This window comes from Streptomyces sp. C1-1, assembly GCF_050214755.1.
Taxonomy (GTDB): Bacteria; Actinomycetota; Actinomycetes; order Streptomycetales; family Streptomycetaceae; genus Streptomyces.
The window spans coordinates 6575690-7037062 of record NZ_CP189826.1; the positions used below are offsets into that span (position 1 = coordinate 6575690).

At 70.7% G+C, this 461373-nt stretch carries 386 protein-coding genes, 4 tRNA genes, 1 other RNA gene and 15 pseudogenes (1 of these 406 running past the window's edge); 208 read left to right on the forward strand and 198 right to left on the reverse strand.

The window, feature by feature from the left end; genetic code table 11:
* Window positions 1-728, reverse strand: partial view of a M4 family metallopeptidase gene (locus tag ACQF4J_RS29960; RefSeq protein WP_351568460.1) — the 5' portion only. Its footprint begins 346 nt before the window's first position; 728 of the gene's 1074 nt are visible here — the first part of the coding sequence; its start codon is at window positions 726-728; its stop codon lies beyond the left edge, outside the window.
* Window positions 729-1077: 349 nt separating this feature from the next.
* Between ACQF4J_RS29960 and leuA the strand changes: the two genes are divergently transcribed.
* The 6 genes from leuA to ACQF4J_RS29990 all read left to right on the forward strand — a co-directional run bounded on the left by leuA (window position 1078) and on the right by ACQF4J_RS29990 (window position 8991).
* The gene (gene leuA / locus ACQF4J_RS29965) at window positions 1078-2799 is read left to right on the forward strand and encodes a 2-isopropylmalate synthase (protein WP_351568457.1); all 1722 of its coding nucleotides are present in this window, start codon (window positions 1078-1080) and stop codon (window positions 2797-2799) included.
* Between the two features lie 184 nt (window positions 2800-2983).
* A complete protein-coding gene (locus tag ACQF4J_RS29970; RefSeq protein WP_351568454.1) occupies window positions 2984-3679 on the forward strand; it encodes a TerB family tellurite resistance protein in 696 nt (231 codons plus the stop codon).
* A 137-nt stretch (window positions 3680-3816) separates the two neighbouring features.
* Window positions 3817-5910 (forward strand): MMPL family transporter, encoded by a 2094-nt coding sequence (locus ACQF4J_RS29975; protein ID WP_351801798.1) that lies wholly within the window; start codon window positions 3817-3819, stop codon window positions 5908-5910.
* Between the two features lie 56 nt (window positions 5911-5966).
* Window positions 5967-7145: a sensor histidine kinase gene (locus ACQF4J_RS29980; RefSeq protein WP_427168640.1), complete on the forward strand. Its 1179-nt coding sequence runs from the start codon at window positions 5967-5969 to the stop codon at window positions 7143-7145.
* On the forward strand, window positions 7142-7810 hold the full coding sequence (locus tag ACQF4J_RS29985) for a response regulator transcription factor (RefSeq protein ID WP_351568448.1): 669 nt from the start codon (window positions 7142-7144) through the stop codon (window positions 7808-7810). The genes ACQF4J_RS29980 and ACQF4J_RS29985 overlap by 4 nt, the downstream gene beginning before the upstream one ends.
* A complete protein-coding gene (locus tag ACQF4J_RS29990) occupies window positions 7807-8991 on the forward strand; it encodes a sialidase family protein (protein WP_427167200.1) in 1185 nt (394 codons plus the stop codon). The genes ACQF4J_RS29985 and ACQF4J_RS29990 overlap by 4 nt, the downstream gene beginning before the upstream one ends.
* Here ACQF4J_RS29990 and ACQF4J_RS29995 read toward each other — a convergent pair.
* Genes ACQF4J_RS29995 through ACQF4J_RS30015 form a run of 5 tightly spaced genes read right to left on the reverse strand, consistent with a single transcriptional unit; the run spans window position 8988 to window position 15574 of the window.
* Window positions 8988-9938 carry a dihydrodipicolinate synthase family protein gene (locus ACQF4J_RS29995; protein ID WP_351568442.1) on the reverse strand — a complete coding sequence of 317 codons (951 nt, stop codon included), beginning with the start codon at window positions 9936-9938 and terminating at the stop codon, window positions 8988-8990. The two genes, ACQF4J_RS29990 and ACQF4J_RS29995, sit on opposite strands and share 4 nt — an antisense overlap.
* Window positions 9939-10955, reverse strand: a complete 1017-nt coding sequence (locus ACQF4J_RS30000; protein ID WP_351568439.1) for an ABC transporter ATP-binding protein — start codon at window positions 10953-10955, stop codon at window positions 9939-9941.
* Window positions 10952-13012: a dipeptide/oligopeptide/nickel ABC transporter permease/ATP-binding protein gene (locus tag ACQF4J_RS30005; protein WP_427167201.1), complete on the reverse strand. Its 2061-nt coding sequence runs from the start codon at window positions 13010-13012 to the stop codon at window positions 10952-10954. The genes ACQF4J_RS30000 and ACQF4J_RS30005 overlap by 4 nt, the downstream gene beginning before the upstream one ends.
* Entirely contained in the window at window positions 13012-13971 is a 960-nt protein-coding gene (locus tag ACQF4J_RS30010) for an ABC transporter permease (RefSeq protein WP_351568433.1), read from the reverse strand. The genes ACQF4J_RS30005 and ACQF4J_RS30010 overlap by 1 nt, the downstream gene beginning before the upstream one ends.
* Window positions 13972-13975: 4 nt before the next feature.
* Window positions 13976-15574 (reverse strand): ABC transporter substrate-binding protein, encoded by a 1599-nt coding sequence (locus tag ACQF4J_RS30015; protein WP_351801790.1) that lies wholly within the window; start codon window positions 15572-15574, stop codon window positions 13976-13978.
* A 229-nt stretch (window positions 15575-15803) separates the two neighbouring features.
* Between ACQF4J_RS30015 and ACQF4J_RS30020 the strand changes: the two genes are divergently transcribed.
* Window positions 15804-16517 carry a FadR/GntR family transcriptional regulator gene (locus ACQF4J_RS30020; RefSeq protein WP_427168641.1) on the forward strand — a complete coding sequence of 238 codons (714 nt, stop codon included), beginning with the start codon at window positions 15804-15806 and terminating at the stop codon, window positions 16515-16517.
* The gene (locus tag ACQF4J_RS30025; RefSeq protein ID WP_351568427.1) at window positions 16514-16948 is read left to right on the forward strand and encodes a protein phosphatase; all 435 of its coding nucleotides are present in this window, start codon (window positions 16514-16516) and stop codon (window positions 16946-16948) included. Before ACQF4J_RS30020 ends, ACQF4J_RS30025 begins: the two co-directional genes overlap by 4 nt.
* Here ACQF4J_RS30025 and bla read toward each other — a convergent pair.
* The gene (gene bla, locus ACQF4J_RS30030) at window positions 16941-17783 is read right to left on the reverse strand and encodes a class A beta-lactamase (RefSeq protein ID WP_351568725.1); all 843 of its coding nucleotides are present in this window, start codon (window positions 17781-17783) and stop codon (window positions 16941-16943) included. The genes ACQF4J_RS30025 and bla overlap by 8 nt on opposite strands.
* Before the next feature lie 153 nt (window positions 17784-17936).
* Here bla and ACQF4J_RS30035 point away from each other — a divergent pair, with 153 nt between their 5' ends.
* Window positions 17937-19037, forward strand: a complete 1101-nt coding sequence (locus ACQF4J_RS30035; RefSeq protein WP_427167202.1) for an abortive phage infection protein — start codon at window positions 17937-17939, stop codon at window positions 19035-19037.
* Here the strand turns inward: ACQF4J_RS30035 and ACQF4J_RS30040 are convergent.
* The 3 genes from ACQF4J_RS30040 to ACQF4J_RS30050 form a co-directional block, all read right to left on the reverse strand.
* Window positions 19031-20515, reverse strand: coding sequence for an alpha/beta hydrolase (locus tag ACQF4J_RS30040; protein ID WP_427167203.1), 1485 nt, complete (start codon window positions 20513-20515; stop codon window positions 19031-19033). The two genes, ACQF4J_RS30035 and ACQF4J_RS30040, sit on opposite strands and share 7 nt — an antisense overlap.
* A gap of 92 nt (window positions 20516-20607) precedes the next feature.
* A complete protein-coding gene (locus ACQF4J_RS30045) occupies window positions 20608-21441 on the reverse strand; it encodes an ABC transporter permease (protein ID WP_351568418.1) in 834 nt (277 codons plus the stop codon).
* Window positions 21438-22352: an ABC transporter ATP-binding protein gene (locus ACQF4J_RS30050; RefSeq protein ID WP_427167204.1), complete on the reverse strand. Its 915-nt coding sequence runs from the start codon at window positions 22350-22352 to the stop codon at window positions 21438-21440. The genes ACQF4J_RS30045 and ACQF4J_RS30050 overlap by 4 nt, the downstream gene beginning before the upstream one ends.
* Window positions 22353-22484: 132 nt before the next feature.
* On the opposite strand from ACQF4J_RS30050, the gene ACQF4J_RS30055 reads away from it, so the two are divergent.
* Together ACQF4J_RS30055 and ACQF4J_RS30060 are read left to right on the forward strand one after the other, a co-directional pair.
* Window positions 22485-23684: a sensor histidine kinase gene (locus tag ACQF4J_RS30055; protein ID WP_351582294.1), complete on the forward strand. Its 1200-nt coding sequence runs from the start codon at window positions 22485-22487 to the stop codon at window positions 23682-23684.
* Window positions 23681-24352, forward strand: a complete 672-nt coding sequence (locus ACQF4J_RS30060; protein ID WP_351582292.1) for a response regulator transcription factor — start codon at window positions 23681-23683, stop codon at window positions 24350-24352. The genes ACQF4J_RS30055 and ACQF4J_RS30060 overlap by 4 nt, the downstream gene beginning before the upstream one ends.
* A 15-nt stretch (window positions 24353-24367) precedes the next feature.
* Here the strand turns inward: ACQF4J_RS30060 and ACQF4J_RS30065 are convergent, their stop codons facing one another.
* Complete coding sequence (locus ACQF4J_RS30065) at window positions 24368-24811, reverse strand: GNAT family N-acetyltransferase (protein WP_351582290.1); 444 nt, start codon at window positions 24809-24811, stop codon at window positions 24368-24370.
* A 299-nt stretch (window positions 24812-25110) separates the two neighbouring features.
* Here ACQF4J_RS30065 and ACQF4J_RS30070 point away from each other — a divergent pair, with 299 nt between their 5' ends.
* The 11 genes from ACQF4J_RS30070 (at window position 25111) to ACQF4J_RS30120 (ending at window position 35099) form a co-directional block, all read left to right on the forward strand.
* Window positions 25111-25905, forward strand: a complete 795-nt coding sequence (locus ACQF4J_RS30070) for an SCO2525 family SAM-dependent methyltransferase (protein WP_351801780.1) — start codon at window positions 25111-25113, stop codon at window positions 25903-25905.
* A gap of 88 nt (window positions 25906-25993) precedes the next feature.
* Window positions 25994-27844: an SCO2524 family protein gene (locus tag ACQF4J_RS30075; RefSeq protein ID WP_351582286.1), complete on the forward strand. Its 1851-nt coding sequence runs from the start codon at window positions 25994-25996 to the stop codon at window positions 27842-27844.
* 4 nt (window positions 27845-27848) lie between these two features.
* The gene (locus ACQF4J_RS30080) at window positions 27849-28766 is read left to right on the forward strand and encodes an SCO2523 family variant P-loop protein (protein ID WP_351582284.1); all 918 of its coding nucleotides are present in this window, start codon (window positions 27849-27851) and stop codon (window positions 28764-28766) included.
* The gene (locus ACQF4J_RS30085; protein ID WP_427167205.1) at window positions 28763-29752 is read left to right on the forward strand and encodes an SCO2522 family protein; all 990 of its coding nucleotides are present in this window, start codon (window positions 28763-28765) and stop codon (window positions 29750-29752) included. Before ACQF4J_RS30080 ends, ACQF4J_RS30085 begins: the two co-directional genes overlap by 4 nt.
* Window position 29753: 1 nt before the next feature.
* Window positions 29754-30725 carry an SCO2521 family protein gene (locus tag ACQF4J_RS30090; RefSeq protein ID WP_351582281.1) on the forward strand — a complete coding sequence of 324 codons (972 nt, stop codon included), beginning with the start codon at window positions 29754-29756 and terminating at the stop codon, window positions 30723-30725.
* Window positions 30726-30761: 36 nt separating this feature from the next.
* Window positions 30762-31796 (forward strand): DUF6879 family protein, encoded by a 1035-nt coding sequence (locus tag ACQF4J_RS30095; RefSeq protein WP_351582279.1) that lies wholly within the window; start codon window positions 30762-30764, stop codon window positions 31794-31796.
* A gap of 199 nt (window positions 31797-31995) precedes the next feature.
* Complete coding sequence (locus tag ACQF4J_RS30100) at window positions 31996-32211, forward strand: hypothetical protein (RefSeq protein ID WP_351582277.1); 216 nt, start codon at window positions 31996-31998, stop codon at window positions 32209-32211.
* Between the two features lie 20 nt (window positions 32212-32231).
* The gene (locus ACQF4J_RS30105) at window positions 32232-32861 is read left to right on the forward strand and encodes a DUF1266 domain-containing protein (protein ID WP_351582275.1); all 630 of its coding nucleotides are present in this window, start codon (window positions 32232-32234) and stop codon (window positions 32859-32861) included.
* 42 nt (window positions 32862-32903) lie between these two features.
* On the forward strand, window positions 32904-33650 hold the full coding sequence (gene recO, locus ACQF4J_RS30110) for a DNA repair protein RecO (RefSeq protein WP_351582273.1): 747 nt from the start codon (window positions 32904-32906) through the stop codon (window positions 33648-33650).
* A 24-nt stretch (window positions 33651-33674) separates the two neighbouring features.
* The gene (locus ACQF4J_RS30115) at window positions 33675-34526 is read left to right on the forward strand and encodes an isoprenyl transferase (protein ID WP_351582272.1); all 852 of its coding nucleotides are present in this window, start codon (window positions 33675-33677) and stop codon (window positions 34524-34526) included.
* A gap of 36 nt (window positions 34527-34562) precedes the next feature.
* Entirely contained in the window at window positions 34563-35099 is a 537-nt protein-coding gene (locus ACQF4J_RS30120; protein ID WP_351801776.1) for a YcxB family protein, read from the forward strand.
* Window position 35100: 1 nt separating this feature from the next.
* On the opposite strand, the gene ACQF4J_RS30125 is transcribed toward ACQF4J_RS30120, so the two are convergent.
* The 4 genes from ACQF4J_RS30125 to ACQF4J_RS30140 form a co-directional block, all read right to left on the reverse strand.
* The gene (locus ACQF4J_RS30125) at window positions 35101-35517 is read right to left on the reverse strand and encodes a Fur family transcriptional regulator (protein WP_058925414.1); all 417 of its coding nucleotides are present in this window, start codon (window positions 35515-35517) and stop codon (window positions 35101-35103) included.
* Between the two features lie 70 nt (window positions 35518-35587).
* Window positions 35588-36490 carry a metal ABC transporter permease gene (locus ACQF4J_RS30130; RefSeq protein WP_427167206.1) on the reverse strand — a complete coding sequence of 301 codons (903 nt, stop codon included), beginning with the start codon at window positions 36488-36490 and terminating at the stop codon, window positions 35588-35590.
* Window positions 36491-36500: 10 nt separating this feature from the next.
* Window positions 36501-37277 carry a metal ABC transporter ATP-binding protein gene (locus ACQF4J_RS30135; protein WP_351582266.1) on the reverse strand — a complete coding sequence of 259 codons (777 nt, stop codon included), beginning with the start codon at window positions 37275-37277 and terminating at the stop codon, window positions 36501-36503.
* Window positions 37274-38233: a metal ABC transporter substrate-binding protein gene (locus ACQF4J_RS30140; protein ID WP_351801774.1), complete on the reverse strand. Its 960-nt coding sequence runs from the start codon at window positions 38231-38233 to the stop codon at window positions 37274-37276. The genes ACQF4J_RS30135 and ACQF4J_RS30140 overlap by 4 nt, the downstream gene beginning before the upstream one ends.
* Window positions 38234-38382: 149 nt before the next feature.
* On the opposite strand from ACQF4J_RS30140, the gene ACQF4J_RS30145 reads away from it, so the two are divergent.
* Both ACQF4J_RS30145 and ACQF4J_RS30150 read left to right on the forward strand, forming a co-directional pair.
* Complete coding sequence (locus tag ACQF4J_RS30145; RefSeq protein ID WP_351582262.1) at window positions 38383-39765, forward strand: glycine--tRNA ligase; 1383 nt, start codon at window positions 38383-38385, stop codon at window positions 39763-39765.
* A gap of 79 nt (window positions 39766-39844) precedes the next feature.
* Window positions 39845-40456, forward strand: coding sequence for a LysE family translocator (locus ACQF4J_RS30150; protein WP_351582260.1), 612 nt, complete (start codon window positions 39845-39847; stop codon window positions 40454-40456).
* A gap of 4 nt (window positions 40457-40460) precedes the next feature.
* Here ACQF4J_RS30150 and ACQF4J_RS30155 read toward each other — a convergent pair whose 3' ends face one another.
* Window positions 40461-41507 carry a chitinase gene (locus ACQF4J_RS30155; RefSeq protein ID WP_427167208.1) on the reverse strand — a complete coding sequence of 349 codons (1047 nt, stop codon included), beginning with the start codon at window positions 41505-41507 and terminating at the stop codon, window positions 40461-40463.
* Window positions 41508-41654: 147 nt separating this feature from the next.
* Here ACQF4J_RS30155 and ACQF4J_RS30160 point away from each other — a divergent pair, with 147 nt between their 5' ends.
* The gene (locus ACQF4J_RS30160) at window positions 41655-42665 is read left to right on the forward strand and encodes an aldo/keto reductase (RefSeq protein WP_351582257.1); all 1011 of its coding nucleotides are present in this window, start codon (window positions 41655-41657) and stop codon (window positions 42663-42665) included.
* A 25-nt stretch (window positions 42666-42690) separates the two neighbouring features.
* The gene (locus ACQF4J_RS30165) at window positions 42691-43281 is read left to right on the forward strand and encodes a TetR family transcriptional regulator (protein ID WP_351582253.1); all 591 of its coding nucleotides are present in this window, start codon (window positions 42691-42693) and stop codon (window positions 43279-43281) included.
* A gap of 18 nt (window positions 43282-43299) precedes the next feature.
* On the opposite strand, the gene ACQF4J_RS30170 is transcribed toward ACQF4J_RS30165, so the two are convergent.
* The 3 genes from ACQF4J_RS30170 to ACQF4J_RS30180 all read right to left on the reverse strand — a co-directional run bounded on the left by ACQF4J_RS30170 (window position 43300) and on the right by ACQF4J_RS30180 (window position 46286).
* Window positions 43300-44451: a serine hydrolase domain-containing protein gene (locus tag ACQF4J_RS30170; protein WP_427167209.1), complete on the reverse strand. Its 1152-nt coding sequence runs from the start codon at window positions 44449-44451 to the stop codon at window positions 43300-43302.
* A gap of 79 nt (window positions 44452-44530) precedes the next feature.
* Window positions 44531-44749, reverse strand: coding sequence for a hypothetical protein (locus tag ACQF4J_RS30175; protein WP_351582249.1), 219 nt, complete (start codon window positions 44747-44749; stop codon window positions 44531-44533).
* 109 nt (window positions 44750-44858) lie between these two features.
* Window positions 44859-46286 carry an MFS transporter gene (locus tag ACQF4J_RS30180; protein ID WP_427167210.1) on the reverse strand — a complete coding sequence of 476 codons (1428 nt, stop codon included), beginning with the start codon at window positions 46284-46286 and terminating at the stop codon, window positions 44859-44861.
* Window positions 46287-46387: 101 nt separating this feature from the next.
* On the opposite strand from ACQF4J_RS30180, the gene ACQF4J_RS30185 reads away from it, so the two are divergent.
* Entirely contained in the window at window positions 46388-47278 is an 891-nt protein-coding gene (locus tag ACQF4J_RS30185) for a helix-turn-helix transcriptional regulator (RefSeq protein WP_427167211.1), read from the forward strand.
* Window positions 47279-47353: 75 nt separating this feature from the next.
* On the opposite strand, the gene ACQF4J_RS30190 is transcribed toward ACQF4J_RS30185, so the two are convergent.
* Complete coding sequence (locus ACQF4J_RS30190) at window positions 47354-48799, reverse strand: MFS transporter (protein ID WP_427167212.1); 1446 nt, start codon at window positions 48797-48799, stop codon at window positions 47354-47356.
* Between the two features lie 132 nt (window positions 48800-48931).
* Between ACQF4J_RS30190 and dusB the strand changes: the two genes are divergently transcribed.
* A complete protein-coding gene (dusB, locus tag ACQF4J_RS30195) occupies window positions 48932-50065 on the forward strand; it encodes a tRNA dihydrouridine synthase DusB (protein ID WP_351582243.1) in 1134 nt (377 codons plus the stop codon).
* A gap of 230 nt (window positions 50066-50295) precedes the next feature.
* Here the strand turns inward: dusB and ACQF4J_RS30200 are convergent, their stop codons facing one another.
* The 3 genes from ACQF4J_RS30200 to ACQF4J_RS30210 form a co-directional block, all read right to left on the reverse strand.
* A complete protein-coding gene (locus ACQF4J_RS30200; RefSeq protein ID WP_427167213.1) occupies window positions 50296-52065 on the reverse strand; it encodes a CDP-alcohol phosphatidyltransferase in 1770 nt (589 codons plus the stop codon).
* Window positions 52066-52219: 154 nt separating this feature from the next.
* On the reverse strand, window positions 52220-54157 hold the full coding sequence (locus tag ACQF4J_RS30205; RefSeq protein ID WP_427167214.1) for a glycogen debranching N-terminal domain-containing protein: 1938 nt from the start codon (window positions 54155-54157) through the stop codon (window positions 52220-52222).
* On the reverse strand, window positions 54154-55593 hold the full coding sequence (locus tag ACQF4J_RS30210) for an amylo-alpha-1,6-glucosidase (protein WP_351584149.1): 1440 nt from the start codon (window positions 55591-55593) through the stop codon (window positions 54154-54156). Before ACQF4J_RS30210 ends, ACQF4J_RS30205 begins: the two co-directional genes overlap by 4 nt.
* Before the next feature lie 120 nt (window positions 55594-55713).
* On the opposite strand from ACQF4J_RS30210, the gene ACQF4J_RS30215 reads away from it, so the two are divergent.
* The 3 genes from ACQF4J_RS30215 (at window position 55714) to ACQF4J_RS30225 (ending at window position 61816) form a co-directional block, all read left to right on the forward strand.
* The gene (locus ACQF4J_RS30215; protein WP_351801758.1) at window positions 55714-56910 is read left to right on the forward strand and encodes an ROK family protein; all 1197 of its coding nucleotides are present in this window, start codon (window positions 55714-55716) and stop codon (window positions 56908-56910) included.
* 418 nt (window positions 56911-57328) lie between these two features.
* Entirely contained in the window at window positions 57329-60049 is a 2721-nt protein-coding gene (gene ppdK / locus ACQF4J_RS30220; RefSeq protein WP_351801756.1) for a pyruvate, phosphate dikinase, read from the forward strand.
* Between the two features lie 555 nt (window positions 60050-60604).
* Window positions 60605-61816 (forward strand): hypothetical protein, encoded by a 1212-nt coding sequence (locus ACQF4J_RS30225; protein ID WP_427167216.1) that lies wholly within the window; start codon window positions 60605-60607, stop codon window positions 61814-61816.
* Between the two features lie 416 nt (window positions 61817-62232).
* Here the strand turns inward: ACQF4J_RS30225 and ACQF4J_RS30230 are convergent, their stop codons facing one another.
* Entirely contained in the window at window positions 62233-62901 is a 669-nt protein-coding gene (locus ACQF4J_RS30230; RefSeq protein WP_427167218.1) for an AAA family ATPase, read from the reverse strand.
* Complete coding sequence (locus ACQF4J_RS30235) at window positions 62901-63656, reverse strand: GntR family transcriptional regulator (RefSeq protein WP_427167219.1); 756 nt, start codon at window positions 63654-63656, stop codon at window positions 62901-62903. Before ACQF4J_RS30235 ends, ACQF4J_RS30230 begins: the two co-directional genes overlap by 1 nt.
* 623 nt (window positions 63657-64279) lie before the next feature.
* Between ACQF4J_RS30235 and ACQF4J_RS30240 the strand changes: the two genes are divergently transcribed.
* From ACQF4J_RS30240 to ACQF4J_RS30305, 14 genes are all read left to right on the forward strand, one after another.
* Window positions 64280-64663 carry a RapZ C-terminal domain-containing protein gene (locus ACQF4J_RS30240; RefSeq protein WP_427167220.1) on the forward strand — a complete coding sequence of 128 codons (384 nt, stop codon included), beginning with the start codon at window positions 64280-64282 and terminating at the stop codon, window positions 64661-64663.
* Between the two features lie 40 nt (window positions 64664-64703).
* The gene (locus ACQF4J_RS30245) at window positions 64704-64904 is read left to right on the forward strand and encodes a hypothetical protein (protein ID WP_427167221.1); all 201 of its coding nucleotides are present in this window, start codon (window positions 64704-64706) and stop codon (window positions 64902-64904) included.
* A gap of 115 nt (window positions 64905-65019) precedes the next feature.
* Complete coding sequence (locus tag ACQF4J_RS30250; RefSeq protein ID WP_427167222.1) at window positions 65020-65283, forward strand: DUF6284 family protein; 264 nt, start codon at window positions 65020-65022, stop codon at window positions 65281-65283.
* Window positions 65284-65315: 32 nt separating this feature from the next.
* Window positions 65316-66137: a protein spdB gene (locus ACQF4J_RS30255; RefSeq protein WP_427168642.1), complete on the forward strand. Its 822-nt coding sequence runs from the start codon at window positions 65316-65318 to the stop codon at window positions 66135-66137.
* Window positions 66119-66481, forward strand: a complete 363-nt coding sequence (locus ACQF4J_RS30260) for an RRQRL motif-containing zinc-binding protein (RefSeq protein WP_427167223.1) — start codon at window positions 66119-66121, stop codon at window positions 66479-66481. The genes ACQF4J_RS30255 and ACQF4J_RS30260 overlap by 19 nt, the downstream gene beginning before the upstream one ends.
* The gene (locus ACQF4J_RS30265; RefSeq protein ID WP_427167224.1) at window positions 66481-66798 is read left to right on the forward strand and encodes a hypothetical protein; all 318 of its coding nucleotides are present in this window, start codon (window positions 66481-66483) and stop codon (window positions 66796-66798) included. Before ACQF4J_RS30260 ends, ACQF4J_RS30265 begins: the two co-directional genes overlap by 1 nt.
* Window positions 66799-66900: 102 nt before the next feature.
* Window positions 66901-69030 (forward strand): FtsK/SpoIIIE domain-containing protein, encoded by a 2130-nt coding sequence (locus tag ACQF4J_RS30270; RefSeq protein ID WP_427167225.1) that lies wholly within the window; start codon window positions 66901-66903, stop codon window positions 69028-69030.
* Between the two features lie 203 nt (window positions 69031-69233).
* The gene (locus ACQF4J_RS30275; RefSeq protein ID WP_427167227.1) at window positions 69234-69725 is read left to right on the forward strand and encodes a hypothetical protein; all 492 of its coding nucleotides are present in this window, start codon (window positions 69234-69236) and stop codon (window positions 69723-69725) included.
* 164 nt (window positions 69726-69889) lie between these two features.
* The gene (locus ACQF4J_RS30280; protein WP_427167228.1) at window positions 69890-70693 is read left to right on the forward strand and encodes a DUF7221 family queuine tRNA-ribosyltransferase-like protein; all 804 of its coding nucleotides are present in this window, start codon (window positions 69890-69892) and stop codon (window positions 70691-70693) included.
* Window positions 70690-71526, forward strand: coding sequence for a bifunctional DNA primase/polymerase (locus ACQF4J_RS30285; protein WP_427167229.1), 837 nt, complete (start codon window positions 70690-70692; stop codon window positions 71524-71526). The genes ACQF4J_RS30280 and ACQF4J_RS30285 overlap by 4 nt, the downstream gene beginning before the upstream one ends.
* Before the next feature lie 2 nt (window positions 71527-71528).
* On the forward strand, window positions 71529-73007 hold the full coding sequence (locus ACQF4J_RS30290; protein ID WP_427168643.1) for an ATP-binding protein: 1479 nt from the start codon (window positions 71529-71531) through the stop codon (window positions 73005-73007).
* Window positions 73008-73463: 456 nt separating this feature from the next.
* Window positions 73464-73652, forward strand: coding sequence for a helix-turn-helix domain-containing protein (locus ACQF4J_RS30295; RefSeq protein WP_427167230.1), 189 nt, complete (start codon window positions 73464-73466; stop codon window positions 73650-73652).
* Window positions 73653-73682: 30 nt separating this feature from the next.
* Window positions 73683-74918 (forward strand): tyrosine-type recombinase/integrase, encoded by a 1236-nt coding sequence (locus ACQF4J_RS30300; protein WP_427167231.1) that lies wholly within the window; start codon window positions 73683-73685, stop codon window positions 74916-74918.
* A 456-nt stretch (window positions 74919-75374) separates the two neighbouring features.
* Entirely contained in the window at window positions 75375-76301 is a 927-nt protein-coding gene (locus tag ACQF4J_RS30305) for an oxidoreductase (protein ID WP_351584117.1), read from the forward strand.
* Between the two features lie 42 nt (window positions 76302-76343).
* Here ACQF4J_RS30305 and ACQF4J_RS30310 read toward each other — a convergent pair whose 3' ends face one another.
* The 5 genes from ACQF4J_RS30310 to ACQF4J_RS30330 form a co-directional block, all read right to left on the reverse strand.
* Window positions 76344-77111, reverse strand: coding sequence for an SDR family NAD(P)-dependent oxidoreductase (locus tag ACQF4J_RS30310; RefSeq protein WP_427167232.1), 768 nt, complete (start codon window positions 77109-77111; stop codon window positions 76344-76346).
* A 73-nt stretch (window positions 77112-77184) separates the two neighbouring features.
* Window positions 77185-77769: a TetR/AcrR family transcriptional regulator gene (locus tag ACQF4J_RS30315; protein ID WP_351801748.1), complete on the reverse strand. Its 585-nt coding sequence runs from the start codon at window positions 77767-77769 to the stop codon at window positions 77185-77187.
* Between the two features lie 54 nt (window positions 77770-77823).
* Entirely contained in the window at window positions 77824-78174 is a 351-nt protein-coding gene (gene nirD / locus ACQF4J_RS30320; RefSeq protein WP_351584126.1) for a nitrite reductase small subunit NirD, read from the reverse strand.
* Window positions 78171-80777, reverse strand: coding sequence for a nitrite reductase large subunit NirB (nirB, locus tag ACQF4J_RS30325; protein ID WP_427167233.1), 2607 nt, complete (start codon window positions 80775-80777; stop codon window positions 78171-78173). Before nirB ends, nirD begins: the two co-directional genes overlap by 4 nt.
* Complete coding sequence (locus ACQF4J_RS30330; protein WP_351801744.1) at window positions 80777-81988, reverse strand: NAD(P)/FAD-dependent oxidoreductase; 1212 nt, start codon at window positions 81986-81988, stop codon at window positions 80777-80779. Before ACQF4J_RS30330 ends, nirB begins: the two co-directional genes overlap by 1 nt.
* A 237-nt stretch (window positions 81989-82225) precedes the next feature.
* Here ACQF4J_RS30330 and cpt point away from each other — a divergent pair, with 237 nt between their 5' ends.
* On the forward strand, window positions 82226-82762 hold the full coding sequence (gene cpt, locus ACQF4J_RS30335) for a chloramphenicol phosphotransferase CPT (RefSeq protein WP_427167234.1): 537 nt from the start codon (window positions 82226-82228) through the stop codon (window positions 82760-82762).
* Here the strand turns inward: cpt and ACQF4J_RS30340 are convergent.
* Together ACQF4J_RS30340 and ACQF4J_RS30345 are read right to left on the reverse strand one after the other, a co-directional pair.
* Entirely contained in the window at window positions 82743-83363 is a 621-nt protein-coding gene (locus ACQF4J_RS30340; RefSeq protein ID WP_351801742.1) for a class F sortase, read from the reverse strand. The genes cpt and ACQF4J_RS30340 overlap by 20 nt on opposite strands.
* Window positions 83364-83498: 135 nt before the next feature.
* On the reverse strand, window positions 83499-84020 hold the full coding sequence (locus ACQF4J_RS30345) for a hypothetical protein (protein ID WP_351584139.1): 522 nt from the start codon (window positions 84018-84020) through the stop codon (window positions 83499-83501).
* Window positions 84021-84300: 280 nt separating this feature from the next.
* Between ACQF4J_RS30345 and ACQF4J_RS30350 the strand changes: the two genes are divergently transcribed.
* Complete coding sequence (locus ACQF4J_RS30350) at window positions 84301-84882, forward strand: NADPH-dependent FMN reductase (protein WP_427167235.1); 582 nt, start codon at window positions 84301-84303, stop codon at window positions 84880-84882.
* A 75-nt stretch (window positions 84883-84957) separates the two neighbouring features.
* Here the strand turns inward: ACQF4J_RS30350 and ACQF4J_RS30355 are convergent, their stop codons facing one another.
* Complete coding sequence (locus ACQF4J_RS30355) at window positions 84958-86622, reverse strand: M4 family metallopeptidase (RefSeq protein WP_351572065.1); 1665 nt, start codon at window positions 86620-86622, stop codon at window positions 84958-84960.
* A gap of 133 nt (window positions 86623-86755) precedes the next feature.
* Here ACQF4J_RS30355 and ACQF4J_RS30360 point away from each other — a divergent pair, with 133 nt between their 5' ends.
* Window positions 86756-87190 carry a gamma-glutamylcyclotransferase family protein gene (locus tag ACQF4J_RS30360; RefSeq protein WP_427167237.1) on the forward strand — a complete coding sequence of 145 codons (435 nt, stop codon included), beginning with the start codon at window positions 86756-86758 and terminating at the stop codon, window positions 87188-87190.
* Here ACQF4J_RS30360 and ACQF4J_RS30365 read toward each other — a convergent pair.
* The gene (locus ACQF4J_RS30365; RefSeq protein WP_351572068.1) at window positions 87168-89288 is read right to left on the reverse strand and encodes a molybdopterin oxidoreductase family protein; all 2121 of its coding nucleotides are present in this window, start codon (window positions 89286-89288) and stop codon (window positions 87168-87170) included. The two genes, ACQF4J_RS30360 and ACQF4J_RS30365, sit on opposite strands and share 23 nt — an antisense overlap.
* A 102-nt stretch (window positions 89289-89390) precedes the next feature.
* A complete protein-coding gene (locus tag ACQF4J_RS30370; protein ID WP_351572070.1) occupies window positions 89391-90062 on the reverse strand; it encodes a SanA/YdcF family protein in 672 nt (223 codons plus the stop codon).
* 215 nt (window positions 90063-90277) lie between these two features.
* Between ACQF4J_RS30370 and ACQF4J_RS30375 the strand changes: the two genes are divergently transcribed.
* The 4 genes from ACQF4J_RS30375 to dnaG all read left to right on the forward strand — a co-directional run bounded on the left by ACQF4J_RS30375 (window position 90278) and on the right by dnaG (window position 95803).
* Window positions 90278-91120, forward strand: a complete 843-nt coding sequence (locus ACQF4J_RS30375; RefSeq protein WP_351572073.1) for a sirohydrochlorin chelatase — start codon at window positions 90278-90280, stop codon at window positions 91118-91120.
* 55 nt (window positions 91121-91175) lie between these two features.
* The gene (locus ACQF4J_RS30380; RefSeq protein WP_351805446.1) at window positions 91176-92438 is read left to right on the forward strand and encodes a deoxyguanosinetriphosphate triphosphohydrolase; all 1263 of its coding nucleotides are present in this window, start codon (window positions 91176-91178) and stop codon (window positions 92436-92438) included.
* 162 nt (window positions 92439-92600) lie between these two features.
* Window positions 92601-93866, forward strand: coding sequence for an NAD(P)/FAD-dependent oxidoreductase (locus ACQF4J_RS30385; RefSeq protein WP_351572079.1), 1266 nt, complete (start codon window positions 92601-92603; stop codon window positions 93864-93866).
* Window positions 93867-93895: 29 nt separating this feature from the next.
* On the forward strand, window positions 93896-95803 hold the full coding sequence (dnaG, locus tag ACQF4J_RS30390; protein WP_351572082.1) for a DNA primase: 1908 nt from the start codon (window positions 93896-93898) through the stop codon (window positions 95801-95803).
* Between the two features lie 15 nt (window positions 95804-95818).
* On the opposite strand, the gene ACQF4J_RS30395 is transcribed toward dnaG, so the two are convergent.
* Both ACQF4J_RS30395 and ACQF4J_RS30400 read right to left on the reverse strand, forming a co-directional pair.
* Window positions 95819-97366, reverse strand: coding sequence for a hypothetical protein (locus ACQF4J_RS30395; RefSeq protein ID WP_351572084.1), 1548 nt, complete (start codon window positions 97364-97366; stop codon window positions 95819-95821).
* A gap of 7 nt (window positions 97367-97373) precedes the next feature.
* Complete coding sequence (locus tag ACQF4J_RS30400) at window positions 97374-97865, reverse strand: GNAT family N-acetyltransferase (protein WP_351805442.1); 492 nt, start codon at window positions 97863-97865, stop codon at window positions 97374-97376.
* A gap of 156 nt (window positions 97866-98021) precedes the next feature.
* On the opposite strand from ACQF4J_RS30400, the gene ACQF4J_RS30405 reads away from it, so the two are divergent.
* Window positions 98022-99335, forward strand: coding sequence for an RNA polymerase sigma factor (locus tag ACQF4J_RS30405; protein WP_351572090.1), 1314 nt, complete (start codon window positions 98022-98024; stop codon window positions 99333-99335).
* Between the two features lie 100 nt (window positions 99336-99435).
* Here ACQF4J_RS30405 and ACQF4J_RS30410 read toward each other — a convergent pair whose 3' ends face one another.
* The 4 genes from ACQF4J_RS30410 to ACQF4J_RS30425 all read right to left on the reverse strand — a co-directional run bounded on the left by ACQF4J_RS30410 (window position 99436) and on the right by ACQF4J_RS30425 (window position 105062).
* Window positions 99436-101367 (reverse strand): ABC transporter ATP-binding protein, encoded by a 1932-nt coding sequence (locus ACQF4J_RS30410; protein ID WP_351572093.1) that lies wholly within the window; start codon window positions 101365-101367, stop codon window positions 99436-99438.
* On the reverse strand, window positions 101367-103100 hold the full coding sequence (locus ACQF4J_RS30415) for an ABC transporter ATP-binding protein (RefSeq protein WP_351572096.1): 1734 nt from the start codon (window positions 103098-103100) through the stop codon (window positions 101367-101369). The genes ACQF4J_RS30410 and ACQF4J_RS30415 overlap by 1 nt, the downstream gene beginning before the upstream one ends.
* Window positions 103101-103263: 163 nt before the next feature.
* Entirely contained in the window at window positions 103264-104706 is a 1443-nt protein-coding gene (locus ACQF4J_RS30420) for an FGGY family carbohydrate kinase (RefSeq protein WP_351572099.1), read from the reverse strand.
* 50 nt (window positions 104707-104756) lie between these two features.
* Entirely contained in the window at window positions 104757-105062 is a 306-nt protein-coding gene (locus tag ACQF4J_RS30425; RefSeq protein ID WP_200703324.1) for a YtxH domain-containing protein, read from the reverse strand.
* Between the two features lie 134 nt (window positions 105063-105196).
* Between ACQF4J_RS30425 and ACQF4J_RS30430 the strand changes: the two genes are divergently transcribed.
* From ACQF4J_RS30430 to ACQF4J_RS30440, 3 genes are all read left to right on the forward strand, one after another.
* A tRNA-Asn gene (locus ACQF4J_RS30430) sits at window positions 105197-105269 on the forward strand.
* A 5-nt stretch (window positions 105270-105274) separates the two neighbouring features.
* Window positions 105275-105347, forward strand: a tRNA-Asn gene (locus ACQF4J_RS30435).
* Window positions 105348-105526: 179 nt separating this feature from the next.
* A tRNA-Ile gene (locus tag ACQF4J_RS30440) sits at window positions 105527-105600 on the forward strand.
* A 1696-nt stretch (window positions 105601-107296) separates the two neighbouring features.
* On the opposite strand, the gene ACQF4J_RS30445 is transcribed toward ACQF4J_RS30440, so the two are convergent.
* From ACQF4J_RS30445 to ACQF4J_RS30460, 4 genes are all read right to left on the reverse strand, one after another.
* A complete protein-coding gene (locus ACQF4J_RS30445; RefSeq protein WP_427167238.1) occupies window positions 107297-109690 on the reverse strand; it encodes a S8 family peptidase in 2394 nt (797 codons plus the stop codon).
* A gap of 229 nt (window positions 109691-109919) precedes the next feature.
* On the reverse strand, window positions 109920-110900 hold the full coding sequence (locus tag ACQF4J_RS30450; RefSeq protein ID WP_427167239.1) for an AAA family ATPase: 981 nt from the start codon (window positions 110898-110900) through the stop codon (window positions 109920-109922).
* Between the two features lie 346 nt (window positions 110901-111246).
* Window positions 111247-112242 (reverse strand): NUDIX hydrolase, encoded by a 996-nt coding sequence (locus ACQF4J_RS30455; protein ID WP_427167240.1) that lies wholly within the window; start codon window positions 112240-112242, stop codon window positions 111247-111249.
* Window positions 112243-112245: 3 nt separating this feature from the next.
* Window positions 112246-118269: a hypothetical protein gene (locus tag ACQF4J_RS30460; protein WP_427167241.1), complete on the reverse strand. Its 6024-nt coding sequence runs from the start codon at window positions 118267-118269 to the stop codon at window positions 112246-112248.
* 221 nt (window positions 118270-118490) lie between these two features.
* Between ACQF4J_RS30460 and ACQF4J_RS30465 the strand changes: the two are divergent.
* Window positions 118491-118680 (forward strand): annotated as a pseudogene (locus ACQF4J_RS30465) (IS630 family transposase); the annotation flags it as partial.
* Window positions 118681-120023: 1343 nt separating this feature from the next.
* Here the strand turns inward: ACQF4J_RS30465 and ACQF4J_RS30470 are convergent.
* Window positions 120024-120294: pseudogene (locus tag ACQF4J_RS30470) on the reverse strand (IS630 family transposase); the annotation flags it as partial.
* Between the two features lie 472 nt (window positions 120295-120766).
* Between ACQF4J_RS30470 and ACQF4J_RS30475 the strand changes: the two are divergent.
* The 5 genes from ACQF4J_RS30475 to ACQF4J_RS30495 all read left to right on the forward strand — a co-directional run bounded on the left by ACQF4J_RS30475 (window position 120767) and on the right by ACQF4J_RS30495 (window position 132634).
* Window positions 120767-124366 carry a LamG-like jellyroll fold domain-containing protein gene (locus ACQF4J_RS30475; protein WP_427167242.1) on the forward strand — a complete coding sequence of 1200 codons (3600 nt, stop codon included), beginning with the start codon at window positions 120767-120769 and terminating at the stop codon, window positions 124364-124366.
* Window positions 124367-124652: 286 nt separating this feature from the next.
* Complete coding sequence (locus ACQF4J_RS30480; RefSeq protein WP_427167243.1) at window positions 124653-131114, forward strand: RHS repeat-associated core domain-containing protein; 6462 nt, start codon at window positions 124653-124655, stop codon at window positions 131112-131114.
* Window positions 131115-131118: 4 nt separating this feature from the next.
* Complete coding sequence (locus tag ACQF4J_RS30485) at window positions 131119-131433, forward strand: hypothetical protein (protein ID WP_427167244.1); 315 nt, start codon at window positions 131119-131121, stop codon at window positions 131431-131433.
* Window positions 131434-131996: 563 nt separating this feature from the next.
* Entirely contained in the window at window positions 131997-132230 is a 234-nt protein-coding gene (locus tag ACQF4J_RS30490; protein WP_427167245.1) for a type II toxin-antitoxin system VapB family antitoxin, read from the forward strand.
* Window positions 132227-132634 carry a PIN domain nuclease gene (locus ACQF4J_RS30495; protein ID WP_427167246.1) on the forward strand — a complete coding sequence of 136 codons (408 nt, stop codon included), beginning with the start codon at window positions 132227-132229 and terminating at the stop codon, window positions 132632-132634. The genes ACQF4J_RS30490 and ACQF4J_RS30495 overlap by 4 nt, the downstream gene beginning before the upstream one ends.
* Before the next feature lie 462 nt (window positions 132635-133096).
* Here ACQF4J_RS30495 and ACQF4J_RS30500 read toward each other — a convergent pair whose 3' ends face one another.
* Entirely contained in the window at window positions 133097-134590 is a 1494-nt protein-coding gene (locus ACQF4J_RS30500) for a M20/M25/M40 family metallo-hydrolase (protein ID WP_427167247.1), read from the reverse strand.
* A 115-nt stretch (window positions 134591-134705) separates the two neighbouring features.
* Here ACQF4J_RS30500 and ACQF4J_RS30505 point away from each other — a divergent pair, with 115 nt between their 5' ends.
* Both ACQF4J_RS30505 and ACQF4J_RS30510 read left to right on the forward strand, forming a co-directional pair.
* Window positions 134706-135836: a DUF5937 family protein gene (locus tag ACQF4J_RS30505; protein ID WP_427167248.1), complete on the forward strand. Its 1131-nt coding sequence runs from the start codon at window positions 134706-134708 to the stop codon at window positions 135834-135836.
* Window positions 135837-136003: 167 nt separating this feature from the next.
* Entirely contained in the window at window positions 136004-136567 is a 564-nt protein-coding gene (locus ACQF4J_RS30510; protein ID WP_427168644.1) for an ATP-binding protein, read from the forward strand.
* A gap of 1286 nt (window positions 136568-137853) precedes the next feature.
* Here the strand turns inward: ACQF4J_RS30510 and ACQF4J_RS30515 are convergent.
* The 5 genes from ACQF4J_RS30515 to ACQF4J_RS30535 form a co-directional block, all read right to left on the reverse strand.
* Window positions 137854-138708, reverse strand: coding sequence for an alpha/beta fold hydrolase (locus ACQF4J_RS30515; protein WP_427167249.1), 855 nt, complete (start codon window positions 138706-138708; stop codon window positions 137854-137856).
* Between the two features lie 140 nt (window positions 138709-138848).
* Window positions 138849-139562 (reverse strand): ABC transporter ATP-binding protein, encoded by a 714-nt coding sequence (locus tag ACQF4J_RS30520; protein WP_427167250.1) that lies wholly within the window; start codon window positions 139560-139562, stop codon window positions 138849-138851.
* Window positions 139559-140374 (reverse strand): ABC transporter ATP-binding protein, encoded by an 816-nt coding sequence (locus ACQF4J_RS30525; RefSeq protein ID WP_351572140.1) that lies wholly within the window; start codon window positions 140372-140374, stop codon window positions 139559-139561. The genes ACQF4J_RS30520 and ACQF4J_RS30525 overlap by 4 nt, the downstream gene beginning before the upstream one ends.
* Window positions 140371-142398, reverse strand: a complete 2028-nt coding sequence (locus ACQF4J_RS30530) for an ABC transporter permease subunit (protein WP_427167253.1) — start codon at window positions 142396-142398, stop codon at window positions 140371-140373. Before ACQF4J_RS30530 ends, ACQF4J_RS30525 begins: the two co-directional genes overlap by 4 nt.
* A 94-nt stretch (window positions 142399-142492) precedes the next feature.
* The gene (locus ACQF4J_RS30535; RefSeq protein ID WP_427167254.1) at window positions 142493-143806 is read right to left on the reverse strand and encodes an ABC transporter substrate-binding protein; all 1314 of its coding nucleotides are present in this window, start codon (window positions 143804-143806) and stop codon (window positions 142493-142495) included.
* A gap of 277 nt (window positions 143807-144083) precedes the next feature.
* Here ACQF4J_RS30535 and ACQF4J_RS30540 point away from each other — a divergent pair, with 277 nt between their 5' ends.
* On the forward strand, window positions 144084-144818 hold the full coding sequence (locus ACQF4J_RS30540; RefSeq protein ID WP_351572149.1) for a hypothetical protein: 735 nt from the start codon (window positions 144084-144086) through the stop codon (window positions 144816-144818).
* 450 nt (window positions 144819-145268) lie between these two features.
* On the opposite strand, the gene ACQF4J_RS30545 is transcribed toward ACQF4J_RS30540, so the two are convergent.
* On the reverse strand, window positions 145269-146411 hold the full coding sequence (locus ACQF4J_RS30545; RefSeq protein WP_351805428.1) for a DUF418 domain-containing protein: 1143 nt from the start codon (window positions 146409-146411) through the stop codon (window positions 145269-145271).
* A 320-nt stretch (window positions 146412-146731) separates the two neighbouring features.
* On the opposite strand from ACQF4J_RS30545, the gene ACQF4J_RS30550 reads away from it, so the two are divergent.
* Complete coding sequence (locus ACQF4J_RS30550) at window positions 146732-146956, forward strand: hypothetical protein (RefSeq protein ID WP_351572154.1); 225 nt, start codon at window positions 146732-146734, stop codon at window positions 146954-146956.
* Between the two features lie 39 nt (window positions 146957-146995).
* Here the strand turns inward: ACQF4J_RS30550 and ACQF4J_RS30555 are convergent, their stop codons facing one another.
* Together ACQF4J_RS30555 and ACQF4J_RS30560 are read right to left on the reverse strand one after the other, a co-directional pair.
* A complete protein-coding gene (locus tag ACQF4J_RS30555) occupies window positions 146996-148105 on the reverse strand; it encodes a sensor histidine kinase (RefSeq protein WP_351805426.1) in 1110 nt (369 codons plus the stop codon).
* A complete protein-coding gene (locus ACQF4J_RS30560) occupies window positions 148102-148773 on the reverse strand; it encodes a response regulator (protein WP_427167255.1) in 672 nt (223 codons plus the stop codon). The genes ACQF4J_RS30555 and ACQF4J_RS30560 overlap by 4 nt, the downstream gene beginning before the upstream one ends.
* A 164-nt stretch (window positions 148774-148937) precedes the next feature.
* Between ACQF4J_RS30560 and ACQF4J_RS30565 the strand changes: the two genes are divergently transcribed.
* The 6 genes from ACQF4J_RS30565 (at window position 148938) to ACQF4J_RS30590 (ending at window position 155152) form a co-directional block, all read left to right on the forward strand.
* Complete coding sequence (locus tag ACQF4J_RS30565) at window positions 148938-149168, forward strand: hypothetical protein (protein ID WP_427167256.1); 231 nt, start codon at window positions 148938-148940, stop codon at window positions 149166-149168.
* A gap of 970 nt (window positions 149169-150138) precedes the next feature.
* Window positions 150139-150564 (forward strand): STAS domain-containing protein, encoded by a 426-nt coding sequence (locus ACQF4J_RS30570; RefSeq protein ID WP_427167258.1) that lies wholly within the window; start codon window positions 150139-150141, stop codon window positions 150562-150564.
* Between the two features lie 160 nt (window positions 150565-150724).
* On the forward strand, window positions 150725-151486 hold the full coding sequence (locus tag ACQF4J_RS30575) for an ANTAR domain-containing protein (protein WP_427167259.1): 762 nt from the start codon (window positions 150725-150727) through the stop codon (window positions 151484-151486).
* A gap of 78 nt (window positions 151487-151564) precedes the next feature.
* Window positions 151565-152281: an ANTAR domain-containing protein gene (locus tag ACQF4J_RS30580; protein ID WP_427167260.1), complete on the forward strand. Its 717-nt coding sequence runs from the start codon at window positions 151565-151567 to the stop codon at window positions 152279-152281.
* A 511-nt stretch (window positions 152282-152792) separates the two neighbouring features.
* A complete protein-coding gene (locus ACQF4J_RS30585) occupies window positions 152793-154010 on the forward strand; it encodes a ferredoxin reductase (RefSeq protein ID WP_427167261.1) in 1218 nt (405 codons plus the stop codon).
* A 20-nt stretch (window positions 154011-154030) separates the two neighbouring features.
* Complete coding sequence (locus ACQF4J_RS30590; protein WP_351805420.1) at window positions 154031-155152, forward strand: fatty acid desaturase family protein; 1122 nt, start codon at window positions 154031-154033, stop codon at window positions 155150-155152.
* 232 nt (window positions 155153-155384) lie between these two features.
* Here the strand turns inward: ACQF4J_RS30590 and ACQF4J_RS30595 are convergent, their stop codons facing one another.
* Window positions 155385-155663 carry a hypothetical protein gene (locus ACQF4J_RS30595; RefSeq protein ID WP_351572182.1) on the reverse strand — a complete coding sequence of 93 codons (279 nt, stop codon included), beginning with the start codon at window positions 155661-155663 and terminating at the stop codon, window positions 155385-155387.
* 818 nt (window positions 155664-156481) lie between these two features.
* On the opposite strand from ACQF4J_RS30595, the gene ACQF4J_RS30600 reads away from it, so the two are divergent.
* From ACQF4J_RS30600 to ACQF4J_RS30620, 5 genes are all read left to right on the forward strand, one after another.
* On the forward strand, window positions 156482-157540 hold the full coding sequence (locus ACQF4J_RS30600; RefSeq protein ID WP_427167262.1) for a LacI family DNA-binding transcriptional regulator: 1059 nt from the start codon (window positions 156482-156484) through the stop codon (window positions 157538-157540).
* 389 nt (window positions 157541-157929) lie between these two features.
* The gene (locus ACQF4J_RS30605; protein WP_427167263.1) at window positions 157930-159426 is read left to right on the forward strand and encodes a glycoside hydrolase family 32 protein; all 1497 of its coding nucleotides are present in this window, start codon (window positions 157930-157932) and stop codon (window positions 159424-159426) included.
* Window positions 159427-159503: 77 nt separating this feature from the next.
* On the forward strand, window positions 159504-160847 hold the full coding sequence (locus ACQF4J_RS30610) for an ABC transporter substrate-binding protein (protein ID WP_351572191.1): 1344 nt from the start codon (window positions 159504-159506) through the stop codon (window positions 160845-160847).
* A gap of 76 nt (window positions 160848-160923) precedes the next feature.
* Window positions 160924-161913, forward strand: coding sequence for a carbohydrate ABC transporter permease (locus ACQF4J_RS30615; protein WP_351572194.1), 990 nt, complete (start codon window positions 160924-160926; stop codon window positions 161911-161913).
* Window positions 161914-161915: 2 nt separating this feature from the next.
* Complete coding sequence (locus ACQF4J_RS30620) at window positions 161916-162752, forward strand: carbohydrate ABC transporter permease (RefSeq protein ID WP_351572197.1); 837 nt, start codon at window positions 161916-161918, stop codon at window positions 162750-162752.
* Window positions 162753-162881: 129 nt separating this feature from the next.
* On the opposite strand, the pseudogene ACQF4J_RS30625 reads toward ACQF4J_RS30620, so the two are convergent.
* Window positions 162882-163346: pseudogene (locus ACQF4J_RS30625) on the reverse strand (N-acetyltransferase family protein); the annotation flags it as partial.
* A gap of 127 nt (window positions 163347-163473) precedes the next feature.
* Here ACQF4J_RS30625 and ACQF4J_RS30630 point away from each other — a divergent pair.
* Window positions 163474-165276, forward strand: coding sequence for an AMP-dependent synthetase/ligase (locus ACQF4J_RS30630; protein WP_427168645.1), 1803 nt, complete (start codon window positions 163474-163476; stop codon window positions 165274-165276).
* Between the two features lie 88 nt (window positions 165277-165364).
* Here ACQF4J_RS30630 and ACQF4J_RS30635 read toward each other — a convergent pair whose 3' ends face one another.
* On the reverse strand, window positions 165365-166858 hold the full coding sequence (locus tag ACQF4J_RS30635; RefSeq protein ID WP_427167265.1) for an RICIN domain-containing protein: 1494 nt from the start codon (window positions 166856-166858) through the stop codon (window positions 165365-165367).
* Between the two features lie 300 nt (window positions 166859-167158).
* Here ACQF4J_RS30635 and ACQF4J_RS30640 point away from each other — a divergent pair, with 300 nt between their 5' ends.
* The 4 genes from ACQF4J_RS30640 to ACQF4J_RS30655 all read left to right on the forward strand — a co-directional run bounded on the left by ACQF4J_RS30640 (window position 167159) and on the right by ACQF4J_RS30655 (window position 171521).
* The gene (locus ACQF4J_RS30640) at window positions 167159-168454 is read left to right on the forward strand and encodes an alpha/beta hydrolase (RefSeq protein ID WP_427167266.1); all 1296 of its coding nucleotides are present in this window, start codon (window positions 167159-167161) and stop codon (window positions 168452-168454) included.
* Between the two features lie 93 nt (window positions 168455-168547).
* Complete coding sequence (locus tag ACQF4J_RS30645; protein ID WP_427167267.1) at window positions 168548-169774, forward strand: L,D-transpeptidase; 1227 nt, start codon at window positions 168548-168550, stop codon at window positions 169772-169774.
* Between the two features lie 77 nt (window positions 169775-169851).
* On the forward strand, window positions 169852-170799 hold the full coding sequence (locus tag ACQF4J_RS30650) for an expansin EXLX1 family cellulose-binding protein (RefSeq protein WP_351572212.1): 948 nt from the start codon (window positions 169852-169854) through the stop codon (window positions 170797-170799).
* 197 nt (window positions 170800-170996) lie between these two features.
* Window positions 170997-171521: a hypothetical protein gene (locus tag ACQF4J_RS30655; RefSeq protein ID WP_351572215.1), complete on the forward strand. Its 525-nt coding sequence runs from the start codon at window positions 170997-170999 to the stop codon at window positions 171519-171521.
* A 337-nt stretch (window positions 171522-171858) separates the two neighbouring features.
* Here ACQF4J_RS30655 and ACQF4J_RS30660 read toward each other — a convergent pair whose 3' ends face one another.
* Window positions 171859-172545 carry an ANTAR domain-containing protein gene (locus ACQF4J_RS30660; protein WP_351572218.1) on the reverse strand — a complete coding sequence of 229 codons (687 nt, stop codon included), beginning with the start codon at window positions 172543-172545 and terminating at the stop codon, window positions 171859-171861.
* Between the two features lie 226 nt (window positions 172546-172771).
* Here ACQF4J_RS30660 and ACQF4J_RS30665 point away from each other — a divergent pair, with 226 nt between their 5' ends.
* The gene (locus tag ACQF4J_RS30665; protein WP_351805402.1) at window positions 172772-173122 is read left to right on the forward strand and encodes an STAS domain-containing protein; all 351 of its coding nucleotides are present in this window, start codon (window positions 172772-172774) and stop codon (window positions 173120-173122) included.
* Window positions 173119-174060: an anti-sigma factor RsbA family regulatory protein gene (locus ACQF4J_RS30670; RefSeq protein ID WP_351572224.1), complete on the forward strand. Its 942-nt coding sequence runs from the start codon at window positions 173119-173121 to the stop codon at window positions 174058-174060. The genes ACQF4J_RS30665 and ACQF4J_RS30670 overlap by 4 nt, the downstream gene beginning before the upstream one ends.
* 24 nt (window positions 174061-174084) lie before the next feature.
* Here the strand turns inward: ACQF4J_RS30670 and ACQF4J_RS30675 are convergent, their stop codons facing one another.
* The 8 genes from ACQF4J_RS30675 to ACQF4J_RS30710 all read right to left on the reverse strand — a co-directional run bounded on the left by ACQF4J_RS30675 (window position 174085) and on the right by ACQF4J_RS30710 (window position 185763).
* Window positions 174085-175122 (reverse strand): rod shape-determining protein, encoded by a 1038-nt coding sequence (locus ACQF4J_RS30675; RefSeq protein WP_351572227.1) that lies wholly within the window; start codon window positions 175120-175122, stop codon window positions 174085-174087.
* A gap of 218 nt (window positions 175123-175340) precedes the next feature.
* The gene (locus ACQF4J_RS30680; protein ID WP_427167268.1) at window positions 175341-178622 is read right to left on the reverse strand and encodes an SAV_2336 N-terminal domain-related protein; all 3282 of its coding nucleotides are present in this window, start codon (window positions 178620-178622) and stop codon (window positions 175341-175343) included.
* A gap of 6 nt (window positions 178623-178628) precedes the next feature.
* Window positions 178629-179630 (reverse strand): AAA family ATPase, encoded by a 1002-nt coding sequence (locus tag ACQF4J_RS30685; RefSeq protein WP_427167269.1) that lies wholly within the window; start codon window positions 179628-179630, stop codon window positions 178629-178631.
* A gap of 43 nt (window positions 179631-179673) precedes the next feature.
* Window positions 179674-181341 (reverse strand): trypsin-like peptidase domain-containing protein, encoded by a 1668-nt coding sequence (locus tag ACQF4J_RS30690; RefSeq protein WP_427167271.1) that lies wholly within the window; start codon window positions 181339-181341, stop codon window positions 179674-179676.
* On the reverse strand, window positions 181338-181688 hold the full coding sequence (locus tag ACQF4J_RS30695) for a CU044_2847 family protein (RefSeq protein ID WP_351572239.1): 351 nt from the start codon (window positions 181686-181688) through the stop codon (window positions 181338-181340). Before ACQF4J_RS30695 ends, ACQF4J_RS30690 begins: the two co-directional genes overlap by 4 nt.
* Window positions 181689-181734: 46 nt before the next feature.
* On the reverse strand, window positions 181735-183156 hold the full coding sequence (locus ACQF4J_RS30700; RefSeq protein WP_427167272.1) for a carboxyl transferase domain-containing protein: 1422 nt from the start codon (window positions 183154-183156) through the stop codon (window positions 181735-181737).
* Complete coding sequence (locus ACQF4J_RS30705; RefSeq protein ID WP_427167273.1) at window positions 183149-184624, reverse strand: acyl-CoA synthetase; 1476 nt, start codon at window positions 184622-184624, stop codon at window positions 183149-183151. Before ACQF4J_RS30705 ends, ACQF4J_RS30700 begins: the two co-directional genes overlap by 8 nt.
* Window positions 184625-184710: 86 nt before the next feature.
* Window positions 184711-185763, reverse strand: a complete 1053-nt coding sequence (locus ACQF4J_RS30710; protein ID WP_351805454.1) for a MerR family transcriptional regulator — start codon at window positions 185761-185763, stop codon at window positions 184711-184713.
* A 145-nt stretch (window positions 185764-185908) separates the two neighbouring features.
* Between ACQF4J_RS30710 and ACQF4J_RS30715 the strand changes: the two genes are divergently transcribed.
* Window positions 185909-186781 carry an ATP-grasp domain-containing protein gene (locus ACQF4J_RS30715; protein WP_427167274.1) on the forward strand — a complete coding sequence of 291 codons (873 nt, stop codon included), beginning with the start codon at window positions 185909-185911 and terminating at the stop codon, window positions 186779-186781.
* A 23-nt stretch (window positions 186782-186804) separates the two neighbouring features.
* On the opposite strand, the gene ACQF4J_RS30720 is transcribed toward ACQF4J_RS30715, so the two are convergent.
* The 10 genes from ACQF4J_RS30720 to ACQF4J_RS30765 form a co-directional block, all read right to left on the reverse strand.
* Window positions 186805-187395 (reverse strand): hypothetical protein, encoded by a 591-nt coding sequence (locus ACQF4J_RS30720; protein ID WP_351572251.1) that lies wholly within the window; start codon window positions 187393-187395, stop codon window positions 186805-186807.
* The gene (locus ACQF4J_RS30725; protein WP_351572254.1) at window positions 187370-188218 is read right to left on the reverse strand and encodes an FkbM family methyltransferase; all 849 of its coding nucleotides are present in this window, start codon (window positions 188216-188218) and stop codon (window positions 187370-187372) included. Before ACQF4J_RS30725 ends, ACQF4J_RS30720 begins: the two co-directional genes overlap by 26 nt.
* On the reverse strand, window positions 188215-188439 hold the full coding sequence (locus ACQF4J_RS30730; protein ID WP_351572257.1) for a Trm112 family protein: 225 nt from the start codon (window positions 188437-188439) through the stop codon (window positions 188215-188217). Before ACQF4J_RS30730 ends, ACQF4J_RS30725 begins: the two co-directional genes overlap by 4 nt.
* Window positions 188436-189353, reverse strand: coding sequence for a hypothetical protein (locus ACQF4J_RS30735; RefSeq protein WP_351572339.1), 918 nt, complete (start codon window positions 189351-189353; stop codon window positions 188436-188438). Before ACQF4J_RS30735 ends, ACQF4J_RS30730 begins: the two co-directional genes overlap by 4 nt.
* A 23-nt stretch (window positions 189354-189376) precedes the next feature.
* Complete coding sequence (locus tag ACQF4J_RS30740) at window positions 189377-190111, reverse strand: class I SAM-dependent methyltransferase (RefSeq protein WP_351572260.1); 735 nt, start codon at window positions 190109-190111, stop codon at window positions 189377-189379.
* Entirely contained in the window at window positions 190108-191496 is a 1389-nt protein-coding gene (locus tag ACQF4J_RS30745) for a condensation protein (RefSeq protein ID WP_351572263.1), read from the reverse strand. Before ACQF4J_RS30745 ends, ACQF4J_RS30740 begins: the two co-directional genes overlap by 4 nt.
* Window positions 191497-191501: 5 nt before the next feature.
* Window positions 191502-196328 carry an alpha-(1->3)-arabinofuranosyltransferase domain-containing protein gene (locus tag ACQF4J_RS30750; RefSeq protein WP_427168646.1) on the reverse strand — a complete coding sequence of 1609 codons (4827 nt, stop codon included), beginning with the start codon at window positions 196326-196328 and terminating at the stop codon, window positions 191502-191504.
* Window positions 196325-197065 carry a class I SAM-dependent methyltransferase gene (locus tag ACQF4J_RS30755; protein ID WP_351572266.1) on the reverse strand — a complete coding sequence of 247 codons (741 nt, stop codon included), beginning with the start codon at window positions 197063-197065 and terminating at the stop codon, window positions 196325-196327. Before ACQF4J_RS30755 ends, ACQF4J_RS30750 begins: the two co-directional genes overlap by 4 nt.
* On the reverse strand, window positions 197062-198213 hold the full coding sequence (locus ACQF4J_RS30760) for a glycosyltransferase family 4 protein (RefSeq protein ID WP_351572269.1): 1152 nt from the start codon (window positions 198211-198213) through the stop codon (window positions 197062-197064). The genes ACQF4J_RS30755 and ACQF4J_RS30760 overlap by 4 nt, the downstream gene beginning before the upstream one ends.
* Window positions 198214-198407: 194 nt before the next feature.
* Window positions 198408-199394: a DUF3068 domain-containing protein gene (locus ACQF4J_RS30765; RefSeq protein WP_351572272.1), complete on the reverse strand. Its 987-nt coding sequence runs from the start codon at window positions 199392-199394 to the stop codon at window positions 198408-198410.
* Window positions 199395-199559: 165 nt separating this feature from the next.
* Here ACQF4J_RS30765 and ACQF4J_RS30770 point away from each other — a divergent pair, with 165 nt between their 5' ends.
* The gene (locus ACQF4J_RS30770) at window positions 199560-199712 is read left to right on the forward strand and encodes a hypothetical protein (RefSeq protein ID WP_351572274.1); all 153 of its coding nucleotides are present in this window, start codon (window positions 199560-199562) and stop codon (window positions 199710-199712) included.
* A 3-nt stretch (window positions 199713-199715) separates the two neighbouring features.
* The gene (locus tag ACQF4J_RS30775; protein ID WP_351572276.1) at window positions 199716-200957 is read left to right on the forward strand and encodes a helix-turn-helix domain-containing protein; all 1242 of its coding nucleotides are present in this window, start codon (window positions 199716-199718) and stop codon (window positions 200955-200957) included.
* Window positions 200958-200966: 9 nt separating this feature from the next.
* Here ACQF4J_RS30775 and ACQF4J_RS30780 read toward each other — a convergent pair whose 3' ends face one another.
* Window positions 200967-202007, reverse strand: a complete 1041-nt coding sequence (locus tag ACQF4J_RS30780) for an NAD-dependent epimerase/dehydratase family protein (protein WP_427167275.1) — start codon at window positions 202005-202007, stop codon at window positions 200967-200969.
* Window positions 202008-202185: 178 nt separating this feature from the next.
* Between ACQF4J_RS30780 and ACQF4J_RS30785 the strand changes: the two genes are divergently transcribed.
* Together ACQF4J_RS30785 and ACQF4J_RS30790 are read left to right on the forward strand one after the other, a co-directional pair.
* Window positions 202186-202959 (forward strand): IclR family transcriptional regulator, encoded by a 774-nt coding sequence (locus ACQF4J_RS30785; protein WP_200702826.1) that lies wholly within the window; start codon window positions 202186-202188, stop codon window positions 202957-202959.
* Window positions 202956-203801, forward strand: coding sequence for an SMP-30/gluconolactonase/LRE family protein (locus ACQF4J_RS30790; protein ID WP_427167276.1), 846 nt, complete (start codon window positions 202956-202958; stop codon window positions 203799-203801). Before ACQF4J_RS30785 ends, ACQF4J_RS30790 begins: the two co-directional genes overlap by 4 nt.
* Here the strand turns inward: ACQF4J_RS30790 and ACQF4J_RS30795 are convergent.
* On the reverse strand, window positions 203716-204315 hold the full coding sequence (locus ACQF4J_RS30795; protein ID WP_427167277.1) for a toxin-antitoxin system, toxin component family protein: 600 nt from the start codon (window positions 204313-204315) through the stop codon (window positions 203716-203718). The two genes, ACQF4J_RS30790 and ACQF4J_RS30795, sit on opposite strands and share 86 nt — an antisense overlap.
* Before the next feature lie 202 nt (window positions 204316-204517).
* Between ACQF4J_RS30795 and ACQF4J_RS30800 the strand changes: the two genes are divergently transcribed.
* From ACQF4J_RS30800 to ACQF4J_RS30820, 5 genes are all read left to right on the forward strand, one after another.
* Window positions 204518-205867 (forward strand): extracellular solute-binding protein, encoded by a 1350-nt coding sequence (locus tag ACQF4J_RS30800; protein WP_427167278.1) that lies wholly within the window; start codon window positions 204518-204520, stop codon window positions 205865-205867.
* Window positions 205864-206805: a carbohydrate ABC transporter permease gene (locus ACQF4J_RS30805; RefSeq protein ID WP_427167279.1), complete on the forward strand. Its 942-nt coding sequence runs from the start codon at window positions 205864-205866 to the stop codon at window positions 206803-206805. The genes ACQF4J_RS30800 and ACQF4J_RS30805 overlap by 4 nt, the downstream gene beginning before the upstream one ends.
* Window positions 206802-207656, forward strand: coding sequence for a carbohydrate ABC transporter permease (locus ACQF4J_RS30810; protein ID WP_427167280.1), 855 nt, complete (start codon window positions 206802-206804; stop codon window positions 207654-207656). Before ACQF4J_RS30805 ends, ACQF4J_RS30810 begins: the two co-directional genes overlap by 4 nt.
* 14 nt (window positions 207657-207670) lie before the next feature.
* On the forward strand, window positions 207671-208624 hold the full coding sequence (locus tag ACQF4J_RS30815; protein ID WP_427167281.1) for an arabinan endo-1,5-alpha-L-arabinosidase: 954 nt from the start codon (window positions 207671-207673) through the stop codon (window positions 208622-208624).
* Window positions 208625-208703: 79 nt separating this feature from the next.
* Window positions 208704-210215: an alpha-N-arabinofuranosidase gene (locus tag ACQF4J_RS30820; protein WP_427167282.1), complete on the forward strand. Its 1512-nt coding sequence runs from the start codon at window positions 208704-208706 to the stop codon at window positions 210213-210215.
* A gap of 9 nt (window positions 210216-210224) precedes the next feature.
* Here ACQF4J_RS30820 and ACQF4J_RS30825 read toward each other — a convergent pair whose 3' ends face one another.
* The gene (locus ACQF4J_RS30825) at window positions 210225-211364 is read right to left on the reverse strand and encodes a hypothetical protein (RefSeq protein ID WP_351572308.1); all 1140 of its coding nucleotides are present in this window, start codon (window positions 211362-211364) and stop codon (window positions 210225-210227) included.
* A 72-nt stretch (window positions 211365-211436) separates the two neighbouring features.
* On the reverse strand, window positions 211437-214376 hold the full coding sequence (locus ACQF4J_RS30830; RefSeq protein WP_427167283.1) for a glycoside hydrolase family 35 protein: 2940 nt from the start codon (window positions 214374-214376) through the stop codon (window positions 211437-211439).
* Window positions 214377-214453: 77 nt separating this feature from the next.
* On the opposite strand from ACQF4J_RS30830, the gene ACQF4J_RS30835 reads away from it, so the two are divergent.
* From ACQF4J_RS30835 to ACQF4J_RS30845, 3 genes are all read left to right on the forward strand, one after another.
* Entirely contained in the window at window positions 214454-214912 is a 459-nt protein-coding gene (locus ACQF4J_RS30835; RefSeq protein ID WP_142151752.1) for an RrF2 family transcriptional regulator, read from the forward strand.
* 75 nt (window positions 214913-214987) lie between these two features.
* Window positions 214988-215311: a hypothetical protein gene (locus ACQF4J_RS30840; RefSeq protein ID WP_351572314.1), complete on the forward strand. Its 324-nt coding sequence runs from the start codon at window positions 214988-214990 to the stop codon at window positions 215309-215311.
* 171 nt (window positions 215312-215482) lie between these two features.
* The gene (locus tag ACQF4J_RS30845; RefSeq protein ID WP_351572316.1) at window positions 215483-216133 is read left to right on the forward strand and encodes a DUF4360 domain-containing protein; all 651 of its coding nucleotides are present in this window, start codon (window positions 215483-215485) and stop codon (window positions 216131-216133) included.
* 113 nt (window positions 216134-216246) lie between these two features.
* Here the strand turns inward: ACQF4J_RS30845 and ACQF4J_RS30850 are convergent, their stop codons facing one another.
* Together ACQF4J_RS30850 and ACQF4J_RS30855 are read right to left on the reverse strand one after the other, a co-directional pair.
* Window positions 216247-216435, reverse strand: a complete 189-nt coding sequence (locus tag ACQF4J_RS30850) for a DUF397 domain-containing protein (RefSeq protein WP_351572319.1) — start codon at window positions 216433-216435, stop codon at window positions 216247-216249.
* Window positions 216432-217217 (reverse strand): helix-turn-helix domain-containing protein, encoded by a 786-nt coding sequence (locus ACQF4J_RS30855; RefSeq protein WP_351572347.1) that lies wholly within the window; start codon window positions 217215-217217, stop codon window positions 216432-216434. Before ACQF4J_RS30855 ends, ACQF4J_RS30850 begins: the two co-directional genes overlap by 4 nt.
* A gap of 169 nt (window positions 217218-217386) precedes the next feature.
* Here ACQF4J_RS30855 and ACQF4J_RS30860 point away from each other — a divergent pair, with 169 nt between their 5' ends.
* A complete protein-coding gene (locus ACQF4J_RS30860) occupies window positions 217387-217866 on the forward strand; it encodes an ATP-binding protein (RefSeq protein WP_351572322.1) in 480 nt (159 codons plus the stop codon).
* A gap of 3 nt (window positions 217867-217869) precedes the next feature.
* Here the strand turns inward: ACQF4J_RS30860 and ACQF4J_RS30865 are convergent, their stop codons facing one another.
* From ACQF4J_RS30865 to ACQF4J_RS30875, 3 genes are all read right to left on the reverse strand, one after another.
* Window positions 217870-219543 (reverse strand): hypothetical protein, encoded by a 1674-nt coding sequence (locus ACQF4J_RS30865; protein WP_427167285.1) that lies wholly within the window; start codon window positions 219541-219543, stop codon window positions 217870-217872.
* The gene (locus ACQF4J_RS30870) at window positions 219533-220447 is read right to left on the reverse strand and encodes an ABC transporter ATP-binding protein (protein WP_351572327.1); all 915 of its coding nucleotides are present in this window, start codon (window positions 220445-220447) and stop codon (window positions 219533-219535) included. The genes ACQF4J_RS30865 and ACQF4J_RS30870 overlap by 11 nt, the downstream gene beginning before the upstream one ends.
* Window positions 220448-220711: 264 nt before the next feature.
* On the reverse strand, window positions 220712-222379 hold the full coding sequence (locus tag ACQF4J_RS30875) for a pyridoxal phosphate-dependent aminotransferase (protein ID WP_427167286.1): 1668 nt from the start codon (window positions 222377-222379) through the stop codon (window positions 220712-220714).
* Window positions 222380-222694: 315 nt separating this feature from the next.
* Between ACQF4J_RS30875 and araB the strand changes: the two genes are divergently transcribed.
* Genes araB through araD form a run of 3 tightly spaced genes read left to right on the forward strand, consistent with a single transcriptional unit; the run spans window position 222695 to window position 226598 of the window.
* Window positions 222695-224347: a ribulokinase gene (gene araB, locus ACQF4J_RS30880; protein WP_427167287.1), complete on the forward strand. Its 1653-nt coding sequence runs from the start codon at window positions 222695-222697 to the stop codon at window positions 224345-224347.
* A 29-nt stretch (window positions 224348-224376) separates the two neighbouring features.
* Complete coding sequence (gene araA, locus ACQF4J_RS30885) at window positions 224377-225897, forward strand: L-arabinose isomerase (RefSeq protein WP_351582181.1); 1521 nt, start codon at window positions 224377-224379, stop codon at window positions 225895-225897.
* The gene (araD, locus tag ACQF4J_RS30890; protein WP_427167288.1) at window positions 225894-226598 is read left to right on the forward strand and encodes an L-ribulose-5-phosphate 4-epimerase AraD; all 705 of its coding nucleotides are present in this window, start codon (window positions 225894-225896) and stop codon (window positions 226596-226598) included. The genes araA and araD overlap by 4 nt, the downstream gene beginning before the upstream one ends.
* A gap of 68 nt (window positions 226599-226666) precedes the next feature.
* On the opposite strand, the gene ACQF4J_RS30895 is transcribed toward araD, so the two are convergent.
* The 7 genes from ACQF4J_RS30895 to ACQF4J_RS30925 form a co-directional block, all read right to left on the reverse strand.
* Complete coding sequence (locus tag ACQF4J_RS30895) at window positions 226667-227821, reverse strand: aldose epimerase family protein (protein ID WP_351582184.1); 1155 nt, start codon at window positions 227819-227821, stop codon at window positions 226667-226669.
* Window positions 227822-227874: 53 nt separating this feature from the next.
* Window positions 227875-229119: a multiple monosaccharide ABC transporter permease gene (gene mmsB / locus ACQF4J_RS30900; RefSeq protein WP_427167289.1), complete on the reverse strand. Its 1245-nt coding sequence runs from the start codon at window positions 229117-229119 to the stop codon at window positions 227875-227877.
* Window positions 229116-230666 (reverse strand): multiple monosaccharide ABC transporter ATP-binding protein, encoded by a 1551-nt coding sequence (gene mmsA / locus ACQF4J_RS30905; RefSeq protein WP_351582188.1) that lies wholly within the window; start codon window positions 230664-230666, stop codon window positions 229116-229118. The genes mmsB and mmsA overlap by 4 nt, the downstream gene beginning before the upstream one ends.
* A gap of 32 nt (window positions 230667-230698) precedes the next feature.
* Entirely contained in the window at window positions 230699-231808 is a 1110-nt protein-coding gene (chvE, locus tag ACQF4J_RS30910) for a multiple monosaccharide ABC transporter substrate-binding protein (RefSeq protein WP_351799600.1), read from the reverse strand.
* 39 nt (window positions 231809-231847) lie between these two features.
* Window positions 231848-232819 (reverse strand): hypothetical protein, encoded by a 972-nt coding sequence (locus ACQF4J_RS30915; protein WP_351582192.1) that lies wholly within the window; start codon window positions 232817-232819, stop codon window positions 231848-231850.
* Between the two features lie 111 nt (window positions 232820-232930).
* Entirely contained in the window at window positions 232931-233935 is a 1005-nt protein-coding gene (locus ACQF4J_RS30920; protein ID WP_351582194.1) for a zinc-dependent alcohol dehydrogenase, read from the reverse strand.
* Window positions 233932-235089, reverse strand: a complete 1158-nt coding sequence (locus ACQF4J_RS30925) for a mandelate racemase/muconate lactonizing enzyme family protein (RefSeq protein WP_351799602.1) — start codon at window positions 235087-235089, stop codon at window positions 233932-233934. The genes ACQF4J_RS30920 and ACQF4J_RS30925 overlap by 4 nt, the downstream gene beginning before the upstream one ends.
* A gap of 279 nt (window positions 235090-235368) precedes the next feature.
* Here ACQF4J_RS30925 and ACQF4J_RS30930 point away from each other — a divergent pair, with 279 nt between their 5' ends.
* Window positions 235369-236214, forward strand: coding sequence for an SCO2400 family protein (locus tag ACQF4J_RS30930; protein WP_427167290.1), 846 nt, complete (start codon window positions 235369-235371; stop codon window positions 236212-236214).
* A gap of 151 nt (window positions 236215-236365) precedes the next feature.
* Here the strand turns inward: ACQF4J_RS30930 and ACQF4J_RS30935 are convergent, their stop codons facing one another.
* Window positions 236366-236815, reverse strand: coding sequence for a MarR family winged helix-turn-helix transcriptional regulator (locus ACQF4J_RS30935; RefSeq protein WP_351582200.1), 450 nt, complete (start codon window positions 236813-236815; stop codon window positions 236366-236368).
* A gap of 88 nt (window positions 236816-236903) precedes the next feature.
* Between ACQF4J_RS30935 and ACQF4J_RS30940 the strand changes: the two genes are divergently transcribed.
* A complete protein-coding gene (locus tag ACQF4J_RS30940; RefSeq protein ID WP_427167291.1) occupies window positions 236904-237902 on the forward strand; it encodes an NADP-dependent oxidoreductase in 999 nt (332 codons plus the stop codon).
* A gap of 52 nt (window positions 237903-237954) precedes the next feature.
* Window positions 237955-238065: pseudogene (locus tag ACQF4J_RS30945) on the forward strand (organic hydroperoxide resistance protein); the annotation flags it as partial.
* 74 nt (window positions 238066-238139) lie between these two features.
* On the opposite strand, the gene ACQF4J_RS30950 reads toward ACQF4J_RS30945, so the two are convergent.
* Window positions 238140-239291 carry a serine hydrolase domain-containing protein gene (locus ACQF4J_RS30950; RefSeq protein WP_427167293.1) on the reverse strand — a complete coding sequence of 384 codons (1152 nt, stop codon included), beginning with the start codon at window positions 239289-239291 and terminating at the stop codon, window positions 238140-238142.
* Window positions 239292-239471: 180 nt separating this feature from the next.
* Here ACQF4J_RS30950 and ACQF4J_RS30955 point away from each other — a divergent pair, with 180 nt between their 5' ends.
* Together ACQF4J_RS30955 and ACQF4J_RS30960 are read left to right on the forward strand one after the other, a co-directional pair.
* A complete protein-coding gene (locus tag ACQF4J_RS30955; RefSeq protein ID WP_351799613.1) occupies window positions 239472-240335 on the forward strand; it encodes a hypothetical protein in 864 nt (287 codons plus the stop codon).
* A gap of 77 nt (window positions 240336-240412) precedes the next feature.
* Window positions 240413-241210 (forward strand): EI24 domain-containing protein, encoded by a 798-nt coding sequence (locus ACQF4J_RS30960; RefSeq protein ID WP_427167294.1) that lies wholly within the window; start codon window positions 240413-240415, stop codon window positions 241208-241210.
* On the opposite strand, the gene ACQF4J_RS30965 is transcribed toward ACQF4J_RS30960, so the two are convergent.
* Both ACQF4J_RS30965 and ACQF4J_RS30970 read right to left on the reverse strand, forming a co-directional pair.
* Window positions 241200-242453 (reverse strand): pyroglutamyl peptidase, encoded by a 1254-nt coding sequence (locus ACQF4J_RS30965; RefSeq protein WP_427167295.1) that lies wholly within the window; start codon window positions 242451-242453, stop codon window positions 241200-241202. The genes ACQF4J_RS30960 and ACQF4J_RS30965 overlap by 11 nt on opposite strands.
* Window positions 242454-242548: 95 nt before the next feature.
* Window positions 242549-243493 (reverse strand): LysR family transcriptional regulator, encoded by a 945-nt coding sequence (locus ACQF4J_RS30970; protein ID WP_427167296.1) that lies wholly within the window; start codon window positions 243491-243493, stop codon window positions 242549-242551.
* A 49-nt stretch (window positions 243494-243542) separates the two neighbouring features.
* Between ACQF4J_RS30970 and ACQF4J_RS30975 the strand changes: the two genes are divergently transcribed.
* Together ACQF4J_RS30975 and ACQF4J_RS30980 are read left to right on the forward strand one after the other, a co-directional pair.
* On the forward strand, window positions 243543-243932 hold the full coding sequence (locus tag ACQF4J_RS30975) for a RidA family protein (protein ID WP_351582213.1): 390 nt from the start codon (window positions 243543-243545) through the stop codon (window positions 243930-243932).
* Between the two features lie 11 nt (window positions 243933-243943).
* Entirely contained in the window at window positions 243944-244276 is a 333-nt protein-coding gene (locus tag ACQF4J_RS30980; RefSeq protein WP_351582215.1) for a YrdB family protein, read from the forward strand.
* A gap of 9 nt (window positions 244277-244285) precedes the next feature.
* Here the strand turns inward: ACQF4J_RS30980 and ACQF4J_RS30985 are convergent, their stop codons facing one another.
* Entirely contained in the window at window positions 244286-244864 is a 579-nt protein-coding gene (locus tag ACQF4J_RS30985) for a TetR/AcrR family transcriptional regulator (protein WP_351582217.1), read from the reverse strand.
* Window positions 244865-244969: 105 nt separating this feature from the next.
* Between ACQF4J_RS30985 and ACQF4J_RS30990 the strand changes: the two genes are divergently transcribed.
* A complete protein-coding gene (locus ACQF4J_RS30990) occupies window positions 244970-247411 on the forward strand; it encodes a beta-glucosidase family protein (protein WP_351799621.1) in 2442 nt (813 codons plus the stop codon).
* A gap of 78 nt (window positions 247412-247489) precedes the next feature.
* On the opposite strand, the gene ACQF4J_RS30995 is transcribed toward ACQF4J_RS30990, so the two are convergent.
* Both ACQF4J_RS30995 and ACQF4J_RS31000 read right to left on the reverse strand, forming a co-directional pair.
* The gene (locus ACQF4J_RS30995; protein ID WP_351582223.1) at window positions 247490-248461 is read right to left on the reverse strand and encodes an aldose epimerase family protein; all 972 of its coding nucleotides are present in this window, start codon (window positions 248459-248461) and stop codon (window positions 247490-247492) included.
* A 26-nt stretch (window positions 248462-248487) separates the two neighbouring features.
* Window positions 248488-249363, reverse strand: coding sequence for an SGNH/GDSL hydrolase family protein (locus ACQF4J_RS31000; RefSeq protein WP_351582225.1), 876 nt, complete (start codon window positions 249361-249363; stop codon window positions 248488-248490).
* Window positions 249364-249623: 260 nt separating this feature from the next.
* Between ACQF4J_RS31000 and ACQF4J_RS31005 the strand changes: the two genes are divergently transcribed.
* Window positions 249624-250118, forward strand: a complete 495-nt coding sequence (locus ACQF4J_RS31005; RefSeq protein ID WP_058925526.1) for a DUF3145 domain-containing protein — start codon at window positions 249624-249626, stop codon at window positions 250116-250118.
* A gap of 67 nt (window positions 250119-250185) precedes the next feature.
* On the opposite strand, the gene fabF is transcribed toward ACQF4J_RS31005, so the two are convergent.
* From fabF to ACQF4J_RS31030, 5 genes are all read right to left on the reverse strand, one after another.
* Window positions 250186-251457, reverse strand: coding sequence for a beta-ketoacyl-ACP synthase II (fabF, locus tag ACQF4J_RS31010; protein WP_351582227.1), 1272 nt, complete (start codon window positions 251455-251457; stop codon window positions 250186-250188).
* An 83-nt stretch (window positions 251458-251540) separates the two neighbouring features.
* Window positions 251541-251789 (reverse strand): acyl carrier protein, encoded by a 249-nt coding sequence (locus ACQF4J_RS31015; RefSeq protein ID WP_015660680.1) that lies wholly within the window; start codon window positions 251787-251789, stop codon window positions 251541-251543.
* 106 nt (window positions 251790-251895) lie between these two features.
* Entirely contained in the window at window positions 251896-252897 is a 1002-nt protein-coding gene (locus ACQF4J_RS31020) for a ketoacyl-ACP synthase III (protein ID WP_351582229.1), read from the reverse strand.
* Between the two features lie 22 nt (window positions 252898-252919).
* A complete protein-coding gene (locus ACQF4J_RS31025; RefSeq protein ID WP_427167297.1) occupies window positions 252920-253837 on the reverse strand; it encodes an ACP S-malonyltransferase in 918 nt (305 codons plus the stop codon).
* 89 nt (window positions 253838-253926) lie between these two features.
* On the reverse strand, window positions 253927-255132 hold the full coding sequence (locus tag ACQF4J_RS31030; RefSeq protein ID WP_351582233.1) for a PucR family transcriptional regulator: 1206 nt from the start codon (window positions 255130-255132) through the stop codon (window positions 253927-253929).
* A 96-nt stretch (window positions 255133-255228) separates the two neighbouring features.
* On the opposite strand from ACQF4J_RS31030, the gene ACQF4J_RS31035 reads away from it, so the two are divergent.
* Entirely contained in the window at window positions 255229-255885 is a 657-nt protein-coding gene (locus ACQF4J_RS31035; protein ID WP_351582239.1) for a pirin family protein, read from the forward strand.
* Here ACQF4J_RS31035 and ACQF4J_RS31040 read toward each other — a convergent pair.
* The gene (locus ACQF4J_RS31040) at window positions 255882-256709 is read right to left on the reverse strand and encodes a serine hydrolase domain-containing protein (RefSeq protein WP_427167298.1); all 828 of its coding nucleotides are present in this window, start codon (window positions 256707-256709) and stop codon (window positions 255882-255884) included. The two genes, ACQF4J_RS31035 and ACQF4J_RS31040, sit on opposite strands and share 4 nt — an antisense overlap.
* A gap of 134 nt (window positions 256710-256843) precedes the next feature.
* Between ACQF4J_RS31040 and ACQF4J_RS31045 the strand changes: the two genes are divergently transcribed.
* The gene (locus ACQF4J_RS31045) at window positions 256844-257302 is read left to right on the forward strand and encodes a MerR family transcriptional regulator (protein WP_351582237.1); all 459 of its coding nucleotides are present in this window, start codon (window positions 256844-256846) and stop codon (window positions 257300-257302) included.
* Window position 257303: 1 nt separating this feature from the next.
* On the opposite strand, the gene ACQF4J_RS31050 is transcribed toward ACQF4J_RS31045, so the two are convergent.
* The 3 genes from ACQF4J_RS31050 to ACQF4J_RS31060 all read right to left on the reverse strand — a co-directional run bounded on the left by ACQF4J_RS31050 (window position 257304) and on the right by ACQF4J_RS31060 (window position 260160).
* Window positions 257304-258167, reverse strand: coding sequence for a DUF4429 domain-containing protein (locus tag ACQF4J_RS31050; protein WP_427167299.1), 864 nt, complete (start codon window positions 258165-258167; stop codon window positions 257304-257306).
* Window positions 258168-258224: 57 nt separating this feature from the next.
* Window positions 258225-259442 carry an alpha/beta hydrolase gene (locus ACQF4J_RS31055; RefSeq protein ID WP_351584476.1) on the reverse strand — a complete coding sequence of 406 codons (1218 nt, stop codon included), beginning with the start codon at window positions 259440-259442 and terminating at the stop codon, window positions 258225-258227.
* 91 nt (window positions 259443-259533) lie between these two features.
* Window positions 259534-260160: a TetR family transcriptional regulator gene (locus tag ACQF4J_RS31060; protein WP_351584474.1), complete on the reverse strand. Its 627-nt coding sequence runs from the start codon at window positions 260158-260160 to the stop codon at window positions 259534-259536.
* Between the two features lie 198 nt (window positions 260161-260358).
* On the opposite strand from ACQF4J_RS31060, the gene ACQF4J_RS31065 reads away from it, so the two are divergent.
* Window positions 260359-261846 (forward strand): MFS transporter, encoded by a 1488-nt coding sequence (locus ACQF4J_RS31065; RefSeq protein WP_427168647.1) that lies wholly within the window; start codon window positions 260359-260361, stop codon window positions 261844-261846.
* 251 nt (window positions 261847-262097) lie between these two features.
* Complete coding sequence (locus ACQF4J_RS31070) at window positions 262098-262406, forward strand: small hydrophobic protein (RefSeq protein WP_351584470.1); 309 nt, start codon at window positions 262098-262100, stop codon at window positions 262404-262406.
* Window positions 262407-262471: 65 nt separating this feature from the next.
* Here ACQF4J_RS31070 and ACQF4J_RS31075 read toward each other — a convergent pair whose 3' ends face one another.
* Window positions 262472-263209 (reverse strand): potassium channel family protein, encoded by a 738-nt coding sequence (locus ACQF4J_RS31075; RefSeq protein ID WP_351584468.1) that lies wholly within the window; start codon window positions 263207-263209, stop codon window positions 262472-262474.
* Window positions 263210-263285: 76 nt separating this feature from the next.
* Window positions 263286-266033, reverse strand: a complete 2748-nt coding sequence (gene aceE, locus ACQF4J_RS31080; RefSeq protein WP_427167301.1) for a pyruvate dehydrogenase (acetyl-transferring), homodimeric type — start codon at window positions 266031-266033, stop codon at window positions 263286-263288.
* A gap of 374 nt (window positions 266034-266407) precedes the next feature.
* Here aceE and ACQF4J_RS31085 point away from each other — a divergent pair, with 374 nt between their 5' ends.
* The 6 genes from ACQF4J_RS31085 to ACQF4J_RS31110 all read left to right on the forward strand — a co-directional run bounded on the left by ACQF4J_RS31085 (window position 266408) and on the right by ACQF4J_RS31110 (window position 270919).
* A complete protein-coding gene (locus ACQF4J_RS31085; protein ID WP_058925542.1) occupies window positions 266408-266839 on the forward strand; it encodes a DUF3052 domain-containing protein in 432 nt (143 codons plus the stop codon).
* 105 nt (window positions 266840-266944) lie between these two features.
* Window positions 266945-267403, forward strand: coding sequence for a peroxiredoxin (locus tag ACQF4J_RS31090; protein WP_351584464.1), 459 nt, complete (start codon window positions 266945-266947; stop codon window positions 267401-267403).
* A 113-nt stretch (window positions 267404-267516) separates the two neighbouring features.
* Window positions 267517-268092 (forward strand): TerD family protein, encoded by a 576-nt coding sequence (locus ACQF4J_RS31095; RefSeq protein ID WP_142151701.1) that lies wholly within the window; start codon window positions 267517-267519, stop codon window positions 268090-268092.
* Between the two features lie 122 nt (window positions 268093-268214).
* Window positions 268215-268790: a TerD family protein gene (locus ACQF4J_RS31100; protein WP_351584462.1), complete on the forward strand. Its 576-nt coding sequence runs from the start codon at window positions 268215-268217 to the stop codon at window positions 268788-268790.
* Window positions 268791-268917: 127 nt separating this feature from the next.
* Window positions 268918-270066: a DUF475 domain-containing protein gene (locus ACQF4J_RS31105; RefSeq protein ID WP_351799635.1), complete on the forward strand. Its 1149-nt coding sequence runs from the start codon at window positions 268918-268920 to the stop codon at window positions 270064-270066.
* Window positions 270067-270181: 115 nt separating this feature from the next.
* Window positions 270182-270919 (forward strand): TerD family protein, encoded by a 738-nt coding sequence (locus tag ACQF4J_RS31110; protein ID WP_351584565.1) that lies wholly within the window; start codon window positions 270182-270184, stop codon window positions 270917-270919.
* A gap of 21 nt (window positions 270920-270940) precedes the next feature.
* On the opposite strand, the gene ACQF4J_RS31115 is transcribed toward ACQF4J_RS31110, so the two are convergent.
* On the reverse strand, window positions 270941-271747 hold the full coding sequence (locus ACQF4J_RS31115) for a TerD family protein (protein WP_351584563.1): 807 nt from the start codon (window positions 271745-271747) through the stop codon (window positions 270941-270943).
* A 209-nt stretch (window positions 271748-271956) separates the two neighbouring features.
* Between ACQF4J_RS31115 and ACQF4J_RS31120 the strand changes: the two genes are divergently transcribed.
* From ACQF4J_RS31120 to ACQF4J_RS31130, 3 genes are read left to right on the forward strand one after another with little or no spacing between them, the layout of a single operon-like run.
* Window positions 271957-273129 carry an HpcH/HpaI aldolase/citrate lyase family protein gene (locus tag ACQF4J_RS31120; protein WP_351584561.1) on the forward strand — a complete coding sequence of 391 codons (1173 nt, stop codon included), beginning with the start codon at window positions 271957-271959 and terminating at the stop codon, window positions 273127-273129.
* A 19-nt stretch (window positions 273130-273148) separates the two neighbouring features.
* A complete protein-coding gene (locus tag ACQF4J_RS31125; protein WP_427167303.1) occupies window positions 273149-275695 on the forward strand; it encodes a phosphoribosyltransferase in 2547 nt (848 codons plus the stop codon).
* Window positions 275695-276510 (forward strand): HAD family hydrolase, encoded by an 816-nt coding sequence (locus tag ACQF4J_RS31130; RefSeq protein WP_427167304.1) that lies wholly within the window; start codon window positions 275695-275697, stop codon window positions 276508-276510. Before ACQF4J_RS31125 ends, ACQF4J_RS31130 begins: the two co-directional genes overlap by 1 nt.
* A gap of 31 nt (window positions 276511-276541) precedes the next feature.
* On the opposite strand, the gene ACQF4J_RS31135 is transcribed toward ACQF4J_RS31130, so the two are convergent.
* On the reverse strand, window positions 276542-276763 hold the full coding sequence (locus ACQF4J_RS31135) for an FmdB family zinc ribbon protein (protein WP_351584552.1): 222 nt from the start codon (window positions 276761-276763) through the stop codon (window positions 276542-276544).
* A gap of 140 nt (window positions 276764-276903) precedes the next feature.
* Here ACQF4J_RS31135 and ACQF4J_RS31140 point away from each other — a divergent pair, with 140 nt between their 5' ends.
* The 3 genes from ACQF4J_RS31140 to ACQF4J_RS31150 all read left to right on the forward strand — a co-directional run bounded on the left by ACQF4J_RS31140 (window position 276904) and on the right by ACQF4J_RS31150 (window position 281535).
* Entirely contained in the window at window positions 276904-278967 is a 2064-nt protein-coding gene (locus ACQF4J_RS31140; protein WP_427167305.1) for a transglycosylase domain-containing protein, read from the forward strand.
* A 48-nt stretch (window positions 278968-279015) separates the two neighbouring features.
* Window positions 279016-280308, forward strand: a complete 1293-nt coding sequence (locus ACQF4J_RS31145; RefSeq protein ID WP_351584550.1) for a hypothetical protein — start codon at window positions 279016-279018, stop codon at window positions 280306-280308.
* Between the two features lie 108 nt (window positions 280309-280416).
* Entirely contained in the window at window positions 280417-281535 is a 1119-nt protein-coding gene (locus ACQF4J_RS31150; RefSeq protein WP_427167306.1) for an amidase domain-containing protein, read from the forward strand.
* 254 nt (window positions 281536-281789) lie between these two features.
* Here ACQF4J_RS31150 and ACQF4J_RS31155 read toward each other — a convergent pair whose 3' ends face one another.
* Both ACQF4J_RS31155 and ACQF4J_RS31160 read right to left on the reverse strand, forming a co-directional pair.
* A complete protein-coding gene (locus tag ACQF4J_RS31155) occupies window positions 281790-283169 on the reverse strand; it encodes a hypothetical protein (protein ID WP_427167307.1) in 1380 nt (459 codons plus the stop codon).
* Window positions 283170-283250: 81 nt separating this feature from the next.
* Window positions 283251-284021, reverse strand: a complete 771-nt coding sequence (locus tag ACQF4J_RS31160) for a DUF4097 family beta strand repeat-containing protein (RefSeq protein ID WP_427167309.1) — start codon at window positions 284019-284021, stop codon at window positions 283251-283253.
* Between the two features lie 177 nt (window positions 284022-284198).
* On the opposite strand from ACQF4J_RS31160, the gene ACQF4J_RS31165 reads away from it, so the two are divergent.
* Window positions 284199-284270: transfer RNA gene (locus tag ACQF4J_RS31165), tRNA-Val, on the forward strand.
* Window positions 284271-284312: 42 nt separating this feature from the next.
* On the opposite strand, the gene ACQF4J_RS31170 is transcribed toward ACQF4J_RS31165, so the two are convergent.
* Window positions 284313-284639 (reverse strand): hypothetical protein, encoded by a 327-nt coding sequence (locus ACQF4J_RS31170; RefSeq protein WP_351578116.1) that lies wholly within the window; start codon window positions 284637-284639, stop codon window positions 284313-284315.
* Between the two features lie 126 nt (window positions 284640-284765).
* On the opposite strand from ACQF4J_RS31170, the pseudogene ACQF4J_RS31175 reads away from it, so the two are divergent.
* Both ACQF4J_RS31175 and ACQF4J_RS31180 read left to right on the forward strand, forming a co-directional pair.
* Window positions 284766-285681, forward strand: a pseudogene (locus ACQF4J_RS31175) (aminoglycoside phosphotransferase family protein).
* Window positions 285682-285767: 86 nt separating this feature from the next.
* The gene (locus ACQF4J_RS31180; protein ID WP_427167310.1) at window positions 285768-286241 is read left to right on the forward strand and encodes a carboxymuconolactone decarboxylase family protein; all 474 of its coding nucleotides are present in this window, start codon (window positions 285768-285770) and stop codon (window positions 286239-286241) included.
* Between the two features lie 9 nt (window positions 286242-286250).
* On the opposite strand, the gene ACQF4J_RS31185 is transcribed toward ACQF4J_RS31180, so the two are convergent.
* Entirely contained in the window at window positions 286251-287153 is a 903-nt protein-coding gene (locus tag ACQF4J_RS31185; RefSeq protein WP_427167311.1) for a ketopantoate reductase family protein, read from the reverse strand.
* Between the two features lie 94 nt (window positions 287154-287247).
* Between ACQF4J_RS31185 and ACQF4J_RS31190 the strand changes: the two genes are divergently transcribed.
* The gene (locus tag ACQF4J_RS31190) at window positions 287248-287472 is read left to right on the forward strand and encodes a DUF2277 domain-containing protein (protein WP_351578127.1); all 225 of its coding nucleotides are present in this window, start codon (window positions 287248-287250) and stop codon (window positions 287470-287472) included.
* 145 nt (window positions 287473-287617) lie between these two features.
* On the opposite strand, the gene ACQF4J_RS31195 is transcribed toward ACQF4J_RS31190, so the two are convergent.
* From ACQF4J_RS31195 to ACQF4J_RS31210, 4 genes are all read right to left on the reverse strand, one after another.
* On the reverse strand, window positions 287618-288229 hold the full coding sequence (locus tag ACQF4J_RS31195; protein WP_351578130.1) for a DedA family protein: 612 nt from the start codon (window positions 288227-288229) through the stop codon (window positions 287618-287620).
* A gap of 175 nt (window positions 288230-288404) precedes the next feature.
* Complete coding sequence (locus ACQF4J_RS31200; protein WP_351578133.1) at window positions 288405-288857, reverse strand: DoxX family protein; 453 nt, start codon at window positions 288855-288857, stop codon at window positions 288405-288407.
* 239 nt (window positions 288858-289096) lie between these two features.
* Window positions 289097-290725 (reverse strand): alkaline phosphatase D family protein, encoded by a 1629-nt coding sequence (locus tag ACQF4J_RS31205; RefSeq protein ID WP_351578136.1) that lies wholly within the window; start codon window positions 290723-290725, stop codon window positions 289097-289099.
* Between the two features lie 85 nt (window positions 290726-290810).
* The gene (locus tag ACQF4J_RS31210; protein ID WP_351578139.1) at window positions 290811-291455 is read right to left on the reverse strand and encodes an HNH endonuclease family protein; all 645 of its coding nucleotides are present in this window, start codon (window positions 291453-291455) and stop codon (window positions 290811-290813) included.
* 390 nt (window positions 291456-291845) lie between these two features.
* On the opposite strand from ACQF4J_RS31210, the gene ACQF4J_RS31215 reads away from it, so the two are divergent.
* On the forward strand, window positions 291846-292427 hold the full coding sequence (locus ACQF4J_RS31215) for a TMEM165/GDT1 family protein (RefSeq protein ID WP_351578142.1): 582 nt from the start codon (window positions 291846-291848) through the stop codon (window positions 292425-292427).
* A gap of 170 nt (window positions 292428-292597) precedes the next feature.
* Window positions 292598-293266, forward strand: a complete 669-nt coding sequence (locus ACQF4J_RS31220) for an HAD-IA family hydrolase (protein WP_351799660.1) — start codon at window positions 292598-292600, stop codon at window positions 293264-293266.
* Window positions 293267-293531: 265 nt separating this feature from the next.
* On the opposite strand, the gene ACQF4J_RS31225 is transcribed toward ACQF4J_RS31220, so the two are convergent.
* Complete coding sequence (locus ACQF4J_RS31225) at window positions 293532-294458, reverse strand: peptidoglycan-binding domain-containing protein (RefSeq protein ID WP_351578148.1); 927 nt, start codon at window positions 294456-294458, stop codon at window positions 293532-293534.
* A 179-nt stretch (window positions 294459-294637) separates the two neighbouring features.
* Here ACQF4J_RS31225 and ACQF4J_RS31230 point away from each other — a divergent pair, with 179 nt between their 5' ends.
* Window positions 294638-296683 (forward strand): MDR family MFS transporter, encoded by a 2046-nt coding sequence (locus tag ACQF4J_RS31230; RefSeq protein WP_427167312.1) that lies wholly within the window; start codon window positions 294638-294640, stop codon window positions 296681-296683.
* A 13-nt stretch (window positions 296684-296696) separates the two neighbouring features.
* On the opposite strand, the gene ACQF4J_RS31235 is transcribed toward ACQF4J_RS31230, so the two are convergent.
* Entirely contained in the window at window positions 296697-297224 is a 528-nt protein-coding gene (locus tag ACQF4J_RS31235; protein ID WP_351578154.1) for a GNAT family N-acetyltransferase, read from the reverse strand.
* Between the two features lie 10 nt (window positions 297225-297234).
* The gene (locus ACQF4J_RS31240; protein ID WP_351578157.1) at window positions 297235-297861 is read right to left on the reverse strand and encodes a dihydrofolate reductase family protein; all 627 of its coding nucleotides are present in this window, start codon (window positions 297859-297861) and stop codon (window positions 297235-297237) included.
* Window positions 297862-298031: 170 nt separating this feature from the next.
* Between ACQF4J_RS31240 and ACQF4J_RS31245 the strand changes: the two genes are divergently transcribed.
* Both ACQF4J_RS31245 and ACQF4J_RS31250 read left to right on the forward strand, forming a co-directional pair.
* The gene (locus ACQF4J_RS31245) at window positions 298032-298730 is read left to right on the forward strand and encodes a hypothetical protein (RefSeq protein ID WP_427167313.1); all 699 of its coding nucleotides are present in this window, start codon (window positions 298032-298034) and stop codon (window positions 298728-298730) included.
* A gap of 5 nt (window positions 298731-298735) precedes the next feature.
* Complete coding sequence (locus ACQF4J_RS31250) at window positions 298736-299443, forward strand: hypothetical protein (protein ID WP_351799663.1); 708 nt, start codon at window positions 298736-298738, stop codon at window positions 299441-299443.
* A gap of 24 nt (window positions 299444-299467) precedes the next feature.
* Here ACQF4J_RS31250 and ACQF4J_RS31255 read toward each other — a convergent pair whose 3' ends face one another.
* Window positions 299468-299896, reverse strand: coding sequence for a DUF1992 domain-containing protein (locus ACQF4J_RS31255; protein WP_351578166.1), 429 nt, complete (start codon window positions 299894-299896; stop codon window positions 299468-299470).
* A gap of 80 nt (window positions 299897-299976) precedes the next feature.
* Between ACQF4J_RS31255 and ACQF4J_RS31260 the strand changes: the two genes are divergently transcribed.
* Window positions 299977-300369, forward strand: coding sequence for a hypothetical protein (locus ACQF4J_RS31260; RefSeq protein ID WP_351578169.1), 393 nt, complete (start codon window positions 299977-299979; stop codon window positions 300367-300369).
* 34 nt (window positions 300370-300403) lie between these two features.
* On the opposite strand, the gene ACQF4J_RS31265 is transcribed toward ACQF4J_RS31260, so the two are convergent.
* Together ACQF4J_RS31265 and proP are read right to left on the reverse strand one after the other, a co-directional pair.
* Window positions 300404-301072 (reverse strand): O-methyltransferase, encoded by a 669-nt coding sequence (locus tag ACQF4J_RS31265; RefSeq protein WP_427167314.1) that lies wholly within the window; start codon window positions 301070-301072, stop codon window positions 300404-300406.
* Window positions 301073-301121: 49 nt separating this feature from the next.
* On the reverse strand, window positions 301122-302483 hold the full coding sequence (gene proP, locus ACQF4J_RS31270; RefSeq protein ID WP_427167315.1) for a glycine betaine/L-proline transporter ProP: 1362 nt from the start codon (window positions 302481-302483) through the stop codon (window positions 301122-301124).
* Between the two features lie 342 nt (window positions 302484-302825).
* Here proP and ACQF4J_RS31275 point away from each other — a divergent pair, with 342 nt between their 5' ends.
* On the forward strand, window positions 302826-304880 hold the full coding sequence (locus tag ACQF4J_RS31275) for a bifunctional glycosyltransferase 87/phosphatase PAP2 family protein (protein ID WP_351578178.1): 2055 nt from the start codon (window positions 302826-302828) through the stop codon (window positions 304878-304880).
* Window positions 304881-304964: 84 nt separating this feature from the next.
* On the opposite strand, the gene ACQF4J_RS31280 is transcribed toward ACQF4J_RS31275, so the two are convergent.
* Window positions 304965-306200: a cytochrome P450 gene (locus tag ACQF4J_RS31280; RefSeq protein ID WP_351799668.1), complete on the reverse strand. Its 1236-nt coding sequence runs from the start codon at window positions 306198-306200 to the stop codon at window positions 304965-304967.
* A gap of 233 nt (window positions 306201-306433) precedes the next feature.
* Here ACQF4J_RS31280 and ACQF4J_RS31285 point away from each other — a divergent pair, with 233 nt between their 5' ends.
* Window positions 306434-307603: a steroid 3-ketoacyl-CoA thiolase gene (locus ACQF4J_RS31285; protein ID WP_351578183.1), complete on the forward strand. Its 1170-nt coding sequence runs from the start codon at window positions 306434-306436 to the stop codon at window positions 307601-307603.
* A gap of 43 nt (window positions 307604-307646) precedes the next feature.
* Window positions 307647-307886, forward strand: coding sequence for a hypothetical protein (locus tag ACQF4J_RS31290; protein ID WP_351799674.1), 240 nt, complete (start codon window positions 307647-307649; stop codon window positions 307884-307886).
* Between the two features lie 19 nt (window positions 307887-307905).
* Here the strand turns inward: ACQF4J_RS31290 and ACQF4J_RS31295 are convergent, their stop codons facing one another.
* A complete protein-coding gene (locus ACQF4J_RS31295; RefSeq protein WP_351578193.1) occupies window positions 307906-308583 on the reverse strand; it encodes a YoaK family protein in 678 nt (225 codons plus the stop codon).
* A gap of 103 nt (window positions 308584-308686) precedes the next feature.
* Between ACQF4J_RS31295 and ACQF4J_RS31300 the strand changes: the two genes are divergently transcribed.
* Window positions 308687-310003, forward strand: coding sequence for an alpha/beta hydrolase (locus ACQF4J_RS31300; RefSeq protein WP_427167316.1), 1317 nt, complete (start codon window positions 308687-308689; stop codon window positions 310001-310003).
* On the opposite strand, the gene ACQF4J_RS31305 is transcribed toward ACQF4J_RS31300, so the two are convergent.
* The 10 genes and pseudogenes from ACQF4J_RS31305 to ACQF4J_RS31350 all read right to left on the reverse strand — a co-directional run bounded on the left by ACQF4J_RS31305 (window position 309972) and on the right by ACQF4J_RS31350 (window position 319162).
* Window positions 309972-310433, reverse strand: coding sequence for an iron chaperone (locus ACQF4J_RS31305; RefSeq protein ID WP_351578198.1), 462 nt, complete (start codon window positions 310431-310433; stop codon window positions 309972-309974). The genes ACQF4J_RS31300 and ACQF4J_RS31305 overlap by 32 nt on opposite strands.
* Window positions 310434-310600: 167 nt before the next feature.
* Window positions 310601-311020, reverse strand: a complete 420-nt coding sequence (locus ACQF4J_RS31310; protein ID WP_351578201.1) for a transglycosylase SLT domain-containing protein — start codon at window positions 311018-311020, stop codon at window positions 310601-310603.
* 305 nt (window positions 311021-311325) lie between these two features.
* Window positions 311326-312204: an ECF transporter S component gene (locus tag ACQF4J_RS31315; RefSeq protein ID WP_351799683.1), complete on the reverse strand. Its 879-nt coding sequence runs from the start codon at window positions 312202-312204 to the stop codon at window positions 311326-311328.
* A complete protein-coding gene (locus ACQF4J_RS31320; protein WP_351578210.1) occupies window positions 312201-313916 on the reverse strand; it encodes an ABC transporter ATP-binding protein in 1716 nt (571 codons plus the stop codon). Before ACQF4J_RS31320 ends, ACQF4J_RS31315 begins: the two co-directional genes overlap by 4 nt.
* Window positions 313913-315064: an energy-coupling factor transporter transmembrane component T gene (locus ACQF4J_RS31325; RefSeq protein WP_427167317.1), complete on the reverse strand. Its 1152-nt coding sequence runs from the start codon at window positions 315062-315064 to the stop codon at window positions 313913-313915. The genes ACQF4J_RS31320 and ACQF4J_RS31325 overlap by 4 nt, the downstream gene beginning before the upstream one ends.
* Window positions 315057-315668 (reverse strand): SCO2322 family protein, encoded by a 612-nt coding sequence (locus ACQF4J_RS31330; protein WP_427167318.1) that lies wholly within the window; start codon window positions 315666-315668, stop codon window positions 315057-315059. The genes ACQF4J_RS31325 and ACQF4J_RS31330 overlap by 8 nt, the downstream gene beginning before the upstream one ends.
* A gap of 8 nt (window positions 315669-315676) precedes the next feature.
* Window positions 315677-316903 carry a prenyltransferase/squalene oxidase repeat-containing protein gene (locus ACQF4J_RS31335; protein ID WP_427167319.1) on the reverse strand — a complete coding sequence of 409 codons (1227 nt, stop codon included), beginning with the start codon at window positions 316901-316903 and terminating at the stop codon, window positions 315677-315679.
* A gap of 369 nt (window positions 316904-317272) precedes the next feature.
* Window positions 317273-317650: a RidA family protein gene (locus ACQF4J_RS31340; protein ID WP_427168648.1), complete on the reverse strand. Its 378-nt coding sequence runs from the start codon at window positions 317648-317650 to the stop codon at window positions 317273-317275.
* Window positions 317648-318079, reverse strand: a pseudogene (locus ACQF4J_RS31345) (nuclear transport factor 2 family protein); the annotation flags it as partial. The pseudogene ACQF4J_RS31345 and the gene ACQF4J_RS31340, both read right to left, overlap by 3 nt.
* Window positions 318080-318124: 45 nt before the next feature.
* Window positions 318125-319162 carry an MBL fold metallo-hydrolase gene (locus tag ACQF4J_RS31350; protein ID WP_351578222.1) on the reverse strand — a complete coding sequence of 346 codons (1038 nt, stop codon included), beginning with the start codon at window positions 319160-319162 and terminating at the stop codon, window positions 318125-318127.
* 85 nt (window positions 319163-319247) lie between these two features.
* On the opposite strand from ACQF4J_RS31350, the gene ACQF4J_RS31355 reads away from it, so the two are divergent.
* Genes ACQF4J_RS31355 through ACQF4J_RS31365 form a run of 3 tightly spaced genes read left to right on the forward strand, consistent with a single transcriptional unit; the run spans window position 319248 to window position 321860 of the window.
* On the forward strand, window positions 319248-320705 hold the full coding sequence (locus ACQF4J_RS31355; protein ID WP_351578225.1) for an aldehyde dehydrogenase: 1458 nt from the start codon (window positions 319248-319250) through the stop codon (window positions 320703-320705).
* 6 nt (window positions 320706-320711) lie between these two features.
* Window positions 320712-320945: a ferredoxin gene (locus tag ACQF4J_RS31360; RefSeq protein WP_200698584.1), complete on the forward strand. Its 234-nt coding sequence runs from the start codon at window positions 320712-320714 to the stop codon at window positions 320943-320945.
* Window positions 320946-320996: 51 nt separating this feature from the next.
* The gene (locus ACQF4J_RS31365) at window positions 320997-321860 is read left to right on the forward strand and encodes a tetratricopeptide repeat protein (protein ID WP_427167320.1); all 864 of its coding nucleotides are present in this window, start codon (window positions 320997-320999) and stop codon (window positions 321858-321860) included.
* A gap of 39 nt (window positions 321861-321899) precedes the next feature.
* Here ACQF4J_RS31365 and ACQF4J_RS31370 read toward each other — a convergent pair whose 3' ends face one another.
* The gene (locus ACQF4J_RS31370) at window positions 321900-322865 is read right to left on the reverse strand and encodes an LLM class flavin-dependent oxidoreductase (protein WP_427167321.1); all 966 of its coding nucleotides are present in this window, start codon (window positions 322863-322865) and stop codon (window positions 321900-321902) included.
* Between the two features lie 87 nt (window positions 322866-322952).
* Here ACQF4J_RS31370 and ACQF4J_RS31375 point away from each other — a divergent pair, with 87 nt between their 5' ends.
* A complete protein-coding gene (locus tag ACQF4J_RS31375) occupies window positions 322953-323708 on the forward strand; it encodes a helix-turn-helix domain-containing protein (protein WP_351578235.1) in 756 nt (251 codons plus the stop codon).
* On the opposite strand, the gene ACQF4J_RS31380 is transcribed toward ACQF4J_RS31375, so the two are convergent.
* Window positions 323687-324109, reverse strand: coding sequence for a hypothetical protein (locus tag ACQF4J_RS31380; RefSeq protein ID WP_351578238.1), 423 nt, complete (start codon window positions 324107-324109; stop codon window positions 323687-323689). The genes ACQF4J_RS31375 and ACQF4J_RS31380 overlap by 22 nt on opposite strands.
* 111 nt (window positions 324110-324220) lie before the next feature.
* A complete protein-coding gene (locus ACQF4J_RS31385) occupies window positions 324221-324850 on the reverse strand; it encodes a TetR family transcriptional regulator (RefSeq protein WP_351578241.1) in 630 nt (209 codons plus the stop codon).
* Between the two features lie 210 nt (window positions 324851-325060).
* On the opposite strand from ACQF4J_RS31385, the gene ACQF4J_RS31390 reads away from it, so the two are divergent.
* The 3 genes from ACQF4J_RS31390 to ACQF4J_RS31400 are packed head-to-tail and all read left to right on the forward strand — an operon-like array spanning window position 325061 to window position 328256.
* Window positions 325061-326461: a glycosyltransferase family 4 protein gene (locus ACQF4J_RS31390; RefSeq protein ID WP_351799696.1), complete on the forward strand. Its 1401-nt coding sequence runs from the start codon at window positions 325061-325063 to the stop codon at window positions 326459-326461.
* The gene (locus tag ACQF4J_RS31395) at window positions 326455-327189 is read left to right on the forward strand and encodes a class I SAM-dependent methyltransferase (protein WP_351578247.1); all 735 of its coding nucleotides are present in this window, start codon (window positions 326455-326457) and stop codon (window positions 327187-327189) included. Before ACQF4J_RS31390 ends, ACQF4J_RS31395 begins: the two co-directional genes overlap by 7 nt.
* The gene (locus tag ACQF4J_RS31400) at window positions 327186-328256 is read left to right on the forward strand and encodes a prenyltransferase/squalene oxidase repeat-containing protein (RefSeq protein ID WP_427167322.1); all 1071 of its coding nucleotides are present in this window, start codon (window positions 327186-327188) and stop codon (window positions 328254-328256) included. The genes ACQF4J_RS31395 and ACQF4J_RS31400 overlap by 4 nt, the downstream gene beginning before the upstream one ends.
* Window positions 328257-328295: 39 nt before the next feature.
* Here the strand turns inward: ACQF4J_RS31400 and ACQF4J_RS31405 are convergent, their stop codons facing one another.
* Window positions 328296-328583 carry a hypothetical protein gene (locus ACQF4J_RS31405; RefSeq protein ID WP_351578253.1) on the reverse strand — a complete coding sequence of 96 codons (288 nt, stop codon included), beginning with the start codon at window positions 328581-328583 and terminating at the stop codon, window positions 328296-328298.
* Between the two features lie 46 nt (window positions 328584-328629).
* On the opposite strand from ACQF4J_RS31405, the gene ACQF4J_RS31410 reads away from it, so the two are divergent.
* Window positions 328630-329043, forward strand: coding sequence for a VOC family protein (locus ACQF4J_RS31410; protein ID WP_351578256.1), 414 nt, complete (start codon window positions 328630-328632; stop codon window positions 329041-329043).
* A gap of 2 nt (window positions 329044-329045) precedes the next feature.
* On the opposite strand, the gene ACQF4J_RS31415 is transcribed toward ACQF4J_RS31410, so the two are convergent.
* From ACQF4J_RS31415 to ACQF4J_RS31435, 5 genes are all read right to left on the reverse strand, one after another.
* Window positions 329046-330056, reverse strand: a complete 1011-nt coding sequence (locus ACQF4J_RS31415; RefSeq protein ID WP_351578259.1) for an LLM class F420-dependent oxidoreductase — start codon at window positions 330054-330056, stop codon at window positions 329046-329048.
* Between the two features lie 125 nt (window positions 330057-330181).
* A complete protein-coding gene (locus tag ACQF4J_RS31420) occupies window positions 330182-330961 on the reverse strand; it encodes a hypothetical protein (RefSeq protein WP_427167323.1) in 780 nt (259 codons plus the stop codon).
* 83 nt (window positions 330962-331044) lie between these two features.
* The gene (locus tag ACQF4J_RS31425; RefSeq protein WP_427167324.1) at window positions 331045-332028 is read right to left on the reverse strand and encodes an N-acetylmuramoyl-L-alanine amidase; all 984 of its coding nucleotides are present in this window, start codon (window positions 332026-332028) and stop codon (window positions 331045-331047) included.
* A gap of 22 nt (window positions 332029-332050) precedes the next feature.
* Window positions 332051-332701, reverse strand: a complete 651-nt coding sequence (locus ACQF4J_RS31430) for a class I SAM-dependent methyltransferase (RefSeq protein ID WP_351578268.1) — start codon at window positions 332699-332701, stop codon at window positions 332051-332053.
* Window positions 332702-332887: 186 nt separating this feature from the next.
* The gene (locus tag ACQF4J_RS31435; protein ID WP_351578271.1) at window positions 332888-334621 is read right to left on the reverse strand and encodes an MFS transporter; all 1734 of its coding nucleotides are present in this window, start codon (window positions 334619-334621) and stop codon (window positions 332888-332890) included.
* A 159-nt stretch (window positions 334622-334780) separates the two neighbouring features.
* On the opposite strand from ACQF4J_RS31435, the gene ACQF4J_RS31440 reads away from it, so the two are divergent.
* The 4 genes from ACQF4J_RS31440 to ACQF4J_RS31455 all read left to right on the forward strand — a co-directional run bounded on the left by ACQF4J_RS31440 (window position 334781) and on the right by ACQF4J_RS31455 (window position 338989).
* The gene (locus tag ACQF4J_RS31440; protein WP_427167325.1) at window positions 334781-335968 is read left to right on the forward strand and encodes a lipid-transfer protein; all 1188 of its coding nucleotides are present in this window, start codon (window positions 334781-334783) and stop codon (window positions 335966-335968) included.
* A gap of 151 nt (window positions 335969-336119) precedes the next feature.
* Window positions 336120-337571 (forward strand): MFS transporter, encoded by a 1452-nt coding sequence (locus ACQF4J_RS31445; RefSeq protein WP_427167326.1) that lies wholly within the window; start codon window positions 336120-336122, stop codon window positions 337569-337571.
* Window positions 337572-337622: 51 nt separating this feature from the next.
* On the forward strand, window positions 337623-338162 hold the full coding sequence (locus tag ACQF4J_RS31450; protein ID WP_351578280.1) for a SigE family RNA polymerase sigma factor: 540 nt from the start codon (window positions 337623-337625) through the stop codon (window positions 338160-338162).
* Between the two features lie 29 nt (window positions 338163-338191).
* Window positions 338192-338989 carry a hypothetical protein gene (locus tag ACQF4J_RS31455; protein WP_351578283.1) on the forward strand — a complete coding sequence of 266 codons (798 nt, stop codon included), beginning with the start codon at window positions 338192-338194 and terminating at the stop codon, window positions 338987-338989.
* A 5-nt stretch (window positions 338990-338994) separates the two neighbouring features.
* Here the strand turns inward: ACQF4J_RS31455 and ACQF4J_RS31460 are convergent, their stop codons facing one another.
* Complete coding sequence (locus ACQF4J_RS31460) at window positions 338995-339627, reverse strand: response regulator transcription factor (protein WP_351578306.1); 633 nt, start codon at window positions 339625-339627, stop codon at window positions 338995-338997.
* A 251-nt stretch (window positions 339628-339878) separates the two neighbouring features.
* Between ACQF4J_RS31460 and ACQF4J_RS31465 the strand changes: the two genes are divergently transcribed.
* Entirely contained in the window at window positions 339879-341420 is a 1542-nt protein-coding gene (locus tag ACQF4J_RS31465; protein ID WP_427167327.1) for an alpha-L-arabinofuranosidase B, read from the forward strand.
* Here the strand turns inward: ACQF4J_RS31465 and ACQF4J_RS31470 are convergent.
* The 3 genes from ACQF4J_RS31470 to ACQF4J_RS31480 are packed head-to-tail and all read right to left on the reverse strand — an operon-like array spanning window position 341398 to window position 344400.
* Window positions 341398-342669 carry a sensor histidine kinase gene (locus ACQF4J_RS31470; protein ID WP_351578288.1) on the reverse strand — a complete coding sequence of 424 codons (1272 nt, stop codon included), beginning with the start codon at window positions 342667-342669 and terminating at the stop codon, window positions 341398-341400. The two genes, ACQF4J_RS31465 and ACQF4J_RS31470, sit on opposite strands and share 23 nt — an antisense overlap.
* Before the next feature lie 16 nt (window positions 342670-342685).
* Complete coding sequence (locus ACQF4J_RS31475) at window positions 342686-343402, reverse strand: ABC transporter permease (RefSeq protein ID WP_427167328.1); 717 nt, start codon at window positions 343400-343402, stop codon at window positions 342686-342688.
* Window positions 343402-344400: an ABC transporter ATP-binding protein gene (locus ACQF4J_RS31480; RefSeq protein WP_351578291.1), complete on the reverse strand. Its 999-nt coding sequence runs from the start codon at window positions 344398-344400 to the stop codon at window positions 343402-343404. The genes ACQF4J_RS31475 and ACQF4J_RS31480 overlap by 1 nt, the downstream gene beginning before the upstream one ends.
* A gap of 264 nt (window positions 344401-344664) precedes the next feature.
* On the opposite strand from ACQF4J_RS31480, the gene ACQF4J_RS31485 reads away from it, so the two are divergent.
* Genes ACQF4J_RS31485 through ACQF4J_RS31495 form a run of 3 tightly spaced genes read left to right on the forward strand, consistent with a single transcriptional unit; the run spans window position 344665 to window position 347579 of the window.
* Entirely contained in the window at window positions 344665-345522 is an 858-nt protein-coding gene (locus ACQF4J_RS31485) for a MaoC/PaaZ C-terminal domain-containing protein (RefSeq protein ID WP_351578294.1), read from the forward strand.
* Between the two features lie 29 nt (window positions 345523-345551).
* A complete protein-coding gene (locus ACQF4J_RS31490) occupies window positions 345552-346628 on the forward strand; it encodes a Zn-dependent alcohol dehydrogenase (protein ID WP_427167329.1) in 1077 nt (358 codons plus the stop codon).
* A gap of 12 nt (window positions 346629-346640) precedes the next feature.
* Window positions 346641-347579: a 3-oxoacyl-ACP reductase gene (locus tag ACQF4J_RS31495; protein WP_351578300.1), complete on the forward strand. Its 939-nt coding sequence runs from the start codon at window positions 346641-346643 to the stop codon at window positions 347577-347579.
* 87 nt (window positions 347580-347666) lie between these two features.
* On the opposite strand, the gene ACQF4J_RS31500 is transcribed toward ACQF4J_RS31495, so the two are convergent.
* Together ACQF4J_RS31500 and ACQF4J_RS31505 are read right to left on the reverse strand one after the other, a co-directional pair.
* A complete protein-coding gene (locus tag ACQF4J_RS31500) occupies window positions 347667-347822 on the reverse strand; it encodes a hypothetical protein (RefSeq protein ID WP_351577867.1) in 156 nt (51 codons plus the stop codon).
* Between the two features lie 96 nt (window positions 347823-347918).
* A complete protein-coding gene (locus ACQF4J_RS31505) occupies window positions 347919-349118 on the reverse strand; it encodes a hypothetical protein (RefSeq protein ID WP_351577864.1) in 1200 nt (399 codons plus the stop codon).
* Between the two features lie 221 nt (window positions 349119-349339).
* Between ACQF4J_RS31505 and ACQF4J_RS31510 the strand changes: the two genes are divergently transcribed.
* The 3 genes from ACQF4J_RS31510 to ACQF4J_RS31520 are packed head-to-tail and all read left to right on the forward strand — an operon-like array spanning window position 349340 to window position 352177.
* Window positions 349340-350179 carry a Nif3-like dinuclear metal center hexameric protein gene (locus tag ACQF4J_RS31510; RefSeq protein WP_351577861.1) on the forward strand — a complete coding sequence of 280 codons (840 nt, stop codon included), beginning with the start codon at window positions 349340-349342 and terminating at the stop codon, window positions 350177-350179.
* Window positions 350176-350919, forward strand: coding sequence for a zinc ribbon domain-containing protein (locus ACQF4J_RS31515; RefSeq protein ID WP_351577887.1), 744 nt, complete (start codon window positions 350176-350178; stop codon window positions 350917-350919). Before ACQF4J_RS31510 ends, ACQF4J_RS31515 begins: the two co-directional genes overlap by 4 nt.
* A gap of 22 nt (window positions 350920-350941) precedes the next feature.
* The gene (locus ACQF4J_RS31520; protein ID WP_351799719.1) at window positions 350942-352177 is read left to right on the forward strand and encodes a bifunctional RNase H/acid phosphatase; all 1236 of its coding nucleotides are present in this window, start codon (window positions 350942-350944) and stop codon (window positions 352175-352177) included.
* A 21-nt stretch (window positions 352178-352198) separates the two neighbouring features.
* Here ACQF4J_RS31520 and eda read toward each other — a convergent pair whose 3' ends face one another.
* The 3 genes and pseudogenes from eda to tnpA all read right to left on the reverse strand — a co-directional run bounded on the left by eda (window position 352199) and on the right by tnpA (window position 354188).
* Complete coding sequence (gene eda, locus ACQF4J_RS31525; RefSeq protein WP_351577839.1) at window positions 352199-352822, reverse strand: bifunctional 4-hydroxy-2-oxoglutarate aldolase/2-dehydro-3-deoxy-phosphogluconate aldolase; 624 nt, start codon at window positions 352820-352822, stop codon at window positions 352199-352201.
* Between the two features lie 79 nt (window positions 352823-352901).
* Complete coding sequence (gene yaaA, locus ACQF4J_RS31530; RefSeq protein ID WP_427167331.1) at window positions 352902-353684, reverse strand: peroxide stress protein YaaA; 783 nt, start codon at window positions 353682-353684, stop codon at window positions 352902-352904.
* A gap of 87 nt (window positions 353685-353771) precedes the next feature.
* Window positions 353772-354188 (reverse strand): annotated as a pseudogene (gene tnpA, locus ACQF4J_RS31535) (IS200/IS605 family transposase).
* Window positions 354189-354215: 27 nt separating this feature from the next.
* Between tnpA and ACQF4J_RS31540 the strand changes: the two are divergent.
* From ACQF4J_RS31540 to rnpB, 6 genes and pseudogenes are all read left to right on the forward strand, one after another.
* Entirely contained in the window at window positions 354216-355460 is a 1245-nt protein-coding gene (locus ACQF4J_RS31540) for an RNA-guided endonuclease InsQ/TnpB family protein (RefSeq protein WP_427168649.1), read from the forward strand.
* 68 nt (window positions 355461-355528) lie between these two features.
* Entirely contained in the window at window positions 355529-356962 is a 1434-nt protein-coding gene (locus ACQF4J_RS31545; RefSeq protein WP_427167332.1) for an RNB domain-containing ribonuclease, read from the forward strand.
* A gap of 128 nt (window positions 356963-357090) precedes the next feature.
* The gene (locus tag ACQF4J_RS31550; RefSeq protein ID WP_427167333.1) at window positions 357091-357669 is read left to right on the forward strand and encodes a Uma2 family endonuclease; all 579 of its coding nucleotides are present in this window, start codon (window positions 357091-357093) and stop codon (window positions 357667-357669) included.
* Between the two features lie 97 nt (window positions 357670-357766).
* The gene (locus ACQF4J_RS31555; RefSeq protein ID WP_427168650.1) at window positions 357767-358528 is read left to right on the forward strand and encodes a helix-turn-helix domain-containing protein; all 762 of its coding nucleotides are present in this window, start codon (window positions 357767-357769) and stop codon (window positions 358526-358528) included.
* A gap of 85 nt (window positions 358529-358613) precedes the next feature.
* Window positions 358614-359336 (forward strand): annotated as a pseudogene (locus ACQF4J_RS31560) (DMT family transporter); the annotation flags it as partial.
* A 112-nt stretch (window positions 359337-359448) separates the two neighbouring features.
* Window positions 359449-359851, forward strand: an RNA gene (gene rnpB / locus ACQF4J_RS31565) — RNase P RNA component class A.
* Between the two features lie 230 nt (window positions 359852-360081).
* On the opposite strand, the pseudogene ACQF4J_RS31570 reads toward rnpB, so the two are convergent.
* Window positions 360082-360696, reverse strand: a pseudogene (locus tag ACQF4J_RS31570) (SPFH domain-containing protein); the annotation flags it as partial.
* Window positions 360697-360934: 238 nt separating this feature from the next.
* Here ACQF4J_RS31570 and ACQF4J_RS31575 point away from each other — a divergent pair.
* Complete coding sequence (locus ACQF4J_RS31575) at window positions 360935-362596, forward strand: N-6 DNA methylase (RefSeq protein WP_427167334.1); 1662 nt, start codon at window positions 360935-360937, stop codon at window positions 362594-362596.
* A 28-nt stretch (window positions 362597-362624) separates the two neighbouring features.
* Here the strand turns inward: ACQF4J_RS31575 and ACQF4J_RS31580 are convergent, their stop codons facing one another.
* From ACQF4J_RS31580 to ACQF4J_RS31600, 5 genes are all read right to left on the reverse strand, one after another.
* The gene (locus ACQF4J_RS31580) at window positions 362625-364760 is read right to left on the reverse strand and encodes a UvrD-helicase domain-containing protein (RefSeq protein ID WP_427167335.1); all 2136 of its coding nucleotides are present in this window, start codon (window positions 364758-364760) and stop codon (window positions 362625-362627) included.
* 40 nt (window positions 364761-364800) lie between these two features.
* Entirely contained in the window at window positions 364801-366012 is a 1212-nt protein-coding gene (locus ACQF4J_RS31585; protein ID WP_427167336.1) for an McrC family protein, read from the reverse strand.
* Entirely contained in the window at window positions 366009-367835 is a 1827-nt protein-coding gene (locus tag ACQF4J_RS31590) for a DUF4357 domain-containing protein (protein ID WP_427167337.1), read from the reverse strand. Before ACQF4J_RS31590 ends, ACQF4J_RS31585 begins: the two co-directional genes overlap by 4 nt.
* Window positions 367836-367935: 100 nt before the next feature.
* Window positions 367936-368343 (reverse strand): hypothetical protein, encoded by a 408-nt coding sequence (locus ACQF4J_RS31595; protein WP_427167338.1) that lies wholly within the window; start codon window positions 368341-368343, stop codon window positions 367936-367938.
* On the reverse strand, window positions 368340-370757 hold the full coding sequence (locus tag ACQF4J_RS31600) for an AAA family ATPase (protein ID WP_427167339.1): 2418 nt from the start codon (window positions 370755-370757) through the stop codon (window positions 368340-368342). The genes ACQF4J_RS31595 and ACQF4J_RS31600 overlap by 4 nt, the downstream gene beginning before the upstream one ends.
* 183 nt (window positions 370758-370940) lie before the next feature.
* Here ACQF4J_RS31600 and ACQF4J_RS31605 point away from each other — a divergent pair, with 183 nt between their 5' ends.
* Window positions 370941-371441, forward strand: coding sequence for a hypothetical protein (locus ACQF4J_RS31605; RefSeq protein WP_427167340.1), 501 nt, complete (start codon window positions 370941-370943; stop codon window positions 371439-371441).
* 109 nt (window positions 371442-371550) lie between these two features.
* Here ACQF4J_RS31605 and ACQF4J_RS31610 read toward each other — a convergent pair whose 3' ends face one another.
* A complete protein-coding gene (locus tag ACQF4J_RS31610) occupies window positions 371551-372804 on the reverse strand; it encodes an McrC family protein (RefSeq protein ID WP_427167341.1) in 1254 nt (417 codons plus the stop codon).
* Entirely contained in the window at window positions 372797-374890 is a 2094-nt protein-coding gene (locus ACQF4J_RS31615) for an AAA family ATPase (RefSeq protein ID WP_427167342.1), read from the reverse strand. Before ACQF4J_RS31615 ends, ACQF4J_RS31610 begins: the two co-directional genes overlap by 8 nt.
* 140 nt (window positions 374891-375030) lie before the next feature.
* Here ACQF4J_RS31615 and ACQF4J_RS31620 point away from each other — a divergent pair, with 140 nt between their 5' ends.
* Complete coding sequence (locus ACQF4J_RS31620; RefSeq protein WP_362714149.1) at window positions 375031-375258, forward strand: hypothetical protein; 228 nt, start codon at window positions 375031-375033, stop codon at window positions 375256-375258.
* A gap of 28 nt (window positions 375259-375286) precedes the next feature.
* Here the strand turns inward: ACQF4J_RS31620 and ACQF4J_RS31625 are convergent, their stop codons facing one another.
* On the reverse strand, window positions 375287-375526 hold the full coding sequence (locus ACQF4J_RS31625; RefSeq protein WP_427167343.1) for a hypothetical protein: 240 nt from the start codon (window positions 375524-375526) through the stop codon (window positions 375287-375289).
* A 268-nt stretch (window positions 375527-375794) separates the two neighbouring features.
* On the opposite strand from ACQF4J_RS31625, the gene ACQF4J_RS31630 reads away from it, so the two are divergent.
* The 4 genes from ACQF4J_RS31630 to ACQF4J_RS31645 all read left to right on the forward strand — a co-directional run bounded on the left by ACQF4J_RS31630 (window position 375795) and on the right by ACQF4J_RS31645 (window position 379056).
* On the forward strand, window positions 375795-375989 hold the full coding sequence (locus tag ACQF4J_RS31630) for a hypothetical protein (protein ID WP_427167344.1): 195 nt from the start codon (window positions 375795-375797) through the stop codon (window positions 375987-375989).
* A 320-nt stretch (window positions 375990-376309) separates the two neighbouring features.
* Window positions 376310-376498 carry a hypothetical protein gene (locus ACQF4J_RS31635; protein WP_427167345.1) on the forward strand — a complete coding sequence of 63 codons (189 nt, stop codon included), beginning with the start codon at window positions 376310-376312 and terminating at the stop codon, window positions 376496-376498.
* 331 nt (window positions 376499-376829) lie between these two features.
* On the forward strand, window positions 376830-377210 hold the full coding sequence (locus ACQF4J_RS31640; protein WP_427167346.1) for a hypothetical protein: 381 nt from the start codon (window positions 376830-376832) through the stop codon (window positions 377208-377210).
* A 571-nt stretch (window positions 377211-377781) separates the two neighbouring features.
* Window positions 377782-379056 (forward strand): endonuclease domain-containing protein, encoded by a 1275-nt coding sequence (locus tag ACQF4J_RS31645; RefSeq protein WP_427167347.1) that lies wholly within the window; start codon window positions 377782-377784, stop codon window positions 379054-379056.
* Between the two features lie 361 nt (window positions 379057-379417).
* On the opposite strand, the pseudogene ACQF4J_RS31650 reads toward ACQF4J_RS31645, so the two are convergent.
* Window positions 379418-379690 (reverse strand): annotated as a pseudogene (locus ACQF4J_RS31650) (ATP-binding protein); the annotation flags it as partial.
* 41 nt (window positions 379691-379731) lie between these two features.
* On the opposite strand from ACQF4J_RS31650, the gene ACQF4J_RS31655 reads away from it, so the two are divergent.
* Window positions 379732-379917 carry a DUF397 domain-containing protein gene (locus ACQF4J_RS31655; RefSeq protein ID WP_427167348.1) on the forward strand — a complete coding sequence of 62 codons (186 nt, stop codon included), beginning with the start codon at window positions 379732-379734 and terminating at the stop codon, window positions 379915-379917.
* A 24-nt stretch (window positions 379918-379941) separates the two neighbouring features.
* On the opposite strand, the gene ACQF4J_RS31660 is transcribed toward ACQF4J_RS31655, so the two are convergent.
* From ACQF4J_RS31660 to ACQF4J_RS31680, 5 genes are all read right to left on the reverse strand, one after another.
* Window positions 379942-380370 (reverse strand): hypothetical protein, encoded by a 429-nt coding sequence (locus tag ACQF4J_RS31660; protein WP_427167349.1) that lies wholly within the window; start codon window positions 380368-380370, stop codon window positions 379942-379944.
* Window positions 380367-380762 carry a hypothetical protein gene (locus ACQF4J_RS31665; protein WP_427167350.1) on the reverse strand — a complete coding sequence of 132 codons (396 nt, stop codon included), beginning with the start codon at window positions 380760-380762 and terminating at the stop codon, window positions 380367-380369. The genes ACQF4J_RS31660 and ACQF4J_RS31665 overlap by 4 nt, the downstream gene beginning before the upstream one ends.
* 162 nt (window positions 380763-380924) lie before the next feature.
* A complete protein-coding gene (locus tag ACQF4J_RS31670) occupies window positions 380925-381578 on the reverse strand; it encodes a class I SAM-dependent DNA methyltransferase (RefSeq protein ID WP_427167351.1) in 654 nt (217 codons plus the stop codon).
* Between the two features lie 78 nt (window positions 381579-381656).
* Window positions 381657-382157 (reverse strand): hypothetical protein, encoded by a 501-nt coding sequence (locus tag ACQF4J_RS31675; RefSeq protein WP_427167352.1) that lies wholly within the window; start codon window positions 382155-382157, stop codon window positions 381657-381659.
* Between the two features lie 119 nt (window positions 382158-382276).
* Window positions 382277-382651 (reverse strand): DUF6415 family natural product biosynthesis protein, encoded by a 375-nt coding sequence (locus ACQF4J_RS31680; protein WP_427167353.1) that lies wholly within the window; start codon window positions 382649-382651, stop codon window positions 382277-382279.
* A gap of 230 nt (window positions 382652-382881) precedes the next feature.
* On the opposite strand from ACQF4J_RS31680, the gene ACQF4J_RS31685 reads away from it, so the two are divergent.
* The 5 genes from ACQF4J_RS31685 to ACQF4J_RS31705 all read left to right on the forward strand — a co-directional run bounded on the left by ACQF4J_RS31685 (window position 382882) and on the right by ACQF4J_RS31705 (window position 385995).
* The gene (locus ACQF4J_RS31685; protein ID WP_012999487.1) at window positions 382882-383133 is read left to right on the forward strand and encodes a hypothetical protein; all 252 of its coding nucleotides are present in this window, start codon (window positions 382882-382884) and stop codon (window positions 383131-383133) included.
* Window positions 383108-383629, forward strand: a complete 522-nt coding sequence (locus ACQF4J_RS31690; RefSeq protein WP_427167354.1) for a DUF6879 family protein — start codon at window positions 383108-383110, stop codon at window positions 383627-383629. Before ACQF4J_RS31685 ends, ACQF4J_RS31690 begins: the two co-directional genes overlap by 26 nt.
* Window positions 383630-383635: 6 nt before the next feature.
* Window positions 383636-384490 carry a helix-turn-helix domain-containing protein gene (locus tag ACQF4J_RS31695; protein ID WP_427167355.1) on the forward strand — a complete coding sequence of 285 codons (855 nt, stop codon included), beginning with the start codon at window positions 383636-383638 and terminating at the stop codon, window positions 384488-384490.
* 432 nt (window positions 384491-384922) lie between these two features.
* Window positions 384923-385804, forward strand: coding sequence for a helix-turn-helix domain-containing protein (locus tag ACQF4J_RS31700; RefSeq protein ID WP_427167356.1), 882 nt, complete (start codon window positions 384923-384925; stop codon window positions 385802-385804).
* Complete coding sequence (locus ACQF4J_RS31705) at window positions 385801-385995, forward strand: DUF397 domain-containing protein (protein WP_427167357.1); 195 nt, start codon at window positions 385801-385803, stop codon at window positions 385993-385995. Before ACQF4J_RS31700 ends, ACQF4J_RS31705 begins: the two co-directional genes overlap by 4 nt.
* A 15-nt stretch (window positions 385996-386010) precedes the next feature.
* Here ACQF4J_RS31705 and ACQF4J_RS31710 read toward each other — a convergent pair whose 3' ends face one another.
* From ACQF4J_RS31710 to ACQF4J_RS31730, 5 genes are all read right to left on the reverse strand, one after another.
* On the reverse strand, window positions 386011-387657 hold the full coding sequence (locus ACQF4J_RS31710; protein ID WP_427167358.1) for a hypothetical protein: 1647 nt from the start codon (window positions 387655-387657) through the stop codon (window positions 386011-386013).
* Between the two features lie 335 nt (window positions 387658-387992).
* A complete protein-coding gene (locus tag ACQF4J_RS31715) occupies window positions 387993-389135 on the reverse strand; it encodes an EcsC family protein (RefSeq protein WP_427167359.1) in 1143 nt (380 codons plus the stop codon).
* A 35-nt stretch (window positions 389136-389170) separates the two neighbouring features.
* Window positions 389171-393166, reverse strand: a complete 3996-nt coding sequence (locus ACQF4J_RS31720) for an Eco57I restriction-modification methylase domain-containing protein (RefSeq protein ID WP_427167360.1) — start codon at window positions 393164-393166, stop codon at window positions 389171-389173.
* On the reverse strand, window positions 393166-396150 hold the full coding sequence (locus tag ACQF4J_RS31725; protein WP_427167361.1) for a helicase-related protein: 2985 nt from the start codon (window positions 396148-396150) through the stop codon (window positions 393166-393168). The genes ACQF4J_RS31720 and ACQF4J_RS31725 overlap by 1 nt, the downstream gene beginning before the upstream one ends.
* Window positions 396151-396179: 29 nt before the next feature.
* Window positions 396180-402479 carry a protein kinase domain-containing protein gene (locus ACQF4J_RS31730; RefSeq protein ID WP_427167362.1) on the reverse strand — a complete coding sequence of 2100 codons (6300 nt, stop codon included), beginning with the start codon at window positions 402477-402479 and terminating at the stop codon, window positions 396180-396182.
* 503 nt (window positions 402480-402982) lie between these two features.
* On the opposite strand from ACQF4J_RS31730, the gene ACQF4J_RS31735 reads away from it, so the two are divergent.
* From ACQF4J_RS31735 to ACQF4J_RS31750, 4 genes are read left to right on the forward strand one after another with little or no spacing between them, the layout of a single operon-like run.
* A complete protein-coding gene (locus tag ACQF4J_RS31735; RefSeq protein ID WP_427167363.1) occupies window positions 402983-405877 on the forward strand; it encodes a sigma-70 family RNA polymerase sigma factor in 2895 nt (964 codons plus the stop codon).
* A gap of 40 nt (window positions 405878-405917) precedes the next feature.
* Entirely contained in the window at window positions 405918-409043 is a 3126-nt protein-coding gene (locus ACQF4J_RS31740) for a helicase-related protein (RefSeq protein WP_427167364.1), read from the forward strand.
* Window positions 409040-410887 carry a DrmB family protein gene (drmB, locus tag ACQF4J_RS31745; protein WP_427167365.1) on the forward strand — a complete coding sequence of 616 codons (1848 nt, stop codon included), beginning with the start codon at window positions 409040-409042 and terminating at the stop codon, window positions 410885-410887. The genes ACQF4J_RS31740 and drmB overlap by 4 nt, the downstream gene beginning before the upstream one ends.
* The gene (locus tag ACQF4J_RS31750) at window positions 410884-411972 is read left to right on the forward strand and encodes a DNA helicase (RefSeq protein ID WP_427167366.1); all 1089 of its coding nucleotides are present in this window, start codon (window positions 410884-410886) and stop codon (window positions 411970-411972) included. The genes drmB and ACQF4J_RS31750 overlap by 4 nt, the downstream gene beginning before the upstream one ends.
* Before the next feature lie 707 nt (window positions 411973-412679).
* On the opposite strand, the gene ACQF4J_RS31755 is transcribed toward ACQF4J_RS31750, so the two are convergent.
* A complete protein-coding gene (locus tag ACQF4J_RS31755) occupies window positions 412680-414458 on the reverse strand; it encodes a sigma-70 family RNA polymerase sigma factor (RefSeq protein WP_427167367.1) in 1779 nt (592 codons plus the stop codon).
* A 176-nt stretch (window positions 414459-414634) separates the two neighbouring features.
* Entirely contained in the window at window positions 414635-416569 is a 1935-nt protein-coding gene (locus tag ACQF4J_RS31760; RefSeq protein ID WP_427167368.1) for an autotransporter, read from the reverse strand.
* A gap of 411 nt (window positions 416570-416980) precedes the next feature.
* On the opposite strand from ACQF4J_RS31760, the gene ACQF4J_RS31765 reads away from it, so the two are divergent.
* From ACQF4J_RS31765 to ACQF4J_RS31775, 3 genes are all read left to right on the forward strand, one after another.
* A complete protein-coding gene (locus ACQF4J_RS31765; RefSeq protein ID WP_427167369.1) occupies window positions 416981-417211 on the forward strand; it encodes a hypothetical protein in 231 nt (76 codons plus the stop codon).
* Window positions 417212-417354: 143 nt separating this feature from the next.
* A complete protein-coding gene (locus tag ACQF4J_RS31770) occupies window positions 417355-417885 on the forward strand; it encodes a SigE family RNA polymerase sigma factor (RefSeq protein ID WP_351577818.1) in 531 nt (176 codons plus the stop codon).
* Entirely contained in the window at window positions 417882-418667 is a 786-nt protein-coding gene (locus tag ACQF4J_RS31775; RefSeq protein WP_351577815.1) for a hypothetical protein, read from the forward strand. The genes ACQF4J_RS31770 and ACQF4J_RS31775 overlap by 4 nt, the downstream gene beginning before the upstream one ends.
* 800 nt (window positions 418668-419467) lie before the next feature.
* On the opposite strand, the gene ACQF4J_RS31780 is transcribed toward ACQF4J_RS31775, so the two are convergent.
* The 6 genes from ACQF4J_RS31780 to ACQF4J_RS31805 form a co-directional block, all read right to left on the reverse strand.
* Window positions 419468-420421: a fumarylacetoacetate hydrolase family protein gene (locus ACQF4J_RS31780; protein WP_427167370.1), complete on the reverse strand. Its 954-nt coding sequence runs from the start codon at window positions 420419-420421 to the stop codon at window positions 419468-419470.
* A 91-nt stretch (window positions 420422-420512) separates the two neighbouring features.
* Window positions 420513-421451, reverse strand: coding sequence for a VOC family protein (locus tag ACQF4J_RS31785; RefSeq protein ID WP_351577806.1), 939 nt, complete (start codon window positions 421449-421451; stop codon window positions 420513-420515).
* A gap of 25 nt (window positions 421452-421476) precedes the next feature.
* The gene (locus ACQF4J_RS31790; RefSeq protein ID WP_351577803.1) at window positions 421477-422469 is read right to left on the reverse strand and encodes an amidohydrolase family protein; all 993 of its coding nucleotides are present in this window, start codon (window positions 422467-422469) and stop codon (window positions 421477-421479) included.
* Window positions 422466-423596 carry an FAD-dependent oxidoreductase gene (locus ACQF4J_RS31795; protein WP_351577800.1) on the reverse strand — a complete coding sequence of 377 codons (1131 nt, stop codon included), beginning with the start codon at window positions 423594-423596 and terminating at the stop codon, window positions 422466-422468. Before ACQF4J_RS31795 ends, ACQF4J_RS31790 begins: the two co-directional genes overlap by 4 nt.
* A gap of 59 nt (window positions 423597-423655) precedes the next feature.
* On the reverse strand, window positions 423656-424618 hold the full coding sequence (locus tag ACQF4J_RS31800; RefSeq protein WP_351577797.1) for a cyclase family protein: 963 nt from the start codon (window positions 424616-424618) through the stop codon (window positions 423656-423658).
* Complete coding sequence (locus ACQF4J_RS31805; protein ID WP_351799735.1) at window positions 424615-425610, reverse strand: fumarylacetoacetate hydrolase family protein; 996 nt, start codon at window positions 425608-425610, stop codon at window positions 424615-424617. The genes ACQF4J_RS31800 and ACQF4J_RS31805 overlap by 4 nt, the downstream gene beginning before the upstream one ends.
* Before the next feature lie 142 nt (window positions 425611-425752).
* On the opposite strand from ACQF4J_RS31805, the gene ACQF4J_RS31810 reads away from it, so the two are divergent.
* Complete coding sequence (locus ACQF4J_RS31810; RefSeq protein ID WP_351577790.1) at window positions 425753-426673, forward strand: LysR family transcriptional regulator; 921 nt, start codon at window positions 425753-425755, stop codon at window positions 426671-426673.
* Between the two features lie 11 nt (window positions 426674-426684).
* Here the strand turns inward: ACQF4J_RS31810 and ACQF4J_RS31815 are convergent, their stop codons facing one another.
* Complete coding sequence (locus tag ACQF4J_RS31815; protein WP_427167371.1) at window positions 426685-427236, reverse strand: carboxymuconolactone decarboxylase family protein; 552 nt, start codon at window positions 427234-427236, stop codon at window positions 426685-426687.
* 93 nt (window positions 427237-427329) lie between these two features.
* Window positions 427330-428208 carry a helix-turn-helix domain-containing protein gene (locus ACQF4J_RS31820; protein WP_427167372.1) on the reverse strand — a complete coding sequence of 293 codons (879 nt, stop codon included), beginning with the start codon at window positions 428206-428208 and terminating at the stop codon, window positions 427330-427332.
* Between the two features lie 178 nt (window positions 428209-428386).
* Between ACQF4J_RS31820 and ACQF4J_RS31825 the strand changes: the two genes are divergently transcribed.
* Both ACQF4J_RS31825 and ACQF4J_RS31830 read left to right on the forward strand, forming a co-directional pair.
* On the forward strand, window positions 428387-430336 hold the full coding sequence (locus ACQF4J_RS31825) for a maleylacetate reductase and hydroxyquinol 1,2-dioxygenase domain-containing protein (protein ID WP_427167373.1): 1950 nt from the start codon (window positions 428387-428389) through the stop codon (window positions 430334-430336).
* A 59-nt stretch (window positions 430337-430395) separates the two neighbouring features.
* Window positions 430396-432174 carry an FAD-dependent oxidoreductase gene (locus ACQF4J_RS31830; RefSeq protein ID WP_351577780.1) on the forward strand — a complete coding sequence of 593 codons (1779 nt, stop codon included), beginning with the start codon at window positions 430396-430398 and terminating at the stop codon, window positions 432172-432174.
* Window positions 432175-432365: 191 nt separating this feature from the next.
* Here the strand turns inward: ACQF4J_RS31830 and ACQF4J_RS31835 are convergent.
* Window positions 432366-432654: pseudogene (locus ACQF4J_RS31835) on the reverse strand (IS5/IS1182 family transposase); the annotation flags it as partial.
* Here ACQF4J_RS31835 and ACQF4J_RS31840 point away from each other — a divergent pair.
* Window positions 432646-432789, forward strand: a pseudogene (locus tag ACQF4J_RS31840) (non-reducing end alpha-L-arabinofuranosidase family hydrolase); the annotation flags it as partial. The pseudogenes ACQF4J_RS31835 and ACQF4J_RS31840 sit on opposite strands and share 9 nt — an antisense overlap.
* Before the next feature lie 472 nt (window positions 432790-433261).
* Here ACQF4J_RS31840 and ACQF4J_RS31845 read toward each other — a convergent pair.
* The 3 genes and pseudogenes from ACQF4J_RS31845 to ACQF4J_RS31855 form a co-directional block, all read right to left on the reverse strand.
* Window positions 433262-435253, reverse strand: a complete 1992-nt coding sequence (locus ACQF4J_RS31845) for an RICIN domain-containing protein (RefSeq protein ID WP_351799744.1) — start codon at window positions 435251-435253, stop codon at window positions 433262-433264.
* Between the two features lie 96 nt (window positions 435254-435349).
* Window positions 435350-435514: pseudogene (locus tag ACQF4J_RS31850) on the reverse strand (ATP-binding protein); the annotation flags it as partial.
* Window positions 435515-435697: 183 nt separating this feature from the next.
* Window positions 435698-436312, reverse strand: a complete 615-nt coding sequence (locus ACQF4J_RS31855) for a hypothetical protein (RefSeq protein ID WP_427167374.1) — start codon at window positions 436310-436312, stop codon at window positions 435698-435700.
* 328 nt (window positions 436313-436640) lie between these two features.
* Here ACQF4J_RS31855 and hisC point away from each other — a divergent pair, with 328 nt between their 5' ends.
* Entirely contained in the window at window positions 436641-437687 is a 1047-nt protein-coding gene (gene hisC, locus ACQF4J_RS31860; protein WP_427167376.1) for a histidinol-phosphate transaminase, read from the forward strand.
* Between the two features lie 5 nt (window positions 437688-437692).
* Window positions 437693-439378, forward strand: a complete 1686-nt coding sequence (locus ACQF4J_RS31865; RefSeq protein WP_427167377.1) for an aldehyde dehydrogenase family protein — start codon at window positions 437693-437695, stop codon at window positions 439376-439378.
* Between the two features lie 78 nt (window positions 439379-439456).
* Here ACQF4J_RS31865 and ACQF4J_RS31870 read toward each other — a convergent pair whose 3' ends face one another.
* The gene (locus tag ACQF4J_RS31870) at window positions 439457-439957 is read right to left on the reverse strand and encodes an Lrp/AsnC family transcriptional regulator (protein ID WP_351577765.1); all 501 of its coding nucleotides are present in this window, start codon (window positions 439955-439957) and stop codon (window positions 439457-439459) included.
* Window positions 439958-440077: 120 nt separating this feature from the next.
* Between ACQF4J_RS31870 and pdhA the strand changes: the two genes are divergently transcribed.
* From pdhA to ACQF4J_RS31945, 15 genes and pseudogenes are all read left to right on the forward strand, one after another.
* Window positions 440078-441199, forward strand: a complete 1122-nt coding sequence (pdhA, locus tag ACQF4J_RS31875; RefSeq protein ID WP_427167378.1) for a pyruvate dehydrogenase (acetyl-transferring) E1 component subunit alpha — start codon at window positions 440078-440080, stop codon at window positions 441197-441199.
* Window positions 441200-441202: 3 nt separating this feature from the next.
* Window positions 441203-442231 carry an alpha-ketoacid dehydrogenase subunit beta gene (locus tag ACQF4J_RS31880; protein WP_427167379.1) on the forward strand — a complete coding sequence of 343 codons (1029 nt, stop codon included), beginning with the start codon at window positions 441203-441205 and terminating at the stop codon, window positions 442229-442231.
* Window positions 442228-443745: a dihydrolipoamide acetyltransferase family protein gene (locus tag ACQF4J_RS31885; RefSeq protein WP_427167380.1), complete on the forward strand. Its 1518-nt coding sequence runs from the start codon at window positions 442228-442230 to the stop codon at window positions 443743-443745. The genes ACQF4J_RS31880 and ACQF4J_RS31885 overlap by 4 nt, the downstream gene beginning before the upstream one ends.
* 124 nt (window positions 443746-443869) lie before the next feature.
* Window positions 443870-445585, forward strand: a complete 1716-nt coding sequence (gene paaN / locus ACQF4J_RS31890) for a phenylacetic acid degradation protein PaaN (RefSeq protein ID WP_427167381.1) — start codon at window positions 443870-443872, stop codon at window positions 445583-445585.
* Window positions 445578-446801 (forward strand): thiolase family protein, encoded by a 1224-nt coding sequence (locus ACQF4J_RS31895; protein WP_351577747.1) that lies wholly within the window; start codon window positions 445578-445580, stop codon window positions 446799-446801. The genes paaN and ACQF4J_RS31895 overlap by 8 nt, the downstream gene beginning before the upstream one ends.
* A gap of 35 nt (window positions 446802-446836) precedes the next feature.
* Complete coding sequence (locus tag ACQF4J_RS31900; RefSeq protein WP_351577870.1) at window positions 446837-447565, forward strand: enoyl-CoA hydratase/isomerase family protein; 729 nt, start codon at window positions 446837-446839, stop codon at window positions 447563-447565.
* On the forward strand, window positions 447562-448416 hold the full coding sequence (locus tag ACQF4J_RS31905) for a 3-hydroxyacyl-CoA dehydrogenase family protein (RefSeq protein WP_427167382.1): 855 nt from the start codon (window positions 447562-447564) through the stop codon (window positions 448414-448416). Before ACQF4J_RS31900 ends, ACQF4J_RS31905 begins: the two co-directional genes overlap by 4 nt.
* A gap of 5 nt (window positions 448417-448421) precedes the next feature.
* Window positions 448422-449234 (forward strand): enoyl-CoA hydratase/isomerase family protein, encoded by an 813-nt coding sequence (locus tag ACQF4J_RS31910; protein ID WP_351799765.1) that lies wholly within the window; start codon window positions 448422-448424, stop codon window positions 449232-449234.
* A gap of 82 nt (window positions 449235-449316) precedes the next feature.
* Window positions 449317-450303, forward strand: coding sequence for a 1,2-phenylacetyl-CoA epoxidase subunit PaaA (gene paaA / locus ACQF4J_RS31915; protein ID WP_351799768.1), 987 nt, complete (start codon window positions 449317-449319; stop codon window positions 450301-450303).
* The gene (paaB, locus tag ACQF4J_RS31920) at window positions 450300-450593 is read left to right on the forward strand and encodes a 1,2-phenylacetyl-CoA epoxidase subunit PaaB (protein ID WP_427167383.1); all 294 of its coding nucleotides are present in this window, start codon (window positions 450300-450302) and stop codon (window positions 450591-450593) included. The genes paaA and paaB overlap by 4 nt, the downstream gene beginning before the upstream one ends.
* Window positions 450594-450603: 10 nt before the next feature.
* The gene (gene paaC, locus ACQF4J_RS31925) at window positions 450604-451431 is read left to right on the forward strand and encodes a 1,2-phenylacetyl-CoA epoxidase subunit PaaC (protein ID WP_427167385.1); all 828 of its coding nucleotides are present in this window, start codon (window positions 450604-450606) and stop codon (window positions 451429-451431) included.
* Window positions 451425-451940, forward strand: coding sequence for a 1,2-phenylacetyl-CoA epoxidase subunit PaaD (paaD, locus tag ACQF4J_RS31930; RefSeq protein WP_351577728.1), 516 nt, complete (start codon window positions 451425-451427; stop codon window positions 451938-451940). The genes paaC and paaD overlap by 7 nt, the downstream gene beginning before the upstream one ends.
* On the forward strand, window positions 451940-453052 hold the full coding sequence (gene paaE, locus ACQF4J_RS31935) for a 1,2-phenylacetyl-CoA epoxidase subunit PaaE (protein ID WP_427167386.1): 1113 nt from the start codon (window positions 451940-451942) through the stop codon (window positions 453050-453052). Before paaD ends, paaE begins: the two co-directional genes overlap by 1 nt.
* Before the next feature lie 8 nt (window positions 453053-453060).
* Window positions 453061-453330 (forward strand): annotated as a pseudogene (locus ACQF4J_RS31940) (enoyl-CoA hydratase/isomerase family protein); the annotation flags it as partial.
* Between the two features lie 93 nt (window positions 453331-453423).
* On the forward strand, window positions 453424-454389 hold the full coding sequence (locus ACQF4J_RS31945; protein WP_427168554.1) for an IS481 family transposase: 966 nt from the start codon (window positions 453424-453426) through the stop codon (window positions 454387-454389).
* A gap of 31 nt (window positions 454390-454420) precedes the next feature.
* On the opposite strand, the gene ACQF4J_RS31950 is transcribed toward ACQF4J_RS31945, so the two are convergent.
* Window positions 454421-454573, reverse strand: a complete 153-nt coding sequence (locus ACQF4J_RS31950) for a transposase (protein ID WP_427167387.1) — start codon at window positions 454571-454573, stop codon at window positions 454421-454423.
* A gap of 186 nt (window positions 454574-454759) precedes the next feature.
* Between ACQF4J_RS31950 and ACQF4J_RS31955 the strand changes: the two are divergent.
* Window positions 454760-455890 (forward strand): annotated as a pseudogene (locus ACQF4J_RS31955) (RNA-guided endonuclease InsQ/TnpB family protein).
* A gap of 75 nt (window positions 455891-455965) precedes the next feature.
* Here ACQF4J_RS31955 and fahA read toward each other — a convergent pair.
* Genes fahA through hppD form a run of 5 tightly spaced genes read right to left on the reverse strand, consistent with a single transcriptional unit; the run spans window position 455966 to window position 460587 of the window.
* On the reverse strand, window positions 455966-457213 hold the full coding sequence (gene fahA / locus ACQF4J_RS31960) for a fumarylacetoacetase (RefSeq protein WP_427167388.1): 1248 nt from the start codon (window positions 457211-457213) through the stop codon (window positions 455966-455968).
* Between the two features lie 46 nt (window positions 457214-457259).
* The gene (locus ACQF4J_RS31965; RefSeq protein ID WP_427167389.1) at window positions 457260-457724 is read right to left on the reverse strand and encodes a hypothetical protein; all 465 of its coding nucleotides are present in this window, start codon (window positions 457722-457724) and stop codon (window positions 457260-457262) included.
* On the reverse strand, window positions 457721-458137 hold the full coding sequence (locus ACQF4J_RS31970) for a hypothetical protein (protein ID WP_427167390.1): 417 nt from the start codon (window positions 458135-458137) through the stop codon (window positions 457721-457723). The genes ACQF4J_RS31965 and ACQF4J_RS31970 overlap by 4 nt, the downstream gene beginning before the upstream one ends.
* Entirely contained in the window at window positions 458134-459339 is a 1206-nt protein-coding gene (locus ACQF4J_RS31975) for a homogentisate 1,2-dioxygenase (RefSeq protein WP_427167392.1), read from the reverse strand. Before ACQF4J_RS31975 ends, ACQF4J_RS31970 begins: the two co-directional genes overlap by 4 nt.
* Before the next feature lie 42 nt (window positions 459340-459381).
* Window positions 459382-460587 carry a 4-hydroxyphenylpyruvate dioxygenase gene (gene hppD / locus ACQF4J_RS31980; RefSeq protein WP_427167394.1) on the reverse strand — a complete coding sequence of 402 codons (1206 nt, stop codon included), beginning with the start codon at window positions 460585-460587 and terminating at the stop codon, window positions 459382-459384.
* Between the two features lie 195 nt (window positions 460588-460782).
* Here hppD and ACQF4J_RS31985 point away from each other — a divergent pair, with 195 nt between their 5' ends.
* Window positions 460783-461307, forward strand: a complete 525-nt coding sequence (locus tag ACQF4J_RS31985) for an Lrp/AsnC family transcriptional regulator (protein WP_427167396.1) — start codon at window positions 460783-460785, stop codon at window positions 461305-461307.
* Window positions 461308-461373: the final 66 nt, after the last annotated feature.

Genomic DNA, 461373 nt, shown 5'->3' on the forward strand with positions numbered 1-461373 from the left:
TTCATGGAGCGCAGCGCCTTGCCGGTGACGCGCGGCGCGAGCAGCCCGGCGCCGATCAGCCAGTCGGCCTCGGCCGCGGTCTGGCCCAGCGTGTACTGCTTGATGAGGGTGCCGAAGACGTCCGACAGCGACTCGTTGAGCGCGCCGGGCTGGCCGAAGTAGGTGAGATTGGCCGTGTACTGGGTGACGCCGTGGGTGAGTTCGTGGCCGATGACGTCGATCGGGATGGTGAAGTCGAGGAAGATCTCCCCGTCCCCGTCGCCGAACACCATCTGCTCGCCGTTCCAGAAGGCGTTGTTGTAGTCCCGGTCGAAGTGGACCGTCGCGTCGAGCGGAAGCCCGTTGCCGTCGATCGAGTAGCGCTCGTACGCCTTCAGATACAGCTCGAAGGTGGCGCCGAGGCCGGCGTAGGCGCGGTTGGCGGTGGCGTCCTTGCCGGGGTCGTCGCCCTCGCCGCGGACCTTGCGGCCGGGCAGGTCGGTGCCGTGCCGGGCGTCGTAGATCGTGCGGTGCGGCCGGTCGGGCGCGGCTCCGGGCGGCGCGGCGACGGCCGGGGCGCCGATCACGGTGGTCAGCCGGCGGTGGGTGCGCTCGTAGGCGTCGCGCTCCAGGGTCTTGCGAGCGGGATTCGCGAGCGCGGGGTCCTCGTGCTGGGCCAGCTTGTCGAGGACGTGGGGCGGTACGACGGTGCAGAAGACGGGCTCTGAGCCCCCGTTGGTCTTCGTCATGTGCGGCACCATTGCACTGCGTTAGCTCCATGTCACTAGGTGCGACCATGATTGGTGAAATATGGGGATGCTCCCGCCGTGAGTGGTTGCTCTGTGTTATGCCGTGCGGGCTGTGGGTGGCCGCTGGCGCAGTTCCTCGCGCCCCTGTGGGGCGCGTCGCGGTCCCGCATACTGATACGGGACCGCCTTCTCGGACCGGCTCGGCTAGCATGCTTCGCATCATGCGTTTCGGGCTGCTTCTTCTTAGCTGCCGCGGCGAGGGCCTGTAAGTCAGGTCGACTCCCTCCCCGCGGAGCTTCGCGTTGCGTCGTCGGCCGTCCTTCCGGACACCAAGAGGAGCCCCGCAATCATGGCGAACCGCCAGCAGCCCAGCAGCATGCCGATCCACAAGTACGGCCGATACGAGCAGGTCGACATCCCGGACCGCACCTGGCCCGGACGGCGGATCACCCAGGCCCCCCGGTGGCTGTCGACCGACCTGCGCGACGGCAACCAGGCCCTGATCGACCCGATGTCGCCCGAGCGCAAGCGCCGGATGTTCGACCAGCTGGTCAAGATGGGCTACAAGGAGATCGAGGTCGGCTTCCCGGCGTCGGGTCAGACGGACTTCGACTTCGTGCGGTCGATCATCGAAGAGCCCGGGGCCATCCCCGACGACGTGACCGTCTCGGTACTGACCCAGGCCCGCGAGGACCTGATCGAGCGGACCGTGGAGTCGCTGAAGGGCGCCAGGCGGGCCACCGTCCACCTGTACAACGCCACCGCCCCGGTCTTCCGGCGCGTGGTCTTCCGCGGCTCCAAGGACGACATCAAGCAGATCGCCGTCGACGGCACCCGCCTGGTGATGGAGTACGCGGAGAAGCTGCTGGGCCCGGAGACCGAGTTCGGCTACCAGTACAGCCCCGAGATCTTCACCGACACCGAGCTGGACTTCGCGCTGGAGGTCTGCGAGGCGGTGATGGACGTCTACCAGCCGGGTCCGGGCCGCGAGATCATCCTCAACCTGCCCGCCACCGTGGAGCGTTCGACGCCGTCCACGCACGCGGACCGCTTCGAGTGGATGCACCGCAACCTGTCCCGCCGAGAGCACGTCGTGCTCTCGGTCCACCCGCACAACGACCGCGGCACCGCCGTCGCCGCCGCCGAGCTGGCGCTGATGGCCGGCGCCGACCGCATCGAGGGCTGCCTGTTCGGTCAGGGCGAGCGCACCGGCAACGTCGACCTGGTCACCCTGGGCATGAACCTGTTCTCGCAGGGCGTCGACCCGCAGATCGACTTCTCCGACATCGACGAGATCCGTCGTACGTGGGAGTACTGCAACCAGATGGAGGTCCACCCGCGCCACCCGTACGTGGGCGACCTGGTCTACACGTCCTTCTCCGGCTCCCACCAGGACGCCATCAAGAAGGGCTTCGACGCGATGGAGGCCGACGCGGCCGCCAAGGGCGTCACCGTGGACGACATCGAGTGGGCGGTGCCGTACCTGCCGATCGACCCCAAGGACGTCGGCCGCTCCTACGAGGCCGTCATCCGCGTGAACTCGCAGTCCGGCAAGGGCGGTATCGCGTACGTCCTGAAGAACGACCACAAGCTGGACCTGCCCCGCCGGATGCAGATCGAGTTCTCGAAGCTCATCCAGGCGAAGACGGACGCCGAGGGCGGCGAGGTCACCGGCTCCGACATCTGGGCGGTCTTCCAGGACGAGTACCTGCCGAACCCCGCGAACCCGTGGGGCCGCATCCAGGTCAAGAACGGCCAGTCGACCACCGACACCGACGGCGTGGACACCCTCCGCGTCGAGGCCACCGTCGACGGCGAGGACACCGTCCTGACCGGCTCGGGCAACGGTCCGATCTCGGCCTTCTTCGACGCGCTGGCGAAGATCGGCATCGACGCCCGGCTGCTGGACTACCAGGAGCACACGATGAGCGAGGGTGCCTCCGCGCAGGCCGCCTCCTACATCGAGTGCGCGATCGACGACAAGGTCCTGTGGGGAATCGGCATCGACGCGAACACGACGCGTGCGTCGCTGAAGGCGGTCGTCTCGGCGGTCAACCGCGCGGCGCGATAACCCTTCTGACCGGCGGTTTCGGGGTCCTGATCATCGGATACGGCGATCAGGGCCCCGTCCCTTTTCGGCCACCTCCACGTGGAGGTCACGGAAAGGTCTCTTCCGGGGTGCTGACTACGCCTGGCCGATGTGGCTAACATCACGCCAGTACGGCGATGTTGCCGTGCCGTTACGGAGGTGCGACGTGCTGCCAGTACGGGGACGAAACGGCCGAGCCGCCAGGCCTGCGCGCCTCCTGGGCACCCGCACCGCGTGGACGCCCGTAGGGGACGGCGAGTTCTTCTGCCCGGGCTGCGGAGGCGACCGCAACTACCAGCGCCTCACCGGCCGCCGCCGCTTCACCCTCCTCGGCGTTCCGGTCCTGCCGCGCGGCGAGACCGGCCCGGTCGTCGAGTGCGCCGCCTGCCACCGCCACTTCGGCACCGACGCCCTGGACCACCCCACCACCACCCGCTTCTCCGCGATGCTCCGCGACGCCGTGCACACCGTCGCCCTCGCGGTGCTCGCCGCGGGCGGCACCTGTTCGCGCACGTCCCTGGAGACCGCCGCGAGCGCGGTCCGCGCGGCCGGCTTCGACGACTGCACGGAGGAACAGCTGGAGGCCCTGGTCGACGCCCTGGCCGCCGACACCGGCCGGGTCTACGGCCAGTCCTGCGGCGCGGGCCTGGCCATCGAGCTGCACGAGGCCCTCGACCCGCTCGCCCCGCACCTCGCCCCCGTCGGCCGCGAATCGATCCTGCTGCAGGGTGCCCGCATCGCCCTCGCCGACGGTCCCTACACCCCGGCCGAACGCGACGTCCTCAGCACGGTCGGCGCCGCCCTGACCATCTGCGCCGACGACGTGACCCGGCTGCTGGCGGCGGCCCGGACGCCGTCCTGATACTCCCGGGGGAGTAACGCGCGCCCGGAGCCTCCACCGGCAGTAACCCCGAACTCGCCCCCACGCCCGACGAACCCGCCCCCTGGCGCCGGGAGTCTGGAACCGACCCAGACACCCGACCGGAGGGAGGCCCGTCCATGGGGGCCGCAAGGACAAGCGCACGGCCAGGCGCACGGCGTCGACGGGCCGTGCCCTGGGTGGTGCTCGGGCTGTGGCTGGCCGCGCTGGTGCTCGCCGGGCCGCTCGCCGGGAAGTTCTCCGGCATCCAGCAGAACCGCTCCGTCGACTACCTGCCCGACAGCGCCGACTCCACCCGGGTGGCCCGCATCCAGGACCGGCTCCCGGGCGGCGAGTCGACCGACCTGGTGCTCGTCTACCACCGCGACGGCGGCCTCACCTCCGCCGACCGCGACAAGGCGGCCCGGCAGATCGCCGAGATCACCGGCAGGTACGACATCACCGGGCACCCGCACGCGGTCCCGTCCCGCGACGGCACGACCGTCATGTACCCCGTGTCCAGCACCGGGCCCGGCCAGGACGACAAGAAGCGCGACGCCTTCGTCGACGGGGTCCGGGACGTCGCGGACGGCGGCGCCGGGCTCAGCGTGCGGGTCGGCGGCCCCGGCGCCCTCAACGCCGACATGGGCAAGGTCTTCGGCAGCATCGACGGCACACTGCTCTACGCCACCCTCGGCGTCGTCACTGCCCTGCTGATCCTGATCTACCGCAGCCCCTTCCTGTGGCTGGTGCCGCTCACCGTCGCCGGCGTCGCGGCCGGGATGGCGATGGCCGCCGGATACGGCCTCCACGAGGCGTTCGGCGTCACCGTCACCGGCCAGAGCGGCGGCGTGATGACGGTCCTGGTCCTCGGCGCGGGCACGGACTACGCGCTGCTGCTCATCTCCCGCTACCGCGAGGAGCTACGGCGCCACGAGCGCCCGTACGACGCCATGCGGGCCGCGCTGCGCGGCTGCGGACCGGCGATCCTCGCCTCCTCGGGCACGGTCGCGGCCGGGCTGCTGTGCCTGCTCGCCGCCGACCTCAACAGCAGCAACGGCATGGGCCCCGTCGGCACGGTGGGCGTACTCGCCGCACTGGTCGCCATGACGACCCTGCTGCCCGCCCTCCTGGTCGTCCTCGGCCGCCGCGTCTTCTGGCCGCTGATCCCCGCCTTCGGCAGCGAGCCGAAGGCACGCCGGTCGCTGTTCTCGGCGATGGGCGACTCGGCCGCGCGCCGGCCGGCCGCCGTCCTCGCCGGCGGCGCCGTACTGCTCGGCGCGCTGGCGCTGGGCGCCTTCCACCTCCCGGGCACCCTCAAGCAGGAGGACTCCTTCACCAAGCAGCCCGAGTCGATCGCCGCCGCCCAGACCCTCGCCCGCGCCTACCCCGGCCGCAGCAGCCAGCCGATCACCGTCATCGCCCCCACCGGCCGGACGGACGCCGTGCTGGCCAAGGCCCGGACGACGGACGGGGTCGCCCAGGCGACGGCCGGACGCAGTGGCTCCGGCTGGACCGAGATCTCCGTCTACGCCACCTCGGCACCCGAGTCGGCCGGAGAGACCCGCACCATCGAGGCCCTGCGCGCCGGACTCGACGACACCTATGGCACCTATGTCGGCGGACCCAGCGCCCAGCAGCTCGACCTGGCCGACAGCCAGGTCCGCGACCGCGAGGTCGTCGTGCCGCTCGTCCTGGCCGCCGTGTTCGTGATCCTCGTGGGACTGCTGCGCAGCCTCGTCGCGCCGCTGATGCTGCTCGTCGCCGTCGTGGCGGTGTGGGGCGCGGCGCTCGGGATCGGCGGCCTGGCGTTCGGGCCCCTCCTCGGCTTCCACGGCACGGACTCGGGCCTCGGCCTGCTGTCCTTCGTCTTCCTGGTGGCACTGGGCGTCGACTACGGCATCTTCCTCATGCACCGCATGCGCGAGGAGTCGACCGCCGGCGCCGAGCCGCAGGCGGCCGCGCTGACCGCGCTGCGCACCACCGGCGGGGTGATCGCGTCGGCGGGTGTCGTGCTCGCCGCGACCTTCGCCGTGCTGACCACGCTGCCGCTGGTCGCCCTGGTCGAACTCGGCTTCGTGATCGCGGTCGGCGTGCTCCTGGACACCTTCCTGGTGCGCACGTACCTGGTGACGACCGCGAGCGTGCTGCTGAAGCGGCGGGTGTGGTGGCCGGGGCGGCTGTCGCGGGAACCGGAACCGCTGCCGGTGCGGCGACAGCCCGAGACCGTGTGAAGCTGAACGCTGTGGAAGGGACGACGGTGACACGGCAGCGCAGGGCCGAGCGCATCATGGCGGTGATCAACCGCGACCCGCGCACGGCCCCGCACGGCACCCGCAACGACGCCGTCCTCGCGGCCGTGCTCGCCGCCGGGGCCGTGTGCCTGGCGCTGACCACGGACCCGGCCCGCCGCCCCGACGCGCTCGGCTGGACGCTGCTGCTCGCCGCCCACCTGCCGCTGGTGTGGCGGCAGCGCCGTCCGCTGCTCGTCGCCACGACGGTCCTGACACTGCTCGCCGCCTACCACGCCCTCGACAACAACCACGCCGCTCCCACGCCCGCGACCGTGGTGGCGCTCTACACGGTCGCGGCGACCGGGACGGTACGCCGCACCCTCGGCGTCGGGGCCACCGTCCTGAGCGTGTCCGTGCTGGTCAACCTCTTCAGCAACCCCGCCGGCGCGGTGGAGGTCCTGCGGATCTCCGGCTGGGTCATCGCGGTGCTCTTCTGCGGCATCGACGTCCGCTACTACCGCCAGTACGTGGCCGCGATCGTCGAGCGCGCCGAGCGCGCCGAACGCACCCGCGAGGAGGAGGCCCGCCGCCGCGTCGCCGAGGAACGCCTGCGCATCGCCCGCGACCTGCACGACCTGCTGGCCCACAGCATCACCCTCATCGGCGTCCAGACCTCCGTCGCCGCGCACGTCCTGGCCGCCGACCCCGAGCGGCTGGACCGGGAGACGGTCGCGAAGGCCCTGGACGACATCGCGGAGACGTGCCGGGCGGCGCGCGGCGAACTGAGGGGCACGCTGGAGGTGCTGAGGGAGGCCGACTGCCCCGACGGCCGCGGCCCGCTGCCCGGCCTGGACGGCCTGCCCGACCTGGTGGAGGCCGCCCGGCTCGCGGGCGCGCGGGTGGAGCCGGCGGTACGGGTGGAGCAGGCCCCGCCCGCCGTGGGCGCCGCCGCCTACCGGATCGTGCAGGAGGCGCTGACGAACGCCGTCCGGCACGCCGGCCCCGAACCGGCCGTACGGGTGGAGTTGTACGAGGCGGACGGCGCCCTGCGGCTGACCGTCACCGACGACGGCACCGGGCCCACCCCCGGCACCGCGCCCGGCTTCGGGCTGGTCGGCATGCGGGAGAGGGCCCGCAGCGTCGGTGGCGCACTCGACGCCGGGCCACGGGAGGCGGGCGGCTTCGAGGTGAGTGCCGTACTGCCACTGACGACGACGGGGGAAGAGGACGGATGACCATCCGCGTACTGCTCGCCGACGACCAGACCCTCGTGCGGGCCGCGTTCGCGATGCTCGTCGAGTCGGCGCGGGACATGGCGGTCGTGGGGCAGGCGGGCACCGGCCGGGAGGCCGTGGAGCTGGCCCGCGGCGAGCACCCCGACCTGGTGGTGATGGACGTCCGCATGCCCGACCTGGACGGTATCGAGGCGACCCGGCTGATCGCGGCCGACGAGGACCTCGCCGCGGTGAAGGTGCTGGTCCTCACCACCTACGACACCGACGAGAACATCGTCGAGGCGCTGCGGGCCGGGGCCTCCGGGTTCCTGGTGAAGGACACCCGTCCGGCCGAACTGCTGGACGCCATCCGCACGGTGGCCGCGGGGGAGGCCCTGCTGTCGCCGGGGCCGACGGCACGGCTGATCGAACGGTTCCTGCGCAGCCCGTCCGTGCCGGCCGCGGGCGGACCGGAGTGCCTGTCGGAGCGGGAGCGGGAGGTACTCACGCTCGTCGCCCGGGGACTGAACAACACCGAAGTGGGTGAATCCCTGGGCCTGAGCCCGCTGACCGCGAAGACGCACGTCAGCCGCATCATGGGCAAGCTGGGGGCCCGGGACCGGGCACAACTGGTGATCGTGGCCTACGAGTCGGGACTGGTCACTCCGGGAACCATGGGGCCGTGACCCTCCTGAGCCGCACCCTCCTCGTCAGCCTCGCAACCCTCGCACCGCTCGCCGCGACGACGCACGCCTCCGCCGACCCCGGCTGCACCTCCTCCGTCCCGTACACCTCGGGCGAGGGCGGCTACGACACCTACCGCATCCCGGCGGCCGTCACCACGGCCCGGGGCACGGTCCTCGCCTTCGCCGAGGGCCGCCACGACGGCGCCGGCGACTCCGGTGACATCGACGTCGTCCTCAGACGCTCCACCGACGGCGGCTGCACCTGGGGCCCGCTGCGGGTGGTCGCCGCCGGGGACGGGAACACCCGCGGCAACCCGGCCCCCGTCGTCGACCCGCGCACCGGCGCCATCGTCCTCGTCACCTCGTACAACAGCGGTGCCGTCACCGAGGCGCAGATCATGCGCGGAGAGGCCACCCCGGAGCAGAGCCGGCGGGTGTTCGTGCAGCGCAGCCCGGACGACGGGCGCGGCTTCTCGGCGCCGCGGGACATCACCGCGCAGGTGAAGCGGCCGGACTGGCGGTGGTACGCGACCGGCCCCGGTCACGCGCTCGGCCTGACCCGCGGCCCCCACGCCGGACGCCTGGTGGTCCCCGCCGACCACTCCGTGGCCCCGCCCGCAGGCTCCACCGACACCGGCCAGGAGGCCAGGTACTACGGCGGCCACGCCCTGTACAGCGACGACGGCGGCGCCACCTGGCGCATCGGCTTCGTCGACGGCGCCCACGACGGCCGGGTCAACCCCAACGAGTCGAGCGCCGCCGAACTCCCCGACGGCAGGCTGTACCTCGGCGCCCGCGACCAGAACGGCACGAGCGCCGGCAACCGCCTGGACTCCTACTCCGCCGACGGCGGCCGCACCCTGGAGAGGCCGTACGCCGTCCAGCCCACCCTGGACGAGGTCCCCGTCGTCCAGGGCAGCGTGCTCCGACTGCAAGGCGCCAAGGCTCCGTTGCTGTTCTCCGGCCCGTCCGTGCCGACGGCCCGGCGGGCGATGGCGGTGTGGCGCAGCACGGACGCCGGGGCGACCTTCACCAGGGCACTGACGCTCTCCCCACAGCCGGCCGCGTACTCCGACCTGGTGCCGGTGGACCGTGGGACGGTGGGCATCCTGTACGAGACGGGCGCCGCCGGCCCCTACGAGACGATCGAGTTCCGCCGGCTGCCCGCCGACGGCCTCTAGATGTGCAGGGCCTGGAGCAGGCCGGCCGCCGCGAGGTACTTGCCGACCCGCTGCACCTCCTGCGCGGACAGCGGGATCTGCGGTTCCGCGGTCGCCGGGCAGTCGATCACCCCGCGCAGGTGCAGCGCCGCCTTGAAGGCCCCGAGCGCCGACGAGCCGCCGCCCATCCGCGCCGGGTCCCCGACGGACACCAGGCCGAACAGGGCGCACAGCCGCTCCTGTTCGGCCCGTGCCCGCTCCGCATCGCCCGCGCGCCACAGGCGGTCGAGGCGGACGTAGCCGTCCGGGTCGACGTTGGCGAGACCGGGGACGGCACCGTCGGCGCCGAGCGCGAGGGCCGCGTCGACGACCAGCTCGGAGCCGGTCAGCACACTGAAGCCGGTGATGTCGGGACGGGTGCGGGCACCGGTGACGACCTCGCGGAAGGCGGCCAGGTCGCCGCTGGAGTCCTTGAGGCCCGCCAGCACGCCCTCGGCGGCCAGGTCCAGTACCACGTCCGCGGGAAGCTTCGTCTGGACGGCCACCGGGATGTCGTAGGCGATCACCGGGACCGGGGACGCGGCCGCGACCAGGCGGAAGTGGCGGGCGATCTCGGCCGGGTGGGTCCGCGCGTAGAAGGGCGCCGTCACCACCACCGCGTCCGCGCCGGCCGCCGTCACCGCCGCCACATGGTCCAGCACCCTGGGCGTCGTCATGTCGATCACCCCGGCCAGCACCGGGAGCCGGCCCCCCACATGCCCGGTCACCGCCTCCACCACCAGCCTGCGCTGCGCGTCGCGCAGGAACGCCACCTCTGACGTCGAGCCCAGCACGAACAGCGCGTCGACCCCGGCGCCGACCAGGTGGTCGACCAGCCTGAGCAGGGAGGGGACGTCCACCTCGCGGTCCGGTGTCAGGGGCGTGCAGACGGGCGGGACGACACCGGTGAGCGGGGCGGGGAAGGTCATTCAGGGCTCCCTGGGCTGGTTCTGTCGTACGAGGTCGCGGGTCGAGGCGTCCTCCCGCACAGGATGGTGGCAGCGGAAGCGGTGCCCCGGCGCCGACGCGGCCGAGAAGTCCGGCATGCGGGACGCGCACACGTCGTCCGCCTTCCAGCAGCGGGTACGGAACGGGCAGCCGCTCGGCGGGTGCGTCGCCGACGGGACCGGACCGGTCAGCGGGATGGGGTCGACGGGGTTCAGCAGGCCGGGGGCCGCCGAGAACAGGGCGCGGGTGTACGGGTGCCGGGCCCGGTCGGTGACCTCGGCGGCCGGGGACTCCTCGACGATCCGGCCCAGATACATGGTGATCACCCGGTCGCTCATCCGCCGTACCGTCTGGATGTCGTGCGAGACGAACACCAGGGCCAGGTCCAGGCGTTCCCTCAGATCCAGCAGCAGGTTCAGGATCTGGGCGCGCACCGACACGTCCAGGGCGCTCGTCGGCTCGTCCGCCACCACCAGGGCGGGGTCCAGCGCCAACGCCCGGGCGATGGCGACCCGTTGCCGCTGCCCGCCGGACAGTTGGCCGGGAAGCGCGTCGGCCAGGGCGCGGGGCAGCCCGACCAGGGCCATCAACTCCCGTACCCGTTCCTCACGTCGGGCCCTGGCGCCACGACCGTGCACGTCGAGCGGGTCGCGCAGGATCTGCCGTACCGGAAGACGGCGGTTCAGGGCCGTCGACGGGTCCTGGAAGATCATCCCGGTGGTGCCGCCGACGGCCGTGCGGCGCTCGGCTGCGGACATCGACCACAGGTCACGGCCCTGGAAGGACACCGTGCCCGCGGTCGGGCGCTGGATGCCGACCAGCACCTTCGCCAGGGTCGACTTGCCGCAGCCGGACTCGCCGACCACGCCCACCGTCTCCCCGGGCGCGACGGTGAGGTCGGCGCCGGTCAGGGCGTACACCCGGTCCCGGGTGAACAGGCCGCCGCTGCGGGCCTTGTGCACGACGTGGGCCTCGGACAGTTCGACGATCGCGTTCACTGCACGGCCTCCGGCTCCGATGCCACGAGTTCGACCGCCGGGTGGTGACAGGCCGCCGTGTGGGTGGGGGTGCCCAGCAGGGCGGGCACCGTCGTGCGGCACACGTCCGTCGCCGACGGACAGCGGTCGGCGAAGCGGCAGCCCGCCGGAAAGTCGGCGGGGGAGGGGACGACGCCCCTGATCTGCGTCATGCGGGCGGCCGCCGACTCCAGAGACAGCACACTGCCGAGCAGACCGCGGGTGTAGTGGTGGGCCGGTGCCTCCACCAGATCGGCGGTCACGCCCGTCTCCACGATCTGCCCGCCGTACATCACCGCCACCCGGTCGGTGACGTCGGCCACCAGCGCCAGGTCGTGCGAGACGAGGATCAGCGCGAAGCCCAACTCCTCGCGCAGGCGCAGCAGCAGCTCCATCACCTGCGCCTGCACGGTGACGTCCAGAGCGGTCGTCGGCTCGTCGGCGACGATCAGCCTCGGGTCCCGGGACAGGGCCATGGCGATCAGCACCCGCTGCCGTTGCCCGCCGGAGAGCTCGTGCGGATAGCTGCGCAGGGTCCGGGCGGGGTCGAGCCCGACCATCGTCAGCAACTCCGCCGGGCCACGGCGGCCACCACGCCGTACGACCTGCTTCAGCTGCGCGCGGATCGTCATCGCGGGGTTGAGCGAGGACAGCGCGTCCTGGTAGATCATCGCCATCTCGTGCCCGAGGAGACGGCGGCGTGCGCGCATGGGCTCGGACAGCAACTCCCGCCCTGCGAAGCGCACATGACCGCTGACCCGGGCGCCGCTGGGCTGCAGCCCCATGACCGTCAGCGCGGTGAGCGACTTCCCGCACCCCGACTCACCCACCAGCCCGAGAACTTCCCCGGGACGTACCTCGAAGGAGATGCCGTCGACGATGTCGACACCGCCATGGCGGCCGTCGAACCCGATGGCAAGGTTCTCGACGCTCAAGACCGACGGTGGGGCGGCGCCCCCAAGGGGCGCGGGGCTGTATTGAATGTGCGGCTTCCGCCGCGCGGGCGCGACAAGCCCAGACGCAGCCGCACCCGCCGAACCACCCCCTCCCGCGCGCGCCCGCAACCTCGCCGCCGCCTCCACAAGCCCCGGCAGCGCCAACACCTCCCCGCTCCCCGGCGTCGGCGCCTCCAAGCGGTCCTCGTCGGATGCCACGTCCACTTCCCGCCCGGCCGGCGCGGCCCACGCGTCCGACACCCCCTCGGAGAGGATGTTCAGCGACAGCACGGTCACCAGCATCAGCAGCCCGGGAAAGACCGTGGCCCACCAGCCCCCGGTCAGCACCATGTTCTTGCCGTCGGCGATGACGCTGCCCCACGACGGGTCGGGCGGCCGCACCCCCGCCCCGATGAAGGACAGCGACGCCTCGAAGACGATGGCCTCGGCGACCTGCACGGTGCAGAACACCAGCACCGGGGCGGCACAGTTGACCGCCACGTGCCTGAGCACGATGTGGGGTGTCCGCGCGCCGATGACCCGTTCCGCCGTGACGTAGTCCTCGCCGTACTGGTCGAGGACGTTGGCCCGTACGACGCGCGCCACCGGCGGTGTGAACAGGAACGCGATCGCGCAGATCAGTACCGTGATGCCGCCGCCGAACACGGCCACCAGCACGGCGGCCAGCGCGATGCCGGGAAACGCCATCACCACGTCCAGGCAGCGCATCAGCGTCTCGTCGACTGCCTTGCGGGAGGTCGCCGCCACGGCGCCGATCAGCGCGCCGACGACCAGCGCCAGGGCCGTCGCGCCGAGGCCGATCGCCAGCGACCAGCGGGCCCCGTACATCAGCCGGCTGAGAATGTCCCGGCCGAGGCTGTCCTGGCCCATCCAGTGCTCGGCGGAGGGGTGCCCGGTGCCGCCGACGGGCTCCTGCTGGTCGAGCGGGTCGTCCGGCGCGATCAGCGGGGCGAGCACCGCCACCAGGACCACCACCGCCAGGAAGCAGAGGGCGGCCTTCGACAGCGGGGGCAGCCGGCGCGGGCCGCGCAGGCGGATGCCGGGGCGGGCGAGGACCTCGCTGAGCCGTGCGCGCGTGAACATCAGGTCGCTTCCCTCAGTCGCGGGTTGACCAGCAGATACAGCACGTCGATGACGAGGTTGACGACGACGAAGCCGGTCGCGGTGGTCAGGACGACGCCCTGGACGACGGCCGGGTCGCCGTTCTTCACGGCGTCGATCATCAGCTTGCCCATGCCGGGCAGCGAGAAGATCGTCTCGATGACGACCGCGCCGCCGAGCAGATAGCCGACCCGCAGGCCCAGGACGGTCAGCGGGTTGATGAGGGCGTTGCGCAGTACGTTGCGGCCCACGACGACCCGCGGCGGCAGCCCGCTGCCGATCGCCGTGCGGACGTAGTCCTTGTCGAGTTCCTCGACCACCGACGTCCTTACGACGCGGATGAGTTGGGCCGCCACCGGCAGGGACAGGGCCAGCGCCGGCAGGGTCATCGTCTTCAGCCAGCCGGTGAGGGAGTCGGCGGGGTTGATGTAGCCGCCGGTCGGGAACCAGCCCTGGTCGACCGCCAGGTACTGGATCATCAGCAGCGCCAGCCAGAAGCCGGGGGCGGCGACGCCGGTGAGGGAGACGACGCGGATGATCTGGTCGGGCAGCCGGTCCCGGTAGATCGCGGCCGTCACTCCGCCCAGCAGCGACAGGACGACCGCGATGCCCAGCCCCAGGAAGGTGAGTTGGAGGGTCAGGGGCAGCGCGGTGGTGACCTGGTCGACGACCGGGGCGCGGGTCAGGGCGCTGGTGCCCATGTCGCCGTGGAGCAGGTCGCCGACGAAGTGGACGTAGCGGACGGGCAGCGGGTCCAGCAGGCCGTTCCGTTCGCGGAAGTCGTGCAGTTGCCGCGGGGTGGGGTTGGCGCCCTGGAAGAACGCGGAGGCGGGGTCGACGTCCGAGAAGCGCATCACCAGGAACACGAAGAGCACGATGCCCAGCATCAGCGGCACGAGCAGGGCGACGCGGCGCAGCAGGATGCGCAGGACGGCGATCATTCCGTCAGGCCCATTTCGCCTGCAGCAGGTTGATGCCCGGGTAGGGCTGTGCCCTTATGCCGGTGAGCTTCTGCGGGTCCCAGGCCGTCATCAGCTCGTTGTGGACGACCGGGTAGAGCACGGCCTGTTCGGCGACGGTGTCGATGTAGTCCTGGACCATCGCCTTCTTCTTCGCCGGGTCCGGCTCCCGGGTGGCCCGGTCCATGTCCTTGAAGAGCTGCTTGGCGACGGCGTCGCCGGCCCAACGGGTGTAGTTCATCCAGAGGTTGGTGGGGCCGTAGTTGTAGTGCATGATCAGGTCGGCGTCGAGGCCGAACTGGTTGGGGTTCGAGGCGGCGGCGACGACCTGGTAGTCCTGCTTCTGGTCCATCTTGGTGAAGACGGCGGTCGTCTCCTGCGGGTCCAGGGTCGTCCGTACGCCGATCGCGTCCCAGGACGCCTTGATGGTGGGCAGGCAGTCGACGATCCAACTGACGTTCACGGCGAGGATGTTGATCCTCAGCCCGTGGACCCCGGCCGCCTTCAGCAGGGCCTTGGCCTTCTCCGGGTCGTGGTCGTAGACGGTCTTGGCCCGCCGGTAGGCCGGGTTGCCCTCGTTCAGGAACGACGTCGAGGGCCTGCCGTGGCCCTTGAGCGCCACCTCGACCATCTTGCCGGTGTCGATCGCGTAGTGCAGGGCCTGGCGCACCCGCACGTCGTCGAACGGCCTGTGCGCGGTGTTGAACATCAGGAACAGGTTGTTCATCCCGGCGCCGCCCCCGACCGTCAGCCCGCCGCTCTGCAGCTGCTTGATGTTGGCGTACGGGATGTTGTCGGAGATCTGCGCGCCCGCGCTGGAGCCCGAGATCCGGGCGACGCGGGGGGCCGCGTCCACGATCGTCAGCCAGTTCATCCTCGCGAAGGCCGGCTTGCGCGGTCCGTTGTAGTCGTCGAAGGCGGCGAAGGTGGTGTTGGACTTCGGGTGGTGGGCGGTCTGCCGGTACGGCCCCGAGCCGATCGCGAGCCCCGCGGTCGCCTTGTCCCAGGCGCCCGGCTTCGAGAAGACGTGCCTCGGCATGATCTTCGCCAGGGTCAGCCGGGAAAGTCCGTCCGGGAAGGGGAACTTGAGCACCAGCTCGACGTTGCGCTCGTCGATCCTGCGGACCTCCTTCAGCCAGCTCGCGAAGAAGCCCTTGGCGAGGGTCTGGGTGTTCGGGTCGAGGATGCGGTCGAAGACGAACACGACGTCGTCCGCGGTGACCGGCTTGCCGTCGTGGAACTTCGCCCCGGCCCGCAGCGTGAACCTCCACGACGTGGCGTTCGCGTCCTTCGGAATCCGTGTGGCCAGGGCCGCGTACGGCTCGCGGGTGATGGGGTCGGTGTCGAGGAGGCCCTCGTAGATGTGGTTGTTGGCGGCCATGCAGAAGGCGGACGCGGTCTGAGTGGGGTCCCAGGAGCCGTCGTTGCCGTAGCCGATGACGGCGGTCAGCGTGCGGTCCTTGCCGCCCGTGCCGCCGGTGTCGTTGGTGGACTGGGGCCCGGAGGAGCAGGCCGACAGCGACGCGGAGACGGCGGCGGCCGCACCCAGCGCGCCGGTGTGCTTCAGGAAGGTCCGGCGATGCACGGTTCCTCCAGCGGGAGAGGTCCAGCGAGGAGTTGCCTCGGTGGCTAGGAGATACGACGTCCTACGTCCTGTTCGTCAGCCGCGACCCTAGGAGCGGCCCAGGGGGCGGTCAAGGGATCGCACACGAATGGCGTAGCCGTCAGAGGTCGCACCAATGGCGCTGTGAAATGGCGGGAGTTGACGCACGTCGACCCCGGACATGGGACGTAGGACGTCCGGCGCGCGTACGATGCGGCGCATGCCCGCGCAGCCAAGGAACACGGAGACCGGCAACAGCCGTATCCGGCGCGCGGTCGTGCAGCTCATCCTCGACCGCAGACTCCGCCCCGGCGCCGCGCTGCCCACCGAGGCCGAGCTGATGGAGGACCTCGGGGTCAGCCGCAACTCCGTGCGCGAGGCCCTCAAGGCCCTGCAGGCCCTCGACATCGTCGAGATCAGACACGGCTACGGCACCTACGTCGGCGAGGCCTCCCTCAGCCCGCTCGTCGACGGGCTCACCTTCCGCACCCTCGCCCGGCACGACGACGACACCGGCGCCCTCGCCGAGATCCTCCAGGTACGGGAGGTGCTGGAGGAAGGCCTGATCCGGCGCATCGCGGGGACGGCCGACGAGGCGGAGCTGGACGCGCTGGAGGCGGTCGTGTCCCGGATGGAGACCGCGGTCCGCGCGGGCCGCCCCTTCCCCGAACTCGACCGGCAGTTCCACGAGTTGCTCTACGCTCCGCTGGGCAACCCGCTCGTGCCCCAGCTCCTCGGCGCCTTCTGGACCGTCTTCCGCAGGGTCGCCGCGGCCCGCGGCTGGACGGCGGACCCCCGGCCGGAGGTGACGGTCCGCCGGCACCGGGACATCGTGGCGGCCCTGCGCGCACGGGACGCCGCGGGCGCCCAGCGGGCCATGGAGCACCACTTCCGGGGCATCGAGGCCCGTACCCTGACCCGATGACGGACACCTGGCGACCCACCGATCCCGGTGTGCTGCGACTGCCGTCGGGCCGGCTGGTCCGCGGCCGCGGCCTGCGGCACCCCCTCGACCCCGCGGCGCCCACCCCCTCGTACGCCCTCTACCTCCTCGGCCGCCGACCGCCGTCCGTGCCCTGGGAGTTCACCTGGCTGCGCTGGCCCGACTTCCGCCTTCCCGCCGACCGCCCGGCCGCCCGCGCCGCCCTGGCCGGGGCCTGGGAGCGGGCGGCGGGCGAGCGGGTCGAGGTCGCCTGCGGAGGCGGCCGCGGCCGCACCGGCACGGCGCTGGCCTGCCTGGCGGTGCTGGACGGCGTCCCGGCCGAGGAGGCGGTGGACTTCGTACGGCGCCACTACGACCGGCGCGCGGTGGAGACACCGTGGCAGAAACGGTACGTGCGCGGCTTCGCTAGCTGAGAGCGTCCGCCACCACACCGGCCGCCGAGGCGATCAGGGCGTTGTCCCAGGCGGCGTCCTGAGCCGGCTTGGTGGACAGGACGGCCAGCACGATCGGGGCGCCGTGGGGAGTCCAGGCCACGCCCACGTCGTTGGTGGTGCCGTACGAGCCGGAACCCGTCTTCTCGGCGACCGTCCAGGTCCCGGGCACCCCGGCGCGGATGCGGGCGCCGCCGGTCGTGTTGTTCAGCAGCCAGTGCGTGAGCAGGGCCCGGTCGGGCCGGTCCAGGGCGTCGCCCAGCAGCAGCCGGGCGTTGGTGCGGCCGATCGCGCGGGGGCTTGTGGTGTCCGTGCGGCGCTCCGGCTCGGCCGAGTTGAGCTCCGGTTCCCAGCGGTCCAGGCGGGTGACCGGGTCGCCCAGCGAGCGGGCGAAGCCGGTGATCGCGGTGGGACCGCCCAGCTCGCGCAGCAGGAAGTTGCCGGCGGAGTTGTCGCTGTGGCGGACGGCCGCGTCGCAGAGCTCGGCGATCGTCATGCCGTGCGCGAGATGCTCGTCCGTCCCGGTGACGGGGGCGCCGTCCACGAGGTCGTCCCGGGTGTAGTGGATGCGGCGGGACAGCACCTCGCCGTGCCGGTCCAGGTCGCGCAGGACGGCCGCGGCGGCCAGGGTCTTGAACACGGAGCAGAGCGGGAAGCGCTCGTCGGCGCGGTGGGCGACGGTCCGCCGGGTGCGGAGGTTGTGCGCGAAGACGCCCAGACGGGCGCCGTGTCGCCGCTCCAGTTCGGTCAGGCGGTCGGTGGTGGCGTGGGCGGGGGCGCACGTCAGGAGCGCGGTGACGGTGGCGGTTCCGGCCATGAGGAGGCTGCGTCGGGCTGGGATCTTGCTCTCCTTCGCTCGGGGCTCGTCGACGATCTCTTCAGTGAGCGACGCCGTGGGTCGTCCCATGGTTGCCCGGCCGTAGACCATCGGCGGACGGCGGCGCGCGGCCGCCGTCGCCACAGTGGAGGCATGGAGAAGACGAAGGGGATCAGCCGGGCGCGGTTCCTGGCGGGGGCGGCGGCCGTCCCGCTCGCCGTCGCGAGCCGCTCGGCCGCGGCCGGCGAACGCCACGGTCTGCGCCACCGGGGCGTCGTCTACACCGTCGGCGAGGGGGAGACGCCCGGCACCGCGTGGAGCGCCGCCCGGATGCGCCGGGACATCCGCGCCGTCCGCGACGAACTGCACGCCGACACCGTCGACGTCACCGGCGACGGCGTCGAACGCCTCACCGCGACCGCCGCCGAGGCCGCCGAACGCGGACTGCACGTGTGGCTGCAGCCGACGCTCGCGGACGCCCCAGAGCGGGACATCCTGGAGCACCTGGCCGAGTGCGGCCGGTTCGCGGAGCGGCTGCGACGGCAGGGCGCGAGCGTCGACTTCAGCGTGGGCTGCGAGTTCTGGCTGTTCGTCCCCGGCATCGTGCCCGGCGCGACGGTCCTGGAACGGGTGGAGAACCTGCAAAAGGGCGACTTCGACCCCGTGCGGATGCAGCGCCGCCTCGACCGCTTCACCGCCAGGGCGGCGGCCCTCGGCCGGTCCGTCTTCCGGGGCCGGCTGAGCTACGCCGCCGCCCAGGACGACCGTGTCGACTGGCGCCTCTTCGACGTCGTCGGCATCGACTACTACTCCTTCTTCCGCCACCACACCGACTATGTACGGGAGTTGAGGCGTTACCTCCGCTGGGGCAAGCCCCTCGCCATCACCGAGTTCGGGTGCTGCACGTACAAGGGCGCACCGCAGGCGGGCGGCATGGGCTGGGACGTCGTCGACTACGACAAGGGCGAGATCAAGGGCCGGCTCGTGCGCAGCGAACACACCCAGGCCGCCTATCTGACCGACCTGCTGGGTGTGTTCGAGGCGATGGGCCTGTACGCGGCGATGGCCTTCGAGTTCGTCACCCCGGACGCCCCGCACCGCGCCGACGACCCGCGCAAGGACCTCGACATGGCGAGCTACAGCATCACCAAGACCGTCAAGGACTGCCCCGACGACCCCGGTTCGGACTGGCACTGGGAGCCGAAGGAGGCGTTCCACGCACTGGCCCGCCGCTACGGCGGCCGCGCTCAATGACAGGTGACGTCCGCCCCGGGCCGCTCACCGGTGGCCAGGAAGCGGGACACCGTCGCGTCGCCGCACGCGGTGCCGTTGGCCAGGTAGGCGTCGTGGCCGGTGGAGTCGTTGACGACCATCACGGCACGGCGGCCGAGGGCGGCGCGCAGCTTGCGGGCGCCGCTGAGGGGAGTGGCCATGTCCCGTGCGTTCTGGATCATCAGGATGTCGGCGGGCCCCCGGTCGGTGACGCGCACCGGTGCCTCCTGCGGCCGGTAGGGCCAGGCGGCGCACAGCATCGCGTTGCGGGGCATGCCGGCGGTCAGCGGGTACGCGGCACGGCTCGCGGCCACGTCCTTCCGGTACCCGGACGCCTCCCGGGGCCAGGCGACGTCGTTGCAGATGGTGGCGCCGGCCACCGAGTACACGTTCCGCAGGACGTCCTCCGGCGGGGACTCCGGCGCGGGCGGCACGGTGCCCTGCCGCGCGGCCAGGATCAGCTTCGCCAGATCCGGCCAGTCGTCGGGGTCGTAGAAGTCGCCCATCGTCGTCTGGCGCAGCACGTTGCCGTTCAGCTCCTGCGGGTTGGCGCCGGGCCAGGGGATGGGTGCGCGGTCCAGCCGCGCGGCCAGGCGCAGGAAGAGCGGCCTCACCTCGGCGGCGGTGCGGGCGAGCCGGTCCGGGTTGCCGGGCTCGGCGGCCCACTCGGCGAACTCGGGGAAGACGTCCTCGACGCCGGTCTCGAATCCGGCGAGGAAGGCGCGCTCGGCCAGCACCGGGTCCGGATTCACATTGCTGTCCAGGACCACACGGTCGGTGCGCGCCGGGAACATCGTGCTGTAGGCGGCGCCGACATAGGTGCCGTACGACTCGCCCCACAGCGACAGCCTGCGTTCGCCCAGCGCGGCCCGGACGCGGTCGATGTCGCGGGCGTTGTTCCGGGTGCTGATGTGCCGCACCAGCTCACCGCCGTTGCGGGCGCAGGCGTCCGACATGCGGCGGGCGGCCGCCATGTTGGCGTCGACGGAGCCGTCCGCGGCGGGCCAGGGCCGCAGCGTGGTGGCCCCGAGGTCGGCGTGCTCCCAGCCGCAGTCGACCGCCGTGGAGGGGGCGTTGCCGCGCGGGGCGATCCCGATCAGGTCGTAGCGGTCCCGCACGTCCTCGGGCAGCCTGCGCCCCTTCTGCGAGGGGTCCTCCAGGCCCGAGCCGCCGGGTCCGCCGGGCACCATCAGCAGGGCACCGCGCCGCCGGGCCGGATTCCCGGCGGGGATGCGGGAGATGGCGACGTCGATCTTCGGGCCGTGCGGGTCGGCGTAGTCCATCGGCACGGAGACCGTCGTACACCGCTGGCGTGGATCCAGGCCGCTGCCCTCGCACTTGGTCCACTTCAGGGCCGCGGGCGGTCCGCCGGCCGCGGACGCAGGGAGCGGGGTGAGGGCGCCGAGGGCGACACCGGAGGCGGCGGCGATCAGCGCGAGTCGCTTCGTCATCTGCTTCATGACCATGAGGCTCCCGGACCCGCCGCGCGCGTCCCATCCGGTCAACGCCCCAGTGCGCAGGGGGGTTTACCTCAGCCCCGCCCCCTGGTTTCTCATACGTCCCGCCGGTCCACGACCACCACCGTCAGCACCGCCGAGACCCCCGCCCACACCGCGAACACGACCCAGGCCCCGGCCACCGTCGTGGGATACCTGGGGACGAGCGTGAAGGGATGGGTGCCGTACCCGACGTCCACCAGCCGGACCCAGGCGTTGAAGGGAAGGGCGTTCCTGACACAGGCCGTCCAGTGATAGCGCTCGGTGACGAAGGACGGCAGGAGCAGCAGCACGAACGTGGTCAGCACCATCGTCGTCGCGCTGTGGCGGACCACCGCCCCCAGCGCCATCCCCACCAGCGCGCTCACCGGTGCCAGCAGCGCCGACGCGGCGACCACCCGCCAGGCACCCGGGTGGCCGATCGGCACGCCCGCGCCGCGGCCGTCGAGGATCGCCTGGGTCACCGCGTACGAGGCGCCCGCGACGACGGCGCCGTACACCGTCATCACCGCCGTCACCACGGCCACCTTGGCCGTCATCAGCGCCCGCCGGTCGGGCACGGCGGTGAACGTCGTACGGATCAGGCCCGTCGCGTACTCGCCGACGACCGCGATCGCGCCGATGCTCGCGGCCGCCAGCACCAGCATCAGCGCGGCGCCCTGGGTGAAGGCGTCCCGCAGCGCCCAGTACCCGAAGTCGCGCAGGACGGGCCCGCTGTAGTGCGGGTAGTTGGTGTAGTCGGCGCGGGCCGCGTTCGCGTTGAAGGCCACCAGCGCCGGCGCGCTGGAGCCGAGGGCCCAGTAAGTGGAGCGCAGGGAACGGAATTTGATCCACTCGGCGGCCAGAAGGTCGGTGAAGCGGGCGGGCGGCAGGGCGAGGGCGGTCGTCATCGGGTCTCTCCTGCCGCGTACTCGACGCTGTCGGCGGTCAGTTCCATGAAGGCCGTCTCCAGGGAGGCGGCCTGGGGCGTCAACTCCCACAGCAGCAACCGGTGTTCGTGTGCCAGCTCACCCACGCGGACCGCGTCGGCCCCCTGCACCCTCAGCGTGTCGTCGTCATGACGCTCCACCGCCGCGCCCTCCTTCGCCAGTACGGCGGCCAGGGCGCCCGAGTCCGGCGACCGCACCGTCACCGTCGGCGCCGTCCCGCGCGCGGCGAACTCGGCCAGGCTCTCGGCGGCGATCAGCTCACCCCGGCCGATGACGACGAGCTCGTCGGCGGTGTGCTCCATCTCGGACATGAGGTGACTGGAGACGAACACGGTCCGCCCCTCGTGGGCGAGCCGCCGGAACAGCCCCCGCACCCACAACACGCCTTCCGGATCGAGCCCGTTGAGCGGCTCGTCGAACATCAGCACCGGCGGGTCGCCGAGCAGCGCGGCCGCGATGCCGAGCCGCTGCCTCATGCCGAGGGAGTAGCCGCCGATCCGGCGCTCGGCCGCCGCCTCGGTGAGTCCGACCTCGGCCAGCACCTCGTCCACCCGCCGCCGCGGGATGCGGTTGCCGCGGGCCAGCGCGTGCAGATGCGCCCGCGCGCTGCGGCCGCCGTGCACGTCGTGCGCGTCGAGGAGGGCGCCGACGTGGTGCAGTCCGCGCGGGTGGCGGCCAAAGACGTGGCCGCCGATCGTGGCGGTGCCGGCGGTCGGCTCGACGAGCCCCAGCAGCATCCGCAGCGTCGTGGTCTTGCCCGCGCCGTTCGGGCCGAGGAAGCCGGTGACACGGCCGGGGCGGACGGTGAAGGACAGTTCGCGTACGGCGGTCGTGGGGCCGTAGCGCTTGGTGAGCTGCTCGACTTCGATCATGCGACCACGGTCGCGCGGGCGGCGGCTGCCGGACATCGGGCGGGAGCCGACACTCCTGGCGGTCGCCTGTCGACCCTGGTTGTACGTCCATGGGCCGATGACCGGCCCGCGCCCCCGCCCTACGATCGCGTCATGCCCCCAGCCCCGCCTCCGCCGCCCCTGGTCAAACGCGTCTCGCCGGCCGCGTGGACCGCTCTCGTGTGGTGCGCGAGCACGCTGTTCACCCTGCTGACGACCTTCCGGCTGCCCGGCGAGACGGAGCCGGCGCAGTGGCCGGCGGCGCAGCTCTACCGCTGGGACGGGCTGACGTTCCTGGCGCTGTCGACCGTGCTGGCCGTGCAGGGCGGCCGGCTGCTGCACCGCAGGCCGCTGCTCGCCGTCACCCTGACGATCCTCGCCGGGATCTTCGAGACGACCACCCTGGGCGTGGGCGAGCTGCCGATGGCGCAGTACCTCACCACCATGGTGGCGCTGTACTTCGTCGCGGCCGCCCATCCGCGGCGCACCGGGCTCATCGCCCTGGCCCTGTCGGTCGGCACCCTCGTCCTGTACCTCGCCGTGCGGATGCTGCGCGGCTGGGCCGCCGGCACCTCCGCCGAACTGGCCGTCGCCCTGGTCACCGTGATCGCCTGGCTGCTCGGCAACTCCGCGCACGAGTCCCGAGCGCACGCCCGGCGCCTCGGCGCCGAGCAGGCGGCCCAGGCGGTCACCGCCGAACGCCTGCGCATAGCACGGGAGATGCACGACACGGTCGCCCACAGCATCGGCATCATCGCCCTGCAGGCCGGCGCGGCCTCCCGGGTGGCGACCGCGCACCCCGAGGCCGCCCTGACGGCGATGCGGGCGGTGGAGAACGAGGGACGCCGGACGCTCGCGGGACTGCGCCGGATGCTGGTCGCCCTGCGGGCCGCGGACCCCGAACAGGGCCCGGACACCGTCCCGGCGGGTCTGGCGGACGTCGACCGGCTGGCGGCCACGACGACCGCGGCGGGCGTCCGGGTGGAGGTGCGCCGGCTGGGCGAGCCGTGCCCGCTGCCGCCCGACATCGATCTGTCGGCGTTCCGGATCATCCAGGAGTCGGTCACCAACGTCGTACGGCACGCCGGCACCCGCGCGTGCCGGGTCACCGTCGACTTCCGCGACGAGGGGGAACTCGCCGTGGAGATCACGGACGACGGCCTGGGACGGGGCAGCTCGACCGACACGGGCTTCGGTCTGGTCGGCATGCGCGAGCGAGTCGCCCTGCTGCACGGCGAGTTCACCGCGGCGCCGCGCGTCGAGGGCGGCTTCCGCGTGGCCGCCCGGCTCCCGCTGCCGGAGGTCGCCCGATGACGGCGCAGACGGCCGCACCGCCCGTCCGGGTCCTCCTGGTCGACGACCAGGAACTCATCCGGACCGCGCTGAGCATGGTCATGGCCGACCTGGAGGACGTGGAGGTCGTCGGCGAGGCGGCCGGCGGCGAGGAGGCGGTGGGGCTGGCCGGTGAACTCGCCCCGGACGTCGTGGTGATGGACATCCGGATGCCGGGCATGGACGGCATCGAGGCCACCCGCCGCATCACCGGTACGCAGGGCGACACACGCGTGGTCGTCCTGACGACCTTCGACGACGACGCCTACGTGTACGGCGCCCTGCGCGCCGGCGCGTCCGGCTTCCTGGTCAAGGACATGGCCCTCGACGACATCATCGGCGCCGTCCGGGTGGTGGCGGCCGGCGACGCGCTGATCGCCCCGAGCGTGACCCGCCGCCTGATCCACGACTTCGCCGCCCGCCCCGAACAGCGGGGTCACCGGCGCGAGTTGACGGGCATCACCGACCGCGAACGCGAGGTCCTCACCCTCGTCGGCAGCGGTCTGTCCAACGCGGAGATCGCCGCGGAGCTGTGCATCAGCGTCGCCACGGCGAAGACGTACCTGACCCGCCTGCTCGCCAAGCTGGACGCCCGGGACCGGGTGCAGCTGGTGATCCTGGCGTACGAGGCGGGACTGGTCTCCCCTTGATGCGCGGCCCCCGCCTCACAGCCCCAGCGTCATGATCAGCCGGTCCTCCCCGGGCCCGAAGTAGTGCTTGTGGACGCCCCCTTCGAAGTCGAAGCCGAGCGAGCGGTACAGGGTGATCGCGGCCGCGTTCGTCGGTTCCACGGTCAGCCGGACCTGGTGGACGCCCTCCGCGCGTAACCGGCGCAGCACCTCCAGCATCAGCCGGCGCCCCAGTCCGCGCCCGCGCAGGTCGTGGGTGATGGCGAGGCTCTTGATCCAGTTCACGTAGCCGTCGGAGGTGGTGACGAACAGGACGTAGCCGTGCAGGCTCTCGCCGTCGTCGAGGACGAGGATGCGGTCGGCGTGGACGTCGTAGGCCTGGCGCAGTTCGAAGTAGTGGTACGGCTCTTCGGGGAAGGCTTCCTTGTCGAGGCGGTGGAGCTCGGGAAGGTCGGCCTCGACGACGCCTCTGAGCGTCATCGGCCGGTCCACGCGGCTCGCTGTGGAAGGAAAACGTTTCTCTGGAAGAGCCGTCATGCCGCCCCCCTGCGGGATGGGAGTCAAGGACACGTTGACACCCGTACGGGTGGTACGGGCGAGACGCCTGTCTGTCTGCCTTTCCGGAGTGTTCGGCAGAGTTCCGACCATCTTGAGCGGGACAATCCGGCCGTTCAAGCCCGGATCAGGTCGCATGAATGCATTCGCCACCATGCGCCCCCGGTGCGCCCCGCGTGACCGAAGGACATGACGCTAATTCCCAGGACTGGTACCGTGGTCAAATGACCTTGAGATCGTCGGGGGATGTCCAGGTGCAGAATGCCGACGCGCCCTGGGATTCATTCGACCCGATCGCCTACGTTGATCACAACTACCGCGACTTACAGGCAGAGGACGCGGAGATCCTGAATATCCTTCGGGAACATTTTGGCGGTCATTTCCGGAACCAGGGCCTCGGACCGGTATACGGCATCGACGTGGGCGCCGGTGCGAATCTCTATCCCGCGTTCTCCATGATGCCCTGGGCCGACGAGGTCACCCTCTTCGAGCGCTCGCCGGGGAACGTGCGCTACCTCGAGGGTCAGCTCGACTCCTACGACAAAGCCTGGGACCCGTTCTGGGACGCCCTGCGCGAGCACGAGGCGTACGCCTCCCTCGACTTCGACCCCCGCGAGCGCTTCCGCAAGGTCGCCAAGGTCGAGCAGGGCAGCATCTTCGGTCTGGAGCGCTTCGGCGGGCGCTGGTCGGTCGGGACCATGTTCTTCGTCGCCGAGTCGATGACCGCCGACCCCCGGGAGTTCGCCCTGGGTGTCGAGCGCTTCATGGGTGCCCTCGCCCCCGGCGCCCCGTTCGCAGCCGCCTTCATGGAGCACTCGAAGGGCTACCACGTCGGCGACCATTTCTTCCCGGCCTGCGATGTCGGGGAAACCGAGGTCCGCGAGAGCCTCGAACCATTCGCCGGGCCCTTCGAGGTGCAGCGGTTGAAGGCCGAGCCAGGTGTGCGGGACGGATATTCGGGAATGATCCTGGCCCACGGCTGGCGAAAGAATACGGACGCGGAAATTCCGGCCGTCTGATCAGTGGTTCTTCGACACTGCGGATCTTCACAACAGAAGAGGGACATTCCTCTAGTGACGGCAGTGCGGCCTGTGTGAGGGGCATGGGATGCAGATCAAGCCACGCCAGCATCTGCTGGACATCTGGCAGGCCATCGGCCGCCACTCCTTCGAACAGGGGCAGTGGGTCTGGGGCGAGTGGGGCGGGAGGAGCAGCGTGGCCGACGCGGAGCGGCTGCTCTGCCTGCTGTACCCGGCCACCGAGCTCCCCGAGTTCCGGCTGGACGACCCCGACACCACACAGGCGGACGTCCACCATGCCCTGAAGCGGGGCGGCGGCCGGCTCGACCTGCCGGCCAACCTGGTCAGGGCCGCCTCCGAGTTCATGAGCACGCACACCGGCGAGGACAAGAGGCCCACGTTCGCCGGGGGTTACTACTTCGGCTCCGGGGACAAGTCCCAGGAGCTCTCCGAGGAACAGCGCCGACTCGACGTCGTCGACTCGTTCTCCATGTCCATCACCCTCTGCCTGGCCACCCTCGGCTTCCTGAAGATCTACGAGACCAGGACCAGACGCACGGACATCCAGGAGACGATCGCCGAGCTGCGCGCGGCCACCGGCGCCCGGCTCACCGCCGCCATGGTGGGCCTGCTGCGCTCCTTCACCGTCAACGCCTTCGACACCGACTCCGACCAGGGCCGCAACCTCAGTGAACTCCTCGGCCAGGGACGGCTGTCGCAGCGCCAGGTGCTGACCATGTACCAGAGCCGCTTCCGTGCCCTGCGCGCCGCGATCGTCGAGAGCCTGTCCCTCGGCATCGACGTCGAGGAGGGCCTCAAGGACGAGAACCAGTTCTTCGAGTGCGGCTGGGCCTGGGGCCTCGTCAAGGACGCCCCCGAGGTCGAGACCGACGAACCCATCGGACCGCAGCCCAAGGGCGTCGCCCGCGCGGTGCCGTACCTGTACTTCACCGTGGTCGCCCTCGACGGCATCCAGGACCTGTTCTCCGAGCGCACCCTCACCCTGGGCCTGCTCAACGCCGAGCAGCAGAAGCTCGCCGAGGCGCTGAGGCTGCGCTGGGAGCTGACCCAGCAGTACTGGTCCGGCATCGCCCGCTTCGACCCCGACCGCTGGCCGCTGGAGGACATCCCCTGGCGTACGACGGGACAGGAGCTGGAGTCCGAGTACTTCTCCCTCTCCGTCGCCGCCATCCTCGTCCACGACCTGATGCGGCGCCGGGCCACCGACGACGACCTCGCCCGCACCGTGACCGTCATGGAACGCCTCGCCGAACGCGGCCGTATCACCAGCCGGATGACGCGCGACGACCCCAAGGTCTTCGAACTGCACAACGCGGGCGTCAAACTGCCCCTCCAGGGCGGCGAACACCTCGGCGCGCCCATGACCTGGTCCCTGCACGACTTCTCGGCGCAGCTGCTGAAGCGGACCATCCAGCTGCGCACCCTCTCGCGCAACCTGGCCTCGCACGACCGGCTGCTCAGCCTCGCCGAGGACGCCTTCGGCCACATGTGGCGACGCCGCATCCGGGACGGCGAGGGCACCGGCCTGTGGGACAACGTCCACGCCGCCTACCCCGGCGCGGAGATCGTCACCCGCAAGGTGCCGGTGTCGTGGAACATCACCGAGCGGGTCGCCGAGGTGATGGTCCAGGTCCACGAGATGTACCGGCAGCCCCCGGTGCGCAGCTCCGAACTGAGCGAACTGGCCGGGGCGTTGCTCAGCGAGGCCGCCCACCTGCTGGGCAACGAACAGATGGAGGCCGCTCCCTCCGACGACGGACGGCACGGGATGCAACTGAGGAACATCGAGGTCAAGCTGCGCCGCGCCCGCGATCTGCTCGACCAACGGCCCGGCACCGCCTACGCGTTGGCGCTCGACGTGCTGGGCCAGCTCGACGCGCTCACCCGGGCCCGCGAGGCCGCGGCCCAGGGACGGTGACGGCGTGCTGATCTTCGCCGCCTCCGACAAGGGGGGCACGGGCCGCTCCGTCACCAGCGCCAACCTCGCCTACCACCGGGCGCTGGCCGGGGACGACGTCTGCTACCTCGACTTCGACTTCGGCTCGCCCACCGCCTCGGCCGTCTTCGACGTCACCGACGCCCGCCTCGCCATGGAGGGCGGCGGCCTGCACTCCTACCTCGACGGCCAGGTCGTCGAGCCCGAACGCATAGACGTCTGGGCCGTCACCGAGCACCAGGTGCTGCGCGACCCGCCGCCCGGCTGCGGACGCCTCGTCCTGATGCCCGGCGACGTCGGCGGCGGCGAGTTCGCCACCACCGGCGACCACGTGCGGCTCTGCGCCGACCTGCTGCTGAAACTCTCCTACGAGTTCGACCTGGTCTTCGTGGACCTGAGCGCGGGCCGCTCGTACGCCGTCGACATGGTCCTGGAGGCCACCGCACGGCCCGAGATGAGCCACGTCACCGCCCGCTGGCTGGTCTTCCACCGCTGGACCCGCCAGCATGTGGCGGCCGCCGCGAGCCTGGTCCTGGGCGAGCGCGGCATCGTCTCCGCGGGCGTCGACCGCGGCCATGGCAAGGAGGAGCTGCGCGGCGCCATCCGCTTCGTACGGGCCGCCGTGCCCGACCCCGAGTCGCCGCTGTGGTCCCAGGTCTCGCCCACCCAGTCGGCGTGGCTGCGCAAGGCCGACGCCGACCTCAAGCAGCTCGCCTCCACCCACGGCATCGGCTACAGCCAGGTCCTCGGCTCCATCCCCCTCGAACCGGTCCTGCAGTGGCGTGAGCAGCTCATCACCGACGAGGACGTGCTCGACAGCCAGATCGCCAACATGGAGACGTGGCAGGCGCTCAGCCGGCTGGCCGCCCGGCTCACCGACGACAAGCACTGGGAGCAGGCGTGACCGAGGCCGTCTTCCGGGAGACCACGGCGCAGCCCCGCACCCGGTCCGTGCAACTGTCCCACCTCTCCCTGGAGTTGGGGCATCTCTACATGGAGGACTTCGAGGCGGGCCCGGACCGGCTGCGCGAGCACTTCGCCGAGGTGCGGGTGTGGGTGGAGGCCGTCCGGGCCTCCGTCGCCCGCCGCACCGGCGACAAGCGGCCCCGCATCAGCACCTGCTTCCTCATCGACGACTACTTCACCCGCTTCTCGACACCCGCCGAACTCGTCCCCCTGGTGCTGGAGGAGGCCGAGAAGGCGGGCCTGGCGATCGACTACCTGGCCCGCGAGTCGGGCTGCGCGGTGGCCGACCGGATCGAGATCGCCGAATCCGTCGCCCACCGCCTGGTCGAGTCGCCGCCGCCGGGCAGCAACGGCTCCCGCCCGCCCGTGGGCCAGACCGGCTGGCTCGCCAACGGCCGGCGCACGCCCACCACCGAGCGCGCCGCCCTGGGCGAGGTCAGGAGCTGGCAGCCGCCGGAGGAGACCGCCGCCCGCAACCACTCCGTGTTCATGGACGTCGAGCTGTGGTCCGAGCAGGACGGCCGGCGGCTGTGGTCCTGCCCGTTCCTGGCCGCCGTATGGCAGCTGGCCCGGCTCGGTCTGTTACGTCACCTCGGCGAGCCGGTGCTCGTCCCGCGCCCCAGGGACGGCGAGGAGTTCCCGCACGACTGGGACCGGCTGCCGCCCCTGCTCCAGCTCAACCCGCGGGCCACGGCCTTCAGCGCCTACCGCACCTGCACCCTGCTGCCCAACCGATTCCTGGCCGTCGAGGACGCCGTGCGGCTCATCCTCGACCAGACCCAGGTCGACGCCGAGGCCCTGCGCCAGGTCACCGAACGCTCCAGAGGCGAGAAGGTCGAGGTGCCGGACGCGGTCGCCCAGCGCGCCACGTACATCTTCTACGAGGACCCGGCGGCGGCCGGCCCGTCGTCCGGCGGGCGCTGACATGACGAGGCCCTCCGGACAGCCCGCGCCCCCGGCCCTCGCCTGCGGCGAGGTGCGCACCTGTCTGCTGCCGTCCTTCCAGGCGCTGGACGGCCGGGCCGCCGCCGGGCTGCTCAGACTGCGCGCCGACGAACACGTCCGGGTCTCCGAGCGGCCCAACCTGTACGCCCTTTCCCCCGAGACGCTGACCGGAGTGGACTGCCGGCTGCCCACCGCCAACGGCACCAAGGTCCGCGCCGTCGGCACCGTGGCCGCCCGCGCGGCGCTCACCGAGGGCCGGCTGCTGCAGGCCACCGCCTACTTCGGCGTCCCGGCCACCGGCCCCGACACGCGCCGCCCGTGGGGGCACTACCTGGTGCGGCCCGGTGTCGTCGAGCCGTTCGGCAGGCTGCCCGAACAGTCCACCGCGCAGGGCGTGCTGGAGGGCGCGGGCCGCGGGGAGCTGGACCTCGGGGCGATCGCCGAGGCGCTGCTGGCGCGGCTGCTGCGCCATCCGCTGCTGGACCGCAAGGTGCCCTTCAAGTCCCGTCGTACGCACCTGCGTTGGGTCGCCAGCCGGGTCCCCGAGGGGGAGCGGGCGGAGCTGACCCGGTTCACGCTGGCCGAGGACGGCCTGCGGACCGTGGAACTGAGGCTGCCGGAGAACACACCCCTCGCCGCGGCCGCGGGGCTGTGCGAGGACCTCGCGCTGCACGACTGGCTTTTGACGACGGTGGTGCACATGCTGGAAAGCAGTCGGCTCGCCGCGGCGGACGGACCCGCGGCGGTCCAGGCCCTGCGCCCGGCCGTCGACCATCTGCTGCATCTGTGGATGCCGCACGCGCGGGTGGACCGCTCGCTGGTCCACCTGTGGGAAGCACTGGAGCGGGAACCGGGGTTCACCCGCCAGTGGCAGAACCAGGTCCAGCGCATCCGGGACCAACTGGCCGTCCAGGCGATCCCGTTGCTGCACCAGGCACTGAGCACCAACTGAGGACGGCACCAACCACCTACCCGACGGGGGAGACACGTGAGCGGAGCGTCGTTAGGGACAGGGGACAACGGGGCGGGACTGCCGCGGCAGGGCATACCCAAGCTGTTCTGGAAGATCCTCATCACAGCGTCGGCGGCGGGCGGCGCCTTCCTGCTGACCGTCCTGCTGAACGGGGACGACAACAACATCTGGCAGTGGGTGGCGTCCATCGTCCTCGGCAGCGCGACCCTGATCGTCCAGTACCTCGTGGACTTCGGCGAGCGCCTCGAGGTGGTCGAGAGAAGCCAGCGCCGGCACATCGACGACATGAAGCAGAGCCTGGCCAACCACCACGCGGAGATGCGGGCGGCCGTCGACCAGAGCTTCGCCAAGATCAACGAGGCGACGGAGCTGTTCAGCAAGGTCGACGGCTCCGTTCTCCGCTCCGAGGAGGTGACGCGGCTGGTCAAGGCGTACACGCAGGTCGGCGACGAGGCGCCGGGGATCGTCAAGAGCTTCGCGGAGGAGGAGCTGAAGCGTCTCGCCGAACTCATGGAGGACCTCATCAGCGGTCGCGCGGACTCCTCTTTCGAGAATCACGAATGGCTGATCGACCTCGCCCTGTGCGTCAAGAAGACGCTCTACGCCACCAGTACGACCGTCGACCGGGATTTCTGGTCCAGTGAGCCCGCCAAGCGCTATCTGGGGGCGCAGGAGAAGGCCATCAAGACCCGCGGCGTGGAGGTCCGGCGGCTGTTTCTGGTGGACGAGCCGGACGAGGTCACCGAGGCCCTGAGGCAGATCTGCCAGCGTCAGCGCAGGCACGGCATCGACGCGCGGATCGGCGTGCAGTCACAGCTCGATCCGGGCGGCACGGTGATGGACTTCATCATCTTCGACGGCGAACTCTGCTACGAAACCCGGCCTGATCACCACGTCAGGCCCGACATGACGATGCTCAGGATGAAGCGGGAGCACGTCGAGGACCGCATCAGCCAGTTCGACGAGCTGTGGGCGGCGACGGAGCCGGAACCCGAGCCCGAAGCGGAACCGGGCCGTGCGCCCCGCCGACTGCGCCGGGTCGCCGAGTGAAATAATCCGAATACCATAAACCTCTTCGGCTGCGCCGTAGTCGCAGTTCACAGACTCCTGCCGAGTGTAGGGGGCTCACGCCGACGGGTTGCGGAAAAGCGTGAAACCCAAAAAGAAAGGGGAGCACGCTTGAGGCGCAATCGACATGCCGCCGCCCCGAATTGTGAACTGTTTTTGTTACGGTCGTTAAGGAGAGGAAATGAAACCTCCCGTCGGAACTCATGTCGTGGACACCCGCACCGGAAGGATCGGCATCGTCATGGGCCACGAGGGGCCGTACGTCCAACTCAGACCGTACGGCGGAGGGCGGGAATGGGACGCCGAGCCCGGGGCGCTGCTGGCGGCCACCCGGGCCGAGCGGCTCGGCGGGCCGACGGCCCAAGCCGACGCCCGCAGCGGCGGTGAGGTCCCTTGACGTGAGTAGGGTGCGGGGCCATGGGTCTGTGGAGCATATGGAGACGGACGAAGCCGAAGCCGCGCACCGGCAGGCGGTACCCCACCCCGCTCACCGCGCACCAGCTGTGGATGGTGTCGCTGAGCGCCCCGGTGAGCCGTGACCACGACGCCTCCCGCACCACCCTGTACCCCTTCACCCGCATCGACGACGACAGCGCCCGGAGCTGGCTGGCCGACCAGTGGGAGATCACCTCGCGCGAGGAACTCGTCGACCGGCTCGACGAGCTGTCCCGCAGCGGCTACCGGGCCCGCGCCCAGCGACTGCTCGGCGTCTGCCCGCTCGCCTGGGACGCGGCGCTGTACGTCGACATCACCCGGCGCGGCTTCGCCGCCGGGCTGATCGCCGAGCCCGAGGCCTGGACCGCGCTGAAGAACATCGTGCCGTCGGTGGTGTCGGCGTACTCCTCCTGGCGGGAGTACGCCGACCACTACCTGCTGGGGCGCAAGGTGTGGCGGGACGGGCTGGAGGCCGCCCAGGACCCCTCCCCGCCCGCCCCGCAGGCCGTCGCCGACGCGCACCTGCGCGCCCTCCTGGACCCGGCGAACCGCGCCAGCCCCTGGAACCTGGCCCCCTGGGACACCATCAGTCGCCCCGACCGCGCACGCTGACCCGCCGCCGTACGGGAGAATGGACTCCATGAGGGGCACGCGATGAGTCTTTTCCGGGACGACGGCGTCGTTCTGCGCACCCAGAAGCTGGGCGAGGCGGACCGGATCATCACGCTGCTCACGCGCGGGCACGGGCGGGTGCGGGCCGTGGCCCGGGGGGTGCGGCGGACCAAGTCCAAGTTCGGGGCACGCCTCGAACCCTTCTCCCACGTCGACGTCCAGTTCTTCGCGCGGGGCAGCGAGCTGGTGGGGCGCGGGCTGCCGCTGTGCACCCAGAGCGAGACCATCGCCCCGTACGGCGGGGGGATCGTCACCGACTACGCCCGCTACACCGCCGGCACGGCGATGCTGGAGACCGCCGAGCGGTTCACCGACCACGAGGGCGAACCGGCGGTGCAGCAGTACCTGCTCCTCGTCGGCGCCCTGCGGACCCTGGCCCGCGGCGAGCACGCCCCGCACCTCGTGCTGGACGCCTTCCTGCTGCGCTCCCTCGCCGTCAACGGCTACGCCCCGAGCTTCAGCGACTGCGCCAAGTGCGGGATGCCCGGGCCGAACCGCTTCTTCTCCGTCGCCTCCGGCGGCTCGGTGTGCGTGGACTGCCGGATGCCCGGCAGCGTCGTACCGTCCCCGCAGACCCTGGAACTCCTCGCCGCGCTGCTTACGGGAGACTGGGACACCGCGGACGCGTGCGAGCCGCGGCATGTGCGGGAGGGGAGCGGGCTGGTGTCCGCCTATCTGCACTGGCACATGGAACGCGGGCTGCGTTCGCTTCGTTACGTAGAGAAGTAAGCGGTAAGAGGAGACGAGAAGCACATGGTCGTACGCGGGATCCTGGGAAGCCGGCGCCGTGAGTACAAGGCGCCCGCGCCGCACCCGTCCGGCGCCCGCGCGCCGAAGCTCCCGGGCGAGCTGGTCCCGAACCATGTGGCCATCGTCATGGACGGGAACGGCCGCTGGGCGAAGGAGCGCGGCCTGCCCCGCACGGAGGGCCACAAGGTCGGCGCCGAGCGGGTGGTGGACGTCCTCCAGGGCGCGATCGAGATGGGCGTCGGCAGCATCTCCCTCTACGCCTTCTCCACCGAGAACTGGAAGCGCTCGCCCGACGAGGTCCGCTTCCTGATGAACTTCAACCGCGACTTCATCCGCAAGAGCCGGGACACGCTCGACGAACTCGGCGTCCGCGTGCGGTGGGTGGGCCGGATGCCCAAGCTGTGGAAGTCGGTCGCCAAGGAACTCCAGATCGCCCAGGAGCAGACCAAGGGCAACGACCGGCTGACCCTGTACTTCTGCATGAACTACGGCGGCCGCGCCGAGATCGCCGACGCCGCGCAGGCCATGGCGGAGGACGTGAAGGCCGGCCGGCTCGACCCGTCGAAGGTCAACGAGAAGACCCTCGCCAAGTACCTGTACTACCCGGACATGCCGGACGTGGACCTGTTCCTGCGGCCCAGCGGCGAGCAGCGCACCTCCAACTACCTGATCTGGCAGAGCGCTTACGCCGAGATGGTCTTCCAGGACGTGCTGTGGCCGGACTTCGACCGCCGCGACCTGTGGCGGGCCTGCGTCGAGTTCGCCTCCCGCGACCGCCGCTTCGGCGGCGCGGTACCGAACGAGGATCTGCTCGCCATGGAGGCCGCGATGCGAGGCAACGAGCCCGCCGAGTAGCCTCCCGGCCGAAGATCGCCGGTACCATCCCGCCTCATGGTCATGGACACGGGGCGGGACGCCGAGCAGGGCGCGGTCGAGCTGACGTACGAGCCGGTGGTGAACGATTTCCTGGGGGTGCTGCGGGAGCGGGACCGGCTGAGGCGGCGGGCGTGGATCCGGTACTGGGCCCTGGGGATCGTGGGGGTCTCCTTCGTGCTGAACGCCTCGCTCACGGCGGCCGGGACGGCGCGGCCCAACTGGTTCCTGCTGGTCTGGATGCCCCTGCTCGCGGTCTTCGTGCTGTTCACGCCCCGCATCCAGGCCCGCGCGTTCCTCAAGCTCGCCGTCCGCAACGGCACTTACCGCGCGACCGTGACGGACGCCGGGCTGACGATGGTCACCGACAACAGCACCACGTCGGTCAAGTGGGCGGCGCAGCCCCGCTATCGGGAGACCGAGGACGCGTTCTTCACCTACAGCGACGACAAGAACGCCGGCTGCTTCACCGTGCTGCCCAAGCGGGGCCTCGCCGGCCCCGCCGACGCGGACCGGCTGCGCGAGATCCTCGACCGGAACCTGACCCGCGTCTGAGTCAGTTGCCGGCGGCGGCGCACTCCGCGCAGGTTCCGAAGATCTCCACGGTGTGGGCCACGTTCACGTACCCGTGCTCGGCGGCGATCGCCTCCGCCCACTTCTCCACGGCCGGTCCCTCGACCTCCACCGCCTTGCCGCACACCCGGCAGACCAGATGGTGGTGGTGCTCGCCGGAGGAGCAGCGGCGGTAGACGGACTCGCCCTCGGAGGTGCGCAGGACGTCGACCTCGCCGGCGTCGGCGAGGGACTGCAGGGTGCGGTAGACGGTGGTCAGGCCGACCGAGTCACCCTTGTGCTTGAGCATGTCGTGGAGCTCCTGCGCGCTGCGGAACTCGTCGACCTCGTCGAGGGCCGCCGCCACGGCGGCACGCTGCCGGGTGGCGCGGCCCTTCACGGGCGGTCCAGCGGTCGTCACCGGGTCCTCCTTCTGCGGCTCGCGTCCACGACGCCTGCCGGGCCATTGTGCCAGCCCGGCCCGGGCGCGGTCAGACGCCGACCTCGCCCGCGGCCTCCCGGGCGGCCGGGATCGCGCACTCGGCGGGCTCCCCGACGGGCCGTGCGGCCGCCGCCCCCCGGGCCCGCCGCCGGGCCAGGGGGGCGGCGAGCGCGGTCAGCACCAGGAAGGCCGTGATGGTCAGCAGCACGATCGTCGCGCCGGGCGGCACGTCCTGGTAGTAGGAGGTGACCGTGCCGCCGATGGTCACCGTCACCCCGATCGCCACGGCGATCGCGAAGGTCGCCACGAAGCTGCGGCTGAGCTGCTGGGCGGCGGCCACGGGCACCACCATCAGCGCGCTGACCAGCAGCAGGCCCACCACGCGCATCGCGACCGTCACCGTCACCGCCGCGGTGACGGCCGTGAGCAGGTTCAGCGCGCGCACGGGCAGGCCCGTCACCCGCGCGAACTCCTCGTCCTGACTGACCGCGAACAGCTGGCGGCGCAGACCGAGCGTGACCAGCACGACGAAGCCGGCCAGCAGGCAGATCGCCGTCACGTCCGACGGCGAGACGGTCGACAGGGAGCCGAACAGGTACGATGTCAGGTTGGCGTTGGAGCCGCCGGGCGCGAGGTTGATGAACATCACGCCGCCGGCCATACCGCCGTAGAAGAGCATCGCGAGGGCGATGTCGCCGCGGGTGCGGCCGTACCAGCGGATCAGCTCCATCAGGACCGCGCCGAGCACGGAGACGAGCGTCGCCATCCACACCGGGGAGGCGGAGAGCAGGAAGCCGAGGCCGACGCCTGTCATCGCCACATGGCCGATGCCGTCGCCCATCAGGGCCTGGCGGCGCTGGACGAGGTAGATGCCGATCGCCGGGGCGGTGACGCCGACGAGGACGGCGGCGAGCAGGGCCCGCTGCATGAAGGCGTAGTCGAGGAAGTCCATCTCAGATCCTTCAGCCCAGCAGTCCCGTGCGCAGCGGCCCGGGCTCGTGCGGGTGGACGTGGTCGTGGCCGGGGAGGGCATGCTGGCCGACCGCCTTCGGGGGCGGGCCGTCGTGCAGGACGCAGCCGTCGCGCAGCACGACCGCGCGGTCGATCAGCGGTTCCAGGGGCCCGAGTTCGTGCAGGACGAGCAGGACGGTCGTACCGGCCGCGACCTGCTCGCGCAGGGTCGTCGCCAGCACCTCCTGGCTGGCCAGGTCGACGCCCGCCATCGGCTCGTCCATGATCAGCAGTTCCGGTTCGGACGCGAGCGCGCGGGCGATCAGGACGCGCTGGTGCTGGCCCCCGGACAGGGCGTTCACGGAGTCCTTCGCCCGGTCCGCCAGGCCGACCAGCTCCAGCGCCCCGCGCACGGCCGCGTGGTCGGCCCGGCGCAGCACGCCGAAGCGGGCCCGGGACAGCCGACCGGAGGAGACGATCTCGGTGACCGTGGCGGGGACGCCGCCGGCGGCGGTCGTGCGCTGCGGTACGTAGCCCACCCGCGCCCAGTCCCGGAACCGCCCGCGCTCGGTGCCGAACAGCTCGATCCGCCCGTCGCTCACCGGCACCTGGCCGATGATCGTGCGGATGGCCGTCGACTTGCCGGAGCCGTTCGCGCCGAGCAGCGCGACGACTTCCCCGCGTGCCACCTTGAGGTCGATTCCGCGCAGGACGGGGCGCGAGCCCAGCTCGGCGCGGACGCCGCGCAGGGAGATGACGGGCCCGGTGGTGCCGTCCCGCGAGGTCATTTCGCCCCCAGAGCGGTCCGCAGGGCCTTGAGGTTGGCCTCCTGGACCGAGAAGTAGTCCGTGCCGCGGGACTTGGCGGTGATGCCCTCGATCGGGTCGAGGACGTCCGTCCTCAGTCCGGCGTCGGAGGCGATGGTCTTCGCGGTCCTGTCGCTGACGAGCGTCTCGTAGAACACGGTGGTGACGCCGTCCTCCCTGGCCATCGTCTCCAGCTCCCGCACCCGTGCCGCGCTGGGCTCGGACTCGGGGTCGAGGCCGTTGACGGCCTCCTCGGTCAGGCCGTAGCGCTCGGCGAGGTAGCCGAAGGCCGCGTGGGTGGTGATGAAGACCTTGGACTCGGTGTGCGCGAGCCCGTCCTTGAACTGCGTGTCGAGGGCGTGCAGCCTCTTCACCAGCGTCGCGGTGTTCTTCCGGTAGTCGGCCGCGTGCTTCGGGTCGGCCTTCTCGAGGGCCTTGCCGACGCCCTCGGCGACCTGGGCGTAGCGCACCGGGTCGAGCCAGATGTGGGGGTCGAGGCCGGAGAGTTCCTCGTTCTTCGAGCCGTCGTGGGAGGCCGCGTGGCCGCCGACCTCGTTGCCGTGCTTCTCCAGCGACGTCAGGGACGCGGCGTCGATCTTGGTCTTCACCTCGGACTGGGCGACCGCGTCGTCGACGGAGGGCTGGAGGTTCTTCAGGTAGAGCACCGCGTCGGAGTCCTGGAGCTGCGCGGTCTGCCGGGCGCTGATCTCCAGGTCGTGCGGCTCCTGGCCGGGCTGGGTCAGGCTCGTGACGTGCACATGGGCGCCGCCGATCCGCTCGGCGAGGAAGGCCATCGGGTAGAACGACGCGACGACGTCGAACTTCCCCGTGCCGGCCGCCGCCGCGCTGTCGCCGGAGCAGCCGGTGAGCGTGCCGAGGCCGAGTGCGGTGACGGCCGCCACGGCCACCGCGGATATGTGCTGTCGTCGTACGTTCATGACAGTCATTTTCATCAAACATGGAAACCGTTGTCAATAAACGATCCGAGCGCCACCGATTTGATTGAGGGGCAGCCCCCGCCGGTACCCTGAAGCATTCGCTGGAAGCATCTCGCTTCGTCGCCCGTCGTCGTAATGAAGAGAGCACCGTGGCCGCCGACAAGATCGACACCATCGTCAGCCTGAGCAAGCGCCGTGGCTTCGTATTCCCCTGCAGTGAGATCTACGGTGGCCAGCGCGCCGCCTGGGACTACGGGCCGCTGGGTGTCGAGTTCAAGGAGAACATCAAGCGCCAGTGGTGGCGCTACATGGTGACGTCGCGCGAGGACGTCGTCGGCATCGACTCGTCCGTCATCCTGGCCCCCGAGGTCTGGGTCGCCTCCGGTCACGTCGCCACGTTCACGGACCCGCTGACCGAGTGCACCTCCTGTCACAAGCGGTTCCGCGCGGACCACCTGGAGGAGGCCTACGAGGCCAAGCACAAGCGCCTCCCGGAGAACGGTCTGGCGGACGTGAACTGCCCGAACTGCGGCAACAAGGGCCAGTTCACCGAGCCCAAGCAGTTCTCCGGTCTGCTCTCGACGCACCTCGGCCCGACCCAGGACTCCGGCTCCATCGCCTACCTCCGCCCCGAGACCGCCCAGGGCATCTTCACCAACTTCGCCCAGGTGCAGACCACTTCGCGCCGCAAGCCGCCGTTCGGCATCGCGCAGATGGGCAAGTCCTTCCGCAACGAGATCACGCCCGGCAACTTCATCTTCCGCACCCGCGAGTTCGAGCAGATGGAGATGGAGTTCTTCGTCAAGCCGGGCGAGGACGAGAAGTGGCAGGAGTACTGGATGGAGCAGCGCTGGAGCTGGTACACCGGCCTCGGCCTGCGCGAAGAGAACATGCGGTGGTACGAGCACCCGAAGGAGAAGCTCTCCCACTACTCCAAGCGCACCGCTGACATCGAGTACCGCTTCCAGTTCGGCGGCAGCGAGTGGGGCGAGCTGGAGGGCGTCGCCAACCGCACCGACTACGACCTGAACGCCCACGGCAAGGCCTCCGGCCAGGACCTCTCCTACTTCGACCAGGAGGCCGGCGAGCGCTGGACGCCGTACGTCATCGAGCCCGCGGCCGGTGTCGGCCGTACGCTGCTGGCCTTCCTCCTCGACGCCTACGTCGAGGACGAGGCGCCGAACGCCAAGGGCAAGATGGAGAAGCGCACGGTGCTGCGGCTCGACCACCGCCTGGCGCCGGTCAAGGTCGCCGTGCTCCCGCTGTCGAGGAACCCCGAGCTGTCGCCGAAGGCCAAGGGCCTCGCCCAGGCGCTGCGCCAGAACTGGAACATCGAGTTCGACGACGCCGGCGCCATCGGCCGCCGCTACCGCCGCCAGGACGAGATCGGCACGCCGTACTGCGTGACCGTCGACTTCGACACCCTGGACGACAACGCGGTGACGGTGCGCGAGCGGGACTCCATGAAGCAGGAGCGCGTGTCGCTCGACCAGATCGAGGGGTACCTGGCCGGGCGTCTCGTCGGCGCCTAGATCCATGCCCGTGGTGGCCCCCGATACAGGACTCGCATTGGTCCTGTATCGGGGGCCGCTCCATGGTCAGGCTGGCTCCATGAGCCTCGCCTTCCTTCTCACCACCCTCGTCGTCGTCGCCACCCCCGGCACCGGAGTCGTCTACACGCTCGCCGCCGGGCTGGCCCGTGGCCGGCGGGCGAGCGTGGTCGCGGCCTTCGCGTGCACGCTCGGGATCGTGCCGCACGTGGTGGCGACCGTCACCGGTCTTGCCGCGCTGCTGAACGCGAGTGCGGCGGCCTTCCAGGTCCTGAAGTACGCCGGGGTCGCCTATCTGCTCTACATGGCCTGGGCAACGGTGCGGGACAAGGATGCGATCGTCGTCGAGGAGGCGGGCGCTCCGGGCTCGGCGGGGCGCGTGATCGCACGGGGCGTGCTGATCAACCTGCTCAACCCGAAGCTGACGATCTTCTTCTTCGCGTTCCTGCCGCAGTTCGTGGACCCGTCCGCGCCGCACGCCCTGCCCCGGATGCTGGGCCTGAGCGGTGTGTTCATGCTGGCGACCTTCGTCGTCTTCGCCGCGTACGGCGTGCTCGCCGCCTCCGTCCGCAGCCACGTCACCTCCCGGCCGAGGGTGATGACGTGGCTGCGGCGGAGCTTCGCGGGCTCGTTCGTGGCGCTGGGCGCGAAGCTGGCTCTGACGGCGCGTTAGCGGTTCAACGCCCCTGCAGGGACTTCACGTTGTCGCCGAACGTCCAGTTCTTCGAGCCGTCCCAGTTGACCGACCAGGTCATCAGGCCCTTGAGGGAGGCGCCGTAGTGCTTCCAGGCCTGGGAGACGAGGGACGGTGACATGTAGCCACCGCCGGCGCCCGACTGGGCGGGCAGACCGGGGACCTGCTTGTCGTAGGGCACCCTGACCGTCGTGCCCTGCACGACCAGGCCCTTGTTCAGGCAGTCCGTCTGGGCCGTGAAGCCCTGCACCGTGCCCGCCTGGTACGAGTCGCCCGAGCAGCCGTACATGCTGCCGTTGTAGTACTGCATGTTCAGCCACCACAGGCGGCCGTTGTCGGCGTACTTCTTGATGATCGGCAGGTACGCGCCCCAGATCGAGCCGTAGGTGACGCTCCCGCCGGTGACGTAGGCCGTCTCCGGGGCCATGGTGAGTCCGAAGCCCGACGGCATCCGCGCCAGGACTCCGTCGATGATGCGGACCAAGTTGGCCTGCGAGGTGGAGAGTTGGGAGATGCTGCCGCTGCCGACCAGGCCCGTCTCGATGTCTATGTCGATGCCGTCGAAGTTGTACTTCTTCAGGATGGGCACGATCGTCGCGACGAACCGGTCCGCCACGGCCGTCGAGCTCAGGTCGATGCCCGCCGCCGCGCCTCCGATCGACAGCAGGATGGTCTGGCCGGAGGCCTTCGCCGCGCACATCTCCGCAGGCGTGGCCACCTTCACGCCCGAGTCCATGCCGTCCTCCCACAGGGCCGTTCCGTCCGAACGGATCACCGGGAAGGCCGCGTTGATCACGTTGTAGCCGTGGGCGGGGATGCGGGAGTCGGTGATGGGGGTCCAGCCGAAGGGCGGGTGGACGCCGTTGGCCGAGCCGTCCCAGTTCTCCCAGTACCCCTGCAGGACCTTGCCGGACGGCCGCGACTTCACCGCGCAGGTGTCGGCGGCGGAGGCGGTGGGGGCCGCCGGGAGCTGGGTGAGACAGGCGGTCGCGACGGCGGCGGTGAGCAGGCTCAGGGCGCGGCGGATCATGCGAGGCCTCCCGGTGGGGGTGCGGTGAGGTGTCGTAGGCATGACAGTGCAGCGGTCCAGACCTTTCGTCAAGAGGTCTGGACCAGCTCGGCAAGTATGGAATGACAGATATTGAAATCTGTCAGCTGTCATGGCAGTGTGGTCGGCATGACGATCCAGACGCGAAACCTTGGAACCACCGGCCCGCAGGTCTCCGCCCTCGGCCTCGGCTGCATGGGCATGTCCGGTATGTACGGCGAGGCGGATCGCGCCGAGTCCATCGCCACCATCCACGCCGCCCTGGAGGCCGGCGTGACCCTGCTGGACACCGGCGACTTCTACGGCATGGGTCACAACGAACTGCTGGTCGCCGAGGCGCTGCGCACCGCCCCGGCCGCCCTGCGGGAGAACGCGCTGGTCAGCGTGAAGTTCGGCGCCCAGCGCGGCCCGGACGGCGCGTGGCACGGCTATGACGCACGCCCGGCCGCCGTGAAGACCTGGGCCGCCTACTCCCTCCAGCGGCTCGGCGTCGACCACATCGACGTCTACCGCCCCGCCCGGCTCGACCCGAACGTGCCGATCGAGGAGACCGTCGGTGCGATCGCCGAACTCGTCGACCAGGGATACGTCCGCCACATCGGGCTCAGCGAGGTGGGCGCGGACACCATCCGCCGAGCCGCCGCAACCGCCCCGATCGCCGACCTCCAGATCGAGTACGCGCTCATCTCCCGGGGCCCCGAGCGGGAGATCCTGCCCACCCTGCGCGAGCTGGGCATCGCCGTCACGGCGTACGGGGTGCTCTCCCGCGGCCTGATCTCCGGCCATGTCACGCCCGGGCAGGGGTTCGCCGCGAACGACTTCCGCGCCCACTCGCCCCGCTTCCAGGGGGAGAACCTCCAGCACAACCTCGGCCTGGTCGAGGCCCTGCGCAAGATCGCCGAGCAGAAGGGCGTCTCCGTCGCCCAGATCGCCATCGCCTGGGTGCTCTCCCGCGGCGACGACATCGTGCCGCTGGTCGGCGCCCGCACCCGTGAGCGGCTCGGCGAGGCCCTGGGCGCCCTGGACGTGACCCTGGACGCGGCCGACCTCGCCGCCGTCGAGGCGGCCGTACCGGCGGACGCGGCGGCCGGCGAGCGGTACGCGCCCGCGCAGATGGCCATGCTCGACAGCGAGCGCTGATCCCGCCCCGGGTACGGTCTAGGCCATGGCACCACCGACCCCCGAGACCCTGACCGCCGAGCGCATCCTCGCCGCCACCGAGGAGGTGCTGCGCCGCCACGGCCCGGCCAAGGCCACCGTGGTCGACGTGGCCCGCGCGCTCGGCGTCAGCCACGGCAGCGTCTACCGGCACTTCCGGACCAAGGCCGCGCTGCGGGAGGCGGTGACGAAGAGGTGGCTGGACCGTACGACGGAGGTCCTGGCCGAGATCGTGACGTCCGGCCGCGACCCCGAGGCCCGGCTGCGCGCCTGGTTCGCGGCGCTCTTCGCCGCCAAGCGCCGCAAGGCGGGTGACGACCCCGAACTGTTCGCCACCTACTCGGTCCTGGCCGAGGACGCCGGCGAGGTGGTCGGCGAGCACATCGCCGAGCTGACCGGCCAGCTCACCGAGATCGTCCGGGCCGGGGTCGACCAGGGCGTCTTCACCGCCGACGAGCCTTCGACCACCGCCCGCGCCCTCTTCCAGGCCACGGACCGCTTCCACGACCCGCGCTACGCCAAGGAGTGGCAACACCCGGCCGTGGAGGGGGAGTTCGAGGCGGTCCTGGACCTGCTGATGCGAGGTCTGAGGCCCTAGGGGCGGCTGGGGGGCGGGTCAGCCGCCCGAGGCGTACCTCCAGAAGTCCCGCATCACCGGCGTCGGCGTCGGGTTCGCCATGCCCGCCTGGGTGAGCAGGATCGCGACGGTTCCGACGGGCGGGACGATGTGCGCCGTGGTGCCGGTACCGCCGACCCAGCCGTAGCGGCCGGGGACGTTCCACGGGTCGGACGGAGTGACGTCGACCTGGCCGCCGTAGCCCCAGCCCTGGCCCTCCAGGAAGAGGGTCGAGGCGTCGCGCTGGGCCGCCGTGAGGTGGTTGGTGGTCATCCGGCTGACCGAGGTCGCGGACAGCAGGCGCCGCCCGCCCGCCTCGCCTGCGTTCAGCAGCATCCGGGCGAAGGCGAGCCAGTCGTCCGCGGTGGAGACGAGGCCTCCGCCGCCCGAGTGGAAGCGCGGCAGCCGGCTCCAGTCGCCGTCCGGGGCGTCCGCCAGACGTGGGGTGCCGTCCTCGGCGGGGGTGTAGAACGACGTGAAGCGGTGCCGTTTCGACGGCGGCACCTCGAACGCCGTGTCCGTCATGCCCAGCGGCTCGAAGACCCGCTCGGCCAGGAACTCGGGGAGCGTACGGCCCGACGCCCGCGCCACCAGGATGCCCTGCAGATCGGACGAGGTGCCGTACAGCCAGGCCAAACCCGGCTGGTGGAGCATCGGCACCTCCGCCAGCAGACGGAGCCAGGTGTCGTGGTCCGGCCAGTCCCGCAGCGCCCTGCCGTCCCGCTGGACCGGGAACAGGGCCTGCACCGCCGGAAGCGAGAAGTCGGGCGGGAAGCCCCAGCCGGTACGGGAGCTGAGCAGGTCCTCGACCGTGACCGGCCGGACCGCCGGGACGACGTCGTCCACCGGGCTGTCCGGCGTGCGCACCACCATCGGCTTCGCCAGCTCCGGCAGCCACTCCGCCACCGGCGCGTCCAGCGTCAGCACCCCCTCCTCCACCAGCATCAGCACGGCCGCCGCCGTGATCGGCTTGGTGATGGAGGCGATACGGAAGATCGAGTCACGTGCCATCGGCGCGGTTCCGTCGGTGTCCACGGACCCGACGGTCACCACCTCGACGTCCTCGCCGCGCGCCACCAGGGCGACGGTGCCCGGCACCGTGCCGTCCTCGACATGGCGGCGCAGAACCGCCTTCAGTTCGCTCTCGGTCATCTCCGGCCTTCCGGTGCGCGGGCGGTTTCGTCGGTTCTACGACTCCTGCCGCGCCGGAAACTCATCTCTCCCGGTGCCTTCAGCCCGAGGGCTCCGGCTCCGTCGGGTCCACCGTCGCCTGGTGCGCCTCCGCCAGATGCTCCTCGGCCTTCAGCCAGGGCAGGAACTGCGCCCCCTGCCGCCAGCCGCAGGTGTCACATCTGATCGTCCGCTGCAGACCGGTGCGCTGCACGTGGACGACGTGCTCGCGCCCGTGCCCGTCCCAGCGCCTCACCCTGCTCGTGTTGATCTCCAGCATGCCGCCTCCCCTCCGGCACAGGAGTGTGCAGCAAGACCAACATCAACAGGGAACCCTCCACGTTGAGTTGACCAACCCGTGGCCGATCCCACACAAGGCCGCGCCCCCGTCAGCCGATGACGCGGGGCAGCCGCAGGCTCAGCAGACCCGTCACGACGATGCAGCCCAGCTGGGTCAGCAGCGTGATGACCAGGGCGTCCCGCATCCCAATGCCCGGGACGAGGGAGAGGAACAGCGTGCCCAGGGCGGCCACGCCGAGGGCGAGGGCCGACTGCTGGGTCGTCATCATCACACCGCTGCCGACACCGGCCCGGACCGGCTCCACCTCGGAGAGCACCACCCGGTAGATGATGGGCAGCTGGAGCGCCTGGCCGCCGCCCGCGAACACCGCCCCCGGCAGCAGCTCGACCAGCCCGAGCCCCGGCCAGGACCGCCAGGCCGCCAGCGCCATCAGCGCGATGCCGAGGCCCTGCAGCAGCGCCCCGGCGGTGACGACCCGGGTGCCGTACCGGGCGACCAGCCGCGGACCGGCGAGCGAGACGAAGAAGAACACCACGGCCATCGGCGCCAGCGCCAGTCCGGCCCGGACCGGTCCCAGACCCGCACCCCGCTGCAACGCCACCGCGATCACGAACATGAAGCCGCTGAAGCCCACGGAGAACGGCAGGATCATCACCAGACCGCGCCGCAGCGACGTCAGCGCGAACAGGGACGGAGGGACGAGGGGCGTGCGGCCCTGGCGGTCGGCCCGGCGCTCCACCGCGTAGAACGCCGCCGCGAGGAACGGGAACGCCGCCAGCGACAGCCACGTCCACAGCGGCCAGCCCGCCGAACGGCCCTCGGTGAGCGGGGCCAGCAGCGCGAGCAGGGACGCCGTGAGCAGGACGGTGCCGGGGCCGTCGACCGGCTCGGGGTGCCGCGAACGGGTCTCGGGGACGGCGCGCGCCGCCAGCAGCAGGCCCACGACGACCACCGGGACGTTCACCAGGAACACCGCGCGCCAGCCCGTGCCCGCGATGTCGGCCGCGACCAGGACCCCGCCCAGGATCTGTCCGGCGACCATGGACAGGCCGGCCGTGGCGCCGTACAGGCCCATGGCCTTCGCGCGGCGCGGTCCGGCGGTCGCCGCCTGGATCGTGGCGAGGATCTGCGGGAGCATCGCGGCGGCCGACGCGCCCTGCGCCACCCGCGCCGCCACCAGCGTCCAGGCGCTCGGCGCGAGCCCGCAGGCCAGTGAGGTCACGCCGAACGCCGCCATGCCACCGAGGAAGAAGCGGCGCCGGCCGAACAGGTCCCCGAGCCTGCCGCCCAGGACGAGGAGCACGGCGTACGCCAACCCGTAGCCGGCGACGACGAGTTCCAGGACGGACTCGCTCGCGTGCAGGTCCCGGCCGATCGTCGGCAGGGCGACGTTGACGATGAAGAAGTCGATGAGGGGCAGCGCCGCTGCCAGCAGCACGGTGAAGAGCCCGACGCCACCGAGCGAGGGTGTCGCGGCCGGCGGTCGGGCGGTGCGTGTAGCGATGGTTTCGGTCACGTCATCGAGGCTGCGCCCCCAGCCAGACTGGTACCAGAGTCTTCTTATCCTGGTAGAAGCAGTACCTGGAAACAGGGTGCCGAGGAGGGCAGGGTGGAGACATGACGACCATGGCCCAGGAGACGGTGACCGCGCGCTCGCGCGGCACGGGCGCCGAGGTCCGGCGGCACGAGCTGGCGGCCTTCCTGCGCAGCCGCCGCGAGCGGATCGCCCCGGAGGAGGTCGGCCTCCCGCGTGGCCGGCGGCGCCGCACACCCGGGCTGCGCCGCGAGGAGGTCGCCCAGCTCTCCGCCGTCGGCGTCACCTGGTACACGTGGCTGGAGCAGGGCCGCGACATCCAGGTCTCCGTCCAGGTCCTCGACGCCCTCGCCCGCACCCTGATGCTCGACCCCACCGAGCGCGCCCACCTCTTCCAGCTCGCCGGCGCGGTCGATCCGACACCGGCCCTGATCTGCCCGTCGGTGACGCCTGCGCTGCGTGCCATGCTGGAACAGCTGGAGCCGTACGCCGCCAGCATCCAGAACAGCCGGTACGACATCCTCGCCCACAACCGCGTCCTCGGGCTGCTGCTGTGCGACCTGGCGACGGTGGCGCCGGAGGACCGCAACTGCGTCCTGCTCTCCTACACCAACCAGGAGTGGCGCGACTCGATCGTGCACCTGGAGGAGACCCGCCGCCTCATGGCCGCCCGGCTGCGCGCCGCCATGGCCGGGCACCTCGGCGAGCCGGCCTGGAAGCTCCTGCTCAAGCGGCTGCGCACATACCCGGAGTTCTGCGAGGCGTGGGAACGGCACGAGGTGGTCGTGGCCCACAGCAAGCGCAAGGAGTTCCTCAACCGGCTGGTGGGGCGGCTCGTGGTCGACCAGACCGAACTGTGGCTGGGGCCGGAGGTGGGCTCACGGCTGGTGACCTATGTTCCGGCGGACGAGGAGACCAGGGCCAGGATGGAGAGGCTCCACGAGATAGCGCTGGCCCGGGAAAACGGCCTATAGGGGCTGCGGCGAACTGGGCGGGACGACGCCGGCGGGGAACCGCGCGATCTACCCCCACCGGGCCGTACCGCCGAACTACGCACTGACCCCCGTGGGCTGCCGTACCTCCGCCGACTGCAACGTCCCCGCGGTCCGCTCCGCGGTGCCCCGCGCCCACGGCCCCGTCGTCACCGCCCCCAGGGTGAACACCGCCACACCGCATCCGACGAGGATCCACCACCCCGGCACGGACGCGGACACGAACGCCGACCCGTACGACGACCCCTCCACGCCGGAGGCCAGCACCGCTCCGACCACCGCGACCCCCAGCGTCTGACCCAGCTGCCGGCTCGTGGAGGCCACGGCCGCGGCGACCCCCGCCTGCGCACGCGGCATGCCCGACACCGCCGTGTTGGTGATCGGCGCGTTCACGAATCCGAAGCCGACGCCGAACAGCACGTACCCGATGAACAGCGTCGTGTTCGAGGTCTCCGCGTCGAACGCCGCGAACAGCGCCGCGCTCACCGTCATCGCCGCACCGGCGACCACGAGGGACAGCCGCGGCCCCCGACTGCCGACCAGCCGTCCGGACAGTGGCGCGCACAGGAACATCGGCACCGCCATCGGCAGCATCCACAGCCCCGCGTGCAGTGCGTCGTACCCACGTACGTTCTGCAGGTACAGCGTCGACAGGAACAGGAAGCCGCCCAGCGACGCGAACGCCGCGATCGCGATCACCGTCGCGCCGCTGAACGGCACGGAGCGGAAGAACCGCAGGTCGATGAGGGGTTCGTCGCGTCGCGGCTCGTACCAGAGCAGGCCTCCCAGGGCCGCCGCGGCGACCAGCGCGAACGGCAGGATCGCGGCCACGCCGGAGGCCGGGGCCTCGATGATCGCGTACGTCATCGAGCCGAACAGCGCGATGACCAGGAGCTGCCCGACCGGGTCGGGACGGCGGGCCCTGGGGGCGCGGGACTCGGGGACGAACCGCAGGGTCAGCAGCAGGGCCGTGAGGCCGACGGGCAGGTTGACCCAGAAGATCGACCGCCAGCCGACCGACTCCACGAGCAGTCCGCCGGCCAGCGGGCCGGCCGCCATGGAGATGCCGACCACGGCGCCCCACACACCGATCGCCCGAGCCCGTTCGCGAGGGTCCGTGAAGGTGTTGGTGATGATCGACATGGCGACCGGGTTGAGCATCGAGCCGCCGACCGCCTGGATCATGCGGAACGCGACCAGTGAGTCGAGGTTCGGGGCGAGCGAGCAGAGCATTGAGCCGACCACGAACAGGACCAGGCCGGTCATGAACACGCGCTTGCGGCCGATCCGGTCGGCGGTGGAGCCCGCGAGCATCAGGAGCGAGGCCAGTACGAGGGTGTAGGCGTCGATCGTCCACTGCAGTCCGGACGTGCTCGCGTGCAGCTCGCGCTGCATGTCGGGGAGGGCGACGTTCAGAGCGGTGACGTCGATGCTGACGATCAGCAGGCTCATGCAGCAGATCGCCAGGACCAGCAGACGTCGGCGGTGACTGAGCTCGGGCATGCGCATTATCGTACGCCGATGTCGATAGTGTGTCTAACTAATAGTGGTGCTAACTAATGGTGGATGCATGATCCTGGTGGGGGGAGGGGGCGGGCGGGAAAGGCGTCGCTGTCCATAGGCGACAATGGGGCAATGTCCACGCCCCTGCAGATCGGTCCGCACACCGTCCAGCCCCCTGTCGTCCTCGCGCCCATGGCCGGGATCACCAACGCTCCCTTCCGGACACTGTGCCGGGAGTTCAGCGGCGGCAAGGGCCTCTTCGTGAGCGAGATGATCACCACGCGGGCGCTGGTCGAGCGCAACGAGAAGACCATGCAGCTGATCCACTTCGACGAGAGCGAGAAGCCTCGGTCGATCCAGCTGTACGGCGTCGATCCGGCCACCGTCGGCAAGGCCGTCCGCATGATCGCGGAGGAAGGGCTCGCCGACCACATCGACCTCAACTTCGGGTGCCCGGTGCCGAAGGTGACGCGCAAGGGCGGCGGGTCCGCGCTGCCCTACAAGCGGAACCTGCTGCGGGCGATCCTGCGTGAGGCCGTCTCGGGCGCCGGAGACCTGCCCGTGACGATGAAGATGCGCAAGGGCATCGACGACGACCACATCACGTATCTGGACGCCGGGCGGATCGCCGTCGAGGAGGGCGTCACGTCGATCGCCCTGCACGGGCGTACGGCCGCGCAGCACTACGGCGGTACCGCGGACTGGGACGCCATCGCGCGGCTGAAGGAGCATGTGCCGGAGATCCCGGTGCTGGGCAACGGGGACATCTGGTCGGCCGAGGACGCGCTGCGGATGGTGCGGGAGACCGGGTGCGACGGCGTGGTCGTGGGGCGGGGATGCCTCGGACGGCCGTGGCTGTTCGCGGACCTGGTCGCGGCGTTCGAGGGGCGCGAGCAGGACATCGCGCGGCCCTCCTTGCGTGAGGTCGCCGACGTCATGGTGCGGCACGCCCGGCTGTTGGGGGAGTGGATCGGCGACGAGACGAAGGGTGTCGTCGACTTCCGTAAGCATGTCGCCTGGTATCTGAAGGGCTTCGCCGTCGGCAGCGAGATGCGCAAGCGGCTCGCCGTCACGTCTTCCCTGGAGGAACTGCGCGGCGGGCTGGACGAGTTGGACCTCGATCAGGCCTGGCCCGCCGGTGCCGACGGGCCGCGGGGGCGTACCTCCGGCAACAACCGGGTGGTGCTGCCGGACGGGTGGCTCAAGGACCCTTACGACTGCGCGGGCGTCGGCGAGGACGCGGAACTCGACACGTCGGGGGGCTGAGGCTCGCCCGCCTACGGTTTCGTCGTGGGTCGGGGCCGGGGCGGGGGGTGTCCGTCCTCGGTCGGGCGGTGCCGTGTCCCGATCGGTGCCGGTGATGGACGCCCGCCGCTGCGGGCGGACACCCCCCACCCCCTTCTCGCCGGGGGCGCCTGCCACGCCCTCAGGGGCGCATGGAACTGCGCGAACCGTCGCCAAGGGGGTCCGTTTTGTGCGGCGCTCCTCGCCCCGCGTCACCCCTTCTTCGGGTGTTTCGTCGAGCCGTACGCCGTGAGGAACTTGTCGCGGAACGCGCTCATCTTCCAGACGGGGGCGTTGTGGGCGGGGCGCAGGCCGTCCGTCCAGTTCCAGCCGCTGATCCTGTCGAGGACCTTGGGGTCCTTGGCGACGATGGAGACCGGGACGTCGCGGCTGGCGTGGTTGCCGCTGACGCGGGGGATGGGCTGGTGGTCGCCCAGGAAGACCAGGACGGTGTCCTTGGTGCCGTAGCGCTCGAGCCACTGGGTGAGGGCCGTGACCGAGTACTGGACCGACTTGCCGTACTCCGCCTGGGACTTGGGGGAGCTCGCGATGATGTCCGAGGGCTTGTTGCCGGCCTTCTGGATGGAGTTGAAGATCGAGCCGTCGCCCAGCTCGTTCCAGGGGACCATCTTGGGGATCGGGGCCCAGGGCTGGTGGCTGGAGGTCAGGATGACCAGGGACATCAGCGGCTTGCTGCGCTTCTTGCTGTGCTCCAGGTTCTGGAACTGCTGCAGCGCGTACTGGTCGGGCATGGTGGACCAGCTGAACTTGGGGCCCTTGTAGCCCATCTGGAAGGCGTTGCGGTAGGAGTCGAGGCCGTAGAACTTGGATTCGGGCCAGCTCTTCTGCACCCCGGGCATGATGCCGACCGTGTCCCAGGCGCCCGTCTTCTTGAACGCCTCCGTCAGGCTCATGTGGTCGCTCGCCATGAGCGTGCGGTAGCGCTGCTGGTTGTCGATCCACAGGCCCGACATGGTGGTGGAGTGGCCGAGCCAGCTGCTGCCGCCGTAGGTGGCGGACGTGAGCCAGCCGCTCTTGGCGTGGAAGCCCGCCTTCGCGAGGGCCTTGGTGCGGGCGTCGAGGGTCGCGTCGACGCCGGGCGCCTCCACCGGGTCCTCGATCGCGCTGCGGCCGTAGCTCTCGATGAAGGTGAAGATCATGTCCTTGCCGCGCAAGGCGGGGACGAGCTGGCCGGGGGGCGTGTTGCCGAACGCGTCGATCTTGGCGACCTTCTGGAAGGCCGCCTCGTCGCGCAGGGTGGTGTGGACCAGCCGTGCCTGTGACAGCACCGCCCCCGCGGCTCGGTCGGCCGCGACCGGCGTCCCGGCGATCTGCAGTCCCAGCGCGGAGCAGAGGACCCATACGACGGCGGTGGCCAGCGTTCCCCGGGTCGCGGCCTGTTTGTTGTTCGCCAGAGCGTTGCTGAGCCGGATCATCGCCAGTGCCATGACGGTGAGGAGCACTACGACCAGGATGAAGGCGCCCACGGTTGCCAGGGTCGCCACCGTCGTGCCCATCGAGTCCTTGACGTAGGACTGCGCGTCGGGGAGGAGCTCCCAGTCCAGGACGAGGTTGAAGCGGCGGCCCAGGTACTCCCAGAAGCCCATGTCCAGGAGGTTCAGGATGGTCATGGCGCCGAGCGCGGCGCCGGACAGTGCCGCCACCGTCAGCCGGGGGCGGCGAGGGAGGGTCAGCGCCACCGCCGCACCGATGATCGCCTCCACCGGGATCCGGACGAACCGGTCCGCCTGCAGTGCGCTCTGCTTGTTCGGCAGTACCAGTGCCAGGAATACCAGCACCCCGGCGAGGGCCGTGACCGTCCAGCGGACGCCGCGGACGACCGCGGGATGCCGTTCGCGCCAGGCGGCGAATCGCGACCGCAGGGTGACCCGCGCGGCCGTCTGCTGCTCCTCGGGCGCCGTGCCCTCGGTGACGGCGTCGGCGGTTTCCGGCTGGTGGCGAAGGCGCGTGAAGACAGGCACCCGAAGGTCCTTCCGTAGCGAGGCCCGGGAGAGGGAGGGGCGGGTCACGCTGGGGAGGCAAGGACCCGCCGACCTTCCGTACGGCGGGCCCCACGCGGGTGTTCACGGCACCGGGCAAACACCCGGCAAACGGCTGGTCAACGGCTCCGGGGCGTCAGGCGCCGCCGACCGCCGTCAGCAGGGCCAGGGGCGCCGCCGCGGCGCGCGACTCCCGGACGCAGGCATGCGGATACGGCACCGGCTCCGCGTGCGCGTCCCGGCCGTACCCGGCGATGACCTCCGGCAGCCGGTGGCCGGTGGCGTTCGCCGCGTCCACCAGACCGTGCGCGACCGTGCGCGCCTCGTCGTGCAGCCCGTACCGCGCCAGGCCCAGGGTGATCAGCGCGTTGTCGTGCGGCCACACCGAGCCCCGGTGGTAGGACAGCGGGTGGTACGCGGCCTGGCCGGCGGCCAGGGTCCGTACGCCCCAGCCGGAGAAGAAGTCCGGCTCCAGCAGCCGCCGGCCCACCGCCTCTCCGTACTCCTTGTCCAGCAGCCCGGACCAGAGGAGATGGCCGGCATCCGACGCCAGGGCGTCGAGCTGGCGGCCCTCGCCGTCCAGTGCCAGGGCGGGGAAGGAACGGTCCGGCATCCAGAAGTCCCGCTGGAAGCGGTCCCGCAGGTCACCGGCCGCCTGCTCCAGCAGCGCCGCGTACGTCTCGTCGGCCCACACCGTGCGCGCGATCCACGCCGTGCGGCGCAGGGCGTCGTACGCGTAACCCTGCGCCCCCGCAGCCATCACCGCGCCGCTCGCCCGGGTGCCGTCGGCGGCGCAGATGGCGCCGGGGGAGTCCTTCCAGTTCTGGTTGGCCAGGCCGCCCTGGTCGGCGCGGTAGACCAGGTAGCCGCGCGAGGTCAGACCGCCGTGGTCCAGCATCCAGCCGATCGCGGCCCGGGCGTGGGGCTCCAGACGGCGGGCCAGTTCGGTGTCGCCGGTCTGCTCCACGTACGCGCCGAGGAGGACGAGGAAGAGGGGAGTGGCGTCCACCGAACCGTAGTAGCGGCCGTACGGGACCTGGCCGAAGTGCGCCAGCTCGCCGTGGCGGACCTCGTGCACGATCTTCCCGGGCTGGGCCACCGAGTCCACGCCGGTCTCGGTCGCCTGGGTCGCGGCGAGGGCGGGCAGGGTCGCGGCGGCCAGCTGCGGGCGGTAGGGGAGGGCGAAGAGGGAGGTCAGCAGGGCGTCCCGGCCCAGCAGGGTGAGGAACCACGGGGCGCCGGCGGCCGGCACGCGCAGTTCCTCGCCGTCCGGACCCGACGCCGCCAGCTGGAGCGAGGCGAGGTCCGCCAGGCCGCGCGCGCACGCCGCCGCCAGCTCCGGCCAGCCGGTCGGGAAGGCCACGCCCTCCACGAATTCGCCTTCGAGAGTGATGAGTTGTTCGTTGACCGCGGCCGGGGAGGCGGGCACGCGCAGGGCTCGTTTGTCTCCGTGCGGGCGGGCCATCACGCGCAGGACCAGCTCCGCGGTGCCGTGCGGGGCGAGGTCGAGGGTCCATACGAGGCGACGGGCTCCGGTGCCCGTCTCCTCCACGCCGTCCGGAGCGGGCTCGGCCGTCACCGTCGTACAGGACCGCCATTCACCCCGCCGGTAGACGAACTCCACGCCGTCGTCGAGGACTTGGCGGGAGCGGGTGGCGCCGGTCTTGGCGTAGGTGCGGTAGTCGGAACGGAGTTCGAACTGGTCGGTGAAGTCGGCGTCCGCGGTGATCGCGAGGCGGACCGTGGTCGGCACCGGGCGGTTGCTGGTGACCTTGAGGGCCTCCACGAACGCGCCGTCCCCGACGGCCTGTTCGCGGAAGACCGTGTAGGCGGGGGGTTCCTGCCGCCCGCCGCGCGGGACGAGGACACAGCGTGCCGTGTCCCCGTCCGCGACCGGCGTGAGCGACTCCGGCACGGCGCCGTCGACCGTCAGTTGCCAACGGCTCAGATGCCGGGCGTCCCGCACGAACAGACCGTCCGGGGAGCCGGCTCCCCGGACCCCGCTGATGTCCCCGCCGTCGCCCACGGCCGCGAACGTCCCGCCGTGCACGAGCAGATGATGCCGGTCGCTCATACCCGGTCCCCTCCCCTTGCGTTCTCGTCGCTCATCTCGTCGAACGTGTCGATGCCCGTCGGGGACACGCCGTCTCCGGGGCGCGTGTGGAGCAGATCCAGCGCGAGCGCGGCGGTCCAGCCGAAGCCGAGCGCTCCGCAGGGTTCGCCGGTGTGCGGGTCCACGTACTCCGCGAACCCGGACGCGTCGGCGATGTCCAGGACGGCCTCGCGCAGCGCGTCGGCCGCCTCCGGCTCGCCGTGCGTGCGCAGTCCGCTCTCCAGCAGCCAGTTGATGTTGAACCAGGCGGGACCGCGCCAGTAGCGGTGCGGGTCGAAGGCCTCGCCGAGGAGGTCGTAACTGGGCACCAGGCGGGTGCTGTCCCCGAGCCCGAAGTGCGGCCCGCGCAGGGTGCGCGTAAGCGCCGTGACGATGTCGCGGGGGAGGCCGGGGAGGACCAGCGGGACGAGACCGGAGACGCTGCGCTCGGGGATCATCCCGCCCCGCAGGTCCCGGCACAGGAACATCCCGCTCGCCGGGTCCCACAGTCGCCGTACGAGCGCTGCCGTCAGGCGTTCCGCGCGGGCGTGCCGGGCCGTTCCCGTCGCGCCCAGTTCGCGGGCGATCCGGGCGAGCGCGTGCTCGGAGGCGATCAGCAGGGCGTTGAACGCCGGGTCCTCCACGGCGAATTCGCCGCCCCCGTCGGCGTACCCCCGATCCCGGTAGTCCATCGCGAGCCGCACGTACCGCCCGTAGTCGAGATCCGTCGGCCGGTCCTCGGGGGCGCCGTGGTCGAGGTCGGCGCGGCGGAAGGAGCGGGCCGGGGCCGGGACGATCCGGCCGAGCGGGGCGTCCCAGCAGGGGCTGTTGTCCATGCCCTGCTCCCAGGGGTGGACGACGGACGCCAGCCCGCCGCCGCCCAGGTCCCGGCGGTGCAGCAGATAGCGGTGCCAGGCGGCCAGGCGGGGGTACAGGCGGGAGAGGAAGCCGCGCGCCCGGGAGAGGCCGGGGTCGGCGCAGTGCACCAGCCAGGCCGCGAGCGCGTGCACCGGTGGCTGCACGATGCCGGAGGTCTGTACGGTGCGCGGGGCGCCCGCAGCGCGCCCCGCGGTCGAGGAGCGCCAGAAGTCGGGGCTCGGGAAGTACGCGTCGAGGGGCACGGAGGGGCTGAAGACGATGTGCGGGATGCGGCCGTCGCCCCACTGGGCCGCCAGCAGTGTCTCCAGCTCCGTCTGGGCCCGTAACGGCGACAGGTGGCGCAGGCCGATCGCGATGAACGCCGAGTCCCAGGACCACTGGTGCGGGTACAGGCTGCGCGAGGGGACCGTGGACGAGCCCGTCCAGTTGTCCTCCAGTACACGGGCGGCCCTGACGTGCGGCGAATCGCACGGGAGGGGTGGATCGTATGCAGTGGGGTGCTTGGTGGCACGGCTGGTCAGCTGGGCGGTGCGGTCCACTCGGGGCTCCCCGAAAGAGGTGCGGGCGACCGGTTCGGTCGTAGCCATCGTAGAGTTACGTCTATTTAACACGCAAAACTCAATATGTAATGCAGGCTTGAGAAGCACAAGGGGGTGCGCATGACGGGACGTGGACAGGCACGCGCCGGCGATCTACTCGAACTGGTACGAAGCGGACGCGCGACCACGCGCGGAGCCCTCCAGCAGGTCACCGGACTGTCCCGCGCCACCGTCGGCCAGCGCCTCGACCGCCTCTTCCGCGCGGGCTGGCTGAGGGAGGGGGCGGGGGGCCCGGTCGACTCGCCGCTGGGCGGGCGGCCCTCGATCACCCTGGAGTTCGACGACGAGCACGCCGTCGTGCTGGCCGCCGACCTCGACACCCGGCACGCGCGCGCCGCCGTCCTGTCGTTGACCGGCGAGATCCTCGCCGAACGCTCCGGCGTCCTGCTGGTCGACGACGGCCCGGACGCCGTACTGGGCGAACTCGGCGGCTGGTTCGCCGAGTTGCTGGAGAAGGCCGGGAGGCCGGCGGCGTCGGCCTGCGGCATCGGGCTCGCCGTGCCGGGGCCCGTCGACAGCGAGACCGGCCGGGTCGTGCAGCCGCCGATGATGCCGGGCTGGGACGGCTACGACATAAGAGGGCGGCTGAGCAGGGCCTTCGGCGAGCGCACGGGCGCCGGGGCGGTTCCGGTGCTCGTCGACAACGACGCGAACCTCATGGCGTACGGCGAGCAGCGCACGGGATACCCCGACTGCTCGGCGTTCGTACTGGTGAAGGTGTCGACCGGCATCGGGGCGGGGGTCGTCGTCGGCGGGTCGATCTTCCGGGGCATCGACGGGGGTGCGGGCGACATCGGGCACATCCGGGTGGGCGCGGAGGCGCTGTGCCGGTGCGGGTCCTACGGGTGTCTCGCCGCCGTCGCCAGTGGCGGCGCCGTGGCGCGGCGGCTGGCGGAGGCGGGCGTCCCCGCGGCCTCGGGCTCGGACGTGCGGGACCTGCTGGCGGCCGGGCACCCGGAGGCCGTCGGGCTGGCGCGGGAGGCCGGGCGACGGGTGGGGGACGTACTGGCCACCGTCGTGACGCTGCTGAACCCCGGTGTGCTGATGATCGCGGGGGATCTGGCCGGAACACCCTTCCTCACGGGGGTGCGCGAGCTGCTGTACCAGCGGGCGCTGCCGCGCTCCACGGCCCATCTGGACGTCGTCACCTCGCGGCTCGGCGAGCGGGCCGGCCTGGTGGGGGCCGGGGCGCTGGTCGTGGAGTACCTGTACGCGCCGGAGCGGGCGGAGGAGCGGCTGTCGGCGATGGGCGTGTGACGTCCGTGTTTCGCGTTCCGGCGCAGGTCCGGGGGCGTCCGCATGGTGAAATCCGGGTCTCTGTGGCAGCGTGATTCTCGCCACCCTTGATAAGGGTTGCGCTCAGATGAGCGGATCTTGAGCGGCTGCACTTCCTCAAGGAGTGGCACTGGGTGCCACCGTTTGATCGTTCATCGAGCGAAAACAGGTGCGCGTGAGTGCTGCTCATGTGAGCGCAAAACCGCACCTGTGGGCGTGATTGCGTTCAAGAACTGAAAACATAAGCGGCTGGTTGCTTGCCGAGCTTTGACTTTCAATCCTCTGGCGGAGCGCTGGTTACGGGCACATGACGCACGCGTAGACGTACCCAGAAGCCTTCGATCTGGGTATGTTCCTGGCCGTCAGGGCAGCCACCGCGTCTTCGAGGGAGTCGAGACCCGTGTCGGAAAACAAAGAACCTCACGTAGCGAAGCTCGTTTACGACTTCACCGAGGGAAACAAGGATCTCAAGGACCTCCTCGGTGGCAAGGGCGCGAACCTCGCCGAGATGACCAACCTGGGACTCCCCGTTCCCCCGGGCTTCACCATCACGACGGAAGCCTGCAAGGTCTACCTCGACAGCGGCGAGGAGCCCGCGGCACTGCGTGACGAGGTGAGTGCGCACCTCGACGCCCTCGAGACCAAGATGGGCAAGAAGCTCGGCCAGCCCGACAACCCCCTGCTCGTCTCCGTCCGCTCCGGCGCCAAGTTCTCCATGCCCGGCATGATGGACACCGTCCTCAACATCGGGCTCTCCGACAAGTCCGTGAAGGGCCTCACCGACCAGGCCGGCGACGAGCGGTTCGCGTGGGACTCCTACCGCCGTCTCATCCAGATGTTCGGCAAGACCGTCCTCGGCGTCGACGGCGACCTCTTCGAGGAGGCGCTGGAGAAGGCCAAGGAGGCCAAGAAGGTCACGGTCGACACCGACCTCGAGGCCGCCGACCTCAAGAAGCTGGTCACCGCCTTCAAGAAGATCGTCAAGAAGGAGGCCGGCCGGGACTTCCCGCAGGACCCGCGCGAGCAGATGGACCTCGCCATCAAGGCGGTCTTCGACTCCTGGAACGGCGACCGGGCCAAGCTCTACCGCCGCCAGGAGCGCATCCCGCACGACCTCGGCACGGCCGTCAACGTCTGCTCCATGGTCTTCGGCAACCTCGGCCCCGACTCGGGCACCGGCGTCGCCTTCACCCGCGACCCCGCCAGCGGCCACCAGGGCGTCTACGGCGACTACCTGCAGAACGCCCAGGGCGAGGACGTCGTCGCCGGCATCCGCAACACCGTGCCGCTCGCGGAGCTGGAGCAGATCGACAAGAAGTCGTACGACCAGCTGATGCAGATCATGGAGACGCTGGAGAACCACTACAAGGATCTCTGCGACATCGAGTTCACCATCGAGCGCGGCCAGCTGTGGATGCTGCAGACGCGCGTCGGCAAGCGGACGGCCGGTGCCGCCTTCCGTATCGCCACGCAGCTCGTGGACCAGGGGCTCATCGACGAGGCCGAGGCGCTGCAGCGGGTGACGGGCGCCCAGCTCGCCCAGCTGATGTTCCCGCGCTTCGACGAGGAGGCGAAGGTCGAGCAGGTCGGCCGGGGCATCGCCGCCTCGCCGGGCGCGGCCGTCGGCAAGGCCGTCTTCGACTCGTACACCGCCGTGAAGTGGTCCAGGTCGGGCGAGAAGGTCATCCTCGTCCGCCGGGAGACCAACCCCGACGACCTCGACGGCATGATCGCGGCCGAGGGCATCCTGACCAGCCGTGGCGGCAAGACCTCGCACGCGGCCGTCGTCGCCCGTGGCATGGGCAAGACCTGTGTCTGCGGTGCCGAGGAGCTGGAGGTCGACACCAAGCGGCGCCGGATGACGGTCCCCGGCGGACACGTCGTCGAGGAGGGCGACGTCATCTCCATCGACGGCTCCAGCGGCAAGGTGTACCTCGGTGAGGTACCGGTCGTGCCGTCGCCGGTCGTGGAGTACTTCGAGGGCCGCATGCACGCCGGCGCCGACGACGCCGACGAACTGGTCGAGGCCGTGCACCGGATCATCGGGTACGCCGACCGGATGCGCCGCCTGCGGGTGCGCGCCAACGCCGACAACGCCGAGGACGCGCTGCGCGCCCGCCGCTTCGGCGCCCAGGGCATCGGCCTGTGCCGCACCGAGCACATGTTCCTCGGTGACCGGCGCGAGCTGGTCGAGCGGCTGATCCTGGCCGACACGGAGGCCGAGCGCGAGGAGTCCCTGAAGGAACTGCTCCCGCTGCAGAAGGCGGACTTCGTGGAGCTGTTCAAGGCGATGGACGGGCTGCCCGTCACCATCCGCCTGCTCGACCCGCCGCTGCACGAGTTCCTGCCCGACATCACCGAGCTGTCGGTGCGCGTCGCGCTCGCCGAGTCCCGTCAGGAGTCGCACGAGAACGACCTGCGCCTGCTGCAGGCGGTGCACCGGCTGCACGAGCAGAACCCGATGCTGGGTCTGCGCGGCGTACGCCTCGGTCTCGTCATCCCCGGCCTGTTCACCATGCAGGTCCGCGCCATCGCCGAGGCGGCGGCCGAGCGCAAGGCCGCCAAGGGCGACCCGCGCGCCGAGATCATGATCCCGCTGGTCGGCACCGTCCAGGAGCTGGAGATCGTCCGCGAGGAGGCCGACCAGGTCGTCGCCGAGGTCGAGGCCGCCACCGGCACGCAGCTCAAGCTCGCCATCGGCACGATGATCGAGCTGCCGCGGGCCGCGCTGACGGCGGGCCAGATCGCGGAGGCGGCGGAGTTCTTCTCCTTCGGCACGAACGACCTCACCCAGACGGTGTGGGGCTTCAGCCGGGACGACGTGGAGGCGAGCTTCTTCACCGCCTACCTGGAGAAGGGCATCTTCGGCGTCAGCCCCTTCGAGACGATCGACAGGGACGGCGTCGGCTCGCTGGTCAGCCTGGCCGCGAAGGCCGGCCGCGAGACCCGTCCCGACCTCAAGCTCGGCGTCTGCGGCGAGCACGGCGGCGACCCGGAGTCGGTCCACTTCTTCCACGAGGTGGGTCTCGACTACGTCTCCTGCTCGCCGTTCCGTATCCCGGTGGCGCGCCTGGAGGCGGGGCGCGCGGCCGTGCAGTCGGAGGGCAGCGACCACCGCTGACCCACCCGAACCCCGGAGCCGCCACCCGTCCCCGACCCTCAACACCGATGGGCGGCGGCTCCGGACCACGAAAGAGGGGGCGGCACCTTGTGCGGAGGTGCCGCCCTCCCGTGCATCATCTGCAGAGACCGTCAAGCTAAGCCGCTGACCAGGCCAGACGGGGTTTGCTGGCGTTGGTTGCCGTTGAGCCTGCCCGAAGCCGTTGTGCCCTCGTTGTGCCCTCCGGCCGCAGCCGGCCTTGTCACGCACCGTTACCGTTTACGCTCCAGTGGCTGGCAGAATTGCGCGGTTGCTCCTTGAGCCTGGCGTGGCCGCAGATAGTTGGTATCGGTAACCAGCCCTCCCGGTACGCCGCAGGAATCGCGTTCCAGGCGTGATAAGAGATCCTTCGTATTCACGAAAGTTGTTGTGCTTCATAATTGAATGAAGCACAATCCAGTCACTCTGTGAAACTGCCAATGGAGCGCGGGGGTTTCTGCTGGTCCGGGTGCGGAAGCTCTCAGGTGATGGAACAATGGCGGTAGAGGCCGCACCATCACTGAGGGGGCCAAAGTCATGGATCTCTCTGAAGTTGACAACCGTGCCGACTGGCGACAAGTCAGAGGTCTCTATCAGCAAATGTCCTCCCTGCTATCGAACTTTACGGGGCCAGACGAATTGCCTGACATTATGGCGGGTGCGCTTGCGCTACGGCTCGGTCGGGTTTTTGCCGCGTACGCCGGCAGGGAAGAGAAGTTTGGAGAGGACCTGCTGACGGTTATGTCCGATGTGGACGGAATACCCGGCGACATGCCGTCTAAGTTTCGAATCCTTTATGGTGATGAAAGGTTTAACGAACTCACTCCGTACAAGCCAGAAAATACAAAGAGGCGCCGCCCTAAGCCGTTCGAGGCGGCTATTGAAACGTGCCGCCGAATTCGCGACCTGAACTCCCTGAGGAGAGTTACGGCTGCTGCCCAAGTGTCGACGGCTGGAATTCTCGGAGGGTCAACGACGTATGGTCGATTCTATAACGTCAAGGGGTCCCCTAGTGTGGGATCTCCGGCTAGTGACCTGGACCTCTTGTTGATCGTCCCAGATTTCAAGGAAATTTCAACTCTATGTGAAGCCCTGAGAGAGGTATCTGCCCTCGATGCGGAATCCGTTGACCTATTCGCAAGGCGTGCCGAGGTCCACGGAATCCTCAGAAGCCAGACGCCGGGAGGCGAACTACTGTTTAGCCAGAAGATCCCCATTTGGAAGAATGCGACGGATACTTTCCTGGCGGAAACAGGTATCTGGGCACAATATGATGTGAGTATTCATATTGCGACGAACGATTTGTTCGACAGGGTAATCCTGGAGGACGTTCCACGCATTGAAGACGACCGGTGCGTCGAAATTTTCGACTATAGGGCCGAGCCTCCCATTCGGGAGTATGCCGCGCGAGGCTTTGATGGAATCGATAGCTTGCGACAGTCTTATGCCGTGGGTGTCGATCGAGGGCATTTGAGCCGGATGCAGGTATTTGATTCGAAGGATGAGCGGTTCAAGCCGGGCCTGCATCAGGGGCTTGTGATGCCGCAGTTTGAGATTCGGTGGGATGATGAACCCCTATCACTCAGGGTCCCAATTGCGAACTTTAAATGGAAGATTCTTGAGCGCTTGCGCGATGAGCGCGCTCGACGTTCATGGGAGGTGCAGCAGCTCAGTCTGTGCCATCCGAGATTCAGCATCTTCGCCCCGCACGTAAAACGAGAGGTCGACAGCTTCTCAGTGGAGACGTGACATCAGAGAACAACCCTATGTGTCAAGGAAGTCCCATTCACTTCCCAGGACCCATCGTAGTGCTGCCAGATTGCCGTTCTAGTAGCCGAACTCCCAGCCATCTGCCGGCAGCAGTTTCTCTGGGCCGTACTTTTTCTCTAGCCGTTCGCCTGCCTTTCTCGCGACATTCGCCCCGTCGGGGTTTTTGGCCAGGCCGAGCCACGTTCCGCGCATACCAGATGGGATCGAAGTATTCCTCTTCCGCCTGCAAGATATCGAGCAACGACCTGGTGTCTTCCTCGATAAGGAGTCCGTCTTGATAGTAGTGAGGGAGTGGGTCAGTGCGTAGCGAGTAAGGTCGGCGCAGTGACACTGGCGCCCGCTCCGTCGGGCAGCCGGTGGACCTGCAGAGGCCGAGAGGTGGTGGCGGTTCAGGATCAGGCTCCCATGGCTGAGATCACAGCCGCAGTGTCGCCCTCGAAAAGGAGGTGCGGCTCGTCTGCTTGAGGTGGGATGAACCGGGCCCGGTACCGCTGAAGATCGCTCTCTGAGAAGTAGATCGAGTTGGGGTCGTCCACGTGGAACTCGTTGCGCTTGCTGATCCTTGCCCAGAGTTCATCATGAGTGGCAGCGAGATAGACCAGCACCGGGGTGGCGCCTGCGCCCGTGGCGATGGCTCGCCACTTAGCCCGATCCTCCGGAGTCCAAAAGCCGTGGTCGACGACGACATCGCGGCCAGCCTTGAGCTGTTCCCTAAGTTCAACCGCTATGTCTTCGAGCACCGGCCGCTCAAGGGTGGGGAACGTTCCTCGCGGGAAGTCCACGCCGTAGACGCCATGTCGGCGGTACATCTCTTCATCCGGGCACAGACGGATGAACCCGCGGTCAGTTAGGGCGCGAGACAGGGTGGTCTTTCCGGAGCCGGGGAGTCCGGCCATCAGGACACAGAAGGGCGGGCGTGAGGGCATCGGTCTCGTCAAGGTCTGGGAGATGGCAGCCATCTCCTCTTCGGCTTCACGGGTGAGCAGGCCGTCACGGCGAGCGGCGAGCAGGGCGCCCATGCGGTCTTCGAGCACGCGCAGGAGCGTGTCATCCACGGCCGCCACTAGGAAACCTCCGATTCCGTCCGCCAGGTGCGACCAGGACCTCCGAGGTCGACGCCGTACTCCACGACATTCCCCTCCCTGTCGATGAACTTGGCTGTCATCACGACCACGGGTTCTGCTGGAGGGTTCTCGGAGTCCAGCTCTAGAAGCCGCGCATCCTCCGTCGTCAACAGACGCGCCGATGCGGAGTCGATCCGATGACTGATTGGGAGTCCGGTTGCCTCGGCAATGAGCTGGAGTGAGGTTCCGCCGGTCAGTCGCTCACTGTTCGCCAACTGGGGGATCAACTTCCCGTATCGAGGCGGAATCCAGGACGTACTGTGCGCAACGATGCCGTGCCGGTCTCGGTACACCCGCCGTCGGCGGATCACGTCGGAGTGAGGTTCGATGCCCAGGGCCTGAGCCACATCCGGGGGCGCGGGCACTACAGCAGCCTCGTGCGAGTCGGACCTTTCACCTGATCCCCAACTAGATCCGGTTCGGCGCCCTCGGTCCTGACGCTGAGATCCCGACGACATGGGAGCCGGTTGGTCTAGGACCTCGGTCCCGATTCCGTGGATTCCTCGAACCAGACCCTCGTTTCGCAGTTTGCGCAGGGCCTTTTCGGCGGTAGCGGTGCTGACGCTCCACTCCTCCGAGAGGTTCTTGATGCTCGGCAGCAGCGATCCCGGGGGTAGCTGGCCGGACGCGATCAGCTCCGCGTAGTGGGCGGCAATCTTCGCGTACGGCGCCCGATTGTCGGCCTGACCAGCCATTTCGCCAGCTCCTTCGTCTCTAGTTCCCTGCGGTTCCCTAGCTTACCGCTTGACACCGCAGGGAACCCTAGGGAACCTTAGGGATGTGCCCGGCGGGCGGAAACGGCCGCCGAGCACCGGACCTTGGTGTACCCGCAGCTCAAGGGGGCGTACCGGTCCGGAAGTGCCTATGTGCTCGGAGGAAAGCCCCCCAAGGGTGAGTACGAAGACAGCACCAGTTGGTTGAGAATTCAATAGAGATTCGGATTGACGGGGCTCAGCCCCGCCCCCGCAGCGGCCCGGGTGACGGCCGTCGGCGGCCACTTCGAGGCGGGCGAACCTGTCCCGTCCTACGTGCCAGCTCTGGAGAAACAGCCGTGGGGATCATCCCTTCCTTTCGGGAGGTCAGCCCCTCGACTGCCACCTGGTACGCGCCGCCCTGCTGGCGTCAGAGCAGTGATGATGACGCGCCCGATTCGTGGGCTCGGGATTGGTGCTTCTTGGCAACGAGGCACTGGTAAAGCCCCTGCACTTCTTCCTGGCTTCGCAGCCTCGATTGCTGCGGCCGGTTGCCTCCGCTGCTCGTCTCGTACGAGCAGCGCTGAGGGGAGCCGGAACACCCTCCATCTCCTGTAGGAGTCCTCATGTCTGCTGCTGTTGAGATCGTCTCGTTCGGCTACCTGCACGACGCGCCCCCGGCGGCGCATCTGATCATCGACCTGCGTCAGCACTTCCGTGACCCGCACGTCTCGCCGGAACTGCGCTACATGACCGCCGACGACGAGCTGGTCCGCACCGCCGTACTGAACACCCCGGGCATCACCGCCCTGGTGGAGGCCACCGCCACGGCCATGAACGCGTTCGCCTCCGGGCCCAGCGCGGGAGTGGTGACCGTGGCCGACGGGTGTGCCGGCGGGCGCCACCGCGCCCCGACCTTCGCACGCGCCTTGGCGGAACGGCTGACGGCTGCCGGGCACAGCGTCACCATCCGCCACCGCGACTTGGACAAGCCCGTCGTGCGGCGCTGACGGTCGCCCGCCTCGCCCGCCCACCACCCAGGGAGATTCGATGTTCCACAGCAAGCGCGAGGTTCAGGCCGACGTCGACCGTGGGCACCGGCTGATGGACTCCGTCGACAACGTCGCCCGCAGCGAGGCCGACTCCGGAGCCTCACGACAGAGCGACTTCACCAGGGTCGTCACCAGCGCCCTGTTCGGCCAGGGGCAGCACGACTACCCGCCCGCCGGTCACAGCTACCCCCGCTCCTGACCCACCGCCGCGCACCTGACGCGCGGTGTTTCCCCTTCAACGGCGCGCGGCCCCGGAGGTGCAACTCCGGGGCCGCTGTTCGGGCCGTTCACCTTGCGAGAGGAACCACGACCCAATGAACGACATCGTCACTGTTCAGGACGCTGTTACCGCGTTCGCCGACTTCATGGAGCCGACGAACGCGGAACTGGACGCCATCGAGCTGGAGTCTCCGCTGATCCTGGCGGAGGTCGACCTGTTGGACGCGCAGATCATCACCCTGGACCGCACGCCGACCGAGGTGGACGCCCGCCGCATCCGCCGGGCCCGTAACCGTGTGCTCGCCGCGCGGCGGGACCTGGTCAACCGCACCTCCGGCGCTACCGGGGGTGCGGCGTGAAGACGACCCGAACCGTGCTGCCCGCCGTCGCCATGACGGCGGTGTCGATGGTGCTGACCCTGGCCGTGGTCGTGATGTGGCTGGGCACGGCGATGCCGTGGCCGGTCGCCCTGGTCGTCGGACTGGGCATCGACGGCGGATGGCTGGCCACCCTCGCCTATGAACGCCGCCTGGCCGCGCAGGGCGACCACAGCAGTGCGGTAACCGCCGTCGGATGGTCCTTCGGCCTCCTCGCCTCCGGCGTCCTCATCGCGCACGCCCTGACCGCCGAAGCTTCGACCGGTGCGTGGCTGGCCGTGGCCTGGCTGCCGGTCGCCGCCAAGGCGCTGTGGCTGGTGCATGGCATGTGGGAGCGCACCGCGCTCACCCCCTCCGCCCTCGGAGCCATCCGGGGTATCCAGCAAGAGGCGCGCGACGAGGCGGCCGTGGCGCGGGCCCGGCTGCGGGCGGAAGCGGCCACGGAGGAGACGCGGCTGACGGCTGTGACGGCCGCCGGGGCCCGCGTCGCACGTGTGCAGGCCCGCACCGCCGACACCCTCGCCGGGGCCTGGTCGACGCTGGAAAAGGCCCGTGCTGGGGAGGGCACCGGCAGGGCACTGACCAGCGTGACGGCCCGCGTCACACCCGATGTCGCACCCCGTTGGGAGCTCCCCGTCTGGGGGCCGACCGAGCAGGTTCCCGCGCTGGACGCGGGGCCCGCGCTCGCGGACGCGGAACTTGACGCGCTGGTCGACTCCATCCGCCGCAGCCAGACCCCGGCCCTGTCCTACCGGGAGATGGCCGTCCGCTTCCGCGCGGCCGGTCACTCCGCCTCCGAGGTGCGCCTTAGGGCGGCGTGGAAGCGCGTCGCCTGACGGGAGCGCTGCCGGTCTACCGGTGGCGGCTGGCCCCCGACGGCTACGCCACCCGCCGACAACTCCGGTTGGCGGGTCTGCGCCCCGGTGGCCAGGGCGTGGCCGCGCAGCTTGAACGGCCGCGCCGCCGGGGCCCGCTGGTCGCCTACCTGTATCGCGTCGACCTGGCCCGCCCGGTCCGGCCCATGACGCCCGCCCGGCGGGCGGCCCTGGCCAAGGCCAACGCTGCCCGCCGCATCTGCCCCGCCTGCCGGCGTGATGCCGGATACGTCATCCCCGCCGCGCTCGGCACCTGCACGCCGTGCGCCTACCCCGACCCGGACCGCTCCGAAGGGAACACCTGATGAGCAACGCTGACATCCGCCGCCTGGACCGCGAGATCGAAAAGACCAGGAAGAAGCTGGAAGCCGTCCGGCGGGGTGAGTGGTGGCCGCTGAACGGCAGCGAGCGCCGCGCCATGGCCCGCGCCCTCGCCAGCGGCGCCTACCAGGTCACCCGGGGCCACAGCGCGGGCCGTGCCGAGGAGCGCATGGACACCACCGGCAACGCCGCTGAGATGCGGCTGAACGCCGAGTTGACCGCGCTGCACGGCGAGCGTCAGCGGCTCATCACCGAGGCCGCCCGCGCCAAGGCCGCAAGGAAGTCATCCGGTTGGTTCTGACCAGCCATCACGCCGGGGTGGCCGCTCTTTCCACGGACCCGGCCACCCCGGCTCACTCCCTCACCTCCCGCCCCCGAAGGGGCAGTCAGGAGCAGTTCCAGCATGTCCGAGAACGTCGTCCACCTCCACAAGCCCACCGACCCCCCGACCCCCGACGCCGCCCCCACCGTGCTCACCGTCGTCCCCGACGCGCCGCCCGCCCGGCCGGTGCCGCTGTGGGTTCGCTCCGGGCGCGCGGTGAAGACGGCCGTCACGCACGAGACGACCAAGGCCACCATCCGCGCGGCGGCCCGGCACTCCCTCTACACGTTCAACGGCGGGCGGATCGTGGCCCGCCGCACCTGGGACGGACGTACCGGGGCCCGGTACGAACGCATGATCCGCGCGGCGGAAGCCTCGGGGAACCTGGAGGCGGCAGAGGTATGGGAGGAGCGGTTGCAGCGCTTCCGGGCCGCCCGTCACCACCGCCGCATGGACCTGCTGCATTCGCCCGTGGAGGCCGCCAAGGGCGTCGGGGTGGGTGTCGGGATGGGCGTGAGTGTCCTGGTCGCCCTGGGCGTCGTGATGGCCATCAACACCGGCCACGTCGGCGACGTCATCACCCCCCTGTCGGCCACCATCGACTTCATCGCCCTGCTGATTCGGATCGTGCAGATCGTGTGGGGCCCGGCCCTCACCATCGGTCCCCTCCTGGCGCTGCTCGCGCTGTGGTCGGTCGGCTGCAAACAACACGCCGCCCCCGCCTGGGCCCTGCCCGCCAACGTCCGCTCCTCCGAGGGTGAGCCGATCACCCCGTCCATCGTGGTCAAGGCCCTGCGCGACCTCGGCATCGCCCCGCTGAAGAACGCCATCAAGGAGATGGGCGATGCCGGCGCGTCCATGCTCGGGCCGATCCGGATCGCCGGATGCGGTGTCGAGGTCGACGTCACCCTGCCCTCCGGGGTGGCCACGAACGAGGTGCAGAACAAGCGGCGCAAGCTCGCCGAGAACCTGACCCGGCACGAACACGAGGTGTTCATCACCATCCCCGAAGCGGCCCGCACGGTGCGGCTGTGGATCGCCGACTCGGGCGCGTTGGACGAGCCGATCGGCCCCTCGCCGCTGGTCACGGACGAGACCATGACCGCCAACTACAAGACCGGCAAGGCCCCGTGGGGACAGGACCTGCGCGGCGACGCCGCCACGATCAGCCTGTACCAGCGGCACCTCCTCGTCACGGGCCTGTCCAACCAGGGCAAGACCGCCGCCCTGCGCGCCCTCGCGCTGTGGCTCGCCCTCGACAGGTCGGTGCAGTTCTGGATCGCCGACCTTAAGGGCATCGGCGACTGGGCCATGTTCGACGGCATCGCCCAGGTCCTCATCGAGGGCCCCTCCGACGACCACGTCATCCAGGCCACCGAGATGGTCGAGGACGCGGTGGAGGAGATGAACCGGCGGATCGAGGACCGCCGCCGCGACCCGAGCATCGTGTTCGAACCGCTGATCGTGGTGGTGGACGAGGCGCAGTTGGCGTTCATGTGCCCGGTCATCGGCGACGACAAGCGGCCGTACGGCGGGTCCAAGGCCACCTCTCGGTACTTCATGGCGGTCCGCAAGATTCACAACCAGGGTCGCGCGGTCGACGTGCTGATGTGGCAGGGCACGCAGGACCCCACCGACCAGAACCTTCCCAAGCTGGTCCGTGAGGGCGCGCACACCCGCGCCTCGCTCGTGCTGGGCACCGAGTCGCAGGCCCGGATGGCGTTGGGCGACAAGGCCGTCGACGGCGGCGCCGCCCCGCACCTGCTGCGCCAGGGCCTGGACAAGGGCACCCTCGTGGTCGCCTCCGACGGCATCACCATCCCCGCCGGACAGGCGTCCATCACAGTGCGGACCCACTTCATCGACGACGAACCGGCCGCCGAGATCGCCGACCGCGCCAAGGCCCTGCGCGACGGCGTCGCCACCCTCCGCGTAGTCGACCAGGGCGAGGAGCGCGACGCGCTCGCCGACGTCGCCGCCGTCCTCGGCGACGCCCCGCGTCTGCGGACCAACGAGGTCCTCAAGCGGCTGCACGCGCTGGACGCCAAGGCCTACGGCGACCAGTGGACCAACGACCGGCTCAAGCGGCTGCTTGAGGAGCACGGCGAGGAGCCGAAGAAGTCCCACGGGGTCATGGTCATCCACCGCGATCACGTCCTGCGGGCCCTCGTCAACCGCGACGAGAACGGGTCCGTTTCCGCCGCCGAATAGCGGGGAGGAACACCCGTCCGCACCGGGGAGGCGGGGAGAACTCCCCAACCCCCTCCCCGGACCGCCTCCCCCACCTTGATCAGCGAAAACACTGCTTCGGGGAGGCGGGGAGGCACCCCAGCTCAGCCCCCGAAACCCCCTCCACAGCGCACCCCGAAGGGGGTGCCTCCGCCTCCCCGAACACGCTTCGGAAGGGATTCCGCATGTACCCCGACCAGACCCCCACCGCGAGCCTGCCGGACCTCGCGATGAGCGACGCCGAGGTCGCCGCCGAGGCCCGGCGGATCATCGCCGACGCCTACCGGCCCACCGCCGAGACCCCGACCGCCTACCGCGACGACACCCCAGTGCCCGCCTACGGCAACACCCCGCCCGTCACCCAGCCCGGACGGCCGCCCATGAGTCAGGGCGCCACCGACGCGAGCGTGCTCATGCTCGCCGGAGCCACCGCGACCACCATGGTCGGCGGCACGGCCGCGGTGCTGATGTACGTGTCACAGTTCGCCGACCCGCTCGTGTGTGGCCTCGTCTTCGGCGCCCCCACCGCGCTCGTGCTCGCGCTCGCCCGGCTGGTCAAGCGGGCCCAGCCCGCCCCGGACGTCCACCACCACTACACCGGGCCCGTCCACCACGACCAACGCACCGTCCACACGCGCACCACCGGCGTGTGGGCCAAGAGCACCACCCACCAGTAGCAACGCCAAGGGCGGCCCCCTCATCTCGCCAAAGATCCGGGGCCGCCCTTGTCCAGCCAGAACCCGTCTCGGAACTGGAGACCTCCAGCATGACCCAACCCACCGATACCCGACGAGCCTTACCGCAGCCTTCCGCCGCTTCGCGCCTGGGAGCTCCGGGAGCGATGCGTTTCTACCTGACCACCCACAAACGGCACTGGGTCAAGCTCACCGAGGTGCCGCTGTTCTTGAAGTCCGAGCACTTCGCCGCGGCCGCCGAGCTCTACCCCGCGCTTGGCCCGTACGCGGTCGACTCCGGTGGCTTCTCGGAACTCAAGGACAAGGGAACCTGGACGCGCACCCCCCGCCAGTACGTCGCTGACCTGCGCCGCATCTGGGAACACGTCGGCCCCTATGACTGGGCTGCGCCGCAGGACTGGATGTGCGAGGACGCGATCATTGAGGGCGGCTGGTTCGGTGGCCTGTACTTCGTCGGCACCCATCTCAGCGTGGAAGAACACCAGCGCCGTACCGTCGCCAACTTCCTCGAACTGCGCTCCCTCGCCCCGGACCTGCGCATCGCCCCCGTCATCCAAGGCAACACCGTGCCGGCCTACGAGCGGTGCGTGGAGCTCTACGAGAGGGCCGGTGTTGACCTGCGGGTCGAACCCGTGGTCGGGCTGGGGTCGGTGTGCCGGTTGCAGTCCACCCGCCAGGGCGCCGCGATCGTCACAGCCATGGCCGCGCACGGCTTCAACCTGCATGGCTTCGGCTTCAAGATCCTGGGTCTGGAACGGGTCGGGCATCTGCTGGCGTCTGCGGACTCCGCGGCCTGGAGCGCCCACGCCCGGCGCCGACCTGCGCTGTCCGGCCACACGCACAAGAACTGCGCCAACTGCATCGACTACGCCCTGGGCTGGCGCGAGCGCGTCATCCGTGCCATCCCCAGCCAGCACCAGTTGTTGCTGACCGACCGGAGTGCAGCATGAACGCACTGGACATCGCCCTGAACCTGGCCGCGAGCGGCATTCCGCCCCTGCCCCTGCGGGCGGGGAAGGTACCGTTCGGCAACTGCCCGGCCTGCGCCAGCAACGCCTGCGGTGGCCGACCGAACATGAAAGTCCCCGGCCCCTGCGCCTGCCCGGCGCCCTGCCACGGCTGGGCCGCCGCCACCACCGACCCCTACGTCCTCACCTCCCGGCCGTGGGAGCGGGCATGGCGCGAGGCGGCGACGGTGGCGTATCACCCCGGTGGCGCTGGACTGACGGTCGTTGACCTTGACGATCCGGACGCCATTGCGTGGGCCCATGCGAGCCTGCCGGCCACCCGGATCGTGCCCACCACCCGGGGTGAGCACTGGATCTACCGGGGCGTCATGCCCTCCGCCAATGCCGTACGACCCGGCATCGACATCAAATCACTTATGGCTTACGCCCGTTGGCTCGGACACGGCACGGCCGCCACGGCCCCTCTCCCGGCCGTGGTGCGGACGCTGTCTGTAAAGCAGTCTCCGCCCGTTCCCAGGGCGCCACAGGCGCCCGCAGCGCCGCTGAGGGGGTGTGAGGGCGAGTGCCGACACCGCACGCCCACGTACCTGGAACGCGGTATCGCCATGGCTGAGCAGCAGATCACGCAGGCCCGCAGCGCGGTGCACGCCACCGTCTACCGCACGTTCCTCGCGGTGCTGTCTACGCACGGCCGGTGCGGCTGCCTCACCGACGCCCACGTCGCCCGGCTGTTCACGGCCGCGCAGAGCAAGGGCGAGACCACCCGGCACTGCATGGACGCGTGGACCAACGCCCGCACCACGTTGGGACTGTGATCGTGGCCGACGACGACAAGAACCCCGCCCGCGAAGTCATCACCGACTACGCGCAATCCCACTTCCGCTACTTCCGCACCGCCGACGGCACCGTGTACGCGCAGCGCAATGGCCACCCCGTGGCCCGTCCGATCCGTTCCCAGGGCACCACAGGCAGCCACCGGCAGGAACTCATGGTCGGACTGTTCAGGGACGGCATCGGGGTGTTCAACGGCACCGCCATGAAGGAGGCGTTGGATTTGATCGAAGCCCTCGCGCTCACCGAAGACGTACAGCCCGTGCACATCCGCGTCGCCCCCGGATACGACGGGGCCACCTGGCTGGACCTGGGCCGCGACGACGGAAAGTCCGTCCGCATCCACCCCACCGGCTGGGACATCCGCACCCCGGACCCGCGGGAAGTCTGCTGGCGGCGGACCCAGCTCACCGGGGAACTGCCCCTGCCCGTCAAAGACACCAACGGCAAGGGCATCGACCTGCTGATGCGGCTGTGCAACTTCGCCACCGCTGAGACCGAGTGCCTGGCTATTGCCTGGCTCATCGGCTGCCTGGGCCCGAACGTGCCCGTCCCGGCCCCGTTCCTCACCGGCCCGCAGGGCGCCGGCAAGTCCACCGGCGGGCGCATGCTCGTGCGGATCATCGAGGGCATGAGCGGGGACCTGCGCCGCGCCCCGAAGGATGAGGAGAACCTGACCACGGCGGTGGCCGCCGGATGGGTCACCGCCCTGGACAACCTCTCCCACATGACCCCGGACCTCTCCGACGCAATGTGCCGCATCGTCACCGGTGCCGAGGACGTCAAACGCGCCCTGTTCACCGACGGGGACGTCTTCCGCATCGGCTACCGCCGCCCCCTGCTCCTGACCGGCATCGACGTCGGCGTCATCCGCCCCGACCTCGCCGAACGGCTCCTGCCGCTCCGCCTGGAACGTCCCCGGGTGCGGCGCACCGAGGCGGAACTGTGGTCCGACTTCGCCGAGGTGCTGCCCGTCATCCTCGGCTCTCTCCTCGACCTCACCGTGCAGGTGCGGGCAGCGCAGGCGGACATCCCCACCGACCTGCGCATGGCCGACTTCGCGCACCTGTGCGCGCAACTCGACGCGGCCACCGGTCTGGGAGCTCTCGCCGCCTACCGGGCCAGCCTGGATGACCTCAACGACGACGTCATCGAGGGCGACCTGTTGGCACAGACCGTGCTCAAGCACGCCGCCGGCATGGACCCGGGCACCGAGCAGCGGATGACGTCCGCCGAATGGCTGCACAGCCTCACCGCCCTCTACACGGGCGAGGACTTCCGTCCCTTGCCCAAAGGGTGGCCGACCACCGGCAAGGTGCTCTCGGACCGCCTTAAGCGCCTCCAGCCCACCCTTGCCGCTCGGGGCGTCCTCATCGACTGGGGACGCACCAACACATCCCGCTACATCGAAATCGCGCGGCCGTCCGCCGCACCGCCCTCGCCCGAGCAGGAAGCGGCCTTCTGACCGCGCGGCGCTTTCTCGCCCTCAAAAGCAAGAGGAGCACCCGGCCCCGCGTGCTCCTCTTGCTGTTTGGCGGCGGCGCCGCCCTGCGATGGTCGCGCCGCGAAGCGGCCCCTTCTTCACGCTCTGAGCCGCGCACCACAACAGAAACCACCCCCTTCTTTGTCCGAAGTAGGAAGACGCTGCGTCACCTGCGTCACCCGGACCCCGAAAACGGCCGGTGACCTGCCGAAAGACAGGTGACGCAGACAGCCAATTACTGCGTCACCCCGCGTCACCTGCGTCACCCGATGACCAGGTCTGTGTCACCCGTGACACACCCCCAGGGCCCTGCGTCACCCCGAAACCGCAGGTCAGAGCCGTGAATGACGCAGGTGACGCAGGTGACGCAGAAATCCACACCTCGGACAGACGCGAGCCTTTCCCTCCCGCGACACCGGACTTCCCAGGAAGGACGTCATGAAGAGGTACCTGACGACTGCTGAAGTCGCCGAGCGCTACCGCACGTCGCCCGCAACGGTCCGCTACTGGCGCTATGCGGGGACCGGCCCCCAGTGCTTCATCCGGCGCGGTCGACATGTTCTGTATGACGCCGCCGCACTCGACAAGTACGACGCCGAAGAGATTGGAGCTCGATGCGCAGCATGACCCGGGACGGCGACAAGGGGAGGGGAGCCGATGGCTGACGTTTATGACCGCTGGCACCGCTCACGCCCACCAGCCGACGCCGAGCCGTGCGAAGCGCACAGCACCAAAACGACGACTGTGTACCCGAGCGCAGAGCATGGAGTCGGCAAGCGCTGGCAGGTGCGCTACCGGGATCTGTCCGGCAAGCAGTGCAAGGAGAACTTCGACAAGAGGACAGCAGCGGACTCCCGGGCCGCCAAGGTCAAGGCTGAACTCGACGGCGGCACGTTCGTGACCCGGGAGCTTGGCAAGCAGAAGTTCAGGGACGTTGCTGAGCGCTGGCGAGAGACGGCCGTCCATCGGGAGCGGACCGAGACGAACGTGGAGCGGGCTCTACGGCTGCACATCTACCCGACATTCGGTAACAGGGAGATCGGCAGTATCCGGCGGGCAGACGGCCAGAAGTGGATCAAAGATCGGTCCTCGGTCATCGCACCGTCGACATTCGCGACACCTTGGAACGTCTGCACCAGCATCCTGAAGATGGCCCATCAGGAGGGCATCATCCCGAAGTACCCGTGGGAGGGGCTGAAGCCGCCCGAGGTGTTCTATCCGGAGATTCACCCGCTCGACCCGGAGGCGGTGAGGGCGCTGATTGCCACTGCCTCCCCGCGGTACCGGGCCCTGGTGCGGCATGCCGCATCGACCGGGCTTCGCCAGGGTGAGCTGTTCGGCCTGGAGGACGAGGAGCCAGCCGAAACCGTCAGGGTCAATCAGCAGCTGATCGGCCCCGACAAGGGAGTGCCGTACCTGGGTGAGCCGAAGACCAGGCAGAGCTACAGAACGGTGCCTCAGGGGCAGTCAGTCGTGGACGCGCTCGAACTTCATCGGAAGGAGTTCCCACCCAAGATCGTGCACATCGAGGACCGAACGAACCCGCGTAGGCCCGTGTGGCGCCCCGCTCGGCTGCTCTACACCAGCGAAACGGGTGGGGCCATCCGGCGGGGGAGCTGGGCAAAGGTCTGGGCTCGCAACGTCAAGCGGGCGAACGCTTACATGGCGAAGTCGGGCAGCAAGGTACGCGTCCCTGAAGGGGCCACGCTTCACGACCTGCGCCACTTCTACGCCTCCGTGCTGATCAGAAACGGGGCGACGCCGAAGCAGGTTCAGATGCGCCTCGGTCACGCGAAGCCATCGATCACGCTCAACGTCTACACGCACCTGTGGGAGGCGGAGGCGGATCGGACGGCCGGCATGATGGAGGCCGTACTGAGGGATGTGCCCTGACAGTGCCCTGAGGGCAAGGGGATCGGCTGACTTCCCAGGTGGGGGAGTCAGCCGAACACCTTGTGCGGAGGTGCCGCCCCTTCGGGGTGGTCTGCGGGGACTGTCACGTGGGGTCACAGGCGGAGATGGGCCCATGCTCACGCGAGCCTCCCAAGCGCCGGCCTCCCAGCCGGAATCGGCGGCCCCGGCGGCAGCGCGTCAGGCTGCCTCACTGGTCCACCTGAACACGGTGGTCGACCAGTGGAGCCACTGGACCCCCGACCGGCACAACGAGTCGCACGCCGGCACGTGGTACGCGGGCCAGAGCTACTTCTACTGCCAGGGCGCTATGAGGTCACAGCGGCACCGACGAGCGACTTGAAGGGTTGGTGCCGCTCCTTCGGGCCGGTGGCGATCGGTTCTCCTAGGCTGGGTGTGGACAGGCAGCGCTCGCTCACCCCCGAGAGGAGTTCGGTCATGCGTGGCTGGACCGCCGACGACGTTCCCGACCGGACCGGGCGTATCGCCGTGGTCACCGGTGCCAACAGCGGGATCGGGTTCGTCACCGCGTTGGAGCTCGCGCGCAAGGGGGCTCGGGTGGTGCTCGCGTGCCGCAGTGAGGTGCGGGGGAACGCGGCGGTCGACCGGATCGTCGCCGAGGTCCCGGACGCCGTCGCCGAGTGCGCGCGGCTCGACCTCGGGGACCTGCGCTCGGTAAGGGACTTCGCGGACCGTTTCCCGTACGACCACCTCGACCTGCTCGTCAACAACGCCGGGGTGATGGCGCTGCCGTACGGGACGACGGCGGACGGCTTCGAGACGCAGTTCGGGGTCAACCACCTCGGGCACTTCGCCCTGACCGGCCTGCTGCTGCCCACCCTCCTCGCCACGTCCGGCGCCCGCGTCGTGACCGTCTCCAGCGAGATGCACGCGATGGCCAACATCGACATCGACGATCTCAACAGCGAGCGCCGCTACCGGCGTTGGATCGCCTACGCCCGCTCCAAGACGGCCAACCTGCTCTTCACCCACGAGCTTGCGCGGCGGCTGGCGGCACACGGCGCGGACGTGGTGGCCGCGGCCGCGCATCCCGGTTACGCCTCGACCAACCTGCAGACCGGCGGCCCCCGCATGGAGGGGCGCCGGCTGGTCGGCCGACTGGTGGAGCTCGGCAACCGCGTCCTCGCCCAGTCGGCGGAGGCCGGCGCCCTGCCCGTCCTGTACGCGGCGACGGCGCCCGATGTGCGTCCCGACTCGTTCACTGGACCGTCGTTCATGATGTGGCGCGGGGCGCCTGCCCCGTCGTGGCGGGCTCCGTGGACGCTCAACGACCGTGCCGGCGCGAGGCTTTGGGAGGCTTCGGAGCGGCTGACCGACGTGTCGTACGACGCGTTGAAGGCCTGAAGGCCTGAAGGCCTGAGGGCCCGGCCCCCGGCGGACGACCGCTCAGAGTGAGCCGCCGCTGTCCACGACCAAATCCGTGCCCACCACCGAGGCCGCGTCGTCGGAGGCCAGGTACAGGACGGCGGCCGCGATCTCCCGCGTGGTGGAGATGCGGCTCAACGGCAGCGTGGCCGCGGCCCGTTCGGTGCGCTCGGACTCCGTCTCGCCCGGCCGCAGCGACATGGGGGTGTCGGTGGCGCCGGGGCTGACGACGTTGATGCGGACGCCGTCGCCGATGTGGTCCCGGGCCGCGCCCCGGCTCAGCGCCGTCACCGCGGCCTTGGTGGCGGAGTAGGCGGCGGCCCCGGCGGGGCTGGTGTGGACCCCGAAGGTGGAGGAGACGTTGACGATCGCGCCGCCGGACGGCTGGGCGCGCATCTGCCGCACCTGTGCCCGCAGCGCCAGGAACACGCCGGTGACGTTGACGTCGAGCTGGGTCCGCCAGTCCTCCTCGGACAGCTCGGCCAGGGGGGCGCCGCCCCGGAAGACGCCCGCGTTGTTGACGGCCACGTCCAGGGAGCCGAAGGTCTCGACGACGGCCCGGACCGCGGTAGCCGCCTCCGCGTCGCGGGAGACGTCGGCTTGTACGGCGAGTCCCTTGCCGCCCGACCGCTCGATCAGGGCGACCGTCTCGTCGAGTGGTTCGCGGCGTCGGCCGGCCACGACCACGTACGCGCCCTCCGCGGCGAACGCGAGCGCGACGGCCCGGCCGATGCCCGACCCCCCACCCGTGACGAGAGCGGTCCTCCCTGCGAAACGGGCTCTGGTCATGATCTCCCCTTTTTCTTGACCGATCGGTTCAGTATGAGAGCAAAAGAAACGCCCCTCGCTGAGGAGGGGCGGCTCAGTCCAGCAGCGCCAGCGCCTGTTCCGCCGCGTCCCGCACGCGGGCCGGGTCGGCGGACGCCTTGCCGACCACGCGCAGGCCCTGCAGCAGCACCAGCAGCATGCGGGCGAGGGTGAGTGGGTCGCGGCCGGCGGGCAGCTCGCCCTGGGCCCGGGCGCGCAGCAGGGCCGAGTGCAGCACGGTCTCCAGCTGGTCCCAGTTGCGCTCGACCCGCCGGGCGGCGGCCGGGTCGTGCGGGGCGAGTTCGGACGCCGTGTTGGTGACCAGGCAGCCGTTCAGGCGCAGCCGTTCGTCGGCGGCCTCGGTGGCGTAACGCCGTACGACGGCCCGTACGGCGGGCAGGGCCGGGCCCGGCCGGGACAGCTCCCGCAGGATCGGCGTCAGGCCCGCCCGGTCGTAGCGCTCCAGCGCCTTCAGGTACAGCTCGTGCTTGCTGCCGAAGGTCGCGTAGATGCTGGCGCGGCCGATGCCCAGGCGGTCCACCAGGTCGGACATCGACGTCGCCTCGTAGCCGCGCTGCCAGAACAGCTCCAGGGCTGCCTGCAGCGCGGCCTCCGGATCGAACTCCTTGGTCCTGGCCACGTGTCGCAGCCTATTGAGAACGAGAACGATCGGTCAAGAAAGTGGCTTACGAAGTTACGCCGCTCGTACCTCGTACGTGGCGATCCGCACCGCCTCGTCGTCCAGGCACTGCCCGCTCGCCAGGTCGAACCGCTGCTTCAGCAGGGGCGAGGCGACGAAGGGGCGGCCCTGGTGGGTGCCGGTCAGACCGCGGGAGAGGACCGCCGCGCCGCCGAAGGGGTCGCGGTTGTCCACGGCGTACAGCACGCCGTTGCGGTCGCGGAACAGGGCGGCCTGGCGGCCGTCGGGCAGGAGCACGGCCACGCCCCGGCCGGGGACCAGCTGGGTCAGGTCGCAAACCGTCAACCAGCCCTCCTCCAGCTGCAGTTGGATCTTCAGGTCGGTGGTCTCGGGTGCCAGGGTCATCGCTGGGCGCTTCCTTCCAGGACGTCTTCAGAGGGGCGCATGCCGATGGACAGCAGCGGCAGGTCGGGCTTGATCTGGTCGCGTTCGGGGACGAAGCCGACGACCGGGTCGGGGGTGTCGGGGGCGTTGACGAAGGACACGAACCGGGCGAGCTTCTCGGGGTCGTTGATGGTGGTGGCCCATTCGTCGGCGTAGTTCGCCACGTGCGCCGCCATCAGGGACTCCAGCTCCTCGCAGATGCCGAGGGAGTCCTCCACGACCACGTCACGGACGTGGTCCAGGCCGCCGGGGATGCGCTCCAGCCAGGTCGAGGTGCGCTCCAGACGGTCGGCGGTGCGGATGTAGAACATCAGGAACCGGTCGATCAGCCGGATCAGTTCGGCGTCGGAGAGGTCCTGGGCGAGCAGGTCCGCGTGGCGCGGGGTCGCGCCGCCGTTGCCGCCGACGTACAGGTTCCAGCCGCCCGCGGTCGCGATGACGCCGAAGTCCTTCGACTGGGCCTCCGCGCACTCGCGGGCGCAGCCCGACACCGCGGACTTGAGCTTGTGCGGGGAGCGCAGGCCCCGGTAGCGGAGCTCCAGGTCGATCGCCATCCGGACGGAGTCCTGGACGCCGTAGCGGCACCAGGTGGAGCCCACGCAGGACTTCACCGTGCGCAGCGCCTTGCCGTAGGCGTGGCCGGACTCGAAGCCGGCGTCCACCAACCGCATCCAGATCAGCGGCAGTTGCTCGACACGGGCGCCGAACATGTCGATCCGCTGACCGCCGGTGATCTTCGTGTAGAGGCCGAAGTCGCGGGCGATCTCGCCGATCACGATCAGGCCCTCGGGAGTGATCTCACCACCGGGGATGCGCGGCACGACCGAGTACGAGCCGTTCTTCTGCAGATTGGCCAGGAAGTGGTCGTTGGAGTCCTGCAGTGCCGCCTGCTCGCCGTCCAGGACATAGCCGCTGGCGCCGATCGTCGGGGCGAGGGAGGCGATGATCGAGCCGACCGCCGGCTTGCAGACCTCGCAGCCGTCGCCGCCCCGGGCGCCGTCGCGGCCGTAGCGGTCGAGCAGGTCCTGGTAGGTGTTGATGCGCAGGGCGAGGACGATCTCGTACAGCTCCTCGCGGGTCTGCGCGAAGCAGCCGCACAGGCCCTTGTCGACCTCGACGCCGGAGGCCTCCAGCTCGGCGTCCACCAGCTGGCCCAGCACCTTGACGCAACTGCCGCAGGTCGTACCGGCCTTGGTGCACTTCTTCACCTCGGGCACGGTGGTGCAGCTGTGCTCGGTGACCGCGCCGCGGATCGTGCCCTTGGTGACGTTGTTGCAGGAGCAGATGATCGCCTCGTCGGGCAGCGCGGTCGGGCCGAGCTGGACGGACTCGCCGGCGCCGGCGGGCAGCACCAGCGACTCGGGCTTGACCGGCGGGACGGAACCGGTGAACGCCTTCAGCGTGCCGTACGCCTCCGCGTCGCCGACCAGGATGCCGCCGAGCAGTGTGCCGTCGCGGCCGATGACCAGCTTCTTGTACAGACCGGCGCGCGAGTCGGAGTAGACGACGTCCAGGCAGTCGGCGGTGGTGCCGTGCGCGTCGCCGAAGGAGGCCACGTCGACGCCGAGCAGCTTCAGCTTCGTCGACAGGTCGGCGCCGGTGAAGGACGCCTCGTCCTCGGCGATCGTCGCGGCGGCCGTCTCCGCCTGCTCGTAGCCGGGGGCCACCAGGCCGTACACCCGGCCGTCGGAGGCCAGCGCGCACTCGCCGATCGCGAAGACGCGCGGGTCGGAGACCGTGCGGCACTGCGCGTCGACGCTGATGCCGCCGCGCTCGCCGACGGTCAGGCCGCAGTCGCGGGCCAGCTGGTCGCGGGGGCGGACACCGGCGCTGAACACCACCATGTCCGTGGCGAGTTCGGAGCCGTCCGACAGCTTCATGCCGGTGACCGCGCCGTCCTCCCCGACCACGATCTCCTGCGTGCCCACGCCCGTGTGCACGCTCAGGCCCATCTCCTCGATGGTGCGCAGCAGGGCCGCGCCGCCGCCCTCGTCGACCTGGACGGGCATCAGCCGGGGCGCGAACTCCACGATGTGGGAGGTGAGTCCGAGGCCCTTCAGGGCGCCGGCCGCCTCGAGTCCCAGGAGGCCGCCGCCGACCACGGCACCCGTCGTACGCGTCTTCGCGTACTCCTCGATGGCCAGGAGGTCGTCGATCGTGCGGTAGACGAAGCAGCCCTCGGCGTCCTTGTTCGGCACCGGCGGCACGAAGGGGAAGGAGCCGGTGGCGAGGACGAGGGTGTCGTAGTCGAAGACCCGGCCGGAGCGCGCGGTGACCTTCCGCGCGTCGCGGTCGATCGTCTCGGCCGGGTCGCCGACGTACAGCTCGATGCCGTGGTCGTTGATGAACTCCATGTCGGTCATGGAGAGTTCCTCGGGTGTCCGGCCCGAGAAGTACGAGGTGAGGGCGACGCGGTCGTACGCGGGACGCGGCTCCTCGCACAGCACGACCACGCGGTGCGTGGCGGTCAGGCCGCGGGCGGCGAGCGCTTCGAGGAAGCGCTGGCCGACCATGCCGTGGCCGACGAGCACGATCGTGGGGGTGGCCTCCGGGGCGGCGGTCATCAGGAGCCTCCATCATTGGTGAGCAGGTGGAGCAGGGGGCCGTCGTCGGGGAGCGGCTCTGCTCCCTCCCAGGCGCGGGCGAGCGCGCCGACGGTGCCGAGTTCGCCGACGAGGACCCCGCCGACCAGGCGGTCGTCGCGGACGACGACCTTGCGGTAGGTGCCGCGGGTGGCGTCCGTGAGCTGGACGACGTCGTCCCCGGGACGCGGCTCCGTCTCGCCGAACGCGGCGAGGTCGAAGAAGCCTTCACCGGCCAGCGTCAGCCGGGTGAGTGAACGGGTGCCGGTGTAGCGGGCGGTGGAGCGGCCGGACAGCGACTCGGCCAGCACCTCGGCCTGTTCGAGCGCCGGGGTGGCGAGCCCGTACACCGTGCCGTCGTGCTGGACGCAGTCGCCGATGGCCCGGATGTGCGGGTCGGAGGTGCGCAGTTCGTCGTCGACGAGGATGCCCTTGCGGACCTCCAGGCCGGCGGTCTGCGCGAGGCCGACGCGGGGGTGGACCCCGCAGGCCAGGACGACGAGGTCGGCGTCGAGCGCGTAGCCGTCGTGCATCTCGACCGAGCGGACCGCGCCGCCGACGCAGCGCACGTCGCGTACCCGGCACTCGGTGTGGACCTCGACGCCGAGGTCGGTCAGGTGCCGGCGGACCAGCTTCGAGGCGGCCGGGTCGAGCTGACGCTCCATCAACCGCTCGGACTGCTGGGCGAGGACGACCTGTGCGCCGCGCAGGGCGAGCGCTCGGGCCGCGGAGACCCCGAGGAGCCCGCCGCCGATGACGACCGCCCGCACACCCGGCCGTACGGCCTTGGACAGGCCCAGGCAGTCGTCCATGGTGCGGAACGCGTGCACGCCCTCGGGCAGTTCGTGGTCCGGCGTGAACAGGCCGCGCAGCGGCGGCAGCACCGGGTTCGAACCGGTGGCCAGGACCAGGGTGTCGTATGCGATCTTCGAGCCGTCCGCGAGGTGTACGGCTCGCACCTCGCGGTCGATGCCCGTGACCCGGCCGCGGGTGAGCTCCGCGGGCGCGGGCAGCGCGATGACGTCCGGGCTGTAGCGCCCGGCCAGCACCTCGGCGAGCAGCACCCGGTTGTACGGGCGGTGCTCCTCCTCGCCGATCAGCGTCACGGGCGTGCCGAGCTCACCGAGCCGCCGGGCGAGCCGGACGCCCGCGAGCCCGGCGCCGATCACCACCACACGCGTATTCGAGGTCATGTCCAGGAGCGTGCGTTGCCGGTGTTACCCGACCGCATCACGTCTGTTTCCCGCGAGGAACGCTGCCCTCAGTACCGGCGCGCGGTGGGTGTGAGGGTTCGGAGCACAAGCCGGGGGTGTGGTGTGAGGCCGGGCCGGGAACCCTCGCACGACGCGGATCCGAGCGCCTCGACGGCCGGTCCGGGGGGCACGGATATTGCCTACGAGCAGGGGGCGGCCGGACGGTACGGTCGCGGCATGGCCACTGACGTGATCGTGTTGAACGGCGGCTCCAGCTCGGGCAAGTCGGGGATCGTACGGTGCCTGCAGGCGCTGCTGCCCGAGCCGTGGCTGGCGTTCGGGATCGACGGCCTGGTCGAGGCGATGCCGGCCTCGCTGCAGGCGGCGCTCGTCTCGCCGGACGGCTCGGTGCAGGTGGGCCCGGAGTTCGGCAGGCTGGAGGCGGCCTGGCGGCGGGGGGTGGCGGCGACGGCGCGGGCGTGCGCCCGGGTGATCGTCGACGACGTCTTTCTCGGCGGCGCGGCGTCCCAGGACCGCTGGCGGGAGCCGCTGGCCGGCCTCGACGTGCTGTGGGTGGGGGTGCGCTGCGAGGCGGCGGTGGCCGCGGGACGGGAGATCGTCCGCGGCGACCGGGCCCCGGGCATGGCCGAGAAGCAGGCGGAGGTGGTCCATCAGGGCGTGGTCTACGACCTGGAGGTGGACACCACCCACACCGAGGCCCTGGACTGCGCGCGGACCATCGCGGCGGCCGTGGTCAGCGACGACCGCCCGTGAGGTGGGCGAAGACGACCACGTTGCCCTGGTAGCCGGTCGAGCGCGAATAGCCCCCGCCGCAGGTGATCACCCGCAGTTCGGGCCGGTCCGCGGCGCCGTACACCTTCTCGTCGGGGAAGCCGGTCGCCTTGTACACCTCGACCGCGTCCACGGTGAACCGGGCGGTGCTGCCGTCCCGCCGGTCGATGTCGATGCCGCTGCCCTTCTTCAGGGCGCCGAGGTCGTAGAAGACGGCGGGCCCGTCGGCGTTGTCGACATGGCCGGCCACGATCGCCGTGCCCGTCTCGCCGGGGGTGGTACCGGCCTCGTACCAGCCGGCGAGGTTCTTCTCCCGGGCGGGCGGGACGTCGAGGCTGCCGGACCGGGTGAGGCCCAGGCCCATGAGCGGGGCGTTCACACGGATCGACGGGATGCGGATGCGGTCCGGCGGCGACGGCGGCAGCGCGGGCGCGGACCGGGGGTCGGCGGCGCCGGAACGGGCCTGCGCCGCAGAGGGCTGCGGCGGGGCGTGGGTCTCCTCGCCACTGCCGAGCAGCCAGGCGCCCGTGCACAGGGAGACGACGGTCACGGACGCTATGACGACATTGCTGATCCTGCGCACACGAGCCTCCTGCCTGGGAGCGGGCGGACCCTGCCACGGCTGGGGAACCCCGGTCCCCCTCCGGGCCGCGAGGGGCGTCGGACCCGGAGGGGGAGGGGCATGCGGTACCGGCGGACGGACAGCGGAGGGTGTCCGTCAGATCCCGTCGCCTCTCGCCCGGCGATGCAGGAGCCAGGTACCGCCCGCGGCGGCGACGGCGAGAGCCGCCACGCCGGCCGCGGTCTGCACGGGGTCGGGGCCCATCACGCCACCGACCCCCGTCTTCACACTTCCCCGGGGCCGCACCTGGCCCCGCGCGGGCGACAGCGTGACCACCAGGTCGCCGGAGACCTCGCGGTCGCCCTCGGCGCACTTCGCGACGATCTCGTACGTCCCCGGCTGCGCGCTCGGCGGCACCCGGAACTGCCCGATCGCGTCGCCCTCGTGGGTGCTGGGCGCGAGCGTGAACGCGCCGGCGCCCACGGCCCCGGCGTCGCCCTCCGCCGTGCCGCCGTCGCACGCGGAGGTGTTCACGGTGACCTGCCCGCCGGGCTCGGCCGAGGTCGGATACACCTCCAGGCTGCCCTCGTCGTCGTCGGCGTACGCGGGCGCCGTGACGAGCCCCGCGGCCGCGACGGCGAGCGCGGCGGCGGACAGCAGACGGGCGGTACGGCGCATCGGTGCTCCTCCGAGCTCTTGCTGGTGTCCTCTGCCCTTCCGAGGTAAGTGGCAGCGGAGCGAGCGCGCTTCCTGAAGGAACGTCAGAATTGGGGTGAATGGGTGTCAGACGGGTGCGCCTGCGCCTCCTTCGCGGGGAGTTTCAGCAGGTCACCGACGCCCTTGGGGGCTTTGGCGGAAGAGCACCCGAAGGGCGCAGAGCGCGCGTGTGAACGGGTGACCGGCATCGGCGGAGCCCGGACTTGACCTCAACCAAACTTGAGATACGAGGCTGATCCGCATGCAGACACCCGATGCCCCGCTCCAGGTCACCGTCGTCATCGGCAGCAACCGCCACGGCCGCTTCGGCCCGGTCGTCGCCGACTGGCTCCTGACCCGCCTCCGCGACCGCGACGACCTGATCGCGGAGGTCGTGGACGTGGCCGACGCCGAGCTCCCCACGACCTTCGCCCGGACCCCCGGGACGACCGCCCTCCTGTCCTCGGTCACCCCGAAGCTGGCGGCGGCGGACGCCTTCGTCGTCCTCACCCCCGAGTACAACCACTCCTACCCCGCGGCCCTGAAGAACCTCATCGACTGGCACTACACGGAATGGCAGGCCAAACCGGTCGCCCTGGTCTCCTACGGCGGCCTCTCGGGCGGCCTGCGCGCGGTGGAACACCTGCGCCAGGTCTTCGCCGAACTGCACGCCGTGACGGTGCGCGACACCGTCTCCTTCCACAACGCGGGCGGCGCCTTCGAGGACGGCCGTCCGAAGGACCCGACGGGTCCGGACGCGGCGGCGAAGGCGATGCTGGACCAACTGGTGTGGTGGGCGCGCGGGTTGAGGGAGGCGCGGGAGCGCAGGCCGTACGGGGGCTGACCGGCGGCGCCGGGAGGCGGGTCGGCCGCTCCGGTCGGTGGTACCGGAGCGGCCGACCCGCGGACGAACCGGACCTCAGTTCACGTTCACGGCGCTCCAGGCCGCCGCCACCGCGTTGTACTCGGTGCTCCCGGCCCCGTACAGGTCCTTGGCCGCGTTCAGGGTCGCCGTCCGCGCGCCCGCGTAGTTCGTCGACGACGTCATGTAGACCGTGAGCGCCCGGTACCAGATCCGGCCGAGCTTGTCCCGTCCGATCCCGGTGACCGTGGAGCCGTTGGAGGTGGGCGAGTTGTAGCTGACCCCGTTGATCGTCTTCGCGCCGCTGCCCTCCGCCAGCAGGTACGCGAAGTGGTTGGCGACCCCGGAGGAGTAGTGGACGTCCAGGTTGCCGACCGAACTGCTCCAGTAGTCGGCCGAGTTGCCGTCCTTCGACGGCTTGTCCATGTACCGCAGCGCGTCCCGGCCGAAGCCGGACTTCACGATCTTCTCGCCGATCAGGTAGTCCCCGGGGTCGGAGGAGTTGTTCGCGTACCACTCGACGAGCGTGCCGAGGATGTCCGAGGTCGCCTCGTTCAGACCGCCGGACTCGCCCGAGTACGTCAGGGCGGCCGTCTTGGAGGTGACGCCATGGGTCATCTCGTGGCCGGCGACGTCGAGCGACACCAGGGGGCCGAACGTCGTGCCGTCACCGTCGCCGTAGGTCATGCAGAAGCAACTGTCGTCCCAGAAGGCGTTGTTGTAGGCGTTGCCGTAGTGGACGCGGTTGTAGGAGCCCTTGCCGTCGCCACCGATGCCGTTGCGGCCGAAGGTGTTCTTGTAGAAGTCCCAGGTGACGTCGGTGCCGTACTGGGCGTCCACCGCGGCGCTCGCACGGTCCGAAGTCGCCCCGGTGCCCCAGTGGTTGTCGGTGTCGGTGAACACCGTCGACGGGGCGCGGCTGATGCAGATGTTCGTCAGGAAGCACAGGTCGGTCTTGTTCGCCGCGTCGCCCGTGTACGTGTTCCCGCGCGTCGGGTCCTTGAGCTGGTACGTCGACCCCGACAGGGTCGTCTCCAACGGGACCGTGCCGCTGTACAGGGACTTGCCGTCGCCCGTCGCGGTCTCGATGTCGTCCCAGGCGTCGATCTGCCGGCCGGTCCTGGCGTCCGTGAGTACCGTGCGGGCGACCGGGTTGCCCAGCGAGTCCTTGGCCGCCACCTGGGTGCGCCAGGCCAGCTTCGGGGCGCCGTGCAGGGCGTCGACGACCAGGTGGGGCTCGGCCGTCAGCTGCTTCAGGGTCTCGCCGAGGTTCACGGCCCGCAGGGCGTTCGCCGCGAGGTCGGCGGCCTTGGGCGCCGATATGGAGGGGACGATCGAGGCCAGGGATATCTCGCTCCGCGTCGCCCGGTTCGCGCTGCGGTACGTGCCGTCCGGCGCCAGATGGACCACGAAGTCGCCGCCGAGAACCGGGAGTTGACGGTAGGTGCGGTCGTAGCGGACGTGCTGCGTGCCGTCCGCGTCGACGATCACGTCCCGCACGGACGTGCCCTCGGCGGACGTCAGACCCAGGGTCGCGGCATGGGCGAGAAGGGCGGAGGCCGCGTTCTCGATCGCGCCGGCCCTGGTCGGCCGGCCGGCGGCGACGGCGGCGGGGGAGAGCGCGGAGGCCAGCAGGGCGGCGGTGGTGGCGGCCACTGCGGTGGCGGCGGCGAGACGACGGGACCTGCGGGCGGTGCTGGGGTGCAGCCGGATCCGACTCATCGATCTCCTCGGTAGGGCGCCGGGAGGGCGCGTGGGGGTGGTCGGCGCTGTGTTGACCAAGATTTAAGGGGTCATGACAGGCAGACGTAAAGGGTGCGTGTGAGGAGGTGTGTGTGGAGAGAGAATCGTTTTTGTGAGTCCCCAGCTGCCCTTCTTCGTCTACGGCACCCTCCGCCCCGGCGAGGTCAACCACGACCTCTTCCTGCGCGGCCGCACCCGCGCCGAGGAACCGGGGCGGCTGACCGGCTCGGTGCTGTACGCCGGACCCGGCTACCCGTACGCCGTGGACGCGCCCGGCGGCGGCGAGGTGTACGGCGAACTCGTGACCCCGATGCCCGAGCGGTACGCGGAGTTGCTCGTCGCCCTCGACCGGCTCGAGGAGTACGCGCCCGGCGACCCCCGCAACCTCTACGAGCGCGTCGAGCGCGAGGTGCGACGCGACACCGACGGCACCCTCGTCCGCGCCTGGGTGTACGTCGCCGCCCCCTCGGTCGCCGCCCGCCTGCGTGCCCGCGGGCGGCCCATCGAGAGCGGGGACTGGCTGCTCAGGAGTTCCCCCGGGAGGTGACCGGCTCCAGGCGCACCGCGCACGCCTTGAACTCCGGCATCCGCGAGGTCGGGTCCAGCGCCGGGTTGGTCAGAGTGTTGGCGCGACCCTCGCCCGGCCAGTGGAAGGGCATGAAGACCGTGTCGGGGCGGATCGCGGTCGTGATGCGGGCCGGGGCGACGGCGCGTCCCCGCCGTGACACCACCGCCACGGGATCGCCCTCCGCCGTCCCCAGCCGCGCCGCGAGCCGGGGGTGCAGCTCCACGAACGGGCCCGGCGCGGCGGCGTTCAGCTCGTCGACGCGGCGGGTCTGGGCGCCGGACTGGTACTGGGCGACGACCCGGCCGGTCGTCAGCAGGACCGGGTACTCGTCGTCGGGTTCCTCGTCGATCGCCCGGTGCGAGACGGGCACGAACCGGGCCCGGCCGTCCGGGGTGGCGAAACGGTCGAGGAAGAGGCGGGGAGTGCCCGGGTGGGTCTCCTCGGCGGGCTGCGGCGGGAGTTGGCCGGACAGGTCCTGGGGGCACGGCCAGAACACCCCGTTCTCCTCCGCGAGCCTGCGGTAGGTGATGCCGGAGTAGTCGGCGGGCCCGCCCGCGCTCGCCCGCCGCAACTCCTCGAAGACCTCCTCGGGATCGGTCGGGAAGCCCTTCTCCACGCCCAGCCGGTCGGCGAGTTCGCGCATGACCTCCAGATCGCTGCGGACCCCCTCGGGCGGCGTGATCGCCTGCCGCCGCAGCAGCACCCGGCCCTCCAGGTTGGTCGTCGTGCCCGTCTCCTCCGCCCACTGCGTCACCGGCAGCACGACGTCCGCGAGCGCCGCCGTCTCCGACAGGACCACGTCACAGACGGCCAGGAATTCGAGGGACTTCAGGCGCTCCTCCACATGCGCGGCGCGCGGCGCCGACACCACCGGGTTCGACCCCATCAGCAACAGCGACCTGATGTCCGTCCCCAGCGCGTCCAGCAGCTCGTACGCACTGCGCCCCGGCCCCGGCAGGCTGTCCGGGTCCACGCCCCACACCTCGGCGACATGCCGCCGCGCCGCCGGGTCGTCCAGCTTGCGGTAGCCGGGCAACTGGTCGGCCTTCTGGCCGTGTTCGCGGCCGCCCTGTCCGTTGCCCTGCCCGGTCAGACAGCCGTAACCGCTCAGCGGCCGTCCCGCCCGGCCGGTCGCCAGGCACAGGTTGATCCACGCGCCCACGGTGTCCGTGCCCTTGGACTGCTGCTCGGGCCCGCGCGCGGTCAGCACCATCGCGTGCTCGGGCTCGCAGAACAGCCGTACGGCCTCCCTGAGCTGAGGAACGGACACCCCCGTGATCCGCTCCACGTACTCCGGCCAGTGCGCCATCGCGGCGGCCCGCGCGTCCTCCCAGCCGACCGTGCGCCCGGCCACGTACTCCTCGTCGACCCGCCCCTCGGCCACGACCAGGTGCAGCAGCCCCAGGGCGAGCGCGAGATCGGTGCCCGGCCGCGGGGCCAGGTGCAGGTCGGCCTGCTCGGCGGTCCGGGTGCGCCGCGGGTCGACGACGATCAGCGTGCCGCCGTTCTCCTTCAGCTCGGTGAAGAACCTGAGCGACGGCGGCATGGTCTCGGCGAGGTTGGACCCGACCAGGATCACGCAGCCGGTCTTCGGGACGTCCTCCAGCGGGAACGGCAGCCCCCGGTCGAGCCCGAACGCCCTGATGCCGGCCGCCGCGGCCGACGACATGCAGAAACGCCCGTTGTAGTCGATCTGGGAGGTGCCGAGCACCACCCGCGCGAACTTGCCGAGCGTGTACGCCTTCTCGTTGGTCAGACCGCCGCCGCCGAACACCCCGACCGCGTCCGGCCCGTGCTCCGCGCGCGTCTGCCGCAGCCGGCCGGCGATCCGGTCCAGTGCCTCGTCCCAGGTGGCGGGCACCAACGTGCCCTCGGAGCGCACCAACGGGGAGGTCAGGCGCACCCGGGACGAGAGCACGGCCGGCGCGGTACGGCCCTTGCCGCACAGCGCACCCCGGTTCACCGGGAAGTCCGTGCGCTCGCTCACCTCGACCGTGCCGTCCGCGGCGGGCGTCAGGTTCATCCCGCACTGCAGCGCGCAGTACGGGCAGTGGGTGGGCGTCACGGTGTTCTGCATACCGGCCAGCGTGCTTCGGCCGTGTTACGTGCGGCGCGGCCCCTTGTTACGCGGACGGGACGGCGGCCTCCCCGAGCCGCGCCGGCCGGCGTGAGCCCCGCGTCACCGGGCGCTCGCCAGCGCCTTCGCGACCCCCTTCTCCTTCGGCCCGAGGAACTGCGGGTCCGGGTGGAACACGGCGTCCAGCGCCGCCTTGCCGGCCGCGAACACCTCACGCGTGCCGCCGTAGTACCAGGTCACGTCGTGTTTGGCGTCCACCCCGACGCCGTACGACGAGACACCCGCGGCCTCGCAGAGCGCCACCGCCCGCCGGATGTGGAACCCCTGGCTGATCAGCACCGCCCGGTCCACGCCGAAGATCTTCTTGGCGCGCACGCAGGAGTCCCAGGTGTCGAAGCCCGCGTAGTCGCTGACGATCCGCCCGTCCGGCACCCCGTGCCTGGTCAGATAGGCGCGCATGGCGTCGGGCTCGTCGTAGTCCTTGCGGCTGTTGTCGCCGGTGACGAGGACCACCTCGACGCGGTTCTCGCGGTACAGCTTCGCCGCCGCGCTGAGCCGGTTCGCCAGGTACGGCGACGGCTCACCGTTCCACAGGCCGGCGCCGAAGACGACGGCGACCTCGGTGCGGGGAGCGTCCGCGACCGTGCCCAGCCGGCCGGCCGTGAAGACGTACAGCCAGGTCATCGGAAGAAGGGCCAGCACGCACCCCGCCATCACGGCCTGCACGAGCCGCCGCCGGCCGGTACGCGTGCGTGGCAGCCGCGGTCTGCGCATCGAACGTCCCCCCTCTTCCGCCTGCTTCTCGACAGTCAGAGACGTCCCGTCGGGCCCCGCGGTTCGGCACACCCTACGTGACCAGGTTCACTCCGCGCGACGAAACCGCAGGTCGTGCGGCCTCACAGGGCCCATACCCCCCGGCGTGAACCGCCGGAAAACGCCCGTCATCACCAGGCAACGGGGAGGCAACCTGCCCCGGCGAGGATCGACGCATGACGGACAGTACGGCGCACCTCCTGAGCCAGATCGGCAGCCGGCTCGCGGGCCAGCTCAGCCTCGTCTCCCTGGACGGCCGGCGCCGCCCGGCCCCTCCCGCGCTGGTCGTCGTGGCGCACGGCAGCCGCGACCCGCGGGCCCTGAGCACCGTCCGCGCGCTCCTGGAGCGGGTCCGCGAGCGGCGCCCCGGCCTGCCCGTCCACCTGGGCCACATCGAACTGAACGAGCCCCTGCTCCCCGACACCCTGGCCGGCCTCGTCGAGCGGGAGGCGGTCCTCGTACCCCTGCTGCTCAGCCGCGGCTACCACATCAAGCGCGACATCCCCGAGATGGCCGCCGCGTCGGACGTGCACGCGCGCGTGGCCGACGCCCTGGGCCCGCACCCGCTCCTGGTCGACGCCCTGTGCGCCCGCCTCGTCGAGGCCGGCTGGCGCGCCCGCATGGACGCGGGGACGCGGCGCGCGAGCGCGGTCGTCCTGGCCGCAGCGGGCTCCCGCGACCCCGAGTCCGGGGTCGACACCACCCGCACGGCCGAACTCCTGGCCGAACGCCTGGGCGTCCCGGTGGTCCCCGCCTACGCCACCACGGCGGCCCCCACGGTCCCGGACGCGATCCGGGCCCTGGCGGCGAAAGGCCGTCACCGCGTCGCGGTCGCCTCGTACTTCACGGCTCCCGGCCGCTTCGCCACGGAGTGCGCGGAGGCCGCCCCCTGGATCGCCTCGGCCCCCCTGGGCACCCACCCGGCGATGGCGGAACTGCTCCTGCACCGGTACGACAACGCGGTAAGGGGCGCGGGGAGCTGCGCGAGCAACCCGCCACGACCCGCACTCGCCGTCTGACGGAACGCGGCATACGCTCAGGCGGATTGTCAGTCCCTGCCCTTACTGTCGAGACATGTCGTACGACGCGCAGGCAACAGAACGCTGGGCCCCAGAACCCGACAAACGCCCCGGCCGCACCGCTTTCCAACGCGACCGCGCGCGCGTACTGCACTCCTCGGCACTCAGAAGGCTCGCCGGCAAGACCCAGGTCGTCACCCCCGGCACCCGTACCCGGGCCGCCTGGGACGCCAGCCCCCGCACCCGCCTCACCCACTCCCTGGAATGCGCCCAGGTCGGCCGCGAACTCGGCGCGGCCCTCGGCTGCGACCCCGACCTGGTGGAGGCCGCCTGCCTCTCCCACGACCTCGGCCACCCCCCGTTCGGCCACAACGGCGAACAGGCCCTCAACGAGTTCGCCCACGACTGCGGCGGCTTCGAGGGCAACGCGCAGTCCCTGAGGCTGCTCACCCGTATCGAGCCCAAGCGCTTCACCCCGGAGGGCTCCGTGGGCCTCAACCTCACGAGGGCCACGCTGGACGCCGCAACCAAGTACCCCTGGCCCAGGGGCGCCCACCCCACCGACCCCGCGTCGCCCAAGTTCGGTGTCTACGAGGACGACCGCCCCGTCTTCGACTGGGTCCGCAAAGAGGCACCCGGCACCCGCACCACCTTCGAGGCCCAGGTCATGGACTGGTCCGACGACGTGGCGTACTCGGTGCACGACGTCGAGGACGGCCTGCACGCCGGCCACATCGACCCCAACTGCCTGCGCGCGGAGCCCGAGCGCCAGGAGGTCTTCGCGGTGGCCCGCGGCCGCTACGTCCCCGCGGACACCGACCCGGCCGAACTCGCCGCCGCCCTCGACCGCCTGCAGGACCAGGAGTGGTGGCCCCACGGCTACGACGGAACGGCCGTCGCCCAGGCCCGTCTCAAGGACGCCACCAGCCAGCTCATCGGCCGCTTCGCCCTCGCCGCCGAGTCCGCCACCCGCGCCGCGCACGGCACGGGCCGGCTCACCCGGTACGACGCCGCACTCGTCGTACCGCGCGAGACCCGTCTGGAGTGCGCGATCCTCAAGGCCGTCGCCCACCGCTACGTGATGCAACGCGCCGAACAGGAGCGGCTGCGCGCCGACCAGCGGGTCGTCGTGGCCGAACTGGCGCAGGCGCTCACCGAGCGTGCGCCCGACGGCCTGGACCCGCAGTTCCGGTCCCTGTTCGAGCAGGCCGGCGACGACCGCGCCCGCAAACGGGTGATCGTCGACCAGATCGCCTCCCTCACCGACGCCTCGGCCCGATCGCTTCACGGACGGCTGACGGGGCAGACGGGAGACTGAGGGGGCGTGGGTGACGAGGAATGAGCCCGAATGTGACACTCCGTGGCCTGATCGGGCCACTCCCTCTTCCCCCATCACGCTCCGTGCGGGACGCTCGCATGTGGCGGCACCCCCAGTGTTTTCTGGTGGGACACCCCCCGGACCCCCCGTAGGAGGCATCAAGTGGTCGACGCGGATCAGACATTCGTCATCGTCGGAGGCGGCCTCGCCGGCGCGAAGGCGGCCGAGACGCTCCGAGCGGAGGGCTTCAGCGGCCGCGTGATACTGATCTGCGACGAGCGCGACCACCCGTACGAGCGTCCCCCGCTCTCCAAGGGCTACCTGCTGGGCAAGGAGGAGCGCGACAGCGTCTTCGTCCACGAACCCGCCTGGTACGCGCGCAACGACATCGAGCTGCACCTCGGCGAGACCGTCGACGCCATCGACCGCGAGGCGAAGACGGTCCGCTTCGGCGAGGACGGCACGCTCGTCCGCTACGACAAGCTCCTGCTCGCCACCGGCGCGGAGCCGCGCCGCCTGGACATCCCCGGAACCGACCTCGCGGGCGTGCACCACCTGCGCCGCCTCGCCCACGCCGAACGGCTCAAGCACGTCCTCGCCGCGCTCGGCCGCGACAACGGCCACATCGTCATCGCGGGCGCCGGCTGGATCGGCCTGGAGGTCGCCGCGGCGGCTCGCGAGTACGGCGCCGAGGTCACCGTCGTCGAGCCCCTGGCCACCCCGCTGCACGCGGTCCTCGGCCCCGAGCTCGGCAACCTCTTCGCCGAGCTGCACCGCGAGCACGGCGTCCGCTTCCACTTCGGCGCGCGGCTCACCGAGATCGTCGGCCAGGACGGCATGGTCCTGGCGGCCCGCACCGACGACGGCGAGGAGCACCCCGCCCACGACGTCCTCGCCGCGATCGGCGCGGCCCCGCGCACCGGCCTCGCGGAGTCGGCGGGCCTGGAGATCGCCGACCGGCAGTACGGCGGCGGTGTCGTCGTCGACGAGCGGCTGCGCACCTCCGACCCCGACATCTACGCGGCCGGAGACGTCGTCTCCTTCCCGCACGCCCTGTTCGACACCCGGCTGCGTGTCGAGCACTGGGCCAACGCCCTGAACGGCGGGCCCGCCGCGGCCCGGGCGATGCTCGGCCGGGACATCACCTACGACCGCGTGCCCTACTTCTTCTCCGACCAGTACGACCTCGGCATGGAGTACTCGGGCTGGGCGCCCCCCGGCACCTACGACGAAGTGGTGATCCGGGGAGACGCCGGCAAGCGCGAGTTCATCGCCTTCTGGGTCAAGAACGGCAGGGTGCTGGCCGGGATGAACGTGAACGTGTGGAACGTCACGGACGCCGTCCAGAAGCTGATCCGCTCCAGGACCCCTGTGAACACCGACTCCCTGGCGGACCCGCACGTTCCGCTCGAAAGCCTCGTCTCTTGAGTGTCAGTCCATCCCCGTAGAATTCACGCGTGGCAGGACGGATCAACGACGAGGACGTGAAGGCGGTACGGGACGCGGTCCCGATCGACGCCGTGGTGTCCGAGTACCTCCAGCTGCGCAACGCGGGCGGGGGCAACCTCAAGGGCCTGTGCCCGTTCCACGACGAGAAGTCGCCGTCCTTCCAGGTCAGTCCGAGCAAGGGACTCTTCCACTGCTTCGGCTGCCAGGAGGGCGGCGACACCATCACGTTCGTGATGAAGGTCGACCACCTGACCTTCTCCGAGGCGGTCGAGCGCCTCGCCGCCCAGGCCGGCATCACCCTGCGCTACGAGGAGGGCGGCTACAACCCCTCCCACCAGCGCGGCGAGCGCATCCGCCTGGTCGAGGCGCACAAGATCGCCGCCGAGTGGTACGCCGAACAACTCGCCACCAGCCCGGAGGCCGACACCGGCCGGATCTTCCTCGCCGAGCGCGGCTTCGACCAGGGCGCCGCCCAGCACTTCTCCGTCGGCTACAGCCCCCAGGGGTGGGACCACCTCACCCGCTTCCTGCGCGGCAAGGGCTTCACCGACAAGGAGCTCGTCCTCTCCGGCCTCTCCCAGGAGGGCCGCCGCGGCCCCATCGACCGCTTCCGCGGCCGCCTGATGTGGCCCATCCGCGACATCGGCGGAGACGTCGTCGGCTTCGGCGCGCGCAAACTCTACGAGGCGGACAACGGCCCCAAGTACCTCAACACCCCGGACACGCCGATCTACCGGAAGTCCCAGGTCCTGTACGGCATCGACCTGGCGAAGAAGGACATCGCCAAGGCCAGCCGCGCCGTCGTCGTCGAGGGCTACACCGACGTCATGGCCTGCCACCTCGCCGGGGTCACGACGGCCATCGCCACCTGCGGCACCGCCTTCGGCGGCGACCACATCAAGATCCTGCGCCGGCTGCTGATGGACAACGGCTCGGCCCGCGTGATCTTCACCTTCGACGGCGACGCGGCCGGCCAGAAGGCGGCCCTGCGCGCCTTCGAGGACGACCAGAAGTTCGCCGCCGAGACCTACATCGCGATCGCCCCGGACGGCATGGACCCCTGCGAGCTGCGCCTGGCCAAGGGCGACGAGGCCGTCGCCGACCTGGTCGAACCCCGCACCCCGCTCTTCGAGTTCGCGCTGCGCCAGATCGTCGTCCGCTACGACCTCGACACCCCCGCCGGCCGCGCCGCCGCCCTCGACGAGGCGGCACCCATCGTGGCCCGCATCAAGAACAGCGGCGCCCAGCACGAGGTCGCCGTCCAGCTCGCCGGCATGCTCGGCATCCTCGACACCCAGTTCGTCGTCAAGCGCGTCGCCCAGCTCGCCCGCTGGGCCCGCGACCGCGGCGGCAAGGGCCCCGCACCGAGCGGCCGCGGCGGCCCGCAGCAGCCCTACGACGCCGCCCCGCGCCCCACCGCCTCCGGCCCCGCCCTCACCCTGCGCAACCCCGTCTACGCCACCGAACGCGAACTGCTCAAGCTCGCCCTCCAGCGGCCCGAGCTGGTCTCCCCGGCCTTCGACGCGTACGGCGCCGACGAGTTCACCGCCGCGCCCTACGCCGCCGTGCGCCAGGCGATCATGGAAGCGGGCGGCACCGAGTACGGCGTGCAGGACCCCCAGGACTACCTGGTCCGGGTGCGCGAGGCCGCCCCGGACGACACCGTGCGCGCCATGGTCACCGAGCTGGCCGTGGAGGCGATCATGCGCAAGACGGTCGACGAGGTGTACGCGGGCGCCCAGCTGGTCACCGTCCGCCGCCGGGCCGTCGAGCGCCGGGTCCGTGACATCACCTCCACCCTCACCCGCCTCGGCACCGCCGGCGACCCCGCCCAACTGGCCGCCGTACAGAACGAGTTGTGGGTGCTGCAACAGTACGACCAGGCGCTGCGCGAACACGGCGCCGCCGCGCTGTGACCGGGCGCGCGGCGCTCACCCCTGTTCCGGTATCCGCGACGCCCCGATCGACCTGCTCGGGTCGCGCAGCGTCCGCACCAGCCGCTCCACCGGCACCGGCGGCAGCGCCTCCCCCTCGAACGCGGTGCGCAGTGCCAGGTCGTACGCGGCCATCCCGCGCTGCACCTCGGTCAGGAACTCCTCGCTGATCACGGCCGTACCGTCGGCGAGCCCGGAGCGGGCCGCCTGCTTGGGGCCGGGGCGGCCCAGATAGGTGTGGACGATGTCCGGCGGGCCGTCGTCGAACGGCCGGTCGAACTCCACCAGGCCCGTCACGTCCTCCACGGTGAAGTTGCCGTCGGGGCTGTTGAGCTGGGCGATCGTGTCACTGCTGGCCCGCAGCAGCAGGCCCTCCGTGTACTGGGCGGGCGCTCCCTCCAGGTTGAGGAAGAGCACCTTCACGTCCGGGACCTCGGGTTCCCCCGTCCGCCGGTACACGATCGCGCGCCCCGCGTCCGCGTTGTCGGTCGCCACGCTCCAGGTGCGCCGGAAGCCGCGGATGCGGGCCCGCACGATCTCCTTGCCCGGCCGCGGCACATGCCCGTACAGATCGCGCAGCGCCTGCGGGTCCACCAGCCGGCCGTACACGAACAGCGCCTGCCGGGCCGGCTCCTCGAAGGTGTCCCAGCCCGCCCACGTGCTGCTCGGCCGCGTCAGGTCCACGTCCACCCGGGAGAACCGCCCGATCTGCACATGGTCCGGGTCGAGCCGGTACCAGTGCTCGTCGTGCACCTCGACGCCCAGCCCGCCGACCTTCCCCGAGACCCGGATCAGCAGGTCGTGCAGTCCGCTGTCGGAGATGTCGATGCCCTGCACGGTACGGATCTGCCCCGCGTCCAGCTCGGCGTCCATCGGGATCCACAGGGTGAAGGTCGTGCCCTCCTTGGACACCGGCCACAACCGGGCGTCGACCCGGCTGCCGTTGGAGCCGAGCACCTTCAGCGGATGCGTCCGGATCAGCCGGCTGCCGTCCACCGGCGACGGCTCCAGATACCGCAGATACGCCTCGCAGCGCAGGTCGGCGATGGTGAGATGGCGCAGCTGCTTGTAGAAGCGCACGGCGATGGTGCCGTGGTGGGTGCCCTCCTTCTCCTGCCGGTAGAGGCTCTCGTCCACCTCCCACGGCAGACACACGCTGGCCTGCCGGCGCCAGACGAAGCCGCGGATCGAGTACATCCGCGCGAACACCACCGCGATCACCAACGCGGGCAGGACCAGCCCGACCGCGGCCGCGAACGCCGCCAGCAGGTCGTCCAGCGAGCCCGCCCTGCGGTCCGGGTAGTCACCCGATCCGCTCAGCGCCCGGAACATGGACGCCGTCAGGGACGAGAACGCCCTCGGGTCGCCGTAGCGGTGGCCCTTCCCGGCGACCAGCACATGCGCCCCGGCCAGCGCCAGTGACAGCACGGCGAGCCCGCCGAACAGCGCGAGCAGCAGCAGCCAGGCCGGCTGCCCGCTCACCCACCAGCGCCAGGACTGCTGCTGGACGGGGTGGTGACGGCGGCGTCTGAAAGGGCGGGCCATGGCACTCCTAGTCCGTGGGTGCGGTCGGGATCGGGGCGAGTCGCTTGCTGAAACAGAGCGCGAAGGGGTCGTCCAGATACGGCGGGTACAGCGCGACCGGCGTGAAACCGCACTCCCGGAACAGCCCGAGGGCGGCGGTGTGACGCACCCCCGTCTCCAGGTACAGCACCTGCGCGCCGAGCCGGACACTGACCATCTCGGCCGCGGCCACCAGCATCCGCCCCACACCGAGACGCCGGGCCCCGGCATGGACGTACAGGCGCTTGATCTCGTAGGCGCCCGAGGTGGCTTCGGGCAGCGCGAGCGGCTGTACGGCCACGCATCCCACGGCCGTGGAACCGCCCGAGCGGGCCAGCAGGAAGCTGGCGTCGGAACTGACCCGGGCCCGGTAGGACCCCGCCAACTCCGGGTACCTGACGAGGTGTTCGCGATGGGAGTCAGCCAGTAACGCGTCCAGATCCGCCCGGTCCTCGGTTCCGCACGGGTGCACCTCCAGCATGCCGGGAGTATCGCCGCGCACACCGCACGGCAACCCTGCGAACCCGTACGGCGACCCCGCGAACCCACCCGGTAACCGGCCGGTCACGGCCCGATTGCAAAAAGTCACCGCACGCCCCTCGTGGCGGCGATGTGTCGTACTCCACACTGGGTTCCGGTGCCTGAGTCCTCGGAGCGCGGCCGATCCGTCCCGTACGGGTCCCAGACCCCCGCGGTTCCGCTCAACGCGTACGGGACGGACAGCGGCGAGGCCGCCGACTCCGCCCCCGAAGTACCGCTGCCGCACCCCCTGGCAGCGATCATCCTGGAGGTCGCCCGCGTGCAGACCCAGACCCTCACCCAAGCCGACACCGGCAATGACGTCACGGAGCCGGACGCGGAGGCCGACGTCCTCGTCGCGGTCCCCCCGCAGACCCGTGTCGTGCACCACCCAGAGGCGGACCCCGTGGAACCCGAAGGGCCGCCCGAGGCGGCCGAACCGCCCGCCGAGGCACTGGAGACGGAGACTCCCGAGCCCGTGGAGACGCCCGCCGTGGAGCGGGCCCGCGCCGATACCGGCGGACCGTCCTCGGACCTGTTCCGCCAGTACCTCCGCGAGATCGGCCGCATCCCGCTGCTCACGGCCGCCGAGGAGGTCGAGCTGGCCCGCCGGGTCGAGGCCGGCCTGTTCGCCGAGGAGAAACTGAGCAACGCCCCCGACCTGGACAGCGAGTTGGCGCTGGACCTGGACCGCCTGGTCGTCATGGGCCGCATGGCCAAGCGCCGCCTCATCGAGGCGAACCTGCGGCTGGTGGTGTCCGTGGCGAAGAGGTACGTCGGCCGCGGCCTGACCATGCTCGACCTCGTCCAGGAGGGGAACCTCGGCCTGATCAGGGCGGTCGAGAAGTTCGACTACGCCCGCGGCTACAAGTTCTCGACCTACGCCACCTGGTGGATCCGGCAGGCCATGTCCCGGGCGCTGGCCGACCAGGCCCGCACCATCCGGGTCCCGGTCCACGTCGTCGAACTGATCAACCGCGTCGTCCGCGTCCAGCGCCGCATGCTGCAGGAACGGGGCTACGAGCCGACGCCCGAGGAGGTCGCCGCCCACCTCGACCTGCCGCCCGAGCGCGTCGGCGAGGTGCTCCGCCTGGCCCAGGAGCCGGTCTCCCTGCACGCCCCGGTGGGCGAGGAGGACGACGTGGCACTCGGCGACCTGATCGAGGACGGCGACGCCGCCAGCCCCGTGGAGTCGGCCGCGTTCCTGCTCCTGAGGGAGCACCTGGAGGCGGTGCTGTCGACGCTGGGCGAGCGGGAACGCAAGGTCGTGCAACTGCGGTACGGCCTGGCCGACGGCCGTCCCCGGACGCTGGAGGAGATAGGCCGTATCTTCGGGGTGACCCGCGAGCGGATACGGCAGATCGAGTCGAAGACGCTCAACAAGCTCCGGGATCACGCATTCGCGGATCAGCTTCGGGGCTATCTGGATTGATGCCGGGCGCGGGGGTGTGGGGGCTGGTCGCGCCCACGCGGCGGAGCCGCATATCGATGCGGCCCCGCGCCCCTTGGGGTCGGACCAGCCCCCGGGTGTATCAGTCCACTTCCGCGACCGCCTGCGCGAACTGCGCCTTGTACAGCCGGGCGTAGGCCCCGCCGGCCTCCAACAGATCGGCGTGCGAACCCTGTTCGACGATCGACCCGTTCTCCATCACCAGGATCGTGTCCGCGTCCCGGATGGTCGACAGCCGGTGCGCGATCACGAACGAGGTCCGCCCGTGGGCGAGTTTGGCCATCGCCTTCTGGATCAGCACCTCGGTACGGGTGTCGACCGACGAGGTCGCCTCGTCGAGGACCAGGATCACCGGGTCGGACAGGAACGCCCGCGCGATGGTGATCAGCTGCTTCTCACCGGCGCTGACACCGGAGCCCTCGTCGTCGATCACGGTGTCGTAGCCGTCGGGCAGCGTACGGATGAACCGGTCGGCGTGCGCGGCCCGCGCCGCCTCCTCGATCTCGCCCCGGGTGACCTCGCGCGAGGCGCCGTACGCGATGTTGTCCGCGATCGTGCCGCCGAACAGCCAGGTGTCCTGCAGCACCATGCCGATCCGGGCCCGCAGCTCGTCCCGGGACATCGCGGCGATGTCGACGCCGTCGAGGGTGATGCGCCCGCCGGAGACGTCGTAGAACCGCATGAGCAGGTTGACCAGGGTGGTCTTGCCGGCGCCGGTCGGGCCGACGATGGCGACCGTGTGGCCCGGTTCCGCCTTCAGCGAGAGATCCTCGATCAGCGGCTTCTCGGGGTCGTAGCGGAAGGAGATGTTCTGCAGCTCCACCAGCCCCCGCAGCTCCTCGGGCCTGGCGCCCTCGACCGGATCCGCCTCCTGCTCCTCCGCGTCCAGGAGTTCGAAGATCCGCTCGGCCGACGCGACACCCGACTGCACCAGGTTCGCCATGGACGCGACCTGCGTCAGCGGCATCGAGAACTGCCGCGAGTACTGGATGAAGGCCTGCACGTCACCGATGGACAGGGCGCCCGAGGCGACCCGCAGACCACCGACCACCGCCACCAGCACGTAGTTGAGGTTGGAGACGAACATCATCAGCGGCTGCATGATCCCGCTGTTGAACTGCGCCTTGAACCCGGCCTCGTACAGCGCGTCGTTCTGCTCGGCGAACTGCTGCGCCGACTCGTCCTGCCGGCCGAACACCTTCACCAGGGTGTGCCCGGTGTACATCTCCTCGATGTGGGCGTTCAGCTTGCCGGTGGAGCGCCACTGCTGCACGAAGTGCGGCTGCGACCGCTTGCCGACGCGCGTGGCGACGACGAACGACAGCGGAACGGTGACCAGGGCCACCAGCGCCAGCAGCCACGACACCCAGAACATCACCGCGAGCACACCGATGATGGTCAGCAGCGAGTTGATGAGCTGGCCCATCGACTGCTGCAGCGTCTGACCGATGTTGTCGATGTCGTTGGTGGCACGCGAGAGCACCTCGCCGCGCTGCCGCTTGTCGAAGTACGACAGCGGCAGCCGCGACAGCTTCGTCTGCACGTTCTCGCGCAGCCGGTACATCGTGCGGTTGACGGCCCGGTTGACCAGCCGGGTCGCCACCGCCATCAGCAGACCGGCGACCACGAACGTGCACAGCGCGAGCAGCAGGACCTGGCCCACCGCGTCGAAGTCGATGCCCTTGCCCGGCGTGAAGTCGGTGCTGCGCAGCATGTCGGCGATCTGGCCCTGCCCCCGCGCGCGCATGGAGTCCAGGACCTGTTCCTTGGTGGCCCCCGACGGCATCTGCCGCCCGACGATCCCGGCGAACACCAGGTCGGTGGCCTTGCCGAGGATCTTCGGACCGATCACGTTGAGGCCGACGCTGACGACCACGCAGCACAGCAGCACGTAGATCGTCAGCCGCTCCGGCTTGAACTGGGCGATCAGGCGCCTGCCCGACACCTTGAAGTCCATCGAACGGCTGTCGGGACCGCCGCCCTGACCCATCATCCGCGCCATCGGCCCGGCCATCAGGCGGCCTCCGCTTCCGTCAGCTGGGAGAGCACGATCTCCCGGTAGGTCTCGTTGTCCGCCATCAGCTCGTGGTGCCGGCCGGTGCCGACGACCCGTCCCTCGTCGAGGACGACGATCCGGTCTGCGTCCCGGATGGTCGCCACGCGCTGGGCGACGATCACGACGGTGGCCTCGGCGGTCTCCTCGGCGAGCGCCGCGCGCAGGGCCGCGTCGGTCGCGTAGTCGAGGGCGGAGAAGGAGTCGTCGAAGAGGTAGATCTCCGGCCGCTGCACCAGGGTGCGGGCGATCGCGAGCCGCTGCCGCTGACCGCCGGAGACGTTCGTACCGCCCTGCGCGATCGGCGCGTTCAGCCCGCCCTCCAGCTTGACGACGAAGTCCTTGGCCTGCGCCACCTCCAGGGCGTGCCACAGCTCCTCGTCCGTGGCGTCCGGGTTGCCGTAGCGCAGGTTGGTCGCGACCGTCCCCGCGAACAGGTACGGCTTCTGCGGGACCAGGCCGACCGTCCTCGCGAGCAGCTTGGGTTCGATGGTCGCCACGTCGGTGCCGTCGACCAGGACCTCCCCGTCGGTCGCGTCGAAGAGGCGGGGGACCAGCCCGAGCAGCGTGGACTTGCCGCTGCCCGTCGAGCCGATGACGGCGGTCACCTCACCGGGGCGGGCGACGAGATCGACGGCCTTGAGCACCGGCTCCTCGGCGCCGGGGTAGCGGAAGCCCGCGCCCCGGATCTCCAGGTGTCCGTGCCTGCGCAGCTCCAGCACCGGGGCCGTCGGCGGGACCACGCTCGACGACGTGCCGAGGACCTCCTCGATCCGCTCGGCGCACACCTCGGCGCGCGGCACCATCATGAACATGAAGGTGGCCATCATCACGGACATCACGATCTGCATGAGGTAGGCGAGGAAGGCGGTCAGATCGCCGATCATCATCCCGCCGCTGTCGATCCGGTGGGCGCCGAACCACACCACCGCGATGGACGACAGGTTCACCACCGTCATGACGATCGGGAACATCAGCGCGAGCATGTTGCCGGTGGCCAGCTGCATCTCGGTGAGGTCGCCGTTGGCCTTCGCGAACCGTCCTTTCTCGTACTCGTCCCGGACGAAGGCCCGGATCACGCGGTTGCCGGTGATCTGCTCGCGCAGCACCCGGTTGACGGTGTCCAGGCGGGTCTGCATGGCCCGGAACAGCGGCCGCAGCCGCCGCACGATCAACGTCACGCAGATGCCCAGCGTCGGCACCACGGCGACCAGCACCGCGGACAGCGGCACGTCCAGGCCGAGCGCGAGGACGATGCCGCCCACACACATGATCGGCGCCGACACCATCAGCGTGAACGTCATCAGGGCCAGCATCTGGACCTGCTGGACGTCGTTGGTGGTCCGGGTGATCAGCGAGGGCGCGCCGAAGTGGCCGACCTCCCGCGAGGAGAAGGACTGCACCCGGTCGAACACCGCGGCCCGCACGTCCCGGCCGAGCGCCGACGCGGTCCGGGCGCCGTAATAGACGGCCCCCATGTTGCACACGACCTGGGCCAGCGAGATGCCGATCATCAGGGCGCCGAAGGAGAGGATGTAGCCGGTGTCCCCCTTGACGACACCGTTGTCGATGATGTGCGCGTTCAGCGTGGGCAGGTAGAGAGTGGCGCAGGTCTGCAGGAACTGCAGCAGCACCACCGCGGCGATGGGTTTCTTGTAGGGCCTGAGATAGGTCCGTAGAAGTCGTATGAGCACGCTACGTCTCTCGGAGTCGGCGGTGGGGGCGGGATCGTTGCCCGTGGCCCCCATCGTCGAACATTCCCCCCGCGTTACCTCAACCGATTAAGCCGAGAGCAGCGCTTCGTGCGACCGTCCGGGTACGGCTCGTACCGGATTCTTACGTTCCACCGCTGACCCGCTATGCCCGGAACGCCCCCGGATGCGTCTGCTCCCGCACCGACACGTACTGCTGCCGCACCGCCTGCCCGACCGCCAGCTCCTCGCCGGGCTCCAGCACCTGCGCCGCAGCGCCCTGCCAGGCCGGCGGATTGCGCGGGTCGAGCGCGCCCTGCGACACCCCCAGCGCCCACGCGGCCTGGCGGGCGGCGCCGATCGCCGCGTAGTCCGCGGGCTGCGGTACGACGACCTGCGCGCCGAACAGCGCGGGCGCCGCGGCCTGCACCGCGGGCAGCTCGGCGGCCGCCCCGAGCAGGAAGATCCGCCGTACGTCGACGCCCCGGCCGCGCAGCACGTCCAGCGCGTCGGCGAGCCCGCACAGCATGCCCTCGAACGCGGCCCGGGCGAGGTGCTCGGCCTTCATGGACTCCCGCCGCAGGCCCGCGAGGGTCCCGGCGGTGTGCGGCAGACTGGGCGTCCGCTCGCCCTCCAGATAGGGCAGCATCACCAGTCCGTGCGACCCGGGCGTCGACTTCATCGCCAGGTCGGACAGGCTCTCCAGGTCCGGCAGCCCGAGCAGTTCGGCGGTCCCGCGCAGGGTCCGTACGGCGTTCAGGGTGGTCACCACGGGCAGGTGCATGCCGGTCGCGTCGGCGAGGGCGGTGATCATCCCGGTGCCGTCGACGAGGGCCTCGGGATGCACGGCCATCACGGACCCCGAGGCACCCAGCGAGACGACCGCGTCGCCCAGCCCGATCCCGAGCCCGAAGGCCGCGGCCATGGTCTCGCCGGTCCCGGCGGAGATCAGCAGCCCCTCCGGTGTCGTACCGGCCGCCTCCGCCGGACCGATCACCTCGGGCAGCATGACCTGGTGACCGAGCGCCAGCTCCACGAGGTCGGTGCGGTAGGAACCGGTGGCGGCCGACCAGTAGCCGGTGCCGGAGGCGCCGCCCCGGTCCGTGGTCCTTCTCACGGGCCGCCCCAGCAGCTGCCACACCAGCCAGTCGTGGGCCTGCAACAGGATCGCGGCGCGCAGGGCGGCGTCGGGCTCGTTCTTGGCGAGCCAGCGCAGCTTGGTGACGGGCTGCGCCGCCTGCGGCACACACCCCACCGCCTGCGCCCACGCCTCGCGTCCGCCCAGCGCGTCGATGAGATCGGCCGCCGCGACCTGCGTCCGCTTGTCACCGCCGACCATCGCCGGGCGCACCGTGTTGCCCTGTGCGTCCAGCGCGATCACCGCGTTCTGCTGCGCCGACACGCCGATGGCCTGCACGCCTTCGAGAAGTCCGCCGCCGGCCGCCTCCCCGAGGGAGAGCAGCCAGGCCTGCGGATCGACGTCGGCGGGGCGGTCGCCGTCCACCGGGTGGGGGGCATACCCCTGCCTGAGCACGGCGCCCGTGTCCGTGTCGCAGACGACGATGCGAGTGAAATCGGGCGAACTGTCCAACCCGGCGACTATCCCCATGGCGAAAATTCTATGGGCGAAGGGCCGCGGGAGTTCGCGGAGCCGTACGCCTAGGTGTTGCTGGTGCCCCAGTCGTCCTCGCGGGCACCGTCGGTGTGCCGGCCTTTCAGCGAGCGCACCCGGTCCGTCACCGAGTCCGGCACCCGGTCCCCGACCTTGTCGCTGACCACGTGGTACGCCTTGCCGGCGAACTGGCGGCCCTGCTGGGCGGCCGTCTCGGCGGTGTTGCGGACCGCGGGGTTCTGGGCGACCTGGCGCGCGGACTTCTTCAGCTGCTCGTAGCGTTCGCGTCCGGCGCGCGTGCCCAGGACGTAACCCAGTGCCAGGCCGACGACGAACGTGAGCTTGTAGCGCATGGGGGAGCCACCCTTCCGTCCATGGGGGATACCGATTGGCGGAGCACCCCCCTGCTTGCGCTAATGTATGTGTCGCAGCGAGCGCCCGCCCCCTGGCGAATACCCAGGTAGGTACGTTCGATGCAACGAGGCATTCCTCCGTAGCTCAATTGGCAGAGCAGCCGGCTGTTAACCGGCAGGTTACTGGTTCGAGTCCAGTCGGGGGAGCTCGGTCCTCCGTAGCTCAATTGGCAGAGCAGCCGGCTGTTAACCGGCAGGTTACTGGTTCGAGTCCAGTCGGGGGAGCATGCTGAACGAGGACCCCGCCGGGGTCCTTTTTCATGTCCGACCGTGCGTCGGCGGAACCGTGCAGGTCACGGGGGAGTCTTGAAGGGCATGCGAAGTCGCCCCTGCGAAGCAGGAGATCGTATGAGCGGCTATGCTGCGGCAGACGGCGCGCACACCTGTACGCGACACGCCGCTATGGGGCGGTAGCTCAGCCGGTTAGAGCAGCGGACTCATAATCCGTCGGCCGTGGGTTCGAGTCCCACCCGCCCCACCTGTGCAGGCCTCTGACCTGCGGAAACGTCTCCTCGGGCGAGCGGATTCAGGACCTTGGCTCAACGGACTGAATCCGCTGCTCGTGAGTTCAACGGCCATTGCGGCTGCGAAGGTTCAGGATGCGTTGACCTGGGCGGATGTGCGGGTTCACGATCGAGAGGAGACGTCATCGTGGACCTGTACGGGGCTGGACGCACAAGTTGGGACGCTGATGGGACGTAGGGAACGGGAAGAGCTGTCTGAGGACCCGCTCGCCACCCGGCCGGCCAATGACGCGCGGGGGCCACGGGTGGCTGGGCCGGCGAGCGCGTCGCCTTGATCGCAGGGGGCTCTGCGGCCGTCCAGCACGGGAAAACGGCCCGTACTGAAAACGGCCCGAGGAGACCCCGCGAGCGCAGAGGGGCAGCTCGCAGAGTGTGTTTGCGCTGAACCTGAGAGTGCGGGTCGGCCAGGACTGGGCGGGGAGTCGCGTGATGCCCTGTGCTCTGCCTAACGCGATATTCCAGCGGGCGTCCCTGACGAAGGCGGCGGCTGACGGAGAGCGACCAAGGTCGGTGGAAGTAGCGTGCCGGGCCCGCCTCTGGCTTATGCAAAGGCGGGGCCGGTATGCCGCGGTAGCGGCAGCGGGGAGGGGGCTACCGCGGTAGCTTGCGTCAGGCTGTGTAGCACGACCGTGGTGTCTGGGGGCAGCTACGTAGCCAGTCGTCGTCGGTCGCTCGAACGAGTGGACGATCGGCTCGCCGTCACCGTCGACTGGGGCGGCATGCAGGGGGCCGACGCCATGGTCAAGCTGCTCAGCCAGCCCGAGCCCTCGACGGCTGTGTACGCCCACTCCGACGAGGTTGCCCTCGGTGCCTCCGCACTCCACCGGTTTAGGAGACGTGCAGGGGGCGCCATCCAGATCGGATGGTCGCCAAGCCTAGGTTGGGACAACGATCACGCGAGTTCCGGACGGGGCTGCCCGGATTAGATCATCGGCCTCGTCAGGGATGGTGAACAGCACCGCATAGGCCCCCTGAACCCGCGGGAGTATGGGGCAGCAGAGCGGCATTGAGGATACGGACGACTGCCTCCTCCAAAGGGACCTGACGGTCGCCTTCCCAGTGTCCGTGCCGACCAGCCGGGCAAGTGCGGTGGCCGTGGCTGCAGGTCCACCGACGTCTGCGGGTCTTACAAACAGCGACAGAGCGGTCCCCAGCCAATCCGTCCGATACTCTGCACACCCCGATGCCTTCTGACGCGTAGCGAGCGGTGGGCTCTTCTATGTCGGCGTTGGTGGCCGCTGCTAGCTGCACCTCCCACGCCAAGCGGTTGGCGCCCTCGAGGCTGGCCGACAACACATCCGCACGCCACCGCCCTTCGGGGCCGGCCGCCTCCACGGACGCGTCGTGCCCTGCAGCGCGAATGGCGCTGGCCAGCGTCAGCTTCAGTCGATGGTGTGCCACTGACTCACCGGCCAGCGCACACCGCCGAGACACTCCCGCATCATGTGCGAAGAACCGTACGCCGCCTGGGAGGGCTTGGCGTGCACGCGGTGGTTGCAAGCCGGACATGACAGAATCGGTCGAGGCTGCACCCGGTGCACGGTCGCCCAGTCCCGCCCACACCCCACATCCGTTTTGCGTAGCATCCAGGAGCCCGCAGGCGGGATTAGTCGCGGTAAGGCCCATTCCCATCTCCCCGTTCCGTAATCATCAGAACAGGCGTGCATCGAGGGGGATGGCTGTGTCTGTTGTGGTGCGGAGTTCAGCAGGGACGGGGACACCGAGCTGGACAGCTGTGGGGGTGTACAAGTCGGCGCTGACTTCAGGCGTGGTCAGGGAGACCAGCAGGCCGTAGGTGACGCTCCTGCCGATGCGGTCGGAGCTGTTGTGGTACTTCCACCAGCCGCCGGCGGGATAGACGGCAAGAACGCCGCAGTCGGCCAGCTCCCGGGCAGTGCCTCTCCAGATATCGGCATGCAGGCAGCCGCGGTCGCGATTCGTGGGGCCGACGAGCCAGTTCTTGTCGGCGTCGAAGGGCCGGATGCTCGTTCGGGCGTCGTCTTCGGCCTGCGCGGCTTGGGCGATTCGTCTCTCGAATTCCTGCATGGTCTCGAAAGGGCCTTTGAGGGCGAAGCGGAGACGGTGGGAGGCGTAGGTGTGCTGCCCGAGCATGCCGCGTCGGCCGGGGTTGGGCTCGATGAAGTAGGACAGCGTTACCCGTAGACGCACCTCCTCGGCATCCAAGTCCAGCAGCTGCTCACGGGGCCATGGCAGTTCATGCAGCTTCAGCTCGCCGAGGCGCACCGTCCTGCCATCACGGATAAATGGCTTCAACGAGCCCTGAATGATCATGGTGACGGCGCTAGCGGTACTGGACAACACCCGCTCTTGGCTGGGCACGCCCCAGCCGTAGCGCCGCAGTACGGTGCGTGCGAGCTGGCCCGCACCGATCTTGCGGCGGCCGTTGCGGTTGTAGACGCCGTCGATCATGGCGTTGGTCCATTGGGATTCATGCACGAGCAGACCACGGACGGTTTCTGCCCGCAGGCTTGGATAGCGGGTGTAAGCGAGAGCTGCAAGACGAGCAGCCTGCGCCGTCGCGGCGCTCGTTGCATCGATGGTGGTGAGCAACTGGCCGAAATGCGAGCGGGCAGTGGTCGTAAGAGACAGCGCGTCATGTCCATCGACCCGCGTTACGTCTGCGTCGACGAGGAGGTTGCCCCCCTCCATCACAATGTCGGGCTTCATAGCCGCAGCGTCGCGGAACATCACTGAAGTTCGGCTGTGCGGGGAAAGCAGCCCGGGCGCCGCAACCGCCCGATAGCCGGCGAAATCGGCGGCGGTGGGCACGTGATCAAGGTCGGTGTGGGCGCCAACGGTCAGCGCATTCCAGGCCTGCGCAGGATCCTCGATTCGGGAGGTGTCACACAGGTCTAGGTATGTGGCGGCTCCATTTCCGTCGACCAGGTCGGTGGCGCGGTGGTCGCGGATATTACCGGCGGAGACAACAATCAATCGTGATTGATCGTTTTCTGGCGGTCCGAGCAGATCGATACGGTCGTGCGTCACCGCCACGTCGGTGCCGACAGCGAGAGCGTCTACAGTCGCAGACCACAGAGTCGCTGTCCCGTCAGTTCCGTTGACGCCTTCGCCGGACTCGGCTGTCACGGCCATGGTGAACACACGCGTCCGCAACTCCTCAGGATGCGCCGTTTCAGCAGTGGCGACCGCCGTCGCCGTCACCTCTCCGAATGGCCGTGGTGTGTCCGGGGTCCTGCGTGGAAGGATCTTGACCGACTCCAAATGGTGGTTTAGCTGCACCGCTGAGGTCGAAGTGAGCACATCCTCAAGATCCCCAAAGGTGGCCAGGCCGGCCATCCGCGTGCCGTGTCCGCGAGGATCGTTATCGTCCGGGCCTTCTCCGCTGATGACGCTGTGGGCGCCGATCAGAACAGGACGCAGCAGAGGGTGCTCTTGGTCCACGCCGGTGTCGAACAGAGTGATTGCGGGTGCGCCAGGTGCGGGGGGATATAGGCGACCGGCGAGATCGACCACCAAGTCACGATGATGATCCCGCATCTCGCGGCTGTGGAATTCTTCTGTGAACGTCGGCTTACGGATCTCGGACGGACACGCGTTCGTACGCAGAATTTGGACTAGTCCACGCATATTTGTGTGCAACTGGGCCACCCGGTAGCGACCGATTCCGACTGTCCGCGGTAGCATCGGCCAGCCATACGCTCGCGAAAGGTGTCGCAAGGTTTCTACGGGATCCGCCTCGCTGAGCGCCGGGTCAAGCCACAACTCCCACCAGGTCGCGGCATCGGGATCAGGGAGCGGGGCCTGCTCCTGCCACAGACTCTCTACGGTGGCCTGTTCGATCTGCTCGATGTTTGCGACCAGTGCAGCGTTCTTGGGTTTACCCGCCCGAGTGTTCTGGGTGAACTCGTCGATCTTCCGTAGAAGCGTAGGCACCGACCCGTCAGGCACCCACACCACGGCCTCCTGAGGCCGCTCCTCATCTGCCTCCTGGACGCTCATGAGCGTCAGCCCGGACTTGTCGAGCGACTCCAGCTTCAGCTCGTGTTCGGGAGCTGCCTCCACACGGACAGCGAATCCGTCCGCACGATCACGCGGATCCAACGTGTTCCGCGCATTAATGGCCTCTGATTGAGCATCCTCAAGACCGCTAATCAGTCGAGCCGAATGCCCAGGACGATCCGAGGAACGGTCAACCTGCTTCAGCGCCTGTCCAGCCGCTCGGGGCGGCTTAGGAGTAAGCGTACGAGGTGACCATGGAACCAGAAGGTGTGGGGCGCTCGAAGGGGAACCCTCAGGCATGACGCAGGAGGTGCCTTTCGTTCAGGGCGCTCCTCAGCTGGTCGGCGTCGATAGTGTCGCTGCCCCCGAGAATCGCCCGCTTCGCGGCCGCCTCGGCAGCCTTGACCAGCTCAGCGTGACTCAACTGCTCCGTGAGAGCAGCGAGATCCCCCCACGCTACCCTTGAGGTGTCCATCGCGGCGAGCCGTCGTCGCAGAACTTCGATTGCTTGTTCTGCCGACGGTTGCCCGTAGACGATCGCCAAATCGAACCGGCGGAAAAGCGCACCGTCGAGCAAACGACGGTGATTGGTTGCCGCTACCACTAGGCTCTCCGCTGGCGCCTGATCCAAGAAGAGCAAGAACGAGTTCAAGATCCGGCGAGCCTCACCGACGTCATTGCCGTTGGCTCTATCCGCCCCCAGCGCATCGAACTCGTCAAACAAATAAACAGCACGAGTCTGTGCTGCGGCATCGAACACCAAGCGCAGCTTCGATGCAGTCTCGCCCATGAACCGGCTGATCAGCCCATCCAAGCGGATCGTAAACAATGGCAGCCCGAGCTCCCGTGCCAACGCTGCTGCCGTCATGCTCTTACCGGTGCCCGGCGGCCCAGACAACAGCAGCCGGTGCACCGGCATGAACCCAAAACGCTCCAGACGGCCACGCTGGCGCTGCTCATGCAGCACCTTCTCCAAGGCGGTACGAGTCTCAGCGGCCAAGGTCATGTCAGCCAACCGGGTCTCTGGGTAATCTGCGGAGAGGAGACTCGCCAGCTCCCCGCGCGGCTGCACGACGGGTGTAGGAGCAGGCCGATGGCTGATCTTCTCCGCGCGCGATGTGTCAATCAGCTCCCGCAACTCTGCAGCAAGACGGCTATGGCCCTGTCGAGCAGACTTCGCCGCCACCTGCAGCGCAATACTGTAGAACCGATCATCATCCCCAGCCGCATGTGCGCTGAGTAGTGCCTTGAGGTGATCGGCGCTCGCCGTCACGGTCCACGCCTCCCTCGCTCCTAGGTTCTGCCACCGTAACGCGAACCTCGGACAGTCAGCATCACTGTCCGCCGACACCAGACGTCATCGTAAGTGCTCCCAGCCAGTGCATACGGCTGTACGTCCTGTCACCCCTCATCGGCGCGGCTGATCCTCGCCTACCTGCGAGGCCGGCAGCTGGTACCGCAACGCAGGAAGAGCGGCCTTTTGTGGCCTTCCTGATCTGCTTGCGGGGGCGCGCCGAGCACCACAAACTGTCCGGGCCGGACGTTCTCCGCGGGCGACTGGCCAGCCTGCCAAGACCAGCCGATCCGCCGGAAAACGACCCAAATCGCCGGTATTGCGCCTAGCTCAGCAGTGGGATGAGGGCCAGGACGAGGCCGAGAATCCCGATGACCAGGCCGACCACCTCCCAGGGTCTGTCCCGTACCACTTCACGCAGCGATCTGTGTTGGACTCGTGGCAGGCTCCACGGAAGGCCGCGGAGCCCCCCCGGGAGTAACTGGTCGAGTCGTTCAAGAGCGGCGACGTTTAGGGTGGCGCCGCCGAACAGGGTCGTCCGGTCGAGTAGGGCGTCCTCGGGCACCCAGCGTCCGCTGGGGCCCACCCGGATCTGCTGGGCCTCCGACTCCAGCTGGAAGAAGACGACCCGGTACTCTGTCACCGCGCCGAAGGTCCGGGACAGCTGGACAACGGAGACCGTACCGAGTTCCTTCAGCCTGTCTCTGCCGGGAGTGGGGTCATAGCCTGGCAGCTCCTCCTCTAGTTCCCGCATGGCCGCGGCACGGTCGTCGGTGTCCGAGGCGCGGACGTGGCCGCCTGGCAGCTGGTACTGCCGGGCGCGATCGTCGTAGATCAGCAGGTACTGGGCCCGGCCGCCACGGCCCCGGAGGCGGCATTTGACCACTACCTGGACGACATCGGTTTGTCGCAGCGGCGCGGCGTCGGCATCGAGGGCCAGCCGCCGCTCTTCCGCCAGATAAAGAAACTGCGGTCCGGACAACACCTGGCGACCGGTGAACGGCGGCTCGGCAGTTCCCGGTCGTTCCCAGTTGTCCAAGATCGAATGGCCCGTCCGCACGTACGAGGCGAGGCTGCGCAGGAAGTAGCGTGCCTGCGGGCTGACCGCAACCACACCGACCTGACCGCTCGCCGGGTCGCGTTCGGGCCGCAGGACCCCGAACGCACCCAGCAACGACATTACAATCGGTGCCGAGGCCTCGGTGGCCGCTCCGCTGAGGCCTGCCTGCCGACAGAGTTCGGACAACGGGATTGGAGGTCCGGCATGTTGGCCTGCGGCGTCTAGGAGTGCGGCGACCGCCGCCGCGTCATCATCCGTCACAGCCTATTCCTCCGAGCTCGGGGGCTGGGCGTCCCGTCCGCGTAGGACCCAGATGCCCAGATCTGTCTTGTGGGCCTCCCACCCATGCACTGCAATCAGGTGATGGAGCGTACGGCCACCGATCAACGCTCGGTAGGCCTCGGGGCCCCACCGCTCCCGCAGCGCGTTTCCGAGATCGGTGAGACGAGCCTCGCTGCTACGCATCAAGAGCTCTCCGATCACGGCCCGCAGATCTGCTGCGACGTCCACCTCCTCTACGGAGCGCCCTATCGCTGAGGGCACGTCCGGAAAAGCAGGGGCATGCCCGGCGCGGCGAAGGACGAGGGTTCCGGGGCGGAGTTCCTCCAGATACCAACCAGGTTCACGCTCGATCCGCCTCTTCAACGAAGAACCGACGACGCTGGCGTAGGCATCGCCGAGCCGGGACCGCAGCATCACCCCGATCGTCTGGAGGACTGGTGTCTTGCCCTGTTTGGCCAGCTCTTCCACCACGTGGGCGAGCGCGAGCCCAAAGGACTCTGACGCACTCGGCGGCGGGGCGGCTGCAGCGGCGGGACCGGTGGATCGCTGGACGAGATGCACCCCGGGCTTGAGCTCTTGAAGCTCCCACCCTGGCTGCTGCTCGATCCGTCTCTTCAGGGATCCCCCGATCACCTCGTCGTATTTCTTCTTTAACTGCTTCACGAGTCTGTTCTTGACCTTGTAGAACGTAGGCGCCCTGCCCCTGTTGGCTTGTTGGAGCTCGGCGACCACAGATTCCAACGCCTTGCCGAACTCGTCGGGTTCCTTGGCGCGCCGCTGCGGCCCCTTAGTCTCCGCGACGTGGGCCTCCCTGACGCGCCCGAACACCGCCCCGCTGGTCAGGCTCACTGTCCTGTTGCCTGAGGTCCGGCTCTGCTTCAGCCAGTCCAGCTCGGCCCACAGCCGTCCCAGGGACGGCAGCCCAAGGCGGTCCGCGAGCGGTTGGCAGCCAGTGAACCTTTCCTCCAGCCACTCCTCGAGTTCCCGGGCCGGCACCGCGGGGATGCCCCGCGCGAGCCTCTCCTCGATCTCGTACCGCAAGGCGGTCTCAACGCGCTCCCGGAGTTGCTCCGCGTGCACCACCTCGGTGCCCACTAGCGTGGACGAGAGGGGGAACAGCTCCAGGCCGCGCGCATTGCGGCCACCGCTGCGGTCCATCTCTGCCATGACCGCCCGCACGATCTGGCCGCGGACCGGGCCATCGGCAAGTGGCGTCCGCACATCATCCATCGTGAAGCGCGCCCACCCGTGGTCCACCAGTTCAACGATGCCGTGCCCTTCGGCGACGTTGACGAAGGTGATTCGGCCCAGTTCCGGCCCTCCGCCGGAGGCTGGCCCGTGGCTGGCCGGCGCTGACCCGGCCGGTCGCGGGCCGTCGAGCAGTTGGACGAGCGGGTCGTTTTCGTCGGCGTCGATGTAGACCCGACCTGACTCGGCTAGGACTTCGGGGACATCCGCGCCGTCGTATCGGAAGCGGGCACTGACCCGCTCGGTGAGCCTGGAGAGCCGGGGTGCGTCGTCGACTGTCTGCCAGGCCTCCAGCAGGGAGATGCAGAATTCGAGCTTCCGCTGCCGGGTGAGCGTGGCAGCGTGCGCCGCAACCTGGGCCGGTGCCATGTCCACTGCCTGCCGGGTAGTGAGCGCACGTACCGGGGCCGTGGACACTGTCTGCCGGGCACGCAGGGCGTCGTTGAGATGCCCTCGTTTGACATCCCAGGCGCGGGGCCCCTCGGGGCTGAGGCCGAGGAAGAAGTTGACCGGAGTGTTCTCGTCGCTGTCGGGGAGGAACTTGCCCCGGGAAGGGACGAAGAAGGCGGTGACTGCGCCTTCGAGCTGGATGGTGCCCGCTTGGGGCCCACGGATGAAGTCGATCACGCCGTTCACCCGCTGCAAATTTGTGGTGTTCGTCCAGAACATGTCCCGGCGGTTCCACTCCCCGAGGTCGCTGTCGGCGATTAGCGGGTACCACTCGGGGCCGGTGGACAGCCACAGATAGGAGCGGTTGGAGCGGCCCACCATGTACTTCTCGGCTTGCTGCTGCTCCACGCGGAAGGCCTCCACGTCGTTGCTGCGCCCGGTGAACCAGAGGTGGAAGAAGAGGCAGTACCGGTAGTAGTGGGCGCGCCACGATGGGAAGCGGTCTGCCCACAGCTGGAGTTGGGAGAGCGCCTCGTCGACGTCGAACTCTGGAAGGAGCTTGTACGCCTCAAACCAGAGCCGGTAGTCCTCCTCCTTGCAGCCCGTTCTGGAGAGGTTCTGTCGGGCCAGCTCTACGATACGGGCCAGTTCGGCCTCGTCCAGCTCCCGCCAGCTGCGGCCGCCGCGCACGTAGTACGCCTGGGCTAGCGCCCGCTGCATCATGGGTGTGCTGCGATCGCCGGCGACCGCGAGCTCCCACAATTCGACCACAGAGTCGAGGTCTCCATATAGCCGCTTGATGTCGGCCTGGCACCGCACCAAGTAGTCGTCGTGCTGGTCCAGGGTCCCGTACAGCTGGGCAGCCTCGTTCAGCAGGAAGTTGGCCTCGGCCACGTTTTCCGCGACCCACTCGCTCGCGTCAGAGCTGAGTTCCGCGATGGACGAGACCCGTGCCGCATCCTTGATCGCCTTGGCGACATCGACGATGGCCTGCACATGGGTGACATAGCCATAGATGTTCTCTGGATTAAGCTTCCGGGTGGTGGCGAAACATTCGACGGTCTGCGCAAACCAGCGGTCGGCTGCGGCCATCACCGACTGCACACCGCGCCGCTTGGCGTCCCGCAGCGCCTGGCGCATTCGACTGCGGCGCGCGAGCCCGAGGGTGTGGTGATGCAGGAAGTCCCACTCCGCCAGCTCCACCGCACGCGTGACGTACTCCTCTGCTTTGTCGAGCTCCCGGTTGAGCCGGTACATCTGGTGCCGACCCAAGTGATTCCAGAAGTGCGGCTCGTCTGGTACGTGCTCGGTGAGGGACTTGAGTACTTGGTGGGCGGAGTTGAGGTCTAGCTGCTCGATCAGCGGGGCGAAGTTCCGCTTGTCCTCGATTCCGTCCGCCGTGCCGCCCTGCCGGTCCACGAACATCTGGCGGAGCAGTACCCGCACCGGGTCAGCAGACACGTCGGTGGTGATTGCCAGTGCCTGGACGAAGGCGATCGATAGGTCCTTGAGGTGCTGCTTCCACTGGTCGTCGTTGAGGAGTTCGGCCAGTACCTGCTCGGCCAGGAGCTGATGCTGCAGGCGGACCCGGCCGTTGCGCACCGCCACCAGCCGGGCTGCTTCCGGGCCCAGCACGTCTGAGAGGTCGAGCTCTGCCGACGGGGTGGAGACGTGCATCAACTTCTGCACGAGCTCCCGCTGTAGCCCCGTGTTGGAGTAGATGGTGACCAGGGCGAGGTACTGCATGACCTCGCGCGCGCGGCCGCGCACATGGTCGAGATGGGTGCGTACGTAGGTGGAGAGTTTGGTGAACTCCCGCTCGAATGTGATGAGTCCGTAGAAGAAGGGCGTGCGGTAGGGCTCGTAGTGCTCGGTGCCGAGCACTCGTAGCTCATCGATCCGGTTCTGATCCTCCGTCAACGCAGAGTAGCGTCTGAGGAAAGCGGCGGTTTCCGCCGGTTCAAGCGGCTCTGATACCTGCAGGGCGCTCCGGCTTGCCTGTGCGACTCCTCGTCTGACGTAGAGAATTGTCAGCGGGGTGTTGCGTCTGGCCGATTCGCGGTACAGCACCTCCCGGTAGGACTCGCTCAGGTCACCCGCCTCCGCGACGAGCAATACAGGCAACTGCGTGATGGTGTACAGCAGATGCAGCCGGTCGGCAACGAGCGGAACGCGCGAGGGCCCCATCGGGACGCCGTGGGGGAGCACCGCCACTGGATACTCCTGGTGCAGGTCCCAGGCGGCGCGCAGGGCCGCAGTGGTGCCGCCAGCCCCCGGCCGATGCTCGACCACGACGGTACGGGTGCGGTGTTGCTTCAGACTGTCGCGAAGAGCGGCCACTATACCGTCGTTGGCGGCGCGCACCACGTCCCGGCCAGCATCAAGATCGTCCCAGCCGATGAGGCCGCCGCGCCAGAAGGCATCATTATTGCTCTTGTCGCCAGGCGGAGTAGACGCCTCGATACCGTCATGCAGGATAACCAGGTGCTCGCGCAGCTTCTGCATGGTCTCCGGAGAAATCGCCGCCGTGCCGTTGTCGAGGGCGGGCACCGTGTAGTCGAGGTACTCGGCGCTGGTGCCCAGCGTCGAGGTGAGGCGGTCCAACAAGTCCTGCGCGGGCAGCGGCACCCGGACCATGGGGACGTAGGGTTGCAGGTCGGCCAGCCCCACGTGCAGGAAGGTCGCCTGCCCTTGGAGCATCTCGTCCATAGTCTCGATGACTCGCAGGAGCCTGTTCCGGCCGCCTCCCGGGGTGGACTCGGTGCCGCCTTCGAGTACCAATACGCACACCGGCGTGTCGCCTACGAACTGGTGGAATGAGGAGGTGAGCCGGCGCACGGTGTCCAGCCGACGGATAACCCACTCGCGTCCTTCCAGGGCAGGCTCCCGGCGGAGCACGGATCCAGCGGCCAGCAGCCAGGCCGTGCCACGCCCGTAGTCGATCACCGGGCGGTCCTCGGTGAAGAGGTGCACCGCGCGCTGTGTATTGAGGATAGGGCCGGCCCAGTGGTGAAGGCCGTCGCCGTCCGAGGCCGGATCCAGGTCGACGATCAGAGACCAGGGGATGCGCCCGAGCGCCGAGATGGATGATGTGCGTGGAAGCTGCTCAGCGACGAGGACGTATCGGGCAGCATGCGGGGAGAATCCGAAGACGGTGCCCCAGAAGGACTCCCACAGATCCTCGCGGACTCGCTCCACCTCCTCCGGCGCGGTGGAGGGCGCCAGAACGCTCGGCTGTTGCGACGTGGTGAGGGCGAAGGTTCTGCGGTACCGCAAGGCGTACCAGCCGGCGTAGGCGAGGCAGAGCCGGGTGCGTTCGTCGTCATGGGGGAAACGCCGGGCCCAGAGCAGCGCGGCCGCCATGCGCGCCAGTGTGAACTGCTGGTGCAGGAGGTCCACCCGCCCAGGCTGGCTGGAGACCCATTCGAGGATGCCAGCACGTGACCGCTGCAGGAACTCAACGAGCCATTGGCAGTCGTCCGGCACGGACTTGACTGCGGCGTCCTCTGCCGCCTCCAGGCACCGGGCGAGCACGGGTCGGCGGATGGTCGGCAAGAGGTTCATTAGGACGCTGACCTCGAGGTAGGCCAGATCGAACCCAGCGACGGACTGGCGCGCTTGGTCCAGATCTACGATCCAGAAGGAGCCGTCGTCGGCCGCCACCTCGTCCCGAGGCACGAGCACATTGCCCGTATTGAGGTCCCCGTGGCAGATTGCCCCCATGATCGGCAGCATGCCGTCCTCGGCTTCGCCCAGGACGGTGAGCGGGTTGAGGAAGGCGTGCCCGTCCTCCTGGTGGACTTCGCCCTCGAAGAGAGACGGGACAGCATCCAGACACTCGGCGAGCCTGGCTGTTCCGACTAGCGACAGCAGCAGGTCGTGTGGCCGCATCTGCGTTATGTCGCTCGGGTTCGCCCAGGCGTTCAGGACCTCGCGGGAGATCGAGTGCGCGCAGCGCAGCAGCCCTGTCGACCCGCTGCGTGGCGGGTTATACCAGCTGAGACTGCCGCCGGCCAGTTGGTGCAGCGACACCACAAGCCGAACGTTGCCGTGGTGGCGCTGGTCGATGTGGAGCAGACGCGGGATGTGCTGCTCGGCGAACTCAGGGTCGGCGTCGCGGATTAGCTGATGGGCCGCTAGTTCGTTAGCTTGGGCGAGCTCCTCCTCCGCCGGGCCGACACGCAGGACGTAGGTGCCTGGCTGGAGGTCTCCCGTGTTTCCACTGATATCTACGCTCACCAGCTCGGCGCCCGAGCGGCCCCGCGGCATCGGCTCGAAGAGAAAGCTCGCTGAGGGTAACCACAGGCTCAGGGCGTTGGTCGCGGCGTCCTGATTCGCGGCATCAGCGAGCCGGAGTCTGTCAATCATGGGTGTCCCCCAGCTTCGGCCAGTCGACCGCATCCTGCCACGCTCCGACCACCAACGTTGATGTAATCGGATCATTCCGACAACCCGAGTCCCGTAGATTGGTAGGCACATGGCGGAGGTGGAGGTAGCGGCTGGCCTGTGGCAATGGGCATAACTGGACTCCGGACCAGCCTGCCCACGGCCTCGGAGTGCGTTTTCTCCCTTTAAGGGCTATTCGGGTGCTTGAGCTCGCCGGTGTGGTGTGCCTCAGGCCCGGCCGACGCACCCGGCTGATCTTCCGAATGTTGGTGCACCACGGCCGCAAGGGCGGGGAGCAGGGCTTTGGTGTGGGACAACACCCACCACGTCAACGCCACGATGCGCGAGCTGATTGTGGCCCGCATCTGGCTGACTGGCTTCCGTTTCCCTTCTTAAACACCCGAACTCAACCCTACGGAGGCCGATCCGCCTGACTCCCGGCTCTGCTCTGTATCGACGTCTTGGCCAACCGTGATGGTCATAGAGGGTCCGTCCCGATAGCGGGGTGGCTGCGCGTTGGAAGGGAAATCCGCTGCGCCCACCTTGGAGCGCCCTTTCCGGGCAGGGGGGACGGGCGCAGGGCCGGCTGGGCTTGTCTATCCGGGGCGGTGTCGGGACGCAGTTGGGACGCAAGGATAGGAACAGACTGACAAGGACAGAGAGGCGTAGACACAGCGCACCTCACCTGACCAGCAAAAACGTCATGAATGGACGTTGATCGGCAAGGGCCGCCAAGATCCTCAAAGGACTCATAATCCGTCGGCCGTGGGTTCGAGTCCCACCCGCCCCACTTGTGCAGGGCTGTGACCTGCGGAAACGTTCGTTTTTAGGTGTCGGGTCGTCAACTTTGCCCTATCGGACTGAATCCGCTGCTCGTGAGTTTGGGGACTCGTCGGTCTGCGTCAGCGGTTGGTCGTCTGACCTGCGTGAATGCCTGCGGAGGCGTGGCTGAGAAGACCTTTTTACTGGGTCGTGGTGTGAAGGGGCCCAGGATTGAGGCCGTCCTGAGGCCGCTGGTAACCAGGGCAGTGTTGGCGATGTGTCTGCGCTCCGGTCGGTGTGGGTGAGCCGAGGCGTTCGGGGCGGTGGTTGTCTGGGTTTGCGGATACGCGGACGTGTCCTGGTGACGGCCAGTGTCAGGAGCTGTCGCGGGAGGAAACGGCCCCGAGCGATCACTCGCTCCTCTCCTGTGGTGCTCCGTGACCCACCCTGGCTGAAAGCCTCGGCGCCAACTTGGCGACCGACACGGGAGCGCCTGCCGACGGCGCAGCCCACCTTGTCTACAGCGATGGGCGAGGCATCAGCTTCCGCGCCATCGTCGGCGGAATCGTCGGATCACCGGCAGTATCCTCACTCCCGATGACGTCACCCTGACGTCCCAGGCCCCCTACGAAGCGCAGGTCGTGGCAGACACTCGCTCGATGCCGGTCCAGCCCCTCCGGCCCGCTCATCCCGGATGGCCACGATCCGCGCGGCGCCTGGTGAGGACTCGACCATGGTTGAGTCCACCACACGGACGAACTGGTCGTCAGCCGTCGGCACCTACCTCGTCGGAGGCGCTCCAGGATTTCGGCGATCTCGACGACCTGCGGATCGTCGACCGGCCAGTCGAGTGCCCCGGCTGCTGAGCTTCCCCACGTCGGGGTTGTCCAGCTGCTCGTGCTTCTTGATGATCACGGCGTTGATCGGCCGCGGCACCTGGCGGCGATCATGATCAGGGCATCCCGCTCCATCTCGTAACAGCACAGGGCGGCGATCCACCAGCGGTGCTGGGACCGGCCCCTCATCCGGACCGCGGGCGGGTGCCCACGGTGTCCCCAGTGCGGGCTCGTGGCGGTGTCAACGAGAACCCGGCCTCGTCTTCGAAGGCGACAAAGGCCCCGAGCGGCCGCAGTCATGCCGCCTGCGGCCCCACGTCCTTCTTCCGCGGTCGACCGCATGCTCGTTGTGTTCCGGCGTGCGGGGGGCGGGAGATTGCCAGGGGTAGCCGTGCTGGTGCAGCAGCCGTCAGACCGCCGCCATCAGTCGACGCAGAACTTCCGTGCGATCGGTGCTCGGATCCCTGCTCGCCGCGGGTGATCCGCTCGCCGGCCTCGTGCCGGATCCGCTCACCAAGCTGTCGTCGTTCGGTGGTCAGCCCGCCGCCCTGCATGTACCGCATATCACCGGGCGCCGTCCTCTTCTTGGGCGGTGTGACGACCTCCAAGCCGTCGATAGTGATCGCACTGATGTACGGCGCCCATCACCAAGGTGAACGATCAAATTCTTTGCTCGTATGCGGGCTTTTGCTTGTCTGATCTTGAAGTTTCCCTTGGACTTCAATTGTGTTGCCCCTGCCATGCTCCTCAATCGCCAAGCGATTGTGATCAGTTCGTCAAGTGCTCAGGGGTGGGCTGTGGGGGATTCGGGGGGCAGACGTGTGCGGTCGTCGCGTACGGCATGGTTGGCCGCATTCGTCTTGTTGATACAGCCTGTCGCAATGGCCGCCGCGTATACGGCCGTTGCTGACGGCCAGAGCACTGGTTCCGCCGGAACGACGTCCCTCTCGCCGGAGGCAGCCGCCGCGCAACAGGCGACGGCCAGTGGTTCTCGGGTTGAGGTCTCGGATGACCGTACGGAGTACACGACGACGTACGCCAATCCGGACGGCACGACGTTCACGCTGGACCAGTCGACCGTACCGGTGCGGGTGCACCGGAGCGACGGGTCGTGGGTGTCCCCGGATCCGAGCCTGGTGGTTCGGTCGGACGGAACGGTCGGCCCGAAGGCGGCCGTGGTGGATCTTGCGTTCTCCGACGGCGGTGATGGCTCGGGGCTGGTGGACATCGCCCGGGGAGGCAAGTCGTTGCGGCTGGGCTGGCCGGGGACCCTACCGAAGCCGACGCTGGACGGCGCGAGCGCGGTCTACGCCGATGTGCTTCCGGGCGTGGACCTGCGGATGACGGCGACGGCCGAGGGCTTCCGTGAGCTGCTGGTGGTGAAGACCCCGCAGGCGGCTGCCGAGCCGGAGTTGAAGAAGGTCGCCTTCTCGTTGCAGGCGGACGGGCTGACGGTGGCACCGACGAGCGGTGGCGGGATGACCGCCGTGGACGACGACGCGCGCCCGGTCTTCGCGGCTCCGGCCGCGCTGATGTGGGACTCGCAGGGTGATGCGACCACCTCCGGGACGTCCGCCCAACTGGAGCGGACGACCGCGGTTGCGCAGGCGAGTGATCCGTCGCCGTCGGCCACCACGGATCCTTCCGCCGGGGCATCGGGTGACGGTACGGCGGGGCCGGGCGACGGGGACGCGTCTGCGGTGCTGCCGGTCCAGGTCAGCACGGATGCGCTGGCCGTGGTGCCTGATGCGGGCATGCTGTCGAACAGTGACAGCGGCGCCTATCCCCTCTACATCGACCCCAGTGTCGGCCTGGACCAGACGGCCCACACGTATCTGCGCTCGGATGGTGTCACCGACTTCAACTGGGGCAACGGCAGCAACAACGAGGGCAAGGGCACGGGACATTGCTCCTCGTGGAACGGCTATTACTGCGGCCCCGGCTACACCGAGCGGTTGTACTTCCAGTTCTCGCCGAGCAGCCTGGCGGGCAAGAAGGTGCTGTCGGCGACGTTCCGGGTGACCGAGAGCTGGTCTTTCACGTGCGATGCGCGCTGGGTCGACCTGGAGCGCACCGGCAACATCTCGTCGTCGACCACCTGGTCGACCCGTCCCTCGTATCTGGGGACGATGGCCAGCCGGGACGTGTCGGCGGGTCGCAGCTCTCTGTGCGATCCATCGCAGCCGCCGGCGCCGATCGAGTTCAGCGGCTCGAGCCTGACATCGACGGTGGGGGACTTCGCAGCGGGGAAGTTCTCACGGCTGACCTTGCTGCTGAAGGCCCGGGACGAGACGGACACCAGTGCCTGGAAGCGGTTTCGGAACGACGCGGTGCTGTCGGTGACGTATGTGGGGCTGCCCGCGGTGCCGACCAAGGCGGGCATCGTAGAGAGCAGCGGGATCAGCTGCGACACCGATTCCGCCGACCCGGATGTGATCGCGGATCCCACGCCGAGCCTGACCGCCACGGTGTGGACGGCGACCGGCGGAGGCAGTGGGGCGAGCCTGCGGGCCCACTTCTACATCCAGAAGCAGAACACCGACCGCAGTTGGTCCGTGGCGACCGAGCCGGTGCGGCCCACCAGCGGCTTCGTCGGCAACGGAACTGTGCTCACGTACCCGTCGCCGATCACGTTGTCCGAGGGACCGCTGTACCGGCTGGCGGTGTTCAGCCGCTCCTACTACAACAGCGGCGACAGCTATCTGGAGTCGCACAGCACGGTGACGACCAAGGGCTGGTGCTACTTCAAGGTGGACACCGCCGCCCCGAAGGCCCCCACAGTGACCTTCGGCAGCCCGTACTCCGAGTGCACGGCCAACGCGTGCGCCCCCGCCGGCGGCCCAGGCGTGGCCGGCCAGTTCACCTTCTCGCCGGCCTCGGGGGACACCAACACCGCTTACGAGTACAAGCTGGCGACCTCCACAGCTTGGTCCAAGCCGATCTCCGGAAACAAGGTCACGGCCGGGATTACTCCCCAGTTGGCGGGCACCCAGCAGCTGCAGGTGCGGGCGCAGGACAGTGCCGGGCGCTGGGGCGCGAAGACGATCGTGAAGTTCAATGTCGCCGAGGGACAGACGGCGATCGGTCGCTGGCACTTCGACGATGCGGTGCCGGGCTCCGGCGTGACCACGGCCGCGGACACGGCGACCGAGGGCACTCGTCACCCGGCGACCCTCTACACCGGAGGCACGGGTTGGTCGTCGCTGGCACGCCGGGGTGACGGGGACCGGTCGCTGTGGCTGAACGACACCTCCGACACGACCCGACAGGCCGGGTATGCGGCCACCGCCGCACCGGTGGTCAACACCCAGTCGTCGTTCACCGTTTCCGCCTGGGCCTACCTGTCAGACGGGTCCGACTACCGCACGGTGGTCTCGGAGACGGGCAGCGACGGCTCCGGATTCGCCCTGTACTACTCGCCGGGCATCCAACGCTGGGTGTTCCTGTGGAACTGGTACGAGAACGGGGTGCGCAAGTACCTCGGCGCGAACGCCGACGCGGCCGGGGTGCCGCTGAAGGCGTGGACCCACCTGTCGGGCGTCTACAACTCCGTCGACCGCACGATGTCTCTGTACGTCAACGGCCGTCTGCAGGGCTCACCGGTGGCACTGCCCAGCACGTCGGACGCCACCGTCACCGACGGCACCCTGCAGTTCGGCCGGGCCAGCTTCACCCCGGGCAGTTACGTGAACTACTGGCGGGGCAGGGTCGACGAGGTGGCGGTCTGGCAGCGGGCCCTGACCGACGACGAGGTCGCCACCGAGGACCAACTGCTCGACGGCAACAATGCGCCGAGCGTGGAGTTGATGGGTGCCTGGAACCCGGACGGCGCGAGCGGCAGCACGCTGGGGGACACCACCTCCGGATACGGCCGCTCGCTCACCCTGTCCGGCGGCGCCTCGCTCGACGGCCAGGCCCTCGTCCTGAACGGAACGGACGGCGCCGCCACCGCGCCCGGACCGGTGCTCGACGACACGGCCTCGTTCACCGCCACGACGCTGGTGGACATCGACCGCGATGCCTTGCTCTCCAAGCCGGTCGGATACACGGCGCAGGTCGTCGGCCAGCGCAGTGCGGACGGCTCGTCCTGGGGTTTCTGGTACCAGTTGACCGGAACCGACCTCGACCCGGACACCGACACCACCGTTCCGGTCGGCAAGTGGTACTTCGGCCGGCTGAACACGGACGGCAGTTTCGACGGCGTGGTCTCCGACGAGGCCGCGGTCCTGGGCAGCCCGGTCCGGATGACGGGCACGTACGACGCCCCGTCCGGCACGATCCACTTCTACCTCGGGCCCGACGAGAACGGCGCCGACGCCACTCATCCCTACACGGCGGTGGCGGGGTCCGGCGAGTTCGCGGCCGGTGAGGGATACGTGGGCGGAGCCTGGGGCCACTACCTGCCCGGAAAGATCACCGACATCAGGCTGTGGGCAGGTGCCATGGCCAACCAGCAAGTCACCGACACCATCGGAGACTGACCCGCGTGACAGGTGCGGGTGAGGCGGCGTCAAGCAGCCGCCCCACCCGGCCAGACTCCCCTGTCCCCTTGCTCTTTTGATCCCTTGGCGTGCGCAGGCGGCCGGCAGCGGTCGCGGGAGGCTAGTCATGAGTTCCGGCATGAAGGCTCGTTGGATCGGCACTGCTCTGACCCGCGGTGTTTTGTTGCTGTGGCGTGCACCTGCACGGGGGCGCGTTGTACTGCGTCGGCGGGCACCTGTTGTCGCGGCACTGTGCATGGCACTGGTCGTTCCTGCGGGACTTGGCGTGCCGGCGGCTCACGCTGCCGGGGGCGGCCTGGGCAAGCCGGCGCTGCCGAAGCAGCGGGTCGACAAGGTACGGAAACATCCGGGCCTGGGCGCGAAGAAGGCCCGTGCGCAAGTTGCGAGAACCGGGGCCGCCAACGCGGCCCAGGCCCAGCGCGCACGTGCCCAACAGCACGTGGTCTGGCCGCACACCGCCGAGGTGACCGGGCGAATACCGGGGCAGGGCCTGGCCAAGCTGACAGCTGGAGGACTGCCGGTCACCGTCGTACCCGGGCGGGGGACCAGTTCGGCGGCGGGCCAGGTTCGGGTGCGGGTTCTCGGGCAACAGCAGGCCCGGGCAGCGGGCATCAAGGGTGTGCTGCTGACGACATCGGCCGCTGAGCCGGGCTCCGCCCAGGTGAGCATCGACTACTCGGCGTTCGCCTCCGCCTACGGCGGCGGCTGGTCCGGTCGCCTGCGGCTCGTTCAACTCCCGGCATGCGTGCTGACCACGCCGCGGAAGGCCGCCTGCCAGACACAGACCCCGCTCGGCTCGCACAACAACATCAGTGCTCAGACACTGTCGGCCAAAGTCAGCTTGGGGACGGCCGGCAGCGGCAGCGGCACTCCGCGGGCCTCGCGCTCGGTGCCGCGCACGTCGTTGATGGCTGCCGGCACAACGTCGGCCACGGTGCTGGCCGTGACCGCCACCTCATCGGGGGAATCGGCCTCCGGTGCCGGCAACTACGCGGCCAGCCCCCTCTCGGCCTCCTCCAGCTGGGAAGCAGGCAGTGCTTCGGGCGGCTTCACCTGGTCCTACCCACTGACCACTCCGCCGGCCGCTGCGGGACCTTCGCCGCAGCTGTCGCTGTCGTACGACTCGGGGAGCGTGGACGGCAGGACGGCTTCGACGAACAACCAGGGAACGCTCGTCGGTGAGGGCTTCGGCGATGTGGCGTCCTCCTACGTCGAGCGGTCCTACGCCTCGTGCGACGACGACGGCGACAGCGGCAAGTACGACGAGTGCTGGAAGTACGACAACGCTTCGCTCGTGCTGAACGGCAAGTCCACCGAACTGGTAAAGGACGACACCACCGGCGTCTGGCACCTGAAGGACGACGACGCCTCCACCGTGACCCACTCCACCGGCGCCGACAACGGCGACAACGACGGCGAATACTGGACCGTCACCACCGGAGACGGCACCAAGTACGTCTTCGGCCTGAACAAGCTGCCCGGAGCGGACACCCAGCGCACCAACTCCGTATGGACCGTTCCGGTGTTCGGCAACAACTCCGGCGAGCCCGGCTACGACCAGGGATCCGTCTTCGCCGACCGCTCCCTCACCCAGGCCTGGCGCTGGAACCTGGACTACGTCGTGGACCTGCACGGCAACGCGATGTCGTACTGGTACACCGCGGAGACCAACTACTACGGAAAGGACGGCGCGTCCACCGGCACCACCCAGTACACGCGGGGCGGCTACCTCACCAAGATCCTCTACGGGCAGAACAAGGACACCCTGTTCACCGGCACCGCCTCGGACGAGGTCACCTTCAGCTATGACGAGCGGTGCACCGCCGCCGACTGCTCCTCGCTGACCTCCTCCACCGCCTCCAGCTGGCCCGACGTCCCGTACGACTCCATCTGCGCCTCCGGCGCGGACTGCAAGGCCACCGGCCCGGCGTTCTTCACCCGCAAGCGCCTGACCAGCATCGACACCCACGCCTGGTCGGCCGCCTCCAGCGCCTACACGGACGTCGACTCCTGGGCGCTGACCCAGCAGTTCCTGGACCCGGGCGACATCGGCAACAGCACCGACCAGACCCTCGTCCTCAAGAGCGTCCGACACACCGGCAAGAACGGCACCGCGATCTCTCTGGACCCGGTCACGTTCACCTACCAGATGCGGGAGAACCGGGTCGATTCCGCCACGGACAACGTCCTGCCGCTGAACCGGCCCCGCATTCAGACCATCACCTCCGAAGCCGGCGCCATCACCACGGTGACGTTGTCCAACCCGGAATGCGTACGCGGCTCCAACATGCCGTCGTCCGAGGACAACGACACGATGAGCTGCTACCCGGTCTACTGGCACGTCAACGGCGCCACCGAGGCCACGCTGGACTGGTTCAACAAGTACCGGGTCACCGACGTCATCACCTCCGACCCCACCGGTCTGGGCGAGACGATGGAGAACCACTACAGCTACTCCGGGCCGGCCTGGCACTACAACAACGACCCGTTCACCCCGGCCAAGGAGCGCACCTGGTCCGACTGGCGCGGCTACCGTACCGTCACCACGCTGAAGGGCGCGTCGAGCGAAACCCAGTCCAAGACCGTGTCGTTGTATCTGCAGGGCATGGACGGTGACAAGCAGAAGGACGGCACGACCCGCTCGGTCTCCGTCCCGGGCATCGGCTTCACCGGCCTGAGCGTGGCCGATCAGACCGACAGCGACCGCTTCTCGGGCTTCACCCGCGAGCAGATCTCCTACAACGGGTCCACCCCGGTCACCGCCACGGTCAACGACCCCTGGTCCAGCCGCACGGCCAGTCAGCAGAAGTCGTACGCCGACATCGAGGCCTACTTCGTCCGCACCTACAAGACGCAGACCTCGACCTACCTGACCGCTGCCGCCAAGTGGCGCACCCGCAGCGTGACCACCAGCTTCGACAGCTACGGCATGCCCGCCACCGTCTACGACGCCGGCGACACGGCCGTCACCGGCGACGAGACCTGCACCCGCACCTGGTACGCCCGCAACGACAACCTGGGCATCAACTCCCTGGTCTCCCGCACCCGCGTCGTCGGCCGGGCCTGCTCCACCGCCGAGACCGACCTGAGCCTGCCAGGCTCGTCGAGCACTCGCGGGGACGTGCTGTCCGACGCGGCCACGGTCTACGACTCCGCCACGGCCACCGCTTGGACCGCGTCGCAGACCCCGACCCTGGGGGACGCGAACTGGACCGGACGTGCCTCCGCCTACCCCGCCACGGCCACCAACGGCGAGCGGGCCCCGACCTCCTGGCAGACCGTCGAAAAGACCACGTACGACACCCTGGGCCGGCCCTTGAGCGTGACCGACGCGCTGGGCAACCCGACGACCACCGTCTACACCCCGACCACGACGGGACCGCTCACCAAGACCACGGTCACCAACGCGAAGACTCAGAAGTCCTATACCTACTTCGACTACGCCCGCGGCACTCCCGTCAAGGCCTACGACGTCAACACGAAGCTGACCGAGTCGACGTATGACGCACTCGGCCGGGTGACCGCCGTCTGGCTGCCCAACCACCTCCGCGCCGCCGGATACGGCGCCAACTACACGTACGCCTACTCCGTCACGAACAACACGCCGTCCTGGGTCTCCACCTCCAGCATCCTCGGCGAAGGCGTCTACAACACCAGCTACACGATCTACGACTCGCTGCTGCGGCCGCTGCAGACCCAGTCCCCGACCGCGAACGGCGGCCGGCTGCTGACCGACGCCCGCTACAACAGCCGCGGCCTGGCCTACGAGACCTACGCAGACGTCTTCGACTCCACCGCCACCCCCTCCGGCAGCTACGCCCGTGCCGAATACGGCGGCGCACCGAAGCAGACCGACACCGTCTACGACGGAGCCGAACGCCCGACCAAGAGCAGCTTCTACGTCTACGGCGTCAAGAAGCGGTCCACATCGACGACGTACACCGGAGATTCCACCGCCACCACGGCCCTGGCCGGCGGATCCGCGGCCCGCACCATCACCGACGTCTTCGGCCGCACCACCGAGCAGCGCGAATACTCCGGTACCGACCCGGCCGACACTGCCTACGGTTCGGGCGTCGGCACCGCCTACAGCGCCACGAAGTACACCTACACCCGTGACTCCAAACCGGACACCGTCACCGGCCCCGACGGCACCCAGTGGTCCTACACGTACGACCTGTTCGGCCGTCAGGCCTCGGCGACAGACCCGGACAAGGGCACGAGCACCACGTCGTACACCGACCTGGACCAGGTCGCCACCACCACCGACTCCCGCAAGACCACCCTCCTGTACGGCTACGACGAACTCGGTCGCAGGACCGACCAGTGGCAGACGGCCAAGACCGACGCCGACAAGCTCGCCCATTGGGCCTACGACACCCTGGCCAAGGGGCAGCTGGACTCGTCCACCAGCTATGTCGGAGGGGTGACCGGCACCGCCTACACCCGCAAGGTCACCGCCTACGACAGCCTGTACCGGCCGACCACCACCCAGTTGCTCCTGCCCTCGACCGACGCCCTGGTCACGTCCGGCGCCGTCACCTCCACGCTGACCCTCTCGACGTACTACAACCTCGACGGCACCCAGCAGTACATCTCCGAACCTGCCGCCGGGGGCCTGGCCGCGGAGAAGGTCGTCACCCACTACGACAGTGCCGGTCTGCCCACGGACGTGGCCGGCCTCAGTGGCTACCTGCTCGGCGCCGCCTACTCCGAAATCGGCCAGCCCCAGCAGTTCACCCTGGGCACCTCCGCGGCCGAGGGCACCAAGAAGGCCTACATCACCAACACCTGGGAGGAAGGCACCGACCGGCTCAAGCAGTCGGCGGTCACCGACCAGACCCACAACTACGAGCTGCAGGAACTGAACTACGGCTACGACGACTCGGGCAACGTCACCTCCATCACCGACCCCACCACCCTCGGCGGCACCGGCAAGGCCGACGACCAGTGCTTCGCCTACGACGGCCACCAGCGTCTGATCGAGGCCTGGACCCCGTCCACCGCCGACTGCTCCGCCTCCGGCCGTACCACCGCGAACCTCGGCGGCGCCGCCCCGTACTGGACCTCGTACAGCTACACCGACGGCGGCCTGCGCTCCACGGAGACCAGCCACACCTCCGCCGGTGCCAGCACCAGGACGTACTGCTACGGCGACACCGCTCACCCGCACGGCCTGACCGCCACCACCACGGCCACTTCGTGCACGGGTGTGACCGCGACGTATGCCTACGATGCGACCGGCAACACCACCGGCCGCCCCAACGGCACCGACACCCAGAGCCTCACCTGGAGCCCTGAGGGCCAACTCGGCACCCTCACCGAGAAGTCCAGCTCCGGCACCACGAAAAGCACCACCAGCCACGTCTACGACGCCGACGGCACGCTCCTGATCCGCCGCAACACCGGCGGAGAGACCGTCCTCTACCTCGACGACGGCACGGAGGTCCACCTCGACACCTCCACGTCGACCGCCAAGTACTGGGCCCAGCGGTACTACAACGCCGGCGGCCAGGTCATCGCTCTGCGCACCGACAAGACCGGCACTGAGACCCTCTCCTGGCTCGCAGGCGACCAGCACGGCACCAGCAGCCTGACCCTCGATGCCACCAGCCAGGCGGTCACGAAGCGATACACCAGCCCCTTCGGCGCCCCCCGCTCCGGCGGCACCGGCACCTGGCCCGACGACAAGGCCTTCCTCGGCAAGTCCGCCGACTCCGCCACCAGCCTCACCTACGTCGGTGCCCGCGAATACGACCCGGCCACCGGCCGTTTCCTCAGCGTCGACCCGGAACTCGACACGAGCGACACTCAATCCCTCAACGGCTACACCTACGCCGACAACAGCCCGGTGACCCAGAGCGACCCCACGGGCCTGGAGAGCTGTGGACCCGTTCACTTCTGCTCCGGAAATAACGGCACATACGGAACCTATCACCCTGAACAAGACCCAGGGTCGAAGAAGTACAAGGGCTCCAGCTACTACTGCGACACGCACAAATGCGGCGGCGGCGGTGGCACCGGCAGGGCCCCGGCGAGCGATCCGGTCACGATCGCGCCGATCCCGCCGCGCCAGTTCGGCGAGGAGGCGAAACGCGCATGGCTCGACGCACTCCACATGGTCGACAAGCAGAACCGGATGACGGACGCCAACGACATGTGGGACGCCCGCAACGGAATCCACCTGGCGAGTGAGACGTTCTGGGAGGTCTTCTGCGACGAGGCCCCCGGAGCCTGCCCCAAGAGCCGGCCCGACGCTCACAACTCCACCGACTTCGGGTATTTCCCGATGACTTCGTCGGACTCGTCGGGAGAGTCACTCAAAGACGTTCTACGTGGAGGACCCTCGGCGGCAGCTGCCGGAATCTGGTATAGAAATCTGCGCCCCGACGAGGATCCGGCAGAGGGATTGTTCGCCAAGAACGTTGACGGTGACTACACCATCAACGTGCAGATAGGTCAGGGGAGTCGGGTGCGGACCCAGTGGATTTCAGTGACGAAGAGCTGGGATGTGATCAAGAAGTGGCGCCAGCCTGGTCAGCGGGTCGCTATCATCGACGGCGACAAAGTCGAGGCGCGGCTGGTCGATCTCACCTCGGCGGAAAACAGGGCCAGGTACCTGCGGGGATGGTCTGCGAACACAAATGCGCAATCATCGCAAGAGGCTCTGGTCGAGAGATACATAAACCCGAGCGCCATCATCGGAATGGTCGAAGATGAGGAATGATCCAGTGGATGAGGAACTCGTGTCGCAACTGAGCGAAGCGGCTGACGGATTCATCGTTCCCCTGCGCCTGAACGACGGGTTCGATCGGCTCGCGCTGGACGAGCTGTGCAGGCAGATCGACCGGCTCGGGCAGCAGTGGCGCACGGCCGAGGTCATTCCGAAATCGGCCGCTCTCATCCTCTCGGAGTTGTACCCGGCGATCAGCGCCTGCGCCGACCTTTACGCGGGGGACGAACGCCAGAGAATGATCGAGGCCGCTGTGCAGGTCGGGGAAAGGGTCACCTTCGCCTTGGACCCCGCGGGCGAACCCGAGATGTGAGGCCTCGCGCCGCACCGCCACCGCACGCGACGAGCCCCGGACCACTCCTCCGGGGCTCTCTCGGCTAAGCAGCTCCGCGAGGAGTGGGTCTCGCGGGGTGGCCAAGGAGTCAGGGAACCTCTTCGAAAATGCCTCCTGAGGGTGCTCGACACGCTTGCCGGAACCGGTTCCAACCCGCAGCCGCGCGAGGCAGGTCGGGTCCTTCGTCAGGAGTGCGCTGCGGCAGGGCCGGGCAGGATCACTGCGCAATCACGAGGAGAAACGTTATGAACAGCAACTTTTCTGGTTGCGGCGAGGGCGGCAGGGTCCTGGTGACCCCGCCGCGATCATGATTTCTAGATCGTCTGGACGCCGATTCCGGCCAAGTCGGTATGGCGCCAATGACCTGGTTCGTGTCGGCGTCGAGCGGGTCTCCCGTCGGCACGTCGCGTAGCGGGAACGGGCCCATGGGGGCCCCGGCACATCCGGCACGCTGTCCTCGGATGGCCTTGTTGTGGCCCATGCCTGTGTCGATGTTGGTGATGTATCCTGGGTGCATACATCGTGGATGATGGAGGTGCCCGATGTCCGTCACGCAGATCGATCTCGACGACGAGGCGCTGGCCGAGGCCATGCGGCTCATGGGTGTCACGACGAAGAAGGAGACCGTCAACGCGGCCCTGCGGGACTACGTTGCGCGGATCAAGCGGCTCGAGGCTGCGGAGAAGCTGGCCGAGCGAGGCGCGCGCGGCGAGTTCGAGCAGGCTGCGGCGGCGCGTGACGCGGAGAAGCGTGCGCGACGCGAGGCCTTCGAGTGATCACGTATCTGGTGGACACCTCGGCTCTGTGGCACCTGTTTCGCACCCCAGGTGCGTTGCGTCCCTGGGAGGGGCACATCGCTGCCGGGGTGTTCCACCTCTGCGAGCCGACACGGGCCGAATTTCTCTACTCGGCAACCAGTCCGTCCCATCGGGATGAGCTTGCGGAGGAACTGGACGCGCTCTGCTTGTTTTCTCCGGTTCCGAAGAACGCCTGGCGTTGGGTCGATACCGCGCAGTACAAACTGACCCAGCGGGGCCAGCACCGCGCGGCTGGAGCGATCGACCTGTTGGTGTGTGCGACAGCTGTGCATCATGGGCACACCGTGCTCCACGTGGACAACGACTTCGTGACGGTGGCCGGAGTTCTCAAGGAAGTTCAGCACCGAGACGCGCGAGTCTGATCTTCCGGAGCCAGTTCACGCTGTCGGTCGGTAGGCCTCTCGACGACCGACACCCCAAGTCGCTGCCCCGGCATATGTATTCGGCCTGAACGAGCTGCGCGGAGCAAACACCGCACGCCACGCGATGCGTACGGGTATGGGGATGCCCTGCCAGGAGAGGACGAAGGCGACCACTGAACCCGGTCCCGTCCGCGGCCCGCCCGAAGTTGAGATGGTCTCGGGGCCGCCTGGAGAACGGAGTCCAGTCGGTCAGACCCGCCCAGGTGATGGATCTGATGCCGTCCCACGTGGGCGGTTCCCTCAAGCTGCTGAAGATGGTGGTGAGCACCCACGGCGGCCGTGTGGTCGCCAGCACGGCGCCGGTGGATACGCCGGTCGCCGGGCACGGAACGATTTCCGTGACCCGGCCCGGTGGCATCGTCCCGAGGGGAGGACCGGAGACTGGATCCGTCGGCTGTGACGTCAGTTTGCTGTCGGGGACAGGTCTGGGTGCTTGTTGATCTGCCAGACCAGCTTCGGGCGCTCCCTGAGCATGTCCTTGGCAATGGGATCGTGGAAGTACTTCTTGTATAGCCGGACGTAGGTGCCGTCCTCGATCATCGCGTCGATCGCGGCGTCTATGTCCTTCAGCAGCTTCGGGTCGCCGTCCTTGCGCAGGGGGAAGGCGCTGCCCTGCAGGCTGTCGAGTTCCACCGCGATGCGCACCGGCTGCTTCTGGGCGTATTCGTCGGCGTCGGCGCCGCCCAGGACCACTCCTTCGACACCACCGGAGAGGAGCTGGGTGATCAGTGCTGTCTGGTCTTTGAACTTGACCAGTTCGGCGCGGGGCATCTCGCGATTGACGAACGTTTCCTGCACGGATCCGCTGACGGCACCGATCCGCTTGCCGTCGAAGTCGGAGAGCCTGGTCTGCTTGCTGCCCTTGAGGGTGAGGACATCGGTGAAGCCCCAGTAGTACGGGGTGGTGAAGGCGACCTGCTTCTTGCGCTCGGGGGTGGCGCCGACCCCCGCGACGCCGATGTCGTACTGGCCGGCGGACAGGCCTGCGAGGATGCCCTGGAGGTTCGTTGTCTTGTACTGGACCTTGACGCCGAGACGCTCGGCGGCCTCGTTCATCAGGTCTACGGCGAACCCGCTCGGCTTGCCTGAGGCGTCGGTGACGGCGAAGGGCGGCTGTTCGGCCTGGGTGCCGGCTGTGATCACGCCGGACTGGACGAGGGATGTCGCCTCGCGGACGAAGATGTCCACCTCGGCGTGGTCGGGTACGACGTTGGGTGCGCCGCCGCCCCGCACGACGACGCCGTGCACCCGGGCGGTCGGGGGGATGAACTGCCGCAGCGAGTCGACCGCCGTGAGGAAGAGCTGGGTCCCCGCGGCTGCCGAACGGCCGTCCCAGGGCGCCTTGGCCGCGTGCGCGGAGACTCCCCGGAAGACGACCCGCAGATGGCTCGCGGCGAGAGCGTGCCGGGCGCGCAGGCTCCGGTCCGCGGGATGGAACATCACTGCGGCGTCGACTCCGTCGAAAACACCGCGTTCCAGCATCAGGATCTTGCCGCCACCGCCCTCCTCTCCCGGGGTGCCGATCACCTTGAGCGTGCCTCGATGGCCGGGACGCACGGAAGCCGCGGCGACGGCGGCGGTCAGACCGCCGGCCGCGATGAGGTTGTGCCCGCAGCCGTGACCTATGTCCGGCAGGGCGTCGTACTCCAGCAACACCGCGATCGTCGGGCCGTCCGCGGAGCCGCGGTGAGTCGCGGTGAACGCCGTCGGCAGGCCCGCCACGGCCTTGTCCACCTCGAAACCCGCAACCGCCAAACGCGCGGCGAGCTGCTCGACGGCGTAGTGCTCCTCGAACCGGGTCTCCGGCGTTCCGTGCAGATCGAGGCTGAGCTGGTCCAGTGCCGCCCGGCGCTCGCGCACGGCGGCACACAGGTCGGCGGGGACACGAAGGGTCATGGCAACTCCGGGCTGGTCCTGTTTGGGTTGCCGGAACCGTAGGCGGTGCGGGGAGCGGTACCTAGAATGCTTACCGGGGGAGCGATAAGCGACAGGCCGTGGACCGGAGGTGAGCGTGAGCGTCGTACTCACACTTGCCGGCGCCGGTCCGACCCACGTCGTGGCGGGCGCATCTCCCCTCGCGGAGCTGACGGCAGCACTCCATGCCTACACCGAGACCGAGCACCACCACTGGGCTCTTCGCTGGGCACGTGGTCTGGAAGCCGAGCCGGACCGTGGCGACACCTTGGTCGGCACCAGAGCGAGCGTCTCCACCCTCAGCTCCGAGACACGGCGCCACATCCGGGAATGGGCACCCTTGTGGGCCTCTTACCGGGCCCGCTACCTGCTTCCGCTGAGTCCGGTGGGAGACCGCACGCTCGCCGAGGAGCTCGCGGACATCGAGCGGCTGCCCCTCCCGCTCTTCGCGGAGCTGACCGGGTACGCGATCAGGGGCGGCAACTCCGGAACCCCGCTGAACCGGCTTCTCAGGGACGCCGGGCAGCGCGCAGAACTGCTGGCGTCGGCCGAGCGCCGCTCCACCGTACGAGCCGAGCTCGCCGACAGACTTCTGGGCGACCCCGGCAGCCTGCGTACGGACCTGCTTGATCTGCTGATCTGCGCCGCCCGGGCCCTGGAAGCGGACTTGGCCCGTGCCGAGCGGGTGATCACCGAACAGCTGCCGGGATTGTGCAAGAGCAAACAGCGAGAGGGTCCGGGCCCGACCCTCGCCGGTCTGGACCCCTCGGCGTCCTACCGCGACGAGCCGCCCCGTGTCGTCTTCGACAAGTTCCACCACGGGATCGTGAACGTAGCCACCACCCCGGTGCTCATCGTGCCGTCGGTCTTCGGGCGACCGCACCTGCTGGTGAAGCACGAGCCCGGCTTCGCCGCGGTCGTCCAGTACCCCCTACTTGCGGAGGGGAGCGACCAGCCTGCCCACCCCGTCGTCAACCGCCGCCTCGAAGTGCTGTGCGACGCAGGTCGGCAGCGCATCGTCCGTGCCATCGCGAGAGAACCGCTCACCCCGTCCGAACTGGCCGACCGCGGAGGTATGTCCCTTCCGCAGGTCTCCCGCCACCTCGCCCGGCTGCGTGAGGCCGGCCTCGTCACGGTCGTGCGTGACGGCCGTCGCGCCTACTACCAGCTCGACCTCGAACGGGTACGCCGCCTCGGCGACGATCTCCTGACCGTCCTGTTCCACTGAGTTCGACCGGTCGCGCCCACGCGGGTGCAGCGCGCGGAACCCGCTTGCGCAGGAGCTGCCGATGCTTGTCCTCGCCGCGGCAAGCGTCGTCGTCGATGCGCATGGAACTTCTAGCGTTGGCGCATCCGAGAGCCTTCGTGCCTCGGGCGAGCAGAGGAGTTCTCGCCATGAACGCTCAGTGCGGCCGCACCTGGTCCATCACCGTTCCCGCAGACGCCCGCGGAGTTCCTCGTGTGCGCGGAGCCGTCTGCGACACGCTCCGCGCATGGGGAACAGTGGACGAACATGCCGTCCAGACAGTGCGGTTGATCGTCTCGGAGCTGGTGACGAACGTCGTGCTCCACGCTTCCGCTGCCACCGCGGAAGCAGTCGTGACGATGGAGATGCTCGACGACTTCCGCATGCGCCTGGGAGTACACGACAGCCACCCGGGGAGCCCGGTACCCGTGCAGAGTGACGTCGGATCACTTCACGGCCGTGGTTTGTCGATTGCGCAGGCGTTGGTGCAGGAACTGGACGGGGTGCTGTTCGTCGAGCGAGCACTCGATGGCGGGAAGACGGTCGGAATCGTCGTGGCCGCCTCCTCCGGCACTCTCCCGCAGGCCGGTCACGACAGGGCCTCGGCGGGAGCACATGCTGAGCGCGAGGAGAAGAATCATGCCTCCATCGCTCTGCACGAGAGATTGAGTGCGCGGACGAAGAAGTTCAGCTCCCCCGGCTGCGCGCGGTGAGCTGCCTTCGGCGCGGGACAGCGCCTCCGCGACGTGACCATTGATGCCAAAGGGGATGGCGAGTGGGACGGCGGCGGGCCGCCCCACCCGCCATGAGCGGCTGGTCAGCCTGGACGCCGTGCTCGGCGCCGGGGCCATGACGGCGACCGCGGCAGGCCCAGTTCAGGCGCGGTTTGACGCCTCATCCTTCTCGGCCTCCGTCAGTCTTTTCCGATCCTTGTGTCCAACCAGCGGGACACCATCCGAAGTCCCGCCTGTACGTCGAACCATGCTCTGGTTGGCACGAGGTGGGGAAGCCTGTGACGGAGGCGTCCTCCGTACCGTGTGTCCGAAGTTGCAGCCCGCCCGATCGCTCCAGCTCACTGTGGAAGAAGGCGACTGAGCCGGATACGTTGACGAGACAACCTCCGGCCTGTCGATAAGGCCAGAGAGGCTCCGCCCCGAGCAGAGGGGCGGAGCCTCTGCGCGTTGGAATGAAAATCCGCTGCAGGCAGGTTCGAAGGCCGTCCTTGAGCTGGCTCGATCGCCCTTCATGCCTTCAGCACGATCCTGTCGGGCCTCATTGAGGCCGAGTTGAGGCCGCAAGGACAGGAACAGACTGACAAGGGCTGACTAGCCCCAACATGGATAACCTCATCTGACCTGCGAAAACGTCAAGGATGAGCGTTGATCGCCAAGGACCGCCAAGATCCTCAAAGGACTCATAATCCGTCGGCCGTGGGTTCGAGTCCCACTCGCCCCACTGTGTAGGTCTGTGACCTGCGGAAACGTCTCAGCGGGCCTGCGGATTCAGGGCTTTGGGCCAACGGATTGAATCCGCTGCTCGTGAGTTCAAGGGCGTTGTGGACGCTGATGGGACGCAGGTCAGCAGAAGTGGCTGCCTGGGGCCGGCTGGGAGAGCGGTTCGTGAGCGGTTCTGGTGTCGCTGATGGTGCGGGCGCGGGCGGAATCCACTCGTACAGGCTTCCCGCCCAGCCCGCCTCGCCCGACCTGCTACCCCCATCCGCCGTCTTCAACGAGGCCCGGTCCGCTGCGGGCCCGTGATGTCTGCGAAGCCCTCGACCGCGAACTGCTGCCCAAGAACACCGAAGGCACCCGCGCCAAGCTGAAACGCTCCGTCAAGCTCGGCATCCTCACCGAGATCGACACCGGCAGCTTCGCCAGGAAAGCAGTAACCGACCAAGGCCCGCGACCAGCCTGGGAAGGATCGTGCTCCGCCGACGTCTGGCCCGCGACTGTGAGCCCCTCCCCGCCAACTCAGCGGGACACTGTCTCCGGCGCCGGGGTCAGCCGGCGAGGACGCGGTTCAGCCAGGCCAGCAGGTCGCTGACGATCTCCTGTTCGTTGGTCTCGTGGAACAGCTCGTGGCGGGCTTCGGGATAACTGAGATAGGTCACGTCGATGAGGCCGGCCTCGCCGTAGCGTTCGACAAGCAGGTTGCTGAGGGAGAGATCGGCGTTCAGCGGATCGTGATCCCCGACCAGGACGCAGATGGGCAGATCCGCCGGGATGCCCTTGGGCTGGGCAAGTGACGCCGAGGCGATCGTGATGTCAGCCATGCCCTGGGCGTCGAGGCTGAAGCCGCACATGGGGTCGGCGAGGTAGGCGTCGACGGCCGGTTCGTCCCGGCTGAGCCAGTCGAACGGCGTGCGGCTGGGCTGGAACGCCTCGTTGAGCGCGAGCAACGGGTCTCCTCCCTCCGCGGCCTCCTGCGCCTGTGCCGTGAGCATGACGTCGACCGCAGTAGTACCGGCGAGGGCGAGTGCGTCGATCAGGTGGGCGTGGTCCAGGACGTACTGCTGCGAGGCGAAGGAACCGAGGCTGTGTCCGAGCAGCACCAGGGGCAGGCCGGGGTGCTGCTCGCGGATGGTCTCTGACACGGTGACCATGTCACTGACGAGTCGGTTCCAGCCGTCGTCCCCGAGATGACCGGGCTCGGCGTGCCTGCTCAGCCCGTGTCCGCGGTGATCGTTGGCATAAACTGCGTAGCCCTCAGCGGTCAGTGCTGCCGCGAGTGCGGCGTAGCGGCCGGCGTGCTCTCCCATGCCGTGGGCGATCTGGACGACGGCTCGCGGGGGCGTCTCCGGCTTCCATTCGTGCACGTGGATCTGGACGCCGTCTTCGCTTTCGAAGGTGAACATCGGGTTCCTTGTCTTGGGTACGCGGGCAGCCCTGAGCGTCCGGCCGAGTTGTACGGGCCGAGTTGTACGGGGTGGGCCGGCCCGAGCGGTTCAGGCTCACGGCGGTTGTGGTGTACGACGGTTGCGGCCGCCCGGCCTGGTCAGACGTGCTGCTCGCCGAGGTAGCCGGCGATGATCCGGGACTGGTCGGCCCGGAGTTCCTGGGCCGCGGCGTGCGCGGTGATCTCGCCGTGGGAGAGGACGTAGCCGCGGTCGGCCATGTCGAGGGCGAGGCCGACGTGCTGTTCGACGAGCAGCACCCCGCAGCCGGTGTCGTCGGCATAGCGCCTGACTATGGGCAGCAACTCCTCGACGATGATGGGTGCCAGACCGAGGCTGAGCTCGTCGAGCAGGAGCAGCTTGGGGCTGCGGGCCAGGGCCCGTCCCATGGCGAGCATCTGCTGCTCGCCGCCGGAGAGCAGTCCTGCCTTGCGGTCCTGGAGGCGGGACAGGGCGGGGAAGTAACGCGTGGCGGCCGCCTGGTCGAGGCGCTCGCCCCGGTGACCGAGGCGCAGGTGTTCCGCCACCGTGAGGCCGGAGAAGATGCCTCGTCCTTCCGGAACGTGGGCGATGCCGAGGCGGGCGCGGGTCGCTGCCGGGATCCTGTCGAGGTCCGTTCCGTTGAAAGTGATGTTGCCGGCAAGGGGGCGCAGCAGGGCGGAGACGGCCTTGAGCGTGGTGGTCTTCCCCGCTCCGTTGGCCCCGAGGAGGGCGACGACCTCTCCCGCGCCTACTTCGAGGTCGATCCCGCGGATGACAGCGGCTCCGTCGTATCCGGCGGTGAGTCCGGCCACCTTCAGGACGGGGGTGCTCATGGTGTCTCCGGTGTGCTGGTGAGGGCCTTGGCGGAGCCGGCGGTCGAAGTGCCGGACGCGGTGGCAGGCTGGACGGCGGATGCCCCGAGGTAGGCGGTCACGACGGCGGGGTCGGTTCGGACCTGTGCCGGTGTCCCGGAGGCGATCACCTTGCCGAACTCCAGGACGACGACGTGGTCGCAGATGCCCATCACCAGGCTCATGTCGTGGTCGATGAGGAGCAGCGCGGTCCCGGCCTCGGCGACCGCGCGCAGTCTGCGTCCGAGTTCGGCGCTCTCCGTCGTGTCCAGGCCGGCCGCGGGTTCGTCGAGACAGATGATGCGGGGGCGGGCTGCCAAGGCCCGTGCCACGCCGACGAGTTTGCGTCTGCCCTGGGACAGTTCGTGTGCCGAGGCGTCGGCCAGGTCCTCGAGTCCCAGGGCCGCGAGGGCCTCAGGGACAGCGGGGTTCGAGGCCGGGCGGCGGCCGAAGGTCTCGCCGAGCGCGGTCCACCACGTCGAAGGGTCCGCCGTGACCTGGAGGTTCTCCGCGACCGTGAGGTCTTCGAAGAGTTCGCTGCTCTGGAAGGTGCGGGCGAGTCCTCGGCGGGCTCGTACATGGGGCGGCCGTCCGGTCAGGTCCTTGCCATCCAGTTCCACCCTTCCTCGGGCGGCGACGAGGCCGGTGACCGCGTCCACGAAGGTGGTCTTGCCGGCCCCGTTGGGGCCGATGAGCCCCACGAGTTGGCCCTCGCCGACCTCCAGGGAGACATCGCTGAGCGCGTGGACGCCGCCGTAGCTGACGCCCAACTGCTGGACAGAGAGCACGTTCACGGTGCGACCTCCTTGGCGTCGGCAGTGGAACGGCCGAGGTGGATCTGTGGGGAGCCGACGGCGGATGCGTTGTCGGCCAGTGGTCCGGTCGTGGCCGCCGCGCGTCTCGCCCTCTTCGCCGTCCTCCGGCGGTGGGCGGCGCCCGCGATGCCGTCGGGGTTGGCGATCAGCGTCACGATCAGGGAGACGCCGCCGAAGAGCAGGGCCCAAGTGCCCTTGATCCCGAACCACTTGTCCAGCGCGTGGGGCAGCAGCGCCTCGGTGGACATCAGCCCCGCGATCACGGCTCCGGACACCATCGTGATGCCGCCGATGTAGGCGAAACCGATCAGCCCGAGGGCGGCCAGCGCGGTGAACCGGGCGGCGCTGACCGAGCCGAAGTTGTAGCCGTAGAGGGTGCCGGCGGCGCTGGCGATGAAGGAACTGATCGCGAACGCGGCGATCTTCACGGCGCGCACGTCGACACCGGCCGCCGCGGCGGCGCGCTCGTTGGAGCGGACGGCGAGCATCCGCCGGCCGAGTCCGGTGCGCCTGAGATGGGCGACGTACAGTCCGAGGGCGACGGTGACGGCCAGGACGAGGAAGCCGAACATGGGGCTGGGTTCGTTGCCGTCCAGGCCGCGGAAGTCCGCTTTCGGGCCGAGGTCGATCCCGAACAGGCGCGGCGGGGGTACGGACACTCCGGCCGTTCCGCCGAACGAGGTGTTGTTGAACAGCGCCTGTTCCATGGCCAGAGCCGCGGCCAGGGTGACGACGGCCAGGCTCACGCCCCGCACCCGCAGGGCGGAGACGCCCGCGGCCACTCCGAGCAGTGTGGCCAGCACCATCGCGCCGAGGGCGGAGAACGGGAACGGGATCCCCCACCGGACCGAGAGGTGGGAGAGGACGAAGCCCGCGGTTCCGGAGAGCGCGAGCTGCATCACGGAGATCTGTCCGACGTAGCCGGTGATGACGACGTAGGACAGGACGATGACCATGCCGATCAACGAGTTCGTGAGTGCCTGGCGGAAGTCGAACGGGAGCACGATCAGTGCGGCGGCGGCGACCGCGGCGGCCATCAGGGCGGGACGTAGCAGCCGCTCGGGCAGGGGCACCGCGGGCAGTCGCTGTTCGACGAGTTCACCGCGGCGCGGCAGACCGGCACCGCGTACGTACAGGGCGACGACCATCAGGAGGAAGACGAGGAGCTGCTGGAGGCCGGGCATGGCGTTGCCGTTGTCGGTCGGGAACCAGCTCTGCGTGGACAGGTAGTACACGATCGACTGGAGCACTCCGATGAGGATGCCCGCGGTGCAGGCGATCCACAGCGAGGTGAACCCGGCGAAGAGCGCGGCGGCCAGGGCCGGGACCACCTGCAGGGGGAGCGTCATGGAGTCGACCTGGACGATGGGCGCGGCCAGGACACCGAGGAGCCCGGCGACCAGGGCGGCCAGGAGTGTGTTGGCCATCGAGACGCTGTTGGGTGACAGGCCTGCCAGAAGAGCGGCCTGTTCGTTCTCCGAGGCCGCGCGGGTGGCCAGGCCGAAGCGGCTCCACCGGTACAGGGCCCCGAGGACCAGGGCGATCACGACGACCAGTCCGGCCAGGACGAAGCGGTCGGAGGGTGTGGTGATGCCCAGCATGGTCACGGTGCCGGCCGGAAGGATGCTCGGTGCCTGCTGCGGCTGCACCCCGAAGACCAGGAGCACGGTGGCCTGCAGGGTGAGCAGGATGCCGAGGGAGGCCGCGAGTTTGGCCAGGGGCGAGACGGTGCGCAGCGGCTTGAAGACCGCCACCTCTGTCAGGACTCCGACGGCCAGCGCCACTGCGAGCGCCCCGGCGAGAGAGGGTCCCACGGGCAGGGTGAACCCGAAGAAACCGGTGGTCAGGGCCCAGAAGGCATAGGCCGAGGCCATGGCGACGGCGCCGGTGGACAGGTTGATGATGCCCGAGCCCCGGTAGGTGACCACGACGCCGAGCGCGATGCCGGCGATCAGTGCCCCCTGGCCGAGGCCGAGCACGGCGAAGAGCAGGATCTGTTCCAATTCATGACTCCTGTCATGAGTCCGCGAGTCCGCGCTGCTGAGGCTGCGTCCTGCGAGGGCGTGCGGCCTCAGCGGCGGCGGGGGCAGGCGGGGCTCACTGGGGCGGGCGGATCCAGTCGGTCAGGGCCTTGAACTGGCCCTTGCCTTCGTACTGGTAGAACCTCGCCTGGTCGTTGCAGACGGCGGGGGCGTCCGGGTACTTGCCGCACTTGACCTCGGCGGCGCCCATGATGACCGGCCCCGTGAACTTCTTGAGCTGCTCGGTCACCGACGCGGGGGTGATCTTGTCCGGGCCGACGGTGTCGAGCACCTTCGCGTACGTGAGGATCGTGCTCCAGCCCAGCGGCGCGAAGACCTTGGACTGGTCGTCCTTGCCCAGCCCCGCCTGCGCCGAGGCCTTCAGGAACGCCTTGGAGTCGGCGGCCGAGGAGTCCATCGGCAGCGTCTGGGCGACGCCGTACGTCCAGGTGGGCAGGTCCCCTCCGAGCCCCTGGGCGACATCGGGGGACATGCACAGCGGCGTGGAGACCACCGGCTTGGTGACATTGAGCTGCTTCAGTGCCTTGGCGATTCCGACGCATCCGCCACCGATGGAGATGGGGACCACGACATCCGCGGTGTTCGCCCCGGCCGCGGTGACCGGGCCGATCAGATCGGTCGACTGCGCGTCGAATCCGACGGACTTCACCTTCAGACCGGCGGCTTCCAGGCCCTTCACCGCTGCCCCGGAGGCGATCTTGTCGCCGGGCGTGCTCGTGTGGATCACCGCCGCGGTCTTCGCCTTCAGCACGTCACGGGCGTACGTGCCCCAGGTGCCGAAGATGTGCGGCAGGTCGCCGAACGTGCTGAAGGTGTTCTTCGCGGTGGGCATGGTCGGGCCCGTCGCCACTCCGACCAGCACGGGCTTCTTGCCCGCGATCACGGAGTTGAAGGAGGCGTCACCGAGGTAGAGATTGCCGACGCCGATGGCGGAGACCTCCTTGTCGCCCAGCAGTTGCTGGCCGCACTTCTGTCCCTCCTCCTCGGCGGACACCACCGTGCAGACGTTCAGCTGCAGCGGGTGCCCGCCGATGCCGCCCAGCCTGTCGTTGACGTACTTCACCGCGGCACGGGCACCGAGAGTGGCTTCGGGGTTTCCGCCGGGGCCGCCTTCGACGTTCACCCAGCCCAGGGTGACCGGGTCGAGGCCGGCGTCGGCCTTGCCCGCCTTTCCGCCGACGTAGCCGAGGTAGTCGGTCACGACGTCACTCGCCGAGCGGGAGTCCGAAGTCGCGGAGGAGCCACCCCCGGAGGCGCCGGACGACGAGGGTGCGTTGGTGCCCGATCCGCCGCATGCGGCGACGCCCAGCAGGGGCGCCATGGCGGCGGAGACGAGGCCGAGTCTGAGGGGGCGTGAGATTGCGGGCATGCGGGATCCTCCAGGATCGGAAAACGGCAGGGCGGTGCCCTGCACGGCATGCGGGGAGAGCGCGGAAGGCAGAGGAGGGGCAGGAGGGCGCACCGGGGTGACCGGTGCCTCGGTCCAGCCCGAGGAGCTTCGAAAGACCAGGTGATCGGCGCTTTCGGCTTTCGTAACTTTCTTACGGATCGGGAATCTAGGTGTACGCTGGCGCCCTGTCAACGCCCCGGTTCACACCGAATTAACGATCATGCAAGGGGAGGGGAAGGACATGACGGAGCACGCCGTGAGACGCAGGCTCCCTCGGCGCTCACCCGAAGAGACCCGGGCCCTCATGCTGGAAGCGGCCACCCAGCTCGTCTGCGCCGGCGCCTCCGACACGAGCGAGGAGGCTGTCTCCGCAGCCCTTGCTCACATCCGCGTCAAGCGGGTCACCGAGGAAGCCACCCGCATCATGCGGGAGAGGCTGGGCGACGACACGGCACCGGCGATCACGACCGGATCCATCTACCAGATCTGGCCTGCGCAGGCCGACTTCCAGGCAGATCTCCTCTTCCACCTCACCAGCCGACAGGCCGAACTGGTCCCGGGGCTGCCGGAGAGCATCCGCCGTTTCAAGAAGGCGGTCGACAGCGGCACGACTTGGCAGGAGGCTCTCAACGACGTCCTGACGGACAACCACGAGAACCACCGCGTGGACCCGATCTACCGTGTGCTGCTCGGCTTCTACGCCAGTGCCGCCAACCCACGCGTCCGCGATGCCCTGGGGCACTACGGCGAGTCGTTCACCGAGGTCGCCTGCGAGGCGTACCAGGCGCTGCTGGACGCCTACGGGCTGCGCATGCGCGCGCCCTACAAGGTCGAACACCTCGCCACCACCATCGCCGCCCTGCTCGACGGCTTCCACATGCGCTGGATCGCCGGACATCCCAACCTGGAGGACCCGGAAGGGGAGGACCGCTGGTCCCTCGCCACCCGGGCCGCGGTGATGGTGTTCGACCAGTTCACCGAACCGGCGTAGGTGGGTGCGCACGTCCATGCGTCGATGAGCGCGGAGCGGCTGCGCATTGGGCAGAGGCGTGGAGACCCGGCGTATCCCGTCTGACCAGCAAGAACGTCGTCAATGGGCACTGATCGGCAAGGCCCGCCAAGATCCTCAGAGGACTCATCATCCGTCGGCCGCGGGTTCGAGTCCCACCCGCCCCGCCATGCACACCTGTCACCTGCGGAAACGTCTCAGCGGGGGTGCGGATGCAAGGCTTTGGGGCACGGGGCTGAATCCGCCGCTCGTGAGTTCGACTCCGGTACTGTCGGCGTTAGTTCGAGTCGCTCTGACCTGCACGGATGTCTTGGTTCGGGGTGGGGCAGGGCTCCACACGCGGCGTGTGGGAGGACATGGCGCCGGATTCGGGACGCCGGCAGGACGCGAGGAATCGGACGTGCTGTCCGGCGATCTTCGAGTGCGCCGCTTTCATCGGATGTACTTCGCCGGCTTGGTGGCGGCGTTGAGCAGGTACTCCAGGGGACCGCGGCGGAAGAAGCGGGACCAGACGGCGGCGAACACGATCGCCCCGAGGACGAACAGCAGCAGCGGTACCCAGGACTGCTGGGTGCCGGTTCCGGCGGGCGTGGAAAATGCGGTCTGTGCGAGGAAGTGGCCGACGTAGGCGGTCAGGGACATGGTGCCCACGGCGATGACCGGTTTGGCCAGGCGGCGCAGTCGCGGCAGGCGTTCCATCGCCACCGTCGCGCCCACGATCACGAGGATCGCGACTCCGACGCTGCCGACGATGTCGAACGTGGTGCCGCTGTGCGGCCCGGCCGTCAGCAGCAACGAGGCCGGCTGATCGGACTCGAACGACCCGCCGTCGGGGGGCATCGATCCGGAGCTGCCGGACGACGGCCCGTCCTCCGCGAGGCTCCTCAGCGCGCCCGGGCCGGCGAGCAGCAAGGACATGCCGTACGCGGTCACGGTGAGGGCGGCACCGAGCGCGGCCAGGCGCCGCTGGACAGTGCCGGAGGACAGGTCGAGGCGGCCCAGTGCCATACCGGCGATCACGAACGGCATCCACGTGATCGCCGGGTAGAAGCCCGTGAGCAGCAGATCGAGCACGCCCACCTCGCTGAGCCGGTGGAGCGGGTCGTGGGCGTTGATGCTCTGTTGGATCGGCTGGGTCAGCAGCGAGTTGAGGGCGAAGGCCAGCTGGGGTGCGACGAGGGCGAGGGCGGCCGCGGTGGTCGCGAGCGTCCTGGCCCGCAGTCGTACCAGGGGCAGGGCGAGGAGGAAGTAGACCCCGTAGAAGCCGAGGATGATCACTCCGCCGTATTCCATCGCCATCGCGGTGCCCAGCGCCAGCAGCATCAGGGCGCGGATCGCGATCCGGGCCTTCGCCTGACGGCCCGCCAGGCCGGTCTTCGGCTCCCCGCGGCCCGCGATCAGCATCAGCGAGAAACCGGCGAGGGTGGCGAACAGGACCGACGAGTGCCCCTCCGCCAGGTACCGGACCCAGCTGCCGACGCCGTCCGTGGCCGACAGCGGGGGACCGATGTGCACGACGTACATCCCGAACACCGCCAACGCACGGGCCAGGTCCACCCCGACGAGGCGTCCCATCGAGGGACCCGGCGAGGCCGGCACGGCGGACTCGGTGGAGGTTCGGGGCTGGGGAGGCGAGCTCTCCTGCGGCGCTGACATCTCCCGCGGCGGTTGTGTCTGTGTCATAGGGAGAATCTCGCGTGGACGTCAGGCGGCGGACCATCCGGCAGGCTTCGGTGACGGCCCCGCCGATCGGCGGGTACCGCCCTGCCGACCGGCGGAGTCCCGTCCCGACCGGTCCCGGGCGACCGGACGGCTGTCTTCTCCAGCCACTTGACGGGGGTGGCCCCGACGGTCGCCGGATGGGCGCGAGTCGGCCGGGCTTCCAGGCTGGAGGCATGACACACCGTGTGCGCCACAAGGAGACCGACTCTTCCCTCCGGTCATCGGCCGACGTGCCGGGCCGTGACGCCGTCCCTGGCAGGGGCGAGTTTCTGGAATTCCTCGGTCTGACGCTGGCGGCGGGCGCCTTCGTCCTGTGCGTCGTCTCGCCTGAGCTTCCCGAAGCGTTGGTGCACAGCCTCGCCGCGAGCACAGCTGGACTCGTCGAGGGGGTCTCGTGAGCCGACGCCGCCCGACGGGACGGCAGAAGTCGGGATCGGTCAGTCCGTACTGAGCGGGATCCGTAGCCGCACTCGGTAGCCGCCCTTCGCGGTCAGGCCCGCCTCCAGGGTGCCGTGCAGAATGTCGGCCCGTTCCCGCAGACCGACCAAGCCCTGCTGCGAACCGGGCAGGGACAGGGAAGGGCGGGTCGGCGGTGAGTTGGTGACGGTCACTCCGACATCGTCGCCGTCCTGCCACAGCTCGACGTGTGCCCTGGCGCCGGGGGCGTGCTTGCGGACGTTGGTCAACGCCTCCTGGACCGTACGGTAGAGGGCCCGTTGGGCGGGGGTGCCGACGGCGGACGGAAGCTCACCCGACAACTCCGCGTGAGTCCCGCTTGATTCCACCAGTTTGTGCAGGTCGACCAGGGTGGGCTGAGGCGTCAGCTCCGTGGCGTGGCCGCCGGAGGCGCGCAGCAGCGTGACCATGGTGCGCAGTTCGTCGAGCGTGGTGACGCTCAGCGAACGGATCGTGCGGGCGGCCTCCTTGGCGTCCGCGTCCTTGGTGGCGACCTGCAGGGCTCCGGCCCGTACGGCGATCAGGCTGACCTGGTGGGAGACCACGTCGTGCATCTCGCGGGCCAGCTGGGCGCGTTCGCGGGCGAGCACGGCCTGCGCGTGCAGGGCCCGCTCGTGCTCCCTGGCCTCCTCGATCTCGGCCAGCCGCCGCGCCAGGTCCCGTTGCGCCTGGAAAAGCTGGCCGACGAGGACCGGGGCCGCGGCGGTCGCCAGGCCGTACACGAAGAAGACCAGTGTCATGGTCCGGTCGACCTCGGCCAGGGGCCACGGAGTACTGCTCGCGACGGCGGACAGGACGACGCACCCCGCGAGGAGAAGGCGGTTGCGGGAGCGTTCGGCCAGGGTGAACAGCGCCACGAGCACGACGACGGCGACATCCTGCATCAGCGCGACGGGCAGGGTGAGCAGGAAGACCCCGAGCGGGAACCTGCGCCGGAAGAACAACGCGGCGCAGCCGACCGCGGCCGGCGCGACGCCGAGGCGCGTGTGGTCCCACATGTTCAGCCATACGTCCACGGCCGCCACCGCCACCAGGACGATGTCGACGACCGGCGCGGGCACACGCTGCCACAAGGCGCGTGCACGGCTCATCGTCCGGCCTCCGACTGCGGGCGCTCGTCGAGCAGCCCGGCCCGCTGCGCCAGTAGTGCGGCCTGCACCCGGCTGGTCACCCGCAGCTTGGTGAGGATCGCGCTGACGTGGTCCTTGACCGTGCCGGCACCCAGGTGGATGCGGAGCCCGATGTCGGCGTTCGACAGGCCCTCCGCCACCAGGACGAGGACGTCACGCTCGCGGGCGGTCAGCAGCCGGACGCGGGCCGCCTCCCCGTCGACGGCCGCCCTGCTGCCGGGGTGGCTGCGCAGCAGCGTCCGCGAGGCCTTGGGGGACAGCACCACACCGCCCGCGGCCAGGGTGCGCACCAGGTGGGCGAGCTGCTCCGGCTCGGTGTCCTTGAGCAGGAAACCGGCCGCGCCGCAGTGCAGCGCGGTCAGGATGTACTCGTCGGCGTCGAACGTCGTCAGCATCGCCACCACCGGCGGATCCGCCATCGCGCGCAGCTCGCGCAGGACGGTCAGCCCGTCGACGTCCGGCATCCGGATGTCGAGCAGCACCACGTCCGGCCGATCCCGGCGGACGGTCTCCACGGCCTCGCCCCCGCTCGCCGTCGCGACGACCTCGATGTCCTCGGACGCGCCGAGAATGAGTTCGAAGCCCGAGCGGACCAGCGCCTCGTCGTCCACCACCACGACCCGGATCACGTGCGCTCCGCCTCACCTTCATCCATGCCGTCCAACCCATGCCGCCTCGACCCTAAAGCCCGACAGAGCTCCCGCGGCCCGACGAGCGGCAGCTCCAGCCACACGGCGGGGTAGCAGCCACCGGTCGGCAGGGGCACCGCAGCCTTGTGCCGGGCATGTCGTCCATGCCGTCCGCATCGCCCGGCAGCGCCGGCATCTTCGGCGACACCCCCGCCGGGATGCTGGTCGCCTCCCCGCACAGCGAAGCGACCCTGTCCATCGTGGCCAACACCGGCGTGGCGATCCTGGTGATCACCGCGTGCCTGGCTGCCGTGGACGCCTTCCCCCGGCTCGAGGGGGCCGACCCCAAGGCGGCGGCCGGGGCGGACCGTGAGCCGGTGCCCGCCGTCGGCTGACACACCTCTCACCGCCGGTCCGGAGCGCGGGCTCCGGACCGGCCGCTTCTCGTGCTCGGGAACACCCCCACTCATGGCGCACTCTGGGACGTCATCGTGGTCGGCGGCGGAACGTCGGCCGCTGCGCTCGGCCGGGTCCGGGTCGGCCGGGCTGTCCGTGGCGCCGCGCCGGACCAGGGTCTTCGCGGCCTCGAACCTGCGGGCCGCCGTGGGCCGGGCTGCTTCTCGCGGAGCCCGACGAAGTTGTCGCCGGACTCGATGCTGAGGGACAGGGTGCGAACGCTGTCGGCCTTCGGTGCCTCGCCGTACAACTGGTGGGCAACTTCGACGATTTGCTGGGAGCTGCGCAGCCCGAAGCGGCTCACAGCGATCCGAGGTCCGAGATCCGACGTCAACACCCTGGTACTCAACGCCGATCGATCGCAGTCGTACGCCGTGCTCGGCGCTGCAGTCGTCGCCGTGATCCGCAGAACCGGAACCCGCCGAGGCCGACCCACCAGGGTTGCGTGAGGCCGCAGATGGCGATGAGCCCGGCGGCGATCGTGCCGTCCCACTCGGCGGTGTTCCGGCCGGGCAGGCGCCCGCACCTCTGTCGCTCGGTGCGCGCCGTCTGAAAACCGCTCCGCCTCGTCACGCAGCGGAGGGACGAGGCGTGGCCCGGGTACGAGCAGCGGGCGGCTTCCGGCCGTCCGCCGGAGCATGTTGAGGGCTATGCTGCTGTATGGACGTCCCAGACCCCGGCGGCTTGTCCTTGCTCGATGCAGATGGCTGCGGGGAGCGGACCTTCCGTCCGTCACCCGGCGCATCCCTGGAGGGAACTGGGTGGGTCCGCTGTCCTGTCGCACAGGCTGCCGGACCGGCCGACGCTTCGCCTCCGTCGCACGTACGTCCTGCCACGAGCGCGCCGGGAAGGCCGGGAATGCCGGCGTCACCGTGTGCGCTGCCGGATGGTCTTCCGAACCGAGGCGTCATGCCCTTCCCACAGCTCACCATCCACCGCCGTGATCGACGGAACCGGGCGCTGCTCACCCTGGCCGGTGAGATCGACCTGGAATCGGCCCCGCTGGTGCGCACGGCACTGGAGCGGTGCCTGCACGACGGTATCCGCACCGTCGATGTCGACCTCACCCCCGTCACCTTCTGCGACTGCAGCGGCCTCAACGTCCTGCTGGACGCCGCGCAGAAAACCGCCGACGCCGGCGGGACCCTGCGACTGCACCACCCGCCACCGACACTGGTCCTGATAATCGCCCTCACCGGCTGCGGGTTCCTGCTCCTCGGCGCTCCGCCCGGGCATCCGGCACCCCCTCGCGGGGGCGTTCCGGCCCCGACCGCCCAAGCCCCGCCGCACCGGCCCGTTCCGCTGGGTTCTGTCCTCTCGGGTGATGTGCGGTGACAGCCCGGTCGGAGCGGGGGCAGCAACGCGAGCCCCGTGGCAGCGAGTCGGCCACCACGGATGCGGTCCCGCTGCGCCGGGTGAACCGCCGGCAGGCGCAGGGCATGAGCGGGGTGCGGCTGGAAGGACTTGCGCACGATGCCTGGACGCGGTGGCCCGGGTGAGGTCCGACAGCCGCTCGGCGCGGATTCAGGAGCTGGTCGCCGCGCAGGCGGTGCGACGCGGTGCCCGGGTCGGTCTGGTGGACGTGTGCACCGCGGCCGTGGCCGCGCTCCCGGTCGGCGGGGCCGGACTGTCGGCGATGTCCCGGACCAGGGTGAGCCATCCGCTGTGCAGCACCGACGACATCAGCGAACAACTGGAGGAGTTGCAGCTCACCCTGGGTGAGGGGCCCTGCGTGGACGCATTCACCCATGGCTCGGCCGTCCTGACGCCCGATCTGCTGACCGGTGCACTGCAGGACCGGTGGGTCGTGTTCGCGGACGCGGCCCTGGACGCCGGGGCACGCGCTGTGTTCGCGCTCCCCCTGCAGATGGGAGCGATCAGCCCGGGAGTCCTGGACCTGTACGCCGACGTGCCGACCGTGCTGGACGCCGAGGAACTGGCCGACGCACTGGCCTTCGCCGATCTCGCGACGCTGCTCCTGCTCGATGCGCGGATCGAGGAGACGGGCGCGCCGGCCGGCGGACCGCCGCCGGACCGCGCTTTCGGGGACCTGGGCGCATACCGGGCGGAGATCGACCAGGCAACCGGCATCCTCACCGTCCAGCTCGGCGTGGGCGTCGACGAGGCCTTTGTCCGGCTGTGCGCCTACGCCTTCACGGACGGACGCCGGCTGGCCGAGGTGGCCGCAGACGTAGTGGCCCGTCGGCTCCGCCTCTCCCCTGACACAGAACCCGGACGGACCGACGAGGAGCCCTGATGCACGGGTGCCATCCGACGAACGTGCCGCACCTCCCGCCCCTTCCCGGCGGGCATAGTCTCCAACGAGGGTGACACGATGAACCAGCAGCTCCTGGCCAAGACCTTCGTCGAGCTGGCGGACAACCTGGTCGCCGACTTCGATCTGATCGACTTCCTGCGCCTGCTCACCGACCGCAGCGTCGGGCTGCTCGCCGCGAGCGCCGCCGGTGTGCTGCTCGCGGACCGCGACGGCGAACTCCGCGTGATGGCCGCCTCCGACGAACGGGTACGGCTGCTGGAACTCTTCCAGCTCCAGAACGACGAGGGCCCCTGCCTGGAGTGCTTCCGCACCGGCACCCTCGTGGGCGTCCCCGACCTGACCCGGGAGGTCGACCGCTGGCCGCGCTTCGTCACGGCGGCCCACCGCAGCGGCTTCGCGGCGGTCCAGGCGCTGCCCATGCGCCTGCGGGACGAGGTTGTCGGCGCTCTGAACGTCTTCCGCGCCGCCCCCGGCCCCTTCGACCCGGCGGGCACGCTCGTCGCCCAGGCCCTGGCCGACGTCGCCACCATCAGCCTCCTGCAACAACGCACCGCCCAGCGCAGCAGCGTCCTCAACGAGCAGCTGCAGTCCGCGCTGAACAGCCGCGTACTGATCGAACAGGCCAAGGGCAAACTCGCCGAACGCCAGGGCGTCGACATGGAGCAGGCGTTCACCGCGCTGCGTGGTTACGCCCGCGCGCACAACCGCCGCCTGTCCGACCTGGCCCGCGCCTTCATCGACGACTCCGAACCCCTCCCCGGCCTGGCGTCCTGACCCGCCTCCACCGTGTCCGCGCGCAGTCCTCCGCGGCGCGGGACTCGGTGGGAACACCCCCTCTTCGCTGCGTGGAGCCTGATCAGACACAGGCGAAGCGGAACCTGCCTTTTCCGTTCCCCGGCAGCATGTGACCAGGACGAGGGGTGTCGGCTGCACGGGCACCCACTCCGTGTGCGCGCGAACGAGATTCGGCCATGGTGCGGTGGACGGCCGCGGAATCCGTACACCTAACTTCCGAGGTCCTTCGGCGTGCGCCGGGCGGGATCGCTCCTGTCGCCCGGCGCGAGGGGGAGGAGGGGCGGGTGGGGTGACGGGATCTGGTTCCGCGTCCGCCATCGGCCGTGTCGTTGTGGTTCGCTGGCGTGGACGCCGGCTGCGGCCCGCCACTCGGGGCCGAGTTACCTGACCGAGGCGATCCCGAGTACCTGATGCGGGAATGCGCCCGACAAGCCGACGTGGCCGCAGCGCCCTGACCCCGCGTGCCCAGTGGTGAGAGAGGGGTTCCCCCATGCCCGTTCCGCGCGCGTCGATCCCGGTGACGCCGTCGGCCGCTTCCGGTACGGCGGCCGTCTTCCTCGCCGGTCTCACCGGTCTCGCCGGTCTCGCCGCGAGGCTCGCCGAGTGGGGCGGGGGCCGGGTACCGACGGCGGCGGCCCGGATCACCGGTGCTCTCGTGAGCCCTCTTGCGAGTCCTCTCGCCCCGGACGACTACCTGGGCCTGATCGACCCGCTGCTGTCCGCCCGTCATCCCGCGGGCCGGGTGATCGCCGTGCTGCCGGAGTGCGCCGGGGCGGCCACGCTGGAGATCCGTCCCGGGCGCGGCTGGGCGGCGCACCGGCCCGGACAGTACCTGCCGGTGGGGGTGGAGATCGAGGGCGTACGGCACTGGCGCACGTACTCGATCACCTCACCCCCGAAAGGGCCGGGCCGGACACTGACCATCACCGTCAAGGAGCAACCCGGCGGCCGTGTCTCCCCGCACCTCGTGCACCGGACCCGTCCCGGTACCGTGCTCCGACTCGGCCCCGCGCAGGGTGAGTTCACGCTTCCGGAGGATCCGCTGCCGCCGCGGATGCTGATGGTGACGGCGGGCAGCGGCATCACCCCGGTGGCGGGGATGCTGCGCACCCTCGCGTGCCGCGGCTTCTCCGGGCCCGCCCCCGACGTCGTACTCCTGCACAGCGCACCCGGTCCGGACGAGTTCCTCTTCCGGGCCGAACTGGCCGGGCTGGCGGCCCGGTTGCCCTGGCTGAGCGTCCACGCGCGGTACACCCGTACCGCGGGCCGGCTGGTCCCCGGGCACCTGGGCGTGCTCTGCCCGGACTGGTACGACCGGGAGACCTGGGCCTGCGGTCCGGACGGACTGCTCGACGCGCTGGAGCGGCACTACACGGCGGCCGGCGCCGGTGAGCGGCTGCGCGTGGAGCGATTCCGGCTGACGCCCGTGCGGCCGCAGGACTCCGAGGCGTCGGGCGGCCGGGTCCGGTTCGAGCACAGCGGCATCGAGGCCGACGCGTCGGAGTCCGTGCCCCTGCTGGAGACCGGGGAGGCGGCGGGCGTGGTGATGCCGTACGGCTGCCGCCGGGGGATCTGCTTCGGCTGCCTCGTCCCGCTGGTCCACGGCCGCGTCCGCGATCTGCGGACCGGTGAACTGCACGGTGAACCCGGTGAGTTGATCCAGACCTGCGTCAACGGAGCGGCAGGCCCGCTCACCCTCGCTCTCTAGGCCCCTCGAGGAGGCCTGCAATGTCCACAACTGCCGTACTCGGCACACCCTTTGAGCCGCGCGAAGACCAACCCGAGGATCACACGGAGCTGCTCGGTGAGGAGCTCGACCGGATCCGCGCCGAGATCGTCGCGGCGCGCGGCGCGCAGGACGCCCGCTACATCCATGCGGTGATCGCCGCCCAGCGCGGCCTGGAGACCGGCGGCCGCGCCGCCCTCGCCGTGTCCCTCTTCCCGCCCGCCTGGCTCGCGGGCACCGCGATGCTGACCACCGCCAAGATCCTGGAGAACATGGAGCTGGGTCACAACATCCTGCACGGCCAGTGGGACTGGCTGGGCGACCCGGCGATCCACTCCACCACCTGGGAGTGGGACTTCCTCACCCCCGCCGAGGCCTGGAAGCACACCCACAACCATCTGCACCACACGTACACCAACGTCGTCGGCCTCGACCGGGACCTCGGCTACACGGTCCTGCGCATGAGCCCGGACCAGCCCTGGCATCCGGTCCACCTCCTCCAGCCGCTGTTCACCGCGCTGCTCGCGCCCGTCTTCGAGTGGGGCATCGCCCTGTACGACCTGGAGGTGGACGCCGTCCCGTCCGGCCGCAAGAGCGTGCGGGCCCTCCTCGGCGACCTGGCCGGCCTGGCCCGCAAGGCCGTGCGCCAGGCGGCCAAGGACTACGTCCTCTTTCCCCTGTTCGCTGGCCCGTCGGCGCTGCCCTGCTTGGCGGGCAACGTCACCGCGAACACGCTTCGCAACATCTGGGCGCACACCGTGATCTTCTGCGGCCACTTCCCGGGCGACGTGCGGACCTTCTCGTACGAGGAGGAGCAGCTGGAGGGCGAGACGCGCGGGCAGTGGTACCTGCGCCAGATCCAGGGCTCGGCGAACATCGAGGGCGGTTCCCTCCTCCACCTGCTCACCGGCAACCTGAGCCACCAGATCGAGCACCACGTCTTCCCCGACCTGCCCAGCAACCGCTACGCCGAACTCGCGCCACGGGTGCGTGAGATCTGTGCCCGGCACGGGATCACGTACGTGAGCGGGCCGCTGTGGCGCCAGTACGCGTCCATGTGGGGCCGCGTCCTGCGCCATGCGGTGCCGGACGGGTCCCGGCGCCGCCGGGCTTGGGCCGGGTAGCCGCAGTAGCATGGATCGTGGGTTGGCTCACTCTCACGTGCAGCCGCCCGGAAGGGCGACTCCGGCGTGGTTGCGCCGGAGTCGTTGGTGCAGCCACCCTGGTCGTCACCCCTGACGACCAGGGATGCCTCCCGGTTCCGGGATCGCCCGGCCGCCGCCCGCCGCAGTTGATCGTTCTCGGCGCGCAGTGCGACGACGTCCTCTCCCGCCGATGCGTTCCCCCACTCCACGGTCACCTGTCGTGTTCGTGGTCCCGGCGGTCCTCGCGCCGCCAGCGCGCCCGGTTCTGGCGGCTGTAGCGACGGTCCCAGCGTTCGCGGCGGTCCCGGAGCTGCCGGTAGTCCCGGTAGTCCTCCAGGTCGGAACCGCCGTCACGACCGCGGCCTCCGCCACGATCACGGCCGTAGCGGGTGGCGCCGTAGACCAGCACCGCCGCGGCCACCCACCAGATGGGCTGGAGGAAGCCGAAGCCGAACAGGACCACGACGAGGATGAGGAGCAGAAGGAACACGGCGGGCCTCCCCGGGAGCGGGACACAGCATCGATACCGGGGACCAGGGCCTCACCCAACAGCGTAGTCCTGTCCACAGGTTGCGGATACCGTGCGACCTCACGCGTCCTGCTTGCCTGCCCGTCATGGATGGCTGCTTGACACCTGTCGGGGAACCGCTGCGAGGGCCGGCGCGCGTCGTGCCGCCCTTGCCCCCGGCAGCGTGGCAAAGCCAGTGCGCCCCCCAGGGGGCGCACCCGGCGCACCGGTGCCGGAAGCCACCGTGGCACGAACGAGGCCGTTCCCGCACGCGCCCCGTCACCACGAGCCCGATGCGCCCCGAGCGGGCACCGAACTGCATCCGGGTGCAGGGCCGGCGGCGCGCGCGGCCGGCGCACCGGCCGCAGGTCTTGCCGGCCTCCAGGGTGACGCGGGTGCCGACGGTCAGGCCGCGCCCGAGGTCGGGGCCGAGGGTGCGGACGACACCGGAGACCTCGTGGCCGACGGCGACCGCATCGGAGGCCGTGGCCTTCACCCCGGTCTGCACCCCGTGGTGGGTCTGCTTCGCGTTCACCGCCGACGTGATTCGGCACGCCCTGGGGACCGCTCCGGTCACCATCGAGGTGATCCGGCCGGTGCTCGCGTGCGGCACCTGGGACTCGTCGGCAGCATCATCGCAATCGCAGCGGCCATCGGCGAGGTCGTCCCGCAACGGACATGCCGCGGCCACGAGTTCGTAACGGGCCATTGACAGTGGCTTCGGCTGAGGGCACTCTCATGTCCACACGGTTGGCTAAACGATTAGGCAACCCGGAATCCACCACTTTGGGCAGGGGTACATGGCGCGCCGGATCGGGATCAAGGACGTGGCCGCGGCGGCAGGTGTGTCGACCGCGACCGTGTCGCACGTCCTGAACCGGGTCGAGGGCAAGCGGATCAGCGAGGAGACGCGTCAGCGTGTCTGGAAGGCCGCCGACGAGCTCGGGTACGCGCCGAACGGACTGGCCCGCGGGCTGAGGACGCAGCGGTCGCAGACCATCGGCTTCGTCAGCGACGAGATCGCCACCACCCCGCACGCGGGCCGGATGATCCTGGGAGCCCAGGAGGCCGCCGCGGCCGAGGGCCTGGTGCTGCTGCTGGTCAACACCAGCGGCGACGCCGAACTGGAGCGCACGAGCATCGACATGCTGCTCCAGCGTCAGGTGGACGGCGTGCTGTACGCGGCCATGTACCACCGCATCGTGAACCTGCCGGAGGCACTGCGGGCCACGCCCACCGTGCTGCTCGACGCCGGCTCGCCCGACCCGGCCATCCCCTCCGTGGTGCCCGACGAGGTCCAGGGCGGCTACGTGGCGGTGCGCGAGCTGATCGGCCACGGCCACCGCCGGATCGGCGTGACCGTGCAGACCGTCGACCTTCCCGCCCGCAACGGCCGCCTGGAGGGCTACCGCAAGGCGCTCGCCGAGGCCGGCATCGCCTACGACCCGTCGCTGGTCGCGGCCGAGACGGCCGTGCCGTTCAACACCGTCGGCGGAGACGTGGACACGGGATACCGGGCCGCACGCCGTCTGCTGACGGCGGACCAGCGGCCGACGGCCCTGTTCTGCTTCAACGACCGCATGGCCGCAGGGGCTTACCGGGCCGCCGCCGAACTGGGGCTGTCCGTCCCCGGCGATCTGTCGGTGATCGGGTTCGACAACCAGGAGCTGGTCTGCGAGTCGGTTCACCCGCAGCTGAGCACGGTTCAGCTCCCGCACTACGAGATGGGGGCACGGGCCGTGGCCCAACTGCTCGCACTCACCAAGACTCCGGGCCGGCCACCGGGCCCGGACATGAAGGAAGAGCTGCCTTGCCCGCTGGTGGCGCGGGCATCGGTCGCTTCGCCGCCCCGACTCTGACCCCGGGACGGCGAAGCATCTCGCACCGTGACAGGCGACCGTCGCAACCGGTCGTCGGTCCTGCCAGTACGTGGAACACAGTGAGGGTACACACATGTCCCCCTACCTTTTCAATGAGCCGTCGCACCGTCATGACCGGCTGAGACACGACAGCGCCGCGGAGTACTGAGCCGCGCTTCCCGCCGACCCCTCGGTCGGCGCCCACACCACCCCTCCCGCACCTCGCCGCCGGCCATTCGCCGGCCCCGGTCTCCGTCGCCATGCCACGGGGCCCTCAACAGGCGTCGCGGGAGGCCACCTTCACCGAGCCCACGAGGCGATCGTGGCCGGCCGCGTCCGGCGACCGCCCGTCCTCGCATGCTCCGCCGCACACACCGAAAGGCACGCGTGTGTCCACCGCGCCCTGCGATCCGTACCGGCCCGTCGCGCATCTGCGGCCACCCCGGAACTGGATCAACGACCCCAACGGGCTGGTCTTCCACGACGGCCACTACCACGTCTTCCACCAGTACAACCCGTACGGCGCGACGCACGCGAACATGCACTGGGGCCACTTCCGCAGCCCCGACCTGCTGAGCTGGGAGCCGCTGCCGATCGCCCTGTCCCCGGCCCCCGGTGGCGTGGACGCCGACGGCTGCTTCTCCGGCAACGCCGTCTCCGACGGCGACCGCCTCGTCCTCTTCTACTCCGCGAACCGGTGGGACCGCTCGCCCCAGCACCAGCCGGTCACCACCGCCGTCTCCCTCGACGGCGGCCGGACCTTCACCCCGCGCGGCGGCCTGGTCGTCCCCGACTGGCCCGAGGACTGCACCATGTACCGCGACCCGTACGTGTGGCGGGACGGCGACCGGTGGCGGATGCTGGTCGGCGCCGCCCTCGCGGACGGCCGGGGCGCGGCCCTGCTGTACGAGTCGGCGGACCTGGAGACATGGACCCACCGGGGTCCCTTCGACGCCCGCCGGCAGGAGCCGGTCGGCACCACCGGCCTGCACACCGGCGAGGGCTGGGAGTGCCCCCAGTACCTGCCGCCACGCTCCGGACGCCCCGGAGCGCTCATCTTCAGCGCCTGGAACGACCATGACGGCGACCGCTGCGTCACGGCCCTGACCGGCGAGGAACACGGCGACGTCTTCGAGGCCGGCCCGCCCGCCCTCGTGGACCACGGCCCGGACTGCTACGCCCCCGCCCTCCTGCGGGCGCCCGGCGACCGGTGGCTGCTGTGGGGCTGGTCCCCGGAGGCCCGCGAGGAGGACTGGGCGGTCACGGACGGATGGGCCGGCGTACTGACCCTTCCCCGCGAGATCTCCGTGGCCGCCGACGGCACGCTGCACCAGCGGCCCGCCAACGAACTCCACTCCCTGAGAGGGGAGTTGGAGCTCCACGCGGCAGGCGAGGCGCACAGCCCGCAGCCCGTGGAACTGGGGAACGTGGGCCGCGCCTTCGACCTGACGGCCCGCCTGGAGACCACCGGGGCGGCGAGCCTACGGCTGGTCACCGGCCCGGACGAGTACCTCGACATCCGCCTCGACCCCGCCGCGGGCGAACTGGTCGTCGACCGTGACCACGCCTCGTCCGACGACCGCGCCCACCGCGGCTCCCACCGGATGCCCTGCCCCACCGGCCGGCCCGTGGACCTGCGTGTCGTCGTCGACCACTCCATCGCCGAGATCTTCCTGACCGCCACCGGCCAGGTACTCACCCTGCGCTTCTACCCCACGGGCGACGGCCCCTGGCGCCTGGAGGCCCGCAGCGCGCCGGACACGCCCCTGAGCTACACGGTCGACGCCTGGCAGCTGCTGCCGCTCACGGTCAAGGAACCGAGCGCCGACACCGACCTGACCCACGGCCAGGTCCCCATGACGGAGTCATCGCCCTCGTCGCCATGAGGCACGGGGCCGGTCCCGAACCCCCACACCTCCGCACCACCCACCCTCGCCCGCACCACACACCGGAGGCACCCAGCATGAACCCCGGCACCCCAAGATCCCGCCGTACGGCCGCCTCGGCCGTCGCCCTCGCCCTGCCCCTGGCCGCGCTGGCCGCCTGCGGAGGGGGCAGCGGCACCGGCACCTCCGCCGAACAGGGCAGCGGCACCGGCACCATCACCGTCTGGGCCCACCAGGGGCAGGCGAGCGAGGCCGCCGCACTGCAGAACGCGGTGCGGACCTTCAACTCCTCGCAGAAGAAGGTCAAGGTCAAGCTGACGCTGATCCCCGACACCGACTACACCAAGACCATCACCGCCACCGACGCCGCCAAGCTGCCGGACGTGATGGAGTTCGACGGCCCGACGATGGCCAACTTCGTCTACAACAAGAAGCTCGCCGCGATCGACTCCTACGTCTCCGCCAAGACCCTGGCCAACGCCACCCCCGCCATCAAGGCCGAGGGCAGCATCGACGGCAAGCAGTACGGGCTGGGCATGTACGACTCCGGGCTCGGCGTCTACGGCAACAAGAAGCTGCTGGACGCTGCCGGCATCAAGTACCCCAAGGGCCTGTCCGACGCCTGGACGGCGGCCGAGTTCACCGACGCCGTCAAGAAGCTGGCCGCCAAGGACTCCGACGGCAAGAGCCTGGACCTGCAGGAGAGCAACGGGTTCGCCAACGAGTGGGGCACCTACGGCTTCGCCCCCGTCGTCTGGTCGGCCGGCGGCTCACTGCTGAAGAACGGCAAGGCCGCGGGCGCCCTGGACACCCCCGCGGTGGCCTCGGCGCTGAAGACCCTCCAGTCCTGGAAGCGGTACGTCGACCCCAACACCGACGGCAACGCCTTCGCCAAGGGCCGCGTCGCCCTGAGCTGGGTGGGCCACTGGATGTACCCCGCCTACAGCAAGGCCGTCGGCAAGGACCTCGTCGTCCTGCCGCTGCCCGACTTCGGCAACGGCCCCAAGACCGGCCAGGGCTCCTGGGAATGGGGCATCGGCGCCGACACCAAGAACGGCAAGGCGGCGGGCGCCTTCCTCGACTCCCTCCTCGACGACACCAACGTCACCGCGATGACCACGGCCAACGGTGCACCTCCCGGCACGCGGAGCGCGCTCACCAAGAGCAGCCTGTACCGGCAGGGCGGCCCGCTCCAGCTCTTCGCGGACCAGCTCGCCAAGCCGTGCGGCGACAGCGGCATCACGAAGTCGTGCGTCGCCGTGACCCGCCCGGTCACCGCCGGATACCCCACGGTCACCGCCAAGTTCAGCCAGGCGCTCAGCGACGTCTACGGCGGCGCCGACCCCAAGACGGCGCTGGCCAAGGCCGCCCGCGCCATCGACCAGGACTTCTCGGACAACGACGGCTACAAGCTGCAGTAGCCGGCATCCAGCAGCCGGGAGGGGCGGGCGCGCCCGACAGCGTCCGTCCCTCCCGGCCGGGAAGAGGACCCCTACCGTGACCATCGTGAACCCCGCACCGGCCACACCGGACAAGCGGAAGCCGAGCCCACCACCGACATCTGCCGAACCCGTACGCGCCCGGCGCCCGAACCGCGACGCGGTGCACGGCCTGTTGATGTCCGCGCCCGCCCTCGGCGGACTGATCGCCTTCGTCGCCGTGCCGTTCGTCTACGCCGTCGTCCTGTCCTTCTACAACGTGCGGCTCGGCTCGCCGCTGCCGCCGCGCTTCTTCGGCATCGAGCAGTACCGGCGCATCTTCACCGACCCCGACCTGTCCGGCCCGTTCCTGCGGGCCCTGCTCAACAACCTGACCTTCGCCGTGGTCGTCGTACCCCTGCAGACGGGTCTCGCCCTGGCGCTGGCCATCCTGCTCAACCGCAAGCTCAGGGCCATCGGCGTCTTCCGGTCCCTGTTCTTCCTGCCGGTCGTCTTCCCCATGGCCCTGGTGGCGGTCATCTGGCGGCTCATCCTCGCCCGCAGCGGCGACGGCCTGCTCAACTCCGCGCTGCACGCGGTGAGTCTCGGCAACTGGGGGGCCTTCGACTGGCTCGGTGACGGCCTCACCGCCATGGCCTCGATCATCGTGCTGTCCGTGTGGCAGGGCGTCGGCTTCCAGATGGTCATCCTGCTCGCCGGCCTCCAGCAGATACCCGGCGAGCTCTACGAGGCCGCCGAACTCGACCGGGCCACGCGGTGGCAGCAGTTCCGGCACGTCACCCTGCCCGGCATCCGCGGCACCCTCGTCTTCGTCGCCATGCTCACCTCGGTGCTGTCCTTCCGCGTCTTCGACCAGGTCTACGTCCTCGTCCACGGCGGCGGACTCGACGAGGACGCCACCCGTACGGTCATGTACCAGGCCGTCACCACGGCCTTCGACCAGAACAACATCGGACAGGCGGCCGCGATCTCGGTCGTCTTCTTCCTGATCGTCGTCGCCCTGACCCTCATCCAGCGCCGCGTCGTCCGCCCCGGCAACGAGGACTGACCATGACCCGCACACCCTTGCGCCGCTTCGTCGACTACGCCGTCCTCAGCGTGCTCGCGTTCGTCTTCGTCCTGCCGGTCCTCTATCTGATCCTCGGCAGCTTCAAGCCCTCCGACCAGGTCCTGAGCGGCCTGACCGGCTTCCTGCCCACCCACCTGTCCTTCGACAACTACCGGGCCGTCCTCAGCAGTTTCGATTCCGACGCCACCGGCTACTTCTGGCGCTTCATGGGCATCTCACTGCTCCTGGCCACCGTCGTCGTGCTCGGCGGCCTGATCGTCAACTCCATGGCCGCCTACGGCCTCACCCGGCTGCGCTGGCGCGGCCAGGGCGCCGTCTTCACCGTCGTCCTGCTCCTGATGCTCGTGCCGTTCGAGGCGGTCGCCGTCCCGCTGTTCTACATGTTCAACGAAGAGCGCAACACCATCTACATCCAGGCCGTCCCCTTCATCGCCAACGCCTTCTCCATCTACCAGTTCTCCACGTTCTTCCGCGCGATCCCGCCCAGCATCGAGGAGGCCGCCCGCATCGACGGCGCGGGCCCCTGGCGCACCTTCTTCGCGATCGTCGTCCCGATGTCGAAGCCGGTGTTCGCCTCCGTCGCGATCCTGACCTTCCTCACCCAGTGGGGTGCCTTCCTCTGGCCCGTCCTGATGGTCTCCGACCCCGCGGTGCGCCCCCTGCCGCTGGAGATGAGTGTCTTCCAGGGCCAGATGCCGGTCGACTGGGGGCAGGTCCTCGCCTTCGGCGTCCTGCTGATCCTGCCCGTCCTGATCGTCTTCGCGTTCTTCCAGCGGTGGTTCGTACAGGGGGTCGCCAGCTCCGCGGTCAAGGGCTGAACACCGCTGCGTGTCCATCGCGTGTACGGCCGCGGCGACGCTGCCGCGGTCCAACTCGACCTCGGACTCGGCCAGTCCCAGGTCGACCTCCTGGGGACCGGTGAGGTCGGCGAGGGACAGCAGCGCCGCCACCGGGCGGTTCTCGGCGAGGTAGGAGGCGCTGAAGCCGTGGATGTGCCGCTCCAGTGCCGCCTGGGCCAGCAACTCGACCATCGCGGTGGCCAGTCCGACGCGTCGCCAGGCCGGGTCCACGGCGACGCTGACCTCCGCGACACCGTCGGCCAGACCCTCGTAGCGCGCGATGGCGATGCCCTTTCCGGAGGCGGGTTCCGCCGCGACGAGCGCGAACCGGCGCTCGTAGTCCAGTCGCGTCAGCCGGTTCAGCAGGTCCGGCGTGATGCGCGGCGGGCCGCCCAGGAAGCGGCGGTGCAGCGTCTCGGCGTCCGCCGACCGGATCGCCGCCGCCAGGTCCGGCGCGTCGGCCGGCACGATCGGCCGGATCACGACGCGTCGGCCGTCACGGAGCCGCAGTTCGCGCTCGTACGCGAACGGATAACCCGCGGGTACGTCGTCGGGGCGGAGCTGAAGACTCATCGTGCCCCCATCGTGGGATGCCCGTCTCCGGTTCGTCCTGGGCCGGTGGGCCCTCGCGCGGTGCTGTTGGTCCCCTTACCGGGGTCCGGCGGAGCGCAACCATGGTGGCATGGAGGAGCCATCGGACATGGGGACGTGGTGCACCCCGGCCAAGTACGTGACATCGCCTCAGGCGAACGCGACCGACGACATCGTCGACAACGCCCTTCACCGCCCCGGGCACGAGGCGTTCGCCCGCAAGGTCGACGGCGGCTGGCGCACGGTCACTTCCAGGGAGTTCGCCGACGAGGTCCTGGCGCTGGCCGCGGGGCTGATGGCGGCCGGGATCGCGCCGGGCGACCGGATCGCGCTGATGTCGGGCTCCCGTTACGAGTGGATGCTGTGCGACTTCGCGATCTGGACCGCGGGGGCGGTCAGCGTGCCCGTGTACGAGACCTCGTCCCCGGCGCAGGTCGAGTGGATCCTGCGCGACAGCGGCGTCAGGGCCGCGTTCGTCGAGGGCGAGGAGCGCGCCCGTATCGTCACCGATGCCGAGGTGGCCTCGGTGCGCCAGGTGTGGCGGATGGACGGCGGGCTCGGGCGCCTCGTCGAGCTGGGCCGGTCCGTGCCCCGGGACCTGGTCGAGCGGCGGCGGCGCGCGGTCGGCGCCGACCGGCCGGCGACCGTCGTCTACACCTCCGGTACGACCGGCAGGCCCAGGGGCTGCCTGATCAGTCACGGCAATCTGGTCGCCGAGGTGCGCAACGTCGCCGCCGCCGACGGGATCACGGAGAACGTCCTGACCGACCGCACCACGCTCCTGGTGTTCCTGCCGCCGGCGCACGTCCTGGCCCGGGTCGTCGCGCTCGCCGCCGTGCACAACGGCGCGCAGGTCGCGCACACCAGTGACCTCGAGAACCTCCCCACCGAACTGCGGACCTACCGGCCCACGTTGTTGCTGGCCGTTCCCCGGATCTTCGAGAAACTGCGCAACACCGCTCAGCGCACGGCGGTGGCGGGCGGGCACACGAGGATGTTCCGGGCCGCCGAGGCCACGGCCGTCGCCTACAGCGAGTCGCTGGACCACGGCGGACCGGGCCCGTGGCTGCGCGCCAGGCGCCTGGTGTTCGACCGGCTGGTCTTCAGGAAGCTGCGGGCGGCGCTGGGTGGCCGGGTGGCCTATGCGTGCAGCGGCGGCGCACCCCTGGGGGCCGGTCTCGGGCACTTCATGCGTGGGGCCGGCGTCACCGTGCTGGAGGGCTGGGGGCTGACCGAGACCACCTCCGGGGTGACCCTCAACCTGCCGGCCGCCCAGCGTGTCGGCAGCGTGGGCCGCCCGCTGCCCGGCTGCGCGGTACGCATCGGTCCCGGAGGCGAGGTGCTGGTGAAGGGGCCGAACGTCTTCGGCGGCTATCTGCACGACGAGGAGGCCACCGCCGAGGCGTTCGACGACGACGGCTGGTTCCGCACCGGTGACGTCGGGGAGCTGGACGACGGGTATCTGACCGTCACCGGCCGCAAGAAGGACCTCATCGTCACGGCCGTCGGCAAGAACGTGGCGCCCGCCCCGCTGGAGGACCGGCTCCGGGCACACTGGCTGATCGACCAGTGCGTGCTCGTCGGCGACCGGCGGCCCTACATCGGTGCCCTCATCACGCTCGACCCCGAGTTCCTCACCTGGTGGGGACGCGAACACGACCGGCCGCGGGCGGGCGGCGTGGCGGAACTCCGCGACGACCCCGAACTCAGGTCGGCCGTGCAGGCCGCGGTGGACGAGGCCAACCGGACGGTGTCCGCGGCCGAGTCCATCAGGAGATTCCGCATCCTGAGCCGGGGGTTCGCCGTGGGCGAGGAACTGACGCCCTCGCAGAAGGTGCGGCGCGGATACGTGACCGCCAAGTTCGCCGCGGACATCGAGGCGCTCTACGCGCCGCCCGGCCCGATGGGCTGAGGACGTCACGGCGACGGCGGTCGCGCACCGCTCCCGCCGTCAGGGCCGCCGGACCCGTTGCCGGCGGCCCTGACGGTTCAAGGGGCCGTCAGGACAGCGTCCACTGCTGGCTCGTGGCGCCGGTGCCGGTCAGCTGGACCACCGCGGCGCCCGCCGTGGTGGAGGAGGCGTCCACGCCGATGGTCAGTCCGCTGCCCACCCCGACCAGCATGTACTTGCTGCCGGTGAGGCTGCCGACCAGGTCGGCGGCGAACTGCTGGTTGGTACCGCCGTTGCAGGTCCACTGCTGCAACTGGACGTTCTCCGCGGTCGACTTGTTCGGGACGTCCAGGCACAGGCCGCTCTTGACGCTGACGAGCGTGTAGACGTTGTCCGCCACCCGGTGCAGTGTCCACTTCTGGTTGTCGCCGCCGTTGGACTGCCACTGGATGATCTTGGCGCCGTTGGCCGTGGAGCCGCCCGAGACGTCCATCAGCATCGAGCTGCCCGCGTCGGTCAGGGTGTGCGCCGCGTCGGTGGGCACGCCGGAGTTCGGCGTCCAGGTACCCGCGGCCGCGTCGAGCGACCAGCTCGGGTACTGGCCGACGTTGACCACGGTGCCGCGGATGGTCATCGGCAGCCAGATCAGCTGGGAGTTGCCGAGGTCGCTGGTGTTCCACCGGTCGCCGGCGTAGATGTAGGTGGTGCCGGAACTGCCCTGCACGGTGATGATGTTCGCCGTCTGGCTGTTGTACGTGTGGGTGCCCGGCGCCGCGAAGTTCCGCATCGCAGCCCATGGCCCGCTCAGCGACGTGGCGGTGGTGTAGACGTTGTCGTTCGTGCTCCAGCCGGTCAGGTGGGAGGCGAGCAGGTAGTAGACGCCGTTGATCTTCACCATGGCCGGTGCCTCGTAGCTGGCCGAGCCGCTGCTGCCCAGCAGGGCCACGCTGCTGTCCACCGAGAGGTAGTCGGCGGAGAGCTTGTAGATGTGCAGGCCGTTGTTGCGGTCCTCGCTCAGCAGGTACCCGGTGCCGTCGGTGTCCTGGAAGAGGCCGATGTCCCGGCTCAGGTTGCCCATCGGGCGGAAGCTGCCCCGGTAGTTGTAGGGCCCGCAGGGAGTGCTGCTGGTCGCCACACCGACGCGCGCGTCGCCGTAGTTGGTGCTGTCGATGTGCAGGTACATCACGTACATGCCGGTCGACGCGTTGTAGATGACCTTCGGCCGCTCCACGACCCGGCTCGGGCCCAGGTCGCCGCTCGCCTGCTTGGCCAGGGCCACGCCTTGGTACGTCCAACCGGACAGGTCGGTCGAGGTGTAGCAGGGGATGTCCTGGAAGGACGTGTCGGAGGAGGTCTCGCCGGTCTTGTCCTCGCCGAAGCCGTACCAGGTGTTGCCGACCTTGATGATGCCGAGGCCGTGCAGTTGGAGCGTGTTGCCGTTCTGGTCGGTCCGGGTGGCACCCAGGGTGAAGGAGGCGGAGGCGGCGCTGGCGGGTGTGGCGGGCAGCAGCAGTGCCGCGAGGCCCGCGAGCAGGGTGAGGATCGCGGCGGCGGCCGTCCGCCGCCGTTCGCGCGGGGGTCTGTGGGGTGCTCGGTCCGGCATGGCTCCGCCTTCCCTTCGAGGTCCGACCTGGCGTCGGCCACCGTTCGGTGGGCTATGAGAGCCGCCTGTCCGCTGTGAAGTCAAGAGAGTGTGCGATCGATTTTGTTTGTTCATGACGGAACACGTTCGGTCCCGGAGTGAACTGGCGCCCCGTTCGGACCCGGTGTCTGTCCGCCGCGTGACATAGCGGAACAGGCCATGTCTTCCGCCCAAAGCTCTCGTTACGGAACGCGGAAGGCTCTTCAGCCCTCCTCCTGTGCAGGACATGTGCACGGGCAGGGATCTCAGGGACTGAGTGACATGGGTTTGACCAGTCGAACGACCGTATACGCGATGGTGGCGCTGGCAGGCCTGTCTGTGGTGCTGCTGGTCTGGCTGTGGCCACGGCTCGCCAGACCGGGGCTGTGGCAGGTGCTGGGCCGACTGTGTGCCATCGGCGTGACGCAGGTGACGATCGTCGCGGCCTTCGCCTGCGGGGTGAACTCCTCGTACCAGTTCTTCGGCTCCTGGGGGGAGTTGTTCGGCAACGTCGACACCGCCCCCGTGGGCGTGACGCAGGCGGCCGACCAGAACGGCGACGGCTCGGTCAACGGCATAAGCAGCGTGCACGGCTCGCTCGTGCAGCCGGCCGGCAACGAGCAGCTGGGCCGGGTCAGCGGGCTGCCCAAGGGGCCTGCCGCCGCCGTCGGCCGGGTCGAGTCCGTCAAGATCATCGGCAAGCGCACCGGCGTCGTCGACCCGGCCTTCGTCTATCTGCCGCCGCAGTACTTCCAGAAGGCGTACCACCGCATGCGCTTCCCGGTGATCGTCGCCCTGAGCGGCTACCCGGGCAGCATCTTCAACCTCGCGCAGCACCTGCGGGTCTCGCAGACCGCGGGAGAGCTGCAGGGCAAGGGCCAGATGCAGCCGACGATCATGGTGATGATCCGGCCCACGATCGCCCCGCCGCGCGACACCGAGTGCGTGGACGTGCCCGGGGGACCGCAGGCCGAGACGTTCCTGGCCAAGGACCTGCCGGAGGCCGTCAGGTCCGTCTACCGGGCCGGCCACGACGCCACTGCCTGGGGCGTCATGGGGTACTCCTCCGGTGCCAGCTGCGCTCTCCAGCTCGCGATGCGCAACCCGCACGTCTACACCATGGCCGCCGCCCTGTCGCCCGACTACAAGGTCAAGGACGACCCCACGACCGGCAACCTCTTCGGTGGCGGTCCGGGCCGCCAGGCCCGGGTCGACGGCCATGACCTGATGTGGCGGCTGGCCCACCTGCCCGCCCCCCAGGTCTCGGTCCTGGTCGCCAACAGCAAGCACGGCGAGAAGGGTTACACCGAGACCCAGGCGTTCATCAGGGCCGTCAAGGCGCCCATGCGGGTCGCCTCGATCCTGCCCGAGAGCGGCAGCCACAACTTCCCCACCTGGGTGCGGGAGATGCCCGCCGCCCTGAAGTGGATGAACGCCCAGCTGACCTTCCCGCAGGACGTCGTACCGCGGCACCACCCCAGGAGGACGACCGAGGCCGGGGGCCGGCCCGGGCCCGGCCACAGCCCCCTGCGCGCCGAGGGCACCCCGAGCAGGCCCCCGGCCACGACGCGCCGGTGAGTCACCGAAAGCACGCGGAGACGACACATTCCCCGGCCCCGGCGTGGCACTCGTCCGACGTAGCGTGGAGGAGAGTTCGACGAGGAGGGACTCATGCGGATGCGCCGGGCACGACGGATGCGGGGAGCGGACCTTCCGGGTGCCGGGCGGGTGGCGAGGAGAGCGGCGGTCGCCGTGGCCCTCGCCGGGCTGCTCCTGACCGCCTGCGACGGCGGCGGGGGCGCGAAGAGCGACGGGAAGCAGGCCACGAAGAGCCCGGCGTCCGTCATCACCGTGAAGCCGGGAAGCGGCGGCACGGCCGCCTCGCCCGGTGACAAGGTGACCGTCCGTTCCTCCGGCGGCAGGCTCCTGGACATACGGGTGAGCGCGCCGGACACGGACGAGTTCGGCGGATCGCTGTCGGCGGACGGACACACCTGGACGTCGTCCGCCCTGCTGGCCCCGGCGACGAAGTACACCGTGGTCGCCCGGGCGAAGGGCGCGGACGGAAAGACGGTGACGCGGCGGACCACCATCGCCACCGCGCGGGCGCGCGGCACGTTCGTCGGCGAGTACAGCCCGGAGAAGGGCTCCACCGTCGGCGTCGGCATGCCGGTGTCCGTGGTCTTCAACAAGCCCGTCCGGGACAAGGCGGCCGTGGAGCGCAGGCTTGCGGTCACCACCAGCCCGCACGTCGACGGGGCCTGGAGCTGGGTGAAGGACCACAGCGGCAGGGACCGCGTCGACTACCGGCCCCGGAAGTTCTGGACGTCCGGCACCGAGGTCACCCTGCGGATGGCCCTGAGCGGCGTCGACGCGGGCGGCGGGGTGTACGGGACCCAGCAGCGCGTCGTTCGTTTCCACGTCGGCCACGCGGTCGTCAGCACGGTCGATGCCGACCGCAAGACCATGACGGTGCGGCAGGACGGGAAGGTGCTGCGCACCCTTCCGGTCTCCAGCGGAAAGCCCGGCTACGAGACCTGGAACGGCACCATGGTCGTGCTGGAGAAGGTGCCCAGCATCCGGATGAACTCCCGGACCGTGGGCATCTTCGGCCCCGAGGCGTACAACCTCGGTTCGGTGAAGTGGGCGGTGCGGCTGACCCCGTCGGGCACGTTCGTGCACGCGGCGCCGTGGAACGCCGGCAAGTTCGGCCGCGTCAACGGCAGTCACGGCTGTGTCGGCATGAGCGCGAGCGACGCGCGGTGGTTCTTCGGCCATGTCCACCTCGGTGACCCGGTCACCGTCGTCCACTCCAAGGACACCGTCGCCGAGGGCAACGGCTACGGGGACTGGAACGTCGACTGGGCGACCTGGCGCGCGGGAAGCGCGCTGTCCTGAAAAAGGCGGCAACCTTTTCGGCGGCGGCGGCGACCGAAGGGCGACCTTCCTTCACCGAACAGCTAAGGACCTCGCCCGTGGCGTCCCATACTCCGCACCGCCGGCCCCGTGACCGGCGTACGGCTCTCGTGTCCGTCGTCGCCGTGGCGGCCGCGGCGCTCGTCGTGGCCCTGGTGGTCGCGTTCCAACCGGACGGCGGAGGCGTGACCGCCGCCGGGCACACGGCGGCCACGGCTGTCGCGGGTGCCGGACAGGCGAGTCCGTCGCCGACGCCGTCCGGGCGGAAGCCCGCCTCCCCGTCGCCGAAGGCCCGTGCCGCCACGCCGTCGGCCAGGGCGGCCACCGCCTCGGCGCGGCCCACGAGTTCGCCGACGAGGGCGCCGCGGGCCGTCCCGGCCTCGGCGTCACTGGCCGGGCGGATCGTCCCCGGCACCACCTACCGGGGCGTCGCCACGCACTACGACGCCGCGGACGGCAACGGCGCCTGCTTGTTCGGTCCGAGCGCGGACATGATGATCGCGGCGATGAACACCGCCGACTACGAGACGTCCAAGGCGTGCGGAGCGTACGTCCGCGTCCGCGCCGCGAGCGGCGCCTCCGTCACGGTGCGGATCGTCAACGAGTGCCCGGGGGACTGCGCGGTCGGTCAACTCGACCTCAGCGTGCAGGCCTTCGCCAAGCTGGCCGCGCCCGCGGCCGGGCGGATCGCCGTCTCCTGGGAGTTGGTGAGCCCGGCCGACGCCGGCACGCTCTCGGTGCGGTACAAGACGGGGTCCAGCCGGTACTGGTGCGGGATCCAGGTGCTCGGGCACCGCAACCCGGTGGCGCGGCTGGAGGTGCGCGCCGGGAGCGGGTGGCTGGCGCTGCCGCGCACCTCGTACAACTACTTCCTCTCCGAGAAGGGCAGCGGCTGCGGCGGGTCCATCAGGGTCACCGACATCTACGGCGAGCGGCTGACGGTGGACGGGATCGCCGTGAAGCCGAACGTCGTACAGCCCACCCGCGTGCAGTTCGCCGCGCACTGACCGCGTGCTCCGGGTTTCCGGTTGGTTTCCCAACCCCCAAGGCCGAACCAGGGGTTGGGCAACCGGCCGCCATGGGGCGGTAAGACTTCGGCCAGTTCACCGAATCTTCGCCCGTTTCATCTACCCGCATAGACCTGGCCGGTGCTGTCATGCCCACGACTGCCCGGAATCCCCGGGCCGAACGCGGGAGAACCCCCATGCGCGCCATGCGCCGCCTCACCGCCACGAGCACGTCCCTCGGTCTCGCCGTCGCCGGCCTGATCCTCGGTACGGGTCCGGCCGCCCACGCGGCCGGCTGCTCACAGGCCTACCTGCCGCTGCCCGATCCGGTCTGCCAGCCCGGCGCCTACAACCCCGACGTCACGCAGGACACGATCGGCTCGACGATATGCGTGTCCGGATGGACGTCCACCGTGCGGCCGTCGACCTCGTACACCAACGCGCTCAAGGTCCAGCAGATCGCGCAGTACGGCTACGAGGACACCAGCACGGCCGACTACGAGGAGGACCACCTCGTCCCGCTCGAACTCGGCGGGGCGCCGAAGAGCGCGCAGAACCTCTGGCCCGAGCCGCGCTACGGGGACACGACCGCGGCCAACAAGGACACGGTGGAGAACAAGTTGAAGAAGGCCGTGTGCAACGGCACGGTCGGCTTGGACGACGCTCGAGACGCGGTCGCGTCCGACTGGACCACGGCGCTGTCCTCCCTCGGACTGAGCTGATTTCGCCAGGTCACTCGGGGCGTGGCCGAAAACGATCGTTTATGGGTGCGACGTCGGGGGGATCTTGGGGTCACCCTCCTCCCCGGGGAGTAGCGGGCGCCCGGCCGGGTCCCGCTGGGGAGGCAGGGCAGGTGCCTTCGTCGGCACGATGTGCCGGGGCGGTACGCGGACCAGGCTGGTTCACGTCGGCCAGAGGGACCGAGAGACCCGAGGAGGTCGTCATGAACCACCGGATACGCGTCCGCGTCAGCCGCCGCCCGAGCCAGCCCCGCGACACCCCCGTCGACCGCAGGACGCCGTCGGGGCGGATCCTGCCGTACTGACGCCCTCGCCGGCGTCAGCGCAGGTGGTGTGAGAGCGCCGTGCGCAGGGCCCGGCGCAGTTCCTCGGAAGGCGCGGGGCCGTCCGGCTCCGCGCCGGCCGTGACCGCCGCGGCGACGTCGCGCAGTTTGATGTTGGAGCGCTGCGAGGTCTCGCGCAGGATGTCCCACGCCTGTTCGGAGGTGCAGGCGTGCACGGCCATCAGCACACCCCGGGCCTGGTCGATGACCGGGCGGGAGGCCATAGCCTGCTTCAGCTGCTCGACCTCCGTGCGCAGTTCCCGCAGTTGCTCCGCGCGCTCCCGGGCGACCGCGGAGGCGCCCGGCCACTCGGGTTCCCCGTCCACCGGGTGGGCCGCGCGCCGCAGGGGGGCGTCGGGGTTGAGACCGGCGAGCTCCAGGATCCGGCGCGGCTGGCCGGTCCAGTGCCCGGACCGCACCGGAACCGCCCGCCGACGGCCGAAGGCGCCGAGCCGCTCCAGGAACTGCAGCCCCGCCGTGTCCATGAAGGTCACGCCGGACATGTCCAGATCCACTCCGCCCACGTGCGCCGGCAGCTTCTCCAGCGCCTCGGACAGCACGTCCGTGCAGCCGTGCACGAGTTCGCCGCGAGGGGTGAGCACGGCCCGATCCTCTTCCACCCGCGCGTCGATGACCAGGGTGTTCAGCTTCCCCCCGAGAGATGTGTGTACCGCTGAGGTCATGTCTGCCTCGCTGCTCCCGACAGTCGTCACGACGTTGAGTCACCGGCCGCCGGCGCGGGCCTCCCCTACCAGCCCCGCGGGGACCCGGCGGTGCCGACCATGCGCCTGCCCGTAGTGCGACGGAGTACACACCGTCCGCCGCCGGGAATGTCCTCCTGTCTCCCGGGTACGCGAACTCACGACCACCTGGGTCCACCGAGCGGCCGCGAGAAGAGGGGAGAAGGGCGTGGATGTCCCGTACCGGGTACTGCCTGGGCCCGCCCCCGTGCCGCGGCTGACGGTGTTCCCGCTGCCGGACGGGGCCGGCCTCAGGGTCGGCGGCGAGGTCGGACTCGCTACCCTGGCTCAGTGGGAGGGGGCGCTGTACCGTGCCGCGCGCGACTCGCGGCCCGTGTACCGGCTGGAGCTGTCCGCGCTCACCTTCGTCGACGTCGCGGGCACGGACGCGCTCGCCGCCGCGGCGCAGTCACTGGACGAGGGCAGGAGGATCGTGCTGCAGCAACCCCCCACCAGTCTGCGCCGTCTGCTGGACCTGTTCTGGCCTGGCATCCCCACGATCGAGGTGCCGTCGTCATGAGCACCGCGACCAGCGCGCAGGACTCCTTCGCCCACCCCGCGCTCTTCTACGACGACGAGCGGGAGTACCTGGCCGGCACCGTCCCCTTCGTGCGCGCCGCGCTCACGGCCGGCGAGCCCGTCGCCGTGGCCGTGCCCGCCGAGAACCTCCGGCTGATCCGCGACGAACTGGGCGCCGACGCCGACGCCGTACGGTTCCTGGACATGCGTGAGGCCGGGCGCAACCCCGGCCGGATCATCCCCGGCGTGCTGCGGGCCTTCGCCGACGCCCAGGCGCCCGGCACCCGCGTCCGGATCGTCGGTGAGCCGATCTGGGCCGGCCGCACCTCCGCCGAGTACCCCGCCTGCGTCCAGCACGAGGCACTGATCAACGCGGCGTTCCGGGGCCGGGAGGCGACCATCCTCTGCCCCTACGACACCCGGCGCCTGCCGCCGGAGGTCATCGCCGACGCGTACGCCACCCACCCCACACTGCTGCGGGGAGGGTCGCGGGAGGCGGAGGAGAGCAGCGCCTACGCACCCGAGGCGGTCGTTGCCCGCTACAACGAGCCCCTGCCGCCCGCCCCCGACGTCCCCGCCGTGCGCTTCGACGCCCAGTCCCTCAGCGACACCCGGCACCTCGTCACCGACGAGGGCGCCCGGCTCGGCCTCGCGCCAGCCCGGATCGAGGACCTCGCCCTGGTCACGGCCGAGCTGGCCACCAACAGCGTGGTGCACGGCGGCGGCACGGGCACCGTGCGGGTGTGGGCCGAGGACGGGTACGTGGTGAGCGAGGTGTGCGACGCGGGCCATCTCGTCGACCCGCTGGCCGGGCGCCGGCCCGCACCGCGCGAGCAGCGTGGCGGCCGCGGCCTGCTCCTGGTCAACCTCGTCTCCGACCTGGTCCGCGTGCACACCGGCCCCGAAGGAACCACGGTCCGCTGCTGGTTCGCCCGCTGACCGAACGGTCGCCCACGCGGTCGCTCAGGTGGCCAGCGGGTCGAGTACGAGCGGCTCGATGCGGCCCTCCAGCATGTAGCCGAGGCCCTGTACGGCACACACGTCCGGGCGTTCGGCGATGTGCACCGGCATGCCGGTGGCCGCGCGCAGCATCTGGTCGAGGCCGGGGAGCAGCGCGCTGCCGCCGACCATCATGATCCCGCGGTCGGCGAGGTCGGCCACCAGGTCGGGCAGGCAGTCCCGCAGCACCCGTCCGATGCCGTCGAGCACGGCGGTCAGCGGCGTCTCGATGGCGTCCCGGACGGCGGCGGTGTCGACCTGCACGGACCGGGCGAGGCCGGTGGCGACGTCACGGCCGTGGATCTCGGTGGAGGCGGGGCCCTGGAGGGTGAGCCCGTTGCCGGACAGGGCCAGCTGCAGAGGCCGTACGGACTGGCTCGGCAGCATCAACTCGTGCTCGTGGCGCAGGTGCTGCACGATCGCGTGGTCGACGGCCTCACCGCCGACCGGAATGCGTTCGGCGGTCACGATCGACCCCAGCGACAGCACGGCGACCTGGGTGGCGGCGGCCCCGCACACCATGATCATGGTGGCCTCGGGCCGCTCGACGGGCAGCCCGCAGCCCACGGCGGCGGCGATCAGCGTGTCCACCAGCTCCACGCGCCGGGCGCCGAGCCCCACGAGCGTCTCGATGGCCGCCCGCTGGGCCAGCGGGTCGGCGTCGTGCGGGGTGCAGGCCGCCGCCCGCAGGAAGGGCTTGCGGCGCAGGGTGCGGCGGATCTTGTCGCCGAGCAGGTGCCGGAGCATGCGCTGCGCCATCTCGATGTCGACGACGGTGCCGCCCGCGACGGGTCGTACGACGCGGATGTAGTGCGGGGTGCGGCCGGTCATCTTCTCGGCGAACTCGCCGACCGCGATCAGCGCGCCGGTCTTGGTGTTCACGGCGGCGACGGACGGCTGGTCGACGACGAGGCCGGCGCCCTTCACGTAGACGCGGGTCCGGGCCGCCCCCAGATCGACGGCGAAGTGGCAGCGGCGCAGCTGCTCCAGACTGGCGGTCATGGCAGGTCCTCCCGAGAGCGCAGACCGTTGGGGCCGCCGGTGGAGGGTGGCGGGCCTCGTTCTCTGTTCCTGATCCTGGAGGCCCGCCGGACGGCCGGCCTCCCCTCGCATCGTGCGGGGGCCGGAAGCGGGGCGCTGCCTGGAGGGGGCCGGGCGGGGGGCCGCTGAATGGGCGGTTTTGCGGCTTGTGTCGGTAGTGAGAGTCAGATAAAAGTGGGTCAGAGGGCTCGGGCGGCTTCGAGGAGCGAGGCCAGGGAGGACACGGTGACCTCGCAACCCGCCTCCCGCAGGCCGTGCTCGATCGTCGGGTTCCGGGCCAGCCCGATGAAGTCCAGACCCAGCTGCTGGGCCGCGGTCAGCTCGGCGACCGTGGAGCCGATCAGCACGCTCGCGGCGGCCGGCGCGGCGGGGGAGCGCAGGGCGCGCCGCAGACAGTCCGGGTCGGGCATCAGCGGTCCGGGATCGGCGGCGCGGCCGTGGACGCCGGTGAGGGGGAGCCGGAACGGCCGCAGATACCGGCGTACCGCCTCTTCGCAGACGTCCGAGACGACGGACACCCGGCGGTCGGCCTGGTGCAGGGTGCGCACGAGGACGACCGAGTTGTGGGTCAGCGGGGCGTTGGGGACGGCCCGCAGTTCGAGCTGGTCGAGACGGTCGCGCAGCTGCGGGGCGAGCCGGTCGTGGGCGAAGGCACGCAGCACGTCCAGCGGATGCGTGAACACCTCGTGCCCCGCGGTCCGCGGCAGCGGCCGGCCCGACAGCGCGTCCTCGGGATCGCGCAGTTCGGCGACCACGGAGAGGAGGTCCAGGGCCGCCTCCCGGGCGGTCTGTGCCGAGAACAGCCGGGTGACGGGCCCGTCGAAGCCGAGCAGCACCGTCTCGGCGTCGGCGAGCAGCGCGGACGCGGGCCGGGGCGCGGGCCGCCGCGGTACGGGGGGCGGGGCGCCCTCCGTGCTCAGCTGCACCGAGTAGGAGATCGCCAGGCCGGGCACCGGCCATCTGCCCAGCCCGGAGTTGACCGCCCGCTGCGCCGCGCCCGCCCGGCGCAGCGGATGCCGCCGGGTGACGCGGGGGGCCGCGTCCAGCACATGGTCGAGGAGCCGCTCGGAGACCCGCGTGATCTCGGCGCGTACGAAGGCCACCGGATCGACGACGTGCCAGGACAGCTCGACCGCGGCCGTGAAGGCGCCCTTGCCGGAACTCGGCAGGGAGACCGTGTGGAACGCCTGGTGGCTGGTGAGGTCGACCTCGTAGTAGGTGGTGCGGCGGGGCGGGCGCAGGCCGTGCGGACGCGCCGGGTTGAGGAGGGTCAGGGGCCCGTCGGGCTGGGTGTGCACGATGGCCGTCCGGCCGGGGGCGGGGATGCCCAGCCGGCGCAGGTCGTGGGTGATGAACGGGCCCTTCACCAGGTCCCGTTCCTCCGGCTCGGGCCCCGCCGCCGACAGAGTGAGGTACCAGGCGGCGGGAGGCTCGTCGGGGGCGCCGCCGTGCAGGGGCTGGAAGCGCGGCTCCTCCAGCGCGGCGGAACTGGCCGCGAACTCCTCGTACCAGGACGGCGAGACGACGAGGAGGACGTCGGCGGCCGTACGGTTCTGCAGGCTGAGGACCTCCGGCGGTACCACGGGATCGCCGGCGCCGGCCGTGTGCCAGAACGTCACCCGCAGCCGCGGCGGGTCCGCCAGCTCCCCGACCGCCTCGGCGAGCCCGCGCAGGGTCGCCACGAGCACCGGGAGCGTGTAGGCGCCGGGCTGGGCCAGGACCAGGTAGCCGTGCGCACGGACCCGCACCTCGCGCTGCGCCAGCCCGGCCCGCTCCAGGATCCGGTCCACCGCGTACTCGAGCGCGATCCGCGCCTCGGGCCGGCCGGTGAGGTCGTCGGCCTCGAAGAGCACGGCCGGGCGCCGGCGCTCGGCCGCGGGGGCGCGCGGCGTGTCGACGGCTGCCCGCTCCCGGGAACCCGTCAGCCGTCGCACGCTGTCCGGACTCACCGTCGCGAACGCCTCGCCGTCCGCGCCCGTCCCGGTGCCCGTGCCCGTGCCCGCGGGCGAGGGCGTGGAGGCGCGGAACTCGCCCCGCGAGCGCCCGGCCCGGTGGTCGATCGACGCGCCCACCCGCTGCAGGAGTTCGGCGGTCCTGGTGCGGGCGGTGCGGGGCAGGCCGAGCAGGAGGAGATCGCGTACCCCGGGGCGGAAGGCGTAGCTGCCGGGTGGCCCGGGGACGGTGGTCAGCATGCCGCTGAGGACGACCTCGGCCAGGTGCTGCGGGCGCGGGTCCGGTTCGAGGGCGGCGTGGACCAGCCGCATCACCGGCAGGTCGGGCCGGCCGACCGCGAGATGCCCGGCCAGCCGGAACGCCTCGGGTGACGCGGTCGCCCGGAACCGCAGGACCAGCTCCTCGGCCGACAGCAGGGCGGCGTCCGCATGGTCCTCCGGGACGCCCGGACGGTCCAACAGGGCGACGGCGGCCGGGAGTTCGGCGTTGCCAGGGGTCGTGAGCAGCGCCGCCCAGTTGGCCAGCCAGCCGGGCTCGGGCTCCATGACGGGCAACGGCACGGCAGGAGTCGGCTCCTGCGGTTCGTAGGGCTTGAAGACGAGCGCCGACGTCGGCGCGGCCGGATACGGCGCCGACAGCCGTCCCGGCGTCGTGGGCAGAGCCGTCTCCCGCCACAGATGCTCCGGCAGCGGTTGTACGACGGCCAGCGGCATCCGCGACGCCCACCGGCGCAGGGTGGCGTACCACACGATGCCGGGCGGCCCCTGGCGCCACTGGGGGCCCATGCAGTCGCTGACCAGCAGGGTGACGGTACGCCCGTCGGTGGTCGTGGGCGTGCCCGGGCCGCGCACCGTCCCGTCGGGTTCGGCCCGGTGGGGCACGACCGTGCGGAAGACGCCCGACTGGGCCAGCGTCGTGTGCAGTTCGCGGATCAGGGGCTGCCAGACGGGCATCGTGGGCCCGGTGTCGTACACCAGGTTCAGGCGCAGCCAGCGTTCGCGGGCGGGGCGCATGACCGGCAGCCACCACTCGGGGGCCGCGCCGAGACGGGCGATGCGGTCGGCGGTGGCGGGCTCGTCGAGTTCGTGGCCCACGGGCGACTCGATACGGCGCTTGAGCGGGCGGAGCGCCCGTTGCAGACCGAGCGGGTGGCGCAGCATCGGGGGCGCCGGGGCGAGCAGCGTGGTGTGCGGGCGGGCGTCGCCGGGCCCGGAGGCGGACGGGAGGTGGAGGGGCGCGCGCGGGGAGGGGAGGGGGTCGGCGGGCGCAGGGGGGTCCGGCCGTGGCTCAGGGGACGGGGTCGACGGGTGCGGTGGTTCGGGGTGCGGTGCGTCCGGGGCGGGGCTCGGCTCCCCGTCGGCGGGCGGTGCATCCGGCTCCATGTGCCGGGCCAGCCACAGCAGTTCGGCCAGTTCCAGCGGGGTCGGGCGCACGCCGGAGGCCGTCTCGGCCAGGACGTCGGCGAGACGGGCCAGCGGTTCGGGGGAGCCCGGGGTGTGGGACGGCATCCGGTCTCAGAAGGCGTCCGTGTGCGGGGCGTCGCCCAGGTACGGCATCAGCTGCTCGGCCAGCTCGTCCAGGCCCTGGGGACCGAGGTCGGAGGAGCGGGCCAGGTAGATGGCGTTGAGCAGCTGGTCGGTGGCCAGGTCGCCGCCGCCGACCCGGGACAGGAACCGGTCGATCAGGGTCTGCGCGTAGGTGTCGGGCTCACCGTCGAAGTGGGCGCGCACGATCGCGGTGAGCTGGCCGTCGTCGGGCTGGCGCAGCCGCAGGGTGACGCAGCGGCGCAGGAAGGCGGGCGGGAACTCGCGCTCGCCGTTGCTGGTGAGCACCACGAACGGGAAGGCCCGGCAGCGGACCCGGCCGCGCTCCACCGGGACGCGTTCGTCGGTGCCGTCGATCATCACCTCCGCCGTCGGCGTACGGCGGGCGCCGCGGACCAGTTCGGGAATCTCGTACTGGCCCTCTTCCAGCACGTTGAGCAGGTCGTTCGGCAGGTCGAGGTCGCTCTTGTCGATCTCGTCGATGAGCAGGGCGCGCGGTCGGGCGTAGGGGAGCAGGGCGGTGCCCAGGGGGCCGAGCCGGAGGTGGTCCTCGATGCCCGCCTCGGTGGCCTGCGCGTGCCGGGCGGCGTACAGCCGGGACAGCGGGTCGTACTGGTAGAGGCCGTCGTGCAGGGTGCTGCGGCTGGTGATGTTCCAGCGCAGTACGGGGCCCAGGCGCAGCTCGCGGGCGACCGCGTAGACGAGCGAGGACTTGCCGGTGCCGGGGGGCCCGGTGACCAGCAGCGGGCGGCGCAGGTACAGGGCGGCGTTGACGAGCTGGACGGTCTGCGGGGTGGCCCGGTAGGTCTCGGCGCGGTGCACACGGTCGGGGGAGGCGGCCGCCGTGTCGTCCTCGCCCGGTGCGCCGAGCACGGGCCCGCCGTCGAAGGCGCGCCAGGGCGGTGGCGGGGGCAGCCGGGTGATGCCGTCGTGCGGCGTGTCGCTGCCGGTGTAGACGGGCCACAGGGCCATGGAAGGTTCGCTTTCTCGAGGAGAGGTGGGGCGGGCGGGCCGCTCAGGCGACGGGCGAGTGGAGGAACGCGGCGGGCTCGGGGAAGCAGCGCGGATCGTCCCACAGGAGCTGCAGACCGCTCGCCCAGTGCCCGTCGGGGTCGTCGTCCGCGTCCGCGGTCTCGCGCAACGCCCGTACCTGGTCGGGCAGTTCGGCGGGCGGGACGCCGGCGAGCCGGTCGGCGAGCTGGTCCAGGAACGCCGTACCGGAGCACGGGCCGTCGTGCCGGGAGCCGGCGCAGCCGGCGCGCGGCCACAGCAGCACCGCCACCGGCGAGTTGAGGCCGGCCTCGAAGTGCGGTTGCGCGGCGTCCGGCGGGAAGGCGTAGCCCGCCAGGTCGGCGTCGTCGTCCCGCAGCCGTTTGCGCAGGCTCTGCGGCCGCTCCGGGGCGCCGCAGTCGACGCGATGCAGCCGGGCCCCCGGCGAGGTGTCCAGCTTCTGCCACCGTTTGGCCAGCTCCCGGCGCAGCCGGCCGCTGCGGTACCGGGAGCGGTCCACGACGACCAGCGGATAGGCGCAGCCCAGCGGGGTGGAGTCGTCGGCGCCGCACTCCCAGCGCGCCACCGGCTCGTTCAGCCATTCACGCGGCAGTACGAACGTAATCAACTCCTGTGCGTCCAGCGCGAGTTGCGAGAACGCCTCGTCGATACAGCTCTGCACCCAGCCGCGGACGGCGGAGCGCCGCAGCCGCCGGGAGCCGACCCTTCGGCGCTGCCCGTCGTGGTAGGCGGAGACCTCGACGGTGACCAGGTCGGCGCCGGCGCCGCTGCGCTCCATCTCGACGACGATCGGGGACCAGGCCGGGCCGGCGGCGGACCGTGCGGGCGTGCCGTCCAGCAGCTCCTGGAGCCGGTCGGCGAAGCGGGTCACCGCCTCGGCGCCCGGGACCTCCCACTGCACGTACCCGGCGGCGGCCTCCAGGGAGGCGACGGCGTCCTCGGGCGGCGGCTGCCCGAAGGGCCCCACGGCGTGGTTGACCAGCCGGACGGGATCGCACTCGACGCCCTCCGCCACCGCCCTTCGCACCAGCGCGTACAGGCGGCGCACCGCGTCCCGCCCATGGCCGGGCGTGGGGACGAGGGCACCGAGGCCGGGCCAGTAGCGGGCCATGACCTGCGTGGGCAGCATGCGGCCGACCCGGCCGTCCCGCGAACCGGCGATGGTGGTCACCATGCCGACCACCCTGCCGTCCGCGAGATGCACGGCCGCGCCGCTGAACCCGGGCGCCAGGGCCTGCCCGTGCGCGGTGGCGGCCTCCAACTGACGCCACTCGTCCGACACCAGGGCGCCGGGCACGGCGTGATAGCGGGCGAGCATGCCCTCGTCGTACCCCTTGGGAAAGCCGTACGCGACGAGCGTCGGCGCGTGCTCGCCCGCGAGTTCCGCGCCGGGCGGGGCGAACTCGGCCGGTTCGAGCGGGACTTCACGGTCGAGTTCGAGTACGGCGAGGTCGCCGGGGTCGGCGGCGCCGCCCGCCCAGCCGCCGTGCACGGCCACGCCGGCGGAGACCTGGCCCAGACCGCGGCCGCCGGGAAAGGACACGGTCACCGTGCCGGCGTCGGCCGCGCGGACGACATGGGCGCAGGTGAGGACATGGCGTGCGGAGACGAGGAATCCGGCGCCGATCTCGTTCCCGCAGACGATCCGGGCGTGCCAGGCGAAACCGCTCATGACCGGTCGGCTGCCTCCCGGTCCGCGTCCGCCGGCCTGGGCGACCAGCTCAGTTTCACCAGCAGATGGCCCTCGGCCGCCCCCTTCGCGATGACCGCCCCGGCCTCCGCGCTCAGCTTCACCCCGAACTCCAGCTCCACCGAGTCCGGCCGCAGCGTCCCGTCCCGGAACACCCGGAGCGCCGACTCGGCGGCGGCCCGGACCCCGCCCAGCGCGTTCTCGAACGTGCGGGCCGCCTGGGCCGGTCCGTCACCGCGCGAGACCATCCGGGCGCCGGCGTCCTCGTCGACGCCCTCGACGACGATCAGCGCGCCGTCCTCGGTCTTGAACTCCACTAACGCGTCCATGGCGCGGCAACTCCCCCGTGCTGGTGACTCAAGGCAACCGCCCATGTTACGGACGGTGGCCGGTGCTGTCGTGGTTTCCCTTGTGTCGTTTCCGTGTGACCGGCGAGCAGGTGCCAGGCGGCCCGGCGATGCCGCGGATCACCCCCAGCTCCACCAAGTCCTGCGGGCGGATGCGGAGTTGGTCCGCGGTCGCCTCGGCCTGGCCGTCCGGGCGTTTGAGGATGGCGGCGGCCGCCTCCGGCGCGATGACCGAGAAGTAGGCGTCGGGCGTGGCCCAGGTGTCGCCGGGCGCGGCGAGCGCGAGGGCGCCGCCGGAGCCGCCCTCGCCGATCACCAGCGTGGTGACGGGAGTTCGGGCGCCGGCCACCGCGCCGAACAGCTCCGCGATCGCCGCGCCGGCCCCCTGCCGCTCCGCTTCCGCGTCGTTGGCCGCACCCGGGGTGTCCACCAGCGTCAGTACCGGGATGCCGAGCCGGTCCGCGAGACGGATCAGCCGGGCGGCGGTGCGGTAGCCGGAGGGCTTGGTGGCGGTGCCGGTCTGGGCCGCGTAGGCGACGGCACGGCCCTGATGCTCGCCGAAACCGCAGAGCATCCCGTCGGGGTCGGCACCGCCACACCGGTCACCGCTGATCGCGACGCGGTGGCCGAAGTAGGCGTCGAGGTAGGCGCGGGCGCGGGGCCGCTTGGGTGAACGGGCCCGCCGCACGGCCTCCCATCCGCTGTCCGGAAGATCCTGGGCGCCCAGCGCGAAGGGCACGGGGGCCGGGCGGGGAGAGGCGGCGGGGTCCGCCCCGCCCGTCAGCAGCCGCAGCCACCGCCCGAGCGCCTGCCGGAGTTCCGTGGCCGGTACCACCGCGTCCGCCGCGCCGCACGCCACCTGCGCCTCGGCCGTGTACGCCGTCGGATCGGCGTCCGCCGGGCGCACCCGGGAGCCCGCGAAGCCGACCTGGGCGCCCGGCAGGGCGAGGACCACGTCGGCGCCCGCGCCCAGGGTCGCCCAGCCGCCGCCGGTCGTCGGATCGCGCAGGACGGCGATCTGGGGCAGGCCCGCCTCGCGGGTGAGGGCCGACTGGCGGGCCACGCGCTGGAGTTGGGTGAGGGCGACCATGCCCTCCTGCATCCGGCTGCCGCCGGTGGCGATGAGCGGGACGACGGGGAGGCGGTGGGCGCGGGCGTACTCGTGGGCCGCCTGAAGCCGGTCGCCGGTGCGTTCGCCCAGCGAGCCGCCGAGGAAGCCGAACTCGAAGGCGATCAGGACCGCCGGCGTGCCCGTGACGTGCGCGGTGCCGACGACCACGGACTCCCGCTCGCCGGTCCGCTCGGCCGCGCGGGCCCGCGAGGCGTCGTAGCCCTGCCAGGCGAGAGGCCCGTCGGGTGCGGGATCGCTTGTCGGGTGCGGGAGTTCGGTGAAGCCGGCGTCGTCCGCGACCAGGGCGAGGATCTCGCGGGCCGTGAGGCGTTCAGTCACGGTTCAGGGCCCGCTTCATGATCTTCCCCATGTCGTTGCGGGGCAGAGCGTCGAGGTGGTGCACCACGCGCGGCCGTTTGTGCGGGGCGAGACGGGTGGCCACATGGTCGGCCAACTCCGCGGAATCGGGCGGGTTCTCGGCGTCTTCCGGCACCACCCACGCCACGATCCGCTCGCCCAGGTCCGCGTCCGGCTCCCCGGTGACCGCCGCCTCCCGCACCCCCGGATGCTCCAGCAGCGCGTTCTCGATCTCACCGGCCCCGATCTTGTAACCCCCGCTCTTGATCAGGTCGGTGGCCTTGCGCCCGACGATGCGCACATAGCCGTCGCTCTCGCGTACCGCCATGTCGCCGGTGCGGAACCAGCCGTCCGCGGTGAAGGCGGCCGCGGTCGCGTCGGGCCGGTTGAGGTAGCCGGTGAACAGGTTCGGGCCGCGCACCTGGATCTCGCCCACGGTCTCGCCGTCGTACGAGGCGACGGGCGTCCCATCCTCCTCCACCAGCCGCAGCTCCACGCCGGGCAGCGGCACGCCGACGGTTCCCGCGCGCGGCTCCCCGTCCGCGCGCACGCTGGTGTTCATCAGGGTCTCCGTCATGCCGTACCGCTCGATCACCCGTTGCCCGGTGGCGGCGGTGATGCGCTCGTGGTCGTGCACGGGGAGCGCGGCGGAACCGGACACCAGCAGCCGGGCCCGGCCCAGCGCCCCGGCCAGCTCCGGCTCCTCCGGCAGGGCCTGGGCGATCCGGTGGTACATCGTCGGGACGCCGAACAGCATGGTCGCGCCGGCCCCGAGCTCGCGGGTGACGCCCTCGGTGGAGAACCTGCCCAGGTGCCGGACCGAGCCGCCGCGCCGCAGCGGGCCGAGGATGCCCAGCACCAGGCCGTGCACGTGGAACAGCGGCAGCCCGTGCACGAGGACGTCGTCGCCGGTCCACCGCCAGGCGTCGGCGAGCGCGTCCAGGGTGGTGGCGATCGCCCGGCGGGGGATGACCGCCCCCTTGGGCGGCCCGGTCGTGCCGGAGGTGTAGACGACAAGCGCGGGGTCCTCGCCGGTGACGGAGGAGGCGGGGGCGGGATCCTCGACGGTGACGGGGGAGGCGGGGGCCCCGGCGCCGGTCACCTCCACGTCGACGCGCCGCAGGTCGCTCACCGGGGAGGGCGGCCGGTCGCCCGGAGCCGCCAGCACCAGCGCGGGCGCACTGTCGGACAGGATGTGCTCCAGTTCCTTCTCGCCCGACTTCGGGTTCAGCGGCACGGCGGCCACCCCGGCCTCCAGGGCGGCGACCACGGCGACGGCCGTCTCCAGCGCCGGGGTCGCCCACACGGCGACCCGGTCCGCCCCGCGGATCCGCTCCCCGAGGGCACCGGCCGCCGCCGCGAGCCCCCCGTACGTCAGGGACCGCTCGCCGAAGCGCAGGGCGACCCGCTCGCTCGACTCATCGCTCAGGGCTGGGAACAGAGAGGACACGCGGCGATCTCCTTGCTGCAGGGGACGACGACACCATCGTCCCTGCACCGGCGCCACGCAAACACACCCCCACCCACGGACCGCCCTCAGACCACGGCCTCCACGACGTCGGCGACCACACAGCTGACGTTGTCGGGCCCACCCCGCGCGTTCGCCTCGGCGATCAGCGTCCGGGCCGCCTCGTCGGGGGCCTGGGCGTCGGACAGCACGGTGCGGATGAGGGCGTCGGGGACGACCCCCGGCAGCCCGTCGGAGCACAGGAGGTAGCGGTCGCCGGCGGCGGCGTCCCGCAGGGCGAGGTCGGGGGCGTCGGTGCCCAGCGCTTTGAGCAGGAGCGTGCGCTGTGGATGGGACGTGGCCTCCTCCGGCGTCAGCCGGCCCTCGTCGATCATCGACTGGACCACGGTGTGGTCGTGGGTGATGCGGAACAGCCCGCCGTCGCGCAGCACGTAGGCGCGGCTGTCCCCGACGTGGACCAGGGCGAGACGGGAGCCCGTCAGCAGCAGCGCCGTCAGGGTCGTGCCGTTGTGCTCGGTGTCGTCGGCCACGTCACGGACCGCCTCCGTCGCACCCCGGACCGCCTCCTGGAGGACGTTCAGGACGTCGCCCGCCGGCAGCTCGTCGGCGTCCAGGAAGCGCAGGGCCTCCACCGCGGCGCCGCTGGCCGGGCCGCCCGCGGGCCCGAAGCCGTCGGCGACCGCGAGGAGCCGGGCGCCCGCATAGGCGGTGTCCTGGTTGGCGGGGCGGACGAGGCCACGGTCGGAGTGGGCGAAGTAGCGCAGTTCCAGCATCGGGGTGTCCTTCCGGGACGGTGTCGACAGGTGGTCCACGAGGAACGCGGCGAGGTCCCGCCGCAGCGCCGTCTCCGCCTCGACGCCCGCCCAGTGGGCGCGGATCGCGGCCGCGGCGGCCGTCGGCGGCAGCGCGCACACCTCGCGGATGCGGGCGAGCGGCATGCCGAGCCGCCGTAGCCAGGCCACCAGCCGCGCCCGTTCCAGCTGGCCGGGGGCGTAGTAGCGGTAGCCGGTGTCCGGGTCGACGCGGGCGGGGCGCAGCAGGTCCAGCTCGTCGTAGAGCCGCAGGGCCTTGGGCGACAGTCGGCTCGCCCTGGCGAAGGCGCCGATGGTCAGCATCCGCATCTCCCCGTCCACGTGCACCTCTTCCGTTCTCTCGCCCCGATGCTGGGGCTTGCCCGAAGGGGAAGGTCAAGCGGGTTGCCGGGGCCTGGGGCCGTGCGGTTAGCCTGCGACGGTCCCGTGTCCGTCGTCGAACGGAGTTCCGCCCGTGCCCCGCGTCGCCCTCGTCACCTACGACCCCGGTCCCCAGCCCCACCGCGACCGCGACCTGCCCGTCCTGCGCGACGCGCTGCGCGCGGCCGGTGCGCGGGCGGACGTCGTGGCCTGGGACGACACCGGGACGGACTGGGCCGCCTACGACCTCGCCGTCATCCGCTCCACCTGGGACTACAGCTGGCGGGCGGCCGAGTTCACCGCCTGGGCCCACAAGTGCGGCACGCTCACCCGGCTCGCCAACCCGGCGGACATCGTGGCCTGGAACACCGACAAGCGCTACCTCGGCGACCTCGCGGCGGCCGGGGTGCCCGTCGTACCGACCCGGTACCTCGCACCCGGCGCCGCCCCCGACCTCCCCGACGGCCACGAGTACGTCGTCAAGCCCACTTCCGGCGCGGGCGCCCGCTACGCCGCCCGCTACCTGCCCGAGGAGCGGGAGACGGCCGTACGGCATCTCGCGCGCATGCACGAGGAGGGATTCACCGCGATGGTGCAGCCGTACATGCGCGCCATCGACACCGGCGGCGAGCGGGCCCTGCAGTTCTTCGGCGGCCGCCTGCTGCACGCCAGCCGCAAGCGGGCCGTCCTCGCCCCCGGCACCGCCTACGACGCCGACAAGGTCGCCCACCCGGACCTGGAGCCGTGGCGGCCCACACCGGCTGAACTCGCCGTCGCCGAACGCGCCCTGGCCGCCGTACCGGACGCGGCCGGGCTGCTCTACGCGCGCGTGGACCTCGTCGACGGGGAGGACGGGGAGCCGGTGGTGATGGAGCTGGAGCTGGTCGAGCCGAACCTCTTCCTGTTCCTGCACCCCGGGTCGGTGGCGGCGGTGCGGGACGCGATCCTGGCGGCGGCCGCGGGCTGAAGGGCCGGCGCCGCACTCGGGGCTCAGTCGGCGACGGCGACCCGCTGCAGCAGCCCCCACGTGAACTCCGCCGCCACCCGCCGCCGCACGCCCTGCCCGTCCGGCGCCGTGAACGCCAGCCCCCAGCGGGTCGGCGCCGTGCCCTCCAACGGGCGGGCCGGGGCGAAGGCGCGGGCCGCCTCGTCGACCGTGCAGGACCAGGGCGTGAGATCGTCCACGGTCCTCAGGGACGGGCCCGCGGCACCCGGGGCCCGGACCAGCCACTCGTTCCAGACCGCGCCGTTCGGGGCGAGCAGGACCTCGAAGCGCAGGTCGGGCCAGAGGGGAAGCGGCCACAGCCAGGCCTCGCAGTCCAGATCGCCGATCCTGCGGGCGGCCGTCGACTCGGGCTCGCCCAGGATCGAGCGGTACCGGGAGGCGGCCGCACGCCCGCGCGGGGAGTGCAGCATCGCCTGCCAGCGCTTGTTGGCCTCCCGCATCCCGGCGATGGACACGCCCAGCTCACGCCGGGCCTCCTCCACCAGACCGGGGTTGTGGTCGGCCATGCGGCGCAGCAGGACCAGCTGGAAGTCGAGCGGCGTGAAGGGATCAGCGGGGCGCTTGGCGGACGGCATGTCTCCCATCGTCGCGCACGGCACCGACATCGCCCGGGCGGCGGCCGTCGGGCAGGAAGAGCACCGAGTTGACGTAGCGGGGGCGGCTGCGGAACGGCAGGACGCGCGGCAGCAGTCCCTGCGCCACCACGTGCGCGGCGGCCGCCTGGTGCTCCTCCAGCGGGAACTTCGCGAGCGGCACCCAGTCGCCGCCGGGCAGTACCCAGCCGTCGTAGCCCAGCAGCGAGAGGTAGGTGACCACCGGGGCGACGGGCTGGATGCGGGACTCCAGCTCGACGAAGAGCGCGGGCCGGTCGCGGACCAGCAGGCCCGTGGCGCCGCGCAGCACGGCAAGCTCGCTGCCGTCCACGTCGACCTTGATGAAGCCGACGTCGCGCAGGCCCAGTTCGTCGAGGGTGACGCACCGGACGTCCAGCGCGTGACCGTGGATGTCCCGGCGGACCAGGGAGGACACGCCCCGGTCGCCGGCGTCGTCCGGGGGCAGCCACAGGCGGGCGGTGCCCGGGCGGTCCGCGGCGGCCGCCTCGACGACACGGACGTTCGAGGGGGCGGCGGCCGTGAGGAGCCGGGCCAGATGGGGGACCGGTTCGACGGTCACCACCCGGCGCGCCCGCCGGGCCAGCCGACGCGTCCAGGGGCCGTACCAGCCGCCGACGTCCACGGCCGTGCCGCAGCCCGCCGGACACAGCTCCGCCAGCCGGGCCAGCTCGGGCTCGAACCGCGGATAGACCGCCCGGGCGGTGGCTGCGACCAGACGGGTGGGCAGCAGCGGCGCCAGGCGGGCCGCCAGGGTGCGGGACGGGCGCCCGGACGCCGTGCTCACCGGGCCACCCGTTTCAGGATGACCTCGTGTTCCTCGTCCGAGACCTGCTCCCCGGACGACGGCAGCAGCTGGGGGATGCCGTCGACGACGGGGTAACGGCGGTGCAGACGGGGGTTGTACAGGGCCTCGGGTGCCTCGGGCCCGTCCGGCTTGACGAGGTGCAGCGGGCCCTTGTCCAGCGGGCACGCCAGAATCCGCAGCAGCGGGTCGTCGGGGTTCATGGGGGCGTCAACTCCTTGGCACCGATGGGGGGTTCCTGTGGCGCGGGATCGTGCTTGGGCATGGTCAGCAGTACGGAGACGGCGAGTACGGTGCCCGCGAGGCGCAGCGCGAGCCGCAGCGGGTCGTGCGGCAGCGCCTCGCCGAACGAGAGCGTGCCGATCACCGCCGTGTACAGGGAGGTCACCGTCGTGCACACCGGGACGATCAGCGAGGCCCGGCAACGCTGCAGCGCGGCCTGCGACATGACGAGGCCGAACGCGCCGGTGAACAGCAGCAGATACGGGTACGGCGACTTCAGCACGCCGGCCACCGCATGGCCGAGGCCGCTCGTGCTCAGGTAACTCGACACGCCCTTGATCGCCAGCGAGCTGACGCCGTACAGCAGGCCCACCGCCACGCCGTACTCCACGCCCGTGGTCGGCGCCCGGTGCCGGTGCCGGGAGCGGCGCTCGGCGGCTCCGTACAGCCACACGCCGGCCGCCAGCGACGGCACGCACACCAGCAGGATCAGCTGGTAGGGGGCGCCGCGGCCGACGGTGTCCGCGTGGGCGCCGGCCTCCTTCAGGGACAGGACGACCATCAGCAGCGCGGCGAGGATCGCGCCGAGCGCGTACCGCTCCCGCCCGGTGGTCTCCTCGCCCAGCAGCCGGGCCGACAGCAGGACGAGCAGCACCAGGCCGGACACGAAGATGCCCTGGGCGGCGGCGATCGGCAGGGTGCGGTAGACGACCAGCTGGGCGCCGAACCCGGAGGCCAGGGCGACGGATCCGGCGATCCACAGCGGACTGCCCAGCACCAGCCGGAGCAGCCGCGCGGGTTGACGGATCGTCACCTCGGGGAGCGCGGTCAGCGCCCGTTTCTCCAGGACGAAACCGAGGCTGTACAGGGTGTTCGCCAACAGGGCCGCGGCCACTCCCCACCACATGGGTACGCCCCCTAGGTCTTCCGTGCGTGCAGGAGAAGGATCGAGGCGAGGGAGGGTCTGGAGCAGGCCAGCCGGTCGAGGGGGCGCAACGGACGAGGCACGCCGTGGAAGGGGGCGCCCGCCAGTCGTACGACCTCGAAACCGGACGCGGCGACGAACTCCCGCAGCGCGCGGGCCGTGTAGAGGCGCAGGTGCCCGACGACCTCCGACCCCGGCCGGCCGTGGATGCCCCGCAGGCTGACCTCGGAGAACACCGGCTGCACACCGGCCAGCAGCAGTCCGCGGTTGTACCAGGCGGCCAGGTTGGGTGTGGAGAGCATCAGATGACCTCCCGGGCGCAGCACGCGGCGGATCTCGTCGAGGGCCGCGTCCGGGTCGACGAGGTGCTCGATCACCTCGCTGAACAGCACGGCGTCCACGGAGGCGGACCTGAACGGCAGCCCCCCGCCACCGAGTTCGCCGCGGACCGGGTACGGCAGGCGGGTGCGGGCACGTTTGAGGGCGTCCTGGGACCAGTCGACGCCGACGATGCGGTGGCCGGGCAGCAGCGGTGCGGCGGTCGCGGCGGCCGATCCGTCGCCGCAGCCGACGTCGAGGACGGTCTGCTCGCGGGCGGTGCCCAGCGCGGCGGCCAGCATGCGGGCCTGGCGAAGGCTGCGGGGGGCGCCGGAGGCCACGGGGACGGACGGGTCCTCGTAGAAGTCGCGCAGGTCCTTGGGGCGCGGGTGCGGCACCGTCGTGGTCATGGGCCGCTCACCTCCGTCGTGTGCAGGTAGTGCTCGAACAGGTCCCGCAGATGGGCGCCGTCGCCGTGGCTGAGCAGGGTCCGGGACCAGCGCAGGGCCAGATGGAGGCGGCCGGCGGTGGAGGCGGTGGTGACGGTGAGGCCGCGGGGCATGCGGGCGGGCGCCGAGAACCACACGGCGTGCGCGCGGCCGGCCTCCTCGCCGAAGTCCAGCGGGTAGGGGACGCGGCCGATGTTGCTGAGCAGTGTCGTCGACGTCCACGGCGCGGCCGCCCTGCGCAGGCCGCGGGTGAGGGCCGCGCGCCAGGCGACCGGCGTGACCGGGGCGGTCAGGAGGGCGGCTCCGTGGCCGAGCTGGGGGCGCGGGAGGGACTTCAGGGCGCGGGTGCGGGTGGCCGTGCGGTGCAGGAGCGCGGGCATGTCGGCGGGCCTGTGCGCGGCCAACTCCTCGGGTGTGAAGGGCACTTCGACGAGCCGGGTGCCGTTGCCGATGGGCATGCCGGCGTCCCGGGGGCGGTCGTCGACAGGCATCGTGATGCGCAGCGGGCGGGGGCGGGCGCCGTGTTCCCTGTTCCAGTGCGTGAGGGTGAGGGCGGTGGTGACCATCAGCTGGTCGTTGACGGTGTAGGGGGAGCCCTTGGGGCGGTGGGGGAGGGGCAGTTCGGTGACGAGCAGGCCGTTGCCCGGGGAGGGTTCGGGGGTGCCGGCGGCGACCCGGGCCGGCCGGGACCAGTTGGAGGGGGTCGCCTCCGGGGCGTGGGAGGCCTCCGCGCCGCGTACGGGCGGTGCCGCCGGGGAGTTGTCCCGGCCGCCGTAGAGCTCGGCGGCCGTGGCCAGGACGCGCAGGCAGGCGGGGCCGTCCAGCGCGGTGTGGTTGATGGTCAGGAAGAGGACGGTGCCGTCGGACCGCCGCTGCTCGGCGTCGCCGTGCGGAGCCGGCACCCCGACCGCGTCCGTCGCCTCGCTTCCCTCGACGTCCCCGGCGCCCTCCACCACCTCCAGCCTGATCGGCGGCGACGCCGACAACGGCGGAGCCTTCGTCAGGGCGCGGGTCCGCGCGTCCCGCAGCGCGCACCGGCCCGCCGGGGGGAACGTCACCACCTCCACGTCCGGCTCCGCCGTCAGCTCCCACTCGTAGCGCCGCCGGTACCAGCCGCCGGGCGCCTCGCGCATCAGGATGCGGGGATGCCGGCGCAGGGCCTGCGCGAAGGCCGCGCGCAGCCGGTCCCGGTCCAGCCGGCCGGGCAGGTGCACCTCGATGTGCACGGTCTCCGGCTCCGCCTCCTGGAGACAGTGCCGGGCCACCTCGTCCACCACGGGGAACGGGATCCGGGTGGGCGGCCCGGGCGGGCCGTCGGCGCGTGCGGGATGCTCGAGTGCGGTCACAGGACTCAGCCCCTCCCCGTGTCGTCGTCCGGCGCCGGCGCCGGCGGCTGCGGCGGCTCGGGCTCGGTGGCCCGCAGCCGGGGCTTGCGGAACGGAATCCGTCCGGTCGGCGCCCCGGGCTCCGCACCCCCGGGCCCACGAGCGGACACAACGGGCCCGGCGTCCTGCCGGGGGCTTGCGTCGGAGGTGCCTTCGGCGTGCTGTTCCTGCCGGGGGCTTGCCTCGGAGCGGCCTTCGGCGTGCTGTTCCTGCCGGGGGCTTGCCTCGGAGCGGCCTTCGGCGTGCTGTTCCTGCCGGGGGCTTGCCTCGGAGGTGCCCTCGGCGGGCCGCTCCTGCCCGTAGCCTCCCTCGGACGGGCCTTCCTCGTGCCGCTCCTGCCGGGGGCCTCCCTCGGAGCGGCCTTCGGCGTGCCGCTCCTGCCCGGAGCCTTCCTCGGACGGGCCTTCCTCGTGCTGCTCGCGCCAGGGGCTCTCCGCGGGCAAGCTCCTTCCGTGCCGCTCCTCCCAGGGGCCGCCCGCGAAGACGCCTTCTTCGTGCCGCTCCGCGGGCGGATCGCTCGCGGTCTGTGGGGCAGCCGCGTCGGCGCCGGTTCCCCCGGTGCCCGGGGCGGCCCTCTCCCCTCGCCGCCGCTGCGGCAGCTCGCGGGTCGGCGCCTCCGAGGCCGCCCACAGGGCCGGTTCGGTCGCCGGGGGCAGGACCGCCGTGTGGCCCGGTCCCTCGTCCGGCTCGCGGACGCTCACCACACCAGCGAACAGCCCGATCAGCGCCAGCAGTTGGGCGGCGTGCCCGAACGCCCCGTGGCCGGCGCCCGCCGGTTCCCCGGCCCCCGTGGCCGCCGCGATCCCCGCTCCGGCGAGGGCGGCGAACGCGATCGGCATGAGCAGGGCGTGCCGGCGGGAGGCCAACAGGGCCAGGGCGAGGACGAGCAGGGCGAACCACCCGGCGATCACGATCGCCACCACCGTCAGCGCCACCGTGCCCAGCCACAGCCCCGGCAGCGGCGGCACCGGCTGCGGCGCGTCGGGGTTCGGTGCGCGTCGGCGCCACACGGCCAGGCCGATCAGCGCCGCCAGCCCGACCGCTCCGCCGATCAGGCCGCCCTCGTACGTGGTCGCGGGCTCGTACGACAGCTTGACCGTGCCGCCCGCCCCGGCCGGGATCCGCCAGCCCTGCTGCCAGCCGTCGAGCCGGACCGGGGTGAGCTCCTTGCCGCCGAGGGTGGCCTTCCAGCCGTCGTTGTAGTTCTCGTACGTCGTCAGATAGGTGGCGCCGCCCGAGCCGACGGTCACCTCACGCCGGTCGCCGAGCCAGTCCCGTACGGTCAACTGCGGTGTCTCGGCGCTCGGTTCGCTCACCGTGCCGCGCATCAGCGTGACGTCCGTCAGGACGAGGGGACCCGCGTCGCCGGCCTCCACCCGGTGGGTCCCGGCCGTCAGCTCCAGACCGGTGTCCTTGCGGCCTTGCTGACAGAGCGTCACCTGCACCTGGCGGCGCTCCACCAGGTCCCGCACGGTCCCCTTCACGCCGGTGGCGTACAGCTTCCCGTCCACCGCCACCTCCGGCCCCTGCCCGCAGGGCAGCGAGAAGGCGTGGGAGGGGCCGGGCTGCGGGGTGCGGTACTGGTCGAGCGCCGGGATGTACGCCTCGCTCAGCCCGACGGGCAGTTGCAGGTCCTCGTCGGCCACCGGGTTGTGCAGGGTCAGCGGCGCGGTCTGCGTGATCGTGATGTCGAGGCGGTCCGTGGTGATGGGGTCGAAGCGGGCCACGCCGTTCTCGTCGACCCCGGCGATCGTCGCGCCGTCGGGGGAGCTGATGTTCACCTGGGTGGCGCGGGTGGACAGCCCGCCCGCCGGGGCCAGCACGATCTCCCCGACGGGCTGTTTGCCGTCCCAGCTCAGATGGATGGTCGGCCGGTCACCCGCGACCCAGGCCGTGGTCAGGTCGCCGTCGGTGAGGTTGCGCGCCGACAGCCCCGCACCCAGGGCGGCCGTGGAGTCCGCGGTCGCCACGATGCGGTTCTGCTGGTCGGGGGCGACCCGGTAGAGCAGCTTGTCGAGCTCCGCGCCGCTCACCGGCACCGCGCCCGCCGTCACCTCGTACGTTCCCGCCGTGGCCGTCGTGAACCGGCGGTGCAGGCCCGCCTCCGTGCCCGTCGCGGACAGGCCGGTGGGGTCGGGAGCGCGGTGCAGGGAGATCTGCGTGGCGGCGGCGTCGGAGGCGTTGTCGGCGTCGGTCGGCAGGCGCAGCAGGCGGGTCACCTGGACGTGCGGCAGGGCGATCTCGGAGAAACCGGCACCCGTCAGACCCGAGTGGCGCCGGACCGAGTCGACGATCGTCAGCTTCATCCAACTCGTCGCCCCAGCAGGCGCCTTGACGCTCTGCGTCTGGCCGTTCGGCCGCAGGAAACCGGTCCGGCTTCCCCGCTCCGTCTCCACCCGCACCTTCGTCGCCGCCGACCGCACGCTCGCTTGCGGCAACGGAGTCACCTTGAACGACGACGGCATGTCGTAGGAGTCCGTGAAGCCGATCCGCAGCCACTGCCCGTCCGCGGAACCGGGCGCGCCCTCGGCCCACGCGGTGCCCGGATTGCCGTCGAAGGCGTTCACCGGGTCGTACTGGGGCAGATGGAAGAGCCAGTTGCCGCTGGAGGAGGCCGTCACCGAGCGGGCGCCGCGCAACTGGGCGACCGTCTGGTGGGCGATGCCCTCGGTCGGCAGGATCTGGTGCGGCTCCTTCCCGGCGTCCTGCACGGCGTCCGGGGCGTTGCGCTCCGAACTCGTGTACGTGTACGAGGTGTTGGCGCTGACCAGCCCGAACCGGGTGTCCGCGCGCCGCAGCCCGTCGCCGACGATCCGCAGTGCCGGGCTGCCCAGGCCGGGGGTGTTGTCGCCGGTCAGCACGGTCGGACGGTCGCGCAGTTCGGAGGCGAGCGGCAGCAGGGCCTCGGGTCCGCCGGAGACGACGGCCGTGTCGGAGACGGGCAGCAGCCGGGCCTGCCCCGGGCGAGGCACGTCCTTGCCGCCCGGTTCGTAGATCTCGACCGCCCGCTGTCGCGGGTACAGGCCCTCCACCTGCAGCGGGGCGTCGTGCGCGATCGTGCCGCCGGTCATGACCGGCCCGAAGCCCGTCACCCGCACATAGCCGGACTGCTGCAGGGTCCGCTTCACGGTCGTGGTCGGTACCGCGCCGATCTGGTCGGGGTCGAGGTCGTTGCGTACGACGACGTAGTAGATGCCCGCCCGGCTCAGGTAGTCGGCCAGACCCGGCACCTCACTGCCGGAGGCGAGGGCGTTCTCGACGGCGTCCATCGCGCGCCGGTTGCCGGGGGTGCCGAAGGGTACGTAGTCCCGTTGCGCCCAGCGGGACTTGGCCAGCACGTCGAGCGGCTGGTCGATGGGGGAGCCCCAGCTGTAGATGCCGTGCGCGGTGGCGGGCACGACCAGGGCGCGCGAGTCCGGGGAGTACTTCTGCAGCCAACTCGCCGTCGTGTCCCAGTACTTGGGCAACTGCTGGAAGGACCCCGGGTTGAGGATCGAGCCGTTCAGGTACGGCCACAGCAGGCCCGGCAGGATCAGCACCGCCGCGACCAGCGGCGCGAACCGCCGCCCCCGTACGGGCCGGGCGCCGCGCGGCTCGGCGGCCACGCCCACCACATGGGCGATCCCGAACACCAGCGCCAGCGCGAGCCCCGTCTGGAACTTGTAGATGTTGCGGAAGGGGACGAGCCAGCCGTTCAGCCAGTCCTGCACGAGCCCGTGGAAGGGCGCGCCGAACGCCCCGCCGTACCCGGCGAGCAGTACCAGGGCGCACGACACCACGGTCAGCACCAGCCATCGCCGCTCGGGCATGTCCCGTCTCGCGAGTCCGGCGAGCCCCAGGCCGGCCGCCAGTGCCGAGCAGACGATCACCACCACCGAGGCGGCGACCGTCCATCCGGCCGGCAGCCACGCCTGCCCGAAGTGCAGGTAGGCCACCCAGTTGCCGGCTCCGCGCAGCGCCTCGGTCCCCGACATGGTGGCCGTCGTGGTCTGCGAAGTCTCCACGTAGGGAAGGAAGTTCTCGCCGTAGACGCCGAGCATCAGCAGTGGGATCCACCACCAGGCCGTCGCCACGACGACCCCCGGCACCCACCAGGCGATCAGCTTGCGCTGCCGTGGCCCGGGCGGCCGGGAGAGCAGATACAGTCCGACGGGCAGCAGCGAGGCCAGCGTCGACGCCCCGTTGACGCCGCCCATGAACGGTACGACCAGCGCCGAGCGCAGGGCGGCGACCCGGGCGGTGTAGCGCTCGTTCGTCAGCGGCAGCAGCACCCAGGGCAGGAACGCGCCGGGCAGCACGGCGGCCGACGTGGACCCGACGACGATGGTGAACACCGGCCACAGCGCGTACGCGACTCCCGCGAGCAGCCGCGACCCGCCGCTGCCCACCCGCAGCCGCTCCGCCAGCCGCAGCGCACCCCAGAAGGCGACCGAAACGATCAGCGACATCCACAGCCGCTCGGCCAGCCACACCGGCAGGTGCACGAGATGGGCCAGCCAGTAGAACGGCAGCATCGGCCAGAGATAACCGGCGTACTGGTCCTGTATCCCGCCGAAGCCGCCCTGGTCGTGCCAGAGCTGCCCCAGGTCGGAGAGGAACGCGCCGGGGTCGGTGGTCACGCCCAGCTTGGTGTCGAAGGTCTGCCGTCCCGGGTGCACCACCAGGAACAGCACGAACATCACGGCCCAGAACCCGACCAGCCAGCGCCTCGACCTCGGGCCCTCCGGCGGGCCCGAGGTGGCCGCGGTGGTGGGGACGGCTGCCGGAGGAGGGGCCTGGACCGTGGTCGTCATGGTGGACACCGCCGGAGGATGAGGAGGAGGTTCCAGGTGGCCAACTCCCTGATGCCGGGCGCCTTGACGACCGTCTCGGCGAGGAAGGGCCAGTAGCGGGAGCGGGCCGAGACGACCGTGACGTCGTCCCGTGCGCGCACCTGCCGCAGGGTGGTGCCGATGTGCACGGCGAACAGGTTCTCGCCGAGGGTGTGCTTGGCCTGTCTTCCGGTACGACGCCGGTAGCGGGCGCGGGCCCGCTCGGCACCGAAGTAGTGCCAGGGGGCCCACTCGTGGCCGCCCCAGGGGGACAGCCAGTTGGTGAACGACACGTAGATCAGCCCGCCGGGCCGGGTCACCCGGACCAGTTCGCTGAGGAAGGTCTGCGGATCGGCGACGTGCTCCAGCACGTTGGAGGAGAAGGTGACGTCGGCGACCCCGTCGGACAGGGGCAGCAGATAGCCGTCGGCGATCACCGTGCCCTCGGGCGGCTTCTCGCCCAGCTCGTGCACGTCGGGTTCGAAGAGGTGGGCGTGGGCGCCGCGGCGGCGGAACTCCTCGGTGAAGTAGCCGCTGCCGCCGCCGACGTCCACGACCGTCCGCCCGGCGACCGGGCCGTCGTAGGCCTCGACCTGGTCGACGGCGTCGCGGGCGAGCAGCGCGTAGCAGGTCTCGGGATCGTCCTGCTCGTGGAGGAACGCCCGGAAGAGGGTCATCGACCGGCGTATGGAGGGGTCCTTGAGACCGGTGCCGGTCATGGGGTCCAGCTCCTCACCGCCTCGGCGGCCACGGCACGGAACTGTCTGACCGTACGGTGCCAGCGGTAGCGGGCCGCCCGGTCCCGCGCGGCCTTGCCCATCGCCTCACGGCGCTCCGACGACAGGGCGAGCGTGCACCAGGCGGCCGCGAACGACGACTCCCCGTGCGCCAGCACACCGGTCTCCCCGTCGACGACGGAGTCCCGCAGGCCGGGCACGTCGAAGGCGACGGTCGGTGTCTGCCGGGTCGCGGCCTCCGTGACGACCAGACCCCAGCCCTCCACGGCCGAGGGGTGCAGCAGCAGCCAGGCGGCACACAGCAGCCGGTGCTTCTCGGCCTCCGAGACATGCCCGGCGAAGTCCACGCCGGGACCGGCGAGTTGCTCCAGCCGTTGCCTTTCGGGACCGTCGCCCACGATCACCAGGCGGCCGCCGGTGACCGGCCGCACGCGTTCCCAGAGTCTGAGCAGCAGATCGATCCGTTTGTACTCGACGAGTCTGCCGACCGCTACGAACAGCGGCTCCGCCGACCGCTCCGCCCGCGGACCGGGCTCCTCCACGCCGTTGTGCACGACACGGATGCGGTCCCTCTCGACTCCGATCGCCCGCAGCGCGTGAGCCGTGGAGGGGGAGACGGCGACCAGCAGGCTGCGGTGCTGTGCCCCGGTCAGCGCCCACTGCTCCAGTCTTCGGCCGAGCCGCGCGGCCGGCGTCAGGGGTCCGCCGAACCGCATCTTCCACAGGTCGGAGTGGACGTGGTTGACCAGACACAGGGTGGGGCCGCGGTGCCACAGGGGCGCGAGGTACGGCATGCCGTTGCAGACCTCGACCAGCAGATCGGTCTCGCCGACCTGACGGGCGAAGGCGGACCGGGCCCGCAGGTAGTGGCCGAACTCGCCGCCCGCCGAGACGACCTTGTAGTCGCGGTAGGCAGCGGGGCCGCCGCAGATGAGGGTCACCTGGTGGCCGAGTCCGGTCAGGCCCTCGGCGAGCCGGTCGACCAGCAGCTCGGAGCCGCCGGCGGCCGGGTTGTCCAGGTCCCGGTGGGCAAGGAAAACGATTCGGCGCGGCTGTGGGGGGAGCGCCGGAGGGTGCTGCGGCGCCCAGGGATGAGCGCGTCGCAGCGGGGATGGCACGTGCTGGGGCATGGGTGCTCCAACTCGTCTCAGGGTGCGGAACTCAGTGGTGGCTTTCCGGACGTGCTGTGGGGGGACTGAGCTCTTCCTAGGTGTGGGGTGTGGACGGGCTGTGCTCGGGTGGGGTTGGACAGTTTTCGCCGAGCCGTTCGCCACGGCTACTCACGGAGGTGACAATTTGCGGCTTTATTAGAACTGACGTCATGTCACATCGTGAGCTGGGGCTGGGGCGATCGGGAGCTTTCGGCCAACTCGGGGCGCTTACGTCCGCGTACCACCAAAACGGCCCCGACCGCCGCCAGTACGAATCCGGCCACCGCGGAGGCGATCGGCAACGTCTGCCCCACCATGCGCAGCTGGCCGCTCTCCTTCTTCGCCAGTTTCACCTGTTCCTTCTGCGTCGCGGTGGTGAACCCCAGTTTCTCGCTGTCCAGCAGCACCACCGCGTCCTTCCCGGCACCGGGGGCACGCAGCGTGCGCCGCGGGCCGACCTGGGCGTAGACAACCCGGCCGGTGCGCTGGTCCACGACCAGCTCGATGCCGTGGTTGGAGTACCACTCCTCGGCCAGGACCTGCGGTTTGTTCTTCTGACCGACGATCGTGCCCGGCACCAGCCGCGTGCCGATCTTCGTCGGCGGGACGCTGCCGGTGAACCGATAGCCCTTGTACCCCTGGACCTTCCTCGTACCCGCGTAGTGCAGCACCACGGTGTCGCCGAGCGAGTTGTCCCACCACGTGTAGGAGCGTCGCTGCACGTCGAAGGGGAACTTCAGATAGGCGTCGCCCTCGAAGTAGGGGTTCTCCTTGCAGCAGTGGACCGGTCGGTTGGTACGGCGGTCGGTCACCCAGCGGTTCAGGAAGAACTCCAGGGCGTCGTGCGGGTCGGCGGCCGGCAGCGACTTGTCCGTGTCGACCGTCGTCGTCACGTCCCACACCGCCCGCCCGCTCTTCTCACTGTCCGCGACATTGCCGCGCACCTGCTGGGTGACGGTGATGCGCTGGTCGTGGACTGTCTTGATCTCGTCGGTGTCGAAGTAGCTTCCGGTGCCCTGGTAGACGGCCGTGGTGTCGATGTCGATCGGGTTCACTGCGGCCCGCGGCTCGACGTACCAGACCAGCATCGGCGCCAGGACCAGCAAGAACGTGCCGAGTCCCAGCAGAATCAGCGAGAGGGGGGAGGCTGTACGGCGCATCCGGACACTCCAGGAGGAAGGGACGACGGAGTTCGGGCCGCTCTATGAGCGGGAGACCGTAGGCTGCTCTTGACGGGGTGTCAATGGTTGTCGAGACTGGGCCGACAGGCAGAGGTGGGACACCGGGGTGGGGACGACCTTCCGTACGGAGAGGCTGACCCTGCGATGTCCAGACTGCTCGCCGCCGCGCTCACCGTCGTGGCCGCCGCGGCCCTCGCCGTGGGCGCCGCCCTCGGTGTCGTCGCCCTGCTCGACGCGACCCCGGACCAGCCGAACACGCCGTTGATCACGTACGAGCAAGCCGGCCAGGGGAGTTGACCCGTGACGCCCGCCCACCCGCCGGCCGTCACCACCCGCTCGGCCTGGCACGACGTGCCCCGTCTCCAGGTCCGCCGCTTCGCCGCCATCGCCATGGCGGAGGCGCCCGAACTCGCCGAGGAGATCCTGCGCGAGATCCGCCGCGAGTACCCCCACCTGCCCGTCGTGCTCGACGAGTCGGGCGAGCCCATGGCCCTGGTCGGCATCCGCCGGGCCATCGAGGTCTTCGTCCAGCATCTGGAGAAGTCCGAGGGCCGCCCCTCCGTCCCGCCCGGCGTCTTCCAGGAGTTCGGCCGCGGTGAGGGCCTGCACGGCCGCTCCCTCGACTCCCTGCAGGCGGTCTACCGCATGGGCGTACGCCTGGCCTGGCGCCGCTTCGCCGAGATCGGGCAGCGGGTGGAGATCCCGCCGCCCGCGATGTACGAACTCGTCGACGCGGGCTACGAGTACCTGGACGGTCTGGTCGACCAGTCCGTACGGGGCTATGCCGAGGCGGCCGCGCGACAGGCCGGGGAGCGTCTGCGTCTGCAGCGCCGCCTGATGGAACTGCTGCTGGCCGAGCGCCACCGGGGCGATCCGGCGGACGCGCTCACGGAACGGGCCGCCCGGGTCGGCTGGTCGCTGCCCCGCAAGGTCGCCGTCGGGGTCCTGCTCCGCCCGGCCCGGGAGGCGGTCGCGCCCGCCGTCGGAGAGGGCGTGCTGCTCGACATGGAGTACGAGCAGCCCCGTATGGTCGTCCCCGAGCCGGGCGCGGCCGGCCGCCCCGAACTCCTGCACCGGGCGCTGACCGGGTGGGCGGGTGCGATCGGGCCGCCGGTACTGCTGGCCGACGCGGCGAAGTCGCTGCGCTGGGCCGAGGCGGCCGTCCATCTGATGGAGCGGGGACTGCTGCCCGCCGGGGACGTCCTGTACTGCACCGAGCACACCGAGGCCCTGGTGTTGTTGCAGCCGGAGGAGCTGATCGACGACCTCGCCCTGCGCTGCCTGGCACCGCTGGCCCACTGCGGCCCGACGCACGGACGCCGGCTGGCGGAGACCCTCCTGGCGTGGCTGGAGACCCGCGGCGGGGCGCCCGAGGTGGCCGCACGGCTCGGCGTGCACCCCCAGACGGTCCGCTACCGCCTCCGCCAGATCCGCGAACTGTGGGGCGACGAGATCGACGACCCCGACCGGCGCTTCGAGCTGGAACTGGTGCTGCGGGCACAGAGGTTGAGGGGGAGGCTGGGGGATGCGGGGCATCGGTGACGCGGGATGTCACCGGGCCCGTCGTTGCCGCCGCCAGGCCTCGTAGTGATCGAGCAGGGTCTCTTCGATGGACCGGTACTCGATCCCCAGCTCCTCCCTTCCCCGGCGGTTGTCGACCTCGAAGCGGATGCCGAGGTGCTTGCGGATGTAGTCCTGGGTGAGCCCGAAGGCCGGACCGAGGATGCGGACGGGCCAGTGCGGGAGGCGGGTTCGGGGCAGCCGCAGATCCCTCGGATACCGCTTGCGCACGATCCGCGCCATCTCGTGGAAGGAGGTCATCCGCTCGGCGGCGACGATGTACCGCCCGTGGGCTTCCGGCCGCTCGGCCGCGGCGATGTGCGCGTCGGCCAGATCCCGTACGTCGACCGTGGTGAAGCTGAAGTCGGGGGCGCCGTAGAAGAAGTACCCCTTGAAGAGCTCCTCCAGGAGGAAGAGGCTGCCGGACTCCGAGGCGGGGGTGAGCGAGGGCCCGAGCACGAGCCCGGGGTTCACGGCGACCATGCTCCACCGCTCCTGCGCCTGTGCGGCCTCCCAGGCGGCTCGCTCGGCGACGGTCTTGGCGTAGTGGTACGGGTTGTCCTGCACGGTGCTCGTGGTGTTGAAGTACTTCTCGCTCAGCACCTGCCCGTCCATGGCGAGCACGTCGACGTAGTCGCCGAAGACGGCGCCGACGGTGGAGGTGAGGACGAGCCGCCGCGCGGACGGCGTCCGCTCCGTACTCCCGACCACGTTCCGCGTCCCCGTGAGCGCGGGCTCGACCATGTCCCGCTGCCCGTCCTTGATCTTCTCCGGCATCAGAAAGGGCGAGGCCACATGGAACACCACCTCGCACCCCTTCATGGCCTCGTCGAAGGACCCGTCGACGAGCAGATCGGCCTCGAACAGCTCGAGCCGCCCGGGGTGCCGGTCCCGCAGGGCCCGCAGGGGTGCGACCTTCGCGGAGTCGGCGACGCTGCGGACGGTGGTGCGCACATGGTGGCCGCGCTCCAGGAGCCGAAGCACCAGATGACTACCGACGAACCCACTGCCGCCGGTCACCAGGACGTCCATGCGTACTCCGATCTTGTCCGGTCTCGTCGGCAATGGGTTTCTTCACTCTCGGACTCATGCGTTCCACGCAAGCCCATTGCCCGGGCAAACGCGCTATGCCTACCCTGTGTTCGTCATGCCGATCGTCTGTTGAAATTTCGAACACAGGCGCCTAGGAAAACAAGGGAGGGGGCCAGTCGTGGGACGCCTCGTACCTGCCGTGACTCGGGCTCTCGACATTCTTGAGCTCTTCCTCGACGGGGACGGGACGCTCTCCGCCCCCGACATAGTGCGGAGGCTGCAGCTGCCGCGCACCACCGTGCACGAGCTGGTGACCACTCTCGCCGCCCGGTCGTACATCGTCCAGGTGCCGGGTCAGCCCGGACGCTACCGGCTCGGCGTACGGCCGTACCAGCTCGGCAGCCGCTACGCCGAGCAGCTCGACCTCGCGGCCGAGGGACAGCAGGTCGCCCGGTCCGTCGCCGAGACCTGCGACGAGACCGTGCACGTGGCGATCCTCGAGGGTACCGACGTCATCTACATCGCCAAGGTGGACTCCACGCACGCCGTACGGATGGTGTCCGCCGCCGGGCGCCGGCTGCCCGCGCACTGCACGTCCGTCGGGAAGATGCTGCTGGCCTCCCTTCCGGAGCCCGAACTCACCGCGCGTGTCCCGGACGACGCCGAGCTCGTGCGGATGACACCCAACAGCATCACCGAGCCCGCCGCCCTGCGCGAGGCCCTCGCGGAGATCCGGGAGCGGGGGATCGCGGTCGAGAGCCGGGAGTCCAACCCCGACGTCAGCTGTGTCGCCGCGCCCGTCCGCGACCGCACCGGTCAGGTCGTCGCCGCCCTGTCCATCTCCGTCCCGATGATCCGCTGGAGCGACGAGCGCCGCGCCGAGCTGGAGCAGCTCGCAGCCAAGGGCGCCGCCGAGCTGTCGGAGCGCCTCGGCCACCGGACCGTCGCATGACGGCCTACGAGGTGGCGGTGCGCGCCGAGGCGACCCTGGGCGAGGGCCCGACCTGGGACGCCGCCGCCGGGCGCCTGATCTGGATCGACATCCTGGGCGCGCGCGTGCACACGTACGATCCCGTCACCGGCCGGCGCACGGTCCGCGTCACCGACCAGCACGTCGGCGCTGCCAAGCCGCGGGCCGGCGGCGGGCTGGTGCTCAACCTCCGGGACGGCGTCGGACTCGTCGACCCGGACGGCGCCTTCCGCTGGCTGCACCGCGAGCCGGTCCCCGGCCGCCGCGCCAACGACGCCGCCGTGGCCCCCGACGGTTCCCTCTGGGCCGGCACCATGCGCTACGACGAGGCCCCCGGTGGCGGCACGCTCTCCCGGATCACCGGGGACGGCTCCGTCGAGGTCGTCCTCGGCGACGTGGCCGTGAGCAACGGCACCGGCTGGAGCCCCGACGGGCGCCTGATGTACTACATCGACTCCCCGACCCGGCAGGTCGACGTCTTCCATCACGAGGCCGGCCGGATCACCGACCGGCGCCGCTTCGCGCAGATCGAGGAGGGCGCCGGCTTCCCCGACGGGCTGACGGTGGACGCCGACGGCTGTGTGTGGGTGGCCCTGTGGGACGGCGCCGCGGTACGCCGCTACACGCCCGACGGCGAGCTGGACCGCGTGGTCGAACTGCCCACGCCCCGCGTGACCGCCTGTGCCTTCGGCGGGCCGGACCTGACGGACCTGTACATCACGACCGCCCGGGTCGGCCTCACGTCACCCCACCCGGTGGCGGGTTCCCTCCTGGTCGTGCCCGGCGCGGGAAAGGGCCTGCCCCAGCCGGCGTTCGCGGGCTGAACAGGAAGGGCCGCAGCGTGGCGGCGAGCCGGTGGCCGAAGTCGTCGGCCTCCGCCTCGTCGGCCGCGCGCGAGCCGTCACGGGCCGCCACCGACAGCGCCGGGCCGGTCCAGTCGCGCTCCTCGGCCAGTGCGGTGCCGGCCGTGTGGTGATGGCTGTGCCCGACGTGCAGATGCCACAACTCGTGGCCGAGAATGACCAGTTGCTGCACGCCCTCGGCCCGCTCCTCGACGATGACGAGGTCGAAGTCCTGGAAGCCGACCCACAGCCCCGTCACCTCGATCTCGTCCGGAAACCGCTCGAACCGCAGCTCGACGGGCCGTCCGCCGCGCCGCGCGCTCATCTCCTCGCACAGTGCCCGGCACAGCTCGCGCGCGTCGGCCGGCGGGCGCGGTCTGACCCGCAGGGCGGCGCGGAGGCCGTGAGCGAGCTCCCGCATGCAGGAGGCTCTCGGCGAGCGGCGCAGCCCCGCGGCGATCCGGGCGGCCTTCCTCCGCACGCCCGCGACGTCCATCGCTTCCCCTCTCGCCACCGCACAGCAGGCCGTTCGAGACTACGCCGGTCGTTCAACCGCGAACGGTCCGTCTGGCCGGAAAGTCCTGTCCAACCCATTGACTAGCAAGCGCTTCCTATCTACGGTCCCGTTCGAAGTTACGAGCGCAAGTCGACATGTCGAACACGATCGATCGGGAACAGTCGATCAGATAGGGCAGGGCATGGGACGACCCGACCTGAGTCGCAGGCAGCTTCTGGGCGGGCTCGGAGGACTGTGCGTCGCCGGAAGCTTCGGCTTCGCCGCACTCGGCACCGGCGCCGACGCACTCGCCTCCACCGCCGACACCCGGGTGCGCTACTGGAACCTCTTCAGCGGCGGCGACGGCTACAACATGATCGCGATGCTGGACGCCTTCCGCAGGGCCAACCCGGACATCGCCGTGAAGGACTCCACCCTCCAGTGGGGCAACCCCTTCTACACCAAGCTCGCCATGGCGGCCGCGGGCGACCGCGCACCCGACCTCGGCGTCATGCACATGGGCCGGGTCACCGGCTTCGCGCCCGGCCGCCTCCTGGACGCCTGGGACGTCGACCTGCTCGCCAAGTACGGCGTACGGCAGGAGGACTTCAACCCCAGGCTCTGGCAGCGTGGCGTCATCGACGGCAAGCTCTATGCCCTCCCGCTCGACATCCACGTCCAGCTCTGCTTCTACCGCAAGGACGTGCTGAAGAAGGCGGGCCTGCTCGGCGACGACGGCCGGATGGTCCCGGTGACGTCGACCGACCAGTGGTTCGACGTGCTCAAGGAGACCAGGAAGGTCACCAGGAAGGGGCTGCAGACGCTCGGCCTGCACGCCAACGACCAGAACTTCCAGTGGTGGTTCTTCGTCGCCTTCTACACCCAGCTCGGCGGCACCTGGTTCGACGACGCCAGGACCGAGGTCACCTTCGACACCGGCAAGGCCACGCAGGTCCTGGAGTTCCTGCGCAGACACGTCACCGACGGATACGCCGTCGCGGGCGCCGCCGACGCCGAACAGTTCATCAACGGCGCCCCCTTCACCTGGGAGGGCAACTGGTCGGTCCCCGTCTTCTCCGGAGCCGAGCTCGACTACGGCGCCGTACCGCTGCCGCCCGTCTTCGGCGGACAGGCCACCCACGCCGAGTCGCACACCTTCGTCCTGCCGCACCGGCCCGACCGCGGCGGCGCCACCAACGAGGCCGCCCACCGGCTCGCCGCCTACGTGGTCACCCACGCCCGGCAGTGGGCGGCCGGCGGCCACATCCCCGCGTACACGCCGACCCTGTCCACACCGGCGTACAAGAAGCTCTACCCGCAGAACGAGTACGTCTCCGCGATGAACCACCAGGCCACCGAACCCAAGGTGTGGTTCGCCGGCTCCACCGGCATCCTCGCCCAGCGCGTCGGCCCCGTCGTCGTCTCCGCCACGATGGGCTCCGCCGGGCCCGACGCCGTCGCCCGCCGGATGAAGAGCGAACTCGCCACGCTGCTCGCGATGAAGAACCCCATGGACGGCCGGACCGCCGCGCAGGGAGGTGCGGTCGCATGACGACCAGCGCAGAGACCGTCGTCGTTCCGGCGCGCACCAAAACCGCCGCCGTCAGTGCCGCCGCCCGCCACAAGCACCAGGGCTTCCAGCACGGTGGCTGGTTCGTCGCGCCGTTCCTCGCCCTGTTCACGCTCTTCGTGATCTGGCCGCTGCTGCGCGGCGTCTACCTCAGCCTCACCGACGCCAACATCACCGGCGCCGGGGCGAGCTTCATCGGCCTCGACAACTACCGAGAGGCCCTCAAGGACCCCCTGATGTGGGACGCGCTCGGCCACAGCGCGTACTTCACGCTGCTGGTCGTGCCCTGCATCACGGTCCTCGCCTTCCTCCTCGCGATGCTGGCCCACCACATCGAGCGCGGCAAATGGCTGTGGCGCCTGTGCTTCTTCGCGCCCTTCCTGCTGCCCTCCACCGTCGCCGGCAACCTGTGGCAGTGGCTGTTCAACCCCGGCACGGGCATGATCAACCACGTCTTCGGCGGCGACACGCCCTGGCTGACCGACAAGTCGTACGCCATGCTCGCCATCGTCATCGAGACGCTGTGGTGGACGGTGGGCTTCAGCTTCCTGCTCTACCTCGCCGCCCTGCAGTCCATCCCCGGCCACCTCTACGAGGCCGCCAAGCTGGACGGCGCGAACGCCTGGCACCGCATGGTCCACATCACCCTGCCGATGCTGCGCAACATCACCGGGCTCGTCGTCGCCCTGCAGATCCTCGCCTCGCTCCAGGTCTTCGACCAGGCGGTGGTGATGATGGACTTCGGCCCCGGCCCGGAGAACGCCACCCGCACCTTCGTCCAGTACACCCTCGAAGAGGGCTTCACCAGCTACCGCGTGGGCTACGCCTCCGCGATCTCCATCATCTTCTTCGTCATCATCGCGGCCGTCGCCCTCGCCCGTATGTGGCTGCTGCGCAACCGTGAGGAGGCAGCCCGATGAGCACGGCCGTGCAGCCCCGCAGGAAGTCGTCCTGGACCCCTGGCCAGATCGTCCTCACCCTCCTCGGCGCGGCCGTTTCCGTCGTCTTCCTCGCGCCGTTCACCTGGGGCCTGTTCACCTCGCTGAAGTCGGAGACCGAGGCCGTCGAGGTGCCGCCGCACTGGCTGCCGAAGCACTGGACGGGCCAGGCGTGGAAGGCGCTCTTCGACACCGGCAACATCACCGACTGGTTCGTGAACTCCCTCGTCGTCTCGGTGTGCGTCACCTCGGTCGTGGTGCTGGTGAGCGCGCTCGCCGGATACGGCTTCGCCCGTACGGAGTTCCGCGGCAAGGGCCTGCTGATGGGCGTGGTGATGTCCGGGCTGATGGTCTCCCCGGCCGTCCTGGGCGTGCCGCTGTTCACGACCGTCCAGCAGATGGGCATGGTCGACACCTACTGGGGCATGATCCTGCCGCAGTGCGCGCCGGCCGCGATGGTCTACATCCTCTACAAGTTCTTCCAGGGCATCCCGCGCGAGCTGGAGGAGGCCGCCTTCATCGACGGCGCGGGCCGCTGGCGGGTCTTCTTCACGATCGTCCTGCCCCTGTCCCGTCCGTCCCTCGCCGCGGTCGGCATCTTCACCTTCATCGCCTCGTGGAACAACTTCCTGTGGCCGTACATGGTGACCAACAACCCCGACCTGATGACCATGCCGAACGGCATCGCGACCGTCATGAACTCCTACGGCATCCAGTGGGCCCAGCTCATGGCCGGCGGCCTGATGGCGGGCCTGCCGCTGATCGTCGTCTTCGTCTTCTTCCAGCGTCAGATCGTGGCGGGTGTCGCCCACACCGGATTGGCGGGACAGTGAGAACACACAGAGCGGTGACAGCGGTGGTCGCGGCGGTCCTCCTGGCCCTGCTGCCCAACGCGGCCCAAGCCGACGTGAGTCACCCGGACCCGCTACCGGTCACCGGCCAGACGGTCGTCCACGACCCGACCCTCCTGAAGCTCAAGTCCGGCCCGTACGTGGCCTACTCGACCGGCGGCGTCATCGGCGCCCGCCTCTCGAATGACCTCAGGCACTGGACCGACGCGGGCAACGCCTTCGCGCAGCCGCCGAGTTGGTGGTACGAGTACAACGACACCGGTGACCCCTGGGCCCCGGACCTCTCCTACCGCGACGGCCGCTACTGGCTCTATTACGCCGTCTCGTCCTGGGGCACCAACCACTCCGCGATCGGCGTCGCCACCTCGCCCTCCGGCCTCCCCGGCACCTGGACCGATCACGGCCCCGCCTTCACCTCCGCGACCACGGACTCCTGGAACGCGATCGACCCGGCTGTCGTCCGCGCCGACGGCAGGCTGTGGATGGCCTTCGGCTCGTACTGGACGGGCATCCGCATGGTCGAACTGGACCCGGCGACCGGCAAGGCGCTCCCGGGAGCAGCGGTCGAGCACCTGGCGACCCGCCCGGACGCGCCGTACGCGGTGGAGGGCGCGGACATCGTCCACCACGGCCGCTACTACTACCTCTTCGCCTCCTACGACGCCTGTTGTGCGGGAGTGAACTCCACGTACAAGATCAGAGCGGGCCGCTCGACAACGGTGTCGGGCCCCTACACCGACAGCACGGGCAAGGCACTCCTGGAGGGCGGCGGCGACCTGCTGCTGCCGAGCCACGGCAGGTACGTCGGCCCCGGCGGCGAGTCGGTCTTCAAGGTCCACGGACGCGACTGGCTGGCCTACCACTACTACGACGCGGACGACAACGGCACCCCCAAGCTGGGGCTCAACCGCCTCGGCTGGACGAAGGACGGCTGGCCCGAGGTGCTTTAGGGGCGCGGGGAACTGCGCGAGCAACCCCCACGACCCGCAGCCGCCACGACTCAGAACCACCCCTCTGGAAAGGCGAACATTGCACACCGCCCGCTTCACCCTCGACCCCGCCTTCACCGTCGGCGAAGTCAACCCCCGTCTGTTCGGGTCCTTCGTCGAGCACCTCGGCCGGTGCGTCTACACCGGAATCTTCGAACCGGGTCATCCCGCGGCCGACGCGGAGGGCCTCCGCCAGGACGTCCTCGACCTCGTCCGCGAGCTCGGCGTCACCGCCGTCCGCTACCCCGGAGGCAACTTCGTCTCCGGCTACAAGTGGGAGGACTCGGTCGGCCCGGTCGAGGACCGCCCCCGCCGCCTCGACCTCGCCTGGCGGTCGACGGAGACCAACCGCTTCGGACTCGCCGAGTACATCGCCTTCCTGAAGAAGGTCGGCCCGCAGGCCGAGCCCATGATGGCGATCAACCTCGGCACGCGGGGCGTGGCGGAGGCCCTGGATCTCCAGGAGTACGCCAACCACCCCTCCGGCACCGCCCTGTCGGACCTCCGTGCCGCCCATGGCGGCAAGGACCCCTTCGGCATCAAGATCTGGTGTCTGGGCAACGAGATGGACGGCCCCTGGCAGACCGGACACAAGACAGCCCGGGAATACGGCCGCATCGCCGCCGAGACCGCCCGTGCCATGCGGCAGATGGACCCGTCCGTGGAACTGGTCGCCTGCGGTTCCTCCAGTCAGTCCATGCCGACCTTCGCCGAGTGGGAGGCGACGGTCCTGGAGGAGACGTACGACCTGGTCGACTACATCTCCCTGCACGCCTACTACGAGCCCCAGGACGGCGATCTCGACTCCTTCCTGGCCTCGGCCGTCGACATGGAGTCCTTCATCGAGAACGTGGTCGCCACCTGTGACCACGTGGGCGCCAGGCTGAAGTCCCAGAAGAAGATCAACCTCTCCTTCGACGAGTGGAACGTCTGGTACACGTCGAGGTGGCACGAGATCGAGAACTCCGCCGCGCGGGACTGGGCCGAGGCGCCCCGTCTGCTGGAGGACAACTACAGCGTCATGGACGCGGTCGTCTTCGGCTCGCTCCTCATCGCCCTGCTCCGCCACGCCGACCGCGTCACGGTCGCCTGCCTGGCCCAGCTGGTCAACGTCATCGCCCCGATCATGACCGAGCCCGGCGGCCCGGCCTGGCGGCAGACGACCTTCTTCCCCTTCGCCCAGGCCGCGAAGCACGGCCGCGGCGAGGTCCTCGACGTGCGCGTGGAGTCGCCGACGTACCAGACGAGGAAGTACGGCGAGGCCGACCTGCTGCACGCCACCGCCGTGCGCGCCGCGGACGGAACCGTCACCGTCTTCGCGGTCAACCGCGGCCGGACCGAGGCGCTGCCGCTCGAAGTGGCCCTGAACGGGCTCGACCTGACGTCCGTCGTCGAGCACAGCGCCCTCGCCGACGCCGACCCGGAGGCCCGCAACACCCTCACCGAGCCCGAGCGGGTGGCCCCGCACGCCGTCGAGGGCACCGACCTGCGGGACGGCACCCTCACCGCCGTACTGGAGCCGCTGTCCTGGAACGTGATCCGGCTGGCCTGACGACGGGCTTCAGCGCTCGATGTACACCTGCGCGGGCGGGTACGGGGAGAAGGACGTCGTGCCGACGGACCAGTACCCGCCCGCGCCGGGTACGGGCGTGAGCGCCTCGGGCAGGACGGACGTCGTGGCGGTCGCGCCGCGCTCGCTCACCCAGCCCCCGTCCTGCCACCGGAGGTAGTGCGCCCGGGTCTGGTCCCAGAAGTCCCAGCCGGCGATCCGGTCGGGGCCGCCCCGGCCGTCGTCGACGATCGCCGTCAGCATGCCGACGGTGAACGGGGCGCTGACGCCGTTCCAGGCGGTGCCGTCCCAGTGCTTGAGGGTGACGCCCGGCGGCTTGCCGGGCGGGCCGCCGACGCCGTAGTCGTAGCCGGTGAGCCAGATGTCGTCGGCGGCGACCGGGAGAAGGCCGGTGACGGCGGGGCGGAGGCCGCCGGGCGCGGTCAGCTCGGTCCACGCCGAGCCGTCCCAGCGCGCGACGAGGGCGCTGTCGTAGACCCAGACGTCGCCGCACACGGTGACGCGGACGCCGGTCGGGGTGGCGGTGGTCCCGCTCGGGGGCCGTGCGATCCAGGACCACTCGCCGCCCGCGCCGTGCAGCAGCACCGAGCCGTCGCCGTTGCGGCCGGAGACCCACACACCGCCGTCGGCGTCGGTCGCGACAGCGGTGAGGGTGGTGCCGGAGGTTCCGCGGCCGGGGAAGTCGGTCTCCCGCCAGGTGCTTCCGTCCCAGCTCAGCAGGTGTGCGCCGGTGCCCACGGCCCACGCCCGGCCGGCGCCGCCGGCGGCGACCGAGCGCAGGCCGCCGGTGAGGCCGAGGTGTGCGAGGCCCACCCTGGTCCAGGCGGTTCCGTCCCACACGAGGGCCAGTGGTGTCCCGGCGGTCCCGCCGCTGCGGCCCTCCTCCCCGACGGCCCAGGCGAGGTCGGGGCCGGCCGCCGCCACCCCGACGAGCTGGGCGGCGGGTGTGCCCTCCGGGGCGGGCACGGTCTGCCACACATGGGGTTCCCCGGCGGTCGCCGACCGGACACCGCCTGTCGTGCCGGCGCCGTCCGTGCCCGCGGCGGTCGGGTCCGCGCCGGTCGGGCGGTCGCCGCCGGCCGCCGCCCGCGCGCTCGCCGAGGTCAGCCCCAGTCCGGCCCCGGCCCCCACTAATCCGCTGATGAAACGCCGTCTTCGCACGATGATCCCCCTTCTCGGGCCATGCCCTTGTGACGCGTGCGGTCAGACCGACACCACCGGCACCCCGCCCGCCGCCGCCCCCAGGAGCGTCAGCCGTACGTCCGACGGTCCCGACGGTGTGGTTCCGTCGGACAGTACGGCGAGAGCGAGTGTGTTGGAACCACGTGTGCGCAGAATCCCGTTCGGCAGGACGAAGGTGTGCTGCGGGCCCACGTCGTTGATGTACTGGCCCATGTTCCAGCCGTTGAGGAAGATCTGGACGCGGTAGGCGCGGGCCGGGTCGTCGTCGAGGACGAGCCCGACGGACGCGTCGATGCCGGGGTCGACCGCCAGCCGGAAACTCGTCCGGTACCAGGTCACGCCCTGCCGTCGGTCGGCGCGCGGCAGCGAGCCGGCCGGCCAGCTCCCGTCGGCGTACTCCGGCAGGTGCCAGCCATGCCGTTCCCCGTGCAGCCCCCCGGTGTTCTGCGGCCCGCGCTTCGCGTCCGGCGCCTTCTCGCCCTGGATCCGCCAACTCACGTGCGGGGCTGCCCCGTCGAAGGTGACCGCGGTCAGCCCGCGGGCCGCCTTGTGGGTGTCCTGCGACTTGCCGTCCTGGTCGTGCTGCATCCGGCGGACGAGCACGGACAGCACGTGCGAGCCTGCCGAACGCACCTCCTCCGGTACGGAGAACACCACCGTGTCCGTCCAACTCCCCTTGCGGACTGTGCTGTTGTCCGGCACGGGCATGCGGTGGGTGCCCAGCGCCCGCCCGTCCAGCCAGGCCATCAGCAGGCCCTGCGTGCCCGTGCTGTAGGCGAGCGACACCGACCGCGCGCCACGGGCGTCGGTGAAGTGCCCGCGGTACCAGACGTCGCCGTAGTGGAAGCCGTAGTCGTCGGCGAAGAGGACGGGCTGCCCGCCGGGTACGGGCGTGGTGCTGTACGACGTCGTGCGGTCGGCGCACTTCCAGGCCGAGTCGTCGTAGCCGGGGGCCGACTCCGGGTTCTCGGTCCTGCGCCGCCAGCCCCCGCGCAGCGCCGGCAGGGAGACCTTCCCGACGCCGGGCAGCGGTCGCGCGGTCCGCAGACTCCCGGAAGGCGTGGTCTCGGCCGCCGAGTTCCGACCGTTCCAAACGAGTTCGGTGACGCCGCACGGTCCCCACACCTCCAGTGCGGAGGCCGCCACGGTGTCCCCGGTGAGCCGGAGCGCCTTTCCTCTCACGGCCGCCGTTCGCACCAGCGCGGGCCCGTGCACCAGCACCGGTCCGGACGGGGTGTCGCGGGGGAACAGCCGCAGCGAGGTCTCGTCGTCGGCCAGGAGCAGCAGCAGCGGGGTGCCGGTCCCGTCCCCGGAGACCAGCACCCGGGTCAGGCCGTCGAGTCGGGCCTCGACACGCAGCAGCCCGTCCTCGTAGGTGTGGGCCGCGCCGCCCTCCAGCACTTTCACCGCCGGCCGCGCCGGGCACTCCAGCACGGTCACCGTCGCCTCGCCCGGGCGCCCGGTGAACACGGCGATCTGCTGGCGTCCCGCGGTGAGGGAGAGCATCGGCTGGGCGCTGGAGCAGCGCACCTTCCGTCCGCCCAGGACCATCCCGGCGACGAGGAGGCGCGCGTCCTTCGCCGGAACGGTGACCGGCAGCCCGTCGAGGCCGGGCACGGTGGAGGTCACCTGCTGGGTACCGTCGTTGCGCACCACGTACACATGCGCCCCGGTGTCCTGGTTGGTCAGGTGGTACACCCGCAGACCGGCCGCCTCCACGTCGGCGGCGCGGTCCAGCTTGGCGAGGTCCGGCACGTGCCGCAGCAGATGGCCGAGCTGGTGCATCGGGACGAGCTTGGCGGTGGGCTGCCGCCCCTCGTCGAAGGCGGCGCCGTAGTCGTACGACGTGTAGACGACCGGCGCCGGCAGCCAGCCCCACGAGGTGCCGCCGTAGGTCATGTAGACGTTGTGCAGGGTGATGCCGTTGGCGAGGTTGGTCAGGTAGAAGCGCCGCTCGTACGCGGCGTCCCGCTGCCGCCGCGACTCCGCGTACCCCTTCCGGTCGAACCAGACCCCGCCCCACGGGTCGAACCACCCGCCCCCGAACTCGGGCATGAACCCGGGCGTCCGCGGGCTCGCCGTGGCCCCGCCCTTCAGCCCGCCGACCCCGAAGTGCCCCCAGTCGGGCGGCGTCTGGGTGGGCGACGGATATCCGTCGAAGCCGTAGAGCCAACCCGCGCCCTCACCACGGGTGTCGAAGGAGCCGGGGATCCAGTAGCCGTTCCTGCCCTTGTCGTTGTGGAACAGCGGTACGTCGATGCCGTCGGCCCGCACCTTGTCGTACAGGTGGGCCATGTAGTCGCGGCCGGTCGCCTCGGTGACGTGGGCGTCGTACTCGTTCTCGATCTGGTAGAGCAGGATCGTGCCGCCGCCGTCGGTGTACAGGTGGCGGGCCGCGATCGCGTCGACGTGGGTGAGCCACTCGTCGACGTGCGCGAGGTACGCCGGGTCGGCGGTGCGTGCCGTGCCCTTGGCTGCGGTCAGCCAGCCGGGGAAGCCGCCGCCGTCGATCTCGGCGTTGATGTACGGGCCGGGGCGCAGGATCACGTAGAGGCCGGTCTCGGCGGCCGTGCGCAGGAAGAGGTCCAGGTCGCGGATGCCGGTGAAGTCGTAACTGCGCGGGGCGGGGGAGTGGTAGTTCCACGACACGTACACACTGACCGCGTTGTAGCCGTGGGCCCGCATCTTCTGCAGGACGTCCCGCCACAGGGAGGGGCTCGGCAGCCGGAACGGGTGCATCTCGCCCGACCAGACCACCAGCCGGCGGCCGTCGACGACGAGCGAGTAGCGGTCGAAGCCGATGGTGTGCCGGCGGCCGTCCGCGGCCGGTGGCTCGGGCGCCGGCCCGGTCGGCGCCGTCGGGGCGGCGTAGGCGCAGTTCGCCGAGCCGCTGCCGCCGAGGGCCAGGCCCAGTGCGGTGCTTCCGGCGAGAGCGCTGAAGGTACGTCTGCTGAGCCCCATGGGAGCCTCCCGTCGTGCCGGTCGGTGGGCGGCGCGTGCGGGATCATTGTGTACGCGGGACCGGCCACAATGGTCGTATGAGGATCTCGGCACGAGCGGATTACGCGGTACGGGCGGTTCTCGAGGTCGCCGTTCGGCAGGACGGCGGACCGGTGAAGGCGGAGGCCATCGCCGCGGTGCAGGAGATTCCGCACAAGTTCCTCGAGGGCATCCTCGGTGACCTGCGGCGCGGCGGCATCGTCGACAGCCGGCGCGGGGGAGGCGGCGGCTACCGGCTGGCGCGCGAGGCCGGGGAGATCACCGTCGCGGACGTCATCCGGGCCGTGGACGGACCGATCGTGTCCGTGCGCGGCGAACGCCCCACGGGCCTGGAGTACACCGGCTCCGCCCAGCCCCTGCTGCCGCTGTGGATCGCTCTGCGCGCCAACGTCCGCCGCATCCTGGAGGGCGTCACGATCGCCGACCTCGCCCAGGACGCGCTGCCCGAACAGGTACGGGACCTGGCGGCGGAGCCGGCCGCGTGGGAGAACCCGTAGCCGCGGCGCTCTCTCAGCCTGTCCCCAGGCTGACGTCCCAGGGTCGGCCGACCGGCAGCAGGACAGGACCGAGACATGCGCACGCTCACCCTGCTGGCTCTCACGGGTCTGGGCGCCCAGCTGGTCGCCCCGGTCGCCGCCTGGCCGGCCCGCTTCGTCGCCCCGCGCATCCTCGGCTCGACCGTCGGCGGTCTCATCGTGCTGCTCAACGCCCGCACCCTGCTCGCCGACTGGTTCCACCTCCCCGGCACGGTCGGGGCGTGCGTGTACGTCGTCCTCTACGGCCTGTGGGCCGACGCCCTCGCGCACTCGGTCCGCGCCCATCGCCGGGAGAAGGACATCCGGACCGAGCCCGCCGAGGAGCCGCAGCCGGTCGGCGCGGCGCCCGAGCGGGTGTGAAATCCGCGAATGTGAATGGCCGGAGTTCGCCCTGACCACCGCTCCCGGGGCTTTCTACGATGCGGATCACCTCCGGCCTTCACAGAAACCTCACTGTTTCTCCAGAGAGCTCTCCGAGCTTTCCGGGGGGCCGGGGCGTGCCACCCCCCACTCACAGAATCCGGAGAGACCATGTCTGGTGGACTCCTGCTGGGCGGCGCCGTAGCCGCTCTTCTCACGACCGCGATCCCCGCGAACACCCACTCGGGCGTCTTCGACAACCCGCCCCCGGACAAGATCGTCATCGACGTGGCGACCGTGAACGGCTCCGGCTGCCCCGCGGGCACGGCGGCCGTCGCCGTCGCCCCGGACAACACGGCCTTCACGGTGACCTACAGCCAGTACCTCGCGCAGGCCGGTGGCAACTCCGACCCCACGGCCTTCCGCAAGAACTGCCAGCTCAACCTGATCGTGCATGTCCCCCAGGGCTTCACCTACGCCGTCGCGAGCGCCGACTACCGGGGCTTCCTCTCGCTCCAGCCGGGGGCGAGCGCCACGCAGAAGGCGTCGTACTACTTCCAGGGCTCCTCGAACACGGTGCCCAAGACCCACCCGTTCAGCGGCTCGTACAACGACGACTGGCAGGCGACCGACTCCACCGACTGGGCCCAGCTCGTCTGGGCGCCCTGCGGGGTCCAGCGCAACTTCAACATCAACACCGAGCTGAGAGTGAACGCCGGGACCGCGAACCCGGGCAAGGTCAGCTTCATGACGATGGACTCGACCGACGGGGACATCAGCACCGTGTACCACATGGCGTGGAAGGAGTGCCCGGCGTCCTGAGCCGGCGGAGTCCGGCGCACGGAAAGGGGGTGGCCCCCGGTGCGGGCCACCCCTGCCGTGTGGGGACGGAGTACGGCGGGTGTGAGGTGACGACCCGTCAAGTTTGTTGTCGGTCAGGCTTGTCGTCCGGCGTACACCACGAAGTCCGCCCAGATGTCCGGCGAGAGCGCGAGCCGGCGGCCCTGCCTGTCCTTGGAGTCACGGACGTGGACGGTGACGGGGGTGAGGGCGACCTCGACGCAGTCGCCGTCGCCGCTGCTGCTGTAGCTCGACTTGAACCAGTGCAGTTCGTCGCTGCTCATAGCGCTCCTCGCATCCGTTGCAACAGGCTCACGGAGTCTTCGAGGGTGAGAGCCTGCGAACGCATCCTGGCATACCGCCTCTGGAGCACGCTGATCTCTTTCGGGTCGCTGATGAACAACCCGCCACGCTGGCCTTCGTTGTATGCGAACCACCGGTTCTCGGGTGTCTCCAGCAACTGCACGGGGCCCGCCAGACCGGCGTGCGTCCCGTGTGTCAGCGGCATGAGCTGGATCTCGACGTTCCGCAGCTTGCCGATCTCCAGCAGGTGGTCGATGAGTTCACGCGTGACCTCGACCCCGCCCGTGCGCCGGAGGAAGAGGTGTTCCTCCAGGATGAAGCTGTACGTCGTGTTCGGCCGCTCACGCAGCAGCCGCTGTCGCTCGGCCCGGGCGGACCACCGCTCCTCGATCTGGACGTCGTCCAGTGGAGGCAACTGCCCGTCGAACAGGGCCCTGGCGTACGCCTCCGTCTGCAACAGCCCCGGAATCATGCGGCCTTCGTACGTGTACAGGCTGATGGCCAGCTGCTCCATCCGCGCCCACCGCCGGAACCAGGCCGCCAGCCCCGGCTGGCGGGCCAGCGTCGGCAGGGCCCTGCGCAGCGCGCCCGTGTTGCCCAGCAGTTCCTCCGCCCGCTCCACGAAGGCCGTGTCGGGCATCCGCCGTCCCAACTCCACGGACGCCACCGTGTGTTTGGAGAACCGGACGAGATCGGCGTACTCCTCCCGGCTCATCCCCGCGTGCTCCCGCAGGGCCTGATGCACCGCCCCGAACGTCCGCATGCTGTCCGACGACTCCGGCTCACCGCCACCATCGACCACAGTCGGTCACCTCCCGCGCCCATGGTCACGGCCCGTCACGAGTACTGTCCAGTCCGTGACCGCGTACGCTGCGTCGGCGTACGCGCGCCCGACCTGGTGAAGGAGGGTCCGGGCCCGTCAGATTGGGGCCATGACCGCACGTCCCGCCCCCCAATGCCCGGTTACCGTACGTACGTTCACCCAGCGCCTCAGTCCCACCCCGCGCGGTGCCCGGCTGGCCCGTCGGCTCGCCGTCGGCCAACTGCATGCCTGGGGCATCCCGCACGGCACCCCGCCCTCCGACGCCGTCGCCGCGATCGTCGCCGAGCTCGCCGCCAACGCCGTCACCCACGGCCGGGTGCCGGGGCGGGACTTCGAGCTGCGGCTCTCTCTCGTCACCGGCAGCGTCCGCGTCGAGGTCACCGACACGCGTGACGAGCTGAGGCCGCCCGTCCCCGGCGCCGTACGGACTCCCGATCCTCTCGACGAGCACGGTCGTGGTCTCGTCCTCGTCGACGCGCTCGCCGACCGCTGGGAGGTCCTGGACCGTGAGTCGCCCGGGAAGACCGTGCGCGCCGAGGTCGATGTGCCGGGGTGGCTGTCGCTCGCCGGACGGACCGGCCCGGCGTGAGCCTCAGGCGGCGACCAGATCGCGTCGGCGGAATGCGGCGAGTCCGGCCACCGCGGCGATCACGCCCGCCCCGGTGAGGACGGAGATGGCGGTCCAGTTGAGATCGGTGGCGGGTACGGGGCCGAGGTGCGTGAGTACGGCCGTGTCGAGCAGCCAGTGGTTGTCGGAGATGCTCGATCCGATGATCTCGACGAGGAACGACCACAGGATGACGCCGTAGAGGACGGGCATCGCGAGCCGTGGGGCCAGCCCGAACAGCAGGGCCCCCAAGCCGAGGACGAACAGGGCCGGGACCGTCGAGTTCAGACCGGCCCGGACCATGGCGGAGAGACCGACCTCGCTCTCGCGGGAGGCCATGCCGAGCCAGCCGCCGAGGCCGATGGCGAGGCCGGCGGCGAGGACGAAGGCCGCGGCGAGGCCGAGACGTGCCGTCAGCCAGGCCGTCCTGGTGACCGAGCGGGCGAGAAGGTGGTCCAGATGGCCCTCGGCCTCCTCGCCGCGCAGGGCGGATATCTGACCGGCCGCCGCGAAGGCGAGGAGGGTGGCGACGAAGAGCAGCTCATAGCCGATCCACGCCGCCTCGGGGCTCACGGGGTGCGCACCGAGATGGCCCAGCTGACTCTGGATCGAGTCGACGGCGACGTTCCCCTCGGCGGCCGACCTGGCGACCACGCCGAAGACCAGCGTGAGCGCCCCCAGGCCGACCGTCCACGACAGCACGCCCCAGCGTTCCAGGTGGACGCCGAGGGCTCCGGCGCCGCCGAGGAACCGGGTGCCGGCCCGCGGCGGCCGGGAGCGGGTCAGTACGGCCGCCGCGAGGTCGCGGCGCCCGGCGAGCGCGACCGCCGCCCAGGCGCACCCGGCGGTGAGCAGGACGATGGGCACCAGGGCGAGGGGCTGCGAGCCGGTGAGCGGGCGGAGGTTCTCGATCCAGCCGAGCGGGCTCGCCCAGCGCAGCCAGGACTGGCCCGTGCCCGCGTCGGCGATCATACGGATCAGGTAGCAGGCGGCGAAGACGATGGCGCCCAGGCCGTTGGCCTGCCGGCGGGTCGGGGCGAGCTGACCGGCGAGGGCGCCGACGGCCAGGAACATGGCGGCGCCGACGGTGCTCGCGGTCGCGTAGAACAGCGACGCCGAGACGGTGAAGCCGACCTCGCGGCTGAGCCCCGCGGCCACCGTGAGGGCCGTGGTCAGTCCCCACAGCACGAGCCATCCGGCCGCGAGACCGGCCAGCCCCTGCGCCGTGGCGTGACGTCGGGAGGTGCGGCCGGCCAGGAGCAGCTCCCAGCGTCCGGCGTCCTCCTCCCGCCGCAGCAGGCGGGTGGCGGTGAGCAGCCCCCAGATGGTGCCGATGATGATCAGCAGTCCGAACACCCGCCAGGCCACGAACCCGCCGATGGTGTCCACCTGCCGGGCTGGGCCGATGATCGCCGAAAGGCCGTTGTTGGCGCCGAGGGTGTGCGCGAACTCCTCGCGCGAGGAGGCGGTGGGGAAGCTCTTCCGCCAGCTGAGCGCCTCGTTCATGATCAGTACGCCGAACAGGGCACCCCACACGGCGGCCGACCGCGCCGCGTGCCGGGCGGTCAGTACCGCGACGGTGCGGGCGGCCCGGCGCTCGCCGGGGCCGGTCCGGGGGACGGTTCCGGGATGGGCCCAGAATCCGGGTTCAAGCCGCACGGGAACCACCTGTCCGGGCCACGGGCCCCCGGCCGTAGTGAGCGAGGAAGAGTTCCTCCAGCGAGGGCTCGCGGCTGAGCAGTTGGTGCACCCCGGACGCGGCGAGCACCCCGAGCAGCGGCTCGACCGAGCCGACCACCTGGCAGCGGACCTTGTTGCCCTCCACGGCGACAGCGGTGACTCCCGGGATCTTCGACAGGTCGGGGGGCGTGGTGTCGAAATCGGCGTCGATCGACAGGGCGGACAGGTGCCGCATCTGCGCGAGCGTCCCGACCTCGACCAGTTCACCGGCGCGCAGGATCGCCACCCGGTCGCTCAGCGCCTCGACCTCGCTGAGGATGTGCGAGGAGAGGAAGACGCCCTGGCCGCGGTCGCGCGCCTCACGGACGCACTCCCGGAACGTCTCCTCCATCAGGGGATCGAGGCCGCTGGTCGGCTCGTCGAGGATCAGCAGGTCGGCCCGGGAACTCAGCGCGGCGACCAGCAGGATCTTCTGGCGGTTGCCCTTCGAGTAGGCGCGCACGCGTTTGGCGGGGTCGAGCCGGAACCGGTCGACCAGCTCGTCGCGGTACCGCTCGTCGACCTGCCCCTGCACCCGGCCCAGCAGGTGCAGCGTCTGGGTACCGGTCAGCTGCGGCCAGAGGTTCGCCTCGCCCGGCACATAGGCGACACGCCGGTGGGCCTGCGCCGGGCGGGCCTGGGCGTCGACGCCGAAGATCTCGGCACGTCCGGCGTCGGCGCGGATCAGCCCGAGGAGACAGCGGATCGTGGTGGTCTTCCCGGCGCCGTTGGGCCCGAGGTAGCCGAGGACCTCGCCTTCGGCCACCTCGAGATCGAGCGGTCGCAGGGCGACCGCGGCGCCGAAGGACTTCGTCAGTCCGGTGGTACGGATTGCCAGCGCCATCGCTGCCTCCCGACAACCGATGGATCGTGCCCGGACGCGTGGTCGTGCCTGCCGCCCGCCTTTTGAGCCTGGTCCCGCGCAGCGGCGGACGGTAGGGGCCGAACGGCCCGCCCACCAGGGCAGGGCGACCCGCGCGGGTACCGGCGTCGACGAGTGAGGCCGCGCGGGCCATTGACGCGCAAGTTGTTCGATTCTACGGTCCCGTCCGAAGCTCTGATCGGCGATCGAAATAGCACCCGGCCGCGCACAGACCCTCTACGCCGCCTAGCCGGCCTGCCCCATCCCCGCCGCGTTGGGCCAGCTCTGCGCGTTGGGCCACCCAGTGGCCGGTGCCGGAGTCAACCCCGGCCCGGTGGTCCCCCGCACCTGCGCGGCCGTGAGCCCACCCCGAGCCGGCACCCCCGGCGGAGTGGGCCCGGGCATGGCGGCGGCCGGCGCCATCGGCGCTGCCGCCGGCACGGGAGCGGGCGCGGGCATCGGTGCGGGAGTCGGCATGGGAGCCGGAGTCGGCATCGGAGCCGGCGCGGACATCGGCATCTGCGCGGGCGCCGGCGCGGGCATCGGTGCCGGCACCTGCATGGGCATGGGCGCGGGCGCCGGCGCCTGCATGGGAGCCGCCGCCGCGGGCACGGCCTGCGCCGCCGCGGGAACCGGCATCGGCATCCCGACGACCCCACCTCCACCCCCGCCCCCGGCGAAGGCCTGCGCGGCGAGCGGGATACCGGCCCCGTTGGTCTCGCTGACCAGCCGGTCCACGGCCGCCGTACCCGAGCTGTAGCTGGTCCCGGCGCCCAGCTCGGGCACGGCGGCTCCCCTCCTGGTCCCGTAGAGCACCTGTTCCATGCCGGACACCAGGCGACGCACGTCCGTCTGGGGGCGCACCACGAGCCGCAGGAAGCGGCTGGAAGAACCGATCTTGTTGCCGCACTCGCGGACCAGGATCCGGTGCTCGGTGAGCATCCGGTCCCGGACCACGGTGCCTTCGGCGCCCACGGGAAGGCGTACGAAGAGGAAGTTGCCCTGGGAGGGATAGACGGTCAGCCCGGGAAGCGCGGAGAGCTGGCCGGCCATGTCGAGGCGGTCCCGGCGCACCTGCTGCAGGCTCTGCGCGTACTCCGCGCCGTGCTCCTTCAGCATGAACACCACGTGCTCGGCGAAGGAGTTGAGGTTCCACTTGGGCAGCATCGAGCGGACCTTGCCGGCCAGCGCGGGGTTGGCGACCAGATAGCCGAACCGTATGCCGTGCAGGCCGAAGTTCTTGCCGAGGCTGCGCAGCACGACCACGTTCGGGCGGATCATCGCCTCCTGCACGACCGACGGCTCGGCCTCCGCGTCGGCGAACTCCAGGAAGGACTCGTCGACGACGACCAGGTCCAGGTCGGCCATCGCGTCCATGAACTGCACGAGCGACTGCTTCTGGAGATAGCCGCCGTCGGGGTTGTTCGGGTTGCAGACCACCGCGACCCGGGTGCCGCGCTTGCGGATGAACTCGGCGTACTGGGCGAGGTCGAGGGCGAAGCCGCTGGACTCCTGAAGCGGGAACATGTCGACCCGCTTGCCGGTCTCCATCGGCTGGTCGGTCCAGCGGCCGAAGGTGGGGACGGGGATGGCGAGGGACTCGCGGACCAACAGGTGGTCGATCCAGGTGATCAGCTCGGTCGAGCCGTTGCCCATGGCCACGCACTGCGGCGGCAGCTGCAGCAGGCTGCACAGCTCGGCGGTGATCGTGTCGGCGCTGCTCGGGTAGTACGTGATGATGTCGCGGAGGCGGGCCGACATCTCCTCGAACATGGCCGGGGTGGGGAAGTACGGATTGCAAGGGATACAGAAGTCGATCGGACCGGCCCCGTCGCCGCCCTCCCGCGCCAACGCAGCCATCGACGGACTGTGGGCCGCGGTGCTGCGGAACAGCGAGGTGACGTTGTCGGCCATGGAACCTCCGTATGGGGCGGGCCCGCTGGGGACGTGCGGGCCCGTCGTCTTTGGGTGGCCCGCGCGGGGGAGCACGGGCCGCACCTAGATACGGGGGCCGCAGTGGCGGTGTTCAACTCCCGGCGAAACCTTGCGAGGCGCGGAGCGGAGCCCAACTGGTGCCCGCATCGACCCCGTTCGACCCTTCACGCGGGACCTGACGGCCCATGCCCGCAGGTCGCGCCCGCGGACACCATGAAGGGGCGGCGACGTCGCTTCGCGTCGCGTTCCCGAACGTCGATCGAAATATCGAACACTTGGAAGGGTGGCCGGCTGATGAACCCCGAACTCTGCGTCGTGGGAGTGGACTTCGGCACGTTGTCGGGCCGGGCGGTGGTGGTGCGGGTCCGTGACGGCGCGGAGTTGGCGTCGGCGGAGCACGTCTACGCCCATGCGGTCCTGGAGCGGGAACTGCCCGACGGCACGCGGCTGCCTCCGGACTGGGCGTTGCAGGTGCCGGCGGACTGGGTCGAGGTGTTGCGCACGGCGGTGCCGGAGGCGGTGGCGGCGGCGGGGGTGGTTCCGGAGCAGGTGGTGGGGATCGGTACGGACTTCACCGCGTGCACGGTGCTGCCGGTGCTGGCCGACGGCACTCCGCTGTGCGAACTGCCCGGCTTCACGGGCCGCCCGCATGCCTATCCCAAGCTGTGGAAGCACCATGCGGCGCAGGGGCAGGCGGACCGGATCAACGCGTTGGCCGCGCAGCGCAAGGAGGCGTGGCTGGAGCGGTATGGCGGGAAGGTCTCCTCGGAGTGGGAGTTCGCCAAGGCGCTGCAGGTGCTGGAGGAGGATCCGGAGGTCTACCGGCGTACCGGGCGGTGGGTGGAGGCGGCGGACTGGATCGTGTGGCGGCTGTGCGGCACTTATGTCCGCAACGCCTGTACCGCCGGATACAAGGGCTTGTTGCAGGACGGCCGGTATCCCTCCGGCGAGTATCTGGCCGCTCTGCACCCGGACTTCGCGGGTTTCGTCGCCGACAAGCTCAAGGCGCCGATCGGCCGCCTCGGGGACCGGGCGGGCGGGCTGAGTGCGCAGGCGGCGTCCTGGACGGGGCTGGCGGAGGGCATCGCGGTCTGCGTGGGCAATGTGGACGCGCATGTGACGGCTCCGGCGGCGGTGGCGGTGGAGCCGGGCCGGATGGTCGCCATCATGGGCACCTCCACCTGTCATGTGATGAGTTCCGACCGCTACGGCACGGTGCCGGGGATGTGCGGGATCGTCGACGGCGGCATCCTGCCGGGCCTGTGGGGTTATGAGGCGGGGCAGAGCGGGGTCGGTGACATCTTCGGCTGGTTCGTGCGCACCGGCTTCCCCGCCGGGTACGCGGCCGCGGCCGAGGCCGCCGGGCAGGATGCGCACGCCTACCTGACCGGCCTCGCCGCCGGGCAGAGGGTGGGCGAACACGGCCTGATCGCCCTGGACTGGCACAACGGCAACCGCTCGGTGCTGGTCGACCACGACCTCAGCGGGATGATCGTGGGCCAGACCCTGGCCACCCGCCCCGAGGACGTCTACCGGGCGCTGCTGGAGGCGACCGCGTTCGGGACGCGCACCATCGTCGAGGCCTTCGAGGCCGCCGGGGTGCCGGTGGAGGAGCTCGTCATCGCGGGCGGCCTGACCAAGAACCCGTTGCTGATGCAGATCTACGCCGATGTGACGCGCCGCCCGTTGAGCGTGATCGCCTCCGCCCAGGGCCCGGCACTCGGTGCGGCGATGCACGCGGCGGTGGCGGCGGGCGCCTACGCCGACATCCGCGCCGCGGCCCACGCCATGGGCAAGGTCCGGCGTGGTGTCCACCTTCCCGATCCCGGCCGGGCGGCGGCCTACGACCGGCTCTATGCCGAGTACCGCACCCTCCACGACTACTTCGGCCGCGGCGCCAACGACGTCATGCACCGCCTGCGCCGCATCCGCACCGAAGCCTCCTGACGAACCGGATCTCCCCGAAAGGAACCGTCATGACCGCACCGAACGAGACCTACCAGCCTCAGGAGATCTGGTTCCTCACCGGCAGCCAGAGCCTCTACGGCGAGGACACCCTCAAGCAGGTCGCCGACCAGTCCCGCCGTATCGCCGGCATCCTCGACGAGTCGCCGAAGATACGCGCCCGGATCGTGTGGAAGCCGGTCCTCGCCGACGCCGACTCGATCCGCCGGCTGTGCCTGGAGGCCAACGCCTCCGACACCTGCGCGGGCGTGATCGTGTGGATGCACACCTTCTCCCCGGCGAAGATGTGGATCGGCGGACTCGGCGTCCTGGACCGGCCGGTGCTGCACCTGCACACCCAGTTCAACCTGTCGCTGCCGTGGTCGAGCATCGACATGGACTTCATGAACCTCAACCAGGCCGCCCACGGCGACCGGGAGTTCGCCCACATCGAGGCACGCCTCGGCCTGCCACGCAAGATCGTCGCCGGTCATGTCACCGAGCCGCGGGTGATCGCCCGCGTCGCCGCATGGTCCCGCGCCGCGGCCGGCCGGCAGGCCGCCCGCACCCTGCGCCTGGCCCGCTTCGGCGACAACATGCGCGACGTCGCCGTCACCGAGGGGGACAAGGTCGAGGCGGAGCTGCGCTTCGGCTACTCCGTGAACACCTACGCCGTGAACGACCTGGTCGCGCTCGTCGACGAGGTCGAGGACAAGGCGGCCGCCGAACTCGCGGCCGAGTACGTGGAGTCGTACGACGTGGTGCCCATCCTCCGTCCGGACGGCCCCCGCCACGACTCGCTGGTGTACGAGGCACGGGTCGAACTCGCCCTGCGCGCCTTCCTGCTCGACGGCGGCTTCACCGCGTTCACCACCAACTTCGAGGACCTCGGCGGCCTGCGCCAGCTCCCCGGACTCGCCGTCCAGCGGCTGATGGCCGACGGCTACGGCTTCGGCGCCGAGGGCGACTGGAAGACCTCCGCGCTGCTGCGCACCATGAAGGTCATGGGAGCCGGCAGGCACGGTGGCACCACGTTCATGGAGGACTACACCTACCACCTCGGCCCCGGCACCCCGCGCATCCTCGGCGCCCACATGCTGGAGGTCTGCCCCTCCATCGCCGCCGCCCGACCGCGGTGCGAGATCCACCCGCTGTCCATCGGCGGACGCGAGGACCCCGTCCGCCTGGTCTTCGACGCGGTTCCCGGCCCCGCCGTGGTCGTCGGCCTGTGCGACCTCGGCGACCGCTTCCGGCTCACCGCCAACACCGTCGACGTCATGGCCAGTGAACCGCTGCCCTATCTGCCGGTCGCCCGCGCCGTGTGGGTGCCGCGTCCCTCGCTGGCCGAGTCGGCCGAGAGCTGGCTGCTGGCCGGCGCCCCGCACCACACCGTCCTCAGCTCCGCCGTGGACCTGGAGACCCTGACCGACTACGCCGCCATGGCCGACGTCGAACTGCTCACCATCGACGAGCACTCCACCTCGGACCAGCTGGCCAAGGAGATCCGCTGGAACTCCGCCTACTACCGCATCGCCCACAGGAGTCAGTCATGACCACCCATGTCCTGGACGCCCTGCGCCAGGAGGTCCTGGAGGCCAACCTCGCCATCCCCCGGGCCGGCCTCGCGACCCTGACCTGGGGCAACGTCAGCGGTGTCGACCGGGAGGCGGGGGTCTTCCTCATCAAGCCGTCGGGAGTGCCGTACGAGGAACTGAAGGCGGACGACCTGGTGACGGTACGGCTGTCCGACGGGGTTGTCGTCGACGGCCGGCTGCGGCCCTCCACCGACACCGAGACCCACCGCTGCCTGTACCTGGCGTTCCCCTCCATCGGGGGCGTCACGCACACCCACTCCACGCACGCCGTGGCCTTCGCCCAGGCCCGCCGGGACATACCCGTCCTCGGCACCACGCACGCGGACACGTTCAACGGGCCCGTCCCCTGCACGCCCGACGTCACCGCCGAGCAGTGCGCGAAGGACTACGAGTACAACACCGGCCGGATCATCGTCGACCTGCTCGACGGAGACGACGACAGGGCGATCGAGGTCCCCGGCGTGCTGGTCGCCAACCACGGCCCGTTCACCTGGGGCGCGAGTGCCCGCAAGTCCGTGGAGCACGCGATCATCTGCGAGGCCGTCGCCGACATGGCGATCCACACCATGGCGCTGGCCGCCCCGGCACCGCCGCCCCGTCATCTGCTCGGCCGCCACTACACCCGCAAGCACGGTCCGGGCGCCTACTACGGCAACTGACCGTCCCGGCAACGCGGAAGGCGGCCCGTGCGCACAGCACGGGCCGCCTTCTCACCAGCGGACGCGGATCAGCAGCCGAAGGTGTGGACCGTGGTGGTCCGGTACGTCTGCCCGGGACGCAGGACCGTCGACGGGAAGTTCGCGTGGTTCGGCGAGTCCGGGAAGTGCTGGGTCTCCAGGCACAGCGCGTCACCCTGACGGTAGGTGTGGCCGCCGGTGCCGGTGAGCGTGCCGTCGAGGAAGTTGCCGGAGTAGAACTGCAGGCCCGGCTGGTCCGTGGCGATCTTCAGGGTACGGCCGGAGCGCGGGTCGCGCAGGGTGGCGACATGCTCGGGCTTGGCCGTGATGCCCTTGTCCAGGACCCAGTTGTGGTCGTAGCCCTTGGCCTGCACCTGCTGGACGTGACCGGCGCGGATGTCCCGGCCGACCGTCTTGGTCTTGCGGAAGTCGAAGGGCGTGCCCGCCACCTTCGCCAGCTCACCGGTCGGGATCAGACCCGAGTCGGTGGGCGTGTACCGGCCGGCGGCGATCGACAGCTCGTGGTCCTCGATCGTGCCGCTGCCCTCGCCCGCCAGGTTCCAGTACACGTGGCTGGTGAGGTTGAGGACGGTGGCCTTGTCGGTGGTGGCCTCGTAGTCGATGCGCCAGTCGCCGTGCTTGGTGAGGGTGTACGTCACCTTCGCCTTGAGCGTGCCCGGGTAGCCCATCTCGCCGTCGACGGACGTGTAGTACAGGTGGAGGCCGACGTCGGAGCCCTTGGTGAACGGCTCGACGTCCCAGATGTGCTTGTCGAAGCCCTGGGTGCCGCCGTGCAGGCTGTTGACGCCGTCGTTCACGGACAGCTGGTAGCTCTTGCCGTCCAGGGTGAACTGGCCCTTGGCTATGCGGTTGCCGTAGCGGCCGATCAGCGCGCCGAAGTACGGGGTCTTGGCGACGTAGTCCTCGATGTTGTCGAAGCCGAGGGAGACGTTGGCGTAGTGGCCCTTGCGGTCCGGGATCTCCAGGCCCTGGACGACACCGCCCCAGTTGAGGACCTTCAGCCGCGTGCCGCCGTTCTCCAGCGACCAGCGGTAGACCTTGGTGCCGTCGGCGAGCTTGCCGAAGAGCTCCTTCACCGGCTTCCTGCCTCCCGAGGCGGCCTCGGCCGTACCTGCGCCGAGGGTGGTCGCGGCGATGCCCGCCGCCGCGGCTCCTGCAATGACCGTGCGTCTGTTCAGTTCCATGTTGCGGCTCCCGTAAAGGGTGGGGCCCCGCCTTGCGACGGGGCCCGAGCTGACTACGAACCGGACTTGCGCTTGTTCCAGACATCGAAGCCGACCGCGGCCAACAGGGCGAGGCCCTTGATGACCTGCTGCCAGTCGGTGCCGACGCCGAGGAGATTCATGCCGTTGTTCAGCACGCCGAGGACGAGACCACCGATGATCGCGCCGATGACGGTACCGATACCGCCGCTCATGGACGCACCACCGATGAACGACGAGGCGATCGCCTCGAGTTCGAAGTTCAGTCCCGCCTTCGGAGACGCCGCGTTCAGACGGGCTGCGACCACCAGACCCGCCAGGGCCGCGAGCACGCCCATGTTCAGGAAGACATAGAAGGTGACCTTCTTGTCCTTCACGCCGGACAGCTTGGCCGCCGGCAGGTTGCCGCCGATCGCGTAGATGTGACGGCCGAAGACGGAGTTGCGCATGACGTAGCCGTAACCGACCACCAGGACACCGAGGATGATCAGCACGATCGGTGCGCCGTTGTAGCTGGCGAGGGTCAGCGTCAGCCAGATGATCGCGCCGACCTGGGCGGCGAGCAGACCGTAGAACAGGCCCTTGGGCTGCACGTCGAGCGAGAACTCCTGCTGCCTGCGCCGGCCCCGGACCGCCTGCCACACCACCGAGGCGGCCAGGACGATGCCGAGCAGCAGCGTGATGTTGTGGTAGTTGGTGTTCGGGCCGACCGCGGGCAGGAAGCCGTTGCCGATCTTCTGCAGGCCGTTCGGGAACGGTCCGAGGGTCTGGCCCTTCAGCAGGATCTCCGTCAGGCCGCGGAAGAGCAGCATGCCGGCGAGGGTCACGATGAACGACGGTATGCCGCCGTACGCGATCAGGAAGCCCTGGATGCTGCCCGCGACCGCGCCCATCAGCAGACACAGCACCAACGCGAAGGGCCACGCCACGTGGTGACTGACCGTCAGGACCGCGGCGAAGGCTCCGATGAACGCCGTCAGCGAGCCGACCGACAGGTCGATGTGCCCGGCGATGATCACCAGCATCATGCCGATCGCGAGGATCAGGATGTAGCTGTTCTGCAGCACCAGGTTCGAGACGTTGCGCGGGAGCAGCAGATCCCCGCCGGTCCAGAACTGGAAGAGCACGACGATCAGCAGCAGCGCGATCAGCATGCCGTACTGGCGCCGGTTCTGGGCTATGAAGCCGAAGACCACCTGCACGAAGTTGCGGCCGCCGGACGGGCTTCCGCCGCCGGGCGGTGCCGCCGCCGGCGTCTTGTCGGTGACGTCCGTGCTCATCGGGTTACCTCTTTGTCCTTCGTCATCTGGCGCATCAGCACTTCCTGCGTGGCCTCGGCCCGCTCCACCTCACCGGTCAGCCGGCCCGCGGCCATCGTGTAGATGCGGTCGCACATGCCGAGCAGCTCGGGCAGCTCGGAGGAGATGAAGACGACCGCCTTGCCCTCGGCCGCCAGCCGGTCGATGACCGTGTAGATCTCGTACTTGGCGCCCACGTCGATACCGCGCGTGGGCTCGTCCAGGATCAGCACGTCCGGACCCGCGAAGATCCACTTGCTGAGGACGACCTTCTGCTGGTTGCCGCCGGACAGCTTGCCCACCGGCTCGAAGACGGTCGGCGCCTTGATGTTCATGGACTTGCGGAAGCCCTCGGCGACCTGCCGCTCCTCGTGCTCGTCGACCACACCCCGCTTGGCGACCTTCTGCAGCGCGCTCAGCGAGATGTTCCGGTTGACGGTGTCGATGAGGTTGAGCCCGTAGTGCTTGCGGTCCTCGGTGACGTACGCGATGCCGTGCCCGACCGCCTCCGAGACGGTCTTGGTACGGATCTCCGCGCCGTCCTTCAGGACGGTGCCGCCCGCGTGCCGGCCGTAGGTGCGCCCGAACACGCTCATCGCGAGTTCGGTGCGGCCGGCGCCCATCAGGCCCGCGATGCCCACGATCTCCCCGCGCCGGACGTTGATCGACACGTCGTCGACGACCTTGCGGGCCTGGTCGATCGGGTGGTGCACGGTCCAGTTGCGGATCTCCAGCGCGGGCGCCGCGTCCCGCTCGCCCTCGTAGGGAGTGCGGTCGGGGAAGCGGTGGTCGAGGTCGCGGCCGACCATGCCGGAGATGATCCGGTCCTCGGTCGTCTCCGGTGCCTTCACGTCGAGCGTCTCGATGGTCCGCCCGTCGCGCAGGATCGTCACCGAGTCCGCGACCCGGCGGATCTCGTTGAGCTTGTGGGAGATGATGATCGAGGTGATGCCCTGCTTCTTCAACTCCAGGATCAGATCCAGGAGTTTGCCGCTGTCCTCGTCGTTCAGGGCCGCGGTCGGCTCATCCAGGATGAGCAGCTTCACCTTCTTCGACAGCGCCTTGGCGATCTCCACCAGCTGCTGCTTGCCCACGCCGATGTCGGCGACGCGGGTCTCCGGGTGGTCGCTCAGACCCACCCGGCGCAGCAGCTCGCTGGCGTGCTTGAGCGTCTCCCGCCAGTCGATGAACCCGCCCGAGGCGTGTTCGTTGCCGAGGAAGATGTTCTCCGCGATGGACAGGAAGGGCACCAGGGCCAGCTCCTGGTGGATGATCACGATGCCGTGATCCTCACTGGCCCGGATGTCCTTGAACTCGCAGACCTCTCCCTCGAAGAGGATCTCGCCCTCGTAGGTGCCGTGCGGATGGACACCGGAGAGCACCTTCATCAGGGTGGACTTGCCGGCGCCGTTCTCTCCGCAGATGGCGTGGACCTCGCCCTGGCGGACTGTCAGCGTGACGTCCGACAGCGCCTTGACACCGGGAAAGGTCTTGACGATAGAGCGCATTTCCAGGACGGGTCCCGCCATGGTCGTGCCTTCCAATCAGTAGGGGGCGGCGGTTACTTGAGCTCGGCGTCGGTGTAGTAGCCGCCCTTGACCAGGACGTCCTCGTAGTTGCTCTTGTCGACGCTCACCGGCTGCAGCAGGTAGGCGGGGACGACCTTGGTGCCGTTGTTGTAGGTCTTGGTGTCGTTGACCTGCGGCGTCTTCTTGTTGAGGACGTCGTCGACCATGGTCGCGGCGACCTCGGCGAGCTTGCGGGTGTCCTTGTAGACGGTCTGCGTCTGCTGGCCCGCGATGATCGACTTCACCGAGGCGAGCTCGGCGTCCTGGCCGGTGATGACCGGCAGCGGCTGGCTCTTGGAGCCGTAGCCGTCCGACTTCAGCGCGGCGAGGATGCCGATGGAGATGCCGTCGTACGGCGAGAGGACCGCGTCGACCTTGGCGTTGGAGTACGTGGAGGTGAGGATGTCCTCCATGCGCTTCTGGGCGGTGGCGCCGTCCCAGCGCAGGGTGGTGACCTGGTTGAGCGCGGTCTGCTTGGACTTGACCACCAGCTCCTTCTTGTCGATGTACGGCTGGAGTACGCTCATCGCACCGTTGAAGAAGTACTTGGTGTTGTTGTCGTCGTTCGAACCGGCGAACAGCTCGATGTTGAACGGGCCCTTCTTGCCCTTGTCCAGGCCGAGCTTCTGCACGATGTACGTGCCCTGCAGCACGCCGACCTTCTCGTTGTCGAACGAGGCGTAGTAGTCGACGTTCTTGGTGCCCAGGATGAGTCGGTCGTAGGCGATGACCGGGATGTGGGCGTCCGCGGCCTCCTGGAGCACGTTGTTCAGGGACTTGTTGTCGATGGCCGCGACGATCAGGCCCTTGACGCCCTGCGTGATCAGGTTCTCGATCTGCGAGACCTGGGTGTCGGGGTTGTCCTCGCCGTAGACCAGCTTGGTCTTGTAGCCCTTGGACTCAAGGTTCTTGACGACGTTCTTGCCGTCGGCGATCCAGCGCTCGGAGGACTTGGTCGGCATCGCGATGCCGATCGTGCCGCCCTTGGAGCTGCCGGTCTTCTCCTTGCTGCCGCCCGAACTGCTCTGCCCGCAGGCGGACAGGGTGAGGGCGAGGGACGCGGCTCCGGCTATCGCGGCGAGGGCTGCTCTGCGGTTGCGCATGGGTCATCCATCCTTGGGTTTCTCGTCGTTGAGAGAGGGTCAGGCTTCGGTGGGGAAGCGGTTGAGCGGTCCGGGCAGCCGGGAGCCGAGCGGCGCCATGTCGCCGTCCGCACCGTGCCGGGCGAGCAGGTCGAGAGCGAGACGGCCGCGCCGCACCCGCTCCCGGGCGGTGTCCAGGGTCACGTCCCGAAGGTGGGTGCCCCACGGGTAGATGCCGGGAGCCTTGGACAGACCGAACTTCAGGTAGAGCGGTGCGCCACGCCGGATCAGCTCGGCGACCTCGTACATCCGGATGTAGCCGCCGAGGTCGTCGGGGGCCTCGATGTACATGTCCATGGGGGCGGCGGAGACCCGCCGGATCTCGGTGAGGTGATCCAGCGTCAGGTCGCTGGGCACGTTCAGGGAGTCGGCGCCGAGCCGCTCGTACACCGCGTACGAGGCCGGGTTGACGGGACCGATCAGCGCCGAGACCTTCAGGGTGGTGTCGGCCGGGATGATCCCCGCCTCGCGGGCCCGGTGCAGCGTCCACAGCACGCCCTCGTCGGCGACGAGGAGGCACTTGACGCCCAACTCCGTCGCGCGGACGGCGTCTTCGACGCAGCCGGCGACGGCATCGTGGCCGCGTGCGCGCAGTCCGGCCCCCCGCGAGTCGGACCGTACGGAGCCGCCGATGTCCCAGGTGCCGCGCGGCCCGGTGAACAGGCACAGTTCGATGTCGCGCTCGTTGGTCGCCTCGACCATCTCGGTGATCTCGGCGTCGCTCAGCATCCACACCCCGCTGCCCTGGCTGATCCGGTGGATCGGCACGTCCAGGCGAGAGGACTCCTTCAGGACGACGGCCAGCGCTTCGGGACCCTCGCACGAGGGGATCTCGGTGCGCCACTTGCCGCCGCCGGGGAAGGTGTGCGGGGAGGCATCGGCGGGGTCGGGGGCGGGCGCGCCCAGGCCGAGGGCCGAGAGCGCCTGCTCACCGGGTCGGCGGGCCGCCGTAGCGGAAGCGTCGGTCGTCACAAGCTGTCCTTCTTGTTCGATATTTCGGACGAGGTTCGCGGCTCAAGTCATGGGGGGCTTGGTGTACGCCGGTACGGGGGCCGTCAGGTCGCCCCCGTACCGGCGTACGGTCTAGGGGCGGAGCAGCACCTTGCCCACCTTCGGATCGCCGGACCCGACCAGCTCGATGGCCTCGGCGAACTCGTCGAGCGGAAGCTCGTGCGTGACCAGGGGCAGAGGATCGAGCAGCCCGGCGCCGAACACCCGGACCGTGTGGGCCCAGGCGTCCGGCGGCGCGCCGAAGACAGTCGACACCTCCAACTGCCTTACCACTAGGGCCGTTGGGTCCAGCCCATCGGCTCCCGGCGCGGGAATACCGGTCAGCACCAGCCGTCCGCCGCGCCGCAGCAGCGAGGCCGCGGTACCCGCGGCCGACGCCGACCCGGCGGTCTCGATGACGACGTCGAAGTCGTCGGGGAGCTCCTGGTCCCGGGTGCGGAAGTCGGTGGCGCCGAAAGCTTTCGAAAGCTCCGCCCGGTCGGGTCGCGTCCCGACCACGAGCAGCTCGGCCGGCGAGCCCGCCTTCAGGAACTGAACGGCGAACATGCCCAGCGTCCCGGTGCCGACCACGGCGACCCGCTCGCCCGGCAGCGCGTTCGCCTTGATCGCGGCGGCCGCGATGCAGGCGGCCGGCTCCAGCAGCGCCGCGGCCGTGAGGTCGGCGTCGTCCGGCAGGACGTGCAGCAGCCGCGCCGGCAGGGTGAGCGTGGTGGCCATGGCGCCGGGCTGGGTGAACCCGGTCTCCTCGTACCCGCTCGTGCACAGCGTGGTCTCGCCCGCGTGGCAGCGGTCGCACACCTGGCAGTTGCGGAAGCCCTCGCCGACGACCTTGCGGCCGACCAGCGTCTCCGGGATCCCGGCGCCGACCGCCTCCACGGTCCCGGACCACTCGTGCCCGGGCGTGAGCGGATAGCGGACGTACCCCTCGGGCCGGTTGCCCTGGTACACCTCCCGGTCGCTGCCGCAGATGCCGACCGCGTGGACGGCCACCAGAGCCTCGCCGGGCCCCGGCTGCCGCGGGTCGTGCGAGGTCAGCCGGTGCTCGCCCGGCGCCTCGATGACGACCTGGGTGCTCACTTGCTGCCCTTGGGCTTGCGCTGCTCCCAGCCCTCGGCCCACAGGTCGAAGCGGGCCTGCTGCTGCGGGAACTCCGCCGCCGCGTCCACGTCGAGCTCGACGCCGAGACCCGGCGCGTCCGAGAGGTGGAAGTAGCCGTCCACGACCTCCGGCGCCCCCTTGACCACCTTCTTGATCTCCGCGTCCGCGAAGTCGTTGAAGTGTTCGAGGATCTTGAAGTTGGGGGAGGTGAAGCCGACCTGGAGAGAGGCGGCGGTGAGCACGGACCCGCCGACGTTGTGCGGGGCGACGAGCATGTAGTGGGTCTCGGCGGTGGCGGCCAGCTTCCGCGTCTCCCAGATGCCGCCGATGTGGCCGACGTCCGGCTGGATGATGTCCACGGCCTGGCTGTCGAACAGCTCGCGGAACTCGATGCGATCGTGAATCCGCTCACCGGTCGCGACCGGGATGTCGACCTTGGCGGCGACCTTCTCCAGCGCCTTCAGGTTCTCCGGCGGGCAGGGCTCCTCCAGCCAGGCGGGCTTGAAGGGAGCGAGTTCGTGGGCCAGCCGCACCGCGGTCGCCGGCGAGAACCGCCCGTGCATCTCCAGCATCAGCTCGGCGTCCGGCCCGATGGCGTCGCGCACGGCCTCGATGAGGGAGACGGCGTACAGGCTCTGCTCGTGGTCGAGCTCGAAGTGCCCGGTGCCGAAGGGGTCGATCTTCAGCGCCTTGTACCCGCGCTCCATGACCCCCTGCGCGGCCTTGTGGTACGCCTCCGGGGTGCGCTCCGTCGTGTACCAGCCGTTGGCGTAGGCCTTGACCTTGTCCGTGACCTTGCCGCCCAGCAGCTGCCAGACGGGCACCCCGAGGGCCTTGCCCTTGATGTCCCAGCAGGCCATCTCGATGACGGCGATCCCGGACATCACGATCTCACCCGCGCGGCCGTAGTCGCCGTACTTCATCCGGCGTACGAGGTCTTCCACGGCGAACGGGTCGGAGCCCAGAATGTGATTGGCCTCGGCCTCCCGCAGGTAGCCGATCAGCGCGTCGGTGTGGCCCAGCATCCGGGTCTCGCCGACTCCCGTGATCCCTTCGTCGGTGTGCACCTGGACGTATGTCAGGTTGCGCCACGGCGTCCCGACCACGTGTGTGCTGATTCCGGTGATGCGCACGGCAGTTGCCCCTTGCTGCGTCGTCTGCTTGCGTTCGGCTCGTCGAGTGTGTTCGAAATTTCGTCACACGTTCGAAATGCTGGCGTGACAGTAAGGACGGGGCGGCGGGGGTGTCAATGGGTCGAACACATAACGGTTTCGACACTGCTTTCGGCACGCTTTTCGGTCGCGGTTTCGCAGATGTCCTCAACTCGCCACGCCGAGACAGGTCGTTCACCACACAACTTTCACAGCTGTGCCTATGAACGTGACCTGTCAGGAACTTAGTCTTCCCGCGTCATGGACTACTGCGACCCGTGCCGAAGGCACCTCAACGGCGCCCTCGCCTGTCCGGGGTGCGGCACCACCCTCGAAGAGCTCCGCGCGCAGACGCACGCGCAGCACTCGGGCCTGCCTCCGTACGAGGGCGAGCACGGCGTGGTGTACGACGGTCACGGCGACGAGGGGTCCTACGACGACGCCCCCTACGACGACGCCCCCTACGGCGGCGACGAGGGCCCCTACGACGACGAAGAGGCCCCGGAGGACGGCCGCCCGGTCGGCCGGGCGGCGCGCCGGGCACAGGGCCGTGGACGCGGTCGCGGACGGTCCGGCGGGAGCGGTGAGGGTCCCGCGGGTCCCGGGGGTGCGGCCAGTCGCCGCGATCGCAAAGCCGCCGCACACCGCAGGCGCCGGCGCCGGGTGCTGCTGATCACCGCGGCGGCCGTGCTCGCGGCCGGCGGCCTCAGCCTCGCCGAGCTGGGCATGGACGCCCCCTTCTCCTCGCCGACGCCGGCCTCGGCCGGGGGCGACTCGGCCGAGGGCGGGGCGTCGGCGGAGGCGGGCGGCAAGACCAAGTCGGCCGACGACGCCACGGGTGCCGGGGTGACGGGCACCCCGACCGACGGAGCCTCCGCGTCCGCGACGGCCTCCAAGCCGCCCAAGGATAAGAAGAAGCACGACGACCCCAGTGCGTCCGCCTCGTCCACCACGGCCACCACCGGCTCGGGAACCACGACGACAGCTCCCACCGCGGCACCGCCGGCCACCACCCCGCCCCCCACGTCGGCCCCGACCACCACGGCCCCGAGCCCGACCCCTTCCCCCACGAAGACGTGCACGCGCTTCCTGTGGTGGTGCAGTTGAGGGCCCGTGCTCGACGCCGACCGGCAATCTCAGCCCGTCCGGCGTTTGAGGACGAGGCCCGTTCAGGGCCGAAGCGGGGGTCCGGGGGCGGCAGCCCCCGGTAACGCCGGCACCAGCACACGGCGCCCCCGACACACCGGGCGCCCGCACATCACGCCCCCGGCGAAGCCCCCAGCATCCGCTTCAGCAAATCCCGCAAAGCCAGCCGCTCCGCATCCGACAGCCCCGCGAGCGGCTCCCGCGCGAAGCGCAACCCGTCCCGCAGCTCCCGGGCGACCCGCCGCCCCTCCTCCGTGGTCGCCGCCAGCTTCACCCGCCGGTCGGCCGGGTCGGGCCGCCGCTCGACCAGCCCCCGCGACTCCAGCCGGTCCACGATCCCCGTGACGTTCGACGGCTCGCACTTCAGCTTCTGGGCCAGCTTCCGCATCGGCAGCGGCTCCAGCGACAGCAGGCTGAGCAGCCGGGCCTGCGCCCCGGTCAGCGTGTGCTGCGCGGCCGCCTCGTCGAAGTCCGCGTGGTAACGCGCCACGACGTCACCGATCAGCCCGACGACCTCGAGGGTCAGCGCGTCGGGACGCTGCGTCTGCTGCGGAGTGGCCATGGCTCCAGCCTACCCCATTGCTTGACAACCTGAAATATTCAGAGGCATGGTTGTTTCAGGTACTGAAGTAAATGCGAAAGGCTCCGTCATGATCAACCGCGAGTGGCACCTCCTCTCCCGCCCCGTCGGCTGGCCCAAGCCCGAGGACTTCGCCCTGGTCGAGGCGGAGGCCGGCGCGCCGGGCCAGGGCCAGGTGCTGGTCCGCAACGAGTACCTCTCGGTGGACCCGTACATGCGTGGCCGCATGAGCGACGCGAAGTCGTACGTGGCCCCCTACGAGCTCGGCAAGGTCATGCAGGGCGGCGCGGTCGGCGAGGTCATCGCCTCCAACGCCGAGGGCATCGCCGTCGGCGACCACGTCCTGCACTTCCTCGGCTGGCGCGAGTACGCCGTGGTGGACGCGAAGACCGCCGTCAAGGTGGATCCGGACGCGGCCCCGCTCAGCACCTACCTGGGCGTTCTCGGCATGACGGGCCTGACGGCGTACGCCGGCCTGCTGCGGGTCGGCGCCTTCAAGGAGGGCGACGCGGTGTTCGTCTCCGGCGCCGCGGGTGCCGTCGGCAGCCAGGTCGGCCAGATCGCGAAGCTGAAGGGCGCCTCCCGGGTCATCGGCTCGGCCGGCTCCGACGAGAAGGTCAAGCTCCTCGTCGAGGAGTACGGCTTCGACGCCGCGTTCAACTACAAGAACGGCCCGGTGTGGGAGCAGCTCAAGGAGGCCGCCCCGGACGGCATCGACGTCTACTTCGACAACGTCGGCGGCGAGCACCTGGAGGCCGCGATCGGAGCGCTCAACCTGCGGGGCCGTGCCGTGATCTGCGGCATGATCTCGCAGTACAACTCCACCGAGCCGGCGCCCGGCCCGCGCAACATGGTCAAGATCCTGCAGAACCGGCTCCGGGTCGAGGGTGTGCTGGTCGGCGACCACTACGACCTGCAGCCGCAGTTCGTCCAGGAGGTCGGCCCGTGGGTCGCCTCGGGTGCGCTGAAGTACCGCGAGACCGTGGTCGAGGGCATCGAGAACAACCTGGAGGCGTTCCTCGGGGTCCTGCGGGGCGAGAACACCGGAAAGATGATCGTCAAGCTCTGACCCCCCGGGCCTCGTCGATCGTGGGCGCGAGTCACGGCGGACCGAGGAGGAAGACATCCCGAACGTCGACACGGAGACGGCCAGGGGCCTCGTCGAGAAGGCCCACCGGGTCTGCCCGTACTCGAAGGCGACCCGCGGGAACATCGGCGTGACGCTGGTCTGACACCCGTCGTTGAGAAGGAGCGAGGCCGCACCCCTGGACGTGGGGTGCGGCCTTCGCCGTGGTCCGGAGCCGGCTCAGCCGGCGAGCGCCGCGCCGTGGACGGCCCTGACCAGACGCTCGTTCTCCGGGGCCGCGCCGCCCGGGTACACCAGGCGGCGGCGGGTGTAGCCGTAGGCCAGGCCGCTGCGCGGGTCGGCGAAGGCCTGCGAGCCGCCCGCACCGCTGTGGCCGAAGGCCCCGGCGCCCAGGACGGGATGCCACGTGTCCGCCGTGGCCTGGAAACCGAGGCCGAACGCTCTGTGACAGCGGCCCACCAGGTCGTAGCCGGCCGAGTGGATCTGGCCGACCTCGGCGATCGTGTCCGGCTTCAGCAGCGGCGCCTGCTCGTCCACCTCGCTGATCGCCGCCGCGTACATTCCGGCCAGCCCGCGCGCCGCCGCCACACCGCCCGCCGAGGCCGGCCCCTTGGCGCGTACGGCACGGGAGTTGGCGTAGTCGACGAGCGTGCCCGCCTCCGGCGCGTGCGCGTTCATGGCGATGGAGGCGAGGGTGTGCGGTCCCGTCGGGGCCTCGTCCAGCACCGCCTGCTGCACGGGGGTCGGCACCATCGGCTGCGCCGGCCGGAAACGGGGTTCGAGGGCCGCGGGCAGACCCAGATGGAAGTCCAGGGCGTACGGGGCACGGACCCGCTCCTCGTAGACGTCCTGGAGCGAGCGGCCCGTGGCCCGGCGTACCACCTCGCCCGTCAGGGCGCCGATCACCAGCGCGTGGTAGCCGAAGGCCGTGCCGGGACGCCAGAACGGCTTCTGGTCCGCGAGCCGTTCGGCCATCGCACGGTCGTCGGCCAGCTCCGCGGGCGTGAACCCGCCGTCCGTGCCGACCACGCCCGCGCGATGGCTGATCAGGTCGCGCAGGGTCACCGAGCCCTTGCCCTCGGCCGCGAACTCCGGCCAGTAGTAGGTCACTTTGCGGTCCAGCTCCAGCGTGCCGTCCTGCACCAGCAGAGCCACCACCAGGTGGGCGGCGCCCTTGGAGGACGAGTACACGGCGTAGAGGGAATCGGGCTCCGTGCCGTCACCGGCCCACAGGTCGACGACCTTGCGGCCGTGCAGGTACGCGCACAACTGGCCCTCGTAGTCCGGCCGTTCCCCCGCCACGAACGTGGCGAACTCCTCGCGCACAGCCTCGAAGCCGTCGGCCACGGTGCCGTGGATCTCCTGCGTCATCCGTTCTCCTCACCTGAACCGATGTCTGCTGAGATCGGTACGGCGGGGTGTACCTGTTCGACTCAACCGCAGCGGCAGGCAGTTGGCGTCACCGAACCCCTGGATGACGCGGACCGGGTGGCGCCGACAGGGCATCCTGGGGTCGGACCGTCGGCGGCGCTCATGAGGCGAGGAGTCTCCATGGCAACGATCCCTTCGCTCCCCAGCAGGGACGACGTGCTGCGCATGGCACGCAGTACGACCGACATCACCGGCCAGCTCCTGGACACGGCCGGCAACCTCACCAGGATCGCGATCAACACCTTCGACCCCCGGGACGGCTCCGGCGCCGAGGTGCTGCGGGTCCTGCGCGAGACGACCGCGGAACTGGCCGAGGCGAGCGCGTCCCCGCAGGCGCAGGAGGCGTTCTACCGCATCGTCGACACGCTCACCCGCCTGGGCACCAGCGGCGCCCCGCTGGCCGTCCACCCCGTGAGCGAGCCCGTCCGGGCCTTGCTCACCGCCCTCGGCGACAGCCTGCTTCCCGTCCTGGACGCGGTCGAGCCCGCGGTCGAGGAGTTCACGAACGCCCTGGGCGACCTGGTGGAGGCCTCCTCGCCGCTGCTGCCCGCGGCGGCGGGCGCGGCCGCCGGAGCGCTGCTCGCGCTGACGCCGGTCCTCCGGGCCGCCGCGGACGTGCTGCGCGACTCGTCCCCCGAACTCACCCGCGTCGCCGAGGCCCTGACCGATGCCCTGGCCCCGCTGATGCCACTGCAGGTGGCGCTGGCCGAACGCGCGGCGGCGGCCGGCGCGGGCGTGGTGCGGGCGACCCTCCCGCCGCTGGCCGACCTCACCGAGGCAGCGGCGGCGACGACGAAGGCGGCCCGCCCGGTGCTGGTGGCGGGGGAGGAGCTGCTGGTGTCGGCCCTGGAACAGGTGCAGCCGCTGCTGCTGGGAGCCGCCGCACGCGCCGGCGACTTCGTCCGAGCGACGGCGGTACGCGTCAGCGCGGCGGTGTCACCCACGAGCGACCGGGGCATAGTGGTGGCCGTCGCCCCGGCCTGACACCCGGCCCGCACCCCGCACCCGCCCTTCGGGTCCTGTCCCCAACGCCCCACCCCCCGCCGGGTAAAGTCTTCCCCATGCGTGATCTTGCCGCCGGTTTCACCTACCTCCTCAAGGGCCAGCGCTGGGTGGCCCGGCACGGCAGGCACTACGGCTTCGGCCTGCTCCCGGGCCTGATAACCCTGGTCCTCTACGTCGCCGCGCTCGTCGCCCTCGCCCTGTGGGGCGAGGACGCGGTCGCCTGGTCGACGCCCTTCGCCGACCACTGGTCCAGCCCCTGGCAGGGCCTCTTCCGCGGCTTCCTCACCGCGGTGTTCTTCGCGCTCGGCCTCCTCCTCGCCGTGCTCACCTTCACCGCCGTGACCCTCCTGATCGGCCAGCCCTTCTACGAGAGCCTCTCCGAGAAGGTCGACCGGGACGTCTCCCCGGACGGCACGGCCCCGGAGTCCGGTCTCCCGCTCTGGCGCGAGCTGTGGATCTCGGCCCGGGACAGCCTGCGCATCCTGGTCCGCGCCGCCCTGTGGGGCGTGCTGCTGTTCGCGTGCGGCTTCCTGCCCTTCTTCGGCCAGACCGCCGTCCCGGTGATCGGCTTCTTCGTCACCGGGTTCTTCCTCACCGAGGAACTGACCGCCGTCGCCCTCCAGCGCCGCGACGTCCGACTCCGCGCCCGGCTCCGTCTCCTGCGCTCCCGCAGGACCCTGGTGTGGGGCTTCGGCACCCCGCTGGCCGTGGCGTTCCTGGTGCCGTTCGTGGCCGTCTTCCTGATGCCGGGCGCGGTGGCGGGCGCCACCCTCATGGCCCGCGAACTGCTGGGCGAGGAGAACGCCGAGGACGGACCGGAGGACGAGACCGAAGAAGAGGCCGTCACTTCCTGAACGTCGCGTCGGCGGCCACCGTGATGATCGCCCGGACCTGCGCCACGATGTCCAGCCTGTTCCGCACGAAGTCGGGATCGGTGATCTCGGTCGTGTTACCGCTGCCGAACTGCAGCACCGGCGTGTGCACATGGCCGCCGGGCAGCGAGTCGTGCAGCCCCAGCCGGTCGCGCAGCAGCGTCGCCCGGTAGGCGATCTCGTTGGAGAGGTAGTTCCCGCCACCGCCCGCCCGGGCCGTCGACCCCGCTGTGGGCCCGTCCGGCCGTACCACCTCCGTCGTGCCCCCCGCCGGGATCTCGGTCACCTCGGTGTGGTCGTACACGGGGAACCGCCCGGTGTCGGCGGCCACGATCGCCTTGTACGGCAGGGTCGTCGACGTCCACTGCGGCTGCGAGGCGGGATCGCTCACCGGGACGGTCTCGGTGTGCCCGATGTTGTCGTTGTCCGGGAAGCCGCCCCGCCAGGCGCCGTTGGTGCGCTCCACGTCGAACCGCCCGACCCGTCCTTGGCTGACGGTGGTGAACAGATCCACCTTCCTCAGATACGGCCGCAGCGTCCGCTCCACCGTGCCCCCGGTGAAGTCCTGCCAGCGCACCGGGAAGACGACCGTCTCCACCCGCGCCGGACCGTCCGCCGTGCGGATCACCGTGCCGTCGAGGGCGAGCGCTGTGGCCCCCGACGGATTGGAGATCCGGATGTCGCGGTCCAGCGTGAACGGGTCGAACCCGGTGACGAGAATCCGCTTGAGGCCCCTGCCGTTCGCCTTGGCACCGGGATAGCGCACCTCGGTCTGCCCGCGCGAGGTCCGCTCCAGCCCATCGAGGAGCAGCGCCCGCTGCCGGTCGCTCAACCCGAACTCCGGCTCCCAGGTGCGCACTTCGCGGGTCATGCCCAGCCGCGCCCAGTACAGCGGCCGATCGTCGTCCCGACTCAAGTCGCCGCCGGCCGGCCCGCGCCCCTGCACCCGGTCGACGGCCCGCCGCCACAACGCGGAACCCTCGCGGACGACGATCCGCCGCGCCTCGGCGTAGGAGCCGGCCGCGCCCAGATCACGGGCCAGCCGCGGCGCCACGTCGTCGAATCCCGACCTGCGGAGGATCTCCCGCGGCACGGCCTTGTCGAGCCGTTGCTCCTCGACGGTGGGGGAGGACGCGGTCCCGGCCGCCGTCGCCGTGGTGGGGGAGGCGAGCCCCGCGGTCAGTGCCAGTCCGAGGATGACCATGCGAACACGTATGGAGTTCAAGGGGGTTCAGGTCCTTCCGTCGCCGTCGTGGGGGAGCGTGGTGCGGACGGCCGCAGTATCGCGTGACGGAAGTGGTCTACGCCATGGCGCGCGGCTCAGGAGGCGCCGGGGCAGACCCGGGCCGCGGCCTCCCGCAGCACCCCGACGAACGCCTCCACCGCCGGCGCGGGCGTCCGCCCCCGAGGCGTCGCCGCGTACACCGCCCGGGCCGGGGCGCCCTCGTCGAGCACCCGCAGCAGCGTGACGTCCGGGCGTACGGACCCCGCCGCGAGCGCCGGGACCAGGGCCACGCCCAGGCCCGCGGCGACGTAACCCTGCTTGGCCGTCCACTCGGCGACCACGTGCGCCACCCGGGGGCTGAAGCCCTGACGCAGCGCCGCGTCGAGCAGGGTGCCCTCGGGGCGGGAACCGCCCGAGATCCAGTCCTCGTCCGCGAACCGGCCCAGCCGGACGGGGCCCTGGTGACCGGCGAGGGGATGGCCGGCGGGGACCGCGACGAACAGCGACTCGTCGAGGAGATGACGCAGTTCGTACGACTCCAGCGGGGCGCCGCCCGTCGTCGACACGACCGCCAGGTCCAGGTGGCCCGCGGTCAGGCGGTCCAGCAGGCGGGGCGTCAGACCCTCCTCGCGGGTGACCCGGACGCCGGGGTGACGGGTGCGGAACGCGGCCAGGGCGAGCGGCACCAGCGCCGCGTCGGCCGTCGGGAACGCCCCGAACCGCAGCCTCCCGCACGCCACTTCACGCAGGGCCGCGAGGTCGAGGGCGGCGCCGCGCAGCGCCTCGGCGACACTCTCCGCGTACGGCACGAGGACCCGCCCGGCCTCGGTGAGCCGCACCCCGCGCGGCAAACGGTCGAACAGCGGCGCGCCGCCGAGGGCCTGCTCCAGCGAGGCGATCTGCCGGGACACCGCGGACTGCGTCCACCCCAGTGCCCGCGCGGCCACCGTGAACGACCCGTGCCGGGCGACCTCCGCGAACGCCCGCAGCCACACGGTGGACAGCTCCGGCTCGCGATGCGTGTACGGCATGGCAGCCATGCTAGACATTCGCTTGTCGCATCCCGAGGCCCTCCGTAGCGTCGTCGGCATGCAGATCACCCTGGACAGCCCGGCCTCGGCACCCCAGCCGCTGAGCCCCTACTACTCCCAGGTCGCCCGGGTCCAACACGCCGACGGCAGCGCCCTGTTGTACCTCTCCGGCCAGATCGCCGAGGGCGCGACGCTCGCCGAGCAGACGCGCGGGGTCTTCGAGACGATCGCCGCCCTGCTGAAGGCCCACGGCGCGACCCTGGCGGACGTCATCAACATCCGCACGTACCTGACGGACATCACCGCGCTGGAGGAATACGGTTCCGTACGCCGCGAGTTCCTCACCGGCACCCCGCCCACGAGCATGACCTTCGAGGTGTCCCGGCTGTTCCGCCCCGAGGCCCTGGTCGAGATCGAAATCGTGGCGGCGGTGACTCCCGGCGGGTGATACTGCCGCCCGTGAAGACAGCGAAGGCCGTGAACCTGGGCGTCATATTCCTGCTGGAACTGGGCGTCCTCGCGGGCGTCTGGTACTGCGCCTGGAAGAGCGCGTCCCACTGGGGCCCGCTGGTCGGCCTGGCCGGGGCGGTCGGCCTCGGCTGGCTGTGGGGCCTGTTCGGCTCTCCGCGGGCCAGGTTCAAGGTCCGCGGCGCGGCCCGGGTCGCCTTCGAGACGCTGTGGTTCGGGGCCGGCGCGGTGCTGTGGTACGTGGCCGGGGCGCACGTCTGGGCGGTCGCCTTCGCCGCCCTGTGCGTCCTGAGCAAGACCCTCGCCCACATCTGGCGCCAGTAGCGGGCCCGTTCAGACGTCCTCGCCCAGCAGCGCGAGGAAGTCCCGGAACGCCCCCGGCATGTCCACCGACTCCGGGTCCAGCAGCCACTGGTACTGCAGCCCGTCCATCACGGCGACCAGCAGCGGCGCCGTCCGCTCCGGCGTCAGTCCGTTCGGCAGCCGGTCCCCGTACTCGGTGCGCAGGACCGTCGCCATGCTCTCCCGGACCTGCCGGTACCGCTCCGTGAAGTACCCCCGCGCGGGATGCCCCTCCGTCACGCTCTCGCCCAGCAGCGCCGAGAAGGTCTGGATGATGCCGGGCCGCATGGCGTTGTACTCGACGAGGGAGGCCAGCAGGTCGACCCGCCACTGCGTGGCCGGCACGGCGTCCCACTGGTCCCGCTCCTCCAGCACCGCCACCAGCAGCGCCTCCTTGGTCGGGAAGTGGTGCAGCAGCCCCTGCTGGGTGAGCCCCACCTTCTCCGCCACCGCGGCCAGACTCGCCCCCCGGTAACCGCGCTCGGCGATGACCTCCAGCGCCGCCCGGACGATCTCCGCGCGCCGTTCCTCGCTCCTGACCCTGGCGTTCATGGCGTCACCGTACGACATCGCCGCACCGCGGATATCACGGCACGATAACGAAACCTACCGCGTTACAGGGAACGGGTGCACGATATGGCCCAGGACGACAGGACGTGACGAGGAGGCACCGCGATGGCGGCAACCCCGGGAAACCCCACCGACCAGGCCCGCGAGGCGGCCGTCGAGGCGGCACTCGGCAAACTGGACCTGGACGCCAAGGCCCGGCTGCTGTCCGGGCAGGACATGTGGTCCCTGCCCGCCCTGCCGGAGATCGGGCTGAAGTCGCTCGTCATGTCCGACGGCCCGATCGGCGTCCGCGGCGTGCGCTGGACCGCCGACGACCCCTCCGTCGCCCTGCCCTCGCCGACCGCCCTGGCCGCCACCTGGGACCCGGAGCTCGCCCGCCGCGCCGGCACGCTGCTCGCCCAGGAGGCCCGGCGCAAGGGCGTGCACGTCCTTCTCGCCCCGACGGTCAACCTGCACCGTTCCCCGCTCGGCGGCCGCCACTTCGAGGCCTACAGCGAGGACCCGTACCTGACCGGACGCATCGGCACCGGATACGTCACCGGCGTGCAGCAGGGCGGCGTCGGCACCACCGTCAAGCACTTCGTCGCCAACGACGCCGAGACCGACCGCTTCACGGTGAACAACCTGGTGGGCGAGCGCGCCCTGCGCGAGCTGTACCTGGCCCCCTTCGAGATGATCGTCGCCGGCGCCCGCCCCTGGGGTGTCATGACCGCCTACAACACGGTCAACGGCACGACGATGACCGAGCACCGGTACCTCGTGAACGAGGTGCTGCGCGGCGAATGGGGCTTCGACGGCTACAACGTCTCCGACTGGATGGCGGCCCGGGACACGGTCGCGGCCGTGCGAGGCGGCCTCGACGTCGCCATGCCCGGCCCACAGACCGTCTACGGCGCCCCCCTCGCCCAGGCCGTGCGCGACGGCCGCGTCGAGGAGACGGTCGTCGACGAGGCCGTCCGCAACGTCCTGCGGCTGGCCGCCCGCGTCGGCGCACTGGACGGCGCGGAGCCGGCCGTCACCGAACCGCCTGCGGCCGTCGACGGCGAGGCCCTCGCCCGCGAGATCGCCCGCCGCTCCTTCGTCCTCGTGAAGAACGAACGCCGGGCCCTCCCGCTGAGGCCCGGCACGGTCGCCCTCCTCGGCGCCGCCGCCCGCGACGCCCGGGTCCTCGGCGGCGGCTCCGCCACCGTCTTCCCGTCCCGGATGGTCTCCCCGCTCGACGGCCTCACCGCCGCCCTCCCCGAGGGCACCCTGACCTACGCCGTCGGCGCCGACCCGAACACCGAACTCGCCGTCGCCGACAAGGGCTTCACGCTCAAGGCCGTCTGCCGGGACGCGGACGGGAACGTCATCGGCACCGGCTCCGCCCCGAGCGGCCAGATCCAGTGGATGGGAAGCGACCTCCCCGAGGGCGTCACCCACGCGAGCCTGCACACCGTCGAGCTGACCGGCACCTTCACCCCCCGCGACACCGGCCCGCACACCTTCGGCATCAAGGGCACCGGCCACTTCACCCTCACCGTCGCGGGGACGACGTACTTCGACGACGTCCAGCTCCCCGCCGACGACACCGACCCCTTCGAGGCGTTCTTCGGCGCCCCCGTGCCCCGCGCCGAGCCCGACCTGACCGCCGGCGAACCGGTCGAGGTCTCCCTGACTTACGTCTTCGCCCTCCCCGAGGAGGTCCCCTTCAAGGTCGTCGCCTTCGCCTTGGCCCACCAGGAACCGGCACGCGACGCCGACGAGCTGATCGCCGAGGCCGTCGCCGCGGCCCGGGCCGCCGACACCGCCGTCGTCGTGGTCGCCACCACCGACCGCGTCGAGTCCGAGGGCTACGACCGCAAGGACCTCGCGCTGCCCGGCCGCCAGGACGACCTGGTCCGCGCCGTCGCCGCCGCCAACCCGAACACCGTCGTGGTCGTCAACTCCGGCTCCCCGGTCGAACTGCCCTGGCGCGAGGAGGTCGCCGCCGTGCTGCTGAGCTGGTTCCCGGGCCAGGAAGGCGGCGCGGCCCTCGCGGACGTGCTCACGGGCGCCCACGAGCCGGGCGGCCGGCTCCCCACCACCTGGGGCTCGCTGGCCGACGCCCCGGTCACCCAGGTCACCCCCGAGGGCGGCGAACTGCCCTACACCGAGGGCGTGTTCATCGGCTACCGCGCCTGGGAGAAGGAGGGCAGGACCCCCACGTACCCCTTCGGCCACGGCCTGGGCTACACCGACTGGGTCTACGAGTCCGTCGAGGTCGAGGGCGCCACCGCCAGGATCCGCGTCCGCAACACCGGGGAGCGGGCGGGCCGCGAGGTCGTGCAGGTCTACCTGGCGCCCACCGAGCCCGGCCCCGACCGCCCGGCCCGCCTGCTCGCGGGTTTCGCGGGCGTCGAGGCGGGACCCGGCGAGACGGCCGAGGCGGTCGTCGAGATCCCCCGCCGCGCCTTCGAGGTGTGGGACGAAGTGGTCGGCTCGTGGTCGTTTGTGAAGGGTTCGTACGAGATTCAGGTGAGCCGCTCGATCGCCGACCGTCGTCTCACCGCGACGATTAACGTCTGATCCGGGACGACCTCCCCCACGAGCAGCCCCGGTCCGGGACCTGACCCCTGGACCGGGGCAAGCCCGTGAGAGCGCGGATCAGCGCACCCCGAAGCCGTACACCGTCTCCGAGCGGAACACCTCGCCCGGTCGCAGCACCGTGCTCGGGAAGTCCGGCCGGTTCGGGGAGTCCGGGAAGTGCTGGGTCTCCAGCGCGACCCCGTCGCCCGGCGCGAACGGCTCGGGCAGATGGTCAGCGGTGTACAGCTGCAGGCCCGGCTCGGTGGTGGCCACGGTCAGAACCCGGCCGGACGCCGGGTCGTACAGTTCGGCGACCTGGCGGGGAGTCTCGGTCACACCGCCGTCCAGCACGAAGTTGTGGTCGAAGCCGGAGCCGACCTTCCTGCCCTGCCGGAAGTCGAAGCGCGTTCCCGTGACGTCCTCCAGCACACCGGTCGGGATCAGATCGGCGTCGACCGGCGTGTACCGGGAGGCGGCCAGCCGCAGTTCGTGGCCGCCCGCGTCGCCGGAGCCCGCGAGGTTCCAGTACGAGTGGTTCGTCAGGTTCACCGGCGTCGGCGCGTCCGTCACCGCCTCGTACGCGATCCGCAGCGAGCCGTCGGCGTCCAGCGTGCAGGTGGCCGCGACCTCCAGCCGCCCAGGGAAGCCCTCCTCACCGTCCGGACTGACCCGGGAGAGCCGCACCCCGTGCTCGACCGGAGCGACCTCCCACACCCGCTTGTCGAAGCCCAGCGGGCCGCCGTGCAGCGAGTTGGGGGCGTTGTTGGGCTCCAGCGTGTACGTCACGCCGTCCAGCGTGAAGCGGGCGCCCGCGATGCGGTTGGCATACCGGCCGACCAGGGCGCCGAGATACGGCCCCGGGTGTTCGACGTAGCCGTCCAGACCGGCGAACCCCAGCACCACGTTCCCGGTACGCCCGTCCCGGTCCGGGACCTCCACCGACTGCACGACCCCGCCGTACGACAGGATCCGCACCCGCACGCCGGCCCGCTCCAGGGTCCAGTGCTCCACCGGGGTGCCGTCGGGAAGTGTGCCGAAGTGTTCGCTCATGAGCGAAACTCTAAGTCACGTGCCTGTCAGGACTTCTTCGCGGTCACCGTCCGGTAGGCGATCTCCGCCAGCCGGGCCTGCCCGTTCACGCTCGGATGGAACCAGTCCCAGTGGCTGAGCTGCGCCGTCCCGAAGCGGTACGCGTACACCGCGCCCCCGTCGAACCGGCACCGCCGGTCCTTCCCGCACACCTCCCGCAGCACCGTGTTGTACTCCTCCACCCGCTTCTGCACCGTGTCCCGCCGCAGCGTCGCCGCCGAGTCCAGCGCGTCCGCGTCGCCCAGCATCGAGGGGCAGATGCCCAGCTTCCACACCTGCTTGCCCAGCGCGTTGGTCCGCCCCTGCGACCACAGGCGCTTCAGGTTCGGCACGCTCGCCACGTACACCTGTGTCCTCGGCAGCGCCTTGCGCAGGGCGGCGAGCGCGTCCTCGAAGCCGGCGCGGAAGTCGGCCACCGAGGTCATCGCCGACGTCGAGGCCCGGCAGGCGTCGTTCGCCCCCACCATCACCGTCACCAGCTGCGGCCGCTTCGCCACGGCCTGCGCGACCTGCCCCGGCAGATCGGCCATCCGCGCCCCCGTCACCGCGTAGTTCCAGCTCCGCTCGGCCGCCCGCGTCCTGCCCAGCAGCCGTACGGCGAGACTGTCGACCTCGGTGCTGGACCCGGTCGCCCACGACACCTCCGGGCAGTCCGACAGGACCGTGCACGCGTCGAAGCCGCGGGTGATGGAGTCACCGACGGCCGCGACGGAGCGGGGACTCACGTCCCAGGCGGGCGCCGGCTTCGCGCCGTGCGTCGGCGCCGCCGCGTTGCCACCGACCGCGTCGCAGCCGGCGACGCCCAGGACGGCCGCCGCCGTGACGGCGAGAACGGCCCGTGAACGGTGGCTGGGCTTCCGCATCCGCTGCTGATCCCCTCGGTCGGCCTACTGGGATGTCTCCCCTCATGACAACGCGCGGGAGTTCCCGAACCCGGCACCCCGCAACGGTTCGCACCCGTACAAGCGTCCTGCCGGGTGAATGGCGGGGGTTTCGGCGCATCGGGACCGACGGTACGTCACACTCCTTGCGCCGCCGCACGGTAGCCTCGCCATCAACGTGGCTCCCCCGGCCACAGCCGTCCGCCAGTTCGCAAGATGTCCTGCTCTGCCCGGAGGTCCCGGTGACGACACGTGGAGTTCTGTACGTGCACTCCGCGCCGCGCGCGCTGTGCCCGCACGTCGAGTGGGCCGTCGCCGGGGTGCTCGGCACGCGCGTCAACCTCGACTGGATCCGGCAGCCCGCCGCGCCGGGCACCTGGCGCTCGGAGTTCTCCTGGCAGGGCCAGGCGGGCACCGCCTCCAAGCTCGCCTCCGCGCTGCGCGGCTGGCACCTGCTGCGCTTCGAGGTCACCGCCGAGCCCTGCCCCACCGCCGAGGGCGAGCGCTACAGCTGCACCCCCGACCTCGGCATCTTCCACGCCGTCACCGGAATCCACGGCGACATCCTGATCCCGGAGGACCGGCTCAGGGCCGCCCTGGTCCGCTCCCAGCGGGACGAGACGGACCTGGAGGCGGAGATCGCCAAGCTGCTCGGCAAGCCGTGGGACGACGAGTTGGAGCCGTTCCGGTACGCGGGCGAGGGAGCTCCGGTGCGCTGGCTGCACCAGGTGGTCTGAAGGTTTCCGTACCCGAAAGGGCCCCCACCGACCGGTGGGGGCCCTTCTCGTTGCGTACAGGCGGTTCTCAGACCGTCCGGAACGCCAGGACGACGTTGTGCCCGCCGAAGCCGAACGAGTCGTTCAGCGCGGCGATACGGCCCTCCACGGGCAGCTTGCGGGCCTCGCCGCGGACGACGTCGGCGTTGGCCTCCGCCTCCGGGTCGAGGTTGTCGATGTTGATGGTCGGCGGGGCCACCCGGTGGTACAGGGCGAGCACGGTCGCGACCGTCTCGATGCCGCCCGCGCCACCCAGCAGGTGACCGGTCATCGACTTCGTCGCGGAGACGGCCATGTGGTCGGCGTCGTCGCCGAAGACCTTGCGCAGCGCCTTCAGTTCGGCGATGTCACCGGCCGGCGTCGAGGTGGCGTGCGCGTTGACGTGCACGATCTCCGCCGGGTCCAGGTCGGTGCGCTCCAGCAGGTGCTGCAGGGCCTGCGAGATGCCGCGGCCCTCCGGCTCGGGCTGCACGATGTCGTGGCTGTCGGCGGAGATGCCCTGCCCGACGGCCTCGGCGTACACGCGGGCACCGCGCCGGGCGGCGTGCTCCGCGGACTCCAGGACGACGACACCCGCGCCCTCGCCCAGGACGAAGCCGTCACGGGCCACGTCGTAGGGACGCGAGGCGCCCTCGGGGTCCTCGTTGTTCTTGGACATCGCCATCATATTGCCGAACGCGGCGATGGGCAGCGGGTGGATGGCCGCCTCGGTGCCACCGGCGACGACGACGTCGGCGCGGCCCGTGCGGATCATCTCGATGGCGTAGCCGATGGCCTCGGCGCCGGAGGCGCACGCGGAGACCGGCGTGTGCACGCCCGCCCGGGCGCCCACGAGCAGGCCGACGTTGGCCGAGGGGCCGTTCGGCATCAGCATGGGGACGGTGTGCGGGGAGACGCGGCGGACGCCCTTCTCCTTGAGCACGTCGTACTGGTCGAGGAGGGTCGTCACGCCGCCGATGCCGGAGGCGATGACCGCGCCGAGACGGTCGGGGTCGACGCTCGCGTCCTCGCCCGCCTTGTCGGTGAAACCGGCGTCCGCCCACGCCTCCTTGGCCGCGACCAGCGCGAACTGCGCCGAGCGGTCCAGGCGTCGGGCCTGCGGCCGGGGGATGACCTCGGTCGGCTCCACCGCGACGGGCGCGGCGATGCGGACCGCCTGGTCGGCGGCCCACTCCTGCTCCAGGGGCTTCACACCGGACTTGCCGGCGATCAGGCCCTCCCAGGTAGAGGCTGCGTCGCCACCCAGCGGTGTGGTTGCGCCGATACCGGTGACGACCACGGTGCGATTGGTCGGGCTCACGGGAATTCTTTCTCCAATTACGAGGATTAAGCGGCGCCACCGCCGGGTGGCGGGGCCGGTTCAGCGCCCGGCCCGAGCAGGGCTCAGGCCTGGTGCTTGAGGATGTAGTCGGTCGCGTCGCCGACCGTCTTGAGGTTCTTGACGTCCTCGTCCGGGATCTTGACGTCGAAGCGCTCTTCGGCGGCGACGACGACCTCGACCATGGACAGCGAGTCGACGTCCAGGTCGTCGGTGAAGGACTTGTCCAGCTGGACGTCCTCAACCGGGATGCCGGCGATCTCGTTCACGATGTCGGCGAGACCGGCGACGATCTCTTCCTGAGTGGCGGCCATGTCAGGCGCTCCTTCTTTGTGATCCAGAGGGTTTGGCACCCGCCGCGTCAGCGGCAGATTGTTGCTGCTCTCGTGTCCGGACCGTTCGTGATCCGGCACGGAGTGCCTAGGGGAGGGTAACGACAGTCGCGGCGTAGACGAGACCCGCCCCGAAGCCGATGACGAGCGCGGTGTCGCCGCTCTTCGCCTCACCGGTCGCCAGGAGCCGCTCCATCGCGAGCGGGATCGAGGCGGCCGAGGTGTTGCCGGTGGTGCGCACGTCACGCGCGACCGTGACGTGCTGCGGCAGTTTCAGCGTCTTCACCATCGAGTCGATGATCCGCTCGTTGGCCTGGTGGGGAATGAAGACGTCCAGGTCGTCCGGGGTGATCCCGGCCGCGTCCAGCGCCTGCTGGGCGACCTTCGCCATCTCGAACACGGCCCAGCGGAACACCGCCTGGCCCTCCTGCGTGATCGCAGGGAACTTCTCGACCGTGCCCTCGCGGTAGTCCGTCCACGGCACGGTCTGCTTGATGGTCTCCGACTTGTCGCCCTCGGAGCCCCAGACGGTCGGGCCGATCGCGGGCTCCTGGGAGGGGCCGACCACGACCGCGCCCGCGCCGTCGCCGAACAGGAAGGCCGTCGCGCGGTCATGCAGGTCGGTGAGGTCGGACAGCCGCTCGACGCCGATGACGAGGACGTACTCGGCGCTGCCCTCGACGATCATGCCCTTGGCGAGCGTGAGGCCGTAGCCGAAGCCCGCGCAGCCGGCCGAGATGTCGAAGGCGGCGGCCTTGTTCGTGCCCAGCTTGTCGGCGATCTCGGTCGCCACGGCCGGGGTCTGCTTGAAGTGCGAGACGGTCGAGACGATCACACCGCCGATCTGCTCGGCGGAGATCCCGGCGTCGGCGATCGCCTTGCCGGACGCCTCGATCGACATCGCGGCCACGGTCTCCTCGTCGGAGGCCCAGTGCCGGGTCTCGATGCCGGAGCGCGAACGGATCCACTCGTCGGAGGAGTCGATCGTCTCGAGGATCACCTCGTTCGGCACGACCCGCGTCGGACGGTAGCCGCCCACGCCGAGGATGCGCGCGTACGGGGCGCCCTTGCTGGGCCTGATCTTCGACATGTTCGTACGGCTCCTTAAGGCGTCAGGCCTGAGCGTGCTCGGCGATGAGCGCGCGGGCCGCGTCGAGGTCGTCGGGTGTCTTGAGCGCGAGGGTCTGCACGCCGGGCAGTGCGCGCTTGGCGAGGCCCACCAGCGTGCCGCCGGGGCAGACCTCGACGATCGCGGTCGCGCCGAGCTCCTTGAACGTCTCCATGCACAGGTCCCAGCGGACCGGGTTGGCGACCTGGCCGACCAGCCGCTCGACGACCTCGGCACCGGTGGCGACGGTACGCCCGTCCTTGTTGGAGACGTAGGTGACCTTCGGGTCGGCCGGGGCGAGGTCCGCGGCGGCCTTCGCCAGCGCGTCCACCGCCGGGGCCATGTGGTGCGTGTGGAAGGCGCCCGCGACCTTCAGCGGGACGACCTTGCGGACGCCCTCGGGCTTGTCCTCGTTCAGCGCGGCGAGCTGCTCCATCGTGCCCGCGGCGACGATCTGGCCCGCGCCGTTGACGTTCGCCGGGGTCAGCCCCAGCCGCTCCAGGTGCGCGACGGAGACCTCGGGGTCGCCGCCGAGCAGCGCCGACATGCCGGTCTCGGTGATCGCGGCGGCGTCGGCCATCGCCAGACCCCGCTTGCGTACGAGGGTCAGCGCGGCGGCGTCGTCGAGGACGCCGGCGAAGGCGGCGGCGGTGATCTCACCGACGGAGTGGCCGGCGACGGCGCCGGGCTGAGTGTCACCCAGTGCCGCGGCGGACAGGATTCCGGCCGCGACCAGCAGCGGCTGCGCCACCGCGGTGTCACGGATGGCGTCCGCGTCGGCCTGTGTGCCGTAGTGGGCGAGGTCCAGTCCGATGGCGTCCGACCAGGCGGCGACGCGGTCGGCGGCGCCGGGCAGTTCGAGCCAGGGAGTCAGGAAGCCGGGCGTCTGGGCGCCCTGGCCGGGAGCGACGAGTACGAGCACTCTCACACTCTCTCTTGTGGACGGGCACGGCCGCCCGTGGGGACAGGGACGAAGAACACGAGGGGGTTTTGTGGAGCCCCGACAAAAGATTAGGCCGGTAGATCTCCATCGGCCAGACGCCCCAGGATCAGCGCGATCCGCAGGGTGAACGCCGAACGTACATCGGACGGAGACCAGCCGGTGACGTCTGTCACACGTCGAAGCCGGTAGCGCACGGTGTTGGGATGGACGAAGAGCATCCGGGCCGCGCCTTCGAGGCTGGACGCCTGTTCGAGATAGACGGAGAGCGTCTCCAGAAGAGCCGACCCCGCCTCCTCCAGCGGTCTGTAGATCTCCTCCACCAATTGCTCGCGCGCACCGGGATCGCCGGCGATGGCGCGCTCCGGAAGCAGATCGTCCGCCAGTACCGGCCGCGGGGCGTCCTGCCACGCCGAACATGCCTTGAGCCCGGCGGCGGCGGCCTGCGCGGACCGGGTCGCGGCCAGCAGGTCCGGCACCACCGGCCCCGCGACCACCGGCCCCGCCGCATACGGTCCGATCAGGGATTTCGCGACCCCGAGCGGGTTGTCGCTGCCGCCCGCGATGACGACCAGCCGGTCGCCGAGCACCCCCGTCAGCACCTGCAGCTTGGCATGCCGGGCGGCCCGCCGGATCGCCTCGACGGTCAGCTCGGAGTCCCCGTCCGGGGCCGTACCCAGCACGACACACACATGTTCGGGAGCGTTCCAGCCGAGCGCCGCCGCCCTGCTCACGGCCCCCTCGTCGGCCTCCCCGCTGAGCACCGCGTTGACCACCAGGGACTCCAGGCGCGCGTCCCAGGCACCGCGTGCCTCGGCGGCCTGGGCGTACACCTGGGCGGTGGCGAAGGCGATCTCGCGGGCGTACACCAGCAGCGCCTCGCGCAGCACTCTCTCGTCACCGGGAGCCGCGACCTCGTCGATGGCCGACTCCATGACCTCGATGGTCGTACGCACCATCTCCACGGTCTGCCGCAGCGTGATGGCCCGGGTCAGCTCGCGCGGGGCCGTCCCGAACACGTCGGTCGAGATGGCCTGCGGGGCGTCGGGGTGCCGGAACCACTCGGTGAAGGCGGCGATACCGGCCTGGGCGACCAACCCGATCCAGGAACGGTTCTCCGGGGGCATGGCCCGGTACCACGGCAGCGTCTCGTCCATGCGCGCGATGGCCTGCGCGGCGAGGTTCCCGGAGGACTTCTCCAGCCGCTTCAGGGTCGCGGCATGGGCATGTACGGCGGTATGGGCTGCTTCGGGCCTGGTGGCTTCGGGTTCGGGCACGGGGACAAGACTGCCTTATCCGGACGACGGTGTGCGCCGCAGGGTTGCCGGTGGCCGCCACGCGGCGCCGCCCGCGCCGCTACCGTGGGACGGGTGATGGACGTACGGCGCGCTGCGGAGCGCTACCCCGGGGGCGATGCGGCGGCCGGCATCGAGTCGTGGCACGCCTTCTCCTTCGGCCCGCACTACGACCCCGACAACCTCCGCTTCGGCGCGGTCATCGCCTGCAACGAGGAGCGCCTCGCCCCCGGCGCCGGCTTCGACGAACACCCCCACAGCCACACCGAGATCGTGACGTGGGTGGTCGAGGGCGAGCTCACGCACCAGGACTCGGCGGGCCACCGGACCCGGGTACGCCCCGGCGACGTCCAGCGCCTCAGCTCGGCGGCGGGCGTACGCCACGTCGAACGCAACGACACCACCGAACCGCTGACCTTCGTCCAGATGTGGCTGGCCCCGCTGAAACCCGGCGGCACCCCGTCCTACGAGATCGTCCGCGGCATCGCCGACTCCACCCCCTACGCGGTCCCGGAGGCGGCCGCGATGCTCCACGTCCGCCGCCTGCGGGCCGGGGAGCGCACCGCGGTCCCGGACGGGCCCTTCGTGTACGTCCACGTCGTGCGCGGCGAAGTGACCCTGGACGGCGAGGAGTTGACCCCGGGCGACGCGGCACGCCTGACGGACGCCAAGAACCTGGAGGCGCTCGGGACGACGGACGCCGAGCTGCTGATGTGGGAGATGACGGCGGGCTAGCCGGCCCGGCCGACCTCCGCCAGCACCGCGTCGGTGAACGCGGGCCACGCCTGCACGGCCCACGGCCCGAAATTCCGATCCGTCAGAGCGGCGCACGCGACCCCCGCGTCCGGGTCGATCCACAGGAACGTGCCCGACTGGCCGAAGTGGCCGAACGTCCGCGGGGAGGAGGAACCGCCCGTCCAGTGCGGTGACTTGGAGTCGCGGATCTCGAAGCCGAGGCCCCAGTCGTTGGGGTTCTGGTGGCCGTAGCCCGGCAGGACGCCCTTGGTCCCCGGGTACTGGACGGTCATCGCCTGCGCGACCGTGCGCGGGTCCAGCAGCCGCGGTGCCTGCACCTCCGCCGCGAACCGCAGCAGGTCGGCCACGGTCGAGACGCCGTCCTTCGCCGGGGAGCCGTCGAGCGTCGTCGACGTCATGCCCAGCGGCTCCAGCACCGCCTGCCGAAGGTACTCGCCGAACGGGATGTCCGTCGCCTTGGCGACGTGGTCGCCGAGCTGCTCGAAACCGGCGTTGGAGTACAGGCGGCGCTCACCCGGCGGGGCCGTCACGCGGTGTTCGTCGAAGGCCAGCCCGGAGGTGTGCGCCAGCAGGTGCCGCACCGTCGATCCCGTCGGCCCGGCCGGCTCGTCCAGCTCGATCGCCCCCTCCTCGTACGCGACGAGGGCGGCGTACGCGGCGAGCGGCTTGGTGACCGAGGCCAGCGGAAAGGGGCGGTCGGCCGGCCCGTGGGTGCCGAGGATCGTCCCGTCGGCACGCACCACGCCCGCCGCGGCAGCGGGGACCGGCCAGTTTTCGATCAACGTGAGGCTCTGCAAGGACATGCCGACGAGCGTAAGCGGCCCGGCGGAGGGGGAGCACCCAGGGGTGCGCCCGCGAGGTCCCGGGGGAGCGGCCCGCCGAATATTTACCGGTTCTGCTTGCTTGGAGTGCACTCGAAGGCCATAGCGTTGAGGGCATGACGGTGATGGAGACCACCCCTACCAGGACCGACTACTGCGGAGCCCCGCCCCACCCGCACCGGCGCCCCGAAGGCCAGGACAGCTACACGATCAGCGAGGTCGTCGCCTTCACCGGGCTGACGGCGCACACCCTGCGCTGGTACGAGCGCATCGGGCTGATGCCGCACGTCGACCGCTCCCACACCGGCCAGCGCCGCTACAGCAACCGCGACCTCGACTGGCTCGACCTCGTCGGCAAGCTCCGGCTCACCGGCATGCCGGTCGCCGACATGGTGCGGTACGCGGAGCTGGTGCGCGAGGGCGACCACACCTTCGGCGAGCGGTTCGAACTGCTGGAGGCGACCCGCAGGGACGTGCTCACCCGGATCGCGGAGCTGCAGGACACCCTCGCGGTGCTCGACCGGAAGATCAGCTTCTACGCCGACGCCGACCGCGCCACCGCCGGCCGGGAGTGACTCAGAGCTCCGCGAGCAGCTCCGCCTTCTTCACCGAGAACTCCTCGTCCGTCACCAGCCCGGCCTGATGCAGCTCGCCCAGGTGACGGATGCGTTCGGCGATGTCGGCGGGATCACGGCGCGGGGCCGCCACCGCGGGAACGACCGCGGTGGCGGCCCCGCGGTCCCGTACGGCCGCCAGCACGGCCGCCGCGAACGGCAGCGACTCGTGGACGGGCCCGTACCCCAGCCCGAACACCACGGACGCCGGATCCTGGTCGGCCTGCGCGGGCGCCCCCGCCCCGTCGCGCCGCAGCAGCCGCAGATGCCCTTCGAACACCTCCGGCGAGCGCCACTCCACCCCGCTCAGCTCGTCGACGGCGAAGACCTGGTCCCCGGCCTTCCACTTCGCCGACGACGCCCCGGTCCAGAACCAGCGGAAGCCCACCGTCCTGCCGTCGAAGGACGCCTTCGCGTCGTACGCCTTGAACTGGCGCGGCGCCTCGGGCGCGGCCACCAGATGACGGTCGGCCGGCCCGCCGCCGTCCAGCAGCGGCCGCAGCTCGTCGACGTAGTACTCGGCCAGTGTCTCCTTCTCGGCGGGGAGCACCAGCCGGTACGGGTCGCAGGTCTCCTTCAGCTGCCCGGCCGCCGCCTCCAGCAGCGGATCGGCGCCCTCGCGCAGTTCGGCCCGTACCACCACGGTCCCGCGCCGGCCCGGCGTCAGTGTCACGCCCGCGATCGCCTCGAGCGGGACACGGCGTTCGCCGAGCGCCTGGAAGAGCTTGGGTGTCCGAATTCCCCGTTCGTAACGGATGAGCACGGAGTCGGACTCGAACTCCCAGGCAGCATGAAATCCGGCCAGTACGTCACCCATGCGGCTCATCGTATGCGTGGTCCGCTCCTTCGTCGCCACCCCGCGCAGACCGTGGTTTCTGCGCCTCTACGCGCGTCCGGCCGTCGTCGTACCGGACAAACCCGCGCTGCACACGCCGTCTTCGCGTGAGCAGACCACCGACCGGTACGCGCCAACCCCGATCTCCGCGAAGTTCAGCAGGCTCGCCGTACCCGGTTCGAAGTACCCGGCGTGCCCCTTGGCCCCCTCCGCCGACAGCACCCGCGCGCCGAACGCCGACGACACCGGATCGGCGCCGTGACCGAGCCCGCCGAGCTGCAGGTAGGGCACGTCCTGGATCCAGTCCGTGGCGTCCCGCATGGCCCACACCGTGGCGGAGGTGTGCAGGCCCGCCGCACTCTCCACGCGCATGCCGGGGCTGGCGGCCGCGACGATGTCGGACACCCGGCGCGGCAGCGCGTGCGCGGCCACCCCGCAGACGACCGAGCCGTAGCTGTGGCAGAAGAGGGCGACGCGCGTCCTGCCGGGCAGCGCCCCCAGCAGGGCGTTCAGCCGTACGGCGCCGTCCCTCGCGCGCGTCCCCGTCGCCGAGTCGATGCCGAGCCCGGCCGGTGCCGTGTAGTCGGCCCAGGCGATCACGGCCGTACGCGTCGTCGGGCTCGCGTCCCGCTCGGCCGCGTACAGCGACTTCGCCATGCCGACGGGAGCCGAGTAGGGGCGGTAGGTCTTCTGGAAGGTGAGCAGGTCGGTGTCGACGCCGGGGACGATCACCGAGATCCGCCGGGCCCGCGTCAGGTTCCCGAAGACCTCGGCGATCCGCCCGCTGCCGTCGGGGTCGAAGGCGAGGATGTGCCGGCCGCGCTGCAGCAGCGACTCGTAGCGGTGCATACGGCGGCCCGCCTCCTGCTGCCCGGCGGGCGAGAGGCGGCTGTCGTGCATGCGTCCCAGCTCGACCTTGCGCTGGGAGTCCAGCGCGAGACGGTTGGCGCGGTAGCGAAGGGAGACGGGGGCGCCGTTCATGTTGCCGACCGCGAGCGGGTAGCGGCGGGCGAGCAGCGCGCGTTCCTGCGCGGTGAGGGAGGCGAAGAAGCGGGCCAGGCGCGCGGGGGCGGCGTCCGGGTCCGGCAGCTCGTGGCCGTGTATCCGGCCGTGCTCCCAGGAGGACAGCGAGGCCTGGAGCGGGGTCTTCGCGCCGTGGCTGCGCAGGGCCGTCCAGCCGGTGGTCGCCAGCATCACGAAGACGACGGCCAGCGCGAGCAGTGCGCGCCAGACGTTCAGTTGCGGGGAGGTGTCGAAGGAAGTCACTGGGAGGACACACTAGGAGAACGAGAGGGTCTCGCGTGAGCCGAGTGATGGGGATCACGTTTCGATAAACGCGGCGATGGCGCAGTATGCCTCAGCGTGTTCGCCAGTTCTCCGTGAGTGCCGGTCCCACCTGTTCGAGGTACGAGATCGTCAACGCGCGCATGGCCTCCAGGCTGAAGTCCTCGCCCGTGCTCCACTGCCGCTCGGTCACCCGCATCACTCCGCCGAACACCGCGACCGCCAGCCGCGGCCGCGGGTCGGCGTCCACGTCCAGGCCCTCGCGCTCGGCCAGCACCCGCGCCATGGCCTCCTCGATCTCCATGTTGCGCCGCAGATGGGCGGCGAGCAGCACCGGGGTCGACTCGATCACCCGGTACATGCGCAGGTACAGCTCGACGGGTACGACGGCCTCGATGACCTCGTTCAGGGTCTGCCAGCCCTCCAGGACCGCCTGCTTCAGCGCCTCCATCGGCGCCTCCTCGGCCGGCCGCTCGCGCACCGCCTCCACGAACCGCGCCACCACCAGCTCCTGCAGGGCGAGGGCGGCCTCCTCCTTGCCCGCGTAGTAGCGGAAGAAGGTGCGCTGGGAGACGTCGACGGCCTCGGCGATGTCGTCGACGGTCGTCCGCTCGTAGCCGCGCGTGGTGAACAGTTCGACGGCGGCTCGCAGCAGCGCGTCCCGGGTGCGCTGTTTCTTGCGTTCGCGGAGCGTTTCCATAAGCGTCAGTTACCGACTTGTGAACTGGTTTGTCAAATGTCAGCGGCTGACACTAGCCTCGAACACATGACTAGTCAGACCATCGGCACGACGGGGTCGGGGGGCCAGGCGCCGGAAGCCCCGCCGGAGGGGGCGCCGCGGTCCTCGGGGCGCCGCGGCCACCCCTGGTTCACCCTGATCACCGTGGCCGTCGGCGTCATGATGGTGGCCCTGGACGGCACCATCGTGGCCATCGCCAACCCGGCCATCCAGAAGGACCTCAAGGCGAGCTTCGCCGACGTCCAGTGGATCACCAACGGCTACTTCCTGGCCCTCGCGGTCTCCCTGATCACCGCGGGCAAGCTCGGCGACCGCTTCGGCCACCGCCAGACCTTCCTGATCGGCGTGACCGGCTTCGCCGCCGCCTCGGGCGCCATCGGCCTGTCGAACAGCATCGCCGCGGTCGTCACCTTCCGCGTCTTCCAGGGCCTGTTCGGCGCCCTGCTGATGCCGGCCGCGCTCGGCCTGCTGCGCGCGACCTTCCCGGCCGAGAAGCTGAACATGGCGATCGGCATCTGGGGCATGGTCATCGGCGCCTCCACCGCGGGCGGCCCGATCCTCGGCGGTGTCCTCGTCGAGCACGTCAACTGGCAGTCGGTGTTCTTCATCAACGTGCCGGTCGGCGCGATCGCCCTGCTCCTGGGCCTGCTGATCCTGCTCGACCACCGTGCGCAGAACGCGCCCCGCTCCTTCGACGTCCTGGGCATCGCGCTGCTGTCGGCCGCCATGTTCTGCCTGGTCTGGGCCCTGATCAAGGCACCGAGCTGGGGCTGGGGCGACGGGAAGACCTGGGCCTTCATCGCCGCGTCGGTCCTCGGCTTCGCCCTCTTCTCCTTCTGGGAGACGAAGGTCAAGGAGCCGTTGATCCCGCTCGGCCTGTTCCGCTCCGTCCCGCTGTCCGCGGGTGTCGTCCTCATGGTCCTGATGGCCATCGCCTTCATGGGCGGCCTGTTCTTCGTGACGTTCTACCTCCAGAACGTGCACGGGATGAGCCCCATCGACGCCGGTCTGCACCTGCTGCCGCTCACCGGCATGATGATCGTCGCCTCGCCGCTCGCGGGTGTCGCGATCACCAAGCTCGGCCCGCGCGTCCCGCTGGCCGGCGGCATGATCGCGACCGCGGTCGCCATGTACGGAATGTCGACACTCGAGGGCGACACCGGCAGCGTCGTGATGTCGGTCTGGTTCGGCCTGCTCGGCCTCGGCCTCGCGCCGGTGATGGTGGGCGCCACCGAGGTCATCGTCGGCAACGCCCCCATGGAGCTCTCCGGCGTCGCCGGCGGCCTGCAGCAGGCGGCGATGCAGATCGGCGGCAGCCTCGGTACGGCGGTGCTGGGCGCCGTCATGGCCTCCAAGGTCGACAACGACCTCGCGGCCAACTGGAAGAGCGCCGGCCTGCCGCCGCTCACCCCGGCCCAGCTGGGCCAGGCCTCCGAGGCGGTCCAGGTCGGGGTCGCGCCGGTCGCCAAGGGCACTCCGGAGCCGATCGTCGCGAAGATCACGAGCGTCGCGCACGACACGTTCATCTCGGGCATGAGCCTGGCCTCGCTGGTCGCCTGCGGGGTCGCGGCCGTGGCCGTCCTCGTCGCCCTGCTCACCAAGCGCGGCGAGAACGCGGAGGCGGGCGCAGGGGTCGGCCACATCTGAGAGACCGATGACCTGACGCGTTTTCAACCAACTTCCCCTATCAGGGTGAAGACGCTAAAGATCCCTCCCCTTCGGCGCACGCCGCAGGTCACATTGGGTCAAGCCCTCCGCAAGGGGGTGACCGGTGCTGCGGCGCGCTGCCGGAGGGGGACAGCGCGCCGACAGACCGATGAGGCGGCCGGTGATTAGGAGCCGCACCGGGGGTACCCGCTTGTTCGAACCCCGAACAGACCCCGGGGTTCAGGGAGTTGATGATGGCGGGCTTCGGACATGGAACGCGCAGGTACCCCCGCTCACGTGGCCGGACGTGGTCACGGACCGGGCCGGATCGCGCGACGCTCGGAATCGTCGGAGTCATCTGCGCGGTCGCCGGGTTCTTCGTGCTGGGGATCATTCTCGGCCCCGTCGCGGTCGTCTGCGGTTGGCTCGCCATGGGCCGCAGCTGGGCGGGCAGCCGCCCCGTGCCGGCCCTGGTCGCCTTCGTGCTGGGCGCCATCGACACGCTCCTGGCGATCGTCTGGTTGGCGGGAGCGGCGACCCCGGGCAACGGTCTGTTCTGACCCGGGGGAGTGAGGGAGGGACCCCCGGTTTGATGGGCCGGGGGCCCACCCCCACCACGACGGCGTCACAGTCTGTCCGAGACCTCTCTCAGTGCCGCCACCTCGGCTCTGAGGGCCCGGACCTCCTCTGTCAGGGCCTCGATGGCCTCCGTCTGGCGTTGTTCCTCCGCGTCGTCCTTCTCGAAGCGGGCCAGGAACCAGGCGGCGATGTTCGCGGTGACCACACCGAGCAGGGCGATGCCGGACAGCATCAGGCCGACGGCGATCATGCGGCCCAGCCCGGTGGTCGGGGCGTGGTCGCCGTACCCGACGGTCGTCATGGTCGTGAAGGACCACCACAGCGCGTCACCCAGCGTCCGGATGTTCCCGTCCGGCGAGTCGCGCTCGACCGACAGCACCGCCAGCGAGCCGAACATCAGCAGCCCGACGACCGCCCCGCCGACGTACGTCGTCAGCCTGATCTGGTTGGCCATCCGGGCCCGCCGCCCCACCAGCAGCAGCGTCGCGACCATGCGCAGCAGCCGCAGCGGCTGCAGGATCGGCAGCACGACCGCGCACAGGTCTATCCAGTGCCGGCGCACGAACTCCTTGCGCCGCCGCGCGAGCGCCAGCCGTGTCACGTAGTCCGCGGCGAAAGCCCCCCACACCACCCACTCGATCACGGTGCACCACTGCGTCAGCGCATGGCCCGCCGAGTGGTCCACGATCGGCACGGCGTACGCGACGGCGAACAGCACGGTCAGCGCCAGCAGTGGCCGCTGCGTGCGGTGTTCCCAGCGCGCCTGCGCCGTTTGTCGCTCCATGCCCGCATCGTAGGGAAACGGTGAGGGGCGGCGGGACCACAGCCCGCCGCCCCTCACCGCTCGACCTCGGCGCGGGTTACGCGTCGCCGCCCGCGACCCCCGGGTCCGCCGCGGACGCGTCCAGCAGCTGGTACCGGTCGATCGCCTGCTTCAGCACCGACCGGTCCACCTTGCCCTCCTTGGCCAGCTCCGTCAGCACCGCCACCACGATCGACTGCGCGTCGATGTGGAAGAACCGCCGCGCCGCACCCCGCGTGTCCGCGAAGCCGAAGCCGTCGGCACCCAGCGACTGGTACGTCCCCGGCACCCACCGCGCGATCTGGTCCGGCACCGACCGCATCCAGTCCGACACCGCCACGAACGGCCCCTGCGCACCCGACAGCTTCCGCGTCACGTACGGCACCCGCTGCTCCTCCTCGGGGTGCAGCAGGTTGTGCTCCTCGCACTGCACGGCCTCGCGCCGCAGCTCGTTCCAGGAGGTCGCCGACCAGACGTCCGCCTTGACGCTCCACTCCTCGGCGAGGATCCGCTGCGCCTCCACCGCCCACGGCACCGCCACACCGGACGCCATGATCTGCGCCGGGATCGACCCGGAGGCGCCCTCGGAGAGGCGGTGGACGCCCTTGAGGATGCCCTCGACGTCCACGTCCGCCGGCTCGGCGGGGTGCTGGATGGGCTCGTTGTAGACGGTCAGGTAGTAGAAGACGTCCTCGCCGTGCGGGTGCTCCTCGGAGCCGCCGTACATCCGCCGCAGACCGTCCTGCACGATGTACGCGATCTCGTACGAGTACGCCGGGTCGTAGGCGACACAGCCCGGGTTGGTCGAGGCGAGCAGCTGCGAGTGCCCGTCGGCGTGCTGCAGACCCTCACCGGTCAGCGTCGTACGTCCGGCGGTCGCACCCAGTACGAAACCGCGCGCCAACTGGTCGGCCATCTGCCAGAACTGGTCACCGGTGCGCTGGAAACCGAACATCGAGTAGAAGACGTAGACCGGGATGAGCGGTTCGCCGTGCGTGGCGTACGCCGAGCCCGCGGCGATGAGGGAGGCCGTGCAGCCCGCCTCCGAGATGCCGTCGTGCAGCATCTGCCCGGTCGGCGACTCCTTGTACGCGAGCAGCAGGTCCCGGTCCACGGCCTCGTACTGCTGGCCCAGCGGGTTGTAGATCTTCGCGCTCGGGAAGAACGAGTCCATGCCGAAGGTGCGGTACTCGTCCGGCGCGATCAGCACGAACCGCTTGCCGAACTCCTTGTCCCGCATGAGGTCCTTGAGGAGACGGACGAAGGCCATGGTCGTCGCGATCGACTGCTGGCCGGAGCCCTTCTTCACGGTCGCGTACGTCTTGTCGTCCGGCAGCGGCAGCGGCTTGGAGCGCACGACACGCGTCGGGACGTACCCGCCGCACTGCTTGCGCTGGTCGTGCATGTACTGGATCTCTTCCGAGTTCCGGCCCGGGTGGTAGTACGGCGGCAGGCCGGACTCCAGCTCCTTGTCGGAGATCGGCAGGTGCAGCCGGTCCCGGAAGCGCTTGAGGTCGTCGACCGTCAGCTTCTTCATCTGGTGCGTGGCGTTGCGGCCCTCGAAGTTCGGGCCCAGCGTCCAGCCCTTGATCGTCTTGGCCAGGATCACCGTCGGCTGGCCCTTGTGCGCCTTGGCCGCCGAGAACGCCGCGAAGATCTTCTTGTGGTCGTGACCGCCGCGGCCCAGGTGCAGGATCTGGTCGTCGGTCATGTGCTCGACCATCGCGCGCAGCCGCTGGTCGTCGCCGAAGAAGTGCTCGCGGATGTACGCGCCGGACTCGGTGGCGTACGTCTGGAACTGGCCGTCCGGCGTGGTGTTCATCCGGTTGACGAGGATGCCGTCGCGGTCCTGGGCGAGCAGCGGGTCCCAGGAGCGGTCCCAGATCAGCTTGATCACGTTCCAGCCGGCGCCGCGGAAGACCGACTCCAGCTCCTGGATGATCTTGCCGTTGCCGCGGACGGGGCCGTCGAGGCGCTGCAGGTTGCAGTTGACGACGAAGGTCAGGTTGTCCAGGCCCTCGCGGGCGGCGATGGACAGCTGGCCCAGCGACTCCGGCTCGTCCATCTCGCCGTCGCCGAGGAACGCCCACACGTGCGACTTCGAGGTGTCGGCGATCCCGCGCGCGTGCATGTAGCGGTTCATCCGCGCCTGGTAGATCGCGCCGATCGGGCCGAGGCCCATCGAGACGGTCGGGAACTCCCAGAAGTCCGGCATCGAACGCGGGTGCGGGTACGACGACAGCCCGTGCGGCGCCTTCGACTTCTCCTGGCGGAAGCCGTCCAGCTGCTCCTCGGTCAGCCGGTCGAGCAGGTACGCGCGCGCGTAGATGCCGGGTGAGGCGTGTCCCTGGAAGAAGACCTGGTCGCCGCCGAGGCCGTCGTCCTTGCCGCGGAAGAAGTGGTTGAAGCCGACGTCGTAGAGGGACGCCGAGGAGGCGAAGGTGGCGATGTGGCCGCCGACCCCGATGCCGGGACGCTGGGCGCGGGAGACCATCACCGCGGCGTTCCAGCGCGTGGCGTTCAGGACCTTGCGCTCGATCTCCTCGTTGCCCGGGAAGAACGGCTCGCTCTTGGTGGGGATCGTGTTCACGTAGTCCGTGCTGCGCATCTCCGGCACGGCCACGCGCTTCTCGCGGGCCCGCTCGATCAGCCGCAGCATCAGGTAGCGGGCCCGCTCCCGGCCCCGCTCGTCGACGGCGGCGTCGAGGGAGTCGAGCCACTCCTGGGTTTCCTCGGGGTCGAAGTCAGGAACCTGACTCGGAAGGCCGCCAATGATGATCGGGTTGCGATCGGATCCGGAAGCCACGCTGTTCCTTACCTGTCAGAGGGCTGTTTGGAGCTGCTTTTCGGTGTGCCTGCACCGTTCCCCATCGTGGACCCCGGAAAAGCAAACGTCATCTCTACTGTGGGGTAACCGGGGTGCCCGCCCGTTCGGCCGGGTTCCCAATGCCGCAAAGAGGGCACAAAGGTGTGGTGTAGGTCACTCGGGGCGTGGGCGGCGTGCGCGGAGTTGGGGTGACACGGCCAGGAACGTCACCGTTTCGGCGGTCTGAACGGCCGGGTACTTGCGCGATCCGTCCCGCCCGTGTGGACTACGGCCAACGCTTCGCGCACGCGCGTGGCTGAACTCCCCCCGAGTGGGGGGGACCCCCGTTCCAAGACATGATCAGGAGGCAACCCGTGAGCGCGACCGCGGACCACGCGGAGACGAGCCCTGCCGTAAGGCTGGGGTTCCAGCCCGAGCAGGTGGTCCAGGAGATCGGCTACGACGACGACGTAGACCAGGAACTCCGCGAGTCCATCGAGGAAGTCATCGGCAGCGACCTGGTGGACGAGGACTACGACGACGTCGCCGATGCCGTGGTGCTCTGGTTCCGCGACGAGGACGGCGACCTGACGGATGCGCTGGTGGACGCCACCACGTACATCGAAGAAGGCGGCTCGATCCTGCTCCTCACGCCGAAGACCGGCCGTGACGGCTACGTGGAGCCGAGTGACATCTCCGAAGCCGCGACGACTGCGGGGCTGTCCGCCTCCAAGAGCGTCAGCGTGGGCAAGGACTGGAGCGGCAGCCGGCTGGTGACGCCCAAGGCGGCCAAGTCCAAGAAGTAGCCCAACGGGACGGGCCGGGACTCCTCGGCCCGTCCGTCGGCCCTCCGTGGGCGCTGCGTAGGGTGGGAACCACCCGAACAGCCCTACGGAAAGGGACGTACTTCGATGGCGATCCAGGTCGGCGACAAGGCCCCTGACTTCGAGCTCAAGGACAACCACGGCCGCGCCGTGAAGCTCTCCGACTTCCGCGGTGAGAAGAACGTGGTCCTGCTCTTCTACCCCTTCGCCTTCACCGGCGTGTGCACCGGGGAGCTGTGCGAGGTGCGCGACAACCTGCCGCAGTTCGAGGACCGCGACACGCAGGTGCTCGCCGTCTCCAACGACTCCATCCACACCCTGCGCGTCTTCGCCGAGCAGGAGGGCCTGGAGTACCCGCTGCTGAGCGACTTCTGGCCGCACGGCGAGGTCTCCCGCGCCTACGGCGTCTTCGCCGAGGACAAGGGCTGCGCGGTGCGCGGCACCTTCGTCATCGACAAGGAGGGCGTCGTGCGCTGGACCGTCGTCAACGCCCTGCCGGACGCCCGCGACCTCGGCGCGTACGTGAAGGCGCTCGACACCCTGTGATTCTCAGGTCCCAAGGCCTGCGTGGGACGGGAACCCGTCACTAGGATCGATTCGTTGATCCGATGTCATACGCACGGCGGGGCTCCCCGCCCCTGGACACCAATGGAGGACTCGTGGGAGTCAGCCTCAGCAAGGGCGGCAACGTATCGCTGACCAAGGAGGCCCCGGGCCTGACCGCGGTCATCGTCGGTCTGGGGTGGGACGTCCGCACCACGACCGGCACGGACTTCGACCTCGACGCCAGCGCACTGCTGCTGAACAACTCCGGCAAGGTCGGCAACGACCAGAACTTCGTCTTCTTCAACAACCTCAAGAGCCCCGACGGCTCGGTGGAGCACACCGGCGACAACCTCACCGGTGAGGGCGAGGGCGACGACGAGCAGATCAAGGTCAACCTCGCGGGCGTCCCCGCGGACGTCGACAAGATCGTCTTCCCGGTCTCGATCTACGACGCCGAGAACCGCCAGCAGTCCTTCGGCCAGGTCCGCAACGCGTTCATCCGCGTCATCAACCAGGCCGGCGGACAGGAGATCGCCCGGTACGACCTCAGCGAGGACGCCTCCACGGAGACCGCCATGGTCTTCGGCGAGCTGTACCGCAACGGCGCGGAGTGGAAGTTCCGGGCCATCGGCCAGGGCTACGCCTCGGGCCTGCGGGGCATCGCGCAGGACTTCGGCGTCAACGTCTGAGCGACGCCTCGACGGCTCTCACCCGCCGGCGCCGCACCGTTCGCGTGCGGCGCCGGCGGGTGCCCCCTCCGGGGGGAGCGCAGCACAACCAAACACGCACCATCTCGGGGAGGACCAGCATCATGGGCGTCACGCTCGCCAAGGGGGGCAACGTCTCCCTGTCCAAGGCCGCACCCAATCTCACGCAGGTGATGATCGGGCTCGGCTGGGACGCTCGCTCCACCACCGGAGCCGACTTCGACCTCGACGCCAGCGCCCTGCTGTGCAGTGGCGGCCGGGTGCTGGGCGACGAGTGGTTCATCTTCTACAACCAGCTCAAGAGCCCCGACGGCTCGGTGGAGCACACCGGCGACAACCTCACCGGTGAGGGCGAGGGCGACGACGAGTCGATCCTGATCGACCTCTCCAAGGTGCCCGCCCAGTGCGACAAGATCGTCTTCCCGGTCTCGATCCACATGGCCGACGAGCGGGGCCAGACGTTCGGCCAGGTCAGCAACGCCTTCATCCGCGTCGTCAACCAGGCCGACGGGCAGGAGCTGGCCCGCTACGACCTCAGCGAGGACGCCAGCACCGAGACCGCCATGATCTTCGGCGAGGTCTACCGCTACCAGGGCGAGTGGAAGTTCCGGGCGGTCGGCCAGGGATACGCCTCCGGGCTGCGCGGCATCGCCCTCGACTTCGGGGTCAACGTCTCATAACGCGATATGAGCAAAAGACCGGGGCAGGGTGGGGTACAGAGGGGTGCCGACTAGACTTCGGCTTCAAAGTTTCGTAAAGCCGAGTGCGGCACGGGGGAAACCCGTACACGTACGGATTGGGTAGCCAGTGCTTCTGAAAACCTTCGGCTGGTCGTTCGCGGTCACCGCGCTCGGCCTGGTCGCTGCGGTCTTCTACGGGGGGTGGGAGGCCTTCGGCATCGTGGCGATCCTCTCCGTCCTCGAGATCTCGCTGTCCTTCGACAACGCGGTGGTCAACGCCGGGATCCTGAAGAAGATGAGCGCCTTCTGGCAGAAGATCTTCCTCACGGTCGGCGTGCTCATCGCGGTGTTCGGTATGCGGCTGGTCTTCCCGGTCGTCATCGTGGCGGTCACCGCCAAGAAGAACCCGATCGACGCCGTCAACCTGGCACTGACCGACAAGGACCAGTACCAGCAGCTGGTCACCGACGCCCACCCGGCGATCGCCGCCTTCGGTGGCATGTTCCTGCTGATGATCTTCCTCGACTTCATCTTCGAGGACCGCGACATCCAGTGGCTGCGCTGGATCGAGCGCCCGCTGGCCAAGCTGGGCAAGGTCGACATGCTGTCGGTCTGCATCGCCCTGATCGTCCTGCTGATCACCTCCTTCACCTTCGCCACCCACGCCCACCAGCACGGCGGCGCGCACGCCGACAAGGCGCAGACCGTCCTGATCTCCGGCATCGCGGGCCTGATCACCTACATGGTCGTCGGCGGCCTGTCCGGCTACTTCGAGGACAAGCTGGAGGAAGAGGAGGAGCGCGAGCACGAGGAGGAGGAGCGCGCCGAGCGCGAGGGCAAGCCCAAGTCGGCGGTGCTGCTGGCCGGCCAGGCCGCGTTCTTCATGTTCCTCTACCTGGAGGTCCTGGACGCGTCCTTCTCCTTCGACGGCGTGATCGGCGCGTTCGCCATCACCAACGACATCGTGCTGATGGCGCTCGGCCTGGGCATCGGCGCCATGTACGTCCGTTCGCTGACCGTCTACCTGGTCCGCCAGGGCACCCTCGACGACTACGTCTACCTGGAGCACGGCGCCCACTACGCGATCGGCGCCCTGGCCGTGATCCTCATGGTCACCATCCAGTACCAGATCAACGAGGTCATCACCGGACTCGTCGGCGTCGTCCTGATCGCCTGGTCCTTCTGGTCCTCCGTGCGCCGCAACCGCGCGCTGGCGGACACGGAGGGAAAAGCCGAGGGCTCGGACGAGAAGACTGAGGTCTCGTCCGGGGTGTGACGCGCCCTCGGGTGAGGAACGCTCTGAGCGGGGCGGCCGGTCTCCGGCCGCCCCGCCGGTCATGTCGGCCGGCCTTTCCCGGGCCGGTCGTTCCAGGTGAGACGTGGGGGCGGGAATGGGTTTCTTCGACGGCCTGCTGGGATCGCGCACGGCGGACTTCGACTCCGGCAGCGCGGCCACGAACTCCATCGAGCTGACCAAACGGCACCACCAGGTCTCCCTCACCAAGCAGGGAGCGGCGACCGGGCATCTGCGGGTCAACCTGAGCTGGCGGATGCGTACCTCCGACATAGGCGGCTCGCAGCGGGAGTCCCTGCTGCGGCACCCCTTCAAGGCGCTGAGGCCGCCGGAGGTCATGGGACACAGCCAGAGCATGGTCAACGTCGACCTCGACCTGGGCTGCCTGTACGAGCTGACCGACGGCACCAAGGGGGTCGTCCAGCCCCTCGGCGGCTACCTCGGCGACGTCAACGCACCGCCGTACATCAAACTCAGCGGCGACGACCGGTTCGGGTCGGCGTCCGGAGAGACGATGTACGTCAACCTCGATCACCGGGACGCCATCAAACGGCTGCTGGTGTTCGTGTACATCTACGACCAGACACCGGCGTTCGACCGCACGCACGCGATCGTGACGCTGTACCCGAGCAACGGGCCCCGCATCGAGATCCACCTCGACGAGCGCCATCCGCAGGCCCGCTCGTGCGCGGTGGTGATGATCGAGAACGTGAAGGGCGAGCTCGTCGTCCGGCGCGAGGTCAAGTTCGTCTACGGGTTCCAGGCGGAGCTGGACCGCCTGTACGGGTGGGGACTGCAGTGGGGGCGCGGCTACAAGGCGAAGGTCGAGCGCTGAACGCCCCCGGCGGCGGTCTGCCTACCGCCCGATGAACTGCGGGCCCTGCGGCGGGAGCCGGAAGTCCGGGTTCGGGAGCGTCGTGACCGCGGGCGGATAGCCGTAGCCGGTCTGGGCGCCCGCCGTCGCCGGGGCGGGCTGTGGGTAGCCGTACGCCGGCTGGGTCGCGGGGGCCGGCTGCGGGTAGCCGTAGGCCGGCTGGGACGGGACCGCCGTGGGCTGCTCCGGAGGCAGCGGCTGGGCCGGGGAGGTCGCCGCAGCCAAGGGCTGCGCGGGCTCGGGCTCCGACTCGTCGACCGAGATGCCGTAGTCCGTGGCCAGGCCCTTCAGCCCGTCCGTGTAGCCCTCGCCGAGGGCGCGGAACTTCCACGTGTCGTCGCGCCGGTAGAGCTCGCCGCAGATCAGGGCCGTCTCGCCACCCGTCTCGGGCTTGATGTCGAAGGAGATCAGCGGCTCGCCGTCGGCGATCCGGGCGTCGTACAGCAGGATGCGCAGGCCCGGGACGCGGCCGAAGGGGACGTCCTCCGCCGACGCGACCAGAAGAATCCGGCTGACATCGCTCTCGACTCCGGCCAGATCTGTCTGGATCGTGTCGGTGGGACCATCGGCGAGCCGCTTCTTGCCGAGCCACCAGATCTTCCCGGAGGGGTGCCGGGGCTGGTTGTAGAAGACGAAGTCCTCGTCGGAGCGCACACGACCGTCGGGACCGAGGAGCAGCGCCGAGGCGTCGACATCCGGGACCCCCTGCCCGGGCGTCCAGCGCAGCACCGCTCGCACCGTGGTGGTCTCGAGCGGGACGTTCGACCCCTTCAGCATCGCGTGCGTCATGCGGTCATCCTGCCCTCTCGGTCCTGGTCACGACAACGCGGGGTAGGGGTCCCGCGAGGCGTGCCGGTCATGTGTGGAATCGCCGTCGACATGGCCGAGTTACCAGAAATTCATGCCCCACGGGAACTTCTGACACAGGTTTGTACGTACTATTACCGGCCACCTGTTTGCCCAATCCACATCTTTGTCCTGCGTCACGGGGGAGTTCCATGCGTCATTTCGGGCACATCGCCCCGGAGGTGCGCGGGCGCCTCTTCCACCAGGAGCCCTGCGAGTTCGGCACGGACTCCCCGGCCCGCACGCTCTCCGCGGCCCTCGGCGCCACGCTCTACAGCCCGGCCACCCGGCCGCGGCTCGCCGAGGACATCGTCAAGCAGGCGGGCCTCGGCGTGGTCTCGATGGTGCTGTGCCTGGAGGACTCCATCGACGACGCGGACGTGGTGGCGGGCGAGGAGAACCTCGTACGCCAGTTCGCCGAGCTGGACGCGCGGGCCGCCGCGGGCGCCGGCCTGCCGCTGCTGTTCATCCGCGTGCGCACGCCCGAGCAGATCCCCGACCTGGTGCGACGCCTCGGTGCGACCGTCCGGCTGCTGTCCGGGTTCGTCTTCCCGAAGTTCACCGAGGAGCGCGGCATCCCCTTCCTGGAGGCCCTCGCGGGCGCCGAGGCCGCGAGCGGGCGCCGCCTGTTCGGCATGCCGGTGCTGGAGACGCCGGAGCTGATGTACCGGGAGACGCGCGTGGACGCCCTGGAGGGCATCGCCCGCTCCGTGGAGAAGTACCGCGACCGCGTGCTCGCGCTGCGCCTCGGCGTGACCGACTTCTGCTCCTCCTACGGCCTGCGCCGGGCCCCCGACATGACCGCCTACGACGTCCAGATCATCGCCTCCGTCATCGCCGACGTGGTCAACATGCTGGGCCGCGCCGACGGCACCGGCTTCACCGTGACGGGGCCGGTGTGGGAGTACTTCCGCGTCCCGGAGCGCATGTTCAAGCCGCTGCTGCGCACCAGCCCCTTCCTGGAGGGGCAGGCCGTCGAACTGCGCGAGAGACTGATCGAGCACGCCATGGACGGTCTGCTGCGGGAGATCTCGCTCGACCAGGCCAACGGCCTGCAGGGCAAGACCTGCATCCACCCCACCCATGTCCTGCCCGTGCACGCGCTGTCCGTGGTCAGCCACGAGGAGTTCAGCGACGCCGCGGACATCCTGCGGCCGGAGCGGGGTGGCGGGGGAGTGCTCAGGTCGTCGTACACGAACAAGATGAACGAGGTGAAGCCGCACCGCGCCTGGGCCGAGCGGACCATGCTGCGGGCCGAGGTCTTCGGCGTCGCGCGCGAGGACGTCAGCTTCGTGGATCTGCTCGCCGCCGGCATACCCGGCTGACCTCACCGACCAGGGAATCATGATCAACGCAGTGAACGACGGAGAGTGGTCCGGGACCTGGGTCGCCGAGCGGCTCGGGCTCGAACTCATGGGCGACGACGAGCTCACCGAGCTGCTGGGGCTCGCGCTGCGCCGCAACCCCAAGCGGGCGCATCTGCTCGTCTCCAACGTGCTCGGCAAGCACGTACCGCAGTCGCCCTCGGTGGTGTACGGCTACGGATTCGCCCTGGGACGCAGGGTGCGGGAGCTGCTGGGTGCCGAGGAGGCGGGCGAGGCGGTGGTCCTCGGGTACGCGGAGACGGCGACGGGACTGGGCCACTCCGTCGCGGACGGCATCGGCTCCGCCCCCTATCTGCACTCCACCCGCCGCCCGGTCACGGGTGTGACGGCGGCGGGCGGCTTCGAGGAGTCCCACTCCCACGCCACGTCGCACCTGCTGCTGCCGGAGAACCCCGCGCTGCTGGCGGGGGACGGGCCGCTGGTGCTGGTCGACGACGAGTTCTCCACCGGCAACACGGTGCTGAACACGATCCGCGACCTCCACGGCCGGTACCCGAGGGGCCGGTACGTGGTCGTCGCCCTCGTCGACATGCGCTCGGCGGCGGACACCGGGCGGCTGGAGGAGTTCGCGCGGGAGATCGGCGCCGGGGTCGACCTGGTGGCGGCGGCCTCGGGGACGGTACGGCTGCCGGAGGGGGTGCTGGAGAAGGGGCAGGAACTGGTGGCGCGGTACGAGGCAGAAGGTGCCGCGGGGGGTGCGTCGTCGGCTGCGGGCGCGTCGGGGCCGGTCGCGCAGTTCCCCGCGCCCCTCGAGGGGCGCTCCGGTGAACGCCCTGAAGGGGCGCGGGGAACTGCGCGATCAGCCCCCACTCACCCGCACCCGGCCGTCGACCGAGTGGACCTCTTGTGGCCCCGCGACCTCCCCGACGGGGGCCGGCACGGGTTCACCCCGGCCCACCGAGCTCGCCTCGACACTGCCCTGCCCGCCATGGTCGCCCGGCTGGCCGACGCGCTGCCCGACGGGGCCCGGCGCGTGCATGTCCTCGGCTTCGAGGAGCTGATGTACGCCCCCCTGCGCCTGGCCCGAGAGCTGGAGCAGGTCGCCCAGGGCGTGGAGGTGCGCTACTCGACCACCACCCGCTCGCCCGTCCTCGCCGTCGACGACCCCGGTTACGCGATACGCAGCCGGATCGCCTTCCCCGCCCACGACGACCCGGCCGACGGCCCCGGCGAGCGCTACGCCTACAACATGGCCGGCGCCGGCTTCGACGCGGTCGTCGCCGTGGTCGACTCGGCCGCCGACACCCCCGAACTGCACGCTCCCGACGGCCTGTTGGCCCAGCTCGCCGCCCACACCCCGCACGTACTGCTCGCGGTCGTGCCCTCGTACGTTCCCGAAAGGCCCTCCATGCTGTCCGAGCCCCTGCGCGGCCCCGCCTTCTCCTCGTACGCCCCTGAGGAGGTCGGCTGGCTGCTGCAGGACCTCTCGGACGTGACGCTGGAGGCGCCGACCGAGGAGCGGGAGGAGGCCATCCAGAGCGGCGGCGCGCACTACGCGGAGTCGCTGCCGGTGGAGTACCAGCCCAGCGAGCAGTACCAGGAGCTGTTCCACGCGGCGCTGGGGACCACGGCCACCCGGCTCGCGCAGGCCGTCGGTGCCGTCACCGAACTCGTGCTCGCCGAGCGCTCGCCCCGCCCGGTCCTCGTCTCGCTCGCCCGCGCGGGCACCCCCGTCGGCGTGCTGATGCGCCGCTGGGCGCAGTTCCGGCACGGCCTCGACCTGCCGCACTACGCCGTCTCGATCGTCCGCGGCCGCGGCATCGACGCCAACGCCCTGCGCTGGCTGGCCGCCCACCACGACCCCGCCGACGTCGTGTTCGTCGACGGCTGGACCGGCAAGGGCGCCATCACCCGCGAACTCGCCGACGCGATCGAGGAGTTCGAGGCGTCCGACGGCATCACCGGCTTCGACCCGGAGATCGCGGTGCTGGCCGACCCGGGCTCGTGCGTACGGACGTACGGCACCAGGGAGGACTTCCTGATCCCCTCCGCCTGCCTCAACTCGACCGTCTCCGGCCTGATCTCCCGCACGGTCCTGCGCGCCGACCTGGTCGGCCCTCACGACTTCCACGGCGCCAAGTTCTACCGCGAACTCGCCGGGGCGGACGTCTCCGTGGACTTCCTCGACGCCGTCTCCGCCTGCTTCCCCGAGCTCACGGAGTCCGTCGACGCCCAGGCGAAGGAACTGCTGTCCGCCGACCGCGCGCCGACCTGGGAGGGCTGGGCGGCCGTGGAGCGGATCAGCGAGGAGTACGGCATCCACGACGTGAACCTCGTCAAGCCCGGCGTCGGCGAGACCACGCGGGTGCTGCTGCGCCGGGTGCCCTGGAAGATCCTGGCGCGGGCGGGGGCGGGCGCCGACCTGGACCACGTACGGCTGCTGGCCGAGCAGAGGGGGGTTCCCGTCGAGGAGGTCGGCGAACTGCCGTACACCTGCGTGGGGTTGATCCACCCCCGCTACACCCGCGGTGCGACGGGCGCCGACGGCAAGGCGGTGAACGTCTGATGCCGGTGCTGGTGGCGAGCGACCTCGACCGTACGCTGATCTACTCCCCGGCGGCCCTCGCGCTGACCATGCCGGACGCGCGGGCGCCGCGGCTGCTCTGCGTCGAGGTGCACGAGAGCAGGCCGCTGTCGTTCATGACGGAGACCGCGGCCGCGCTGCTGACCGACCTCGGGGACGCGGCGGTGTTCGTGCCGACGACGACCCGGACCCGCAAGCAGTACCTGCGCATCAACCTGCCGGGCCCGGCGCCGAAGTACGCGATCTGCGCCAACGGCGGCCACCTGATGGTGGACGGCGTGTCCGACCTGGACTGGCACGCGCGGGTGACGGCCCGGCTGGCCGACGAGTGCGCGCCGCTGGACGAGGTGCGCGAGCACCTGCTGGCCAACGCAGACCCGCTCTGGGTGCGCAAGCACCGCGTCGCCGAGGACCTCTTCGCCTACCTGGTCGTCGAACGCGAACTGCTGCCGGAGGAGTGGGTCAAGGACCTCGCGGTCTGGGCGGAGAACCGCGGCTGGACGGTGTCGCTGCAGGGGCGGAAGATCTACGCCGTCCCCAAGCCGCTGACGAAGAGCGCGGCGATGCGCGAGGTCGCCCGGCGGACCGGCGCGGAGCTGACGCTGGCCGCCGGCGACTCGCTGCTGGACGCCGACCTGCTGCTGGCGGCGGACCGGGGCTGGCGCCCGGGCCACGGGGAACTGGCGGACGCCGCCTGGTCGGCCCCGCAGATCGCGGCACTGCCGGAACGCGGAGTGCTGGCGGGGGAGCGCATCCTGCGGGAGTTCCTGAGGGCCACGCGCAACACGACGCCCTGAGCGGGACGGCGCGCCGACGGGCTCCGAGGCCTCAGCCGCAGCACCCTCCGCCGCAGCATCCGCCCCCGCCCCCGCCACCGGCGCCCCTGGGCGCGGGGGCCGACGCGGTCCCGCCCACGGCCACGGTCGACAGGAGCTTCACCGTGTCCTCGTGGCCCGCGGGACAGGCGGCGGGGTCGGAGGAGCGGACCATCGGCCGGCTGACTTCGAAGGTGTCGCCGCAGGTGCGGCAGCGGTACTCGTAGCGAGGCATGCGAAAAGGTTAGCGGCGGTTCCACGTCCCAGGTGTGACTCAAGTCTCAAGTCCACCATGTACCTCTGTGGTTGATATGTGCTCGTTCTTAACACAATCGCATGTGGAGAAGATGCGAAGATCATTGATATTTTTCGCCCGTGACCGGGACAGCACAGCGCAGTGGCCGGCCGGGTGACCACCGTCGGCCGCGCCGCCGCCGCGCCGCGCCCAAAACATCTGTCTGGACATCTGTATGGACGGTACTGCGCGAGCGACTCCAGCCCCTCCTCCCGGTCCTGCGCCGTCTGCGCCCCGCCTACCCCCGCCCCGGCCGCATGGGCTGGCAGCGCTGGCTGCCCTCCTGGCGCCAGTGGCTCGGCGGCCTCCTCGGAGCCATCGGCCTGACCGGCCTGTTCCTGGTCATCGCCTACGCCGCCACGGACATACCCAAGAACCTCAACTCCTACGCCACCCAGCAGGACAACGTCTTCTACTGGTCCGACGGCACCCCCATGGCCCGCACCGGCTGGGTGCAGCGGCAGGCGATGCCGCTCAAGGAGATACCCGAGAACGTCCGCTGGGCCGTGCTCGCCGCCGAGAACGAGAGCTTCTACTCCGACCCCGGCATCTCCCTCAAGGGCATCACTCGCGCGCTCTACCGCACCATCGGCCAGGGCGACACCGAGGGCGGCTCCACCATCACCCAGCAGTACGTCAAGAACGTGTACCTGACGCAGAACCAGACCGTCAGCCGCAAGTTCACCGAGGCGATGATCGCCCTCAAGCTCGACAACCGCATGAGCAAGGACCAGATCCTCGAGGGCTACCTCAACACCAGCTGGTTCGGCCGCGGCACCTACGGCATCCAGCGCGCCGCCCAGGCCTACTACGGCACGGACGTCTCCCACCTCAACGCCAGCCAGGGCGCGTTCCTCGCCTCGCTGCTCAAGGGCGCCGGCCTCTACGACCCCACCCTCTCCCAGGCCAACCACAAGCGGGCCGTGGAGCGCTGGTCGTGGATCCTCGACCGCATGGTCAAGATCGGCAAGCTGACCCCGGCCGAGCGCGCCAAGTACAAGACGTTCCCCGAACCCCTCAAGACCGCCCGCGTCTACGACACCGGCAAGCAGAGCGACTACCTGGTCGAACTCGCCCAGCAGTACGCCAAGAAGTCCGCGAACATCTCGGACAAGCAGTTCGACCTCGGCGGCTACCAGATCTACACGACCTTCGACCGCAAGCGCGAGACCCGGCTCACCGACGCCGTCGCCAAGGCCCGCAAGCAGGCGAAGAAGAACGACCCCAAGGCCGCGAAGACCGTCCACTACGGCGCCGCGTCCGTCGCCACCGACGGACGGATCCTCGCCGTCTACGGCGGCCCCGACCACCGTACGCAGGGCTACAACGAGTCCAACGCCACCACCGTCCCGGCCGGCTCGGCGTTCGTGCCCTTCGTCTACGCGGCCGGCCTGGAACACGGCGTCCGCAAGACCCGCACCGGACCGACCACGACCGTCACCCCGGAGACCGTCTACGACGGCGACGACGGCACCGTCGTCACCACGCCCGAGGGCCCGTACTGGGACCGCAGCGGCAAACGGGTCCTCGCCCACAACGACGACGGCAAGTCCTACGGGCAGATATCCCTCGGCAACGCACTCGCCCAGGGCGTGAACGCGCCCTTCACCCAACTTGGCATGGACACCGGCCTGGACAAGGTCCGCCAGACCGCCGTGGCCGCCGGACTGCTCTCCTCCAGCCTCGGCGCCCAGGTGCCCGCCCTGACCACCGGCAGCTCCACGCCCAGCGCCATCCGGATGGCCAGCGGCTACGCCACCTTCGCCGCCAACGGCATGCACACCGAGCCGTACTCGGTACGCCGCATCACCAAGAACGGCGCCAAAGTCCCCCTGGCCACGCCCACCGCCCACCGGGCGATCGACGCCCAGGTCGCCAAGGACGTCTCCGCGGCGCTGACCAGCTCCCTGCTCCGCGCCCACCCCACCGTCCCCGCGCTGCGGGCGGGCGGCAAGGCCGGCATCACCACCGACGACAAGGCCGCCTGGTACACCGGCAACACCGACACCCTGTCGACCGCGGTCGTCGTCTACCGCATGGACCTCACCAAGTCCCTGGAGCCGCTCCCGCTCAAGGGCATCGCCGGCACGCCCACCGGCAGCGTCCCCTACGCCGTGTGGTCGGGCGCCATGGGCTTCGACTGATCACCGAAGCCCGTACCACCCCCCACTCCCTCGCAGAATGAGCACCGCATGAGCCGCACCGCTCCAGGAACAAAAGCCAAGGGCCGCCGACGCAAAGAGCGCGCCCCGCGCCGCCCCGCCCGCCCCGAGGTCCTCACCCTCGCCGCCTTCCTCGTCGTGGCCTCCCTGGTCGCGGGCGCCCTGGCCCTCACCCGCCAGGACCACCCCCAGCCCGCCGCCTCCTCGCAACGCTCCGCGAAGGCCAAGCCGAAGTCCGAGCCCTCCTGGGACGGGAAGACCAAGATCCTCGGCGACGGCTCCACCTCCTACACCGGCCCGCAGAGCGGCCAGCTGAAGCCCGTTCCGCTCAAGCCCGGGGAGAAGCCGCCCCAGTTCGTCGTCTTCTCCTGGGACGGCGCCCTGGAGGGCAGCGACCACCTCTTCTCCCACTACCGCGAAATGGCCGAGCAGTACGACGCCCACATGACCTTCTTCCTCACCGGCATCTACCTGCTGCCCAAGCAGAAGAAGACCCTCTACGAGCCGCCCCTGCACAAGGCCGGCGCCGCGGCCATCGACTACCCCACCGACGAACACGTCCGCACCACCCTGGAGCAGCTCCGCCTCGCCTACGACGAGGGCAACGAGATCGGCACCCACTTCAACGGCCACTTCTGCGACAGCAAGACCAGCGGCAAGTACTGGACCACCGACGAGTGGAAGCAGGAGATCGACCAGTTCTACTCGCTCGTGGAGAAGTGGAAGACCAACACCGGCTTCAAGGACATCCCCGCCCTGCCCTTCGATTTCAGGAAGGAGGTCGTCGGCGGCCGCGCCCCCTGCCTGGAGGGCCAGAAGAACCTCCTGAAGGTCATCAAGGACTACGGCTACCGCTACGACGCCTCCTCGCCCGGCGGCTTCCAGATATGGCCCGAGAAGAAGAGCGGCATCTGGGACTTCCCCCTCCAGCTCCTGCCGTACCAGGGCGCCAACTACCAGGGCCTGTCCATGGACTTCAACTTCCTCTACAACCAGTCCGGCGGCGAGACCGACGGCAACCCCGCCGACTACCCCACGTGGGAACAGCAGACCGTCGCCTCCTACATGGACGGCTTCAACCGCGTCTACTACGGCAGCCGCGCCCCGCTGTTCATCGGCAACCACTTCGAGGACTGGAACGGCGGCATCTACATGAAGGCCGTCGACCAGGTCATCAAGAACGTCTGCACGAAGAAGGGCGTCAAGTGCGTCTCCTTCAAGGAACTGGCCGACTGGCTGGACGTGCAGAAGCCGGAGACCCTCGCACGCCTGCGCGGACTGGACCCCGCACAGTCGCCCGACTGGTCGACGGTCGTGAAATAGCCGGCAACAGCTGTGACGGCCATGACAGCTGATCCGGCCACCCCCCACTCCCCAGGAGAAGCCCCAGTGAGATCCAGCACGTTAGGCGCTCGAGCCCGTTGCACCGCCGTGGCGGCCACGGCCCTCTCCGCCGTCCTGCTCCCCGTCACCGCCGCCCACGCGGCCCAGACGCACGCCCCAGCCGTTACCGCGGCCACCACCGACGCCTTCGGCCGCCTCGCCGACGCCGTCCTCACCGACCGCACGGACGCCCTCGTCCAGGGCACCCGGCCCGCCACCCGCCCGGCCCTCACCTCCGCCGAGACGACCACGGGCGTCCGACTGACCGCCGCGCAGGCCAAGGCGGAGACGTCCGCCCTGACCGCTCTGCACGGCACCCGCTCCCGCCTCGCCGCCCTCGGCGAGGCGTACACCGACGCCGACACCCGGGTCACCGTCGACAGCGTCCGCCGGCACGGCCGCACGGCAACCGTCCGGGCCACCGAGACCACCACCCTGACCTACGCGAAGATACGCGGCGACGAACCCGCCACCACCGGCTTCACCGCCCACCACCGCTTCACCTTCACCGCCGCCCCCGACGGCACCTGGCAGCTCACCCGCGAACGCCTCACCGACAAGGGCCCCCGCCCCGTCAACGCGCCCGCCCCCGCCCCCGCGACGGCCACCGCCCGCCCCGGCGCCGTCATCGACGCGCCCAGCTCGGCCACCACCTACCCGGCACCGGCGGCGCCGAAGAACCTCGGCACCACAACCCCGTACAACTACCCGGCGATGGCCGCCTACGCGGAGAAGTACTGGAAGAACTACAACACCGCCTACCGCCGTTACAACGGCATGGGCGGCGACTGCACCAACTTCCTCAGCCAGTCCCTGTACGCCGGAGGCTGGAAGCAGGTCACCAACTCCACCGAGGACTACGACACCTGGTACTCCGGAACGTCGAGCGACTCCGACACCTGGATCGGCGTCAACGAGTGGTCCTGGTTCACCCAGACCGCCCGGCGGACGACCGCGCTGGCCAACGCCTACCAGATGGACGTCGGTGACGTGCTGCAGATGGACTTCGACAAGGACGGCTCGAAGGACCACTCGATGATGACGACGTACCGCAGCGGCAGCGGGGTGCCCTACCTGACGTACCACGACGCCGACACCTACCGCCGCTCCCTGCCGAGCCTGATCGCGTCCTACCCCAACTCCGGCTACTACGCCTACCGCAGCTAGGGCCTGTCGTTTGGATCAGCTCGGCGTCGCGGGGTCTGGCACGCGCATCTGCCGCGTTGTCGTCACTCGCCGACTCCCCCACTCTCGGCTTCGCTCGAGCGGGGGGACCCCCATCGCGTCGACTCCCTCCTCCGCCTTGCAGCTGCACGCACCAGACCCCGCTCGGCTCGGCCGCAAGGCACCGTCCCCTGCAGCCGAGCTGATCCAAACAACAGGCCCTAGCCCACCGGCCCGGGCCGGTCGCGCAGCGCCCCCTAGGACGTGGTGCCGCGTTCCTCGCGGATCTGCGCGACCACCCTCGCCGCCGTCGCGCGCACCGCCTCCGTCTCCGTGAGGAAGTGCCAGTAGTCGGGATGGCGGCCCTGCAGCGAGGCGATCGCCCGGTCCAGGCGCGCTACGGAGTCGTCCAGCGGCCGGGCGTGCCGCGGATCGGGCGTCGACCGCCCCGACATCGCCAGCCGCTGCGCGTCCCGGATCGCGAACCGCGTCCGCTCGACCTCCTGCTGCGGATCCTTCTGCACGGCGTTCAGTCGCTGCAGACGGTCCCGGGCCGCCGACACCGACTCGTCCGTCGTGTTCAACAGCGCTCGCACCGTCGACAGCAGCGCCGTCGCGTCCGGCCAGCGCTGGGCGTCCCGGGCCGCCTGCGCCTCCTTGAGCTTCGTCTCCGCCTGCCGGACGTTCTCCACCGCGTGCTCGGGCACCTGCTGCAGGTCCTGCCAGCAGGCCGCCGAGAAACGCCGCCGCAGCTCGCTCAGGACCGGCTCCACCTGACCGGCCCGGGTCGTCAGCGACTCCGCGCGGGTACGCAGGGAAACCAGCCGGTGGTCGATCTCGGCCGCCTTCTCCGGCAGCCGCTCGGCCTCCACCCGGACCGCCTCGGCCTCCCGCGCCACCCGCTCCGCCCGCTCCAGGGTCTGCGGCAGACCGTGCTGCCCGGCACCCTGGTTGAGCTTGGTCAGCTCCGGGGCGAGAGCGGCGAGCCGGGCGGCGAGATCGTCCGCCTTCAGCCCCGAACCCCGCACCGCGTCAAGGGCGTTGGAAGCGGCGAGCAAACCCTGACGGGCCCGCTCCACCGCGGGCGCCAGGCGCGCCAGCTGCGTCTCCGCCTTGCCCAGCAACGGCCCGAGGCCGTCGGCGAAACGGTCCAGCTCCCGCTTGACGTTCGCCAGCTCGTCCTTGGCCCGCGTGAGCTCGCCACGCGCCTGCGCGGCGACCGACGCCTCCAGGTCGTCACGGTCCAGATCATGGGCGTCGACCGCGCTGATGTACCGCTGGCTCGCCTCGTCGATACGGCGGCCGAGCGCCTCGAAGTCGGACACGGCCCGGCGCGCGCCCTGCGTGGAGTCCACCGCCGTGATCGTCTCGATCGAGATCCGCAGATCCCGCTGGGCGGTGTCCAGCTCGTAGAACGCCGCCGCCGCGGCGTCCTTGGCCGCCTGCGCCTCCGCCCGCTGCGACTCGGACCGCCCGCCGAACCAGCGCCGGGTGCCGCCGCCGGCGAACGCGGCCGGCAGCGCCAGCGCGGCCACGAGCGGCAGGGCGAGCAGTGTGAGGGTGTCCGCGAGCGCGTGGCGGTGGCGGTGTGCGCGCGGCACCGACGGCGAGTACGGCTGCGAAGGTGTCGCCGTCACATCCCTCTCCCGTGCTGTCATCCGTCCTGGCGGGTGCCCGATCTCATTCTCCCACCCGTAGAGGACGAACACACGGGCCGGTCAGTTCGCCGTGCGCAGAGTGACTTCGCCGTCGTCGGAACGGGCCCTGACGACATGCGAGCTGGAGTCGTCGCGGGGCACCGACACATGCACCGAACCGTCGCCCGTCCGCGCCGCCACCCGGTACGTGGACCGCGGCAGCGAGATCGTCACGGACCCGTCGCCGCTGCGCGAGTCCACGAGATCCGGCACGGCACCGAGCTCCAGGTGCACCGACCCGTCGCCGCTCTCCGCCCGGACCGTGCGCGAGTCGACCTCGGCGCGCACCGACCCGTCACCGGTGTGCACCTCCAGCGGACCGGTGCAGTCGCCGACCCGCACGGAACCGTCGCCGGTACTGATGCTCAGCGCGTCCCTGAAGCCACGCGCGCGCACGCTCCCGTCCCCGTCCCTCACCTTCACCGCGACCCCGCGCGGCACCTCGATCCGGTGCCGCGCCGAACAGTCCGCGACGACACCGGAGCACCTCACCCGCAGCACCAGCCGGTCGCCGTGCATCGACCACGTCACCTTGGGGCCACTGCCGATGGCGACCTTCCCCTGGAACCACCGGGTCACCGCCACCTTCCCCACCGCGTTCCCGTCCGCGGCGACGATCTCCAGCGCGGAGTCGTCCGAGTCCACGGTCAGCGTCCGCCCCGGGAGCGTGAACGTCCGGTGATCCGGATCCTTGTCGTCCCCCGCGGACGCCCCACAGGCGCTGACCCCACCGACGAGCACGACGGCGACGACGGCAAGCGCCACCCGGGCACCACTACTACGGCCGACCATGACGAGTTCCCCCTTGTACCGCCCCTACGAAGACCCCTCGACGCTAGGCAACCCCATCCCCGAACGGCATCCGGACCACCGGCGGATCGGGGGTGGGGATAACCCCCGTGTCGAACACGCTGCCGATACGGGTTTGCGGGGCACTGCCTCGGGCAAGGTAGGCTGTCGACTCGTCTCGGGTGCGTAGCTCAGGGGTAGAGCGCCTGCCTTACAAGCAGGATGTCGGCGGTTCGAAACCGTCCGCGCCCACCGTGTGGAGACCCCGGCCGTTTAGGCCGGGGTCTTTCGTGTTCACCGCTCGTGTGCGTGCTTCAGGGTCGTGCGGGCGTCCACCCGGTCCCCGGCCGTGACCTCCGTCCAGAAGCGGTGGGTCGTGACGAAGACGGCGAGTTCGTGTTCGCGGCGGCGCAGCTTTTCGACCTCGGCCTGTTCGTCGGGTGTCCAGCCCGGGGAGGCGGGGCGTTCCACTTTGCGCCAGCCGCCGGTGTCACTGAATCCGTCCAGGGGTTCGACCGACCAGGGGAGGCGCTTGAGCAGGGCCGACAGCTCGGCCCGGACCTGATGCAGCTCCTCCTGACCGGCGAGGAGGTCACTCGGAAAGTCATAGGTCGTTGCCACGGCACAATGCTACGCCTGTTCGATTTTGGGATGCGAGTGCGTTCGGGTGGTTCATGCGAACGGGTTGACCGGGCCCCGCAGTTGGGGTTCGAACGGCGCGTCGCCGTGCGGCTAGCGTGGGCCCGCATGACCCACACCGAGATCGAGATCACCGCGGAGCTGGTCCGGGATCTGCTGCGCGACCAGCATCCGGACCTGGCAGGTCTGCCGGTGGAGTTCGGCGCCCGTGGCTGGGACAACCAGTTGTGGCGGGTCGGCGACGACCTCGCCGTCCGGCTGCCCTGGGCGACGCGGTCCGCCGACGCGCTGCTGCGCAAGGAGCACGCCTGGCTTCCCGCGCTCGCCCCTCGTCTTCCGCTGCCGGTCCCCGTCCCACAGCGCGTCGGCGAGCCCTCCGGGCGCTTCCCGCGGCCCTGGCTCGTCACCACCTGGGTGCCGGGCGCCCCCGCCGACCGTGCCCCCCGTCACGCGTGGCGCGGAGGCGGCCGACGCCCTGGCCGCCTTCCTGACCGCTCTCCACCGCCCCGCGCCCGAGGGGGCACCGGCCGGCCGCGACCGCGGTGGCCCGCTGTCCGACAGCGCCGGAGGATTCGTGGGGATGCTCGCGTCGGCCACCGAGCTGGGGCTCCTCCCGGACCCGGACGCCGTCCGCGCGGTGTGGGAGGACGCCCTCGAGGCGCCCCGCCGACAGGGGCCGGCGCTGTGGCTGCACGCCGACCTGCATCCGGCCAACGTCCTCACCGAGGACGGCACCCTGTGCGGCGTGATCGACTTCGGTGACCTCTGCGCGGGCGACCCGGCCTGCGATCTCGCCGCCGCGTGGCTGCTGCTGCCGGACGGCGCCGTCGACCGCTTTCACGGCGCCTACGGGTCGGCAGCCGACCCGGCGACCCGCCGCCGCGCCCGCGGCTGGGCGGTGCTCAAGGCCCTCTCCTGCGCCCTCATAGGAGAGGCCGGAGTCCGCGGCCGCCCGGGCGGCAAGCCCACCTGGGGCCCGCCCGCCCACGCCGCACTGCGACGACTCGTCGAAACGGCTGCGTGAGACCCACGTCACTTCCTGCCGTGTCACGGGGCCGGGAGCCGTCTCGTCCCCAGGGTGTAAGCGACAGGACGACAGAGGAGTGCATCGTGGAAGCTCGGTTGAATCTCATGGCGAGCCCGGTCGCGGCCAAGGCGTTCAAGCAGATCGTCGCCGCGAGCCACGCGCTGGGGGAGTCGGGACTGCCCTTCGCCACACGGGAGTTCGTCAACCTGCGGGCCAGCCAGATCAACGGCTGCGCCGGGTGCGTCGACATGCACACCAAGGAGCTCGCGCACGCGGGGGAGAGCGCCGTGCGCATCAAACTGGTCGCGGCCTGGCGGGAGGCCACCGTCTTCACCGAGGCCGAGCGCGCCGCCCTGGAGCTGGCCGAGCAGGGCACCCGTGTCGCGGACGCGGCCGGCGGCGTCCCGGACGAGGTGTGGCAGAACGCCGCCAAGCACTACGACGAGGAGCAACTCGCGGCCCTGGTCGCCCAGATCGCCATCATCAACGCCTTCAACCGAGGCAATGTGATGACGCGGCAGCCCGCGGGTGACTACCAGGTCGGCCAGTACCGCTGAGTGTGCCCGTCAGGCGCGTAGCTCGGTCAACTCCCTTACGATCCGCGCCGTCACCGGCACGCTCACCCCGTGCCGGTCCGCCGCGCGCAGCAACGCGCCGCCGATGGCGTCCAGTTCGAGGGGCCGGCCGGCCTCGGCGTCGCGCTGCATCGACGACTTGGTCTGCGGCGGGAAGGCGTCGTAGCGGGCCATCGCCTGCGCCGGGTCCGTCGGACCGCCGCAGGCCCGGCTCACGGCCGCCGTCTCCTGCACCAGCGCCGTCAGTTCGTCCCGGTGCTTTGTGCGTACGTCGCCCAGCGGGAGGGCGTGCAGCGTGGTCAGCAGGGCGAAGGGCGCCAGGAACGACATCTTCGCCCACAGCGCGCCCGTCTCGTCGTCCAGCACCCGCGTGACCGGCCCGGCGGCCTCCAGCGCCCGGGCGAGCGCGTCGAGCCGTTCGCGGTCCACGCCCTCGCCGGTCAGGTCGATCTCGGCGAAAGGGCTGCCGTGTTCGATCACGCCGGGCGCGACCCGGGTCGACTCGACGCGGATGACGGCGGGGGCGACCAGGTCGGGGCGGTACCGGGCACGCAGTGCGGCGGGGTGCTCGACGCCGTTGAGGAACGGTACGAGGAGGCCGTCGCCGAGGGCCGACGGCGGGACGCGGTCGAGGGCGGCCTCCAGGGCGGTGTGCTTGACGGCGACCAGACACGCGTCGACCGGCTCGCGCAGGACGGTGTCGGCCTCGACGCGGGCCGTGAAGTCGCCGAACCTCCCGCTGCGGACCCGTACGCCGTCCCCGCGCAGCGCCTGGGCCGTCTCCTCGCCGGCCAGGCAGATCACGCGGTGGCCGGCGCGCGCCAGCAGCCCGGCGAGCAGGCCGCCGATGCCCCCGGGGCCCAGCACCGCCACGGTGAGTGCGTCGTTCGCCATGATGCTTTCGTTCCCTTCGCCGGTCGGCCCCACGACGGTGGCCGCCTCGGAACGGATCATCGCAGGGGTCGGCGAGTTGGGCGAGACTGTTCCCATGTGCCGGAGCATCAAGACACTTCGCCCGCCCGCGTTGCCCGAAGAGGCGACGGAGGAGGAGATCAGGGCCGCGGCCCTGCAGTTCGTACGGAAGGTGTCCGGCTTCCGGGCGCCCGCCGCACACAACCAGGAGGTGTTCGACCACGCCGTCGACGTGATCGCACAGGCCACGGCGGAGCTGCTGGACGGCCTGGAGGTGCGGGGCCAGAAGGCGAGCGCCTGACGGACAGGCCAGATGGACAGGCCAGATGGACAGGCCTGACGGACAGGCCAGATGGACAGGCCTGACGGACAAGAAGGCCGGCCGGGCGCCGGGCCACGACGCCTGCACCGTCGTCCGGTCCAGGCCGCGTTCACCGTCGGCCGGGCTACGACGCCTTCACCGGCCGCCGCATCACGTACGCCGCCGCCGCCCCAGCCCCGAAGAGCGCCAGGACCGATACCCCGGTGCCCAGCCAGGTCGCGCCGAGCCACTGGCCGCCGTAGTAGCCGAGGGCCACGCTGTAGGCGGCCCACGCCAGGCCCGCGAGCGCCGACCAGGGCAGGAAGTCGCGGGCGCGGCGGTGGGCGGCGCCGGCGCCGAGGGAGACTACGGAGCGGCCGGCCGGGGCGAAGCGGGCCAGGATGACCAGGGCGCCGCCGCCGCGGGCCAGGGCGCCGCCGAGACGTTCCTGCGCGTCGGTCAGCCGGCGGGAGCGGGCGATGGCGCGGTCCAGGCGTTCGCCGCCCCGCCAGGCCAGCCGGTAGGCGACCAGGTCACCCAGGACCGAGGCGGTGGCGGCGCACAACGTCAGGGCGAGGATGTCGGGGACCTCGTGCGGCACCCGGCCGGTCGCCGAGCCCGCGGCCGCAGCCGTGGCGGCCGTGATGACCAGCACCCCGCTCGGCAGCACCGGCAGGAACACGTCCAGCAGCACCGACAGCGCCACCATGGCGTAGATCCAAGGGGTCCCGGTCAACGACCCCACACTCTCCAGCACCGCAGACTCCCCGTGAACTCCCCCGTGGACCACACCGTGCCGCGACGTCGCAGGGGAGCGGCAGGGCGGCCATCAACAGCCATACAGCGTACGCCCGTGGTGTGACGGGAGATTCATGGGGGGCACGTGGGATCGGCACCGGACGTTCACCCGGCCGCCGCCCCGCGTCGGCGTGTCAGGCGGTCACCGGCGTCTGCTCCGCGGCCCGCTCGCTGTGTGCCGTCGAGCGCCTGGCCAGCAGCCGGTCGAGGCCGAACGCGCCGGAGCCGGTGAAGACCAGCAGCAGGAAGGCCCAGCAGTAGATCGCGGCGGGCTCGCCGCCGTTCTCGATCGGCCACAGGGCGTGCGGCTGGTGCACCTTGAAGTAGGCGTACGCCATCGAGCCGGAGGCGATGAGGGCCGCCGCGCGCGTGGCGAGCCCGAGCAGCACGAGGACGCCGCCGACGAGTTCGATGACGGCCGCGTACCAGGACGGCCAGGTGCCGGCCTGGACGGTGCCGCCGGTACCGAACGTGCCGCCGAGGACGCCGAAGAGGGAGGCGGCTCCGTGGCAGGCGAAGAGCAGGCCGACGACCATGCGGAACAGGCCGAGGGCGTAGGGCTGGGCTGCGTTGAGGCGAGCGGACATGTGGGGGGTGCTCCTTCGGTGGTGTCGCAAACTGTCGGGGACATGACAGATCCATGGGGCGGCGGTACCGAACGAGCTTTTTACGTTAGGCCAGGCCCGATGATGTTGGAAGTTCAACATTGGCCAATGGGTCCGCGCTGCTCCCTGTGCCGCCTGCCGAGTCGATGCACGTGGGAGCGCTCCCACAACACCTCGGGGGTCCGAAAGCATGACCGAATCCAAACCCTCCGGGCCCGCCGTCACGAGGAGCTGAGCTGTGACTCCTCCACCGTCTTCAACACGCCCTCTCCCCGGGCCTGTTCGAGCCGCAGCCGAGCCGAACGGCCCTCCAGCGTCAGGGTCATGAGCTGGTTGCCGAACCAGGGCCCGCCGGTCTTGCGCCACTTGACCGGCACCGGCGCACACCCGCCGTGCCGCGTGAACCGCCGTCCCAGCACCCGCGCCGCCGCACTCCAGCCGAACCGGAAGGCGACGCGGATCGCCCGCGGCACGGCGTTGTGCACGGGCGAGCACGTCAGCTGCAGCACCCGGGCGTCCGGCCCGGCCCCCGAGGGCCACGAGGCCTCCGCCACGTACGCGTGATGGACGTCGCCCGACAGGACGAGCACCGTCGCGGGCGCCCCCGCCCCCGAACCGGCCTTCGCGATCAGCTCGGCCAGTGCGGCGAAGGAGGCCGGGAAGGCCGCCCAGTGCTCCAGATCCGCCCCCCGCCGCAGGTCCTCGCCGAACCGCGCCCAGCGTGCCCCCCGGTCCCCGCGGCACAGGGCGGCGCTCCACGCCTCGGCGTCGTGCACGAGGTGCGGCAGCAGCCAGGGCAGCGAGGTCCCGATCAGGAGATGGTCGTACGCCCCGGCGTCCAGCACCTGCTCGCGCAGCCACCGATCCTCGCCTGGGTCGAGCATCGCCCGGTTCTCCTCGTCGAGGACGCGGGCCGCCCGCGAGTCCACCATCACCAGCCGGGTGCGGCCGAAGTCGCGCCGGTAACTCCAGCGCACCGAGGCGGGATCGACGTCGGCGCGGGAGGCGAAGGCGCGCAACTCGTCCGTCCCGTCGGGCAGTTCGCGCACGGCCGCGTAGAGCGGGTCGGCGGCGAGTTCGGCCGGCGAGAGGTTCCCGAGGTGCTGGTGCACCCAGTACGACATCAGGCCGCTCAGCAGCCGCTCCCGCCACCACGGGGTGGCCCGCATGTCCTCCACCCAGGCGGCGGAGGTGTTCCAGTCGTCGATGACGTCGTGGTCGTCGAAGATCATGCAGCTGGGCACGGTGGACAGCAGCCAGCGCACCTCGGGGTCGAGCCAGGACTCGTAGTAGAGGTGGGTGTACTCCTCGTAGTCGGCGACCTGGCTGCCCGGCGGGTCGCCGAGGTCGCGGCGGGCGGCGAGCCAGCGCTGCGTGGCGGGGGAGGTCTCGTCGGCGTAGACCTGGTCGCCCAGCAGCAGGAGCACGTCCGGGCGTTCGCCCTCGGGGTCGGCCGCCATCCGGACGGCGAGCGTGTCGAGGGCGTCCGGGCCGACGGGGTCCGGCTCGTCGGCCGGCGGGGCGGCCCAGCGGCAGGAGCCGAAGCAGACGCGGACCTCGTCGTCCTCGCGCGGGGCGCGGATGACCGAGGGCGGGAACCGGGAGTCGGGCGGCGGCCACACGCGTGTGCCGTCGAGGTGGACGTCGTACGACGTCGTCGTGCCCGCGGTGAGGCCGGTGACCGGCACCAGGGCGTAGTGGTGGCCGGCGATCTGGAAGGTGCGGGCCTGGCCGCCGGAGCCGTCGGCGCAGCGCACCTCGGCGGTGCAGGGACGGCTCGCCTCGACCCACACGGTCGCGGACGAACCGTCGGCATACCTCAGCAGTGGACCCAGGCGCAGTTCGGCCACGTACTCACGCTCCTCCGTCGCCCCGTACGGTACGGAACGACGGAGGTGAGGGGGGAGGTTCCGCGCGTAACGATCAGTCGTCGGATCAGCAGCCGGAGAGGTAGCTCGTCAGCGCCGACTTCTCGGCGGAGTCGACCGAGAGGTCGTAGTAGTACTTCACCTGGACCCAGGCGCGGACGTAGGTGCACAGGTACGCGGACCGGGACGGCACCCAGGTGGAGGGGTCCTGGTCGCCCTTGGACTGGTTCACGTTGTCGGTGACGGCCAGCAGCTGCGGGCGGGTGATGTCGTTGGCGAAGGACTGGCGCTGGGCGGTGGTCCACTTGCTCGCGCCGGAGTCCCAGGCCTCGGCAAGCGGCACGAGGTGGTCGATGTCCAGGTCGGAGGCGGCGGTCCAGGTCGCGCCGTCGTAGGGGGAGTACCAGCTGCCGCTGGTCGCGGCGCACGCGGAGTCGGTGACGACGTTCGTGCCGTCCCGCTTGAGGATGTACTCGCGGGTGTTGCAGGTGCCGCTGATCGTGATCCAGGTCGGGAAGAGGTCGCGGCTGTAGCCGGTGCGGTTCTCCGTCGCCACGGTGAGCGAGGCGAGGTAGGTGCGCGCGGTGGCGGCGCTGACGGGGGTGGGGAGGGCGGCGGAGGCGCTCGGGCCGTTGAGGAGCCCGACGGAGGCTATGAGTCCGGTAAGAGCCGCGAGTATGCTGAGCCGTCGACGCGCGTAGAACTTCGGCATGCGAACTCCCTTGTGGTGTGGGGGCCTTGGGTGCGAGCAGGGGAATGCTCCCGGCGCCGTGTTGCGTCCGGGTGTGCGTTCGGTAAGAAGCTAGTGACGCGTACATGACACGACAAGGTGTACGGCTGAACTTTCGCCCGACGGCTCGTCGCGTACCATGGACGGCGCAGAAGGGGAGTAGCTCTTCGCCGGACCGTCGACATACTGCTCAGCTCGTCTGAGCCGGCGCCCGGAGGCGGGTCCCTCGTGGACCTCGCCAGCGAGACCTTCGGCAAAGCGGTGCACGCCCGTGCCGTACGGCACGGGTGACATGTGTGCGCTGCCGTGCCGAGGTGTCGTGTGCGAAGGCTCAGCACTCTCGGCGGGGCAGCCCCGACCGATTGAGGAACCTTGATCAGCATCACCGTCCTGGCGCTCGTCTTCGGCGTCGTCTTCCTCGCGGAGCTTCCGGACAAGACCGCGCTCGCCGGACTCGTGCTGGGGGCGCGATACCGCGCCTCCTACGTCTTCGCGGGCGTCGCGGCAGCGTTCCTGCTGCACGTCGTGCTCGCCGTGGCGGCGGGCAGCGTGCTGACGCTGCTGCCGCAGCGGCTCGTGCACGCGCTGACGGGCCTGCTCTTCCTGGGCGGCGCGGCGATGCTGCTGTTCGGCAAGGGCGACGGCGAGGAGGAGATCCGCAGGCCCGAGGACCAGTCCTTCTGGAAGGTCGCGGGCACCGGGTTCATGCTCATCCTCGTCGCCGAGTTCGGTGACCTCACGCAGATCATGACGGCGAACCTCGCGGCCCGCTACGACGACCCGCTGTCGGTGGGGCTCGGTGCCGTGCTGGCGCTGTGGGCGGTGGCCGGACTGGGCATCGTCGGCGGAAAGGCGCTGATGAGGCGGGTGCCGCTGAAGCTGATCACGAAGATCGCCGCGGTGCTGATGGCAGCGCTCGGGGTGTGGGGTCTGTGGGAGGCCGTGGCCGGGTGACGCCGTCGGCCGGGCGGCGGACGAGCTGAACGGCCGGTGAACTCTTCCGGGAAGCGGTGGCGGATGCCGGACATGTTTTGTACCGTGGAGGAACAAAGTGGTTCCCGCCCGTTTTCCCTGACCGGCGGGCGGGGCCGCCTTGTTCCCCCCTCCCTGCCTTGGAGCTGCCGATGACGGTCACCGCCGTGCCCACCGTCCTCACCGCCCGCGCCCTCCTGCTCGACATGGACGGCACCCTCGTGAACTCCGACGCCGTCGTCGAACGCATCTGGCGGCGCTGGGCCGAGCGGCACGGGCTGGACGCGGACGAGGTCATGAAGGTGGTCCACGGGCGTCAGGGCCACGCCTCGATGGCCGTACTGCTGCCCGACCGTCCCATGGAGCAGAACCACGCCGACAACGCGCGGATGCTGGCCGAGGAGACCGCCGACACCGACGGGGTCGTGGAGGTGCCCGGGGCCGCGGAGTTCCTGGCGTCCCTGGACGGGCTGCCGCACGCGCTGGTGACCTCGGCGGACGTTCCCCTCTCCACGGCCCGCATGGCCGCGGCGGGGCTGCCGCTGCCGCGCGTGCGGATCACGGCGGAGAGCGTCGGCGCGAGCAAGCCGGACCCCGAGGGATTCCTCAAGGGCGCGGCGGAACTGGGCATCGCCCCCGCCGACTGCGTCGTCTTCGAGGACTCGGCCGCGGGAATCGCCGCCGGCCGCGCCGCCGGGATGCGGGTCGTGGGCGTGGGCCCCCGAGCCGACTTCCACGAGCCGGACATCGTCGTCCGCGACCTCACCCAGGTACGCATCGAGACCAAGACGGACGGCACGATCCGGATCTGCGTGCGGTGAAGGGGCGGGACCGGCACATCGCGCCGGCCTGAAGGCTCGGGTCCCTCGGACGCCGGCGGCGTCAGGGTGCGAGTGCGGGCCGCGACCGGCCTTTTCCCGCCGCGCCTGTGCAGCCGCCTTCAACCGCTCCCGGAAGCATGTGTCCCATCGCTCGGACGTCTGCGGCTCCGAGCCGGCGCGGATCTGCCTGCGTCGACGAGGCGTGGCATGGCGCGCCGGCCTTGTGGCTTCGACTTCAGCCGCGCGACGGACCAGGCCGTCGGCCTTACGGCTCCGATGATTCCGATTCCAGGTGGGAGCGGGTTTCGAGGTCGTAGACGCCGTACTGGGATGGCTGGATTCCGCGGGCCTGCTGGTAGCGGGTGACCGCGTCCTCGACGCCCTCGTTGTAGTGGCCGGACGCCTTTCTCGTGTACAGGCCGAGCTGGGTCAGGCGCAGTTCCAGCTCCTTGACCTCGGGGCCGCTGTCGCCGCGGCGCAGGACCGGCGGGCGGGTGCGCTGGTTGGCGCCCGCGCTGATCGTGTCCGTCGCCGAGGCCGTGGGCGTGGGCGTGGCCGGACTCCGTGTCGGGGCCACGGAGGGCGACGGCGATGTGCTCGTGGTGGAGGACGCCGAGACCGAGGGGGACGGCGGCGCGTCGGTGGGCGCCGCCGTCGGGGCCGGGCGGCCCGCCGGTGCGGTCGACTCGGACGGTGACTTCGGCGCGCTGCTCGCCGGTGCCTCCGGGACGCTCGCCCGGACGTCGTCCGGCAGTGCCGTGTCCCGCGACGGCGGCTCGTACGAGAACAGCCCACTGGCCAGCCCGGCCGTCGCCACCACCGCCACGACGGCGCCGCCCGCGGCGAGCAGGACGGTGCGCGTGCGGGGGCGGCGGCGACCTGGGTGGCGAGCGGAGGCCGGCGCGGTGACCGGCGGGGCGGTCGGAGCGCTCAAGCAGGGCGGGTCCGCCGTTTCGAACGGGCGCAGGTCCGGGCCGACCGCGCGCAACGGCATCGTCCCCTCCGTCGCCCCCTCCAGGTCGACGTACGGCCTGATCCGCAGCGGATCGAAGTCCTCCGCCGCGGCCGCCTGCGCCGTACGGGCATCGCGCAGGGCGTCGGACGCCCGCCGCGCGCAGCCGCACGACGGCGTGTTGTCGTCGCCTCTGGGTGCCCCGCACTCCGGGCACAGGTGACCTTCGGGGTCTGTCACGCGTTCGTCCCTCCCCTCGCGCTCCCCTCGCGAACTCCAGAGATTATGCAGATCTCCCTCACCTCGTCTCCCACAAGCCCCCGGAATCCGTGCTTCCGAGGACTCGACGGGCCATATCCGGTCACTCCCACCACGATGGGAGGTGCGTCGAGGACGCACGGCGAACGTTGGGAGACCTCATGGCAGGGGATGCGACCACAGTGACCCGGCACCGGCGGGAGGCACGGGACCCGCACGTACCCGGGAACGTCCTCGTCTCGATCGGCGCCCTGCTCCTCGGGATGCTGCTCGCCGCGCTCGACCAGACCATCGTCTCGACCGCGCTGCCGACCATCGTCAGCGACCTCGGCGGGCTGGAGCACCTGTCGTGGGTGGTGACCGCGTACCTGCTCGCCTCGACCGCCGCGACCCCGCTGTGGGGCAAACTCGGCGACCAGTACGGGCGCAAGAGGCTGTTCCAGACCGCGATCGTGCTCTTCCTCATCGGCTCCGCGCTGTGCGGCATGGCGCAGAACATGCCGCAGCTCATCGCCTTCCGCGCGGTACAGGGGCTCGGCGGCGGCGGGCTCATGGTGCTGTCGATGGCGATCGTCGGGGACGTCGTGCCACCGCGGGAACGCGGCCGCTACCAAGGGCTGTTCGGGGCGGTGTTCGGGGCGACCAGCGTCCTCGGCCCGCTGCTCGGCGGCCTGTTCACCGAACACCTCAGCTGGCGCTGGGTCTTCTACATCAACCTCCCCGTCGGCGTGATCGCCCTCGCGGTGATCGCGGCCGTGCTGCGCATCCCGCGCAAGGAGACGCGGCACGTCATCGACTACCTCGGTACGTTCCTGATCGCCTCCGTCGCCACCTGTCTGGTGCTCGTCGCCTCGCTGGGCGGGACGACCTGGGGTTGGGGCTCGGCACAGATCGTCGGGCTGGCCGTGCTGGGCGTCGTACTCGCCGTGGCGTTCGTGGCGGTGGAGCGGCGGGCCGCCGAACCCGTGCTGCCGCTGAAGCTGTTCCGCGTCCGGACGTTCACCCTGTCGGCGGTCATCAGCTTCATCGTCGGCTTCGCCATGTTCGGCGCGATGACCTACCTGCCGACGTTCCTTCAGGTCGTGCAGGGCGTCACGCCCACCATGTCCGGTGTGCACATGCTGCCCATGGTGTTCGGGATGCTGCTGTCGTCCACGGGCTCCGGGCAGATCGTCAGCCGGACGGGACGCTGGAAGGTCTTCCCCGTCGCCGGGACGGCCGTCACCACCGTCGGGCTGCTTCTGCTGCACCGGCTCGACGAGAACAGCTCCACGTTCGAGATGAGCGTCTACTTCTTCGTCTTCGGCCTCGGACTCGGCCTGGTCATGCAGGTGCTGGTGCTCATCGTGCAGAACGCCGTCTCCTACGAGGACCTCGGCGTCGCGACCTCCGGCGCGACCTTCTTCCGCTCCATCGGCGCCTCCTTCGGCGTCGCGATCTTCGGCACGGTCTTCGCGAGCCGCCTCGGCGACAAGCTGTCGGCGTCGTTCAGGGGCGTGCGGCTGCCGGGCGGCGTCTCGGCGGACGCCCTCGAGTCCGACCCGCGCGGCATCGCCTCACTCCCGCCCGCACTGCGCGCGCCGGCCCTGCACGCGTACGCCTCCGCCATCACCGACGTCTTCCTGTACGCCGCCCCCGTCGCCCTCCTGGGCTTCGTGCTGGCCTGGTTCCTCAAGGAGGACCCCCTGCGCGGCTCCGTCACCGCGCCCGACGTCACCGAGACGCTCGCCAGCAACCCGGTCGAACGGTCCTCCTACGACGAGGTGTGCCGGGCGCTGTCCGTGCTCGGCACGCGCGAGGGACGGCGCAAGGTGTACGAGGAGATCACCGAGCGGGCCGGCTACGACCTGCTGCCGGCGGCCAGTTGGCTGCTGCTGCGGATCAGGCGGTACGGCTGGGCCGAGCCCGCCGTGCTCGCCGAGCGCAGTTCCGTGCCGCTGAACGTCATCATCGAGGCCGCCCGGCAGGTGGAGGTGCGGCGCCTCGCCGTGCGGGAGGGGCTGGAGCTGATGCTGACGGACAGCGGGCGGCAGGTCGCCGAGCGGCTCGCCCAGGCCCGTGAGGAGTCGCTGGCGCGGCTCCTCGGGGACTGGTGGGGGCCGGGACGGCCCACGGATCTCGTGCAGTTGGTGCGGGAGCTGAACGGCGAGCTGTGCGGGTCGGAGCGGGAGGAGCCGCACAAGGGGGCCGTGGAGGGGGCCGCTTGAGACAGGGCGCCCCTCACGCCTCCGCCGTGGCCGGCAGGTCGGCGGCCCCCCGCCGCAGGTCCTTGCGGAACCAGTGGTCGGCGTACGGGTCGTCGTTGTGGGGTGCAGTCTCCTCGTAGCCGAGGCGGGCGTACAGGGCGCGGGCCGCCACCAGGTCGGACCGGGTGTCCAGGACCAGGTGCCGGGCGCCCAGGGCGCGGGCGGCCTCCTCGGCGGCCCGCACGAGCAGGGGTGCCCCGCCCTTGCCCCGCATCCCCTCACGCACGAACACCCTGGTCAGTTCCGCGGTCTCCGCGTCCAGCAGACGTACGCCCGCCGAGCCCGCCGGTTCCCCGTCGTGGCGGGCGACCAGCAGCGTGCCCGTGGGAGCGGCGAGTTCCGCGCCCGTGGTGGCGGCGATCTCCCGCTCCAGTTCCGCCGGGTCCGTGCGGCGGCCTTCGTGCAGGAGGTACCAGCGGTCGCTGACCTCCGTGTAGTAGGCCCGCCACAGGGCCGCGGCCACGGGGGAGTCGTAGGGCTCCGGGGTGATGGTCCAGGTCATGGCCCCCATCTCAGGAGACGGCGCGGCGTGCCCGCAACCGGATATGCGTGACCTCCGGCGAGTCCAGCACCTGGGTCTTGTCCCACTCGATGTGCTGATCGCCCAGGTTGTCGAAGAGGCGGCGGCCACCGCACGCCAGGACCGGGACGACGTGCAGGAGCAGCTCGTCCAGCAGGCCCGCCCGGATGAACTGCTGGACCAGGTCCGCGCCTCCCGCCAGCGACACGTCCTTCTCGCCGGCCGCCTGCCGGGCCAGTTCCAGGGCGCGCTCGGGGCCCTCGGTGACGAAGTGGAAGGTGGTGCCGCCCTCCTTGGGAACGGACGGGCGCGCATGGTGGGTGACCACGAAAACCGGCGCGTGGAACGGCGGCTCGTCGCCCCACGGGATCTCACCGGTGACGTACATGCCGTGACCCATGACCACCGCGCCCGGCCGCCGGACGTGCTCGGCGATCAGGTCGTCGTCCGGCCCGGTCCGGCCGCCCTGCATGCCCTGCATCTCGCGGAACGACCGCAGGCCGAACACCCAGGAGTGCAGCCGCTCCCCACCGATGCCCAGCGGGTGCTCCCGGCCCGACTCCGGGCCCGCGATGTATCCGTCCAGTGACATGGCCAGTCGTGCGATGACCTCACCCATGACGATCTCCTTCGATACGGGCACCCTCGCGGTGCCTACGGTGATGTGTCGATCGGGGACACGGGGGATCGACACGTCGGGCGAAGGATTTTGATGCCCGTTTACACGGGGTGTTCCGGGTCACCCGTTCGGAGAACCGGCCCGTTGGGCCGATACATCGGAAGGCACCCATGTCCACAGGCATGATCATTGCTTTGATCGTGATCGTGGCGGCCGTGGTCGTTGTCGCGGCCGTCCTGACCCTGCGCGCGAAGGGCCCGCACGGTGGCCGGGACCTGAAGCGCCGCTTCGGGCCCGAATACGACCGGACGGTGGCCCGGCACGACGGGGACGCCAAGGCCGCCGAGCGCGAGCTCACCGAGCGCGTGGAGCGGCACGGCTCGCTGCGTGAGCGGCCGCTCGACGAGAGCCGGCGGGAACAGTACGAGGCCCGCTGGACGGCCGCGCAGGAGCGGTTCGTCGACGCGCCCCGGGAGGCGGTCGCGGAGGCGGACCGGCTGCTGGCGGAGCTGGCCGCAGAGCGCGGCTTCCCGAACGGAGGCCAGTACGAGGAGCAGCTCGCCGCGCTCTCCGTCCACCACGCCCATCACGTCCACGGCTACCGGAACGTCCACCGCGTCGCCCGCGTCGGCGCGGGCGGGCAGGACGGCGACCGGTCCGACACGGAGGAGATGCGGGAGGCCATGGTCGAGGCCCGCGCGCTCTTCGAGGACCTGACGTCCTCCACCCGCCACCGCGGCGCCAAGGCCGAAAGGACCGAGCGGGGCGAGGAGACCGCCGCCGACGGCGGTACGCGCAGCAACGGGCACCACGAGAGCCGCGGCCATCTGCCGTGGGCTCTCAACCGACGGCACGCGAAGGGGAGTTGAGCGACATGACGGACGCTGTGACCGGCGCCGGTGCCAGGGGCTCTGAGGGCGACGACCGGACCAACCGCCGCACGATCACGCCGACGCCCGCGGAGACCGAGCAGGAGGGCGGGCTGACGCCCGGAGAGACGGGACGCGACAACGAGGACGGCACGCAACGGCGGGTCGTGTCACCCACGCCGTCGGAGGCGCGCGACGCCGAGGCGGGCAGCGCGTACGACGGCACGGGCGCCGCAACGCACACCGGTGCACCCACCTCCGGAACCCCCCGTTCCACCGCCGACATGTCATCCGGCACGCACACGGGTGGTGCGGACACCGGTATCGGCGGGTCCGGCGTGCATACCGGTGGCACGGACACCGGTATCGGCGACCACGGCTCTCGCACCGGTGGCACGGATGGCGGTGGCGCCGCCACCGGGACCCGGCTGCTGCCGCACGACGAGTGCGACAAGCTGGAGACGCGGCTGCGGCACGCCGTCGCGGGCTTCGTCGACGGGCCCCGGGACGCCGTGCAGGAGGCCGACCAGGTGCTCGAGGACATCGCCGGGCGGTTCGCCGAGGCGGTGACCCGGCGGCGCCGGACCCTGCGCATGTCCTGGCAGGACGGCAAGTCCGGCGGCGCCGACGAGGCCGCCCGGACGGACACCGAACAGCTCAGGCTGGCCCTGAGGGACTATCGCGAGCTGGCCGAACGCCTGCTCCACGGCTGACACGACACACCCGGCCGAGGGGACCTAAGCGGTCTCCTCGGCCTTCGCCGTCGCCGTGCGGCGCTCCCGCCACTCGCGTACGACCTCTTCGACGTCGTACGGCTTCATCCCGAGCGGGGGCCCCGGCGGCGGCTTGAACATCATGTCGCGGATCTTGACGTTGACGTCCGTGATCAGTTTGCGCGCGATCCGCTCCGAAGGGGCCGCGTACGCCGCCGCGAGCGTGTCCTCGGCCTCCTTGCGCAGGGCCAGGGTCGGAGGCAGCACCGAGAGGCCCTCGCGGGCCATCTTCTGCCTGATCCACCACAGTTCGTCGTACGTGGTGTCGGTGCCGGGCGGCAACGGCTTGCCCGCGCCCGCGAGTTGGGTGAACTCACCGCGTCTCTCGGCATCTCGGATCTGCTTGTCCACCCAGGACTCGAACGGGACGCCGGGTGGCTTTCGCTCGGTCATGACTCCATTGTGCCGGACGCCGTAGACCCGGGCGATTTATCATGCGGCCGCTGCGTAAGGACACTTCAAGAGGAGCGCACGTGCTCGAACTGACCATGGCCACCGTCGCCGCGGCGGAAGAGGGGGCCACGGCCGGCATGCAGATGGCCGACGCGCCCAGCGAGCCCGGCGCCGTGCTGCGGGTGGGCCGGGACAGGGCGTTGTGCCGTCTGGTGACGCCCGACGACTGGCTGTTCGTGTCCCGGGTGCACCTGGAGTTCCAGTGCGGCTCGGAGGGGACCTGGCAGGTCACCTGGCTGCGCGGCTCGCAGGCCGATCCCTCCTCCGAGGTCCGGCTGGTCGTCGGCGAGTACGCCCAGCCCCTCGCCTACGGCGGCACGGTGACGCTGCCCAGAGGCGGCAACGGCGAGATCGTCGTCCGCGACCGCACCGCCCCGAGAAGCGTCAACGTCGGCTTCTACCACGAGTTCTAGCCGGGGCGGGTGCCGGCCGGGCCGTCCCGGCCGGCTACAGCACTCGGGCCAGGGCGAAGCCGTCGTGGCCCTTGCCGCTGACCGTCTGGATGGCCGTGCCGCTCAGCCTCGGGTGGCTGCCGATCAGTTCGACGGCGGCGCGGGTGCCCAGGATCTCCGGGTCGGTGCTCTCCGCGTCGGTGACCTGACCGCGCCGCACGACGTTGTCGACGACGATCAGGCTGCCGGCGCGGGTCAGGCGCAGCGCCCACTCCAGGTAGTGCGGGTTGTTGACCCGGTCGGCGTCGATGAAGACCAGGTCGAAGGGGGCCGGGTTCTCGTCGGCCAGCTTGGGCAGCGACTCCAGGGCCGGGCCGACCCGCACCTCGACCAGCCGGTCCAGGCCGGCACGGGCGATGTTGCGGACGGCGATCTCGGCGTTCCTGGCGCTGTACTCCAGGGAGACCAGGCGGCCGTCCGCCGGGAGCGCGCGGGCCAGCCAGATGGTGCTGTAGCCGCCCAGGGTGCCGATCTCCAGGATGGTGCGGGCACCCTGGATCTCGGCGAGGAGCCGCAGGAACTTGCCCTGGGGCGCGGTGACGGCGATGTGCGGGAGTCCGGCCGCCTCGCTGTCGCGCAGGGCCGCCCGGAGGGCTTCGTCGTCCTGCGCGAGGTGGGCGGTGAAATAGTCGTCCACGTCGTGCCACAGCTGCGACTCGCTCATTCACCTGTGCCTTTCGTGCGGCGGATGGGACGGCGGTGTGCCCGGGTGCCTACTCTTCCACCGCCGGTGCCGAACCCGGCAGGGGTTTGCCCGCCGACTCGGTCATGAACCACACCGCGACGCCGCCGATCACGGCCGCCGCCATCATGTAGTACGCGGGCATCATCATGTTCCCGGTCGCGCCGATGAGGGCGGTGACGACCAGCGGGGTCGTGCCGCCGAACAGGGACACCGACACGTTGAAGCCGATCGACAGGGAGCCGTAGCGGACCCGGGTCGGGAAGAGGGCCGGCAGGGCGGACGGCATCGCGGCCGTGAAACAGACCAGCAGCAGGCCGAGCGCGGCCATGCCGAGGCCGACGGCGGCCAGGCTGCCCTGGCGGATCAGGAGGATCGCGGGGACGGACAGGAACAGGAAGCCCGCGCAGCCCGCGGCGATCACCGGACGACGGCCGATCCGGTCGGTCAGGGCGCCGGCGAAGGGCTGGACGATCATCATCAGCGCCATGACCCCGAGCACGACCAGCAGACCGTGCGTCTCGTCGTAGTGGAGCTCGCTGGTCAGGTAGCTCGGCATGTACGACAGCAGCATGTAGTCGGTGACGTTGAAGACCAGGACCAGGCCCACGCACAGCAGGAGGGCCTTCCACTGGCCCGTGATCATCTCGCGCAGCGGGACCTTCGGGCGGGCGGACTCGCTCCTGGCGACCTCCGCGGCGAAGGCCGGGGTCTCCTCCAGGCGCATGCGCAGGTAGAGGCCGATGACGCCCATCGGGCCCGCGATCAGGAACGGGATGCGCCAGCCCCAGGTCAGCAGGTCGTGGGAGGACAGCAGGGCGGTCATCAGGGTGACCAGGCCCGCGCCGCCGATGTAGCCGGCGAGTGTGCCGAACTCCAGCCAGCTGCCGAGGAAGCCGCGCCGCTTGTCGGGGGCGTACTCGGCGATGAAGGTCGACGCCCCCGCGTACTCGCCGCCGGTGGAGAAGCCCTGCACCAGGCGGGCCAGGAGGAGCAGCAGCGGCGCGCCGACGCCGATCGTGGCGTACGACGGGATCAGGCCGATGGCGAAGGTGCCCGCCGCCATCATGATCATGGTGAGGGCGAGGACCTTCTGCCGGCCGATGCGGTCGCCGAGCGGTCCGAAGACCATGCCGCCGAGCGGGCGGACCAGGAAGGCCGCGGCGAAGGCGCCGAAGGTGGACAGCAGCTGGGCGGTGGGGTTGCCGGACGGGAAGAAGACCTTGCCCAGCGTCACCGCGATGTAGCTGTAGACACCGAAGTCGAACCACTCCATCGCGTTGCCGAGCGCGGCGGCCTGGACGGCACGCCGGACGAGGGCGGGATCGGTGGCGGTGACATCGGAGGTGCGGGGGGTGCGTACCGGGGGAGCTGAGACTGCGGCGGTCGCCAAGACTTCGCTCGCCTACCTTTCGACGGGGACAGGGACGCGGCCCGCCCGGCGACGGTGACGGGGGCCGAAATCGACCATAGGGGCACTTGTCGCCCTTACGTGTCGCACACAAGTCGTTGCACAGTGCAGGTAAATGCGGTGTGTCCAGGCTCGTATGCCCACCGGAAAGCGCTTCCCGCAAGGATTCGCTGTGATCCATCTCGCGTCCCGCCGAGGCAACCGACCCCCCGGCCGACTATCGTCATTCAGACAAAAGGAGAACGGACGTCAGGTGAAGCCGGGGTAGCCTGCGTCTCTCTGTGGGGGCTCACAGGAACATTCGGGGCGGGAGGCCGACGAGGCGTGGCGAACGTGGAGCACAGCGGGCGACCGGCGGGAGCCTACGGGGCGACGGCCGGCGGAGGCCGGCTGCGGGCGGCGCGCCTGGCCCTGTGGCTGGTCGCGGCCGTCCTCGCCGTCCGGCAGGTGGCCGTCGTCCTCAGTACACCCCGGGGCGAGCGGCTGACGGACCTGGAGACCTGGGTGGGTCCCAACGGCGTCCTGCATGTGAAGGGCTCGCTGTACGACTCGACGCGGTTCACCGGCACCCCCTTCGGCGGGCTCGTCCTCAAACCGCTCACCCGGGCGGCCGAGCAGGCCCTGGGCTGGGGCTGGACCTTCGGCACCCTGCTGCTGGTCGTCGCGCTCGGCCTGGTGGTCGCGCGCGCCCTGCCCCAGCCGGTGAGCCGGCGCACCTCGCTGCTCGCCGCGCCCGTCGCGATCAGCCTGCTGATGCTCTCCCTGCCGGTGCGCAACGCGCTCTGGCTCGGCCAGATCAGCATCCTGCCGGTGCTGCTCGTGCTGGTCGGCTGCTTCATCGTGCGCGGGGAGCGCACCAGCGGCGTGCTGATCGGGATCGCCGCCGCCTTCCAGCCGACCGTGCTGCTCTTCGCGCCGCTGCTGTGGTTCACCGGCCGGCGCCGGCCCGCCGTCTCCACCGGTGTCACCTTCGTCGCGCTGACCGCGCTGGCCTGGGCGGCGATGCCGCACGACTCGTACACCTACTGGGTCCACCACATGGCGGGCACCGGGCTCGGCGGCAAGGCCGACGACCTGGCCAACCAGTCCCTGCACGGCGCCCTGCTGCGCCTGGGGCTGACCGGGCCGCTGGAGATCGGCCTGTTCTTCGCGCTGGGCACGGCCGTCGCCGTGGTCGGCGTCCGGCGGGCAGTCCACCACGCCCGCGACGGGCAGCTCCTCCTCGCCGTCGCCATCACCGGCTGCGCGGCGATCGCCGTGTCCCCGACGACCTGGCAGCACCAGCTGCTGTGGGTGCTGCTCGCGGTCGTCGGGCGGGTCGGCAAGCGGGCCTCCGACCGGTACGTGTGGCCGGTGGCCGTCGTCCTGGTGATGACGCTGCCCGCGAAGATGATGCTGCCGAACATGGCGGCGATGGACCCCCTGCGTGACAACGTCGTCCTGCTCGCCGCCCTCGCCGCGGCCACGGTCGTGCCGTTCCTGCCCCGCACCTCGCCGTACTACCAGGCGCCCGTCCCGACCGAGTACGCCGAGCCGGTCCCCGCGCGCCTGCGGCACGTGCCGCTGGTGCCCCAGCTGCGCCGCGTCCTCTCCCGCCCCAACCTGCTGCTGGAGCTGCTGCTGATCCGCGTCACGTACGCGGCGTACCAGAAGGTCAGGCTCGCGGCGACGGGCGGTTCGAACGAGGCGGGGCGGACCCGGGCCGAGCACCACGGCCACCAGATCCTCGACATCGAGCGGTTCCTGCACATCGACATCGAGCACGCCGTCAACCACGCGGTCGTCAAGATCGACTGGCTGCGGGGCTTCTACGACTTCTACTACGAGTCGTTCCACTTCGTCGTGCCGCTGACCGTGCTCGCCGTGCTGTACTGGCGCCGCCCGGTCGACTACCGCTGGGCGCGCTCGGCGCTCGGCTTCGCCACGCTGCTGGCCCTGGTCGGCTTCTGGCTCTACCCGCTGGCCCCGCCGCGCCTGCTGCCCGGCCTGGGCGTCATCGACACCGTGCACGGCGTCCAGGACTTCTCCAAGCCGGACTACGGCACCCTGACCGCGCTGACGAACCAGTACGCGGCGATGCCCTCGCTGCACTTCGGCTGGTCGCTGTGGTGCGGGGTGGTCATCGCGGTGATCGCGCCCAAGTGGTGGATGAAGGCGCTGGGCCTGCTGCACCCGTTCTTCACGGTCTCGGCGATCGTGGCCACCGGCAACCACTGGGTGCTGGACGCGGTGGGCGGCGCGGCGGTGGTGGGCGTGGGCTTCGGACTGGCGTACCTGCTGCAGGGGCCGCGGGCGCGTACGGCCGTGCCGGTCGGTGCCGGTGATCCACCCCAGGAAGCCGTCGCCGCCGGCCTCGGGGGAGGCAGAAGCGGGGCGTAGGGGGGATGCTCCTGCCTCCCTCGAGATCGGCGGGACGGGCCGGCGGCTCCGGGAGGCCGCCGGCCCGAGCAACCGGGAGGCCGGTCAGCCGGGTTCGACCATCAGGTGCTTCACGCCGTTGATCCAGGCGGAGCGCAGGCGGTCGGGGTCGCCGGCCAGGGTGAGGCCGGGCAGGGCGTCGGCGATGGCGTTGAAGATGAGGTCGATCTCCAGGACCGCGAGGGACTTGCCCAGGCAGTAGTGGGGCCCTCCGCCGCCGAAGCCGAGGTGGGGGTTGGGGTCGCGCATGATGTCGAAGGTGTCGGGGTCGGTGAAGACCTCCGGGTCGTGGTTGGCGGCGGCGTAGAAGATGCCGACCCGGTCGCCTTTCCTGATCCGGCTGCCGCCGAGTTCGAGGTCCTGGGTGGCGGTGCGCTGGAAGGCGTTGACCGGGGTCGCCCAGCGGACGATCTCCTCGGCCGCCGTCTCGGGCCGTGTCCGCTTGTACAGCTCCCACTGGTCGGGGTGGGTGAGGAACGCGTGCATGCCGTGGGTGATGGCGTTGCGGGTGGTCTCGTTGCCGGCCACGGCCAGCATCAGCACGAAGAACCCGAACTCGTCTGAGTTGAGGTTGCCCTCGTCCTCGGCGGCGACCAGCGTGGTGACGATGTCCTTGGCCGGGCACCCCTTGCGGTCCGCGGCCATGTTCATGGCGTAGGCGATGAGCTCGGTGGCGGACTCGGCGCCGACCTCCTCGGTGATGGCGTACTCGGGATCGTCGTAGGCGATCATCTTGTTGGACCAGTCGAAGATCTTGGCCCGGTCGTCCTGCGGGATGCCGATGAGCTCCGCGATGGCCTGCAGCGGCAGTTCGCAGGCGACCTCGGTGACGAAGTCGAAGGGGCCGGAGCGGCCGCGGGCGGAGCGGGCGATGTTGTGGGCGCGTTCGCGCAGCCGGTCCTCCAGCGCCCGTATCGCGCGCGGGGTGAAGATGCGCTGCACGATCTGGCGGACACGCGTGTGCTCGGGCGGATCCATGTTCAGCAGGATCAGCCGCTGGGCGTCGATCGCGTCGCGCTCGATGTGCTCGTTGAAGCGGATGATCGCCGTGTTGAGGTACGAGGAGAACAACTCGGGGTGCGTGGAGACGTACTTGACGTCGGCGTGCCGGGTCACGGCCCAGTAGCCCTCGTCCCGGAAGCCGGCGATGTTGCCCGCCTGGGGAACCCAGCGCACGGGTTCGGCCCGGCGCAACTCGGCGAACTCCGGCAGGGGCACACGGGCTTGCAGCAGGTCGGGGTCGGTGAAGTCGAACCCGTCGGGCAGAGCTGGACAGGGCATGGGCGACTCACTCCAGCCGGTGTTCTGACGGTCCATCAGGTTTGCCGTGAAGGTAGTAACGGGTTCTACAAGGTGCAAGGGGTACGGCAGGCCCAATTGCTTGCACACCCCTTGCGGTTGTGAGTGCCCTGTCAGCAGACTGCTGGCAGAACTAGAACACGTACTAGTTCAGCGTGGCGGGGTCGGCCGGGACGCCCCCGCGCCGCGCGGGTACCGGAGGAGAGGATCCCCCCATGGCCGCGGAACCCGTGATCGTCGAAGCCGTACGCACCCCCATCGGCAGGCGCGGCGGAGCGCTCGCCAACCTGCACCCCGCCTACCTCCTGGGCGAGACCTACCGTGAACTCCTCGGCCGCACCGGCATCCCCGCCGACGCGGTCGAACAGGTCGTGGGCGGCACCGTCACCCACGCCGGCGAACAGTCCATGAACCCCGCGCGCACGGCCTGGCTGGCCATGGGGCTGCCGTACGAGACGGCGGCGACGACGGTCGACTGCCAGTGCGGCTCCTCGCAGCAGGCCTCGCACATGACCGCCAACATGATCGCGGCGGGCGTCATCGACGTGGGCATCAGCTGCGGTGTCGAGGCGATGTCCCGTGTCCCGCTGGGATCGGGGTCCAAGCACGGGCCCGGGAAGCCGTTCCCGGACGAGTGGAACGTGGACCTGCCCAACCAGTTCGAGGCGGCCGAGCGGATCGCCCGCCATCGGGGGCTGACGCGCGAGAACGTCGACTCGCTGGGACTGATCTCGCAGGAGCGGGCGGCCGTGGCGTGGTCGGAGGAGCGCTTCAAACGGGAGACCTTCGCCGTCCAGGTCCCGACCACGGAGGACGAACAGCGCGCCGGACAGGGCATGTGGCGGCTCGTCGACCGGGACGAGGGCCTGCGCGACACGTCCATGGAGGCGCTGGCGGGCCTGAAGCCGGTCATGCCGACGGCCATCCACACGGCCGGCAACTCCTCGCAGATCAGCGACGGCGCGTCGGCGATCATGTGGGCGTCGAAGCGGATGGCGCGGGCGCTGAAGCTGCGGCCGAGGGCGCGGATCGTGGCCCAGGCGCTGGTCGGCGCGGACCCGCACTTCCATCTCGACGGTCCCATCGACGCCACGCGCGCGGTGCTGGGCAAGGCGGGCATGTCGCTGAAGGACATCGACCTCGTCGAGATCAACGAGGCCTTCGCGTCAGTGGTGTTGAGCTGGGCGCAGGTCTTCGAGCAGGACCTGGAGAAGGTGAACGTCAACGGCGGCGCCATCGCGCTCGGGCACCCCGTGGGCGCCACCGGGGCCCGGCTCATCACCACCGCGCTTCACGAACTGGAGCGCACGGACAAGGAGTTCGCGCTCATCACCATGTGCGCGGGCGGCGGGCTGGCCACCGGGACGATCATCCAGAGGCTGTAGAAAGCCTGTGGACAGGTGAGGCCCGGACTGGTCGACTTGCCCGATGCTGATCAGCCTGATCCTCCGCGTCCTGCCCTTCCACATCCGCGAGCCGCTGGTCATCGCGATCTGCGCGTTCTTCGCCGGCCTGGCCTTCTACTGGTTCTTCACCGTGGGAGGCCTGGCCCGGGGCGGTATAGGGCTGATGTTCCTGGCGGTCGGAACCCTGCGGTTCCTCTTCGCCAGAAAGGAGTGGAGATCCCGCCGGGCGGCGAAGGCGGAGGGTGTCAGCCCGCAGGTGTGACAGGAGCCGGCGAACGGTCCTACTCCCGCCCCGAAGCCACCGCCGCCAGCACGCCCGCCCCGACCGCCGCCACCAGCAGCGGGATGCCCAGCCCGTGGTGGATCACCAGCCACGCGCCCAGGCAGGCGCCCGCCGCCATCGCGATCACCGAGGCCGTACGGCGGGGGGAGTGGGTGCCCTGGCCGCCGCCGGCGCGGGAGTCGGCGGCCAGCCCCGTCAGGGTCATGGTGAGGACCGTGGTCGTCAGGTCGGCGATGCCGAGCCGGCGGACCGTGGCGTTGCGCAGGCCCATCGCGAAGGCCGTGAGGGCGATCAGGGCGTAGACCGTGGCCGTCGCGTGCGGGGTAAGGAAGGCCGCCAGCGCGGACACGCCCACCAGGGTCGCCTCCGCCGCCAGGATCAGCCGCGCCCAGGTGCGGCGCGAGCCGTCCGCCCGCCGTCGCGCGACCCGGCCTCCCGCCACCGCACCCGCGAGGAAGCAGAGCAGGGAGGTGGCCGTGTGCGGGATGGAGAAGCCGGGGGCGCCGGCCGCGGCGAAGCCCAGCACGACCACGTTGCCGGTCATGTTCGCGGTGAAGACGTGCCCGAGGCCCAGATAACTCACCGCGTCGATCAGGCCGCTGACCACCGTCAGCCCCAACAGGACGGGCACCAGCCGCAGTCCGCGGGACTCGTGTCCGTCGTCGCTCTCACTCACAGGGTCTCCGGTCGTCCGGACGGGCAGGGTGCACCCAAGTCCACCACGCGGGCGGGGGACTCTCGGATGTCGGCGCGGCCCGCGCGTCCGTAACGTTCACGGCATGAGTGATGAGACGCGCAAATCACCTGAAACGTACACCGGTTGGCGTACCCGGCGCGGGCTCGCCGCAGCGGCCGCCCTGCTGCTCACCGGACTGGCGGTCGCACCCGTCGCGGCGGCGGACGGACAGCGGACCGGGCCCGGGGAACGGACCGGGCACGGGCAGCGCACGGAGCTCGGGGGGCCGTCCGCGCGCGGCGAGCTCCTCTCCGTCACCCCCGTAGCCCACCACGACGCCGCGCAGGTCAGGCGGTTCCTCGGCGAGCGGGGCATCGCCGCCGACCCCGTGCGCTACGGCGTACGGGCCTACCGGCTGACGTACCGCACCGTGGACCCGTACGGGAAGCCGACCACCGCGACCGGCCTGCTCACGCTCCCCACCGGCGGAGCCCGTCGCCTCGACCTCGTCTCCGACACCCACGGCACCATGGTCAAGCGCAGCTACGCGCCCTCCGCGAGCGAGGACTTCGGCCGGGTGCCGTCGTATCTGAACGCGGGCGCGGGGCGCGCGGTCGCCGCGCCCGACTATCTGGGGCTGGGGGAGGGGCCGGGACCGCACCCCTACATGGACACCCGCTCCTCCGTCACCGCGTCCCTCGACATGCTGCGAGCCGCCCGGACGGCGGCCGGCCGGCTCGGACGGCCGTTGACGGGTGCGCTCTACGCGACCGGCTTCTCACAGGGCGGGCAGGTCGCGATGGCGCTCGGCAAGGCGCTGCGGGCGGGGGCGGACGGGCACTTCCGGCTGAAGGCCCTCGCACCGATCAGCGGCCCGTACGACCTCGAGGGGCAGGAGATGCCCGCCTTGTACGACGGGCGGGTCAACGACACCAGCGGCGTGCTGTACATCTCCTACTGGCTGACGGCCCAGAACCGGCTGCACCCCCTCTACAAGGACCCGGCCCAGGTCTTCCGTGCGCCCTACGCCGGCCGTGTCACCGCCCTCTTCGACGGAACGCACGAGGAGGATGACGTGGTCCGCGAGCTGGCGCCCTCGGTGAAGCAACTGCTCACGCCGGCCTTCTACGAGCGGATGCGGCACCCGGACGGCCCGCTCCTCGCCGCGATGCGCGCCGCCGATCACACCTGCGACTGGAAGCCGGACGTGCCGGTGCGGCTGTACGCGGGGGCTGCCGACACCGACGTGCCGATCGGGAACGCGGACAGCTGCGCCGCGCGGCTGGCCGGGCACGGCAAGCCGGTGCCGGTGGTCGACCAGGGGGACGTGGACCACTTCGGATCGTTCGCCGTGTCGGCGCCGCAGGTGACGCGCTGGTTCGACGCGCTCAGCTCGCCGCCCGGCGCACAAGGTCGGTGATCCGGGCCTCGGTCTCGGAGGTCAGGGTGGTCACGGCGAAGGCGGTCGGCCACATGTCCCCGTCGTCGAGGTTGGCCGGGTCGTTGAAGCCGAGGGTGGAGTAGCGGGCCTTGAACTTGCCCGACGGCTGGAAGAAGCAGACGATCTTGCCGTTCTTGGCGTAGGCGGGCATCCCGTACCAGGTCTTCGGCGTGAGCTCGGGCGCCGCGGCCTTGACCAGCGCGTGGATGCCCTCGGCCAGGAGGCGGTCCTCCTCGGGCATCTCGGCGATCTTCGCCAGTACCTCGGGCTCCGTGTCCGCCTTCGCCTTCGAGGTGCGCGAGCCGCCGCGTGCGGTCGACTTCAGCTCCTTGGCGCGCTCCTTCATCGCGTCGCGCTCCTCGGCGGTGAAGCCGTCGTACTTCTCGTCGGTCTTCGCCTTCGTGGCCATGGCAGGTCTCCTCCGTCGTGGGGCCGTCTCGCTGCCCTTTCATGCTAGGAAGCGGCGCCGGCGGGGGCTTCTCGAAAACTGACCGATGGCCCGGGTACGGCGGAAGGGCGCCTTCCGTGCCCGTCGGCTCGGAAGGCGCCCTTCGCCCGTGATGCGTGTGCTGCGGCTCAGTACCAGCCGTTCGCCTGCCAGAAGGCCCAGGCGCCGGTCGGGCTGCCGTAGCGGGACTTCATGTAGTCCAGACCCCACTTGATCTGGGTCTTGGCGTTGGTCTTCCAGTCCGCGCCGGCGGAGGCCATCTTCGAGCCCGGCAGCGCCTGGACCAGGCCGTAGGCGCCGGAGGAGGAGTTGGTCGCGGTGACGTTCCAGCCGCTCTCGTGCTCGACGATCTTGCTGAAGGCGGCGTACTGAGCCGCGTTCGGGATCATCTGGTGCGCGATCGCCCTCGCCTCGGTGGCCGAGTTGGCGGTCGCCGCGTGCGCGGGGGCCGCGGTCAGCACCATGCCGGTGGTGGCGGCGGCCACGGCGACGCCGGCGAGAGCCTTCTTCGGGGACGAGATGCGGCGGGCGATGCGGGAGACGAGCACGGGAAACCTTTTTCTTCGGGGACAGGGTGTCGGACATGGACCGGGTCCGGGGACCCGGGTCATGCGTCGGCGCCGAGGCCCCGGGGGGCACGTCGGCGCCGTGCGACGTCGTCCAGAGAAACAGGCTCGCGGGATGTCCGCAAAGACCCCTTTTACTAGTTGTGGCCGCATCTGGGGTGTGCGGGATGGTTGTGGCCTGGCTCTCAAAGCGCAGGCCAGACGCCATTATGTCGTGGGCATGGCGTCCGATATGCACTACTAGGCCGGATCGTGGGTGATGTGGGTCATGTGGGCCGGTTCACCGCTCAACGACCCTCGAATGTGACCGCGGTCTCGAAAGCCGCCCGTCGGGTGGCTCTGCGTAGTGCCTTGAGCACGGCCGGACCCAGGGTGAGCGTCAGTACGACGGTGACCACGGCCCGGCCCAGGTCCCAGCCCAGCGAGGTGGCCGTGCAGTACGCGAGGAACCGGGCGAGGTTGGCCGGGACGGCGGCGTGCGGGTCGAAGGAGATGTTCGACGCCAGCGTGCCCATGAAGGGCCAGCCGGCCAGGTTCATGATCGTGCCGTAGGCGAAGGCGGCGAGGAAGCCGTAGGCGGCGAGCAGGACGAGCTCGCCGCGGCCCCGCAGCCGGCCCGGGCCGGGGAGCAGCCCGGCCCCCATCGTGAACCAGCCCATCGCCAGCATCTGGAACGGCATCCACGGACCGACCCCGCCGGTCAGCAGTGCCGAGGCGAACATCGTGAGCGAGCCGAGGGTGAAGCCGAAGCCGGGTCCCAGGACCCGCCCGCTGAGCACCATCAGGAAGAACATCGGCTCGATGCCGGCGGTCCCGGCCCCCAGCGGGCGCAGGGCGGCGCCGGTCGCGGCGAGCACGCCCAGCATGGCCACGGCCTTCGGACCGAGGCCCGACTCGGAGATCGTCGCGGCCACCACGGCGACGAGCAGCACGAGGAGCCCGGCGAACAGCCACGGGGCGTCCTGGGCGTGCGCGGCGAGGCCGGAGCCCGGCGGGGCGAGGAAGGGCCAGCCGAAGGCGACGACACCGACCGCGCCGACGAGGGCGAGAGCGGCGAGGGAGCGGGGACCGAGGCGGACGGCAGCGGTCCGGGCGGCAGGGGCCGGAGCGGGCGGGGCAGGGACGGGCGAGGGCGGGACGGACGGGGGTGGGGCGGACCGGGTCATCCGAGGGCCCCCCGCACCTGGCCGACCGTGAGCCACGGCCGTGGGGCGAGGATCTTCGTGACCTGCGGGGCGAAGGACGGAGAGGAGACCACGACGTCCGCGGTGGGGCCGTCGGCGATCACCTCTCCCTCCGCGAGGAGAATCACCCGGTCGGCGAGTTCCGCGGCCAGTTCCACGTCGTGCGTCGCGAGGACGATCGCGTGACCGTCGGCCGCGAGGCCGCGCAGCAGGGTGACCAGGCGGGCCTTCGCGGCGTAGTCCAGCCCCCGGGTCGGCTCGTCGAGCAGGAGCAGGGGCGGACGGGCGGTCAGGACGACGGCCAGCGCGAGAGTGAGCCGCTGCCCTTCCGAGAGGTCCCGGGGGTGGGTGTCGTCGGGGACGCCCGGGAGCAGCCGGGAGAGCAGGTCGCGGCAGCTGCCGGGGGGTGCCTGGGCGTCCCGGTCGGCCGCCGCGCACTCGGCCGCGACCGTGTCCGCGTAGAGGAGGTCGCGGGGTTCCTGGGGGACCAGGCCCACCTGGCGGACGAGGTCCCTGGGCGGGGTGCGGTGAGGGACGAGGCCGGCGACACGGACCGTGCCCGCGGACGGTTGGACGAGGCCCACGAGGGCGTTGAGGAGGGTGGACTTTCCGGCGCCGTTGCGGCCCATCAGGGCGACGGTCTCACCCGCGGCGATGGCGAGGTCGACCTGATGGAGGGCCTCGGTGTGGGGGCGGCGGACGGTCAGGGCGCGGACCTCGGCGGCGTGGCCGGACACCGGGGCCGGCGGGGTCGTGTCCTTGCGGCGGACGGGGAGCCGGCGCTGCCTGCGGATGCGGACGGCCGGCGCCGTGCCGATCGTCTTCGGACCGTGTGCCGCCTCGGCGCCGCCGCGACCGTCCGGCGTGGGCACCGGGCTGTCCCGAAGCCGCTCGCGCAGGTCGGCGGCCCTGCGGCGCGCGTCCCTGACCGTCAGCGGCAGCGGGGACCAGCCTGCCAGCCGCCCCAGTTCCACCACCGGCGGAGCCACCGGGGACACGGCCATCATCTCCGCGGGCGTGCCCAGCAGGGGGGCCGCCCCCGGGGCCGGCAGGACCGCCACCCGGTCGGCGTACTGGACGACGCGCTCCAGGCGGTGTTCCGCCATGAGGACGGTGGTGCCCAGGTCGTGGACCAGGCGCTGGAGGACCGCGAGGACCTCCTCGGCCGCCGCCGGGTCCAGGGCCGACGTCGGTTCGTCGAGGACCAGGGCCCGCGGGTGCGGAGTGAGGACCGAGCCGATGGCCACGCGTTGCCGCTGCCCGCCGGACAGGGTGGCGATGGGCCGGTCACGGAGGTCGGAGAGACCGAGAAGGTCCAGGGTCTCCTCGACACGTCGGCGCATCACCGCCGGTGCCAGGCCCAACGACTCCATTCCGTAGGCCAGTTCGTCCTCGACCGTGTCCGTCACGAAGTGCGAGAGCGGGTCCTGGCCCACCGTGCCCACCACGTCCGCCAGTTCGCGGGGCTTGTGGGTGCGGGTGTCGCGGCCCGCCACCGTGACGCGGCCGCGCAGGGTGCCGCCCGTGAAGTGAGGGACCAGGCCGCTGACGGTGTTCAGGAGGGTCGACTTGCCGGTGCCGGACGGGCCCACCAGCAGGACGAGTTCGCCTTCCGGGACCTCGAAGTCCACGCCGCTGAGGGCGGGTTCGGGCGCCCCGTCGTAGGTCACCGAGACGTCCTCGAAGCGGATCACGACGGCTCCTTGGGGGTGGGGGCGACGAAGGCGGGCAGCAGCGCCATGAGTACGGCCGCCGCCGGCCAGAGGGGAAGCGTGGGTGCCGTGAGCGGGACGACGGAGGGGGCCAGGGCGGCCGGGTCGGTCGCGGCGGCCAGGGTGAGCAGCACGGCGGGCACGGCACCGGAGGCCGTCACCAGCCAGGCGCGCGCATCCCAGGGGTCGGGGCGGTACCGCGTGCGCAGGCTGCGGCGGCCGCCCAGCCGGAGACCGGCGAGGGACGCGATGACGCCGGCGAGGAGGAGGGGCAGCCCGTACGTGCCGGCCTCGGCGGTGAGCAGTCCGTACGTCCCCGCGCAGACGCCGAGCAGACCGCCCAGGGTGAGGGCGGTGGTCGTACGGCGCACCGGGGCGGGTACCTCGGCGGTACGGCCGTAGCCTCGCGCGTCCATGGCCGCGGCGAGGGCGACGGAGCGCTCCAGCGCGCCTTCCAGGACGGGCAGGCCCACTTGGAGGAGGCCGCGGACACCGCTGTCCGGGCGGCCGCGCAACCGGCGGGCGGCGCGCAGCCGGTGGACGTCGGCGATGAGGTTGGGCGCGAAGGTGAGGGCCACGACGACAGCCACGCCCGTCTCGTACAGCGCTCCGGGCAGGGACTTCAGCAGGCGGGCGGGGTTGGCGAGGGCGTTCGCCGCGCCCACGCAGACGAGCAGGGCGGCGAGCCTCAGGCCGTCGTAGAGCGCGAAGAGCAGCGACTCGGCCGTGACCTCGCCGCCCAGGCGGATGCCCTGCGCCCAGTGCGGGAGCGGGACTTCGGGGAGGGTCAGGAGGGTGTGCGTGCCCGGGACGGGGGAGCCGAGGGCGGCGGCGAAGAGGAGCCGGATGAGGAGAACGGCGAGGGCGAGCCGGAGGAACGCGGTGTAGGAGCGGGCGTCGGGCGCGTGGGGACGGCAGGTGGAGACGACGTAGGCGGAGACGGCGATCAGGAGGGCGAGGAGCAGGGGGTTGCCGGTCCGGGTGGCCGCGGTACCGAGCGCGAGCGACCACAGCCACCAGGCACCGGGATGCACGAGGACACGCCGCCGTGAACGCGGCAGGCAGACGCCCGCCGAGACCCGCGGGGCGCCGCCCTGTTCGGACCGCTCGGGGCTGTGGATGTCAGGCATGCCTGCGCCGTCGGGCCTGCCAGGCCGCCGCGGCACCCAGCAGGGCGACCGCCCCCGCACCCACGTACAGGCCCACCGAGGGGCCGCTGCCGCCGCCGTCCGCGTGCTTGTCCTCGGCGCTCGACACCTGCTCGCCGCACCCCTTCGCCGGGTACCCGGCGATCGCGCACAGCAGGGCGTTGGTGTCGTAGCGCAGCGGCTTCGCCACCGCGGCCAGGGCGTCCGCCGTCGTCGCGTCGGACGGCACCCGGGCGCAGGCCGTGCGGCGGGCGGGCGGGGGCGCGGCGGACGGGGCGTCCTTCGCCGTACCGAAGTCGATGAGCAGGGCTATCCGCTTCTCGCCCCGGACCGCCGGAGTCCGCGCGCAGATCGCCGCGAAGGACGTCGCCCCGCGCGGCTTCGCCGCGTCCCCCGAGTCCTCGCTCACCGAGAAGCGGAACCCCTGGACGTCGCCGTCGGAGGGGCGCGCGGTGGCGGGGCCCTGGGTGGCGTAGGTCCAGTGACCGGAGTCGTAGGTCCAGAAGGACCAGTAGCGGTAACCGGTGGCCCCGGCCGGTGCGGCGAGGCCCAGGGTGAGGAGCAGCGTCGTGAGAAGGAGCGTCACGCGGCGCGTCACCGCTGACGCCTCCTGCCGCGGAGCATCAGCGCGAAGCCGATGACGGCGCCGACGAGCAGACCGCCGCCGACCGTCCAGGCGACGCCGATGGAGCCGTCGTCCTTGCCGCCGGAGGCCTTGGTGTCGTCCGGGCCGGCCGTCGGATCGTCGTCCACGCCCGCGGGGGCCGGGCCGGTCGCGTTGAGCTTGGCGACGAGGTCCAGGCCGCCGAAGTCGTGGACGTCACCGCCCTGGGCCGCGGACGCGGCGAAGATCAGCTGGGCGTAGGCGCCGGGACCGGCCTGGGCGGCCCAGTCGGCGGCGTGGGACTCCAGCCAGTGCAGCGGCTTCACGGCCTGGGAGTTGAAGCCCGCCGTCGAGAGGGCGACGACCGCGTCGGCCGTGTTGCCGTAGTCGGGCTGGGGCTTGGCGCCGGGCAGCGCGGTGGTGAGGTGGCCGCCCTTGGCGAGGGCCTTGGCGAGCCAGGCGGCGCCGTTGCCCGCGGCGGCCACGTGGTCGGAGTCGCTGTCGGGGTCCGCACAGCCCGCGGTCGCCTGGGTGTCGTCCTGCCTGCTGCCCGCAACCGTCTCACCGAGCAAGCCCAGCACGGCCGCCGCGGTGGCGTCGGCGTTGGCCGCGAGCTTGCCCTTCTTGTCGGGCTGGTAGGCGAAGGCGCCCGCGTCGGGGCCGTCGCAGGGCAACGCGAGGCCGCGCAGGGCGTCGTAGGGGGACTTGCCGTCCTTGCGGAGGTTGGGGACCGTCACCCCGGCCTGGGCCAGGGCACCGATCACGACGGACGTCGAGTTCGCGTCGCTGGCGCCGCCGGCGGTGAACCCCCAGCCGCCGTCCTTGTTCTGCACCGACTTCAGCCAGGTGACGGCCTTCGCGACCGGGCCGTCGTGGCCGCCGATCTCGGCCAGGGCCTGGACCGCGGCCGCCGTGCTGTTGGTGTCGGCCTTGCAGGGCGCGCCGGCGGTGGCGCGGTAGGCGGCGAACGCGCCGTCGCCGCACTGCTGCCCGGCCAGCCAGGAGACGGCCGGGTCGGCCGGCTCGACGCCGACCGTGCGCTGCGCGAGCAGGGCGAGCGACTGGCGCCAGACGCCGTCGTAGGTCGGGTCGGAGGTGCCGTAGAGGCCGGCGGGGAGGGATGCCGAGGGGGACGGCGAGGCGGCGACCGCTGGGGTGGCGCCGCCGAGTACGGCTATGGCGGCCAGCGCCGCGGCGCTGTGACGGATGACGGTCATGATCGGCTGCTGCCTCTCCCTGAGGAGCCGGAAAGCAGCACGGGACAGCCCCGGGCGGCTCGGCTCCGTATACCTCGACGGTGCCGTGTGGCGGCGGGGTGCCGACACACCTGAGCCGGTCACGATCCGTGTGGGGCACTCCGGCTGGCCGGTCCGGGACGGACCGGGTCACGGTTGCGGGTCAGCGCCGGATTCGCACCGGCTTTCCCCCGTACGGGTGTGATGACGACCCCGACACTGTACCCGTGGGTCAGGAGCACCCTGAGAGGTGGCTGTGCGCGACGGCCGGCGCCGACGCCTGGGACGGCTGGCACAGCACCAGGGCCAGGTCGTCGGCGGGACGGGCGGTCTTTCGGTCGAGCGCGCGGATCAGCCCACGACGGCCACCGCGTCCACCTCCACCAGCACTCCCTCCCGTACCAGGCGCGCCACGACCGTCGTCCGGGCCGGAAGCGGCTCGCAGCCGGCGAAGAACTCCCGGTAGACGGCGTTGAACTCGGCGAAGTGGGCGCGGTCGGCCAGATAGCAGGTACAGCGCACGATCGAACGGCGGTCGCCGACCACGGCCTCGACGTTGGCCAGCACGCGGCGCGCCTGGTCGGCGAAGGCGGCCGGCGTCTCGTGCGTGACCGGATGCAGGGGGCCCTGGCCGGAGGTGAAGAGGAAGGGGCCGGTGCGCACGCCCTGCGACAGCGGCGGTTCGGTGCCGTCGGAGAAGCGGACGTACGGCGCGGCGTCGGTGTGCACGCGCTGCGGGCCGCCGCCGAAGGGCAGCACGAGGGTGCGGTCGGCGAGCAGCCAGGTACCGTCGTCGGCCCTGCGGAAGGCGTCCTCGTAGTGGCCGACCTGGTACGGCGGCCCGGCGGGCAGGATGCCGCCCGGGTGGCCGTCCACGCGGTACGTCGTGAAGTACGAGGTGGCCGTGGCCGTGTCCCGGCCGGTCACGGTGACGCGGATGTTGGACATCACGCGGCGTGAGAGCCGGTCGGCCGGTCGGCCGCCGAAGTACGTCCGCAGCGCGTCCCGCCCCTCGATCCGCCGTCGTCCCTCCGGCCACTGCCAGACGCCGTCCTCGGTGAACAGCTCGGCCACGGTGGCCGGTTCCCCGAGATCGAGACGGTGGACGAAGTCGAGGATCAGGCGTTCGCAGGCGCGCTCGGCGAGAAGGTTCTCCATGAACACGTAGTCATACCCGGTCGAGGGCCGTGTACGTCACCGTATTCATACGCGGTCGACGGCCGCGTACGTCACCGGATCGCTCCCTGGCACCGCCTCCGCCCGGCCCAGCTTCACCAGCCGCCGCAGATGCGCCTCCGCCTCCGAGACGGCGATGTTCCGCGATCCGTAGGGGATCTGTTCCCAGGGCCGGTTCCACTCCATGTGCTCGGCGAGCTGCCAGGGGGTGAGGGGCACGGCGAGCAGCCCCAGAATGCCGGTGAGGCGTTCCTCGTGGTGGGCGAGCAACTCCCGTACGCGGGACGGCCCGTCGGTGAAGACGTGCTGGTGGGCCGGGAGCACTTCGGCGGGGGCGAGCCGGCCGACGCGTTCGAGGGAGTCGAGGTAGTCGCCGAGGGGGTCGGTGACCGTGGCGTCGTCCGGGTCCTCGTAGAGGCCGATGTGCGGGGTGATCTCGGGGAGCAGATGGTCCCCGGAGAACAGGCGTCCGTGGCCCGGCAGTCGGGAGGGGTGCTCCTCCTCCAGGTGCAGGCACACGTGGCCGGGGGTGTGCCCGGGCGTCCAGATCGCGCGCAGTCGCCGCCCCGGCAGGTCGAGCAGCTCGCCGGGGACGATCTCGCGGTCGGGGAGGGCGGGGGAGAAGCCGGGCAGGGCGGTGCGCGGGGCGGGATCGCGCAGGGGAGCGATGTGTTCCTCCGGGGCGCCGGCGGCCACGAGCTTGGCGGTCATGTAGGTGAACCAACGGTCGGCCCGGGTCTCACGGGTACGCCGGACGATCGCCGTGTCGGCCGCGTGCATCGCGACCCAGGCACCGGAGGCCTCACGCACCTTGCCCGACAGGCCGTGGTGGTCGGGATGGTGATGGGTGATCACGACGCCGTGGACCTGGGAGACGTCGGTCCCGCAGGCGCGCAGCCCCTCCGCCAGCACGGACCAGGCCCCCGGGTCGTCCCAGCCGGTGTCGATCAGGACGGGCCCGCGGTCGGTGTCCACGACGTACACCAGCGTGTGCCCGAGCGGGTTGTCCGGAATGGGCACCCGAACGGACCGTATGCCCCCACCATGATCGAACGTCTCCGCCATCTGCCCTCCGCTCCACGGCCATTGCCCACTATAACTAGAACTGGTATCAGTTTCTGAAACACCGTCAGAAACGAGGGCAGTGGTGATGGCCGAGCTCTTGGAACACGGACAGCTGTTCATCGGAGGGGAACTGACCGATCCCCTGGGCAAGGGCGTCATCGAGGTGATCTCCCCGCACACCGAGGAGGTCATCGGGCGGGTGCCGCATGCCTCGCGGGAGGACGTCGACCGGGCCGTGGCGGTGGCCCGCCGCGCCTTCGACGAGGGGCCCTGGCCGCGGATGTCGCTGGACGAGCGGATCGAGGTGGTCAGCCGGATCAAGGACGCGATCGCCGTGCGGCACGAGGAGATCGCGCGCGTGATCTCGTCCGAGAACGGGTCGCCGTATTCCTGGAGCGTCCTCGCGCAGGCCCTCGGCGCGATGATGGTGTGGGACGCGGCGATCACGGTCGCCCGGAACTTCACGTACGAGGAGCGGCGCGACGGCGTGCTCGGGAAGATCCTCGTGCGGCGCGAGCCGGTCGGGGTCGTGGCGGCCGTAGTGCCCTGGAACGTCCCGCAGTTCGTCGCCGCCGCCAAGCTCGCGCCCGCCCTGCTCACCGGCTGTTCGGTGATCCTCAAGCCGTCGCCCGAGTCGCCGCTCGACGCGTACATCCTGGCCGACATCACCCGGGAGGCCGGGCTCCCGGAGGGCGTCCTGTCCGTCCTGCCCGCCGACCGGGAGGTCAGCGAGTACCTGGTCGGCCATCCCGGGATCGACAAGGTCTCCTTCACCGGATCGGTCGCCGCCGGCAAGCGCGTGATGGAGGTCGCCGCGCGCAACCTCACCCGGCTGACGCTGGAGTTGGGCGGCAAGTCGGCGGCCGTCGTGCTGCCGGACGCGGACGTGGCGACGACCGTCGCGGGTGTCGTGCCGGCGGCCTGGATGAACAACGGCCAGGCGTGCGTGGCCCAGACCCGCATCCTGCTGCCGCGCTCCCGCTACGACGAGTTCGCCGAGGCATTCGCCGCCGCGGCCGGCGCCCTCGTGGTCGGCGACCCGCTCGACCCGGCGACCCAGGTCGGCCCGCTCGTCGCGCAGCGCCAGCAGCGCCGCAACCTCGACTACATCCGCATCGGCCAGGAGGAGGGCGCCAAGATCCTCACCGGCGGCGGCCGTCCGGCGGGCCTGGACCGGGGGTGGTACGTGGAACCCACCCTCTTCGGCGACGTCGACAACTCGATGCGGATCGCACGGGAGGAGATCTTCGGCCCGGTCATCTGCCTGCTTCCCTACGGCGACGAGTCCGAGGCCCTGAAGATCGCCAACGACTCGGACTACGGGCTGAGCGGCAGCGTGTGGACGGCGGACGTGGACCACGGCATCGAGGTGGCGCGCCGGGTGCGGACCGGGACGTACTCGGTGAACACCTTCAGCCTCGACATGCTGGGCCCGTTCGGCGGCTACAAGAACTCCGGTCTGGGGCGGGAGTTCGGGCCCGAGGGGTTCGGGGAGTACCTGGAACACAAGATGATCCACCTGCCGGCCGGTTGGGAGGGCTGAGCGGTCATGGGGGACCGCTGGCACGTCGAGGTCGACCGTTCCGTGTGCATCGGGTCGGCGCAGTGCGTCCACCGGGCCGAGGGCGCCTTCCGGCTCGACTCCGCGATGCAGTCCCATCCGGTGGAGCCGGAGACCGACGCGAACGAACGGGTGCTGGAGGCGGCCGAGAACTGTCCCGTGGAGGCGATCGTGGTCACGCTGTCGGGAAGCGGGGAGCCGGTGTTCCCGCCCGAGGAGTGACGGTTACGCTCCTGCGGTCGTCGTAGGAACGGTCAACGAGCGGGGCGGTACGTGCACAAGGCCGAGGCCAGGAGGCTGATCGAAGAGGCGCGCGAGGCGTGGGAGGCCGAGGAGTGGCTGCGGGCCGCCGACCTCTACGAGCGGGTGCTCGAACACTTCCCGGACGAGGGACCGAGCCCGGTGTGGTGGTACGACGCCGCCCTCGCCCACAAGTTCCTGCGGAACTGGGCGAAGGCGTACGAGCTCGGCCGCGAGGCCGCCGCCCGTTCCCCGCGCGGCGAGGGCGACCCGGCTTACTGGAACCTCGGCATCGCGGCGACGATCCGGCGCGAGTGGGCGACGGCCCGCGAGGCCTGGACCGGCTTCGGCATCGACCTCCCGGACGGCGACGGCGAGATCATGGGCTCCTTCGGGCACGCGTGCGTGCGGCTCGACACCGGCGGCGAGCGCGAGGTCGTGTGGATCGAGCGGCTGTGCCCGACGCGGGGACGGGTGGTCAATGTGCCCGTCACCGGCGGCCGACGGTACGGCGAGATCGTCGTGCACGACGGTGAGCCGAAGGGCGAGCGGATCGTCGACGGGACGACCTACTCCGTCTTCGACGAACTTCTGCTGTTCGAGGCCTCCGAACTGCCCACGCTGGAGGTCACCGTGGCAGCCGGCGAGGCGGACGACCTGCGGGCCCTGCTGGAGCTGTTCGGCGAGCACGGTTACGGCGCCGAACCCGCGAGCAGTGTCCGCCTGCTCTGCGCCTGCTGCAGCGAGGGCACCCATCAGCAGGAGCGGAGCCTGCCTGCGGGCGCCCAGACGGTGTCGCTCGCGGCCCCCGAGGAGGACGCGCGGCAGCTGCTCGCGCGGTGGGCGGAGGGGGCGACGGCCGGGCGCAGCTGGAGCGGGCTGGCGGTGCTCGGGTGAGGGCCCGGGCCGGGGGTGCCGTACGCCCGGCCCGGGCCCTCACCCCTGTGCCCCGAAGGCCGCCGACGCCCGCACGGCGGGGATGAGTTCGGCGACCCGTTCCAGCTGGTCTCGCTGGGAGCCCAGGTCCAGGGTGGCGAGGCGGAGCACGAGGTGGCGGGCGCCGGCTGCGACGTACCGTTCCAGCTGGTCGAGGACGTGCTCGGCGGGACCCGCGACGAGCGCCTGGATCTTCTCCAGCTCCTCGAGCGGCATGCCGTACACGGTCCGGGCGTAGCCCTCAAGGGCGCGGCGGCCGCCGGAGGCGTCCTCGGCGACGTGGACCGTGACGAAGAGCGCAGGGGTGATGTCCCCGGCCGTCCGTCCGGCGCCGGCCGCGGCCTTGTGGACGGCGGCGAGGCCGGACGCGTAGTCGGCCGGGTCGGGCGGGTAGGGCAGCCAGCCGTCGTACAGGCGGCCGGTGCGCTCCAGCGCCGCGGGGGAGGCGCCGCCGAGCCAGACGGGCGGACCGCCGGGGCGCGACGGACGCGTGGCGGGCGGGACGCCGGTGACGCGGATCAGGTCGCCGCGGAAGGAGTCGGCGCCGTTCCACACGGCCCGCCACAGCGCGACGGTCTCGTCGAGGCGGGCGAAGCGGTGGGGCCAGGGCACCTCGGACAGGGCGTAGAGCGGGCGCCCGAAGCGGCCGGGGAAGCCCGCGCCGACGGTCACGACGAGCCGGCCGCCGGACAGCAGGTCGACCGAGGCCAGGGACTGCGCCACCTGGACCGGGCGCCGCAGGAACGGCAGCAGCGCGGCCGTCCCCAGGGTCACCGCCCGCGTCACCGGCGCGAGCGCGGCCAGCATGGTCAGCGCCTCGATGCGGGGGCTGATCAGGGAGTCGTTGACGAAGAGCGAGGAGAACCCCAGGTCCTCGGCCCGGCGGCCGAAGGCGATCAGCTCGCGGGGGTCGCCGTCCGCGCCCCACTGCGCGGTCGAGGTCGGAAGCAGTACGCCGATGTCCATGCCGCCGATGCTCACGGCCGGCGGGACACGGCGACAATTCCCCGCGGGGAATGGCCCGGTGTCCCACGCCGCGGGTACAACGGGGCCGTGGACTTCCCCAGCGCCCTGCGCGAACGCCGGACCCGCCGTCGTATCAGCCAGCTCGATCTGGCGCTGAAGGCGGGCACCACCCAGCGGCACCTCAGTTTCATCGAGTCCGGCAGGTCCGTGCCCGGGCGGAACATGGTCGTACGGCTGGCCGAGTCGCTGGAGCTGCCGCTGCGGGAGCGCAACGAACTGCTGCTCGCCGCCGGGTACGCGCCCGCCTACGCCGAGAGCTCGCTCGACGACCCCGTGCTGGCCCCCGCCCGCGCCGCGATCGACCACATCCTGCGCGGACACGAGCCGTATCCGGCGGTCGTGGTGGACCGGCGCGGTGATCTGGTCGCCGCCAACAGCGCGTTCGGCCTGATCACCGAGGGAGCGGCCGCCGAGCTGGTGGCCCCGGGAGCCAACGCCTACCGCCTCGCGCTGCACCCCGACGGACTCGCTCCCCGCATCCGCAACCTCGCCGAATGGGCACGGCACATCCTGGTACGGCTGGACCACCTGCCGGAGCTGCGCGCCGAACTCACTGATTACGTACCGAAGTTGGAGCCCACCGAGGGGCAGCTCGGCTTCGCGGTACCGCTCCGCCTGGCGTCGTCGTACGGCGAACTGCGTCTGATGACGACCGTCACGACGTTCGCCACGGCCGTCGACGTGACGCTCGCCGAGCTGAAGCTGGAGGCGTTCCTGCCGGCCGACCCGGCGACGGCCGACGCACTGCGCCTGGCGGCCGCTCAGGCGCCCGGGAACATGTAGTCGGTGCGGATCCGGCCGTCGTCGTCGAGTACGAGGATGTCCAGGCCGCCCCCCATCACGTCCCCGGTCGCGGTGGACACCGCCTCCCAGCCGAACTTGACCATTCCGTGCAGCCGCACGGCGTCGGCGCGCGACCGGAAGGTGAACCCCTCCTTCTCGACGAACCGTTCGTGGCTGCGCGCCACCCGGTTCTCGATGGCGTCATGACCGTGGGCCTCCAAGGTGCTGTGGCCGAAGCCCAGCCCGGCGGCGATCTCCCGGATCTCCACCGGTGGCTGGAGGATGTGGACGGCGTCCCGCGCCCACAGCCGCTCGATCGCCGCGCGCCGTTCGGCGGCGTCCGCCACGTTCCACTGCGCGATGTAGCGCTGGGCCAGATCCTGCGGATCGATGTCCCTCATGTGCCGCTCCTCACCGACCGGTTCACTTCGCACCGATCCTGCGGTGAGCGCCACATACCGACAATTCCCGTCAGGGAATGGCCGGTTCGTCCAGGAGTGAGGGTGCCGGTCCTACCGCTCCTTCCGGGGATCGGTCAGGTCGATCAGGCGGCACACCGTCTCGATGTCGATCTTGACCTGGGCGATCGACGCCCGGCCCGAGAGCCAGGTGATCAGGGCCGAGTGCCAGGTGTGCTCGATGACCCGGACCGCCGAGAGCTGTTCGGGCGTCGGGTCGGCCTGGCCCATCGCGTCCAGGATGATCACCGTCGTCTGGCGGGAGACCTGGTCCACCTCCGGCGAGACGCTGCGGTCGGCGAAGGTGAGCGCGCGGACCATGGCGTCGGCCAGGTGCGGCTCGCGCTGCAGCGCGCGGAAGGCCCGCATCAGGGTCTCGGCGACCCGCTCGGCCGCCGTCTCGCCCTGCGGCGGCTTCTTCCGCAGCGTGCCGTGCATGTGCTCCAGCTGGTCCTGCATCGTGGCGACCAGCAGATGGATCTTGGACGGGAAGTAGCGGTACAGCGTGCCCAGGGCCACCTGGGAGGACTCGGCGACCTCCCGCATCTGCACCGCGTCGAAACCGCCCCGGCTGGCAAGCTGCGCACTCGCGTGCAGGATGCGCCGGCGACGGGCCTCCTGCCGCTCCGTGAGGGGCGAGGACGACGTCCGCGCGGTGGCGTCTGGCTTGGCTTCCGCAGGCATGGGTCCCGTTCCGTGACACTCGGTGAGGACTGGTGATCGGACCGGGCACGGCAAGGGCTCCGCCGTGGCGCGAATCACCTGATCCACTGCTCACAGTGCCCTTACCTGCCGGTAGATTCAGAGCCTCCTGGACGATCAAGTCTGAAACTTGTTCTAGATTAGCGTCCCGGCGTAATCTCGCGGGACAATGCATGCAGAAGGGGGCCCAGAGTGACCGCTGAGGCCAGTCAGGCCGGTCTCCAGGAGGACCTGGCCGCCGACGGCGAGCGACCGCTCCACATCGCGCTCCTCACCTATAAAGGGAACCCGTTCTGCGGCGGACAGGGCGTCTACGTCCGCCATCTCTCCCGCGAGCTGGCCCGCCTCGGCCACCGGGTGGAGGTCATCGGCAGCCAGCCGTACCCCGTCCTCGACGAGGGCTACGCCGGACTGACCCTGACCGAGCTGCCGAGCCTCGACCTCTACCGCTCGCCCGACCCCTTCCGCACTCCGGCGCGCGACGAGTACCGCGACTGGATCGACGCCCTCGAAGTCGCCACGATGTGGACCGGCGGCTTTCCCGAACCGCTCACCTTCTCCCTCCGCGCCCGCCGGCATCTGCGGTCCCGGCGCGGCGAGTTCGACGTCGTGCACGACAACCAGACGCTGGGGTACGGGCTGTTGGGGGACGTGGGCGCGCCCCTCGTCACCACGATCCACCACCCCATCACCGTGGACCGCCAGTTGGAGCTGGACGCCGCCGAGAACTGGCAGCAGCGGCTCTCCAAGCGCCGCTGGTACGCCTTCACCCGCATGCAGCGGCGTGTCGCGCGCCGGCTGCCCTCCGTGCTCACCGTCTCCGGCACCTCCCGCGCCGAGATCGTCGACCACCTCGGCGTCCGCGAGGACCGTATCCACGTGGTCCACATCGGTGCGGACACCGACCTGTTCTCGCCGGACGCCTCGGTCGCGGTCGTCCCGGGCCGGATCGTGACGACGTCCAGCGCGGACGTCCCCCTCAAGGGCCTGGTCTTCCTCGTCGAGGCCCTGGCGAAGGTACGGACCGAGCACGCCGGCGCTCACCTGGTCGTCGTGGGCAAGCGGCCGACGGAGGGGCCCGTCGCGCAGGCCATCGAGCGCTACGGCCTCGAAGGCGCCGTCGACTTCGTCAAGGGCATCTCGGACGCCGATCTGGTCGACCTGGTCCGCTCGGCGGAGGTCGCCTGCGTGCCGTCCCTCTACGAGGGCTTCTCCCTGCCGGCCGCCGAGGCCATGGCCACGGGCACGCCCCTGGTCGCCACGACCGGCGGGGCCATCCCCGAGGTCGCAGGCCGGGACGGCGAGACGTGCCTCGCGGTACCGCCGGGCGACGCGGGCGCCCTCGCGGCGGGTCTGAGCCGGCTGCTGGGCGACGCGGAGCTGCGGGCACGCCTCGGCCGGGCGGGCCGTGAGCGGGTGCTGCGGCACTTCACCTGGGCGCGGGCCGCGGAGGGCACGGTGGCCAGGTACCGCGAGGCGATCGCCCGGTCCTCCGGCAGGCTTCCCGGCCGCACCGCGGCCCCGCAGGGCGTCGAGTCCGCGACCCCCACACCCGACACCGGCGTCTACTCCGAAAGCAGGGCCACGTGCTGACCGTCGACTTCTCCCGGTTCCCGCTCGCCCCGGGCGACCGCGTCCTGGACCTCGGCTGCGGTGCCGGCCGGCACGCGTTCGAGTGCTACCGGCGCGGCGCCCAGGTCGTGGCGCTCGACCAGAACGGCGAGGAGATCCGCGAGGTCGCGAAGTGGTTCGCGGCGATGAAGGAGGCTGGCGAGGCACCCGAGGGCGCCACCGCCACCGCCATGGAGGGCGACGCCCTCGCGCTGCCGTTCCCCGACGAGTCCTTCGACGTCGTCATCATCTCCGAGGTGATGGAGCACATCCCGGACGACAAGGGCGTACTCGCCGAGATGGTCCGGGTCCTCAAGCCCGGCGGCCGCATCGCCATCACCGTCCCGCGCTACGGCCCCGAGAAGGTCTGCTGGGCGCTGTCCGACGCCTACCACGAGGTCGAGGGCGGCCACATCCGCATCTACAAGGCCGACGAACTGATCGCCAAGATCAAGGAAGCCGGCCTCAAGCCCTACGGCAGCCACCACGCCCACGCCCTGCACAGCCCCTACTGGTGGCTGAAGTGCGCGTTCGGCGTCGACAACGACAAGGCGCTGCCCGTGCGGGCGTACCACAAGCTGCTGGTCTGGGACATCATGAAGAAGCCGCTGGCCACCCGGGTCGCCGAGCAGGCGCTGAACCCGCTCATCGGCAAGAGCTTCGTGGCGTACGCGACCAAGCCCCACCTCCCGGTGGTGGACGCCAAGTGACCACCCCCCGGACAGAACACCTCGTCCTGCCCGGGGTCCTCACCGCCGGGCAGGCCGCCGCGACCGTCGCCGGCATCCTCGCCGTACAGCGGGAGGACGGTGCGATCCCGTGGTTCCGGGGCCACCACCTGGACCCCTGGGACCACACCGAGGCCGCGATGGCACTGGACACGGCCGGCGAGCACGAGGCCGCCGAGCGGGCCTACGAGTGGCTCGCCCGGCACCAGAACGAGGACGGCTCCTGGTACGCGGCCTACGCCGACGGCGACTTCGCGGACGTCACCGACCGCGGGCGGGAGACGAACTTCGTCGCCTACATCGCGGTGGGGGTGTGGCACCACTACCTCTCCACCGGCGACGACACCTTCCTGGACCGCATGTGGCCCGCCGTCTGCGCGGCGATCGAGTACGTCCTGCGGCTGCAGCAGCCCGGCGGGCAGATCGGCTGGAAGGGCGAGGACGACGGCGGCTTCACGACCGACGCCCTGCTGACCGGCTCCTCCTCCGTCCACCAAGCCCTGCGCTGCGCGCTCGCCATCGCCGAACAGCGTGAAGAGCCCCAGCCGGACTGGGAGTTGGCGGTGGGCGCGCTGCGGCACGCGATCCGCCGGCACCCGGAGCGGTTCCTCGACAAGGACCGCTACTCGATGGACTGGTACTACCCGGTGCTGGGCGGCGCGGTGACCGGCGCGGAGGCCAAGTTCCGTATCGAGGAGGGCTGGGACCGCTTCGTCGTGCCCGGCCTCGGCGTGCGCTGCGTCGTCCCCAACCCATGGGTCACGGGCGGCGAGTCGGCCGAACTCGCCCTCACCCTCTGGGCGATGGGCGAGTCGGACCGGGCGCTGGCCCTCCTGAAGTCGATCCAGCATCTGCGGGACGCCGAGAGCGGCCTGTACTGGACGGGTTACGTTTTCGAGGACGAGGCGATCTGGCCGCAGGAACTGACCACCTGGACGGCCGGCTCGCTCCTCCTCGCGGTCGCCGCCCTGGGCGGCCACGAGGCCACCTGCACGGTGTTCGGCGGCGAGAACCTGCCGAGGGGCCTGGACCCCGACTGCTGCGGCTGAGGCCCCGGCATCCCTGCCGGGGCCTCAGCGCCACCGTACTCAGTGGCGTTGCATCCGTCCGGCGATCGCGTGGCCGACGAACAGATAGACCACCGCCGCCAGGCCGTAGCCCGCCACCACACGGGCCCACGCCTTGTCGAACGTGAACAGGTCACGCGACCAGCCGGCCAGCCAGTTGGCCGCATTGTGGACGAACTGCACCAGGTCATTGGCCCGGTTGGCGTCCAACAGGTACATCAGGATCCACAGCCCCAGGATGAGGGCCATGATGTCGGCGACGATCGCCACGACCGCCCCGGCCCGATTGCCGCTGCTATATCGAGACATGCTTTCCGGATTGCCGCGACTTCCCGGATGAAACCCTGTCGGTACGATGACTGCCGTGGACGCCCTCTACCCCCGGCTGCTCGTCGAGGACTTCGACACCGCGGCCCACTTCTGGACCGAAGCCCTCCGCGACCTCCTCGGCATCGAGCCCGTGAAGGTGCTCCCCGCCGCCGGCTACGCCAACTGGGACCTGGACGGACAGGCCGTCCTCGTGCTGTACGCCCGCAAGGCCATCGCCCAGGTCGTCGGCACCGACTCCCTGCCCTCCGCACCGCCCGCCCAGGACACCGCCATGCTGGTCCTGCGGGTCTCCGACGTCGACGACGCGACGCGCCGGCTGAGCGGGCACGGCGCCACGGTCGTCGCCGAGCCGCAGGACCGCCCCGAGTGGGGGCCGGGCCTGCGCAGCGCGCACCTGAGGGCGCCGGACGGCACCCTGGTGGAGCTGCAGGCCTACTGAGCCTACGAGTTGAGCTCCGCCAGCACCCGAAGCGTGTGGTGGTCGGGGGCCAGCGCCAGCAGATCCGTCACCGGCCCCTTGCGCCACAACTCCAGCCGCTCGGCGATGCGTTCACGCGGGCCGACGAGAGAGATCTCGTCGGCGAAGGCGTCCGGCACGGCCAGCACCGCCTCCTCGCGCCGCCCCCGCAGGAACAGCTCCTGCACGCGCCGCGCCTCCTCCTCGTACCCCATCCGCGCCATCAGATCGGCGTGGAAGTTGCGGGTCGCGTGCCCCATCCCGCCGATGTAGAAGCCGAGCATCGTCTTCACCGGCAGCAGGCCCTCGCGCACGTCGTCGCAGACCCGGACCTGGGCCATGGGGGCGACGAGGAACCCGGGAGGCAGCTGAGCGAGGGCCGGGCCGTAGACGTCGGGACGGCTCGGAGACCAGTACAACGGAAGCCACCCGTCGGCGATACGGGTCGTCTGCTCGACGTTCCTCGGCCCCTCGGCGCCGAGGAGAACGGGCAGGTCGGCCCTCAGCGGATGGGTGATCGGCTTCAGCGCCTTCCCGAGACCGGTCCCGTCCGCGCCCCGGTACGGATGGGAGTGGAACCGCCCCTCCACGGACACCGGCGCCTCCCGCCGCAGCACCTGGCGTACGACGTCCACGTACTCCCGGGTGGCGGTCAGCGGCGACTTGGGGAACGGCCGCCCGTACCAGCCCTCCACCACCTGCGGCCCCGACAGCCCGAGTCCCAGCAGCACGCGGCCGCCGGATAGATGGTCGAGGGTGAGCGCGTGCATCGCGGTGGTCGTCGGCGACCGGGCGGCCATCTGCGCAACGGCCGTCCCCAGCCTGATCCTCGACGTCCGGGCGGCGATCCAGGTCAACGGCGTGAAGGCGTCCGACCCCCACGACTCGGCGGTCCACACGGAGTCGTATCCGAGCCGCTCGGCCTCCTGCGCGAGCGGCACATGGTCGGCGTTGGGACCGCGGCCCCAGTAGCCGAGCGAGAGCCCGAGTCGCATGACGCGCCTCCCTCACAGACACAGATCTGATGGTCAGTCAGTTACCGGACCGCGGGAGGCGACTGTACGGCAACGGCCCCCCACCCGGAAGGGCGAGGGGCCGGCCGTGGAACGGGAGGCGAAGGTCAGCCGCGCTGGATCCCCGAGGTGTCCTGCAGCACGCCACGACGTCCGTCCTGGGTCTGGGCGACCAGACCCGGACCGCGCTGCTCGACGGCCAGGTACCAGGTGCCCGGCGCGAGTTCGGCGATCGGCGTCGGCGAACCGTCCTCCGCGAACAGCGGCCGCGGCACCGGAACGGCGAACCAGAACGGCGAGAACTCCCCGCCGGACGGCTGCGGCTGCCCCTGCGTCGGCTGCGGCTGGGCACCGTAGGGCTGCCCCGGCTGCGGCTGCCCGCCGTACTGCGCCTGCTGCGCGCCCGGGTAGCCGTAGCCACCGGGAGGCTGGGCACCGTACGGCTGCGGGGCCTGCGGCTTGGGCGCCGGGATGAGCGCGGCCTGCAGCGCGGGGACGACGGGGGTGGCGATGGCGGCACCGGCCATGACGAGCGCGGCGATGAAGCCGAGGATGATGCCTGCGGAGGGGCTGGCGGGGTCCGGGACGTCCACCATCGTCCAGAACAGGATCCATACGACGAGGACCGAGAACGCCGCGCCGACCGTGCCGAGGTCCAGGCCGGCCACCTTACGGGGCTGCGGCAGGCACCGGTTGACGACGATCAGCGCGGCGCCGACGACTCCGCCCATGTAGAGGCCGAGCCCGTTGCCGAGGTTGTCCCACGCGGTCGCGTTGTAGCTGCCCAGGCCGTCGACGGAGTAGAGGTGGAGGAACGACGCGATGAACAGCAACACCGCTGCCCCGATCACCACGCCGTCGCCTCGGTTGAGGGAGCGGATATTCACTGCAGGTCCTTCGTCAGTCGTCTCGTCGTCGGTAGACCTTATCGCCCGCCCGACCAGGGTGTCCGCAGGGATCCGCCCACCGATCACGAAGAGCGCAGGAAACTCACGATTCCCTCAGAGATTCCCTGCGCCGCCTTCTGCCGCCAGGCTCCGCTGGTGAGCAGTGCCGCGTCCTTGCTATCGCGCATGTTGCCGCACTCGATGAACACCTTGGGAACCGTTGACAGATTGAGACCGCCGAGATCCTTACGCGTGACGAGTCCGGTGCCGTCGCCGATGTAGTTGGAGGCGGGTTCGCCCGTCACGCGGACGAAGTTGCCCGCGACGCGCTCGCCCAGCGAGGCCGAGGAGGCGACGATCGGGCGGGTGTCGGCGGCGCCCGAGTGCACCGCGCCCGGCAGGATGACGTGGAAGCCGCGGTTGCCGTCCGCGGAGCCGTCGGCGTGGATCGAGATCGCGGCGTCGGCGTGGGCGTCGTTGCCGATGCGGGCCCGTCCGTCGACGCAAGGGCCCCAGGACGGGGAGCCGTTGTCGTGGGTCAGCTTCACCGTCGCGCCCTGCCGCTCCAGCAGCGCCTTCAGCCGGTGCGAGACGTCCAGGGTGAACTGGGCTTCCGTGTAGCCCGCGTTGGTGGAGGTGCCCGTCGTGTCGCACTCCTTCCAGTTCGTGCCGATGTTCACCTTGCGGTTGATCTCGGCGGTGTGCTGGAAGTTGCCGGGGTTGTGGCCCGGGTCGATGACGACGACCTTGCCCTTGAGGGGGCCGGAGGCGGCCGGCGCGGAACTGGTCGGATCGGCGAGCGTCGGCGTCGGACTCGGCGTGCCGGGCTGCTTGGCGTCGCTGGGAGTGGCGGGTGAGGCGGTGACCGCGCCGCCGGTCGCCGCGCTGGTGGAGCTCCGTACCGTCGCCCCGTCCGACCCGCCTCCGCCGCCGGACCCGCCGACGGCGTCGTAGACGAGCCAGCCGAGCAGGGCCCCGGGCACGAGCGCGGCGAGGGCGACGGTGAGGGGGCCGCGGCGGGGACGGCGGGGCTGCGGTGGATCGAAGTCCGGGCCTACGTACGACACGTCTGCGACTCTAACGGCGCCCTCAGATCCCCGCTCCCGTTCGCCGCAGGACGCGCAGCGAGTCGGTCACCGAGACCTCGGTGAAGGCGCCGGACGCGAGTGCCCGGAGGTAGACGCGGTACGGGGCCTGGCCGGTGAACTCGTCCTTCGGGTCCGGGAAGACGTCGTGGATGAGGAGCAGTCCGCCCTCGGCGACGTGCGGGGCCCAGCCCTCGTAGTCGGCGCCGGCGTGCTCGTCGGTGTGACCGCCGTCGATGAAGACCAGGCCGAGGGGGGTGCCCCAGAACGTCGCGATCTGCGGGGAACGGCCCACCAGGGCGACCACGTGCTCCTCCAGGCCCGCCCTGTGCAGGGTGCGCCGGAACGTCGGCAGCGTGTCCATCAGGCCGATCTCCGGGTCGACGGTCTCCGGGTCGTGGTAGTCCCAGCCGGGCTGCTGCTCCTCGCTGCCGCGGTGGTGGTCGACGGTCAGGGCCGTCACCCCGGCCTGCCGGGCCGCGTCGGCGAGCAGGACGGTGGAACGGCCGCAGTAGGTGCCGACCTCCAGCAGGGGCAGCCCCAGCCCGCCCGCCTCGACCGCGGCGGCGTACAGCGCCAGCCCCTCGTGCACGGGCATGAACCCCTTCGCCGCCTCGAAAGCGGCCAGGATCTCCGGCTTGGGCGCCGCGGCCATGGGGTTCCTCCCGGTCGTACGGACATCAACGGCTCCCCATGCTGCCGCACCCCCGGTCACGACTTGGACCGAGGGTGGCCGCAGCGCCCCGAAAGGGGCGCGGGGCCGTATCGATATGCGGCTCCGCCGCGTGGGCGCGACCAGCCACGGCGGCGGGTGAGTCGCCGCACGACAGCCCCCCGAGGGCTACGCGTTCACGCTCTCCCCAGGCAGCGAAAGATCCAGATCCACCGCCCGCTCCTCCCCGGAATGCGTCGCCGCAGAGGCCAGCGGTCCATGGCCGAAGGCCCTCGCGGCCAGCACATACGCCCCTTCGGTCGGCACCGCCAGCACATACGTCCCGTCCGGCTCCGACAGCGCCGACCCCGCCTGCCGCCCCCGCCGGTCGATCAGCGTGACCTTGGCACGGGCCACCGGCGCCCCCTCGGCGTCCAGGACGCGCCCGCGGAACCCGCGCAGCACCTGCTCGGCGCGCTCCAGGGCGGCCTCCTCCTCGCTGCTGGCCCGCAGCCGCGGCGCCCGGTCGGGCTTCGGCAGGAACAGGGCCATCAGCAGGCCGATCGCCACCGCACCCGTCGCGATGAGGAAGGACACCCGGAAGCCGTGCATGGTGGGTATCGCGACCCCGCCGACGTTCTGCGCGGTGTTGGCCAGCACCATCCCGATGACGGCGCTGGAGACGGACGTACCGATGGAGCGCATCAGGGTGTTGAGGCCGTTCGCGGCTCCCGTCTCGGAGGCCGGGACCGCGCCCACGATCAGCGCGGGCAGGGACGAGTACGCGAGGCCGATGCCCGCGCCGAGGACGACCGAGATGACCAGGCTCTGCCAGGCCGCGCTCATCAGGCCGAGGCCCGCGCCGTAGCCGATGGCGATGATCAGCATGCCGAGGATCAGGGTGACCTTGGGGCCGTACTTGGCGGACAGGCGGGCGTACACCGGCGCCGTGACCATCATCGTCAGGCCCAGCGGGGCGACCAGCAGGCCCGCGACGACCATCGACTGGCCGAGGCCGTAGCCCGTCGCCTTCGGGAGCTGGAGCAGCTGGGGAAGGACGAGCGAGACGACGTAGAACGAGACACCGACCATGATCGACGCCAGGTTGGTGAAGAGGACCGCCGGGCGGGCGGTGGTGCGCAGGTCGACGAGGGGGGCGGTGGAGCGCAGCTCGAACAGGCCCCACAGGACGAGGACGACGGCCGCGGCGCCGAACATGCCGAGCGTGGTGCCGGACGTCCAGCCCCAGTCGCTGCCCTTGGTGATCGGCAGCAGGAACAGGACCAGGCCGGCGGAGAGGCCGATCGCGCCCAGGACGTCGAAGGAGCCCTCGGCGCGCATCGGGGACTCCGGTACGACGAGGAGGGTGAGCGCGATGGAGAGGACGCCGAGGCCGGCGGCGCCGTAGAAGAGGGCGTGCCAGTCGGCGTGCTGGGCGACGAGCGCCGCGAGCGGCAGCGCGAGTCCGCCGCCGACGCCGATGGAGGAGCTCATCAGGGCCATCGCGGAGCCGAGCTTCTCGCGGGGCAGCATGTCGCGCATCAGGCCGATGCCGAGCGGGATGGCGCCCATCGCGAAGCCCTGGAGGGTGCGGCCGGCGATCATCGGGAGCAGGGTGCTGGTGAGGGCGCTGACCAGGGCGCCGACGACCATCACCGCGAGACTGAGGATCAGCATCCGCCGCTTGCCGTAGAGGTCGCCGAGGCGGCCCATGATCGGCGTGGCGACGGCGCCCGAGAGCAGTGTCGAGGTCAGGACCCAGGTGGCGTTGCTGGGCGCGGTGTCCAGCAGCTGCGGCAGGTCCTTGATGACCGGGACGAGCAGGGTCTGCATCACCGCGACAACGATGCCCGCGAAGGCGAGCACCGGGACCACGGCTCCGCTCGCTCTCCGGGCGGGCTGGTCGTTCGTCGTGTGCGTCATTGCGTGAGGCCTCCCGTTGGATAAGTGCTGGGTAAACCTCGTATGCGCAGGCAACTATTCCGTTGCTTCGGGACTCTAATCAATCCTTGACCCGGCCATGGGAATCTGAGTCGCCGTCAGGGCTGGTTTCCAATTGGAACGTGTTCTAGTCTGCGCGCCATGAAGGCCTATGTCGCCGGGGTCGGGATGACCCGATTCGAGAAGCCCGAGACCCGTGATTGGCAGTACTGGGACATGGTCCGGGAGGCGGGGAACGCGGCGCTCGCGGATGCCGGAGTGACGTACGACGACGTGGAACAGGTTCCCGTCGGCTACTGCTTCCAGCCCTCCACCGCCGGGCAGCGGGCCGCCTATGAGCTCGGTCTCACCGGCGTTCCGGTCTACAACGTCAACAACAACTGCGCGACCGGCTCGACCGCGCTGATGCTGGCGCGGCAGCTCGTCGAGGGCGGCTCGGCCGACTGCGTCCTGGCGCTGGGCTTCGAGAAGATGAAGAAGGGCGCGCTGGGGGGCGGGGCCGAGGGAGGGGACTTCGCCACCTCTCCCGTCGCCCGGCACTACGGGATCATGGCCGCCCGGCACGGCTTCGAGATGACCCCGCCCACCGCCCAGATCTTCGGCGACGCGGCCCGCGAGCACATGGAGAAGTACGGCACCACCGAGGCCCAGCTGGCCGCCGTCGCCGCCAAGAACCACCGGCACTCCGCGCACAACCCGTACGCGCAGTTCCAGGACGTCTACGAGGTGGCCGACATCCTCGCCGCCCGCACGGTCCACCGGCCGCTGACCAAGCTGCAGTGCTCGCCGACGTCCGACGGGGCGGCCGCGGCCGTGGTGGTGTCGGAGAGGTTCGCGGAGGGGCGGGGGCTCACCGGTCTCGTCGAGATCGTCGCGCAGGCGATGACCACCGACACCGAGGAGTCCTTCGCGTCCGGGTCCTGCGTCGACGTCGTCGGGCAGCCGATGTCCCGTCAGGCAGCCCGGCAGGTGTACGAGCGGGCCGGGGTCGGGATCGAGGACGTGGACGTCGTGGAGCTGCACGACTGCTTCTCGGTCAACGAACTGCTGACCTACGAGGCGCTCGGGATGTGCGGGGAGGGCGAGTCGGGGAAGCTCGTCGAGTCCGGGGCGACCACGTACGGCGGGCGCTGGGTGGTCAACCCGTCCGGCGGCCTGATCTCCAAGGGGCATCCGCTGGGGGCCACCGGGATCGCTCAGGCCGCCGAACTGGTCTGGCAGTTGCGGGGTGCCGCGGGGGAGCGGCAGGTCCCCGGGGCGCGGGTGGGACTCGCGCACAACATCGGGCTGGGCGGGGCGGCGGTGGTGACGCTCCTACGGGCGGCGTAACGCGGCAGAGGCCTGTCCGGCCTTCTTCGGCGCCGCAGGGGCGGCCCAGGAACGCCCGGAGGTTTCGGGTCGGCCGGGGCGGCCTAGGTCCGGCGACCGAAGATTTCGTGGGGCGAAATGCCGATGCAAGGGGCGCAACAGGGTTGAGAGCATGACAGGCATGCTGGAAACCGCTGACGTCACCCGGACACCCCGTCGTACCGCGCGCCCCACGTGGCTGGTCGTGGCCCTTGCCTGCGCGGGTCAGTTCCTGGTCGTGCTGGACGTGTCGGTCGTCAATGTGGCGTTGCCGTCGATGCGGGCCGACCTCGGCTTGAGCGCACAGGGGCTGCAGTGGGTGGTCAACGCCTACGCCATCGCCTTCGCCGGGTTCATGCTGCTCGGCGGGCGGGCCGGCGACCTGTACGGGCGCAAGCGGATGTTCCTGGTCGGGCTCGGCCTGTTCACGCTGGCGTCGCTGGGCGGCGGGCTGGCGCAGGAGGGCGGGCAGCTCCTGGTCGCGCGGGCCGTGCAGGGGCTGGGGGCGGCGGTGCTGGCGCCCTCGACGCTGACCATCCTGACCTCGGCGGTCCCCGAGGGCGCGGCGCGGATGCGGGCCATCGCCACCTGGAGCGCGGTGGGCGCGGGCGGCGGGGCCGCGGGCGGACTGGTCGGCGGAGCGCTGGTGGACGGGCTGTCCTGGCGGTGGGTGCTGCTGATCAACGTGCCGGTCGGCGCGGTGGTGCTGGCCGGCTCCGTGAAGTGGCTGGCGGAGAGCCGCAACGGGGGCGGGCGGCGGCTGGATCTGCCGGGCGCCGTGCTGGTGACGGCCGGGCTCGCCACGCTCGCGTACGGCATCTCGCAGACCGAGGCCGAGGGCTGGACGTCGGCCGCGACCCTGGTGCCGCTGGCCGCCGGGCTCACCCTGATCGCGGCATTCCTGGCCTTGGAGGCGCGTACGACGGCCCCGCTGATGCCGCTCGGGCTGTTCCGGGTGCGGGCGGTGTCGTCGGCGAACGCGGCGATGTTCCTGAACGGCTCCGCGATGTTCTGCATGTGGTTCTTCATGACCCTGTACGCGCAGAACGTGCTGGGCTACACGCCGCTGGAGGCGGGACTGGCGCTCGTGCCGAGCTCCCTGTCGATCATCCTGGGCTCGAAGCTCGCGCCCCGTTTCCTGCCGGCGCTGGGGGCGCGCGGACTGGCCGCGCTGGGGACGCTGATGGCGGCGGCGGGCTATGTGTGGCAGTCGGCGATGACGTCGGAGGGCGCCTATCTGACGGAGATCATGCTGCCGGGCATCCTGATGATGCTGGGGGCCGGGCTGACGGCGACCCCGCTGGCCGCGCTCGCCACCTCGGGGGCGGCGCCCGGGGAGGCCGGCCTGGTGTCGGGGCTGATCAACACCTCGCGGACGATGGGCGGTTCCCTGGGTCTCGCGGTGATGTCGACGATCGCCGCGGCGCGCACGGGCGACCGCCAGACGCCCGCCGCGCTGACCGAGGGGTACGCGCTGGTGTTCCGGACCGGGGCCGGGGTGCTGCTCGCCGGGGTGGTCCTGATGCTGCTATGGCTGCCGCGGCAGAAGGCGGCGGGACGCGGGGAGGGGAATTCCGCTCGGTGAGGCAACGGTCCGGGCCGCTCATGGACTCCTTCAGACATCAAGGAGGTGCCCATGGGGGATCGCAAGGAGGCTCGGGACGCGGAGTTCCAGAGCTTTGTCACCGGCCGATGGCCGCGGCTGGTGCGGACGGCATTTCTCCTCACGGGGGAGCGACACGCCGCCGAGGACCTGGCCCAGTCGACCCTCGAACAGGTCTACGTGGCCTGGCGCAGGGTCGGCTCGGCGGACGACCCGGAGGCGTACGTACGGCGCGTGATGATCAACGCGCACGCGCGCAGGCACCGCAGGAAGCTGCGGGAGTTCCTGGCGCCGAAGGACGACTCCGGCCTGGTCCGCGAGGTCGCCGACACCGGTGACCGCATCGCCCAGGCCGACGACCGCGGAGTCCTGCTGAAGGCGCTGGCGCAACTGCCGCCGCGGCAGCGGGAGGCGGTGGTCCTCAGGTACTGGGAGGACCTGACGGAGACCCAGGTGGCGCAGGCGATGGGCTGCTCCGTCGGCGCGGTGAAGAGCAACGCGGCCAAGGGGATCGCGAAACTGCGTGCCATACCGGGGCTGGCGGAGATGGTGACGAGCGGGGGCGGTAAGTGATGAGCGCGGACCGGGAACCGGACCAGGACATGACGCACAGGGACATCGCCCTCCTGCTGGCCGACGTGGCGGACGGCGTCGACGTCGGTATAGCCCCCACCCAGGCGGTCATCCGGGGCGGGCGGCGACGCAGGGCCCGGAGGTGGGCGGTGGCCGCGGCGGCGGCGCTGGCGATCGTCGGGACGACGGGGACGGTGGCTCTCGCGGGGCTGCCGGGCGGAGACGGCGGGCGCGCCGAACCGGCGGCCACCCGGTCGTCGGCGCCCTCGCCGGACGCCTTCCACGCCGAGCCGCGCCGCACGGAGCTGGCGAGCGGTACGGAGGACGGCAAGGACTGGCAGGTGTTCGTCGACATGTGGGACGCGCCGCGCGACAAGGCGCAGGCGGAGGCCCAGTTGACGGCGATGGGCGAGTACAAGGGCGAGTGGCCGGCGTCCGTGCGGACGGCCGCCGATCTGGTGGGCAAGCGCACCTACTTCGTGCAGCGCAGTTATCAGGGCGACACGTCGGTGGTGATCGAGAACTCCCTGCCCGAGCGGGACGTCAACGTGAGTACGGACATGGAATCGGCCGGGCTGGGCCTGTCGCCGCAGGCCAAGCCCCTGCGTCTGGTGGTCGGCCGGATCGCGAGGACCGCCCTGGAGGTGACCTGCGACTGGAAGGACGGCACCAGCACGGTCCTGCACCGGGTCTCGGGCCGCGAGGCCGACGGCTCGCTGAAGCAGGGCATCCGGTCGGCCGAGGGCTCCCCGGACCGCTGGTTCGTGTGCGTCGCGCCGAAGGGCACGGCCTATGCGAACGCGCGGGTGACGGGGCTGGACCAGTAGCCCCCTCAGAGCCACCCCTGCTGACGGGCCTCCCGCATCGCCTCCATGCGGTTGCGGGTGCCGGTCTTGCCGATGGCCGAGGAGAGGTAGTTGCGGACCGTGGACTCCGACAGGTGCAGCCTGGCCGCGATGTCGGCGACCGTGGCGCCGTCCGCCGAGGCCTTGAGCACGTCGCACTCGCGGGCGGTGAGGGGGTTGGGCCCGGCGCTGAGCGCGGCGGCGGCCAGCGCGGGGTCGATCACGGTCTCGCCGGTCAGCACCCGGCGGATCGCGGCGGCCAGCTCCTCCACCGGGCCGTCCTTCACGAGGAAGCCGGCGGCTCCCGCCTCCATGGCGCGGCGCAGATAGCCGGGCCGTCCGAAGGTGGTCAGGATCAGCACCCGGCAGTCCGGTACCTGCTCGCGCAGCTCGGCGGCCGCGTCCAGGCCGCTCATGCCCGGCAGTTCGATGTCCAGCAGGGCCACGTCCGGGCGGTGCGTCAGCGCGGCGTCCACGATCGCGTCACCGGCGCCGACCTGGGCGACGACCTCCAGGTCGGCCTCCAGGCCCAGCAGCAGGGCGAGCGCGCCGCGCATCATCCCCTGGTCCTCGGCGAGCAGCACCCGCACGTTCTTGGTCGGCCGGTGTTCCCGCGGCATCTCGTCCACGGGCCAAGAGTAAGGGCGCGGCCGGCCGGCCGGACCTCCTAAAGACTCGGCATGGTTCCGTTCCGGAAGGCTTGACGGTTTCTGACGGCGGCCCAACAATCGCCTCTGCATTGAGAGTTCGCCTTTGCAATTCCCGTCTCCGTACTCCCACCCGCATTTGTTCGGCATTTCGATCGGTGAAAGAAATCCGGGATTGGCTTCGAACGCCGTTCGGTATACCGGACAGTGAAGGAGGCTCCACCGTGTTCCCCAGACTCAGAACCGCGGCCCTGGCAGCGCTGTCGGCGCTCGTCACGGTGCTCGCGCTCGCCGTCGGCATTCCGCAGGCCCAGGCGGCGAGTTCGCTGCCCTGCGACGTCTACGCCGCCGCGGGCACCCCCTGTGTCGCCGCGCACAGCCTGGCGAGGGCGCTGTACTCCTCGTACAACGGCTCCCTCTACCAGGTGCAGCGGGCCTCCGACAGCGCCACCAAGGACATCGGGCTGCTGGCCGCCGGCGGGTACGCCAACGCGGCGGCCCAGGACACCTTCTGCGCCGGCACCACCTGCATCATCACCAAGATCTACGACCAGTCCTCGCGCCACAACGACCTGACCGTCGAGGGCGCGGGAGGCGCCGGGGCGGCCGACGTCGGCGCGCCCGCGGACGCCCTTCCGGTGACCGTCGGCGGCCATCAGGTCTACGGCCTGGAGATCTCGGCGGGCATGGGCTACCGGGACAACTCCACCTCGGGCGTCGCCACCAACGGCGGCGCGGAGGGGATGTACATGGTCACGTCCGGCACCCACGTCAACGGCAGCTGCTGCTTCGACTACGGCAACGCCGAGACGAACAACAAGGACACCGGCAACGGCCACATGGACGCGATCAACTTCGGTACCGAGTGCTGGTTCTCCCCCTGCTACGGCCAGGGCCCGTGGGTGCAGGCGGACCTGGAGAACGGGCTGTTCCAGTCCAACCTCGGCTACAGCACGAACTCCTCCAACACCGGTACGGGCGCGCTGCCGTTCGTGACCGCGCTATTGAAGAACAACGGCCAGGACCATTTCGCACTGAAATGGGGCAACGCCCAATCCGGCGGGCTGACCACGACCTATTCCGGCAGTGAGCCCACCAACGCCGGCGGTTACTCGCCCATGCACCAGGAGGGCGCCATCGTCCTCGGCACCGGCGGCGACAACAGCAACGGCTCCATCGGCTCCTTCTTCGAGGGCGTCATGACCTCCGGCATCCCGACGGACGCCGCGGACAACTCCGTCCAGGCCAACATCGTCTCCGTCGGCTACGGCGGCGCGACCGGCTCCACCGGGACGCTCACCCCCGGCTCGGAGATCTCGCTGAAGGCGACCACGTCCTGCTGCACCAGCGACTACATCCGCCACCAGAACAACACGGCCGTCATCTCCTCGATCACGTCCAGCAGTTCGGCCCTCGACAAGAGCGACGCCACCTGGATCGTCCGCCGCGGCCTCGCCGACGCCTCCTGCGTCTCCTTCGAGTCGCGCAACTATCCCGGCGACTTCCTGCGCCACTACAACTACCAGCTGCTGCGGCAGCCGATGACCGGCACCACCCAGTACAGACAGGACGCCACGTTCTGTCCGACGACCGGCAAGAGCGGCACGGGCACGTCGTTCGCGTCGTACAACTACCCGACGAAGTTCATCCGCCACTACAACTTCAACGCGTACATAGCGAGTGACGGAGGCTCCAACACCTGGGACAGCGCCACGTCCTGGACGGACGACGTGAGCTGGGTGGTCAGCGCGCCCTGGGCGCCGTAGCCGCCACGGGGAGCGGTGCGTCGCCGGGCTCCAGGGGGAGCTCGGCGGTGACCGTGAAGCCGCCTCGCGACGACGGGCCGGCCCGCAGGGAGCCGCCCGCCGCCGCGAGGCGCTCGGCCAGGCCCTTCAGGCCCGTGCCGCCGACCCCGGGGGAGGAAGGGAAGGCCGGTTCGCCGCCGCCGTCGTCGTCGACCGTCAGGCGGACCTGCTCGGAGGTGCCGTCGACGGTGATCTCGCAGCGGGTCGCGCCCGCGTGCCGCACGACGTTCGTGACGGCCTCCCGCACCACCCAGCCCAGCAGGACCTCGGTCTGCGGCGCGAGGGGCGTACCCGAACGCCGTACCACCGGCTCCACGTCGGCCGCCTCCAACACCGAGCGGGCGCGGTCGAGTTCGGTGCCGAGGCTGCCCTCCCGGTAGCCGGTGACGGCCTCCCGGATCTCGGTGAGGGCCTGCCGGCCCACGGACTCGATGTCGGTGATCTGGGCCAGTGCCGCGTCCAGGTCGCGCGGGGCCAGCCGGCGGGCGGCCTCCGACTTCACCACGATCACCGACATGGTGTGGCCGAGCAGGTCGTGCAGGTCGCGGGAGAAGCGCAGCCGCTCCTTCTCCACGGCCTGGTGGGCGAGTTGCTCGCGGGCGGCGCGCAGTTCCCGTACCGCCTCGGACAGCGAGAGGATCGCCGCGGTCACCATGGTCGAGATGAAGGTGGCGTAGGCGATGTTCAGGCCGTTCCAGCCGTCGCGCGCGGTGGAGACCACCCCGGCCAGCAGGGCGACCCCGGTGCCGGACCAACGCAGGTGCTCACCGCGCAGGGCCGCGCCCGTGGCCAGGCCGAGCATGGGGAAGAACAGCAGCCAGTTGTGACCGTAGCCGCCGGCCAGCCCGCAGGTGATCGCGGCCATCACGGCGAGCGCCACCCGTGTGGAGACCGCCTGCCGCTTCTCCTTCACGAACGCCCGCGTCGCCACGAAGATGTACAGCGAGTTGAAGGTGAGCAGCCCCAGACCGCCGATCCACGGGTTGGGGGTCTTGCCCTGGAAGAGGCTGGCGAACGCGCCCAGCCCCATCAGCAGCCACGGCAGCAGGGAGAACGCGGTCGGCGGCGGGCCCGGGTGCTCGGGCACCTCGGCGCCGGTCCGGCGCGCTTCCTTCTGCGCGGCCTTGAAGGCCCGCATGTCCGCCTGCCACCGCTCCCGCGCCGCCCGCCACTGCCGCAGCTGACAAGCGACCCCACGCGTCCACTTCATGGTCCTCGTCCCCCGTTCAGGCGGTCCGTCCGGACCGCCGGTACGACAGCACAGCGTACGAACCGAACGCCAGCAGCCAAGCCCCCAGGACACAGACCGAGCCGAGCGCCGGAGCGTGTCCGTCCGCGACCGACGTGCCCAGCTGGGCGAACCGGTAGGTGGGCGTGTACGCGGACAGGGCGCGCAGCCAGCCCGGGAAGAGGGCGACGGGGAACCACAGGCCGCCGAGGACGGCCAGGCCCAGGTTGCAGGCCGTGTTCGCCACGCCGGTGGTCTGTCCGGTCAGCCGGTAGCCGTTGCCCAGGCCCAGCAGTGTGAACGGCAGCGAGCCCAGCCACAGCAGCAGCGCGATCGCGCCCCACTGCCAGGCCGCCAGCCGTACCCCGTTGACCAGACCGCCCGCCGCCAGCACCGCCACGATCGCCGGCAGCACGGTCACCGAGCCGGTCAGCGCCCGCCCGACGACGACCTGCCGCGGTGTCATCGGCGTCACCCGCAGCTGCCGCAGCCACCCGATCGCCCGGTCCTCGGCGACCCCGCCGCCGGTGTTGAGCGCGGACCCGACGGCCCCGTACCCCGCCATCCCCACCATCGCCGCGGTCTTGTAACTCCCGTCGTCCGCGCCGAGGTTGGTGAACAGCAGATACATCAGCACGGGCATGGCGACCCCGCCGACGACGAACCCGACGTCGCGGAGGGTACGACGCACTTCGAGACGCAGGTAGTCGAACATCACGAGGCCTCCTTGACGCCGGTGTCCTCGGGGGCCGATGCAGCCCGTCTGGGGGAGTTTGAGGAAGAGGCCCGTTCAGGCCCGAACGAAGGTCTGGGGGCAGAGCCCCCAGCAGCGGTCAGGGCAAGAAACGCGTCGTCCAAGGACGCCGGCGCCACCTCCAGCCCCCGTATCGCCCCCAGCCCCGCCAGTGCCACCACCGTGGCATCGGGATCGTCCGTCCGCAGCCGCGCGCGGTCCCCGCGCACCTCCAGCGACCGTACGCCCGGCAGCCGCTCCAGCCCCCGGGTGCCGCCTCCGGCGAGGTCGAAGGCGACCAGGCCACCGCCCACCGACCGCTTCAGCTCCTCGCTCGTGCCGTCGGCGACGATCCGGCCGCCGTCGATGACGAGGATGCGGTCGGCGTGGGCGTCCGCCTCCTGGAGGTGGTGCGTGGAGAACAGCACCGTGTGACCGAGGCGCGCGTAGGACCGCATCGACGCCCAGAAGGCGTGCCGCGCCTCCACGTCCAGGGCGGCCGTCGGCTCGTCCAGCACGATCAGGGCGGGGTTTCCGGCGAGGGCGACGGCGAAGCGGACCCGCTGCGTCTGGCCGCCGGACAGCCGGTCCACGCGGCGTCCGGCCAGCTCCGTGATCCCGGCCAGCCGCAGCGCCCGCTCGACCGGCATCGGCGCCGGATAGCGTCCGGCGACGAAGGCGACCAGCTCGCGCACGGTGACCCGGGGCACCGCGCGGCCCTCCTGCAGCATGGCGCCGACCCGCCCGGCACGCACCGCGGCGCTCGGGGGCCGCCCGAACAGCTCGACGGTGCCCTCGTCGGGCTCGTTCAGGCCGAGCAGCAGGGAGATCGTCGTCGACTTGCCGGCGCCGTTGCGGCCCAGGAGGGCGACCGTCTCGCCTCGCGCGATGGTCAGATCGACGCCGTCGACGGCGCGCACGGCGCCGAACTTCTTGACCGCCCCCGTGAAGGACACGGCGGCGCATTCCGTCTGTGTCATGGCTACGACGCTACGAAGTCCGCGCCCCGGTCCGGCAGATGCGCTTGTACGGACCTGGGCAGGACAAATGTCACGGCCGGTCCGGCGCACCCCGAACGGACCTGACACGGCGTCAGGAGCCTTCACAAGTGACGAGCCCTGGGCTATACAGAGGGCGCCGGACTGGAACGCGTTCTAGATCGGTCACCGTGACGACCTCGGTCGCGGCCGACGGTGCGGACGGCCGCGCCGAGGTCTTGAGCCACTCGATCCACCAGGAGCCGTATGCCCATCGACGCAGCGAAGGCCCTCGCCGCCGAACCCCGGTCCGGCGAGATCACCTGGGACCACAAGGACGTCCAGCTCTACCACCTCGGCATCGGCGCCGGCATCCCGGCCACCGACCCCGACGAGCTGCGCTACACCCTGGAGTCCCGGCTGCACGTCCTGCCGAGCTTCGCCACCGTCGCGGGTGCCGGTTCCCCCGGCGTGATCAGCGGTCTGTCCATGCCGGGCGTGGACGTCGACCTGGCCAAGGTCCTGCACGGCGGCCAGTCGCTGACCATCCACCGCCCCCTTCCGGCGCGGGGCACCGCCACTGCCACCGGCCGCATCGCCGCCGTCCACGACAAGGGCAAGGCGGCCGTCCTGGTCATGCGTACGGAGGTCGCCGACGCCGACGGCCCGCTGTGGACCAACGACGCCCAGATCTACGTACGAGGGGAGGGCGGCTGGGGCGGCGACCGCGGCCCCTCCACCCGCCTGGAACCTCCCGTCGGCGAACCCGACCGCATCGTCGAACGCACCGTCCGCGAGGACCAGGCCCTGCTCTACCGCCTCTCGGGCGACTACAACCCGCTGCACGCCGACCCCGAGTTCGCCAAGCTCGCCGGGTTCGACCGGCCCATCCTGCACGGCCTGTGCACCTACGGCATGACGCTCAAGGCGGTCGTCGACACCCTGCTCGGCGGGGACGTGAGCCGGGTGCGCTCGTACTCCACCCGGTTCGCGGGCGTGGTGTACCCGGGGGAGACGCTGCGGATGCGCATGTGGCACACGCCTCGGTCCACCACGGTCGCCGTCAGCGCGGTGGAGCGGGACGACGCACCGGTCCTCGCCGACACGGTCGTCGAACACGGTTAACACAGACAGCAGTTGAGGGGAGCCGCACGATGCGCGCAGCCGTACTGCAGGAGATCGGCCAGGACAAGCTGGAGGTCCTCGACGACGTCGAGGCCGTGGGATTCGGGCCCGGCAAGGTGCGCATCCGGGTCCGGGCGACCGGGCTGTGCCACTCGGACCTGTCCGCGATGAGCGGGGTGCTGCCGCAGCCCGCGCCGTTCGTGCCCGGACACGAGGGGGCGGGGGAGATCCTAGAAGTCGGCGACGGGGTCACCCACTTGAAGGCGGGCGACCGGGTGGTCGTGTGCTGGCTGCCGGCCTGCGGCGCCTGCCCCGCCTGCAAGCGCGGCCAGACCGAGCTGTGCCTGGCCGGGTTCATGAACGCCGGCACCCCCAACTTCCGCCGCCCCGGCGGCGATGTCTTCGGCTTCGCCGGCACCGGCACCTTCGCCGAGGAGGTCGTCGTCGACGCGGGCTGCGCGGTGCCGATCCCGGAGGACGTGCCCTTCGACATCGCGGCGCTGATCGGCTGCGGGGTGACCACCGGGCTCGGGGCCGCCCTCAACACCGCCGACGTGGAGGCCGGTTCGTCGGTCGCCGTCATCGGCTGCGGCGGTGTCGGCATCTCGGCGATCCAGGGCGCGCGGCTGAAGGGCGCGGCTGAGATCGTCGCCGTCGACCCGGTGGCCGCGCGTCGCGAGTCGGCCCTCGGGTTCGGCGCCACCAAGGCCGTCTCACCGGACGAACTGGGCGACGCCAAGCAGCAGGTGACCGCCGGGGAGGGCTTCGACTATGTCTTCGAGGTCGTCGGCAAGTCGGCCACCGCCCGGACGGCGTACGACAACACCCGGCGCGGCGGCACCCTCGTCGTCGTCGGCGCGGGCGCCATGGACGACTTCCTCCAGCTCAACATGTTCGAGCTGTTCTTCGACGAGAAGCGCATCCTGCCGTCGATGTACGGCGGCGGCGACGTCCTGCGCTCCTACGAGCGCACCATCGCCCTGTGGCGGGCGGGCCGCATCGACCTGAACGGCCTGATCACGCACCGGGTGCCGCTGACCGAGATCAACGAGGCGCTGGACCAGATGCGCACCGGCACCGCCCTGCGCACCTGCATCGAGATCTGAGGGGCGCCGCGGATGTCACTGCCACTGGAAGGACTGTCGGCCGTCGTCACCGGCGCGGGCCGGGGCCTGGGCCGCGCCGAGGCGCTCGAACTCGCCCGGCTCGGCGCGGCCGTCGTCGTCAACGACTACGGCCAACCGGGCCGGGACGGCTCCGGGGAGGCCTCCGCGGGCCCCGCCGAGGAGGTCGCCGCCGAGATCCGCGCCGCCGGCGGCCGGGCCACCGCCCACACCGGGGACGTGGCCGACTTCCAACAGGCCCGCCAGCTCGTGGAGTTGGCCATCGAGGAGTTCGGCAAGCTGGACATCCTGGTCAACAACGCGGGCATCCTGCGCGACCGCATGGTCTTCTCCATGACCGAGGGCGAGTGGGACTCGGTGATCAGGGTCCACCTCAAGGGCCACTTCAACACGACCCACTTCGCCGCCGTCCACTGGCGCGAGCGCTCCAAGGCGGCGGGCGGCCCGGTCTACGGCCGGATCGTGAACACCTCCTCGGAGGCGTTCCTCGCGGGCTCCGCGGGCCAGCCCAACTACGCGGCGGCCAAGGGCGGAATCGTCGGCCTGACCACCTCCACGGCCCTTGCCCTCGCCAAGTACGGGGTCACGGCCAACGCCATCTGCCCGCGCGCCCGCACCCGGATGACCGAGGACGTCTTCGCCGGGTTCGAGCAGCCCGCCGACGGCCTCGACCCGCTCGCTCCCGAGCACGTCGCCCCGCTGGTGGGCTACCTCGCCTCACCCGCCGCGGCCCGCGCCAACGGCCAGCTCTTCGTCGTGCACGGCGGCATGGTCGCGGTCGTGGACCGGCCGCGCGTGCGGGCCAAGTTCGACAGCAAGCAGGACACCTTCACCTACGACGAGCTGGACGCCGTACTCACCGCGCACTACGCCGGGCGGCCCGAGGGGGAGACGTTCGCCGCGGCGGAGGTGCTCGGCCTGAAGCGGACGTAGAGCCGACCTGAAGCCGACGTCGAGCGGACGTGGACACGCGGAAGGGCCCGCACACCGGCCGGTGTGCGGGCCCTTCCCTGCGTACCCTCAGGCAGCTGCCTCGGTGTCCTCGGCCGGCTTGCGGTGCCGGCCACGAGGGGCCGAGTCACCGTCCTGGGCCGAGTTCGGACCCCGGTGACGGCCGTGACCGGCGTCCTCCTGGGCCTCGGTGGACAGCGGCTGCATGGTGCGTGCGTCGCTCATCGGAAGGATTCACCCCGTCAACATGATCTTTCGAACAGCCCGGCGAGTCTAACCAGCACCCCACCACCCGGATCCAGGCGGCCACGCCCATCGGCACTAGTTCGTTACAAGACGTCCCAAGGGGGCTTCCCGCAACGGCACCGGACGGGCCACGACCGGTTCCGAAGGGTCCGGTTGTGACGGTTCGTCCGCCGTCGCAGGAGCGGCCCCCGACACCGTCCGCACGGCCGTACCGTCCTCTCCCGAACCCTCCGGAACCGCTTCCCCCGCTTCCCCCGGGGGCGCCGCCATCCGCGCCAGACCGCACGGCGTCTCGGCCGTCGCGCACGGCAGTTGCAGCACCCCGTCCCTGGTCCACAGCCCCGCCCCGGCCAACCAGCCGGCCGGCGCCGGGAAATGGTGCACCTGCCGCCGGTCCGGCCGCCACAGCCCCACCCAGCCGCCCATCGGCCCGTCCACGCGCAGCGCCACCGCACAGCTCTCCGGCATCAGCACGAGCCCCGGCTGGATCGCGAACGGCGTCACCGAGCAGTCCGGCACCCGCAGACACTCCGGGAACCGCACCGGAAGCGTGCTGCCCAGCACCCCCCAGCCCAGCCGGTCCTCGCCCGGCGACGGCGCGTCCGAGCGGAGCAGCACCAGCCCGCTGTCCGGGTCGGCCAGCAGCAGCCGGTCGTTGCTGCCGTCGGTGATCTGCAGGAAGGGAGACACCTCGCCGCCCCGCCCCAGGTCCACCACGACCGTCTTCGTGCGCCCGCCGACCTCCCGGTCCAGCGCCAGCATCCGGCCCGCGTGGTCCAGCCACACCCCGCCCGAGCAGCGCCCCGGGATCTCCGTCAGGGGCTCCGGCCCGAAGGCCCCGCCCGCCACCAGCCACAGCGTGCTGGCACGCCGGCCCACCGCCAGGGCGTACGCCTTCTCGCCGCCCGGCGCCGGGGGCAGCAGCCGCAGCGGAGCGTCCTCGTCCGGGCACTCGACCGCGCCGAGGAACACCTCGCCGGTGCCGGGGCCGGTCGGATACAGCAGGGAGAAGACGTGCCGCCCGTCCGTGGGCCGGCGGATCAGCACCCGCCCGTCGCCCATCGGCTGCACCTCCGTGCCGGGCTCCTCCGGCTGGTTGCCGGGCAGCGGCACCGCGTACGGCTCGGGGCCGTCCAGCGTCCAGCGCTCCGGGAACCAGCAGTCGCCGTCCAGGGCGAGGCGGGCGGCGTAGGCGCCGTCCGCGGTGATGGAGCAGCCCACCGCCGGAGCACCGTCCCCGGGAGCAGCCTCGGGCTCGAACGCACAGGCCGTCATCGTCTGGTCACCTCCGGTCACGAAGCTAGTTTTCACACGCACACACGGGGGGCCACGAGGCTCCTGCTTCACGCATACGGGTGGTAGAGGAACGATTCGCCTGAGGGAAGGGGGACCGCTGTGCTGGGGGTGGCCGCCGACCGTCCCGGTCACCGGAACCGTGCGCGACCGGCCGCGGACATCGGTTCAGCGGCACGGATCAGGCAGGTAGCCTTCTGTCCGTGCCCCGTCTGTCTGAAGTCATCGCCGCGCTGGACGACCTGTGGCCCGCCGAGCGGGCCGAGTCCTGGGACGCGGTCGGCACCGTCGTGGGCGACCCCGGCCAGGAGGTCACCCGGGTCCTGTTCGCCGTCGACCCGGTCCAGGAGATCGTCGACGAGGCGGTCAAGCTCGGCGCCGGCCTGCTCGTCACCCACCACCCGCTCTACCTCCGCGGTACGACGACGGTGGCGGCGACCCACTTCAAGGGCCGCGTCGTGCACACCCTCATCAAGAACGACATCGCGCTGCACGTCGCCCACACCAACGCCGACACTGCCGACCCGGGCGTCTCCGACGCCCTCGCCGGCGCCCTCGACCTCCGTGTCGTACGACCGCTCGTGCCGGACGCGAGCGATCCGCACGGCCGCCGGGGCCTCGGCCGCATCTGCGAACTGGACCACCCGCTGCCGCTGCGCGAACTCGCCGCCCGGGCCGCCGAGCGCCTGCCCGCCACCGCGCAGGGCATCCGCGTCGCCGGCGACCCCGAGGCCACGATCCGCACCGTCGCCGTCAGCGGCGGCTCCGGCGACAGCCTCTTCGACCAGGTCCGCGCAGCGGGCGTCGACGCCTTCCTCACCGCCGACCTGCGCCACCACCCGGCCTCCGAGGCCGTCCTCCAAAGCCCCCTCGCGCTGCTCGACGCGGCGCACTGGGCCACCGAGTGGCCCTGGTGCGAGCTGGCCGCCACCCAGCTCGACGAAATCTCCGACCGCCACGGATGGGACCTGCGCGTCCACGTCTCCAAGACGGTCACCGACCCGTGGACCAGCCACTCCCCTTCACCTGGAGCCCCCAACTGAACGCCGCGCCCGCCGACCAGATCCGACTCCTCGACGTCCAGGACCTCGACGTACGTCTGCAGCAGCTCGCGCACAAGCGCAGGTCGCTGCCCGAGCACGCCGAGATCGAGTCGCTGACCAAGGACCTCACGCAGCTGCGCGACCTCCTGGTCGCCGCGCAGACCGAGGAGAGCGACACCGCCCGCGAGCAGACCAAGGCCGAGCAGGACGTGGACCAGGTGCGCCAGCGCGCCGCCCGCGACCAGCAGCGCCTGGACTCCGGCGCGGTCACCTCCCCCAAGGACCTGGAGAACCTCCAGCGCGAGATCGCCTCCCTCGCCAAGCGCCAGGGCGACCTCGAGGACGTCGTCCTGGAGGTCATGGAGCGCATCGAGTCCGTGCAGGAGCGGGTGCGCGAGCTGACCGCCCGGGTCTCCTCCGTCCAGTCGAAGATCGACGACGCCACCGCGCGCCGGGACGCGGCCCTCGAGGAGATCGACGGCGAGGTCGCCACGGTGACCAAGGAACGCGAGGTCATCGCCGGCACCATCCCCGCGGACCTGCTCAAGCTCTACGACAAGCTGCGCGAGCAGCAGGGCGGCATCGGCGCGGCCAAGCTGTACCAGCGCACCTGCCAGGGCTGCCGCCAGGAGCTGTCCATCACCGACTTCAACGACGTCCGCGCGGCGGCCCCCGACACGGTGGTGCGCTGCGAGAACTGCCGCCGCATCCTGGTGCGCACATCCGAGTCCGGCCTGTAGACGTCCTCAAGGAGCCTGTGCGGTGCGGGAGTTCATCGTCGAAGCCGACGGCGGGTCGCGGGGCAACCCGGGCCCCGCGGGCTACGGAGCGGTCGTGCTGGACGCGGCGACGGGGGAGACGCTGGTGGAGGCGGCCGAGTACATCGGCGTCGCCACGAACAACGTCGCCGAGTACCGGGGGCTGCTGGCCGGGCTGCGGGCGGCCCATGGGCTCGACCCCGCCGCGACCGTGCACGTCCGTATGGACTCCAAGCTGGTCGTCGAGCAGATGTCGGGCCGCTGGAAGATCAAGCACCCGGACCTGAAGCCGCTGGCGACGGAGGCGGCACGGGTGTTTCCCGCGGAGCGTGTCACGTACGAGTGGATACCGCGGGAGCGGAACAAGCACGCGGATCGGCTGGCGAATGAGGCGATGGATGCCGGGAGTCGGGGGGAGCAGTGGTCGGCGGCGGAGTCGACGGCCGAACTGTCTGCTCGCCGGGTCACTCCGGCTTCCCGTCGCGGAGCGGCGGAGAGTCTGGGCGGCGGAGCCGCTGTCGCTGACGGGGCGGGGGCCGACGGCGCCGCGAAGGCCGAGGCCGACGCGCGGGCCGCGAACGCCGTCGCCGCCCCGGGCTGGGCTCCCGCGGACATGGGCGCCCCCGCCACCTTCGTACTGCTGCGGCACGGTGAGACGCCGCTGACCCCGCAGAAGCGGTTCTCGGGAAGCGGCGGTACGAACCCCGCGCTGTCCGAGGTCGGACGGGAGCAGGCCGAACGGGTCGGCGCCGCGCTGGCCCGCCGAGGGACGGTCCAGGCGATCGTCGCGTCCCCCCTCGCCCGTACCCGCGAGACGGCCGCCGTCGTCGCCCGGCACCTCGGCCTGGAGGTGAGCGTCGAGGACGAGATCAGGGAGACGGACTTCGGCGCCTGGGAGGGCCTGACGTTCGCCGAGGTCCGCGAGCGCTACCCGGACGACCTGACCAGATGGCTCGCCGACCCCACGGTCGAACCCTCCGGCGGCGGCGAGAGCTTCGCGGCGACGGCGACCCGTATCGCCGCGGCCCGCGACAAGCTGGTCGCGGCCTACGCGGGCCGCACCGTCCTGCTCGTCTCCCACGTCACGCCCATCAAGACGTTCGTCCAACTCGCCCTGGGTGCCCCGCCGGAGGCTCTGTTCCGCATGGAACTCTCGGCCGCTTCCCTGTCGGCGGTGGCGTACTACGCGGACGGCAACGCGAGCGTACGGCTCTTCAACGACACGTCCCACCTGCGCTGAAGCCCTCGCGGGCGGGCCGCGTCACACGCTCCGTAGCCCCGCCGCCTCGCGGGCCAGCGCCTCGACGCGCCCCCAGTCGCGGGCGGCGACGGCATCCGCGGGGAGCATCCAACTGCCGCCCACGCAGCCGACGTTGGGCAACGCCAGATAGTCGGGGGCGTCGCCGGGCCCGATCCCGCCGGTCGGACAGAACCGGGCCTGCGGCAGCGGGCCCGCCAGCGACCGCAGATACGCCGTACCGCCCGCCGCCTGTGCCGGGAAGAACTTCATCTCCCGCACCCCGCGTTCGAGCAGTGCCACGACCTCCGACGTGGTCGACACCCCCGGCAGGAACGGCACCCCGGACGCCCGCATCGCCTCCAGCAGTACGTCCGTCCATCCCGGGCTCACCAGAAACCGCGCCCCGGCCGCGACCGACTCCCGCACCTGCTCCGGAGTGATCACGGTCCCCGCCCCGACCACCGCGTCCGGCACCTCGGCGGCGATCGCCCGGATCGCGGCCGGCGCGGCCGGCGTCCGCAGCGTCACCTCGACGGCGGGCAGCCCGCCCGCGACGAGCGCCCGCGCGAGCGGTACGGCGTCCGCCGCGTCCTCGATGACGACGACGGGCACGACGGGGGCGAGATCGAGCAACGACGAGACCATGCCGACATCGTGCCCGCGCCGTGCATCCTGCGCAAAGCTCATTGCACATGCTGCAACGTGCTCGCGGGGGCGGGTCCGCTCAGTGCACCTCGTCCACCAGCACGTCGAGCATCCACGCCTTCCCGGCACCCTTCGGAGGCTCGACCTCCACCACGTACCCGAGGTCCCGCAACGCCTCGACCAGCCCAGCCGGGTCCTTCGGCGCGACCCCGGCCGCCAGCAGGCTCCGTACGATCCGCCCCTTCGTCGCCTTGTTGAAGTGGCTGACCACCTTCCGCGTCGGCGCGTGCAGCACCCGCACGCTCGCCGTCCGCCCGGCGACCCCGCCCTTCGGCTTCCAGGCGGCCGCGTAGGCGGAGGACCGCAGATCGAGGACGAGCCCGTCGCCGGCGGCCTCGGGCAGCACGGTCGCCATGGGCGTCCGCCAGTGCGCGCCGAGCGCACCGAGACCGGGCAGCTTCACCCCCATCGAGCACCGATAGGAGGGAATCCGGTCGGTCACCCGGACGGCACCCCACAGCCCGGAGAAGACGAGCAGCGACCGGGCGGCCCGCTTCTTCGCGGCGGCGTCGAGGGAGGCGAGGTCCAGGGCGTCGTACAGCACCCCCGTGTAGATCTCCCCGGCGGGCCGCGCCCCGGCCGTCGGCAGCCCGGCGTTCTTCGCGACCTCGCCCCGCAGCCCCTCACTCAGCCCGAGCACCTCGCGCGCCTTGTCCTCGTCCCCGGCGCACAGCTCGACCAGCTCCCCGAGCACGGCCGCACGGGCCTCCGTCAGCCCTGGCAGGGACAATGACTCCAGCTTCAGCGGAGCGCCACGGCCGGAGGACGCCTTGCCTTCGGAGGGCGGCAGCAGGACAAGCACGGAAGATCTCCCTACCGGGACTGTTGCAGAAAGCCCCGGCGTTCACGCCGGGGATGAATGCATTTTAAGACTGCTCTGACGTGCAGGTTAGAGCGGACGTTTTTGCTGCTCGATGTACTGGCGGACGATCGCCAACGGTGCTCCGCCGCACGATGCGGAGAAGTATGAGGGCGACCACAGGTGCCCCTGCGTGATGGCGCGGTTGATCCGGCCGGTGAACTCTGCCGTATCCGGCGGGCGGAGACGCCTTTGAGGCTGTTGACCAGCTTGGAGACGGCGACCTTCGGCGGGTAGTTGATCAGCAGGTGGACGTGATCGCGTTCGCCGTTGAACTCCTTCAGTTCCGCCTCGAAGTCCTCGCAGACCTTGCGCATGATCTCTTCGCAGCGTGTCAGCATCTCGTCGTTGAACACCCCGCGCCGGTACTTCGTCACGAAGACCAAATGCACCGTGCATCGCCGAAACAACGTGCCTGCCCCGCCTGTAGTCGTTCTGTCCATCCATGACACCAATCGTCATAGGATCATGGTCGTGCAGCTCCGCTACAACTACCGGGTCTACCCCGACGCCGCGCAGCGCCGTGCGCTGGCCAGTGCGTTCGGCTGCGCCCGCGTGGTGTGGAACGACTGCCTGCGCGACCGGAAACAAGCGCACGCGGCCGGGCTGCCGTACGTGACGTCGGCCGACTTGTCCCGGCTTCGCATCACCCAGGCCAAGCGCACCGCCGAGCGGGCCTGGCTCGCCGACGTCTCAGCCGTCGTCCTGCAACAGTCCCTTCGGGACCTCGACGCCGCCTACAAGAACTTTTTCGACAGCCTCACGGGCAAGCGGCGGGGGCGCAAGGTCGGCCCTCCCCGCTACAAGTCGAAGAAGGACACCCGGCAGTCGATCCGCCTCAACACCAACGCCTTCTGCCTCCAGGAGAACGGCACGGTGTATGTGGCCAAGGTAGGCAACCTCAAGGTCAAATGGTCCCGCCGACTTCCAGCCGCCCCGACCTCCCTCACCGTCACCAAAGACAGCTCCGGCCGGTACTTCCTCAGCTTCGTCGTCGACACGGACCCGGATCTCCTCCCCCGGCTGGAAATCGACGCCGGTATCGACCTCGGCCTGTCCGCCTTCGCGGTCCTGTCCAACGGGCAGAAGATCGACAGCCCGCGCTTCCTGCGCCGGGCCGAGAAGAAGCTCAAGCGCCTTCAGCGGGAGCTGTCCCGCAAGGCCAGGGGATCGAAGAACCGGGCCAAGGCCCGGATCAAGGTCGCACGCCAGCACGCCAAGGTCGCCGACCGGCGCAGGGACTGGCACCACAAGGCATCCACACAGATCATTCGCGACAACCAAGCGGTGTACGTGGAAGACCTCGCGGTGTCCGGCCTCAGCCGCACCCGGCTCGCCAAGTCCGTGCACGACGCGGGATGGTCCGCGTTCGTGGGAATGCTTCAGTACAAGGCGGCTCTGCACGGCCGCACCTTCGCCAAGGTGGATCGCGCCTTCCCGTCCTCGCAGGTCTGCTCGGCTTGCGGATTCCGGGACGGCCCCAAGCCCCTGCCCGTCCGTGCGTGGACCTGCGGCGAGTGCGGCACGGTACACGACCGCGACCACAACGCAGCCCGCAACGTCCTCTTCGAAGGACGCCGAATCGTCGCCGCCGGACGGGCGGAGACGCTAAACGCCTGTGGAGCGCCGGTAAGACGGGCACCCGTGCCCGCGCAGCGCGATGAAGCAGGAAGCCCCCGGAAGGGTCAGACGACCCAGGCCGGAATCCCTGGACTTTAGGTCAGGGAGCACGTCAAGGTTGAGCTCCCGCACAGCGTAACGGCGCCGGATGTGCATACCCTCCCTGTATGCCCCGCCGCCACATCCGCGTGACCGGCGCCCCCGAAGCCCCTCTCCGGGCCGCCCTCACCGCCCTGCGTACCGAACTCGGCATCTCCGAGGCCTACCCGCCCGAGGCCCTGGCCGAGGCGGAACGGGCCGCGAAGGCCCCGACGCTCCCGGCCCTGGACGCCACGGACATTCCCCTCTTCACCATCGACCCGCCCACCTCCACCGACCTCGACCAGGCGATGCACCTGTCCCGTCAGGGCACCGGGTACCGCGTCCGGTACGCCATCGCCGACGTCGCCGCCTTCGTCGTACCCGGCGGGGCCCTGGACGCGGAGACGCACCGGCGGGTGACGACCCTCTACTTCCCGGACGAGAGGATCCCGCTCCACCCCCAGGTGCTGAGCGAGGCCGCGGCCAGCCTGCTGCTGAACGTGACCCGCCCCGCCGCCCTCTGGACGATCGACCTGGACGCGGACGGCCGCACCCTCGCCGTCGACGTCCGCCGCGCCCTGGTCCGCAGCCGCGCCAAGCTGGATTACGCCGCCGTCCAGAAGCAGATCGACGCCGAGACCGCCGAGGAACCGCTCGCACTGCTCCAGGAGATCGGAGAGCTGCGGGAGCGCCTGGAGGTGGAGCGCGGCGGAATCTCGTTGAACGTGCCCGAACAGGAGATCGTCGAGCAGGACCACACCTACGAACTCACCTACCGCGCCCCGCTCCCCGCCGACGGCTGGAACGCGCAACTCTCCCTCCTGACCGGCATGGCGGCGGCCGACCTGATGCTGACGGCGGGCACCGGCATCCTCCGCACCCTCCCCGCCGCCCCCGACGGCGCGGTGGGCCGCCTGCGCCGCACCGCCCACGCGCTCCACATCGACTGGCCCCACCACGTCTCCTACGCCCGGCTCATCCGCTCCCTGGACCCGCACGACCCGCACCACGCGGCCTTCCTCCAGGAATGCACGACCCTGCTGCGCGGCGCCGGCTACACCGTCTTCCGCAACGGCACCCTCCCGCCCATCACCACGCACGCCGCGGTCGCCGCCCCCTACGCCCACTGCACGGCCCCACTACGACGCCTGGCCGACCGGTACGCGTCGGAGATCTGCCTTGCGGCGGCGGCAGGCAATCCCCCACCCGACTGGGTACTCACCGCCTTCGACGCGCTGCCCCACGAAATGGCCGACGGCACGCGCCGCGCCGGAACGGTCGAACGGGAGTCCGTCGACATCGTCGAGGCGGCACTGCTGGCGGGCCGGGTGGGCGAGGTGTTCGAGGGCTGCGTGGTGGACGTGGACGACCGCCAACCGACGGTCGGTACGGTCCAGTTGGAGTCCCCGGCGGTGATCGGCCGCATCGAGGGCGAACGCCTGCCGTTGGGCGAGCGCCTCCACGTCCGCCTCATGCAGGCCGACCCGGGAACGACGAAAGTGCGCTTCGCGCTCGCGTGATCGCGCCGGAGGCGGCGCCTGACGACCGAGGTGATCGTGTGCCACGATCGAGGGAACGGTTCCCGATCTCTCGGACAGGTGATCTTCCGATGTCCCAGTCTGGCGAGCGACCGAAGGAGGGGCGTGACATGACTGCCATGGCCCACGAGCCGCTCACGCAGGAACAAGTCCTGCTGGAGGGCTTTCTCGCCCTGGACGCACCGGAGGGTTTCCGGGCCGAGTTGATCGAGGGGGAGATCGTCGTGACGCCGCCGCCGGACGGGGACCACGAGGACTGCATCGGGTTGATCGTGAATCAGGTGATCAGGCGTTCCCGGACCGAGATGCAGTTCTCCGGGAACAAGGGGTTGAAGCTGCAGAGTGGGAACGGCTGCCCGACGGACCACGTGATTCCGGACGGCACGTTCGCTCCCATGAGACTGCGTCTCTACCGGGGCGCCGACTCCTGGATGCCCTGCGACGGCGTCACCATGGTCCTGGAAGTGACGTCCACCAGGCCCAAGGCCGACCGAGAGGCCGAACGCCGCTGCTGCGCCCGCGGAGGAATCCCCCTTTACCTGCTGGTCGACCGGGACGCCTCGTCCATCACGTTGTTCAGCGACCCCGAGAAGGACGACTACCGCGAGCAATGCACTCGCCCCCTGGGCAAACCACTGAGCCTCCCGCAGCCGTTCGCCTTCGACCTGGACACGGCGGACTTTCTCTGAGGCGCCCGGCGTTGCACCCGTAGGACGAAAGGGGTGCGGGGTGGAGCAGGCACTGTGGACCAGGGCGCGGCTGGGCCGCTGCGGCCCGCAGCTGGACATGCTCACGGCCCGCTTCCGGCGGCACGTCTACGCCCCGCACGCCCACGACGAGTACACGATCGGCGTGTGCGTGGCCGGCTCCGAGGTCATCGACTACCGCGGCGGCCACATCCGGCCCGGCCCCGGTTCCATCGTCGTCCTCTCACCAGGCGAGATGCACACGGGCGGCCCGGGCAACGCCACCGACGGCTACGCCTACCGAGCCCTGTACGCGGAACCGTCCCTGCTCACGGAAGGGACACTGGGCGGCCTCACTCACTTCGGCGAACCGCTGATAGACGACCCCGAGCTTGCCGCGGCCATCCTCCGTACCCACACCGACCTGGGCGCGAACCCCGACCCGCTGGAGGCCGAGTCCCGCCTCCCCTGGCTCCTGACGGCCCTCGCCCGCCGCCACTCCACGGCCCGCCCGGCACCGGACACGGTCCCCGGCGCCGACGGCATCGCCATGGTCGTACGAGACCGACTCGCGGACGAGCTACTGGACCCTCCGTCCCTGGCCGCCCTCGCCACCGACCTGGGCCTGTCCCGCTACCAACTCCTGCGCGCCTTCCGTACGACGATGGGAGTGCCGCCGTATGCCTGGCTGGCCCAGCACCGGGTGGCCCGGGCGCGCGGGTTGCTGGACTCGGGCCTGCGCCCGGCCGAGGTGGCCGCCCTGGTCGGCTTCGCGGACCAGGCCCATCTGACGCGCTGGTTCCGGCGGGTGCTGGGGGTGACCCCGGCGGCGTACCGCAACAGCGTTCAAGACGGCCGTTAGGGGACGGGCCGAAACTCGTCGTATGACTGCACGCGGCTGGTTGCTGTTCTCCCTGATGGGAGTCGTCTGGGGCATCCCCTATCTGATGATCAAGGTGGCGGTGGACGCCCCGCTGTCCCCGTCCGTGGTCGTCTTCACGCGCTGCGCGCTCGGCGCGATCCTCCTGCTCCCCTTCGCGCTACGACAGGGCGGCCTGGTGAAGACGGTCCGCACCCACTGGTTGCCGATGCTGGCCTTCGCGTGCATAGAGATCATCGGCCCGTGGTTCACGCTGACGGACGCCGAACGCCATCTGTCCAGCTCGACGGCGGGCCTGCTGATCGCGGGCGTACCGATCGTAGGAGTGACCCTGGCCCGCTTCTTCGGCGACACGGAGCGCTTGGGGATACGGCGGACGACGGGCCTGGCGCTGGGCCTGGCCGGGGTAGCGGTGCTGACGGTCCCGCACCTGACGGGCGGCGACGCGCTCTCTCTGGCCGAGGTGCTGCTGACGGTACTGGGCTACGCGACGGCCCCACTGATAGCGGCCCGCTGGCTGAAGAACGTCTCCACGCTCCAGCTCATAACACCCTGCCTGGCGCTGGCGGCGGTCGTGTACGCGGGGCCGGCCGCGGCGACCCGGCCGTCGGAGATGCCGTCGGCATCGGTGCTGGCCGCCCTCGCCGGCCTGGGCGTGATCTGCACGGCGCTCGCCTTCGTGGCCTTCCTGGAGCTGATCAAGGAGGTGGGCCCGACGCGGGCGACGGTCTTCACGTACGTCAACCCGGCGGTGGCGGTCGCGGCGGGAGCGCTGTTCCTGGGCGAGGACCTGACCTGGGGCATCGGGGCGGCGTTCGGGCTGATCCTGGCGGGCTCGGTCCTCGCCACGACGAATGGTCGGACACGTCCGACCCGCCCGGTAACATGGTCGACACGGCAGACGAGCCGGGCGGACGGCCGCGTGGAGTCCCCTTGAGGGGCTTCCCGAGGAACGTCCGGGCTCCACAGGGCAGGGTGGTGGCTAACGGCCACCCGGGGTGACCCGCGGGACAGTGCCACAGAAAGCAGACCGCCGGGGGCTTCGGCCCTCGGTAAGGGTGAAACGGTGGTGTAAGAGACCACCAGTGCCCAGGGTGACCTGGGCAGCTAGGTAAACCCCACCCGGAGCAAGGTCAAGAGGGAGCGCCTCGGCGCTCCTGCGGGGACGTTCGAGGGCTGCCCGCCCGAGCCCCCGGGTAGACCGCACGAGGCCGGCGGCAACGCCGGCCCTAGATGGATGGCCGTCGCCCCGGCCCCCGCGAGGGAACCGGGGAACAGAACCCGGCGTACAGCCCGACTCGTCTGCCGCCCTCTCGTTTCGCAGGCCAGATGGCATGTCTACTGTCCAAACAAACCCCCGGGTTCGAGTCCGGACAAACCTCCGGGGTCGGGTCCGGCGGTCATCGGAACGTCGGGGGCCGGGCGCCCGTGGTGCTGCATGGCGGACACACCCGGGCCGGCGGTGGGTGAGAAGGCGTGCACCGAGGCCGGCGGGGACTGCGCTTCGTCGAGGTGATGGTGGTTGTCCGCCGCTGTCAGCGCGGGGGCTGGGACGGGAGGGAGTCGGGGGAGGCATGGTCGGCCCTGGCAGCGTCGGCGAGGGCGGCGGCTGCGGCTTCCGCGGCCTGAGCCGTGTCACTGGCCGCTTCGGCAGCCATGTCGTCCGACGGTTTCTCGCGGGTGGCCGGCGACTGTGGCAGCGCCTCGCTGAAGGCGCGGGACACGCCCTGGAGTGCCGAGGTGACCTCGCTGGGGATCACCCAGAAGGTACTGCCCGCGCCCTGTGCGAGTTGAGGCAGTGTCTGGAGGTATTGCCAGGCGAGCAGCTTGGGGTCGGGGTCGTTGCGATGCACGGCCTGGAACACCTCGTCGATGGCGCGTGACTGGCCCTCGGCCTGGAGGATCGCGGCGGTGCGGTTGCCCTCGGCGCGCAGGACGGCGGCCTGCTTGTCGCCTTCGGCGGTGAGGATCTGCGACTGGCGTTGCCCCTCGGCGGTGAGAATCGCGGCCCGCTTGTCCCGCTCGGCCCGCATCTGCTTCTCCATCGCGTCCTTGATGGTCTTCGGGGGATCGATGGCCTTGATCTCCACACGGTTGACCCTCAGCCCCCACTTGCCCGTGGCCTCGTCCAGCACGCCCCGCAGAGGTGATCGACAAAGAAGGTCCAGAAGTGGCATCTGCAACCCGACCCAGCAGGCCACAGCAGATCCGGGCCGCGAAAGAGCAGGCGCAGCGCACGAAGGTTTCTGTCAAGGACTGCCAACACGGCTTCTGGGATGCCGGCCACGCAGAGCTAAACGGGAACATGCCGTCCATGGCTCTATGTGTGCACGTTGTCAACATATTCTTCATTGATGGAGGGGATGGTCACCGTGTACGGTGTCGCTCATGGCAGACCACTCCGCCCAGCCAGTCGGCGGACCGCTTGTCACCGGCTCCGAGATTGCCCGGCTCGCCGGTGTCACGCGTGCCGCGGTCTCCAACTGGAGGCGGCGGTACGAGGACTTTCCTGCGCCCGCGGGCGGGGGTGTGAGCAGTCCGCTGTTCGACTTGGCCGAGGTGCAGGCGTGGTTGGACAAGCAGCGCAAGGGCCAGGGTGTCTCGGACGAGGTGCAGCTGTGGCAGTCCTTGCGGGCGGCCTATGGCGACGACATGATCGGCGGACTCGCCGATGTTGCCCGGCTTCTCGTCGGCTCCGAGGGCGAGATCTCGGAAGCGCTGCCGAAGGATGCCGTTGAACTGGTGCGGACGCTCTGCGACGATGGATCACCCGGCGACCTGGTGAACGCCCTCACAGACCGCTTCACCGACTCGGTGCGCAGAGCGGGTTCGGACCAGGTCACCTCACCGCGCATCGTCCAGGCGGTGCGCCACTTCGCCGGCGAGGTGCCCGCTGATGCGACCCTCTTCGACCCGGCATGCGGTATCGGAACACTCCTGTTGACCGTCGGACCCGAGCACGGGCCGATGCGGTGTGGTCAGGAGGCCGACGCCCGCAGTGCTCGAGTCGCGCAGCTGCGAGCCGATCTCACGGGACGCGCCGACGTCGACATCGCCACGGGGGATTCCTTGCGTGACGACCATTGGCCGGATCTCAGGGCCGATCTCGTCGTCTGCGATCCGCCCGTCGGAGCCACCGACTGGGGGCGCGAGGACCTGCTCCTCGACCCCCGGTGGGAACTTGGCACACCCTCGCGTGCCGAGGGCGAACTCGCCTGGCTGCAGCACGCCTACGCGCACACCGCACCCGGCGGCCGCGTCCTCATGGTCATGCCCGCCTCGGTCGCCTATCGCAAGGCCGGTCGCCGCATCCGGGCCGAGCTCGTGCGGCGCGGCATCCTCACGGACATCGTCGCCCTCCCACCCGGGAGCGCTGCCTCGCACGCCCTCCCTGTGCACCTCTGGCGTCTGCGTCGCCCGCAGTCCCCGGATGACGCCGTCGCCAAGGTACGTATGGTCGACCTCACGGCGAACGATCCGGACGGCCCGCTGGAGCCAGGGCCCGAGCAGACGGCGGACGTACCCCTGATCGAACTCCTCGACGACGCCGTGGATCTCACTCCCGGCCGTCACGTCGAGGAGTCCCACCGCGACTACGCGACGGAGTACCAGGCTCTGCGGCAGGAGTTGGCCGAGCAGGTGCGGCTGTTGGCCGACCTACTGCCGACCTTGATGGCGGGCGTCGGCCCCAGCGCCTTGGAGGGGCCGTCCGTCAGCGTCGCCGACCTCGCGCGCGCGGGGCTGGTCGAGTACGGCGATCCGGAGCCGGTGTCGGTGAGCGATCAGCTCGACACCGATTACCTCCAGGGCTTCCTGCGCAGCGCGGCGAACACCCGGCGGTCCACAAGCGCCAGCGGCACCTACCGGCTCGACGGCAAGGGTGCCCGCATTCCACAGATGGACATCGCCGAGCAGCGCCGGTACGGGGCGGCGTTCCGCGCACTGCAGGAGTTCGAGGAGCGGGCGCGGAGAGTGGCCGAACTCAGCAAGCAGGCGGCGGCACTGGCACGGGATGGACTCGGCAACGGGGCGCTCTCTCCTGAAGAGTGACGTTCAGTCATATTGCTTGCTCTGCACGTCACTTCGTCTGCGGAACGAACGGACTGGCGGGCCCGCTCCACGACACCGCCAACGCTTCCCGCGCCCGTGTGCAGGCCACGAACAGCAGACATCTTTCTCGGAGCAAGTCCGAGTCGTGTTGCAGGGCGTCCACGGCGGCCGGGGTTACTTCGCGCGCGAAGGGCAGGGCGCTCGCCGTCGCTCCGAGGACGGCGACGCAGCGGAACTCCAGCCCCTTCATGGCGTGCATGGTGGCCAGTCGTACGCCGTCCGCGTTCGGTCCCGGATTGTCCCTGACCCGGACCACCGGCACCCGGGCCGCCGCCAGCTTGTCGTACGCCTTGTCGAGCAACACGTTGAAACGGGCGCACACTCCTATCTCCGAGGGCCGGATGCCCTGCGCGATCCAGCTCTCGACGCGCTCGACCAGCGCCGCGATCTCCTGCTGCTCGGAGGCGTATCCGCTTCCCTGTGGGTTGCGGCCGTGCAGGAGTGACCGGTAGCCCGCGAGAGTGTCGCTGCCCTCGCCGCCCAGGTCGTCGACCGACACCGGTGTGAGGATGCCCGTCGACCAGGCGAGGATCTCCTCCGTGCTGCGGTAGTTGATCCGCAGGCGGTGTGTGCGCCCGGCCACCGAGATTCCGAGCGAACCGAGTGAGACCTTCGAGTCGTAGATGCGCTGGTGCGGGTCTCCGGTGATGAACAGGTCGTCGCTGCCGGGTGCCACCGCGCCGCGCAGGACGCGCCACTGGGCCGGGTGGAGGTCCTGCGCCTCGTCGACCACGACATGGTCGTGTGTGGGTGAGGAACCGGCCAGGAGCTCGGCCGCACGCGCGCATACCTTGAGGTGGGTGGTGGCCTTCTGGTCGCGCAGCGTGGACTCGAACAGCTCGACGGCCGGCCACAGGTGCTCCCGCCTGGTCGGTGACAGCGCGCTGCCGCGACCGCGTCGGGAGGCCGCGCGGTAGTCGTCCAGGGTGTGAAGATCCTGGGCGAGTATGACATGGCGGTATTCCTGGGCCAGGAACTGCTCCGTCCAGGGCAGACCCAGCTTCTTCACGACCCGCTGCCACATCTGCCGTTCCTCCCGGTCGCCGATCGGCGAAGGCGCTCGGCCGTCGAGGCGGGTGACGATGCCGTGCGCGTAGGCGTTGACCGTGGTCACCTCGACGCGGTCGAGCAGTGACTGGTTGTCGTCCAGGAGGGCGGCCAGGTTCTCCCGAAGCGAGGCGGCAAGGGCGTTGGTGAACGTGGTGAGCAGTACGCGGGTGTCCTGGGAGCGGGTGAGCAGGTGCTTGACCCTGTGCAGTGCCGCGACCGTCTTGCCCGTCCCCGGGCCGCCGGTCACCTGTACCGGGCCGCCGTACGACACTCGGTAGGCGACGCGACGCTGCGAGGGATGCAGGAACACCCGCCAAGCCGCGAACGGCTTCTCCAGGATGTCGGCGAGTTCCTCGGGGCCGGTGACCAAGGTGATGCGGCTCGTGGTGTTGGCGATGGCGACGGCCAGGTTCTCGTCCGGGTCGGGACGGGCGTCGACGGGCCGTCGGACGGTGACCACGTCCCGGTAGACCTCTTCGGGGCTGAACCCCTCGGCCAGGTACTGCAGCACCTCGCACTGGTCCTCCGGCAGGAGCGTCTCGAAGGCCCGCAGCTGCGCCTTGTCGACGATGGTCCGCACGGCCCTCAGCACCTGGTCGTCGATCCCGAGTTCGCGCAGCACCGTGTCGGAGTACCTGGCGAACAGCAGTGAGCCGGCGGTCGCGGCGGCCTTCTCCAGGGCCGGGGTCAGCTGCTCGATCGCCGCGACGTTACGGACCTCCAGGGCCCGCGTCGCGGAGTTCGTCGTATACAGCCGCTTCGCCGCCCAGGAATAGGCGTCGTCGTGCGGGACGACGTTGACGAGCAGGAAGACGTCGCTGCCGTCGTCAGGGGCGAGGACGACGCCCCGCCAGAAGTCGTTGATGCGGATGGTCCGCATCCGCGGGTCGCGTGCGTTCTCCACCGACTCCAGGTGCAGACCCTTGTCCGCCTGCAATTCGGGCACGGTGAGCTGCTGGAACTTCTGCATCGCCTTGCGTACGCCGGCTTTGACGGGCCGCTCCAGGACGTCGTAGCTCTCCCAGAAACTGTTGGCGAACGCGAGCTGCGGCACGAGACGTCCTCCCCACCCTGAACGGACACTCAGCAGTGGATCATACGTGTGGCGTGCTCACCAGCCGGGCGGCCACCTCTTCCACGTCCGACAGCAGACCGAAGGGTTCCTGGTCCAGGTCCAAGGCATGCTGGTGGATCACGATGCCCGCGTGCCGCACCGTGTGGGCCGCGTGCGAGGCGTTGCCCTTGGCGTACACCAGATGGCCTTCGCGCAGTCCCAAGGCGGTGCAGTAGGCCAGCATCTGATAGAGGTCGGCGTCCGGAAAACCCTCCTGCTTCTCGGCCTTGTACTTGGCGTCCACCACGGCGCACGGGGCACCGCCCGGCTCGTACAGCACGAAATCGGGCCGCATGCGGATCGCGGCCGCCTCGTCGAGGTGGTGGGAATCCTGCAGCCGCGCCGAGTGCCCGAGGCGACGGCACGCCTCTCGCAGCGCCACCGTCACGAAGTCCTCGAAGAGCTTGTTCATGTCGAACAGGAACCCGTCGACGCGCAGTCCACCGGGCGCGTGCTCGACGGAGGCGTCCTCCAGGACGGTCCGGGCGAGACGCAAGGCGTGCTGGTACCGCGAGTTGAGCCGGTTCGGCTGCCAGGCAGGCAGTGGCTGACCGCGCTGGATCACCGTGACGTCGGCCAGGCGGGCACGCTGATGGAGCAGGCCGCGACGCACATCGTGGGGCACGCCGGGGAGCCGCAGGAGGCGCTCGACGGCGGCGCGCAGCAGGCGGTTCTCCGCGATGTCGGTGGTGAACTCGTCGTACTCCACCTCCACCGGCAGCGTCGCTCCGTACCGCCGCCGTATCTGTTCGGCTTCCCGGATGCGGCCCCGGACGACCAGGGACGTCTCCTCGGTCACCCGGTACCCCTGGAGGAGCCCCTGCCGCAGAGCCCGGTCGATCTGCCGTTCCACGGCATGGGCGAGCGCGGGCAGCAGATCGCGATGTCCGGCGACATCGACCTCCCCGTCCCGCCAGCCGCCCTTCGGGTCGAGGCTGTATCCGAGGAGGAAGAACAGGCGGGCGATGGAAACCTTGGGCGTGACGCGTACGGTGATCGGCCCGTCATCCCCTGGTACCGCCACCGCGACGGCACCGACCTTGCTGCCGGCCTTCAGCGACCATTGCCCCGAGACGTACGGATCAGGGGCCGCGTCCACGATGTCCCCGGCCGCCAGTGCCCGTCCGACCGGGTCCGGCAGCGCGACGCCCACGGCCGGTGCGTGCTCGACGAGTTCGATGACGTGCGTCACCCGAGCGAGTCCCGCAGAGCAGCCAGACCGTACCGCTTCTCGATGTCCACGCCCTCCCCGTAGTGGTACTCCTCCAGCAGCGGCAGGATCTTGGTCCGCCACGTCCGCTCGATGCCGCCATCGCGATAGACACCGGGCTTCATCAGATACGAGGGGCCGATGCGGAAGTCGGTGTCGTCGATACGGGAGTTCAGCGCGTCGAGCAGGTCGGCCGGCTCGGCGTCGCGGCCCTCGCGCGCGAGCCAGCGGCGCAGCAGCCCGCTCGTCGGCTCGGTGCGCGGGGACAGTTCGACGAAGGCGAAGCGACGGCGCATCGCCGCGTCGACGAGGGCGATCGACCGGTCGGCGGTGTTCATGGTGCCGATCACGAAGAGATTGGGCGGCAGCGCGAAGTCGTCTCCGGAGTAGGTCAGCCGCACCGACTTGTTGCGGTACTCCAGCAGGAAGTACAGCTCGCCGAAGACCTTCGCCAGGTTGGCGCGGTTGATCTCGTCGATGATCAGGAAGTGCGGAATCTGCCGGTTGCCCTCGCGGGAGGCCAGATCGGCGAGTTCACGCAGCGGGCCGGCGGTGAGCCGGAAGGCGACCTCCCGGGTCTGCGGATCCTCCTGCGGCCGGAAGCCCTCGAAGAAGTCCTCGTACGCGTACGACGGATGGAACTGCACCAGCTTGACCCGCTCGGGTCCGCCGCCGAGGAACTCGGCCAGCTTCAGGGCGAGATACGTCTTGCCGGTCCCGGGCGGGCCGTACAGCACCAACTGCCGTTCGTCCCAGAGCAGATCACGCACCTCCCTCAGCCAGGCGGTGTCGTGCACGAGGAGTTCCTCGGCCAACCCGTCGGTGGGCTCGGGTAGCTCCAGCTCGCGCCGGGCGGTGAGCGCGGGGATCTCCACGCTCGGGTCGCGATCGGCGGCTTCGGCCTCCTCGATCAGGTCCTCGTCGCTTATGCCCAGACCGTCGATGAGATCCTTCACCGCGCTCAGGTCGACGACGTCATGCTGCGCGGACAGCTTCTGCTGGAGCGCCTCGGGCAGGTCCTCGTACGCGTGTCCGTCCTCCGCCCAGTCCACCGGCCGGCGCAGATCCGACCGGCCGTCCTCGGTGGCGAGTTGCTCGGCCGCACCCGTGATCTTGCCGACGTACAGTCGGCCGCCCGAGATGGTGCACATGGTGTCGCCGGGCCTCATCCGGGAGAGGAACATGTGCAGTTCCTCGACCAGCTGCACCTTCTGGTTGTACGTCGCGGTGGAGGCGTAGTCCTCCTCGACGGCGGCGCGCAGCCGGTCCTTGCTGATGCCCTGCTCTACACCTTGTCGCAGGTGACGCGCTCGCAGGGTCACCATCCCCTCGGGCAGCCACAGACGCCGGACGAGATCGAGTCCGGAGACGTTGGATCCGCGCACCAGCCAGGCCCGGTTGGGTCCCCACCACACCTGGTCGAGGTAGTCCGAGAGCGGGTGGCCCTCGGCGGTCTTCCACTCCAGCCATCCGTTGGCACTGCGACCGACCAGGATCTCGGCGGCGGCCGAGGGCGAGTTGCACTCGACGTCCTCGACGAGCTCCATCCAGCCGGGCCAGGTTTCCGACTCCACGAAGATGTCGTCGTCGATCAGGCGCTGCCTCAGTCGGTAGGACGACGGCATGCGGACGGGGAAGGACGGCACGACCTCCGGGCGCCCCGGTGACCCGGCCAGGACGACGAACTTCTGGCTGCCGTTCGTTCCCTTCTCGGTCAGCAACCGTCCCCGGGCCTCTGGCCCGCCGCCCGGCAGCTTCAGCCGGAACTCCGGGTACGACGTGCCGACGTCGGCCACAGTCACCATTTCCCCCATTCGTGCAAGGTGCGTTCATCCAGAACGATAGGGGGCGCCTCCGACAGGAGGCGCCCGGATCGGAGTACCTACCGGTACGCGTCGCGCGCCCTCAGGAGTCTCCCGCCGCCGCGACGGACGCCTTGTCCGGTCCACCGCGCAGGGCCGCAAGGAGGGCGGTGACCTCCAGCAGCCGGGTGTGGATCTCCGCCGGAGCCGGAGGCAGTTCGTACGTGCGGTAATGGCATGCCGCGCTGAGCGCCGACCAGGTGGTGCGGCACCGGCGGGCGGTGTCGTGTCCCGCGTACCACTCCAGGCACAGCATCCGGTGTTTGCCGATCCGCGTCATCGACGGAGTGACCCGCTGCCAGTAGGCGTCCAGAGCCTGGTCGAGCGCCATGCGGAGCAGGACAGCGGCGGCACGGGCGCGCAGGCCGGGGGCCAGGGTGTTCACGGTGCCGGGCTCGCACGACAGGAGACGGCCGGCGGCGGCCACGAGGACCTCCGGGGACGCGTTCATCGAGCGCCCCCGGCGTTCTGGTTCCCGGCGCCGCTCCGGATGGCCGTCGCGAGCGCCTTGGTCCGGCGGACCAGATTCCTGCGGTCGTCGACGGTCGGCAGGGACGTGTGCGCACCTGAGTTGAAGGTCTCGATCAGCGTCCAGCCGCCGGGACAGATCCGCTCGACGGCCGCACGGGAGTGCTGCTGCTCGTCGCCGAGCAGAGCGAGGGACACGTACGACTTGGTGCGCTCGAGGGACTGGACCCGCTCCTCGACCGCGCGCAGCCCGAGCCCCTGCTCGTCGCGGAGCCTGCGGCGCGCGGTCTCCAGACAGGCGGCCTCCACCGCCACCCGGCACATGGCGGGCAGCACGTGGTCGGCCACGTCCTGCGGCAGGCTGGAGTCGAGGGAGATGGCCCGCGCCTCCGCGAGGGCCTGTTCCACCGGGTCGGTGAGAGTCTCCACGCGCACCACCGAGTCGGTCTGGCGGCTCACGCGCAGGACGGTCGCCTTGATGCCGAGGTGTGCGACGGCCTGCTGGAGCCGGGTGTCATGGGTGAAGACGATCACCTGCCGGTCCCGGGCGCAGGCGTCGAGCACCCGGGCCAGACCCTCGACCTTCTCGGGGTCCATGGACTGCACGGGGTCGTCGATGACGAGGAAGCCGAACGGGCTGTCGGCATGGGTGGCGCGCGGCAGGAACAGTGAGAGCGCGAGGGAGTGCAGCTCGCCCTGGCTCATCACGCTGTAGGCCGGGGCGGACATGTCGTCCACGGAGACGTCGAGTACGACCTTGCCGCGGCCGGGGGTGCCGGCGAGGGTGACGGATCCGAGCGAGACGCTGCTGTGCTCGCACAGTCGCTGCCACACCTCCTGCGACCGCCGCGCGAAGGGCCGCAGCCGCTCGTCCCGCAGTTCGTCGATGATCGGCCGCAGCCAGGTCCGCGCCTTGCGCGCGTGCCTGCCCCGGTCGAGTGCGGCTTCCTTCGCCTCCGCGGCGCCCAGCCATTCGGCGAGCCGTACGGCGAACGGCTGCCAGGCCCCGTCGTGCTCGGCGAGCAGCCGGACGGCCCCCTCCCGTACCTGCCGGCACGCGTCGTCCAGTGCGGCAGCGGCATGCTCGACACACTCCGCCAGCTCCCTGGGGTGGGTGATGTCCCGGCACCGGGCCCACTCCTGCCACACGGACGCGAGCGGGGAAGCCTCACCCCGCAGCCACACCGGAACCGGCTCTACGAGGTCGTGGGCGGCCCGCACCGAGACCGCCACCGCATGGCGGGCGGCCTCGGCCTCCGTGGCCGCCGCCTGGAGCCGCTCCACCTCCGCCCGCGTCTGCTCGGCCCACGCCCGGTCGAGCCGGTTCTCGGCCCCGCAGACCGGGCAGTCCGTGGTACGGGAGCGGCGCTGGTGCTCGATCGCCGTCTCCAGCAGCCGCGCCGTCCGGCGGGCCTCCTCGGCACTGCCGTACCGGGCGTCCTCGGCACCCGCGGAGGCCTCTCTCAGCCGGGCGACAGCCCCGCCGACCTCCGCCAGATCCGGCCCGGCCAGCGTCGCGTGCCGCCGCAGCCGGACCAACTCGGCCTCGGCGGCGGGCGCACGGCTCTCCAGCAGCGCCCGCACCCGGCCGAGATCGGGCTTCGCCCCCGACAGAGCCTGGACCGCCTCGCGAGCCCGAGGGTCGTCCAGCGCGCCCAGTTCGCCGAGGAGCTGCGCCGTGAGCGCGTCCGCGCGATCGACCGTCTGCTTGCACTCGCTCACGGCGTCCTTGACCCGCCCGTCGAGCTCGGCGAGCAGTTCGAGCCCGAGGAGCTTGAAGAAGGCGTCGTGCAGCCCGCCGAGCGTGCCGTTGATCATCGAACCGAGTTCGCTGTACGGCAGGAAGGGGCGGGCGAGATCCAGCGCCTCGGCGTCGACGACCTCCTCCAGCTTCCGTTCCGAGCCGTCCGCTCCCTCGACTCGGGTGCGGGCGTCGTCGACCTTGACTCCATGCCAGGTCCGCCGCACGGTCACCGCCTCGCCCCGCTCCCCGACGGCCAGCTCGACGCAGACCTCGGGGGTGACGTCGGGACTGTGCAGATTGCGCCAGCCCTTCTGCCAGTCGGTGGCCCGCCGACCGTCCCACCGGGAGTTGTGGCCGGTCAGGGCGGTCTCGGCGGCCTCGGCGAAGCTCGACTTGCCGGAGCCGTTCGGCCCCGCCACGACGACCAGGCCGGGCCCGGGCGGCAGTTCGAGGGTGGTCCGCGGCCCGATGCCGCGCCAGCCCGCCGCGGTGATGGACCGGAGCTGCACGGGTCCGGCTCGTCCTCCGCTGCTCTTGGTCGGCTCGTCGGGGACAAGCTCCCGGAGCAGCTCCTTTACCTCGGGCGCGAGGCCGGAGTGGTGAAGGCGGTCGAGGAGGAGAGCGTACAGAGACGCGGAAGGCTGATCGGTCATGGTCGTTTCCCTTGGTGGGCGCGGCAGGAGGGGCCACGCGGGCTGCTGATGCGCCTTGTTGGCACCTTGAGCATGCCGATTCTCTGTTAGCACTGTCAACGCGTTTACAGATTTTCAGCGATTCGAAACTGTGTACGTGTGAGTCGTCGCGGACCGGCTCGACAAGGCCGCTACAGTGACCGCATGCCACCCGCGCACCTGTTGATCATCGGAGACCGCGCCGCACTGAGCTGGGTGATCACCGAGCAGCGGATGGCGTTCCCGGCGGGCCGGTTAAAGGCGGCGCGCGCGATGGCCGAGGGGGAAGAGGTCTTCCTCTACACCACGCGCGGCTGTTTCCGGAATCCGACGCGGGACCTGGGACGGGTCGTCGGCCGGGCGGCGATCACCAGTCCCGTACGCGTTCTCGACGAGCCGGTGGTCTTCAACCGGCGTTCGTTCACCGAGGGATGCCGCCTGAAGGTGTCTGGCCTCGCTCCGTTCCGTGAGGGCCTGGTCCTGCGGGACCTGGTGCCCCGACTGTCCGTCTTCCCTGACCCCACGACCTGGAGCGTCCGCATGCGGCGGGCATCACTCACCCTCCCGCCGGCCGATGCCGAACTCGTGCGCACGGAGCTGGAACCACTGCTGCGTCCGTACGGTGAAGCGCGCGAGGGGTACCGCTGGGAGCCGGCGGCGGCCTGACTCGTCAGCCCGGAGCGCCGTCCTTCCTCGCGGCGTGATTCGCTAGCTCGCCGGCCGGTGCCCCGATGGGCCGTTGACCCGGGTCGTGCTCCGGTGCTGCCGGCGATGGTCAGTAGGCGGAGAGGACCCGCTCGTTGAGCCACGCGACCGCCTGTCGGGGAGGCGCGTGAGTGTCGACGCCGATGACGTGAATGGTGCCGAGCCTGCCCCGCGAGCCGTCGACCCGGAGGACGCGATGAGCGTGGCCGCCCGGGTGGGGATGAACGATCACCGCGTTTGGAGCGTCGACGGGGGCGTACCCGACGCTGTAGGTGAGGAGTTGGTGGACGTCGGCGGCGCTGACGCCGTGACGGTCGTAGCGCTTGTACTTGGCGTCCACCGGCAGCAGTGCGCGGTGAGGCCGGTCAGGTGTCGGGAGGCTCAGGAGCAGGTCGGGGCGGAACGTCGAGGTGTTGCCGAGGTCCCCACGGACGGCGATGCCCCTCTCGCCGCTGCTGGGGACGGCGTGTCCGCCGCTCGGGGCGGCGGCCTCGGCGCCGAGGTGCCGTACGACGGCTTCCCAGAGCGCGGGCATCGGCAGCAGAAGGCCGTCCGCAGTACTGCCCAGATCGGTGAGTAGATCGGTGACGCCTCCGCCGCGCAGCAGCAGGCGTGCCCAGGTGTGCGCGGGACGGTAGCGGGCGTTCAGGCGCGTGTACCTGATGCGGTCCAGGGCGCGCAGTGCCGCGTCCGGGGTGGCGGCCCGCGGAAACGCGCCGGCGATCCCGTGCAGGTCGCGAGCCAGTCCAGAGCCGGCCGTCAGCTTGAGCGCGACGCTCAGGGCGGTCCCCAGGACGCGGTTGTCCCAGATGTCGGTCTCGCGGTCGAAGGTGCGTATGTGCAGCTGGTCCAGTTGACCGTATCGACGCGTGGCCTGGGCGGCGAAGTCCAGTCGCCCCCGCAACACCGGTTCCACGCTCTGGTGACGTACGTAGTCGCGGCGCAGTCCCTCGCGCACCAGCTGCTCGCACTGCTCCAGCAGGGCCGCGGCCACGAGGTCGGCGTAGCCTTCCGGGCCGGTGGCCCAGCGTCGTGACGTCGCCCGGACAGGCGTGGGCGCGTCCAGGGCGTAGGCGAGCCAGCTCATGAGCCGGTCGCCCGGGATGGCGAACTTGGGCTCGATGACGATGCGGACGCGGTCGAGGACGAGGACTCCGACGCTCGAGTCCGCCCGCAGCCGCCATCCGGAGCGGTCGGGTCGCAGAGTGAGGTGACCCCCCGCCTGGAGAGCGTGCAGACGATCGACGTCCCGGGACGTGAGCTGTGCGATGTCGAGCGGAACGGACTCGTACTCGCCGAGGCGTACCTCGGTGCGCTCAGGCATCAGGACTCGGCTGACCGCCGCTGAACTCGGCGGCCAGGGCGGTGGAGAGGTCCTGGGGGGACATGAGCGCAGTGCGGCCGGTGTCCGCGTCGACCAGGCTGCCGAGGATGCGGTGGAGCAGGTCGGCACGGCCGAGGCAGTAGTCCTCCAGCAGCGGGATCACCTCGTGGTGGAAGGCCGCGGCGAGGTCGTCCTCCGTGGCGATCGGCGCGCCGTCACGCAGCAGGTAGGCGTGTCCTATCTGGTGGTCGGCGTCGAGGTGCCGGGTGATGCGGGTGTTGAGGGACTCGAAGAACTCCGCCAGGTCCAGCGGGCCGACCGTGCCGGAGACGGCGTCCGGGTCGGGGCCGACGGACACGAAGGCGAAGCGGCGGCGTACGGCCGCGTCGAGGTGGCTGATGCTTCGGTCGGCGGTGTTCATGGTGCCGATGATCCGGATGTTCGGCGGCACGGAGAAGCGCCGACCGCTGACGGACAGGGCGAGGGGCAGGCCGCGCTTGTCGAGTTCGAGAAGCGTGATCAACTCGCCGAAGATCCGGGGCAGGTCACCGCGGTTGATCTCGTCGATGATCAGGAGGTACGTCTGCTCGGGATGTGCCGAGGCCCGGTCGCACAGGGCGTGGAACACCCCGTCGGTGAGGGCGAGTGTGAGCCCGGGGCCCGTGGCGCTCAGATCCGGTTTGAAGCCCTCGACGAAGTCCTCGTAGCCGTAGGAGGGATGGAAGGTCACCAGATGAACCTGCTCGCCGCCCAGCATCTCGGCCTGGACCGCGGAACGTCGGGCCGAATCGGTGTTGATCGCGTCCGCCCGGCCGGCCATGAAGAGGGCGGCACTGAGCGCGAGCCGGGTCTTGCCGGTACCCGGAGGCCCGTGGAGGATCACCTGCCCCTTCCGATCCAGCGCGTCCAGTACGGCCCGCACGTCTTCCGGCGCCAGGTCGGTGGAGGACGGCGCCGCCTGCACGGGCGAGCCGGCCGCCCGATGCGCGGTGAGCCTGGCGAAGAGCGTCGGGTCGACCTTGGCGAACGTGGACCGCCATCCGTGCTGGGGTCCCGACAGCTTCTGCGCGTGGGAGACGTCCCAGTCGACCGGGACCACATGCCGGAACTCCGGCCGTTCGGGATCGAACCGATAGCCCCCGGTGACGGTACCCGTGGCGAGCACCTCGTCCATCCCACGGTTGGCCACCACCCGGTCGCCGGCCTCCAGGTCCCGGAAGGCGAGAAGCCTGCGCGCGGTGGTGAGGCTACGACCGCTGCCACTGGGCCAGTTCGCGTCGAGGGCTTCCTTCAGCTCGGTGTCGGTCTGATACTCACCCAGATCGCGAAGCTCGTCCCACCCCACGCAGATGAACCCGCCGTCGCGGCACTCCTCCCACAGGCGTCCACGCTCACCGGGGGCGATCTTCCAGATCGTGCGCGTCTGCGGACGCGGGTCGAACTCCTGGTAGAGGAAGGTCATCACCTCGTTTCCGGACCAGCCCGCGAACTCCGGCCGCGACCGTACGAGTTCGAGGAGCATCCGGTTGCTGCGCCAGGTCGGTGAGTCGGCGCCCGCAGTGCCGCCCAGCAGTGCGAGGAACTTCCGCAGGTGCCCCGCGGAGTAGACAGGGAGGAAGTGCTCGGGGTAGTAGGTGGCGAGAGTCTTGGTCACCAGCGCGGGCCCGAAGCGAAGGACCTCGAGTTCGTCCACGGCCGCGAAGTCGCCCAGGGACACGGCGGTCAACGCCCGGAGAAACTCGGCCCGGAGACGTTCCCACGCAGCCTGGGGCTCCATCCCGCGCAGGGGCGCCGCCAGCCGCCACTCACCGGAGTTGTGGCGGTACATGATGTGCTTCGCGGCGCTGCCGCCCTTGATGCTGCCCAGGGACTGGGTACCGAACTCCATGAGCCGGCAGTACGTCATCCCGGGCCCGGACTGCTCCAGGCCCAACGCGTAGCGTTCCAGGGGCAGCGTGGGCCACTCCTCCAGAGGGAATTGGGCCAGCACCTGCTTGCGCTCCTGCTCAGCGCCCGCCTCGTCCTTGGCGGCGATGCTCCGGTCGAACCGGGCCGCCGCTTCCCATATCCCCACACCGTCGGTCATGGGGGTCATGATGCCGGAACAGTGGTGGGGGCAGGGGGCGTGGGGCCTTTTGGGTTCGCGTGACCACGTCCGTCCCACCGGCTGGCAGGAGCGCTGCCGCCGCGTGTCATGCTGTGGCGTTCTTCGAAAGGGAGGGTGACATGACCGAGAAGCCGCTGACGCACAAGCAGGCGCTCGCCGCTGTGATCCAGGCGCTGGGTGGCAGCTGGGACACGGAACGTGCCGTACTGGCCCTGCGGGTCGCCGGATACCGGCCGGCGGACGACGAAGCCGCGGGCAAGGAAGCGCGCCGCAACCTGCGCGAGCTCGCCGACGACGGTCTGATCGTGAGGCCGGAGCCGGATCAGGCCGTCTACCGGCTGGCGTAGCGTCATCCCGGCGAGCCAACGCCAACCGTCACGGAGTGACGGGCTCCTGGAAGCCGTTCGCTTCGATGTGGGCGATGGCTGACGGATGGGCGGTCAGCCACTCGCCGCACACTCGCCAGTGATGAACGCTGCCGTCGCGGAACTCGGTGCGCACTTCCGCGACGAGCTTCTTGTCGCACTCGCCGCTCGTGGCCATGGAACAGATGACCTTGTCATGCTGCTCGAACGCCGGAATGTACGGATGGATCGACAGGATCGGTGAGCGCATCTCCCGCGCTGCTGCATGAGACATGGCACGGACAGTAACAACGCGGCTTCGCCGACGCCTTACGTTCCGTGAGACACCCGGTCGAATCGGTCACGACTCGTCCTGATCTCCGACCGCGTCGTACTCGCGCTCTTCGCCTCCCACAAGGAGTCGACGCACCAGGACCTGCTGGACGACGAGGGGCGGGTCCTCGGCAGCGACCTCGTACGGGCGATGGCGCTCGGCCCGCATTCCGGACGCGGAGGTTCCCGCGGCGGAACGACAGCTCGTGCTCAGGAACGTGGTCGACGAAGGACCCGGCGTGCACCGCGAGGAACTGCTGCGGGAGGCCGCCCGTTTCTTCGGGTGGGCGCGGCTCGGAGCCGACATCCGCGATGCGCTGACCGCCGACATCGACGCGTTGACCGCCGCCGGCGACCTGATCGAGTCGGAGGGCGGGCTGATACCGGCGGAGGGTTCTTGATCGGTTGCGGTGGGCTCCCCCTCGAACCTGCTCCCGTACGGGCTGCGGCCGCGCTCGCTCCATGGTCGTGCCCTACGACCTGGTGGGGGCTGACGGGGGCTTGGCGGTCGGCGTCCGGCTCGGGGGCCACGGCGGCTCAGGCGTCGCTACGGCTTCTCGTACGAGATGGAGGGCACGGCGCCGGACTTGGCTCCCGCGCAGAAGTGGGTGACCGAAACCTGGGGCCCTGAGTCCGCGGACGAGGCCGGCGGATCGCCGGCTCTCGCCCATGTCGCCCAGCCAGTGGCGTGACCGGTCGGTCGCGCGGGAGAATGCCGACCGTGACGAAGAACGAGGGCCGCGTCTGCGGCTGCCGGTGCGGTGGCGTTCCCGCCCGCGGAAAGTTCCTGCCAGGCCATGACTCGAAGATCGTGCCGCAGCTCGAAGCGGACCACGGGAGCCTGATCGCCTTCTGGGCTTGGTACGAGAAAGCGATGACCGGCACGTCGCCCGGGCCGCAAGCCGGTTGAAGGACCGACAGACCTGAGGCCCGGGTCGTCCCCATCGGTGAGGCAGAAGCAGTGGTCGCCGTTGCAGTCGCCCACCCAGTACAGCAGGCCCTGGCGCTCGGGGTTGTTGGGGATGGGCGAAGCGCAGGGAGCTGCTGACCCGGACCGCCCCATGTGTCCGAACTCGTGAACGGGATCTGTCATGGTCACCCCTCGCTTCGCCTACATCTGTCGCCCGTTCGCCCAGGGTCTGATCGACAAGACCCGCGCGCTCAACGAGCTGGACTTCAACAAGCACCAGTGAGCCCGACTCAGGGAATCCATCTCCGTCGACGTTCGCAAGCTCTGCGACATGCTCATACCCGATGCCCGACATCCGCAGGTCAGCGTCGCTGCCGCTGAGCAGGCCGCAGCCATCGGGGTCGACCTGCGACAGGAGACGTGGCATTCCCAGACCAGGTTCGATCCCAAGCGAGCGGTGTTCCACTACGAGCACGTGAACCCCGTCAGCCAGATCGCGACCGCCCTGGCCTCCGCTGATTCCGTCGGCGCGATGGTGCAGACCCTCTCTGACGGCTTGCGGCTGGCGTGGATCACCAAGGATGAAGACGCCCGACTCACTGCACTCGGCTACCGTCATAAGCGGCCCGATCCCGACGCCGCGTACGCAGAGGCGGGGGTCGTGCTGCTGCCCCCGCTGCCCGACCCTGTCATGATCGATCCGATGGGGTGAGCCCGAAAGCCGCCACAGGATGATCTCGAAGCGGGGAGGGGTGTCGGCGCTCTTTGAATCTGGCTCCGACCGCGGTTTCGTGAAGCCGCAGGTCAAGCGCCAGGTGTGCCGCACCTGACTCGGCGGCCATCTTGACGCTCTGGGGAGCCGGAGGGGTGGACGGCCGTCAGGGGGCCGTGCGTCGGCCACCCCACGGGACACAGTTCCCCGCGTCGCGCGGTTGCCCTGCCGGCCAGCGCCAACTGCGGTCCCGAACCGCGCTGATGTGACGATGCCCCACGCATTCCGCGTACTTGATCGGCTACGTCACCTGGCGGGGCGCCATCACCCGCGGAGGGCGTTGTCGACGGCAACACCCGTTGCGTCCGGCGGTACGACGCTTCGCCCCACCCCAGCACAAGCGATTCGTCGCCGAAGTCGGCCACGAGCGCGCCGCGCGGACCGCGGCGGGTGCCGCCACAGGGAAGTTGGACGACGCGCCGTTGCCGTCGAGTTGCGGGCGGTGGCCCGGCTGTCCGGGGCGCTTGGAGACCCGTTCCCGCGCCGGCGTCGGCGCCGTTAGCCTGGGGGTATGTCAGAGCGTGTCATGCCCGGTCACACAGACGGCCTGATCACCCTGGGTGCCGCGGACGCTCTGTGGGTCGATCTGACGACCGACAGCGCTGTGCCGACGGCTTCTGGGGCGTTCACCTCCTCTCCTGCCCAGGCCCGGATGGGCTACGTCCTGCTCGGCGGCCATGCGGTGGCGACGGTGAGGGCGAGCGACGGTCGGTGGAGTGTCTCGGAGGGTGAGGTGCGTCGGGCGGCCGCGGCACTGAACGCGGTGGGGATGGACCGGCAGGACCTGGTCCGCATCGGCCCGTTTCGTGGGGCGCCGAGGCAGGCGTGCGACGAGGAAGCGCCGCTGCGCTGGCGCCGGCGCATTACGGGGGAACTGGGGGAACTGGGCGGCCCCGAACGGGCAGCACGACGTGAAGTCGGCCGGCCGTACCATCTGGCGGGGATCGACTGGCGGCAGATACTCGTGGAACAGACCCGCGACGGGACGCACCGTACGTGGTGGCTGCCGCGCGCTGTGGTCAGGCTGCTCGACGCGGCCGAGCACGCCGAAACGCAGGCCCGAGACGCCGGCGACCGGCAGACGACGAACCCCGAAGGCCCCACCGCCACACCGCGCCCGTACGACAAAGAGCTGGAAGGCCAGCTGTACTCGGTGCTCAGCAGGAAGCCCGGTACCTCCCGCAGGGTGGCCGGGTGGGCGTGCGCCGTCTGCCGCGGCGCGCCCGCCACCGTCCTCGACCACTGCCATGAACACGGCTACGTCCGCGCCCCCCTCTGCCAGTCCTGCAACACGCTGGAACGCCCCGACCACCTGTACAGCAACGACATCCGCGTGGCGAACCGCTACACACGCCTCTTCCACACCGACACCGACGACTGGCTTCGCCACTGGCACCGCTGCCCCGGCTGCCGCGCACGCGCCACCCTGCCCCTGCCGCACCTCGCCGCATGGACGGCCCACATAGCCTGCCGATCGCTGCGCCCGACCCACCGCGCCCCCCGCGGGCGCAAGCCCTGCGGTGTCCTGCGCGTGTCCTGGACGGGCAGTCAGAACGCGCCTCGTTCCTGCCTGCTCACCGTCGTTGTGGACTGCTGCCCTTCCGGCGAGCACCGCGTCCTGGCCCGAGTCCCCTACCGCGAAGCCGCCGAGCGGTTTCGCATCTGGTTGGCCGAGACGGCCCCCGCCCTGGCCGCCGCGGCCGGTCCTGACCCCCTGGACGGCCTCCCTGCCCAGTCCCGGCCAGTCATCGCGGACACCAGCGGCGAGGGCCTGGCACTGTTCTGAGCGTGCACCGGGAGCCGACACCCCACCGTCACCCCGCCTCGACACGCTCACCCCGCACGCACGGCGAAATGCACAGAGGCATCGCAGGCCGGTCACGCGCCGTAAGATGCCCGGCCGGAGGTCACGACTCGCCCTCATCTCCCAACTCGTTGACGAGCGGTACGAGTTGTGGGTGGACGGAGAAGCCGGACGCGGGGCCGGGGCCTGCGTCGTATTCGGCCTTCAGGACCCACCGCGTCCGAGGGGCGTGCCGTCCCGTCCCCTCGCGTTCGCCTGCCGGACCGTAGCTCGCGTCGAAGACGACCGCCGGAAGTGAACAGGGAACTCTCGCCGATCTGTTGGCCGGGCCGGGCGTCCCGTGTCAACTGGACCGGTCGCTCACCTCGGCCCAAACGGTCTTGCCGCCCGGCGGATGCGGTTCGGTGCCCCCGCGGTCGGCCAGCGCGCCGACCATGAGCAGACCGCGGCCCGACTCGTTGTCGGTCGCCGAGTTGGTGGGCACGACGGGGAGCTGACCGCCCTTGGCGTCGGTGACCGCGATGCTGAGGAGGCCGGTCGTGGTGTCGAGGGTGAGGGCGAGCCGGAAGTCTCGGCCCTGGACGCGGCCGTGCAGGGCCGCGTTGGCTGCGAGTTCAAGGAATCACGGGCCCTGTTGGAGCGACTCCGAGGAGAGCTATGAGCGCGACGGAACTGGTCTGGTTCAAGTCCAGCCACAGCGGGAGCCAGGGTGACGACTGCGTCGAGGTCGCTGTCACCGAACAGGCCATCTGCGTAAGGGACTCCAAGGACGTGACGCGTCCGCACTTCGCCGTCGGGCGTGAGGGGTGGGCACGGTTCGTGGGGTTCGTGGCGGAGGCCTGAACAGAGCGACGTACGCGGTGACGCTCAGAAGATCTTGCAGAGTGTCATCGCCCGCATGTCGACTTCGCCCGGCGATCCCAGGGCAGAGTTACGGCCTACGTAGATAGTGTCCCAGTTCGTGGTTCCGGCAGGGCACGCGCCGGAGCTGATGAGCAGGCCGCCGGAGAGGTCGGGGCCCGTTGTGTCGGCGTCCGGTATGCCGAAGGTGGCTGGTTCGGCGGATGCGCCGGGCTCTCCCTGGTCGCCCTTGAAGCCACGCTCACCTTGCGGCCCCTGCTCACCTTGGGGTCCTTGCGGTCCCCGTGCCCCTTCTGGTCCCGCCGGGCCCCGCGCGCCGGTCGGGCCTGTCGCGACGAAGTAGGCGCCGGCCACCGCTCCGGCCGCGCCGGACAAGGTGACGACGGCTGCGATCGCGGCTATGCCGATCGCGACGCGACGACGGTTCGTTCTCATGTTCTTTCCTTCGGGGCATTGGCGGTGTCCGGGGCAGCACTGTATGCCGTGAACGCTCGGGCCTGTTCCGTCTTCCTGAGCCGGCCCAGTTCGATGGGGCGCAGGCCGTGGGGCTGCCCGAGGCGTTTGAGGATGGTGTCGAAGTACGGCACAGGCGTGTGCTCGGAGGCAACCACGAGGGAGGAGAGCTGCACCCCGTAGGTGGGCGGGCTGTCGACCGCTACGAGGATCGCTTCCCTGGCCCGGTCGGTGAGGTCCGCCGGCTTGAGTCCGGCGGCAGCGGCGAGCGTGTGCCAGCCCACGCAGTCGTGACGCCGGGCGGCCTCGATCAGTGCACGCCGCACGGCTACGACCACGGCTCCCTTGGTGGTCCCGAGCTTGGACCAGCGCACGCGGTCCTCCTCAGCGGGAGCGGTGCCGGCAACGGGTACGGCTTGTGTGCCCCGCGCGCAGGCACGGGCCCACGGCGGACCGCCATGCCGCCCCCAGGGCCGGGATGGCAGCGTCGGGCGTCCTGCCCAACTCCGTCGGCACGTCGCCGAAGGACGCGACTGTCAGGCGCGGGCCTGGACGATGAGCGTGCCGATGTGCCCGACTTTCGGGGCCTCCACCACCGTCGCCTCCGCGGACGTGAAACCGGCTCGGAGCAGGTGCCGTTCCCACACTGCGGGCTTGTAGCTGTACCGGTACGTGAACATGGCCTTCCCCGCGAACCCGCCCTTGTACATGCCCTGCGGCCCGTAGGCGCCCGGGATGGCCGGCGGCTGGGAGAACACGAAGACTCCGCCCGGTACGAGGTGCTTGCGGACGAGGGGGAAGAGGCGGGACGGGTCGGTGAACCAGGCCGCGCCGAAGACGGAGTACACGGCGTCGTACTGCCTCTCGTCGGCGGCGAGCCAACCGAGGATCTCTCCCCGCTCGATCCGCACCCCGAGCGGCGCCCACTTCTGGCCCGCGAGCGCCACCATGCGTGGCGACAGATCGACCCCGGTGGCCTTGACGCCTTGTTGTGCGAGGTGGGCGAGGGCGCGGCCGGTGCCGCATCCGATCTCCAGCACGGTCTCCGGGCTGCCGAGGAGTTCGGGCCCGGGGCCGTGGCCGGCGTACTGGGTCCAGCAGAATGACGGCTCGGCGTCGTCCTTGAACGCGGACTCGGCGTAGTCGTCCCACAGTTCGGTCTCGGCGGCGATGTCGTGCGGTACGGGCACAGCTGTTCCTCTGGTCGTCGGGATGCGGCCGCCCCCGCCCTCGGGGAACCGTGAGGGCGGGGGCGACTGTAGCCGGGGTCAGTGGCTGTCGGGGACCTTGTCGTCGCACGGCGAGCAGTCCGTGCCGTCGATGGCCCACAGCTCCTTGTCGATCACCCAGCCCTGGGAGCGGAGGAAGTCGCCGGTGCGCAGGCACAGGCCGTCGCGGCGGCGCTCGATGAACGGTGCGTGGTGCTTGAACCGGCCGCCGTTGTAGAGGCGGCAGATGCCCCACCAGACGGGCGTGTCGAGGATGAGCTGGTGCACGCCGATGTCGACGAGCTTACCGACACCCAGGTGGACATCGGGGTTTTCGATGGAGCCCATGACGTACATGACGGCGTTGCCGAGGATCCGTTCGGCCATGTCGCGGACCATGGTGTGGTCGCGCAGGAGCAGGGAGACCTCGCGGTCCCACAGGCTCATGCCGGAGCCGAACACGTTGACGGTCAACTCGGTGATGTGCGGCGCGACCGCGTTGAGAAGCTCCTTCGGGTCCCGCATGAACGTCCTGGCGGGCGGTTCGAGTGTGACGGTCATTGACCTGCCCTTCTGGGGTGTCGTTGCCGTGCTGTGTGGTGCAACCCGCCCCGGTTGCTCGACCTCTCCAGGGTCAGGGAGCCAGGCGGGCGTTCGGGGGAGTCACGAGGCCGGCAGGGTCACCGCCCGCCGAGGTTCTCGTAGTGGTCGCACAGGGCGACCACGGAGCGGGCCAGCTTCATCGACACGGACATGCGCACAGGGCTGCTGCCGCCGGCACCCGGCCGGAGCCGCGTGCTTGCTTCACGCGCACCGGCCAGGGCGCACTCGCGCGGGATGTCCCCCTTCGGGAACCCGGCTGCGAGGCCCTGGACGGCGGGGATGAGCAGTTCGAGCTGGCCGCGCATGGCGATCCGGAGCGTCTCCAGGTCCTCGGGGCCGATGGGCTTCGCGTCGAAGGCGAGGATCCGGTCGGCGGCGGAGCGCATGGTGGCGATGTCCGGCGGGTCGTCGCGGTCTGCCGCAGCGGGGTGGCGGGCGGTGCGGTTCGGCACGTCGACTCCTTCACAGTCGGCCATGCCCGGGGCCGTTCGCGAGGCCGCCGGATTCCGTCGTCTGCCCCGACCGTAGGAAACACTCCATTGGCCAGGCCACAGAATTGCATTGAATTACATGCCAGTTCGAGGGTGCTGGTCGTGACCGACATGTGCTCTTGACCACGGGACACGTGCGCATGATGGTGGTGTAAATCGCTGCAACCGACCAGCGCGGGAGACCAGCCACCATGAACATCGAGTTCGTCGGGATCGACCCCGAGACAGACGAGGACGGATGCCCCACAGTCTGGGTGGACACCAGCACGGACGATCTGCTGATCCAGAGCTACCAGGCCGACGACGAGACGACCGCGACATGCGACGCGTTGTCCCCGGCGAGGGCGCCGATCCCGTCCGGCGAGACCGTCATCAGGATCCCGGCCCGCATGATCCCGATCATCAGGAAGGCGTGCGATGAGCTCGATCCCGGAGTTCGCTGAACTCCTCGCCGACACCAGGCAGTCGGCCGCCCATCTGGAGATGCGGGACGCCTACTTCACCAACCCCCGCTTCGAAGCCTGGCAGGACGGCCAACGCGTCGACTGGGACGACCGGGGTTCCTGGTGGCGTCCCTACCACCAGAACATCACGGACGCTGTCGCCCGCGGCGTGCACGTGCGGCGCGTCAGGATCGTGTCCGAGCCGGTCACCGAGTACATCGCGTGGGAGCACTACCAGACCCGCGCCAACGTGGAGGCCGGCGAGGAGGTGCGCTGGCTCCCCCGGAACCGCGCGTGGGACCTGCTCGTCCCGGGCACCGACCTGTGGATCTTCGACGGGCGGCTGATGCGGATCCACCACTTCTCCGGCGACGGCGAATGGGTCGACAAGGAACTCTGCGACGAGCGCAGCACGGTCTCCCAGCACGCGGCCGCATATGAGCGGATCTGGGAACGGGCCACCCCCCACGACCAGTACGAGGTCAAGGTCAAGTAACCGTCCATGTCAACATTCCCCACGTCCAGCGTGCAGGAAGCACGCGCAGCTCTTGCGGCCCGGCTGCGGGAGCTGCGCCTGGATGCGGGCATCACCGGCAAGGAACTCGCCCGTCTCGCGGGCTGGTCCGTCGCCAAGTCGTCGAGGATCGAGAACGCTGTCACCGCGCCGGCCGACGACGACATCCGCGTCTGGTGCGCGGCCTGCGGCGCGCACGACCAGGCGGACGACCTCATCGCGGCCAACCGGCAAGCCGACTCCATGTACCTGCAGTGGAAGCGGCTCCAGCGGACGGGCATGAAGCAGTTGGCGGAGACCTCGGCCAAGCTGTACGAGCGCACCCGCCAGTTCCGCGTGTACGCCTCCCACGTCGTGCCCGGCTATCTGCAGACACCCGGCTACGCGACGGCGCTGATGCGCACGATCGCGGACTTCCGCGGCACCCCGGACGACGTGGCCGAGGCGGTCGAGGTCCGCATGCGCCGCGCGCGCGTCATCCACGAGGGAGACCACCGGTTCGCGACCCTGGTCGAGGAGAACGTCCTCCATCACCGGGTCGGCGACCAGGACGTGATGGCCGGCCAGCTCGGCAACCTGCTGGCCGCGATGTCTCTGCCGTCCATGTCGCTCGGCATCATCCCGGCCGCGGCCGCGCGGGAGGCGGTCATGTGGCCGCTGGAGCAGTTCACGGTGTTCGACGACTCGCGGATCCATGTGGAGTTGCTCGCCGCGAAGGTGACCGTCACGGCGCCGGGCGAACTCGACATGTACCTGCGGGCGTTCGCCCGGCTCACGGAACTGGCCGTGTACGGCGCTGATGCTCGGGCCCTGATCACGAAGGCCATCGACACCCTGAGCTGACGCCGGCCGTGCGGAAGCGCCCAGACGGCCTTTCACCGGCGTGCTGGGCGCACTTGCGTCAAGCCGCTGGTATGTCTGGCAGAGGGGTCAGGGAGCTGCGAAAGCCCTCCGGCACTCGGTGTCGGCGACGAGGCCGGACTGGCTGACGGCGGTCGAATCCTTGGGAGACAACCCCCTCGGCGCCAGGCTGATCCCCCTCTGCCAGCCTTGGGCACGTGTCCGGCGACCGCGCCGGGTCAGTGGAGGTCGGGTCCGCTCGTCTCTGCCATCTCGTCGAGCAGGCGCATTCCAGTGTGGGCGGTTCGTACGGTGCGTCAGCGTACGGACACATTCTGTGGACAGTACGCGAGGTCTTCCGTCACGCTGGGTGTCGTCAGGTGTGGGGCGAGAGACAGTGCGTGGTGCGTGTACGGAACGGGGAGGTGGCCGCGTATGACGGGCGGCATCGACATCTTGACCGACGGCGGCGGGGAGCCGGTCGGCGGTGAGCCGGATCGTGAACCCGATCCCTCGGACAGTCTGCGGACGTTCGGGGCGGTGGCCCAGGCGCTGCGCGAGCACGCGGGGTACAGCAGGGCCGAGTTCGCAGAGCTGGTGCGGTACTCCAAACACACCGTCGCATCCGTGGAGTTGGGGCGGCGGCTGGCGGACGAGGCGTATGTGGAACGGTCCGAGGAGCTGCTGGGGAACACGGGGGCGTTACGGAAGTCGGCGAAGTACGTGACGCGGGGGCGGGGGGATGTGGGACTGGCGGCGTGGTTCCGGCAGTGGGCCCGGCTGGAGCGGGTGGCGGTGAGCCTGTACACGTACGAGTGCCGGTTGGTGCCGGGGTTGTTGCAGTCAGAGGGGTATGCGCGGGCCCTGTTCGAGAACCGGCTGCCGCTGCTGACCGAGGAGCAGACGGAGGCCCAGATCGAGGCGCGGCTGGAGCGGCAGCGGATGCTGCGCGAGCGGCCGACGGTCCCGTTTCACTTCATCGTGGAGGAGTCCGTCTTCCGGCGCAGGCTCGGGGGTCGTGATGTGCTGCGGGGACAGTTGGACCTCGTGCTGGAGCTGACGGCGCCTCCCAACGTGTTGCTCCAAGTCATGCCGACCGAGGCTGAGTTCCATGCCTGTATGGACGGTCCGGTACAGCTCCTTGAGACACCGGAAGGGCGACAGCTGGCGTACTCCGAAGGGCAGGAGAACGGCCGGTTGATCTCCGACCGCAAAGAGGTGCGCACCCTCCAGCAGCGCTATGACACACTGCGCTCGCAGGCCCTGAACCCCCAAGACTCGCGGGGCCTACTGGAGCGACTGCGAGGAGAATTATGAGCACGACGGAACTCGCCTGGTTCAAGTCCAGCTACAGCGGCAGCTCGGGTGACAGCTGCGTTGAGGTCGCTGTCACCGAGCAGGCCATATGTGTGCGGGACTCCAAGGACGTGACTCGCCCGCACTTCGCCGTGGGACGAGATCACTGGACGGAGTTCGTGGCATTCGTGGGCTTCGTGACCGAGGCCTGACCTCTGCCGCGCCCGTCAGGTCAGGGTGTTGCGCAGGTGGGGGCCGAGATACCCCACGTACACCAGGCCTGTCTGCGGTCCGTCGTCGTAGAAGTGCAGGCGCGGGGCGATGGTGTTGCCCGAGCCGATGCGCAGGTGCGCCTGCATGAAGACCTCGCCGGCGGGGTCCACCGACTTGGGTACGGGGAGCATGCGTTCCCGGCGGAGCTTGTCCTTGCGGGCGACGGTGTCCGACTCTCGCATCGCGACCTTGGCCGCCGGGAACGGGTAGGCGTGTGACTTCTCGCTCTTGCACCAGCTGAGGAAGTCGCCGCCTGCGGTGCCGTCCGCCGAGGCCTTGGCGAAGTGGTTCAGGGCGAGGAGAGCATCCCAGGCGACGTGGAGCCAGTTGTCCACGGACTGGCTGTCGAGGTCGCAGGTGATCTTCTGCTTGCCGGTGAAGGAGAGGTGCGGGAGTTCACCGAGGCGGTCGAGCAGGTCGGAGAAGGTTTCCGGGTAGACGATGTCGGGAGCTGGGGGCTCGGCGTTGGCGGCTCCGAACTCGCCGGCATTCCTGAGCTGTTCCTGCAGGAAGCGGACGCGGCGCTGGACGGCCTGGAACTGCTCGTACAACTCCTCGTTCTCGCCGAGGAGTTCGTTCGCGGTGCGGTCCGCCTTCTCCAGGTCCGCGTTGAGTCCGCTGATCTCTTGCGTCCGGGTCGCCTCGATCTGTTCGGCCTCGTCGAGGAGCGCGTTGAGGGTCTTGTTCTCGACGGTCAGCTTGTCGATGTCGGAGCCGTGGGCCTGCTGGCGCGGTCTGGTGCGCTGGATGGGCAACGAAGCGAGGGCGCCGGGCAACTGCTGTCGCAGTGCGAGGCGTTGGGGGAGGACGGCGAGGGTTTTCGCGGCGCGGTGTTCGTCCGCCTCAAGGGTTCGCCGTGACATCACCGGGTGGCGTTGGGCGTCCGGCTTCCAGGCGGGGTCTATGCCGGGGAGGTAGGTGCGGATGCCACCGCCGAACACCGGGTGGAATTCGAGAGCTCCGTTGAAGGCGGGTTGGGCCTCGGGCGAGAGGACGTAGAGGATGGCGAGGCCGGAGAGGTACTTGTAGGCGGTCTCCACTGTGGTCTCGGCGTAGGTGTCGGCGTCGGCGCCGTGCGGGACGGTGGCGACCACGATGGGGAGGCGGCGCTGCTCGTCGCAGAGTTCTTCGATGACCTCCTGGACATCCTCCGGCTCGATGAAGCTGGGCTTCGACTTCACCTCGGCGAGGCCGTCTCTGGCGTCGAGGGAATCGAGGAGCAGGCGTGCGATGCCGGGGGTGTTGGCGCGGGTCGGTGGTCTGTCGGGAGACGTCGGCATGTGCTCGATGTCGACCTGGAGCCAGGTGCGGTCCTCGGGGTCCCGATGGTCCCGCCGGATGGTGAGCGTGGACTGCCAGGTCCCGACCTGCGGGGACGGAGTCTCGCGCATGCGCCAGCGAGTGTAGGCGCCACGAAGGCCTGACGCCGAGTCACGGTCGAGCGTGACGTTCACGGCTATGTCGTTGCGGCCCTCGTCCAGCGCGGACGTGTCGTAGCGCTTCTGTTCCAGCCAGGCGTACAACTGGCGTTCCGTGAGGGCGGAGGTGGTCACGTAGTCCTGCGGGGTCGATACGACCATGCGGTAGCCGCGGGGTTCCATCGGCTGTCCCTTCGATGTGGCCGGTCGACGCTGACCGGCCGCCCGGTTGTCTCTTGGAGGGGGCGTGGATCGGCTTTCGGGGTGGCGGGGACGTGGCCTGGACGTGGGGTGAGGGTGCAGTCCTCGCCTTCGGCGAGCGGGATCGCCGGGGTGAGGCCGACGGCGGCCATGCCCTCGGCCTCGGCGACGTTCAGTTCCTTCGTGCGGTAGGCGCCGTCCTCGGCCCTGTCCCCACGGCGGTGCGAGGAGTGGTCGCGGATCGCGGGGTTCGCGGTGCGGCCTGAGCCATGTTCGTCCCAGCCGTCGCGTGATGACCTCACCGCCGGGACACCGGGTCAGCGGAGGTCGGGTCCGCCTGCCTCAACTATCTCGTCGAGCAGGCTGATCGCTTCGTCGGCATCGTCCGGGACGTCCGGGCCGGTGTCGGAGAACGACGCGGATGCCTCCTCGTCAGCGAGATGCGGGTACTTCTCCAGGAGGAACCGCCGCCGGTATGCCATGTCGGCGGCGTCGACGACTCCCTCCAGAGTGGTCCAGTTGAGGGTGCCTCCCATGACGATCCCGAACGCGGGTACGGCCTTGCCGAGTCCCTTCTTGGTGAGGCGGAAGCCGAACGCCTTCGCGAACTGCTGGGAAACCTTGGTGATAAACGCGTCGTTCAGGACGTCCCACGCCTTGCCGCGAAAAAGTGCCTGGGTGAGCCGCGAGAGGTCGGCCATCGCGGCGTTCTTGGCGGTGGCCGAACTCGCCGTCCCGACGTTTACGACAGACATCACGAAAAGCTTCTCGGCAGGCTCTTCGGGGTCGTAGCCATAAAACAGCGAGACGTGGCCGACGGCGCGGGACGCGAGTCCGAGGACGGCCGCGGTATCGGCGGCGAAAGCGCCCGCGATCGCACCTCCCGAAGGCGCTGACGCGGCACCGGCCGAGGCGGCGATGACGAGTTCTCCGCCGGAGATCACCAGCCCCGCACCCGCTCCCGAGAGCGCCGCGGCGGCCGGGTAGTACCAACTCGCCCCGCGTCCACGGACAGCGTCTATCTGCTTGAGGTCGAGGCGGCGCAGGTCGGAGAGCGACGCGACGTCGTGCCCGCGCTTCGTGTGCAGCGCCACCACACGTTTGGAGGAGAGTCCCGCTCGTGAGACCCGCCCCACCGTCTGGCGTATGGACTGAAAGGCAGTGCCGCTCCAGTCCGGCAGGGCGTCGGCGGCTCCGCGCGCGCCGGCGCCGACCTTCTGAGCGCCCTTGGCGACGATGTCCTGTCCACGCGAAAACGCCGACTTCGCCCGGGGGTGGTTCTCCAGTTGCTTCGCGGCACGCTTCCCGAGTGCCGAGACGCCGTTCGCCACCTGCTCGCCGGCGTTGCTCATCGCTCGGGACAGGGGGCGGCCCTTGAACTGCTGAATGGCACGCCATGCGTCGAGCTCGTAGTCCGAGGGCAGCTGACCGGACTGCTGCCCATCCTGCGGGTTACTCATGGTCCGTGGCGCTCCTGTCTCCAAGGGGCGAGCTGTCAGGCGGGGTGGCGGGGGCCGTGGCCTGGGGGCGGGGTGAGGGTGGAGGTGTAGTTCTCGCCATCCACGAGCGGGTTCTCCAGGGTGAGGCCGGCGGCGGCCATGCGGTCGTACTCGGCGAGGATCAGTTCCTTGGTGCGGTACGAGCCGTACTTGGCCTCGTCCTTGCGGCGGACGATGGGGAAGGTGTCGAGGATGTAGTCGGCGTCTTCGCGGGATACGCCGTAGAGGTGGAAGAAGAGGGCGTCGAGTTCAGCCCGAATAATCACGCGGCGATTTTCACTCCACGCAAAAGGAGCTCGAGTGTCGCTTAGATCGCGCGCAAATTCCGCGAGAGCCGAAGTGGTGTACACGAGTTCCAAAACGCGAGGTCGAATGAGCGAGTGTGAAGTATTTTCACTGTATGGTGCGATGGGAAGCTGGCGGAGCATAGTGGCAGTGAGGTGCGAGCCGGTGATCTTCTGACGGACCAGGAAGTCGAAGGCGAACGAATTCAAGTTCGCCAAGAGGAATGCACTGAAAATTGGGGTCCGCTGGTCTGAGATGACCAATTGGCAGGTGTGGCCCGCACCCGAGTATGGGAGGATTGAGAATACGCTAGTGCGCGAGCTGCTTTTATTGTCAGTTACTTCCTTTCCGACCAGACACCAGCGGCGGACCGAGGGCCAAGATTTCTCCACGAAGGGCTCAGGGATCCAGTACCTTGGAACTCCGACGTAATCCATCGGCCGAGAGTTAGGTGATTCATTAGGTTTGGCCTTGGTGTTGAATCGCGTATCAGTAGGGACGCTATCGAAAGTCTTGGCGTAAGTATCGAAAGCGTCGAATAGCTTTGACTCGAAGACTGGGAGCAGCAATGTTCCACGTGGGGTGATGAACTGACTTTGTTGCCACTCCCCATCGAATTCTTCCAGAGTTTCTAGGGTTAGGAAGTCTGCGGAGCTCGTCGTCATGTTATTAAAACCTTGACGAGTGCGCAGCGGAAGGGCTCCGAAAAACGTTCCGCGGCGGTATGTTGCCGATGCAATCCTCGCTGATCGGGCATCGGAAAATAGCGGAAGGTTCCCCGTCTCTGGATTGAATGACAGAGCTACGCTGTGATCGAGAGAGACCCACACCGTGTCAAGGTCCGCAACGTCCTGAGCCATCACGGCTAGCTGAAGCTCCGTGGCGGGGCGCCCACCTCCGGAAAGCGTAATTAGGCTAAAGCGTTGCACGGGGGCAACGTCGGGGAACAAGAGCTTCTTGTTAACGAAGTCAGCAGCGCGCTGAAGTGTTCGATTGGTGAGCCATGCGCGGCAAATGGGCGCAAGCCGCTTGTCGGTCAAAATCCCACTTGGGATAATGATGCCACCCATCCCCTTTTCTCGCAGAATCTGCCCCCAGGTCTCAGCAAAGAGGCCGGAAGTGCTGGGCCTTGAATTTCCAGATAGTGGAAATCGTCCAGATCGCTGCACAAAAGCAGAAATTTTGGAGGAGGTGAGGCGGGCCGCTCGGAAGGCGGCGAGCAACTCTGGAGCACTCTCCGAGAGGTCCGCGATCATTTCCTTGCGGCGTGAGCTATTCTTCTCCTCCGAGATTTCTGGGTGAATTCCTTCGAAGTAGCTCTTATCGTCGACTTCGACCTGGTCCCATGGCGGGTTGCCGAGGATGCAGTGAAAACCATTGCTGCCGCCATCTTCCCCCGAGAAAATGTTAGGAAATTCCAGATACCAGTGAAAAAAGTTGTACAGAGAGCGTAGTCGCGAGATCCCGGTAAGTGTTGCGTCCTCTCTCGTGAAATCGTTCATCTTTTTAATTTCTTGCAATGTTTCGTGCGTGACGGGTCGTGAGGAGTTGCGCGTCTTGTGCCAGACGAAGGCGGCGCACCAAGCGTCTGCAACCCATCGAGCCTTTTGGTATTCGCTCGATCGTGAAAATTCTCGATAAAGAAGCTCTTGCTTGTGGACTTGTGCCAGTGAGTCAGCTGGTACACCCGTAATTTCCCGCACCTTCCGCGCGAGCGACTCAAGTGGATTGCTTGGCTCGATGGCCGGGGTTTCGAATAGCCCGAGTTGACTGGCCCGCTCATGCGAGTTCTCTGCAACCAGGTGCCCGCAGTACAGTTCGTCGTCACCCTCGGTGGGCTTCAGAGCGATATCTGGTACCCCATCATCAACGAGTTGAAGGGTAGCGCCGACAAGAGAATTGCCCTGCTTGACATGCGCGTCGAGGAAGCTCAGCGGCTTGCCCGGCTCAAGGGCCTCCAGCCACAGGGACACCTTGGCCAGGTCCACGGCCATGGGGTTGAGGTCGACGCCGTAGATGCAGCGTGCGACGACCTCGTGCAGGGCGTGGCGCACCGCGTCCAGCGTGGGCTCCGGGTTGCGTTCCCGCACAGCCGCCACCTGCTTGGCGATACGGCGGGCCGCCGCCACCAGGAAGTGACCCGAGCCGCACGCCGGGTCGCAAACCGTCAAAGACAGCAGCTCCTTGACGATCGCATCGGCCGGATCGGCCGCGCCCGATCGCGCAGCCGCCTCCTCACCGCGCCGCAAAGCATCCTCTATCACCGGGTCGAGTGTGGAGTTCAGCAGGCACTCGATCAACGACGACGGCGTGTAGTAACTGCCCGTCGTCTTACGGGTGTTGCCCGCCACCTCGACGAGCGTGAACGTTCGCTCGGCCGCGCTGTACTTCGGCTCCAGCTCCAGCAGGGACTCGTAGACCGACCCCAGTTCCTCCGCGTCCAGGTGCCGGTAGTCCACCGCCCGCCAGCGGCCCGAGCTGCCGTCCCGGACCTGGGAGAGGTGCCGTACGGCCGTCAGTAGGGCCTCGTTGGAGAGCTTCAGGTCGCGCAGCGGGGCGTCCGCCTCCGTGTCGTTGAACAGACCGCCGAGGCCGGGCAGGCCCAGTTCGGGGCGGCCCTTCTCATCGCCGAGTGCCGTGAGGACGATGCGCAGTGCCTCGTACAGGTCGCCGTGAGCCGTGCCCCGGCGCTTCCTGGCGTGCGCGCGCAGTCGTGCCGACGAGAAGTACGTCTCGTAGCGTTCGCGCGCGATGTCATCCGCGCCCGGCGACAGCAGTGCGTCGCGGTCCTCGGCGACGAAGACGAAGAGCAGGCGGTACACCATGCGCAGCAGGGCGGCCTGGAGGGGCTTCGGGCGGACGTTCTCCCGCAGCGCCGTGTTCTCCGGGTGCCGCAGGAAGCCGGTGCCCAGTGCGGTGATCGCCTCCTGGACGCCCTTGCGGAGCTGGTCCAGGGCGCGGGTGCCCGAGGCGATGGCTTCCGTGCGCCACTTCTCCAGCCAGCAGGCGGAAGGCGCAGCCCCCTCCGCGACTTCGAACCGCGACGCGTGCAGCAGCCGGTACAGCAGCACGAACTCGCTGAACAGCTCGCCGTCGAAGATCGCTTCCAGGTCGAACTCGACGTACGACGCGGTGGCGAGCGCGCTGGAGTCGCGCAGCAGGCGGACCTGGCGGCCGTTGGTCAGGACGCCCCACAGGTGGGCCTCGGTGCGGTTCAGGCACTCCTGGAGCATCGACTGGGGCGGGACCGTGCCGGCGCCGCCCGGTCGCTTGTCCAGCTCGGCGTTCCAGGCCGCCTGGTGGATGAGGGCGTGGTGCCAGCGGTGGGAGACCGGGAACTTCTTCTCCGCGTCGGAGTCGGCGGTGATGCCTGCCGCACCGATGTGCGTGAGGCGGCCGAAGCCCAGTTCCCGCCAGAGCGGGGTCAGCCAGTCGTTCTCCGCGAGCCCGGTGGGGTCGCTCGCGGGGACGCCCGTCTCCCGGTCTTCCGGCAGGCGCTTACACAGCTCGCGCCACAGCGGTTTGAGGTACTCCCAGCTGCGCTCGGCCTCGTCCCGTACCGAACGGGACGACGGCAGGCCGTAGTCGGCGGGCTTGGAACCGGGAACATCCTTGCCCTCGGAGATCCGCACCAGCATGTCGGCCGGCAGCAGCCCGCCGACCGTGTGGACGGCGGTGAACACCTGGTTGCGGGTGGTGGCGGACATCAGGCGGACACTCCAACCGGAACAGAAGCAGAAGCAGAAGCGGCGGCGGGCAGGTAGACGTAGGCGCCGAGGATGTCGGCGGGCTTCTGGGCGGTGACCGACAGGCCCCGGACGATCTCGCCGGAGGCGGTCCGCACCCGGCGGTGGGCCGCGTCCAGCTCGGCGGCGAGTTCGTCGCCGTAGGTTTCCAGGTAGCCGTTGACGTCCGGCAGTTGGCCGAGAATCCGCGTCATCGTGCGCTCTCCGAAGTGCGGGTCGGTGTTCTCCGACGCCGTCGCCTCCAGCAGGGCGGCCGCCTGCTCCGGCGCGAGCCACGCCCCGTTCTTCGGCGCACCCTCGAACGCCAGCAGGCGCGCGTCCTCCGCCACCAGCTGCCGTTCGCCGCTCCGGGACGGCAGGGTCAGGTGGAAGCGGTAGCGGACCAGCAGCAGGGTCGTCCTCGTGGTCACCGCGTCTGTCGTGATCACCCCGCAGCGGCGGGCCGGGCGGGCGCCCTCCGCCTGGGTGTCCAGGGCCGCGTTCAGGACGTGGGAGGCGAGGGCGCCCACCACCGGGTCCGTGCGGACCAGCGCCGCCTCCCCCCGCGCCACCGCCGGATCGCTCCGGAACGGGATCTCGCGGTCCTTCTCGACGACCTCCACGCCCACCACCGGCGCGAGCGCGTCCCGCAGGCCCGCCGGAGTGCCGCCGACCTGCGCCGTGAAGTCCTCGGCCGCAGCGTCGGCGACGCCCCGCAGCACCGCGCCCAGCGCCCCCAGCGCCTCGCGCACGAACGTCCGGACCTCCCCCACCCCGCCCAGCGCCTCCCGGATCGAGGCGACCTCACGGGCCACCTCCTCCGGATGGATCGAGCGCTGCGCGAACCGGGAACGGGACGTCCGCTCGCGTTCCGCCGCCGAGTTCCAGTCGCTGTCCAGCTTCGCCGTGCTCACCTTGAACGCGTCCGCGCTGAACAGCGCGTCCTCGTTCTCCCGGCCGCGCATCAGCAGCCACTCCACGATCGCGTCCGTCACGCCCGTCGACAGCTCGTCGGGGACGGAGACCGAGATGCCGAGGTCCTTCTTGATCTGGCGGTGCTTCTTGATCAGCACCTCCAGGACCTTGCCGTCGATGCCGTTGTCGTCGCCGTAGAGGGTGATGACGCGGACCTCGTCGCGGCGCTGGCCGTAGCGGTCCACGCGGCCCTCGCGCTGGTCGTGGCGGGTCGGGTTCCAGGCCAGGTCGTAGTGGACGACGGCGTCGAAGTGGTGCTGGAGGTTGACGCCCTCCGAGAGGCAGTCCGTGGCGATCAGGACCCGGCGGGCCGCCGCGTCCTCGCCGGCCTCCGCCGCCAGTGCCTCGATCCGCTCGATGCGCTGCTGCGGGGACAGTTCGCCGGTGACCGCCTTGACGACCGTCTTCGCGCCCAGCGGGCCGCGCTTCTTGGTCTCCGGATCGTTCTCCAGCTGCTCGGCCAGGTACTTCGCCGTCGGGATGTAGCGGCAGAAGACGATCGGGTTGTAGCCGTCGGCCAGCAGCGCCTTGAGGTGCTTGATGAGCGCCTTCAGCTTGAGGTCCTTCTCCGGGCCCTTCAACTGGGCGGCCAGGGCTGCCAGTTCGGACAGCCTCGACTTCACCGGCCCCTCGCTGGCCCCCGGGCCGGCACCCTCGTCCGTCTCCGCGCCCGGGGCCACGTCCATGCCTTCCAGTGCGTCGCTGTCGGCCGCGTCGCTGTTGAGCGGGGCGCCCAGCTTGTCGGCCTCCTCCGCCGACGCCGCGATCGCCGCCGCGGAGCGCGTCGTCAGGGTCTGCGCGGCCGCGGCCGGGGACGACACCAGCGAGCGCAGCAGCGCGATCGCCGACCACCAGGCGATACGGGCCTCCCGCCTGCCCTGGCCGCCCGCCTCCTCGACGCGCTCGCTCGCGTACGCGATCGCGTCGTCCAGCAGGGCCCGGTACTCGGGGGACAGCTTGTACGTCTCGTCCTTGAAGAAGCGGTCCGAGGGGAACGCGGTGCGCTCGGCGAGGGAGTCGTCCGCCAGGCCGTCCTCCTTCGTGAGGTACTGGCGTACGTCCGCGCGCTTGCGGGCCACGAAGTGCTGGGCGAGCAGCTTCCGGCCCGTCTCCGACTCCAGGTTCACGTGGGCCAGGTCCGGCTTGACCAGCCCGAGCAGGTTCCGGAACGCCGACTCCTTGCCGCTGTGCGGGGTCGCCGTCACCAGGAGCAGGTGGCGTTCGGCGTCCTGCGCCACCCGGCGCAGCAGCTCGTAGCGGAGCTGGCTCTGCGCGCTCGCCGAGGTGTCGTCGGCGGCCACGCACGTGTGCGCCTCGTCGACGATCACCAGGTCGGGGCAGTGGCGCACGAAGTCGTCGCGATGGCGCGTGGACTTGATGAAGTCCGTCGACACGATCACGTTCGGGTACCTGTCGAACAACGACTGCCCGAGGTCCAGGCCGCGCTCCAGCCGCGACACCGTCGAGGACAGGACCAGCTCCGCGTCGATGCCGAACTTGCCGCGCAGTTCCTGCTGCCACTGCTCGGCCAGGGCCGGGGAGCAGAGCACGGCCAGGCCGCTCGCCTCGCCCTGCGCCAGCATCTCGCTCGCGATCAGGCCCGCCTCGATCGTCTTGCCGATACCGACGTCATCCGAGATCAGCATGCGGACCGTCTTCTGGCGCAGGGCCATCAGCAGCGGCACCAGCTGGTACGCGCGCGGCTCCACCGCGATGCCGGCCAGTGAGCGGAACGGGCCCGCGCCCGAGCGGAAGCCGACCCGCAGGGCCGTACGCAGCAGTCCCGCCGCCCGTTGGTCGCCGAGGTCGGCCGGCTCGGGCGGCGCGAAGCGGGCCTCCTCGACGGGCTCGAACGGGAGCACGGCGGCGATGTCGTCGTCCGAGCCGCCGAGCGGGCGCAGGACGAGCAGGTCGGGCTCGCTCTCGGGGAGCACCACCCACTCGCGGCCACGGGCCTTCACCAGGGATCCGGCAGAGAACGTGAATGCCATAACGATCGTCAAATCCTTCTGATGAGCGCCTAGTCGGCGGCCGGGGAGCCGAAGTAGCGGGTGTTGGCGGCGGCGATGGCGTCCCAGTCGGCGCCGTGCGGGAAGCGGACCACGTCCCAGGTGGCGTCGAACAGCCGTTCCTCGGCGTCGGCGTCTCGCATCGCGTCAGCCTCGGCGTCCGGGCCGTCGACGAACACGGCGACGTTCGCGCCCGGCAGCCGGTAGACGAAGTCCGGTGCCGCGTTCGCCTCCGTCAGGAACACGTCCTTCTCGTCCGGAAGCCGCAGGCCGCGTGCCTTCGCCCAGCCCAGGAAGTCGCCCTGTGCGGCCAGTTCGGCCAGTGCGGACGCCGACGCCTCGACCGGCGTGGGATCAGCGGGGGACTCGGCCAGCAGCCGCCGGTACTGCTCCGACCGGGACTCCCCGCGTGACTCGCGGGCCGCCGTCGCCGACGCGAACCGCACCAGCAGGGCGGCCACCGTGTGCCGGTTGATCTGGGCGTGGTCGAGCTGGTTGCCGTAGGTGAGCAGGCACTCGTAGCAGCCGCGCGCGCAGGCCCGTCCCGGGCGGTGGGCCTCGTCGCCCTCGTCCTTGCCGTCCGCCGAGAAGTGGCAGATCTCCAGGGCGCGGCGGGCCGCCTTGGCAACGGCGTCGTCCTCGGCCTGGAGGCGGCGCAGCACACCGGCGCCGCCCTCCGCCGCCTCCATGAAGAGGATGCGGCGCCTCGGGCCGTCGTCCGGCGGCAGCAGTTCGCTGGACAGCTCGGCGTCCTCCAGCTCGAAGGCGGCCTCGATGCCCCGCTCCAGCGCGTACATCAGGGTGAGCGCGATCGGCTCGGGCAGCGCCTCGTCGAGGGTGACGACGAGGATGTTGCGGCGGTCCTCCACGAAGGGGATGACCCGCTTCTTGCGGCGCCGCTCGTTGCCGTCCTCGTCGACCGGCGGCAGCTCACTGAAGTCGCCGACCGCCTCGGCCGCGTCCTTGTCCTTCATCCAGCGGCCGTCGGCCAGGTCCAGCCAGTAGCCCGGCGGCTCGTCCGTACGGGCGCGCACCCGGCCGGTGTTGGTGATCCGGACGGTCGCGGAGTCGCCGTAGGCGATCTGCGCCAGCTGCCCGTCCGGGTCGGCGATCGTCGCGTTGAGGCGGCCCTTGCGGATGCCGTGGTCGTGGAAGCGGTACGACGTCTCCAGCCGGAAACCGGCCCGGCGCCGCTCCTCCTCGTCCGAGGAGATCCGCTCCCGGCGGGTGGTGTACACGGTGTGCAGGTGCAGCAGGCCGTAGGTCGCCGCGCCCAGAGGCTCGCCGCAGAAGCCGCAGCGGTCCTCGCGCTCCTTGGGCTCGTGGTGGTAGCCGCAGTTCGCGCAGCGGCGGGCCTCGCCCGTGGTCAGCTCGCCGGAGGAGTCCGGCGGCAGCTGGATGCGGGTGACCTGGTAGCGGGCGCCCTCGTGGTAGATGAGCGCGCCAGGGCCGAACTCGCGGATGGCGAGGAAGCGGGGGCGCTGGAGGTAGTCGCCGTCACCGCGGCGGCGGCCGATCGTCGGGATGTACGCGGCCAGCGGCAGGCGCGGGAAGCTGTAGCCGGGCAGGAAGCCCTCGGAGGCCAGGTAGCGGTAGGGGTTGAAGTCGGAGAGGACCGACTTGCTGTCGGCACTCTCGTTCATGAGGAGGTTGAGCTGTGTCTCGGCCTCGCGGCGGCGGGCGTTGGCGCGGATGCGGTCGCCCTCGGTGAGGCTGTAGTCGAGGCGCCGTTTGTTCTGGACGTACTGGTCGTCCAGGGCGGCCCGGAACAGGCTGCGCCAGCGGTCGAAGGCGCGGTCGAAGCGCTCCGCGACGGTCCGCACCTTGTCGTCGATCCAGTCGTCGTGCCACCACGTGGTGTCCGCGAAGTCCCCGAACAGCGGGCCGAGGACGCGCAGTGCCGCGCCCACCGTGCGCCGCTGGGCGCCGTCGTCGTGGGCCGCGTCCCGGATGTCCGGCAGCAGGTGCAGGGCCGGGTCCGGGCGGTCGCCGGAGTCCGGGTACGACACGTCGAGCACGTCGGGGATGGAGCGGCCCAGGCGCAGGCCGGCCTCGGCGATCCAGATGCCCTGGAGGTGGGAGAGGACCAGGTCCTCGTTGGCCAGGTCCAGGCGGGGCGGGGCCACCGCGCCCGCCACCATGCGCCAGGGCTGGCGGAAGTAGTACTGGTCGTGGCTGTTGCCCGTCGCGCAGTACGTCGTCACCAGCGCGGGCTGGCCGCTGCGGCCCGCGCGGCCCGAACGCTGGGCGTAGTTGGCGGGCGTGGGCGGTACGTTGCGCATCATCACCGCGTTGAGCTCGGAGATGTCGACGCCCAGCTCCATCGTGGGAGAGCAGTACAGGAGCTTCAACTCCGCCTTGCGGAAGGCCTCCTCGCGTGCCTCGCGGTCCTCCGGGGACACCTGGGCGGTGTGCTCGCGGGCGTACAGGCCGGACAGGGCGTCGGCGGTCTCCCGGTACAGCTTGAGGAAGAACGTGTTGATGCGCGGGCCGTCGCCGCTCTGGTAGGTGCGGGTCAGCGGGTCGTGCGCGCCCGACTCGCCCCTGCCGGCGCGCCACACCAGCGACTGGGCGGCCACCCGGTAGCCGGTCATGGCCGCCGAAGACGCCCTGCGGTAACGGCCGGCGCGCTGCGGGGCGACTTCCACCTCCTTGACCAGGCCCGCCTTGGCCAGCACCTTCAGCAGCTCCGCGATGATCAGTTGCAGGTCGTCCTGGTCCAGGTCGCGGAAGGTACGGTCGGTGCGCCGCAGGAACTTGCCGAACCTGCCCCGCGCCGACAGGAACAGGCTCGAACGGTCCGTGCCCCGCCGGGAGGGGTGCGGGTAGGCGGTGCCGACCCGGGGCTTGTCGGCGGAGGACAGCACCCACGGGTCGACCAGCCGCTCCTCGCTCGCGCGCTGCAGGGAGTCGAAGGCGTCGTCACGGAAGTACGACACGTCGATGGCGAGCGAGCGGCGCATCTCGTCCAGCAGGGCCTTCATCACCTCGGCCCGCAACGCGGGGTCGGCGTCGCGCAGCGCCTGGTGCGTGCCCTCCCAGCGGTCCTGCTTGTCGGCGACCCAGCCCAGGTCCTCGTAGTCGATCTCCAGCAGGCCCGTCTGCTCCAGGTTGGGCATGGTGATGCGCCAGCCGCGCTCCAGGTCGAGGTAGAGCCGGAAGGCGACCACGTCACGCAGCGTGCGGGCGGCGTTGCGGGCCAGCGACGGCGGCAGTTCGGTCTCGCCGGTGTAGTCGGCGGGGGCGATGGCGAGCGCGTTGGTCACCTCCGAGGCCAGTTCCTCGTGGTGCAGGCCGTCCTCGCCGGCGTCCAGGGCCGCCCGGTACAGGGCCCCGCGCAGCTGGGTGATCTGCACGAAGTCGTTGAAGTGGCCGGCCTGGAGGGAGGCGTCTTGGCGGTTGTCGACGAAGGTGAGGAGCTTGCGCGCCCTCGGGTCGAGGGCCTCCTCCGGCACCGACTTCAGCGAGCGGACGATCGACGCCGACACCAGCGAGGTCGCGGAGGAGCGGCCCTCCTGGTCCAGTGTCGCCAGCTTGGCGAAGTCCCGGCCGCGTGTCTGCTCGTACGCCACACCGCAGTGCAGGCAGAACAGGAACGGCGACGGGATGAACGCGGCCTTCAGCTCACCCTGACCCTCGCGGCCGAACGTGTCGACGGTGACGGCCTTCGGCACGCGGTCGCGGTAGGCGCGCTTGACGACCTCCTGACCCTTGTCGTCCAACTCCAGCCAGGACTCCGGGAGTCGGCGGTCGTCCACCGCGTACTGCACGTTGGACGGCCACTCGCGCTCGTGGTCGACGTAGAGGTAGCCGTCGCCCTGGCGCCCGCCGGTCGCCGAGGTGTCGCGGCGGGCCTCGTAGCGGACCTCGCCGTCCTTCTCCGTGCGCCACACCGTCAGGTACTCCTGCCCGCACTCCCGGCAGAAGGCCAGCGGCATCAGCAACTTGCCGCCGCTGCCGGGCTGTTCGAGCTGGTAGGAGCGGGTCAGGTGGCGGGAGGACTTGTCCTCCAAGGTGACGTAGACGGTGTCGCCCTTGGACAGGAACTGGTGCAGGCGGAACGCGAACAGCGGCCGTTCGTTGCGCGGGTTGAGCGCCTGCGAGCCGGCCTCCAGCGTCGCTCGGATCGCCTTCGCGCACTGCTCCTCGTCGACACCCGACGTCTCGTGCAACTCGCGCGCCGCGACCTCGATCTGCGTCGGCGGCCGGCGTACGAGGCGGCCCGTGGCCTCGTCCTCGACGAGCCCGAAGCGGTCCTCGATCCAGCGGGCCAGCGGGTCGCGCGCCAGGTCGTCGTAGGCGCGCGGGGCGGGGGAGGTCAGGCGTTCGGCCGGTACGGTGCCGGGCGCCTCGCCCGTCGCGCGGACCAGGGTCTCGCCGATGACGTGCTCGGGGCGGACCGTCGTACCGAACAGCGTGCTCGCCACACCGGCGACCACCTGCCGCTGGTCCTCCAGCGTGCCCTCCGTCGACATGGTGGCCGACGTACCGATGCACTGCACGTTCTCCGCCTGGCAGGCCTCGCGGACGCGGCGGATCAGCAGGGCGACGTCCGCGCCCTGGCGGCCGCGATAGGTGTGCAGTTCGTCGAAGACGAGGAACTCCAGGCCCCGCGCCATCCTGATGAGGCTCGCCCGGTCGGCCGGGCGGGTCAGCATCAGCTCCAGCATCACGTAGTTGGTGAGCAGGATGTCCGGCGGATTGTCGCGGATCTCCTTGCGCTTCTCGTCGTCCTCCTGGCCCGTGTAGCGGGCGAAGGTGACCGGCTCGCGGCCCGCGCCGTAGCCGTCGCGGAGGAACTTCTCCAGCTCCCGCAGCTGGCTGTTGGCGAGCGCGTTCATCGGATACACGATGATCGCCCGCACGCGCTTCGGAGCGTTCGGGCCCTCCTCGTCGCGCTCGTGCAGCACCTTGTCGACGATCGGCACGATGTAGGAGAGCGACTTGCCGGAGCCGGTACCGGTCGTCAGGACGTACGACGCCCCGGAGGCGGCGGCGTCGATGGCGTCGCGCTGGTGCCGGTGGAGGAGGAGCGGCCGGCCGTCGCAGACGGTGCCGCCCTCGGTCTTCTTCGCCTGGAAGATGCGGGCGCACTCGGAGTGCAGCACCTTCTGCTGGGCGAGCTCGACCACGGTGCCGCCGCCCTGGAAGAACGGGTTGAGCGACAGCCAGGGGTTCGGCCACTGGGACTTCTCGTCCAGGTCCTTCTCGACGTACGCCTTGATCCGCTCGTCGCGGATGACGGTGCCGCCCTCGGTGAAGGAGCGGTAGTCGCGGATCAGGTTCTGGTGGACTCCGAAGACGTCCATGCCGGCGCCGGAGCCGGTCACCGGGGTGGGCTGCTGCGGCAGAACGGTCGCGGGGGCGGGGGCGGCCTCGCGCAGAGGGAGGGTCGGGTCCCGCTCGATCCATGCGGGGACGAGGCAGGTGTCGTCCGCGGGCACGGCGAGGGGGAGCAGGGCGTCCCGCACGGTCACGGCGTCGGCGGGGCGGTCCGCGGGGTCCTTCGCCAGCAGGCGGTCCACGAGGCGGGCGAGTTCGGCGGGGACGTCGGCGCGGATCGCGCGGACGGGGCTGGGGTCCTGGTGGACATGCCGCTCCGCGAGCTCGTACGCGGACTCGCTCGTGAACGGGGGAACGCCGACCAGCATCTCGTACAGCACACAGCCCAGCGCGTACAGGTCGGCGGCCTGGGTCACCTGCTTGGCCTGGCACTGCTCCGGCGCCATGTAGCGGGCGGTGCCCACGCTGACGCCGGTGCTGGTCAGGCGGGTCTGATCCGGGTCGTCGACGATGCTGCCCATGCCGAAGTCGAGCACCTTGACCGTGCCGCCCCGCGTGAGCATGACGTTGGCGGGCTTCAGGTCGCGGTGGACCACGCCCTTCGCGTGGGCGGCGGCGAGGCCGGCGGCGATCTGGGCGCCGATGGCGGCGGCCCAGGCGACCGGGAGCTGCGGCTCCTCCTCGATGAGGTCGCGCAGCGACTCGCCGTCCAGGAACTCCATGGCCAGGTAGGGCAGGTCGTCGCAGTCCGCGGCGATGCCACCGGCGACAAGCCTGGTGATGTTGGGGTGATGATCCAGCTGGCGCATGATGCTCACTTCGCGGGCGAAGCGCTGCACGGCCTTGGTGTCGCCGCCGGTGTCGATCCGGCCCCCCGTGCGGCGACGCAGGATCGTCTTCACAGCGACGGTGCGTTCAGGCGAGTTCGTGGGAGCACTGAGGTCCTCGGCCTGGTGGACCTCCCCCATGTTGCCTCTGCCGATGACGCGCCCGATGCGGAATCTGCCGCCGACGAGCTCGTGGGTCACTGCCGCTCCTCTGCCTACTGCTCGCGTTCTCGCGGTTCCGAGACGGAACGCGCCCCCTGATCTGCTGCCGCACGGCCCATCGTGTCAGAACAGACAGTGAGGCAGTCGTTACCGTACACGACGACTCAAATATTTCATAGGTTTCAATCCGTTGACATCGTCAACGCGTCACCTCTAGCCTCACCGTGAAGTGAGCGGGGGTGGGTGGTGTGCAGGATCGAACCGTCGGCGAAGTGGCCGCGCCCGGCTTGAGGGCCGCAGTGGGAGAGCTGCTGTCTCGGTTGCGGCGTGCCGCTGTGAACGGCGTCGTGTCCGAGTCGGTCTTCGCGCAGAACGTGCAAACCCTGGGGCTCGGCCAGGCCGAGCGAGACCGGCTGCGGCACGAGCTGGTCCGACTGGGCCTGCATGTCCAGGACGTGCATGTACATGTAGACGCGGACTCTCCGGATGTGGAAAAGGTTGCACGGATTCGTGGGGAAAATGTGTTCCCCGATGCTGACCTGGTGCAAGCGCTGCTGCTGCGCTACGCGGACACCGACGGATACGTGCCCTCCAGAGCGGTGGACGGCGTCGCCCGGCTGGCCGGACTCGGTGCGCGACAGACGGCTGTGCTGAGGGCCTGGGCAAAGGTCCGCGACACCGATGGAGACGCTGCGACAGACGATCCCCGCACGGAGGAGACTCGGCCCGAAGGCGAGGGGGCAGAGCCGCCGGCCTCCGAGGAGCCGGGGGCCGGGGCGGAGGGCCGGGACATTGCCGCCGCCGTCGTAGCGGCGCTGGCCGTACTGGAGGAGGACCGCTTCCGAAGACGTCCCGGAGACTCTCTCCTGAAGGCCGAAGCCGAGGTCGGCCTCGCCGTGCTGCTGCGCGGCGGCGCGGAACGCATGGGTCAGGAGCCCGACGCCGAGGAATTGAGCGGACTGCCGTCCGGTGATCTGAGGATCAGGGCCCGCGACTGCCTGGTCCTGCACAACCAGCGCCTTGTGCACTCACTCATCCGCCCCTACCTGGAACAGGGCTTGGACTACGAGGACCTCTTCCAGGTGGGAGCGCTCGGGCTGATGAGAGCCGCTCGCAAGTTCGACCCTGCCAAGGGCTACAAGTTCTCGACGTACGCGACCTGGTGGGTGCGGCAGCAGATCACCCGGACCATCGCGGACGAGGGCGCTCTCATCCGGATCCCGGTCCACATGCACGAGCAGATGCGCAAGGTGGCTGCCGCGGAACGCGCCCTCGCCGCGCAGGGGCGACCCACGCCGGCCGCTGACGTGGCGGTGCAGTGCGACATGACCCTGCGGAAAGTGGAGGAGATCCGGAAGCTGAGCCGACGCACCGACTCGCTCGACCGCGTCATCGGTGACGGCGCCACGCTCGGCGACTTCGTCGGGGAGAACCACGCCCTGCCGTCGGTCGAGCAGGAGGTCGTGAACGCGCTCCTGACGGAAGACGTCATGGCCGTCGTGGGTACCTTCGCCGAACGTGACGCCCGCGTCCTCGTCCGACGCCTGGGCCTCGACGGCGACGAGCCCTCGACCCTCGACGAACTGGGGCGGGAGTTCGGTGTGACCCGGGAGCGCATCCGGCAGGTGGAGAGCAAGGCCCTCTCGGCATTCAGGGCGCGCCTGCGGATGGCTGGGGTCATCAGCGCGTACGGGGGCCGGGACGGACGGGAAGTCGACGGAGACGGGGAGCAGGAGCGGTTGGCGAAACGGCGTGCTCGTGGCAAGGACTCAGCTGTCGTTGGCGCTGCCGGTACCGCCGCTGCCGTCGAGGAACCGCGGCGGGACGAGGAGTCGTGGGCGGAGCCCGCCCTGTCCCCGCCCACACCGGATGAGGAGCGATCATCCCGGATCGAGGCGGAGACAGCGGTGGCGGAGGACAGCAGGGGAAAGCGGGCGCCCGATGCTCTCGCGGAGTCGGCGGCTTCGGCACCGACGCCCTCGGCGCTGCCGACGCCTTCGGCGCCTGCGACACCTTCGAGCGTGCCTCCTCCCGAGGCTGCCCCGCCGAGCGAGGCGCCGAGCGTGGCATCCGGCGAGCCTCAGCCCGTGCAGTACACGGCGGACTGGGACAAGGCGGTGCGCATGGCGGCGACGTTCGAAGGAGGAATCGACTGGCTCGCCGGGTACGCGCTGCTGGCGCTGGGCCATCCCCAGCTCTCGGTGATCCTCGGACCCTCCGCCGCCGCGGACGTGGTGCGCGCGGCACGGGAGCGGCAGGCGCCGGACCAGCAGGTGCTCGCGGCCCTGGAAGTGCTGCAGCGCGTCTTCGACAGCGTGAAGGAGGCCGGTCTGAGGCCAGAGGACTTCTTTGAGCGGCAGGCCGAAGCTCTGGTCGGTGTGACCCCACGGACGTACCTGGCCAGGCGGCCACTGGTGAACACCGAGTCGCGCATCGCCGTGCGCGACGCACTGCGGGAGTTCGTCGCCGGGCTGCCGAGGCATAAGGAGGCCGCGGAGTCGTCGACCGTGACTGAGAAGTCCGCGGACGGCAACTCGTCGGGCCCTTCGGACGACCAGCCTGTGCGACAGGCCCTTGTGTGCGACGGCGCCCCGTCGCCCGAGGACGAGGAGAACCCCACGCAACTCCGGGCCGTAGTGGACCGCCGCATCGCCGAGGTGCGCCACGCGTACGAGGCGCAGATAGTGCGCGTACGGCACGAGCACCAGGAGCGGCTGACCGAGGAGCGGAAGGCCGCCGACGACCGGGTCGCCTCTGCCGAGGCGGATACCGAGCGGCAGCTCGACGCCCTCGAAGAGACGCTGCTGCGCCGCGTGGACACCGCATTGCTTCGTCAGGAACGGCATCTGCGTGGGCAGGCCGAGGAGAGCCTGGCGCGGCTCAGGGAGGAACACCGCAAGGCACAGCGCGTCATGGCCGAGCGAGCGGAACGCACCGCGGAGGAGACGCTCTCCGCCACCCCGCGCACCTCCCGCGACGAGCAGCAGGTGGCCGTGGCACGCCTGCGCGCCGATCAGGCCGAGCAGCGGGCGGCCGAAGCGAACCAGCGGGCGGAGGAAGCGGACCGACGCGCGACCCTTGCCGAGCAGCGGGCGGCCGAAACCGAGCAGCGAGCGGCCCGCGCCGAGCAGCGAGGATACGAGGGCGACCGGCGGCTGCGTCGTTACCGCGAGGAGACTGAGGCACGCATCGAGGCACTCGAGGAGCGGCTGCGACTGGCCGAAGCCGAGCTGAGTCGACGAGACCGTACCCTCATCGCGGCCCGCCGGGAGACGGCGGCGCAGGTGGAGGCGGCGGAACAGCGGGCTGCCCAGCGGCTTGCCCAGGCCGAACACAACGCCTGGGCCCGCATCACCGAACTGCAGCAGGAACTGGCCGCGACGCAGGCAGCCGGCACCGACCGCACCACGTTCCTGGACCGCTGGCGCCGGACCTGAAACGCGCGCGGCCCACGTCCCCGTACCTTGAAGGAACAGCATGGACCCCAGACAGGAACTCGTCGCCTACCTCCACAGACAGCTCGTCGGCCCGGTGGGAGGCGACGAGGAGACGCTCGACGCCCCGCCGGACCGGCAGTACCTGATGGGCACCCTGTATCCCCAGGACGCGGATCTGCAGCGTCAGTTGGACCTGGCCGGCGAGGAACCGGACGGTAGCGGTACGGAGAGGGCGGCCGAGGACACCGCTCCCGCCGCCGACCCCGTCGCGGAGTCGAACTCGTGGCTGCCCTCCTCGCTCGGCCTCAGCTTCTACACCGACGCCACCACCGTGGAGATCCGCTGTTCCGGCGCCCGCTACCAGACCCGTTCCGGTACGAGCGAACGGGGCCGGAGCTGGCAGCGCATCCCGCTGCCGGCCGAGACACACACCCTTGGCGCCGACCGCGACCAGGTCACCGTCCTCGACACGCGCGCCGAACTCCGTGTCAGGCGTCGCGTGTTCGGCACCGGGCAGCTGGTGACCGTGGCTCTGGTCAACGCGGCCCGGCACGAGCCGGCCCTCGGCAAGGCCGCCCAGTGGGACCGCATGCTGTTCCAAGTGGAGCTGGAGGTACGGCCTGTCGACGGCAGGGTGCTCCAGTACCCGAGCGTCCGCCTCGCCAGCCGCGACCCGGAGGAGCAGGAACTGCGCCTCCAGTACCGGCACGTGCGCACCCACGCCGTGGGACACGGCTGCGCGGTCGCGGAACAGTACGACGGTGCGGGGGACCAGGTCACGGCGCTGCGCGCGGCCGTCATGCCGGAGGCGGAGGTCACCGGCGTACGGGCGGCGGGCCCCAGCGGCACGCCGGTGCTGAACCTCGGGCACCTTGCCGACCCGGACGTCTCCGCCGACCAGCTTCGTGAGGAACTCTGGGAGTTCGCAGCCGACTACCGTGCGTGGTACGTGGGGCAGCTGAACGCGGACATCCCCGACTGGGGACGGGCGGCCGCCGACCGCGTCCTGGGGCGTGTCGCCGACGCCGTCGCCCGCATCGAGTCAGGGGTGCGCACCCTCTGCGATCCGTCCCGGCCCGAACTGCTGCGCGCCTTCCGTACCGCCAACCACGTCATGGCGCTCCAGATGCGCCACTCCGCCCCGGACCTGGCGGGGACGCGCCGGTCCCGCCGCGACGCCGTCCCCCCGCACCCGGAGCCGGCTCCCGACGCCGCCTGGCGCCCCTTCCAGTTGGCGTTCTTCCTGCTGGCCCTGGACGGAGTGGCCGACCCCCGGCACCGGGACCGAGCCGTCACCGACCTCATCTGGTTCCCGACCGGCGGTGGCAAGACCGAGGCGTACCTGCTGCTCGCGGCCTTCACGATGGCACTGCGCAGGAGTGAACCCGACGGGGGCGGCACGGCCGTCCTCAGCCGCTACACCCTGAGCCTGCTCACCACCCAGCAGTTCCAGCGCGCGGCCACCACCGTGTGCGCCCTCGAAACCCTCCGCCGGGCGGACCCGGCCGGCTACGGCGAGGAGCCCTTCTCGATCGGCCTGTGGGTGGGCGAGACGACCACACCGAACACGTACGAAAAGGCCCGTGCCGCCTTCGACGACGTACGCGCCGCCGCCCGGCCCGACGACGTGTTCATCCTCGACCGCTGCCCCTGGTGCGGCTCCCGCATCCTGCCCGCACACAAGTCACCCGACATCGGTGACTACGGCGTGCGCGCCGGAGCGGACTCCTTCGCCTTCTTCTGCCCGCGCGAGGAGTGCGTCTTCCACGACGAGCTGCCCGTCGCCGTGGTGGACGAGCAGCTGTACGACCGGCCGCGCACGTTCGTCCTGGGCACCGTCGACAAGTTCGCCCGACTGGCCTGGGAGCCCCGTGCCGGAAGGCTGTTCGCGGCAGGCGGTACACAGCTGCCGCCGTCCCTCGTCATCCAGGACGAACTGCACCTGCTCACCGGCCCACTCGGCACCACGGTCGGCCTGTACGAGGCCGCTGTGCTGGGGCTGTGCACCCGGCCCGACGGCATCGGACCCAAAATCGTGGCGTCGACGGCCACCATCCGCCGCTCGGGGGAACAGGTCCGCGCCCTCTACGGCGGTGGCGTCCAGCTGTTCCCACCCGCCGGGCTCGACGCCCGCCACTCGTACTTCGCCGAACCGGACACCTCACGGCCCGGCCGCCGCTACCTCGGCGTCATGGCCCAGGGGCACACGGCGGGCCGCGCCGCCGTCGCGGTCGCCGCCGCCATGCTGCAGGGCGCGTGGGAGCTGCCCGAGGAACACCGGGACGCCTACTGGACACTCGTCGCCTACCACCACAGCCTGCGTGAACTCGGCCGGACCGTCACCGCCGCGGCCGATGACATTCCCGCCCAGCTCGCCGGCCTTGAATCCGGCCTGGAAACACGGAAGTTGATCGATCACCAGGTACAGGAGCTGACCAGTAACCTGCCGCGTGCGGAACAGCCCGTGCTGCTCGACCGGCTCGAGAAGCGATGGGACCATCCGGAGTCGGTGTCCTTCCTGCCCTGCACCAACATGCTGTCCGTCGGCGTCGACGTGAAGCGACTGGCACTGATGCTCATGCAGGGGCAGCCCAAGACGACGGCCGAGTACATCCAGGCCACCAGCCGTGTCGGCCGGCATGCCGTCCCCGGCCTCGTCGTCACCTTCTTCAACGCCACCAGGCCGCGGGACCGTTCGCACTACGAGACCTTCGACGTGTACCACCGCTCGCTGTACCGGCATGTCGAACCGACCAGTGTCACTCCGTGGTCCGTCCCCTCGCGCCGCCGCGCCCTGCACGCCGCTCTCGTCATCCTCGTACGGCACCGCCTCGGCCTCGCCGCGGAGAACCAGGCGGGGGCGATACTGCACCACCTGCCCGGCGCGGAGGCCCTCGTGGCGGAACTGGCGGCGCGCGCCGAGGCCTGCGAACCCGCTGCGGGCGACGCCGTCCGCAAGGAACTGTCGGACCTCCTCGCCGAGTGGGAGGAAGCAGCGCGCGCAGCACGCAAGGACGGCCGCGAGCTGTACTACCGCAGTCAGGGCAAAGGCCAGTCCAACCTCATCAAGAGCTTCGAGCAGAGATACGGCCTGTGGGAGACGGCCAACTCGATGCGCAACGTCGACCGGGAGTGCCAGGTGATGGTGAAGGGAGCAGACCTGTGAGCCGCACACTGCGGGTACGCCAGTCCCAGACGGTGGTGCCCTTCGGGGTCGGAGCCGTCTTCGACATCCAGGGCGAGTCGTTCGTCGCGACCGGAATCGGCGACTGGCCGAGCCGCGGCAGGCAGCGGGTCGACTCGCCCCGGCTGGCCTCCCGGCTCGGGGTGACCGGTTTCTACGCCGCCCCGGCGACGGACAACGACCGGTTCGACACGCCGGACGCGCCCGGGGCGCCGTACATCCGCTTCCCGTCCTGGCTTTTCTGCGGCTCCTGTCGGCGCATGACCAGGTGGCGCATCGCGGACGAGAAGCCCGGGCGTCCGCCGCGCTGCCCGTCCTGCTCGCCGGGGCGGGCCCTCGCGCCCATGCGGTTCGTGCAGATCTGCCAGGCCGGACACCTCAGCGACGTCGACTGGTGGTTCTGGGCCCACTCCCGGCAGGACGCGGGCGAGCGCCGGCAGTGCGGCGACCGCGACAAGCTGCGCTTCCTGGTCTCCGAACGCGCCTCAGGACTCGAAGCGCTCTCCGTGGCCTGCACCGCGAAGGGCTGCGGAGCGGCCCGGGACCTGCTGGACATCCTCGGTACGCACGGCATGCGCTGCTCAGGACGCAACCCCTGGCAGCGGGCAAGTGAGGCCGTGGAGTGCGAGAAGCCGGTGCAGGTGGTGCAGCGCACCGCGGGAAACCTGTACTACCCGATCGTGTATTCGGCGCTCGACATCCCCGAGACCGATGCACCGGCCGTCACCGACGAGGCGCTCGCCGCACGGGTGCGCGGGCACGATCTGTGGGTGTCACTGTGCAGAGGGGCCGACTCGCCGCGGGCCGGGGTCTTCCGCTCGATGATCCAGGAGGACACCGGCGCCGACGACCAACTCCTCGACGCCCTCCTCGCCGAGGAGACGGGCAGGCCCGCGCCATCGACCTCCGCTGGGACCGGTACTCCCGACCGGCCCGACCTGAGTCGGGAGGAATGGGAGGCCTTCACCGCTCCGACACCGCCGGCCACCCGCGACTTCGCGCTGCGAGAGACCACGCTCGGTCTCGCCGGCGAGACCGCCGACCCCTGGGCGGGTCTCAGCCGCCGGTTCGGCCGGATCGTCCTCGCCGACCGGCTGCGCGAGGTGCGCGCCCTGTCGGGTTTCACCCGGGTCTCACCGGACGCCACCAACGTCCCCGCGGACACCGCGCGGCGCCTGAGGTGGCTGCCCGCCGTGGAGGTCTTCGGAGAAGGCATCTTCCTCACTCTGGACAAGAGCGAACTCGCTGCCTGGGAAGCGGACATCAGGGTCGGTCGCCGGATCTCCGGCATGCGAGCCGACCTCGACCGCTCCTTCCAGAAGGACCGTCTGGAAACCCTGACCGGACCGGAACTGTCACCGCGATTCGTGCTCCTGCACACCCTCGCGCACCTGCTGATCCGCCAGCTCTCCTTCGAGTCCGGATACACGACGGCGAGTCTGCGAGAGCGCGTCTACGCACGTCCTGAGCAGGATCAGTACGGCATCCTCGTCTACACGGCCGCCGGAGACGCGGAGGGAACCCTCGGCGGTCTCGTCCAGCAAGGTGAACCGCCCCGGCTCGCCGAGACCCTGCTCCGGATGACGGAGGCCGCGGCCTGGTGCTCGGCCGACCCCCTCTGCGCCGAGCACACCGGCCAGGGCTTCGGCAACCTCAACCGCGCGGCCTGCCACGCCTGCGCGTTGCTTCCCGAGACCAGCTGTGAGACCGGGAACACCCTCCTCGACCGCGCCCTCGTCGTCGGGGGCGAACGGGTGCCCGGATACCTGGAGTCCATCGTCACCGCGGCCCGCGCCGCGGCAGCAGGCGCCGTGGAGGAGATGTGACCGTCACCTATCTCGACCTCACCCAAGAGCAGCGCTCCTGCCTCGACGATCTGCCCTTCGACGGCAACCACCTCATCAGCGGTCCGCCGGGAAGCGGCAAGAGCCTCCTGGCGGCCCAGCGAGCCGTCATGCTCGCCCTGACGGGAACGCCGGTGGTCCTGCTGACCTACTCCAACCTGCTGCACCAGTCGCTGGCCGGAGCCGTCCACGCCCTGGGACCCGCGGACCGCAGCGTGCGGGTGCGGACCGTACACGCCTGGCTCACCGAGTGGTACGGCGGGAAACCGCCCGGCGGCCCGGACGGCTGGTTCGACTGGCCCACCCTGTACGACCGGGCCGCGGCGACCGACCCGCCGCCCGGCCTCACCCTGGTCGTCGACGAGGGACAGGACCTGCCACCGGAGTTCTATCGTCTCTGCCGACTGCTGGGAGCCCGCACGACGGTGTACGCGGACGAGTGTCAGCGTCTGACCGACACCAACTCCACACTCGTCGAGATCGCCGAACGCCTGGGGCGCTGCGCGCGGCACGAACTCGACGGCAACCACCGCAACACTCGGCAGATCGCCTCCTTCGCAGCTCACTTCCACACCGGTGCGGGCCTGCCTCCGATACCCGAACGGGACGGCCCCCCCGCGCGACTGCATCGCCTCCCACAGCGCGGCGCCGCCGACCTGGTGATGCTGCTCGCCCAGCAGCACCCGCGGCACACCATCGGCGTGATAACCCACTCGAAGCACACTCAGTTCTCCCTGCTCGGCACCCTGCAGAACAAGGCACCCAGGCTCAAACCACAGCTCTACACCTCCGATGCCTGGAAGGGAGGCCGCTACCACCGCCTGGACCTCGGCCGTCCCGGGGTTGTCCTGGTCCATCGCCGAAGCGCCAAGGGCCTTGGCTTCGACACCGTCGTCATTCCTGACACGCACACCGACGCCGCCACCGATCCCACCTCGGCCGCACTCCGCATGGAGTACTACGTCATGGCCACGCGAGCCCGACACGAGCTGCATCTTGCGTACGAAGGCGACTCCGAGCCGCCGCTGCTGGCGCAGGTGGGACCAAGCGTGTTGCTACGCGGTTGACGCGCCTGGAACGACACAGGCTCGGGAGCGCGCGGGTCTCGGTCCGCGCTGATAGCGGGCTGAAGTCTATGTCGGAACCGGTGCACTGCTCGATGGGAGTGGGGCGCACCCGTGCTCACGTAGCCGTCAAAGTAGCCGCAGAATTGGTCGCCTGGCATGTTTGTACATGTCATAGCGCTGCGGTGATTCTCCCCGGCGTACAGCCCGACTCGTCTGCCGCTCTTTATTTCCGCAGGTCAGAGGGCACGTTAACTCACTGAACAAACTCTCCGGGTCGAATCCGGGTCGAATCCGGGCTGTAGGTATCGTCGTTTCTGTCTGCTGCCCCTGCGGCATGTCCGGGCATTCCGGGTGTCAAATGTGGTCCAGTGTCGCTCTGTAGCAGACATCTCGGATGCTGATGCACTCGGAAGTACATGTACGAGGGTGTCTTCTTGTAGGCCTGCTCTGACCGAACTTGAGCACCGTTGCTGCGTCCTCCAGCGAGCCGTGCCCGGGCAGGGAAGGGTGACACTGCTCGCGCCGCAAATCGAGACAGCTGCCAATGGTGCCCTCTCGGGTGTCGTTGGGCGCGCCCGACTGAAGCCCCGTCGCAATTGTGGCGGAGGACGTTGGACATGCCGGTGCACACGCCGAACTGCACACCGGCTCCCGCCAGGGCGGAGTTTTCGGCAAGGGCAGAGCCCCGCCTGGGCAACCGCCCATGGTCAGGACACGACGGAGCGCTGGGGCACGGTGCCCGCCTCGGTCGGCGTGGAGCGGGTGGTGTACTGCGGTACGGGGGCGTCGTCGCGGCCGGTGTCGCGCACGAGTCCGTACCGTTCGCGGTCGGCGGAGTGCGGGGCCGGGGGACTGGCGATGTCGTCGGCTGTCTCCTGCCAGGAGGAGGGCAGGACGTCGAGGTTGTAGTCGGCCTGGGTCTCGTTGAGGTGGAGTGTGACGCTGCCGTCGAGGTAGTAGTACTCGTTCTGCCACATCTGCTGGGCTCCCGGCGGCAGGGTGATCAGTCCTTGCTGCCGGTTGCCCATCCAGGTGCCGCCGGCGGTGGCGCCCGGCTGACGGTCGTCCATGCGGTGGCCGCCGCCCGAGGCCACGTGGAACAGCCTTCCTCGCAGTCCGGTCCACGAGGGCATGGTCAGCAGCCCGGGGCGCAGCCCGTACATCACGTCCCAGTGGACGGTGAAGTAGCCCTTCCCGCGCAGTACCACGGTGTCCCCGCGGTGGACGAGCTGGTAGCCGTCCAGGTGTCTCTTGAGCCCCGTCATCGTCACCGTGGTCTGCGGGCGGTGGGGCAATGCGGCGGGCGGCCGGTCCGGCGGTGGCGCGCTGTCCACGGTGTCGACCACGGACCCGTACCGCGGCCGGGGCGAGGGATGCGAGACGGCCGAGCCCAGTACCGGTGCCGGCCGTGACGGTGATGCGGATGCGGATGCGGATGCGGTGGGCGAGGGCGCGGGTGCCGGGCCGGAAGCCGTCGGGGCGGTGGCCGGACGCGCCGACGGGCTGGACCACGGGGCCGCGTACACGAGCACGCCACCGCCCACGGCGAGCAGCGCACTCGCCGCCACCACGGCCTTCGCGGTGAGGCTCGCCCCTGCCGTCCCTGCCGTCCCCGCCGTCGCGGAACCCCCGCTGCCTGAAGTGGCCGTGGTGCCGGCCTGGCCGGCCGCCGCGGCGTGCGTTCCCGCGGACAGCCACGGGCGCCAGGCCAGCAGTGCCGCCGGCACGGGCAGGAGGGCCAGGGACGCCAGCAGTCCTTCCGGGGCCAGCATGCCTTCCTCGTGGCGCACGCACCGCGGGCACTGCCGCACATGGCGGCCGAGGCGTTTGCGCCACAGGCCGCTGGGGGCCCCGTTCCAGTCCACGGTCAGCCGGGTCAGTTCCCCGCATGCGGGCCTGGCCGCGAGGGCTCGGACGATGACGCGGGAGGTGTGCAGGCGCTCCTTCATGCGTTGCACCCGTACAGCCGCTTGATGGCCGGTCATGTCCAGAGCGGAGGCGAGCTCGGCCCGGGCGAGCCGGCCGGCCGTCTCCAGCCACCACAGTGACAGCAGCTCCCGGTCGTCCTCGTCGAGCCAACGGGTCGCGCGCACGGACTCCTCGCGCTGTCCGGACAGCCGCAGGTCGAGGATGACCCCCTCGGCGAAATCGGCGGCCGGGTCGGGCCGGGCTTCAGCCGCGTCGAACGCCGCTCCCGTCGTCTCCCTCCTGCCGCGCCTGCGGATGTGGTCGCGGACCTCGTTCACGGTGATGGTGATCACCCAGGACCGGAACGCCGCCGGGCGCTCCAGTCCCCCGATGCCGCGCAGGATGCGCATCATCGTCTCCTGGACGATGTCGTCGACGTCGTCGCGGTACGGGTGCGCACGCGCCGCGACGCTGTAGACCAGCGGAAGCGTCCGGGAGGTGAGCTCTTCCAGGGCGCCGCGATCGCCGGCCCGAGCCGCGGCTATCACGTCGGCCGCGGGTGCGGCATGCCTGGGCATCGGGTCTCCCTTCGACCTGACGCGGGTACGAAGCCCCGCTCGCGCCGACCGGGCCGGGTTGCGGGGGTCCTCGGGCAATCGCCGTCGGTATCACACACACCGTGGCAGCGCGCTCATCGTAAGGGGTGAGCGCTGACAGCCATGGGCGGGCCGGTGGAATCCGTGGCGGCCGGGGATCAGCGGGAGTGACGCGGGGACGTACGCGGACGCGAGCGGACGCGAACGAAGACGAAGACCGCGGCGACGCCGGCGAGAACGACGCCCGCCAGTCCTGTGACGGCCCACAGAGCACCCAAGTTGCTGCCGGTGTCCGCCATGGCGCCGGTGTCCGCCATGGTGCCGGTGGGGGCGCCCAGGGGGGTGGCCGCTCGGCCGGTCCGGGCCGGGGAGGGCGCCGGTGTCGTCGCGGCGGAGGAGGGGAGAGCGGTGAGCACGGTGTGGGCGCCGGCCCGGCTGACGGAGAAGCGCGCCCCGCCGATGGCGAGACCGGTACCGGAGACTTTTGCGGTCGTCGAACCGACGGTCAGCTCACGGGAGTTCCGGGAAAGAAGGATCTTCGCGCCTGTGACGACCTTCAGCCTGCGCAGGGTTGTGTCGCGTGCCTTGCTGAGATCCAGGACGGCCGAGGAACCGGTCAGAGCGACCGCGCTGGATGTTCGCAGAGAGGTCCCGGAGACGATCAGGCTGCCTTTGGCCACGGTGGTGGCGCCGGTGTAGGCGGCGCTGGTGACGGTGGTGGCGGCGGCTCCGCTCTGCGTCACCGATCCGGCACCGGTCACCGCCGGGAGGGAGGTGGGTGTCCCGGTGTTGCGGAGCACGAGTGAACCGTTGTCGATCACTTTGTCGAGGGCTCCGCCGGTGTGGAGGCTTCCGTCACCGCCCGCGGTCCCGGAGCCGAGACGGAGGGTCGCATTCCTGTCGATGGTGGTGGATCCGTCGTAGTACTGCGCTGCTGCGAAGGTCACGTCGTTGCCGTTGGTGCCGGCGATCACGACGTCCCCGGCGCCGGGAGCGCTGAGGGTGTCGTGATACATGCCGCCGCCGATGGGCGCGCCCAGGGTCACCGGTCCGTTGTAGTCGAAGGTGAGCCGGGAGCGCTGCCGTCTGGCGTGCAGGTTGATGTAGACCGTCTGCGCCGTGCCGGGCATGAAGATCTGGTGCGTGGTCCCGTCGCCCCACTGGACGTCGGCGCCCTCGATGTTGGTGCCGCGCTTGTTCAGTTTGTGGGCCACGGGCCGCCAGTTCAGTCCGGGGTCGCTCAGCGACGGCGCCGCCTCGTCGCCGCTGTCGCTCCAGCTGTAGACGCCGGTGAGGATCACCTTGCTGCCCGGGCGGGAGTGCACATTGACGTCGTTGCCGTACTCGTGGCTGTAGAAGTTCTGCCGCTCTACGACAGTGTGGTTGAGCGGGGTGTCGATGATCCATGAACCGCGGTTGACGACGGAGCGGGCGTTGGGCAGTTCGGCGGCACAGGTGGTGCTCGCGAAGTTGACGCCCGTGCCGTTGTCGAAGATGCCGGAGAACGGGTTGGTGCCACAGATCTGGAGCGTTCCCCACATGTTCCGGGGCTGGGTGACCAGGCCGGAGCCGCTGATGCTGCCCAGGTTGAACAGCCGGGTCAGCGACAGACGCAGGGTGCCGTCCACCCGGATGTTGTCCTGGTTCTGCTGGTAACCGGGCGTGTTGTACGGGAAGGACCCGATCAGGCCGGTCGTACCGCCGGTGCCGTACTGGAGGGTCGCCCCCGCGTCCACGGTGACCGCGGGCTCGTCGGGACGGCCGACCACGACGTACGGGTGGTTGCCGCCCGGGACCTGGACCCTCTGGTGCTGCCGGGAGTGCGGCAGGGTGAAGGTGCTGTCCTTGGCGAGGACCAGCGTGCCGGTGCCGGACACGCGAAGGGCTCCTTCACCGCTGATCACACCGGTGTACGTGTGGGTTCCCTGCGGGACGCGCACGACCGCGTCACCGGTCAGGACGACATCACGGTTCGCCAGGACGGCCGAGGTGATGTCGCCGTCTGCGGCGACCGCGCTGCCCACCGCAACCACCGGTGTGACGGCCCCCGCGACGAGAGCCGACGCCAGGACAAGGTGCCAAGATCGCTTCATCGAGTCTGGGTGCTTCCTGAAGTGCTGGTGATCCTTACGGACGTGAAGACCGGTGGCCCGCCACCGGGATCTCAAAAACCCGGAGAAGTTCTCCATTCCACCTACGTCGCCCGTCGGGCAGGACGAGGCACCAGGGGCATTGAGGACTTGCCCACCTGGCACACGCAGGTGTGGCTCCCGATCGGAGTGCGTGGATACGGGTGGCGTGGCGCAGCTGACTGCGCTCGCCGTGGTTGGTGCGTCCCTGGGTGGCCGCGCGGGGTGGAAAGGTTGCCGCCCTATCCGATGTCTTTCAGATCCCTTTCGTGCCGTGCACCGGTCGCCGGGAAAACAGCGTCGGGGCGGCAACCTTCTCGTCCTCTGCGGCAACTGGGAGTCGGAAGGCCGAGTCGAACTACCGGATGGACGGGCATGAGGGAAACGAAGCACGCCGCGCCGCAACCGTGGCGCGGGCGCGGGCGCGGACTGGTCACGGGCATTCCCTTGGCGCTGCTGGTCGTCGGTGTGCCGGCGTGCCGTCCCCCCGGGAGCGGAACCGGTGTCAGGATCACCGACATCCACGGGGAGCGGCTGACCGTCGGCGGCACCGCCGTACAGCCGGACGTCGCGCAGCCGACCGGCGTCCAGTTCGCCCGGCATTGACCAGCCCGCCGGTCAGCCTTCACTGCCCCGCAACCGAGCGCGACCGCTGTTCGAATCCCGGGCTGGGCACTGTTAGGCTGCGCTCCCCGTTGTTAAACGCGCAACCAACGCGCACATCATTGCCAGGAGAGGGCGACCGGGGGATGGTCCTCGATGACGCGTCCGCGGAGTTCCACGAATTCTTCGAACGCCACTATGCCGAACTCGCCCGTCTGGCACACCTCCTGACCGGTGAGACCGACGCGGCGGACGACCTCGCGGCGGATGCCCTGGTCGCGCTGTGGCAGCGCTGGGACCGGTTGCGGCAGGCCGACCACCCGCTCGCCTACGCCCGCGGTGTGGTGGCCAACCTGGCGCGGGGACGGATCCGCAGCGCGGTGCGCGAGCGACGCCGGATCACGCTGTTCTGGTCCCGCAGCCCCGAGAAGGTGGAGGGGCCGGACATGGCGGCCGTGCTGGACGTCCGCGCGGCGCTCGCCCGGCTGCCGTTCCGCAAGCGCGCCTGCGTGGTGCTGCGGCACGCCTTCGACCTGTCGGAGAAGGACACGGCGGCGGCGCTGGGCATCTCGGTCGGAACGGTGAAGAGCCAGACCTCCAAGGGAATGGCCGAGCTGGAAAGGATACTTGGCGCACGCGCGGGCGAGGACCTGGTGGCAGGGAGGAGGAACCGGTGAACGAGGAGATCGACCGTCGGCTGCGCGAGGCCGCCGAGGCCCACCGGCCCGACCGCGCGAGGATGCTGGCCCGGGTGCAACGCGGCATGGCCGGCCCCGCCGTCCGTCACCGCGCACGGCCGTTCGCGGGGTCCGGGACCAGGGTCGCGCTCGCCGGGCTCGCCGCCGCCGGCATCCTGGCGACCGGCGGTCTGGCCGTCGCCGCCATCGTCGCCACCCCGTCGCCGTCGGCCACCGTGACCACGCCTGCCACCCCGTCCCCGACCGTCAGCTCCCCGCACCCGACATCGGCCCGCCCCACCCCCGTCGCGCCGGCCCCGGCCACCACCCCGGGCAGCGCGCGCCCGACTCCGCCGGCCACCAGTCCATCGCCGGCCGCCGGCGAGAGCCAGAACGGGCCGCTGTGGTCGGCCGGCTCGGTGGACCCGGTCAGCACCGTCTACTGGACGCAGAGCAACCTCGCCCTCAAGACGACCCAGCCGCTGACCTCGCTCACGGTCGAGATGCGGATCGTGCAGACCGGCGGGGTGAAGAACACCGGCACCTGGCAGACCCTGCCGAGTGGTGACTTCACCGTCACCGTCCAGGAGGCCGGCGGCACGCTGGTCTACCGCTGGGTCCTCAAGCCGGGCCTGACCGTGCCGGCCGGGAGCCATGAGTTCGCCGCGCAGTTCAACAACGGCACCAGTGTCCGCAGTGCCGCGGGCGACGGCTACCGCGTCGACGGGCAGGGTTCGGGCGGCTCCGCGTCGGTCCGGGGAGGGTTCGTCCCGGCCCGGTGAACGCCGCTGTGCGGCAAGGGGACGAGGACCCCTGAGCTTCTTTCCGCGCTCGCGGACGTCGATGTTCTGGCGTGTCCCGAGGCACTGGATGGCGGTGAGGAGGTCCTCGGTGTCCAGGGGGTCCGGCGGGATCTCTCCGGCCTCCTGCAGGGCGTCTGCGAGCTCGCGGACCTGCGCGGGAAGGTCTCTGGCGGAGTGGAGGGCGAGCATGGCGGCCACCGAGTCGGTGTTGGTGGGGCGCATGACGCGGCCTTCGAAACGGACCCGCTGCGCCCATTCGGCGGCTTCGATCTGTGGTTGCTGGCCGGTGAGCTCGGCGATGTTCTCGTCGGCCAGGACGGCGGCTCCGGCAGGTGTGCCGGGGCGGGTGTTGCCGTGGTAATGCGTCCAGGAGGAGTTTCCGGCTGCTCACAGGCGGCGGGGCGGAGTCTTCGATCGCGGGGGAGGACAAGGGCAGGGAAGCGGGCATGGTGACTCCAGGGGACGATGTGTGGGAGCGGGCATGCCGCACCGGCGCGGGCGGCGCTCGGCATGCAGCGGAGGACGTCACGCCGACGGGGGTCGGGGACGTGGCGTGCGGGTGGGACGACTATGCGGTCTCCGAGGGCAGCCGCCCGCCCTCCGTGCGATCGGTATCCCGGATGTGGCGCATCCGCGCGACGAACGGGGTGTGGCGGCCTGAGCAGGTCGGGCTGTGACATGTGAGCAGTTCCGGGGAGCCCGAAAGGCCCGGGCGCGCAGGGCACGTGCCTCGGGGCCAGGGCACGAACCGGGCCCCGACCGGCTGCGCCAGAATCAGCTCAGGGGCGGCTGCGGGGACGTCGGCGGCTGGTCGGCAGGGGTACCGGCTCGGGGCCGGGGACGACGGTGTTGCGGACGGAGCCGAGGACGTCCGCGGTGAGAGTGACGGTGTCGCCGGGCTTGAGCGGAGGCGGGACCTGTTCGCCTCGGATGCTCCACAGTTCCGCCAGGCAGCCGCCGTTGCCGCAGGTGCCCGAGCCGAGTACGTCGCCGGGACGGACGACGGTGCCGCGCGAGGCGTAGGCGACCATCTCCTCGAAGGTCCAGCTCATGTTGGACAGCAGGTCCTTGCCGACGACCTCGCCGTTGATCTCCGAGGTCAGGGCGAGTCGCAGAAATCCGTCGGCGTCCCGGTACGGTTCCACCTCGTCCGGCGTCACGAGGCAGGGGCCGAGGGTGGTGGCGGTGTCCTTGCCCTTGCAGGGACCGAGTCCGACCTGCATTTCGCGGATCTGGAGGTCGCGGGCCGACCAGTCGTTGAACAGGGTGTATCCGGCGATGTGGTCACGTGCCTGCTCGGGGGTCAGGTCGCGACCCTCACGGCCGATGATTACCGCGACCTCGAGTTCGAAGTCCAGCAGCCGGCTGCCTGGCGGGTACGGTACGTCGTCGTGTGCGCCGATGAGGGCGTGCGGGTTGGTGAAGTAGAAGGTGGGCGCGTCGTACCACGCCTCCGGTACGCCCTGAGTGCGCTCTCCGGAGCGCCGCACGCCCTCGATGTGTTCTTCGAAGGTGACGAAGTCTCTCACCGACGGCGGTTCGAGGGGCGGCAGCAGTCGTACCGCGTCCAGCGACACCGGGTCCGACAGGGCTGCGAGCTCTGTGGCCGCCCGTGGGAGACCGGAGTGGATCAGGCCGAGCAGCGTCGTGCCGTCGGGGAAGGGGCGTACGGCGGCACCGTCGACCACGCCGCAGTGACGGCGGCCTCGGTGCTCGTACGTGGCGAAGCGCATGGGGGACTCCAAGGGTCTGGGCTGGACCGGGGACGCGGCGGGCACTCAGGGCCGGAGCGGGGCGTCACCGCGCCCCCGGAGTGGGAGAGGATCAGACCGGCGGGGCGACGAAGCAGCCGCGGTCGACGTCGTTGAAGGACTCCTTGGCGACCATCTCGTTGACGGGGTTCGCGGTGCCCCACTGGTCCGAGACCTGTTCGGTGGAGAAGTCGTAGACGTGGGGGTGCCAGGTGTCCTCGTCCAGCTGCTCCAGCTCGGTGGTGTACTCCAGGGTGTTGCCGTGCGGGTCGTGGAAGTAGGAGAAGGTGTTGTCGCCCGCCAGGTGACGGCCGGGGCCCCACACCTTGTGCACACCGGCCCGCAGCAGACGGCCGGTGCCGCGCATGTACTCGTCGATGCCGCGCATCTCGAAGGAGATGTGGTGCAGGGAGGTGTGCGGGCCCTGAGCGATGGCCATGGAGTGGTGCTGGCTGCTGATCCGCATGAAGTGCATGGCCTCGCCCATGCGCGGGTGCCAGAGGGTGTCGGAGAGGCGGAAGCCCAGGTGCCGCTCGTACCACTCCTTGGTCGCGTTGAGATCGGGGGAGTTGAGGACGACGTGCGACAGCTTGACCGGGATCGATTCCTTCTCCTCGATCTTGCGGTGCTGCCGTACGGCGACGTCCGCGGAGACCTCGATGGTGCGGCCGTCGATGTCGAAGAAGCGGAAGCCGTAGCCGCCGCCGGGGGTGTCGAGCTTGCCGGGCCGCGAGATCAACCGGGCGCCGTCGGCGAGGAGTCGCTCGGCGAGGGTGTCGACGTCGGCGGGGGTGGCCGCTCCGAAGGAGACCAGGTCGAGGCGCTTCTCCTCGGCCTTGCGTAGCCGCACGATGTACTGCTCGGGGCTGCCCTCGGCGGCGAGGAAGGAGATCCCGGAGTCCTCGCTGGTCTTGGTCAGGCCCCAGACGCCGGCGTAGAAGTCGAGCTGTCTGTCGTAGTCGGGAACGGCCAGGTCGACGTGGCGCAGGTGGGTGAGCAGGCGGTCGCTCATGGGTGGGGCTCCTGTTCTCGTGGCCTCAGACAAGGCGCAGCAGCGATGCCGCGTTGGCACCGCGGACGGCGTGGTAGTCGAGATCGGGCAGGTCGGCGTCGCGCAGTGCGGCCAGCGGGTCGTCGGTGCCCATGTCGAAGGGGAAGTCGGAGCCCAGCAGCACTCGGTCGGCGCCCGCGCTGCGGATCAGCTCGCGCAGGACGGACGGTTCGTGGACGAGCGAGTCGAAGTACAGCCGCTTGAGGTAGCTGCTGGGCGGGTGGGCGCAGCCGCGGGCGTCGGGGCGGACCCGCCAGGCGTGGTCGGAGCGGCCGATGTGGCCGGGGAGGTATCCGCCTCCGTGCGCGGCGATCAGCTTCAGCTCCGGATGCCGGTCCAGGACCCCGGAGAAGATCAGATGAGACAGCGCGACGGCGTTCTCGGTGGGCTGGCCGACGGTGTTGGACAGATACCAGCGGTCCAGGCGCTCGTCGAGGGTGCAGCCGTAGGGGTGGAGGAAGAGCAGCGCCCCGGTCTCCTCGGCGCGGGTCCACAAGGGTTCGTACGCCGGATCCGACAGTTCGAGGCCGGGTGCGTGCGAGGAGAGCTCGACGCCCGACAGGCCCTGCTCCAGGGCGTGTTCGAGAGCTTCGACGGCCAGGCGCGGGTGCTGGAGCGGGACCAGCCCGAGTCCGCGCAGTCGCTCCGGGGCCTGGGCGCAGTGCGCCGCGGTACCGGTGTTGGCCAGCTCCCACACGGTGCGGGCGAGGTCTTCGTCGGCCCAGTAGTGGTAGTCGGGGACAGGGGACACCAGCTGTACGTCGACACTGCAGGCGTCCATCGCGGCCAGCCGGGCCTTGACATCCGTCAGCTTGGGGATGCGGTCGCGGATCATCGGCCCGTTGACGGCGAGGGCCTGCGGGCCGGCCCGGCGGGCATCCAGTTCGCGGGCGGCGGCCCGTTCCGGCCGCCCGGCCACGGTTTCCTCGACCTCGGGGAGCAGGACGTGGGCGTGGACGTCGATGGTCGGCGTTGTCACGGCAACTCCGTCAGCGCGGTCATCGTGCGGCCGATCAGACCGGGCACGTCGGCGTCGCGGACCCCGTCCAGCTGCCACTGGCAGATCTGGACGGAGCCGTCGACCACCATCCGGACCCGGGGGACGCGGCGCTCGTAGTAGGCGGTGAGCAGGTCGTCGTCCCAGACGTCGTGGGCGGCGAGCAGTTCCGCGAGGACCAGTGCGTCCTCCAGGGACATCGCGGCGCCCTGGGCGAGCGTGGGAGGACAGGAGTGCGCGGCGTCGCCGACGAGGACGACGCGGCCCCGGTGCCAGGAGCCCTCGACCAGGTGCCGGGTGAACCAGGTGTAGTTGACCTTCTTCGGGTCGGTGATGGACTCGCGGATCTCGTTCCAGGCGCCGCCGTATCCCTCGGCGAGACGGCGCATCTCGTCGGCGTAGGTGTCGGGGTCGAGGCTCGCCCGGTCCCGCTTCGGTTCGACGAGGTACGCGTAGAGGGTGTTCTGGCCTGTGGGGGTGTAGCCGGCGATGTAGCAGGGCCCTCCGTAGGTGAGGTCGGTGCGCTCGACGCTCTTGGGACGCGGGGCGGAGACGCGCCAGATGCCCATGCCGACAGGCTCGGGCCGCTCGCTGATACCGATCAGTGCGCGGGTGGCGGAGTGCAGCCCGTCGGCGGCGACGACCAGGTCGTACCGTCCGGTGGTGCCGTCGCTGAAACCGACGTCGACTCCGGTCCCGTCCTGCTCCAGGCTCTGGACGGTGGTGCCGAGCCGGACCCGGGCGCCGGATCCTCGTACCGCCTCGGTGAGGATGCGCTGGAGGTCGGCGCGCTGCATGCCGACGACGGCGGGAAAGTCGGGGCCGCCGGTGTGGTGGTCCGGCTGGACGTGCAGCACGGTCCCGTCGGGGGCTGTGAGGCCGAGGGTGTCGAATCCGAAGCCGTGCTTCTCGGCTTCCTCCCACACTCCGATCTCGCGCAGGACGCGCAGAGCGTTGCCCTGGGTGGTGATTCCGGATCCGGAGACGTTCCAGTCGGGTCTGATTTCGACGAGGTCGACGTCGATGCCGGCTTTGCGGAGCAGGACGGCCAGGCCGTTTCCTGCGGTACCGCCGCCGACGACGAGGACGCTGCGGGCGTCGCTGCTCATGACCAACTCCCTTGTTGGACGCGGATTGGGTGGGACTGCGGGTTCTGCGGGGGGACGGGCTATTTGACGGCGATGGGGTTGACCGGGGAGCCGACGGCGCGGGTGATGGGCAGGGGTGCGGCGGTGAGCCAGAACTCGTACGCGCCGTCGCCCGCGCAGTCGGCGGCGAGGGCGTCGAGGTCCCACATCTCGCCGATGAGCAGTCCGATGTGGGGGATGGCGACCTGGTGCAGGGGCTGGAAGGCGTGGTCGAACTCGTTGGGCCGCACCTCGAAGCCCCAGGTGTCGGTGGCGATCGCGGCGATCTCGGTGCGGTGCAGCCAGCCCGCGGCGGTGAAGGAGAGGCCGGGCGAGTCACCGCCCGCGTAGTCGCCCCAGCCCTCGCGGCGGACCCGGGCCAGCTGGCCGGTGCGGACGAGGACGATGTCACCGCGGCCGACACCGACGCCATGCGCATCGGCGGTGGCGGTCAGGTGCTCCTCGGCGATGGCGAAGCCGTCCGGCAATTCGCCGTCCCGGCCCAGGACCAGTCCCACGTCGAGGAGAACGCCGCGCCCGGCGACGTGCGGGGCCATGTGCTCGATACCGGTCACCAGGTCGCCCTCGGCGGTGACCACCTTCTCCGCGTCGCGCCCGTTCCACGCCTTGCCGTGGTCGAAGATGTGGCCGAGCCCGTCCCACTGGGTGGAGCACTGCAACGGCATGGTGATGACGTCGTCGGCGCCGCCGATGCCGTGCGGAAAGCCCTGGTTGTCGAGGGCCGCGTCGGTGCCGGTGGTCAGCATGGTGTGGATGGGGTTGGTGCGCCGCCGCCAGCCCCTCTGCGGGCCGTCCATGTCGAAGCTCTGCGAGAGGGAGAAACTGATACCCCGCCGGATGAGGGCCGCGCCCTCGCGGCGCTTGGCCTCGTCGAGGAAGTTCAGGGTGCCGAGCACGTCGTCGTCGCCCCAACGCCCCCAGTTGCTGTACGCCTTGGCGGCCTCGGCGATGGCACCCACGGGATCGGTGTGGTCCAAGGTCATGACGGCTTCTCCGCGACACATCGGGTGCGCTGGGCACCGAGGCCTGTGATGGTCCCTTCCATGACGTCGCCGTCACGCAGCAGCCGCCCCCAGTGCATCCCGTTGCCGGCCGGGCTGCCGGTCAGCACCAGGTCGCCGGGGAGGAGCTGGGCTGATTGGGAGGCGTAGGACACCATGCGTGCGACACCGAAGATCATGTCTTTGGTGGACTCGTCCTGCATGGTCTCGCCGTTCAGCTTCAGCGTGACCCGCAGATCACCGGGGTCCGCGATCGACTCGGTCGGCACGATCCACGGGCCGAGCGGGGTGAAGCCGGGGGCGTTCTTGCTGCGCAGCCAGTCGGTGCCGATGGCGGGCATGTCCTGGCGGAAAACAGTGGCGCGGTCGGTGAGGTCGTTGGCCATCGTGTACCCGGCGACGTACGCCAGCGCTTCCTCGACGGAGACCCGGTAGGCGGGCTTGGCGATCACGGCCGCCAACTCCAGTTCCCAGTCCGGCTTCTCGGCCCAAGCGGGGAGTACGACGTCGTCGTACGGGCCCGTGATCGCGCTCGGCAGGCCGATGAAGACGTACGGCAGGTCCTCGGCTGCCCGCCGGTCCATGACCGCGGCGATCTCCGCACGTGCCTCCTCGACGGTGCGCGGGTCGTCGGGGGAGCGGTGGGCGACCGCCAGGTCGATCACGTGCTGCCGGTAGTTGGCACCGGACTGGAAGATCTGCCGCGGCTCCACGGGGGCGTGTATCCGCAGACCGTCCAGCGGCAGCCAGTCACCGGCCGTACCCGCCGCCAGACTGCGCAGACGGGGCAGGACCTCGTTCCAGCGCTCCAGCAGCGTGCGCACAGTGAGTTCTGGTGCGCCCAGCGCGGTACGCAGGTCCAGCACGCGGGCGTCCGACAGGACGAGAGCGGGAAAGGGCGTCCGGCCTGGTGCGCTGACGGTACCGAGGGCGAAGGAGCCGGAGAAGAGCGGTGAATCAACATCACGTTTCACGGATGTGTCCTCTCAGTGGCGGTGCGACTAATCTGGCCGTCCCGAATCGATTGGGGAAATCGATTCGCCGGATGAAGCTCATCGGTGTCACCGATGAGCTTCAGGTCTCGTCTCCGACGGCCGACCAGCGCTCGGGAGTGTCATGCATTTGGCCAGCCTTGACCTGAATCTCCTGGTGGCTCTGCGCGCTCTGCTGGAGGAACGCAACGTCACCAGGGCCGGGCGGCGCATCGGGCTCAGCCAGCCGGCGATGAGCGGCGCCCTCGCGCGACTGCGCCGGCATTTCGACGACGAGCTCCTCTTCAGGACCGGCAACAACTACGAGCTGACCGCCCTCGGCCAGGCGCTGCTGGACCGGACGGCCCGGGCCTGCGACATGGCGGAACGGGTCTTCAGCAGCCAGGCCGAATTCGATCCCGTCCAGGACGGCCACGAGTTCAAGATCATCGCTTCGGACTACGCCGTGACGGTCTTCGGCACCGAACTGACCCGCATCCTCCACGCGGAGGCGCCCGGCGTCCGGCTCCATTTCGAGCTCACTCCCGCCACGGTCACCGAGGAGACAGCCGCACTGCTGAGCACCACTGACGGGATGCTCCTGCCACACGGCTTCATCAGCGGCTACCCGGCGGTCGAGGTCTTCCAGGACCGCTGGGTCTTCGTGGTCTCACGGGACAATGAAGAGGTGGGGGATGCGCTCACGCCCCACGATCTGAACCGGTTGCCCTGGGTGACGTATCGGCGGCTGTACGACACAACGTCCACCCGGCAGCTGAGCATGCTCGGCATCGAGCCCCGCTCGGAGGTCTCCGCCGACACCTTCCAGGCGCTGTGCTTCCTCGTCGCCGGAACCCGCAGAATCGCCCTCGTCCAGGCCCGGCTCGCCGAGCGACTGCGCGAAACGGCCGGCATCCGCGTCATGGAGCCGCCGCACGGCATGGTGCCCCTCCACGAAGCCCTGTGGTGGCACCCCGTACACACGCACGACGCGGCGCACATGTGGCTTCGCGAGACCATCGCGCGCGTCGCGAAACGGATGGCAGAGCGCTCACCGGAGGGGTGACAATGCTGCCCTCAGGGCGCCGGGGGCCTTGGCCTGCCTTCCTCACCCGCGAAGACGCGGAGCTGCAGGGCGAGGGTGGAGTAGTAGCCCACCAGGGTCGTCAGCTCGAACAGGCCGCGTTCACCAATCGCCGACACCGCCGTGCGGTACTCGTCGTCGTCCAGGCTGCCGGAGCGCAGCAGCGAGGCCGTGGTCCGCAGGGCGGTCGTCTCGTCCGGGTCGGTCACGTCCGGCAGTACACCGGAGCGCAGTGAGGCGAGTTCCTCCTCGGCCAGACCGCAAGCGCGCCCCACGGCTTCGTGCGCCTCTCGTTCGAACGTGCTGGCCCAGTGCGCGGCGACGAGGAGCACAGCCATTTCACGGACGCGGTCGCTGAGAGAGGACCGGTAGCGCACCGCCGCACCCACGGTCTGTAGCGCGGCTCCGACCGGAGGACTGAGCAGCATCGCGTTGAACGGCCCCCGAAGACGTCCCTCGCTGTCGGTGAGGGCGAAGAGCTGAGGACCGGCGGCACGTGGGCCTCCGGAGATCGACCGGTAGACGGCGGCTTGTTCCTCGCTCATATCGCCGGGAAGAAACCCAGCCAGGCGGGCGACCATCGTCGCTCCCTTCGTTCGGTGCCGGGGAACTATAGCCGCGCCGATCACCGGAGTGAGTCAGCCCTCGCGGCGCAGCGCGGCCGGCGTCGTACCGAGGTGCGAGCGGATCACCCGGGTCAAGTGTTCCTGGTGGGAGAAGCCGCAGGCGGCCGCCACCTGGGCGATGGGCATGGATCCGGCGCGCAGGAGGCGAGCGGCCCGCTCCACGCGCAGCCGCACGAGGTACCGGTGCGGAGGGCATCCCGTGCGAGCCCTGAAACGCCGGGCGAACTGGCTGACACCGAGCCCCGCGGCGGAGGCGAGGTCCTCCAGCGACAGCGGCTCGGAAAGCCGGGCGTTCATGAGTTCCCGAACAGCCGTGAACTGCCGGTCGCTCAGACCCACTTGCCACTGCGTCGGCTCGGCGACGCGTTGCCGCACGCTGTGGCGGCGGGCCAGCTGGGCGGCGGTCATGAGGGCGAGCTGATCCGCATAGGTGCTCCCGCTGGGCTCCCAGTGCCGTACCACACCATCGAGCGCCAGAACGAGCTGCTCCAGCAGCTGATCCGTGGTGCCGAACTCCTCCTTCAGCCGCACCGGCCGGCCGTCCTCCGCCGTCGCTTGGAGGGCCACGTCCGACAGGTAGACGTGCACCGTGTTCAGATGACCGCCGAGTTCCACGTCCAGCTCCGTGTCGGCCGGATGCAGGAACAGGCCACCGGGCGGAACCTGCCGTGCGGCCGTCAACCCCCGGCGTCCCCTCCGGACCGTGACGGGGCCATCCAGATGCAGGATCACCAAGTGGCTGCCGGCTCCCTGAAAGGCGTCCCGATACGGCAGTTCCCGTTGCGTCGACAGATACAACTCCTCCCAGCCAAGTCCCGTGCTGGTGCGGACGGGACGCACCCCGGGCCGCGTCAGGATGCCGTGGGTGTCACCGAGGCCCATCTCGCTCATGAGGCCCTCCTTCGAGGCACAGTCCTGCTGCCCTCCGGCACAGGCGGGCAAGCACGGACCGAGCCGCGGCCGACGCCGTTTTTGTGCAAGACGATGCGGAGATTATGCAGGAACGGCCGGCGCACGGCCTCGAATACTGCGGGAGACCCACTGGCCCCGCAGCACGGAGAGCAGCTTCATGAGGAGTTTTGTGCACACCACCGGCCCGAGCCGGGTGGTCTTCGGCGCGGGTACGCTCTCGCAGGTCAGCGGGGAGGTCGAGCGTCTCGGCGGGGCCCGGGTACTGCTCCTCTCCGACGGATCACCGGCCCTGCGCAAGGACGTCGAACGGCTCCGCGCAGCCCTGGGCGACCTGGCGGTGGCCGAGTTCGACGGCGCGGCCATGCACACCCCCGTCGGGGTGACCGAGCAGGCCCTGGGAACGGTGCGCGAGCGGCGCGTGGACTGTCTGGTGGCGATCGGCGGCGGCTCGACGACCGGCCTCGCCAAGGCCCTTGCCGTCCGCACGGACCTGCCCCAGATCATCGTGCCGACCACCTACGCCGGCTCCGAGGTCACCCCCGTGCTCGGCGAGACGGTGGACGGCCGGAAGGTCACCCGGTCCGCCCCCGGGATCCTGCCGGAAACGGTCGTGTACGACGTCGAGCTCACCCTCGGGCTACCGGTCCCGATATCGGTGACCAGCGGCGTCAACGCACTGGCCCACGCCGTGGAAGCCCTCTACTCACCGGACGCCACTCCGGTCATCGACGCCATGGCTCTGGAGGCGGTCGCCGCCATGGCCCGTGCTCTTCCCGCCCTCCACGACGATCCCTCCGACCTGGAGGCACGGGCGGAACTGCTCCAGGCGGCGTGGCTGGCGGGCACCTGCCTCGGTGCCGTCGGCATGGGACTGCACCACAAGCTCTGTCACACGCTGGGCGGCACCTTCGGACTGCCGCACGCCGACACCCACACCGTGGTCCTTCCGCACGCCATGGCATACAACGCGGCCGCCGCCCCGGACGCGATGGACCGCGTCGCGCGTGCCCTGGGCGTGCCCGACGCCCCCACGGGCGTCTTCGACCTGATCCGCAGGGTCGGCGGGCCGACGTCACTGCGTGAACTCGGCATGGCCGAGGCCGACCTGGACCGCGCGGCCGAAGCGGCCACCGCGCAGCCGTACCCGAATCCGCGCGAGGTGACCCGCACCGGGCTCGCCGGGCTGCTGCGGGACGCCTGGCAGGGCCGCCGCCCGCAGCCGACGGCCGGCTCCGCCCTCGACCTGCGGGCGCTGACCGACGAGGTCGTGGCGAGCTTCGACGGCTGCGCGAACCCGCGCCTGCGGCAGCTGCTGAGCGACCTCGCCCGCACCCTGCACTCCTACGCGATCCGCAACGACCTCACCCCGCGGGAGTGGCAGCGGGCCGTCGACTTCCTCACCGAGGCCGGCCACATCACCACCGACACACGGCAGGAGTTCATCCTCCTCTCAGACACCCTCGGCGTGTCCAGCGTCGTGGACGCCCTCGCCAACTCCCGCACACCGGAAGCGACTTCCTCCGCGATCCTCGGGCCCTTCTACGTCGCTGGGCCGCCCGCCGCCGGGCACGGCAGCGACATCGCGGGCGGCCTGACGGGCACGCCGATGTGGGCGGACATCACGGTGACCGACCAGGAGGGGGAACCGGTCGCCGATGCCGTGGTGGACGTCTGGCAGTCCAACGAGGACGGCTTCTACGACGTCCAACTCCCCGACCTGGACGGGCCGGTACTGCGCGCCCGGTTCACCACCGGCTCCGACGGGCGGTTCACGTTCTGGTCGATCCTCCCGTCGGAGTACCCCATCCCGGACGACGGCCCGGTCGGCCGGATGCTGTCCGCCGTGGGCCGCCACCCCTACCGGGCACCGCACGTGCACTTCCTGATCAACGCACCGGGCCACCAGCCGCTGGTGACCCAGCTGTTCGTCCGCGGCGGCGCCTACCTCGACGGAGCCCCCGGGCAGCGCGACGCGGTCTTCGGCGTCAAGGACGACCTAATCACCGACTTCGTCCGGCACACCGGCCCGACGCCCGACGGCCGGCCGGTCGACGGCGAGTGGCGCCTGCTCGAGTTCACCTTCCGCATCGCGTGCCCCGGGCACTGAGCAGGCCGGCCCACCCCCAGACCCCACGACGGCCTTCCCACGGACTCCACGGAGACAGCATGAGCACCCCTGAGCACTACGACACCGACGTCCTCGTCATCGGCAGCGGCCCGGCCGGCGGCACCGCGGCCCTGCTGCTGGCCACCTACGGGGTACGCACCCAGCTGGTCACCAAGTACGGATGGCTCGCCGACACACCGCGCGCCCACATCACCAACCAGCGCTGCATGGAGGTCTTCCGCGACCTCGGGATCGAGCGGGAGGCCCTGGAGAAGGGCACCCCCAGCCACCTGATGGGCGACACCGTCTTCGCCACCTCACTCCTCGGCGACGAGATCGGCCGCATCCGCACCTGGGGCACCGGCGACGAGAGCCTGACCGAGTACGCCGCCCAGAGCCCCTGCGGGATGATCGACCTCCCGCAGACCTACCTGGAACCCATCCTTCTGTCCAACGCCGCCCGGCGGGGCGCCGTGATCCGGCTGAACACCGAGCTGATCGACTTCGAACAGGACGCTGACGGCGTGACCGCGCGCCTGCGCGACCGGCCCAGCGGCACCGAACACACCGTCCGGGCCCGCTACATGATCGGCGCCGACGGCGGTCGCAGCATCGTCGCCGACAAGCTCGCACTGCCCATGGAGGGGCGGATGGGCAAGGCCGGAAGCATGAACATCGTCTTCAGGGCCGACCTCGCCCGGTACGTCGAGCACCGTCCCAGCGTCCTGTACTGGATCATGCGGCCGGGCGCCGACGTCGGCGGCATCGGCATGGGCCTGCTCCGCATGGTCCGGCCCTGGAACGAGTGGCTCATCGTCTGGGGCTACGACATCGACAACCCCCCGCCGGAGGTCACCGACGAAGCGGCGGCGGCGATCGTCCGCGACCTCGTCGGCGACGAGGAACTCGACGTGCGGATCGACAGCGCCTCCCTGTGGACCGTCAACCACGCCTACGCGACACGACTGCACAGCGGACGCGTCTTCTGCGCCGGAGACGCCGTCCACCGTCACCCGCCGTCCAACGGCCTCGGCTCCAACACCTCCGTCCAGGACTCCTACAACCTGGCCTGGAAGCTGGCGGCCGTCATCAGCGGGCACGCCGGACCCGAACTGCTGGACACCTACACCGACGAACGGGCCCCCGTCGCCCGGCAGATCGTCGAACGCGCGAATCTCTCCCGGGACCAGTTCCTCCCCCTGTTCGAGGCCCTCGGCGTCGTGGGCGGCGGCGAGAAGGGCATATCCGAGGCCCTGGAGGCGGCCCGCCGGCCGGACGCCGAGGGCGCCGGGAAACGGCGGGCCATCCGCGAGGCGATCGAGCTGAAGCACTACGAGTTCAACGCCCACGGCGTCGAGCACAACCAGCGCTACACGTCCGCGGCCGTCATCCACGACGGCACCGCCGAGACGGTCACCCGCGACGACGAACTCTTCGGACGCCCGACCTCCCGCCCCGGCGCCAGGCTGCCGCACGCCTGGCTCGTCGACGACAAGGGCGGGCGGATCTCGACCCTCGACCTGGTCGGCAAGGGCGGCTTCACAGTCCTGACCGGCCTGGCCGGCACCCCATGGGCCGACGCCGCCGGCATCCTGGCCGGGGAACTCGGCCTCGACCTGCGCGGCGTCGTCATCGACCGCGACGCGCACGACGCGTACGGCGACTGGAGCCGCCGTGCGGAGATCGACGAGGAGGGCGTGCTGCTCGTCCGCCCCGACGGGTACGTGGCCTGGCGTCGGCCGAGTGGAGCCGCCGACATCACCGAGGCGACCCGGCTGCTGCGGGAAGCGCTGACCGCGGTGCTCTGCCGGCCTGCACTTGGGCCCGCTGACGCGTGAACAGGCCGAGCAAGCACCGCAGGTCAGCCTGCATCGGCCAGATGAGGAGCAGCACCGAACCATCGGCAGTCAGCGTGCTCGTCGACTTCCGCCGGCATGTCGTTGTGAAGTTGCAGGTCACGGGTCTGGTGTGCGTGATGTCCCAGATGCTCGTGCTGGCTGCGATCGGATGGCTTCGGCGAAATCGTCGGTCACCGGGAGACTTCGCGGTTCGTCAGGACCAGCAGAGCCCTCACCAGGGCGGTTGCCCACTTGGGGTCGGTGCGTACCTTGCCGAGGACGCGCCAGTTCTTCAGGTGGGCGAAGCCGTACTGTGGCAAGGGCCTTGTTGGACAGCTTCTGCCCTCGCGTCAGCGGCCGGTTCCGAGCGGCTTTGTAGCCGGTGATCACCGCAGGATCGGCGTCGGGACCGCTGTCGTCGAGCCCGACGAATCCCAGATCGGCGATGGCTCCGAGGCCGACCGCCCGCAGCCTGGCAGTGCCAGCGAGGACAACCCCTTCGCCGGCAAGGCCAACAGCGGCGCCACCTGGACCGACGACATCAGCCATGGTGACCTGGTGCGCAACAACCCCGACCAGACCATGACCATCGACCCCTGCAACCTGCAGTTCCTCTAACCACGGTGATCGCGATCGGGTGCGGTGCACCGGCGCGTAGACGAGCGGTCCACGGCGTGGGCGCCTCCACCCGCTGACCGATACTCACCGCCTCGAGGAGCCCCAGCCGTGCGCCGGCTGGGGCTCCGGTCTTTTGTGGGCCAGGCGGAGGCCCGGAGGGGCTTGTCCGGCAGATGGGTGTGCTCTTGATCCTGCGCGGCGTGGGCGCCGGCGTCCCGGGCCGCATTCACCTTCCGCCACAGCGACGCATTCATCGACCGGGACGGCCCGCACTCTCCCGGCCTCGCGGTCGAACTCGGCTTCCCCGCCGTCACCTGTCAACACGATCATTCCCTTCGCCAAGGCCGCCTCGATCGGCGCCCGCACCGACGGCGGCATGGCCGGCGCCGACCGGAGAAGTCCTCAGCCCGACGAAGATGACGAAATGCGCCCCCATCGAAGCGATGGGGGCGCATTTCGTCATTTTCGCCTACTTGAGCGCTATACCGCCCGAGTTGTGATAGGCGATCGTCTTGCGGATCAGGTTTCCGCCGTCGGTCTCGGCCGATGTCTGTTCCTGCTGTCCTGGACCGAAGAGCAGGCCGGCGACATGGGCGTTCGCGACCTGGTCCATGTGTGCGAAGAACCAGTCCACCTTGTCGTCCTTGTAATGGTTGAGGGTGTTGTTCTGCGCCATGTTGCCCACGGGGATCTGCCACAGGACCACCGGCTTGCCCACGGACTCGGCCATCGTCTTGTAGAACTGCAGCGCGGCGGCGGCCTTCTGGTCGTTCCAGAAGTGGTCACTGCCGCCGTGGGCCGGCTGTGCGTACCAGCCCGCGTCGCGGTCCGACACGTCGGTGGCCAGGAAGTCGGCGTTCTGCGCCCCGAGGTTCGCGTAGTCCTTGACGCACGCCTGTGTGTTGGTCTGCCAGTCGAAGCAGGAAAGGTGCAGCCCCACGGCGGTGTTCGGCGCGTACTTGTGTGCCATCGAGATCAGGCAGCGGGCGAGTCCGGCGGCGCTGTTCTCCTGCGATCCGCAATCCGTCGGATTCGCGCCCGAGACCTGTGCGGGAACCTGGTGCGGATTGCCGAGCGACCGGACGTAGCCCCAGAAGTCGGGCTCGAGGTCGATCGCTTCGTGCGACGTGCCGATCTTCTGGAGGAAGAACCGGTAGTCGTTCAGGTACCGGGTGAGCAGGTCGAGCCGGTTGATGGCCTTGACCTCGCCCGGACCGTCGCCCTGGCCTGCCGCATCCCCGAGGTCGCGCAACGAGTACCAGGTCCAGAGCATCTTCTGCGGACGCGCGCTGCCCTTGTACGTCGCCTGGGCCACCACACTGTCCCGCCAGGTCACGTAAGTGCCGGGCGCCGTGGTGCTGCCGTTCCAGCAGCCCCACCAACCCGACCAATCGTCGTGGCAGCGCGCCGCCGAGTAGTAGTCCGACGAGGGCGCGGGCTGGCTGTGCACATAGGCGTACCGCACGTCGAACGGCGCGGCGGCCGCCGAGGCGTCGGACACCGAGCCGCCGATGAGCACCGTGCTGCTGCCCATGAATCGTGTCGTCGAGCTGCCGCCACCGGCCACGGGAGACGGCGTGGACGACGGGTGCGAGCTGCTCGGAGCCGGGCTGGTGGGAACGCTGCTGCTCGGCGCGGTGGGCGTACCGGAGCTGCCGACGCTCCCGACCGGGACGAGTTTCCACTGCTGATCGGCGCCGCCCCGGTCGCGGTTCTGGACGACACCGCTCCCGTTGGCTTTGGCGGCGTTGTGGACATCGACGGCCATGCCACTGAAGCGATTGACCAAACGCACGTAGCCGTTCGGCGACTTGGCCAGTTTGAACTGCTGGTTGGTGCCGTTCAGGTCTTTCCACTGCACGATGGCGGAGCCGGCGGTCTTCGACCAGCCGAGGTCGTCCAGCACCTTGCCGGAGGTCCGGTTCTGCAGCCGGTAGTACCCGTCACCCGCGTCGATGAACCGCCACTGCTGGTTGGAGCCGCCATGACGGCTCCACTGCACCACCGCCGCGCCGTCGTTCTTGGCGGAGGCGCGGTCGTCCAGCACCTTGCCGCTGTTGCGGTTGACCAGCACGTACCACTTCTTCAGATCCAGGGTCTTTTGCTGCGCCGAAGCCTGGCTGACCACGACGGCCGAGCCGGCCACGACCACCATGGTGAGACCCGCCCAGAGACCCCGACGCGCGAGCAACCGACGGCCACGATGCTTCGGGTGACCACCGCGCGCGCCGCCGTCGGCACGGAGGCCGCCGACGGGGGACTCCACCGCTGACGTGGGTGGGTCGGGGACATGTCTGTGCTCTCGTTCCAGGGACATGCCTGCGCTCTCTTTCAGCCGTTGCATCTGACCGACCACCTGGCCGGACAACACCGAGTGGTCCCAGAGGCCGAAAAGGTTGCCGCGAAGAGCCACAGATTTTTTTCGAGTTGACCGCTTCCCGTTCGCTGCGGAGTGCGGCACGGCTGACGTCGGCGTTGGCGAACGTCTGATGGCCGCTCCCGGCCCTGCCGCTTACCGCGTACCACGCCCGCTACTGGACTTCCCCGCGGATGAAGATCAATGCTGCTCAGGGGTGAGGGGTAGCTCGGCCCAGATCGTCTTGCCGGTCCGGGTGTGACGGCTGCCCCACCGCTGGGCGAGCTGGGCGACGATGAGGAGTGCCCGGCCGCCTTCGTCGGAGAGGCGGGCGCGTCGCAGGTGCGGGGCTGTGCTGCTGGCGTCCCTGAACGAGACTGTGACGTTGCGTAACCGATGGGGTGGCTGAGAGCGCGGCGCAGGCGGGCGCCGTGGTGGGAGCGGGACACCAGTTGCGCAAGCCGTCGTCGGTCAGGCCGTGTTCGCCCTGCTGTTCCTTCGGTAGCCGCGAAGAGGGTAGGGGAACTGCCGGACATCGGGCGCACTCGGTCACGGATGGTCGCTGCCCCACGGGTTCGGTGTGGGCTCTCCGGGCGTGCTGCACGCGTGCGCCGGCGGGAGGAGGTGCTGGGCGGCGACTCGGGTGGTGCCGAATGTTGTGTCCGCCGTTGTTGAGGCAGGCGTCAAGCGGGCTGCGGCGGCGGGGAGTTCGCTCTGCGCCAGGGGCGCGCCCGGGTACGCCGCCATGAGGACGCCGGTGCAGTCGTCGCGTTCCTCCGGGGAGAGGCCCGCGGGGAAGTCGATGATCCGGGGCCTGCTTCCGTCGGTGGTCAGGCGGATACGCAGGACGAACCTCAGGTCAGTACCCGCCGTCGTGGCGGTGGCCTCCCAGAACTGGATCTGCACCGCGATCGGTTCGCACAGGGGCTCGCCGGTGTGCGAACCGATCACCACCGCCGCGTCCCCGGCCGCCGCCTCGTCGGGGAACGATACGGCCGGGCGCAGCCAGTCCGCCTGCTTCTCGGCCGACCAGCCGCCGTCCGCTCGGCAGGTGTCGGCGGTGGCCTGTGCGCCGTCGGACTTTTCCGCGCAGCCGGTTGTCAGCAGCGTCAGGGCCGCCGCCAGTGACGTCAACGACCCGTGGGTGAGCTGGGTCCTGGACATGGTCTCCCTCGATCGGCGCGGGCGAGGCGCCGGCGGCCTCGCGGAGTGGGGGCAGTCTTTGCCGAGCTCGGCGGCGGCCGGGGGACCTGGAAGGGGCATGTGGCCGACTTGTGATCAACACACGCTTGCGGGGCCGGGCCGTCCGTCTTGTGGGAGCGGTTCTGACGGGGGCTCGGCGGGACTACTTGCCGGTACAGGTGGGGCGGACCGGCAGCCTGTCGCCTGATTTCCCAGCTGGTTGAACGATTGTCGATTGCTGTCCACGATTCTCCTGTCAAGTGCCCGGAGGCACGACTTCCGGCCCCGCCGCTGCAGAAGCGAGTCGAGCATGGTGCGCGTCCGTTCGTCCCTGGCCCAGTTGCCCGCCTACGTCCCCGGCCGCAAAATGCCCGGTGCGGTCGCGCTGGCCAGCAACGAGTCTCCGTACGGGCTGCTGCCCGGTGTCGCGGCGAGGCTCGCGGAACTGGCCGACGGAGTGTCCCGGTATCCCGACCTGAGCGCCACCGCACTCGTCCAGGCCCTCGCCGAGCACCACGATGTCGAGACCGAGCGGATCGCGGTGGGCGCCGGTTCCTCGGAGGTCTGCGCACAGCTGCTGCACTCGGTCGTCGGGCCCGGCGACGAGGTCGTCTTCGGCTGGCGGTCCTTCGAGGCGTACCCGATCCTCACGGCGGTGGCGGGCGGTACTGCGGTGCAGGTCCCACTTCGTGCGCACGGGCTGGACCTCGATGCCATGGCCGAGGCGGTCAGTGACCGGACGCGGCTGGTCTTCGTCTGCAATCCCAACAACCCCACCTCCACCGCGGTCGGCGAGCAGGCGTTGCGCGACTTCGCGGACAGGGTGCCGGAGGACGTACTGATCGTCGTCGACGAGGCGTACCGGGAGTACGCCGACCCGGAGCTGGTCCCCGACGCCCTCGCGCTGCTCGGCGACCGGCCGAACGTGGTGGTGCTGCGGACCTTCTCCAAGGCGTACGGCCTGGCCGGGCTGCGGGTCGGCTACTGCGTGGGCCCGCCCGGCATCGCCGCGCACGTCCGCAAGACCCAGATCCCGTTCAGCGTCAGCGCGCTCGCCCAGGAGGCGGCGGTGGTCGCCCTCGGCGAGCACGCGGAGGTCGTCCGGCGGGCCGCCCTCACGGTCGCCGAACGGCAGCGGGTGACACGGCGGTTGCGCGCGCTCGGCTTCGAAGTCCCCGACTCCCAGGCCAACTTCGTCTGGCTGCCGCTCGCCGGTGACAGCGGGGACTTCGCCCTGCACTGCCTCGGCGGCGATGTCGTCGCGCGCCCGTTCGTCGGCGAGGGCGTCCGGGTGACGATCGGGCTGCGGGCGGAGAACGACGCCCTGCTCGCGCTCGCGGCGAGCTGGCGGGGCTGACGGCCATGCGCGTGGGGCCGTACGAGCGGCATCGCGAGCTGCTCCAGCAGGCGGTACGGGCCGTGGCGGCCGGTGAGTGCTGCGCACCGTTCACCCGTGCGGGGCGGGGCGGCACCGAGGCGGGCATGAGGTCGACACGGACCGCGGAGAAGGTGTTCGGCTCGCTGCTGGGCCGCGCCTTCGAGCTCGGCCAGCCCGGTGAACTCGGCCGGGTGTGCACCGAGTCCTCGCCGTACGGCGTCACCATGGACATCGGCTATCCGCGGTGCGACCCCGCGGTGCTGGTGGCGGGGGCCGGCCGGGCGATGGCCGGCTGGCGGGCCGCCGGGCCGTACCAGCGGGCCGGGGTGGCGGTGGAGATACTGCGACGGCTGAACACCCGCAGCCATGAGCTGGCGCTCGCCGTGCACCACACAACGGGCCGGTCCCTCGCGGCCGCGTTCCGAGCCGCCGGGCCGCCCGCCCAGGACCGCGCACTGGAGGTGGTGGCCCGCGCGTTCGCCGAGTCGGAGCGCGTTCCCGTGGACCTGCACTGGGAGAGTCCGCGCCGCCGCAAGGAACCACTGGCGATGGCGGGCACCTGCGCCCTGGCGCCGCGCGGTGTGTCGCTGCTCGTCGGCTGCCCCGAGCATCCGACCTGGAACGGCTGGCCGGGCCTGTTCGCCAGCCTGGTGACCGGCAACCCGGTGATCGTGGCCCCGCATCCCAGGTCCGTGCTGCCGCTGGCGATCACCGTGCGCGTCGCGCGGCAGGTGCTGGCGGAGGCCGGACACGACCCCGACCTCGTCGCCCTGGCGGTGGCGACAACCGGGGAACCCCTGCGGCAGCGGCTGGCCACGGACCCGGCGGTGCGCATCGTCGACTTCACCGGTCCGGCCCGGTTCGCCGACTGGTTGGAGCAACACGCCCGGCAGGCCGCCGTGTTCGCCCACCGGACTGGGCTGAACACCGTGGTCGTCGACTCCACCGAGGACTACCGCGGTCTGGTGCGTGGCCTCGCACTCTCCCTGTGCCTGTGCAGCGGAACGGTCCGTACGACACCGCAGAACATCCTGGTGCCGGCGGCAGGCGTCACGACCGACGAGGGGCGCAAGTCCCTCCGGGACCTCGGCGCCGACCTCGGCGAGGCCGTCGACCGGCTGCTCGGGCACCCGGTACGCGTGGCAAGACTGCTGGGCGCGATCGTCGACGACGAGGTGCGCACGGGACTGACGCAGGCCGCGCGATACGGCGCGGTGGTGCACGCCTCCGGGGCGCTGCACCATCCGGACCATCCCGGCGCCGACCTGCGCAGCCCGCTAGTGGTCCGCCTGGGGGCGCGGGACGAGCGGGTCTACACCCGGGAGTGGCCCGGGCCGGTCTCCTTCCTGGTGGGCACCGACTCGACCTCGCACAGCCTGGAGATCTTCCGCCGCACGGTCGGCCGCCGCGGTGCGCTGTTCGCCGCGGTGCACTCGACCGACCCGCTGGTGCTGGCGGCCGCCGAGGCGGGGGCGCTGGACGCCGGGGTCCACCTGGTGGAGAACCTCGCCGACGACCTTCCCGCCGACCCCTCCTCGGCCGCGCCCGAACCGCCGGGCGGGGGCGCGCACTTCGTCACCGGACGGTTCCGGGTGGTGCGCTCGCGCGGCCGCCTCGCCACCGCCGTACGCCCGCCCGTGCGCGACCCCGAGGAACTCGTCGGCGCCTGACGGGCCGGCCGCACTCCGTCAGCCCGGTCGGGGCGGCCCGGCACCGGTCAGCGTGGTCGAGGCCGGTCGGTACCCCGGTCAGCCCGTCCAGTCCGCCCCGCGCCCCCGCACCTCGTCGAACACCAGCCAGGTCCGTGTCGAGCGCACCCCGGCAACGCAGTGGATGCGCTCCAGCACGACCGAGCGCAATGCCTCGTTGTCCGGCGCGCGCACCAGCACCAGGACGTCGAAGTCGCCCGTCACCAGGGAGACATGCTCCACGTACGGGATGTCGCGCAGTTCGCGCGAGATGTCCCGCCAGGCGGCCTGCTCGGTGCTCAAGGTGACGTAGGCGCTCGTGCCGAGGCCGGCCCGCTTGGGGTTCAGCTGCGCGGTGAAGCCGGTGATCACCCCCTCGGCCAGCAGCCTGCCGATGCGTGTGTAGGCGTTGGCGCGCGAGATGTGCACCTGCTCGGCCAGCGCGCGGACCGACTGGCGGGCGTCCTTCAGGAGCCGGGTCAGGATCTGGCGGTCGGTGTCGTCGAGCGGGACGGCAGTTCGTCCGGGCACGGGCCCCGTCGGCGAGTCCACGTCAGACACATTGCTCTCCAGGACATTGGGATTCGGCACTTCATCTGCGATTCACGCGAAGTATTGAACACATATTCCCTCGGCATCACCATTCTCCTGTCAAGCGTCCAGAGAAAGCGAGCGCCCTCCATGTCCGTGAAGAGCCTCCGACAGACGGTCCAGGGGTTCCTGCCGTCCCTCACGCCGGTGCGGTTCGTGACCGAGGACGGCACCCCCGTTGCCAAGCCCCCGGCCGACTACCCCGAGCCCGCGGTCGAGGTCCTCCGCGAGGCCTACCGGCGGATGGTCCTGGGGCGCCGTTTCGACACCCAGGCCACCGCGCTCACCAAGCAGGGCCGGCTCGCCGTCTACCCGTCCAGCCGGGGTCAGGAGGCCTGCCAGATCGGCGCCGTGCTCGCTCTGCGCCCGGACGACTGGCTGTTCCCGACCTACCGGGACTCCGTCGCCCTGGTCACCCGAGGCATCGACCCGGTCGAGGTACTCACCCTGTTGCGCGGCGACTGGCACTGCGGCTACGACCCGGCCGCCACCCGCGTCGCCCCCCAGTGCACCCCGCTGGCCACCCAGGTGCTGCACGCCACCGGCATGGCGGAGGCGCAGCGCCGCAAGGGCGAGGACGGCGTGGCGATGGCCCTGGTGGGAGACGGTGCCACCAGCGAGGGCGACTTCCACGAGGCGCTGAACTTCGCGGCCGTCCTCCGCGCGCCGGTCGTCTTCTTCGTCCAGAACAACAAGTACGCGATCTCCGTCCCGCTGGCCCGGCAGACCGCGGCCCCCGCTCTCGCCTACAAGGGCATCGGCTACGGGGTGCGCTCGGAGCAGGTCGACGGCAATGACCTGGTCGCCGTGCTCGCGGTGCTCACCGACGCTGTCGCGCACGCCCGCGCCGGGCACGGCCCCGTCCTGGTCGAGGCGCACACCTACCGCATGGACGCGCACACCAACGCCGACGACGCGACCCGCTACCGCGACGCCGAGGAGGTCGAGCGCTGGGGCGCCGCGGACCCCCTCAGCCGGCTGGAGGCACACCTGCGGGCCCGCGGCGCCATCACCGACGCCTACGCGGCGGCGGCACGGGAGGAGGCGGAAGACATGGCAGCGGACCTGCGCACCCGCATGAACGCGGACACCACCGCCGACCCGATGGAGCTCTTCGACCACGTCTACGCCGAGCCCACCCAGCAACTGCTGGAGCAGCGCGCCCAGTTGGCGGCCGAACTCGCCGAGACCGCCCTGACTCAGGAGGACTGACCCATGGCCGAGACCACCAAGGTCACCATGGCGCAGGCGCTCAACACCGCGCTGCGCGACGCACTGCGCGAGGACGACCGCGCGCTCGTCTTCGGCGAGGACGTCGGCCCGCTCGGCGGCGTCTTCCGCATCACCGACGGACTGACCCGCGACTTCGGCGAGGAGAGGTGTTTCGACACCCCGCTCGCCGAGGCCGGCATCGTCGGACTCGCCGTCGGCATGGCGATGGGCGGCTTCCGGCCGGTCGTGGAGATGCAGTTCGACGCCTTCGCGTACCCCGCGTTCGAGCAGATCGCCTCCCACGTCGCCAAGCTGCGCAACCGGACCCGGGGACGGCTCACGCTGCCCATGGTGATCCGCGTCCCGTACGCGGGCGGGATCGGCGGAGTCGAGCACCACTGCGACTCCAGCGAGGCGTACTACGCGCACACCCCCGGCCTGAAGGTCGTCACCCCGGCGACGGCCGAGGACGCGTACTGGCTGCTGAGGGACGCCATCGCCGACCCCGACCCGGTGGTCTTCCTGGAGCCGAAGAAGCTCTACTGGTCGCGCGAGGACGCCGACCTGGAGCGCCGGGGCGCACTGCCGTTCGGGCGGGCCGCCGTACGGCGGGAGGGCCGTGACGCCACGGTCGTCGCGTACGGGCCGTCGGTTCCGGTGGCGCTGGCCGCGGCCGAGGCCGCGGCGGCCGAGGGCATCGAGCTGGAGGTCGTCGACCTGCGCACGATCGTCCCCTTCGACGACGAGACGGTGACGGCTTCCGTACGGCGGACCGGGCGCTGTCTGGTCGTGCAGGAGGCGCAGGGTTTCGCCGGTGTCGGGGCGGAGATCGCCGCGCGCGTCCAGGAGCGCTGCTTCCACTCGCTGGCCGCACCCGTCCTGCGAGTGGCCGGCTTCGACATCCCGTATCCGCCGCCGAAGCTGGAGCACGCGCATCTTCCGGGCGTCGACCGGATCCTCGACGCCGTCGACCGCCTCCAGTTCGGCGACGAGCCGGACACCAGGCATCTGCAGAAGGGAGCGGTCGCATGACCACGGCAACGCGCCTGGAGCAACTGTTCCGGCTGCCCGACCTCGGCGAAGGGCTGACCGAGGCGGAGATCGTCGAGTGGAAGGTCGCAGTCGGCGACACGGTGACCGTCGACCAGGTCGTGGTCGAGGTCGAGACCGCCAAGGCCGCGGTCGAGGTGCCGGTCCCGTACGCGGGCACCGTGCTCCGGCTGCACGCGGAGGCGGGCACGGCGCTGGCGGTGGGGGAGCCGCTGATCACGGTGGGGGCGGGCGCCCCCGCCGGGGCCGACGGGGCCGCCTGCGGGCCCCGGCCCGAGGCGGAGGGTGGCGCACCGGAGCCGATGGTGCCGGCCGCCGCGGCGGCCGAGCGTTACCGGGAGGAGGAACAGGCCGGATCCGGCAATGTGCTGATCGGCTACGGCACCGGCCACGGCCCGACGACCTCGCGCCGCCGCCGTCGGCGTGCCGCCGCGGCGGCGGGCCCGTCCGCGAGCGCGCCTGCCGGAGCCGCCCGGAGCGCCAGTGCCGCACAGCGATCCGGCGCGGTCGGCAGTGCCGCACCGGCGGGCGGCGCCGTATCCGCGTCGCACGCCGCACCCGGCACCTCGGCCGCCACCGCCACCGCATCGCACGTTCCCCGGGCGATCTCGCCCCTCGTACGGAGGATGGCCCGGGACCACGGCGTCGACCTCACCGGCGTGTCACCGTCCGGCCCGGCCGGAGTCGTCCTCAGAAGGGACGTCGAGCAGGCCATCGCCCGGGCCGGGCAGAAGGCGAGCCCGAGCCCGGCCCACAAGGCCGCGACCCCCGCCCCCGCACCGCAGGAGCCGACCACGGCGGCCGGCCCCGAGCGCATCCCCCTGCGCGGAGTCCGCCGCGCCGTCGCCGACAAGCTCTCGCGCAGCCGGACCGAGATCCCCGACGCCACCACCTGGGTCGACGTGGACGCGACCGGGCTGCTCGAGGCCAAGAAGGCGCTGGAGTCCGCCGGAACCGGCACCCGCATCGGCCTGCTGGCGCTGTTCGCCCGCATCTGTGTCGCCGGACTGCGCCGCTTCCCCGAGCTGAATTCCACGGTCGACACCGAGCGCCGGGAGATCCTCCGCTACGACGAGGTGCACCTGGGCTTCGCCGCCCAGACCGAACGTGGGCTGGTCGTCCCGGTCATCGGCGACGCCCACCTCATGACGACCGTCCAACTGGCTGCCGAACTCGCCCGGTTGACCGAGCTCGCGCGCGGCGGGAACCTGCCGCCGCACGCGCTGACCGGAGGCACCTTCACCCTCAACAACTACGGGGTGTTCGGCGTGGACGGATCCACACCGATCATCAACCACCCGGAGGCCGCCCTCCTCGGCGTGGGCCGCCTCGTCGACAAACCCTGGGTCGCGGACGGCCAGTTGACGGTCCGCAAGGTCACACAGCTCTCCTTCAGCTTCGACCACAGGGTCTGCGACGGCGCAGTGGCCGGTGGCTTCCTGCGCTTCGTGGCCGACTGCGTCGAGCGCCCGGCGATCCTGCTCGCGGACGTCTGATCCGCCGACCTCACCCGTAGGCCCTCAGCCCGGCCCACCGCTCCTCAGCCCGTCGCCTCTCAGTCCCCGACCCAGCCCTTCCGTGCATCCGCCCCGGGGCGGATCGCCCCCACCGACCTACCGAATGTTCGGCCAGGAGTTCCCCGTGTCCACCGACTTCTTCACCCGCCACGCGGACCTGCTCCAGCAGGCCGTGGAGCACGCCGCCGACCGCGGCTATTGGACGCCGTACCCGGAGACACCCAGCACCTCCGTCTACGGAGCCGAGGCGCCCCAGCAGGGCGAGGCCGCCTTCCGCGTCCTCCTCGGCAATCCCTTCCCCCTCGAAGGACACCCCACCGCCGGCACCGTCCCCGCCACCGAGTTCTCGCCCTACGGCTTCCCACTCGACGTCAGCTACCCCCACCTCGCCCCCGACATGGCCGTCGCCACGGCCAAGGCAGCCGCCGAGCAGTGGCGCGCCGCGAGCCCCGACACCCGGGCCGGAGTCGCGGCCGAGATCCTGGCCCGGCTGAACGCGGCGAGCTTCGAGATCGCGCACGCCGTCCAGCACACCACCGGCCAGCCCTTCGTGATGGCATTCCAGGCCGGCGGCCCGCACGCCCAGGACCGCGGGCTCGAAGCGGTGGCGTACGCCTGGTACGAGCAGAAGCGCCACCCGGCCACCGCCCGCTGGAGCAAGCCGCAGCGCAAGGGCGGGCCGCTGGTGATGGACAAGAAGTTCACGCCCGTCGGGCGCGGGGTGGCGCTGTTGATCGCCTGCAACACTTTCCCCACCTGGAACGGCTATCCAGGCCTGTTCGCCTCCCTGGTCACCGGCAATCCGGTCGTCGTCAAGCCGCACCCGGGTGCCGTCCTGCCCCTCGCGATCACCGTGCGCATCGCCCGCGAGGTGCTGGCCGAGGCGGGCTTCGACCCGAACGTGGTGATCCTGGCCGCCGAGAGCCCCGAGGACCGTACGGCTTCCGTGTACGCCCTGCACCCGGACGTACGGATCATCGACTTCACCGGCTCCACCGAGTTCGGCGACTGGCTGGAGACACACGCCCGCCAGGCCGCCGTGTACACCGAGAAGGCGGGTTTGAACACGGTGGTGCTGGACTCCACCGACGACTACCGCGGGCTGCTGGGCAACCTGGCCTTCTCGCTGTCCCTCTACAGCGGCCAGATGTGCACCACCCCGCAGAACCTGCTGATCCCGCGCGAGGGCTTCGTCACCGACCAGGGTGTGAAGAGCGCCGACGAGTTCGCCTCAGACCTCGGCGCCGCGCTGGACCGGCTGCTCGGCGACCCGGCCCGCGCGGCCGGCACCCTGGGCGCCATCGTCAACGACGGCGTGCGCGAGCGCCTGGAGCAGGCCGCCGGGCTCGGCCGTACGGTGCGTGCGGCGGCGCCGGTCGAGCATCCGGAGTACTCGGAGGCGGTCGTCCGTACGCCGCTGGTGGCGCGGCTCGACGCGGAGAGCGACCGGGAGACCTACACCCGTGAGTGGTTCGGGCCCGTCTCCTTCGTCATCGGCACCGACTCCACCGAGCACAGCCTCACGATCTTCCGGGAGACCGTGCGTGAGCACGGCGCGCTGACCGCCGCAGTGCACTCCACGAGCGAAGAGGTGCTGGCCGCCGCCGAGTCGGCCGCCCTGGACGCCGGTGTGCACCTGTCGGAGAACCTCACCGGCGCGGTCTTCGTCAACCAGTCGGCCGCCTTCAGCGACTTCCATGGCAGCGCCGCCAACCCGGCGGCGAGCGCCACCCTGTCCGACCCCGCCTTTGTCACCGGCCGCTTCGCGACGCTGCAGTCGCGCCGGCCCGTTCCCGCTGAGGAGTCCGCCCGTGTCTGACGACGTCTTCCTGATCGATGGGGCCCGCACCCCGCAGGGCCGCTACGGTGGCGCACTTGCTTCCGTGCGTCCCGACGACCTGGCCGCCCTCGTGGTCGGGGAAGCGGTCCGCCGCGCCGGGATTCCGGCCGAGGCCGTGGACGAGGTGGTCCTGGGGGCCGCCAACCAGGCGGGTGAGGACAACCGGGACGTGGCGCGCATGGCCGTGCTGCTGGCGGGGCTGCCGCACACCGTTCCCGGCTACACGGTCAACCGGCTCTGCGCCTCCGGCCTCACCGCGGTCGCGAGCGCCGCCCAGGCGATCCGCTCCGGGGAGGCGGACCTCGTGGTCGCGGGCGGGGTGGAGTCCATGACCCGCGCCCCCTGGGTGATGGCCAAGCCCGGCACCCCCTGGGCCAGGCCCGGGGAGGTGCACGACACCTCGCTGGGCTGGCGCTTCACCAACCCGCGCTTCACCGCCGCCGACCGGGCCCTGCCCGCGGACGCCGGTCCGGAGACGGGAAGGGTCAGCCTCCCGATGGGGGAGACGGCCGAGGAGATCGCGGCCCTGGACGGCATCACCCGCGGCGAGTCCGACGCGTTCGCCCTGCGCAGCCACCAAAGGGCCGTGGCGGCACAGCGCGCGGGGCACTTCGACCGCGAGATCGTGCCGGTTCCGGTGAAGGACGGCGAGGTCACCCGCGACGAGGGGCCGCGCCCCGGCACGTCGCTGGAGAGGCTGGGCGCGCTGCGGACCAGCTTCCGCGAGGACGGCATCGTCACCGCCGGCTCCTCCTCGCCGCTGTCGGACGGTGCCGCCGCGCTGGTGGTCGCGAGCGCCGAAGCCGTACGGCGGTACGGGCTCACCCCGCGGGCACGGGTCGTCACCTCCGCGTCGGCCGGCGTGCAGCCCCATGTCATGGGCTTCGGCCCGGTGCCCGCCACACAGAAGGCCCTGGCCCGCGCCGGATGGCAGGCCGGGGACGTGGACGCGGTCGAGCTGAACGAGGCGTTCGCCGTACAGGCACTGGCGGTCATACGCCGCCTCGAGCTCGACGAGGAGAAGGTCAACGCCGACGGCGGCGCCATCGCGCTCGGCCATCCCCTCGGCTGCTCCGGTGCCCGCATCGTGCTGACGCTGCTCGGCCGGCTGGAGCGCGAGGACGCCCACCGGGGCCTGGCGACGATGTGCGTGGGAGTGGGCCAGGGCGTCGCCATGCTCGTGGAGCGCGTGTGAGCACCGCCGACGAGCGTACGAGCACCGCCTACGAGATGCTGCTCGTCGAGGAGCACGAGGACCGGGTCGTCGTCACCCTGCACCGGCCCGAGGCCCGCAACGCCATCAGCGGCCGCATGATCGCCGAACTGCACGAGGTGTGCGGTCTGCTGGAAGCCGATCCGAAGCTGCTTCTGCTCACCGGGCACGGCGGTGTCTTCGCGGGCGGCGCCGACATCGCCGAGTTGCTGCGGCGCGGCCGGGACGAAGCCCTCCAGGGCGTCAACAGCCGTCTGTTCGAGCGGATGCGCAGACTCCCCATGCCCACGCTCGCCGCCGTCGACGGCTGGGCGCTGGGTGGCGGCGCCGAACTGGCGTACGCCTGCGACCTGCGGATCGCCGGATCTGACGCCGTCTTCGGCAACCCCGAACCGGGCCTGGGCATCCTCGCCGCCGCCGGGGCCTGCTGGCGGCTGCCCGAGCTGGTCGGCGAGTCGATCGCCAAGCAGGTGCTGCTCGCCGGGCGGAACCTCGACGCGGCCGCGGCACTGGCGGCCGGGCTGGTCATCGACGTCGTACCGGCGGAGAAGCTACTGGAGGAGGCGCACGCCCTGCTCGACCGCATGGCCCGCTCCTCCGCCACCGCTCTGCGGTTGACGAAGCTCGTCGTCGACGCGTCCGGCGCCCACCCGGTCGCCGACGACCTGGCCCAGGCCGTGCTGTTCGAGGGACTGGACAAGAAGGACCGCATGACACGCTTCCTGGAGAAGAGGAGCCGGGCATGACCTCAGCACCCGCAGTCGTCGGCGTGATCGGCGGCGGCCGCATGGGCGCCGGTATCGCACAGTCCTTCGCGACGGCCGGGTCGGCCGTGACCGTCGTGGAGAGTGGCGAGCAGGCCGCGGCGGCTGCACTGGACCGCGTCGCCGCCGGACTGAAGAGAGCAGCCGAACGCGGCGCACTCGCCGAGCCCGCGGAGGAGGTGCTGGCCCGGGTGACGACGGTTCCGTCCGTCGACGCCCTGCCCTCGCACGCCGACCTGGTCGTCGAGGCCGTCCCCGAGGACGCCGCGCTCAAGGCCCGCCTCCTCGCCGCCGCCGAGCAGGCGGTGAGCCCCGGCACGGTACTGGCCAGCAACACCAGTTCCCTGTCGGTCACCGATCTCGCCGCCGCCCTCACCCGCCCGGCCCGCTTCCTGGGCATGCACTTCTTCAACCCCGTGCCCGCCTCCGAACTGGTCGAGATCGTCGTCGCACCCGACACCGGGGCCGACATCATCGAGGCGGCCCTCGGCTGGACACACTGCCTCGGCAAGAAGGACGTCGTCGTCAAGGACTCGCCCGGCTTCGCCAGCAGCCGCCTCGGCCTGGTACTGGGCCTGGAGGCGATCCGCATGGTCGAGGAGGGCGTCGCGGAACCGGACGCGATCGACGGCGCCATGCGGCTCGGCTACAAGCACCTGATGGGACCGCTGCGCCTGACCGACCTGGTCGGACTCGACGTACGCCTCGCCATCGCCGAGCACCTGCACGCCACGCTCGGTGAACGCTTCGCCCCGCCCCGGCTGCTACGGGAGAAGGTCGCCCGTGGCGAACTCGGCTGCAAGACCGGAAAGGGGTTCTACACATGGGAATGAGCGCTATGAGCCAGACTCCCGCCGACGAGACGCGGCACGGCGTCGGCTACACCCTGGACGGCGGCGTCGCCGTCATCGAGCTCCGAAGGCCTTCCGCGAGAAACGCCCTGGACGTGTCGTTGCGCGCCGGACTGATCGCCGCCGTACGCCGGGTGCGCGGCGACGGAGACCTCGTCCGGGCGGTGCTGCTCACCGCCGAGGGCCGGCACTTCTGCGTCGGCCAGGACCTCAAGGAGCACGCGCGGGCCCTGGAGAGCGCACCCGCCTCCGCCTTCGCCATCCTGCGAGACGAGTACAACCCGCTCGTCGCGGAACTGCACGCGCTGCCCCAGCCTGTGGTCGCGGCCGTCGAGGGCGCCTGCGTCGGCGCGGGGCTGGGGCTCGCGCTCTGTGCGGATGTGCGGGTCGCGGGAGCCGGTGCCCGGTTCTCGACCGCGTTCACCGGGATCGGCCTGGCCCCCGACAGCGGTCTGAGCCGGGCGCTGGCACAGGCGGTCGGTCCGTCGCGAGCCGCCGCCCTGATGCTCCTCGGCGACCGCTTCGACGCCGAAGCGGCGCAGCAGTGGGGCCTCGTCCACAGCGTCGTGCCGGACGGCGGTGCGGCCGCGGAGGGCCTGACCCTTGCCAAGCGCCTCGCCGCCGGTCCCACCGCTGCGTACGCCGAGGTCAAGGCGCTGCTGCGGGCCGACGGAGCGCCCTTGCCCGTCGTGCTGGAACGCGAGGCGGCGGCCCAGGAGCGGCTGGGCACGACCGAGGACCACCGGGCTGCCGTGCGGGCCTTTCTCGAGGGTCGGCAGCCGTCCTTCACCGGACACTGACCCGGCTGCCGCACTTGCCGGAACACGAACGCTCAGCCATGGTGCCGACCGAACGAACGGTCGGTAGGGAAGGTAGGGACAGATGACCGCGTCACACGTTGACGTGTCGGCGGTGGGCTGCGCAGGATCGGAGCTGCAGGAGCACTTCGAGGCGACGATCGCCCGCGACCGGCGGATCGAGCCGCGCGACTGGATGCCGGACGGCTACCGCCGGACGCTGATCCGCCAGATCGCACAGCACGCCCACTCGGAGATCATCGGCATGCAGCCCGAAGGCGAGTGGATCACCCGGGCGCCCTCACTGCGCCGCAAGGCGATCCTGTTCGCCAAGGTGCAGGACGAGGCCGGACACGGGCTGTATCTGTACTCGGCGGCGGAGACCCTGGGCGCCGATCGCGCGGACCTGACGAACCAGCTGATCGAGGGCCGCCAGAAGTACTCGTCGATCTTCAACTACCCGACGCTGAGCTTCGCCGACGTCGGTGTGATCGGCTGGTTCGTGGACGGCGCCGCGATCTGCAACCAGGTGCCGCTGTGCCGGTCGTCGTACGGGCCGTACGCCCGTGCCATGGTGCGGATCTGCAAGGAGGAATCGTTCCATCAGCGGCAGGGCTACGAGCTGCTGATGACGATGATGCGCGGCACCGACGCCCAGCGGGAGATGGTCCAGGACGCCGTGAACCGCTGGTGGTGGCCGTCGCTGATGATGTTCGGACCGCCGGACGACAACTCTCCCAACTCCGCGCAGTCGATGGCCTGGAAGATCAAGCGGCACAGCAACGACGAACTGCGCCGGCGGTTCGTGGACATGACCGTCCCGCAGGCCGAGAAGCTCGGCGTCACCCTGCCCGACCCCGAGCTGCGCTGGAACGCCGAGCGCGGCCACCACGACTTCGGCACCCCCGACTGGGCCGAGTTGACCAGGGTGATCTCCGGCGACGGGCCCTGCAACGCCGAGCGCCTCGCGCGGCGCCGGGCCGCCCACGACGAGGGCGCCTGCGTCAGGCAGGCGGCCACCGCCCACGCCGCCAAGCAGGCGGCCCGTACGCAGAAGGGAGCGGTGGCATGACCACCGAGAAGAACGACTGGCCGCTGTACGAGGTGTTCGTGCGCGGCAAGCGCGGGCTCAACCACGTCCAGGTGGGCTCGCTGCACGCGGCCGACGACCGGATGGCCCTCACCCACGCACGTGACCTGTACACGCGGCGCAACGAGGGCGTGTCCGTCTGGGCGGTGCGCAGCGACCACATCGCCGCCTCCACCCGCGACGAGAAGGACCCCTTCTTCGCGCCCAGCGCCGACAAGGTGTACCGCCACCCCACCTTCTACGACATCCCCGACGACGTCCCGCACATCTGAGGAGCAGGGCATGAGTGACGACCACGTCCACCTGACCCTCGCCGAGGGACACGAGGACGACACCCGCTGGGCCTACGGCACCGGCTTCGAGGCCCCCCTGCACGGCTTGGACAGCGCGATACCCGACGGCATCGACACCGGCGAACTGGCCGCCGTCTGTGTCGCGCTGGCCGACGACGCCCTCGTCCTGGCGCAACGGCTGGCCGAATGGACCACCCGCGCCCCCGAACTGGAGGAGGAGGTGGCCCTGGCGAACATCGGACTCGACCTGCTCGGCCAGGCCCGTCTGCTCTACTCCCGCGCCGGCCAGGTCGACGGCACTGACCGCGACGAGGACGCCTACGCCTACTTCCGCGACGCCCACGACTTCCGCAACGTACGCCTCGCCGAACTCCCGGGCGGCGACTTCGCGTTCTCCGTCGCCCGCCTGCTGGTGCTCTCCGCCTGGAGGCTCGCGCACTTCGAGCGGCTCACCGCCTCCGACGATCCGGTGCTCGCCGCGATCGCCGCCAAGGGCGTCAAGGAGCTGACGTATCACCGGCAGTACGCCGCCGAGTGGGTCGTCCGCCTCGGCGACGGCACCGTCGAGTCGCATCACTGGATGCGGGACGCGCTGGCGCAGGTCGCGCCGTACCTGGACGAGCTGTTCACCGTGTACGACGTCCAGGACGAGGTCGGGGCGGTGCTGAAGCAGGTCACGGATGCGGCCGGAGTGCCCCTGCCGGTGTGCCGGCCGCTGCCCGGCGCCGGTCGCGACGGCAAGCACACCGAGCACCTCGCCCCACTGCTGGCCGAGCTGCAGAGCGTGGCCCGCGCCCACCCGGAGGCGACATGGTGACCGTACTGACGGACGTGCGCCACGCCCGGCACATCGCCGAGTGCGTGCCGGATCCCGAGCTGCCCATGCTCACCCTGGCCGACCTCGGCGTGCTGCGGGGCGTCGAGGTCGGTGAGGACGGGACGGTCGTCGTCAGCCTCACCCCGACCTACTCCGGCTGCCCGGCCATGGCCGAGATGCGCGCCGAAGTGGCCGCGCGCCTGACAGCCGCCGGATACGCGCATGTCCGGGTGCGCACGGTGCTCGATCCGCCCTGGACCACGGACTGGATCACACCGAGCGGCCGCCGCACCCTCGCCGAGCACGGCATCGCGCCCCCCGGACCGGCGCCGCGCCCCGCCCCCGGCCCGGTGCCGCTGACACTGTCCCCCACCCGCCCCGCGGTTCCGTGCCCCCGGTGCGGCTCGGCGGACACGGAGGAGACCTCCCGCTTCGGCGCCACCTCCTGCAAGGCGCTGTGGCGCTGCCGCGCCTGCCGCGAACCCTTCGAGTACGTCAAGGAGATCTGATGGAGGACCTGCTGCCACCCGGCACCTCCGCCCCCACGCCCGTGCGGCGCCGGCGCCCGGCCTTCCACCACCTGCGCGTGGCCACCGTGCAGCGGCTGTGCGAGGACGCGGTCGCGGTCGGCTTCGACATCCCGGACGACCTGGCCGAGGAGTTCGCCTTCACCCCGGGCCAGTCGCTCACGCTGCGCCGCGATGTCGACGGGCGGGACGAGCGGCGCACCTACTCGATCTGTTCCCCGGTGGGCGCACGGCCGCGCATCGGGGTGCGCGAAGTGCCCGGTGGACTGTTCTCCTCCTGGCTGGTCCACGACGTACGGCCCGGCGACACTCTGGAGGTGATGGCCCCGACCGGTGCCTTCACTCCCGACCTCACCGCACCCGGGCACCACGTCCTCGTCGCCGCGGGGTCCGGCATCACCCCCATGCTCTCCATCGCCGAGTCGGTCCTCGCCGCCGACGGCCGCTCGCGGGTCACGCTGTTCTACGGCAACCGCCGCACCGGCTCGGTCATGTTCGCCGACGAACTCGCCGACCTGAAGGACCTCCACCCGGTGCGCTTCCAGCTCGCCCACGTCCTCTCCCGCGAGCCCCGCGAGGCCGAGGTGCTCTCCGGCCGCCTGGACGCCGACCGCCTCTCCACCCTCATCGGCGGGCTGGTCGACGTCACCACCGCGGACCACTGGTGGCTGTGCGGACCTCACGGCATGGTCCGCGACGCCCAGCGGGTCCTGGCCGACCTGGGTGTGCCCGACGCCCGTATCCACCAGGAGCTGTTCCACGCGGACGACGCGCCGGTACGGCAGACGCGGCGCCAGGAAGCCGCTGCCGAGGGCCCGGTCAGCCAGGTCACCGTCACGCTCGACGGCCGGTCCACCACCACCGCGCTGCCGCGCGCGGCCACGGTGCTGGACGGCGCCCAGAAGATGCGCCCCGACCTGCCCTTCGCCTGCAAGGGCGGCGTGTGCGGCACCTGCCGCGCCCTGGTCACCGAAGGGGAGGCCGACATGCGCCGCAACTTCGCGCTCGAGGCCGCCGAGGTCGAGGCCGGCTATGTGCTGACCTGCCAGACGTTCCCCGTCTCCGAGACGCTGACCGTCGACTTCGACAGCTGAGGAAGCCCATGTCCGTCCATCTGGAAGTCGCCGAAGGCGTCGGCACGATCCGCCTCGACCGCCCCCCTATGAACGCCCTCGACATCGCCACCCAGGACCGGCTCGGCGAGCTCGCCGCAGAGGTGACCGAGCGCGACGACATCCGGGCGGTGATCCTTTACGGCGGCGAGAAGGTGTTCGCGGCCGGTGCGGACATCAAGGAGATGGAGCTCCTCGACCATGCGGGAATGGTCAGGCGCTCGCGCCCGCTTCAGCTTGATCTAGCTGTACTCGGCCGGGAGGTTGGTGACACGCCCGCTACCGGTTGTTGATCATGGAGGGACCTCCGGGCGTAGTGGAGATTGCCGTCTTCACTCACCTCGGAGGTCCTGGTGGCCCACGCTAATGCCCGGCTGACCTTTCACGGCAGATGCCTGCTGGTGCGTCGCGTCGTCTTCGACCGGCGTCCGGTCGCGCACGTCGCCAAGGAGCTGGGAGTCTCCCGGCAATGTGCTCATCGCTGGGTCAACCGCTACCGTGCCCACGGCTGGCCGGGGCTGCACGACCGCTCCAGCCGCCCCCACACCTGCCCACGTCGCACCCCGGCCGAGGTTGAGGAGCGCGTCCTTGAGGCCCGCCGACGCCTGCGCCGGGGACCCGAGCAGATTGCTGAGGCCACCCAGGTCCCGGCCCGGACGGTGAGCCGGATCCTGCGCCGCCACCAGGTGCCGCCCCTGGCGGCCTGCGACCCGCTGACCGGACAGGTGATCCGGGCAGTGCGCACCAGCGCCGCACGCTACGAGTACAACCAGCCCGGCGGCCTGGTCCACCTGGACGTCAAGAAGCTCGGGAAGATCCCCGACGGCGGCGGCTGGCGGGCCCACGGCCGCAGCGAGGACGTCCGGGGCCGGGGCATCGGCTACGACTACGTGCACGCCGCCGTGGACGACCACTCCCGCCTGGCCTACGCCGAGATCCTGGCCGACGAGAAGGGCACCACCTGCGCGGCCTTCCTCACCCGCGCGGCCGTGTTCTTCGCCGGCCACGGCATCGCCCGCATCGAGCGCGTGATGACCGACAACGCCAGGAACTACCGCACCTCCGGCGCATTCCGCGACGCCTGCCAAGCCCTGGGCGCCAAGCAGAAGTTCACCCGGCCCCACTGCCCCTGGACCAACGGCAAGGTCGAACGCTTCAACCGGACCCTGCAGGCCGAATGGGCCTACCACCAGGTCTTCGCCAGCAACACCGAACGCGCCCACGCACTCGCGCCCTGGCTGCACTTCTACAACACTGGCCGCCGACACACCGCGCTCGGCGGCCAGCCACCGATCACCCGACTGTCACCAAAGTCATGACCGGGTACATCTAGCGCGGAACTCCGGGCGTTCACGCCCGGGAGGAAGCGCTTCTCAAGATAGGGGTGACCTGCAACGGTGAGATGGCGATCTTGGGTGGGTAGTGCACGAGCAGGTGGACGTGATCGCGTTCGCCGTTGAACTCCATCAGCTCGGTTTCGAAGGCGGCGCGCACGGCCCGCATGATCTCTTCGCAGCGCCGAAGGATTTCGTCGGTGAACGGCCCGCACCGGTATGGGGGTGAAGAACGAGGGGGCGTGGAGGGTGTAGGCGATGCTACGACCCCTGCGGATATAGGGATTTGGCCCCGGCGTGGTGACTTGGATTAGCTACGATCACGCTTGTGAAGATCGTGGCACAGGTCAAACTCATGCCGGATGCCGTGCAGGCATCCGTGCTTGAGTGCACCCTGCGCACGGTCAATGACGCCGCGAACTGGGTGTCGCAGGTGGCGTTCGAACACGGCATACCGCGTGAGTATGAGCTGCGCAAGCACACCTATGCCGAACTCAAAGCGCGGGGGCTGGGAGCGCAGGCCGCGCAGCACGTCATCAAGAAGGTGCGCGACGCCTACACCACCTTGAAGGCGAACATCCGGGCCGGGAACCTCGGCAAGCCGAAGTCGAAGCGCCGCCGCAAGGCGGAGTCCAAGCCGATCACGTTCCGGCCTTAGGCCGCGCAGCCGTATGACGACCGATGTTTGAGCTGGCAGTACGACCAGCGGACGGTGTCGATCTGGACCGTGGACGGCCGGGTCAAGAACGTGCCGTTCGTGTGCTCCGCCGACGCGATGAAGATGCTCCAGGCGTACCGGCAGGGCGAATCCGACTTGATCGAGCGCGACGGCGTCTTCTACCTCGTCGCCACCTGTGACGTGCCCGAGGCCGAGCCCTACGAGCCGGACGGCTTCATCGGCGTAGACTTCGGCATCGTCAACATCGCCACCGCTTCCACCGGCTACCAGGCCGCAGGACGCGCCCTGAACCGGTATCGCAAGAGGCAGCTTGCCCTGCGGGCCAAGCTCCAGAGGAAGCGCACCAAGAGCGCCAAGCGGCGGCTCAAGGCGCGTGCCCGCAAGGAAGCACGGCATGCCGCAAGCACCAACCACATCATCGCCAAGACGATCGTGACCGAGGCTGAACGCACCTCGGCCGGGATCTCCCTGGAAGAACTCAAGGGAATCCGGCAGAGGGTACGGCTCCGCAAGCCCCAACGGGTCGCGCTCCACTCCTGGGCCTTCGCCCAGCTGGCAGGCTTCATCGTCTACAAGGCCAAGCGGGCAGGTGTGCCCCTGGTCTTCGTCGATCCCGCGTACACGTCCCAGACATGCGCCGAGTGCGGCCACGTCGACAAACGCAACCGTGTCGACCAGGGACTTTTCATCTGCCGGGGGTGCGGGGTCGTTGCCCACGCCGACCGGAATGCTTCCCACAACATCGCCACCCGTGGCGAGAGCGTGTGGAATGCGGGGCGTGAGTCACGCGTCCCTGCCATCCCATAACGGGGTGTCTGGACGGAGGAGCCAACCCAACAGCCAGTTGGGCGCTACCTCCAAGCCCGGTCCTTTAGGACCGGGTCAAGTTGACAAGGCGGGCCTTTCACCGTGTCGTGGTTTCCGCGGCGCGGCACCCCGGCCACCGACCGGCGCCACCCTGCCTCTTACTTCGCCCAGACCCACGATGGTGCCGGCCGGGCCCGGGGCGGTCGCCGTGATGACCACCTCGTCGCCGTCTTCGAGGAAGGTGCGCCGACCGCCGTCGATCTCCAGCGGTTCCCGGCCGTTCCAGGTGAGTTCGATGAGTGACCCCCGGCTGCGCTCGGTGGGGCCGCTGATCGTTCCCGAGGCGAACAGGTCCCCTGTTCGCAGGCTCGCGCCGTTGCAGGTCATGTGGGCCAGTTGCTGGGCGGCGGTCCAGTACATGTCGGCGAAGCACGGCTCGCTGACCGTGGTGCCGTTGACGTTGACCTGGAGCCGTACATCCAGTCCCCAGGGGGCCTCACCGCTGTCGTCGAGATAGGCGACCGGTCGCGGGTCACGCGGCGGGGGTGTGGTGCGCGCGTCCTCCAGGGCGGCGAGAGGCACGATCCACGGTGAGACGGAGGTTGCGAACGACTTGCCCAGGAACGGTCCGAGCGGGACGTACTCCCATGCCTGGATGTCGCGTGCGGACCAGTCGTTGACCAGGCAGACACCGAAGACGTGCTGGTCGAAGGCGCTGAGCGGGACCTGCTCGCCCAGGGTGGTGGGCACTCCTACGACGAAGCCGAGTTCGGCCTCGATGTCGAGCCGCAGGCTGGGGCCGACCGTGATGGCGCCTTCCGCGGTGCGCCGCTGGCCCCGGGGACGGGGGATGGGGCTTCCGGAGACGACGATGGTCCCCGCGCGTCCGTGGTATCCGATCGGCATGTGCTTCCAGTTCGCCGTCAGGGGATCGGCGCCGGGCCGGAACATCCTCCCCAGGTTCGCGGCATGGTGCTCGGAGGCGTAGAAGTCGACGTAGTCGGCGACCGTGAAGGGCAGGAGCATCGCCGCTTCCGCTGCGGGCAGCAGGAAACCGTGGACGGGCTCACGTTCCCGCTCGTCGCTGAGCCACCTGGTGACGGCGGATCGGACGCGGTCCCACGACGAGGGTCCTGCGGCGAGGAACCGGTCCAGCGAGCCTGTGGAGAAGAGGTCCTCCTCGTCGGGGGCCAGCGCAGGCCAGGCCGCCGACAGGTCGAGGATGTGGTCTCCGATCGCGACGCCGACCCGGGGGTGGCCGTCCGATCGCCTGAACGACCCATAGGGCAGGCTCTGGATGCCGAAGGGATGGTCCCGTCGCATCGGCACCCAGGATCGTGCGGGTCTCGGTGTGGAGTGAGGCGGCATGTCAGTCCCTTCCCACCGACCGCAGCGCGCTGAGGTCGGCCAGGGGTTCGTCGATACTGCAGGTTCCGAAAGAGGTGAACCAGGCTCGGGCTGCGGCCCGCCGGCGTGGCGTGCACCGACGCGCGACGCTCTGCGGTTCCCTGCAGGCCAGTACGGAGGCGACGGCCTCCTCGCCTGCTCCGTCGTGAGCCGCGGCGACGGCCGCGAGCACGTTGAGGAAACCGTGATGCTCGAAGCCGGTGCCGGGCCCGGTGTGGCGGACGGCGTGGTGCAGACCGGCGGTGAGCTTGAACGGGACCCGGAGCCGCATGGCGGACATCAGTCCCTCGGTGAGCCGCGTCTCGTCGGGGAAGGCATCCGCCCGCGTTCCGCCCGTCCGGAACTTGACCCGGAAACCGGCCCGGGCCACAGCCTGCACGGCCTGGTGCACACCGGGGCCGAGCCCCACCTCGGCGTAGACGGTCACGGTCCGGGGAACGGCCGCGGCGACCGGCAGCAGCAGTGCCTCCGGCCCCCGGGCGCGCCGCCTGTGACGGGCAGCTCCACCGCCCTGAGGCGGACGCGTGGGTGCGCCAGTGCGCGGGCCATGCCGGCGGCAAGGGATTCCGGACCGTCGATGACGACCAGGGACAGGTCGAGCACGGGCCCCTCACCGTCCAGTTGGCCGCTGAGCTCGTCCCAGCGTCGATCGGGGCAGACGAAGGTCTCCACCACCGGCCCGTACCATGCGTCGCGATGCTCCCAGTGGCGGGCCACCGCCGTGGCCATGGGGGCGTTGCCCGGGGGGAACAGCGCGGCGTCGTCGAAGAATCCGCCGAACTCCTCCACCCACGGCACGCTCAGCCCGTCGGCGCCTGTGCGTGACGGCAGCACGGTCACGATGCGGCCCCCCGTCCGGCCCACGACCAGGCATAGGTCCCGTCGTCGACCGCCAGTCCGCCTTCGCCGAGTTCCAGCGGCCTGAAGGTGTCGACCATCACCGCCAGCTCATCGAAGAACTCCGCTCCCAGACTGCGTTCGACGGCGCCCGGCTGCGGCCCGTGCGAATGACCGCCGGGATGAAGTGAGACCGAGCCCTGGGCGATACCGGAGCCCTTGCGTGCCTCGTAGTCGCCGCCGACGTAGAACATGACCTCGTCGGAGTCCACATTGGCGTGGTAGTACGGGACCGGTACGGCCGAGGGGTGGTAATCCACCTTGCGAGGCACGAAGTTGCAGATGACGAAGTTGTTGCCCTCGAACACCTGGTGCGCTGGGGGCGGTTGGTGGATACGCCCGGTGATCGGCTCGTAGTCCGAGATGTTGAAGACGTACGGATACAGGCACCCGTCCCATGCCACCACGTCGAAGGGGTGCCGCGGCAGGACATGGACCGTACCCGCGAGCCCACCGGCACCATGGCCGCGGTGCTTGATGTGGACCGCGACGTCCTGCTCATCGACCACACGAGGTGCCGTCGGCACGCGCAGGTCACGCTCACAGTAGGGGGAGTGTTCCAGGAACTGCCCGTAGCGGGACAGGAAGCGCCGGGGCGGAGAGATGTGGCTGTTCGCCTCGATGAAGTACAGCCGCAGCGGTACGTCGCCGCCCGGCACCCATCGGTGGGTGGTGGCCCGAGGGAGGACGACGTAGTCGCCCTGCCCCACCGTCAGGTCACCGAAGACCGTCTCGACGACCCCTGAGCCGGATTCGACATAGACGCACTCGTCGCCGGTGGCGTTCCGGTACAGCGGTGAGGGCCGGCCGACCGCGGCGTAGCCGAGCCGCACATCGGCGTTGCCCAGTACCGGACGCCGCCCGGTCACCGCATCGGTGGTCGTCCAGTCCTGGTCCGGGAACAGATCGTGGAGCCTGAGATGACGGGGCTTCAGGGGGTGGTTCGCCACGGTGCTCTGGTCCGGAAGCTCCCAGTTCCGCGCGCCCAGGACGGCCGACGGTACATGGGCGTGGTACAGCAGGGAGGAGTCCGAGGAGAACCCCTCTTCGCCCATCAACTCCTCGTAGTACAGGCCGCCCGTGGGAGTGCGGTGCTGGGTGTGACGCTTGGGCGGGACCTGCCCGACGCTGAGGTAGTGAGCCATCTGTCGCTCCTTTGATGAGGGTGGCCCGGGCGCAGACGGTGGCTAGAGGTTCCCGCGGCGTTCCTGCTCGCGCTCCAGTGCCTCGAAGAGTGCCTTGAAGTTGCCCTTGCCGAAGCCGAGGGAGCCGTGACGCTCGATGAACTCGAAGAAGACGGTGGGGCGGTCGCCGATCGGCTTGGTGAAGATCTGCAGGAGGTAGCCGTCCTCGTCACGGTCGACCAGGATGCCGCGCCTGTGCAGTTCCTCGATGGGGACGCGGACCTCGCCGATGCGGGCGCGCAGCTCCGGGTCCTCGTAGTAGGAGTCCGGGGTGGCGAGGAACTCGATGCCTTCCTGCCGGAGGCAGTCCACGGTGCGAAGGATGTCGTTCGTCGCCAGGGCCAGGTGCTGCGCCCCCGGTCCCCGGTAGAACTCGAGGTACTCGTCGATCTGCGACTTCTTCTTGGCGATGGCAGGCTCGTTGAGCGGGAACTTCACCCGGTGGTTGCCGTTGGCCACCACCTTCGACATAAGGGCCGAGTAATCGGTCGCGATGTCGTCGCCGATGAACTCCGCCATGTTCGTGAAGCCCATGACGCTGTTGTAGAAGTCCACCCATTCGTCCATGCGGCCGAGTTCCACGTTGCCCACGACGTGGTCCAGAGCCTGGAACAGGCGCTTCGGCGCGCCCGGACGCCTGACGTACGACGAGGCCAACTCGACGTAGCCGGGCCGGTAGACGCCTTGGTAGCGCGAGCGGTCCACCAGGCTGTGCCGGGTCTCGCCATAGGTGGCGATGGCCGCGACGCGAAGCACCCCGTGCTCGTCCGCGACGTCGTGGGGCTCCTCCAGCACCGTCGCACCCTGGCTGCGGGCGTGCTCGATGCAGCGATCCACATCCGGCACCTCCAGAGCGATGTCGACGACGCCGTCACCATGCCGGCGATGGTGGTCGTGCAGCGGGCTGTCGGGGGACACGCCACCCTTGACGACGAACCGGACGGCGCCGCTCCTGACGACGTAGGCGTGGTGATCGCGATTGCCGTGCTCGGGGCCGGAGTAGGCCACGAGCTCCATTCCCAGGGCGGACTGGAATAAGTGCGCCGTCTGCTTGGCGTTGCCGACCACCCACTCGACGGCATCCCATCCGGTCACCGGAAAGGGGTCTGTGGTGTCGTCGTAGGAGACCAGGCCGACCAGCTGCTTCAGCTGGTCGAGGCCGAGGTCGGCCAGTCGTTCCTGGTCGGTGAGGGTGTGCTCGAGGCTCATGGTTCTCTCCGCTGACTCGGTGTCGCCGGGCGACACGGGTTGGCCTGCGGGAGTATGAGCGGGCGCCCCTGCAACTGCGCAACATACCCAGAATTCGCTAGTAGATCTGCTAAGGCAGCCTGGCAATATGGGGATTCCGCTATACGATGCGCCTACTTACCGAGCTTGATCCTGGCACCGGCGAAAGGTAGCTGCATGAGCGGCCTCGACGAGCTGGACGTCGCCCTGCTGAACGCTCTCCAGGGCCACCCCCGCGCGGGGCACCTGGAGCTGTCCAGACTGACCGGCGTAGCGCGAGCGACGGTCCAGTCCCGAATCGAGAAGATGGAATCCGCCGGCGTGATCACCGGATACGGGCCCGACATCGATCTGCATGCCGCGGGCTACACCGTCCAAGCCTTCGTGACGCTTGAGATCGCGCAGGGCGCGCTGCACGAGGTCCGCGACGTACTCGAGCGCCATCCAGCCGTGCTGGACGCCTTCGCCACCACCGGAACCGGCGATGTGCTCTGTCGCATGGCCGCCCGGAACCAGGAGGAACTGCAGGAGGCTCTCCTTGAAGTCACCCGTTCCCCGCACATCGCACGCTCGACCAGCGTCGTGGTCCTTTCCACGGTGGTGGAGCCCCGTGCGCTGCCGCTGTTGGCGACGCACGCGCGGGGTGGCGGCAGGGCCCCGGCGTACCGCGACAGGAAGAGCGGCCGACGGCCCACACGGTAGTTCGACCGCCGTGATGGGCACAGTCTCCAGTCGTTCGATGCGGGGCCCGCCGACGGGCGGAATCCA

Bases quoted from the DNA above. Each gene is read 5' to 3' on its own strand.
- ACQF4J_RS30130 (WP_427167206.1), bottom strand. From the start codon at position 36,490: ATGGACTTCCTCGACTACGCCTTCATGCAGCGGGCCCTGCTCGCCGCC.
- ACQF4J_RS31045 (WP_351582237.1), top strand. From the start codon at position 256,844: ATGACGGTGATGGAGACCACCCCTACCAGGACCGACTACTGCGGAGCC.
- ACQF4J_RS30830 (WP_427167283.1), bottom strand. From the start codon at position 214,376: ATGGGGCTCAGCAGACGTACCTTCAGCGCTCTCGCCGGAAGCACCGCA.
- ACQF4J_RS31905 (WP_427167382.1), top strand. From the start codon at position 447,562: ATGACCTCAGCACCCGCAGTCGTCGGCGTGATCGGCGGCGGCCGCATG.
- ACQF4J_RS30330 (WP_351801744.1), bottom strand. From the start codon at position 81,988: ATGACCTCGAATACGCGTGTGGTGGTGATCGGCGCCGGGCTCGCGGGC.
- ACQF4J_RS30060 (WP_351582292.1), top strand. From the start codon at position 23,681: ATGACGGCGCAGACGGCCGCACCGCCCGTCCGGGTCCTCCTGGTCGAC.
- ACQF4J_RS31190 (WP_351578127.1), top strand. From the start codon at position 287,248: ATGTGCCGGAGCATCAAGACACTTCGCCCGCCCGCGTTGCCCGAAGAG.
- ACQF4J_RS30510 (WP_427168644.1), top strand. From the start codon at position 136,004: ATGAACGCTCAGTGCGGCCGCACCTGGTCCATCACCGTTCCCGCAGAC.
- ACQF4J_RS31335 (WP_427167319.1), bottom strand. From the start codon at position 316,903: ATGACCGTCATCCGTCACAGCGCCGCGGCGCTGGCCGCCATAGCCGTA.
- cpt (WP_427167234.1), top strand. From the start codon at position 82,226: ATGGCCACTGACGTGATCGTGTTGAACGGCGGCTCCAGCTCGGGCAAG.
- ACQF4J_RS30270 (WP_427167225.1), top strand. From the start codon at position 66,901: ATGTCCGAGAACGTCGTCCACCTCCACAAGCCCACCGACCCCCCGACC.
- ACQF4J_RS31600 (WP_427167339.1), bottom strand. From the start codon at position 370,757: ATGACCGATCAGCCTTCCGCGTCTCTGTACGCTCTCCTCCTCGACCGC.
- ACQF4J_RS31255 (WP_351578166.1), bottom strand. From the start codon at position 299,896: ATGACCGAGCGAAAGCCACCCGGCGTCCCGTTCGAGTCCTGGGTGGAC.
- ACQF4J_RS31200 (WP_351578133.1), bottom strand. From the start codon at position 288,857: ATGTCCGCTCGCCTCAACGCAGCCCAGCCCTACGCCCTCGGCCTGTTC.
- ACQF4J_RS30855 (WP_351572347.1), bottom strand. From the start codon at position 217,217: ATGCGGACGTTCGGGGCGGTGCATCAGGCCCTGCGGGAGCACGCGGGG.
- ACQF4J_RS31720 (WP_427167360.1), bottom strand. From the start codon at position 393,166: ATGTCCGCCACCACCCGCAACCAGGTGTTCACCGCCGTCCACACGGTC.
- ACQF4J_RS30810 (WP_427167280.1), top strand. From the start codon at position 206,802: ATGAGCACGGCCGTGCAGCCCCGCAGGAAGTCGTCCTGGACCCCTGGC.
- paaN (WP_427167381.1), top strand. From the start codon at position 443,870: ATGTTCGGCCAGGAGTTCCCCGTGTCCACCGACTTCTTCACCCGCCAC.
- ACQF4J_RS31605 (WP_427167340.1), top strand. From the start codon at position 370,941: ATGCCACCCGCGCACCTGTTGATCATCGGAGACCGCGCCGCACTGAGC.
- ACQF4J_RS31455 (WP_351578283.1), top strand. From the start codon at position 338,192: ATGACGCACAGGGACATCGCCCTCCTGCTGGCCGACGTGGCGGACGGC.
- ACQF4J_RS31910 (WP_351799765.1), top strand. From the start codon at position 448,422: ATGAGCCAGACTCCCGCCGACGAGACGCGGCACGGCGTCGGCTACACC.
- ACQF4J_RS30990 (WP_351799621.1), top strand. From the start codon at position 244,970: ATGGCGGCAACCCCGGGAAACCCCACCGACCAGGCCCGCGAGGCGGCC.
- ACQF4J_RS30840 (WP_351572314.1), top strand. From the start codon at position 214,988: ATGCGCACGCTCACCCTGCTGGCTCTCACGGGTCTGGGCGCCCAGCTG.
- ACQF4J_RS30780 (WP_427167275.1), bottom strand. From the start codon at position 202,007: ATGGACGTCCTGGTGACCGGCGGCAGTGGGTTCGTCGGTAGTCATCTG.
- ACQF4J_RS30140 (WP_351801774.1), bottom strand. From the start codon at position 38,233: ATGAACGTACGACGACAGCACATATCCGCGGTGGCCGTGGCGGCCGTC.
- ACQF4J_RS31280 (WP_351799668.1), bottom strand. From the start codon at position 306,200: ATGCCCTGTCCAGCTCTGCCCGACGGGTTCGACTTCACCGACCCCGAC.
- ACQF4J_RS29995 (WP_351568442.1), bottom strand. From the start codon at position 9,938: ATGACCTTCCCCGCCCCGCTCACCGGTGTCGTCCCGCCCGTCTGCACG.
- ACQF4J_RS30070 (WP_351801780.1), top strand. From the start codon at position 25,111: ATGACCTTGAGATCGTCGGGGGATGTCCAGGTGCAGAATGCCGACGCG.
- paaC (WP_427167385.1), top strand. From the start codon at position 450,604: ATGAGTGACGACCACGTCCACCTGACCCTCGCCGAGGGACACGAGGAC.
- dusB (WP_351582243.1), top strand. From the start codon at position 48,932: ATGTCCACGCCCCTGCAGATCGGTCCGCACACCGTCCAGCCCCCTGTC.
- ACQF4J_RS30635 (WP_427167265.1), bottom strand. From the start codon at position 166,858: ATGCCGGACCGAGCACCCCACAGACCCCCGCGCGAACGGCGGCGGACG.
- ACQF4J_RS30025 (WP_351568427.1), top strand. From the start codon at position 16,514: ATGACGGACACCTGGCGACCCACCGATCCCGGTGTGCTGCGACTGCCG.
- ACQF4J_RS30730 (WP_351572257.1), bottom strand. From the start codon at position 188,439: ATGAACCCCGACGACCCGCTGCTGCGGATTCTGGCGTGCCCGCTGGAC.
- ACQF4J_RS31385 (WP_351578241.1), bottom strand. From the start codon at position 324,850: ATGCCTGCGGAAGCCAAGCCAGACGCCACCGCGCGGACGTCGTCCTCG.
- ACQF4J_RS31460 (WP_351578306.1), bottom strand. From the start codon at position 339,627: ATGCCGCGGGAACACCGGCCGACCAAGAACGTGCGGGTGCTGCTCGCC.
- ACQF4J_RS30190 (WP_427167212.1), bottom strand. From the start codon at position 48,799: ATGCCCGAGCTCAGTCACCGCCGACGTCTGCTGGTCCTGGCGATCTGC.
- ACQF4J_RS31410 (WP_351578256.1), top strand. From the start codon at position 328,630: ATGACTGCCGTGGACGCCCTCTACCCCCGGCTGCTCGTCGAGGACTTC.
- ACQF4J_RS30075 (WP_351582286.1), top strand. From the start codon at position 25,994: ATGCAGATCAAGCCACGCCAGCATCTGCTGGACATCTGGCAGGCCATC.
- ACQF4J_RS30645 (WP_427167267.1), top strand. From the start codon at position 168,548: ATGCGGATGCGCCGGGCACGACGGATGCGGGGAGCGGACCTTCCGGGT.
- ACQF4J_RS30235 (WP_427167219.1), bottom strand. From the start codon at position 63,656: ATGGCTGGTCAGGCCGACAATCGGGCGCCGTACGCGAAGATTGCCGCC.
- fahA (WP_427167388.1), bottom strand. From the start codon at position 457,213: ATGCGACGGGACCATCCCTTCGGCATCCAGAGCCTGCCCTATGGGTCG.
- ACQF4J_RS31675 (WP_427167352.1), bottom strand. From the start codon at position 382,157: ATGACCGTCACACTCGAACCGCCCGCCAGGACGTTCATGCGGGACCCG.
- mmsB (WP_427167289.1), bottom strand. From the start codon at position 229,119: ATGAGCACGGACGTCACCGACAAGACGCCGGCGGCGGCACCGCCCGGC.
- ACQF4J_RS31485 (WP_351578294.1), top strand. From the start codon at position 344,665: ATGCCCATCGACGCAGCGAAGGCCCTCGCCGCCGAACCCCGGTCCGGC.
- ACQF4J_RS31755 (WP_427167367.1), bottom strand. From the start codon at position 414,458: ATGCCCAGGCATGCCGCACCCGCGGCCGACGTGATAGCCGCGGCTCGG.
- ACQF4J_RS30300 (WP_427167231.1), top strand. From the start codon at position 73,683: ATGGCTGACGTTTATGACCGCTGGCACCGCTCACGCCCACCAGCCGAC.
- ACQF4J_RS31480 (WP_351578291.1), bottom strand. From the start codon at position 344,400: ATGACACAGACGGAATGCGCCGCCGTGTCCTTCACGGGGGCGGTCAAG.
- ACQF4J_RS31830 (WP_351577780.1), top strand. From the start codon at position 430,396: ATGAGCACCCCTGAGCACTACGACACCGACGTCCTCGTCATCGGCAGC.
- ACQF4J_RS30805 (WP_427167279.1), top strand. From the start codon at position 205,864: ATGACGACCAGCGCAGAGACCGTCGTCGTTCCGGCGCGCACCAAAACC.
- ACQF4J_RS30305 (WP_351584117.1), top strand. From the start codon at position 75,375: ATGCGTGGCTGGACCGCCGACGACGTTCCCGACCGGACCGGGCGTATC.
- ACQF4J_RS31090 (WP_351584464.1), top strand. From the start codon at position 266,945: ATGGCGATCCAGGTCGGCGACAAGGCCCCTGACTTCGAGCTCAAGGAC.
- ACQF4J_RS30045 (WP_351568418.1), bottom strand. From the start codon at position 21,441: ATGACGACCGCCCTCGCCCTGCCGCCCGCCCGCTTCACCGACCTTCTG.
- ACQF4J_RS31100 (WP_351584462.1), top strand. From the start codon at position 268,215: ATGGGCGTCACGCTCGCCAAGGGGGGCAACGTCTCCCTGTCCAAGGCC.
- ACQF4J_RS30100 (WP_351582277.1), top strand. From the start codon at position 31,996: ATGAAACCTCCCGTCGGAACTCATGTCGTGGACACCCGCACCGGAAGG.
- araD (WP_427167288.1), top strand. From the start codon at position 225,894: ATGACCACCCATGTCCTGGACGCCCTGCGCCAGGAGGTCCTGGAGGCC.
- ACQF4J_RS30760 (WP_351572269.1), bottom strand. From the start codon at position 198,213: ATGCCCCAGCACGTGCCATCCCCGCTGCGACGCGCTCATCCCTGGGCG.
- ACQF4J_RS29980 (WP_427168640.1), top strand. From the start codon at position 5,967: ATGGCGGTGATCAACCGCGACCCGCGCACGGCCCCGCACGGCACCCGC.
- pdhA (WP_427167378.1), top strand. From the start codon at position 440,078: ATGTCCGTGAAGAGCCTCCGACAGACGGTCCAGGGGTTCCTGCCGTCC.
- bla (WP_351568725.1), bottom strand. From the start codon at position 17,783: ATGGCCGGAACCGCCACCGTCACCGCGCTCCTGACGTGCGCCCCCGCC.
- ACQF4J_RS30115 (WP_351582272.1), top strand. From the start codon at position 33,675: ATGGTCGTACGCGGGATCCTGGGAAGCCGGCGCCGTGAGTACAAGGCG.
- ACQF4J_RS30265 (WP_427167224.1), top strand. From the start codon at position 66,481: ATGAGCAACGCTGACATCCGCCGCCTGGACCGCGAGATCGAAAAGACC.
- ACQF4J_RS30695 (WP_351572239.1), bottom strand. From the start codon at position 181,688: ATGGACGCGTTAGTGGAGTTCAAGACCGAGGACGGCGCGCTGATCGTC.
- ACQF4J_RS30165 (WP_351582253.1), top strand. From the start codon at position 42,691: ATGGCACCACCGACCCCCGAGACCCTGACCGCCGAGCGCATCCTCGCC.
- ACQF4J_RS30090 (WP_351582281.1), top strand. From the start codon at position 29,754: ATGACGAGGCCCTCCGGACAGCCCGCGCCCCCGGCCCTCGCCTGCGGC.
- ACQF4J_RS31550 (WP_427167333.1), top strand. From the start codon at position 357,091: ATGACTGCCATGGCCCACGAGCCGCTCACGCAGGAACAAGTCCTGCTG.
- ACQF4J_RS31640 (WP_427167346.1), top strand. From the start codon at position 376,830: ATGCTCATACCCGATGCCCGACATCCGCAGGTCAGCGTCGCTGCCGCT.
- ACQF4J_RS31800 (WP_351577797.1), bottom strand. From the start codon at position 424,618: ATGACCTTGGACCACACCGATCCCGTGGGTGCCATCGCCGAGGCCGCC.
- ACQF4J_RS31290 (WP_351799674.1), top strand. From the start codon at position 307,647: ATGCTGATCAGCCTGATCCTCCGCGTCCTGCCCTTCCACATCCGCGAG.
- ACQF4J_RS31360 (WP_200698584.1), top strand. From the start codon at position 320,712: ATGGGGGACCGCTGGCACGTCGAGGTCGACCGTTCCGTGTGCATCGGG.
- ACQF4J_RS31160 (WP_427167309.1), bottom strand. From the start codon at position 284,021: ATGGTCGGCCGTAGTAGTGGTGCCCGGGTGGCGCTTGCCGTCGTCGCC.
- ACQF4J_RS31975 (WP_427167392.1), bottom strand. From the start codon at position 459,339: ATGGCTCACTACCTCAGCGTCGGGCAGGTCCCGCCCAAGCGTCACACC.
- ACQF4J_RS29975 (WP_351801798.1), top strand. From the start codon at position 3,817: ATGGGGGCCGCAAGGACAAGCGCACGGCCAGGCGCACGGCGTCGACGG.
- ACQF4J_RS31705 (WP_427167357.1), top strand. From the start codon at position 385,801: ATGAGCACGACGGAACTCGCCTGGTTCAAGTCCAGCTACAGCGGCAGC.
- ACQF4J_RS31880 (WP_427167379.1), top strand. From the start codon at position 441,203: ATGGCCGAGACCACCAAGGTCACCATGGCGCAGGCGCTCAACACCGCG.
- ACQF4J_RS30765 (WP_351572272.1), bottom strand. From the start codon at position 199,394: ATGCGCCGTACAGCCTCCCCCCTCTCGCTGATTCTGCTGGGACTCGGC.
- ACQF4J_RS31700 (WP_427167356.1), top strand. From the start codon at position 384,923: ATGACGGGCGGCATCGACATCTTGACCGACGGCGGCGGGGAGCCGGTC.
- ACQF4J_RS30105 (WP_351582275.1), top strand. From the start codon at position 32,232: ATGGGTCTGTGGAGCATATGGAGACGGACGAAGCCGAAGCCGCGCACC.
- ACQF4J_RS31495 (WP_351578300.1), top strand. From the start codon at position 346,641: ATGTCACTGCCACTGGAAGGACTGTCGGCCGTCGTCACCGGCGCGGGC.
- ACQF4J_RS31725 (WP_427167361.1), bottom strand. From the start codon at position 396,150: ATGGCATTCACGTTCTCTGCCGGATCCCTGGTGAAGGCCCGTGGCCGC.
- ACQF4J_RS30985 (WP_351582217.1), bottom strand. From the start codon at position 244,864: ATGTCGTACGGTGACGCCATGAACGCCAGGGTCAGGAGCGAGGAACGG.
- ACQF4J_RS31645 (WP_427167347.1), top strand. From the start codon at position 377,782: ATGTCAGAGCGTGTCATGCCCGGTCACACAGACGGCCTGATCACCCTG.
- ACQF4J_RS31120 (WP_351584561.1), top strand. From the start codon at position 271,957: ATGCGTCATTTCGGGCACATCGCCCCGGAGGTGCGCGGGCGCCTCTTC.
- ACQF4J_RS31825 (WP_427167373.1), top strand. From the start codon at position 428,387: ATGAGGAGTTTTGTGCACACCACCGGCCCGAGCCGGGTGGTCTTCGGC.
- ACQF4J_RS30580 (WP_427167260.1), top strand. From the start codon at position 151,565: ATGAACCAGCAGCTCCTGGCCAAGACCTTCGTCGAGCTGGCGGACAAC.
- ACQF4J_RS30185 (WP_427167211.1), top strand. From the start codon at position 46,388: ATGACGACCATGGCCCAGGAGACGGTGACCGCGCGCTCGCGCGGCACG.
- ACQF4J_RS30710 (WP_351805454.1), bottom strand. From the start codon at position 185,763: ATGCGGATGCTGACCATCGGCGCCTTCGCCAGGGCGAGCCGACTGTCG.
- ACQF4J_RS31655 (WP_427167348.1), top strand. From the start codon at position 379,732: ATGAGCGCGACGGAACTGGTCTGGTTCAAGTCCAGCCACAGCGGGAGC.
- ACQF4J_RS31035 (WP_351582239.1), top strand. From the start codon at position 255,229: ATGGACGTACGGCGCGCTGCGGAGCGCTACCCCGGGGGCGATGCGGCG.
- ACQF4J_RS30520 (WP_427167250.1), bottom strand. From the start codon at position 139,562: ATGAGCACCCCCGTCCTGAAGGTGGCCGGACTCACCGCCGGATACGAC.
- ACQF4J_RS30555 (WP_351805426.1), bottom strand. From the start codon at position 148,105: ATGAGCCGTGCACGCGCCTTGTGGCAGCGTGTGCCCGCGCCGGTCGTC.
- ACQF4J_RS31435 (WP_351578271.1), bottom strand. From the start codon at position 334,621: ATGACGCACACGACGAACGACCAGCCCGCCCGGAGAGCGAGCGGAGCC.
- ACQF4J_RS30245 (WP_427167221.1), top strand. From the start codon at position 64,704: ATGTTCCACAGCAAGCGCGAGGTTCAGGCCGACGTCGACCGTGGGCAC.
- ACQF4J_RS30425 (WP_200703324.1), bottom strand. From the start codon at position 105,062: ATGCGCTACAAGCTCACGTTCGTCGTCGGCCTGGCACTGGGTTACGTC.
- ACQF4J_RS31060 (WP_351584474.1), bottom strand. From the start codon at position 260,160: ATGGAAACGCTCCGCGAACGCAAGAAACAGCGCACCCGGGACGCGCTG.
- ACQF4J_RS31020 (WP_351582229.1), bottom strand. From the start codon at position 252,897: ATGTCGAAGATCAGGCCCAGCAAGGGCGCCCCGTACGCGCGCATCCTC.
- ACQF4J_RS30255 (WP_427168642.1), top strand. From the start codon at position 65,316: ATGACGGCGGTGTCGATGGTGCTGACCCTGGCCGTGGTCGTGATGTGG.
- ACQF4J_RS30535 (WP_427167254.1), bottom strand. From the start codon at position 143,806: ATGCCCGCAATCTCACGCCCCCTCAGACTCGGCCTCGTCTCCGCCGCC.
- ACQF4J_RS31765 (WP_427167369.1), top strand. From the start codon at position 416,981: ATGAGGGAAACGAAGCACGCCGCGCCGCAACCGTGGCGCGGGCGCGGG.
- ACQF4J_RS30955 (WP_351799613.1), top strand. From the start codon at position 239,472: ATGGCAACGATCCCTTCGCTCCCCAGCAGGGACGACGTGCTGCGCATG.
- ACQF4J_RS30590 (WP_351805420.1), top strand. From the start codon at position 154,031: ATGTCCACAACTGCCGTACTCGGCACACCCTTTGAGCCGCGCGAAGAC.
- ACQF4J_RS31780 (WP_427167370.1), bottom strand. From the start codon at position 420,421: ATGCGCTTCGCCACGTACGAGCACCGAGGCCGCCGTCACTGCGGCGTG.
- ACQF4J_RS30420 (WP_351572099.1), bottom strand. From the start codon at position 104,706: ATGGGGATAGTCGCCGGGTTGGACAGTTCGCCCGATTTCACTCGCATC.
- ACQF4J_RS31430 (WP_351578268.1), bottom strand. From the start codon at position 332,701: ATGGCCGCGGCGCCCAAGCCGGAGATCCTGGCCGCTTTCGAGGCGGCG.
- recO (WP_351582273.1), top strand. From the start codon at position 32,904: ATGAGTCTTTTCCGGGACGACGGCGTCGTTCTGCGCACCCAGAAGCTG.
- ACQF4J_RS30460 (WP_427167241.1), bottom strand. From the start codon at position 118,269: ATGATTGACAGACTCCGGCTCGCTGATGCCGCGAATCAGGACGCCGCG.
- ACQF4J_RS30500 (WP_427167247.1), bottom strand. From the start codon at position 134,590: ATGACCCTTCGTGTCCCCGCCGACCTGTGTGCCGCCGTGCGCGAGCGC.
- ACQF4J_RS30660 (WP_351572218.1), bottom strand. From the start codon at position 172,545: ATGACCTCAGCGGTACACACATCTCTCGGGGGGAAGCTGAACACCCTG.
- paaA (WP_351799768.1), top strand. From the start codon at position 449,317: ATGACCGCGTCACACGTTGACGTGTCGGCGGTGGGCTGCGCAGGATCG.
- ACQF4J_RS30870 (WP_351572327.1), bottom strand. From the start codon at position 220,447: ATGGCGCTGGCAATCCGTACCACCGGACTGACGAAGTCCTTCGGCGCC.
- ACQF4J_RS31620 (WP_362714149.1), top strand. From the start codon at position 375,031: ATGACCGAGAAGCCGCTGACGCACAAGCAGGCGCTCGCCGCTGTGATC.
- ACQF4J_RS30600 (WP_427167262.1), top strand. From the start codon at position 156,482: ATGGCGCGCCGGATCGGGATCAAGGACGTGGCCGCGGCGGCAGGTGTG.
- ACQF4J_RS31015 (WP_015660680.1), bottom strand. From the start codon at position 251,789: ATGGCCGCCACTCAGGAAGAGATCGTCGCCGGTCTCGCCGACATCGTG.
- ACQF4J_RS31325 (WP_427167317.1), bottom strand. From the start codon at position 315,064: ATGCCTGACATCCACAGCCCCGAGCGGTCCGAACAGGGCGGCGCCCCG.
- ACQF4J_RS30875 (WP_427167286.1), bottom strand. From the start codon at position 222,379: ATGGCCGACAACGTCACCTCGCTGTTCCGCAGCACCGCGGCCCACAGT.
- ACQF4J_RS31475 (WP_427167328.1), bottom strand. From the start codon at position 343,402: ATGTTCGACTACCTGCGTCTCGAAGTGCGTCGTACCCTCCGCGACGTC.
- ACQF4J_RS30285 (WP_427167229.1), top strand. From the start codon at position 70,690: ATGAACGCACTGGACATCGCCCTGAACCTGGCCGCGAGCGGCATTCCG.
- ACQF4J_RS31210 (WP_351578139.1), bottom strand. From the start codon at position 291,455: ATGCCGAAGTTCTACGCGCGTCGACGGCTCAGCATACTCGCGGCTCTT.
- ACQF4J_RS31575 (WP_427167334.1), top strand. From the start codon at position 360,935: ATGGCAGACCACTCCGCCCAGCCAGTCGGCGGACCGCTTGTCACCGGC.
- ACQF4J_RS31595 (WP_427167338.1), bottom strand. From the start codon at position 368,343: ATGAACGCGTCCCCGGAGGTCCTCGTGGCCGCCGCCGGCCGTCTCCTG.
- ACQF4J_RS30800 (WP_427167278.1), top strand. From the start codon at position 204,518: ATGGGACGACCCGACCTGAGTCGCAGGCAGCTTCTGGGCGGGCTCGGA.
- ACQF4J_RS30370 (WP_351572070.1), bottom strand. From the start codon at position 90,062: ATGCGCAGACCGCGGCTGCCACGCACGCGTACCGGCCGGCGGCGGCTC.
- ACQF4J_RS31445 (WP_427167326.1), top strand. From the start codon at position 336,120: ATGACAGGCATGCTGGAAACCGCTGACGTCACCCGGACACCCCGTCGT.
- ACQF4J_RS31490 (WP_427167329.1), top strand. From the start codon at position 345,552: ATGCGCGCAGCCGTACTGCAGGAGATCGGCCAGGACAAGCTGGAGGTC.
- ACQF4J_RS30175 (WP_351582249.1), bottom strand. From the start codon at position 44,749: ATGCTGGAGATCAACACGAGCAGGGTGAGGCGCTGGGACGGGCACGGG.
- ACQF4J_RS31075 (WP_351584468.1), bottom strand. From the start codon at position 263,209: ATGGAGCGACAAACGGCGCAGGCGCGCTGGGAACACCGCACGCAGCGG.
- ACQF4J_RS30040 (WP_427167203.1), bottom strand. From the start codon at position 20,515: ATGAAGCAGATGACGAAGCGACTCGCGCTGATCGCCGCCGCCTCCGGT.
- ACQF4J_RS30225 (WP_427167216.1), top strand. From the start codon at position 60,605: ATGGATCTCTCTGAAGTTGACAACCGTGCCGACTGGCGACAAGTCAGA.
- ACQF4J_RS30860 (WP_351572322.1), top strand. From the start codon at position 217,387: ATGACCGCACGTCCCGCCCCCCAATGCCCGGTTACCGTACGTACGTTC.
- ACQF4J_RS30950 (WP_427167293.1), bottom strand. From the start codon at position 239,291: ATGACGCAGGAGATCCACGGCACCGTGGCCGACGGCTTCGAGGCTGTG.
- ACQF4J_RS30630 (WP_427168645.1), top strand. From the start codon at position 163,474: ATGGGGACGTGGTGCACCCCGGCCAAGTACGTGACATCGCCTCAGGCG.
- paaD (WP_351577728.1), top strand. From the start codon at position 451,425: ATGGTGACCGTACTGACGGACGTGCGCCACGCCCGGCACATCGCCGAG.
- ACQF4J_RS31240 (WP_351578157.1), bottom strand. From the start codon at position 297,861: ATGGGTGAGGTCATCGCACGACTGGCCATGTCACTGGACGGATACATC.
- ACQF4J_RS30570 (WP_427167258.1), top strand. From the start codon at position 150,139: ATGCCCTTCCCACAGCTCACCATCCACCGCCGTGATCGACGGAACCGG.
- ACQF4J_RS31440 (WP_427167325.1), top strand. From the start codon at position 334,781: ATGAAGGCCTATGTCGCCGGGGTCGGGATGACCCGATTCGAGAAGCCC.
- ACQF4J_RS30750 (WP_427168646.1), bottom strand. From the start codon at position 196,328: ATGACGACCACGGTCCAGGCCCCTCCTCCGGCAGCCGTCCCCACCACC.
- ACQF4J_RS31820 (WP_427167372.1), bottom strand. From the start codon at position 428,208: ATGAGCGAGATGGGCCTCGGTGACACCCACGGCATCCTGACGCGGCCC.
- ACQF4J_RS31710 (WP_427167358.1), bottom strand. From the start codon at position 387,657: ATGGAACCCCGCGGCTACCGCATGGTCGTATCGACCCCGCAGGACTAC.
- ACQF4J_RS31855 (WP_427167374.1), bottom strand. From the start codon at position 436,312: ATGTCCAGGACCCAGCTCACCCACGGGTCGTTGACGTCACTGGCGGCG.
- ACQF4J_RS30655 (WP_351572215.1), top strand. From the start codon at position 170,997: ATGCGCGCCATGCGCCGCCTCACCGCCACGAGCACGTCCCTCGGTCTC.
- ACQF4J_RS30670 (WP_351572224.1), top strand. From the start codon at position 173,119: ATGAGCACCGCGACCAGCGCGCAGGACTCCTTCGCCCACCCCGCGCTC.
- ACQF4J_RS30005 (WP_427167201.1), bottom strand. From the start codon at position 13,012: ATGTTCACGCGCGCACGGCTCAGCGAGGTCCTCGCCCGCCCCGGCATC.
- ACQF4J_RS31615 (WP_427167342.1), bottom strand. From the start codon at position 374,890: ATGACCGACGGTGTGGGGATATGGGAAGCGGCGGCCCGGTTCGACCGG.
- ACQF4J_RS30610 (WP_351572191.1), top strand. From the start codon at position 159,504: ATGAACCCCGGCACCCCAAGATCCCGCCGTACGGCCGCCTCGGCCGTC.
- ACQF4J_RS31230 (WP_427167312.1), top strand. From the start codon at position 294,638: ATGGCAGGGGATGCGACCACAGTGACCCGGCACCGGCGGGAGGCACGG.
- ACQF4J_RS31900 (WP_351577870.1), top strand. From the start codon at position 446,837: ATGCTGCTCGTCGAGGAGCACGAGGACCGGGTCGTCGTCACCCTGCAC.
- ACQF4J_RS31305 (WP_351578198.1), bottom strand. From the start codon at position 310,433: ATGGCCACGAAGGCGAAGACCGACGAGAAGTACGACGGCTTCACCGCC.
- ACQF4J_RS31610 (WP_427167341.1), bottom strand. From the start codon at position 372,804: ATGCCTGAGCGCACCGAGGTACGCCTCGGCGAGTACGAGTCCGTTCCG.
- ACQF4J_RS30205 (WP_427167214.1), bottom strand. From the start codon at position 54,157: ATGAGCGACCGGCATCATCTGCTCGTGCACGGCGGGACGTTCGCGGCC.
- ACQF4J_RS31695 (WP_427167355.1), top strand. From the start codon at position 383,636: ATGTCAACATTCCCCACGTCCAGCGTGCAGGAAGCACGCGCAGCTCTT.
- ACQF4J_RS30050 (WP_427167204.1), bottom strand. From the start codon at position 22,352: ATGATCGAAGTCGAGCAGCTCACCAAGCGCTACGGCCCCACGACCGCC.
- ACQF4J_RS31685 (WP_012999487.1), top strand. From the start codon at position 382,882: ATGAACATCGAGTTCGTCGGGATCGACCCCGAGACAGACGAGGACGGA.
- ACQF4J_RS31110 (WP_351584565.1), top strand. From the start codon at position 270,182: ATGGGTTTCTTCGACGGCCTGCTGGGATCGCGCACGGCGGACTTCGAC.
- ACQF4J_RS31250 (WP_351799663.1), top strand. From the start codon at position 298,736: ATGACGGACGCTGTGACCGGCGCCGGTGCCAGGGGCTCTGAGGGCGAC.
- ACQF4J_RS30930 (WP_427167290.1), top strand. From the start codon at position 235,369: ATGGACTACTGCGACCCGTGCCGAAGGCACCTCAACGGCGCCCTCGCC.
- ACQF4J_RS30755 (WP_351572266.1), bottom strand. From the start codon at position 197,065: ATGACCGGCACCGGTCTCAAGGACCCCTCCATACGCCGGTCGATGACC.
- ACQF4J_RS31950 (WP_427167387.1), bottom strand. From the start codon at position 454,573: ATGCGGGCCGTGCGCGCCGCCTTCGAAACCGAGCTGATGGAGTTCAAC.
- ACQF4J_RS31245 (WP_427167313.1), top strand. From the start codon at position 298,032: ATGTCCACAGGCATGATCATTGCTTTGATCGTGATCGTGGCGGCCGTG.
- ACQF4J_RS31145 (WP_351584550.1), top strand. From the start codon at position 279,016: ATGAGCCGCACCGCTCCAGGAACAAAAGCCAAGGGCCGCCGACGCAAA.
- ACQF4J_RS30690 (WP_427167271.1), bottom strand. From the start codon at position 181,341: ATGAGCGGTTTCGCCTGGCACGCCCGGATCGTCTGCGGGAACGAGATC.
- hppD (WP_427167394.1), bottom strand. From the start codon at position 460,587: ATGAGCCTCGAGCACACCCTCACCGACCAGGAACGACTGGCCGACCTC.
- ACQF4J_RS31185 (WP_427167311.1), bottom strand. From the start codon at position 287,153: ATGGCGAACGACGCACTCACCGTGGCGGTGCTGGGCCCCGGGGGCATC.
- ACQF4J_RS30280 (WP_427167228.1), top strand. From the start codon at position 69,890: ATGCGTTTCTACCTGACCACCCACAAACGGCACTGGGTCAAGCTCACC.
- ACQF4J_RS30250 (WP_427167222.1), top strand. From the start codon at position 65,020: ATGAACGACATCGTCACTGTTCAGGACGCTGTTACCGCGTTCGCCGAC.
- ACQF4J_RS31810 (WP_351577790.1), top strand. From the start codon at position 425,753: ATGCATTTGGCCAGCCTTGACCTGAATCTCCTGGTGGCTCTGCGCGCT.
- ACQF4J_RS31555 (WP_427168650.1), top strand. From the start codon at position 357,767: ATGCTCACGGCCCGCTTCCGGCGGCACGTCTACGCCCCGCACGCCCAC.
- ACQF4J_RS30550 (WP_351572154.1), top strand. From the start codon at position 146,732: ATGACACACCGTGTGCGCCACAAGGAGACCGACTCTTCCCTCCGGTCA.
- paaB (WP_427167383.1), top strand. From the start codon at position 450,300: ATGACCACCGAGAAGAACGACTGGCCGCTGTACGAGGTGTTCGTGCGC.
- ACQF4J_RS31590 (WP_427167337.1), bottom strand. From the start codon at position 367,835: ATGGTGACTGTGGCCGACGTCGGCACGTCGTACCCGGAGTTCCGGCTG.
- ACQF4J_RS30675 (WP_351572227.1), bottom strand. From the start codon at position 175,122: ATGACCGCCAGTCTGGAGCAGCTGCGCCGCTGCCACTTCGCCGTCGAT.
- eda (WP_351577839.1), bottom strand. From the start codon at position 352,822: ATGGTCTCGTCGTTGCTCGATCTCGCCCCCGTCGTGCCCGTCGTCGTC.
- ACQF4J_RS30065 (WP_351582290.1), bottom strand. From the start codon at position 24,811: ATGACGCTCAGAGGCGTCGTCGAGGCCGACCTTCCCGAGCTCCACCGC.
- ACQF4J_RS31285 (WP_351578183.1), top strand. From the start codon at position 306,434: ATGGCCGCGGAACCCGTGATCGTCGAAGCCGTACGCACCCCCATCGGC.
- ACQF4J_RS31050 (WP_427167299.1), bottom strand. From the start codon at position 258,167: ATGAGCCGCATGGGTGACGTACTGGCCGGATTTCATGCTGCCTGGGAG.
- ACQF4J_RS30970 (WP_427167296.1), bottom strand. From the start codon at position 243,493: ATGGCTGCCATGCCGTACACGCATCGCGAGCCGGAGCTGTCCACCGTG.
- ACQF4J_RS30515 (WP_427167249.1), bottom strand. From the start codon at position 138,708: ATGTTCACCTTCGAAAGCGAAGACGGCGTCCAGATCCACGTGCACGAA.
- ACQF4J_RS30160 (WP_351582257.1), top strand. From the start codon at position 41,655: ATGACGATCCAGACGCGAAACCTTGGAACCACCGGCCCGCAGGTCTCC.
- ACQF4J_RS30275 (WP_427167227.1), top strand. From the start codon at position 69,234: ATGTACCCCGACCAGACCCCCACCGCGAGCCTGCCGGACCTCGCGATG.
- ACQF4J_RS30345 (WP_351584139.1), bottom strand. From the start codon at position 84,020: ATGCGCCGTACCGCCCGTCTGCTGTCCGCCGCCGCGCTCGCCGTCGCG.
- ACQF4J_RS31415 (WP_351578259.1), bottom strand. From the start codon at position 330,056: ATGCGACTCGGGCTCTCGCTCGGCTACTGGGGCCGCGGTCCCAACGCC.
- ACQF4J_RS31130 (WP_427167304.1), top strand. From the start codon at position 275,695: ATGCCGGTGCTGGTGGCGAGCGACCTCGACCGTACGCTGATCTACTCC.
- ACQF4J_RS31300 (WP_427167316.1), top strand. From the start codon at position 308,687: ATGAGTGATGAGACGCGCAAATCACCTGAAACGTACACCGGTTGGCGT.
- ACQF4J_RS30055 (WP_351582294.1), top strand. From the start codon at position 22,485: ATGCCCCCAGCCCCGCCTCCGCCGCCCCTGGTCAAACGCGTCTCGCCG.
- ACQF4J_RS31315 (WP_351799683.1), bottom strand. From the start codon at position 312,204: ATGACCCGGTCCGCCCCACCCCCGTCCGTCCCGCCCTCGCCCGTCCCT.
- ACQF4J_RS31235 (WP_351578154.1), bottom strand. From the start codon at position 297,224: ATGACCTGGACCATCACCCCGGAGCCCTACGACTCCCCCGTGGCCGCG.
- leuA (WP_351568457.1), top strand. From the start codon at position 1,078: ATGGCGAACCGCCAGCAGCCCAGCAGCATGCCGATCCACAAGTACGGC.
- ACQF4J_RS31450 (WP_351578280.1), top strand. From the start codon at position 337,623: ATGGGGGATCGCAAGGAGGCTCGGGACGCGGAGTTCCAGAGCTTTGTC.
- ACQF4J_RS31350 (WP_351578222.1), bottom strand. From the start codon at position 319,162: ATGGCGGAGACGTTCGATCATGGTGGGGGCATACGGTCCGTTCGGGTG.
- ACQF4J_RS31770 (WP_351577818.1), top strand. From the start codon at position 417,355: ATGGTCCTCGATGACGCGTCCGCGGAGTTCCACGAATTCTTCGAACGC.
- ACQF4J_RS30010 (WP_351568433.1), bottom strand. From the start codon at position 13,971: ATGATCGCCGTCCTGCGCATCCTGCTGCGCCGCGTCGCCCTGCTCGTG.
- ACQF4J_RS31545 (WP_427167332.1), top strand. From the start codon at position 355,529: ATGCCCCGCCGCCACATCCGCGTGACCGGCGCCCCCGAAGCCCCTCTC.
- ACQF4J_RS30120 (WP_351801776.1), top strand. From the start codon at position 34,563: ATGGTCATGGACACGGGGCGGGACGCCGAGCAGGGCGCGGTCGAGCTG.
- ACQF4J_RS31505 (WP_351577864.1), bottom strand. From the start codon at position 349,118: ATGACGGCCTGTGCGTTCGAGCCCGAGGCTGCTCCCGGGGACGGTGCT.
- ACQF4J_RS31470 (WP_351578288.1), bottom strand. From the start codon at position 342,669: ATGAAGTGGACGCGTGGGGTCGCTTGTCAGCTGCGGCAGTGGCGGGCG.
- ACQF4J_RS30240 (WP_427167220.1), top strand. From the start codon at position 64,280: ATGTCTGCTGCTGTTGAGATCGTCTCGTTCGGCTACCTGCACGACGCG.
- ACQF4J_RS30850 (WP_351572319.1), bottom strand. From the start codon at position 216,435: ATGAGCAGCGACGAACTGCACTGGTTCAAGTCGAGCTACAGCAGCAGC.
- ACQF4J_RS30355 (WP_351572065.1), bottom strand. From the start codon at position 86,622: ATGAGTCGGATCCGGCTGCACCCCAGCACCGCCCGCAGGTCCCGTCGT.
- ACQF4J_RS30585 (WP_427167261.1), top strand. From the start codon at position 152,793: ATGCCCGTTCCGCGCGCGTCGATCCCGGTGACGCCGTCGGCCGCTTCC.
- ACQF4J_RS30620 (WP_351572197.1), top strand. From the start codon at position 161,916: ATGACCCGCACACCCTTGCGCCGCTTCGTCGACTACGCCGTCCTCAGC.
- chvE (WP_351799600.1), bottom strand. From the start codon at position 231,808: ATGCGCAACCGCAGAGCAGCCCTCGCCGCGATAGCCGGAGCCGCGTCC.
- ACQF4J_RS30770 (WP_351572274.1), top strand. From the start codon at position 199,560: ATGTCCAGACTGCTCGCCGCCGCGCTCACCGTCGTGGCCGCCGCGGCC.
- ACQF4J_RS30940 (WP_427167291.1), top strand. From the start codon at position 236,904: ATGATCAACCGCGAGTGGCACCTCCTCTCCCGCCCCGTCGGCTGGCCC.
- ACQF4J_RS31405 (WP_351578253.1), bottom strand. From the start codon at position 328,583: ATGTCTCGATATAGCAGCGGCAATCGGGCCGGGGCGGTCGTGGCGATC.
- ACQF4J_RS31355 (WP_351578225.1), top strand. From the start codon at position 319,248: ATGGCCGAGCTCTTGGAACACGGACAGCTGTTCATCGGAGGGGAACTG.
- nirB (WP_427167233.1), bottom strand. From the start codon at position 80,777: ATGACCGCCGCCCCGGAGGCCACCCCCACGATCGTGCTCGTCGGCCAC.
- araB (WP_427167287.1), top strand. From the start codon at position 222,695: ATGAACCCCGAACTCTGCGTCGTGGGAGTGGACTTCGGCACGTTGTCG.
- ACQF4J_RS30155 (WP_427167208.1), bottom strand. From the start codon at position 41,507: ATGATCCGCCGCGCCCTGAGCCTGCTCACCGCCGCCGTCGCGACCGCC.
- araA (WP_351582181.1), top strand. From the start codon at position 224,377: ATGACCGCACCGAACGAGACCTACCAGCCTCAGGAGATCTGGTTCCTC.
- ACQF4J_RS30170 (WP_427167209.1), bottom strand. From the start codon at position 44,451: ATGACCGAGAGCGAACTGAAGGCGGTTCTGCGCCGCCATGTCGAGGAC.
- ACQF4J_RS30035 (WP_427167202.1), top strand. From the start codon at position 17,937: ATGGAGAAGACGAAGGGGATCAGCCGGGCGCGGTTCCTGGCGGGGGCG.
- ACQF4J_RS30295 (WP_427167230.1), top strand. From the start codon at position 73,464: ATGAAGAGGTACCTGACGACTGCTGAAGTCGCCGAGCGCTACCGCACG.
- ACQF4J_RS29985 (WP_351568448.1), top strand. From the start codon at position 7,142: ATGACCATCCGCGTACTGCTCGCCGACGACCAGACCCTCGTGCGGGCC.
- ACQF4J_RS30685 (WP_427167269.1), bottom strand. From the start codon at position 179,630: ATGGCCCTGTGGCCCGTCTACACCGGCAGCGACACGCCGCACGACGGC.
- paaE (WP_427167386.1), top strand. From the start codon at position 451,940: ATGGAGGACCTGCTGCCACCCGGCACCTCCGCCCCCACGCCCGTGCGG.
- ACQF4J_RS31690 (WP_427167354.1), top strand. From the start codon at position 383,108: ATGAGCTCGATCCCGGAGTTCGCTGAACTCCTCGCCGACACCAGGCAG.
- ACQF4J_RS31115 (WP_351584563.1), bottom strand. From the start codon at position 271,747: ATGACGCACGCGATGCTGAAGGGGTCGAACGTCCCGCTCGAGACCACC.
- ACQF4J_RS30020 (WP_427168641.1), top strand. From the start codon at position 15,804: ATGCGGCGCATGCCCGCGCAGCCAAGGAACACGGAGACCGGCAACAGC.
- ACQF4J_RS31740 (WP_427167364.1), top strand. From the start codon at position 405,918: ATGGACCCCAGACAGGAACTCGTCGCCTACCTCCACAGACAGCTCGTC.
- ACQF4J_RS30365 (WP_351572068.1), bottom strand. From the start codon at position 89,288: ATGCAGAACACCGTGACGCCCACCCACTGCCCGTACTGCGCGCTGCAG.
- ACQF4J_RS30310 (WP_427167232.1), bottom strand. From the start codon at position 77,111: ATGACCAGAGCCCGTTTCGCAGGGAGGACCGCTCTCGTCACGGGTGGG.
- ACQF4J_RS31380 (WP_351578238.1), bottom strand. From the start codon at position 324,109: ATGAGGGACATCGATCCGCAGGATCTGGCCCAGCGCTACATCGCGCAG.
- ACQF4J_RS30490 (WP_427167245.1), top strand. From the start codon at position 131,997: ATGTCCGTCACGCAGATCGATCTCGACGACGAGGCGCTGGCCGAGGCC.
- ACQF4J_RS30215 (WP_351801758.1), top strand. From the start codon at position 55,714: ATGACGGGACGTGGACAGGCACGCGCCGGCGATCTACTCGAACTGGTA.
- ACQF4J_RS31065 (WP_427168647.1), top strand. From the start codon at position 260,359: ATGATGGTGGCCCTGGACGGCACCATCGTGGCCATCGCCAACCCGGCC.
- ACQF4J_RS30400 (WP_351805442.1), bottom strand. From the start codon at position 97,865: ATGCTGGAGGTGCACCCGTGCGGAACCGAGGACCGGGCGGATCTGGAC.
- ACQF4J_RS30395 (WP_351572084.1), bottom strand. From the start codon at position 97,366: ATGGCCCGCCCTTTCAGACGCCGCCGTCACCACCCCGTCCAGCAGCAG.
- ACQF4J_RS30935 (WP_351582200.1), bottom strand. From the start codon at position 236,815: ATGGCCACTCCGCAGCAGACGCAGCGTCCCGACGCGCTGACCCTCGAG.
- ACQF4J_RS30995 (WP_351582223.1), bottom strand. From the start codon at position 248,461: ATGAGCGAACACTTCGGCACACTTCCCGACGGCACCCCGGTGGAGCAC.
- ACQF4J_RS30350 (WP_427167235.1), top strand. From the start codon at position 84,301: ATGCAGACACCCGATGCCCCGCTCCAGGTCACCGTCGTCATCGGCAGC.
- ACQF4J_RS30640 (WP_427167266.1), top strand. From the start codon at position 167,159: ATGGGTTTGACCAGTCGAACGACCGTATACGCGATGGTGGCGCTGGCA.
- ACQF4J_RS31070 (WP_351584470.1), top strand. From the start codon at position 262,098: ATGATGGCGGGCTTCGGACATGGAACGCGCAGGTACCCCCGCTCACGT.
- ACQF4J_RS30845 (WP_351572316.1), top strand. From the start codon at position 215,483: ATGTCTGGTGGACTCCTGCTGGGCGGCGCCGTAGCCGCTCTTCTCACG.
- ACQF4J_RS31220 (WP_351799660.1), top strand. From the start codon at position 292,598: ATGACGGTCACCGCCGTGCCCACCGTCCTCACCGCCCGCGCCCTCCTG.
- ACQF4J_RS31000 (WP_351582225.1), bottom strand. From the start codon at position 249,363: ATGCGGAAGCCCAGCCACCGTTCACGGGCCGTTCTCGCCGTCACGGCG.
- ACQF4J_RS31265 (WP_427167314.1), bottom strand. From the start codon at position 301,072: ATGAGCGAGTCGCAGCTGTGGCACGACGTGGACGACTATTTCACCGCC.
- ACQF4J_RS31715 (WP_427167359.1), bottom strand. From the start codon at position 389,135: ATGAGTAACCCGCAGGATGGGCAGCAGTCCGGTCAGCTGCCCTCGGAC.
- ACQF4J_RS31040 (WP_427167298.1), bottom strand. From the start codon at position 256,709: ATGTCCTTGCAGAGCCTCACGTTGATCGAAAACTGGCCGGTCCCCGCT.
- ACQF4J_RS31660 (WP_427167349.1), bottom strand. From the start codon at position 380,370: ATGAGAACGAACCGTCGTCGCGTCGCGATCGGCATAGCCGCGATCGCA.
- ACQF4J_RS30150 (WP_351582260.1), top strand. From the start codon at position 39,845: ATGAGCCTCGCCTTCCTTCTCACCACCCTCGTCGTCGTCGCCACCCCC.
- ACQF4J_RS31135 (WP_351584552.1), bottom strand. From the start codon at position 276,763: ATGCCTCGCTACGAGTACCGCTGCCGCACCTGCGGCGACACCTTCGAA.
- ACQF4J_RS31865 (WP_427167377.1), top strand. From the start codon at position 437,693: ATGCGCGTGGGGCCGTACGAGCGGCATCGCGAGCTGCTCCAGCAGGCG.
- ACQF4J_RS31815 (WP_427167371.1), bottom strand. From the start codon at position 427,236: ATGAGCGAGGAACAAGCCGCCGTCTACCGGTCGATCTCCGGAGGCCCA.
- ACQF4J_RS30895 (WP_351582184.1), bottom strand. From the start codon at position 227,821: ATGGAACTGAACAGACGCACGGTCATTGCAGGAGCCGCGGCGGCGGGC.
- ACQF4J_RS31125 (WP_427167303.1), top strand. From the start codon at position 273,149: ATGATCAACGCAGTGAACGACGGAGAGTGGTCCGGGACCTGGGTCGCC.
- ACQF4J_RS30835 (WP_142151752.1), top strand. From the start codon at position 214,454: ATGAGGATCTCGGCACGAGCGGATTACGCGGTACGGGCGGTTCTCGAG.
- ACQF4J_RS30135 (WP_351582266.1), bottom strand. From the start codon at position 37,277: ATGACCTCGCGGGACGGCACCACCGGGCCCGTCATCTCCCTGCGCGGC.
- nirD (WP_351584126.1), bottom strand. From the start codon at position 78,174: ATGACCCTGGCACCCGAGACCACCGACCTGAAGATCCAACTGCAGCTG.
- ACQF4J_RS30960 (WP_427167294.1), top strand. From the start codon at position 240,413: ATGCGTGATCTTGCCGCCGGTTTCACCTACCTCCTCAAGGGCCAGCGC.
- ACQF4J_RS30545 (WP_351805428.1), bottom strand. From the start codon at position 146,411: ATGGGACGCCTCGTCGGGGTGGACCTGGCCCGTGCGTTGGCGGTGTTC.
- ACQF4J_RS31985 (WP_427167396.1), top strand. From the start codon at position 460,783: ATGAGCGGCCTCGACGAGCTGGACGTCGCCCTGCTGAACGCTCTCCAG.
- ACQF4J_RS30975 (WP_351582213.1), top strand. From the start codon at position 243,543: ATGCAGATCACCCTGGACAGCCCGGCCTCGGCACCCCAGCCGCTGAGC.
- hisC (WP_427167376.1), top strand. From the start codon at position 436,641: ATGGTGCGCGTCCGTTCGTCCCTGGCCCAGTTGCCCGCCTACGTCCCC.
- ACQF4J_RS30740 (WP_351572260.1), bottom strand. From the start codon at position 190,111: ATGACCACGACGGTGCCGCACCCGCGCCCCAAGGACCTGCGCGACTTC.
- ACQF4J_RS30680 (WP_427167268.1), bottom strand. From the start codon at position 178,622: ATGCCGTCCCACACCCCGGGCTCCCCCGAACCGCTGGCCCGTCTCGCC.
- mmsA (WP_351582188.1), bottom strand. From the start codon at position 230,666: ATGGCGGGACCCGTCCTGGAAATGCGCTCTATCGTCAAGACCTTTCCC.
- ACQF4J_RS30375 (WP_351572073.1), top strand. From the start codon at position 90,278: ATGACGGACAGTACGGCGCACCTCCTGAGCCAGATCGGCAGCCGGCTC.
- ACQF4J_RS30410 (WP_351572093.1), bottom strand. From the start codon at position 101,367: ATGGCCGGGCCGATGGCGCGGATGATGGGTCAGGGCGGCGGTCCCGAC.
- ACQF4J_RS31625 (WP_427167343.1), bottom strand. From the start codon at position 375,526: ATGCGCTCACCGATCCTGTCGATCCATCCGTACATTCCGGCGTTCGAG.
- ACQF4J_RS30565 (WP_427167256.1), top strand. From the start codon at position 148,938: ATGCCGTCCGCATCGCCCGGCAGCGCCGGCATCTTCGGCGACACCCCC.
- ACQF4J_RS30475 (WP_427167242.1), top strand. From the start codon at position 120,767: ATGGCCGCCGCGTATACGGCCGTTGCTGACGGCCAGAGCACTGGTTCC.
- ACQF4J_RS31500 (WP_351577867.1), bottom strand. From the start codon at position 347,822: ATGAGCGACGCACGCACCATGCAGCCGCTGTCCACCGAGGCCCAGGAG.
- ACQF4J_RS30720 (WP_351572251.1), bottom strand. From the start codon at position 187,395: ATGCCGTCCGCCAAGCGCCCCGCTGATCCCTTCACGCCGCTCGACTTC.
- ACQF4J_RS31885 (WP_427167380.1), top strand. From the start codon at position 442,228: ATGACCACGGCAACGCGCCTGGAGCAACTGTTCCGGCTGCCCGACCTC.
- ACQF4J_RS31370 (WP_427167321.1), bottom strand. From the start codon at position 322,865: ATGGACATCGGCGTACTGCTTCCGACCTCGACCGCGCAGTGGGGCGCG.
- ACQF4J_RS30795 (WP_427167277.1), bottom strand. From the start codon at position 204,315: ATGGACGTCGCGGGCGTGCGGAGGAAGGCCGCCCGGATCGCCGCGGGG.
- ACQF4J_RS31760 (WP_427167368.1), bottom strand. From the start codon at position 416,569: ATGAAGCGATCTTGGCACCTTGTCCTGGCGTCGGCTCTCGTCGCGGGG.
- ACQF4J_RS30380 (WP_351805446.1), top strand. From the start codon at position 91,176: ATGTCGTACGACGCGCAGGCAACAGAACGCTGGGCCCCAGAACCCGAC.
- ACQF4J_RS31785 (WP_351577806.1), bottom strand. From the start codon at position 421,451: ATGAGCGACCGCCTGCTCACCCACCTGCGCCACGTCGACCTGGCCGTT.
- ACQF4J_RS31795 (WP_351577800.1), bottom strand. From the start codon at position 423,596: ATGAGCAGCGACGCCCGCAGCGTCCTCGTCGTCGGCGGCGGTACCGCA.
- ACQF4J_RS30790 (WP_427167276.1), top strand. From the start codon at position 202,956: ATGACGGCCTACGAGGTGGCGGTGCGCGCCGAGGCGACCCTGGGCGAG.